The 442,685-nt window shown below is 61.3% G+C and carries 459 protein-coding genes, 2 tRNA genes and 6 pseudogenes (2 of these 467 only partly in view); 208 read left to right on the top strand and 259 right to left on the bottom strand.

Annotated features, from left to right (window positions below; translation table 11 throughout):
• Positions 1-245, bottom strand: partial view of an oxidoreductase gene (locus AC244Q_RS05080; protein ID WP_113547088.1) — the 5' portion only. It extends 730 nt beyond the left edge of the window; only the first 245 of its 975 coding nucleotides appear in the window; its start codon is at positions 243-245; its stop codon lies beyond the left edge, outside the window.
• 56 nt (positions 246-301) lie between these two features.
• On the opposite strand from AC244Q_RS05080, the gene AC244Q_RS05075 reads away from it, so the two are divergent.
• Positions 302-1,339 (top strand): AraC family transcriptional regulator, encoded by a 1,038-nt coding sequence (locus AC244Q_RS05075; RefSeq protein ID WP_012756659.1) that lies wholly within the window; start codon positions 302-304, stop codon positions 1,337-1,339.
• Positions 1,340-1,442: 103 nt separating this feature from the next.
• On the opposite strand, the gene AC244Q_RS05070 is transcribed toward AC244Q_RS05075, so the two are convergent.
• On the bottom strand, positions 1,443-2,396 hold the full coding sequence (locus AC244Q_RS05070; protein ID WP_075224832.1) for a peptidoglycan-binding domain-containing protein: 954 nt from the start codon (positions 2,394-2,396) through the stop codon (positions 1,443-1,445).
• Positions 2,368-3,948, bottom strand: coding sequence for a sensor histidine kinase (locus tag AC244Q_RS05065; RefSeq protein WP_204338266.1), 1,581 nt, complete (start codon positions 3,946-3,948; stop codon positions 2,368-2,370). Before AC244Q_RS05065 ends, AC244Q_RS05070 begins: the two co-directional genes overlap by 29 nt.
• Positions 3,949-4,360: 412 nt before the next feature.
• Here AC244Q_RS05065 and AC244Q_RS05060 point away from each other — a divergent pair, with 412 nt between their 5' ends.
• Both AC244Q_RS05060 and AC244Q_RS05055 read left to right on the top strand, forming a co-directional pair.
• Positions 4,361-4,855 (top strand): DUF5330 domain-containing protein, encoded by a 495-nt coding sequence (locus AC244Q_RS05060; protein ID WP_012756656.1) that lies wholly within the window; start codon positions 4,361-4,363, stop codon positions 4,853-4,855.
• Positions 4,856-5,102: 247 nt separating this feature from the next.
• The gene (locus AC244Q_RS05055; protein WP_003557812.1) at positions 5,103-5,525 is read left to right on the top strand and encodes a SufE family protein; all 423 of its coding nucleotides are present in this window, start codon (positions 5,103-5,105) and stop codon (positions 5,523-5,525) included.
• Between the two features lie 275 nt (positions 5,526-5,800).
• Here the strand turns inward: AC244Q_RS05055 and AC244Q_RS05050 are convergent, their stop codons facing one another.
• The 9 genes from AC244Q_RS05050 to AC244Q_RS05010 form a co-directional block, all read right to left on the bottom strand.
• Positions 5,801-6,232 carry a Ros/MucR family transcriptional regulator gene (locus AC244Q_RS05050; RefSeq protein WP_003546634.1) on the bottom strand — a complete coding sequence of 144 codons (432 nt, stop codon included), beginning with the start codon at positions 6,230-6,232 and terminating at the stop codon, positions 5,801-5,803.
• Between the two features lie 440 nt (positions 6,233-6,672).
• On the bottom strand, positions 6,673-7,005 hold the full coding sequence (gene mnhG, locus AC244Q_RS05045) for a monovalent cation/H(+) antiporter subunit G (RefSeq protein ID WP_012756654.1): 333 nt from the start codon (positions 7,003-7,005) through the stop codon (positions 6,673-6,675).
• A complete protein-coding gene (locus AC244Q_RS05040; RefSeq protein WP_017993413.1) occupies positions 7,002-7,355 on the bottom strand; it encodes a cation:proton antiporter in 354 nt (117 codons plus the stop codon). Before AC244Q_RS05040 ends, mnhG begins: the two co-directional genes overlap by 4 nt.
• Positions 7,352-7,825: a Na+/H+ antiporter subunit E gene (locus AC244Q_RS05035; RefSeq protein WP_012756652.1), complete on the bottom strand. Its 474-nt coding sequence runs from the start codon at positions 7,823-7,825 to the stop codon at positions 7,352-7,354. The genes AC244Q_RS05040 and AC244Q_RS05035 overlap by 4 nt, the downstream gene beginning before the upstream one ends.
• Positions 7,822-9,375 (bottom strand): Na+/H+ antiporter subunit D, encoded by a 1,554-nt coding sequence (locus AC244Q_RS05030; protein WP_128407973.1) that lies wholly within the window; start codon positions 9,373-9,375, stop codon positions 7,822-7,824. The genes AC244Q_RS05035 and AC244Q_RS05030 overlap by 4 nt, the downstream gene beginning before the upstream one ends.
• 64 nt (positions 9,376-9,439) lie before the next feature.
• Positions 9,440-9,817, bottom strand: a complete 378-nt coding sequence (locus AC244Q_RS05025; RefSeq protein WP_032994420.1) for a Na+/H+ antiporter subunit C — start codon at positions 9,815-9,817, stop codon at positions 9,440-9,442.
• Complete coding sequence (locus tag AC244Q_RS05020; protein WP_012756649.1) at positions 9,817-10,236, bottom strand: Na(+)/H(+) antiporter subunit B; 420 nt, start codon at positions 10,234-10,236, stop codon at positions 9,817-9,819. The genes AC244Q_RS05025 and AC244Q_RS05020 overlap by 1 nt, the downstream gene beginning before the upstream one ends.
• Positions 10,237-10,240: 4 nt before the next feature.
• On the bottom strand, positions 10,241-12,598 hold the full coding sequence (locus AC244Q_RS05015; RefSeq protein ID WP_128407974.1) for a putative monovalent cation/H+ antiporter subunit A: 2,358 nt from the start codon (positions 12,596-12,598) through the stop codon (positions 10,241-10,243).
• A 208-nt stretch (positions 12,599-12,806) separates the two neighbouring features.
• On the bottom strand, positions 12,807-13,022 hold the full coding sequence (locus AC244Q_RS05010) for a hypothetical protein (protein WP_012756647.1): 216 nt from the start codon (positions 13,020-13,022) through the stop codon (positions 12,807-12,809).
• Between the two features lie 189 nt (positions 13,023-13,211).
• Between AC244Q_RS05010 and msrB the strand changes: the two genes are divergently transcribed.
• The gene (msrB, locus tag AC244Q_RS05005) at positions 13,212-13,625 is read left to right on the top strand and encodes a peptide-methionine (R)-S-oxide reductase MsrB (RefSeq protein ID WP_128407975.1); all 414 of its coding nucleotides are present in this window, start codon (positions 13,212-13,214) and stop codon (positions 13,623-13,625) included.
• A gap of 260 nt (positions 13,626-13,885) precedes the next feature.
• On the opposite strand, the gene AC244Q_RS05000 is transcribed toward msrB, so the two are convergent.
• The 4 genes from AC244Q_RS05000 to AC244Q_RS04985 form a co-directional block, all read right to left on the bottom strand.
• On the bottom strand, positions 13,886-14,587 hold the full coding sequence (locus tag AC244Q_RS05000; protein ID WP_041935486.1) for a pentapeptide repeat-containing protein: 702 nt from the start codon (positions 14,585-14,587) through the stop codon (positions 13,886-13,888).
• Positions 14,588-14,818: 231 nt separating this feature from the next.
• Positions 14,819-15,370, bottom strand: a complete 552-nt coding sequence (locus tag AC244Q_RS04995) for a GNAT family N-acetyltransferase (RefSeq protein WP_012756644.1) — start codon at positions 15,368-15,370, stop codon at positions 14,819-14,821.
• 66 nt (positions 15,371-15,436) lie between these two features.
• Entirely contained in the window at positions 15,437-16,105 is a 669-nt protein-coding gene (gene trhA / locus AC244Q_RS04990; protein ID WP_128407976.1) for a PAQR family membrane homeostasis protein TrhA, read from the bottom strand.
• A 116-nt stretch (positions 16,106-16,221) separates the two neighbouring features.
• The gene (locus tag AC244Q_RS04985; protein WP_128407977.1) at positions 16,222-16,641 is read right to left on the bottom strand and encodes a universal stress protein; all 420 of its coding nucleotides are present in this window, start codon (positions 16,639-16,641) and stop codon (positions 16,222-16,224) included.
• A gap of 188 nt (positions 16,642-16,829) precedes the next feature.
• Here AC244Q_RS04985 and AC244Q_RS04980 point away from each other — a divergent pair, with 188 nt between their 5' ends.
• The 3 genes from AC244Q_RS04980 to AC244Q_RS04970 all read left to right on the top strand — a co-directional run bounded on the left by AC244Q_RS04980 (position 16,830) and on the right by AC244Q_RS04970 (position 20,480).
• Positions 16,830-17,795 carry a VOC family protein gene (locus AC244Q_RS04980; RefSeq protein ID WP_206641131.1) on the top strand — a complete coding sequence of 322 codons (966 nt, stop codon included), beginning with the start codon at positions 16,830-16,832 and terminating at the stop codon, positions 17,793-17,795.
• 201 nt (positions 17,796-17,996) lie between these two features.
• Positions 17,997-19,163, top strand: coding sequence for an AI-2E family transporter (locus AC244Q_RS04975; protein WP_113547083.1), 1,167 nt, complete (start codon positions 17,997-17,999; stop codon positions 19,161-19,163).
• 18 nt (positions 19,164-19,181) lie between these two features.
• A complete protein-coding gene (locus AC244Q_RS04970; protein ID WP_113547082.1) occupies positions 19,182-20,480 on the top strand; it encodes an NAD(P)/FAD-dependent oxidoreductase in 1,299 nt (432 codons plus the stop codon).
• Between the two features lie 12 nt (positions 20,481-20,492).
• Here AC244Q_RS04970 and AC244Q_RS04965 read toward each other — a convergent pair whose 3' ends face one another.
• From AC244Q_RS04965 to AC244Q_RS04955, 3 genes are all read right to left on the bottom strand, one after another.
• Complete coding sequence (locus AC244Q_RS04965; RefSeq protein ID WP_012756638.1) at positions 20,493-21,050, bottom strand: PH domain-containing protein; 558 nt, start codon at positions 21,048-21,050, stop codon at positions 20,493-20,495.
• A gap of 85 nt (positions 21,051-21,135) precedes the next feature.
• Complete coding sequence (locus tag AC244Q_RS04960; protein ID WP_128407979.1) at positions 21,136-21,948, bottom strand: polysaccharide deacetylase family protein; 813 nt, start codon at positions 21,946-21,948, stop codon at positions 21,136-21,138.
• Positions 21,949-22,062: 114 nt separating this feature from the next.
• A complete protein-coding gene (locus AC244Q_RS04955) occupies positions 22,063-22,452 on the bottom strand; it encodes a DUF930 domain-containing protein (protein ID WP_012756636.1) in 390 nt (129 codons plus the stop codon).
• 250 nt (positions 22,453-22,702) lie between these two features.
• On the opposite strand from AC244Q_RS04955, the gene AC244Q_RS04950 reads away from it, so the two are divergent.
• On the top strand, positions 22,703-24,811 hold the full coding sequence (locus tag AC244Q_RS04950) for a S9 family peptidase (RefSeq protein ID WP_128407980.1): 2,109 nt from the start codon (positions 22,703-22,705) through the stop codon (positions 24,809-24,811).
• Positions 24,812-25,027: 216 nt separating this feature from the next.
• The gene (locus AC244Q_RS04945; RefSeq protein WP_017993402.1) at positions 25,028-25,552 is read left to right on the top strand and encodes a DUF1697 domain-containing protein; all 525 of its coding nucleotides are present in this window, start codon (positions 25,028-25,030) and stop codon (positions 25,550-25,552) included.
• Between the two features lie 11 nt (positions 25,553-25,563).
• On the opposite strand, the gene AC244Q_RS04940 is transcribed toward AC244Q_RS04945, so the two are convergent.
• Positions 25,564-26,232 (bottom strand): TetR/AcrR family transcriptional regulator, encoded by a 669-nt coding sequence (locus tag AC244Q_RS04940; protein WP_017993401.1) that lies wholly within the window; start codon positions 26,230-26,232, stop codon positions 25,564-25,566.
• A gap of 218 nt (positions 26,233-26,450) precedes the next feature.
• Between AC244Q_RS04940 and AC244Q_RS04935 the strand changes: the two genes are divergently transcribed.
• The gene (locus AC244Q_RS04935; protein ID WP_128407981.1) at positions 26,451-27,398 is read left to right on the top strand and encodes a homocysteine S-methyltransferase family protein; all 948 of its coding nucleotides are present in this window, start codon (positions 26,451-26,453) and stop codon (positions 27,396-27,398) included.
• A 97-nt stretch (positions 27,399-27,495) separates the two neighbouring features.
• Here the strand turns inward: AC244Q_RS04935 and AC244Q_RS04930 are convergent, their stop codons facing one another.
• On the bottom strand, positions 27,496-28,950 hold the full coding sequence (locus AC244Q_RS04930; protein ID WP_128407982.1) for a DHA2 family efflux MFS transporter permease subunit: 1,455 nt from the start codon (positions 28,948-28,950) through the stop codon (positions 27,496-27,498).
• Positions 28,951-29,191: 241 nt separating this feature from the next.
• On the opposite strand from AC244Q_RS04930, the gene AC244Q_RS04925 reads away from it, so the two are divergent.
• From AC244Q_RS04925 to AC244Q_RS04910, 4 genes are all read left to right on the top strand, one after another.
• Positions 29,192-30,694 carry a protein adenylyltransferase SelO gene (locus AC244Q_RS04925; protein WP_128407983.1) on the top strand — a complete coding sequence of 501 codons (1,503 nt, stop codon included), beginning with the start codon at positions 29,192-29,194 and terminating at the stop codon, positions 30,692-30,694.
• A gap of 155 nt (positions 30,695-30,849) precedes the next feature.
• Positions 30,850-32,580 (top strand): ABC transporter ATP-binding protein, encoded by a 1,731-nt coding sequence (locus tag AC244Q_RS04920; protein WP_128407984.1) that lies wholly within the window; start codon positions 30,850-30,852, stop codon positions 32,578-32,580.
• Positions 32,581-32,786: 206 nt separating this feature from the next.
• Entirely contained in the window at positions 32,787-35,126 is a 2,340-nt protein-coding gene (locus AC244Q_RS04915; protein WP_128407985.1) for a glucose/quinate/shikimate family membrane-bound PQQ-dependent dehydrogenase, read from the top strand.
• Between the two features lie 71 nt (positions 35,127-35,197).
• Positions 35,198-35,662 (top strand): hypothetical protein, encoded by a 465-nt coding sequence (locus tag AC244Q_RS04910; protein ID WP_113547074.1) that lies wholly within the window; start codon positions 35,198-35,200, stop codon positions 35,660-35,662.
• Between the two features lie 59 nt (positions 35,663-35,721).
• Here the strand turns inward: AC244Q_RS04910 and bla are convergent, their stop codons facing one another.
• From bla to dmeR, 3 genes are all read right to left on the bottom strand, one after another.
• Entirely contained in the window at positions 35,722-36,636 is a 915-nt protein-coding gene (gene bla / locus AC244Q_RS04905; RefSeq protein WP_113547073.1) for a class A beta-lactamase, read from the bottom strand.
• 105 nt (positions 36,637-36,741) lie between these two features.
• The gene (dmeF, locus tag AC244Q_RS04900) at positions 36,742-37,752 is read right to left on the bottom strand and encodes a CDF family Co(II)/Ni(II) efflux transporter DmeF (RefSeq protein ID WP_113547106.1); all 1,011 of its coding nucleotides are present in this window, start codon (positions 37,750-37,752) and stop codon (positions 36,742-36,744) included.
• Positions 37,753-37,857: 105 nt separating this feature from the next.
• The gene (gene dmeR / locus AC244Q_RS04895) at positions 37,858-38,130 is read right to left on the bottom strand and encodes a Ni(II)/Co(II)-sensing transcriptional repressor DmeR (RefSeq protein WP_003546569.1); all 273 of its coding nucleotides are present in this window, start codon (positions 38,128-38,130) and stop codon (positions 37,858-37,860) included.
• A gap of 268 nt (positions 38,131-38,398) precedes the next feature.
• Here dmeR and AC244Q_RS04890 point away from each other — a divergent pair, with 268 nt between their 5' ends.
• Together AC244Q_RS04890 and AC244Q_RS04885 are read left to right on the top strand one after the other, a co-directional pair.
• Positions 38,399-38,893, top strand: a complete 495-nt coding sequence (locus AC244Q_RS04890) for a GNAT family N-acetyltransferase (protein ID WP_128408251.1) — start codon at positions 38,399-38,401, stop codon at positions 38,891-38,893.
• Between the two features lie 189 nt (positions 38,894-39,082).
• Positions 39,083-39,712 (top strand): glutathione S-transferase family protein, encoded by a 630-nt coding sequence (locus tag AC244Q_RS04885; protein WP_012756623.1) that lies wholly within the window; start codon positions 39,083-39,085, stop codon positions 39,710-39,712.
• Positions 39,713-39,838: 126 nt separating this feature from the next.
• On the opposite strand, the gene AC244Q_RS04880 is transcribed toward AC244Q_RS04885, so the two are convergent.
• From AC244Q_RS04880 to AC244Q_RS04870, 3 genes are all read right to left on the bottom strand, one after another.
• A complete protein-coding gene (locus tag AC244Q_RS04880; protein ID WP_017993396.1) occupies positions 39,839-40,753 on the bottom strand; it encodes a cytochrome c in 915 nt (304 codons plus the stop codon).
• A 163-nt stretch (positions 40,754-40,916) separates the two neighbouring features.
• Entirely contained in the window at positions 40,917-41,357 is a 441-nt protein-coding gene (locus AC244Q_RS04875; RefSeq protein WP_113547071.1) for a c-type cytochrome, read from the bottom strand.
• Between the two features lie 192 nt (positions 41,358-41,549).
• A complete protein-coding gene (locus AC244Q_RS04870) occupies positions 41,550-42,185 on the bottom strand; it encodes a LysE family translocator (RefSeq protein ID WP_128408250.1) in 636 nt (211 codons plus the stop codon).
• Positions 42,186-42,314: 129 nt separating this feature from the next.
• On the opposite strand from AC244Q_RS04870, the gene AC244Q_RS04865 reads away from it, so the two are divergent.
• Positions 42,315-43,007, top strand: a complete 693-nt coding sequence (locus AC244Q_RS04865; protein WP_113547069.1) for a helix-turn-helix transcriptional regulator — start codon at positions 42,315-42,317, stop codon at positions 43,005-43,007.
• Between the two features lie 284 nt (positions 43,008-43,291).
• Positions 43,292-44,221, top strand: a complete 930-nt coding sequence (locus AC244Q_RS04860) for an IS110 family RNA-guided transposase (RefSeq protein WP_113545960.1) — start codon at positions 43,292-43,294, stop codon at positions 44,219-44,221.
• A gap of 173 nt (positions 44,222-44,394) precedes the next feature.
• On the opposite strand, the gene AC244Q_RS04855 is transcribed toward AC244Q_RS04860, so the two are convergent.
• From AC244Q_RS04855 to AC244Q_RS04845, 3 genes are all read right to left on the bottom strand, one after another.
• Positions 44,395-45,240 carry a metallophosphoesterase gene (locus AC244Q_RS04855; RefSeq protein ID WP_113547068.1) on the bottom strand — a complete coding sequence of 282 codons (846 nt, stop codon included), beginning with the start codon at positions 45,238-45,240 and terminating at the stop codon, positions 44,395-44,397.
• Positions 45,241-45,352: 112 nt separating this feature from the next.
• The gene (locus AC244Q_RS04850) at positions 45,353-46,030 is read right to left on the bottom strand and encodes an HAD family hydrolase (protein ID WP_113547067.1); all 678 of its coding nucleotides are present in this window, start codon (positions 46,028-46,030) and stop codon (positions 45,353-45,355) included.
• 125 nt (positions 46,031-46,155) lie between these two features.
• Positions 46,156-46,758: a superoxide dismutase gene (locus AC244Q_RS04845; RefSeq protein ID WP_113547066.1), complete on the bottom strand. Its 603-nt coding sequence runs from the start codon at positions 46,756-46,758 to the stop codon at positions 46,156-46,158.
• A 225-nt stretch (positions 46,759-46,983) separates the two neighbouring features.
• On the opposite strand from AC244Q_RS04845, the gene AC244Q_RS04840 reads away from it, so the two are divergent.
• The 3 genes from AC244Q_RS04840 (at position 46,984) to AC244Q_RS04830 (ending at position 49,034) form a co-directional block, all read left to right on the top strand.
• Positions 46,984-47,310: a hypothetical protein gene (locus AC244Q_RS04840; protein ID WP_012756615.1), complete on the top strand. Its 327-nt coding sequence runs from the start codon at positions 46,984-46,986 to the stop codon at positions 47,308-47,310.
• Between the two features lie 278 nt (positions 47,311-47,588).
• On the top strand, positions 47,589-48,242 hold the full coding sequence (locus AC244Q_RS04835) for a class I SAM-dependent methyltransferase (RefSeq protein ID WP_113547065.1): 654 nt from the start codon (positions 47,589-47,591) through the stop codon (positions 48,240-48,242).
• Positions 48,243-48,302: 60 nt separating this feature from the next.
• Positions 48,303-49,034, top strand: a complete 732-nt coding sequence (locus AC244Q_RS04830) for a sulfite exporter TauE/SafE family protein (RefSeq protein WP_113547064.1) — start codon at positions 48,303-48,305, stop codon at positions 49,032-49,034.
• Between the two features lie 27 nt (positions 49,035-49,061).
• Here the strand turns inward: AC244Q_RS04830 and AC244Q_RS04825 are convergent, their stop codons facing one another.
• The gene (locus AC244Q_RS04825) at positions 49,062-49,406 is read right to left on the bottom strand and encodes a nuclear transport factor 2 family protein (protein WP_113547063.1); all 345 of its coding nucleotides are present in this window, start codon (positions 49,404-49,406) and stop codon (positions 49,062-49,064) included.
• Between the two features lie 333 nt (positions 49,407-49,739).
• On the opposite strand from AC244Q_RS04825, the gene AC244Q_RS04820 reads away from it, so the two are divergent.
• Positions 49,740-50,981, top strand: coding sequence for a multidrug efflux MFS transporter (locus tag AC244Q_RS04820; protein ID WP_113547062.1), 1,242 nt, complete (start codon positions 49,740-49,742; stop codon positions 50,979-50,981).
• On the opposite strand, the gene AC244Q_RS04815 is transcribed toward AC244Q_RS04820, so the two are convergent.
• On the bottom strand, positions 50,978-51,598 hold the full coding sequence (locus AC244Q_RS04815) for a TetR/AcrR family transcriptional regulator (RefSeq protein WP_113547061.1): 621 nt from the start codon (positions 51,596-51,598) through the stop codon (positions 50,978-50,980). The two genes, AC244Q_RS04820 and AC244Q_RS04815, sit on opposite strands and share 4 nt — an antisense overlap.
• A 115-nt stretch (positions 51,599-51,713) precedes the next feature.
• Between AC244Q_RS04815 and gstA the strand changes: the two genes are divergently transcribed.
• Entirely contained in the window at positions 51,714-52,397 is a 684-nt protein-coding gene (gene gstA, locus AC244Q_RS04810) for a glutathione transferase GstA (protein ID WP_113547060.1), read from the top strand.
• 41 nt (positions 52,398-52,438) lie between these two features.
• On the opposite strand, the gene nadE is transcribed toward gstA, so the two are convergent.
• The 4 genes from nadE to AC244Q_RS04790 form a co-directional block, all read right to left on the bottom strand.
• Positions 52,439-53,272 (bottom strand): NAD(+) synthase, encoded by an 834-nt coding sequence (gene nadE / locus AC244Q_RS04805; RefSeq protein ID WP_113547059.1) that lies wholly within the window; start codon positions 53,270-53,272, stop codon positions 52,439-52,441.
• Positions 53,273-53,504: 232 nt separating this feature from the next.
• Positions 53,505-54,710, bottom strand: a complete 1,206-nt coding sequence (locus tag AC244Q_RS04800) for an adenylate/guanylate cyclase domain-containing protein (RefSeq protein ID WP_128408136.1) — start codon at positions 54,708-54,710, stop codon at positions 53,505-53,507.
• A gap of 30 nt (positions 54,711-54,740) precedes the next feature.
• Positions 54,741-56,360 carry an MDR family MFS transporter gene (locus tag AC244Q_RS04795; RefSeq protein WP_113547057.1) on the bottom strand — a complete coding sequence of 540 codons (1,620 nt, stop codon included), beginning with the start codon at positions 56,358-56,360 and terminating at the stop codon, positions 54,741-54,743.
• Between the two features lie 137 nt (positions 56,361-56,497).
• The gene (locus AC244Q_RS04790) at positions 56,498-57,751 is read right to left on the bottom strand and encodes an HlyD family secretion protein (protein ID WP_113547056.1); all 1,254 of its coding nucleotides are present in this window, start codon (positions 57,749-57,751) and stop codon (positions 56,498-56,500) included.
• Between the two features lie 137 nt (positions 57,752-57,888).
• Here AC244Q_RS04790 and AC244Q_RS04785 point away from each other — a divergent pair, with 137 nt between their 5' ends.
• On the top strand, positions 57,889-58,791 hold the full coding sequence (locus AC244Q_RS04785) for a LysR family transcriptional regulator (protein ID WP_113547055.1): 903 nt from the start codon (positions 57,889-57,891) through the stop codon (positions 58,789-58,791).
• Positions 58,792-58,957: 166 nt separating this feature from the next.
• Positions 58,958-59,503, top strand: a complete 546-nt coding sequence (locus AC244Q_RS04780; protein WP_028741562.1) for a hypothetical protein — start codon at positions 58,958-58,960, stop codon at positions 59,501-59,503.
• A 194-nt stretch (positions 59,504-59,697) separates the two neighbouring features.
• Here AC244Q_RS04780 and AC244Q_RS04775 read toward each other — a convergent pair whose 3' ends face one another.
• Positions 59,698-60,585, bottom strand: coding sequence for a branched-chain amino acid aminotransferase (locus AC244Q_RS04775; protein WP_113547054.1), 888 nt, complete (start codon positions 60,583-60,585; stop codon positions 59,698-59,700).
• 248 nt (positions 60,586-60,833) lie between these two features.
• Between AC244Q_RS04775 and AC244Q_RS04770 the strand changes: the two genes are divergently transcribed.
• A complete protein-coding gene (locus AC244Q_RS04770; RefSeq protein WP_012756601.1) occupies positions 60,834-61,877 on the top strand; it encodes a zinc-dependent alcohol dehydrogenase family protein in 1,044 nt (347 codons plus the stop codon).
• Positions 61,878-62,125: 248 nt separating this feature from the next.
• On the opposite strand, the gene AC244Q_RS04765 is transcribed toward AC244Q_RS04770, so the two are convergent.
• Positions 62,126-62,944, bottom strand: coding sequence for a sugar phosphate isomerase/epimerase family protein (locus tag AC244Q_RS04765; protein ID WP_113547053.1), 819 nt, complete (start codon positions 62,942-62,944; stop codon positions 62,126-62,128).
• Positions 62,945-63,391: 447 nt separating this feature from the next.
• Here AC244Q_RS04765 and AC244Q_RS04760 point away from each other — a divergent pair, with 447 nt between their 5' ends.
• The gene (locus tag AC244Q_RS04760; RefSeq protein WP_041935483.1) at positions 63,392-63,859 is read left to right on the top strand and encodes a cupin domain-containing protein; all 468 of its coding nucleotides are present in this window, start codon (positions 63,392-63,394) and stop codon (positions 63,857-63,859) included.
• Positions 63,860-63,913: 54 nt separating this feature from the next.
• Here the strand turns inward: AC244Q_RS04760 and AC244Q_RS04755 are convergent, their stop codons facing one another.
• From AC244Q_RS04755 to AC244Q_RS04740, 4 genes are all read right to left on the bottom strand, one after another.
• The gene (locus AC244Q_RS04755; RefSeq protein ID WP_012756597.1) at positions 63,914-64,423 is read right to left on the bottom strand and encodes a P-loop nucleotide/nucleoside kinase family protein; all 510 of its coding nucleotides are present in this window, start codon (positions 64,421-64,423) and stop codon (positions 63,914-63,916) included.
• 67 nt (positions 64,424-64,490) lie between these two features.
• Positions 64,491-64,967 (bottom strand): GNAT family N-acetyltransferase, encoded by a 477-nt coding sequence (locus tag AC244Q_RS04750; protein WP_113547052.1) that lies wholly within the window; start codon positions 64,965-64,967, stop codon positions 64,491-64,493.
• Complete coding sequence (locus tag AC244Q_RS04745; RefSeq protein ID WP_113547051.1) at positions 64,964-65,506, bottom strand: P-loop NTPase family protein; 543 nt, start codon at positions 65,504-65,506, stop codon at positions 64,964-64,966. Before AC244Q_RS04745 ends, AC244Q_RS04750 begins: the two co-directional genes overlap by 4 nt.
• Positions 65,507-65,681: 175 nt before the next feature.
• Positions 65,682-68,063: a methyl-accepting chemotaxis protein gene (locus tag AC244Q_RS04740; RefSeq protein ID WP_113547050.1), complete on the bottom strand. Its 2,382-nt coding sequence runs from the start codon at positions 68,061-68,063 to the stop codon at positions 65,682-65,684.
• 652 nt (positions 68,064-68,715) lie between these two features.
• Here AC244Q_RS04740 and AC244Q_RS04735 point away from each other — a divergent pair.
• The 3 genes from AC244Q_RS04735 (at position 68,716) to zwf (ending at position 72,520) form a co-directional block, all read left to right on the top strand.
• The gene (locus tag AC244Q_RS04735; protein ID WP_113547049.1) at positions 68,716-69,990 is read left to right on the top strand and encodes a hemolysin family protein; all 1,275 of its coding nucleotides are present in this window, start codon (positions 68,716-68,718) and stop codon (positions 69,988-69,990) included.
• A 113-nt stretch (positions 69,991-70,103) separates the two neighbouring features.
• Entirely contained in the window at positions 70,104-70,874 is a 771-nt protein-coding gene (gene tam / locus AC244Q_RS04730) for a trans-aconitate 2-methyltransferase (protein WP_113547048.1), read from the top strand.
• Between the two features lie 137 nt (positions 70,875-71,011).
• Positions 71,012-72,520, top strand: coding sequence for a glucose-6-phosphate dehydrogenase (gene zwf, locus AC244Q_RS04725; RefSeq protein WP_012756591.1), 1,509 nt, complete (start codon positions 71,012-71,014; stop codon positions 72,518-72,520).
• 33 nt (positions 72,521-72,553) lie between these two features.
• Here zwf and AC244Q_RS04720 read toward each other — a convergent pair whose 3' ends face one another.
• From AC244Q_RS04720 to AC244Q_RS04710, 3 genes are all read right to left on the bottom strand, one after another.
• A complete protein-coding gene (locus AC244Q_RS04720; RefSeq protein ID WP_017993372.1) occupies positions 72,554-72,895 on the bottom strand; it encodes a hypothetical protein in 342 nt (113 codons plus the stop codon).
• 76 nt (positions 72,896-72,971) lie between these two features.
• Positions 72,972-73,427, bottom strand: a complete 456-nt coding sequence (locus AC244Q_RS04715; RefSeq protein ID WP_113547105.1) for an NUDIX hydrolase — start codon at positions 73,425-73,427, stop codon at positions 72,972-72,974.
• Between the two features lie 97 nt (positions 73,428-73,524).
• Positions 73,525-73,917, bottom strand: a complete 393-nt coding sequence (locus tag AC244Q_RS04710; RefSeq protein ID WP_003546502.1) for a hypothetical protein — start codon at positions 73,915-73,917, stop codon at positions 73,525-73,527.
• A gap of 223 nt (positions 73,918-74,140) precedes the next feature.
• Here AC244Q_RS04710 and AC244Q_RS04705 point away from each other — a divergent pair, with 223 nt between their 5' ends.
• From AC244Q_RS04705 to AC244Q_RS04695, 3 genes are all read left to right on the top strand, one after another.
• Positions 74,141-75,706 (top strand): helicase HerA-like C-terminal domain-containing protein, encoded by a 1,566-nt coding sequence (locus AC244Q_RS04705; protein WP_113547047.1) that lies wholly within the window; start codon positions 74,141-74,143, stop codon positions 75,704-75,706.
• Between the two features lie 197 nt (positions 75,707-75,903).
• Positions 75,904-76,875, top strand: coding sequence for an IS110 family RNA-guided transposase (locus tag AC244Q_RS04700; protein ID WP_017992870.1), 972 nt, complete (start codon positions 75,904-75,906; stop codon positions 76,873-76,875).
• 338 nt (positions 76,876-77,213) lie between these two features.
• On the top strand, positions 77,214-78,806 hold the full coding sequence (locus AC244Q_RS04695) for an ABC-F family ATP-binding cassette domain-containing protein (protein WP_128407450.1): 1,593 nt from the start codon (positions 77,214-77,216) through the stop codon (positions 78,804-78,806).
• Positions 78,807-78,813: 7 nt separating this feature from the next.
• Here the strand turns inward: AC244Q_RS04695 and AC244Q_RS04690 are convergent, their stop codons facing one another.
• Entirely contained in the window at positions 78,814-79,311 is a 498-nt protein-coding gene (locus AC244Q_RS04690; protein WP_113548520.1) for a metal-dependent hydrolase, read from the bottom strand.
• Between the two features lie 383 nt (positions 79,312-79,694).
• Here AC244Q_RS04690 and AC244Q_RS04685 point away from each other — a divergent pair, with 383 nt between their 5' ends.
• Both AC244Q_RS04685 and AC244Q_RS04680 read left to right on the top strand, forming a co-directional pair.
• Positions 79,695-81,221 (top strand): ABC-F family ATP-binding cassette domain-containing protein, encoded by a 1,527-nt coding sequence (locus tag AC244Q_RS04685; protein ID WP_113548521.1) that lies wholly within the window; start codon positions 79,695-79,697, stop codon positions 81,219-81,221.
• Between the two features lie 166 nt (positions 81,222-81,387).
• A complete protein-coding gene (locus tag AC244Q_RS04680) occupies positions 81,388-82,005 on the top strand; it encodes an outer membrane protein (RefSeq protein ID WP_012756584.1) in 618 nt (205 codons plus the stop codon).
• 56 nt (positions 82,006-82,061) lie between these two features.
• Here AC244Q_RS04680 and AC244Q_RS04675 read toward each other — a convergent pair whose 3' ends face one another.
• The 3 genes from AC244Q_RS04675 to AC244Q_RS04665 form a co-directional block, all read right to left on the bottom strand.
• On the bottom strand, positions 82,062-82,841 hold the full coding sequence (locus AC244Q_RS04675; RefSeq protein ID WP_020486939.1) for a VOC family protein: 780 nt from the start codon (positions 82,839-82,841) through the stop codon (positions 82,062-82,064).
• A 79-nt stretch (positions 82,842-82,920) separates the two neighbouring features.
• A complete protein-coding gene (locus AC244Q_RS04670; RefSeq protein WP_017993367.1) occupies positions 82,921-83,385 on the bottom strand; it encodes a DUF1579 domain-containing protein in 465 nt (154 codons plus the stop codon).
• A 34-nt stretch (positions 83,386-83,419) separates the two neighbouring features.
• Positions 83,420-84,148 carry a DUF899 domain-containing protein gene (locus tag AC244Q_RS04665; RefSeq protein ID WP_113548522.1) on the bottom strand — a complete coding sequence of 243 codons (729 nt, stop codon included), beginning with the start codon at positions 84,146-84,148 and terminating at the stop codon, positions 83,420-83,422.
• An 88-nt stretch (positions 84,149-84,236) separates the two neighbouring features.
• On the opposite strand from AC244Q_RS04665, the gene AC244Q_RS04660 reads away from it, so the two are divergent.
• The gene (locus AC244Q_RS04660; RefSeq protein ID WP_012756580.1) at positions 84,237-84,683 is read left to right on the top strand and encodes a MarR family winged helix-turn-helix transcriptional regulator; all 447 of its coding nucleotides are present in this window, start codon (positions 84,237-84,239) and stop codon (positions 84,681-84,683) included.
• Positions 84,684-85,027: 344 nt separating this feature from the next.
• Here AC244Q_RS04660 and AC244Q_RS04655 read toward each other — a convergent pair whose 3' ends face one another.
• A complete protein-coding gene (locus tag AC244Q_RS04655) occupies positions 85,028-85,450 on the bottom strand; it encodes an organic hydroperoxide resistance protein (protein ID WP_003546481.1) in 423 nt (140 codons plus the stop codon).
• A gap of 125 nt (positions 85,451-85,575) precedes the next feature.
• Between AC244Q_RS04655 and AC244Q_RS04650 the strand changes: the two genes are divergently transcribed.
• Positions 85,576-86,061 (top strand): MarR family winged helix-turn-helix transcriptional regulator, encoded by a 486-nt coding sequence (locus AC244Q_RS04650; RefSeq protein ID WP_017993366.1) that lies wholly within the window; start codon positions 85,576-85,578, stop codon positions 86,059-86,061.
• A gap of 57 nt (positions 86,062-86,118) precedes the next feature.
• Here AC244Q_RS04650 and AC244Q_RS04645 read toward each other — a convergent pair whose 3' ends face one another.
• The 13 genes from AC244Q_RS04645 to AC244Q_RS04585 all read right to left on the bottom strand — a co-directional run bounded on the left by AC244Q_RS04645 (position 86,119) and on the right by AC244Q_RS04585 (position 97,326).
• Complete coding sequence (locus AC244Q_RS04645) at positions 86,119-86,343, bottom strand: hypothetical protein (RefSeq protein ID WP_003546479.1); 225 nt, start codon at positions 86,341-86,343, stop codon at positions 86,119-86,121.
• 225 nt (positions 86,344-86,568) lie between these two features.
• Positions 86,569-86,808, bottom strand: a complete 240-nt coding sequence (rpsU, locus tag AC244Q_RS04640; protein WP_003546477.1) for a 30S ribosomal protein S21 — start codon at positions 86,806-86,808, stop codon at positions 86,569-86,571.
• Between the two features lie 56 nt (positions 86,809-86,864).
• The gene (locus AC244Q_RS04635; protein WP_012756578.1) at positions 86,865-87,149 is read right to left on the bottom strand and encodes a hypothetical protein; all 285 of its coding nucleotides are present in this window, start codon (positions 87,147-87,149) and stop codon (positions 86,865-86,867) included.
• A 251-nt stretch (positions 87,150-87,400) separates the two neighbouring features.
• The gene (locus AC244Q_RS04630) at positions 87,401-87,610 is read right to left on the bottom strand and encodes a cold-shock protein (protein WP_003546468.1); all 210 of its coding nucleotides are present in this window, start codon (positions 87,608-87,610) and stop codon (positions 87,401-87,403) included.
• A 326-nt stretch (positions 87,611-87,936) separates the two neighbouring features.
• Complete coding sequence (locus AC244Q_RS04625; RefSeq protein WP_003557650.1) at positions 87,937-88,671, bottom strand: L,D-transpeptidase; 735 nt, start codon at positions 88,669-88,671, stop codon at positions 87,937-87,939.
• 177 nt (positions 88,672-88,848) lie between these two features.
• Positions 88,849-89,655: a L,D-transpeptidase gene (locus AC244Q_RS04620; RefSeq protein WP_003557646.1), complete on the bottom strand. Its 807-nt coding sequence runs from the start codon at positions 89,653-89,655 to the stop codon at positions 88,849-88,851.
• A 100-nt stretch (positions 89,656-89,755) separates the two neighbouring features.
• Positions 89,756-90,454, bottom strand: coding sequence for a nucleotidyl transferase AbiEii/AbiGii toxin family protein (locus AC244Q_RS04615; RefSeq protein WP_012756576.1), 699 nt, complete (start codon positions 90,452-90,454; stop codon positions 89,756-89,758).
• A 55-nt stretch (positions 90,455-90,509) separates the two neighbouring features.
• The gene (locus AC244Q_RS04610) at positions 90,510-90,746 is read right to left on the bottom strand and encodes a hypothetical protein (protein WP_128407449.1); all 237 of its coding nucleotides are present in this window, start codon (positions 90,744-90,746) and stop codon (positions 90,510-90,512) included.
• A 46-nt stretch (positions 90,747-90,792) separates the two neighbouring features.
• Positions 90,793-91,713 (bottom strand): alpha/beta hydrolase family protein, encoded by a 921-nt coding sequence (locus AC244Q_RS04605; protein WP_128407448.1) that lies wholly within the window; start codon positions 91,711-91,713, stop codon positions 90,793-90,795.
• Positions 91,714-91,825: 112 nt separating this feature from the next.
• Positions 91,826-93,451 (bottom strand): cisplatin damage response ATP-dependent DNA ligase, encoded by a 1,626-nt coding sequence (locus tag AC244Q_RS04600; RefSeq protein WP_128407447.1) that lies wholly within the window; start codon positions 93,449-93,451, stop codon positions 91,826-91,828.
• A gap of 262 nt (positions 93,452-93,713) precedes the next feature.
• Positions 93,714-94,724: a ligase-associated DNA damage response exonuclease gene (locus tag AC244Q_RS04595; protein ID WP_012756571.1), complete on the bottom strand. Its 1,011-nt coding sequence runs from the start codon at positions 94,722-94,724 to the stop codon at positions 93,714-93,716.
• 197 nt (positions 94,725-94,921) lie between these two features.
• A complete protein-coding gene (locus AC244Q_RS04590) occupies positions 94,922-96,220 on the bottom strand; it encodes a tetratricopeptide repeat protein (protein ID WP_245460611.1) in 1,299 nt (432 codons plus the stop codon).
• Positions 96,221-96,495: 275 nt separating this feature from the next.
• On the bottom strand, positions 96,496-97,326 hold the full coding sequence (locus AC244Q_RS04585; RefSeq protein WP_017993360.1) for an alpha/beta fold hydrolase: 831 nt from the start codon (positions 97,324-97,326) through the stop codon (positions 96,496-96,498).
• 104 nt (positions 97,327-97,430) lie between these two features.
• Between AC244Q_RS04585 and AC244Q_RS04580 the strand changes: the two genes are divergently transcribed.
• On the top strand, positions 97,431-98,402 hold the full coding sequence (locus AC244Q_RS04580) for a glycerophosphodiester phosphodiesterase family protein (RefSeq protein ID WP_128407446.1): 972 nt from the start codon (positions 97,431-97,433) through the stop codon (positions 98,400-98,402).
• A 3-nt stretch (positions 98,403-98,405) separates the two neighbouring features.
• Here the strand turns inward: AC244Q_RS04580 and AC244Q_RS04575 are convergent, their stop codons facing one another.
• Positions 98,406-100,703, bottom strand: a complete 2,298-nt coding sequence (locus tag AC244Q_RS04575; protein ID WP_128407445.1) for a sensor domain-containing protein — start codon at positions 100,701-100,703, stop codon at positions 98,406-98,408.
• A gap of 253 nt (positions 100,704-100,956) precedes the next feature.
• On the opposite strand from AC244Q_RS04575, the gene AC244Q_RS04570 reads away from it, so the two are divergent.
• Together AC244Q_RS04570 and AC244Q_RS04565 are read left to right on the top strand one after the other, a co-directional pair.
• Entirely contained in the window at positions 100,957-102,324 is a 1,368-nt protein-coding gene (locus tag AC244Q_RS04570) for a TIGR03808 family TAT-translocated repetitive protein (protein ID WP_128407444.1), read from the top strand.
• A 150-nt stretch (positions 102,325-102,474) separates the two neighbouring features.
• Entirely contained in the window at positions 102,475-103,140 is a 666-nt protein-coding gene (locus tag AC244Q_RS04565) for a glutathione S-transferase family protein (protein ID WP_113546468.1), read from the top strand.
• Between the two features lie 3 nt (positions 103,141-103,143).
• Here the strand turns inward: AC244Q_RS04565 and AC244Q_RS04560 are convergent, their stop codons facing one another.
• Positions 103,144-104,040, bottom strand: a complete 897-nt coding sequence (locus AC244Q_RS04560) for a LysR substrate-binding domain-containing protein (RefSeq protein WP_113546463.1) — start codon at positions 104,038-104,040, stop codon at positions 103,144-103,146.
• A gap of 174 nt (positions 104,041-104,214) precedes the next feature.
• Between AC244Q_RS04560 and AC244Q_RS04555 the strand changes: the two genes are divergently transcribed.
• Both AC244Q_RS04555 and AC244Q_RS04550 read left to right on the top strand, forming a co-directional pair.
• The gene (locus AC244Q_RS04555) at positions 104,215-104,415 is read left to right on the top strand and encodes a hypothetical protein (RefSeq protein WP_113546464.1); all 201 of its coding nucleotides are present in this window, start codon (positions 104,215-104,217) and stop codon (positions 104,413-104,415) included.
• A 38-nt stretch (positions 104,416-104,453) separates the two neighbouring features.
• A complete protein-coding gene (locus tag AC244Q_RS04550; protein ID WP_113546465.1) occupies positions 104,454-104,819 on the top strand; it encodes an MmcQ/YjbR family DNA-binding protein in 366 nt (121 codons plus the stop codon).
• Here AC244Q_RS04550 and AC244Q_RS04545 read toward each other — a convergent pair.
• Positions 104,804-105,424 (bottom strand): glutathione S-transferase family protein, encoded by a 621-nt coding sequence (locus AC244Q_RS04545; protein ID WP_113546466.1) that lies wholly within the window; start codon positions 105,422-105,424, stop codon positions 104,804-104,806. The two genes, AC244Q_RS04550 and AC244Q_RS04545, sit on opposite strands and share 16 nt — an antisense overlap.
• 363 nt (positions 105,425-105,787) lie before the next feature.
• Complete coding sequence (locus AC244Q_RS04540) at positions 105,788-106,144, bottom strand: hypothetical protein (protein ID WP_012756560.1); 357 nt, start codon at positions 106,142-106,144, stop codon at positions 105,788-105,790.
• 143 nt (positions 106,145-106,287) lie between these two features.
• Between AC244Q_RS04540 and AC244Q_RS04535 the strand changes: the two genes are divergently transcribed.
• The gene (locus tag AC244Q_RS04535) at positions 106,288-107,043 is read left to right on the top strand and encodes a DeoR/GlpR family DNA-binding transcription regulator (protein WP_012756559.1); all 756 of its coding nucleotides are present in this window, start codon (positions 106,288-106,290) and stop codon (positions 107,041-107,043) included.
• Here AC244Q_RS04535 and AC244Q_RS04530 read toward each other — a convergent pair.
• From AC244Q_RS04530 to AC244Q_RS04520, 3 genes are all read right to left on the bottom strand, one after another.
• Positions 107,018-107,758, bottom strand: a complete 741-nt coding sequence (locus tag AC244Q_RS04530) for a hypothetical protein (RefSeq protein ID WP_113546195.1) — start codon at positions 107,756-107,758, stop codon at positions 107,018-107,020. The two genes, AC244Q_RS04535 and AC244Q_RS04530, sit on opposite strands and share 26 nt — an antisense overlap.
• A gap of 131 nt (positions 107,759-107,889) precedes the next feature.
• Positions 107,890-108,897: an asparaginase gene (locus tag AC244Q_RS04525; RefSeq protein ID WP_113546196.1), complete on the bottom strand. Its 1,008-nt coding sequence runs from the start codon at positions 108,895-108,897 to the stop codon at positions 107,890-107,892.
• Between the two features lie 278 nt (positions 108,898-109,175).
• Positions 109,176-109,469 carry a hypothetical protein gene (locus tag AC244Q_RS04520; RefSeq protein WP_128407443.1) on the bottom strand — a complete coding sequence of 98 codons (294 nt, stop codon included), beginning with the start codon at positions 109,467-109,469 and terminating at the stop codon, positions 109,176-109,178.
• Positions 109,470-109,620: 151 nt separating this feature from the next.
• Between AC244Q_RS04520 and AC244Q_RS04515 the strand changes: the two genes are divergently transcribed.
• The gene (locus AC244Q_RS04515) at positions 109,621-109,848 is read left to right on the top strand and encodes a hypothetical protein (RefSeq protein WP_164902356.1); all 228 of its coding nucleotides are present in this window, start codon (positions 109,621-109,623) and stop codon (positions 109,846-109,848) included.
• 144 nt (positions 109,849-109,992) lie between these two features.
• Entirely contained in the window at positions 109,993-111,204 is a 1,212-nt protein-coding gene (locus AC244Q_RS04510) for an MFS transporter (protein ID WP_113546198.1), read from the top strand.
• A 25-nt stretch (positions 111,205-111,229) separates the two neighbouring features.
• On the opposite strand, the gene AC244Q_RS04505 is transcribed toward AC244Q_RS04510, so the two are convergent.
• A complete protein-coding gene (locus AC244Q_RS04505; RefSeq protein ID WP_113546297.1) occupies positions 111,230-111,853 on the bottom strand; it encodes a helix-turn-helix transcriptional regulator in 624 nt (207 codons plus the stop codon).
• A 101-nt stretch (positions 111,854-111,954) separates the two neighbouring features.
• Here AC244Q_RS04505 and AC244Q_RS04500 point away from each other — a divergent pair, with 101 nt between their 5' ends.
• Complete coding sequence (locus tag AC244Q_RS04500) at positions 111,955-113,394, top strand: MFS transporter (protein ID WP_113546199.1); 1,440 nt, start codon at positions 111,955-111,957, stop codon at positions 113,392-113,394.
• A 150-nt stretch (positions 113,395-113,544) separates the two neighbouring features.
• On the opposite strand, the gene AC244Q_RS04495 is transcribed toward AC244Q_RS04500, so the two are convergent.
• The 3 genes from AC244Q_RS04495 to AC244Q_RS04485 form a co-directional block, all read right to left on the bottom strand.
• Positions 113,545-114,543, bottom strand: coding sequence for an NAD(P)H-quinone oxidoreductase (locus AC244Q_RS04495; protein ID WP_113546200.1), 999 nt, complete (start codon positions 114,541-114,543; stop codon positions 113,545-113,547).
• A gap of 409 nt (positions 114,544-114,952) precedes the next feature.
• On the bottom strand, positions 114,953-115,192 hold the full coding sequence (locus tag AC244Q_RS04490) for a ribbon-helix-helix domain-containing protein (protein ID WP_113546202.1): 240 nt from the start codon (positions 115,190-115,192) through the stop codon (positions 114,953-114,955).
• A 218-nt stretch (positions 115,193-115,410) separates the two neighbouring features.
• Positions 115,411-115,959, bottom strand: a complete 549-nt coding sequence (locus AC244Q_RS04485) for an HdeD family acid-resistance protein (RefSeq protein ID WP_012756550.1) — start codon at positions 115,957-115,959, stop codon at positions 115,411-115,413.
• A 153-nt stretch (positions 115,960-116,112) separates the two neighbouring features.
• On the opposite strand from AC244Q_RS04485, the gene betI reads away from it, so the two are divergent.
• The 3 genes from betI to betA all read left to right on the top strand — a co-directional run bounded on the left by betI (position 116,113) and on the right by betA (position 120,099).
• Positions 116,113-116,739 carry a transcriptional regulator BetI gene (gene betI, locus AC244Q_RS04480; protein WP_128407451.1) on the top strand — a complete coding sequence of 209 codons (627 nt, stop codon included), beginning with the start codon at positions 116,113-116,115 and terminating at the stop codon, positions 116,737-116,739.
• Positions 116,736-118,199 (top strand): betaine-aldehyde dehydrogenase, encoded by a 1,464-nt coding sequence (gene betB, locus AC244Q_RS04475; protein WP_113546204.1) that lies wholly within the window; start codon positions 116,736-116,738, stop codon positions 118,197-118,199. The genes betI and betB overlap by 4 nt, the downstream gene beginning before the upstream one ends.
• 250 nt (positions 118,200-118,449) lie before the next feature.
• On the top strand, positions 118,450-120,099 hold the full coding sequence (gene betA / locus AC244Q_RS04470; RefSeq protein WP_113546205.1) for a choline dehydrogenase: 1,650 nt from the start codon (positions 118,450-118,452) through the stop codon (positions 120,097-120,099).
• A 183-nt stretch (positions 120,100-120,282) separates the two neighbouring features.
• Here the strand turns inward: betA and AC244Q_RS04465 are convergent, their stop codons facing one another.
• Both AC244Q_RS04465 and AC244Q_RS04460 read right to left on the bottom strand, forming a co-directional pair.
• Complete coding sequence (locus tag AC244Q_RS04465; RefSeq protein ID WP_113546206.1) at positions 120,283-121,380, bottom strand: NADH:flavin oxidoreductase/NADH oxidase; 1,098 nt, start codon at positions 121,378-121,380, stop codon at positions 120,283-120,285.
• 94 nt (positions 121,381-121,474) lie between these two features.
• Positions 121,475-122,275, bottom strand: coding sequence for an SDR family NAD(P)-dependent oxidoreductase (locus tag AC244Q_RS04460; protein WP_113546207.1), 801 nt, complete (start codon positions 122,273-122,275; stop codon positions 121,475-121,477).
• Positions 122,276-122,364: 89 nt separating this feature from the next.
• Here AC244Q_RS04460 and AC244Q_RS04455 point away from each other — a divergent pair, with 89 nt between their 5' ends.
• Positions 122,365-122,904 carry a MarR family winged helix-turn-helix transcriptional regulator gene (locus AC244Q_RS04455; RefSeq protein ID WP_113546208.1) on the top strand — a complete coding sequence of 180 codons (540 nt, stop codon included), beginning with the start codon at positions 122,365-122,367 and terminating at the stop codon, positions 122,902-122,904.
• 101 nt (positions 122,905-123,005) lie between these two features.
• Here AC244Q_RS04455 and AC244Q_RS04450 read toward each other — a convergent pair whose 3' ends face one another.
• The 3 genes from AC244Q_RS04450 to AC244Q_RS04440 all read right to left on the bottom strand — a co-directional run bounded on the left by AC244Q_RS04450 (position 123,006) and on the right by AC244Q_RS04440 (position 124,441).
• Positions 123,006-123,479 (bottom strand): DUF6644 family protein, encoded by a 474-nt coding sequence (locus tag AC244Q_RS04450; RefSeq protein WP_113546209.1) that lies wholly within the window; start codon positions 123,477-123,479, stop codon positions 123,006-123,008.
• Between the two features lie 19 nt (positions 123,480-123,498).
• Positions 123,499-123,885 carry a DUF6152 family protein gene (locus AC244Q_RS04445; RefSeq protein WP_113546210.1) on the bottom strand — a complete coding sequence of 129 codons (387 nt, stop codon included), beginning with the start codon at positions 123,883-123,885 and terminating at the stop codon, positions 123,499-123,501.
• A 109-nt stretch (positions 123,886-123,994) separates the two neighbouring features.
• The gene (locus AC244Q_RS04440; protein WP_012756541.1) at positions 123,995-124,441 is read right to left on the bottom strand and encodes an RrF2 family transcriptional regulator; all 447 of its coding nucleotides are present in this window, start codon (positions 124,439-124,441) and stop codon (positions 123,995-123,997) included.
• A gap of 421 nt (positions 124,442-124,862) precedes the next feature.
• Between AC244Q_RS04440 and AC244Q_RS04435 the strand changes: the two genes are divergently transcribed.
• The 5 genes from AC244Q_RS04435 to AC244Q_RS04415 all read left to right on the top strand — a co-directional run bounded on the left by AC244Q_RS04435 (position 124,863) and on the right by AC244Q_RS04415 (position 130,083).
• A complete protein-coding gene (locus AC244Q_RS04435; RefSeq protein WP_113546298.1) occupies positions 124,863-125,639 on the top strand; it encodes a phosphoadenylyl-sulfate reductase in 777 nt (258 codons plus the stop codon).
• A 144-nt stretch (positions 125,640-125,783) separates the two neighbouring features.
• Positions 125,784-126,737 (top strand): sulfate adenylyltransferase subunit CysD, encoded by a 954-nt coding sequence (cysD, locus tag AC244Q_RS04430; RefSeq protein WP_012756539.1) that lies wholly within the window; start codon positions 125,784-125,786, stop codon positions 126,735-126,737.
• Between the two features lies 1 nt (position 126,738).
• Positions 126,739-128,235, top strand: coding sequence for a sulfate adenylyltransferase subunit CysN (gene cysN / locus AC244Q_RS04425; protein WP_113546211.1), 1,497 nt, complete (start codon positions 126,739-126,741; stop codon positions 128,233-128,235).
• A gap of 498 nt (positions 128,236-128,733) precedes the next feature.
• A complete protein-coding gene (locus AC244Q_RS04420) occupies positions 128,734-129,375 on the top strand; it encodes a peroxiredoxin-like family protein (RefSeq protein WP_113546212.1) in 642 nt (213 codons plus the stop codon).
• Positions 129,376-129,678: 303 nt separating this feature from the next.
• Complete coding sequence (locus tag AC244Q_RS04415) at positions 129,679-130,083, top strand: GFA family protein (protein WP_162770420.1); 405 nt, start codon at positions 129,679-129,681, stop codon at positions 130,081-130,083.
• Positions 130,084-130,177: 94 nt separating this feature from the next.
• Here AC244Q_RS04415 and AC244Q_RS04410 read toward each other — a convergent pair whose 3' ends face one another.
• The gene (locus AC244Q_RS04410) at positions 130,178-130,579 is read right to left on the bottom strand and encodes a GFA family protein (protein WP_113546213.1); all 402 of its coding nucleotides are present in this window, start codon (positions 130,577-130,579) and stop codon (positions 130,178-130,180) included.
• Positions 130,580-130,730: 151 nt separating this feature from the next.
• Entirely contained in the window at positions 130,731-131,597 is an 867-nt protein-coding gene (locus AC244Q_RS04405) for a LysR family transcriptional regulator (protein WP_206641039.1), read from the bottom strand.
• A 69-nt stretch (positions 131,598-131,666) separates the two neighbouring features.
• On the opposite strand from AC244Q_RS04405, the gene AC244Q_RS04400 reads away from it, so the two are divergent.
• Both AC244Q_RS04400 and AC244Q_RS04395 read left to right on the top strand, forming a co-directional pair.
• Positions 131,667-132,641 (top strand): quinone oxidoreductase family protein, encoded by a 975-nt coding sequence (locus AC244Q_RS04400; RefSeq protein WP_017993337.1) that lies wholly within the window; start codon positions 131,667-131,669, stop codon positions 132,639-132,641.
• 263 nt (positions 132,642-132,904) lie between these two features.
• Positions 132,905-133,858 carry an NmrA/HSCARG family protein gene (locus tag AC244Q_RS04395; RefSeq protein ID WP_113546215.1) on the top strand — a complete coding sequence of 318 codons (954 nt, stop codon included), beginning with the start codon at positions 132,905-132,907 and terminating at the stop codon, positions 133,856-133,858.
• Positions 133,859-133,918: 60 nt separating this feature from the next.
• On the opposite strand, the gene AC244Q_RS04390 is transcribed toward AC244Q_RS04395, so the two are convergent.
• Complete coding sequence (locus AC244Q_RS04390; RefSeq protein WP_113546216.1) at positions 133,919-134,839, bottom strand: LysR family transcriptional regulator; 921 nt, start codon at positions 134,837-134,839, stop codon at positions 133,919-133,921.
• Positions 134,840-134,948: 109 nt separating this feature from the next.
• Entirely contained in the window at positions 134,949-135,986 is a 1,038-nt protein-coding gene (locus AC244Q_RS04385) for a LacI family DNA-binding transcriptional regulator (RefSeq protein ID WP_041935478.1), read from the bottom strand.
• 554 nt (positions 135,987-136,540) lie between these two features.
• Here AC244Q_RS04385 and AC244Q_RS04380 point away from each other — a divergent pair.
• Positions 136,541-138,043 carry a DegQ family serine endoprotease gene (locus AC244Q_RS04380; RefSeq protein WP_113546217.1) on the top strand — a complete coding sequence of 501 codons (1,503 nt, stop codon included), beginning with the start codon at positions 136,541-136,543 and terminating at the stop codon, positions 138,041-138,043.
• 138 nt (positions 138,044-138,181) lie between these two features.
• Here the strand turns inward: AC244Q_RS04380 and AC244Q_RS04375 are convergent, their stop codons facing one another.
• Positions 138,182-138,556, bottom strand: a complete 375-nt coding sequence (locus AC244Q_RS04375; protein ID WP_113546218.1) for a hypothetical protein — start codon at positions 138,554-138,556, stop codon at positions 138,182-138,184.
• Positions 138,557-138,628: 72 nt separating this feature from the next.
• Entirely contained in the window at positions 138,629-139,033 is a 405-nt protein-coding gene (locus tag AC244Q_RS04370; protein WP_012756527.1) for a hypothetical protein, read from the bottom strand.
• Positions 139,034-139,222: 189 nt separating this feature from the next.
• Between AC244Q_RS04370 and AC244Q_RS04365 the strand changes: the two genes are divergently transcribed.
• The 8 genes from AC244Q_RS04365 (at position 139,223) to AC244Q_RS04330 (ending at position 142,622) form a co-directional block, all read left to right on the top strand.
• Positions 139,223-139,525 (top strand): hypothetical protein, encoded by a 303-nt coding sequence (locus AC244Q_RS04365; protein WP_012756526.1) that lies wholly within the window; start codon positions 139,223-139,225, stop codon positions 139,523-139,525.
• A gap of 144 nt (positions 139,526-139,669) precedes the next feature.
• A complete protein-coding gene (locus tag AC244Q_RS04360; protein WP_012756525.1) occupies positions 139,670-139,933 on the top strand; it encodes a DUF1488 family protein in 264 nt (87 codons plus the stop codon).
• An 81-nt stretch (positions 139,934-140,014) separates the two neighbouring features.
• On the top strand, positions 140,015-140,377 hold the full coding sequence (locus AC244Q_RS04355) for a hypothetical protein (RefSeq protein WP_017993329.1): 363 nt from the start codon (positions 140,015-140,017) through the stop codon (positions 140,375-140,377).
• 65 nt (positions 140,378-140,442) lie between these two features.
• Positions 140,443-140,589 carry a hypothetical protein gene (locus AC244Q_RS04350; protein WP_164902274.1) on the top strand — a complete coding sequence of 49 codons (147 nt, stop codon included), beginning with the start codon at positions 140,443-140,445 and terminating at the stop codon, positions 140,587-140,589.
• 85 nt (positions 140,590-140,674) lie between these two features.
• The gene (locus tag AC244Q_RS04345; protein WP_012756522.1) at positions 140,675-141,118 is read left to right on the top strand and encodes a pyridoxamine 5'-phosphate oxidase family protein; all 444 of its coding nucleotides are present in this window, start codon (positions 140,675-140,677) and stop codon (positions 141,116-141,118) included.
• A gap of 216 nt (positions 141,119-141,334) precedes the next feature.
• Complete coding sequence (locus tag AC244Q_RS04340) at positions 141,335-141,571, top strand: hypothetical protein (RefSeq protein ID WP_017959490.1); 237 nt, start codon at positions 141,335-141,337, stop codon at positions 141,569-141,571.
• A 230-nt stretch (positions 141,572-141,801) separates the two neighbouring features.
• Positions 141,802-141,984 (top strand): DUF3606 domain-containing protein, encoded by a 183-nt coding sequence (locus tag AC244Q_RS04335; protein ID WP_017993328.1) that lies wholly within the window; start codon positions 141,802-141,804, stop codon positions 141,982-141,984.
• Positions 141,985-142,421: 437 nt separating this feature from the next.
• A complete protein-coding gene (locus AC244Q_RS04330) occupies positions 142,422-142,622 on the top strand; it encodes a hypothetical protein (protein WP_113546219.1) in 201 nt (66 codons plus the stop codon).
• 615 nt (positions 142,623-143,237) lie between these two features.
• On the opposite strand, the gene AC244Q_RS04325 is transcribed toward AC244Q_RS04330, so the two are convergent.
• The 7 genes and pseudogenes from AC244Q_RS04325 to AC244Q_RS04295 form a co-directional block, all read right to left on the bottom strand.
• Positions 143,238-143,423, bottom strand: a complete 186-nt coding sequence (locus AC244Q_RS04325) for a hypothetical protein (protein WP_003546334.1) — start codon at positions 143,421-143,423, stop codon at positions 143,238-143,240.
• Between the two features lie 216 nt (positions 143,424-143,639).
• Positions 143,640-144,064: pseudogene (locus AC244Q_RS04320) on the bottom strand (DUF1515 domain-containing protein).
• A 285-nt stretch (positions 144,065-144,349) separates the two neighbouring features.
• Complete coding sequence (locus AC244Q_RS04315) at positions 144,350-146,191, bottom strand: SGNH/GDSL hydrolase family protein (protein ID WP_128405881.1); 1,842 nt, start codon at positions 146,189-146,191, stop codon at positions 144,350-144,352.
• Positions 146,188-146,400, bottom strand: a complete 213-nt coding sequence (locus AC244Q_RS04310; protein WP_113546222.1) for a hypothetical protein — start codon at positions 146,398-146,400, stop codon at positions 146,188-146,190. Before AC244Q_RS04310 ends, AC244Q_RS04315 begins: the two co-directional genes overlap by 4 nt.
• A 19-nt stretch (positions 146,401-146,419) precedes the next feature.
• The gene (locus tag AC244Q_RS04305) at positions 146,420-146,782 is read right to left on the bottom strand and encodes a hypothetical protein (RefSeq protein ID WP_113546223.1); all 363 of its coding nucleotides are present in this window, start codon (positions 146,780-146,782) and stop codon (positions 146,420-146,422) included.
• Positions 146,782-147,246 carry a lysozyme gene (locus AC244Q_RS04300; RefSeq protein ID WP_113546224.1) on the bottom strand — a complete coding sequence of 155 codons (465 nt, stop codon included), beginning with the start codon at positions 147,244-147,246 and terminating at the stop codon, positions 146,782-146,784. The genes AC244Q_RS04305 and AC244Q_RS04300 overlap by 1 nt, the downstream gene beginning before the upstream one ends.
• Entirely contained in the window at positions 147,221-147,475 is a 255-nt protein-coding gene (locus tag AC244Q_RS04295; RefSeq protein ID WP_113546225.1) for a DUF7940 domain-containing protein, read from the bottom strand. Before AC244Q_RS04295 ends, AC244Q_RS04300 begins: the two co-directional genes overlap by 26 nt.
• A 23-nt stretch (positions 147,476-147,498) precedes the next feature.
• Between AC244Q_RS04295 and AC244Q_RS04290 the strand changes: the two genes are divergently transcribed.
• Positions 147,499-147,867, top strand: coding sequence for a YajG family lipoprotein (locus tag AC244Q_RS04290; RefSeq protein ID WP_113546226.1), 369 nt, complete (start codon positions 147,499-147,501; stop codon positions 147,865-147,867).
• Between the two features lie 243 nt (positions 147,868-148,110).
• On the opposite strand, the gene AC244Q_RS04285 is transcribed toward AC244Q_RS04290, so the two are convergent.
• Positions 148,111-148,668, bottom strand: a complete 558-nt coding sequence (locus tag AC244Q_RS04285; RefSeq protein WP_197728141.1) for an acyltransferase — start codon at positions 148,666-148,668, stop codon at positions 148,111-148,113.
• Between the two features lie 291 nt (positions 148,669-148,959).
• On the opposite strand from AC244Q_RS04285, the gene AC244Q_RS04280 reads away from it, so the two are divergent.
• Positions 148,960-149,922, top strand: a complete 963-nt coding sequence (locus AC244Q_RS04280; RefSeq protein ID WP_113546228.1) for an acyltransferase family protein — start codon at positions 148,960-148,962, stop codon at positions 149,920-149,922.
• A 74-nt stretch (positions 149,923-149,996) separates the two neighbouring features.
• Here AC244Q_RS04280 and AC244Q_RS04275 read toward each other — a convergent pair whose 3' ends face one another.
• Positions 149,997-151,352, bottom strand: coding sequence for a hypothetical protein (locus AC244Q_RS04275; protein ID WP_128405887.1), 1,356 nt, complete (start codon positions 151,350-151,352; stop codon positions 149,997-149,999).
• A 66-nt stretch (positions 151,353-151,418) separates the two neighbouring features.
• Here AC244Q_RS04275 and AC244Q_RS04270 point away from each other — a divergent pair, with 66 nt between their 5' ends.
• Both AC244Q_RS04270 and AC244Q_RS04265 read left to right on the top strand, forming a co-directional pair.
• Positions 151,419-151,760 carry a hypothetical protein gene (locus AC244Q_RS04270; protein WP_128405880.1) on the top strand — a complete coding sequence of 114 codons (342 nt, stop codon included), beginning with the start codon at positions 151,419-151,421 and terminating at the stop codon, positions 151,758-151,760.
• A gap of 63 nt (positions 151,761-151,823) precedes the next feature.
• Positions 151,824-151,979 (top strand): hypothetical protein, encoded by a 156-nt coding sequence (locus AC244Q_RS04265; protein WP_164902270.1) that lies wholly within the window; start codon positions 151,824-151,826, stop codon positions 151,977-151,979.
• Between the two features lie 260 nt (positions 151,980-152,239).
• On the opposite strand, the gene AC244Q_RS04260 is transcribed toward AC244Q_RS04265, so the two are convergent.
• From AC244Q_RS04260 to AC244Q_RS04190, 15 genes are all read right to left on the bottom strand, one after another.
• Positions 152,240-154,162: a hypothetical protein gene (locus tag AC244Q_RS04260; protein WP_128405879.1), complete on the bottom strand. Its 1,923-nt coding sequence runs from the start codon at positions 154,160-154,162 to the stop codon at positions 152,240-152,242.
• Positions 154,163-154,320: 158 nt separating this feature from the next.
• Positions 154,321-154,623, bottom strand: coding sequence for a hypothetical protein (locus AC244Q_RS04255; RefSeq protein WP_128405878.1), 303 nt, complete (start codon positions 154,621-154,623; stop codon positions 154,321-154,323).
• Positions 154,623-155,630 (bottom strand): tail fiber domain-containing protein, encoded by a 1,008-nt coding sequence (locus tag AC244Q_RS04250; RefSeq protein WP_128405877.1) that lies wholly within the window; start codon positions 155,628-155,630, stop codon positions 154,623-154,625. The genes AC244Q_RS04255 and AC244Q_RS04250 overlap by 1 nt, the downstream gene beginning before the upstream one ends.
• Entirely contained in the window at positions 155,596-156,012 is a 417-nt protein-coding gene (locus AC244Q_RS04245; protein WP_113546232.1) for a GNAT family N-acetyltransferase, read from the bottom strand. Before AC244Q_RS04245 ends, AC244Q_RS04250 begins: the two co-directional genes overlap by 35 nt.
• A complete protein-coding gene (locus AC244Q_RS04240; RefSeq protein WP_128405876.1) occupies positions 156,009-157,832 on the bottom strand; it encodes a hypothetical protein in 1,824 nt (607 codons plus the stop codon). Before AC244Q_RS04240 ends, AC244Q_RS04245 begins: the two co-directional genes overlap by 4 nt.
• Positions 157,829-158,536 (bottom strand): phage adaptor protein, encoded by a 708-nt coding sequence (locus AC244Q_RS04235; RefSeq protein WP_128405875.1) that lies wholly within the window; start codon positions 158,534-158,536, stop codon positions 157,829-157,831. The genes AC244Q_RS04240 and AC244Q_RS04235 overlap by 4 nt, the downstream gene beginning before the upstream one ends.
• A gap of 16 nt (positions 158,537-158,552) precedes the next feature.
• On the bottom strand, positions 158,553-159,125 hold the full coding sequence (locus tag AC244Q_RS04230) for a hypothetical protein (protein WP_128405874.1): 573 nt from the start codon (positions 159,123-159,125) through the stop codon (positions 158,553-158,555).
• A 71-nt stretch (positions 159,126-159,196) separates the two neighbouring features.
• Positions 159,197-159,982, bottom strand: coding sequence for a hypothetical protein (locus AC244Q_RS04225; protein ID WP_128405873.1), 786 nt, complete (start codon positions 159,980-159,982; stop codon positions 159,197-159,199).
• Positions 159,983-160,004: 22 nt separating this feature from the next.
• Positions 160,005-160,979, bottom strand: coding sequence for a phage major capsid protein (locus AC244Q_RS04220; protein ID WP_128405872.1), 975 nt, complete (start codon positions 160,977-160,979; stop codon positions 160,005-160,007).
• Positions 160,980-160,994: 15 nt separating this feature from the next.
• Positions 160,995-162,065 carry a hypothetical protein gene (locus AC244Q_RS04215; protein ID WP_128405871.1) on the bottom strand — a complete coding sequence of 357 codons (1,071 nt, stop codon included), beginning with the start codon at positions 162,063-162,065 and terminating at the stop codon, positions 160,995-160,997.
• 62 nt (positions 162,066-162,127) lie between these two features.
• Positions 162,128-162,439 carry a hypothetical protein gene (locus AC244Q_RS04210; RefSeq protein ID WP_128405870.1) on the bottom strand — a complete coding sequence of 104 codons (312 nt, stop codon included), beginning with the start codon at positions 162,437-162,439 and terminating at the stop codon, positions 162,128-162,130.
• 13 nt (positions 162,440-162,452) lie between these two features.
• Positions 162,453-164,570 (bottom strand): hypothetical protein, encoded by a 2,118-nt coding sequence (locus tag AC244Q_RS04205; protein ID WP_128405869.1) that lies wholly within the window; start codon positions 164,568-164,570, stop codon positions 162,453-162,455.
• A complete protein-coding gene (locus tag AC244Q_RS04200) occupies positions 164,570-166,141 on the bottom strand; it encodes a terminase (protein ID WP_128405868.1) in 1,572 nt (523 codons plus the stop codon). Before AC244Q_RS04200 ends, AC244Q_RS04205 begins: the two co-directional genes overlap by 1 nt.
• A complete protein-coding gene (locus tag AC244Q_RS04195) occupies positions 166,107-166,580 on the bottom strand; it encodes a terminase small subunit-like protein (protein ID WP_113546241.1) in 474 nt (157 codons plus the stop codon). The genes AC244Q_RS04200 and AC244Q_RS04195 overlap by 35 nt, the downstream gene beginning before the upstream one ends.
• A 22-nt stretch (positions 166,581-166,602) precedes the next feature.
• Complete coding sequence (locus tag AC244Q_RS04190; RefSeq protein ID WP_113546242.1) at positions 166,603-166,839, bottom strand: spike base protein, RCAP_Rcc01079 family; 237 nt, start codon at positions 166,837-166,839, stop codon at positions 166,603-166,605.
• 716 nt (positions 166,840-167,555) lie between these two features.
• Between AC244Q_RS04190 and AC244Q_RS04185 the strand changes: the two genes are divergently transcribed.
• Positions 167,556-168,437, top strand: a complete 882-nt coding sequence (locus AC244Q_RS04185) for a dienelactone hydrolase family protein (RefSeq protein ID WP_113546243.1) — start codon at positions 167,556-167,558, stop codon at positions 168,435-168,437.
• Positions 168,438-168,524: 87 nt separating this feature from the next.
• On the opposite strand, the gene AC244Q_RS04180 is transcribed toward AC244Q_RS04185, so the two are convergent.
• The 4 genes from AC244Q_RS04180 to AC244Q_RS04165 all read right to left on the bottom strand — a co-directional run bounded on the left by AC244Q_RS04180 (position 168,525) and on the right by AC244Q_RS04165 (position 170,804).
• On the bottom strand, positions 168,525-169,001 hold the full coding sequence (locus AC244Q_RS04180) for a hypothetical protein (protein ID WP_113546300.1): 477 nt from the start codon (positions 168,999-169,001) through the stop codon (positions 168,525-168,527).
• Between the two features lie 169 nt (positions 169,002-169,170).
• Complete coding sequence (locus tag AC244Q_RS04175; protein ID WP_128405867.1) at positions 169,171-169,578, bottom strand: GFA family protein; 408 nt, start codon at positions 169,576-169,578, stop codon at positions 169,171-169,173.
• 184 nt (positions 169,579-169,762) lie between these two features.
• Positions 169,763-170,161: a hypothetical protein gene (locus AC244Q_RS04170; RefSeq protein WP_113546244.1), complete on the bottom strand. Its 399-nt coding sequence runs from the start codon at positions 170,159-170,161 to the stop codon at positions 169,763-169,765.
• A gap of 193 nt (positions 170,162-170,354) precedes the next feature.
• Entirely contained in the window at positions 170,355-170,804 is a 450-nt protein-coding gene (locus AC244Q_RS04165) for a VOC family protein (RefSeq protein WP_113546245.1), read from the bottom strand.
• A 51-nt stretch (positions 170,805-170,855) separates the two neighbouring features.
• On the opposite strand from AC244Q_RS04165, the gene AC244Q_RS04160 reads away from it, so the two are divergent.
• Positions 170,856-171,458, top strand: a complete 603-nt coding sequence (locus tag AC244Q_RS04160; RefSeq protein WP_012756505.1) for a TetR/AcrR family transcriptional regulator — start codon at positions 170,856-170,858, stop codon at positions 171,456-171,458.
• Between the two features lie 8 nt (positions 171,459-171,466).
• Here the strand turns inward: AC244Q_RS04160 and AC244Q_RS04155 are convergent, their stop codons facing one another.
• Positions 171,467-172,405: an AraC family transcriptional regulator gene (locus AC244Q_RS04155; RefSeq protein ID WP_128405866.1), complete on the bottom strand. Its 939-nt coding sequence runs from the start codon at positions 172,403-172,405 to the stop codon at positions 171,467-171,469.
• Positions 172,406-172,484: 79 nt separating this feature from the next.
• Between AC244Q_RS04155 and AC244Q_RS04150 the strand changes: the two genes are divergently transcribed.
• The 3 genes from AC244Q_RS04150 (at position 172,485) to AC244Q_RS04140 (ending at position 175,731) form a co-directional block, all read left to right on the top strand.
• Positions 172,485-173,312 (top strand): oxidoreductase, encoded by an 828-nt coding sequence (locus tag AC244Q_RS04150; protein ID WP_012756503.1) that lies wholly within the window; start codon positions 172,485-172,487, stop codon positions 173,310-173,312.
• 619 nt (positions 173,313-173,931) lie between these two features.
• Positions 173,932-174,573 carry a hypothetical protein gene (locus AC244Q_RS04145; protein ID WP_128405865.1) on the top strand — a complete coding sequence of 214 codons (642 nt, stop codon included), beginning with the start codon at positions 173,932-173,934 and terminating at the stop codon, positions 174,571-174,573.
• An 861-nt stretch (positions 174,574-175,434) separates the two neighbouring features.
• Positions 175,435-175,731 carry a hypothetical protein gene (locus AC244Q_RS04140; protein WP_018067893.1) on the top strand — a complete coding sequence of 99 codons (297 nt, stop codon included), beginning with the start codon at positions 175,435-175,437 and terminating at the stop codon, positions 175,729-175,731.
• Positions 175,732-176,423: 692 nt separating this feature from the next.
• Here the strand turns inward: AC244Q_RS04140 and AC244Q_RS04135 are convergent.
• The 3 genes from AC244Q_RS04135 to AC244Q_RS04125 all read right to left on the bottom strand — a co-directional run bounded on the left by AC244Q_RS04135 (position 176,424) and on the right by AC244Q_RS04125 (position 177,771).
• Entirely contained in the window at positions 176,424-176,663 is a 240-nt protein-coding gene (locus AC244Q_RS04135; protein ID WP_128405864.1) for a hypothetical protein, read from the bottom strand.
• Positions 176,660-176,980, bottom strand: coding sequence for a hypothetical protein (locus AC244Q_RS04130; RefSeq protein WP_128405863.1), 321 nt, complete (start codon positions 176,978-176,980; stop codon positions 176,660-176,662). Before AC244Q_RS04130 ends, AC244Q_RS04135 begins: the two co-directional genes overlap by 4 nt.
• 74 nt (positions 176,981-177,054) lie before the next feature.
• Positions 177,055-177,771: an SOS response-associated peptidase gene (locus tag AC244Q_RS04125; protein ID WP_128405862.1), complete on the bottom strand. Its 717-nt coding sequence runs from the start codon at positions 177,769-177,771 to the stop codon at positions 177,055-177,057.
• A 197-nt stretch (positions 177,772-177,968) separates the two neighbouring features.
• On the opposite strand from AC244Q_RS04125, the gene AC244Q_RS04120 reads away from it, so the two are divergent.
• The 3 genes from AC244Q_RS04120 (at position 177,969) to AC244Q_RS04110 (ending at position 180,077) form a co-directional block, all read left to right on the top strand.
• Positions 177,969-178,559: a TetR/AcrR family transcriptional regulator gene (locus tag AC244Q_RS04120; protein WP_128405861.1), complete on the top strand. Its 591-nt coding sequence runs from the start codon at positions 177,969-177,971 to the stop codon at positions 178,557-178,559.
• Positions 178,560-178,630: 71 nt separating this feature from the next.
• Entirely contained in the window at positions 178,631-179,260 is a 630-nt protein-coding gene (locus AC244Q_RS04115) for a hypothetical protein (protein WP_128405860.1), read from the top strand.
• 238 nt (positions 179,261-179,498) lie between these two features.
• Positions 179,499-180,077, top strand: a complete 579-nt coding sequence (locus tag AC244Q_RS04110; protein ID WP_245460418.1) for a DUF308 domain-containing protein — start codon at positions 179,499-179,501, stop codon at positions 180,075-180,077.
• A 35-nt stretch (positions 180,078-180,112) separates the two neighbouring features.
• On the opposite strand, the gene AC244Q_RS04105 is transcribed toward AC244Q_RS04110, so the two are convergent.
• From AC244Q_RS04105 to AC244Q_RS04090, 4 genes are all read right to left on the bottom strand, one after another.
• Entirely contained in the window at positions 180,113-180,466 is a 354-nt protein-coding gene (locus AC244Q_RS04105; RefSeq protein WP_128405858.1) for a hypothetical protein, read from the bottom strand.
• Position 180,467: 1 nt separating this feature from the next.
• On the bottom strand, positions 180,468-180,815 hold the full coding sequence (locus AC244Q_RS04100; RefSeq protein ID WP_128405857.1) for a hypothetical protein: 348 nt from the start codon (positions 180,813-180,815) through the stop codon (positions 180,468-180,470).
• Between the two features lie 128 nt (positions 180,816-180,943).
• Positions 180,944-181,252, bottom strand: a complete 309-nt coding sequence (locus AC244Q_RS04095) for a HigA family addiction module antitoxin (protein ID WP_012756494.1) — start codon at positions 181,250-181,252, stop codon at positions 180,944-180,946.
• 9 nt (positions 181,253-181,261) lie between these two features.
• Positions 181,262-181,558 carry a type II toxin-antitoxin system RelE/ParE family toxin gene (locus AC244Q_RS04090; RefSeq protein WP_012756493.1) on the bottom strand — a complete coding sequence of 99 codons (297 nt, stop codon included), beginning with the start codon at positions 181,556-181,558 and terminating at the stop codon, positions 181,262-181,264.
• Between the two features lie 135 nt (positions 181,559-181,693).
• Here AC244Q_RS04090 and AC244Q_RS04085 point away from each other — a divergent pair, with 135 nt between their 5' ends.
• The 3 genes from AC244Q_RS04085 (at position 181,694) to AC244Q_RS04075 (ending at position 185,110) form a co-directional block, all read left to right on the top strand.
• Positions 181,694-181,972 (top strand): hypothetical protein, encoded by a 279-nt coding sequence (locus tag AC244Q_RS04085; protein WP_026157280.1) that lies wholly within the window; start codon positions 181,694-181,696, stop codon positions 181,970-181,972.
• 356 nt (positions 181,973-182,328) lie between these two features.
• Positions 182,329-184,260 (top strand): adenylate/guanylate cyclase domain-containing protein, encoded by a 1,932-nt coding sequence (locus AC244Q_RS04080; RefSeq protein ID WP_128405856.1) that lies wholly within the window; start codon positions 182,329-182,331, stop codon positions 184,258-184,260.
• Positions 184,261-184,375: 115 nt separating this feature from the next.
• The gene (locus AC244Q_RS04075) at positions 184,376-185,110 is read left to right on the top strand and encodes a phosphotransferase enzyme family protein (RefSeq protein WP_128405855.1); all 735 of its coding nucleotides are present in this window, start codon (positions 184,376-184,378) and stop codon (positions 185,108-185,110) included.
• 138 nt (positions 185,111-185,248) lie between these two features.
• Here the strand turns inward: AC244Q_RS04075 and AC244Q_RS04070 are convergent, their stop codons facing one another.
• The 3 genes from AC244Q_RS04070 to AC244Q_RS04060 all read right to left on the bottom strand — a co-directional run bounded on the left by AC244Q_RS04070 (position 185,249) and on the right by AC244Q_RS04060 (position 186,983).
• The gene (locus tag AC244Q_RS04070) at positions 185,249-185,743 is read right to left on the bottom strand and encodes an SRPBCC family protein (protein WP_128405854.1); all 495 of its coding nucleotides are present in this window, start codon (positions 185,741-185,743) and stop codon (positions 185,249-185,251) included.
• A complete protein-coding gene (locus AC244Q_RS04065; protein WP_128405853.1) occupies positions 185,724-186,086 on the bottom strand; it encodes an ArsR/SmtB family transcription factor in 363 nt (120 codons plus the stop codon). The genes AC244Q_RS04070 and AC244Q_RS04065 overlap by 20 nt, the downstream gene beginning before the upstream one ends.
• 294 nt (positions 186,087-186,380) lie before the next feature.
• The gene (locus tag AC244Q_RS04060) at positions 186,381-186,983 is read right to left on the bottom strand and encodes a TetR/AcrR family transcriptional regulator (RefSeq protein WP_128405852.1); all 603 of its coding nucleotides are present in this window, start codon (positions 186,981-186,983) and stop codon (positions 186,381-186,383) included.
• Between the two features lie 123 nt (positions 186,984-187,106).
• On the opposite strand from AC244Q_RS04060, the gene AC244Q_RS04055 reads away from it, so the two are divergent.
• The 6 genes from AC244Q_RS04055 to AC244Q_RS04030 all read left to right on the top strand — a co-directional run bounded on the left by AC244Q_RS04055 (position 187,107) and on the right by AC244Q_RS04030 (position 190,005).
• On the top strand, positions 187,107-187,487 hold the full coding sequence (locus AC244Q_RS04055) for a DUF4267 domain-containing protein (RefSeq protein WP_128405851.1): 381 nt from the start codon (positions 187,107-187,109) through the stop codon (positions 187,485-187,487).
• Position 187,488: 1 nt separating this feature from the next.
• Positions 187,489-187,809 carry a DoxX family protein gene (locus AC244Q_RS04050; RefSeq protein ID WP_113546259.1) on the top strand — a complete coding sequence of 107 codons (321 nt, stop codon included), beginning with the start codon at positions 187,489-187,491 and terminating at the stop codon, positions 187,807-187,809.
• 288 nt (positions 187,810-188,097) lie between these two features.
• A complete protein-coding gene (locus tag AC244Q_RS04045; protein WP_128405850.1) occupies positions 188,098-188,430 on the top strand; it encodes an ArsR/SmtB family transcription factor in 333 nt (110 codons plus the stop codon).
• Positions 188,423-188,908, top strand: a complete 486-nt coding sequence (locus tag AC244Q_RS04040; RefSeq protein ID WP_012756484.1) for an SRPBCC family protein — start codon at positions 188,423-188,425, stop codon at positions 188,906-188,908. Before AC244Q_RS04045 ends, AC244Q_RS04040 begins: the two co-directional genes overlap by 8 nt.
• On the top strand, positions 188,901-189,521 hold the full coding sequence (locus tag AC244Q_RS04035; RefSeq protein ID WP_206641038.1) for a glutathione S-transferase family protein: 621 nt from the start codon (positions 188,901-188,903) through the stop codon (positions 189,519-189,521). Before AC244Q_RS04040 ends, AC244Q_RS04035 begins: the two co-directional genes overlap by 8 nt.
• Before the next feature lie 109 nt (positions 189,522-189,630).
• Entirely contained in the window at positions 189,631-190,005 is a 375-nt protein-coding gene (locus AC244Q_RS04030; RefSeq protein ID WP_128405849.1) for a VOC family protein, read from the top strand.
• 55 nt (positions 190,006-190,060) lie between these two features.
• On the opposite strand, the gene AC244Q_RS04025 is transcribed toward AC244Q_RS04030, so the two are convergent.
• Positions 190,061-190,420 carry a VOC family protein gene (locus AC244Q_RS04025; protein ID WP_003546229.1) on the bottom strand — a complete coding sequence of 120 codons (360 nt, stop codon included), beginning with the start codon at positions 190,418-190,420 and terminating at the stop codon, positions 190,061-190,063.
• Between the two features lie 271 nt (positions 190,421-190,691).
• Positions 190,692-191,624: a LysR family transcriptional regulator gene (locus AC244Q_RS04020; protein ID WP_128405848.1), complete on the bottom strand. Its 933-nt coding sequence runs from the start codon at positions 191,622-191,624 to the stop codon at positions 190,692-190,694.
• 121 nt (positions 191,625-191,745) lie between these two features.
• Here AC244Q_RS04020 and AC244Q_RS04015 point away from each other — a divergent pair, with 121 nt between their 5' ends.
• Complete coding sequence (locus tag AC244Q_RS04015; protein ID WP_128405847.1) at positions 191,746-192,438, top strand: type 1 glutamine amidotransferase domain-containing protein; 693 nt, start codon at positions 191,746-191,748, stop codon at positions 192,436-192,438.
• Positions 192,439-192,503: 65 nt separating this feature from the next.
• Here AC244Q_RS04015 and AC244Q_RS04010 read toward each other — a convergent pair whose 3' ends face one another.
• Together AC244Q_RS04010 and AC244Q_RS04005 are read right to left on the bottom strand one after the other, a co-directional pair.
• A complete protein-coding gene (locus AC244Q_RS04010; protein WP_128405846.1) occupies positions 192,504-192,977 on the bottom strand; it encodes an AtaL-like protein in 474 nt (157 codons plus the stop codon).
• A gap of 33 nt (positions 192,978-193,010) precedes the next feature.
• Entirely contained in the window at positions 193,011-193,880 is an 870-nt protein-coding gene (locus tag AC244Q_RS04005) for an SDR family oxidoreductase (RefSeq protein ID WP_128405845.1), read from the bottom strand.
• A gap of 104 nt (positions 193,881-193,984) precedes the next feature.
• Between AC244Q_RS04005 and AC244Q_RS04000 the strand changes: the two genes are divergently transcribed.
• The 4 genes from AC244Q_RS04000 (at position 193,985) to AC244Q_RS03985 (ending at position 197,382) form a co-directional block, all read left to right on the top strand.
• Positions 193,985-194,875: a LysR family transcriptional regulator gene (locus tag AC244Q_RS04000; RefSeq protein WP_012756477.1), complete on the top strand. Its 891-nt coding sequence runs from the start codon at positions 193,985-193,987 to the stop codon at positions 194,873-194,875.
• A 72-nt stretch (positions 194,876-194,947) separates the two neighbouring features.
• Complete coding sequence (locus tag AC244Q_RS03995; protein ID WP_128405844.1) at positions 194,948-195,382, top strand: hypothetical protein; 435 nt, start codon at positions 194,948-194,950, stop codon at positions 195,380-195,382.
• A 260-nt stretch (positions 195,383-195,642) separates the two neighbouring features.
• Complete coding sequence (locus AC244Q_RS03990; RefSeq protein WP_245460416.1) at positions 195,643-195,945, top strand: hypothetical protein; 303 nt, start codon at positions 195,643-195,645, stop codon at positions 195,943-195,945.
• An 894-nt stretch (positions 195,946-196,839) separates the two neighbouring features.
• Positions 196,840-197,382 carry a BA14K family protein gene (locus AC244Q_RS03985; protein ID WP_012756473.1) on the top strand — a complete coding sequence of 181 codons (543 nt, stop codon included), beginning with the start codon at positions 196,840-196,842 and terminating at the stop codon, positions 197,380-197,382.
• A 467-nt stretch (positions 197,383-197,849) separates the two neighbouring features.
• On the opposite strand, the gene AC244Q_RS03980 is transcribed toward AC244Q_RS03985, so the two are convergent.
• Positions 197,850-198,236, bottom strand: a complete 387-nt coding sequence (locus AC244Q_RS03980) for a limonene-1,2-epoxide hydrolase (RefSeq protein ID WP_128405843.1) — start codon at positions 198,234-198,236, stop codon at positions 197,850-197,852.
• Positions 198,237-198,393: 157 nt separating this feature from the next.
• Between AC244Q_RS03980 and AC244Q_RS03975 the strand changes: the two genes are divergently transcribed.
• The gene (locus AC244Q_RS03975) at positions 198,394-199,311 is read left to right on the top strand and encodes an AraC family transcriptional regulator (RefSeq protein WP_128405842.1); all 918 of its coding nucleotides are present in this window, start codon (positions 198,394-198,396) and stop codon (positions 199,309-199,311) included.
• Here the strand turns inward: AC244Q_RS03975 and AC244Q_RS03970 are convergent.
• Together AC244Q_RS03970 and AC244Q_RS03965 are read right to left on the bottom strand one after the other, a co-directional pair.
• Positions 199,268-199,942 (bottom strand): glutathione S-transferase family protein, encoded by a 675-nt coding sequence (locus AC244Q_RS03970; protein ID WP_128405841.1) that lies wholly within the window; start codon positions 199,940-199,942, stop codon positions 199,268-199,270. The two genes, AC244Q_RS03975 and AC244Q_RS03970, sit on opposite strands and share 44 nt — an antisense overlap.
• Before the next feature lie 44 nt (positions 199,943-199,986).
• Positions 199,987-200,745 (bottom strand): SDR family NAD(P)-dependent oxidoreductase, encoded by a 759-nt coding sequence (locus AC244Q_RS03965; RefSeq protein WP_012756469.1) that lies wholly within the window; start codon positions 200,743-200,745, stop codon positions 199,987-199,989.
• Between the two features lie 151 nt (positions 200,746-200,896).
• On the opposite strand from AC244Q_RS03965, the gene AC244Q_RS03960 reads away from it, so the two are divergent.
• The gene (locus AC244Q_RS03960; RefSeq protein WP_012756468.1) at positions 200,897-201,796 is read left to right on the top strand and encodes an AraC family transcriptional regulator; all 900 of its coding nucleotides are present in this window, start codon (positions 200,897-200,899) and stop codon (positions 201,794-201,796) included.
• 171 nt (positions 201,797-201,967) lie between these two features.
• Here AC244Q_RS03960 and AC244Q_RS03955 read toward each other — a convergent pair whose 3' ends face one another.
• Entirely contained in the window at positions 201,968-202,714 is a 747-nt protein-coding gene (locus tag AC244Q_RS03955) for a glucose 1-dehydrogenase (protein ID WP_128405840.1), read from the bottom strand.
• Positions 202,715-202,820: 106 nt separating this feature from the next.
• Between AC244Q_RS03955 and AC244Q_RS03950 the strand changes: the two genes are divergently transcribed.
• On the top strand, positions 202,821-203,165 hold the full coding sequence (locus AC244Q_RS03950) for an ArsR/SmtB family transcription factor (RefSeq protein ID WP_012756466.1): 345 nt from the start codon (positions 202,821-202,823) through the stop codon (positions 203,163-203,165).
• 696 nt (positions 203,166-203,861) lie between these two features.
• Here AC244Q_RS03950 and AC244Q_RS03945 read toward each other — a convergent pair.
• Positions 203,862-204,311 carry a hypothetical protein gene (locus AC244Q_RS03945; protein ID WP_432431714.1) on the bottom strand — a complete coding sequence of 150 codons (450 nt, stop codon included), beginning with the start codon at positions 204,309-204,311 and terminating at the stop codon, positions 203,862-203,864.
• Positions 204,312-204,451: 140 nt separating this feature from the next.
• On the opposite strand from AC244Q_RS03945, the pseudogene AC244Q_RS03940 reads away from it, so the two are divergent.
• Positions 204,452-205,436 (top strand): annotated as a pseudogene (locus AC244Q_RS03940) (phosphotransferase enzyme family protein).
• A gap of 257 nt (positions 205,437-205,693) precedes the next feature.
• Here AC244Q_RS03940 and AC244Q_RS03935 read toward each other — a convergent pair.
• A complete protein-coding gene (locus tag AC244Q_RS03935) occupies positions 205,694-206,635 on the bottom strand; it encodes a LysR family transcriptional regulator (protein WP_245460414.1) in 942 nt (313 codons plus the stop codon).
• A 77-nt stretch (positions 206,636-206,712) separates the two neighbouring features.
• Here AC244Q_RS03935 and AC244Q_RS03930 point away from each other — a divergent pair, with 77 nt between their 5' ends.
• Together AC244Q_RS03930 and AC244Q_RS03925 are read left to right on the top strand one after the other, a co-directional pair.
• A complete protein-coding gene (locus tag AC244Q_RS03930) occupies positions 206,713-207,135 on the top strand; it encodes a DoxX family protein (protein WP_128405839.1) in 423 nt (140 codons plus the stop codon).
• A 44-nt stretch (positions 207,136-207,179) separates the two neighbouring features.
• Complete coding sequence (locus AC244Q_RS03925; protein ID WP_128405838.1) at positions 207,180-208,052, top strand: NmrA family NAD(P)-binding protein; 873 nt, start codon at positions 207,180-207,182, stop codon at positions 208,050-208,052.
• Positions 208,053-208,333: 281 nt separating this feature from the next.
• Here AC244Q_RS03925 and AC244Q_RS03920 read toward each other — a convergent pair whose 3' ends face one another.
• On the bottom strand, positions 208,334-209,221 hold the full coding sequence (locus tag AC244Q_RS03920; RefSeq protein ID WP_128405837.1) for a LysR substrate-binding domain-containing protein: 888 nt from the start codon (positions 209,219-209,221) through the stop codon (positions 208,334-208,336).
• Positions 209,222-209,337: 116 nt separating this feature from the next.
• Here AC244Q_RS03920 and AC244Q_RS03915 point away from each other — a divergent pair, with 116 nt between their 5' ends.
• Both AC244Q_RS03915 and AC244Q_RS03910 read left to right on the top strand, forming a co-directional pair.
• Positions 209,338-210,042: an SDR family oxidoreductase gene (locus AC244Q_RS03915; RefSeq protein ID WP_128405836.1), complete on the top strand. Its 705-nt coding sequence runs from the start codon at positions 209,338-209,340 to the stop codon at positions 210,040-210,042.
• A gap of 94 nt (positions 210,043-210,136) precedes the next feature.
• Positions 210,137-210,706, top strand: coding sequence for a pyridoxamine 5'-phosphate oxidase family protein (locus AC244Q_RS03910; protein ID WP_128405835.1), 570 nt, complete (start codon positions 210,137-210,139; stop codon positions 210,704-210,706).
• A gap of 88 nt (positions 210,707-210,794) precedes the next feature.
• Here the strand turns inward: AC244Q_RS03910 and AC244Q_RS03905 are convergent, their stop codons facing one another.
• From AC244Q_RS03905 to AC244Q_RS03865, 9 genes and pseudogenes are all read right to left on the bottom strand, one after another.
• A complete protein-coding gene (locus tag AC244Q_RS03905) occupies positions 210,795-211,271 on the bottom strand; it encodes a nucleoside deaminase (protein WP_128405834.1) in 477 nt (158 codons plus the stop codon).
• 125 nt (positions 211,272-211,396) lie between these two features.
• A pseudogene (locus tag AC244Q_RS03900) lies at positions 211,397-212,046 on the bottom strand (pyridoxamine 5'-phosphate oxidase family protein).
• A 158-nt stretch (positions 212,047-212,204) separates the two neighbouring features.
• Positions 212,205-213,260 (bottom strand): Cj0069 family protein, encoded by a 1,056-nt coding sequence (locus AC244Q_RS03895; RefSeq protein ID WP_128405833.1) that lies wholly within the window; start codon positions 213,258-213,260, stop codon positions 212,205-212,207.
• On the bottom strand, positions 213,257-213,409 hold the full coding sequence (locus AC244Q_RS03890; protein WP_164902273.1) for a hypothetical protein: 153 nt from the start codon (positions 213,407-213,409) through the stop codon (positions 213,257-213,259). Before AC244Q_RS03890 ends, AC244Q_RS03895 begins: the two co-directional genes overlap by 4 nt.
• 119 nt (positions 213,410-213,528) lie before the next feature.
• On the bottom strand, positions 213,529-214,080 hold the full coding sequence (locus tag AC244Q_RS03885) for a hypothetical protein (protein WP_245460412.1): 552 nt from the start codon (positions 214,078-214,080) through the stop codon (positions 213,529-213,531).
• 8 nt (positions 214,081-214,088) lie between these two features.
• Complete coding sequence (locus tag AC244Q_RS03880) at positions 214,089-214,820, bottom strand: HoxN/HupN/NixA family nickel/cobalt transporter (protein WP_128405831.1); 732 nt, start codon at positions 214,818-214,820, stop codon at positions 214,089-214,091.
• Positions 214,820-215,257, bottom strand: coding sequence for a YqaA family protein (locus AC244Q_RS03875; protein WP_128405830.1), 438 nt, complete (start codon positions 215,255-215,257; stop codon positions 214,820-214,822). The genes AC244Q_RS03880 and AC244Q_RS03875 overlap by 1 nt, the downstream gene beginning before the upstream one ends.
• Positions 215,258-215,261: 4 nt before the next feature.
• Complete coding sequence (locus AC244Q_RS03870; RefSeq protein WP_024323399.1) at positions 215,262-215,540, bottom strand: metal-sensing transcriptional repressor; 279 nt, start codon at positions 215,538-215,540, stop codon at positions 215,262-215,264.
• A gap of 72 nt (positions 215,541-215,612) precedes the next feature.
• Positions 215,613-216,962 carry a cation diffusion facilitator family transporter gene (locus tag AC244Q_RS03865; protein ID WP_128405829.1) on the bottom strand — a complete coding sequence of 450 codons (1,350 nt, stop codon included), beginning with the start codon at positions 216,960-216,962 and terminating at the stop codon, positions 215,613-215,615.
• 458 nt (positions 216,963-217,420) lie between these two features.
• Between AC244Q_RS03865 and AC244Q_RS03860 the strand changes: the two genes are divergently transcribed.
• The 5 genes from AC244Q_RS03860 (at position 217,421) to AC244Q_RS03840 (ending at position 221,424) form a co-directional block, all read left to right on the top strand.
• Positions 217,421-217,816 carry a DUF6894 family protein gene (locus AC244Q_RS03860; protein ID WP_128405828.1) on the top strand — a complete coding sequence of 132 codons (396 nt, stop codon included), beginning with the start codon at positions 217,421-217,423 and terminating at the stop codon, positions 217,814-217,816.
• 261 nt (positions 217,817-218,077) lie between these two features.
• Entirely contained in the window at positions 218,078-219,250 is a 1,173-nt protein-coding gene (locus tag AC244Q_RS03855; RefSeq protein WP_487764149.1) for a glycosyltransferase family 2 protein, read from the top strand.
• A 392-nt stretch (positions 219,251-219,642) separates the two neighbouring features.
• Positions 219,643-219,915, top strand: coding sequence for a BON domain-containing protein (locus tag AC244Q_RS03850; protein WP_012756453.1), 273 nt, complete (start codon positions 219,643-219,645; stop codon positions 219,913-219,915).
• A gap of 127 nt (positions 219,916-220,042) precedes the next feature.
• Complete coding sequence (locus AC244Q_RS03845) at positions 220,043-220,438, top strand: DUF1236 domain-containing protein (protein WP_128408253.1); 396 nt, start codon at positions 220,043-220,045, stop codon at positions 220,436-220,438.
• Positions 220,439-220,539: 101 nt separating this feature from the next.
• Positions 220,540-221,424, top strand: a complete 885-nt coding sequence (locus tag AC244Q_RS03840; RefSeq protein ID WP_128408254.1) for a DUF1236 domain-containing protein — start codon at positions 220,540-220,542, stop codon at positions 221,422-221,424.
• 108 nt (positions 221,425-221,532) lie between these two features.
• Here the strand turns inward: AC244Q_RS03840 and AC244Q_RS03835 are convergent, their stop codons facing one another.
• The 5 genes from AC244Q_RS03835 to AC244Q_RS03815 all read right to left on the bottom strand — a co-directional run bounded on the left by AC244Q_RS03835 (position 221,533) and on the right by AC244Q_RS03815 (position 223,833).
• Positions 221,533-221,790 (bottom strand): GlsB/YeaQ/YmgE family stress response membrane protein, encoded by a 258-nt coding sequence (locus AC244Q_RS03835; RefSeq protein ID WP_017993268.1) that lies wholly within the window; start codon positions 221,788-221,790, stop codon positions 221,533-221,535.
• 156 nt (positions 221,791-221,946) lie between these two features.
• The gene (locus tag AC244Q_RS03830) at positions 221,947-222,165 is read right to left on the bottom strand and encodes a hypothetical protein (protein ID WP_128408255.1); all 219 of its coding nucleotides are present in this window, start codon (positions 222,163-222,165) and stop codon (positions 221,947-221,949) included.
• 339 nt (positions 222,166-222,504) lie between these two features.
• Positions 222,505-223,116: an ATP-dependent Clp protease proteolytic subunit gene (locus AC244Q_RS03825; RefSeq protein WP_012756448.1), complete on the bottom strand. Its 612-nt coding sequence runs from the start codon at positions 223,114-223,116 to the stop codon at positions 222,505-222,507.
• A gap of 46 nt (positions 223,117-223,162) precedes the next feature.
• The gene (locus tag AC244Q_RS03820; RefSeq protein ID WP_128408256.1) at positions 223,163-223,522 is read right to left on the bottom strand and encodes an SRPBCC family protein; all 360 of its coding nucleotides are present in this window, start codon (positions 223,520-223,522) and stop codon (positions 223,163-223,165) included.
• Positions 223,519-223,833, bottom strand: coding sequence for an ArsR/SmtB family transcription factor (locus tag AC244Q_RS03815; RefSeq protein ID WP_012756446.1), 315 nt, complete (start codon positions 223,831-223,833; stop codon positions 223,519-223,521). Before AC244Q_RS03815 ends, AC244Q_RS03820 begins: the two co-directional genes overlap by 4 nt.
• A gap of 310 nt (positions 223,834-224,143) precedes the next feature.
• Between AC244Q_RS03815 and AC244Q_RS03810 the strand changes: the two genes are divergently transcribed.
• On the top strand, positions 224,144-225,004 hold the full coding sequence (locus tag AC244Q_RS03810) for a transglutaminase-like domain-containing protein (RefSeq protein ID WP_128408257.1): 861 nt from the start codon (positions 224,144-224,146) through the stop codon (positions 225,002-225,004).
• Positions 225,005-225,242: 238 nt separating this feature from the next.
• On the opposite strand, the gene AC244Q_RS03805 is transcribed toward AC244Q_RS03810, so the two are convergent.
• Complete coding sequence (locus AC244Q_RS03805) at positions 225,243-226,049, bottom strand: class I SAM-dependent methyltransferase (RefSeq protein WP_128408258.1); 807 nt, start codon at positions 226,047-226,049, stop codon at positions 225,243-225,245.
• A 441-nt stretch (positions 226,050-226,490) separates the two neighbouring features.
• Complete coding sequence (locus AC244Q_RS03800) at positions 226,491-227,084, bottom strand: TetR/AcrR family transcriptional regulator (RefSeq protein WP_128408259.1); 594 nt, start codon at positions 227,082-227,084, stop codon at positions 226,491-226,493.
• A gap of 155 nt (positions 227,085-227,239) precedes the next feature.
• Between AC244Q_RS03800 and AC244Q_RS03795 the strand changes: the two genes are divergently transcribed.
• From AC244Q_RS03795 to AC244Q_RS03745, 11 genes are all read left to right on the top strand, one after another.
• Complete coding sequence (locus AC244Q_RS03795) at positions 227,240-227,629, top strand: RidA family protein (protein ID WP_017993262.1); 390 nt, start codon at positions 227,240-227,242, stop codon at positions 227,627-227,629.
• Positions 227,630-227,974: 345 nt separating this feature from the next.
• A complete protein-coding gene (locus AC244Q_RS03790) occupies positions 227,975-228,292 on the top strand; it encodes a PepSY domain-containing protein (protein ID WP_033182801.1) in 318 nt (105 codons plus the stop codon).
• An 18-nt stretch (positions 228,293-228,310) separates the two neighbouring features.
• Positions 228,311-228,907 (top strand): general stress protein, encoded by a 597-nt coding sequence (locus AC244Q_RS03785; RefSeq protein WP_128408260.1) that lies wholly within the window; start codon positions 228,311-228,313, stop codon positions 228,905-228,907.
• 263 nt (positions 228,908-229,170) lie between these two features.
• A complete protein-coding gene (locus tag AC244Q_RS03780) occupies positions 229,171-229,839 on the top strand; it encodes a RibD family protein (protein ID WP_128408261.1) in 669 nt (222 codons plus the stop codon).
• The gene (locus tag AC244Q_RS03775; RefSeq protein ID WP_245460735.1) at positions 229,836-231,056 is read left to right on the top strand and encodes an iron-containing redox enzyme family protein; all 1,221 of its coding nucleotides are present in this window, start codon (positions 229,836-229,838) and stop codon (positions 231,054-231,056) included. The genes AC244Q_RS03780 and AC244Q_RS03775 overlap by 4 nt, the downstream gene beginning before the upstream one ends.
• Positions 231,053-231,307 carry a Rieske (2Fe-2S) protein gene (locus tag AC244Q_RS03770; protein WP_128408262.1) on the top strand — a complete coding sequence of 85 codons (255 nt, stop codon included), beginning with the start codon at positions 231,053-231,055 and terminating at the stop codon, positions 231,305-231,307. Before AC244Q_RS03775 ends, AC244Q_RS03770 begins: the two co-directional genes overlap by 4 nt.
• Positions 231,304-231,894 carry a CDP-alcohol phosphatidyltransferase family protein gene (locus AC244Q_RS03765; protein ID WP_128408263.1) on the top strand — a complete coding sequence of 197 codons (591 nt, stop codon included), beginning with the start codon at positions 231,304-231,306 and terminating at the stop codon, positions 231,892-231,894. The genes AC244Q_RS03770 and AC244Q_RS03765 overlap by 4 nt, the downstream gene beginning before the upstream one ends.
• Positions 231,895-232,173: 279 nt before the next feature.
• Positions 232,174-233,289: a sensor histidine kinase gene (locus tag AC244Q_RS03760; RefSeq protein ID WP_128408264.1), complete on the top strand. Its 1,116-nt coding sequence runs from the start codon at positions 232,174-232,176 to the stop codon at positions 233,287-233,289.
• An 11-nt stretch (positions 233,290-233,300) separates the two neighbouring features.
• On the top strand, positions 233,301-233,693 hold the full coding sequence (locus tag AC244Q_RS03755; RefSeq protein WP_012756433.1) for a response regulator: 393 nt from the start codon (positions 233,301-233,303) through the stop codon (positions 233,691-233,693).
• A gap of 251 nt (positions 233,694-233,944) precedes the next feature.
• Positions 233,945-234,736 (top strand): aldolase, encoded by a 792-nt coding sequence (locus AC244Q_RS03750; RefSeq protein ID WP_012756432.1) that lies wholly within the window; start codon positions 233,945-233,947, stop codon positions 234,734-234,736.
• Between the two features lie 128 nt (positions 234,737-234,864).
• Positions 234,865-235,461, top strand: a complete 597-nt coding sequence (locus tag AC244Q_RS03745; protein WP_128408265.1) for a c-type cytochrome — start codon at positions 234,865-234,867, stop codon at positions 235,459-235,461.
• Positions 235,462-235,511: 50 nt separating this feature from the next.
• Here the strand turns inward: AC244Q_RS03745 and AC244Q_RS03740 are convergent, their stop codons facing one another.
• The gene (locus AC244Q_RS03740) at positions 235,512-235,862 is read right to left on the bottom strand and encodes a cupin domain-containing protein (protein WP_128408266.1); all 351 of its coding nucleotides are present in this window, start codon (positions 235,860-235,862) and stop codon (positions 235,512-235,514) included.
• 643 nt (positions 235,863-236,505) lie between these two features.
• Here AC244Q_RS03740 and AC244Q_RS03735 point away from each other — a divergent pair.
• Together AC244Q_RS03735 and AC244Q_RS03730 are read left to right on the top strand one after the other, a co-directional pair.
• Entirely contained in the window at positions 236,506-237,183 is a 678-nt protein-coding gene (locus AC244Q_RS03735) for a winged helix-turn-helix domain-containing protein (protein ID WP_128408267.1), read from the top strand.
• A 128-nt stretch (positions 237,184-237,311) separates the two neighbouring features.
• Positions 237,312-238,742 (top strand): sensor histidine kinase, encoded by a 1,431-nt coding sequence (locus tag AC244Q_RS03730; protein ID WP_128408268.1) that lies wholly within the window; start codon positions 237,312-237,314, stop codon positions 238,740-238,742.
• Here AC244Q_RS03730 and AC244Q_RS03725 read toward each other — a convergent pair.
• Entirely contained in the window at positions 238,708-239,511 is an 804-nt protein-coding gene (locus tag AC244Q_RS03725) for a glycosyltransferase family 25 protein (RefSeq protein WP_128408269.1), read from the bottom strand. The genes AC244Q_RS03730 and AC244Q_RS03725 overlap by 35 nt on opposite strands.
• A 546-nt stretch (positions 239,512-240,057) precedes the next feature.
• On the opposite strand from AC244Q_RS03725, the gene AC244Q_RS03720 reads away from it, so the two are divergent.
• Positions 240,058-240,294 carry a hypothetical protein gene (locus AC244Q_RS03720; RefSeq protein ID WP_026158563.1) on the top strand — a complete coding sequence of 79 codons (237 nt, stop codon included), beginning with the start codon at positions 240,058-240,060 and terminating at the stop codon, positions 240,292-240,294.
• Positions 240,295-240,497: 203 nt separating this feature from the next.
• Here AC244Q_RS03720 and AC244Q_RS03715 read toward each other — a convergent pair whose 3' ends face one another.
• Positions 240,498-242,072, bottom strand: coding sequence for a carboxylesterase/lipase family protein (locus AC244Q_RS03715; RefSeq protein ID WP_128408270.1), 1,575 nt, complete (start codon positions 242,070-242,072; stop codon positions 240,498-240,500).
• Positions 242,073-242,671: 599 nt separating this feature from the next.
• Here AC244Q_RS03715 and AC244Q_RS03710 point away from each other — a divergent pair.
• Complete coding sequence (locus AC244Q_RS03710; RefSeq protein ID WP_128408271.1) at positions 242,672-243,493, top strand: phosphotransferase; 822 nt, start codon at positions 242,672-242,674, stop codon at positions 243,491-243,493.
• A gap of 409 nt (positions 243,494-243,902) precedes the next feature.
• On the opposite strand, the gene AC244Q_RS03705 is transcribed toward AC244Q_RS03710, so the two are convergent.
• On the bottom strand, positions 243,903-244,229 hold the full coding sequence (locus AC244Q_RS03705; protein WP_017990605.1) for an NIPSNAP family protein: 327 nt from the start codon (positions 244,227-244,229) through the stop codon (positions 243,903-243,905).
• A gap of 1,013 nt (positions 244,230-245,242) precedes the next feature.
• Between AC244Q_RS03705 and AC244Q_RS03700 the strand changes: the two genes are divergently transcribed.
• Entirely contained in the window at positions 245,243-245,668 is a 426-nt protein-coding gene (locus tag AC244Q_RS03700; protein WP_128408273.1) for a hypothetical protein, read from the top strand.
• 106 nt (positions 245,669-245,774) lie between these two features.
• Positions 245,775-246,677 carry a translation factor GTPase family protein gene (locus AC244Q_RS03695; RefSeq protein WP_128408274.1) on the top strand — a complete coding sequence of 301 codons (903 nt, stop codon included), beginning with the start codon at positions 245,775-245,777 and terminating at the stop codon, positions 246,675-246,677.
• A 583-nt stretch (positions 246,678-247,260) separates the two neighbouring features.
• Here AC244Q_RS03695 and AC244Q_RS03690 read toward each other — a convergent pair.
• The 8 genes from AC244Q_RS03690 to AC244Q_RS03655 all read right to left on the bottom strand — a co-directional run bounded on the left by AC244Q_RS03690 (position 247,261) and on the right by AC244Q_RS03655 (position 250,045).
• Complete coding sequence (locus tag AC244Q_RS03690) at positions 247,261-247,854, bottom strand: hypothetical protein (RefSeq protein ID WP_487764148.1); 594 nt, start codon at positions 247,852-247,854, stop codon at positions 247,261-247,263.
• Between the two features lie 13 nt (positions 247,855-247,867).
• Entirely contained in the window at positions 247,868-248,065 is a 198-nt protein-coding gene (locus AC244Q_RS03685; protein WP_003546099.1) for a response regulator transcription factor, read from the bottom strand.
• Complete coding sequence (locus AC244Q_RS03680; protein WP_027689641.1) at positions 248,062-248,361, bottom strand: GcrA family cell cycle regulator; 300 nt, start codon at positions 248,359-248,361, stop codon at positions 248,062-248,064. Before AC244Q_RS03680 ends, AC244Q_RS03685 begins: the two co-directional genes overlap by 4 nt.
• Positions 248,358-248,753: a hypothetical protein gene (locus tag AC244Q_RS03675; protein ID WP_128408161.1), complete on the bottom strand. Its 396-nt coding sequence runs from the start codon at positions 248,751-248,753 to the stop codon at positions 248,358-248,360. The genes AC244Q_RS03680 and AC244Q_RS03675 overlap by 4 nt, the downstream gene beginning before the upstream one ends.
• Positions 248,719-249,084 carry a hypothetical protein gene (locus AC244Q_RS03670; protein ID WP_128408159.1) on the bottom strand — a complete coding sequence of 122 codons (366 nt, stop codon included), beginning with the start codon at positions 249,082-249,084 and terminating at the stop codon, positions 248,719-248,721. Before AC244Q_RS03670 ends, AC244Q_RS03675 begins: the two co-directional genes overlap by 35 nt.
• A gap of 32 nt (positions 249,085-249,116) precedes the next feature.
• Positions 249,117-249,392 carry a sigma-70 family RNA polymerase sigma factor gene (locus tag AC244Q_RS03665; protein WP_128408158.1) on the bottom strand — a complete coding sequence of 92 codons (276 nt, stop codon included), beginning with the start codon at positions 249,390-249,392 and terminating at the stop codon, positions 249,117-249,119.
• Between the two features lie 246 nt (positions 249,393-249,638).
• Entirely contained in the window at positions 249,639-249,857 is a 219-nt protein-coding gene (locus AC244Q_RS03660) for a hypothetical protein (protein ID WP_128408157.1), read from the bottom strand.
• Positions 249,854-250,045, bottom strand: coding sequence for a hypothetical protein (locus AC244Q_RS03655; protein WP_017993244.1), 192 nt, complete (start codon positions 250,043-250,045; stop codon positions 249,854-249,856). The genes AC244Q_RS03660 and AC244Q_RS03655 overlap by 4 nt, the downstream gene beginning before the upstream one ends.
• A gap of 142 nt (positions 250,046-250,187) precedes the next feature.
• Here AC244Q_RS03655 and AC244Q_RS03650 point away from each other — a divergent pair, with 142 nt between their 5' ends.
• From AC244Q_RS03650 to AC244Q_RS03635, 4 genes are all read left to right on the top strand, one after another.
• Positions 250,188-250,835, top strand: coding sequence for a S24 family peptidase (locus tag AC244Q_RS03650; protein WP_049735360.1), 648 nt, complete (start codon positions 250,188-250,190; stop codon positions 250,833-250,835).
• Between the two features lie 867 nt (positions 250,836-251,702).
• The gene (locus tag AC244Q_RS03645; protein ID WP_128408156.1) at positions 251,703-251,966 is read left to right on the top strand and encodes a hypothetical protein; all 264 of its coding nucleotides are present in this window, start codon (positions 251,703-251,705) and stop codon (positions 251,964-251,966) included.
• Between the two features lie 11 nt (positions 251,967-251,977).
• A complete protein-coding gene (locus tag AC244Q_RS03640; protein ID WP_012756412.1) occupies positions 251,978-252,211 on the top strand; it encodes a hypothetical protein in 234 nt (77 codons plus the stop codon).
• Positions 252,208-252,432: a hypothetical protein gene (locus AC244Q_RS03635; RefSeq protein WP_128408155.1), complete on the top strand. Its 225-nt coding sequence runs from the start codon at positions 252,208-252,210 to the stop codon at positions 252,430-252,432. The genes AC244Q_RS03640 and AC244Q_RS03635 overlap by 4 nt, the downstream gene beginning before the upstream one ends.
• 26 nt (positions 252,433-252,458) lie before the next feature.
• On the opposite strand, the gene AC244Q_RS03630 is transcribed toward AC244Q_RS03635, so the two are convergent.
• Positions 252,459-252,698, bottom strand: a complete 240-nt coding sequence (locus AC244Q_RS03630) for a DUF982 domain-containing protein (protein ID WP_012756410.1) — start codon at positions 252,696-252,698, stop codon at positions 252,459-252,461.
• Positions 252,699-252,881: 183 nt separating this feature from the next.
• On the opposite strand from AC244Q_RS03630, the gene AC244Q_RS03625 reads away from it, so the two are divergent.
• The 3 genes from AC244Q_RS03625 to AC244Q_RS03615 all read left to right on the top strand — a co-directional run bounded on the left by AC244Q_RS03625 (position 252,882) and on the right by AC244Q_RS03615 (position 255,886).
• Complete coding sequence (locus AC244Q_RS03625; protein ID WP_128408154.1) at positions 252,882-253,070, top strand: hypothetical protein; 189 nt, start codon at positions 252,882-252,884, stop codon at positions 253,068-253,070.
• Positions 253,071-253,079: 9 nt separating this feature from the next.
• Positions 253,080-254,099 (top strand): helix-turn-helix domain-containing protein, encoded by a 1,020-nt coding sequence (locus tag AC244Q_RS03620; RefSeq protein WP_128408153.1) that lies wholly within the window; start codon positions 253,080-253,082, stop codon positions 254,097-254,099.
• 200 nt (positions 254,100-254,299) lie between these two features.
• Entirely contained in the window at positions 254,300-255,886 is a 1,587-nt protein-coding gene (locus tag AC244Q_RS03615) for a hypothetical protein (protein WP_128408152.1), read from the top strand.
• Positions 255,887-255,967: 81 nt separating this feature from the next.
• On the opposite strand, the gene AC244Q_RS03610 is transcribed toward AC244Q_RS03615, so the two are convergent.
• The 3 genes from AC244Q_RS03610 to AC244Q_RS03600 all read right to left on the bottom strand — a co-directional run bounded on the left by AC244Q_RS03610 (position 255,968) and on the right by AC244Q_RS03600 (position 257,636).
• Complete coding sequence (locus AC244Q_RS03610) at positions 255,968-256,216, bottom strand: hypothetical protein (protein WP_017993236.1); 249 nt, start codon at positions 256,214-256,216, stop codon at positions 255,968-255,970.
• Positions 256,217-256,454: 238 nt separating this feature from the next.
• On the bottom strand, positions 256,455-257,180 hold the full coding sequence (locus AC244Q_RS03605) for a Crp/Fnr family transcriptional regulator (RefSeq protein WP_113548536.1): 726 nt from the start codon (positions 257,178-257,180) through the stop codon (positions 256,455-256,457).
• Between the two features lie 147 nt (positions 257,181-257,327).
• Entirely contained in the window at positions 257,328-257,636 is a 309-nt protein-coding gene (locus AC244Q_RS03600) for a hypothetical protein (protein ID WP_164902425.1), read from the bottom strand.
• 457 nt (positions 257,637-258,093) lie between these two features.
• Here AC244Q_RS03600 and AC244Q_RS03595 point away from each other — a divergent pair, with 457 nt between their 5' ends.
• Positions 258,094-259,239 (top strand): nucleotidyltransferase family protein, encoded by a 1,146-nt coding sequence (locus AC244Q_RS03595; RefSeq protein ID WP_244432261.1) that lies wholly within the window; start codon positions 258,094-258,096, stop codon positions 259,237-259,239.
• Positions 259,240-259,316: 77 nt separating this feature from the next.
• Here the strand turns inward: AC244Q_RS03595 and AC244Q_RS03590 are convergent.
• Positions 259,317-259,393 (bottom strand) — tRNA-Pro (locus tag AC244Q_RS03590).
• Positions 259,394-259,654: 261 nt separating this feature from the next.
• Between AC244Q_RS03590 and AC244Q_RS03585 the strand changes: the two genes are divergently transcribed.
• On the top strand, positions 259,655-260,062 hold the full coding sequence (locus AC244Q_RS03585; protein WP_003557243.1) for a hypothetical protein: 408 nt from the start codon (positions 259,655-259,657) through the stop codon (positions 260,060-260,062).
• Positions 260,063-260,146: 84 nt separating this feature from the next.
• A pseudogene (locus AC244Q_RS03580) lies at positions 260,147-260,329 on the top strand (hypothetical protein); the annotation flags it as partial.
• Between the two features lie 322 nt (positions 260,330-260,651).
• Here the strand turns inward: AC244Q_RS03580 and AC244Q_RS03575 are convergent.
• The 3 genes from AC244Q_RS03575 to AC244Q_RS03565 all read right to left on the bottom strand — a co-directional run bounded on the left by AC244Q_RS03575 (position 260,652) and on the right by AC244Q_RS03565 (position 265,157).
• Positions 260,652-264,047 carry an acyl-[ACP]--phospholipid O-acyltransferase gene (locus AC244Q_RS03575; RefSeq protein WP_128408150.1) on the bottom strand — a complete coding sequence of 1,132 codons (3,396 nt, stop codon included), beginning with the start codon at positions 264,045-264,047 and terminating at the stop codon, positions 260,652-260,654.
• A 92-nt stretch (positions 264,048-264,139) separates the two neighbouring features.
• A complete protein-coding gene (locus tag AC244Q_RS03570) occupies positions 264,140-264,421 on the bottom strand; it encodes a YiaA/YiaB family inner membrane protein (RefSeq protein ID WP_003546080.1) in 282 nt (93 codons plus the stop codon).
• A gap of 49 nt (positions 264,422-264,470) precedes the next feature.
• Entirely contained in the window at positions 264,471-265,157 is a 687-nt protein-coding gene (locus AC244Q_RS03565) for a PspA/IM30 family protein (RefSeq protein ID WP_128408149.1), read from the bottom strand.
• 112 nt (positions 265,158-265,269) lie between these two features.
• Here AC244Q_RS03565 and AC244Q_RS03560 point away from each other — a divergent pair, with 112 nt between their 5' ends.
• The 3 genes from AC244Q_RS03560 to AC244Q_RS03550 all read left to right on the top strand — a co-directional run bounded on the left by AC244Q_RS03560 (position 265,270) and on the right by AC244Q_RS03550 (position 267,431).
• Positions 265,270-265,878: a TetR/AcrR family transcriptional regulator gene (locus AC244Q_RS03560; protein ID WP_128408148.1), complete on the top strand. Its 609-nt coding sequence runs from the start codon at positions 265,270-265,272 to the stop codon at positions 265,876-265,878.
• A 190-nt stretch (positions 265,879-266,068) separates the two neighbouring features.
• Positions 266,069-266,848 (top strand): SDR family NAD(P)-dependent oxidoreductase, encoded by a 780-nt coding sequence (locus AC244Q_RS03555; RefSeq protein ID WP_128408147.1) that lies wholly within the window; start codon positions 266,069-266,071, stop codon positions 266,846-266,848.
• Between the two features lie 70 nt (positions 266,849-266,918).
• On the top strand, positions 266,919-267,431 hold the full coding sequence (locus AC244Q_RS03550) for a hypothetical protein (protein ID WP_128408146.1): 513 nt from the start codon (positions 266,919-266,921) through the stop codon (positions 267,429-267,431).
• 49 nt (positions 267,432-267,480) lie between these two features.
• Here the strand turns inward: AC244Q_RS03550 and AC244Q_RS03545 are convergent, their stop codons facing one another.
• From AC244Q_RS03545 to AC244Q_RS03520, 6 genes are all read right to left on the bottom strand, one after another.
• Positions 267,481-270,669, bottom strand: coding sequence for a type I restriction endonuclease subunit R (locus AC244Q_RS03545; protein ID WP_128408145.1), 3,189 nt, complete (start codon positions 270,667-270,669; stop codon positions 267,481-267,483).
• Positions 270,670-270,692: 23 nt separating this feature from the next.
• Positions 270,693-272,825: a GmrSD restriction endonuclease domain-containing protein gene (locus AC244Q_RS03540; protein ID WP_487764147.1), complete on the bottom strand. Its 2,133-nt coding sequence runs from the start codon at positions 272,823-272,825 to the stop codon at positions 270,693-270,695.
• A 45-nt stretch (positions 272,826-272,870) separates the two neighbouring features.
• A complete protein-coding gene (locus tag AC244Q_RS03535; protein WP_128407825.1) occupies positions 272,871-273,614 on the bottom strand; it encodes a DUF6615 family protein in 744 nt (247 codons plus the stop codon).
• A complete protein-coding gene (locus AC244Q_RS03530) occupies positions 273,611-274,924 on the bottom strand; it encodes a restriction endonuclease subunit S (RefSeq protein WP_128407826.1) in 1,314 nt (437 codons plus the stop codon). The genes AC244Q_RS03535 and AC244Q_RS03530 overlap by 4 nt, the downstream gene beginning before the upstream one ends.
• Positions 274,914-276,473, bottom strand: coding sequence for a class I SAM-dependent DNA methyltransferase (locus AC244Q_RS03525; RefSeq protein ID WP_128407827.1), 1,560 nt, complete (start codon positions 276,471-276,473; stop codon positions 274,914-274,916). The genes AC244Q_RS03530 and AC244Q_RS03525 overlap by 11 nt, the downstream gene beginning before the upstream one ends.
• A gap of 157 nt (positions 276,474-276,630) precedes the next feature.
• Positions 276,631-276,704 (bottom strand) — tRNA-Gln (locus AC244Q_RS03520).
• A gap of 162 nt (positions 276,705-276,866) precedes the next feature.
• Between AC244Q_RS03520 and AC244Q_RS03515 the strand changes: the two genes are divergently transcribed.
• The 3 genes from AC244Q_RS03515 to AC244Q_RS03505 are packed head-to-tail and all read left to right on the top strand — an operon-like array spanning position 276,867 to position 279,988.
• Complete coding sequence (locus AC244Q_RS03515; protein ID WP_128407828.1) at positions 276,867-277,778, top strand: MBL fold metallo-hydrolase; 912 nt, start codon at positions 276,867-276,869, stop codon at positions 277,776-277,778.
• A gap of 30 nt (positions 277,779-277,808) precedes the next feature.
• Entirely contained in the window at positions 277,809-278,267 is a 459-nt protein-coding gene (locus AC244Q_RS03510) for a thiol-disulfide oxidoreductase DCC family protein (RefSeq protein WP_128407829.1), read from the top strand.
• The gene (locus AC244Q_RS03505) at positions 278,264-279,988 is read left to right on the top strand and encodes a saccharopine dehydrogenase family protein (protein ID WP_128407830.1); all 1,725 of its coding nucleotides are present in this window, start codon (positions 278,264-278,266) and stop codon (positions 279,986-279,988) included. Before AC244Q_RS03510 ends, AC244Q_RS03505 begins: the two co-directional genes overlap by 4 nt.
• A 679-nt stretch (positions 279,989-280,667) precedes the next feature.
• Here AC244Q_RS03505 and AC244Q_RS03500 read toward each other — a convergent pair.
• The gene (locus AC244Q_RS03500) at positions 280,668-281,579 is read right to left on the bottom strand and encodes a DUF1499 domain-containing protein (protein ID WP_128407862.1); all 912 of its coding nucleotides are present in this window, start codon (positions 281,577-281,579) and stop codon (positions 280,668-280,670) included.
• 608 nt (positions 281,580-282,187) lie between these two features.
• Between AC244Q_RS03500 and AC244Q_RS03495 the strand changes: the two genes are divergently transcribed.
• On the top strand, positions 282,188-282,580 hold the full coding sequence (locus tag AC244Q_RS03495) for a hypothetical protein (protein WP_017993220.1): 393 nt from the start codon (positions 282,188-282,190) through the stop codon (positions 282,578-282,580).
• Positions 282,581-282,596: 16 nt separating this feature from the next.
• On the opposite strand, the gene AC244Q_RS03490 is transcribed toward AC244Q_RS03495, so the two are convergent.
• Entirely contained in the window at positions 282,597-282,842 is a 246-nt protein-coding gene (locus AC244Q_RS03490) for a hypothetical protein (RefSeq protein ID WP_003557210.1), read from the bottom strand.
• A gap of 123 nt (positions 282,843-282,965) precedes the next feature.
• Here AC244Q_RS03490 and AC244Q_RS03485 point away from each other — a divergent pair, with 123 nt between their 5' ends.
• Together AC244Q_RS03485 and AC244Q_RS03480 are read left to right on the top strand one after the other, a co-directional pair.
• Positions 282,966-283,163 carry a hypothetical protein gene (locus AC244Q_RS03485; RefSeq protein ID WP_012756389.1) on the top strand — a complete coding sequence of 66 codons (198 nt, stop codon included), beginning with the start codon at positions 282,966-282,968 and terminating at the stop codon, positions 283,161-283,163.
• 448 nt (positions 283,164-283,611) lie between these two features.
• Entirely contained in the window at positions 283,612-283,890 is a 279-nt protein-coding gene (locus tag AC244Q_RS03480) for a hypothetical protein (protein ID WP_128407831.1), read from the top strand.
• An 88-nt stretch (positions 283,891-283,978) separates the two neighbouring features.
• Here the strand turns inward: AC244Q_RS03480 and ppdK are convergent, their stop codons facing one another.
• The 7 genes from ppdK to AC244Q_RS03445 form a co-directional block, all read right to left on the bottom strand.
• Positions 283,979-286,684: a pyruvate, phosphate dikinase gene (gene ppdK / locus AC244Q_RS03475; protein ID WP_128407832.1), complete on the bottom strand. Its 2,706-nt coding sequence runs from the start codon at positions 286,682-286,684 to the stop codon at positions 283,979-283,981.
• An 878-nt stretch (positions 286,685-287,562) separates the two neighbouring features.
• Positions 287,563-291,024, bottom strand: coding sequence for a chromosome segregation SMC family protein (locus AC244Q_RS03470; RefSeq protein ID WP_128407833.1), 3,462 nt, complete (start codon positions 291,022-291,024; stop codon positions 287,563-287,565).
• 327 nt (positions 291,025-291,351) lie between these two features.
• Positions 291,352-292,122, bottom strand: a complete 771-nt coding sequence (locus AC244Q_RS03465; RefSeq protein ID WP_432431730.1) for a DsbA family protein — start codon at positions 292,120-292,122, stop codon at positions 291,352-291,354.
• 326 nt (positions 292,123-292,448) lie between these two features.
• Complete coding sequence (locus AC244Q_RS03460; RefSeq protein WP_113545740.1) at positions 292,449-293,450, bottom strand: substrate-binding domain-containing protein; 1,002 nt, start codon at positions 293,448-293,450, stop codon at positions 292,449-292,451.
• 26 nt (positions 293,451-293,476) lie between these two features.
• A complete protein-coding gene (locus AC244Q_RS03455; RefSeq protein ID WP_113545741.1) occupies positions 293,477-294,409 on the bottom strand; it encodes an ABC transporter permease in 933 nt (310 codons plus the stop codon).
• A gap of 13 nt (positions 294,410-294,422) precedes the next feature.
• Positions 294,423-295,910 (bottom strand): sugar ABC transporter ATP-binding protein, encoded by a 1,488-nt coding sequence (locus AC244Q_RS03450; RefSeq protein ID WP_128407835.1) that lies wholly within the window; start codon positions 295,908-295,910, stop codon positions 294,423-294,425.
• A gap of 1 nt (position 295,911) precedes the next feature.
• Positions 295,912-296,916 carry a LacI family DNA-binding transcriptional regulator gene (locus AC244Q_RS03445; protein ID WP_128407836.1) on the bottom strand — a complete coding sequence of 335 codons (1,005 nt, stop codon included), beginning with the start codon at positions 296,914-296,916 and terminating at the stop codon, positions 295,912-295,914.
• Between the two features lie 237 nt (positions 296,917-297,153).
• Here AC244Q_RS03445 and AC244Q_RS03440 point away from each other — a divergent pair, with 237 nt between their 5' ends.
• Positions 297,154-297,597 (top strand): RbsD/FucU family protein, encoded by a 444-nt coding sequence (locus AC244Q_RS03440; RefSeq protein WP_128407837.1) that lies wholly within the window; start codon positions 297,154-297,156, stop codon positions 297,595-297,597.
• Between the two features lie 106 nt (positions 297,598-297,703).
• Here the strand turns inward: AC244Q_RS03440 and AC244Q_RS03435 are convergent, their stop codons facing one another.
• Positions 297,704-298,195 (bottom strand): DUF721 domain-containing protein, encoded by a 492-nt coding sequence (locus tag AC244Q_RS03435; protein ID WP_128407838.1) that lies wholly within the window; start codon positions 298,193-298,195, stop codon positions 297,704-297,706.
• 108 nt (positions 298,196-298,303) lie between these two features.
• Here AC244Q_RS03435 and mutY point away from each other — a divergent pair, with 108 nt between their 5' ends.
• Genes mutY through AC244Q_RS03420 form a run of 3 tightly spaced genes read left to right on the top strand, consistent with a single transcriptional unit; the run spans position 298,304 to position 300,381 of the window.
• Positions 298,304-299,395 carry an A/G-specific adenine glycosylase gene (gene mutY, locus AC244Q_RS03430; RefSeq protein WP_128407839.1) on the top strand — a complete coding sequence of 364 codons (1,092 nt, stop codon included), beginning with the start codon at positions 298,304-298,306 and terminating at the stop codon, positions 299,393-299,395.
• 2 nt (positions 299,396-299,397) lie between these two features.
• Positions 299,398-300,012 (top strand): HAD family hydrolase, encoded by a 615-nt coding sequence (locus AC244Q_RS03425; protein WP_113545745.1) that lies wholly within the window; start codon positions 299,398-299,400, stop codon positions 300,010-300,012.
• A 3-nt stretch (positions 300,013-300,015) separates the two neighbouring features.
• The gene (locus AC244Q_RS03420; RefSeq protein ID WP_128407840.1) at positions 300,016-300,381 is read left to right on the top strand and encodes a nuclear transport factor 2 family protein; all 366 of its coding nucleotides are present in this window, start codon (positions 300,016-300,018) and stop codon (positions 300,379-300,381) included.
• Between the two features lie 99 nt (positions 300,382-300,480).
• Here the strand turns inward: AC244Q_RS03420 and AC244Q_RS03415 are convergent, their stop codons facing one another.
• The 3 genes from AC244Q_RS03415 to AC244Q_RS03405 form a co-directional block, all read right to left on the bottom strand.
• Positions 300,481-301,632 (bottom strand): site-specific DNA-methyltransferase, encoded by a 1,152-nt coding sequence (locus AC244Q_RS03415; RefSeq protein ID WP_113545747.1) that lies wholly within the window; start codon positions 301,630-301,632, stop codon positions 300,481-300,483.
• Positions 301,633-302,391: 759 nt separating this feature from the next.
• A complete protein-coding gene (locus AC244Q_RS03410; RefSeq protein ID WP_128407841.1) occupies positions 302,392-302,742 on the bottom strand; it encodes an antibiotic biosynthesis monooxygenase family protein in 351 nt (116 codons plus the stop codon).
• Positions 302,739-303,068, bottom strand: coding sequence for an NIPSNAP family protein (locus AC244Q_RS03405; protein WP_128407842.1), 330 nt, complete (start codon positions 303,066-303,068; stop codon positions 302,739-302,741). The genes AC244Q_RS03410 and AC244Q_RS03405 overlap by 4 nt, the downstream gene beginning before the upstream one ends.
• A 71-nt stretch (positions 303,069-303,139) precedes the next feature.
• Between AC244Q_RS03405 and AC244Q_RS03400 the strand changes: the two genes are divergently transcribed.
• Positions 303,140-303,826 (top strand): ArsR/SmtB family transcription factor, encoded by a 687-nt coding sequence (locus tag AC244Q_RS03400; RefSeq protein WP_128407843.1) that lies wholly within the window; start codon positions 303,140-303,142, stop codon positions 303,824-303,826.
• A gap of 45 nt (positions 303,827-303,871) precedes the next feature.
• Here AC244Q_RS03400 and AC244Q_RS03395 read toward each other — a convergent pair whose 3' ends face one another.
• Both AC244Q_RS03395 and AC244Q_RS03390 read right to left on the bottom strand, forming a co-directional pair.
• The gene (locus AC244Q_RS03395) at positions 303,872-304,303 is read right to left on the bottom strand and encodes a hypothetical protein (protein WP_012756370.1); all 432 of its coding nucleotides are present in this window, start codon (positions 304,301-304,303) and stop codon (positions 303,872-303,874) included.
• Between the two features lie 326 nt (positions 304,304-304,629).
• A complete protein-coding gene (locus AC244Q_RS03390) occupies positions 304,630-304,836 on the bottom strand; it encodes a hypothetical protein (protein ID WP_128407844.1) in 207 nt (68 codons plus the stop codon).
• A gap of 262 nt (positions 304,837-305,098) precedes the next feature.
• On the opposite strand from AC244Q_RS03390, the gene AC244Q_RS03385 reads away from it, so the two are divergent.
• The 4 genes and pseudogenes from AC244Q_RS03385 to AC244Q_RS03370 all read left to right on the top strand — a co-directional run bounded on the left by AC244Q_RS03385 (position 305,099) and on the right by AC244Q_RS03370 (position 309,804).
• Positions 305,099-306,931 (top strand): methyl-accepting chemotaxis protein, encoded by a 1,833-nt coding sequence (locus AC244Q_RS03385; protein WP_012756368.1) that lies wholly within the window; start codon positions 305,099-305,101, stop codon positions 306,929-306,931.
• Positions 306,932-306,968: 37 nt separating this feature from the next.
• Positions 306,969-307,197, top strand: a pseudogene (locus AC244Q_RS03380) (hypothetical protein); the annotation flags it as partial.
• Between the two features lie 150 nt (positions 307,198-307,347).
• Positions 307,348-308,757: a Dyp-type peroxidase gene (locus tag AC244Q_RS03375; RefSeq protein WP_128407845.1), complete on the top strand. Its 1,410-nt coding sequence runs from the start codon at positions 307,348-307,350 to the stop codon at positions 308,755-308,757.
• A 357-nt stretch (positions 308,758-309,114) separates the two neighbouring features.
• Positions 309,115-309,804, top strand: coding sequence for an HAD family hydrolase (locus tag AC244Q_RS03370; protein ID WP_128407846.1), 690 nt, complete (start codon positions 309,115-309,117; stop codon positions 309,802-309,804).
• A gap of 302 nt (positions 309,805-310,106) precedes the next feature.
• On the opposite strand, the gene AC244Q_RS03365 is transcribed toward AC244Q_RS03370, so the two are convergent.
• A complete protein-coding gene (locus tag AC244Q_RS03365; protein WP_012756365.1) occupies positions 310,107-310,751 on the bottom strand; it encodes a hypothetical protein in 645 nt (214 codons plus the stop codon).
• Positions 310,752-311,026: 275 nt separating this feature from the next.
• Between AC244Q_RS03365 and thrC the strand changes: the two genes are divergently transcribed.
• From thrC to AC244Q_RS03345, 4 genes are read left to right on the top strand one after another with little or no spacing between them, the layout of a single operon-like run.
• Positions 311,027-312,451 carry a threonine synthase gene (gene thrC / locus AC244Q_RS03360; RefSeq protein ID WP_012756364.1) on the top strand — a complete coding sequence of 475 codons (1,425 nt, stop codon included), beginning with the start codon at positions 311,027-311,029 and terminating at the stop codon, positions 312,449-312,451.
• Between the two features lie 3 nt (positions 312,452-312,454).
• On the top strand, positions 312,455-313,753 hold the full coding sequence (locus AC244Q_RS03355) for a M16 family metallopeptidase (protein ID WP_012756363.1): 1,299 nt from the start codon (positions 312,455-312,457) through the stop codon (positions 313,751-313,753).
• Between the two features lie 29 nt (positions 313,754-313,782).
• Positions 313,783-314,397 carry a GNAT family N-acetyltransferase gene (locus AC244Q_RS03350; RefSeq protein WP_012756362.1) on the top strand — a complete coding sequence of 205 codons (615 nt, stop codon included), beginning with the start codon at positions 313,783-313,785 and terminating at the stop codon, positions 314,395-314,397.
• Positions 314,394-317,306: a sensor domain-containing phosphodiesterase gene (locus AC244Q_RS03345; protein WP_128407847.1), complete on the top strand. Its 2,913-nt coding sequence runs from the start codon at positions 314,394-314,396 to the stop codon at positions 317,304-317,306. The genes AC244Q_RS03350 and AC244Q_RS03345 overlap by 4 nt, the downstream gene beginning before the upstream one ends.
• A gap of 25 nt (positions 317,307-317,331) precedes the next feature.
• Here AC244Q_RS03345 and AC244Q_RS03340 read toward each other — a convergent pair whose 3' ends face one another.
• The 4 genes from AC244Q_RS03340 to AC244Q_RS03325 all read right to left on the bottom strand — a co-directional run bounded on the left by AC244Q_RS03340 (position 317,332) and on the right by AC244Q_RS03325 (position 320,959).
• On the bottom strand, positions 317,332-317,841 hold the full coding sequence (locus AC244Q_RS03340) for a DEAD/DEAH box helicase family protein (RefSeq protein ID WP_128407848.1): 510 nt from the start codon (positions 317,839-317,841) through the stop codon (positions 317,332-317,334).
• Between the two features lie 112 nt (positions 317,842-317,953).
• Entirely contained in the window at positions 317,954-318,580 is a 627-nt protein-coding gene (locus tag AC244Q_RS03335; RefSeq protein ID WP_128407849.1) for a class I SAM-dependent methyltransferase, read from the bottom strand.
• Positions 318,581-318,865: 285 nt separating this feature from the next.
• Positions 318,866-319,975 (bottom strand): sulfite oxidase, encoded by a 1,110-nt coding sequence (locus AC244Q_RS03330; protein WP_245460673.1) that lies wholly within the window; start codon positions 319,973-319,975, stop codon positions 318,866-318,868.
• Positions 319,976-320,287: 312 nt separating this feature from the next.
• Positions 320,288-320,959 carry a DUF938 domain-containing protein gene (locus AC244Q_RS03325; RefSeq protein ID WP_128407851.1) on the bottom strand — a complete coding sequence of 224 codons (672 nt, stop codon included), beginning with the start codon at positions 320,957-320,959 and terminating at the stop codon, positions 320,288-320,290.
• 411 nt (positions 320,960-321,370) lie between these two features.
• Here AC244Q_RS03325 and AC244Q_RS03320 point away from each other — a divergent pair, with 411 nt between their 5' ends.
• Positions 321,371-321,721, top strand: a complete 351-nt coding sequence (locus AC244Q_RS03320; protein WP_128407852.1) for a DUF2200 domain-containing protein — start codon at positions 321,371-321,373, stop codon at positions 321,719-321,721.
• Positions 321,722-321,808: 87 nt separating this feature from the next.
• On the opposite strand, the gene AC244Q_RS03315 is transcribed toward AC244Q_RS03320, so the two are convergent.
• Positions 321,809-322,510, bottom strand: coding sequence for a TetR/AcrR family transcriptional regulator (locus AC244Q_RS03315; RefSeq protein WP_128407853.1), 702 nt, complete (start codon positions 322,508-322,510; stop codon positions 321,809-321,811).
• 193 nt (positions 322,511-322,703) lie between these two features.
• Here AC244Q_RS03315 and AC244Q_RS03310 point away from each other — a divergent pair, with 193 nt between their 5' ends.
• The 4 genes from AC244Q_RS03310 to AC244Q_RS03295 all read left to right on the top strand — a co-directional run bounded on the left by AC244Q_RS03310 (position 322,704) and on the right by AC244Q_RS03295 (position 324,861).
• The gene (locus AC244Q_RS03310) at positions 322,704-323,189 is read left to right on the top strand and encodes a RidA family protein (protein ID WP_012756354.1); all 486 of its coding nucleotides are present in this window, start codon (positions 322,704-322,706) and stop codon (positions 323,187-323,189) included.
• Positions 323,190-323,330: 141 nt separating this feature from the next.
• Positions 323,331-323,756 carry a hypothetical protein gene (locus AC244Q_RS03305; protein WP_032996248.1) on the top strand — a complete coding sequence of 142 codons (426 nt, stop codon included), beginning with the start codon at positions 323,331-323,333 and terminating at the stop codon, positions 323,754-323,756.
• 134 nt (positions 323,757-323,890) lie between these two features.
• Positions 323,891-324,199: a Dabb family protein gene (locus AC244Q_RS03300; RefSeq protein ID WP_012756352.1), complete on the top strand. Its 309-nt coding sequence runs from the start codon at positions 323,891-323,893 to the stop codon at positions 324,197-324,199.
• A gap of 77 nt (positions 324,200-324,276) precedes the next feature.
• The gene (locus AC244Q_RS03295; RefSeq protein WP_012756351.1) at positions 324,277-324,861 is read left to right on the top strand and encodes a cation efflux transmembrane domain-containing protein; all 585 of its coding nucleotides are present in this window, start codon (positions 324,277-324,279) and stop codon (positions 324,859-324,861) included.
• 112 nt (positions 324,862-324,973) lie between these two features.
• On the opposite strand, the gene AC244Q_RS03290 is transcribed toward AC244Q_RS03295, so the two are convergent.
• The 10 genes from AC244Q_RS03290 to AC244Q_RS03245 form a co-directional block, all read right to left on the bottom strand.
• The gene (locus tag AC244Q_RS03290; RefSeq protein ID WP_128407854.1) at positions 324,974-325,873 is read right to left on the bottom strand and encodes a metal ABC transporter solute-binding protein, Zn/Mn family; all 900 of its coding nucleotides are present in this window, start codon (positions 325,871-325,873) and stop codon (positions 324,974-324,976) included.
• 16 nt (positions 325,874-325,889) lie between these two features.
• Positions 325,890-326,762 (bottom strand): metal ABC transporter permease, encoded by an 873-nt coding sequence (locus AC244Q_RS03285; protein WP_003557122.1) that lies wholly within the window; start codon positions 326,760-326,762, stop codon positions 325,890-325,892.
• The gene (locus tag AC244Q_RS03280; RefSeq protein ID WP_128407855.1) at positions 326,759-327,508 is read right to left on the bottom strand and encodes a metal ABC transporter ATP-binding protein; all 750 of its coding nucleotides are present in this window, start codon (positions 327,506-327,508) and stop codon (positions 326,759-326,761) included. The genes AC244Q_RS03285 and AC244Q_RS03280 overlap by 4 nt, the downstream gene beginning before the upstream one ends.
• Positions 327,505-327,633, bottom strand: coding sequence for a hypothetical protein (locus AC244Q_RS03275; protein ID WP_012756348.1), 129 nt, complete (start codon positions 327,631-327,633; stop codon positions 327,505-327,507). The genes AC244Q_RS03280 and AC244Q_RS03275 overlap by 4 nt, the downstream gene beginning before the upstream one ends.
• Positions 327,634-328,323: 690 nt before the next feature.
• Positions 328,324-329,016 (bottom strand): amino acid ABC transporter permease, encoded by a 693-nt coding sequence (locus tag AC244Q_RS03270; protein WP_017990533.1) that lies wholly within the window; start codon positions 329,014-329,016, stop codon positions 328,324-328,326.
• Between the two features lie 19 nt (positions 329,017-329,035).
• On the bottom strand, positions 329,036-329,743 hold the full coding sequence (locus AC244Q_RS03265; protein ID WP_017993182.1) for an amino acid ABC transporter permease: 708 nt from the start codon (positions 329,741-329,743) through the stop codon (positions 329,036-329,038).
• Positions 329,744-329,799: 56 nt separating this feature from the next.
• Complete coding sequence (locus AC244Q_RS03260; protein ID WP_012756344.1) at positions 329,800-330,624, bottom strand: amino acid ABC transporter substrate-binding protein; 825 nt, start codon at positions 330,622-330,624, stop codon at positions 329,800-329,802.
• Between the two features lie 16 nt (positions 330,625-330,640).
• Positions 330,641-331,381, bottom strand: coding sequence for an amino acid ABC transporter ATP-binding protein (locus tag AC244Q_RS03255; protein WP_128407856.1), 741 nt, complete (start codon positions 331,379-331,381; stop codon positions 330,641-330,643).
• Positions 331,374-332,864, bottom strand: a complete 1,491-nt coding sequence (locus AC244Q_RS03250; RefSeq protein WP_128407857.1) for an NAD(P)-binding domain-containing protein — start codon at positions 332,862-332,864, stop codon at positions 331,374-331,376. The genes AC244Q_RS03255 and AC244Q_RS03250 overlap by 8 nt, the downstream gene beginning before the upstream one ends.
• A complete protein-coding gene (locus AC244Q_RS03245) occupies positions 332,861-333,859 on the bottom strand; it encodes a LysR family transcriptional regulator (RefSeq protein ID WP_128407858.1) in 999 nt (332 codons plus the stop codon). Before AC244Q_RS03245 ends, AC244Q_RS03250 begins: the two co-directional genes overlap by 4 nt.
• Positions 333,860-334,020: 161 nt before the next feature.
• Here AC244Q_RS03245 and AC244Q_RS03240 point away from each other — a divergent pair, with 161 nt between their 5' ends.
• From AC244Q_RS03240 to AC244Q_RS03215, 6 genes are all read left to right on the top strand, one after another.
• Positions 334,021-334,503 carry a CMD domain-containing protein gene (locus AC244Q_RS03240; RefSeq protein WP_113545762.1) on the top strand — a complete coding sequence of 161 codons (483 nt, stop codon included), beginning with the start codon at positions 334,021-334,023 and terminating at the stop codon, positions 334,501-334,503.
• Positions 334,500-335,075: a peroxidase-related enzyme gene (locus AC244Q_RS03235; RefSeq protein ID WP_017993177.1), complete on the top strand. Its 576-nt coding sequence runs from the start codon at positions 334,500-334,502 to the stop codon at positions 335,073-335,075. The genes AC244Q_RS03240 and AC244Q_RS03235 overlap by 4 nt, the downstream gene beginning before the upstream one ends.
• 132 nt (positions 335,076-335,207) lie before the next feature.
• Positions 335,208-335,795 (top strand): TetR/AcrR family transcriptional regulator, encoded by a 588-nt coding sequence (locus tag AC244Q_RS03230; protein ID WP_017993176.1) that lies wholly within the window; start codon positions 335,208-335,210, stop codon positions 335,793-335,795.
• A 110-nt stretch (positions 335,796-335,905) separates the two neighbouring features.
• Positions 335,906-336,640 (top strand): SDR family oxidoreductase, encoded by a 735-nt coding sequence (locus tag AC244Q_RS03225; protein ID WP_017993175.1) that lies wholly within the window; start codon positions 335,906-335,908, stop codon positions 336,638-336,640.
• A gap of 143 nt (positions 336,641-336,783) precedes the next feature.
• Entirely contained in the window at positions 336,784-337,173 is a 390-nt protein-coding gene (locus tag AC244Q_RS03220; protein ID WP_017993174.1) for a nuclear transport factor 2 family protein, read from the top strand.
• A gap of 11 nt (positions 337,174-337,184) precedes the next feature.
• Complete coding sequence (locus AC244Q_RS03215; protein WP_012756335.1) at positions 337,185-337,538, top strand: DoxX family protein; 354 nt, start codon at positions 337,185-337,187, stop codon at positions 337,536-337,538.
• A 99-nt stretch (positions 337,539-337,637) separates the two neighbouring features.
• Here AC244Q_RS03215 and AC244Q_RS03210 read toward each other — a convergent pair whose 3' ends face one another.
• Both AC244Q_RS03210 and AC244Q_RS03205 read right to left on the bottom strand, forming a co-directional pair.
• The gene (locus AC244Q_RS03210) at positions 337,638-338,123 is read right to left on the bottom strand and encodes a peroxiredoxin (RefSeq protein ID WP_011650769.1); all 486 of its coding nucleotides are present in this window, start codon (positions 338,121-338,123) and stop codon (positions 337,638-337,640) included.
• Between the two features lie 81 nt (positions 338,124-338,204).
• Positions 338,205-339,068 (bottom strand): protein-disulfide reductase DsbD domain-containing protein, encoded by an 864-nt coding sequence (locus tag AC244Q_RS03205; RefSeq protein WP_128407859.1) that lies wholly within the window; start codon positions 339,066-339,068, stop codon positions 338,205-338,207.
• A 141-nt stretch (positions 339,069-339,209) separates the two neighbouring features.
• Here AC244Q_RS03205 and AC244Q_RS03200 point away from each other — a divergent pair, with 141 nt between their 5' ends.
• The 3 genes from AC244Q_RS03200 to AC244Q_RS03190 all read left to right on the top strand — a co-directional run bounded on the left by AC244Q_RS03200 (position 339,210) and on the right by AC244Q_RS03190 (position 341,356).
• Positions 339,210-339,815, top strand: a complete 606-nt coding sequence (locus AC244Q_RS03200; RefSeq protein WP_128407860.1) for a YqgE/AlgH family protein — start codon at positions 339,210-339,212, stop codon at positions 339,813-339,815.
• A 114-nt stretch (positions 339,816-339,929) separates the two neighbouring features.
• Complete coding sequence (locus tag AC244Q_RS03195; RefSeq protein WP_003584739.1) at positions 339,930-340,121, top strand: CsbD family protein; 192 nt, start codon at positions 339,930-339,932, stop codon at positions 340,119-340,121.
• Positions 340,122-340,270: 149 nt separating this feature from the next.
• Positions 340,271-341,356 (top strand): zinc-binding metallopeptidase family protein, encoded by a 1,086-nt coding sequence (locus AC244Q_RS03190; protein ID WP_012756332.1) that lies wholly within the window; start codon positions 340,271-340,273, stop codon positions 341,354-341,356.
• A gap of 170 nt (positions 341,357-341,526) precedes the next feature.
• On the opposite strand, the gene AC244Q_RS03185 is transcribed toward AC244Q_RS03190, so the two are convergent.
• Both AC244Q_RS03185 and AC244Q_RS03180 read right to left on the bottom strand, forming a co-directional pair.
• On the bottom strand, positions 341,527-342,093 hold the full coding sequence (locus tag AC244Q_RS03185) for a flavodoxin (protein ID WP_012756331.1): 567 nt from the start codon (positions 342,091-342,093) through the stop codon (positions 341,527-341,529).
• 25 nt (positions 342,094-342,118) lie between these two features.
• Positions 342,119-343,315 (bottom strand): (R)-mandelonitrile lyase, encoded by a 1,197-nt coding sequence (locus AC244Q_RS03180; RefSeq protein ID WP_012756330.1) that lies wholly within the window; start codon positions 343,313-343,315, stop codon positions 342,119-342,121.
• 257 nt (positions 343,316-343,572) lie between these two features.
• Here AC244Q_RS03180 and AC244Q_RS03175 point away from each other — a divergent pair, with 257 nt between their 5' ends.
• The gene (locus tag AC244Q_RS03175; RefSeq protein WP_012756329.1) at positions 343,573-344,466 is read left to right on the top strand and encodes a LysR family transcriptional regulator; all 894 of its coding nucleotides are present in this window, start codon (positions 343,573-343,575) and stop codon (positions 344,464-344,466) included.
• Positions 344,467-344,513: 47 nt separating this feature from the next.
• Here the strand turns inward: AC244Q_RS03175 and rnhA are convergent, their stop codons facing one another.
• From rnhA to AC244Q_RS03150, 5 genes are all read right to left on the bottom strand, one after another.
• Positions 344,514-344,969 carry a ribonuclease HI gene (gene rnhA, locus AC244Q_RS03170; RefSeq protein ID WP_011650766.1) on the bottom strand — a complete coding sequence of 152 codons (456 nt, stop codon included), beginning with the start codon at positions 344,967-344,969 and terminating at the stop codon, positions 344,514-344,516.
• The gene (locus AC244Q_RS03165) at positions 344,966-345,931 is read right to left on the bottom strand and encodes a homoserine kinase (protein ID WP_113545764.1); all 966 of its coding nucleotides are present in this window, start codon (positions 345,929-345,931) and stop codon (positions 344,966-344,968) included. Before AC244Q_RS03165 ends, rnhA begins: the two co-directional genes overlap by 4 nt.
• A gap of 68 nt (positions 345,932-345,999) precedes the next feature.
• Positions 346,000-347,001, bottom strand: a complete 1,002-nt coding sequence (gene ispH / locus AC244Q_RS03160) for a 4-hydroxy-3-methylbut-2-enyl diphosphate reductase (RefSeq protein WP_011650764.1) — start codon at positions 346,999-347,001, stop codon at positions 346,000-346,002.
• 240 nt (positions 347,002-347,241) lie between these two features.
• Complete coding sequence (locus tag AC244Q_RS03155; RefSeq protein WP_113545765.1) at positions 347,242-347,997, bottom strand: SURF1 family protein; 756 nt, start codon at positions 347,995-347,997, stop codon at positions 347,242-347,244.
• Positions 347,990-348,370, bottom strand: a complete 381-nt coding sequence (locus tag AC244Q_RS03150) for a DUF983 domain-containing protein (protein ID WP_003545995.1) — start codon at positions 348,368-348,370, stop codon at positions 347,990-347,992. The genes AC244Q_RS03155 and AC244Q_RS03150 overlap by 8 nt, the downstream gene beginning before the upstream one ends.
• A 236-nt stretch (positions 348,371-348,606) precedes the next feature.
• Here AC244Q_RS03150 and AC244Q_RS03145 point away from each other — a divergent pair, with 236 nt between their 5' ends.
• On the top strand, positions 348,607-349,248 hold the full coding sequence (locus tag AC244Q_RS03145; RefSeq protein ID WP_128407861.1) for a chloramphenicol phosphotransferase CPT family protein: 642 nt from the start codon (positions 348,607-348,609) through the stop codon (positions 349,246-349,248).
• A 494-nt stretch (positions 349,249-349,742) separates the two neighbouring features.
• On the opposite strand, the gene AC244Q_RS03140 is transcribed toward AC244Q_RS03145, so the two are convergent.
• The 6 genes from AC244Q_RS03140 to coxB form a co-directional block, all read right to left on the bottom strand.
• Complete coding sequence (locus AC244Q_RS03140; protein WP_012756324.1) at positions 349,743-350,621, bottom strand: cytochrome c oxidase subunit 3; 879 nt, start codon at positions 350,619-350,621, stop codon at positions 349,743-349,745.
• 61 nt (positions 350,622-350,682) lie between these two features.
• A complete protein-coding gene (locus AC244Q_RS03135; protein WP_012756323.1) occupies positions 350,683-351,291 on the bottom strand; it encodes a cytochrome c oxidase assembly protein in 609 nt (202 codons plus the stop codon).
• Positions 351,288-351,428 (bottom strand): hypothetical protein, encoded by a 141-nt coding sequence (locus AC244Q_RS03130; RefSeq protein WP_012756322.1) that lies wholly within the window; start codon positions 351,426-351,428, stop codon positions 351,288-351,290. Before AC244Q_RS03130 ends, AC244Q_RS03135 begins: the two co-directional genes overlap by 4 nt.
• Positions 351,428-352,366 (bottom strand): heme o synthase, encoded by a 939-nt coding sequence (locus AC244Q_RS03125; RefSeq protein WP_020486922.1) that lies wholly within the window; start codon positions 352,364-352,366, stop codon positions 351,428-351,430. Before AC244Q_RS03125 ends, AC244Q_RS03130 begins: the two co-directional genes overlap by 1 nt.
• Positions 352,367-352,433: 67 nt before the next feature.
• Positions 352,434-354,137, bottom strand: a complete 1,704-nt coding sequence (gene ctaD / locus AC244Q_RS03120) for a cytochrome c oxidase subunit I (RefSeq protein WP_012756320.1) — start codon at positions 354,135-354,137, stop codon at positions 352,434-352,436.
• A 17-nt stretch (positions 354,138-354,154) separates the two neighbouring features.
• On the bottom strand, positions 354,155-355,039 hold the full coding sequence (gene coxB, locus AC244Q_RS03115; RefSeq protein WP_012756319.1) for a cytochrome c oxidase subunit II: 885 nt from the start codon (positions 355,037-355,039) through the stop codon (positions 354,155-354,157).
• Positions 355,040-355,355: 316 nt separating this feature from the next.
• Between coxB and AC244Q_RS03110 the strand changes: the two genes are divergently transcribed.
• The 4 genes from AC244Q_RS03110 (at position 355,356) to maiA (ending at position 359,016) form a co-directional block, all read left to right on the top strand.
• Positions 355,356-356,021, top strand: coding sequence for an invasion associated locus B family protein (locus AC244Q_RS03110; RefSeq protein ID WP_017993165.1), 666 nt, complete (start codon positions 355,356-355,358; stop codon positions 356,019-356,021).
• A 404-nt stretch (positions 356,022-356,425) separates the two neighbouring features.
• Entirely contained in the window at positions 356,426-357,841 is a 1,416-nt protein-coding gene (gene tldD, locus AC244Q_RS03105; protein ID WP_017993164.1) for a metalloprotease TldD, read from the top strand.
• A 17-nt stretch (positions 357,842-357,858) separates the two neighbouring features.
• Positions 357,859-358,350 (top strand): GNAT family N-acetyltransferase, encoded by a 492-nt coding sequence (locus AC244Q_RS03100; protein WP_017993163.1) that lies wholly within the window; start codon positions 357,859-357,861, stop codon positions 358,348-358,350.
• Positions 358,351-358,368: 18 nt separating this feature from the next.
• Entirely contained in the window at positions 358,369-359,016 is a 648-nt protein-coding gene (maiA, locus tag AC244Q_RS03095) for a maleylacetoacetate isomerase (protein WP_032996244.1), read from the top strand.
• A gap of 19 nt (positions 359,017-359,035) precedes the next feature.
• On the opposite strand, the gene AC244Q_RS03090 is transcribed toward maiA, so the two are convergent.
• Together AC244Q_RS03090 and AC244Q_RS03085 are read right to left on the bottom strand one after the other, a co-directional pair.
• On the bottom strand, positions 359,036-359,353 hold the full coding sequence (locus tag AC244Q_RS03090) for a nucleoside triphosphate pyrophosphohydrolase family protein (RefSeq protein ID WP_012756314.1): 318 nt from the start codon (positions 359,351-359,353) through the stop codon (positions 359,036-359,038).
• Between the two features lie 83 nt (positions 359,354-359,436).
• Entirely contained in the window at positions 359,437-360,720 is a 1,284-nt protein-coding gene (locus AC244Q_RS03085) for a D-alanyl-D-alanine carboxypeptidase family protein (protein ID WP_017993161.1), read from the bottom strand.
• Between the two features lie 250 nt (positions 360,721-360,970).
• Here AC244Q_RS03085 and AC244Q_RS03080 point away from each other — a divergent pair, with 250 nt between their 5' ends.
• Complete coding sequence (locus tag AC244Q_RS03080) at positions 360,971-362,008, top strand: polysaccharide deacetylase family protein (RefSeq protein ID WP_017993160.1); 1,038 nt, start codon at positions 360,971-360,973, stop codon at positions 362,006-362,008.
• A 5-nt stretch (positions 362,009-362,013) separates the two neighbouring features.
• Here the strand turns inward: AC244Q_RS03080 and pdxH are convergent, their stop codons facing one another.
• Positions 362,014-362,634: a pyridoxamine 5'-phosphate oxidase gene (gene pdxH, locus AC244Q_RS03075; protein WP_012756311.1), complete on the bottom strand. Its 621-nt coding sequence runs from the start codon at positions 362,632-362,634 to the stop codon at positions 362,014-362,016.
• Between the two features lie 65 nt (positions 362,635-362,699).
• Between pdxH and AC244Q_RS03070 the strand changes: the two genes are divergently transcribed.
• From AC244Q_RS03070 to AC244Q_RS03055, 4 genes are all read left to right on the top strand, one after another.
• On the top strand, positions 362,700-363,158 hold the full coding sequence (locus tag AC244Q_RS03070) for an RT0821/Lpp0805 family surface protein (RefSeq protein ID WP_012756310.1): 459 nt from the start codon (positions 362,700-362,702) through the stop codon (positions 363,156-363,158).
• 275 nt (positions 363,159-363,433) lie between these two features.
• Complete coding sequence (locus AC244Q_RS03065; RefSeq protein WP_206641134.1) at positions 363,434-364,651, top strand: J domain-containing protein; 1,218 nt, start codon at positions 363,434-363,436, stop codon at positions 364,649-364,651.
• 121 nt (positions 364,652-364,772) lie between these two features.
• Positions 364,773-365,591 carry an enoyl-ACP reductase FabI gene (gene fabI / locus AC244Q_RS03060; RefSeq protein ID WP_012756308.1) on the top strand — a complete coding sequence of 273 codons (819 nt, stop codon included), beginning with the start codon at positions 364,773-364,775 and terminating at the stop codon, positions 365,589-365,591.
• Positions 365,592-365,614: 23 nt separating this feature from the next.
• On the top strand, positions 365,615-366,205 hold the full coding sequence (locus tag AC244Q_RS03055; RefSeq protein WP_012756307.1) for a histidine phosphatase family protein: 591 nt from the start codon (positions 365,615-365,617) through the stop codon (positions 366,203-366,205).
• Positions 366,206-366,503: 298 nt separating this feature from the next.
• Here AC244Q_RS03055 and AC244Q_RS03050 read toward each other — a convergent pair whose 3' ends face one another.
• Positions 366,504-366,764 carry a DUF1344 domain-containing protein gene (locus AC244Q_RS03050; protein ID WP_003569889.1) on the bottom strand — a complete coding sequence of 87 codons (261 nt, stop codon included), beginning with the start codon at positions 366,762-366,764 and terminating at the stop codon, positions 366,504-366,506.
• A gap of 256 nt (positions 366,765-367,020) precedes the next feature.
• Here AC244Q_RS03050 and AC244Q_RS03045 point away from each other — a divergent pair, with 256 nt between their 5' ends.
• The 3 genes from AC244Q_RS03045 (at position 367,021) to ribB (ending at position 372,637) form a co-directional block, all read left to right on the top strand.
• Positions 367,021-370,200, top strand: coding sequence for a bifunctional diguanylate cyclase/phosphodiesterase (locus AC244Q_RS03045; RefSeq protein ID WP_113545769.1), 3,180 nt, complete (start codon positions 367,021-367,023; stop codon positions 370,198-370,200).
• 223 nt (positions 370,201-370,423) lie between these two features.
• Entirely contained in the window at positions 370,424-371,521 is a 1,098-nt protein-coding gene (gene aroC, locus AC244Q_RS03040) for a chorismate synthase (protein ID WP_012756304.1), read from the top strand.
• Between the two features lie 12 nt (positions 371,522-371,533).
• On the top strand, positions 371,534-372,637 hold the full coding sequence (ribB, locus tag AC244Q_RS03035; protein WP_012756303.1) for a 3,4-dihydroxy-2-butanone-4-phosphate synthase: 1,104 nt from the start codon (positions 371,534-371,536) through the stop codon (positions 372,635-372,637).
• Between the two features lie 183 nt (positions 372,638-372,820).
• Here ribB and AC244Q_RS03030 read toward each other — a convergent pair whose 3' ends face one another.
• Positions 372,821-374,011 (bottom strand): winged helix-turn-helix domain-containing protein, encoded by a 1,191-nt coding sequence (locus AC244Q_RS03030; protein ID WP_012756302.1) that lies wholly within the window; start codon positions 374,009-374,011, stop codon positions 372,821-372,823.
• A gap of 346 nt (positions 374,012-374,357) precedes the next feature.
• Here AC244Q_RS03030 and AC244Q_RS03025 point away from each other — a divergent pair, with 346 nt between their 5' ends.
• From AC244Q_RS03025 to AC244Q_RS03000, 6 genes are all read left to right on the top strand, one after another.
• Positions 374,358-375,032, top strand: coding sequence for an energy-coupling factor ABC transporter ATP-binding protein (locus AC244Q_RS03025; protein ID WP_012756301.1), 675 nt, complete (start codon positions 374,358-374,360; stop codon positions 375,030-375,032).
• The gene (locus AC244Q_RS03020) at positions 375,032-375,640 is read left to right on the top strand and encodes an energy-coupling factor transporter transmembrane component T family protein (RefSeq protein WP_017993154.1); all 609 of its coding nucleotides are present in this window, start codon (positions 375,032-375,034) and stop codon (positions 375,638-375,640) included. The genes AC244Q_RS03025 and AC244Q_RS03020 overlap by 1 nt, the downstream gene beginning before the upstream one ends.
• Before the next feature lie 24 nt (positions 375,641-375,664).
• A complete protein-coding gene (locus AC244Q_RS03015) occupies positions 375,665-376,228 on the top strand; it encodes a biotin transporter BioY (protein ID WP_012756299.1) in 564 nt (187 codons plus the stop codon).
• A gap of 113 nt (positions 376,229-376,341) precedes the next feature.
• Entirely contained in the window at positions 376,342-376,875 is a 534-nt protein-coding gene (locus tag AC244Q_RS03010) for a GXWXG domain-containing protein (protein ID WP_017993153.1), read from the top strand.
• Between the two features lie 129 nt (positions 376,876-377,004).
• Positions 377,005-377,796 carry an alpha/beta fold hydrolase gene (locus AC244Q_RS03005; RefSeq protein WP_128408033.1) on the top strand — a complete coding sequence of 264 codons (792 nt, stop codon included), beginning with the start codon at positions 377,005-377,007 and terminating at the stop codon, positions 377,794-377,796.
• Positions 377,793-378,932 (top strand): PAS domain-containing sensor histidine kinase, encoded by a 1,140-nt coding sequence (locus AC244Q_RS03000; protein WP_128408034.1) that lies wholly within the window; start codon positions 377,793-377,795, stop codon positions 378,930-378,932. The genes AC244Q_RS03005 and AC244Q_RS03000 overlap by 4 nt, the downstream gene beginning before the upstream one ends.
• Positions 378,933-379,466: 534 nt before the next feature.
• Here the strand turns inward: AC244Q_RS03000 and AC244Q_RS02995 are convergent.
• The 4 genes from AC244Q_RS02995 to AC244Q_RS02980 all read right to left on the bottom strand — a co-directional run bounded on the left by AC244Q_RS02995 (position 379,467) and on the right by AC244Q_RS02980 (position 385,629).
• Positions 379,467-381,011 (bottom strand): methionine--tRNA ligase, encoded by a 1,545-nt coding sequence (locus AC244Q_RS02995; protein ID WP_128408035.1) that lies wholly within the window; start codon positions 381,009-381,011, stop codon positions 379,467-379,469.
• Positions 381,012-381,286: 275 nt separating this feature from the next.
• Positions 381,287-382,633, bottom strand: coding sequence for an SLC13 family permease (locus AC244Q_RS02990; protein WP_128408036.1), 1,347 nt, complete (start codon positions 382,631-382,633; stop codon positions 381,287-381,289).
• A 96-nt stretch (positions 382,634-382,729) separates the two neighbouring features.
• Positions 382,730-384,244, bottom strand: coding sequence for a malonate--CoA ligase (locus AC244Q_RS02985; protein ID WP_128408037.1), 1,515 nt, complete (start codon positions 384,242-384,244; stop codon positions 382,730-382,732).
• Positions 384,241-385,629 carry a malonyl-CoA decarboxylase gene (locus AC244Q_RS02980; RefSeq protein WP_128408038.1) on the bottom strand — a complete coding sequence of 463 codons (1,389 nt, stop codon included), beginning with the start codon at positions 385,627-385,629 and terminating at the stop codon, positions 384,241-384,243. Before AC244Q_RS02980 ends, AC244Q_RS02985 begins: the two co-directional genes overlap by 4 nt.
• Positions 385,630-385,806: 177 nt before the next feature.
• Between AC244Q_RS02980 and AC244Q_RS02975 the strand changes: the two genes are divergently transcribed.
• Entirely contained in the window at positions 385,807-386,457 is a 651-nt protein-coding gene (locus AC244Q_RS02975) for a GntR family transcriptional regulator (protein WP_128408039.1), read from the top strand.
• 148 nt (positions 386,458-386,605) lie between these two features.
• Here the strand turns inward: AC244Q_RS02975 and AC244Q_RS02970 are convergent, their stop codons facing one another.
• A complete protein-coding gene (locus tag AC244Q_RS02970; protein ID WP_128408040.1) occupies positions 386,606-387,028 on the bottom strand; it encodes a hypothetical protein in 423 nt (140 codons plus the stop codon).
• A gap of 730 nt (positions 387,029-387,758) precedes the next feature.
• Complete coding sequence (locus AC244Q_RS02965) at positions 387,759-388,160, bottom strand: acyl-CoA thioesterase (protein ID WP_128408041.1); 402 nt, start codon at positions 388,158-388,160, stop codon at positions 387,759-387,761.
• Between the two features lie 287 nt (positions 388,161-388,447).
• On the opposite strand from AC244Q_RS02965, the gene AC244Q_RS02960 reads away from it, so the two are divergent.
• The 5 genes from AC244Q_RS02960 to dxs all read left to right on the top strand — a co-directional run bounded on the left by AC244Q_RS02960 (position 388,448) and on the right by dxs (position 393,762).
• Positions 388,448-389,383 (top strand): histone deacetylase family protein, encoded by a 936-nt coding sequence (locus AC244Q_RS02960; protein ID WP_128408042.1) that lies wholly within the window; start codon positions 388,448-388,450, stop codon positions 389,381-389,383.
• A gap of 2 nt (positions 389,384-389,385) precedes the next feature.
• Positions 389,386-389,637 carry an exodeoxyribonuclease VII small subunit gene (locus AC244Q_RS02955; RefSeq protein ID WP_003545921.1) on the top strand — a complete coding sequence of 84 codons (252 nt, stop codon included), beginning with the start codon at positions 389,386-389,388 and terminating at the stop codon, positions 389,635-389,637.
• 85 nt (positions 389,638-389,722) lie between these two features.
• Positions 389,723-390,490 carry an SDR family NAD(P)-dependent oxidoreductase gene (locus tag AC244Q_RS02950; RefSeq protein WP_128408043.1) on the top strand — a complete coding sequence of 256 codons (768 nt, stop codon included), beginning with the start codon at positions 389,723-389,725 and terminating at the stop codon, positions 390,488-390,490.
• 187 nt (positions 390,491-390,677) lie between these two features.
• On the top strand, positions 390,678-391,601 hold the full coding sequence (locus AC244Q_RS02945) for a pirin family protein (protein ID WP_017993137.1): 924 nt from the start codon (positions 390,678-390,680) through the stop codon (positions 391,599-391,601).
• A gap of 244 nt (positions 391,602-391,845) precedes the next feature.
• On the top strand, positions 391,846-393,762 hold the full coding sequence (dxs, locus tag AC244Q_RS02940; RefSeq protein ID WP_487764146.1) for a 1-deoxy-D-xylulose-5-phosphate synthase: 1,917 nt from the start codon (positions 391,846-391,848) through the stop codon (positions 393,760-393,762).
• A 221-nt stretch (positions 393,763-393,983) separates the two neighbouring features.
• Here the strand turns inward: dxs and AC244Q_RS02935 are convergent, their stop codons facing one another.
• Together AC244Q_RS02935 and AC244Q_RS02930 are read right to left on the bottom strand one after the other, a co-directional pair.
• The gene (locus AC244Q_RS02935; protein ID WP_128408185.1) at positions 393,984-395,918 is read right to left on the bottom strand and encodes a methyl-accepting chemotaxis protein; all 1,935 of its coding nucleotides are present in this window, start codon (positions 395,916-395,918) and stop codon (positions 393,984-393,986) included.
• Between the two features lie 219 nt (positions 395,919-396,137).
• Positions 396,138-397,136: a DUF4424 domain-containing protein gene (locus AC244Q_RS02930; protein WP_128408184.1), complete on the bottom strand. Its 999-nt coding sequence runs from the start codon at positions 397,134-397,136 to the stop codon at positions 396,138-396,140.
• 93 nt (positions 397,137-397,229) lie between these two features.
• Between AC244Q_RS02930 and AC244Q_RS02925 the strand changes: the two genes are divergently transcribed.
• Genes AC244Q_RS02925 through AC244Q_RS02915 form a run of 3 tightly spaced genes read left to right on the top strand, consistent with a single transcriptional unit; the run spans position 397,230 to position 400,275 of the window.
• Positions 397,230-398,015, top strand: coding sequence for a TlyA family RNA methyltransferase (locus tag AC244Q_RS02925; RefSeq protein WP_245460724.1), 786 nt, complete (start codon positions 397,230-397,232; stop codon positions 398,013-398,015).
• A complete protein-coding gene (locus AC244Q_RS02920; RefSeq protein ID WP_128408183.1) occupies positions 398,012-399,262 on the top strand; it encodes a class I SAM-dependent RNA methyltransferase in 1,251 nt (416 codons plus the stop codon). The genes AC244Q_RS02925 and AC244Q_RS02920 overlap by 4 nt, the downstream gene beginning before the upstream one ends.
• Before the next feature lie 2 nt (positions 399,263-399,264).
• A complete protein-coding gene (locus tag AC244Q_RS02915; RefSeq protein WP_113545800.1) occupies positions 399,265-400,275 on the top strand; it encodes an MBL fold metallo-hydrolase in 1,011 nt (336 codons plus the stop codon).
• A 62-nt stretch (positions 400,276-400,337) separates the two neighbouring features.
• Here the strand turns inward: AC244Q_RS02915 and AC244Q_RS02910 are convergent, their stop codons facing one another.
• Together AC244Q_RS02910 and AC244Q_RS02905 are read right to left on the bottom strand one after the other, a co-directional pair.
• Positions 400,338-401,093 (bottom strand): crotonase/enoyl-CoA hydratase family protein, encoded by a 756-nt coding sequence (locus AC244Q_RS02910; protein WP_113545799.1) that lies wholly within the window; start codon positions 401,091-401,093, stop codon positions 400,338-400,340.
• A 9-nt stretch (positions 401,094-401,102) separates the two neighbouring features.
• On the bottom strand, positions 401,103-402,881 hold the full coding sequence (locus tag AC244Q_RS02905; RefSeq protein WP_128408169.1) for an acyl-CoA dehydrogenase family protein: 1,779 nt from the start codon (positions 402,879-402,881) through the stop codon (positions 401,103-401,105).
• A 210-nt stretch (positions 402,882-403,091) separates the two neighbouring features.
• Here AC244Q_RS02905 and AC244Q_RS02900 point away from each other — a divergent pair, with 210 nt between their 5' ends.
• Positions 403,092-404,087, top strand: a complete 996-nt coding sequence (locus tag AC244Q_RS02900; RefSeq protein WP_128408168.1) for a transporter — start codon at positions 403,092-403,094, stop codon at positions 404,085-404,087.
• Between the two features lie 209 nt (positions 404,088-404,296).
• Positions 404,297-405,269: pseudogene (locus AC244Q_RS02895) on the top strand (IS110 family RNA-guided transposase).
• 210 nt (positions 405,270-405,479) lie between these two features.
• Here the strand turns inward: AC244Q_RS02895 and AC244Q_RS02890 are convergent.
• Both AC244Q_RS02890 and AC244Q_RS02885 read right to left on the bottom strand, forming a co-directional pair.
• On the bottom strand, positions 405,480-405,959 hold the full coding sequence (locus AC244Q_RS02890; protein WP_062942013.1) for a BA14K family protein: 480 nt from the start codon (positions 405,957-405,959) through the stop codon (positions 405,480-405,482).
• Positions 405,960-406,203: 244 nt separating this feature from the next.
• The gene (locus tag AC244Q_RS02885) at positions 406,204-407,448 is read right to left on the bottom strand and encodes an aromatic ring-hydroxylating oxygenase subunit alpha (RefSeq protein ID WP_128407971.1); all 1,245 of its coding nucleotides are present in this window, start codon (positions 407,446-407,448) and stop codon (positions 406,204-406,206) included.
• A gap of 419 nt (positions 407,449-407,867) precedes the next feature.
• Here AC244Q_RS02885 and AC244Q_RS02880 point away from each other — a divergent pair, with 419 nt between their 5' ends.
• The 3 genes from AC244Q_RS02880 to AC244Q_RS02870 all read left to right on the top strand — a co-directional run bounded on the left by AC244Q_RS02880 (position 407,868) and on the right by AC244Q_RS02870 (position 411,068).
• The gene (locus AC244Q_RS02880; RefSeq protein ID WP_003556968.1) at positions 407,868-408,476 is read left to right on the top strand and encodes a DUF6656 family protein; all 609 of its coding nucleotides are present in this window, start codon (positions 407,868-407,870) and stop codon (positions 408,474-408,476) included.
• Between the two features lie 58 nt (positions 408,477-408,534).
• Positions 408,535-409,509, top strand: coding sequence for an L-threonylcarbamoyladenylate synthase (locus AC244Q_RS02875; protein WP_017993123.1), 975 nt, complete (start codon positions 408,535-408,537; stop codon positions 409,507-409,509).
• Positions 409,510-409,640: 131 nt separating this feature from the next.
• Positions 409,641-411,068 carry an FAD-binding oxidoreductase gene (locus AC244Q_RS02870; protein WP_012756272.1) on the top strand — a complete coding sequence of 476 codons (1,428 nt, stop codon included), beginning with the start codon at positions 409,641-409,643 and terminating at the stop codon, positions 411,066-411,068.
• Positions 411,069-411,118: 50 nt separating this feature from the next.
• Here the strand turns inward: AC244Q_RS02870 and AC244Q_RS02865 are convergent, their stop codons facing one another.
• Positions 411,119-414,454 carry a DUF1217 domain-containing protein gene (locus AC244Q_RS02865; RefSeq protein ID WP_012756271.1) on the bottom strand — a complete coding sequence of 1,112 codons (3,336 nt, stop codon included), beginning with the start codon at positions 414,452-414,454 and terminating at the stop codon, positions 411,119-411,121.
• 300 nt (positions 414,455-414,754) lie between these two features.
• On the opposite strand from AC244Q_RS02865, the gene AC244Q_RS02860 reads away from it, so the two are divergent.
• The gene (locus tag AC244Q_RS02860) at positions 414,755-415,321 is read left to right on the top strand and encodes a DUF6101 family protein (protein ID WP_003556960.1); all 567 of its coding nucleotides are present in this window, start codon (positions 414,755-414,757) and stop codon (positions 415,319-415,321) included.
• Between the two features lie 169 nt (positions 415,322-415,490).
• Here AC244Q_RS02860 and AC244Q_RS02855 read toward each other — a convergent pair whose 3' ends face one another.
• Complete coding sequence (locus tag AC244Q_RS02855) at positions 415,491-415,922, bottom strand: Lrp/AsnC family transcriptional regulator (RefSeq protein WP_041935466.1); 432 nt, start codon at positions 415,920-415,922, stop codon at positions 415,491-415,493.
• Positions 415,923-416,041: 119 nt separating this feature from the next.
• Here AC244Q_RS02855 and AC244Q_RS02850 point away from each other — a divergent pair, with 119 nt between their 5' ends.
• Positions 416,042-417,019: a threonine ammonia-lyase gene (locus AC244Q_RS02850; protein WP_128407970.1), complete on the top strand. Its 978-nt coding sequence runs from the start codon at positions 416,042-416,044 to the stop codon at positions 417,017-417,019.
• Between the two features lie 48 nt (positions 417,020-417,067).
• Here AC244Q_RS02850 and ubiA read toward each other — a convergent pair whose 3' ends face one another.
• The 5 genes from ubiA to AC244Q_RS02825 all read right to left on the bottom strand — a co-directional run bounded on the left by ubiA (position 417,068) and on the right by AC244Q_RS02825 (position 423,475).
• Positions 417,068-418,027: a 4-hydroxybenzoate octaprenyltransferase gene (gene ubiA / locus AC244Q_RS02845; RefSeq protein WP_020486917.1), complete on the bottom strand. Its 960-nt coding sequence runs from the start codon at positions 418,025-418,027 to the stop codon at positions 417,068-417,070.
• 158 nt (positions 418,028-418,185) lie between these two features.
• Complete coding sequence (locus AC244Q_RS02840; RefSeq protein WP_017993118.1) at positions 418,186-418,998, bottom strand: MipA/OmpV family protein; 813 nt, start codon at positions 418,996-418,998, stop codon at positions 418,186-418,188.
• A gap of 128 nt (positions 418,999-419,126) precedes the next feature.
• On the bottom strand, positions 419,127-419,708 hold the full coding sequence (locus tag AC244Q_RS02835; RefSeq protein WP_128407969.1) for a histidine phosphatase family protein: 582 nt from the start codon (positions 419,706-419,708) through the stop codon (positions 419,127-419,129).
• 67 nt (positions 419,709-419,775) lie between these two features.
• Positions 419,776-421,035: a cyclopropane fatty acid synthase gene (locus tag AC244Q_RS02830; protein WP_128407968.1), complete on the bottom strand. Its 1,260-nt coding sequence runs from the start codon at positions 421,033-421,035 to the stop codon at positions 419,776-419,778.
• A gap of 133 nt (positions 421,036-421,168) precedes the next feature.
• Positions 421,169-423,475 carry a Tex family protein gene (locus AC244Q_RS02825; RefSeq protein ID WP_128407967.1) on the bottom strand — a complete coding sequence of 769 codons (2,307 nt, stop codon included), beginning with the start codon at positions 423,473-423,475 and terminating at the stop codon, positions 421,169-421,171.
• A 219-nt stretch (positions 423,476-423,694) separates the two neighbouring features.
• On the opposite strand from AC244Q_RS02825, the gene glyS reads away from it, so the two are divergent.
• Entirely contained in the window at positions 423,695-425,809 is a 2,115-nt protein-coding gene (gene glyS, locus AC244Q_RS02820; RefSeq protein WP_128407966.1) for a glycine--tRNA ligase subunit beta, read from the top strand.
• Between the two features lie 58 nt (positions 425,810-425,867).
• Positions 425,868-426,356 (top strand): 2-thiouracil desulfurase family protein, encoded by a 489-nt coding sequence (locus tag AC244Q_RS02815; protein WP_113545790.1) that lies wholly within the window; start codon positions 425,868-425,870, stop codon positions 426,354-426,356.
• A 78-nt stretch (positions 426,357-426,434) separates the two neighbouring features.
• On the opposite strand, the gene AC244Q_RS02810 is transcribed toward AC244Q_RS02815, so the two are convergent.
• From AC244Q_RS02810 to AC244Q_RS02760, 11 genes are all read right to left on the bottom strand, one after another.
• Entirely contained in the window at positions 426,435-428,258 is a 1,824-nt protein-coding gene (locus tag AC244Q_RS02810) for a methyl-accepting chemotaxis protein (protein ID WP_012756261.1), read from the bottom strand.
• A 261-nt stretch (positions 428,259-428,519) separates the two neighbouring features.
• Positions 428,520-430,340 (bottom strand): methyl-accepting chemotaxis protein, encoded by a 1,821-nt coding sequence (locus AC244Q_RS02805; protein ID WP_487764145.1) that lies wholly within the window; start codon positions 430,338-430,340, stop codon positions 428,520-428,522.
• 430 nt (positions 430,341-430,770) lie between these two features.
• On the bottom strand, positions 430,771-431,232 hold the full coding sequence (locus AC244Q_RS02800) for a plant virulence effector HPE1-like domain-containing protein (protein WP_128408235.1): 462 nt from the start codon (positions 431,230-431,232) through the stop codon (positions 430,771-430,773).
• 99 nt (positions 431,233-431,331) lie between these two features.
• On the bottom strand, positions 431,332-432,609 hold the full coding sequence (gene purD, locus AC244Q_RS02795; protein ID WP_128408236.1) for a phosphoribosylamine--glycine ligase: 1,278 nt from the start codon (positions 432,607-432,609) through the stop codon (positions 431,332-431,334).
• A gap of 65 nt (positions 432,610-432,674) precedes the next feature.
• A complete protein-coding gene (locus tag AC244Q_RS02790; RefSeq protein WP_442155820.1) occupies positions 432,675-434,609 on the bottom strand; it encodes a DUF2207 domain-containing protein in 1,935 nt (644 codons plus the stop codon).
• 36 nt (positions 434,610-434,645) lie between these two features.
• Positions 434,646-435,908, bottom strand: coding sequence for a 3-phosphoshikimate 1-carboxyvinyltransferase (locus tag AC244Q_RS02785; protein WP_128407655.1), 1,263 nt, complete (start codon positions 435,906-435,908; stop codon positions 434,646-434,648).
• Between the two features lie 89 nt (positions 435,909-435,997).
• On the bottom strand, positions 435,998-436,549 hold the full coding sequence (locus AC244Q_RS02780; RefSeq protein ID WP_012756255.1) for a LemA family protein: 552 nt from the start codon (positions 436,547-436,549) through the stop codon (positions 435,998-436,000).
• Between the two features lie 114 nt (positions 436,550-436,663).
• Entirely contained in the window at positions 436,664-438,487 is a 1,824-nt protein-coding gene (locus tag AC244Q_RS02775) for a DUF2207 family protein (RefSeq protein WP_012756254.1), read from the bottom strand.
• 94 nt (positions 438,488-438,581) lie between these two features.
• A complete protein-coding gene (locus tag AC244Q_RS02770; protein ID WP_128407654.1) occupies positions 438,582-439,538 on the bottom strand; it encodes a glycine--tRNA ligase subunit alpha in 957 nt (318 codons plus the stop codon).
• A gap of 366 nt (positions 439,539-439,904) precedes the next feature.
• A complete protein-coding gene (locus AC244Q_RS02765) occupies positions 439,905-440,096 on the bottom strand; it encodes a membrane protein (RefSeq protein WP_003556931.1) in 192 nt (63 codons plus the stop codon).
• A gap of 18 nt (positions 440,097-440,114) precedes the next feature.
• Positions 440,115-440,975 carry a S49 family peptidase gene (locus AC244Q_RS02760; protein WP_012756253.1) on the bottom strand — a complete coding sequence of 287 codons (861 nt, stop codon included), beginning with the start codon at positions 440,973-440,975 and terminating at the stop codon, positions 440,115-440,117.
• Between the two features lie 169 nt (positions 440,976-441,144).
• On the opposite strand from AC244Q_RS02760, the gene AC244Q_RS02755 reads away from it, so the two are divergent.
• Positions 441,145-442,485 (top strand): Nramp family divalent metal transporter, encoded by a 1,341-nt coding sequence (locus AC244Q_RS02755; protein WP_128407653.1) that lies wholly within the window; start codon positions 441,145-441,147, stop codon positions 442,483-442,485.
• A gap of 30 nt (positions 442,486-442,515) precedes the next feature.
• On the opposite strand, the gene AC244Q_RS02750 is transcribed toward AC244Q_RS02755, so the two are convergent.
• Positions 442,516-442,685: the end of a tRNA1(Val) (adenine(37)-N6)-methyltransferase gene (locus tag AC244Q_RS02750; RefSeq protein WP_113545783.1), read on the bottom strand. 601 nt of this gene lie beyond the right edge of the window; 170 of the gene's 771 nt are visible here — the last part of the coding sequence; the start codon falls outside the window, past its right edge; its stop codon occupies positions 442,516-442,518.

Raw genomic sequence — 442,685 nt, 5'->3', positions numbered from 1 at the left:
TCGAGCTTTTCCAGCGCAAGGCCGGGAATGCTTTCCACGGCTGCCTTGGCTTTTTCGAGATTGCGGGCGGGGACGACAACCCTGGCGCCAGCTTCGGCGAGCACACGAGCCGTCTCGAGACCAAGACCCGAATAACCGCCGGTGACGATCGCGACCTTGCCTGAAAGATCGTGTCCGGCAATGACGTCGGTGGCGGTCGAGGCCGCACCGAAGCCGGAACCGATGGGAGCCTGTGGAGTGGACATGACATGCCTCCGTTGTGTGTGATGGCCTTATGTACGCCCGGGAAATGGGATTCTGAATGCTTGCAAATCCGAATTTCCTGCTTCATCGTTCAAAAATGATCAGTGACCCACTCTCCGAAATGCTCAATCTACTCGATGCGCGCTGCCTTGTGTCGGGTGGGCTGATCGCCGGCGGCGCCTGGGCGCTGCGCTTCCCCCGACCGAACCGAATCAAGATCAGCGCGGTCGCCAAAGGGCGCTGCTGGCTTTGCCTCGACAATGGCAGTGAACCCATTCTGCTCGAAGCAGGCGACGTTGCGCTTCTGAACGGCCGGCATTCGTTCGTCCTGGCGAGCGACCTTGCCGTTACGCCCACTGACGCGGTCGGCGCCTTCAAGGAGAAGGTCGACGGCCTGGCACGCCACGGCGTTGGCGAGGATTTCCATTATCTCGGCGGCCACATCGCGCTCGGACCGCAGGGCATGGAGCTGCTGTCCGACGTACTGCCGCCGATCATTCATGTGCGTGCCGCCCTTGCCGAAGCCGGCGTGCTGCGCTGGCTACTCGACCAGTTGGTCCGGGAGATGGCGGCAAAGCGGCCAGGCGCCCTGCTCGCCTCGACCCAGCTTGCGCAGTTGATGTTCGTGCAGGTGCTGAGGGCGCACATCATGAGCTCGGCGCCACTGACGGTCGGGTGGCTCCGCGCCTTCGGCGACGATCGCATTGCGCCGGCGCTGCGGCTGATGCATGGCGATCCCGGCCGGTCCTGGCAGCTTGGCGAACTGGCAAAGGCGGCCGGCATGTCGCGCACGAGCTTTGCCCTGCGGTTCAAGACCGTGGCGGGGGTGGCGCCGCTCACCTATCTCACCGGCTGGCGCATGCGCCTTGCCGAACGCGAGCTGCGGGAGGGCAGCATGCCGGTTTCGGCGCTGGCGCTTTCGCTCGGCTACACATCCGAAAGCGCCTTCAGCAACGCTTTCAAGCGGATGACGGGTATGGCGCCCAGGCGCTATCGCGTGGCGATGGCCCGCGAGGCCGGGCCGATCGAAGAGGTGGTGGATGTCGAGGGCCAGGCGATGACGACACATTACCGGCTGTTGAAGGCGGCATCCTAGTGGTTAGAGCATTTCCGTTTTGCTCCAAGTCGCGAAAATGCTCTAACATTTTGGTTGCGCAATTCCGGACGCAAAACCGCTGCGCACTTTTGCTGGAATTGCTCTATATCGCGCCGATTTCCTTGAGTTTCTTCAGCACCGCCTGGTTCGGCTCGCCGTCTTCGGGCAGGTTGTAGTGCTTCTGAAAATGGCGGATGGCCGCGCGGGTCTGCTCACCGGCGACACCGTCGACGCCGACATTGGCATAGGCCATGTTGGAAAGACCCTTCTGGATCTTCAACACCAGGTCAACATTGGTGATTTCGCTTGATGGAACCTGCTTTGCCGCTGATGGAGCCGTTTTGACGGTCTTTTCGGCGCTGCGGATCGCGGCTGCCACCGGGTCTTCCGCCGCCGCCTTCGAGCTCACATCCTCGGGCGGCTTTTCGGCGGGCACGGTCGAAGGGCCAGCGGCATCGGTCTTCAGCGCCACTAGCACCTCCGGCGTCGGATCGCCGGTTTGGGTCATGCCGACGGTCTCCTCGAAGAAGAGAATGGCCGCGCTGGTGCGCGGGCCGATAATGCCGTCGGGTATGCCGCTATAGAGACCGCGGCGCACCAGCTGCTGCTGGATGTCCATGACGAGCTGGCTTGGCTGCTGGCCGGGTGCGGCAGGCGCCGGTGTCGCGTTGGTGGTGGCAGTATCCTGCGGCCGTTCGATCCGGAAGGTGGTGACATCGCCCTGTTGCTCCTCGGCCGGGCGGCGGGTGCCGAGCACGGTCGGAGACTGCGGATCGCGGGTGCGGAAGATCGGATGCGGATGCAGGCCCGGCTGATACCAGAGCGCATTGGCGGCGACGAAGGAGAAGATGACGGCGAAGGTGATCGCGCCGCCGGCGACCGACGGATTGCGGCCGATGACGCCGCCGAGCACGGATGCGCCCTGCAGGCCGACCCCGCCGAGCACGGAGGCGCCCTGCAGGCCGAGACCGCCGAGGGCGGCAGCGCCTGACATCAGAAGGCCCGGCTGCTGCCGTCCTCTTTTTCCCTTAGGCGATTTTCGCTTGCGCGCGGCCATCGAAACGCCCCTCTTTCAATTCTACACCGCTATTGACCGCGCCCTTCAGCCGCGGCGGAAACTCGACAGTCGCGCCATGACCGGCGTCTTCGGCGTGTTGGGCGCCCGAGCCGTCCGCTGCGATCTCGATAGTGATGATCGTGCCCTCGCCCGGCTGGCTGGCGATGGCGAAATACCCGCCATGCAGCGCCACCAGCCCCTTGACCAGGGAGAGACCGAGGCCGGAGCCTTCGAAGCGGCGGGTATAGTCGTTCTGGATCTGGACGAAGGGCTGGCCTAGCAATGCCAGCTTGTCGGCCGGGATGCCGATACCGGTATCGCTGACCGTCAGTTTGAGGATGCCGTCTCGGGCTGCCGCATCGACCGAGACGACGCCGCCGGCCTCGGTGAACTTTATGGCATTGCCGACGAGATTGATGAGGATCTGCTGGATGGCGCGCTGATCGGCGACGACCTCGCCGAGGTCGCGCTGGATACGGCTGGTTAGGGTGAGGCCCTTGGTCTTGGCTTGCAATGCCAGCATCGACTCGCAGGATTTGACGGAGCTTGATATATCGAAGGCTTCGAGGATCAGCTCGTAGCGGCCGGCTTCGATCTTGCTCATGTCGAGCATGGTGTTGACGACGGACAGCAGATGCGCGCCGGATTCGCGGACCAGGCCGACATATTCGCGCTGACGGTCGTTTTCGAACTTGCCGAAATATTCGCCGATCAGGATATCGGAAAAACCGAGAATGGCGTTCAGCGGCGTGCGCAGCTCATGGCTGACGGCGGCGAGGAAGCGCGACTTGGCGTCGTTTGCGGATTCGGCGTCCGCCGCACGGTTCTGGGCTTCGTCACGCAGTTGCTGCTCGACGGAGACATCGCGCAGCTGGGCAATGATGGCGGCAAGTTCGCCGTCGGCATCGCGCCGGGCCGTCATGTCCATTCTCAGATATGCAAACTGGCGCTGGTCGCGCGAGACCGAGGGCCGGTCGAGGCGCAGATCGACGCTCTGAGCATCCTCGCCCCGGCGCAGGCCATCGAGCGCCTGCAGGAAAAGGATGCGGTCGGAGACATGCACCTGCTCGAGGAAGCCCCTGCCCTTGGGATCACGCATCCAGCCGAGGAAGTCGCGCCGGTCGCGACCGCCGATGGTCGCCACACTGCCGTGCGGGTCGAGGAAAAAGACGAGGCCCGGGGTGGCGGCAAGGAAGAAATCCTCGGCCGACTGCGTGGCGATACCGGCTGCCGAGCCCTGACGGGCGAGCGCGATGCTGCCGACGGCGGAAAAAAGAAAGGCGGCGCAGACCATGGCGACACCTGCCGGCAGCGCGACGGCAGGACTGGTGACTGCCGAAAGGCCGATGGGAGCGGCAACGAGAGCGGCCGACGAGAGCAGCACGAGGCGGCGCAGGATCGCGAGCTCGCGTTGGCGCACGGCTTCACCGCCGCCCGTCCGGGAGAGCCAGCTTGTCGCTGCCCGGTCTACGAGGGCCGTCATCCAGCCGCCAATGTTACTCAATACACGCACGCAATACCCGCCCGAAAGGCTGTCGATCGATCCGGACAATAGGCCTTGGCGACTTAAAGAAAGGATAAGGCAAAAGCGCTGTTCACAGCCTGAAACGGCTGAAATTCTCGTTTTGAAGCATCTGGAAGGCTCTTTGCCTTTTGTGGTTAATAGGGGGTAAGCGACGGATTTTCCTCATATTTCAGCATTGCGTTAACTCCTGTGGCAAGGCGAGCCGGCAAAAGTCCTGCAATTGCAAGCAGGTGCTGCCCTGATGCTTAACGGCGATCGCTCGCATTCGACTAAAATGCGGCTCAAATGCCGTTCGCTAAAATTTGAACTAAATTTGCCGCAAATGCGCGTGAGTTTCGAAAAGCGGCATTCGCAACTTGGCGGTAGGGTGAAAACACACCGGACAACCGGCCTGATTCGGCAACAAGAACCGGACGGGGAAACAGGATGGGCGACGACAATGTGGTTTCTGATCAAAGGATCCTTCTGGTTTGGCCTTGTGCTCGTGCTTCTTTCCGTCTTCAGCACGGAGAGTTCCGACAAGTTGGCCAGCGGCCCGCAATTGCAGCTTTCCGACGCGTTCACGGCGGCAAGCGGCGCCTACGACTATTTGACCGGCATGTGCTCGGAGAAGCCCGAAGTCTGCGCCAAGGGTACCGAGACCCTCACCGCACTCGGCTACCGGGCCCGTGAAGGCGCCCGCGTTGCCTATGAACTTCTCGACAGCCAGTTCAAGGATGAGACGCCGGCAACCGCAAAGCTTGCCGACCCGCAGGTGCCAGTGGCGCTCAACATGCCTTCCCTCACCACGCCTGCCATCCAGGAAAAGGTGCGCGAGGCCAAGGCAGCGCTCAACCAGCCGATGCCTTACCGTCCGCCGGTCGAAGATGACGCCTCCTCTGAGACGGTGGTGACCGGCGCTATTCCGCTGCCGACGCCGAAGCCGGCGACCTGACCCTCAACCAGCTTGCATCGGTGGTCCGCATGACGCGGAGATGCCCCATGCCTGACGTGCCTGCCCTGTTTAATTCAGCATGTTGCTGCGCCGTGAGGATGCCCATCCCTCACGGCGTTTCTTTTTAACGGTTCAAATCTGCCGGTCTTTCACCTATATGCACTCTTAGAGCATTTCCTGACGCATTCCGGACGCAAGACCGCTGCGCACTTTTGCTGGAACTGCTTTAATAGTGAAAGGCTTCTCCATGGCATCCCTCGACCAGATCATCGACGACTTCGCTTTCCTGGACGATTGGGAAGATCGCTACCGCTATGTCATCGAACTCGGCAAGGCGCTGCCTGATTTGGCCGAGGAGAAGCGCACCTCGGAGAACAAGGTGATGGGTTGCGCCAGCCAGGTCTGGCTGGTGACTCATACGGCAGGCGATCCCGACAATCCGGTCATGAGCTTCGAGGGTGATTCCGACGCCCATATCGTGCGCGGCCTCGTCGCCATCGTGCTTGCCACCTATTCCGGCAAGACGGCATCGGAGATCGCCGGGCTCGATGCCTTCGAGATATTCTCGAAGATCGGCCTGGTGGAGAACCTGTCATCGCAGCGTTCGAACGGACTGCGCTCGATGGTGAACAGGATCCGCGAAGAGGCAAGAGTCCGCGCTGCGGCTTGACCGCGATCGTGGCTGGCCGGCTTTCAGAGCCATAAGGCGAGCAAGCGGGTCAGTGCCGGCTCTGCAATCGAGTATATTAACACTTGCTCATAGTATAGGAATACATTCAAAGCCTGTCGGCAAAGCATAAGACGGGATCTCTTACGCAGTCGTGGCGTCCGGCCGAATCAGACGCAACGCTTCAAATACCGGAAAATGTATTTCTTCCCCTTGCGAAGGCACAAAAAAGCCGGGCACAAGACCCGGCTTTTTGTCGTTGATGCTTTCGAAAAAGCTCAGCCGCGGCCGCGCTTGCGGCGCTGCCCGAGGCCCATTTCCTTTGCCAGGCGCGAACGCGCTTCGGCATAAGCGGGCGCTACCATCGGGTAATCGGTCGGCAGGTCCCACTTCTCGCGGTATTCTTCCGGCGAGAGGCTGTGATGCGTCATCAGGTGACGCTTGAGGGACTTGAAATTGCCGCCGCATTCCAAACACGTGATCTGCTCGTCCTGTACGGACTTGCGGACAGAAACTGCAGGCTTCTGCTTTTCGACGATCGCCGCAGCAGGCTGCGGTACGGACGTGTTGCTCAGTGCCGAATGCACGTCGGAAATCAGATTGGCCAGGTCGCTGACCGGTACAACATGGTTGCTGACATAAGCTGCGACGATGTCGGCTGTCAGTTCCACAAGCAGCTCCGGCGCACTGCCGGTCGCTATATCCGTCATATTCTTTCTCCTGTTAGCATGCTCAAACGGTCTTTGACTGACACGCCAAAGACCCGCCTCGTAGAAGCGAACAGCAAAAGCACAGGAAGCGACCTTCTGTTTCGAAAAACGCGAAATCCACCCCTAGATTCCGAAGAGCCTGACCTGTTCTTATACTGCCTGACTGGAAACCACTACGTCATGCTCCAGGCGATGGCCCCAGTTTAGACATTAAAAATCAAAACTGAGGGACTTGGAAGCAGTACGATTGCAATTCACAATCAGAACTCTACTTGCATTTTCAAATACCATCGTTTGGTCGAAAGGCCAATTATTATTTGTCGTTTTTCTTGAGAAAAAATGACAGATGAAGAATTGAGGGGCTCTTCGGCAAGCTTTACTCACAGCTTCCTGTGCATAAGTTTTGCATAAATCTGGTAAAGTCGCCGAACAGCATAGCCTCAACGATCCCTGATATCGTCACGGACCGAGAGTGCACCGAGATCATATCCCGAACGATGGGCAACTCTGGCAAGCAGATGGGCCGCCACCGGTGCCGTCAGCAGGAAGAAGACGAAACCGGCAATGGCGCGGGCGAGAATCGCCGGGTCCTGCGAATAAAGGCCGGCGGCAAGGAGCAACAGGCCGGAGCCGACAGTCCCCGCCTTCGAGGCCGAATGCATGCGCGTATAGAGATCAGGCAGCCGGACCAGGCCGATCGCTGCCGCAAGCGTAAAGAGCGAACCAACGATCAAAAGCAAGGCGGTGACGGCAGCCACGATATAATCGATCATCGCTTCTTCCCCCCTGCCCGGCGTTTTTGCGTGTTGCCATTTGCCGCAGATGCGGACGGCTTCGATTTGATATTGCCGCGCGACAGCACGAATCGGGCGAAGGCGACGGTCGCCAGGAAACCGACGAGGCCGAGCGAGATGGCAATATCGATATAGAGCGAAAATCCGGTCTTGACCGCAATGACGGCGATGAAACCGATGGCGATGCCGGTCAGCATGTCGAGGGCGAGGATCCGGTCCGGCAATGTCGGGCCGGCAACGACGCGCCAGACGGTGAGGATCAGCGCCAGGCCGAGGATGACGAGTGCGGCCGAGGATGCGGCTGCGACGATGGCGGCAGGTGTGATCACCGGAAGGCCTCCATGATCTTGCGTTCGAAACCGTTGGCGATATCACGCCTGGTCGCCTCCGGATCGGAACAATCGAGCGCGTGCACATAGAGCGTGCGGCGATCTGTGGAGACGTCGACCGAAAGCGTGCCTGGAGTCAGCGTGATGAGGTTTGCCAGCAAAGTGATCTCGAAATCGCTCGTCACCGTCAAAGGGTAGGCGAAGATGCCGGGTTTCAGCTTCATATCGGGCGAGAGCACGGTGACCGTGACCTTCCAGGCCGACAGCGACAACTCCTTGAGGAACAGAGCGGCGAGCGAGAATACCGGGAGGACGCGGGGGATGCGTCCCTTGCCGCCGAAGGATTCGCGGATGATGACCAGCGCCAGGGCCCCGAGCAGGACGCCGAGGACGAGATTGTGCAGCGAGGCGCTGCCGGTAACAGTGACCCAGGCAGTAGCAAGCAGCAGGTTGAAGAGGAAGAAGATCACGGCGCACGCCCTTCCGGGAAGACCGAATGAAGATAGGCGTGGGGATCGGCCAAGCCGGCGGCGGCCGATTGCGACAGCGCCAGCAACTGTTCCGGCAAGATGCCGAAGCCGATGACCAGCGCGGTCAGCGCGGCGAGCGGCAGGCCCGTGCGCCACCTCGGTCCGGACGGCGCCAGTGCTATCGCCGCCGGGCGCCAATAGGCGAGCAGAAAGAGACGACCGAAGGCGATCGTCGTCAGAAAACCGCCGACGAGGATCGAGGCCGCCAGCCACCAGGCGCCGAGATCGAGCGAGGCCTTGACGAGAATGACCTTCGGCCAGAAGCCGGAAAAGGGCGGCAGGCCACAGGCGGCCAGGAAGAGCACGAGGGAGAGTGCGGTGAAACCGCCGCTTTGCCGGTAGAGCCCGCCGAGGGCCGACAGCGAAAAGCCGCCGCCGCGCCGGGCGATCTCGCCGGCGGCAAGATAAAGTGCGGTCATCAGCACCATCGAATGGAGCGCATAGAAGACAGCGCCGCTGATGCCGCCAAGGCCGCCGAGGGCGACGCCGGCCAGCATGTTTCCGATGCCCGATATGACGACATAGCCGAACAGCCTGCGGATATCGTTTTCGGCAAGCGCGCCGAGAGCGCCGACGACAATGGTCGCGGCGGCGGCGAGCGCGATCACCGGGCTCAATTCCTGGCGCTCCACCGGCAACAGCATGACCATCACCCGGATCAGCGCGTAGATGCCGACCTTGGTGAGCAGGCCGGCAAACAGTGCGGAGACCACGATACGCGGCGTATGATAGGCGGCGGGCAGCCAGAAATTGACCGGGAAGGCCGCCGCCTTCATGCCAAAGGCGAGCAGGAAGAGGCTTGCCAGCGTCATCAGCGGCGCCGTGCCGCGCAAATCACCAGCTTTTGCAGCGATATCGGCCATGTTGAGGGTGCCGAAGGCGGCATAGAGAATGCCGACGCCGACCAGGAACAGGGTCGTGGCGATCAGATTGAGCACCGCATATTTCAGCGCGCCGTCGATCTGCTCACGTTCGGAACCAAGGATGATCAGCCCGAAGGAGGAGATAAGCAGCACCTCGAACCAGACATAGAGATTGAAGATATCGCCGGTGAGAAAGGCGCCGGTGACGCCGGCCATCAGCAGCATCAGCAGCGGGAAGAAACCATATCGCCGGCCGCTTTCGCCGATATCGGCCAGCGCATAGATGCCGCCGGCGAGTGCGGCAAGGGCCGCGGTAAAAGCCATCAGCGCACCGAAGAGATCGACAGTGAAGGCGATGCCGAAGGGCGGCAGCCAGCGGCCCATGACCATGGTCAGCGGCCCGTCGGCCGCGACCTTGGCGAGCAGCGCCGCATCGATCAGCGCCAGCGCCGCAAGACCAGGGATGGCAAGCCAGGCCTGCAGGCGGGGATAGGCGCGCAGCATCAGCAGGACGGCGCCGAGCGTGATGCAATGGGCGACCGGCAGGATGGCAAGCCAGTGACCGATCGGCACTGGGGCGGTGATCAGGGCGGCGGAGAGATCGACGGTGGAGGTGGCGGCGGCCATCAGATGGCGCCTCCGCTATCGCACGAGAGGGTTTGCCGTGTAGTGAGCATCCGCACCAACATCCTCAATACCCCAATGGCGGCAGCGGCCGGTCGTCGGGCTCGGCGGCGCGCATGTCGCTGGTGTTGTCGGTGCCGAGGTCCTGATAGGCGCGGTAGGTCAGCACCAGCAGGAAGGCAAGGAAGGAAAAGGAGATGACGATCGCCGTCAGGATGAGGGCCTGCGGCAGCGGGTTGGCCGTGCCTGCGGGCAAGCTGTCGAGACCCGCCGGGATGATCGGCGGCACCTCGCGCGTCAGCCGGCCACCGGTAAAGAGCAGCAGGTTGACGGCGTTGCCGAGGATGGCGATGCCGAGCATGATGCGGATCGAGAATTTCGACAGCATCAGATAGATGGCGGCGGCGAAGAACAGACCGACGAGGATCGCCAGAAGCGGCTCCATCATTCCACCTCCTTTTCTTCCAATGCCAATGCGATCGACGTGATGGCGCCGAGCACGACAAGATAGACGCCGATATCGAAGAGCATGACGCTCGACAGCGGCACCTCGGCGCCGAAAAGCGTCGGATAGATCCACAGGCCGGTCATGAAGGGAACGGCAAACAGGATGGAGAGAAGACCGGCTGCGGTGGACAGGAACAGGCCGAAGCCGGCGATCGACAGCGGATGGAAAAACAGCGCCCGGCGAACGGCGCCGACGCCGCGGGCAATGCCGTAGATCGCCAGTCCCGAGGCAGCGATCAGCCCGCCGATGAAGCCGCCGCCCGGCTCGTTATGGCCGCGCAGCAGCACGAAGACGGAAAACAGCAGCATCAGTGCGGTGAGGAACGGGGCGACGGTGCGGAAGATGAGGGTGTTCACGCGCTCAGCCCTCCGTCGCGGGATCATTGGCGGCAAGCTTGCGCTCGCTGCCGGCGCGAATGCGGATAAGCGCCAGGATGGCAAGGCCGGTGACCGCAACGACGGCGATTTCGCCGAGCGTGTCGGTGCCGCGGAAATCGACGATGATGACGTTGACGACATTGGCGCCATGGGCGATCGATTTGGAATAGGCGTTGAAGAATTCCGTCAGCGCATCGTTGAACGGCGCCTGCGTCGCCCGCATCAGCAGAAGCGTGAAACCGAGGCCGCAGGCAAGCGCCAGCACGCCGTCGAAGAGCTTGCGGCCGAGCGGCCGCCGATCGGCGGGCGAGAGACGGAGCCTGGTCATGACCAGGGCAAGGATCACCACCGAAAGGGTTTCGACCATGAACTGGGTGAAAGACAGATCCGGCGCGCCGAAGAGCAGGAAGATGATGGCGACGGCGAAACCCTGGATGCCGAGCGAGACGATCGCCGTCAGCCGATCGCGGGCGACGAGCACGGCGGCAAGGCCGAAGCCGGCGATCAGGAAGACCGCCCATTCATAGAGCCTGACATCGGCCGGCCAGGCCGGCAGACGCGGCAGTTCGCCATAGACGACGAGCGGGATGATGAGGATGGCGGCGACGCAGAGGAAGGTGCAGGTGACATAGATCTCCAGCCGCCCCGGCTGCAGCACACGCATAACGCGGCCGGAAAAGCGGACAAGGCCCGATAGTGCAACATCAAAGCCATGGTCCGGCCCAGGCCCGGCTGCGCGCAGGAAAACGGCCATCAGAAAACGCGCGCGCGCGAGCTGCCAGTAGACGCCGATGCCGAGCAGCACGGTCAGGGCGGAGAGCGCCAAGGGCAGGCCGATATGCGGCGTCAGCGAAATGTCGATTTCGACGGGTGTCTGGCGGATGGCAGATGCGATCGGCGACGACAGGACGATATGGGTGAAGGTCGAAAAGATCGCCGCGAGCAGGCCGAGGATGGCGAGAACGGCCGGGCCGAGCCAAAGCAGGACGGGCGCTTCGTGCGGCGGTTTCGGCGTCTCCACCGGTTGGCCGAGGAAGGGTTTCAGCGCCACGGCGAAGGCGACGGCGAAAATCAGCGCATTGCCGAAGACGGTTATGGCGGTAAAGGTGAGTGCGCGGACATCACCGCCGACGAGTGCCGTATAGATCTCCTCCTTGGCCAGGAAGCCGAAGAAGGGCGGCAGGCCGGCCATCGAAAAGGCCGCCGCAAGTGCAATCATCCAGGTGAGCGGCATCGCCCGCATCAGGCCGCTGAGCCTGGTGATATCGCGCGTGCCGGTCTCATGATCGATGATGCCGGCGACCATGAAGAGCGCGCCCTTGAAGAGGGAATGCGCCACCAGATAGAGCGCCGCCGCCTCCACCGCATGGTCCGAGCCGAAGCCGATCAGCATGACGAGCAGGCCGAGCGAAGAGACGGTGGTATAGGCGAGCTTGAGCTTCAAGTCGGTCTGGCGGATGGCGAGCGCGGTGCCGACGACCAGCGTCAGCCCGCCGAAGAAGGGCAGAAGGATTTCCCAGGCAGGCGTTGCCCCCATGACGGGATTGAGCCGCATCAGCAGATAGACGCCTGCCTTCACCATGGTGGCCGAATGCAGATAGGCGGAAACCGGCGTCGGCGCCTCCATGGCGTTCGGCAGCCAGAAATGAAAGGGAAACTGGGCCGATTTGGTGAAGGCACCGCCCAAGACCAGGATGAGGGCAGCGAGATAGAGCGGGCTTTCGCGCACGACATCGCCCGCTCCGATGAGTCGCGACATCTCAGTGACGCCCGAGATGTTCCAGAGCAGCAGCAGGCCGGCCAACAGGCAGAGCCCTCCCCCGCCGGTCACAACAAGCGCCTGCAGGGCGGCGCGGCGAGCCGCCTCACGCTCGTGGTCGAAGCCGATCAGCAGGAAGGACGTGATCGACGTCAATTCCCAAAAGACGAAGAGCATCAGGAAACTGTCGGAAACGACGACGCCGAGCATCGCGCCCATGAAGAGGAAGATGAAGGAGAAGAAGCGGCCCTGATCCTTGTGTCCTTTGAGGTAGCCGCCGGCATAAAGCACGATCAGGGTGCCGATGCCGGTGATCAGCAGCGCGAAAGTCAGCGACAGGCCATCGAGAAACCAGGAAAAAGAGAGATGAAAGCTCGGCACCCAGGAATAACCGCCGGCGACGACCTCGCCGCGCGCGATCTTGGGAATGAAACGCAGGAAATGCAGGAAGGCGAGCAAGGGAGCGACCGCCAGGAGCCAGGCACCGTTTGCGCCGAAGATGCGGATGACGAAGGGGGCGGCAAGAGCGCCGACGAGCGGCAGACACATGGCCAGAAATGTCAGAGCCGTGACATCGGCCATGTCCCCTCCTCTACTGCATAATTCAAAATGTTACAGTCCTTTGCACGTCCGACAAGGCGCGCGGCGCTGTAAAGGCAAAAGTCTGTTGCAAGAGCAACAGACGGAAAAACCGGAGAAAACCAGCCTGTCCTCTGGCTTAGGCGAAACGGGGGAGCGTCTCAAGTGATTTCGGCCGCGAGCCGCACTGCATGGTGATGTTCAAAGCCGATCAGGCCGTCGATCTGGAAAGACGCGTCAGCAGCCGGGCGATGCAACCGTGGAGGATGAAGACCACAAGCGTCAGCGGCCAGAGCAGGCAGGCGAAGAGCCCGGCGAGACGATGAAGCGTCACGCCGTCATGGTTGGCCCAGCCTTCCAACAGTGTGACCGCCATGGCTGCCACGGCCACGAGGCCGTAGAGCAGGACGATTGCTGTTTCAAACACCAGTGATTCTCCAATGCACGCAACATTAACCCTAACAGAAAACCCCTAACGGATGTAAAAGCAAGCCTCTTCCCCCAATTGGGTATGCGGCCAATCTCATGGCGCGCCGGCGGGAGACTTGATGAACTGAACGCGGCGCACCACATTTCTCGCGAAACGGAACCCGCCCCTCGGCGAAAGGAGCACCTCATGTCCGAAACTGCGACCACCGCCAAGATCCACAAGACCGACGCCGACTGGAAAGAGCAGCTCACTCCCGAGCAGTACCGCATCACGCGCCAGCACGGCACCGAACGCGCCTTCACCGGCCCTTATTGGGATTCGTTCGAGACGGGGCTTTACCGCTGCGTCGGCTGCAACGCGCCGCTTTTCCGCTCCGACACGAAATTCGATGCCGGCTGCGGCTGGCCGAGCTATTTCGAAGCAGTGTCGCCCGAATCGGTGACGGAGCATCGCGACACGGCCTTTGGCATGGTGCGCACAGAGATCCGCTGCGGCAGCTGCGAAGCCCATCTCGGCCACGTCTTTCCCGATGGCCCGCCGCCGACCGGCCTGCGCTACTGCATCAACGGCCACTCCATGGTGTTCGAGCCTGGGAAGTAGGCAACCGGTCCCGGCAAGGGGTTCATTCGGATGCGATTAGCCGAGACGAGCCCCTCATCCGCCTGCCGGCACCTCTCCCCGTAAACGGGGCGAAGGAGGATAGTCGCAACCTCTTGGTTCCTCGCTCACCTCTCGCAGGGCACGTCCCCTCACCCCGTTTACGGGTCGAGACGAGTGGCTCGACCCCGGTAAGGTGAGGATGAGGGGCAATCATCAACACGAAAAGACGCAGGCACATACGGCTGGCGAACCATGTCCGACTATTCGTGCTCGGCTGGACAGGGCCAGGTCGTCGGTGCGGAGAGGCCGGCCGGCAGCTTGGTCGAGGTATCGCCGCAGGCAAGGTCGATTTGGGTCTGTTCGAGCCCGGTTGCGGCCGAGAGGTCAAGGCCTTCGATGTGGGTCAGGAACATGAAGGCGCGATCGAACATCGGCGTGGTTTCGAAGGTGGCGCCGGAGAGATCGGCACGGGAGAGATTGGCGAACGAGAATTTCGCCCCCGTCAGCACCGCCTTGTCGAAATCGGCGCGGCCGAGCTCCGCCTTTTCGAAGCTCGCGCCGGCGAGCCGGGCGCCGGCGAAATTGGCGCGCTGCAGCTCGGCGCCGGCAAAGGAAGCGCCATCGGCGGCGATATTGGCGAAGCTGGAGCGATAGGCCTCGATCTTGGCGAAGTTGGCGCCTTCGGCATGGGCGCCCTCCAGCGAGGCGCGCACCAGCGTCGCCTTCTCCAGATTGGCGGATTTGAAGTTGGCGCCAGCAAGATCGGTCAGCGAGAAATCGGTGCCGACAAGATTGGCGCCTTCGAGATCACTGCCCTGCAACATCAGGTTCTTCTTGGTGCATTCCTGCCAGTCGAGCTTCGGCGAGGCCAGGCTGCCGCAATCGGCGGCCCGTGCGGCAACCGGCGCAAATGCCAGAAGGACGAGGGCAAGGAGACCGAGCGACGATCCGTGCTTTGCCATTGAACTATTCACCCCCATGACGCCTACAATATGCTTTCAGGCCGCCTTCCGCGAAGCAGACTGCTTCCACATTCTTACACAGCTCAGACTACAATAAAAAGATGGCGCGCGCCGTTCACAATGGCTTTGGCTGATGAGTTTGGGGCTTTGCCTGATGAGTTTGGCGCTTTGCCTGATCAATCTGGGGCTTTGCCGGGCAGGCAGGTCAATCCGCCTTGCCGGCCAGGTGGATCAATCCACCTTGCCGGGCAGGCGAAGTTCCATGCAGGTGAGGTCCAGCCAGCGGCCGAACTTGGTGCCGACCTCGGAAAACCTGCCGGCGATGCGGAAGCCGAGCTTTTCGTGCAGCCTGATCGAGGCGGTGTTCTCAGCCTCGATGCCGGCAATCATCACATGGATATTGCCGGCGGCAGCACGCACGATCAGCTCCCGCATCAGCCGCTCGCCGATGCCGCCACCGCGGCAATCCTTGTCGACATAGACGGAATGCTCGACCGTGTGGCGGTAGCCGTCGAAGGCGCGCCAATCACCATAGGAGGCGTAGCCTGCGACCTTGCCCGACATTTCGGCGACGATGACCGGAAAGCCGCGTGCCTTGCGCGCCTTGAACCATTCCAGCCGATTTTCGAGATCGACCAGCGTGTCGTTCCAGATTGCCGTCGTGTGCTCGACGGCGTGATTGTAGATATCGCGGATGGCGGAAAGATCGGCTTCGGTGGCGTCGCGGAGGAGGACAGCGTCTGTCATGATGCTCGGGTTCATATTGTTTGCGAAGGCGGGCATACGCCCCGCCTCGAGAGATGTAAACGGCGGACGCAAAACAGGAACGGCTTCGGGCACATCAGTCGTTCAGAGGCCTGGTGGCGACAGGCTGAAACAGGTGAAGACGGCCGAATAATGCACGGCCGCCGCGGTGACGACGAAGCCGTGCCAGATGGCGTTCTGGAAGCGCAGCTTCTCCCAGACATGGAAGATGACGCCGAGTGAATAGATGACACCGCCGATGACGATCAGCAGCATCGAGGCGGCGGGAATGCGCGAGGCGACGGGCTCGGCCACCAGCACGCCGCTCCAGCCCATGGCGAGATAAAGCAGTATGGCAAGACGGTCGTAACGCCCGGGAAAGACGCATTTCAAGAAAATGCCGACGGCGGCGAACAACCAGATGGCGACCAACATGAACAAGAGCAGCGGATCGTCGGCGCCGCGTTCGAGGAAGGGCGTGTAGGTGGCGGCGATCAAGAGGAAGATCGCCGAATGATCGAAACGGCGCAGATACCATTTCGTGCGCGAGACCGGCCAGGCGTTATAGGAAAAGGAAATGGCAAGCGTCAGCACCAGCCCGACGCCATAGATCCAGGCGGCGGCGAGCGCGCCGTAGGAGCTCCAGACCGTGGCGTAGAAAATCAGCACGGTGGCCCCGATCAGCGCCAGCACGAGACCGACACCGTGGACAATGCCGTCGGCGATCAATTCGTATCTATCATAAGCCCAGCGAATGCCGTTGAACTCGCCCATGCACGCCAATCCGTTTCATACCCCGATTGCAATCGTCGCATCGAACGGACGGAGGTGCAACTGCGGCAAAGCGCACGGGCGGTAAATCTTCGTGACAGACCGCAGTGGCGCAAAAATCAAACCTTCTGCCGGTCGACCAGCACCGAGCATTTGGCATGGCGCACGACCCGATCGGCGGTGGCGCCGATGAAGTAGTTGGAAAAGTCCGGAACGTGCGAGGCGACGATAATCAGGTCAGCGCCGTGGCTTTCGGCGGCCGAAATGATCGCTTTGGCCGGCGGGCCGTTGCGGATCTCGATGGTTGCCGTGACGCCGGCTGCGGCGATCAGTGCTTCCAGCTTGTCGCGGCCATCCTTCATGGCGTCCTCGACCATATTGGCCGGCAGTTCGATCGCGACATAACTCGGCACATCCTCGACAACATTGAGCGCGATGATCTCGCCGCCTTCGTCGAGCAAGGACGCGGCCTTGCGGAGGATTTTTTCTCCCTTGTCGATGCCGCCGAGCGCGATCGCTACGATGATCTTTCTGTACATGGCTTCCCTCCATGACTGCGATGCATAAGCTTTCTCTAAAGAAGATATGAACGCATTGATCGCGATCAAGTGGGCGCAAGTCATCGTCAACGCCTGCTCAACGCTTCATCCTCAAAAACAGATCTTCTGTGAACAATCGGGATGCGCCATATAGAGATCAAGTACGGCAACCGAGGGGACCTCAGAGAATGAACCGGCGAAACTTCCTCGGGCTTGCTGCAGGCGGCACATTTGCCGCCACCGCCGGTACGCCTTCTATCTCAAGGGCCAATTCAGAGGCAGGAGACCAATCCATGACGACCGAAACTTCCTATGCGCTGACGCGACCCGCCTATATCGACCAGTCGCATCTGGTTGTGACCGACCTCGGTCTGGTTTCCGGCTTCTACCAATCGATGCTCGGCCTGAAGGTGATCGAGAAGACGGCGAGCGGCGAAGTGCTGGGTGTCGGCGACCTGCCTTTGCTGACGCTGACCACCGCAAAGAATGCCATGATCGCGCCGCGCAATGCCGCAGGCCTTTTCCACACCGCCTTCCTGATGCCGGACCGGACGGAGCTCGCACGCTGGCTGCGCCACGCGGCACGGAATAACGTCACGCTCGACGGCGCCTCGGACCATCTGGTCAGCGAAGCGATCTATCTTTCCGATCCGGAAGGCAACGGCATCGAGATCTATGCCGACCGCCCGCACGAACAATGGAAATTCCATGAGGACGGCATGGTGGAGATGGCGACGCTTCGCCTCGACCTGCAGGCGCTCTACAACAGCGCGCCTGATGAGCGCTGGGACGGCATGGCTGCGGGGACGGCGATCGGCCACCTGCATCTGCAGGTCGGCGACATCCCGCAGGCCGACGCCTTTTACCGCGACGTCCTCGGCCTCAAGCTGATGGCGCGCTATCCGGGCGCGAGCTTCTTTGCAAGCGGCGGCTACCACCACCATCTCGGCGCCAATATCTGGAACAGCCGAGGCGCCACGGCACGCGCCGGCAACATGACCGGGCTTTCGGACTACAAGTTCCGTTTCAACGACAAGGCGACGCTGGATGCGGCGGTCTCCAAGCTCGACGCACTGGAGATCAAGAGCGAGAAGCGCGACGGCGGCGTGTTTCTGAAAGATCCCTGGGGTATCGGCCTGACGCTTTCGGCGTAACTCCAGTAACTACGGATCAGCCTTATCGGTTGAAGGAATAAGGGCGGGAATCGGCCTGCTTCGGTTGCATGCCAGACGGCAACGGGCGTCAATGCCGTGCGCCTTCACATGCACCGCGCCACATTGTCACACCCTTGAGGAACCGGAACCGCATCGGCGCGTTTCCGTGAGGAAGCAATGGGGCTTCGGGGACCTCACCGCATGGGCATCGCCAATGGCATCCGCAAACAAGCAAAGAAGATCGCCATCGGCGAACGCCACACCAGCGCCTGGGCACAGTCGCTGAAGGAGGCGGCCGAAGAGCTGCCGCCACCACCGCTGCACCGGCTGGAAAAGGACGGGCTCGATGTCAGCATGGCCTGGGCGATCATCGGCATGTTCGGCATTCTCTTCCTTGCCGCTGTCTATCTGATGTCGCTGATCCTCATTCCGATCACACTTGCCGTCGTCGTCGGCATGATCCTCGGTATGGCGGCAGAGAAGCTCAGCAGGATGGGGGTGCCACGGCTTGCCAACGCCTTCATCCTGTCAAGCAGCGTTGCGCTGGTGATCTTCCTGTTGATCAACTCGCTTGCCGACCCGCTAATGACGCTAGCCAATGAAGGCCCCGCCTTCGCCGAGCGAACCATCAACCGCGTCATGCCTTATCTGGAGCGCATCAGATGGCTGCATATCACGCCGGCGACATTCGAAAGCGGGTCGATGTCGATCGGTGCGCTGCTCGAAAACACCGGCAATGTGCTGCATGTCGTGACCACCAGCCTGACGCCCGCCCTGGTGCAGGGATTGATTTTCTTTGCGGCGCTGCTGTTCTTCCTCGCTGGTCGGGTCAACCTGCGCAAGACGATCATCATGACCTTCCGCACCCGCACGCAACGCCTGGCCGCCATCCGTGTCATCAACGCCGTCGAGCAGGTGCTCGGCTTCTATTTCGCCACGGCCTCGCTGATCTATGTCGGGCTCGGCGTGGTCATGACTGTCATCGCCTATGCCGGCGGGCTGTCGGCCCCGGTGCTCTGGGGCTTCTTCGCCTTCCTGTCGAGCTTCATCCCCTATCTCGGCATCACACTGATGACGCTTGCCGTCGCGGTCGCCGGCATCCTGACCCATGATGGCCTCCTTATCGGCCTGATGCCGGCCGCTGCCTTCTTCACCGTGCATCTGCTCATGGAGAACCTGATCTTCCCCGCAGTGATGGGACGGCGGCTGGAAATCAATCCCTTCGTCGTCTTCCTCGCCATCCTGTTCTGGACATGGATGTGGGGCGCCGTCGGCGCCATGCTCGCGCTGCCGCTCTCGCTGATCGTCATGACTGTCATCGACGAACTGCTGATCGAGGAAAAGCCGCAGCCGCAGTTGCCGAAATGATCAACCGGGGGAACGTCAGTGGCATCTGATCTCGATCTTGCCGAATCCGATCACGACCAGATGGTGAGCGGCCGTTCTCTCTGGGGGAAGAGCGGGATACGGCCGGAATGGCGGCCGATCGAGCAGAGCTTTTCCATCGATGTCGCCGTGATCGGCGGCGGTATCACCGGTGCCTTGGTTGCCGAACATCTGACGGCCCGCGGTTTTTCGGTGGCGATCATCGACCGGGAGGAGCCCGGTTTCGGCAGCACTGCGGCGAGCACGGCGATGCTGCAATGGGAAATCGACAGCACGCTCACCGAACTCGAGGATTATTACGGCTTCGAGCGCGCCGCCGGCATCTACCGCCGCAGTGGTGCCGCGGTCGCCGGCCTTTCCAAGCTGATCGCCGCAAACGGCATCGCCTGCAGCTTCCGGCCGCGCAACACGCTCTATCTGGCTGACGGCCGGGAAGGCGCGCGTGACCTCCTGGAGGAGCGCCAGCTTCGTCGCCGGGCGGGCCTGCCCGGCGTCTATCTCGAACATCCCGATCTCTTCACACAATTCGAACTCGACCGGGATGGTGCGATCTATTCGCCGGGTTCGGCAGAGTGCGATCCGCTGCTTCTGACCTGGGCGCTGCTGGAGATGGCGATGCGGCGCGGCGCGCGGCTGGTCAACGCTTCCGTAACCGCGCTTCACAGCGAAGGCAATCACGTCACGGCAGAGACAGGTGGAGGCCACGTGATCGAGGCGCGGCATGTCGTGCTGGCGACCGGCTATTCGATGCCGGGTCTCGACATGCCGAAGCTGCACCGCTCGAGTTCGAGCTGGGCGCTCGCCACCGTGCCGCAGGATCCGGCAAATTTCTGGCGCGACAGGGCGCTGATCTGGGAGGACAGCCACCCCTATCTCTACATGCGCACGACGGCGGACAATCGCATCGTCGCCGGCGGCGAAGATGACGAGACGATCGATGCGGAGGCGCGCGACCGCAAGCTGCCGGCAAAGACCATGGCGATCCAGGAGAAGATGAAGCGGCTGTGGCCGAAAGCCGATACGCGGGTGGAACACGCCTGGTGCGGCACTTTCGGCGAGACGGTCGACGGTCTGCCGCTGATCGGCCCGGTGCCGGAGACGCCGCATGTCTTCGCAGCCTATGGCTACGGCGGCAACGGCATCACCTTTTCCTATCTCGCCGCCCAGATGATCGGCGCCATGCTCGCCGGCATGCATCGCGAATGGTTCGAGGATTTTGCGGTCGACAGGGATGGGCCGGGTTTGGCGCGCTTTCATTCGGGAATGCATAGAAGCGAGACGGAAAGCCAAAGGCGCTGAAATTTCAGTCGTCTAGCTGGCTTGTTTTCTTGCACTCATTCGCAATTCTTCAACATGCTTAGCCACTTCGCGAACGTTTGGGATACCGATAAAGGCGAATTTTTTGACGCTATCCCCGTCTCCCTCCCGACGGAAAGTGAGGGTTCCCGAGCGGTCCCATTTTTCCCGGGCCTCCACGACGTTGATGGCTGTTGGTGCTATCGTCGTCGCGCGTCGCCTGATCATGTTTCGAATGATGAGAAGCCTGCGATCGGTGGCGGCGTAAACGGTTCGACTCGTGGCGATCATATCGAAAACCACGCCCGCGATAGTCGAGATGCCAATGAGCATGAAGATCCCGGGGAATATGATGCCCATGATTCCAGCTGGCTGATCGATGCTGATAACCCCGTTATTTGCCCACAATAGCGCGGGGGAACCCACGATCACGAAGATCACGCCAAAAAGCACATCGGGACATTTAAAAACGAAAGTTCCCCAGGCACTTGGCTGCCCTGTCCAGACAACCACTTCCGCGGGATGAAGCTCATTTCGAATTTCACTTTCGACATTCCAAACCGCACGAGACATGCGCTCCCCTACGTTCCCGCAACCGAACAAACAAAAACAGCATTATTCGTTTTCCGGGGGTAAACAAGCAAGAGGTTCGGACGCTCTATTCGGTCGTTTTGTCGTCGCCGGTGTCCTCGACATCCTGGAGGCGGACGAATTGCGTGCCCTTGGCCTTGAGATCGACCAGCGCCTTCGCCACGCCCTCGCCGGCTGCATGGGTCGGCTGGTTGATGTGGGAGATGACGACGTCGCCGTCCCTGGCCGAGGCGATGCGCTTTTCGGTGATGACAGCTCCGAGCAGTGAACCGCCGTCGCCGTTCACGGAATAACCGGCGATGCGATAGCCCATGGCGCGGATCTCGCCGATCGCGGACAGATCATATTTGGCGGTCGAACCGCGGAACCAGTGCGGCGCCGGGATGCCGGCCGCGACCATGGCGGCAGCGCCGCCTTCGACCTCCTGCCGCACCGCCTGCGGCGAGCCGGCGGACGCAATGCCATAGACCAGCGTCGGCGTGTCGACGGCCGGAATATGGTTCTGGCCATGATTTTCGAGTTCGAAGAGATCAGGATTTTGCAGGAATACGGCAAGTGCTGCGGGATTGCGCTTCAGCCAGCGGGCGGTGACGAAGATCGTTGCCGGGATACGTTCACGCACCAGCGTCGAAAGGATGCGCTCGTCCGCCTGCCCCATGCAGGCATCGAAGGTCAGCGCAATGCGAGCGTGGCCGACAAGGTTCGAGCGGGCGATGTGCAGATGCGGCTCGACGAGTTTTAGCGCCGACGCCTTCGGGGCCGGCCTAACCGCAGCCGGGACCGAACCAACCGCCGTCGGCACGGCTGACGGAATTCCGTCCGCGAATGCAGCGGAGATACTGAAGAGAAGGAACGCCGAAGCGAGCAGGATGCGGTTCATGTAATGGATTTCTATGATTCGATCTGCCGATTTTAGCGGCGGCTCTCTCCCGGCGCCATGCGGCCGGATGTCACCGTAGCCGCTTGGACGGGCAGGACCGCATCAATCACCGCATCAGTCATAGAGATAGTACTTGTCCCACTTCTCGCGCGGCACCTTCTCGCCGATCTCATAATTGAGTTCGCGCACGTTGATATGCTGCGGACCGGTGATGCAATTGTAGGAGAGATGGTACCAGTCGCCCTTGCTGCGAAAGACGGCACCCGGCGCGTCCAGCGAATTGTCGCCGGGGATCGGGTCCTTGAAGGTGTAGGCGATCACCTTGTCGGGCTTGAAGCCGGTGCTGTCCTTGTTGATACGGCTCATCGCCTCGGTGTCGCAGCTCTGTTCCAGGCGGGTCGAGGGATCGAGTTTTTCCAGCTGCTTCTTGATGGCGGGATCGACGGCAAAGGCGGGGGCAGCAAGGCTTGCGAGGGATAGAAACAGGACCAGACGTTTCGGCATTGCGGTGAAAATCCCTTACTGTTCTGCAATTCTTACCCTACCGCCGACAGCTTGCCGGGAGCTTGGCACGTGCAAATTCACTGAGATAGCGGACTTTCTTAAATATTGTGGTGACATCAAGGCAAGGTGGGCCGGGCGTCCTCCTTGTCTGTGGAAGGTCATCCGCGGCCTTGTCGCACCCTTGCCGCTTGATCCGGCGGCGGCGCGCCTCTATCTCTTGCCAACCCGCATTCCGACCCGGAGCCATTCCTTGTCCGTTTTCAAGAGCCTGCCGACACCGCCTGCCGCACCGAAGAAGCCGATCTCCGATACGCGCCACGGCATCACCCGCACGGACGACTATGCCTGGCTGCGCGCCGACAACTGGCAGGCGATGTTCAAGGATCCGTCGATTCTCGACCCTGAGATCCGCCGGCATCTCGAAGCCGAAAACATCTATATGAACGCGGCGATGGAGGACACCAAGCCGTTGCAGAAGGTGCTGTTTGCCGAAATGCGCGGCCGCATCAAGGAAGATGACAGCTCGGTGCCGATGAAGGACGGCGCCTATGCCTATGGCACCTTCTATGTGACCGGCGGCGAACAGCCGCGCTTTTTCCGCATCGCCCGCGATGGCAATGTCGCCGACGAAACGATCCGCACGGTGCTGCTCGACGGCGACAAGGAGGCCGCCGGCAAGGCCTATTTCCGTCTCGCCGGCCTTGACCATACGAGCGACCATAGCCGCGGCATCTGGGGCTATGACGACAAGGGCTCGGAATTCTTCACGCTGCAGGTGCGCGACCTCCAGACCGGGCAAGACCTTGCCGACCGGATCGAGAATACCGGCGGCGGCGGCGTCTGGGCGCCCGACGGCAAGAGCTTCTTCTATTCGGCGCTCGACGAGAATCACCGGCCGTCGAAGGTGTTCCACCATATTCTCGGCCAGCCGCAGTCGGAAGACCGGCTGGTCTATGAGGAAGCGGATGCCGGCTTCTTCATGGGCGTCGGCGGCTCGCTGCTCGACGATTTCATCTATATTGACATTCACGACCACGAGACCAGCGAATACCGGCTGCTGTCGACCAAGGACCTGACAGCCGAGCCGAAACTGGTGGCGGCACGCGAAGAGGGCATCGAATATTCGCTGACCGAGGGCGGCGACGTCTTCTACATCCTCACCAATGACGGCGGCGCCAAGGATTTCAAGATCATGGAAGCGCCGGTCGACAATCCGGTGAAAGAGAACTGGCGCGAAGTGGTCGCCCACAAGCCCGGCACGCTCGTTATCAGCCACATGGCCTATGCCCGCCATCTTCTGTGGCTGGAGCGCAAGGACGGGCTGCCGCAGATCATGATCCGCAATCGGGAGACCGGCGAGGAACATGCGATCGCCTTCGCCGAGGAAGCCTATTCACTGGGGCTGCAGGGCGCGGCGGAATATGACTCGGATATCATCCGCTTCTCCTATTCGTCGATGACGACGCCGTCGCAGCTCTACGACTACAACATGGTGACGCGCGAGCGCACGCTATTGAAGACGCAGGAAGTGCCGTCCGGCCACAATCCCGACGACTACGTCACCCGCCGCGTCTTTGCCCCGGCATGGGATGGCGAGAAGGTGCCGGTCACCCTGCTCTATCGCAGGGATACCCCACTCGACGGCAGCGCCCCCTGCCTGCTCTACGGCTATGGCGCCTACGGCATCACCATTCCAGCCGGCTTCAACACCAACTGCCTGTCGCTCGCCGACCGCGGCTTCGTCTATGCCATCGCCCATATCCGCGGCGGCAAGGACAAGGGATTTTCCTGGTACGAAGACGGCAAGATGGACAAGAAGACGAATACCTTCAAGGACTTCGTCGCAGCGGCCGATTATCTGAATCAACAGAGGTTCACCTCTTACGCGACGATCATCGCCGAGGGCGGATCGGCCGGCGGCATGCTGATGGGTGCGGTTGCCAACATGGCGCCGGAGAAGTTCGCCGGCCTCATCGCCGCCGTCCCCTTCGTCGACGTGCTCAACACCATGCTCGACGACACTTTGCCGCTCACCCCGCCGGAATGGCCGGAATGGGGCAACCCGATCGACAGCCAGGAAGAATATGAGCAGATCGCCTCCTACTCGCCCTATGACAATGTCGACGCAAAAGCCTACCCGCCCATCCTGGCGCTCGGCGGCCTGACCGACCCGCGCGTCACCTATTGGGAGCCGGCCAAATGGGTGGCGAAGCTGCGCGACAAGACGACGGGCGACGCGCCGATCCTGCTCAAGACCAACATGGACGCCGGCCACGGCGGCGCCTCGGGCCGCTTCCAGCGGCTGGAAGAGATCGCGTTTGAGTATGCGTTTGCGATCAAGGTTGCCGGCAAGATGTGAAGGGTTGGGGGCGTGCTAGTGGCACGGCACCCCCCTCTGCCCTGCCGGGCATCTCCCCGGAGATCGGCAGGAGGCCATGCCTCGCCCTGATTTGAGATTGATGTGACGGCCTGTTGTTTGGGGAAGCCATCGCGCCCAGCCAATCTCCCCACCTGTGGGGGAGATGCCCGGCAGGGCAGAGGGGGGCGGCACGGCACGAGGTCAAGGGAGAAAGAAATGCCCGTCTATATCGCCCTCCTCCGCGCCGTAAACGTCGGCGGCACCGGCTCTTTGCCAATGGCCGAGCTGAAGGCGATCTGCGAAGGCCTCGGCTTTTCCGACGTCAAGACCTACATCCAGAGCGGCAACGTGCTTTTCCGTTCGGACGAAGCGGAAAAGACGGTGGAGGAGCGGCTCGACGAGGCGCTCGGCAAGACGATGGGCAAGCGGCCGGGCGTGATGGTGCGCAGCCGCAAGGAACTCGACGGAATCGTTGCCAACGCACCCTTTCCCGATGCCAAGCCGAACTTCCTGCTCGTCTACTTCCTGCCCGAAAAGGCGACCGGCGATGCGCTGGCGACGATGGTTGCGCCCGACGGCGAGGAGGCGAAACTCGCCGGCCGGGAAATCTACGTGCATTACCCCAACGGCTCCGGCCGCTCGAAGCTGAAGCTGCCGGCGCTGAAGACTGGAACGTCGCGCAATCTCAACACCGTGCGAAAGCTCGCGGAAATGGCCGCGGCGATGGAAGGCAAGGACTGACGCCCAAAAAGCTAGTGCGGCTCTGCGCCTCCATGAAAGGCTGAACCGCTCGACGCCTTCGGCATCTCCGCCACCGGCAGGAAGAGCATCTTTACGAAGGTGCGGAGCATCAGCACCTGTTCGGCCAGCGTGTTCGGCTCCTTCAGCGTCTTCGACAAAACGATGCCGCCTTCCAGGACGGAGGACACCATGTCGGCAAGCTGGTCGACGTCGACGGGTTCGCGTAGCGGATAGACGGCCACGATATCCCGGATCATGCGGCCGAAGCGCCGCCGCCAGGCAAGCACCGCATTCCGGTTGATCTCCCGTATCTCCCGGTCGAACAGCCGCTCGTAGTAGCAGATGCCCGCCACAAGGCAGCCCGGATGGCCGTTCGGCAGGTCGGAGAGCAATTCGGAAAGCAGCTTCAGGCCGAGCAGGAAGGATTGCAGCGGATCGTCGGTCAGGTCGCGCGCGCGGCTGAAGATTTCGTCGTAGATGCGCTCGTCATTTTCGATGTAGCGGTTGAGCAGCGCCTTGGCGAGCTCGTTCTTGTCCCTGAAATGATAGAAGAAGCCGCTCTTGGTGATGCCGGTCTCGGCGATCAGCTCCTCGATGGAAGTGCCGCCGAAACCCTTCTGCAAGACTGCCGCTTCGGCCACATCGAGGATGCGGGTCCGCGTTTCCTCGCCCTTTCGCATGTCCCCTCCTGTACCGGCGGTACAGTTTTCAGTCTCGCACGATCAAACCTGCCTCCGCCCCCGGCAGGATCGGTTGAAGCAAGCAATTGATATCAATCGGCAAAAGCCACAACCGCCTGGAGTATACCTCAAGTCGCCTAGTTTGGCAGCCGATTAAGCGCCAGAACATCATTCATCGACGGCAGCCAATCGGCTGCCGCGATGGAGAGGCTTCAACAATGGCAAAGTACAGAAACTGTTTGCCGCAGCTCAAAGGCGGCACTTTCATTACCGATGGCGGCATGGAAACGACGATGATCTTCCAGGAAGGGATCGAGCTTCCGCATTTCGCCGCCTTCATATTGCTGGCTTCCGAAGACGGGCGGCAGCGCATGCGGAATTACTATCGCCGTTATCTCGATATCGCACGGCGGCACGGCACGAGCTTCGTGCTCGATACCGCCACCTGGCGGGCCAATCCGGACTGGGGGCAGAAGCTCGGCTATACCAGCGAAGCCCTGAAGGCGGTCAATGAGGAGGCCATCGACTTGCTGGTCGGCTTGCGCAGCGCCTATGAACGGCCGGAGCAGCCGATCGTGATCAGCGGCGCGATCGGCCCGCGCGGCGACGGCTACAAGGCAGGCTTCATGGATGCGGCCGAAGCGGAAGACTACCACGCCTTTCAGATCGGGGCTTTTGCCGGCACTGAAGCCGACATGGTGAGCGCCTTCACGCTGACTAATATCGACGAGGCGATCGGCGTGGCGCGGGCCGCACAGTCGCTCGGCATGCCCTCGGCCATCTCCTTCACGCTGGAAACGGATGGCCGGCTGGTGACGGGCCGCAGCATTCAGGAGGCCATCGAGACGACCGATGCGATGACCGGCGGGGCGCCTGCCTATTACATGATCAACTGCGCCCACCCGACGCATTTCGAAACAGCGCTCGATCCTGGAAGCGCCTGGGTGAAGCGCATTTCGGGCATCCGCGCCAATGCCTCGACCATGAGCCATGAGCAGCTCGACAATAGCGAGACGCTCGATGCGGGCGATCCCGAAGATCTCGGCCGCCGCTACCGCAAGCTCATCGACCGCATGCCGGAGCTCCGCGTGCTCGGCGGCTGCTGCGGCACCGACCACCGCCACGTCGCGGCGATCTGCGAGGCATGCCTGCCGCAAGCGGCGTGACGACCTGAGAGGGAGGAGATGTTGTATCCGGCAGGGCAGAGGGTGCCGACACGGCACAACAGAAATGGCGACGGCGGTGGACGGGCCGCGGGCGGCGTCAGCTTTCGGCGACGGCGCCCTTCCTCTGTTTCGCCCTATAGCCGGTGATCTCCTCGCCGGCGGTCGGCGAGAAGCGCAGGTTCCAAAAGGTGGCGGTGATCGAGATGATCGTGACGACGATGAAGGCGGCCGAGAAATCACCAAGAGCCGGCGTCTCAGTGCCTGACAAAGCCATGGAGCCGTGCAGCGCCAAGGCGCCGATGCAGATGCCGAGTGACAGCATCAGCTGCTGGAAGGTGGCGTAGAAGCTCGTGGCTGAGCTCATCCGCTCCTTGCTGATCTCGTCATAGGCAATGGTGTTATAGGCGGTGAACTGGAACGACAGGAAGAAGGCGCTGAGCACCAGGACGACGAAGATCAGCGGCATCGGCCAGTCCGGCCGGAAGGCGGCACAAAGGCCATAGCCGATCGTCCCGAGGATACCGTTGAGAATGAGGCTTCTGCGGAAGCCCAGCCGGCGGAAGACAAACTTGGCCATCGGCTTCATGGCGAGAGCGCCAAGCGCGGTCGCGATGATGATCTGGCCGGCCGCGGCGGCAGACAGGCCGAAGCCGATCTGGAAGAGCAGCGGCAGGAGGAAGGGCTGCGCCCCTTGCGTGATGCGGGTCAGGGAACCAGCAATGACAGACGTGCCGAAGCTTGGCACCTTCATCAGCGAGAAATCCATGATCGGCGACGGATGCTTGCGGGCATGCCTGAGATAGGCGATGCCGAAGAGCAGGCCGATGGCGATCAGGAAGATCGAAAACGCACCCTCGCCCTCATGGCTCGACATTTCGAAGCCGAAGAGCAGCGAACCGAGCGAGATGCCCGAGAGGACGAAACCGATCGTATCGAACGGACCACTTGCCTTGCCCTTGACCTCGTCGATGTAGATCGAGACGAAGATCATACCGATGATGCCGATCGGCACGTTGATATAAAAGATCCAGCGCCAGTCGAGATAGGTGACGATGAAGCCGCCGAGCGGCGGGCCGACAATCGGGCCGATCAGCGCCGGTACGAGCAGCCAGGACATGGCGCTGACCATATCCTTGCGGTCGACGCTGCGCATCAGCACCAGGCGCCCGACCGGCATCATCATCGCGCCGCCTATGCCCTGAAGCAGCCGCGCCAGCACCAGGAAGGACAGCGTCGGCGCCAGAGCACAGAGGATGGAGCCGACGACGAAGACGGCGATCGCCGAGCGGAAAACGGTGCGGGAGCCGAAACTGTCGGCCATCCGGCCGCTTGCCGGGATGAAGATCGCAAGGCTCAAGAGATAGGAAGTCAGGGCGATCGACATGGCCGGGGCGCCGACGCCGAAATCGCGCGCCATGGTGGGCAGCGCGGTCGCAAGCACGGTCGCATCGATGTTTTCCATCAGCATCGCACTCGCGACAATCATCGCGATCACCCGAAAATTGGGCGTGGCGCGCCGAACCATCGGCGCCTGGTAAATCTGATCCGACATCGTCCGGGATCACTCGCGGTGGCGCGGCGGAGCACACAAAGGCAGCAAGGCCGCGGGGGATGACATGGCGCAAAGCCAAGGGGAGACGATTTGCTATACGCCCGCGATCATGGCGGCGCTATGTCGTTTATGGCAAAGCTGCTTTGACGAGAGGTAAAGGCAGGTCACGATTCCTTGCATCGGTTCGATCTTCGTGAATGTCCGGCTTGCGCCACAGACACCCCGGCCCTACCTATGAACCATGACCTCCGCCCTGCAGAAAAACCGGCCCGGTGCGGCCTTTCCGTTCGACAACAGCTATGTCGGTTTGCCGCCCCACTTCTTTGCGGCGCAAGCGCCGACCGCGGTGGCGGAGCCTTGGCTGATCAAGCTCAACGAGGCGCTCGCCGCCGAACTCGGGCTCGATGTCGAGGCCTTGCGCCGCGATGGCGCGGCGATCTTTTCCGGCAATCTCGTTCCCGAAGGGGCCGAACCGCTGGCGATGGCCTATGCCGGGCACCAGTTCGGCGGCTTCTCGCCGCAGCTCGGTGACGGGCGGGCGATCCTTCTCGGCGAGGTGGTCGGCCGCAGCGGCAAGCGCTACGACATCCAGCTGAAGGGCGCCGGACCAACGCCTTTTTCGCGCCGCGGCGATGGGCGGGCGGCAATCGGGCCGGTCTTGCGTGAATATATCATCAGCGAAGCGATGTTCGCGCTCGGCATTCCCGCCACGCGGGCGCTGGCGGCGGTGACGACAGGCGAGCCAGTCTATCGCGAAGAGGTGCTGCCGGGCGCGGTTTTCACCCGCGTCGCGGCCAGCCATGTCCGCGTCGGCACCTTCCAGTACTTCGCAGCCAGGGGCGATACCGACGGCGTGCGGGCTCTGGCCGATTATGTGATCGACCGGCACTATCCGGCATTGAAAGAAGCCGAGAACCCCTATCTCGCGCTGTTCGAAGCGGTCTGCGAACGCCAGGCGGCGCTGATTGCCCGCTGGCTGCATGTCGGCTTCATCCATGGCGTGATGAACACGGACAATATGACCGTCTCCGGCGAGACGATCGATTTCGGCCCCTGCGCTTTCATGGATGCCTATGATCCGGCGACCGTTTTTTCGTCGATCGACCAGCATGGTCGTTACGCCTATGCCAACCAGCCCGGCATCGGCCAATGGAACCTCGCAAGGCTCGGCGAAACGCTGCTGCCGCTGATCGACGCCGAGCCCGACGGCGCGGTCGACAAGGCCAATATCGTGATAAAGAGTTACGGTGAACGGTTCCAGGCGCATTGGCTGGCCGGCATGCGCGAAAAGATCGGCCTTGCCGGCGAAGAGGACGGCGATCTCGACCTGGTGCAGGCGTTACTGTCACTGATGCAGGCGCAGGGCGCCGATTTCACCCTGACCTTCCGGCGGCTATCGGATCTTGCCGGCGATGATGCCGCAGAGCCTGAATTTGCGGCGAGTTTCCGCGAGCCGGACGCCCGCGGCGCGTGGCTTACGCAGTGGCGCGAGCGGCTGTCACGCGATCCGCAGACGGCCACCGAGCGCGCCATTGCCATGCGCCGCGTCAATCCGGCCTTCATTCCGCGCAATCACCGCGTCGAACAGGCGATCGAGGCCGCCGTCGAGAATGGCGATTTTTCGCTGTTCGAGGCGCTGCTGAGCGTGCTTTCGAAACCCTATGAGGACCAGCCGGGCTTTGTTGCCTATCGGGAACCGCCGAAGCCCGACGAACGGGTGCTTGCGACCTTCTGCGGAACGTGACAGGCGCTTCGATCGTTTTCGGTGCGGCAGTTGCGCCACAGCGATCCGCTTCCATCCGGCCTGCGACGAAAAGGGCTGTCCTTGCTGGATCGCCGCCGCTACAGCGTCCTTGACGAGGAGCGGCGCCTCCTTCCGCATTTCCCGTGGGGCCGTCCATGCTGCTCAGATTCTTTCGCTATTACAGTCCCTACAAGCAATTGTTCTTTCTCGATTTCGGCTGCGCGGTCGTTGCCGGGCTGCTGGAACTCGGCTTTCCTATCGCCGTCAAGCTCTTCGTCGACACCCTGCTGCCGCAGCGGGACTGGTGGCTGATTGCGGCGACGGCCGGGCTGCTGCTGGTCGTCTACCTGTTCAACACGGCGCTGATGGCGGTGGTCAATTATTGGGGCCATGCGCTCGGAATCGGGATCGAGACCGATATGCGCCGGCAGGCTTTCGACCATATCCAGAAGCTGTCCTTCCGCTATTTCGACAACAACAAGACCGGCCATCTGATCACCCATGTGACCAAGGACCTCGAAGAAGTCGGCGAAGTCGCCCATCACGGTCCCGAAGACCTGTTCATCGCGATCATGACCTTCATCGGCGCCTTCATCCTGATGTTCACCGTGCACTGGAAGCTGGCGCTGCTGACGACCGCCATCGTGCCGTTCATGACCTGGCTAGTCAGCCGCTACGGCGCCAAGATGACGCTCAGCTGGCGAGACCTGTTCCGGCAGGTCGGTGAGTTCAATACACGCGTGCATGAAAGCGTCGGCGGCATCCGCGTCGTCAAGGCTTTCGCCAACGAGGATCACGAACGCGATCTGTTCGCCCGCAACAACGAGGGCTACAGGGCAACCAAACTCAACGCCTATGCCTATATGACCGCCAGCATCACGCTCAGCTATTTCAGCACGCGCTTCGTGCAGCTGGTGGTGATGATATCGGGAACCTGGTTCGTCATATCGGGCGAGCTCAGCTATGGCGGTTTTGTCGGCTTCCTGCTGCTGGTCAATGTATTCTTCCGGCCGATCGACAAGATCACCTCGGTGCTGGAGAGCTATCCGAAGGGCATTGCCGGCTTCAAGCGCTTCACGCAGCTGATCGATACCGCCCCTGATATTGCCGACCGGGTAAACGCGATCAGCGTCGATCACCTTGCCGGCAACATCGTCTACCGGAAGGTGAGCTTCGGCTATACCGGCGACGGCAAGGTGCTCGACGGGCTCGAACTTTCGATCGCGGCCGGCGAGACGATCGCCTTCGTCGGCCCGTCCGGCGCCGGCAAGACGACGATCTGCTCGCTGCTGCCGCGCTTCTACGAGGTGGATTCCGGCTCGATCCTGATCGACGGCATCGACATCCGCGACATGACACAGATGTCGCTGCGTTCGCAGATCGGCATCGTCGCCCAGGACGTATTCCTGTTCGGCGGCACCATCCGCGACAACATCGCCTATGGCCGGCTCGGCGCCGACGACGCGGCGATCATCGATGCATTGCGGCGCGCCGCCCTCGACGAATACGTGCTGTCGCTGCCGAACGGGCTCGATACCGTCGTCGGCGAACGCGGCGTCAAGCTTTCCGGCGGGCAGAAGCAGCGCCTGGCGATCGCCCGCATCTTCCTGAAAAATCCGCCGATCCTCATCCTCGACGAAGCCACCTCGGCGCTTGATTCGGCGACCGAATATGCCATCCAGCAGTCGCTGTCGGCGCTCTCCAAGGGACGCACCACGCTGGTCGTCGCCCATCGGCTCGCCACCATCCGCAATGCCGACCGTATCGTCGTGGTGGGAACGTCAGGCATCGTCGAACAGGGCACGCACAGCCAGCTGCTGGCGCGCGAAGGCGGCTACGCCAGGCTGCATCAGGCCCAGTTTGGTGCATCCGGACCGACTGCATAATTCCTTAAATCGGAATCGATTAAGGCTAAAATTATGCAGCATTCAAAGTGTTACAGCGTTCTTTGCGCGTCTTAAAAGACGCGCGGCGCTGTAGCCCCTGCGGCAATTGTGGCCGTTGAAAGGCATCTCCTTCGCGCTATCTGCCTGATCGGCGGGACTTTTCCGCCGATCCTTCAGCCCGGCTAACCTCAGCGGGAGACAGCCTTATGGCGATCATCGTCACCTCCATCTTCTTCATCATCGTCGGGCTCACTCTCGGCGGCGGCGGGCTCTGGCTCGTCACGCTCGGCGGCAGCGTCTTCTATCTGTTCGCCGGGCTGATGTTCCTGACTACCGCCGGGCTGCTGCTGATGCGCAAGGCGGTGGCGCTCTGGGTCTATGCGGTGCTCGTCGTCGCAGCACTCGCCTGGGCGATTTGGGAGGTCGGCTTCGACTGGTGGCAGCTTGGGCCCCGCGGCGGCATGATCATCCTGCTCGGGCTCTGGCTGCTGACGCCATGGATCCGCCGGCCGCTCGGCCTGCGCAGCCCGACGGGCATCACCTATGCCGCGAACCCCTGGCCGCTCGCGGTGCCCGTCATCCTCGCCATCCTCGTCGCCCTTTATTCGATGACGACTGACCCGCATGATCTCGCCGGCGAGCTGCCGAAGGACACGGTGGCCGCCAATCCGGCCTTCGGCGGCAGAGTGCCGGACGGCGAATGGCATCAATACGGCCGCACGCCCTTCGGCCAGCGCTATTCGCCGCTCGACCAGATCACCGCCGAGAACGTCTCCTCCCTCAAGGAAGCGTGGCGATACCAGACCGGCGACGTCAAGCGGCCGGACGATGTCGGCGAGACGACCTATCAGGTGACGCCGCTGAAGGTGAAGGACACGCTCTATCTCTGCACGCCGCATAACTGGGCAATCGCGCTCGACGCCAAGACCGGCAAGGAGAAATGGAAATACGACGCCAACTCGGGCATGAACCCCGACCGGCAGCATCAGACCTGCCGCGGCGTCACCTATTATGCCGATCCAACCGTTGCCGCCGGCCAGCCCTGCGCCGAGCGCGTCTACCTGCCAACCTCAGACGCCCGGCTGATCGCGCTCGATGCGGCGGACGGGAAGGTCTGCACCAGCTTTGCCGACCAGGGCGTGCTGCATTTGGAAACCGGCATGCGGTTCAACCCGGCCGGATACTATTATTCCACTTCGCCGCCGGTCGCGGTGGCGGGCAAAATCATCGTCGGCGGGGCGGTGAACGACAATTATTCGACTGAGGAGCAATCCGGCGTCATCCGCGCCTTCGACATCAATACCGGCGCCCTGGTCTGGAATTGGGATTCCGGCAATCCCGATGTGACGACGCCGATCACGGCCGGCCAGACCTATACGACCAACTCGCCGAACAGCTGGTCGGTCTTCAGCGTCGACGAGACGCTCGGCATGGTCTACATCCCGCTCGGCAACCAGGTGCCCGACCAGATCGGCATCGGCCGCAGCGACAATGTCGAGAAATTCTCGTCTTCAATCGTCGCGCTCGATATCGCCACCGGCCAGCTGCGTTGGGTGCGCCAGACGGTGCATCACGATCTCTGGGACATGGACGTGCCGGCCCAGCCGGCGCTGATCGACCTGACGAAGCAGGACGGCACCGTGGTTCCGGCCCTCGTCGGCCCGACCAAGCAGGGCGATATCTATGTGCTCGACCGGCGCAGCGGCGAGCCGATCATCCCGGTCAAGGAAATACCAGCGCCAGGCGGCGCTGTCTCGGGCGATCATACCTCGCCGACGCAGCCGATCTCGGACCTCACCTTCTCGCCAGAGCCGCTCCAGGAAAGAGACATGTGGGGCGTATCGCTGTTCGATCAGATGGCCTGCCGCATCGACTTCCACCGCTACCACTATGAGGGCCGCTTTACGCCGCCTTCGCTGAAAGGGACGATCGTCTATCCCGGCAATTTCGGCACCTTCAACTGGGGCTCGGTGGCGGTGGATCCGGAGCGGCAGATCATGTTCGGCATGCCGACCTATCTCGCCTTCACCTCGCGCCTGGTGCCGGCCGCCGACATTCCTCCGAGAGGCCAGGACGAGAAGGGCAGCGAACAGGGGCTCAACCGCAATGACGGCGCGCCCTACGGCGTCTTCATGGGTCCCTTCCTCGGGCTGCTCCAAATCCCCTGCCAGGCGCCGCCATGGGGTTATGTCGCCGGCGTCGACCTGCGCACCGGCAAGATCGCCTATATGCACAAGAACGGCACCGTCCACGACATGACGCCATTGCCCCTGCCCTTCAAGGTGGGCGTGCCCGGCATCGGCGGGCCGATGCTGACCAAGGGCGGCGTCGCCTTCCTGGGGGCCGCGGTCGACAACTACCTGCGCGCCTATGACGTGACAAACGGCCGAGAGCTCTGGCAGGGACGGCTTCCCGCCGGCGGCCAGGCGACGCCGATGACCTATATGGCAGATGACAACAAGCAATATGTCGTCATGGTCGCCGGCGGCCACGGCTCGGTCGGCACCAAGCCCGGCGATTTTGTGATCGCCTATACGTTGCCGTGACGCGAAGCTTCCCGCAAGCTCTGCGCAGGTTTACCGCTTCATTCTCTCCCCGGTTTTCGGGGAGAGTTTTTATGGAAATCAGCGGTAATATTCGCAACTATTACGGTGTCGGCGGTCTTTTCGATCAATCGGCCAAATCCAAGAATCAGCAAACGACGGACTTCGACAGCACTGCGCGCAATACCGCGCCCGGTCTCGAGCCCAGCAGCACGCCGCCGTCGATCGCCAATACGATGTGGGCGCTGCAAAGCAGCGAAGGCCCCTATATCAATCCGCCTTCCGACGAAGAAGTTGCGGCGAGTGCTGCTTATGACTCCCTGGTCGACGAATTCTCCAAATGGGGCAACATGACGCCGGCGGAATATATCCGCGCCCGCTATCTCGAACAGCACGATCTGACCGAGGCCGATCTGGCCGCCATGCCGGCCGACCAGCGCGCCGCGATCGAGAAAGAAATCGCCGAGCAGATCAAGCGCGAGATGGCCGGCATTGAGGATGACGGCAGCGAGACGGCGGACGATATCACCGCCGCCTGAGCCACTGAAAGATCGACAGCATGCGGCGGGAGAGCCTTCTCCGCCGCATTTTTTATGATTCACACCATCTCGACGATCATGCGGCCGACTTCGGCAAAGAGCGGGTTGAGCTCCTTTACCGGCACGGTCGTCTCGCTGATATAGACGGCCGCGACGATCGGGCCGCGATCGGGCGGCCAGATCACCGCGATATCGCCGAGAGATCCATTCGGACCGGTGCCGGTCTTGTCGCCGACCTTCCAATCCGCCGGCAGGCCGGCCCTGAGCCGCTCCTTGCCGGTCGTGCTCGTCACCAGCCAGGCGATCAGCCTGTCGCAGGAGGCTTCGGCGAGGACCGAGCCGAGCGTCAGATTGCCGAGCGTGTCGAGCATCGCATCCGGGGTCGTCGTGTCGCGCGGATCACCCTTCCGGCCCTCGTTCAGCGTCGGCTCGGTGCGGTCGAGACGCGTCGTGCCGTCACCGATCGAGCGCAGCCAATCGGTCAGCCCCGCCGGACCGCCGAAACTTTCGAGCAGCAGATTGCCGGCGGTGTTGTCGCTGACCGTCACCGCCGCCTCGCAGAGTTCGGCAAGGGTCATGCCATCGGTTCCGGCATGTTTTTCGCTGATCGGCGAATAATCGACGAGCTTGTCCTTGCCGTAGCTCACCCGCCGGTCGAGGTTCTCCTCGCCCTTGTCGGCCCGGGCAAGCACGAAAGCGGCGGCCAGCGCCTTGAAGGTGCTGCACATCGGAAAGGCCTCGCTGCCGCGATAACCGAAGGAGATGCTCGTCTCGGTGTCGAGCACCGAGACACCGAGGCGGCCGCCGGTGCGTTTTTCCAAAGCGGCAAGGCGATGTTCAATATTGTCCTCGCCCTCGCCGGCACTCTCTTTGGCACTCTCCTTGGCCCCCTCCTCGGCATTGGCTCGAAGCGTCAGCACGGGCAGGCACAATGCCGAGCCTATCAGCATGCGGCGGGTCAGACTGAGATCCATGAAATCCTCCGGCGAATCAGGAGGACAGAGCTAAGCAGCGATTGCGGCGACTTGTCGTCCCCACGGCGATGTTAATCGTCCGTCGAGCGTTTCCGCCCGCGCCGATCATGCGGCGCGCGTGACCTCGACCGTCACATGCGACAGTTCTCCCAGCGCCGAAAGCCTGCCCTTGTAGAAAGCCGGGTCTCGCGGCTGCGAGGTGAGGACGGCGACGATCGCGGCATGATGGCCGGGGCCGACCTGCCAGACATGCAGATCGGTGATCCGGTCGCCCTCCGTCTCGATGGCGCCGCGGATTTCCGCCGGCAGCGTCTCGCCTTCGGGAACGACATCGAGAAGGACGCCGCCCGAGGATCTCATCAGGCTCCAGGACCAGTTGGCGATCACCAGCCCGCCGACGATGCCCATCAGGGGATCGAGCCAGAGCCAGCCGTAGAGACTGCCGAGCGTCAGCGCCGCGATGGCGAGCACGGAGGTCAGGGCATCGGCGATGACATGCAGATAGGCGGCGCGGATGTTGTTGTCGCCGGTCTTTGCGTGATGGGCATGATCGCCATGTCCGTGATGATGATGGCCGTGGGCATGGGCATGGGCATGGGCATGATTACCATGCCCGTGATGCGCATGATTGCCATGCGCGGCATGGCCGCCGCCGGCCAGCAGCCAGGCGCTCACCAGATTGACGGCAAGGCCGATCACCGCCACGGCGATTGCCTGCGCAAAGCCGATCGGCACGGGATTGGAAAGGCGCAGCAGGCTCTCCCAGGCCATCAGCAGGGCGATCAGCGCGAGGACGATGGCGCTGGCGAAGCCGGCGAGATCGCCGAGCTTGCCGGTGCCGAAAGTGAAACGCGGATTGCGCGCCTGCCGGCGGGCGAAGAGATAGGCGAGTGCGGAAATCAGCAGCGCGCTGGCATGGGTCGACATGTGCCAGCCATCGGCGACGAGCGCCATGGAGCCGTAGACAGTGCCGGCGGCGATTTCCGCCACCATCATCACCGCCGTCAGCGCAATCACCAGCCAGATGCGCCGCTCGTTGCGCGCATGTTCACTGCCGAGGAAGACGTGATCGTGTTCCAGGGCATCCATTCCAACTTTGTCGATTCCGGCACTCATGACAGGCTCCTTCGTCGCCATAACTCTTTGTTTTTACGCAATTCTCGGCAAAATCGCTACGCGCTTTGCCTGGGAAAACCGCTTCACGCTTTTCCTGGAATTGCTCTAGCGCATATAGGTTCTCAAGACTTCCGATATTTCCTCGACCGCCTCTGCCCTGGCCGCATCATCAGCGGCATTCAGCACATGCTCGCGCAGGTGATCGTCGAGCACCTCGCCCGTCAGCCCGGTGAGGGCGCCGCGGATCGAGGCGAGCAGCTGCAGGATCTCGCCGCAGGGGCGCTCGGCCTCGAGCGCGCGCTCGACCGCCTCCATCTGCCCCTTCAGCCGGCTGATGCGGGCGACGAGCTTCTTTTTCTGCAGGGTGGTGTGAGACATGATGGACCCTCATATAGCATAGGGGGGTATAGTATCAAGGCTGAAGCCGGGGCTCAATACCTGTGAGGGGCTTGATCCGCCATTGACAAAGCCCGCGTTTCCGACGATTTATGATCCATGATCAAGAACGCGCACCAGAGCCGCTCGTATTTTTGGCTGTACCTGTAAAGGGCGGCTGGACAAGATCATATTGTCAACAAGCCGCCGTCAGGCGGCTTTGTTGTATCGGCAGCGTCCTGACGGCAGACTATCAAAGGACGCGAAGACCATGACCGAAATCGAAGACAGCGAAATTTCACTGATGCGCCCATCGGTGGTGACGATCCGCGCCGCCAAGCCGCGCGACCTGCCCGAACTCAACGAGATGATCGCCCTGCTTGCCGCCCATCACGGCGATGCGGCTGCTACAACGGCGGAGCAGTTGGAGCGCGACCTCTTCGGCCCGCTGCCCTGGATCAATGCGCTCGTCGCCGAGACCAGCGAAGGGCTGATCGGCTACGCCATTCTCGTGCCGCTCTACAGGGCGCAGGAAGGCAAGCGCGGCATGGACCTGCACCATCTCTTCGTGCGCGACGGCCATCGCGGCCACGGCACCGGCCAGTTGCTCGTCGACCGGGCGCGCGAGACCGCCCGCAACGCCGGCTGCGGCTACCTCTCCGTCAGCGCTGCCACCGGAAACGTGCTGGCGCACCGCTTCTACGAACAGCTGGATTTCACCCCGCGGCCAGTGACCGGCATGCGCTACATGCAATCGATCGCCTAAAGCGCGTCGCGCAAAGTGTGAGCGGTGTTGCGATAACAGGATGCGTTGACATAAAGGCCTAAAGCGCGACGAGCAAATCTGAAAGATTGCGACGCGCTTCAGGGCTGGAGGTCATGAAGCGGCCGGTCGGGTTTATGTAGGGACCGGTTTCAGCCTACTGACAATTATCGAATTGCATGAGGAGCTTTCATGCCAGATTTCAAACTACATTGCTTCGCTCTCTCGGGGAACTGTTACAAGGTCGCGCTCTTCCTCACACTTGCCGGCATCGAGTGGGAGAGCATTTTCGTTGACTATCTCGGCGGCGAAACACGCACTGAAGCATGGCGAAAAACCATAAACGAGCAGGGCGAAGCCCCTGTGCTCGAGCACGGCCAAACGAAGATCAGCCAATCGGGGATTATCCTGGACTATTTGTCAGAGGTGACAGGCCACTTCGGGGCGCAGACAGCCGAAGAGCGACGAGACATTATGCGTTGGATTCTTTTCGACAACCACAAATTCACGAGCTATTACGCGACGCTGAGGTTCATGTATGGCCTCCAGAAGAGCGGCGAGACGCCCGTCGTCGAGTTTTTGAGACTGAGGGCCAAAGCTGCCTATGCCATTGTTGACGAACATCTGGCGCACCAGGCCTTCATGGTCGGCGACCGGCTGACGATCGCAGACCTCTCTCTGGCGGGCTACGTCTTTATGCCGGAGGAAACCGGGATAGATCACAGCGCCTTCCCGGCTATCGCAGCCTGGAAAGATCGTATCAGCACGATGCCCGGCTGGCGCCATCCCTATGATCTGATGCCGGGTCCCACCTCCCTATAAACAGGCGTGGGACCCTGCGAAGGCGCCAAGCACAACCGCACTTTAAAGCGCGCGTCGCATCAAACTTGATTCATGCGACGCGCTTCGGATGTTTGTTTTTACGCATGTCGTTGCTCGCAACATGCTCTAGCGTCCCGGCACGGCCTTCAGATAGGCTGCGATCGCTTCACGGTCGGAGGCCGGCAGATGGGCGATGTTCTGCTGCACATCGACCATCGAGCCGCCGACGGAATCGAAATCGGGGGTGAAGCCGGTTTCGAGATAACTGGCGATATCGGCCTCGCTCCAGCCGCCGATGCTCTCGGAAGCCGGGGTGATATTGGGTATGCGACCCTTGCCTTCCGGATTGGGCGCGCCGGCAAGCCACTGATCCGCCTTGAAGCCGCCGAGCGCATCACGCGGCGTATGGCATTCGCCGCAATGGCCGGGGCCTTCGACGAGATATTGCCCGCGCTTGATCTTGTCGTCGCTCTTTGCCAGGGCGACGCGCGGCTGGTCGTTGAGATAGAGAAATTTCCAGCCGCCGAGCGCCAGCCGGATGTTGAAGGGGAACGGCAGTTCGTGCGGCGGCGCCACGTTTGCGCTCTTCGGCAGGGTTTTCAGGAAGCCATAGAGATCGTTGACGTCCTTGTCGCTCATGCGGGAATAGGAGCCATAGGGAAAGGACGGGTAGAGATGCTGCCCGCCCGGGCCGACGCCGCGCTTCATCGCGTTGCCGAACTGAGCAAGTGTCCAGCCACCGATGCCGGCTTTTTCATCGGGTGAGATGTTCGGCACGTGGAAGGTCCCGAAGGGGCTCTTCAGCGCCAGACCGCCTGCAAGTGTCAGCTTTGCATCGCCTTCGGAACCGGGTGCGGCATGACAGCTGACGCAGCCGCCCGCCCAGAAAACCATCTGACCATTTGCCGGATCCGGCGCGCCGAGACCCGCCCAATGGCTCTCCGGCAGCGGATCGGGTGCGGTGACGAGATAGAAGGCGCCCCCGCCGAGCACAGCGACGCCGATCAGACAGAGCAGTACCCGGATGAACCTGCGGACCATGCGCCGCCTCTCCTTTTGCCAATGTTGCCACCGTCGGTCCCACATAAAGCGATCCGCGCCGGCGGCAAGCCCGGCACGGATCGCGGATCCCGAGCGTTCCATTTCCCCCACATCACGCGGAAGCAAGCCGCGCACCTTTGCTGGAATTGCTCAGGCCGGCCTATCACTCCTTGATACGATAGGCCTTGTGACAGCCCGCGCAATTGGCGCCAAGCGTGTTCATCGTGGCGCCGACGGCCGCAGGATCGGCCGGAAGCTGGGCGAGCGCAGTTTCGGCGTCAGTGGAGAGCTTGGCGGCGCGCGCCTTGAAGTCGTCCATGTTTTCCCAGATTTTCGGGCTCGCCTCTTTGTCGCCGGTCTCCGTGCCCGGCTTGAACTGATCGGGGAAAACCTTGGCCGTTGCGGCAATCGTCGTCAGTGCCGCCTTCACCGCCTCGGCGTCGTAAGGCTTCGTGCCCTTGGCGATGGCCGCCAGCGCGCCAGCCGAACCGCCGATCTGCTTCATCAGCGCAATGCGCGAATCATGGGTGCCGTCGGCGGCGGTCACCGAACCGAAGGCCATGCCGGCGATCGCTACAGCCGCAGCTGCTGCTTTCCAATTCATATTTCTCTCCCTTTTTCCTCGGCCAAGCTGGCCGATGGCCAATCTGCACCGGGAGCATGACAAAATCCACGGCGGCAGACAGTCACTTTTTGCCGGATTGTCATAAAAACAATGTGATAGGCCGTTCTCTGCTTTTATGCATGTCGTTATCCCGGAACCGCTGCACACTTCCGGGCGACATGCAGTGGCGGTTCAGGCGCTTTTCCACCCCTGCCAGAGGCTGAAGGCGGAGACGGCAACCAGCAGCAGTCCGGCGAAGCGGCCGACAAAGGCCGTGACGTCAGGGTTGGCGACGAGCAGGTCGCGGCTGCGGCCGGCCGTCATCGCCAGCGTGCCGTAGATGGCGAACTGGGTGACGACAGTCATGATGCCCATGATCAGGCCCTGCATCCAGATCGGGCCATATTCCGGCCTGAGGAACTGCGGGTAGACGGCAAACATGAATATATAGGCCTTCGGATTGACGAGACAGGTGACGGCGCCCTGGCGGAAGGCGCGCCAGCCGGAGCGTGCCGTTCCCGGCCCGACCGCCTCGACGGTGATCGAGCTGCGGATCAGCGAAATACCGATCCAGATCATGTAGGCGACGCCGGCAAAGAGCAGCACGTTGAAGAGCTGCGGCAGCATGGTGACAAGCACGCCGACGCCGGCCGCGCCATAGGCCGAATGCACGGCGCCGCCGGCCATGATGCCGCCGGTCGCCGCCAGCCCGCGCTTGACGCCGCCGGTCAGCGAATTGGCGAGCACGAAGAGCATGTCCATACCAGGCACGATGATGATGCCGAAGAGAAGGGTGAAGAAGAGCCAGAGGTTTTCATTGTAGTTCATGTCAGTTACCGCCTTTGGTTCTGCGGGTCGTTTTGAAAGACCCTGATTGATTTCAATCCGATAGGCGGCTCTATACGGGAACCCAACTGACAGTGTATTGTCAGGAGCGTGGCGGATGGGAGAGGTTAAATGCGCAAGGCCTCGCGGCTTTTCGAGATCATTCAGATCCTCAGGCTGGCAAGAAAGCCGATGACGGCGGCGACGATGGCCGAGACGCTCGAAGTGACCGTGCGCTCGATCTATCGCGACATCGCCGCCCTTCAGGCGATGCGGGTGCCGATCGAAGGCGGGCGCGGCATCGGCTACATCATGCGGCCGGGCTTCGACCTGCCGCCGCTGATGTTCTCGATCGAGGAGATGGAGGCGATCGTGCTGTCGCTAGCGCTGCTCGAACGGACGGCGGACGAGGAGCTGAAACAGGCCGCACGCCGGGTCAACCGGAAGATATCAGGCGCCGTGCCGGCGCCGCTGCGCCAGGCGATGGACAACAAGGCGCTTTATGCCTGGGGCTCGATCGCGCAGCCGGCGGGCTTCGACCTGGCAATCGTGCGCCGCGCGATCCGCGACGAGCGCAAGCTAATGCTCGGCTATCGCGATGAACTCGGCCGCGAGAGCGAGCGGACAATCCGGCCGGTCGCGCTGATCTATTATTCGCAGACCGCCAATATCGTCGCATGGTGCGAGCTGCGCCAGGCAATCCGCAATTTCCGCAGCGACCGGGTGGAGCGCTGCGCGACAGCCGAGGATTTCTTCAAGGGCGACGGCGACCGGCTGAGGGAACTCTGGACCAGTGGGTGGACGGAGAAGGCTGTGCCGGCTTGATGTGTGGCGTTTGGGGTACAAGCAGGGGCGTCAATGTCACCTAACATCCCGGCCACGAGGTTGGCGAGACCAGCCCCTCATCCGCCTGCCGGCACCTTTGTAACTTCCCTTTATCCGCTCCTGGCGCTGTAATGCCTCTTGCGGTGGCGGATGGAAGACCGATGCACCTTTGGGACACCAAGCCCGTGGGAGAGCGTGGGTCTCCATCCGCTGTTCCATTGAACCCGAACAGTCGCCAGGGCCGCTTGCGAAGGCAAAGCCCGATTAGGCAAGGATGGGATCAGATGGAGATTGTTGTTGGAATCGACGTTTCGAAAGAGCGCCTGGATGTTGCGATCCTGCCGCAAGGTGAGGTCTTTGCCGTCGGCAACGACCATGCCGGCATCGATGAACTGGTCGAGCGGCTCAAAGGCATCGGTGTTGATGCGATTGGGTTGGAGGCGACCGGCGGCTACGAGATGCTGGCGGTGGCTGGGCTGTCGGCCGCCGGATTAACCGTCCTCGTCATCAATCCAGCGCAAGTGCGCGCCTATGCCCATGCGATCGGCCGCAGGGCCAAGACCGATCCGATCGATGCCGCCGTCATCGCCGCCTTCGTTTTGGCGACGAAGCCCGAGATCCGGCCGTTGCGCGATGCCGAGACACAGGCTCTTTCCGAGCTTGTGGCTCGCCGGCGCCAGATCGTGCAGATGGTCGTAGCCGAGGAGAACCGGTTGCGCATGGCGCTGGCAAAGCAGGCGCAGAAAAGCATCAAGCGCTTGCTGAAAGCCTTGCGGCGCGAGCTCGAAAGCCTCGATGCCGATCTCGACAGCCACATCCGCAAGTCGCCGGTCTGGCGGGTGCGCGAGGCGCTGTTGACCTCGGTGCCGGGTGTCGGAGCGACGACAGCGCGCACGCTGCTGGCCGAACTGCCGGAGCTCGGCAGCCTCGACCGGCGCGAGATCGCATCGCTGGCTGGCCTTGCCCCATGGACGCGGCAGTCGGGAAAATGGAAAGGCAAGAGCTTCATCGGCGGCGGCCGAGGCAAAGTGCGCGCCGTCCTATTCATGGCCGCCCTCGTCGCCAGCCGATACAACCCCGACCTCAAGGCCTTCCGCGACAGGCTGGTCGCGGCCGGCAAGCCCAAGATCGTCGCCATCGTCGCAACCATGCGCAAGCTACTCACCATCCTCAACGCCATCATCAGGGACGGACGACCATGGCAAACCGCTTGACAAACAAGACAGTCGCTCTCCCCGCAGGCGGGGCGAAGGGGATATGCCGCAAACCTCTCCGTTCCCCACTCACCTCGCGCAAGGCACGTCCCCTCGCCCCGTTTACGGGGAGAGGGTTAGGGTGAGGGGCAGCCACTCGCGCAAACCAAACAATAGCAGCAGCCTATCGCAACCTAATAAGCCAGCGTGCGGCTCACCTCGCGTCCGAAGCCGCGGATTTCGATTCTGGAGGCATAGACCTCGACGATCGCAAAGGCGTTTTCCATCTCGGTGTCAACCACGCCCTTGAAATTGACGAAGTGGCAGGCGCCGGCCATGCCGTAGTTGCCGACGTGGTCGTGGCCGTTGAGATAGGCGACGACATTGCTGCTGGAGGCGAGCAGCGCGACGGTGCGTTCGCTGTCCCACATGCCGTGCTCACTGGGCGGATGCACCGGATAGTGATTCATGACGATCACCTTCTCGCCGGCCGCAGCCGCTTTTGCGATTTCATCGCCGAGCCAGGCGAATTGTTCGTCGCTCAGCGCGGCATTCCAGCGATGGGCATTCCTCGCACCTTTTGCCTGTAGCTCCGCCAGCATCTCAGCGGCAAGGGCGCGATGAGGATGGCCTTCGGGCGGCGCGAAGATGCTGACCTCGTTGCCGTCGAGCACGATAAAGCGCCAGCTGTGGCGCACGAAACTGTAATAGGGCGACGGCATGCCGAGACGCGCGGCGACTTCGGACAAGTGTCCTGCAGAGACCGAGAAATCGTGGTTGCCGAGCAGGAAGAGCGCTTCGTGCCTGAGCGTCTCATAGACCGGCAGGATATCGTCGAAGCTTGAAAATCTGCTGTCGATGACATCGCCGAGCGTCATGACGAAGCTGAGCTGCTCGCCGTTGAAGACCTCGATCGCCGCGGCGACCTTGGCGAGGCTGTTGGCATAATAGCGATCCATCGCAATATGCGGAGCGATCGCCGCATATTGCGGGTCGGCGATGATGCCGAAACGGAATAGGGAAGGAGCGGAAGAAGACATGGGGCGTGATTAGGAGCGGCCAATGACAGGAATGTGACGGCGTCCCAAAGCATGATCGAAATGCGTCAACTGCTGAGATCCCCAAAGTGTGTGATCGCCCATTCCGACGCACTCACGTCGCTTGGAGCGTATCGATCAAGACAGCAAGAACGTCGTGTAAATTTGGTGCGACATATGCACATAGACTTTGAGTATCCTGCGCTGGCTGAACGAGGTCGGGTACCATTATGGTCATCAGGCCGGCGCGAGATGCTGAAAGCACGCCGTTGCGGGAATCCTCAAGTGCAACACAACGGCTGGGGTCCACCCCTAACCGGCTTGCAGCTTTCAAGTACGGCTCCGGATGAGGCTTTCCCGCCCTATAGTCTCCGCGGGCGATGATGTATCTAAAGCGATCTCTCAGATTCACCGCCAGCAGATGACTGAGCACTGTGTCATGGTCTGAGGAGGTAACGATGGCCCACGGAAGTTGAATCTCTTCCAACCAGTCTAGCATTTCGATGACCCCAGGCTTGAGGCGAAGCTCTGTTGCGACCATCGTCTGAAACTGATCCGAGGCCTGTTTCCACAAGTCCTCAATGGCAATTTCTACACCAAGATGCATGCCCAGAAGCGCCTTGGCTGACGCGCTCGGTAGTCCAATCGTTTCCAGATAGGCGGACACCGGGATTTTAAACCCGTTTTCTTCAGCGGCCTTGATAACTGCGTCCCGATACAAAGCCTCGGTATCAAAAATCAAGCCATCCATGTCGAACAGGACAGCTTCGGGCTTATATTGAAGATGCTTCATCTGTTGAGGATCTCACAAAGATCTCGCGACTGATCGTAAAACGAAACACCCGGCGTTTGAGGCGCCGGGTGCTGAGTTCGAAGATTCGGACGACATCGCCGCCATGGCGGCGAGTCTGGTACCGCTTACTTCGTGGCTGCTTCGTAGCGTTCCAGGACGTAGTCCCAGTTGATCAGGCTATCGACGAAGGCCTCGAGATATTTGGGGCGGGCGTTGCGATAGTCGATGTAATAAGAGTGTTCCCAGACGTCGACGCCGAGGATCGGGGTGGCGCCGTGAACGAGCGGGTTTTCGCCGTTCGGGGTCTTGGAGATTTCGAGCTTGCCGTTCTTGACGGAAACCCAGGCCCAGCCGGAGCCGAACTGGGTGGCGCCGGCATTGGCGAAATCGGCCTTGAACTTGTCATAGCCGCCGAGATCGGAGGTAAAGGCCGCTTCGAGCTTGCCCGGCAGCTTGTTGCCGCCGCCGCCCTTCTTCATCCACTTCCAGAAATGGATGTGGTTGTAATGCTGGGCCGCGTTGTTGAAGAGGCCGGCATTGGTGCCGAAGGACTTCTTGACGACGTCTTCGAGCGAGAGGTCCGAAAGACCGGCTTCGGCGGCGAGCTTGTTGCCGTTGTCGACATAGGCCTTGTGGTGCTTGTCGTGGTGGAACTCCAGCGTTTCCTTCGACATGAAGGGAGCAAGCGCTTCGTAGTCATAGGGAAGTTCAGGCAATTCGAAAGCCATGTCAGATCTCCTCTTGGCAATAGATTGCGTCTCGGCAGGTGAGGCGGAACATAGGAGGGGAAAGGGGGAGAGGCAACCGGCGAATTATCAAAAAACGACCGGCCGGAGGAAAATTTGCCTCAGTTGCAGGGTTGGAGTCGTGCGTAGAAATCGCCTGGGCAAATCAATGGGAATACCCGCCCCGAAAACCACTTTGCCCATTATGGAGATCAACGGAGACCCGATATGAACAGGAAAATAATCCAGCCTCTCACTGCCGCCGTACTGCTTTGCCTGGCAGGTGCGGCGCATGCCTCCTCCGATGACGCCTGGAAGCAGCTCGCCGTTGACGTCGAGGCTAAATGCAAGAAGGCAGCGGTCACGATCGAAAAGCCCAGCGCCACCGTCGATCCCTTCGGTAGTTCGCATTACGGGCTTGCCCTTGTGATAGGCAAGCCGAAGGGTGCCAAGGGGTTGATCGCCCAGATCTGCGTCTACGACAAGCAAAAGAAAACCGTCGAGATCGGCAGCGAGCTGGACGCCAAGACGCTCGGTCTCATGCCGGCAAAATAGGCGGCCGCGGGGCTGCCCAGGTGCCGCCAAAGTGATCGCAAGTGAGAATCTGTGCCCTGCGTCACATTTCGTGCGGAACCGGAGCCTACCCTTAGGAGTTGAAAGGCTGGGCTTGAGGGTGGTTCGGCTTTTTTATCGAAGCGAGAACCGCTCAAATCTTTTGTTGTATGCAATTCCTGGAAAACCACTTTTCACTTTTCCTGGAATTATGCAGCAATTCAAAGTGTTCGCGTCCCTTGGGCGTCTGAGAGGCGCGTGGCGCTGTGGGAGGTGCCGGCATGTCAGAGCTTCGCAGCAGGGCGGAAGATCAGCAAAAAATCTACCAGCGTTGGGCACCGGTTTATGACCGCGTCTATCGCGGCATCCTGCGCGATGGCCACCGCAAGCTTGCAGCCCTCGCCGCCGCGGCCGGCACCGACATCCTGGAGATCGGCGTCGGCACCGGCCTGACGCTTGGCCATTACCCGCGCCACTGCCGGGTGACCGGCATCGACATTTCCGAACACATGATCGCGCGGGCGTGTGAAAAGGCGAAACGCGAAAATCTTGAGCACGTGCAGGCGCTGGAGGTGATGGATGCGCATGCGCTCACCTTTGCCGACCGGTCTTTCGATGTGGTCTGCCTGCCCTTCGTCATCACGCTCATCCCCGAACCCGAACGGGCACTGGACGAATGCGCCAGGGTGCTCAGGCCGGGCGGCGAGATCATCCTCGCCAGCAAGCTTGGCGACGGCGCCGGTCTGCAGGGCGCGATCGAGACGGCGCTGGCGCCGCTGGTGCGTCACATCGGCTGGTCCTCCGCCTTCCGCATTCACCGCATCGTCGCCTGGGCCGAGCGCCGCGGCGATTTTGCCGCTGCCGATATCCTGCCGGTCTTTCCGAACGGCTTCTTCAAAATCATCCGGCTGAAGCAGCGTGGACTTGCCGGCTGAGACCGGAAATTTTTTCCCGCGTCGCCTATTCTGATGCTACCGTTCGTCTGAGGGGACTGCATGACATCGGATCTCTTCTTTTTCATCGTCGTGGGTTTCTGCGCGCAGATCGTCGACGGCGCGCTCGGCATGGCCTTCGGCGTACTGTCGACGACGAGCCTTCTCGCCTTCGGGGTGCCGGCGGCCAATGCCAGCGCCATGACGCATGTGGCGGAAATGTTCACCACCGCCGCCTCGGGCATCTCGCATGCCTATCATCGCAACGTCGACTGGCGCCTGGTGGCGCGGCTCGCACCGGCCGGCATGATCGGCGGCGCGATAGGCGCCTATCTGCTTGCCAATATCGACGGCAAGGCGATCGAACCCTTCGTGTCGGCCTATCTGATCGCGATCGGGCTGGTGATCCTCTACAAAGCCTTTCGGCCGCCGCCGACGCGGGACGTTCGCGACTGGATGGTGCCGCCGGTCGGGCTTTGCGGCGGCGTGCTCGATGCGATCGGCGGCGGCGGATGGGGGCCGATCGTCACCAGTTCACTCGTCAGCCGCGGCCATGACCTGAAACGGGTGATCGGCTCGACCAATTTCACCGAATTCGCGGTGACGCTGACGATTTCCCTGACCTTCATGCTGACGCTCGGCTGGTCGGAGCTCAATTCGGCGATCGGCTTGATCATCGGCGGCGTCATCGCCGCCCCCTTCGGCGCGATCCTCGTCAAACGGCTGCCGGTGCGGCCGCTGATGGTGGCGGTGTCGATGATCATCATCGGCACGTCGGCGATACGGATCCTGTAAAGAGCGATCGCCATCCCGGCCGGGGGATCAGAGATTCCGGCCGAAATAGACATCCACGGAGGCGATCTTGTCACCGCGGAAGCGAAGGCTCTCGATGTTGCGGAAGCTGCCACCGTCGCGTTTTTCCGCACGGTAGCGGACGACCGCCTCGTCGCCGTCGATCGCCAGGAATTCGATGTCAAAGCCGCGGAAGACCGGCTCCTTCGGCCAGCAACGCTCGAAATAGGTCGCCCGGTCGATGTGGTCGTCGCGCGGACTGGAGAAGGTGAAATCCTCCGTCAACATGGCGCCGACGATATCCTTGCGGTCGTCGAGATAGGCGGCGTAGAGATGACGGACGGTCTGCTCTCGGGATGTGCGCATGTCGCTCATGGCAATGTCCTTGGATTAACCGATTGCATCATGCAATCGGTCCTGTTCTAGCACTTTTGCCCGAGAGGGTCCAGATTGCGGCTCTCATTTCCAAAGACAGGTCACCGATGCGAAAGCGCCGTCTTGAAGGATGGGCCATAGCGCGGTTATATCAGTGCGTGCCCGCCCTGGAACGGCGAGCGCATGCACCGCTACGGCCTATGCGCTCGACCTCGAAAAGCTCGATCTTCAGGACAGTTTCACCCGCGCCGATCTGATCGCCGCGGCAAAGGGCACATCGTTTTATCAGGCGTGCGGAACTTCGCCCGCGCGATCAATGCCGGGGCAGAGAGAATGACCGATACGCAATTGGACGCCGCCAGCGCCAGGCCGGGCTCGATCCACTGGAAGCGCAATCTTACCATCTCGCTGATCGGCTCCTTCACCACGATCGTGGCGATGACGCTGCTGCTTCCCTTCCTACCGCTTTATGTCGAGGAACTCGGCGTCAGCGACCATGCGGACATCGTGCAATGGTCGGGTATCGCCTATGGCGCCACCTTCTTCGCCGCGGCCCTCGTCGCGCCGCTCTGGGGCCGGCTCGGCGATATTTACGGCCGCAAGCTGATGCTGGTGCGCGCCAGCCTCGGGATGACGCTGGCGATCTCGCTGATGGGCATGGCCGGCAATGTCTGGCAGTTGGTGGCGCTGCGCCTCTTCGTCGGGCTTGCCGGCGGTTATGCCTCCGGCTCGATGGTGCTCGTGGCGACGCAGACGCCGAAGGACCGCTCGGCCTGGGCGCTCGGCGTGCTCTCCTCCGGAATCATGGCCGGCAATCTCGTCGGGCCGCTGATCGGCGGCGCGCTGCCGCCGATCATTGGCATCCGCGGCACGTTCCTCGCCGCCGGCGGTATGATCTTCCTCGCCTTTCTCGCCACGGCCTTGCTGATCAAGGAAGAGAAATCGCCGGCCCGCAAGCAGGCGGCCAAGGCCAGCGGCGGCTGGAAATCCATTGCCGACAAGCGGCCGGTCATCGCCATGCTGGTAACCGGCATGCTCTTGATGTTTGCCAATATGTCGATCGAGCCGATCATCACCGTCTATGTCGCGCAGCTGGTGCCCGTCGAATCCCAGGTGACGATGGTATCGGGCGTCGTCATGTCGGCTGCCGCCCTCGGCAGCATTCTCTCGGCCTCATGGCTCGGCAAGCTTGCCGACAGGATCGGCCATTGGCCGGTGATTGCAGGCGCGCTCGCCGTCGCCGGGCTGCTGCTGATCCCGCAGGCCTTCGTCACCAGCGCCTGGCAACTGATCATCCTGCGCTTCATGATGGGTGTGGCGCTCGGCGGGCTGCTGCCCTGCATCGCCGCGGTCATCCGCCACAGCGTACCTGACAGTGCGGCCGGCAGCATTCTCGGGCTTTCGATTTCCTCGCAATATGTCGGCCAGGTGGCTGGCCCCATCCTTGGCGGTTTCGTCGGCGGGCATATCGGCATGCGGGCAGTCTTCCTCGGCACCTCCGTGCTGCTTGTCGCAGGTGCGGCCTATGCCTGGATGGTACGGCCGAGGGATGCGGAGACTCGGGAGTCGACCTAAGGATTATTGGCGCTTCCGCAGATCAGCTCGACGCCTGACCGGGCGATCGCTTCCAGCGTCTCGCGGCTGTCGCCGGCGCGGGCGCGGACGGCGAGCGAATGCATGACGGCGGAGGCGAGCCTTGCAAGCATCTGCGGATCGGCGCTTTCCGGAAGCTCGCTTCTTTCCACGCCAAGCCGCATGCGCTTTTCGATCTCGTCGTCGAAATCGTTGAGGCTGCGGCCGAGCACCTCGCGGACCCGCTCATGCTGGACCGCCTCGACCGATGCCGTGCCGATCAGCAGACAGCCGCGGGCGGCGGTTTCGCCATGCAGATAGATCGCCAGCGCACCGGCATAGACGCGGGCGATGTTGTCGCGCAGCGGCAGTGACGGGTCGAGTGCCTCAGTCAGCACGTCCATGCCGTCCTGCCGATACCCCTCCAGCGTATCGAGATAGAGATCCTCCTTGTCGCCGAAGGCGCCGTAGAGGCTCGGGCGGTTGAGGTTGGTCGCAGCGCTCAGATTGTCGAGCGAGGCGGCGGCAAACCCCCTGTCCCAGAAGACATCCCGCGCCTTGCCGAGCGCCGCCTTGGCGTCGAAAGCCCTCGGGCGGCCGCGCTTCTTCTCGTCTTTCATATTTGTACCGTTTCGCATTAAATTCTTGACGAGAGTTATTTTATGCGAAACAGTACAAATGTTCAACGTTATTGGCGGGCGGCACCGACCGCCTCCACAAGGGGAGGAAACCGCAATGAAACTTTACATGCACGCAGCCGCCTGTTCGCTTTCGCCGCACATCATCTGCCGCGAGCTCGGGCTCGATATCGAGCTCGTCCAGGTCGACCGTAAGACCTACAGGACGAGCACCGGCGAGGATTACCTCGCGATCAACGGCAACGGCTATGTGCCGGCGCTGGTGCTCGACGATGGCAAGGTGCTGACCGAGGGACCGGCGATCGTGCAGTTCCTCGCCGACAGCGTGCCCGAAGGGGCAGCCCTGTTGCCTGAGGTCGGCAACATCCGCCGCAACGAGGTGCAATCCTATCTCAACTTCATCACCGCCGAGCTGCACAAGCCGATGGTGCTGCTCTTCAATCCGACTTATTCCAGCGTTCATGGGGAAGTCCGCGCGCTGATATCGAAGCGGCTCACCTGGCTGAACGGTCGCCTTGCCGGACCCTATCTCACCGGCGATGCCTTCACGGTGGCGGATGCCTATCTCTTCGTCTGCCTGAACTGGTCGCCCTGGACCGACATCGATCTCAAGCAATGGCCGGCGCTGCACGGCTTCATGGCCCGCGTGGCGGCACGGCCGAAGGTGCGCGAGGCATTGCGGGCCGAAGATCTCGAGGCCTTCGATGCCGACGGCGTCTATTTCGCGCCGCATGCCTATCTCGCTTCATCAGGACGAACAGGAGAGCCGGTCAGACCGTAAATCCCCAGCTTGCGCCCGCGCATCCCGCGCTTGGGCGACCGTCAGAGCGCGCTGACCGCCACCGGCAAAGCGCGCTTGTGAGCAGTCGCCCGATAGGCGGCGAGGATGCGGCGGCGGGCGATCTCGCCGACCGGCTTGCCTTCGAGGAAATCGTCGATCTCGTCATAGCTGACGCCATAGGCCTCCTCGTCGGGGCGCAGCGGCCGATGGTCCTCGAGATCGGCGGTCGGCACCTTGAACACCAGCTCGTCCGGGGCGCCGAGCCGCTTTGCCAGCAGGCGGACGCGGCGCTTGTTGAGGCCGGCGAGCGGCAGGATATCGGCGGCGCCATCGCCGAACTTGGTGAAGAAACCCATGACCGCCTCGGCCGCATGATCGGTGCCGATGACGAGGCTGCCAAGCGCCCCGGCAAGAGCGAACTGGGCGATCATCCGCTGGCGCGCCTTGATATTGCCGAGGATGAAATCCTGCCGGCCGGCATCGGCAAAGGCGAGGCCGCCGTCCTGCGCGGCGGCAAGCATCGCATCCGCCGGTGCCTTGATATTGACCACCATCGAGCGGTCGGCGCCGATCGTTTCCAGCGCCCTTCCCGCATCCGCCTCATCCGCCTGGACACCGTAGGGAAGGCGCACGGCAATGAATTCGGCCGCATGGCCGCTGTCACGCAGCTCGCGCACCGCCTTTTGAGCCAGCAGCGCCGCCGTCAGCGAATCGACGCCGCCGCTGATCCCGAGGACGTAGCCGCGCATGCCCGAGGCGACGAGATAATCCTTGAGAAAAGCGGTTCGCCGTTCGATCTCGCGCTCAGGGTCGATGTCGGCGGCGACACCCAGTTCGCGGATGATCTCGCCTTGTTCGTCGAACAGCACAGTCATAAGCCTCTTCCTCCCCGCTTACGGAATTTCGGCGCCACTATGGCGAAAAGATGGGGGAAGACGAAACCGTTTCGGGCAGACCTGCCATGCGTTTTATGCAAGTGGGCGGTTTGGTATCTCGGTGGGTGCAGCACCCCCTCTGCCCTTTGTTTGGGGAAGCCATCGCGCCCATCCAATCTCCCTCCTTGTGGGGGAGATGCCCGGCAGGGCAGAGGGGGGTGGCGTCGCGCCCCTACCGTACGATCGTAAACAGCTCCACCGGATCGGCAAACCCCTTCAGCCCGTGCGCCCCGACCGACACCACATCCCCTGCCCCCGCTTCGTCGCGAAACGGCGCCGACATCAGCAGTGCCTCTCCCAGTTCGCTGCAGGCGGTTTGGATACGGCTGACCAGATTGACGTCGCCGCCGATCAGGGTGAAGTCGAGGCGGCGGCCGGAGCCGACATTGCCGTAGCTGACCTCGCCATAATGCAGGGCGATGCCGGCTTTGACTCCGATGCCCTCGTACTGGAAATGGTCGATCTCATCGAGGATGGCGCGGGCCGATGCCAGGGCCGCGCCGCAGGAATGGGCGGCATCATAACCCGGGAAGAAGGCAAGCACGGCGTCGCCCATGAACTTCAGCACCTCGCCGCCTTCACGGGTAATGGCCGGCACGATCCTGTCGAAATAGGCGTTCAGCAGCCCGAGCACGGTGCTGCCGGGCAGCCGGTTCGACAGTTCGGTAAAGCCGCGCAGATCGCAGAGCAGCAAAGCTGCCTCCATCGATTCGATCTCGTCGCGGCGGATGCGGCCGGCCAGGATGCGGCTTGCCGTCAGCGGGCCGATATAGGTATCGAGCAGGCTGAGCTCGACCTGGCGAAGGATGCGCAGCTCGCTGGTGTTGCGCAGCGCCGGCAGGATGCGCTCGATCACCTCGCGCTCGGAGGCGGTGAAGCCGCCCGGCCGCTTGGTGCCGAAGACGGCGGCGCTGACCGGGCCGTCGACATTGCAGAGTGGCGCGATGACGAGCTGCATAAGGCCGCGATCGGCAAAGACATCGATATGCTGCCAGCGGCCATGCACGCTTTCTCTGGTATCGACGACCAGCGGCTCGCGGGTTTCCATGACCTTGCGCAGCGGCGTATTTGATATGGCGACGCGCGCGCCGTGTTCCCGATCATGGATCTCGACCGGTTCGCCCGGCGCCCAGGCGATGGTGCGGCCAATGAACTCGGGATGCAGCGTCATCAGATGCAGCGTCAGCCGGTCGACCGGCAGGCCGAGCGCCTGAAGCCTGCGGCCGAGGCCGGAGACGAGGCCCGCTTCATCGAGCGCGTGGCATTCGTCGCCGGAGAGCCACTCGATGATCGAGAGCAGTGCGCCGACGCTGACGGCATGGCCGGCGGTCTTCGTTTGGAGCCTGTTGGTATCGGGAGCATAGATCGCTGACGTCATGGCTTTCTCCTCCTTGAGGGCCGCACGGCGCTAGTGGGCGCCGCCGCCGGAGAGTTGACCGGGTTTCCTGAGAAGCAGGCTTGCAAGCAGGGCGACGACGAGGGCGACGCCGAGCAGGAAGAAGGTGTCGCTGAAGGCCATGATATTGGCCTGTTTGCGTATTTTGAGCGCGATGGCGACGACGGCCTTATGGCCGGCAAGCGCCTGATCGCTGACACCGTGGCTCATGAAATAGCCGGTGAGCCTGGCGATGCGATCGCGCGTGGCTTCCTCGAAGATCGAGACCGAGTGGGTCAGGATATTAGAGTGGAACTGCTCGCGTTTCGACAGGAAGGTTTGCAGCGAAGCGATGCCGACGGCGCCGCCGAGATTGCGCATCATATTGAAGAGTGCGGAAGCCGAACCGGCATTTTCTTGCTCGATGCCGGCGGTGGCGATTGCCGAAAGCGGCGTGAAGACGAGCGCCTGGCCGATCGCACGGACGATGTTCGGCCAGAACAGCTGGTCGCTGGCATAATCGCCGGTCATGTGGACGTTCATGAAGTTCGAGGCGGCAAAGAGGGCAAAGCCGACAACGATCAGCAGGCGGACATCGAAACGCTTCATGAGCTGCGGCACCAGCGGGATCAGCAGCAACTGCGGGATGCCGGTCCAGGCGAGAACCATGCCAATCTGCTCGGAATTATAGCCCTGAATGCGGGTCAGATAGATCGGCAGCACGAAGACCGAGCCGTAAAGCGCAATACCGAGCAGGAAATTGGCGACGATGCCGAAGCCGAAGTTGCGGCGCACGAGCAGGCGCAGGTTCAGCAGCGGATTGGCGGTCTTCAGCTCGATGATCAGGAACAGCGTCAGCGAGACGGCGGCGATAACGGACAGGCGGAGGATGAAATCGGAGCCGAACCAATCTTCCTTGTTGCCCTCTTCCAGCACGGTCTGCAGGGCGGCGAGGCCGATTGCCATGGTGATGATGCCTGGCCAGTCACCCTTGGCGAGCAGCTTCAGGTTCATCGGCGCGCGGTCGAGCGAGGCCCAGAGCAGGCCGACCATCAGCGCGCCGGGTACCAGGTTGACATAGAAGATATGTTCCCAGCCCCAGTTCTCGGTGAGATAACCGCCGATCGTCGGGCCGATCGCCGGCGCGAAGGTGGCAGACAGGGCAAAGAGCGCGAGGCCGATCGGCTGCTTGGCCTTGGGCAGCAGGGTGATGATGATGGTGAAGGCCATCGGGATCAGCACGCCGCCGGAAAAGCCCTGAATGGCGCGCAGGATGATCATCTGCTGCAGATTGGCCGCGAAGGCGCAGGCAACGGAGAAGATGAGGAAGAGGATGGCGTTGGTGAGCAGGTAATTGCGGAGCGAGAAGACCCGCGCCAGCCAGGCGCTGAGCGGAATGACGACGATCTCGGCGATCAGATAGGAGGTCGAAATCCAGCCGCCGTCATCGGTGCCGGCGCCGATCGCGCCCTGGATATCGGCAAGCGAGGCATTGACGATCTGGATGTTGAGGACGGCCATGAAGGCACCGAGCGTCGAGCCGACAACGGCTGCCCACATGCGAAGTGGGCTCATCGCCGCAGGTGTCGCGGGCGCTGCAACGGCGGGGGGCGCCAGCGCATTGCTGTTGGCTGCGATCTGAAGAGTGGCCATGGCTTATCTCCTTCCAGCTCTCGCGGGAAACTTTCTCATGACGGGGTTCGGGTGATCATTCGGGGAATGATCGGGATCATTCGGGAATGATCGGGATAATTGGGCGAAGAAGGGAAGGATCATCCAGCGTGGCTGGATTATCCCTCCCCGGCTGTTCCAGGGGCTTGGGCAGGCTTGGTCTCGGCAGCTTGGGTCTGGGCAGCCTTGGTATCGATTTCCGGCTCGACCGACATGCCCGAGCGCAACAGGCCGCTCAGCGCCTCGTCGTCGATGACGATCTTGACCGGGATGCGCTGGACAATCTTGGTGAAATTGCCGGTGGCATTGTCCGGTGGCAGCAGCGAGAATTCCAGGCCGCTTGCCGGCGAAACGCTGTCGACATGACCCTTGATCGAGATATCGGGAAAGCTGTCGACCTTGATCTCGACCGACTGGCCGGGGCTGATATAGGTCAACTGCGTTTCCTTGAAATTGGCGACGACATAGACCGCATGCAGCGGAACGACCGCCATCAGCTGCGTGCCCGAGGTGACATACTGGCCGACCCGGATAGACCGGGCGCCGACCGTGCCGTCAACGGCGGCGACGATATCCGTATAGGAGAGGTTGAGCTCTGCCTGCTGGGCGGCGGCTGCCGCACGGTCACGCTGGGCAACCGTCTGTTCACGCTCAGTCTGCAGCACCGGCACCTTATTCTGAGCCGTGACGAGGGCTGCCCGATCGCGCTCGACGGCGGCAGCGGCCTGGTCGCGGGCCGACTGGGTCTGTTCGGCGCGAGACTGGGTGCCGGCACCGTTGGTGATCAGGCGGGCCGAGCGGGCGGCATCGGATACTGCGAAATCCAGCGATGCCTGCGAGGCATCGATCGTCGCCCTCGCCTGCTCGATGACGGACTGCTGCAGGGCGATCTGGGCATCGATATTGGTGATGGCGGCTTCCGCTGCCTTCACATCGGCCTTGGCCTGCGACAGCGCCGCCTGGAAGTCGCGGTCGTCGATCCGGGCGAGAACCTGGCCGGCCTTGACCGCGTCATTGTCGTTGACGAGCACTGCCTTGATATAGCCGGCGACCTTCGGGGCGACAGTGGTGTAATCGGCCTTCACATAGGCATCGTCGGTGGATTCGATGAAGCGGCCGACCGTCCAGTAGCGGTAGCCGAAATCGCCTGCGAAGGCGACGCCGGCAAGCAGCGCCGCTGCAATGACCGCGCGCTTGACGATGCGGCGGCCGGTCTTTTTGGGAGTTTCCGCAGCCGGTGCTTCGGCGACCGGCGCTTCGGAGACAGGCATGGGGGGCGCCTCCGCCGTAGGCGCCCTGGCCACTTCCTCGGCCAGGATCTGCTCAGCCTCCCTCGCACTTTCGAAAACGTCTTTGCGGGGTAACTCGACCATCGTCCTTCTCCTTCACCGTTGGCCTCCTCGTGAGAGGCCCTGTTCGATATGAAGGAAAATGCACCCTGACATTTATTTTGATAATCTGCTTATATCGGGAAGGATCATCAACTCTCAGCGGATAATCCGAGGGCAATATGGATCGGCTGACAAGCCTCACAGTCTTTGGCCGGGTGGTGGAATGCGGTGGTTTTTCCGCCGCCGCGCGCCGGCTCAACATGTCCGTCACCATGGTTGGCAATCACGTGCAGTCGCTGGAGGACCGGCTCGGCGTGCGACTGCTCAACCGCACGACACGCAAGGTCAGCCTGACGGAAACCGGCAAATATTACTATGAGCGCTCTTTGCAGATCCTGGCCGAACTCGATGAGGCGGACCGGACGGCCGGCGCGCTGAGCACGACGCCGCGCGGCACGCTGAAGGTTTATACCAGCAGCGCCATCGTGCGTTTCCTGCTGCCCGTCGTCGGCGAATTTATGGAACTCTATCCGTCGATCTCACTCGATTTCAGCGTCGGCGAGCGGATGGTCGACATGATCGAGGATGGATACGACCTGGTGATGCGCACCGTACCGCCGCCGGATTCATCGCTCATCGCCCGCAAGCTGACGCCCTGGCGCCACATGCTCGTCTGCTCGCCGGCCTACTTCGAGAGCCATCCGATGCCGAAGACGCCGGCCGAGGTCGCCGATCACAATTGCCTGCAATATGCTTACTACCCCTATGGCGACGAATGGCGCTTCGAGGATGGCGAAGGCAAAAAGGAGAGCGTCAAGATCAGCGGCAATGTCGTCTCAAACAGTGCCGAGATGCTGCGTTTCCTGACGCTGACCGGACGGGGCATCTTCCTGGCGCCGAGTTTCGTGGTGTTCGACGACATCGCCGAAGGGCGGCTGGTGAAGATCATGCCGGACTACCGGCCGATCGAATTCAACATCAACGCGGTCTATCCCAACCGCAGCCATCTCCCGACGAAGGTGCGGCTGTTCATCGACCTCTTGGCGGAGAGATTTGCGGAACATCGGAAGTGGATGACGTGAGGGGCAATTTTACATTGGAGGTCACCCTTCACTGCAACACAGCGGAATTCGGCAGCAATGCCGTTCGGCCCCAAAAATGCCTCGACTTCGCTGGACACCATTCGACTATGAAAAACAACAGGATGGTGTGTCGGCTGTGCCCATAGATATTTGGAATGTTCGGCGAATGGTCATCGCCGCTTTTCTTGGCATCGCGTGTGCAGCTTACCATCGCGCCTTGGATTTTTGGCCGCTTGATTCGGCCAATGGGCTACGAGGACTCTTGGATCTATTGGGAGGGCCGCTGCTCTTTCTCTCGGTCGCGGGCATACTGTTCGTTTGGTTTATCGGCGCATTAGTCGCGTTATTTCGTCGTCGTATCCGTGGAATGGTGAGTCGTCTTATTGCTATCATCATTGTTCCGGTTTGTTTTGGGACGATGATCACCGTGCCTTTGTTCGATCCTTGGCTATGGTACGTCATTTTCAATAAATCGCGTTTCGAAGCGTCGGCAGCCGCGAGTGGCTCTGCACAGAACGGTACGATCATTGAGGGGCGCGACGTTTCGACAGGGATCGCCGGCGCGGGTTACAATCATTTTGTCGCTCTCATCTTTAGCGAAAGCGATCCGCCCAAACTGGTTTATGGCGACAGCGATGAAGAAAAATTGGCAGCCAATTCGGTGCTGACGCACCTCTACGGCAATTTCTACAGGCGAGATGAGTACTTTTGACGACCCTTGCGTGAACTGAGAGGCTGCGGCTATCCCCCTTCGCCCCGCAAGCGGGGAGAAGGTGCCGGCAGGCGGATGAGAGGCGGGCTGGGCTCTGATCCGCCGAACCGCTGCAGCCCTGCGCTTGCGCTTCGGGCGTTCGTCGTTGCAATCGATTCACTGGATCGATTGCTCCCGCTTCGCGGGACCTCTCCTCACTCCTCGCTCTCGCTGCGGCCGAAGGCCCAGTCCATGTAGAGTTCCAGCGCCTTGCGGGTGACCGGGCCTTCCTGCAGGTCGCGGCCGTCGAGGCGGGTGACGCCGACGACTTTGGAGTAGTTGCCGGTGGTGAAGATCTCGTCGGCTTGCATGAAATCCTCGACGGAGAGCGCTGCTTCATGCACGTCGAAACCGGCCTTGCGCAGCAGGTCAATAACGCGGGCCCGCGTAATGCCGGCAAGGAAGGTGCGGTTGGCGGCGGGCGTCATCACCACGCCGTCCTTGACCATGAAGACGTTCGAGGAGGCGGTCTCGACGACATTGCCGTTCAGGTCGCGCACCAGCGCATTGTCGAAACCGCGGCTGCGCGCCTCGGCGATCATCCGGCCGCTATTCGGATAGAGCGAGCCGGTCTTTGCCTCGGTCATCGCCGTTTCCGGCGACGGGCGCCGATAGGGCGAGACAGTGAGGCTGGTGCCGCCATGACCGCCCATCGGCGCCTCGAACAGGCAGAGCGCGAAGCGGGTCGATTCCCCGTCGACGGCGACGACGCTGCCGGGCGAACCGTGTTCGCCCCAGTACATCGGCTTGATATAAATCGCCGTGGCGCCATCGAATTTCGCAACGCCTTCCCAGGCGAGCGCTACGATCTCCTCGGCCGATTTCACCGGCTTCAGGCCCATGGCAAGTGCCGAGCGATTGATGCGCTGGCAATGCAGGTCGAGATCCGGCGCGATGCCGTCGAACCAGCGGGCACCGTCGAAGACCGTGGAGCCGAGCCACATGGCATGGGAGGTCGGCCCGATCAGCGGCGGATTGCCGGGGAGCCACTCTCCATCGACATGAGTCCAGGTGGTTGAACGGGGTGTTGTATCGACTGCCATGATGGTTTCCTCCTGAAGCCGGAGAAGGAAAAACCGCCGCGGTAAGCCGGGTCAAGGACAAATCCCGAGCGGAAACACGGAAGCAAGAAAATGCCGGGGAATGCCGCCAGGCCGCAATATTCGTGCGCAGCAACGGCAGCTTCATCGATGGGTGCATCAGCAAAAATGATGGAATGGAATGTTGGAATGGCTGGCTGCCGCATGCGATGATGGGCGCAACAGCGGATAAGCAGCAAGGAAAGACGCCGATGAAAGCCATGTTCTACGAAGCCTTTGAACAGGCGCCCGAAATCCGCACCGTTGCCGATCCGACGCCGGCCGAGGACGGTGTCGTCATATCCGTCGGGGCCAGCGGGCTCTGCCGCAGCGACTGGCATGGCTGGATGGGGCACGATCCCGATATCCGGCTGCCGCATGTGCCGGGACATGAGCTTGCCGGGAGGATCGTCGCCACCGGCCGCGGCGTGATGCGCTTCAAGGTGGGCGACCGGGTGACCGTGCCCTTCGTTTCCGGCTGTGGCCATTGCAGCGAATGCCATTCCGGCAACCAGCAGGTCTGCCCGAACCAGTTCCAGCCGGGCTTCACCCATTGGGGGTCGTTCGCTGAATATGTGGCGATCGATTATGCCGATACCAATCTGGTGCACCTGCCCGATACGATCGACGATGCGACGGCGGCAAGCCTCGGCTGCCGCTTCGCCACCTCGTTTCGCGCCGTCGCCGACCAGGCCCGCACCGGGCCTGGCGAATGGATCGCCGTACATGGCTGCGGCGGCGTCGGCCTGTCGGCGATCATGATCGCCACCGCGCTCGGGGCGAATGCGATCGGCATCGATATATCCGAGGAGAAACTCGCCTTTGCGCGGGAGTGCGGGGCGGTGGCGACGGTCAATGCGTCAGGCGTTGCCGACGTGGCGGAGGCAGTGCGCGAGATCACCAAGGGCGGCGCGCATGTCTCGATCGATGCGCTCGGCCATCCCGTTACCTGCTTCAACTCGATCAAGAACCTGCGCCGGCGCGGGCGGCATGTTCAGGTGGGGTTGATGCTCGGCGAGCATGCGACGCCGCAAATCCCGATGGCACAGGTGATCGGCCACGAGCTGGAAATCTACGGCAGCCACGGCATGCAGGCCTGGCGCTACGACGCCATGTTGTCGATGCTTTCGGCCGGAAAGATAGCGCCGCAGAAGCTGATCGGACGGCGGATCAGCCTCGAGGAAGCCGTGCCGGCGCTGATGGCGCTCGACAAGGCCGAGGCCACGGGGATCAGCGTGATTACGCGGTTTTCGTGAGGCGACTCCGCCTCCCGTCCATAGCGAGCACGGGAGGAGCAAAGCGCCGCCACTGTCCTCTTCTCCCCAGCGGGGAGAAGTGCCGGAGCGATAGCGAGGCGATGAGGGGTGAGCGGCAAAGCCGCGAATGCGCTGAGCGCAAGCGAAGGGCAATAATAAATGTTCTGCCCGTGCTGCCCCCTCATCCGCCCTACGGGCACCTTCTCCCCGAGGGGAGAAGAGGGAGCCAGGCCGCTTTGCAACGACCCTTATTCAGCCACCCCAATCGAGGCGAGATAGGCCGCAGAAGCCGGGATCTTCGACTTGTCCTTGATCTCGATGATGAGGCGCGGATTGCTTTCGAGTTTGGCAAGGGCCCTAAAGACGGCCTGCCAGTGGATCGAGCCTTCGCCGAGGCTCCAATGTCGATCGGCATATCCGTCGGCATCCTGCAGGTGGACATGCTGGAGGCGGTTGCCGGCGGCCTTGACGTAATAATCGACCGGCGGAGCACCGGTATAGCCATGGGCATAATGGGCGTGGCCGGTATCGATCGAGACGGCAACGGCGGGCGATTGGAAGCTCTCGGCAAGCGCCACGCGAATATGCGGATCCTTGTCTTCGATGTTCTCGATGACCATGGTGCAGCCGATATCCTCGGCGCGCCTGATGGCGTCGCGCAGGGTCATGTGCGTGCGCTCGACCAAGGCCTCGCGGGCGCCGGCATTGTCGTCGAGATTGTTGTAGGACCAGGACGTATAAGGGCTGTGAATGACCATATGGGTCGCGCCGATGGCGGCACAGACATCGAGGCCCTGCAGCAGGCGCCTTGTGACGATGGCGCGGATATCAGGATCTTCCGAGGCGATGGTGAAGCCCCAGAACGGGCCGTGAATGCCGAGGCGCCCACCATGACCGTCGAGAAGCCTTCTGGCGCGGGCGGCGAGCGGCGCCCAGTCACCGTTCAGGATCTCGGCATCGACGAAGCTCTGCAATTCGAGATCGCGGGACTTTTCGAAGAGCCAGTCGCGGTGAAGTTCGACTTCATCGAGCGTCATGGCGGCGCCGACGACGGGAAGAGAGGACATGGATGCGCTCCATCAATGTGAATGATCATGTGAATGCCGGGACGGCGTGGAAGGACGGCTCCAAGAACGGCCGCCGCGTTCTATGCGCTCCTTCTGTGTCGGCGGTATTACAGGCGCCGAGCCTTTCGAACCCTTCCGGCCTCAGTCATTTCCGCATAGCTGATGCGGCATTGCCGGACCTTGCGGAAACGCCCCGAAGTACCGATATCGGCCCCGACAGTCTCGTGACGCAGTGGCGCGCGAGCGGCGCTGAACCCCTGGCAACGAAGCCGTTGTTCATCGCTTCGGCTGATATAGCGCGCTTCCTTGAGGGCGTTCGGCGATGGTACCCCCAACAGCAGGGCGGGTTGTCAAAGGCAGCGCAAAGGTCTAACGGCTGCGCCCGCAAGAAAAAGCCCATAAGAAGAAGCCCTGTAAGAAAAAGCCCTGTAAGAAAAAGAAAGAGACATGATGTCCAACTCATTTGTGAAAATGCCTGCGAGCGACGAGGCAAAGCGGTTTTTCGTCCTCGGTGACCGGGTCGAGCGGCGGCTCCGGATCAGCGGAGCCTGGCTCAATATCTTCGACGTCACCGTGCCATCAGGCAGCCGGACGCCGAAACATGCGCATGCGAGCCCCGAAGTGTTCCGCATCCTCGAGGGACGCCTGACGATCTGGCGCCTGAGCGACAGCGGCCCCGAAGAGATCGAGGCCAGCGCCGGCGACATCGTCACCATCCCTCCCTTCATGGTGCACGGCTATTCCAACCGCGGAACCGTCCCCGTGGTCTTTTCTGCGATCGTCGATCGGGACATGGCCGAGTTCATCGAAGCGGAAGGCGCGACCGAGCCACCGAAGGCCAGCCCTTCGGCCGAAACCATCGCCCGCATGACGGCGGCTGCCAACGCCTATGGGATCACCATCCTCGCGGCGTGACGGCGCGCGTGCGTGGTGTCGTTCTTCGGACGACATGTTCCTTCGTCGGTTATGCTAGGCATTTGGCGGGAGCGATTTCAATCGGCTCACCAGTTCATCCAAAGCGGCGTCGACCGTTTTTGAAGCCGTATCGATGACTATTGCATGGTGCCATTCGTCATAGGCTCTTTCGGAAATCTCTTGCCATGTCGGCTTCACCAGACCTTCGACGTCGGTGAGGCGCGTTTCAGCACGGTTGCGATGCTCGGCTTTATCCGAGCAAACAACCTCGACCTCCGCCGCTGTCACCCCGGCAGCTTGCGCGACCGAAAGCCACGCTGACCGGGTTATCCGAAGCGGGTTGACTGAGTCGGCGATAACGGTCCTGCCAAGGGTCAGATTGTCTCCGGCAATACCGTAAGCCACGATATAGCCTGCAGGCCCGGCATCATCGGCAATTCCGGAGGCACGGATTGCCTGCTCGATGGTATCGACGCGCACATGGACCGCATTCAACCGCTCAGCCAAAGCGCGGGCGATCGTCGTCTTTCCACTGCCAGGCAGACCACCGAAGATAATGAGCATCGTCACCTCGTCGTTTTTGGAGAGGCTCCACGAGAACGTCAGAGCAGCTCACGGTCAACGCAATACTTCACCATTGAGGCCTGGTTCGCAATTCCTTTGTCAGCACGGGGTTTTCACCACCGGCCTCAACGACGGTCCATTCGAGCGCCTCGTAGAATCCGACGGCGTCTCGCGCCGCATTCACAACCAATCTCTTGACCCCGTGCCGTGATGCGAATTTTTCGAGGCCGGCCATGAGCAACCGCCCGTACCCTTTTCCCTGGCATTCCGCCCTGATCGCGACGGTTCGCACCCACGCCGCCGCATCGTCCATCAGATCGAGGCGAGCCGCACCCACCGGAGTATTTTCGAGCAAAAGCAGCAAAGGGAAATGCCCATCCCTTCGATCATCGGGATGGTTCGCATCATAGCCAATCAACCCGCGGGCCTCGAAAAGGACAGCGCGGCGGATGTCGTGGTAGGCGTTCCAGTGTTCATCCGCAGACACTTGGACGACCATCCAGGCGTCTTCGCCCTCGTCATTCGGAAATCTAGGCTCGTTCATCGATGGCCTCGTCGATGCTCGTGGACAACCGGCCGGCAAAAATCGGTGACGGCCTCACGGCTCGATAGCAGGAATTTCGGACGGGAAAAGACCGAGAACAATCGGGTGTGCGTCTCGAAGGAATTCCAGTTGTTCGTTCTACTCCGGTATTCGGCCACCCACTTCAAAAGGCCATCGAATTGGGTTTGGGACTCGCCGCCCTGGATGCCTCGCTCCTTGATGTTGGCGATGCATTCCTCCTCCGACAGATCAATCCAGACCAGGATCGTCGTGCGGCTGAGGACCATGTTCGCCAGTTGCCCGTAAACTCCCTCCATAACCCAGACATCGCGCTCGGCCGCTGCCATGACCATCTCATCCCGCAACGCCCTGTCGCGAGCGATGCCGTAGCCCCCCGGCTCCCAATGCATGTCATCAAGGTGGACAACCGGATGGTGAAGCTGCTCGCCGATACGACGGGCAAGCCATGTTTTACCCGCGCCGCCATTGCCCATGATGAGCATGCGGTCAAAGGCGGCTGAGGGATTGGGAAACGTCATCGGCAACTCCGAGGACTTTGCGCTGATGCTGGTTTTGTGTGACCTTAGCGCGAGATATTGAATGCTTTCAAATCAAAATTGAGCGCGCGCCATCCTTGCAGCTGTGTGGAAAAACAATGTGCCGCCCTCGAGGGCGCGTGTGGCGCGGCGCTTAGCAGCGTCGCGCGCCAAATGTCTAGAACTCTTCCCAGTTGCCCTCGGTCGAAGCCGGTGCGGCTGAGGTGCCGAAGGCGGCTGCGAGCTTGCCGCCGAGTGCGCGCGCTGGCGAGGGAGCGGGCCTGGCATGGTCGGTGGCCGAAGCGGGGACCGCTCTGCGCGCCGCAAGCGTCGCCGCGACCGGGCGTGCCAACGGCTTGGCAGCCGTCCGCGCGACGGGGGCCGCCTTTGCCATCTGGCCGAGGTTGAACTGCGCCAGACGCTCCGAGAGGGCAGACACCTCGGTCACCAGCGTGTGCGAGGCGGCATTCGATTCCTCGACCATCGCGGCGTTCTTCTGGGTCGACTGGTCCATCTGGTTGACCGCCGTGTTGATCTCGAGGAGACCCGTCGACTGTTCGCGGGCGGCCTGGACGACCGCCTGGACATTGCTGTTGATCTGCTGGACTTCGGCAACGATCGCCTGCAGCGCCTTGCCGGTCTGACCGACGAGATCGACGCCACGCTTGACCTGGGCGCCGGACGAGGTGATCAGCGCCTTGATCTCCTTGGCGGCCGTCGCCGAGCGCTGCGCCAGTTCACGCACTTCCTGTGCGACGACGGCGAAGCCCTTGCCGGCCTCCCCTGCACGTGCTGCCTCAACGCCTGCATTGAGGGCCAGCAGATTGGTCTGGAAGGCAATATCGTCGATCACGCCGATGATGTTGGAGATCGACTGCGAGGATTGCTCGATGCCGGTCATGGCATCGACGGCATTGCGCACCACCTCTCCGGACTTTTCCGCACCATCCTTGGTGCGGCTGACGAGCGTTCCCGCCTCCTCGGCGCGAAGGGTGGAGTCCTTGACCGAGGTGGTGATCTGCTCGAGCGCGGCGGCAGTCTCCTCGACGGAAGCGGCCTGCTGTTCGGTGCGGCGGGCGAGATCGTCGGCGCCGGAGCGGATTTCTTCCGAACCGGCCTGGATGACGGCAGCGTTTTCGGAGAAGGAAATCAGGGCTGCCTGGAGCTTTTCGACAGACGCATTGAAATCGACGCGGATTTCGTCAAGTGAGTCGGCAAACGGCTTTTCCAGCCGGATGGTCATGTCTCCATTGGAAAGGCTGGCCAGTCCGTTGCCGAGTTCGCTGACCGCGAACTTGATCGAATCCTCGCGGGCGGCATGGAGGACGGAACGTTCCTGCCGTTCGATCTCTTCGCGGGACCGGGAGGTTTCCGCATCGGCTTCCAGCTTGATCTTCTGGCGATTGCTTTCCAGCAGGATGGCGAGAGAACGCGAGAGGTCGCCAATTTCGTCCTTGGCATTCTTGTCGCTCAATTGCACGTCGAGCTGGCCATGGGCGATGCGATCGGTCTCGGCGATCACGCCCTCTATGCGGCGGATGAATTTGCGGGCGATGAGCCAGCCTGAAAAACCGAGCAGAAGAGCAGCGACGGCGGTGATCGCAACGGCGCTCCAGGCCATGTTGTTGAGCTGGGCAAAGACGGTGGATTTGGGCACCGAGACGACGGCGTACCAGTTCAGGTCATTCGTCAGCTTTACCGGATAGGCGACCGAGAAATAGGTCTGGCCGTCCGGGCCTGCGATCTCCTGCGCGAGGCCGGGCTTGGCGATCAACTGATCCCAGCCGGCAGTCAGATCGCCGCCGTCCTTGATATTCTTGCCTGCGAGTTCTGCGGAAGGATGGCTGATGATGCTGCCGGTGCCCGTCACGAGGCTGAGATAGCCAGTCTCCATCGGGTGGACTGCCGAGATCGCCTTGTTGGCGTCGTCGAGCGAAATGTCCATGCCGGCGACGCCGAGCGCCTTGCCATCGACCATGATCGGCTTGGCGACCGAGGTCATCAGCACGTCCTTGCCGTCGACCGCATAGACATAAGGTTCGATGACGACAGTCTTTTTCTGGGTAAAGGGCAGCTGGTAGTAATCGCCGGCGCCCGACACGCCATAATCGACCAGCGGCGTGTGCTGGATCTTGTCGCCACTGCGGACCCAGTAAGGCACGTAGCGGCCCGTCGTGTCGTGGCCTTCCTTGCCGACAAAATCCTTGTCCTTGCCGTCGAAGGCATTCGGTTCCCAGCCTGTCCAAACACCGAGCGCCATCGGATTATCCTGCAGCATGTTCTTCAGCAGGTCGTCGGCAGAAGCACGATTGGCGTTTCCGCCGTCCTTCATCGTCGACAGCGACGTTTCCAACGCATTGACGATACCGAGCGCCACGCTCATGGATTTCTCGACGTTGAGCGCATTGGCGGCTGCAATTTGGAGCATCTCGTCGAGGCTCGATTTGCGCATATCGTTGTAGGCGATGTAGAAAAGGACGCCCGATGCCGCGATCGTGGCGATGACACCGCAGGCCGCCACGGAAAAAATGTTGCGTCCGGTAGCCGATTTGAACTGCATGCGCTTAACCTCCTCCAGCGGGCAGGTCGTCGATCGCGCACCGATCTATTCCGTCCCGGCTTCCCCAGACCGAGAACTGATTTCAGGACGTGGCTGCACGTCACGGAAATCGTTCGCAATTTGGAGAAAATACGGAGAGGCTGTTAATTTACGGTGTATCGCGGCAGCTTTCCGTATGACTGGCTGATCGCCGCGCCTCTTTTAATGCGCGCAAACGCGGTGGTGCCGCCGTTGGCGAAACTGTCACATCATGACGCTATAAGGATTTTCGCCCGGCGCCTCTTGCGTCGGCACTGTTTCACCGTCAAAATTGCGACATGCCTGACAGCGACCCATCCAGTACAAGCTCCGCCTCTTCCAACCGGGATCCCCCGGCCGAGGAAGCAGGCGACCATTGTAGACGCTGCGATGACCTCCGCCTCGCGTCAAGCATATCAATGCTCCCGCAGAGAGGGCCGCTTCCCAGACCATTGCCGATGACGGGCGGCCGCGGCTCACTTCAGAGGAGCGGTCTGATGGAACCTGCACTGATGTCAACACTATGATGGAGAGACGACAGGCGATGCGTATATGCGTATAAGAGCGTCCCTTCGAATGCCTCGCCGCTTCGCCTGATGAATGCGGCACTACAACCTCAACGAATAGGGTCCCTGTGTTTCTGGAAATTGGAATTGTGGCGTTTCTCACCATCCTGAATGGTGTACTCGCCATGTCGGAGCTGGCCGTTGTGTATTCTCGAACGGCTCGCCTAAAGGTTCTCTCCGACAATGGAAGCAAGGGTGCAGCTCAAGCGATCAAACTTGCCGAAAACCCCGGTCGTTTTCTCTCAACGGTGCAGATCGGCATCACGCTGGTCGGCGTTCTATCCGGCGCTTTCTCGGGGGCCACGCTCGGCGGCCGCTTGAGCGGATGGCTAGAAGCCCAGGGAATGTCATCGACGGCCGCTGATGCCATTGGCGTAGGTTCAGTCGTCGTGGCAATCACATATCTTTCGTTGATCGTCGGCGAACTTGTTCCAAAGCAGATCGCATTGCGGGAACCCGAAGCGGTTGCGGCTAGGGTCGCACCCGCTATGGCGGTCCTTTCAAAAATTGCGCTGCCACTCGTGTGGCTTCTAAACGCCTCCGGAAATCTTGTGCTCAAACTCTTGGGCCAAACAGGAAAAGGTGGCGAAAATGTCTCTGACGCAGAAATCAAAACTGTTCTGGCCGAGGCGCAGTCGGCTGGAGTGATCGAAAGCGAAGAGTCCGCGATGATATCAGGTGTCATGCGGCTGGCGGATCGCACTGCCCGAGCGCTTATGACGCCCCGACGGGACGTCGAAATTATTGATATCGACGACAGCCTTGATGAAATTCGGACCCAGTTGCACAGGACGAAGCGGTCGCGGTTGCCCGTTCGAAAAGGCAGTTCGGACGAGGTGATCGGCATCCTTCCGGTCAAGGACTTCTACGACGCGATGTCCGAACACGGCAGCGCCGACATCAAGGCTCTGACGCAAGACGTCCCGGTGGTTTCAGACCTTTCAACTGCCATCAATGTTATTGAAGCCATCAGGAAATCGCCCGTTCACATGGTGCTGGTTTTCGACGAGTACGGCCACTTCGAGGGGGTTGTCTCGTCAGGTGACATTTTGGAAGCAATCATGGGGGCTCTGCAGGAGGGACCGGTCGATGAACAGGCCATCGCTCGGCGAGACGACGGCTCTTATCTCGTGTCGGGCTGGACGCCAATTGACGAGTTCGCTGAATTCTTAAACCTCAAGCTCGATGGCGACTTGGAATATCAGACTGTCGCCGGCCTGGTGTTGGAAGAGTTGAAACATCTGCCGGAATTGGGCGAGAGCTTCACGAGAGATGGATGGCGCTTCGAAGTCGTCGATCTCGACGGGAGGCGCGTGGACAAAATACTTGTGTCGGCTGAGTGAAGCTTCGTCGCCGGCGACTTCGCCTTTGAGGTCGTCAATCTCGACGGCCGCAACATCGACAAGATCCGCATCCACCACATGGACGATGTGGCCTGACAGCAGGAGTGAACGCCATGGCATGGTCCGCCAATCAATATGTGAAATTCGAGGATGAGCGCACGCGACCGGCGCGCGACCTGTTGGCACAGGTGCCGCTGCAAAACCTTCGTCATGCCATCGATCTCGGCTGTGGCCCGGGCAATTCGACCGAGCTGATCATCGAGCGCTACGGGGCGGACGGCGTCTCGGGCGTCGACAGCGACATGAACATGCTGGAGGCGGCGCGCAAGCGGCTTCCGGGCACTGCCTTCGTCGAGGCCGATCTCACCCGCTGGCAGCCGGACGAACCCGCCGACCTGCTGTTTGCCAATGCCGTCTTCCAATGGCTGCCCGATCATCTCGATATCTTCGACCGACTGATGGACGGGCTTTCCGAAGGCGGCGTGCTGGCCGTGCAGATGCCCGACAATCTCGGCGAACCCTCGCATCTGGCGATGGAGGAGACGGCGCATGCCGGCCCGTGGAAATCCGCCTTCGAGGCGAAGAGCGTGCGCCGCAAGCCGCTGCCGCCGCCGTCCAGCTATTACAGCCGACTGATCGCCAAAGCCGCGCGCGTCGATATCTGGCACAGCGTCTACAATCACCCGATGGCGGATGCTGCGGCGATCGTCGAATGGGTGAAGGGAACCGGGCTGATGCCCTATCTCGCCCATGCCGGCGAAGAGCATCGCGAGGCGTTCCTGGCCGATTATCTGGAGCGGTTGGAAAAGGCCTATCCCAAGATGTCGGATGGACGGGTGCTGCTCAGGTTTCCGAGGATCTTCATGGTGGCGGTGAAAGGCTGACGCTGACCGCCGGCAAGCAAGGCTACTCGAGCTCGGGCACCCCGGATAGTGTCAAATGCTTGTTATCCCTCGCCTGCATATGTTGCGGCAAAGCTGGCGCGCAGTATAGTCGGCCGCAAAATCCAAGGAGATGACACATGGACGCTGCCCCTACCCCGCCGGTCACCCTCGTCATCTTCGGCGCAACCGGAGACCTGACGCGCCGCCTGCTGGTGCCGGCGATCATCAATCTGACGCGCAGCCGCCTCGTCGGCGAGGATCTCCACATTCTCGGCATCGGCATCGAACCGGGTGACGACGAGTTCCTGCGCGGGCGGCTCGACCAATTCCTCAGCCATCTGAGCGGCGAAGAGCCGATGGTGAAGGACGAGGCCTGGGAAAGCCTGCGCCGGCGAATTTCCTATACGTCCGGGGATTTCACCAAGGACGATATTTTCGTCGAGATCGGCAAGAGGCTGGGGCCGCATGCGAATGCCGCCTTCTATCTCGCGGTGCCACCCTCCTTCTTCGGCACGATCGTCGAGAAGCTCGCCGCGCATGGGCTGACCGATGAAAGCGACGGCGTCTTCCGCCGCGTCGCGATCGAGAAGCCGTTCGGCACCGATCTCGCCTCGGCGCAGGCGCTCAATGCACAGATCCTCGCGCAGGTCGGGGAGAGCCAAGTCTACCGGCTCGACCATTTCCTCGGCAAGGAAACGGTGCAGAACCTGATGACGGCGCGTTTCGCCAACATGATGATCGAATCTTTGTGGAACAGCCGCTACATCGACCACGTGCAGATCACCGCCGCCGAGATCGTCGATGTCGGCAGCCGCGGCAAATTCTACGATGCGACCGGCGCGCTGCGCGACATGGTGCCGAACCATCTCTTCCAACTGCTGGCGATGATCGCCATGGAGCCGCCGAACAGCTTCGATGCCGAAGCGATCCGCAATGAAAAGAGCAAGGTGCTGAAGGCGCTGCGCGTCTATACGCCTGAGGAGGCCAAGACGCATGGCGTGCGCGGCGCCTATGCTGCAGGCCCGCTCAATGGGGCTCAGCTTCCCGCCTATCGCGACACCAAGGACGTCTCGCCCGACAGCAGGACCGAGACCTTCGTGGCGCTGAAGCTCTATGCCGATACCTGGCGCTGGGCCGGCGTGCCCTTCTATCTCAGGACCGGCAAGGCGCTGACGGCGCGCGACACCGAGATCGTCATCACCTTCCAGCCGGTGCCCTTCGCGCAGTTTCGCGAGACCGACGTCAAGCGCCGCCTGCCGCCGAACCGGCTGGTGATCCAGGTGCAGCCGGATGAGGGCATGAGCATGGAAATCTCGATCAAATCGCCGGGGCTTTCGGTCGATACCGTGCCGGTCTCGCTCGATTTCCGCTATGCCGACAAATTCGATATTGCCAAGACCACCGGCTATGAATCACTGCTCTACGATCTCTTCATCGGCGATCAGACGCTGTTCCAGCGCGCCGACGGCATCGAAGCCGGATGGGCGGTGGTGCAGCCCTTCCTCGATATCTGGGCGAACGACCAGAGTGTGCCTGACGCCTACGCGCCGGGCAGCATGGGACCCGCCTCAGCCGACGAACTGATGCAGCGCGACAGGCGGCAGTGGCATGAACTCGGCGTCGTGCTGCACAAAAACGACAAATAGCCGGTCCTGCTTTCTGATCTGGGGCCTATCCTGTCAGCGGCAGGCGTCGCTTAGCGTACCGTCGCGCTCTGCCGCGCGGTACTGACGCGTTCCGGGCCGCGGGCAGATGGTCCGATCGGACGGAATGACGACGGTGATATCACCGGTTTCGACTGGATCGAGCGGAATCATGAGTCCGCCATTGGATTCCGCTCCCGGCACCGTGCCGGGTGGCATGCCGCCGAAGCGGCCGCTAGAGTCCATATCAGCAAGCGCCTGGGAGAAGGCCGGAGCGACGAAGCCGAGGAGAATGATCGAGGCTGCTGCAAGAAACATACGCATGATGCTATTCCCTATGGTTTCAGCGATGCGACAGAAACAGCAGAACGACCTCATTGTTCCCCGGAAGCGGAGGCGGACGATCAAAGTTTGGCGATCGGAATATGGCGCCTCAGAGCGGGCGATCTCCGGCTCAATCGCGCCAGCGCGACAGCAGCCTGTCGAGACCTGTCGGATAGAGATCGATGCCGGCGTCCCGCAGGCTGTCGCGACAGAACCAGCGCGCGGTCGCCGCCGTCTCGTCGAGCTCGGAATAGTGGATTTCGTCGCGCTCATAGAGCGATGCATCGGCCAGTTCGATATCGGCAGCAAAGATGTATTCGTGACCGGTCGCGCCGTGATGCTCGTAGATGTTTTCAAGCAGATGCCAGGGGCCGACGATGCGGATATCGGTCTCGAGTTCCTCCTGGAATTCGCGGTGCAGGGCTTCTTCGCGGCTCTCGCCGAATTCAATCGCGCCGCCAAGCGGGCGAACGCCCTTGATGCGGCCGCTGTCATTCTCCACTTCGGCGGCAAGCAGCTGGTCTTTCCGCCAGGCGAGGCCGATCACCTTCACCCTGATCTGCTGCGATGGGCGCCAGACGGTCACGAACTCTCCTTTCATAGGGACAGCGCTTGCTTTTCACCCCGGTATAGCGAGAACAGTGAGCCCCGCAACAAAGCGAGGCTCCTGCCGATCCCTCGTCTCAGACGAACTGGCTGAGGCCTGGGACGGAAGCGACGACCTCGTCGACGACCTCTTCGCCGGCATATTGCTTGGCGATCGCGATGGTTTCCTTGGCAAGCGAGGTGATCTCGCCCATGCCGAGGCCCTCACCCATCAGCTGCTGGCCGAGCCCCATGATGCCGCCACCGCCGAGCGAGCTCATCAGCCCGCCGAGCAGGCCGCCGCCGCCGGCGCCTGCGCCGTTGAACTGGGCAACGAGATCGGCGCCGCCGGGGATCGCTTCGATCATCTTGGCAACCGGGCCATCGGCGGCCTCGCGCTGCAGGAAGCCGAGCATCATGCCGAGCGCTTTTTCGGCGAGGTCCGGCGCAATACCCACGCGATCGGCGATCTGGGTTACAATTTCATTCATGTCAGCCTCCTGTTTTTTGACGTTAACGTCAACGTTAATCGAGATTCGACGGCAACTCAAGCCGGCCCCTCCCCGGGCCGCACTTTGTCCGGTTTTGCTTTCAATGCAAACAGTTGTCGGCATGCACCTGCCTGCTTATAACAAGGAAACGATGGTTCGATGAAGGTGGCAGAAGCACGCCTTCTCATACAAATGGCGGCAGAGCCCCAAGGGAGCATTCCGAATGATCGAGGATGGCAAGATTTTCATCGGCGCGAGCCGCAATCCCGATGACAGCATCAACAAGCCGGAATATCTCGACCTGAAATTCGGCAACCGTCACGGCCTCGTCACCGGCGCTACCGGCACCGGCAAGACGGTGACGCTGCAGGTGCTGGCCGAAGGTTTCTCGCGGGCCGGCGTTCCGGTATTTGCGGCCGATATCAAGGGCGATCTGTCCGGCATCGCCGCCAAGGGCGAGCCGAAGGATTTCCTGACGAAGCGCGCCGAGCAGATCGGCTTCACCGACTACGAATTCGACCAGTTTCCGGTGATCTTCTGGGATCTGTTCGGCGAGAAGGGCCACCGGGTGCGCACCACCATCGCCGAGATGGGGCCGCTGCTGCTCGCCCGCCTGATGGATGCCTCCGAACCGCAGGAAGGCGTCATCAACATCGCCTTCAAGATCGCCGACCAGGGCGGGCTGCCGTTGCTCGACCTCAAGGATTTCAGCTCGCTGCTCAACTATATGGGCGAGAACGCCAGCCAACTTTCCAACCAGTACGGCCTGATCTCCAAGGCCTCGGTCGGCTCGATCCAGCGGGCGCTGCTCGTTCTCGAACAGCAGGGCGCCGAGAATTTCTTCGGCGAACCGGCGCTGAAGATTTCCGACATCATGCGCACCAGCAACAACGGCTACGGCCAGATCTCGGTGCTGGCGGCCGACAAGCTGATGATGAACCCGCGGCTTTACGCCACCTTCCTGCTCTGGCTGCTCTCCGAACTCTTCGAGGAATTGCCCGAGGTGGGCGACCCCGACAAGCCGAAGCTCGTCTTCTTCTTCGACGAGGCGCACCTGCTCTTCAACGATGCGCCGAAGGTGCTGACCGAACGTGTCGAGCAGGTGGTGCGGCTGATCCGTTCCAAGGGCGTCGGCGTCTATTTCGTGACGCAGAACCCGCTCGACGTGCCGGAAACGGTGCTCGCCCAGCTCGGCAACCGGGCGCAGCACGCGCTTCGCGCCTATTCGCCGCGCGAGCAGAAGGCGGTGCGGACGGCGGCCGATACATTCCGTGCCAATCCGGCCTTCGATTGCGCCACCGTCATCACCAATCTCGGCACCGGCGAGGCGCTGGTCTCGACGCTGGAGGCCAAGGGCGCGCCTTCGATCGTCGAGCGCACGCTGATCCGCCCACCCTCCGGCCGCGTCGGCCCGGTGACCGATGACGAGCGCCGGCAGATCATGGACAGGAGCCCGGTTCTCGGCGTCTATGACGAGGATATCGACCGCGAATCCGCCTTCGAACTGCTGGCCGCACGGGCGAAGAAGGCAGCCGATGCCGAAGCCGCCAAACGGGCGCAGGAAGAAGCGCCTCAGCAACAGGGCGGCACAACCTCCGGCTGGAACCTGCCGGGCTTCGGCGGCGGCAATGACGACGACAACCAGGGCCGCGGCCAATCGCGCGGCCGGACGTCCGGCTATCAGCGCGAAACGGTGGTGGAAGCGGCAATGAAGAGCGTGGCCCGCACGGTGGCAACACAAGTCGGCCGGGCGCTGGTGCGCGGGATCTTGGGGAGCTTGAAGCGGTAGGGTTGCGGCGAGCTATAAAAGCCCCTTGCATGTTCAATTTGCACTGATTGTTGGATGATCGGTGCGCACTCCGGCGGATGGCCATCCGCCGGAGTGCGGACGGCCGGGACCGCAGGCCCCTTGGCTTGAACCGGGGATGAGATTGGTCCGGCCGTCCTCGCGTTTGTCCTGAACAGATGATGGGGAGCAAGTCCCGCATGCAAGGCAAGGTTTCGTTCCAAGAAGACGCGATGCCGGTAGTTTATGCCGGTGTGGACGTGAGTAAAGAGTGGCTCGATATTCATCTGCATCCGCTGGGCGAAAGCCGGCGGTTTAGCAATGACAAGACCGGCATCCGCCAGCTGAAACGGCTGCTGGCCAGGCATCGGCCCAAAAGCATCGTGATGGAGGCAACCGGCAAGTTCCATCGCCCCGCCCATCGCTCGCTTTGGCTCGATGGCTTTGCCGTCGCCGTGGTCGATCCGCTGCGCGCCCGCATGTTTGCCCGTGCCTGCGGCTATCTCGCCAAGACCGACCGTCTCGATGCCCGTTTCCTGGCGCTCCTGGCCGAGAGCCTGCGCCCGCCGGCCGACACGCCACCAAGTCCTCACGTTGAGGCCTTGCAGGAGCTGGTCAATGCACGATCGGCAGCCAAATGCGACATCACCGCCCTGCAGAACCGCAGCAAGACTGCCACCACCGCCCTTCTGCGCGGCGAACTCAACCGTCTCGTGCGTCGGCTGGAACAGCATGTCGAACGTCTCGACAAAGAGATCGAGCGACGTGTCGGCGAGGATCCGCAGCTCTACCGCAAGGCCGAGATCCTCACCTCCATTCCCGGCATCGGCCGCGTCACGGCCCTGGCATTGATGGCCGGCATGGACGAGTTGGGCAGTTGTTCGGGCAAGCAGGCCGCCATGCTGGCAGGGCTTGCCCCAATCGCTAACGACAGCGGTGCCCGAACCGGACGTCGTTCCATCCGCGCCGGCAGGCCCGCACCCCGGCGCGCGCTCTACATGGCCGCCTTGTCTGCCTGTCGCTACAATCCCACCCTTGCTCGTTTCGCAGACACACTCAAAGCCGCAGGAAAACCAGCGAAGGTCATCTTGGTCGCCGTCATGCGTAAATTGCTCGTTCTGGCAAACTGCCTTCTATCTCAGGATCGCCTCTGGACCCCAAATCCCCCTTGACAACCAACACAGATTCTCATCCGCCTGCCGGCACCGATCGGGGTCGAGCCACAGGTCTCGCCCCGTCCTTCGGACCCCCGCTCGCGGGGCGAAGCGGAATAGCCGCAACCTCTCCGTTCCTCCCCTCTCGTAGGGCACGTCCCCTCGCCCCGTTTACGGGGAGAGGGTTAGGGTGAGGGGCAACTTCCCACGCCTTCTCTGATCGTTCCCCTTCTTGAACCCGCAGCATTTATTCCCTAAATTACCTGCCATCGACCATTTCAACAGGATGTGTGCCGCAATGGATTTCAACCCGATCGCAACGCCAGTTCGCCTTGCCAACGGGGAAAACCATATCCATGCCTGCATCCATCACCCTCTCCCAAATTTCGTGGTCCGCGCCTGACGGGCGGCCGCTTTTTTCCAATCTCGACCTGAGTTTCGGGGCTGAGCGTACCGGTCTGGTCGGGCGCAATGGCGTCGGCAAGACGACGCTGCTCAAGCTCGTCTCCGGTGAACTCCAGCCGCATTCCGGGACGGTATCCGTCAGCGGCAGTCTCGGCGTGCTACGGCAGAGCGTTCAGGTGACGTCTGACGAAACGGTTGCCGATCTCTTCGGCGTGACCGACGCACTCGCTATTCTTCGCCATGCGGAAGCCGGCGAGGCAACGGCCGACGAGCTGGCATCCGCGGACTGGAGGCTAGAGGCGCGCATTGCCGCAGCGCTCAATCGGACGGGGCTCGACGCACTGCCGGAGACGCCGCTTGCTGTGCTCTCAGGCGGGCAGCGCACCCGTGCCGGGCTTGCGGCGCTTGTTTTCACCGAACCGGACTTTCTGCTGCTCGACGAACCGACCAACAATCTCGATCGCGAGGGCCGCGAGGCGGTGATCGCGCTGATGTCAGGCTGGCGGGCCGGCGCCGTCATCGTCAGCCATGACCGCGAACTGCTCGAAAGTGTCGATGCGATCGTGGAACTGACGTCGCTCTCTGCCACGCGCTACGGCGGAAACTGGAGCCATTATCGCGAACGCAAGGCGCTCGAGCTCGCGGCGGCACGGCATGATCTCACTGACGCCGAAAAACGCATCGCCGAGGTTGCCAGGAAGGCGCAGGCGACGGTGGAGCGTCAGGCGCAGAGGGACAGCACCGGGCGGAAGACGGCCGCCAAGGGCGGCATTCCGCGCATCGTGCTCGGCGGTATGAAGGAGCGGAGCGAAACGACGGGTGGCAACAATGCCCGCCTCGCCGACCGTCGGCGCGCCCAGGCACTGGACGAGGCAAGGGCGGCGCGCGAGAAGATCGAGATCCTGCAGCCCTTGTCGGTCACCCTGCCGCCAACCGGGCTGCCGACCAGCAAGACCGTCCTGAAAATGGATGGCGTGACATCGGGCTATCTGCCAGGCGATCCCGTCATCCGCAATCTTTCCTTCGATGTGACGGGACCGGAGCGTATCGCCGTCACCGGCCGCAATGGCTCGGGCAAGACGACGTTGCTGGCGCTTATTACCGGCGAGTTGAAACCCTGGGCCGGCACGGTCAACGTCATGACCGACCTCTCGGTGCTTGATCAGAAGGTTAGCCTGCTCGATCCGTCGATCTCGATCCGCGACAATTTCCGCCGGATCAATCCGCTTTCCGATGAAAATACCTGCCGGGCTGCGCTTGCCCGCTTCATGTTCCGGGCGGATGCGGCGCTGCAGACCGTATCGGCGCTCAGCGGCGGGCAATTGCTGCGGGCGGGCCTTGCCTGCGTGCTCGGCTCGGCACCGCCGCCGCTGTTGATCCTCGACGAGCCGACCAACCATCTCGACATCGACTCGATATCAGCGGTCGAGGCCGGACTGCGCGCCTATGACGGCGCGCTGCTCGTCGTCAGCCACGACGAAACGTTCCTTCAGAGCATTGGGATCACGCGACGGTTGGAACTGTCGCCCGCCGACCCGGGATAATTCCGGCTCATGCCTGCTGCCGGCCTCCGACGCGACGGCTCCGGCAGACGGCGACGATCAACGCGGTTACGCAGATCAGGAGTTCAAGAGCGAAGGTCCAATGCAACATGAAACTCACGACCCAATTGCTGTAGGTCGCCGGCACCGTCGTCAGCTCGAATTTCGACCAATCGAATGGCGCGAGCCAGAGGATCGGCGCGGCGACGGTATCCATGATCATGTGGAGCATGACGGCTGCGAAAAAGACGGCGGCCGCGGGAAACCAGCGCGACGCCAGCCGTCCGATCACCGGCAGAGCCACGACGGCGAGAGCAAGCCAGAACAGCGGCCAGTGCGAGACATAGTCGTGATGATGGACCTTGCCGCCGGTCAGAAAGAAATAGACCATGTCGAAATCCGGAAGCACGCTACCGACCAATGCCGCGGTCATGATGCCGGGCGCAGCGGATCGCTGCCGCGCGGCGCTCGCCAGAATGTAGCCTGCCGGCAAATGGGCAATGAGCATGCGTCTTGTTCTCCCGGTCGGCCCCGAGGAATCCTCTATGCACGGTTTGTGGCTGGAAATCGGCGCACGTCCGGCTCCCTTGCCTCTTCTTGCGGGCAATGTTATTTGGATCGCTCAAGCTTTTGAGAAAGGAGGATCACGCAATGCAGTATTATTTTCGGTTTAATCGCCAGCGTGGTCCCGTCAACGCCCTGCAAATGCGTTTGCAGGGCTGACCAGAGACCGTTTCTCGACATCTCTTCCTGGTCTGCCCTTCGTGGCCAATGCGACGCCGTAGATGACAGCGCGCATTCCTCTCATTTCCCGGGCTCGAACCGCGCAATCCCGTGATGGCTGAACGCCCCGGAGCGCGCTTGATACCCGGTCAAGACCAGAGAACGATCATGACACTCATCAATATCCGCAATCTCGGCGTGACGCTGGGCAGTCCGTTGTTTTCCAAGCTCAATCTCGTCGTCAATGGCGGCGACCGCATTGGTCTCGTCGCCGCCAACGGGCGGGGGAAATCGACGCTGCTTGCCTGCATCACCGGCGCGCTGGAGCCAAGCGAGGGCGAGATCACCAAAGCGCGCGGGCTGACCGTCGGCCATGTCGCGCAGAATGTGCCGCCTGCCCTTTTCGACACGCCGTTCTACGATACGGTGCTGCAGGCGCTGCCGGCCGATCAGGCCGAAAGCGAAAGCTGGCGGGTCGACGTGGTGCTGGAATCGCTAGATGTGCCGGAGGTCATGCGCGGCCGGCCGCTGAAGCAGTTGAGTGGCGGCTGGCAGCGGCTTGCCATGCTTGCCCGCACCTGGGTGAGCGAACCCGATGTGCTTCTGCTCGACGAGCCGACCAACCATCTCGACCTCGAAAAGATCGCGCAGCTGGAGAGCTGGCTGAATGCGCTGCCGCGCGACGTGCCGGTTGTCCTGTCCAGCCACGATCGCGCCTTCCTCGATGCGACGACCAACCGGACGCTGTTCCTGCGGCCGGAGCAATCGCCGGTCTTCGCCCTGCCCTATACAAGGGCGCGCGCCGCCCTCGACGAGGCCGACGCTTCCGAAGCCCGGCGCTACGAGCGCGACATGAAAGTGGCGGAGCAACTGCGCAAGCAGGCGGCCAAGCTCAACAATATCGGCATCAACTCCGGCAGCGATCTGCTCGTCGTCAAGACGAAACAGCTCAAGCAGCGGGCGGAGAAGCTGGAGGATGCGGCAAAACCGGCGCATCTGGAGCGCTCGGCCGGCGCCATCCGGCTTGCCAATCGCGGCACGCATGCCAAGGTGCTGGTGACGCTGGAGGATGCGGCGGTGACGACGCCGGATGGAACGCTGCTGTTCAAAACCGGCCGACAATTCATCTGCCAGGGTGACCGCATCGTGCTGCTCGGCCTCAACGGCGCCGGCAAGTCGCGGCTGGTGTCGATGCTGAAGCAGGCGATCGAAAGACCGGATACGGCGCGGGACGGCGTCAAGGCGACGCCTTCGCTCGTGCTCGGCTATGGCGACCAGGCGCTTGCCGATCTTGCCGACACCGATACGCCGATCGGCACAATCATCCGCCGCTTCGATGTCGGCGACCAGCGGGCGCGGGGCTTGCTGGCTGGCGCCGGCATGACGATCGACATGCAGGCAAAACCGATCGGCCAGTTGTCCGGCGGCCAGAAGGCACGGCTCGGCATGCTGGTGCTGCGGCTTGCGGAACCGAATTTCTACCTGCTCGACGAGCCGACCAACCATCTCGACATCGAGGGACAGGAGACGCTGGAGGGCGAGTTGATGGCGCACGAGGCGAGCTGCCTGCTGGTCTCGCATGACCGCAGTTTCGTGCGGGCGGTGGGAAACCGGTTCTGGCTGATCGAGAAGAAGCGGCTGGTGGAAGTCGAAAGCCCGGAGGGGTTCTTTGCTTCGTTGGGATCAGGCGTGTGATGGGTGGCGCGGCGTGCCGCGCCGCCCCATCCTTCGCGAGGGTTCGCAACAAATCTCAATGTTAAAAGACACTCCGCAACGTCGGCGCGGGGCATGGTTTCTTGAGAGCCGGGCGGTGTCGCAATCGCCCTCTCGGCTTTTCTTCCCATGAACACGAGGCATCTCCATGCATATCAGATTAGTCGCCTGCGCCGTCCTGGCGCTTTCGGTTGCCGTTCCGGCCGTTGCCGCCGATCTCACCTATGAAACGCCGCCGGCGCCGTCCGCCGGAGAGGTATCTTCAGCCTATGACTGGTCGGGCTTCTATCTCGGCGCCCAAGGCGGATATTCCTGGAGCCAGGCAAAGATCCTCGGCTCGGATCAGGATATCGACAGCGGCACGTCAGGCCTGCATGCCGGCTATAATTTCCAATCCGGAAATATCGTCTACGGCATCGAGAACGACTTTAACTACAACTTCGAGAAAAATGACAATGCGAACCTCGAATGGGATGCCTCGGGCCGAGCTCGGGTAGGTTACGCTTGGGATCGCACCCTGTTCTTTGCAACGGCAGGCGTGGCGGCCGGCGGCGGCAAGGTCGACATTTCCGCTGCCGGAAAGAAGGACGGCATCCTGATCGGCTGGACGGCCGGCGGTGGCATCGAACACGCGGTCACAGACAATATCCTGGTGCGCGGCGAATATCGCCATTCCGATTTCGGCAACAAGGACTTCGGCTCGACCATCGGCGATGTCGGCGCTACGCAGGATAAGGTCCTCTTCGGGACCAGCTACAAGTTCTGACGGAAAGGCAGGGCGGCAGCCGTATGAGGGGCCTGCCGCAGCTGCCGCGTCAAACCCTACCGCTTCGGTGCGACCAGGCAGAAGAAGGCGCCTTGCGGGTCGGTGGCCTGGATGATCCAGCTGCCGCCGGGGACTTCCATCGGGCCGTGGACGACCTTGCCGCCGCCTGAGGTGACGCGTTCGATCGCGGCGTCGAGGGTGGGCACGATGAAATAATAGCACCAGAACGTCATCGGCATGTTTTCCGGCTTGGTCATCATACCGCCGGTCTGCCTGCCGTTATGGGCGAAAAGATAGTAGACGCCCATCGGGCCCATGTCCATTTCGCTGTCCTTCGTCCAGCCGAACAGCTTGGAATAGAAGGCCAGCGCCTGTTCGCCATTGCCGGCATAGAGTTCACGCCAGCCGATATTGCCGGGTGCGTCGAAGGCCAGTTCCGGCATGGGCTTCTCCATCGGCGCCGGCGTCATGATGCAGAGCACCGCGCCATGTGGATCGGCGACGACGGCGAAGCGGCCGATGGTCGGGATGTCTTCCGGCGGACGGCGGACCGAACCACCATTGGCGGCGAAATCCTTGGCCGACTGGTCGACGTCGTCGACATCGACATAACCCGTCCAGTTCGGTGGAATGCCCTTACCCTCGAGTTCGGCCGGAAATTCCATCAGGCCGGCGACGCCGATGCCGTTCGCCTCGAAGATCGTATAGGTGGGCATGCCCTCCATTTTCATTTCGGAGGTGGTCCAGCCGACGACCGAGCTATAGAATTTCGCGGCAGCCGATGTGTCGGGGGTCATCAACTCGCACCAGATGAACTTTCCATGCGTCTCGGACATCATACTCTCCCTTGTTCGACGCCCTTTTCCCGAGGCCTCTTTTTCGAAACCCCTTTTTCAAGGTTGAGCGCCGTGATTGTCAGATCTTGCGGGCGTAATGTGCTTCCATGAACTGCTTCCAGGAACCGTCAGGCTGCTTGGCGCTGGAGATGAAGGTGCGGTGATCGGCGTCGGTGAAGGTGATCTGCTCGCGGTAATCGGCAAGCCCCTCGCTGTTGAAGTCGGGACCTGTGGTATAGAGGTCCAGCACACTGCCTGACGCGTCGAGCTCGCCCTCATAGACCCACATATAATCCATCATGCTGCCGATCCAGCTGCCGACGTATTTGCCTTTTGCGGCGTTGTAGCCGAGCGTCAGGATGCTGGTGGCCTCTTTGCCATCAGGCATGCGGCCGGTCCCTTCGGCGACGAACCAGATGCCGTGCAGTGAGCGGACGGTTTCCGTCCAGGGCTCGCTTCCCGTCATGTCGGGTGCGGTGACGGTCCAGTCGCCGATCAGTCTTTCCAGGAAGGAATGTTCCTTCAGCACTTCAGCGGTCTTCATCGTCCTCTTCTCCCTTGAGTGATGGTGGCCTATTTCAGTGACAGCAGGATGGCGCCTTCGGGGCCTCATCATATTCGTCGTGGCGGCGCACGAAATTCATCGTGCCGTCCTCGTTGCGGCCTTTCGGCGCGCGATCGAGGATCATCAGGGTGCCGATCAGTTCTTCCGGCCCGCGGGCATAACTCGAATAGGTATGGAAGATCTCGCCCCTGTCGTTGTGGTAGAAAGCGCTGAGGCCCGGCAGTTCGTCATTGGCGTCAGCCGGCTGCATAGGCGTGAAATTGTAAAAGACCTCGTCCTTGGCAAGATCCTCCGGGCTAAAAGATACGTGATAATCGAAATTGAAGTCGCTGCCGAAGGAAGAGACCCAGGGAAATTGCCAGCCCATGCGCTGTTTATAGGCGGCGATCTTGTCGAGCGGCGCGCGTGAAACGGCGACCCAGGTGACGTCGTGATGGTTCAGATGCGGCAGGGCGCCATCGACATGATCGGACAGGAAGGAGCAGCCGGTGCAGCCGGCGTCCCAATCCGGGCCGAGCATGAAATGGTAGATCAGCAACTGGCTGCGGCCGTCGAAGAGATCGGCGAGCGACCTCCTGCCCTCCGGCGTTTCGAAGACATAATCCTTGTCGACCTTCACCCAGGGCAGCGCCAGACGGGCGGCGTTGACGCTGTCGCGTAGCCGCGTCGCCTCCTTCTCCTTGGCCAGCAGGGCACGGCGGGCTTCGAGCCACTCTTCGCGGGACACAACTTCATTCTGCATGAAATGCGCCCTCCTCCGGCGCTTGCCGGTGAAGCCGGCTCATCTCCTTCTCCTTGACTAAATACATTGATATCAATAGAAATGGGGCATGTCAAATTCGATCGAGATTCCCTTTTCCACGACGCTGTTGGTGCGCGACACCTGCCTCTGCCTGCATGTGCAGCGGGCGGCACGCGCGCTTGCCCGGCTGTTCGACGATGCGCTGAGGCCGGCCGGGCTGACCAATGGGCAGTTTTCGCTGATGATGTCGCTGAACCGGCCGGAACCACCGCCAATGGGGCCGGTCGCCGCCCTGCTCGCCATGGACCAGACGACGCTGACGGCGGCGCTGAAGCCGCTGCAGCGCAAGGGCTGGGTGAAGGTGATGGAGAACCCGAGGGACAGGCGCGGCCGGCTGCTGAGCCTCACCGTCGAAGGCAAGGCGGTGTTGGCGAGAGCGCTGCCGATCTGGGAAAGCACGCATGCGATGATCGACGGAAAGCTGCCGGATGGCGGCGCCGCAAGGCTGCGGCAGGACCTGCAGGCGCTGTCATGAATGATGGCAGAAACGCCCGGGCCGCCGGGCTGAACGCCGACCTCGTCACAGCGGACGGCTAGCGGCCGAATAGAGCAAGCCGATGGCTGCCCCTCACCCTAGCCCTCTCCCCGTAAAAACGGGGAGAGGGGACGTGCCCCGCGAGAGGTTGGCGAGGAACGGAGAGGTCGCGGCATATCCCCTTCGCCCCGTTTACGGGGAGAAGGTGGCGGCAGCCGGATGAGGGGCTGGCCTCACCGATCTCCTGGGCCGGGCTCTACTGCGTTCGTCTCAGGAGTTGAAGCGCGACGGCGTCCGGCCGAAGATGGAAGCTGCTCCCACACTTTTGCTGGGAATTGCTCCGATCAGGCGACGGTGACCGGGACCTCGGTCGAGGTGCGCATGGCGTGGCTGTAGGGGCAGACGATGTGGGCTGCGGCTGCGAGCTTTTCAGCGGTTTCGCGGTCGAGACCCGGAATGTTGACCGTCAGCGCCACTTCGATGCCGAAGCCGCCGCCATCTTCACGCGGGCCGATGCCGACCTTGGCGGAGACCGTCGTGTCCTCGGGAATCTTGACCTTCTGCTGGCCCGCGACAAATTTCAATGCACCGAGGAAGCAGGCGGAGTAGCCGGCAGCGAAAAGCTGTTCGGGATTGGTGCCGGTCGCGCCGTCACCACCGAGTTCCTTGGGAACTGTCAGCGTCACGTCCAGAACGCCGTTTTCGGAAACGGCGCGGCCTGCGCGGCCGCCGGTGGCAGAGGCTTTGGTCGTATAGAGAATAGGCATGACGATCTCCTTTGATTGGCCCTTCGATCGGGTTGGATTTTTATTATCGCACAATTAAATTGTACGCAAGTGAATTTTGCAAATTGCATTTCGGATTCGAAAAGAGGACAATCAGCGCCTCAGGGATGATGGATATGAAAGCGCAAACGACGAAGACGATGGAGATACCGCAAGAGGAGAAGCGGCTGGAAAAGCAGTTGTGCTTCGCGGTCTACGCGACAGCGCATGCTTTCACCCGCGCCTACAAGCCGATCCTCGACAAGGTCGGCCTGACCTATCCGCAATATCTGGTGATGCTGGTGCTGTGGGAACGCGGCGAATTGCCGGTGAAGACGATCGGCGAGCAACTGGATCTCGATTCCGGCACGCTATCGCCGCTGTTGAAACGGCTGGAACAGAGCGGGCTGCTCAAGCGCATCCGCGACCTGCGCGACGAACGGCAGGTGATCGTGTCGCTGACCCCGCAAGGTCAGGCAATGAAGGGGGAGATCGATACGATCATGACGGCGATCGGGCAAGCCGCAGGCTGCACGCTTGAGGAAATGGCCGAGATGCGCGACATGCTGCATCGGCTGCGGGGCAATCTCGGGCGGGCCGGCACGGGCGGCTGAACGCATTCATCCGATAGAGCCGGCACACCCGGTAGAGCGGGCGGGCGCGCCGAGAGATCAGGGCCGCGGCTTAGCCGGCGACCGGCGCTTCTTGGCAGGCGCCGCCTTAGGTTCGGCCTCGGCCTCCTGCTGCAAACGCAGCGCCTTCAGCTTCTCCGTCTTCTTGTCACGGGCCGATGCCTCGGCGGCGATAATCGCGCGCGCCGTGTGGTCGGTCGCTTCGGCCTTGTCGCGAGACGAAAGCTTGGCAGGATTGAAGAATTCTCCCTTGGTGGCGGTCATGTGCCCCTTTCCCAGGTGATGGCGGCGTTGCTGCATAGTTCCTCAAATCGAAATCGGTTCAAGGAATTATACTGAAATTCAAGTGTCACAGCCTCCTTTGCGCGTCTGGAAAAGACGCGCGGCGCTGTAAGCCATGGCTCCACGGCAGAAACCATGATTCACGGTTGGCCGTGATTCCGCGGTGAGCCCGTGATGCCACTGTTGGCCGTGATGCCACAGCCGGGATTAGCGGGTGGGGCGGAGAACCTTCTTCGGCGCCGGCAGCAGACCTTCGCGCTGCAACTTCTTGCGGGCGAGCTTGCGCTGGCGGCGAATGGCCTCGGCCTTTTCGCGGGCGCGCTTCTCGGACGGCTTCTCAAAGGCGCTGCGCGCCTTCATTTCCCGGAACAGGCCTTCCCGCTGCATCTTCTTCTTGAGCACGCGGAGCGCCTGATCGACATTGTTATCTCTGACGAGTACCTGCAAAACGATATCCTTCCTGTCGCGGCGGCCGCCGCACTGTCCAAATTAAAAACGCGGGACTATTTCCCGATTTTGATGCTCGAAAACTTCAGCCAGGGCTCGGCGCCGTCGGACTTGGCTGCCGCCTCGGGGGAAGCCCTCGACGGAGATTCACCGGTATCGATGTCCGCCTCAGTGATGCGGCGCTCGAAATTCTCTGCGTCGAACTGGACGCGATATTGCACATGCCCATGGTCGTTGGGCAGGATGCTGGAGATCCGGCACCGCTTATCGGCTTTCGCCGTGCGGGTGAGGCCCGATTTCAGCACGATCATGTCGCCGACTTTATAGTTTGGTCTGCCCATTTCAGCGTCCCTTCGACTCTTCGGCTGCTCACTCGGTCAATCAGAACGACCGGGGGTCATTCAGGAACGACCGGGCATTCCGGAAAAGCCTGCGATCAAAGCAAAAAGGCCGGGCTGGTACCCGACCTCTTCCAGTCACTCAGCCCGCCGCCGGTATCGGTAGCTCGCTGCCAGTACATCCGTGGTCAGCTTGCTGCCAGCACATGGCCAGCCTGCTGCCATATTCATGGCCAGCAGAGGCGAATGACAAATCATGCGGCCTGAAGGTTGTCAGCCGAATTCTTGCCGGACTTCTTGTCGCGGACGAGATCGTAGCGGATCTTCTGACCTTCAACGAGTTCGCGCATTCCGGCGCGTTCAACCGCTGAGATATGGACAAAAACGTCCGTAGAACCATCATCGGGCTGAATGAAGCCAAAACCCTTGGTGCCATTGAACCACTTGACGACGCCTGAATTCATAACGATCTCCTTTTCAACCGTTTGTGTTCGCCTGCGGAATAATCCCCGACAAGCCGTATCGATGTTGAGAGGATATCTGACGGAGCGCTCAAGCGCGTGGACAAAGGTCGCAAGCAATTCGATACGCACCATGTAGGATATTTACCGAATTAAGCAATGCTATTTCGGAAAATAATTCTCTCGCGGGCGCAAAATGAAGCTCTTGCCCCCGCGGAAAGCACCCTTTTTCCCCGGGGCAAAGCACTCGCTTGCCTGGGGCAAAGCATCTGCTTGCCCGGGAAAAGGATCAAGCCGAGGCGGCCGGATTGCGGCCGCCTCGGTGACGATTACTGCCAGACGACGATGGGCGCCTTTGTCGGCACGCGGTCGTAGAGATCGATGATATCCTGGTTCATCAGCCGCACGCAGCCCGACGAGACGGCCTTGCCGATCGAGCGCCAGTCGGGATTGCCGTGCAGGCGGTAGAGCGTGTCCTCTCCATTCGAGAAGATATAAAGCGCGCGGGCGCCGAGCGGGTTCTTCAGACCCGGCTCCATGCCGCCGTTCTCGATCGAGTATTTGACGAGTTCGGGCTGGCGGGCAACCATCTCGTTCGGCGGCTTCCAGCGCGGCCATCTCTGACGCCACTGGATGACGCCCGAACCCTGCCAGGCGAAACCCTCGCGGCCGATGCCGACGCCGTAGCGCATCGCCATGCCGTCACCCTGGACGAGATAGAGGAAGCGCGACGGCGTATCGACGACGATGGTGCCGGGAGGCTGACCGGTGGGATCGACGACGCGCTGGCGATAATAGCGCGGATCGATCTGTTCGTAGGGAACGGCTGGAATGAGAAAGCCGCCGTCTTCGATGGGACCATACATGACGGCAAGCTCAGCCCCACTCGGCACGCTCGACGCACCCGGGGACTGGAACAGGCGCATGGGCGAACGGTAGGTGATCGTCGTATCGCCTGATGTCACGGTGTTGGCTGAGGAGGCGCAGCCGGCGAGCGCGGAGGCTGCGGTCAACGCCGAAAAGGAAAGAAAGCTGCGGCGGGAAAGATGTCTATCGAAGCTCATGACGCGGGACTGATTTCCTCTGATGCGGGAAGCCGGACGAGACGTCCGGATAAACCGGTGATTCGTCCAATGCCGATAACAACATCAAAAGATCTATCGGCTTGCGCCAAATAAACCATAGCTTCACGCAGACGTGTCCAGCCCGGAGCGGACGATATGGGTAGCGCTGTTGCAGCGCTACATCACAACGATCTCGGCCTTGGCCGAAACGCGGTCGTAAAGATCGATAACGTCCTGGTTCAGCATGCGCACGCAGCCCGACGAGGTTGCCTTGCCGACCGACTGCCAGTCAGGTGTGCCGTGGATGCGATAGAGTGTATCCTGCCCGTCCTTGAAGATATACATGGCGCGGGCGCCGAGCGGGTTCATCAGCCCCGGATTCATGCCGCCATTCTCCGCCCCGAACGGGCGAACTTCAGGCTGGCGCGAGACCATTTCGACCGACGGCGTCCAGCGCGGCCACTTCTGCTTCCACTGGATGACGCCGCGCCCCGACCAGGCGTAACCGTCGCGACCGAGGCCGACGCCGTAGCGCATCGCCTTGCCGTTGCCCTCGACGAAATAAAGGAAATGCGCCTTGGTATCGATGACCACGGTGCCGGGACGCTCAGCCGTCTGATAATCGACCTCCTGGCGCAAGAACTGCGGCTGCACGCGGCTGACCGGGATCGCCGGCAGGGTGAAATCCTCGTCACGCTGCTGACCGTACATTGCCATGTGCACGGGATTGGTAACCGGCAGGCCATAGGTCTGGTGGAACTGGGTCTTGTAGAGTTCGCGCGTCTGCGGCACCGGCTGATCGGGGATCGGCCGCACCCGGCGCGGATCGACGCCGGGCGGCTGATAGAAGACCGGCGAGGTTTCCTGGACGAAGCGGGCGGGCGAATCGGCGGCGACATCGGGAATGAGGATGTTGCAGCCGCTCAGCGACGCAACTGCAATCACGAGCCCGGCAAGTGGGAAGACCCGGCGCAGAAAATTCATGGAACCACCCTTATCAACGATCGGCAAGACAGCGATATCTGCCGGGACGATGGCATCTGCGGCTGGCGCGAGGCTGGCGTTGGGGTGGGAAAGCTGCGGGCTAAGACGACCAGAGCCGCCGGGCTTCGCCGCGAAGCGCAGCGATCGCCTGTGCGGCAACGTCACCGTCCATCTGCAGAACGCTTGCGGCATGTCTCAATTCAGTCTCGTCCTCAAGTCTGGCGAGGACCCAGCCGATCTTGCGCTCAATGTCTTGCCCATAAGCTTCCGTCGCCTTGAGAACAGCGACAGCGGGAATTTCCACGTAGCGGGTGAGAAGCATGCCGAGATCGATAGCATCACGGTAGGCGACGGCCCTGTCCTGGCAGCGGTCAGCATTGGCGAGCAGTTTTTCAGCGAACATATCCGGCAGCGACAGCATGGGAATGTTCAGCTGTGGATCGAGGGTGCCTTCAAGAGCAATCCGGGCCTCACGCACGATTTCAAAGCGAATCGGCTGCCCTTCAAGGGTAAGAGCCGTGCGTATTCCATACTGATCTGTCCTGATATCCCGGAGCGCGGCTACCGGCTTTGCGAAAAACGCCCCTACTCCGCTTTCGACCGCCGCCATGCGCAAGACGCGATATCCCTCGCCATCCGCACAGAGAAAATCGACATCGAGCGACAGTCGGTATTCGTCGAGATGCATGACTATCGCGGTTCCGCCGGCAAACCAACACTTGTTGGCCAGAAGAAAATCAGCCTCCATCAACTGAAGAGCCGCGGCGATGGTGCGATGTTCCGGACGTCTGAATTCCATGGTGGCCACTCGATTTCCGCCCAAGCCTAAACGCGAAGGATAAAGAAACGGAAAATCAGGAAACGAGCAGGACGCCGTTGCCATGGGTGGCGGCCAGCTCGCGGATCAGTTGCGCCTCCCGCTCGGTCAGCCTGCCGGTATCGACGAAACGCCAGTTGCGTTCATAAAGCGCGAAGGCCTCGTTGGCAGGCATGGCGCGCGCGGGATCGCGATTCCAGGCGAGCGATTTCAGCTCGGGGAAGTCGTTCGGCACAATCATGCTTTCTGGCATGCTCTCTGCGTTCGTCGTCATTCCCACAATATAGGGCCAATAGCCCTCAATTTGAAGCGGCTGGAATTCAGGCCGCCACCCCGTGGAAGAAGCGGATGCTCTGTTCGATCTCGGCCGGCAGCGCCGAGGTGTGATTGCCGGCGATGGTTTCGGTCTCGATATGGACGCCGGCGGCGCGGGCGCGGCGGGCCAGCAGATCGGCGCGGTCGTTGAAATGCGGCTCCTCCGTGCCGTGGACGACGCGGATCGGACATTTGAAGCTATGAGCGTAACACAGGGCCGAACGCACCTCGAATTCATGCTTATTGCTGTCGTCGAAGCGAATATCCTGCGGATAGCGGTTGAAGAAGCGGAAGGCATCGGGGTTGCCTGAAATCGGTGCGGCGGCGCGGAATTTGTGAGTGGTCATCGCCGTCAGCATGGTCAGCGTGCCGCCGATGCTGTGGCCGGCGATGAAGAGGCGCTCGGGATCGACACCTGGCAGATGCGCCAGGCGCTCGGTGGCGGCGAGCACGTCGTCGACCTCGTCGTAAAAACCGGAGAAATTGCCCATCTGGCCGTTTTCGCCGCGCAACGACGGCATCATCACGACATAACCGGCATCCATATAGGGTTTCATCAGCTGCCAGTGGCCGACGCCCATGGCATTGCCGCCGTGCAGGAAGAGCACGGCAGGCTTGGCAGCGCGCTCGCGCTTGTATTTCGAGACCCAGGCCGCCAGCTCCAGTTCGCCGTAACCGGAGCGGTAGAAGATCTTGTCGGCATCGGCAGGCGCATTCAGCAGTTCGTATTTGTCGGGCGCCGGGCCCTTCTGCAACAGCTTGGTGCGGAAATGGTGGCGGACCTTGGCATAGTCGCGCTTGGCAAGGCGCGGCTCGTCCGGCACATCGAACGCGGCCGCCATGCGCGGCAGGACAAGTGCACCGGCAAGACCCGCCAGAACGGCACGGCGTTGACGGAAAAAAGAATTTTGTTCAAGCGAGCTCATAACGCACCCATCATTTTCCCGGCACGCAGAATCTGCACCGGAAGATCGTTGCCGCCAATACACATGATGTTGAAAATATTGCCCTGCGTCATTTTGCGCAGGGCATGCAACCTCACCCCGGCTTGGCCTCGATCATGGCGATCAGCGTGCGCAGCCGGTCGGCCTCGTAGGAGGGCTTGTCGGGGCGAAGGCGGGCGATGCGGGGGAAGCGCATGGCGACCCCCGATTTGTGCCGGGTCGAGCGGTTGATGCCTTCGAAGGCCACTTCGACGACGAAGCCGAAATCCTTGTCGGCGCGCACGGCGCGCACCGGGCCGAAACGCTCGGTGGTATTGTTGCGCACGAATTTGTCGAGCACCTCGAGCTCGGCATCGGTGAAGCCGAAATAGGCCTTGCCGACGGGCACCAGCTGTTCGCCGTCCTCGTCATCGGCCCAGACGCCGAAGGTGAAATCGGAATAGTAGCTGGAGCGCTTGCCGTGGCCGCGCTGGGCATACATCAGCACCGCATCGACGTTGTAGGGGTTGCGCTTCCACTTGAACCAGGGACCCTTCATGCGGCCGGCCTGGTAGATACTGTCGCGGCGCTTGATCATCACGCCTTCGATGACCGGATCGGGCGGCGCGGCGCGCAGAGTATCGAGCTCTTCCCACGACGAGAACGGCACGAGCGGCGAGAGATCGAAACGGTCATGAGGGGCGCGGTCGATGATCTCGGTCAGCCGATCGCGGCGATCGACATAGGTGCGGCCGCGGACATCGTCGTCGCCATCGAAGAGCAGGTCATAGGTGCGGATGAAAGCGGGGTAATCGCCAAGCATCTTTGCCGTCACCGTCTTGCGGTTCAGGCGCTGCTGCAGGTCGGAGAAGGTGCGGGTCGGGCTGTTGGAGCGCGCGGTGCCGCCGACCAGCAGCTCGCCGTCGACGACGCCGGAAAAATTGATCGCGTCGAGAATATCGGGAAAGGCGCCTGATATGTCGTCGCCGGAGCGGGAATAGATCTTGCGCCTGTCGCCGGAGCGGGAGAGCTGGACGCGGATACCGTCCCACTTCCATTCGGCGGCGTAGTTCACCGGATCGAGACTGGTCAGATCCCCCTCCTCCACCGCATTGGCGAGCATGACGGAGTGAAAGATCGCCGGTGTGGCCAGCACCGGTTTTTCGCCGCCATCCGCCAGCCATTCGAACAGCGTCTCATAGGGCGGCTGCAGGCCATGCCAGAGGGTTTCGATCTCGGTGACGTCCTTATCGCCGAGATCGGCCAGCGCCTGCTTGGCAAGGCGGGCGGAAACGCCGATGCGCATGGCGCCGGTGGCAAGCTTGATGAAAGCGAAACGGCCGGACGAATCCAGCCGGTCGAGAAGATCGCGAACGTAGCTGCGCACTTCAGTGCGGCCGAGTGCATTCATGCCGGTGACGACCTCGCCGAGACGCGGCTGAGCAAGGGCCGAGCGGTCGATATCCCTCTCATTGTCCCAGACGAGCGAGATGGTTTCGGCAAGATCGCCGACATAGTCGTAGGAATAGCGAAACAGCACCTCGTCCATGCGCTCCAGCACCAGCTCGCGCAGCATGGCGGGCTTGACGTTGCGCACCTCCAGCGTGCCGGCGATGGCGGCAAGGCCGTAGCCGCGGTCCGGATCCGGCGTGTCGCGGAAATAGTCGGTCAGCAGCTTCAGCTTGCCGTTGCGGCTGGGGGTCAGCACCAGGCGGTCGAGGAGGTCGGCGAAGGCTTTCATGGGCGCCTCCCACTGGCGTGAAGAGGCCCAACGGGTACTCCCTCATTCCCGTGCTTGTCACAGGAATCCAGCGCGTCCAAGTCCTTGGACGCGGGAGATCCTTTTACGTCGCATGAGTCTTTCACCGCGCCGACGCGCGGTGGCTGGATTCCTGTGACAAGCACAGGAATGAGGGTGTGAGAAATGCGGCGGGCGCGGCACGAAAGCCCCTCCCCCTTGTGGGGAGGGGTTGGGGCGGGGTTTTCAGCGACAAGCTCCACGCTCAATCCCCCTCATCCTCATAACCGACCAGATGCAGCGGCTTCGCCTTGATGCCCTGCAATTGGCACCAGCGCACCAGGGCTTCCTCGCGGCCATGCGTCACCCAGACCTCGGCCGGGTGCAGTTCCCGGATCGTTTCGGTCAGTTCCGGCCAGTCGCAATGATCGGAGATGACGAGCGGCAGTTCGACGCCGTGCTGTTTGGCGCGCTGGCGCACCATCATCCAGCCGGAGGCGAAGGCCGGCAGCGGCTCGTTGAAGCGCCTGGCCCAGCGGTCGGCGAAGGCCGATGACGGGCCGATGACGACCGCCCCCTTGAAGGCGGACTTGTCGCGGCTTTCGATCGTCGCCGGCAGCAGCTCGCCGAGATCGATGCCCTGCTCGATGTAATAGTCGCAGAGTTTTTCCATGGCGCCATGGATATAGATCGGTTCGGCATAGCCGGCATCGCGCAGCAGCCGGATGACGCGCTGAGCCTTGCCGAGCGCATAGGCGCCGACCAGATGGGTGCGCTCGGGAAATTGCCGCAGCGATGCCAAGAGCTTGCCGATCTCCTCCATCGGATCGGGATGATGGAAGACCGGCAGGCCGAAGGTCGCCTCGGTGATGAAGACATCGCAGGGAACCGGCACATAGGCGGCGCAGGTCGGGTCGGGGCGGCGTTTGTAGTCGCCGGAAACGACGATGCGGGTGCCGTTCTTCTCGATGGCGATCTGGGCGGAGCCGAGCACATGGCCGGCCGGATGAAAGCTCACCTTGACGCCGTTGACCAGCAGCTCCTCGCCGAAGGCTGCCGCCTGTTCGCTGGCGCAGAAACCGTCGCCGTAACGCAAGCGCATGATGTCGAGCGTCTGGCGGGTGGCAAGCACGTTCACATGGCCCGGGCGGGCATGATCCGAATGGCCATGAGTGACGAGCGCCTGCTCGACGGGCCGCACCGGATCGACATAAAAGCCGCCTTCCGGGCAATAGAGCCCCTCCGGGGCGGGATAAAGCAGCGCATCAGGTCTCATGAAACGAGAGATAGCGGGAAATGGGCGCGAGGCCAGAGGGCGGGACGAAGGGACTGGCGAATGCACTGGAATCGACCACTGCGCAAGCTCGTCTTCGTCGTGACGTTGGTCGAAAACACTCGGACAGTAACGAGCATGGCCGCCTTTCCTCAAGACGGCCATGCTGACCTTCCGTGTCTGCGACAGAAGGCCGTTGCTCAGGCGATAGGCGTCATCAGCAGGCTCGTTCCGTCGTGGCCAACCAGCATGTCCAGTGAGGTACCTGCATGGACGTCGACCGGCTGTGGGAAAGTGTGAAGAACCTGGAGCCAACCTCCATCATGATAGCCGTCGGGGTGGTTATCGAAAACCACACCCTCGATCAGATCGACCTTCATCCACTGGACGACCCCGACGGCGGAGCCGTTTGCCTGCACCGGCACCGATATCTTACGCAGCGCTGCAGAATGTTTGCGGGCGGTGAGATCCACGGCAGCGATCTCGAAATCGTCCGAAAGCCTGGTCCACTCGGTCATCGTGCCGTGAACGGGTAGGCGCAAAGGGGCGAGCGCATTGAACTGCGACATGTCGAAGCCGGAGACCTCGCCGACATGGGCATAGTTGGAGAGCGTTTCGCTGGCAACCAGGCAGCCGATGGCGGAGGCGGCGCGTGGAATGACGATCGCGTCCTCGCGGACCAGGCGGGCGTGGGCGTCCTCGAAGGTTTTCAGCACGCCTTCGGCAAGGAGATCGCTCGAAAGAATCTCGGAAATCAGGATGTCCGCGCGGGCTTTCATCTCTCTGCCGACAGAAAGTTCGGTCGAGGACTTTTCGAAGATGTCGATCTGTTCGCGATAACCATTGGCGGCGATGATCCTCTCCGCCGTCTGCGCTATGGCCGGCACACTCTCACAGGTCGCGATATTGGTGGCGCCAGCGCGCGCCGCCATCATCGACAGCAGACCGCTGCCCGCGCCGATATCGAGGATCTGCGCATCCGCTCCGCGCAGCTCTATGGCAAGGCGGATTGCCGCTTCAAAAGCATCGTTGCGTCGAGTGTCGTTCATCATGGCGATGTGCCAGAAGGGCACGATCAACGAGGAGATCCGTCTTATCTGATGCCAGGCATTGATATTGTCCGGCTGCAACCGCAGAACATGACGGAATTCGGCCAGCGCCTCCGGCTGCCGGCCGGAATCGGCCAATGCGACAGCGAGGTTGTTCCGCACGAGAGGATTTTCGGGTGACAGGCCACGTGCCATCTCATAGCAGCCGACCGCTTCCGCCGACCGGCCGAGCTGACGCAGCAGCGCACCTTTTTCCATCAGGGCGACGAGATGGCCGGGATTGAGACCGAGCAGCTTGTTCCAGTAGTAGAGAGCGGTTTCTGCATCACCTCTCTTTGCGACGACACTCGCCAGCAGCGGTAGGATATCTATCGTGCGATAGTCCTTGTGGAGGACTCGGACATAGGCTTTCTCGGCGCTTTCGAAATCGCCCGAGGCCTGAAAACTCATAGCGTCGCTCAGCGATTTTTGCGCGATCGAAACTCGCTCTTCAATATCGATACTGATCAGCCCTGCTCCCTGGGCCTTCTCAAGACATGCGGGGGAGCCGCGGATCGAGCACACGCCATCGGCCGCGCAACCTACCCATGCATAGGAAATCACATGAGCGGGCGGCGGCTCGAAGGTTTCCGTGAGCGAACGACAAAACGAATCCTTCCCACAGGACCCTACGTTTGCCGTTCCGAAAAAGTTACCGAATTCTTAGGAAATTGCCCTGCCGCGGCTCAACGCCGCAAGTCTTCATTTTTTCGTGTGCCGATGTCATCCAGGAAGTTGACCACAGCGACATTAAACTCACCCGGTCGCTGCAGCGGCGCGAAATGGCTGACGCCTGTCAGATAGATCATCTCAGCGTTCGGAATGCTGCGGGCAAGATATTCGGCATGGTCGGGCTTGATGAATTCGTCGTGCTCGCCAAGCACGATTGCGACAGGCACGCGGATCAGGCCCAAGTCGGAAGCCTGATAATTCGGCTCCGTTCGCATCATCAGGCTGACCGCCTCGACGAATGGGTTGAAATCATCCGGCGTGGTGGACAATGCGCCATAGTCCTTGGCGTGCCGGCCGAAGCATCGGTCGATGACCGGGGTCGGGACGAATTCCCGCGTGCCGCTCGGATCCATGTTGCAGGCGAAGAAGAAGACGCCCTCGACCCGCGACGGCGCCGTCATGGCGAGGATCAAAGCGATGCAGGCGCCGTCGCTCCAGCCGATAATGGCCGCCTTGTCGAGATGCAGTTCGTCCATGACGGCAAGCACATCGGCAGCCATCAACTCATAGCTATAGGGACGGGAATCTCGGGTGCTTCTTCCATGGCCGCGGCTGTCGACAAGCACGACGCGGCGGCCACGGCGTAACAGTGCCGGGACCTGATAGCCCCAGTTGCCGCTGTGGCCGAGGCCGCCATGCAGCAGAATGACGGGCGGGCCGGCGCCATAGCTCGCATACCAGATACGGGCGCCGTCATGCGCGACATGACCGTCGACTGCCGCCGGCGGCAACGGCGCGGCGCCATGCGCTTCGAAATGGATGAGTTCGTCGTCGTCAACTTCCATAGTGATCAGACTCATTGTTGCCGCAGCATAGAAAAGCCGGAAAACAGCCCAAGAACAACCAGAATCGTTTTCTAGCCCTTGCGATGCAACCAGGGGGATCGGCATTGGGCAGGAAGTTTTTCTTTTGTGCGGCGGCAATCGCGATCGCCGCAGCGGGCGTCTACCTCAACAATACCAGCCTGCTCGCCGAACATCGGCCGGGAAAGCCGGTGCTGCTCGCCCATCGCGGCATCGCCCAACGGTTCGACGAAACCGATCTCAAGAACGACACCTGTACGGCGAGCCGCATGCTGCCGCCGAATCACGATTATCTGGAAAACACCATTCCGTCGATGCAGGCAGGCTTTGCGGCGGGCGCCGATATCGTCGAGATCGACATACATCCGACGACGGACGGGCAGTTTGCAGTTTTTCACGACTGGACGCTCGACTGCCGCAGCGATGGGCACGGCGTCACGCGCGAGCATTCGATGGCTGACATGAGGAAGCTCGATATCGGCTATGGCTATACCGCCGATGGCGGCAAGACCTTTCCCTTTCGCGGCCGGGGCATCGGCATGATGCCGACGCTTGCCGAGGTGCTGTCGACCTTTCCGGATCGGCGCTTCCTCATCAACATCAAGAGCCGCGATCCTTCCGAGGGTGAAAAGCTCGCCGCCGTGCTCAACGGGCTTTCCACTGAGCGACGGGCCGAGATCATCGTCTATGGCGGCGACGAGCCGATCGACGTGCTGCGCAGGCTGGCACCTGATATCAAGACTGCCTCGCGCAAGAGCCTGAAGAGCTGCCTGTTCGGCTATATCAGCTACGGCTGGACCGGCCTGCTGCCGGACGAATGCAGACATGCGATGATGCTGGTGCCGATCAATATCGCGCCGTGGCTCTGGGGCTGGCCGGATCGTTTTCTCAACCGAATGCAGGATGCCGGGACCGAGGTTTTCGTGCTCGGCCCCTATCGCGGCAATGATTTTTCCACCGGCATCGACGACCCCGCGCAACTGGCGCGGCTGCCTGAGGACTATGCGGCGGGCATATGGACGAACGAGATCGAGGCGATCGGCAAGCTTATGAAATAAGTGTCAGAGACTGCGCGCCCGCAGCAATGGCGGGATCTCCTCCGGGGAGACCGGCTTGGAGAAGCGGAAGCCTTGCGCCTCCTCGCAGTGGGCCTGGCGCAGGAAATCCATCTGGGCGTCGGTTTCGACGCCTTCGGCGAGAACCGAGAGCTTCAGCGTCTGCGCCAGCGAAATGACCGCCGAGGCGATGGCGACGGCGGTTTTGTCGCCCGGCAGGGCCTCGACCAGCGAACGGTCCATCTTCAGGCGGTCGAAGGGGAAGGTCTTCAGCGCCGCCAGGCTGGAATAGCCGGAGCCGAAATCGTCGATCGACAGGCGGACGCCCAGCCCCCGCAGCGTTTCCATCATGGCAAGCGCGCGTTCGGCATTTTGCATCACCACGCTTTCGGTGACTTCCAGCTCCAGCCAGCGGGACTGCAGGCGGTGGCGCTCGAGCGCCTCGGCGACGTGGGTTGCGAAGTCAGGATCGGCGAACTGCTTGGCCGAGACATTGACGGCAATCGTCAGCGGCGCCAGGCCCATGTCTTGCCAAAGACGCGCCTGGCGGCAGGCCTCGTTCAACACCCAGAGACCGAGGGGAACGATCAGGCCGGTCTCTTCGGCGAGCGGAATGAAATTGACCGGCGGCACCCTGCCCTTTGCCGGATGGTTCCAGCGCACCAGCGCCTCGAGGCCGGTGATGCGGCCGGTGGCGACATCAACCTGCGGCTGGTATTGGAGGAACAGCTGGTCGCCGGTGATCGCCTGATGCAATTCTTCGTGCTCGCCGAGCGGCATTCCGACCGGCGTGCTGCCGCCTTCGTGATGTTGCAATGTGTTGCGGCCGAGTTCCTTGGCGCGGTACATGGCGCGGTCGGCATTGGCGAGAAGCTCTTCCGAGGTCGCGCCATCGAAGGGGAAGGCCGCAACGCCGATGCTCGAGGTGACGGTGATTTCGCCGTCCGCGCCGCGGATCGGCCGGTTGATTGCCTTCTGCAGCTCGCGAAGGCGGCGCGTGATGCCGGCATCATGGCTCGACTGGTGTACGAGCACCACGAGGAATTCGTCGCCGCCGAGACGCACCACCATATCAGACGCCCTGACGCTATTGGCCATGCGGGTGGCGATCTCCTTCAGCACCTCGTCGCCGGCAGCGTGGCCGCGGCCGTCATTGATGTCCTTGAAATTGTCGAGATCGATATAGGCGACGGTCACCTTGCGGTTGTTGCGCCGGGCCTGGTCGAGGATGCTCGCCAGCCGTTCCTTGAGGAAGGCGCGGTTCGGCAGGCCCGTCAGATCGTCATGATGGGCCATGAAATGAATGCGGTCGTCGACACGCTTGCGCTCGATGGCGATGCCGGCGATATGGGTGGCGAGCGCCACCAGCGTCATCTCGTGGTCGGTGGGACGGCGGATTTCCCTGGAATAGAGCGCGAAGGTGCCGAGCACATTGTTCTGTGATGTGGCGATCGGCGTCGACCAGCAGGAGCGGAAGCCGAACGGGGCGATCAGGGCGCGAAAATCCTCCCAGAGCGGATCACTCATCACGTCGTCGACGATCACGGTCTGACCGCGCCAGGCGGCGGTGCCGCAGGAGCCGACCTTGGGACCGATCGTAACGCCGTCGATGAGCCGGCTGTAGCCGCCGGGCAGATTGGGAGACGCGCCGTGATAGAGCCTGGTGCCCTCGCTGTCGAGCAGCAGCACCGATCCGTCAATCCCATCGAGCTGCGCCTCGATCATCAGCACGAGCGCCTCGAGGATCATCGGCAACGGCTCGTTGCGGGCGATCATTTCGAGCAGGCTCGCCTGGCCGCGATGCAGATCCTCCTGGCGCTTGCGTTCGGTGATATCACGGGAAACACCGATCAGACCGACGATTTCGCCACGATCATTGCGCAGCGGTATCTTCGAGGTCAGCCGGCATATCGGTCTTCTGCTGCCGGGAAGAACGTAGGATTCCTCCATGTCGATGCGGGCTTCGCCCGTCGCCATGATCTGCTGCTCGATATCGAAATGGTGGCGCGCCGTCTCGAAATCGAACAGGTCGAAGTCGCGCTTGCCGGTCATCAGCGCAGCACTCTCCAGGCCAAGGCTGCTGGCGGTGACTGTATTGGCGAAGACGAAGCGGCTGTCACGATCCTTGACATAGAGAAAGTCGGGAAGTTCGTGGACGATTTCCTTGAGGCGCAGGTTCTCGATACCTTCGGAGAAGTGGTGGGCGGTCGATGCCATCATTGCCTCCGTCGCGGCGATGATGCGTCGCGTTTCGGCCGTCTGGGCATCGGTTGATTGCCATCGCCTGGCACCCAATTCGCGCATGACGCCATTCCCCCTGCGGCCGAAGGCCGTATTCCACACCCGCCATAATAGAAATTCCCTTAAAAGTAGTCCTCATTTCCTTCGGCTTGCTTAAATGAAAGGGTGAACAAGACGACAATATAAGCGGCGATATCCTGCCGCCGGGCTCGCCACAACGGCAATTTCGCCCGCCTTTGCCAAGCCTGTGCCAAAAGAATACATGCGGGGTTGGCACATTTCCTGCTACGGGCACGCTATGACGAGTGATCCCCGGATGCCTTCACGCCGCGACATGCTTTTATTCCTCGCTGCGTCAGCCGTGGCGGGAGGGGCATCGCGCGCGCTTGCCTCGCCGCTGACGGCAGCCACTCAGCCCGATCTGCGCGGGGCGATCGACGCAGTGGAATATCGCGCCATTCCCGAAAGCGGCGACCGCACGACCGGCAACCTTGAGCAGATGATCAAACAGGCGGCGCGCGAGAACGTGCCGGTGTTCCTGCCGCCCGGCACCTACCGGGTCTCCAACCTCACTTTGCCGGACAATACGCGTATCACTGGCGTGCCCGGCGCCTCGCGGATCGTCTATACCGGCGAAGGCCATCTCTTTTCGGCCGAGAACGTGCGGCGCATCGAGCTTTCCAATCTCGTCATCGACGGCGGCAACCGCTGGCTTGGCGACTATGCCGGCGGGCTTTTGCAATTCACCGGCGTCGACGAGGTGCTGATCGACAATTGCGAGATCGGCGGCAGCCGCAAACACGGGCTGCAACTGGAGCGCTGCGGCGGGCGGATCGAGCGCAGCCGGATCTCGGGGGCTGCCCAATCCGGGCTTTACGCAGTGGATTCCAGCGCCCTGTCGGTCACCGGCAACACGGTCTCGGATTGCGGCAATGGCGGCATCCTGGTGCATCGCTGGAAAAAGGCGGAGGACGGCACTATCGTCTCCGGCAACCGCATCTTCAACATCCGCGCCAATGACGGCGGCACCGGGCAAAACGGCAACGGCATCAACATCTTCCGCGCCGACGGCGTGTTGGTGGTGAATAACCAGATCTCCGACTGCGCCTTTACGGCGGTCCGCGCCAATTCGGCCTCGGACATCCAGATCAGCAGCAACCAGTGCCGGCGGTCCGGCGAGACGGCGATCTATGTCGAATTCGCTTTCGAGGGCGCTGTCGTCTCCGCCAACATGATCGACGGGGCGGCAAACGGCATCTCGATCGCCAATTTCGACGAGGGCGGCCGGCTGGCGAGCGTCACCGGCAATGTGGTGCGCAACCTGACGCTGCGCGGTCCATACCAGCACGAGGTCGGCTTCGGCATCGGCATTGCGGCCGAGGCCGACACGCTGATTTCAGGCAATGTGATCGAGGGCGCGCCGCGCTGGGGCCTGCAGATCGGCTGGGGTCCGTATCTGCGCAACGTCGTCGTGACAGGCAATGTGGTGCGCAAGGCGCCTGTGGGATGCGCCGTCTCGGTCGCCGACGGCGCCGGGACCGCCGTCATCACCGACAACATCTTCCAGGAGACCGCCGAAGGGGCGGTGCTCGGCTTCCAATGGGAGAAGAAAGTCTCCCGCGAGATGGCGGGCGGCGGCTCGCCCTATGCACAGCTGACCGTCGAGAGAAACCGCGTCTCCTGACTTTGCTTGCGCAATCGCCGACGCAAACCGCTTGCACTTTCTGGAATTGCTTGGCGTATCAAAAGCTTTCATCATCCCATCAGCGCCAGGGACTTCTCGCAGCCTGATCCGGCATTTACGGTCTTTGCACATATCGAGGGGGATACGTTCATGCTGACAATCTACGGGGTTTATCGATCGCGCGCCTCCCGCGTTTACTGGATGGCGGAGGAGCTCGGGCTCGAATTCCAGTCGGTGCCGGTGCTGCAGGCAAGGCGGCTAGCAGATCCGCTCTCTCCGGATGCGCCACTCAATACGCATTCGCCTGAATTTGTTGCCGTCAACCCGATGGCGCAGATCCCCAGCATTCGGGATGGCGACCTCGTCATGCACGAGTCGCTGGCGATCAACCTCTATCTCGCGCGTAGACACGGCGGGCCGCTTTCCGCACAAACCGTCGAAGAAGACGGATTGCTGACGATGTGGACGGTCTGGGCGGCTTCGCAGGTCGAGCCGCTTACGGTGAAGATCGTGCTCACCTATGATAACGGGCTCGAAAATAGCGACGAGGGCAAGCAGGCGATCGCCGTCTCCTGCCGGTCGCTGCGCAGGCCGCTGGCGGTTCTCGAAAACCACCTTGCCGGCCGGCCATGGATCGTCGGCGACCGCTTCACCGTCGCCGATCTCAATCTCGCTGAGGTGCTGCGTTACGCCCAAAGCGAAGAGACGCTTTTCGAAGCGCATCCCAACGTGAAGGCCTGGATCGAACGCTGCCAGTCCCGCCCGGCCTATGGGGCCATGCAGGCAACGCGCGGTAAAGAGCCGATCGAGGTTTGAAAATTACTGGAACAGCCTGAGCGTGCCGGCCATTTCCTCCCGGATCCAGGCCTTGAAATCCTTCACCTTCTTCGGCTCGCGCGTGCCTTCGGCGGTGACGAAGTAATGGCCGAATCCGGTCTGCGCACGAATGCCGAAAGGGGCGGCCAGCCGGCCTTCGGCAAGCGCAAAGGCGGCAAGGGTCTGCCAGGCCAGCATGACGCCCTGGCCGGCGATCGCCGCGTCGAGGCAGAGCGAGGCGTCGTTGAAGACGTGACGGGTCGAAAGCGTAGCACCTGATAGTCCGACCTCGCGCATCCAGACTTCCCAGGTGAACATGGCGTGGCCATCGACGATGGCGGGCAGTGCGAGGATATCGGCGGGTTCCTTCAAATTCGCCGCCATCTCCGGGGAACAGACCGGAAAGACCTCCTGTGCCAACAACAGTTCGGCCTTCACGTCAGGCCACTTGCCGTTGCCGACGCGGATGCCGATATCGACATCGCAAAGCGCCGGATTGACGAGATTGGTGGTCGCATCCAGCCGCAGCTTGATGTCGGGGTGACGCTCGGCGAAGCGATCGAGCCGATGGACGAGCCAGCGGGCGGCGAAAACCGGCGCCACCGAGATCGTCAGGATCGTATCGTCTTTGCGGCTGGCGATCGACACCGCCGCCGAAAGACGGGCAAAACCCTCGTCGAGCGCGAGCAGCACCGGCCGGCCGGCTTCGGTGGCGATCATTCCCCTGGCTGTGCGTTCGAAGATCACCTGACCGAGCTGGGCTTCGGCCTTGATGACCTGCTGGCTAACGGCGCCGACCGAGACGCCGAGTTCGTCGGCGGCGGCCTGCAGCGAGCCGAGACGGCCGACGGCTTCCAGCGCCCGCAGGCCGTTGAGATGGACCATATTCAGGTTCTTCATATAGTTTTCCTATACCGGCTCAGCGTTATTCTCAATTGAAAATCTGCCTGCTGGGGCCGACATTGCAAGCATAGGCAATCCATTCGAACATGCAGTCTGCGGGAAATGCGATGGTTCAGCGGGCGTTAGCCACTGCGCGATCTGTTCCGCGTCACTGAGAAAGCGAGGCATGCCATGTCGTTGCTGAAGTTTTTCTTGAGACCAGTCTTTCCTGTGGGCACCGCGCAAATTGGCGATGCCCCCGCCTGGAAGGACGATCCGTTGCGGCATCCTGAGGTCGAGCGCATGTCGATGCGCGAAATCGCCGATCTGCCGCTCGGGATGCCGGCCGGCTTTCCCAAAGAGGCCAAGCCGCCGCTGGCGAAATGCGCCTGAAGATATGGTAGGTTCGCCCTGGCAGAAAGGGCGGAACCATGGCCGGCAATGTCGATGCAATCTTCGAACGCCTGAAGCGGCTGGCGGCGGAAGCCGGGCTGCCTGATGTCGAGGAGAGCACCTCCTACGGCAATCCGGCGCTGAAGGTCGGCGGCAAGAGTTTTGTCGCGGTGAAGAACGCCGAGACGATCGTGATCTCGATTTCGATCGACGACAAGGATCACCTACTGGAGATGGCGCCCGACGTCTATTTTCAAACCGATCATTATGTCGGCTGGCCGCATCTGCCGGTGCGCGCCGCCGTGATCGGCGACGAGGAATTGCGGTTGCGGCTGATCGGCGCCTGGCTGTTCCGGGCGCCGAAGAAGCTTGCCGCCGGATTTAAGGATCAGGCCCGGTCGTAGGCCAGCGCCCGCTGGACGGCGGGGCGCTGCAGCATGCGGGCGTGGTGATCGCTCGCCCTTTCGAAGCGGGCGGGATCGACGCCGTCCGACGGCAGCCAGTCGGTCATGACGAAGAGATAGGGATCGGCGAGCGAATAGGTCTCACCCATCACCCATGGGCCTTCGAACATCGTCTGCTCGATCAGCGTGAAACAATCGGCCATATTCTCAGGCACCTTGGCCTTCATCGCCTCGATTGCCGCCGGCTCGTCGGCCCAGCGGGAGCCGCGCGGGCGATGGGCATGGTTCACATGCACGGTCGAGCAGATATAGCTGTTGAAGGACTGGAGCCTGGCAAATTCGAAAGGATCGTCAAGCGGCGCCAGCTTGGCGGCCGGCGCGCTCTGGGCGATATAGGCCAAGATCGCCGGCGTTTCCGTCAGCACGCCGTAATCGGTGACCAGTGCCGGCACCCGGCCCTTCGGGTTGATCTTCAAATAGTCCGGCGAACGCTGTTCGCCATCGCGGAGGCTGATCTTCTTGACCTCGAAGGCCAGGCCGGATTCTTCCAGGGCAATAAGGCTTGCGAGCGCGCAGGTTCCGGGCGCGTAGTACAATGTCAGCATGGTTCTCGACTCCCTTTCGGCAAGGGTTATAGCGCAGGGGTGGGCGGGCTGGAACTGGTGGGATTGGGTTTTGCTTCTCCATCGGGACAAGGGTGGGTGCGTGCGAGTGTGAGAGCATGATCGGTGTGCCGCGCCGCGCCCCTCATCCGGCTGCCGCCACCTTCTCCCCGCTTACGGGGAGAAGGGACATGCCGCACCGGCTTTCCCCGACCTCGACGCTGCGTTTGCCACGTCCCCTCGCCCCGTTTTTACGGGGAGAGGGTTAGGGTGAGGGGCAGATCTTGCACTTCAACTCGCCTTGTCAGCCAACGCAGCCGGATACGATAGATGCCCCTTCTCCCTCCGGAGAGAAAACACGCACATTCAGCCGCAGCCCGGCACGTCTTCCAGGCGGTGCCAGACCGGGATGCCGCGTTCCCGGGCGATGCGGACGTCGTTGTCCGCTCCCTTGGAATCGCCCGGCAGGCGCAGCACGCCTTCGCAGAGCTGCAGCAGCCGGCCGGCGACCGGGTGGAAGATCTCTTCGTAGAGCGCGTCGCCGACCGACCGGCCGCCGGCGGCATGCCAGATCGGCAGGGCTACCCATTCGCCGATCATCGGCACATGGCCGGCCTGAAACAGCGCGTGCGAGGGCGCTTCCAGCCGCTTCAGGTTGGCGGCCATCTTTTCCGGGTCGTCGCCGGTTCCGGACCGATAGGGCCCGGCAATCAAAATCAACATGATCCACTCCTTCGCTCCGCTTTATGCGTGAGCATTTTCCCGGCCTCATGCACGGGATTTCGTGAAAATGCACGATATTTCTTGAATGTCGAGTCACTTCGTGCAATATCGGGCTATTATGTTTAATTTCGTGCAGAGAGACGATGCTGACAACCCAACGCAAGGCCCTCATTCTCGACATCCTGCGCCGTGACGGCCAGGTGATCGCCAAACGCGTCGCCGAGGATTTCGCGCTTTCGGAGGACACTATCCGGCGTGACCTCCGGGAAATGGCGGCGGAGGGGCTGTTGAAACGAGTGCATGGCGGGGCGATGCCGCTGGCGCCTGATCTGCCGGATTTTACCGCCCGGCGCAGCGTGTCGTCGCAGATCAAGGCACGGCTGGGGGCGGCGGCGGCGGCGATGGTGAAGCCCGGTCAGATGATCTTCCTCGACGGCGGCACGACGACGGCGGAGATCGCCAGGCACTTGCCGCGCGACATGCCGCTGACGGTTGCGACCCACAGCCCGACGATTGCCGCCGAACTCGAACACCACCCGACAGCCGAGGTGATCCTCGCCGGCGGACGGCTCTACAAACATTCGATGGTGGCGACGGGGGCAGCGGCGATGGCGGCGATCTCGCAGCTTCGCCCCGACCTCTTCTTCCTCGGGGTGACGGCCGCCCATCCGGTGCACGGGCTTTCCACCGGCGATTTCGAGGAAGCGGCGATCAAGCGGCACATCGCCCGCTGCGCGGCTGAAACGCATGTGCTGCTGACCGAGGAGAAGTTCGACCTCGTCTCGCCCTGCCCCGTGCTTGGCATTTCCGAGGTGGCGGGGCTGATCGTGCCGGCGGAGATGACGGCTGAACAGCTGAAACCCTATCGCGATCTCAACGGCGCAATCGCCGCAGCATGATGGTGCTGCGGGAGGGCTGCGGTGCTGCAGCATGCGGCAAGAGGCTTGCGGCAAGGGCCGCGATGAAGGCCGCCAACACGGCATAGGCCGGCGCCATGCTGCCGGTTCCAAAGGTCAGCACCATCTGCAGATATGGCTGCGCCAGCGCGATGACGACGGAAAGTGCCGGCATGTCGAGCAGTGTCCCGGCGATCCGCGACAGTTCCGGCATGAAGGCTACGCCGGCAAGCGCGCCGTAGACCGCCGTCAGGCGGAGTGTGGGGCGCAAGGGCACCGAGGCTGCAAGAGGCAGCATGTCGCCATCCTCGAGCGCAAACATGAGATAGATGACAAAGGCCGCCAGAAACAGGAAGGCGACCGGCAGCACCGCCAGGGTGGTGGGTTGCGTCAGAGCCGCCGCATCCGCTGCAACGAAGAGGAGGATCGGCGTGGAGGCGACGAACCAGACAGCGACGACCGGTCCCCAGAACCAGATGAGCGAGAGCGTGTGAAGACGCAGCAGCGTTGCCATGAAGAGCACGCCGAGTGCAGCCCAGATGCAGGCGGGTTTGAGCATGCCCGATATCAGCCGGAGGACCGGCTCGCAGGCGCCGGCCATATCGCCGCAGCCGGACAGCTGGATCGTGAGCCAGGTGATATAATCGAGGCTCAGCGCGGCGAACATGAAGATGCCGATCCCCATCAGCATCCACCAGAGATAGCGGCCTGCAAACATGCCCTGCCCTCACGGCTTCCAGGACTGTGCTCACGTCGCCGCGAAAGGGTGCATCCGCGATCGCAGGACGTATCCCTCTTTATATTAGGCAATTCTTATTTTTCTAATAACTTATATATGTAAGCTCGTAGTCATCCGGCCAAGGCGGAGGTGACCCTGATATCGCCGACATGGATGCCGTTCCAATTGAGCATCGGCGTTGCGGCATGAGCCATCAATGCCGCATGCACCTCGCTCTCCGCCTCGAAGAAGCGGGCGAGGGTCGCCGCCACCATGGCTTCGGCAGCGCGGGTCATGCCATCCTCGCATTTGAGCGCGATGGCGATGCCCTTTTCCGGGATCGCCGCGCAGAAGACGCCTTCGGCACCTGTCTTGCAGAAGATGCGGCCGGGGGCGATCTGCATCAGCGCCGTGCAGGCGCGCCCGGAGCCGGCGACATAGAAGGGCTCGGCCATGCAGGCCTCGATCAGCCGGCGGGATGCCTTGGCGCGCAAGGGTTCCAGGCCGGTGCCGGTCGCCATTTTGGCAAAACCATGGGCCAGGCTGCGTAGCGGCACGGCATAGGTCGGGATCGAGCAGCCGTCGGTGCCGCAGCTATCGGCGCCAATCACGGCGCCGGTCAGGCTTTCCATCACCGCGCGGATCTCGATCTGCAGCGGGTGCTGGGTGCCGACATAACCCTTCGGATCGAGGTCCTGATGGCAGCAGGCGCAGATGAAACCGGCATGTTTTCCCGAGCAATTGTTGTGCAGCGCGGTCGGTGCCTCGAGCGTGCGGGCCTGATGGATCAGGGTCTTCTGACTCATGGACCAGTGGGCGCCGCATTCCAGCGCTTGCGCATCGCGACCGGCACGCAACAGCATGGAGGAGGCGAGCGCCACGTGCTCGTCCTCGCCATTGTGCGAGGCGCAGGCCAGCGCCAATTCCTTGTCACCGAAGCCATAGGCATCGGCAGCACCGCTCTCGACCAGCGGCAGCGCCTGCATCGCCTTGCAGGACGAGCGCGGAAAGACCGCGACCTCGATGTCGCCCAGCGAGAAGACAAGCTTGCCATCGCCATCGACCACAGCCACCGAGCCGCGATGGCGACTTTCGACGAGCAGACCGCGGGTGACTTCGACGGTGACGGGATTGGTCATGAGCTCTCATCCGGATGCTGGCGGGATAGCGCAGTCCATAACGCGTCACGCGGGGAAAGCCAACGGGGTTGACGCTTTGCAAGGGTTAGGCGGCTGCGCGAGGGCCTGCCTGATGGAGCAACTGGCGCGCCTGCGGTGAGTTTGGCGGAGACGTCACCGCACATTCCATCCTCCTCGGCCTTGAGCGGAGGATCCATGCCCGCTGCTGGTGGAGGTCAGCGTGGGTCCTCGGGTCAAGCCCGAGGAAGACGGAGAGGGGGTGAGCTTCCGCGCTTTTCCTAATCTCTTTCAACAACGATGTTCCGCAGAACACCGTGTCTGTCACGAGCCCGGATTTCGATGGTTTTGCTCTTATTTCCAGCATTCACGACGTTACATATTTCGTTGATGGCATCCCAAAACTGTGCGCCGACAGGCGAATCTATCTCAAGAGTTGTCATGACTTGTCTCGCCGATTTCCAGGTAATGGGAAAATCGCAAGTTTTCGTACCTTGACGAAAGGTGCGCTCAAACGGCGTCGGCGGATCAAGGAGCGTGCAACCTGCAACAGCGCCAATAAAGCGAAATTTCATTGTCCCCACCCAATTGATCAACCCCGGCGAGCACTAAGGGCAGAAGATTGATAGAGTCAATTGGCCGCCATCCCAGGCCTTGAGTTTGGACGCATCGGGACGCTATCGTGCAGCCCGGTTCACATTCCAAGGAATTGTTTTGCAAGCGGGCATGTCTATCACCGAGTCCATATTGTTGGCATTTTTCACCATTGTCTCCCTGGGTCTGGCGTCTTGGCTGGCACGCCGGCCGGCAAAGGCGAGCGTTGGAATAGTCCTCGGAACACTTGTGGGGCTGGCGCTGATCGTCAGTACCTCAGCTCTGGTCGGATTTTTGGGAAAGGTGCTTCCCTTCGGGCAAATCGACTTCTGGCTCTCAAGTTTGGTCGCGAAATTCTGAGCTAGGCGCTCGGCCTCGTTGCGGGCTCGGAGCGCGATCACATCGTCCAAATATTCATCACATAAATTGACCGAGGCGATCGAAAACTATCGTTTCTCTGATGGGTCCGATGCGACTAAGAGTGGTGCATCAGGAACCGTTCCCATGTCATCCACCTTTTCCTTGATCCTTCGCGACAACAGGATCCGCATCCCGACCGTGACCCTCGTCGCGCTCGCCTTCACCTATGCGTCGACCGCGCCCTATCAGTCGATCATCGGGATCAACGAACTCGGCATGAGCAACGGCGCCTATTCGGCACTGGTGTTCTTGTCTTCGATCGTCAACGTCACGACGAGCCTGACGCTCGGCATCTGGTCGGACAGGCTGAAGGAGCGCCGGCCGCTGGTGCTGGGGCTTTGCGTCGCCGGCATGCTCGGCTTCGGGTCGATCGCGCTCATTCATAGCCCCGCGGTCTTCATCTTCTCCACGCTGTTGCTGGTGCCGATGAGCAATTCCACCTATTCGCTGCTGTTTGCCAGCCTGCGCGCCAGGACCAACCAGATGGACCGTGGCCAGGGGGCGGCGATCACCGCAACGGTGCGGGCGCTCTTTTCCGGCTCATGGGCGCTGGCGCCGGGGTTGATCGGCCTCTATCTCGTCAGTTCGCCGTCGATGACGCCGGCCTATGGGATCGCGGCACTGGCAAGCTGCACCTGCTTCTGCCTGTATTTTTTCTTCGCACCCGGAAATGGCTCAGGCGGCCCTGCCCCCGATCCAGTCGGCTTCTTTGCTTCGCTGAAACGGATTTTCGTGCCGCATGTGCTGTCGCGCGTCATCGTCATGGCGATGCTGTTCGGGCTGCAGCGGCTGAACGCCATGCTCCTGCCGCTGATCATTACCCGTGCGGCTGGCGGCACCGTGGTCGATGTCGGCTTCATTGCAGGCTTGACGGCGTTGCTCGAGATGCCGTTCATGATGATGTGGGGCTTTGCGCAGCGCCGCTTCCGAAGCGCGCATGTGCTTGCGTTCGGCGCGCTGATCTATTGCGTCTATCTGCTGCTGCTCGGCTTTGCTTCCGCACCCTGGCACGTCTACGCACTCCTCCTCTTCAATGCCTGTGGGGCGGCAGCGATCCTCAGCGTGCCGATCACCTATCTGCAGGACCTGATCGCGGACCGGCCGGGGCTTGGAACCTCCCTGATCTCGCTGAACACGTTCATTGGGGTTGGCATCAGCGCCGGTCTCTTCGCCTTCGGCACCGCGATCACCGATTATTCCGGCACCGCCTTCGTCGGCGCGGCCGCGGGTCTCGCATCGATCGGAGTGCTGCTCTATCTCGAAAGCAGCAGGCGGCAGGCGCGGCAACCGGCGTGACATGCGGCGCTCCGATCGACAGGCGTCAATGCGGCGTGATGCGATAGGCGCAGCGGCGGGCGCCGGCGAGGATGTGTTCGCTGCGTTCGACCTCGGCGCTGAGGACGGCGCGGAAGGTTTCGAGTTCGGAGCGGCAGAAGCCGGCGCAGGCGGTGGCGGCCGCACAGATCGGGCAGTGGTTTTCGACCAGCATGAAGGAGCCGTCCGCTTGTCTCCAACAATCGGCCATATAGCCCTCGCGGGTGCGGATGCCGGCAAGGGCCTCGACGCGGGCGGCAAGGTCATGCGCCTGGCTGAGTTCCTGCCGATAACGCTGCAGCGTCTCGGCCTCGCGGGCGGCAATGACCGTATCGAGGGCTACGGGGCCGAGCTGTTCGACGAGCGTGCCAAGGAGGTTTGCCGTCAGTTCGGCATGGCCATCCGGGAACTGGCGGTTGCCGCTGGCTGTGAGGTGCCAGAGCTGACGCGGCCGGCCCCGGCCCGCGGCGGCAACGGTGACCGGTTCCACCAGCCCCTCCTCCGCCATCTTCGACAGTTGCTGGCGGGCGGCTTCGCCTGATATGCCGAGCGCATCGCCGATCGCGGCGGCGAGCTGCGGGCCGTCGGTCTTTATCAGGATCAGGATCCGGTTGGCTGGGGACTGGCGCATATTTTCCAAGTCAAGTCTTGTTTAATTTGAGGCGGCGTGTAATTTTCCAATTTATAACTTGGAAAATAATCCTCCGCCAGCAAAAATCTCGGGATCATCCCATGTCGAATATCGACCAGACTGCAACTATTCCCAACGCTAGCTCCCTCTTCCGCCTCTTTGCGCCCGAGCATCTGCCGGCAACGCTGATGCTGGCAGGCGGCGTGACGCTTTATGCGGTGGAGACTTACATCATGGCGACGATCGCGCCATCGATCGTGCGGGATATCGGCGGCCTCGCGCTGTTTTCCTGGGTCACCAGCTTGTTCGTCGCCGCGGCCGTACTCGGCTCGATCTTTGTCGCCATGCGGCCGCGCGGCACCGGGCTTCGATCCGTCTATGTGATCGCGGCGCTGGTCTTCGGCGTCGGCAGCCTGATTGCCGCGGCCGCACCGTCGATGCCAGTGGTGCTGATCGGACGTGCGGTGCAGGGTCTCGGAACAGGCGCACTTGCCGCGCTCGGCTATGCCTTCATCCGCTTCGTTTATCCCGAGCCGCTATGGCCAAAAGCCTCGACGCTCTATGCGGCGATCTGGGGGGTCTCGACCGTCATCGGGCCGACGTTCGGCGGCTTCTTTTCATCCGGCCACGCCTGGCGCTACGCATTCATCGTGCTCGTGCCGCTCGGCCTGCTGATGGCCTTCCTGGCGCCGCGGCTGTTGCCAGAGGTCGAGGACGACCGCGAGCAGGTAAAGACGCCGATTGCCCAGATCGGGCTGCTGCTTGCCGCCGTCCTGATGGTCAGCACGGCCGGCGCGATCGAGGCGACAGCCACGAAGGTCGCGCTGATCGCCGCTTCGGTCGTCGCGGTCGCCGGCATGATCTTCATCGAGGGCAGAAGCCCGAACCGCTTGCTGCCCTCTGGCGCCGTCAGCCTTTCCCAGCCGATTTCCCGGGTCTACCTGGCGATGCTCGCCATGACCGTCGTCCTCGTCAGCGACGTGTTCATTCCCTATTTCCTGCAGACCCTGCATGGGGTGGCTCCACTCGCATCGGGTTATCTGGTGGCGCTGGTTGCCCTCGGATGGACGTTTGCGGCCTTCCTCAGCGGCTCGCTGACCGGCAGGCGGGCGTACGCGGCAATCGTCATTGGCGCCCTCATCGAGGCGGCGGCGACCGCTTGCCTCGCCGTCTTCCTCGCCAAGGACAATCCCGAGGGGCATATGCTCCTTATCGTGCCGGCGGCGATCGGCATGTTCATGATGGGCTTCGGCATCGGGCTCGGCTGGGCGCATCTCGTCGCCATGGTGCTGAAACTCGTCGCCGACAACGAGAAAGACAAGGCTTCTGCCGCGATCCCGACAATGAGTTCGCTCGGTGGGGCGTTCGGCGCCGCCTTTGCCGGCCTCATCGCCAATGGCGCCGGCCTCGTTCATCCCGGCGGCATATCAGGCGCGCTTTCGGCAGCGCACTGGCTCTATCTGCTGATGGCGGTGCCAGGTGTTCTCGCCGTCGCGGTGTCGCTGACATTACCGCGCCGCGCGTCCGATATGACGCACTAAGAGCGCCCTATCTCTTTGTTTTGGCGCAATTCCCGGCAAAAGCGCTTCGCGCTTTGCCTGGCAAAACCGCTGCACACTTTTGCTGGAATTGCTCTTTGGTCTGGCGCAATTCCGGACGCAAAACCGCTGCACACTTTTGCTGGAATTGCTCTAGCCAACGCGCAGCATGACCTTGCCGACATGGCTGCCGTCTTCCAGCAGCCGGTGGGCTTCGACGACCTCGTCGAAGGCAAAGACCTTGTGGATGACGGGTGCGACGGTGCCAGCGGCAAGCAGCGGCCAGACCTCGGAGAGAAGATCATCGCGGATGGCGCGTTTTTCTTCCGCCGTGCGCGGGCGCATGGTGGAGCCCGTGACCGTCAGGCGCTTGACCATGATCGGCGAGAGATTGACCTTTTCGGCGAGCGCGCCGCCGAGGAAGGCGATGATCGACAGGCAGCCATCCCTCGCCAGCGAGGCGATGTTGCGCTCGAAATAGGCGGCGCCGATCATGTCGAGGATGATATCGACGCCGTGGTCAGTCTCGGCCTTGATCACCTCGGCGAAATCCTCGGTCCGGTAGTTGATCGCGCGTTTGGCGCCAAGATTTTCGCAAGCCTCGCATTTCTCCTTCGAGCCCGCCGTCGCGTAGACCTCGGCGCCGAAGGCGCGGGCGAGCTGGATCGCCGCCGTGCCGATGCCGCTGGAACCGCCATGGATCAGCACCGTCTCGCCTTCCGTCAGCCCGGCCATCTGGAAGAGATTGGCCCAGACGGTGAAGAAGGTCTCAGGCAAAGCCGCCGCCTTCACCGCGTCATAACCTTTGGGAAAGGGCAGAATCTGGCCTGCCGGCAGCAGGCAATATTCGGCATAGGCGCCGCCATTGGCGAGCCCGCAGACCTTGTCGCCGACGGCATGGCCGCGGACGCCGGGGCCGACGGCGACAATTTCGCCTGCAAGCTCCAGGCCGAGGATCGGGCTCGCACCCTTCGGCGGGGGATAGCTGCCCTGGCGCTGGGCAATATCGGGGCGGTTGACGCCGATCGCCTCGGCGCGCACCAGGACCTCTCCGTCGCCGGGCACAGGCAGCGGGCGCCTGCCGATTGTCATTGCCTCCGGCCCGCCAAAGGACGGCAGATCGACGAAACGCATTTCCTGAGGCAATGGCATGACCAGGCTCCTCCTAGAGCGGTTCAGAACCGCTCTAACCTTAGGTTTTACGCAATCCCGGACGAAAAACCGCTTCGCAGTTTTCCTGGGAATTGCTCTATTCGCTGGACAAAGGAAGTAAATCAGCCCCGGAGGCTTGGGAAGACTGGAAGTGGCAAGGGCGTCAATTCGCCTCGCCCAACCGATGGAAGATGAGGCCTTCCGGCAGTTCGATGACCCGATCGAAAGCGCATCAGCGGGAACAGGGCTTCCGTGCCGCGCGGTCGTAGCCGAGAATGCAGCCGGGGGCGTGGTCCTCGTTCGGAACATGCCGTGGCAGGATCAAGTAAACGAAAGTTTTATGAAACGCGCGGCCCATCGCGACGCGTTCAGCGCTTATTAGATTTACCCAATAAAATCAAACGCTTGCTCAGGCGGAGCGACGGCGCTCCGCCTCGTGATCGGCGAACATGTCGGCGACGCATCTGCCGCTGGATGGAGCGTCGTCGTCAAGAATATCGTCCCGGAACTCGTTGAGCTTGCGGGCGGTATCCCAGAGACGCAGCGCCTCGCGGACGACCTCGCTGCTCGAGGCATAACCGCCATTGTCAACGGCGGCGCGGATGCCCGCTGCCTGTTGCGGAGAGATGGAAACGGTGACCATCGGCATGAACTTCCTCCCTTTTCTGATCAGGCAGAACCCTGCCTCTGGGGGACGCATGACCATTTTCAGCATTCTCGGCGATCTCGCCGGTGCCTTGGTGCATTCGCACATAGGACCGTCCGCGTGCTGGGAGCGGCCCGTAACCCCTTCAGTCTAATCCCCTGTCCTAGTCTTGTCAAAAAAGAACGGGTCTTGTCAAAAAAGAACGGCCGCTCTCCACAATCTCAACTGCGGATGCCGAGGCCGAAGGCGATCATGGTCGAGCCCTGAACGATGAGATCGGCGGCCAGGAACAGGCCGAGGATCCACAGGCTGTTCACCGGCCAGCCGAGCGCGATGACGAAACCCGCAAGGGCGGTGATGACGCCGCTTGCGACGATCCAGCGCCAGCCCTTGACCGGCTTCATGCGCATGCCGACCCAGGTACGGAAGACGCCGGCGACGACGAGCGAGAGCGAGAGAAACAGCGTCAGCGCCGCCGAGGTCAGGATCGGATTGATGAAGGCGCAGATGCCGGCAAGCACATAGAGCAGGCCGCTCAGTATCCAGAACAGCACGTGATCCCAGCCGCGCACCTGGAAGGCATGGACGAGATAGATAACGCCGCCGAACAGCATCAGCATGCCGACATAATAGACCGAGACGACGGTGGCGAGCATCAGATTGCCGAGCGCGATCAGACCGCAGACGAGCAGCAGCACGCCTAGACCGGCAAACCAGATCCATTTCGACTGCAGCGAAGATGTCGGCGCTCCCTCGAAGACATCGGCCATGACTCACCTCCTGACAGATTCGAATATGCTGCAGCAATTCGGCAGGGAAAGATCTGCGTCTGAGCAAATCGCTAAAGATTTTTATTGATTGATCAGTCAATCAAAAATAACCTGTCGCTGATTTCAAGGAGTGGTCTGTTGCCAAAGGTCGGAATGGAGCCGGTGCGCCGCAAGGCGCTTGTCGATGCGGCGCTGCGGGTGATCGGCGATCACGGCTCGCTTGCCGTCACCATGTCCGACATCGCCCGGCAAGCCGGCGTGTCGCCGGCCCTCGCGCATCATTATTTCGGCAGCAAGGAGCAATTGCTGATCGAAACGATCCGCTCGCTTCTCCGACAGTTGCGCAGCGATACGGTGGCGGCACTCAAGGCCGCCAGGACGCCGCGCGCCCGGCTTTCGGCCGTCATCCGTGTCAGCTTCCACGCTGACCAGTTCGCGCCGGAGACGATTGCCGCCTGGCTTGCCTTTTACGCCGAAGCGCAGCGCTCGGAAGAGACGCGGCGCTTCCTGGTGATCTATGCGCGACGGCTGCGCTCCAATCTGCTGGCCGATCTGAAAGTGCTGTTGCCCGCTGACGCCGCAGAACGCATCGCCGAAGGCGCTGCGGCGATGATCGACGGGCTCTATATCAGGCAAAGTCTGAAATCGGCGCCGATCGGCATTGAAGCCTCGATCGCGCTGACGGAGGATTATCTGAATGCGCTATTGGCCACCGCCTCCCCCTCTCCCCGGAGCGAGAGGGGACGACCACATCGAACCACCCAAGGACAAATGACATGAAAGCCCAGCCGAAAGCCTCGCACTTCATCGATGGCGAATATGTCGAGGATACCGACGGCACCGTCATCGAGAGCCTCTATCCGGCGACCGGCGAGGTGATCGCCCGGCTGCATGCCGCAACGCCTGCGATCGTCGAACGGGCGATCGCCGCCGCCAAGCGCGCCCAGCCGGAATGGGCGGCGATGAGCCCGATGGCGCGCGGGCGCATCCTGAAACGGGCAGCCGACATCATGCGCGAGAGAAACCGGGCGCTCTCCGAACTGGAAACGCTCGACACCGGCAAGCCGATCCAGGAGACTGTTGTCGCTGACCCGACCTCGGGTGCGGATGCCTTCGAATTCTTCGGCGGCATCGCGCCGGCCGGCCTCAACGGTTCGCAGATCCCGCTCGGCCAGGATTTTGCCTATACCAAGCGGGTGCCGCTCGGCGTCTGCGTCGGCATCGGCGCCTGGAACTATCCGCAGCAGATCGCCTGCTGGAAAGCTGCGCCGGCGCTTGTCTGCGGCAATGCCATGGTGTTCAAACCGTCCGAAAACACGCCGCTCGGCGCGCTCAAGATCGCGGAGATCCTGCTTGAGGCCGGACTGCCGAAGGGGCTCTTCAACGTGATCCAGGGCGACCGCGACACCGGGCCGCTGCTCGTCAACCATCCCGATGTCGCCAAGGTGTCGCTGACCGGATCGGTGCCGACCGGCCGCAGGGTGGCGGCGGCTGCCGCCGGCAACCTCAAGCACGTGACGATGGAGCTCGGCGGCAAGTCGCCGCTCATCGTCTTCGACGATGCCGATCTCGATTCGGCGGTCGGCGGCTCCATGCTCGGCAATTTCTATTCGACCGGCCAAGTCTGCTCGAACGGCACGCGCGTCTTCGTGCAGAAGGCGATCAAGGCCGAGTTCCTGAAGCGGCTGAAGATCCGCACCGAGGCGATGCTGATCGGCGATCCGATGGACGAGGCGACGCAGGTCGGCCCGATGGTCTCCTGGGCGCAGCGCGAGAAGGTGATCTCCTATATCGAGAAGGGCAAGGCCGAGGGCGCAACACTCATTGCCGGCGGCGGCATTCCGAACAACGTCTCCGGCGAAGGCTATTATGTGCAGCCGACGGTGTTTGCCGATGTCACCGACGACATGACAATCGCCCGCGAGGAGATCTTTGGCCCCGTGATGTGCGTGCTCGATTTCGACGCCGAGGACGAAGTGATTGCCCGCGCCAATGCCAGCGAATTCGGCCTTTCCGGCGGCGTCTTCACCGCCGACCTCACCCGCGCCCACCGCGTCGTCGACCGGCTGGAAGCGGGCACGCTGTGGATCAACACCTATAATCTCTGCCCGGTGGAAATCCCCTTCGGCGGCTCGAAACAATCCGGCTTCGGCCGCGAGAATTCGCTGGCCGCGCTGGAGCATTATTCCGAGCTGAAGACGGTTTACGTGGGCATGGGGCCGGTGGTGGCGCCTTATTGAATTGAAACACATCTGCCCTTGCCTTTGCCCCTCACCCTAACGGGGTCGAGCCACTCGTCTCGACCCGTCCTCCGGACCCCCGCGCGCGGGGAGAGGGGACGTGCCCTAAAGCAGCGTCGAGGTTAAGGAAGGCGGTGCGGCATATCCCCTTCTCCCCGCGAGCGGGGAGAGGTGCCGGCAGGCGGATGAGGGGCAGGCTCTGGGAAAACAAGAAGCAGCCGGATGATGGCTGCTCGAGGGAAACAAGTAGATGCAAGCAGATTTCGTCATCATCGGTTCGGGCTCCGCCGGCTCCGCCCTCGCCTACCGCTTGTCGGAAGACGGCAAGAACAGTGTCATCGTCATCGAGGCGGGTGGCAGCGATTTCGGGCCGTTCATCCAGATGCCGGCAGCGCTTGCCTGGCCGATGAGCATGAAGAGATATAATTGGGGTTATCTGTCCGAGCCCGAGGCGAACCTCAACAACCGGCGCATCACCGCGCCGCGCGGCAAGGTGATCGGCGGCTCCTCGTCGATCAACGGCATGGTCTATGTGCGCGGCCATGCCGAGGACTTCAACCGCTGGGAGGAGCTCGGCGCCAGCGGCTGGGCCTATGCCGATGTACTTCCCTATTTCAAGCGGATGGAACATTCGCATGGCGGCGAAGAGGGCTGGCGCGGCACCGATGGGCCGCTGCATGTCCAGCGCGGCGGCTTCACCAATCCGCTCTTCCGCGCCTTCGTCGAGGCCGGCAAACAGGCGGGCTTCGAGACGACGGAGGATTACAACGGCAGCAAGCAGGAAGGCTTCGGTCTGATGGAGCAGACCATCTTCGGCGGCCGCCGCTGGTCTGCCGCCAACGCCTATCTGAGGCCGGCGCTGAAGCGGCAGAATGTCAGGATCGTCTACGGCTTTGCGCAGAAGATCGTGATCGAGGACGGGCGGGCGACCGGCGTCGAGATCGAACGTAACGGCAGAACAGAGGTGGTGAAGGCGAACCGCGAGGTGATCGTCTCGGCCTCCTCGTTCAATTCGCCGAAGCTCTTGATGCTGTCGGGCATCGGTCCCGGCCAACATCTGCAGGACATGGGCATTGCGGTGAAGGCAGACCGGCCGGGCGTCGGCGCCAACCTGCAGGACCATATGGAATTTTATTTCCAACAGGTGAGCACCAAGCCGGTGTCGCTCTATTCTTGGCTGCCGTGGTTCTGGCAGGGGGTGGCGGGCGCGCAATGGCTGCTCTCGCGCGGCGGGCTCGGCGCCTCCAACCAGTTCGAAGCCTGCGCCTTCCTGCGCTCGGCACCTGGGCTGAAGCAGCCCGATATCCAGTATCATTTCCTGCCGGTGGCGATCAGCTATGACGGCAAGGCGGCGGCGAAGAGCCACGGCTTCCAGGTTCATGTCGGCTACAACCTGTCGAAATCGCGCGGCAGCGTGAGCTTGCGCTCCGCCGATCCCAAGGCCGACCCGGTGTTGCGCTTCAACTATATGAGCCATGCCGAGGATTGGGAGAAATTCCGCCACTGCGTGCGTCTCACCCGGGAGATCTTCGGGCAGAGCGCCTTCAACGACTATCGCGGGCCGGAGATCCAGCCGGGCGAAGGCGTGCAAAGCGACGAAGAGATCGACGCCTTCCTGCGCGAACATCTGGAAAGCGCCTATCACCCCTGCGGCACCTGCCGGATGGGCGCCAAGGACGATCCGATGGCGGTGGTCGATCCGCAAACGCGGGTGATCGGCATCGATGGCCTGCGCGTCGCCGACAGCTCGATCTTCCCGCACGTCACTTATGGCAATTTGAACGGCCCCTCGATCATGACGGGAGAGAAGGCCGCCGACCATATCCTCGGCAAACAGCCGCTGGCGCGTTCGAACCAGGAACCCTGGGTCAACCCGCGCGCGGCCGTCAGCGATCGATAAGAAGCGAGCCGTCCGACGTTACTTTGTCCGTCTATGCAGGTACCGAAAGCCTTCACAAGCGCCCGTCACGGCCCAACCGTCTGACGTGAGGCGCGATATCGCGCCCATGAATCAGCGGGCCTTGGTTCGTTTTTTAAAGCGAAGAGACAAGGGCCCTCAACGATGTTCGAGAGCCCCGATCGCTCAGGCAGCGCGGTAGGATGCGAGCCAATGTGCGTAGGGGGCAGGCAATGTCCAGGACGGACGCTCGACACCGAGCTTGCGCGCGGCTTGGTAGGGCCAATGCGGATTGGCGAGCATCGCTTTGCCGATCATAACCAGGTCAAGCTGCCCGCTTCGGATGAGTTCGTCCGCTTGCTCCGGCTGAGTGATGTTCCAACTTGCGGCACCGGGGAGGCCAGTGGCCTTGCGGACCTGATCGGCGTAAGGCGCGATGAACCCCGGGCCCCAGGGAATATTGGTGGCTGGGGTTGAGAAGCCGAGGCTGACGTCGATGAAGTCGAGGCCGGCCTTCTTGAATTTTCCGACGAGATCGATCGCGTCCTGCAGGGTTTCCTGGTCGCGACCGTCAAACTCGATGACGCCGAAGCGAGCCGTCAGCGGACGATCCTCGGGCCAGACCTCACGAACGGCCGCCAGCGTCTCGAGGAGGAAGCGTCCACGGTTATCGGCGCTGCCGCCATATTCGTCGTCTCGCTGGTTCGAATGCGGCGAGAAGAAGCTCTGGCCGAGATAGCCGTGAGCAAAATGCAACACGAGCCACCGGAATCCGATGTCGCGCGCGCGGATCGCTGCAGCGACAAAATCGCCACGAACGCGATCTATGTCGGCCTTCGTCATGGCGCGCGGGACCTTGGCCAAGCCGCCGCCGAACGCGATGGCGGACGGTGCGATGGTTTCCCAGCCGCGCGGATCGCTATCGGCGATATGATCGTCGCCTTCCCAAGGGCGGTTTGCACTGGCCTTGCGGCCGGCGTGACCGATCTGGATCCCTGCGACCGCGCCCGCCTTTTCGATGCCGGCGACAATCGGCCCAAAGGCCTCGGCCTGGACATCATTCCAAAGACCGGTGCAGCCCGGCGTGATACGCCCCTCCGGAGAGACAGCCGTGGCTTCGACATTGACAAGGCCAGCGCCACCGCGCGCCAAGCTTGTGAGATGGGCGGCGTGCCAGTCGTTCGGAACGCCATCAGTCGCGGAGTATTGACACATGGGGGATACCGCGATGCGGTTTCGGAGGATGACGCCTTTCAGCGTGAATTGGTCGAACAGGCTGGGCAATGGAATCTCCTTGTAATGAATATCAATCAACCGCACGGATCTGCCGACGCCGCTGGCGTAGGGGTTAATCCGCGCGCTCGATCCTTCGGGGTGTCTAGACGGCGCGGTAACGGGGCGCAGGTTCACCGGTCTGCGTCGCGGCGAACAGTGTGGATCGGGCCTGGTCGAACTTGTCCCAGAGACTGGCGTCGGCAACGGATGGCAGCGTGATATCTTCGCCCTTGTCGAAACCGGCCAGGGCGGCGTCGACCAGGTTTTCGGACGTCATGACGGTCGCCTGGTTGAGCGACGCCAGCGGCACGCCCGACAAATCCCAGAGTTCGGTCGCCGTCGCCGCCGGCATGACGAGTTGCAGGCGGACATTGGTCTCAGCCAGCTCCTGCTGCAGACCCCGGCTGAAGTTCATCACATAGCCCTTGGTGCCGCTGTAGATCGCGCTGATCGGCAGGGCATGAAAGGACAAGACCGAAGCGACGTTGACGATCGCGCCGTGGTTGCGGCTGAGGAATGCAGGCAGAACGGCGTGTGTCAGCCGCGTGAGCGCAGTGACGTTGAGCGCGATCATCGCGGCCGCGTCTTCCTCAGTGGTCTTGGCGACCGGAGCCAAGGTCGAGTTGCCGGCGTTGTTGACGAGGAGCGTGATCGCTGAATTTTCCTTCAGCACCTTTTCGACGCGGTTGACGTCGGCGTCTTTCGTCAGGTCGGCTTCCACGACCTCGACTTTCGTGCCGTGGGCAGCGCCGAGCTTGTCCGAGAGCGCCTTCAGACGATCGGCCCGCCGGGCGACGAGGATGAGGTCATACCCCTTTTCGGCGAGACGCGCGGCGTAGATGGCGCCGATGCCAGCGGAGGCGCCGGTGACGAGGGCGACGGGCTTGAGCGATGATGCAGACATGTCAAAATCCTATTTGGTTGAGTACTCAAGTTTACGTATGGTCGCGATGTCCTCTTGTCAATGGATGAGCCCTCAACTATTTTAGTGAGATGGGTAAGAAACTTTCGATTGGCAATCTCGGAGAGGAACTGCGTGGGGGCAGGCTGAGTTCGCCCGAACTCCTGTCCGAACTTGTGTGCACAAACACCGCTCTTCGACGCGCGTCACGGCGACTAGGCCAACTCTATGACGATGCGGTAGCGCCAACCGGCCTGAAGGCCACCCAGGTCGGGCTTCTGACCCAGATAGCTGCGTTGCGCGAAGGCGGCCATCAATGGCCCACCCTGCAATCCCTGGCCGAGCGCCTTGCCGTCAGCATCTCTGCTTTGACCCACGCACTTCGCCCGCTGGTCCGGGACGGACTGGTCGGGCTCATGCCGGACGAACACGATGGCCGCACGAAGCATGCGACGCTGACGACGCATGGTGAGCACCGTCTGCACGAGGCATTGGCCCTGTGGGCTGATGCCAATCAGCGCGTCGAGGTGGTGCTGGGTCCTTCCGCTTCTGCGCTTCGCGCGCTGGCCGATGACGTCGCCTCTCCGGAATTCCTGGAAGCTTATGAAGCTCGTCGCATGCTGCGAGGCTGACCGTGGGATGGGCGCGGCAGAGGATTCGGGCGATGAATTCGAACAAGCATGTTGAACCCGCAGTGCCTCGGACGGGCGCGCGCCGACAGCTCGCTAATTCCCTAAAGAAACCCGATCCATCGTCCGGCGATCACGGCGGCAATCCAGATGGCGGCAGACAGGGCGGCGGAGAAGCGCAGGCCAGGCCGGACGATGCCTAGGGAAAGCACCATTTTCCACCCTCGCCCGAGATGCACAATCGACAGGTTGAGAATGCCGAGGGCGATCAGCCCGAGCTTGGCAAGGAAGGCGGAATTGCCGGCATATTCGACCGCCCGGACGCTGAAGAGGCAGAAGCCGGTGACAATAGCCGCGGCAAGGCCGACGCCGGCGGCGCGTGACAGAAACGGCGCGACGATCTCAACCGGCACCTTGCGGAAGAAGCCGGCGAGCCTCAGATCGAGCGGCAGGATGGCGCCGAGCAAGAGGCCGATCGCCAGGATATGGGCTGCGTTGACGAACATGTAGAGTGTTCCGGAGCGCCGGAGCGCGACCGCAGGTGTCGTTGCCGACAGCCATTCGAGAATGTCGATCACAGCTCAGTTCGCCCAGAGGTCAGTTCGTCTTGATGCGGTCGGGATAGATATCGTAGCGCTTCTCGCCGATGGTGAGGCGCACGGCCTTCAGCCGCTTTTCTTTTGGATCCTGCGAACGGTTTCCAAGGGCCACCACCTGGTCGCCGGGCTTGGCCACACCTTCGACGAAACCGGAGCGTTCCGTCTGGCGCGGATTGCCGAGTTCGACGAGCCAGACGCCGTCATTGGCGGTGGCGATATCGAGCGTTGGATGCGGTCCGCCCATGGAGATCTTCTCGATGGTGCCGCGCAGTTCGATCTGATCCGCCTCGGCCCAGGACCAGCCGTGATGAGCAATTGCGCCGGTGGCGAAAGCCATCGAAAGCATGGCCGCAGCCACTACTCGCCGTGCTGAAATTATAGACATGATATCCTCCCTACCCGTATGGACAGGCAGGTGGAGCATCGGAGCCGGAGGAAAAGGGATTTCACCAAATCTTGAAGAAAGATGCGGGCGTCAGTTTTCACCCTGATGCTCAGGCGAGCAGCCGGGTGACTTCGGCGCTGTGCTTTGGGGCGATGGCATCGGCGATGGTCGTCGAGAACAGCACCTTGCGGGTGGCGTCCGCCACTTTGGCGAAGACGTGGCGGATCTGGCAGTTCTGTTCGCCATCGCAATCGTCGCACCTTCTATAGGCGGTGATCGACAGACACGGAAGTGGAGCGAGCGGGCCGTCGATGATGCGCAGGATCTCGCCGAAGGTGATCGTATGGGCGGGCTTCAGCAGGAGATACCCACCCTGCTTGCCGCGGCGGCTGGCGACGACGCCGTGATGTTTCAGGTCGAGCAGGATCTGTTCGAGGAACTTTTTCGGGATCTTTTGCTGCGCCGCGATATCGGAAATCATCACCGGTTCGTCGGCATCGGCATCAGCCAAGACCGTGAGCGCCCGCAGCGCATATTTCGCCTTTTGCGTAATCATTTTTGACCATCGACACACACAGGCGGCGCGAATTTCCGCACCGCTACGGAAGTACTTTCACCTCTATGGCACAACCAGCATGAACGGAATTTGAACGCGCCGGAGAAAGCCTTGAGAGACAAGCGTTTTGGCCTTGTTTTTTGCTCTCGGCCAAGCGCACTTAATCTATGCCAAAACCGCGCCTTCTGCACCATTTTCGGCATCACTTCAGATTTCGGATTGACAGGCTGCGTGTAACTCTACTATTTCTATAGACATTCGAGCTGCCGATGTGGATTTTCATCCGCAGGCGGCTGCTTTTCTGCATCGCGGCAGCTTCGGAGAGATATTTGCTCCTTCGGCTGCAGCTTTCGAAATCCCTTTTTCTGTCCGATCGATGCGTGAACTGCGATACTCCCGTTCAACAAAGGACAGGAATCTCATGACTGCTATCAATCCGATTGTAGAAGGCGGGCCGATTGCGGAAGAAGGGCCGATTGCGGAAGCCGAGGCGCTGAACCACAGACTGGCGGGCCTTGACCTTGCCGGACGTCTGTCGCTGGTCTCCGGCCTTGGCGGCCGCGTGGTGTTCACGACGTCACTCGGCATCGAGGACCAGGTGATCACCGCCGAGATCGGCACGCACCGCCTGCCGATCGATATCGCGACGCTGCAGACCGGCCGGCTGTTTGCCGAGACGCTGTCGCTGATCGAAGAGACCGAAAGCCAGTACGACATCCATATCCATCGCTTCGAGCCCGAGAAGGCCGATATCGACGCCTATGCGGCGCAATACGGCCTCAACGGTTTCTACGAGAGCGTCGAGGCCCGGCATGCCTGTTGCGGCGTGCGCAAGCTGAAGCCGCTTGCGCGTGCCCTCGAAGGTGCCGCTATCTGGATCACCGGCCTGCGCCGCGGCCAATCGGCCAACCGTGCCGAGACGCCCTTTGCCGAATATGACGCCGAACGCCACCTGCTGAAGGTCAATCCGCTCGCCGACTGGGACCTGGAGGCGATCAAGGCCTTCGTTTCCGCAAACGGCGTGCCGATCAATCCGCTGCACGCCCGCGGTTATCCCTCGATCGGCTGCGAGCCCTGCACGCGGGCGATCAAGCCCGGCGAGCCGGAACGCGCCGGCCGCTGGTGGTGGGAGCAGGACGAAACGCGCGAATGCGGCCTGCATGTCGCCGAAGAGGCCGCAGCGATCGCCGCACAATAATCACCCCACGGCTTTCCCAATCAGGGCGCGGCGACCGCCGCAGCCTTGGGAAAGCCAACATTCCCAGGGAAGTCAACTTTCCCGGGGATAGCCAACATCAAGTTTTGCGGGCATCCGCAAACGACCGATAGCCTGGAGTAAGACATGCCCGATAGCCGTCCGGATACGGAACTCAGCAATCCGCAGAGCGCCAAGGCGCCGCTCGACCCGCATCTGAAAGCGCTGGAAAACGAATCCATCCACATCTTCCGCGAGGTTGCGGCCGAATTCGAGCGTCCCGTCATGCTCTATTCGATCGGCAAGGATTCCTCGGTGCTGCTGCATCTGGCGCGCAAGGCCTTCTATCCCGGCCGCGTGCCCTTCCCGCTTTTGCATGTGAACACCGGCTGGAAATTTTCCGAGATGATCGCCTTCCGCGACGCAACCGCGAAGAAGTACGATCTCGATCTGATCGAACACATCAATCCGCGCGGCAAGGCCGAAAACATCACGCCGTTCACGCATGGATCGGCCGCCTTCACCGACATCATGAAGACCGAAGGGCTCCGCCAAGCGCTCGATGCCGGCCAGTTCGACGCCGCTTTCGGCGGTGCGCGGCGCGACGAGGAAGCCAGCCGCGCCAAGGAGCGGATCTATTCCTTCCGCACGCCCGATCATCGCTGGGATCCGCGTAACCAGCGGCCGGAACTCTGGAACATCTATAACGGCATGATCCGCAAGGGCGAGAGCGTGCGCGCCTTTCCGCTGTCGAACTGGACCGAAGTCGATATCTGGCGCTACATCCAGGCCGAGGACATTCCGCTGGTGCCGCTCTATTACGCCAAGAAGCGGCCGTTCGTGGAGCGCGACGGCATGATGATCCTGGCTGAGGATCCGCGCCTGGAACTGCTGCCCGGCGAAGTCCGCCAGGAGGGCATGATCCGCTTCCGCACCCTCGGCGACTTCCCGCTGACCGGCGCCATCCGCTCACAGGCCACCACTCTCGAAGAGGTGATTGCCGAACTCGAAATTGCAACGGTGTCCGAACGCCAGGGCCGCGCCATCGATCGCGACCAGTCCGGCTCCATGGAAAAAAAGAAGCGTGAAGGATATTTCTGAGATGACCGCAGCCCAAACCGCCGTCTCGGCCGCCACCGTCGTCAACCTGCCCGCCGCCGAGCCGCTCAAGGCCGTGCGCGATACCAGGCCGCTGCGCCTGATTACCTGCGGCAGCGTCGATGACGGCAAGTCGACCCTGATCGGCCGCCTGCTCTGGGACACCAAGGCGGTCAAGGAAGACCAGGCCGCCACGTTGCAGCGCGATTCCACCGGCAAGCAGAACGACCTCGGCCTGCCCGACTTCGCCCTGCTGCTCGACGGCCTGCAGGCCGAGCGCGAACAGGGCATCACCATCGATGTCGCCTATCGCTATTTCTCGACCGACAAGCGCTCCTTCATCGTCGCCGACACGCCCGGCCATGAGCAATATACCCGCAACATGGCGACCGGCGCCTCGACCGCCGATCTTGCCATTCTGCTGATCGATGCGCGCTTCGGCATTCTGGAGCAGACCCGCCGTCACGCGACGATCGCCTCGCTGCTCGGCATCAAGCAGTTTGTGCTTGCCATCAACAAGATCGACCTGACGGGCTACGACCGCGCCGGCTTCGACAAGATCAGCCATGACTTCCGGGAATTTGCCCTGTCGCTCGGCGTCAAGCAGATCACCGCCATTCCGATGTCGGCGCTGAAGGGCGAAAACGTCGTCTATTCCGGCCAGGCCGCCATGCCCTGGTATAGCGGCCCGACGCTGGTGGAAACGCTGGAGCTTGCCACCGTGCGCTCGTCGCAGACGGTCGGCTTCCGCCTGTCCGTCCAGCGCGTCTCGCGTCCCGGCGAAAGTTTCCGCGGCTATCAGGGCACGGTTGCCGGCGGTTCGGTCAAACCCGGCGACAGCGTCATGATCCTGCCGTCCGGCATGGTCGCCAACGTCTCGAAGATCGTCACCTTCGATCTCGTCCGTAATGCCGCCGTGGCCGGCGATGCGATCACGCTGGTGCTCGACCGCCAGGTGGACGTGGCGCGCGGCGACATGATCGTCTCGATCGACGCCCAGCCGCAGGTCGGCCTTGCCTTCGACGCGCAGATCGTCGCGCTGCAGCCCGAGGGTATCGAGCCCGGAAAACGCTATTGGCTGAAGAGCGGCAGCCGCCGCCAGCGTGTTCAGGTGCAGCCGCTCAGCCAGCTGGAGCTGAAGACCGGCGCCTGGAACGCCGCCCAGCGGCTCTACATGAACGCCATCGGCAAAGTCCGGCTCGTCTTCGACGAAGCGGCGATCTTCGACCCCTATGAGCAAAACCGGCTTTCCGGCTCCTTCATCCTGATCGATCCGGAGACCAACAACACGGTCGCCGGCGGCATGGTAACCGGCAAGCGAACGGAACTCGGCGGCCTGCACAATGGCGAAGCCCGCGTCATCCTCTCGCTTCCGGCCGACCTTGCCGAACAGATCATGGCGAGCGAGCTCTTCACCAGCCGCAGCCATGAGGCCGAGGTGCGGCGCATGACGGCAGCCGAAGCCGCCGACCTCTGGTCGAGCGCTGCAAGCGATATCTGACAGGGGATAAGGGATAAGGGGCCAGCAAGACTGGCCCCTCGCCGCAGCCGAATCCGCTGGCTGCAGAGCTGCTCAGAACCTGAGACTTTGCGATCAGGGCTCCGCATCCGCTTCCGGCCGATAGTATTGAAAAAGTCGAAAATCCGGGCTTAACGAAAAGTCGGTCAATTGGTGATTTGAGCGAATGTTGCCGCTCGATGCTGTTTCACTTCCGCTACGCGGCCTCACGCTGCTTGAACGAAATTGGCTGGTCCCCCAGCTCATTTTTTTGAGTCGGCCTCTACGGCCGCCGAAAAAACAGAGTTTGCAGAAAACGGGCTTTTTCAGTTCGCGATTCGCTGTTTTCCGCTTGCCCGCGGGCCAAAGTGGGGCCATTCTTAGATCGGATCCTGGCGGTGCGGTAAAACGAGAGCTCAGGCCTTGCAGCGCTCAATTTCGACCTAGAAGCACTTAACGTGGCGCCTTTTCTCGACTGATCCCCGAGCGAGGAGGTTGTCCATGTCCACGCTCTATGTCGACCATCCGCTACAACCGGGCGACCGGGTCCCGAACGTTGTCTTTGATGCGATCTCGCGCGAGGGGAAGATCGCACTTGATGATTTTCGTGGCCGCAGCCCATTGTTGATCGGTTTGTTTCGAGGCCTGCATTGTCCGTTCTGCCGGCGCCACGTCGCGGCCATGGCATATCTCAATCCGATGCTTCGTGAGAAAGGCGTCCAATCCCTGGCGGTGGTAAACACCCCGGTCGAACGCGCGCGGCTCTATTTCCGTTACCACCCGATACCCGATCTTCTTGCTGCTTCCGACCCGGTACGGGCTTCGCACCAAGCCTTCGGCTTACGCGAGGTCGGGATCGACACGGCCATGGCGATACGGATCGATCTTCCGGGCGAGTTGCCCGAGCCTATGGGCGTGATGGCAATGGACGAATTTCTCAACAAGAAGGAAGGATATCAGATTACGGAAGCCGATCAGCAGATGATGACTGCCGACCACGGGCAGCTTGTCGGTCAGTTCCTAATCGACCGGGAGGGCATCGTACGCTGGAGCTTCACTGAAGTTCTGGAGGCTGGGCTCCAGACATTCCAGGCACCGAATTCCCAGGCATTGATGTCGGTCGCTTCCCAAGTCGTACATTAACAACGAAAAACTCGCTCGACGACCTACCGCCCGGGTGGTGCTCACGAGGGTATCCGATAAAGTCCTGAAAGGCGTCGCCGACGATGCGACGGGGCCGATGAGGGCTCCGCTTCCGGCCCGAAGCGATCAGATGGCTTTACTCTAGACTTCGGCATTCCGCGATCTACATTTGAGCTTCTGTGGGCCTGAAATTGTATCAGGTCTCAGCCCCTTCGCATCGCCCACCCTCACCATGTGCGGTTCGGGCCTGCGCTTCACCCCCTCATTCAATGTAATTTCACCGTGCAAGCGGGAGGAGTTTCCATGGCTAATGCCCAATGCGCCTGCGGCGCTCTGAGACTGACGCTCAGCGAGCCGCCACAACTGACAGCTCTCTGCCACTGTTTGGCTTGCCAGCGCAGAACGGGTGCGCCGTTCAGCGCAAATGCTTTCTACTCGATTGCCTGTGTCGAAATATCTGGAACATCTACGGAATTCATTCGTACCGCCGAGAGCGGTCGCAAGGTTCGAATGCATTTTTGCCCAACATGCGGCTCGACCGTCTATTGGAAGGCCGATGCTGCACCGTCCTGGATCGGGGTGGCGGTCGGCTCCCTTGCCGACCCTGCCTTCGCGCCACCTGCCCTATCAGTCTTCGAACAATCGAAACATAATTGGGTGCAGCTTGACGACGAGGTAGAGCACTTTCAAGGTTCGGCGTCCGAGTGACCGGCCAGACAAGTTCTCATGGCGCATTCCGGCCTCTCTCGGCGATAAGCGGTGCCCGGCGCAGAAGGGGATGCCCAGCAGGCTTTGGCTTGGCTTAGTCCGCCTTTTCCGAAGCGATCTCATTTCCTTCGTGAAGCGCAGCTCCGACGACCGGGGCGAGCCAAGGTTCACGTCGAATGTTCCACACTTCGACCATCGGGCTGATAGCGTAAGGCGCGTCATCAAGCGTCCCCAGAAACACTTCCACGCCGCCATCGAAGAGAAAGAAGAGCCGAGAACCACAGACAGGGCAGAAAGACCTTTTATCGAAAGTGCTGATTTCGCCGGACATCTGGAATTGCCGACGATGCCAATTTGCCGTTGCGGAGAAAGCGGAGCCCGTGATCTTTCTACACGTCTTGCAGTGGCACAACCCTGACTGATAGGGCTCGCCCCAGACCTCATAACGCACTGCACCGCACAGGCATCCACCCGTTCGTATTGCTTCGACTGGCATGTTCTCCTCCCGCCTGAAGTTGTGACGACCCACTAAAGACAACAGCGGCTGAGATATCAATGACGGCAATGGGCGCAAACCTGGACTCCGCCGGGCTGCGACCAGTTCAATGGCTGCCTTTGCCCCCTGCGGCCCCGGCCAACTGAGCGGACTACTTCACGAGAGCATTCTTCAGCGCATCGACGACGACGCGGATGGAGGGGACGTCTTTGATGTCAGAATGGACAACCAGCCAGACCTCTCTTGTCAAAAGATGTTCGGTCTCAATGCGCTGGAGACCGCTGGTGTCAAGGACGGCGAAATCGGGGAGCATGACGACACCGGCGCCAAGGCTTGCGGTTGCGGCCTGAAGCTCCAGAACGGATGATCTCACGGAGATCGGCCGGCCAGCGGCGAGTTCGATTAGCCGCAGCTGTTGCGGTGAGGCGTTCATGGTTTCGTCGTAACCGATGAAGGTCCAGTTCGACGGGGAAACCGTTTCGAGATAGGTCTTTGATGCGTAGAGATGGAAGCTTGTCTCGCCGAGCTTGACGATGGCGTAATCGCCGTCCTCGGGACGCGACATGCGCACGGCGATATCGGCCTCTCGTCTGTTCAGGGAGGCGAGGCGCTTTTCTCCGACAAGCGTGATCTCAACACCCGGATGGTCTCGCCTGACGGCCGCGATCGGCTTTGCCAGCAGCACGCTTGAGAGCGCGGGAGGCGCGCTGATCCTGACATGGCCACGCAATTCCGTTGCGCTGCTGCGGCCAAGCTGCTCGATTGCCGCAGTCTGCGCCGCGACAAGAGCGGCGTGCCTGGCAACCTGCTCTCCGTCCGAGGTTAAAATGATGCGCCGTCCGCGGCGGTCGACCAGCTTGCGTCCCAGACTGGCTTCAAGCGACGAAACGCGCCGGCTGATCGTCGCGTGTTCGACGCCGAGCTGCTTTGCTGCGCCAAGCAAGGTTCCGGACTGCGCCAGCGCCAGGAAATGCCGAAGGTCGTCCCAGTCGAGTTTTGTGAATTCTTTCCCAATCATTGTGAAACAATAGGGAATTTTCACACACCACGCCATCGCCTAATTTGTGCCCATGAAGGAGCACGAGAGATGACCGACCAAATCATATGGCTGAACGCCCCCGGTGATACCGCCCAGTTCCATGTTGAGGAGCATCACCAGTGTGAACCTCCCGGTCATGGCGAGATACAAATCCGTCACGAGGCGATCGGAACCAACTTTCTCGACGTCTATCACCGCAAGGGCCTCTATCCCATGCCTTCCTATCCCTCGGTGATCGGCGCCGAGGCGGCGGGCATCGTCGACGATGTCGGTCCCGGCGTCTCCATCTTCGAAAAGGGTGACCGCGTCGCCTATGGAGGGCCTCCGGTTGGCGCCTATCGCTCCACCAGGAATATTGCCGCCGAAAGGGCGATCAAGCTTCCGGATGCCGTTTCAGCGAAAACGGCAGCGAGTTCGCTGCTCAAAGGCATGACCGCCTACATGCTGCTGAAAAAGACCTATGATGTGCGTGCAGGAACCCAGGTTCTGATCCATGCGGCTGCGGGCGGGCTCGGGAGTATCCTCGTTCGCTGGGCCAGATCGCTCGATGCCACGGTGATCGGGACGGTCGGCTCTTCCGAAAAGGCCGCACTCGCCGCATCGTATGGAGCCGATCACCTTATTGTCGGACGAGACGCCGATATCGTCGCGGACGTGAAGCGGCTGACGAACGGGCTTGGTGTCGACGTCGCCTATGACGGGATCGGCGGTGACACGCTTCTCAAAAGCATACGCTCTGTCCGCCCATTCGGCATGGCTGTCACCATCGGCCAGGCCGCCGGTGCCATTCCACCGGTGCCTGTCGAGGAACTTCGCCCGGGCAAGGCGCTCTGCCATCCGAGCATCATGGCCTGGTGCGCTGACATCGGACAGTATCGCGAGGCTGCTCTGGCTGCCGTCGGGGCGATGGAAACCGGGATCGTTTCGCAGATCGGTGCCGAATATCGTTTGGCCGATGTTGCCAAGGCGCATGAAGAGATGGAATCCGGACGCTCGGCGGGCAGTATCCTGCTGATCCCTTGAAGAGCCAGAGAAACAGCGCCGGCAGAGTCCATGGATCGCTGTCGGCGCCTTTCAGTCCTCGGTGCGGGTTTCGACGCGCTTGGCCGGCACCATTTATCCATAAAATGGCATTATGTTATGTATTTCAGATACCTACAGCCATAGAACCTGTTGAGATAGGGTCCGCCATTGCGGTGGGCACTCGGCATAGGCCGACCGCTCTCCCGCAAAATGACGCCCGGCACCGCAGTCGGCGTCAATGACAGGGAAAGGTTCAAAGCTCTATGTCTGCCCATGAAAAACCACTGATCGCGATTGTCGGCGCAACGAGCAAACAGGGGCGCAGCGTTGCCACGACGCTCCTTGACAGCCAACGTTTCCGGGTGCGCGCTTTCACCCGGAAAAAGGATTCCCCTGAAGCTTTACGTCTGGAGAAACGCGGCGCTGAAATCGTCACCGTCCCTCTCGAACTTGGCCGTCAAAAGGACCTCGTTGCCGCCTTCAAAGGCGCGGATGGCGCATTTCTGATGACGCCGCCGATCGCCCCGCCGGAGACCATCGAAACCCCTCTCGGCCGACAACTGGCGGATGCCGCCGCTGAGGCCGGCGTCGGACATATAGTTTTCAGCACGCTGGAGAATGTCGACAAGATCACCAGTGGCACGAAGTATGCGCCGCATTTTACCGACAAGGCACGCGTAGCAGACCACATTCGCGGCTTGCCGATCTCTCATTCCTTCATCATGCTGGCATTCTTTTATACGAATCTGCTCGAATATTATGTGCCGCGCATGGAGGGCGATACGCTGCTCCTGCCGGTTTATCTTCCCGAAGATTTCCGAGCGCCTTTTGTCGATCCGCTGACCGCGACCGGGCCGGCCGTCCTCGAGATTTTCTCAAATCCCGAGCGTTACAACGGCAAAACCCTGCCGATCGTTGGCGACATCATTTCTCCGAGCGAGATGATCGAAACCTTTCAGCGCGTGACCGGCCTCAAGGCCGCGTATCGAAACGCTTTCACCCGGGATGGCCTGCTGCACTATTTTCCAGAATTTGCTGCCAACGAACTTCTCGTTCGAGAGCTTCTGGGGATGGTCGAATACGCTGTCGACTACGGCTATTTCGGCAAGGAGCACGACCTTGAATGGAGCCGTCGCCTGAACCCCGACACGCTCAACTGGGAACAATATCTCAAAACGACGGGGTGGCGTGGCGATAAGCGGTCTTTCGGACGTTGAAGCATGTCGCGCAAATGTGTGCAGCGGTTTTGCAATAACGATATGCTTGAAAACAAAGACTTACGATGGCCGGATTCCCGGCAATTTGGAAACCTCGGCGACAAGAAAGTCGACGAGAAGCCGAACGCGGGCAATGGCTGCACGCTCTGGAACGATTAGCAAGCTCACCGGAACCGGTAAGGGACGATAGTCGCCAAGCACGACCTCGAGCTGGCCGTCGTCCAGAAGATCGTGGACCAACCAGAGATGTGCAGGACCAATGCCGCGACCGGCGGCAAAGGCTTCGCGCGCCGCAAGCCCGTGATCGACGCGCAGCTTGCCGCTGACGGGGATCATCAGGCTTGCGCCATCGGCAGAGGAAAGAACGAGCTGATCGCTGCCTGCCACATTGGACATCACCACGGTTTCGTAGCGCGACAGATCGGCTGGGTGCTGCGGCCGTCCGTGGGCGGACAAATAGGTCGGAGCGCCCACCAGCAGCCGATGGCTCTCTCCGAGCGCATGAAGTTTCATCGCGCTGTCGGCGAGAGGCCCAAGACGGAGTGCGACGTCGACGCCTTCGCGAACCAGGTCGATCCGCTCGTCCGTCAGGTTGAGGTCGACCCGGATGTCCGGATGCCTGTCCTGGAAATCAAAGATCAGGCGCGTGATGTGCATCACGCCGAGCGCTGCCGTACACGACAGCCGAACAGCGCCGGCGGGAGCCTGACGGGCATCTCGCGCTTCTTCGGCAGCCTGTTCGACCAGGCGCAATATCTGCAGGCAGTTGCTATAATAGCGGCTACCCTCGTCCGTAAGAGTGACGCGACGCGTGGTTCGGCTGAGAAGCGGTACGCCGACAGCCTCCTCAAGTTCATTGAGGTGCCGCGTCACGGTGGATTGACCGACACCCAGCTCTCTTGCGACCATCGACAGATTGCCGCGTTCGGCGACGCGAACGAAGGTGCGCATTCTGTCGAGAGACAGTCCCGTATTATCCATTTTTCAGCACATTGACTCTCATTCAGCCAATATAGGGATAATCTGGACTGCGCCTAGTTCAGTGGCGTTTCATTCGGCAGATCGTCTCGGTTTACCGCGTCGAGCCGCGCTAGCGCGTCGAGCCGCGCGGGATGATGGAGAAGCCGCAATCGACCTTGTCTTGGCCGGGCGGCTCGTCGCGGATGGCGCGTAGCAGCATGTCGGCGACGCGGTAGCCGATATCGTAGCGTGCAATTTGCACCGTCGTCAGCGTCGGCTGGGTGAAGGCCGAAAATTCCAGATCGTTGAAGCCGCAGATGCCGACATCCTCCGGCACGCGGATGCCGCGCACGGCGCATTCGATGAGCACGCCGAGCGCCAGATCGTCGCTTTGGGCAAAGACGGCATCGATATCCGGCACGCGCTGCAACAGGCGGGCAAACAATTCCCTGCCGAGGCCGGTGCTGCTTCCCTCATCTCCGCCAATGGCGAGATCGGGATCGAAACGGCTGGCTTCCCGCATCGCGGCCTCATAGCCTTCCTTCCGGCGACGCGAGCGAATATCCGTGCCGCGGCCGATGAAGCCGATCCTCTCATAGCCCCGCGACAGCAGGAAGCGGGTGGGTTCGGCGCCTGCCGCATGATGATCAAGGCCGACGACCAGCCGTGCCGGCTCCTGGCTGAGATCGGTGATATGGGCGATCGGACAGGTGGCGTTCTCGATCAGCGGCAGGAGATCACGATAGGATTCGGCGCCGGCAATGATGACGCCGGCCGGCTTCTGCGTCAGGAAGGATCTGAGCTCGCCGGCCTCGCCGTCGGCATGGTGGAGCGTATTGGAATATTGCACGCGGAATTCGGTGGCGCGCAAGCAATCCTCGATGCCGATCATCAGGCCGGCGAAGCCGTGCTGGTGCAAAGCGGGCGTGATGACGCCGATGATGCCGTTATGGCGACCGGCCAGCGCCCGGGCGGCAAGATTGGGGGTGTACCCCATCTCGTCTACCGTGCGCAGGATGGTCTGGCGCAGATCCTCCGAGACGATTTCAGGATTGCGAAGCGCACGCGAAATCGTGATGGGGCTGACCCCCACCTTCTTTGCCACATCGCTCAACTTCACATGCGCGCCGCGCCTGGCTTTCCGCCCCCGCTCCACTGATGCCCTCATCGCCCCTTATACGTCGCCCGCGAGACTCGCTTGCCCTCGAATCGCGGCCTTTACTTTCTGAAGAAGAAATATTTTAGAGTCTACTAACATTTTATATTCGCAACAGGATCCGGGAATATAACGTCCGGAAAGAGCAATAAGTTCGTCTGTCGGCAAATTACGGACGAATGCGGCGAACGGATCACCGCCTCCGGGAACACGTCCATTTATTTTCGAATGAAAACATCGCGGGGGACGCCAAGCGAGGCAAAATCAGGCCGGAATTTTTGAGACGCTCAAACGCTGGGTGAGCGAAGATTAGATTCCGGTCATATCTTACAAATCGGCAATATAAACATGATCAAACTTTAATTTGTAAATCCGCTTGCCGGGATCATATGAATCCCGAGCGCCAATTCTTCTCTTCCCCCCGGTCGTCGCCCCCCCGCCGACTGCGCGTTCCCAAGAGGAATTGGCGCCAAACGCCACCCGACGCCAGGTCCCAGGACATGGAACCACGACGCCATCCAAGCCAACGCTCTCGCAATGGACCACCGTCCAAGGGATCACCACCCATGTCACACATTCTCCGCAACCATCGCACCGCAGCCCTTGTCGGGGCCGCCATCATCGCCGGCGCAGCCTGCCTGCCCTTCGCCCTCAACGCCTCCAATGCCGTTGCTGCGCCTTCGGATAACGGCGGCATTCTCGCCCCCAACGGCTCCTTCGCTTCCATCGTCGATGCCGACAAGCCTGCGGTCGTCACCATCACCACGACGATGAAGGCGACCGATGTCAGCGCCGACCAGGAATCGCCGATGGACGAGCAGTTCCGCCAGTTCTTCGAGGATCAGGGCATCCCGCTGCCGCGCCAGGCGCCGCAAAAGCGGCCTTCGCAGCAGGCGATGGCGCTCGGCTCCGGCTTCATCATCAGCCGCGACGGGGTGATCGTCACCAACAACCATGTCATCGACAATGCCGTCGATATCAAGGTGACGCTGGATGACGGCACGGAACTGCCGGCCAAGCTGATCGGCACCGATCCGAAATCCGATGTCGCCGTGCTGAAGATAGAGGCGGGCAAGCCGCTGCAGACCATTGCCTGGGGCGATTCCGACAGGCTGAAGCTCGGTGACCAGATTCTCGCAATCGGCAACCCCTTCGGCATTGGCACCACGGTGACGGCAGGCATCGTCTCGGCGCGCGGCCGCGACCTGCACAGCGGGCCCTATGACGATTTCATCCAGATCGACGCGCCGATCAACCATGGCAATTCCGGCGGCCCGCTGGTTGACCGCAGCGGCAATGTCGTCGGCATCAACACCGCCATCTATTCGCCGAACGGCGGCAGTGTCGGCGTCGGTTTCGCCATTCCCTCCGACGAGGCCAAGGCGATCGTCGCCAAGCTGCAGAAGGACGGCTCGATCGATCACGGCTATCTCGGCGTGCAGATCCAGCCGGTCACCAAGGATGTCGCCGATGCCGTCGGCCTCGATAAGACCGGCGGCGCGCTGGTTGCCGCCGTCACCGCCGATACGCCGGCCGCCCATGCCGGCCTGAAGCCCGGCGATATCGTCACGTCAGTCGGCGGCGAGAGCGTCAAGACGCCGAAAGACCTGTCGCGCCTGGTCGCCGACCTTTCGCCGGGCGCGAAAAAATCCCTCAGCGTCTGGCGCGACGGCAAGACGATCGATCTCAACGTCACCGTCGGCACCAATGAGGAAGGCCAGAAACAGGCGGCGGCCGAAAGCCCCGACGCTCAAGATCAGAGCTCCGGCCAGCCGAGCCTCGGCATCGGCCTTGCCGATCTGACGCCCGATGTGCGCCAGCAGCTCAACCTGCCGCGCTCGATCAACGGTGCGGTGGTCGCCAAGGTCGCCCCGGACAAGTCAGCGGCTGCCGCCGGCATCCAGTCCGGCGATGTCATCGTCTCGGTGAATGACAGACCTGTTCATAACGCCCGCGACGTCAAGACCGCAATTGCCGATGCCGGCAAGGCCGGCCGCAAGTCGGTGCTGCTGCTCGTCGAACGCGATGGCAACAAGACCTTTGTCGCCGTGCCGTTTGGGGCGGCGTGACGGTCGCCCGAGCTTTGCTGCAAACAGGAAAGCCTGCCTGACGCGGGCTTTTCGACCGATCTGGCGGAAAGGCCTTGAAGGCAAGCACCGCCCACTCGGCAAAATCAATAGGGCGCTGTCCGTCCCTCTATTTCCTGCTCAGGGAGATTTCAGCTTCGTTGTCTTTGCGCGCAGGCGGGATTTGCCTTTTTGGCGGTTTGCCTCTTGCTGCTCTACCGCATGGGAGTGGCTGCGTTGCGCGGCCTCCAATTGCTGCCGCGTCGGGAGATCATGGTCGTAGGTGGAAGCGCTGAATGCCGTCGCGTTATCGAATGGACCTTTGTGTGGACGCGCCAGACCATAGGCTTGGTTATCGGCGCTATCGATCCCCTCCTCCGCTGACGATGACCGCGCTTGACGAGCCTGCGTTATCAGATCGTCTGCAGTCGGGCTTAAGGTTGTGATTTTCCGCAAGAAGGCGATGATTTTGCTCTTCCCGGCCCTGTCCTTTCGATTGGCATGGATCGCGGACATGTCTTCTTCCTTGTTCGTCATGTTATCGGGACGATCGATCCGGGGGCGCTGGCGACATCGCAGCAGGCCTGTTCACGGGATCTCGAGCAATCGTTCAGGCAGCCTGGTTTTGGGAAAGCGGTAAGCTGGCGGCCGCAGCGATGCGTCCGCACGCCCGGACGCCGTATACCGCGCGATCCGATAGGCTTTCACCGGGGCGCCGCCGTCATCCTGCCATCGGGCAAAGGAGCCGTCCTCCGTCGCCTGCGGAAGCGGGCCGGAACTCAACTGAGTGGCGAGATACATTTTCAGCGCCGATTTTAACGCGGCCTCATCGACGATCCCCATTTGGAAACAATGAATGAGGAAACTTGTGGCGGTGATCTCACCCTCATCGGCCGCATGGGTTTCGCCGCCGCGAAATCCGACCTTTCGCAGAATACGATCCAGCATTCTCAAATTGTCGATATCGAAAAACTGATCTGATGTGGAAGACATGGCGTCCTCCTTCGTTGGGGCTAGGGTTCACTGGCGCCAGATTACTGTCGCGCCCCAAGCAGCGGTGCCCGTATCGTGCCCGCCGATAAATTAGCTTGCGCTTATTGCCAGCTGACCGCAACCTCATTCGGCGGTAGCCATTGATAATGGCGGGGCGGAACCCATTTTAGAGAGAGGAGGATACGCATCATGCAGTTCAACGGTGAAGCGACCCTCACAAAGCCGTCGGCACTGGCGGTTTCGGAACGGCGTGCGCTCATAGATCACCTCAGAGAGGTGATCGCAGGCCTGGCTCACGGGCTGGCCGCCGACGGATTGCTGGACCTTGTGCCGCCTCTGCTTGAGATAAACAAAGTCCTCCGCGATATGACGGACGAAATTTCGCGTGCGGATCCGGTCTATTCCGACGGGATCATCACTGGTACCGTGCGCTTGATCAAGACGTCGCAGGCTTTGCTTGATGACCGGGTCATCGTGCAGACGATCCATTAAGACCTGCCGACAGTCGGGTATGGCGGCAGGCTGAATGCCAACCATTGGCATCAAGATGCCCGTTCCGGCCAGCCGTGCATCGACAATCACGCCGGGTCCGAAGTCCGCACAGCGGCTCCCGCCCACTTCCAAGGATCAACCGCAATGGCACTTATCTTTCCCAACAGAAGCCGCAGCTTCGATGAAGCGCGAAAAGGTGTCCGCTTCACCGGCTATGACGGCATGTTCGAAGTCAGGTTTCTGGTCGAAGAGGCAGCGCTTGGCAGCGCGATCACCCAGAACTCCTCCGAGGCCGCCTATCTCAATGCCTTTGATGCGGCGCGCTCTGCCATTCAGGAGGCCGCATCGAGAGCCTATCAGCATCGACGCGGAAACAACTTCACGCTCACGGCCGCAGATTTTCGCTGATCGCGAGAAGGAGCGTGCGGCCGGTGAACTGAAACGGCCACCATCCTGCTACTGCCGGATGAGACAGGGGAAGCAAAGCATATGGTTTCCACACGATACCGCCCGAAAGACCTGAAGTTGGCGCGTCGCCATATCGTGAAGGCGGCGCATCGCGTTGCCGATCAGGAAATGCTGATCAAGAAACTATTGCGCAAAGGTAGACCCTCCGGATCGGCCTATGCGCTGCTCAGCAGGCTCTACGACGATCAACGGCGGAAGCTCGATCGGCTGAAACTGATCGAAGCGATGGTTGAGGTAGAAGGGCAATTGTGTGTGGACGTGCCCAGCAATCCTGGCCCCTCCGCGCCGCCCTTTGCGATCGTGCACAGCAGCGGGATCTCTCTACCGGACCGGCAACCCGCCACGCCTTGCAGCGCAGATGTTTGGCGCCCATATCTGGTGTAGTGGCAGCTTGTGAACGGGCGCTGCTTCCCGGGGTTGTTACCCGGCCCCAACTAAAGGAGGGCATGATGTCTTCCACGGTAAACATCCATTCGTGGAAACGCCTGGCTCAGCATATCGGCAGGCTCCGGTACATCGACTTTCTCGTGAAATCGACACCAGCAATCTGTCTGGCCTTTATCGTCTATATCATCTTCGAGGATGTCTTCTGGTAGGCGCTGCAAGACTGTTGCGGCGAGCCAAGACGCTATGCTGCCGATCAAATGAAGGGCTGAAACGCTGACGGAATTGGATAAAGCGATGCAACTGCGAGAAATGGGTCAACAAGACTGCCTCGCCTTTCTGGCAGGCCACACCCGTGGCCACCTGGCATGCCTGGGCGAAAAATATCCCTATATCGTTCCCATTCAGTATGCCTATGAAAAAGACCGGCTTTTCATATTTTCCATGCCGGGCCTGAAGATTGATCTATTGCGGGCCCATTCACCGGCCTGCGTTCAGGTTGAAGAATTCGGCGAAAACCGAACGTGGAAGAGCGTGCTTGTTCAGGGCACCTATGATGAGCTGACCGATACGCCGGCCCGGCATGACGAACGCCTCCACGCCTGGTCTCTCCTGCAGAAGCAACCATTCTGGTGGGAACCCGGATCGCTTGCCTTAAACTCGGAAAGCGAAGACGGCCCTGCTCCATCCATATTCTTCGGTATTTCGATTGAGATGGTATCGGGGAGGCAAGTAGTTTAACATGCGGGCGTTCAGACTCGCCGCGCCTTAATCCTTGATTGGCAAGGGTGCGCTGCTGCATGATATATGGAACTCCAGACAGACACCTCCAGCTAAACGCTGTCCGATACCAGCCTTTCCCATAGGGGCGCGGATTGCTTGATGCATCCTACCAAACGTGGCGAGCTGAAACGCAGCACTGCGTTCAATGCCACGCGACCACTCATAGGGAAAACGATGACAGACGCACCTGAGAATGAAGCGCTTTTCAATATCACCGGACACTATGTGCAGGAATTGAAGGCCGTTCTTCAAAGCGAGAGCATTGTCGAAGGCACCGACTACGAAAACAGCGCCTTTAACGAAAAACGACGGAACGAAGGACTGCACCTGCTGCGATTCCACAAGACCGGCACGGCAGCGCAGGCAACGCAGATCTGGGAAAAACATATGACGGCCCGAGCGCATCGATAAAACGGCACGAAGCCAATTCTTCGACCGATGCCGGCTTGGCTCGTTCCGAAGCCGATAGAGCATGATGCCGAAAAGTGTGAGCGGTTTTCGGACGACACCATGCTCTCGCTCTTTAATTGAGACCAGGATTCAGATTTTAGGCCGACCCGGCCTAAATTATCCTGTTCCAGTGCTGACGCGCGGCGACATGAACTGATGTCCGGCGCAACATTGCCTTGAAAGGAAAAATCATGACCAACGACACAACCAAAAAGGCCCAGCCCGCCAAAGCGGCCGTGGCTGACGCCCCCTACGACGTCATCTATTTCGCGAAGAAACACCGCATTTCCAACGAGGATGCCAAGGACATCATCGAAAAGCACGGCGCCAATCGCAAAGAGGCGGACAAGGCGGGCCGGCGTATCAGCGTCTAATGCATGTCGCGCAAAAGTGTACAGCGGTTTTGCGACAACGACATGCGTAAAAACAAAGACTTAGGGCCAAGAGCGAATCTGAAAGATCGCGACGCGCTTTAGGGCAGAAAATAGCCTGCAGGCGTTCAAATCCTAAAGTCTTTATTTGATGCATGTCCTTGCCCCAAAACCGCTGTACGGTTTTGGGCGAGATGCAGCAGCCTCTATAGCCTTTGCATCTGCTAGCGATGCCACGATGCAACAGCAACGGACGAATTAACCCTACTGGCTTACCTTAATATCAGCATGCGCTTGAATACGTCGGCTCCTATGCCATCGTAGCGTCACGATAAGACTTCTGGTTCGTGAAGCAGCTCGCCGGAACCGTGGCCCGCCTTTCCGGGGAGAGGCCGGCTTTCCTTTACAGGGGCCGAGCTCAATCAAATGGAGGGTGTGCCATGAACAACGTCTTGGAATTTCGTCCAAAATGCCCGCATGCCGAAAGCCTGTCCGACTGCCGGGAAGCCCTAGAACCTGCCGTGATGAAGATCGTCAGCGACGCCATCGGCAGGGGATACACGGCAGCGGAAGCCGCCATGGTGGTTGCCGACATCGCCGATGACTACATCCTCATGCTCTCGCGGCAACCACGCCATTGATAGGTGTTTCGGGCGCGCGGCTGTACCTTCTTGAGCCATCGCAGGTGCTGGGCTCGGCACGGATCGCTGCGTCTTTGCAGGTTTGGATCTTCCAATAGGCCATGTGACGGCCGACAAGAATGGCTTCGCCCGCTGCCGAGAGCCGGGAGCAAAGCCCTTCCGTGAGACGCTTGCATCAAGTGGACCGCGCAGCAACTGCAGGGGTAGCAGTGGTACAGGAGACGAGACCTGCCGCGCGATCCGCCGGCAAAACCCCTGATGTTGCCGGAAGTTCCCCGGCAGAAATGTGACGCCACGATCCCGGAAATTCCGCCTGGGGATCATCGACAACCTGCCCGGGCACGTTGCGACCGTCACACCGATAAGCTCCCGCCGGGCGAAAACCGACAGGCACATCACAACGCCAACGAAAAACCCCGCCGGAGCGGGGCTTTCAGCAGGTCCAAGTGGAGCAAGCCGAACATTCGGCCGACGTTTTAAACAAAATCGATCATTTCAAAATCCGGCAAAAGCACCTCTTTCGCGAGCGTTCACGGCGCTGCTCTGTTCCGCTCAATCTTTGAATCATTGTCGTAATGTGGCGTGTAATGGCCACTTGCGACGTGACCACCCCGCCTAACGCCACCTTGGCTGGCGGGGCGGAGCATTGGCCTGGATTTCATGCAGCGGCGCCCGCGACCCGAGAAGTTTCTTCAGCTTCTTCTCCTCCGCAGGGCCGATGCCGAATTTGCGGCAATGCTCCGCAACATCGTGCTCTCGCGGGCCGGGAATGCGAACTTGGCGGTTGCTCATACTCTTCATGTCTGTTTCCTCCTGAGAGGAAAACCAGCAAGGTGCGGATTTGTTCGTTAGCGAAGTCTAAAATTTAGGGTTTTGTTTTGCGTCGGTTTACAGCGAGTGAGAAACGGCGGTCTGCTGGCGCCAGGCGCTCGCAACGAGATCAATGGGTTTCTGCCTTCCTAAACGTAGCCCTGAAGAGCGCCTGTCTTCCTCTCCAAGGATTACAGATCGAGCCGATCAATTGATCTTCAACCAATGCCGAAGTGCCGCCACCGCGCCATCGCTCGCATAGGCAATGGTGCCGCCGATCGTCAGTCCGGCAAAGGCAATCAACCCGGATATCCCGTAGCCGATCGTCTTCATCCGTTTCCACTCTTCAAGCGCCGGCCCCACCGCCTCCTGGTTCTTCTCGTCTCCTTGAGGGTTCTGATTTCCTCGCGGATCAGCGCATCCGCGCCGCCGCTGATCGCCACCCTGGTATCGAGCTGTGCGATCTGCCCGGCCTGTTCGTCGAGCCGCTTATGGATCACGGCACGGCTGTCGTGGGCGTTGGCCTTTTCGTCGCTGACCTCGTTGCGCAGAAGCGCGACGTTTTCTTCGATGCCGGTCAGCCTGCCCTCGACGCGCCCGAGGGCGCGAAGGATATCGTCGTTGGATGTCATCTCTATCGGTGCTCTGTCGTGGGTTGGAACGTTTTCAGCCTAGGGATGTTGAGTCTTCGGATTCGCGAAGAGGCGTATGCATGCCGCAAAACAGCTCGATAGATCTGACGCGAGGCGCCCATGAGAATGCTATTGATGATCATCATCGGGGTAATGGTCGCGTCGATCCTGAGCATCCTGGTGATCAAGCCGTTCGATCAAGGCGGCAAGAGCGAAACGCCCCCGCCGGTCATCCAGCAGCCGGAGCCGAAGTGACGATGTCGAAGGGCTCTTCGTTGGCTCCGCCTATGGATTGAATTTCACCTTCTCGGATTGGGGAATGCCGGTGGCGACGCGGTCGATCACGGCGCCGTAGGGATGAACGCCATCCGGCGTGACGCTCGGGCGGACGATGGAGCCGACCGGCAGCACCGTGGAGCGCGGGATCGAAATGGTGATCGTATTGCCGGAGATGCTGCCGATCGACGTGGTCGACAGGCGGGCAAGGCCATCCGGCCCGGCATAGGTGCTGATCTCCTGCTCCGGCCCGAAGATGCTGGCATCCGCCACTTCGATCGTCGTGTAGGTCGCAACTCCGTCCGTGCCCGACTGCACGGTCACCACCGTGCTCGACAGCTCCAGCATACCGGGCCAGACGCCATCCCTTTCACCGGAGACCCAGGCCGCGTAAGTGTCGATCGCGTCGTCGCAGCAGGCCGAGGTCTTCGCCAGGATATCGGCGCGCAGCCGCCATTTACCCGAAGCATCCGTACTGTCCGCCGGCCAGGTGTTGTTGGCCGAAAAGCTCTGGTACGAGGCCCTGAGATAGAGGTCGTTGGCGGCGATCGTGCCGGTCGCCGGCGATGTCGCCGATCCGGCGAAATTATAGGTGAAGCTGTTCGGCCCGGTGACCGTGATCACCACATTGCCGTTATACTCCGTCTGCGTAGCGCCGGAGATCGACACCGTCTGGCCGGTCGTAAGCCCATTGATGCCCGAGGCGATCGTTGCCGTGACGACGGTGCCGATCGATGTCAGGGTGACCGTGCGGGTGGATACGGTGCGGCCGAGCGGCGGCAAGGCGACGATTTTGACGCCGGGGTAGCGCGCCCGAAGCCTGGTGATCAAGCTTCTGTAATTGGTGTTGAAGAACTGCGTGTAGGTGGCCGCCGTATCGTTCTGCCCCATCTGGTTGGCGATGACGGTGAACGGCTTCTTGTTGTTGTTGAAGGCGGTGATTTCGTCCAGAACGGCCCAGCGCCGGGTCGCGATCGCAGCCCCGGTGCCGGTGAGTTCGCGCACCGAACCGTTTCCCGGCATGCCGATCATCAGATGCGGAATGCGGCCGATGCCGCCATCCCTGTCGAGCCAGCGGCGAAACCAGCCGAGATTGCCGCGCGCATCGGCAGCCGCGGAAAACTGCTGGCGCGCTTCACCCAGGCTGTCGACGACAGCAAGTGCGACCGGCCTTCCATCCCAATCGCCCTTGGCGACCATGAAGTCAGACCCATAATATTGTGGCTGGGTGACGGTCGCGTAGTTGGAGTCGAGTGCGGCCGTGCTGTCGGCAAGCGGGGTGTCCTTGAAGGCGAGCAGCGTGGCGAGATCGCCGGCACCCCAGACGCGCTCGCCGCGGTGCTTCTGGATGCGATAGACCGGCCAGATCTTCTCGCCGACGGCGGTATGATAAAACAGCCAGATTTCGATTTCGCTTTCCGAGGCGACATCGGGAATGGTCAGTTCGTCCGTCCAGGCGCCATTCGTCTGATCCGCGACCGTCACCGTGTTCAAGCCGGCGAAGGTGCATTGGTAGAAGACGCCGGCCGCCCTGATGAACATCGCATCGGCAACGACGGAATTGCCCGGCGTGCCGATCGTGCCGGTAACGACCGTTTCCTGCGGCGCGTTTCCACCTTCCGTCGAGGCAAAGCCCGAGAGGTGAAAGCGGAAGGTCCTGGTCTTGTACTGCGGCGTGTTGACGACGACCTTGGTGCAGACATAATTCGTGCCGGATGCAGCGGTGACGATACCGCCTGATGGCATGCGGTTGCGGGTCGCGAAGAACATATAGCGGTCAGGGTCTCCGCCGGCTCCGCCTCCACCGCTCAGCATCGGGTTCGTCAGGGCAAGCGAAATGGCATTCATCATCGGCGTGTTCCATATCTGCTGGTGAGGTCGTCATAGAATTGAATGGTGCGCCCCTGGCGGGCGTTGGCGCGATCGAGCGCCTGGCGCTCGCGGGCGAGGATGGCGATCACGGGCTCGCCTTCGACAACCGGCGCATGGACTTCCTGCCTGCGGAGATCGTCGGGCAACGGCGGCAGAGTGATGCCGGCCGCCGCCTGCCCCTTCGTCACCGCCGCCTTGTTCAGGCGCTCAGTGGCGGAGCAGCCACTGACGATCAGCAGCAGTGACAGCGCAAGCGCGGTTCTTTTGCGAAAGCTGAAGCTCATAGGATTGGATCTCGGTTTCGAGTGTGTCTCTGGCGGCCTGCTCGGCGGCTTCCGCGGCCGCAAGGCGCTTGCGGTGCTCTTCGCCGGCCTCAGCCGCGGCGTTGCGCTGGCGTTCCATCTCGGCGGCCTGGGCCTCGGCTGCGCTCTTCTCGGCAACAAGGACATAGCCGGCGCGCGCCTGCCTCGCCGCCGAGGGGTAGCCGATCGAAACGGCATAGAGGTGATAGAGCATCAGGCCACCGGCGAGGCCGGTGCCCATCTTGAGCGTGTCGAGGAGCCCGAACATCAGATGCCCTCGAGGCAGAACTGACGCTCTTTCTGCCGGCGCCGGGTCAAGCCGGGAAAGACGATGCCGGCGGCGCGGTTCCACTTCAACAGCGCCTCGCAGCCCTCGGCCGTCCTGCCCTGGTTGATGAGCTTGACCGTGCTCGAACCGCAAGCCGCCTTGACGCCGACATTATAGGCAAAGGAGGTCAGCGCCACGAAGCGCGCATCCGGCAGGGCGACGCGCACGCAGCTTTCGACGCCGCTCGCATAGGTCTTGAGCTCCAACGCCAAGAGCGCCTTGCACTGCTCCACCGTCTTGCGGTCCCCCGGCTTGACGCCATTGGTGCTGCCATAGCAGATCGTCCACGGCTTCCCCTGCGTCGCCGGATCGGGATAGGCATTCTGGCGCAACCCCTCGAACGATCCGACGAGCGCCACGGCCATGGCCGCGGCGGCACTACCCTTCTGCAGGCGGTTTGCCATTCAGGTCTCCTGAGATTTTCTGCTGGACGAAGATGCGCGCGATGATCGCCGCAACGGCCAAGAGGCCTGTGATCGCCGACATGGCGAGCTGGATGTAGATGTTGCGCGACACCCAGGTGGCGGCGACGAAGGTGTAGACGGGCTCGATGATGATGAAGAGCAGCGCCAGCGCCATCAGCCGCACCGACCAGGCACGCTTCAGCACCTCGCGCCAGTTATGGACGAGCATGGGTGGGCTCCGGATTGTAGTTGATGGCCGATGAGGCGCGCTTGTTTCTGAATTTCTTCCTGATCTACAACCGATTTGGGGAAGGAGACCCGTTCATGCAGGCAAAGGCTCTTGTACTGGTATTATCGGTTGCGCTGGCAGGGTGCCAGACGCAGAGCGGTGACATCGAGGTAGCCCCCCCGGTCCCCGGAGCGGACCACGCTCTGCAAATGAGCAACACACCCGACGTCGGGTACAATCCGGACGACAAAGAAGACCGCGAACGCCATGCACTTAATTATCTGAGGACGCGATGCCCTGCAGGTCGCATCATTAAGGAATCTGTGATCGAGACCAGCACATCCGATCTGGGTCGCCCTGCCCGGACCTACATGCTTTACGTGAAATGCTAGCTGGCTGAAATTTCAATGACGCTTGGTCGTGTCCCGTCGAACGAAAAGGGACACTAAATGCTGTTGATTACGACTCTTGGACGAATGGCGGTCGCCATCCGTGAGACCAGGCGCAGGAAGGGGCCAAACCTAAAAACCGCGTGACGCGACTGCATCGATAAAATCCAGGCCGCGTATGATGCACTCAATACAAAGCGGGACGCGGTACGTGAAATTCGACCCCGCTTACAATCCGGATCCGGTTTAGGTGCGGTATTTGACGACTTTCGCTGGCGAACCGACGGCGATCGCATAATCGGGAATATCAGCCGTGACGACGGAATTTGCTCCGATCACGGCACCGGTTCCTATCGTGACGTTCATCAGTATTTTGGCACCCGCGCCAATCCAGACGTCATCACCAATTTCGACAAAACCGATTTCGGCCTTCTGAAGCCTGATCGGTACGTCGCGCCTCATACCGTGACCGTGATCGATGATCTGGACATCCGAACCGATCAGCACATCATTGCCGATGGATATGCGGTTCTTGGCAGTGATGATGTTCCTGCGCCCGATGACGGTGTTGTTTCCAATAAATACCTTCGGCTCAGGCATCGTGAGCTGGAAGAACGAATAGTCTTGGATCGTGACATTGCTGCCGACCTCAAGAACGGCGTGCTTCACCATCCGGAACTCGGCGCTGCGCTTGACAACCAAATTCGCGCCGGCGCGGCTGAAGTAGCGAAATCGCTTGTAGGCACTAACGAGACGCTGAAGGATTCCTCCGCGATTCCGGTACGACGCTTTATCGGCTGCCATGATTTCCTCCGAGTTCGGAGGTCATTAGCTCACGCCGTCAGTTATTGCCAGAGATCGCGTGTGCATATCCCCGCTAGAAGCTCGGGGCGAGGTTGGTAAATGGGTTGCTTAGGTACTAGTTTGCGTGGGTTAGCCCAGCTTGAGCACCGTTGGCGCCAATTCCCTGAGGAGCAGCGACGAGGTCGCGATTCCAGGCAAATTCGATGTCGACTGCTAAATAAATATCAGTACCGATAGGTACACTAATGGTTGTCTGTTGCTAAAGTTTTCGCTTCGCGGTTATTTCGCGAGATGCGATCACTTCCGAGTTCAAACAGAATCGAAGGCCTTGATACCGTCAGAGCAATTGCCGCTCTGTCCGTTGTATTCGCGCATTTGCTTGGCCCTTCAATGCCTGGTATTTCACGCTACATCTTCACGGGCCACCCTGCCGTCATCGCTTTCTTTGTGATCTCAGGATTTTGCATCCACTTCCCGTTCCGAGCGGCGGAATTGTCTACTGTAACCTTTCTGAAGAGGCGGTACGTCCGGATCATGATTCCAACCGCCGTGGCGCTCGTTCTCGCGCAGTGGGTCGGCATCCGCGCCTATAATCCATTGGACGGCTATATCTTGTGGTCCGTGGTTTGCGAGGTCATTTACTATTCGCTCTACCCGCTGTTCCTTCCCATTTCGCGGAAAGTTGGGTGGCCGGCGATGATCGCCGTCTCCGTCATCGTCTCCTACGCCATCGTTATCGGTTTAGGCTCTGATGAATATGGCAGTGCGCAGAAATACGGGCCATCTTTGAACTGGCTCGTTTCCCTGCCCGCGTGGCTCATGGGTTGCTATCTGGCGCAGACATATCGACGCGGCGTGTTTGTTGGCAACGTCTGGCTTTGGAGGATCGCTACGGCAGCTACTGCATCCATCCTCTATTGGGCGACCATCAATACCCCTGCCGGCTTTTACCTGACGATGGTTCCCTTCGGGGTGCTGGCTTGTGGATGGATCATTTCGGAGACTTCGAACGCCGAGCGCGGCAACGCTGTTGCGGTTCTGGAGAAAGTGGGAGAGGCCTGTTTCTCCATTTACCTGATGCATGTCATTGCTGCGACAGTAATTGAGCGATTAGGAGTTGCCAGCCCGGTCCTTGTTTGTGCTGGCTCCCTTCTGATGATCGCCCCATTCTACTACTTCGTGGAAAAGCCCGCTCACGAACTTTCCCGGAGTATCGGAAGGCGATCGATCGCTAAGACGCTCAATTCACCGTAAGCTATAATTGCGCTGCGACTGCGAAAAAGTCGTCGATCTGTTTGCACTATCGCCCGGTCGGGAAGCAAAAGGCATTATGCGCTCCTCCCGCACGGGAAATAGAAACCGTCGGCCCACACCCAGATATTGCCAACAGCTCCTGCGACCTGTCTGACTTGCTTGCTCGTGTTCGTCCAAACATCTTGGGTCCCTACGGCAAAGCCGCTTGCAACCTGGACGGCGCCTACGTTGCCACCATCGCCAGAGATGCCAGCAACAAGAATTCCCTGCGCCGGATCGTGGATCAGCACAGCATTGGTCGTCGCGGTCGATGTGAATTCAAACCGCAGCTTCGCCTTGACCTTCACCCCATTTGGCACTGTCAGCGCCAGGAGTGTCGAAGTCGTAGAGATAGCGGCGTTGATAGCGTCCCTCGCCGGCGTCACGAAGGTGTATTCGTCGCGAGGATACAGGACAAACGGCCGAATGTTCGAGCTAGCATCGGTCAGCAACACGCCGATGCATTTGACGATGGTGTAGCCGGTGAGCAGCGCCGTGTTGACTCCGGCGATCGTCGCTGAGGTCGACAGCACGATATCGAAGGTCAAATCGTCATCCTTGCGCAGCGCATATGCGAAATAGTTTGCGTTCGCCGCGACCGAACCGGTGTCCAGACCACCGGCGCCGGTGCCGGCGGCGAATGTCCCGTTCGTCCGCTTTGTGATCGACGACGGATTCGAGACGAAACTCGAGCCCAAACGAGCGGAGCCGGCGCTAAAATCGATATGAGTGTTCGGGCTGCCGCTGTTGTTCGAAAGCGTGAGCCCGACGACGAAATCGCCTACAGCGGCGCTGTCGGCTTTGCTCGCTATCCTGGCGAAGAGTTTGTTGGTGAAGAAAGCGGCACCGGAACATATGATTTCGACGCTGTAGCCATTTTTAATGACAAGCGTTGCCGCGCCGTCGATCGTCTCCGCGCCATTCGGATCGATCGTCACGTCGCCGCCATCGGCAATGACGGCATAGTGCCAGTTCGCGCCGAGCGTTGCGGCTGCGGACAGGGTGAGCGTGGCCGCCGCGGTGAAGCGATGGATAGCGTTATCGTCGGACGCAAGCGCCGTGTAATCGCCTGACTTCGCCGCGTAGACCGTAGCCTTGTCGAAGGCGACGTCGACGCCGTTCTGGGTGAACCCCAGCAACCCACCACCCTTCAGATAGAGACCGGTCTGCGGCGTCGCGGCGAAGCCGATGCCCGGCGCGGATACCGTTCCGCCTGCCGCCTTGAGGGGTGCGACCATCGGCGCCGAGCCGTCGCGCGGCAGCGAGTTGGTGATTTCGTTGCCGAGGTCGGTGGTCAGTGCGTTCCACGGCACGGGGTCGATGACCTGGCCGACAGAGGGTGTCGTTCCGGCGGGCTTGAAATAGACGCCGGTGGATGGATTTCTGGGCATTGACCTTCTCCAAAGAAAAAGGCCCCGCGAATTGCGAGGCCTCGAATCGTATAGTATCGGTTGCGAATGCAGAGTGATCACGAGCCGAACCAACCGTCACACAGAGCGATCAACATCGTCGCGATGCTCATCGCCGTCGTGACGTTTGCCTCATGGTCCCTGCTCAGGACAGGCGGCCCCGCCAGGTGGGTGGTTGATCAGTTTCCGGTCGAGTTGACCATGTTTCTCACGGGCGCTTTGACGGCAGGGCCGGCCTGTTTTCTTATATGGAAGCAGGCGCGGGTTAATTGCGAGGGACTTTATTTCAACGGCGCCACCTGCCTGCCCGGCGTCACCCTCGGCCTGATGATCACGCTGGCAACATTGCTGGTCGCCATCCGGATCCAGATCGTCCCTGATAACCGCTGACATCATGCGCCCCTCAGGCCCGCAAGCCTCCAGGAAGGATTTTTAATGAGGAAATTCATATCCATGACACTAGGGGCGATGATGGCCATTGGCGGAGCATCAGCGACCGGTTACATGTTCCTGTACGTCGGCCAACCCGTCAAATTGATCATCTGGGCCATACCGATAAGCGTGATGGCACTGGGGGTTGCCATTTTGTGGGACGATGTGCGCGGATAACTCACCAGCCACCACCGCTATTTTTGCTGCTTCCGAGCAAGCAACAGAGCCCGTACGAGTGCAGCCGCTTTCTCGGCGGCCGGTACCGCAAGCTGTTCGCGTAGATGGTTCATCGTCCCCCGCGGGTCCCGAAATCCCGGCCTCGGGGTCGATGAGCTGGCCGACGGAAGGTGTCGTGCCGGCGGGCTTGGAATAGACGCCGGTGGAAGGGTTTTTGGGCATTGATCTTCTCCAGAGGAAACGACTGCTGGCGTGGTATGCTACCGAGTTGGTTGTTGCTGCCCTTGAGCAGCTTGCTGCGAAAGAAGGGCTTGAGCAAGTGCGGCGACTCCCGGGTTAGTTAGGCGCGCGGGCTGAATCAGTTGGTTCGCGAGGTAGGCGCGAACCGGGGGAGATAAAAGAACTCTTCCGGCCGCATAAGGGGCAGCGGTGCCCATGAGCGTGCCTAAGATGGCCCCGGTTGCCCCGGTTCCACCAGCCAACCTATCGCCAACGACGGCACTGACAGCTGCCGGAATGCCTTGGAAAAGATTGCGCACCGGTGAGCGGCTGGAACTGGAAAGCGGCTTCATGACCTCTTCCCCTGCCTTCGCCAGCGCGGTGAAATCCCCACCCTCCTGAGCGAATGCGCGAGGGCTTTGCGGTATCGTGGCGCCCCGCAGGTGCGACGGAGAGATGATGCCTTTCGGAGCATTCTCGCCCGCAGCGGCGACGGCCTTTTCCAGATCCAGAAAATTGCGGTACTGACGCTTTGCCTCCTGCCAGGCGTTCAAGCTATTCGGGTTCTGCGCCGCGATCGATCGCTCCATGGCATCATCCATGGCGTTGCGGATACCGGACAACGCTTTCAGAAGTTTCGGATCGTTCGCGCTTTCCGCTCGCGCATCTTCGAGTCGAGAGCGGATCGCCTTATAGGTGTCCCCTTGGTGCCCTCCCTTCACCAGACGTGCAATATCGAGTATCGAATCCCTAACGACCGGCGCACGCGCGCCTTCCCCCGCAACACGATTGTATGCGCCCATGGCAGCCGTGACCTCGTTGGCGAACTGCTGGTCAGGGATTAGGCTGTTATTTGCGGCGGCCGCATCCAAGTCATCGCCGATGCGCGTAAATGCCTGCTGCATAATCTCAGGCGTGGCGCGGTCCGCGTCGATGCCTGCGCGAGAAAGTGCCGCGTGGGTGAATTGGTCGCCCTGCATTTGGTTGAATCCCTGCGCCGCTGTTCCGCCAAGGTCGCCTTCGACGTTGCGTAAGTTGATGCTGTCAGACGCCTGGCCCCCTGACAGGTAAATCCCTTCGTTTCTCAGCGTCTGATTCATCATCTGCCGTTCGGCAGAAACCGGCAGCGGCGTAATCAAACGCCCTCCAGCCGAGCCGAGAAGCGCACCGACAAGGCGAGCGTATGGCTCCAGTTTCGTGCCTTCCGTTGCTTGGCCGGCCGCCTCGCTGGCAACCCCTGGGACGACGCCATATCTGACGACATTCGTCAGCAGGTTGCCGCCGCCAGCAAGCGCCCCAGGGACGAACTCGCCAGCAGTTTTGGCGTACTCTCCAGGGGTTGTCCTTGGCGCGTACAGATAGTCGTTCATCACACCACGAACGGTGTCCTGGCCGCTGAAGATGGCGTTGTCCATCTTCGTGCTCCAACTCTCATCCTTGCCCTTCTGGACTTTGGCCCGCCACTCGTCGCTCATTGGCGGCAAGCCAAAGATAGAACGCACCAGCGAATCACCCTGGTTGACGACATATTCCGCGCCCTGATTGCCAAGTCGCTTTATGGTCGCCGGCAGCATGACAAGTTCGGTGGCGCCGCGGACAACGCCGCTGCCGAAGCTCTTTGTCATATCACTAGCGATCGAAGGATCTTGAGACTGCGGTTCGCCAGTGATCAGCTTCTCAAATGGGGTACGCTCGCGCTTCTGTCCTGTCTGCGCGCCGGCCGGCATCGGCATGTCCATTGCGGTCGGCGACTGCCGAACCATCTCCGGATCCTGATCCAACGCGGACGCCGCTGCACCTGTCCCAGACCCCATTTCCTCTGGATAGGGGCCGGCGAGGATAGCACCGCCGCCGAGAGCGCGTATGACATCGTCAATCGAGAGATCGCCGAACTGCCCCGCATCGGGGGCGGCCCCAAGGCGAGGCATTTTTTTCAACGCCGGGGCTTCTTTAAAGTTTGGCATCAAAGGCTCCTGTAGATTTCGGAATCGATGTAAAGGTTTTTGGACGGCCGCTTGTTGACGTCTACCTCAACTGCGGACGAGCCGGTTGAGCGGAAACGACCCAGGGGCGCGCCGGCCTCAGAGCGTTGCCTCGAGTGTAGACAGCCAAAGTCCAAGTGCTATCCATTGCGCTTGCCGCCGAAGACCGACGACAGGAAACCGGGAGACTTCGCAGGTGGGGCGGGAGGCGCGCCGGTCGACACTGCGGGACTCTCGGCCGTGCCCGCCCGCTGCTCCTGATCCGCTTGTCTGATCTCCAGCCCACCAATCAGCGCCTGCGCCAGCCGCGCAGCTCCCTGCCACGGCGATTGCACCGGGCTCGCATCCATGCCTTGCTGCAGCATGGCGTAGGCCAGCCGCTTGCGCTGGTCGCTGATGTCGCCCTGTGTCTTGCCGGTATCGCCGCCAAAGATGAATCCCATTAACTCACCGCCCTTTCGTAGTCGACGCGATCGAAACCATCGGCATCTTCGAACACGGATTCCGGATGCACCTCGCGCACATCATCGGACATCAGGCCGATCTGCGTCGGGCCGCCCTCCCTGTATCGGAAGGCGTAGACCGGCAGACCGTTATCCAGCGTGCCGACGCGTTTGATGTCTTCCTTCAGCCGTCGGTCGGATTTCATCGCCCAGCCGCCGAGCAAAGAGCCGCCGAGTCCGAACAGACCGCCCATCGCCGCATTCGACTGCGCGACCTGCTGATTGTACTGGCCCATCTGCTGATTGTAGTTCTCGTTGATCAGCCCGGCCTGATCCACAGTCGGCAGTTGCGTCGTCGGCGTGTTGACATAGCTCGGCTGGTGGACCTGCGAGCCCGACATCAGCGCCGAAATCTCGTTCAGCGGCTGGTTTCGCTCGGTCAGGATCGAGTTCTGGGCATTCGAATACATGTCGCCGAGATACTGGTCGGATGCGGCCTGCTTTCGCGTCGAAAAATCGCGCAGCGCGTTGTCATAGGCGGCCGAGCCCATCGAGATGCCCTTGTCGGCAAGGCTCTGATCGAGGCTCGCCTGATCGCGGTCCCACTGGTTGTTGAAGCCGGACTGCCAGTGATCGTTGACATATTTGTCGACATTGCCGGCGCTGAGATCGACATTGGTGCCGAGAACGCCCGAAATCTTGCCGGTCTGGTCGTTGGCGAGCTTGGCAAGGCCGAGCTGCGTCTGCTGCGTCTGGTCGTAGATCGCCTGGTTCTCGGGCGAATAGGTCTGATAGGCCGAATAGGTCGGCAGCCGATAGGTCTTGCCGTTCTGGTCGGTCATCGTCTGATAGCCGCTGACCTTGTATTCCAGCGAGCCATCCGGCGTGTACTGATTGGTGTGGCTGAGCCCCGCATTGGCGATGGCGGTGTCGACGTTGGTGGCCGTCTGCGCCGCTGCTGTCTGTGTCGGATCAGGCGCCTTTGGGGCCTTCGGCGTGGAGACCATAGGGAAAATCCTCTTTCATGATTGCGTAAAGCAGCGCGTCGCAGTCGCCGAAATAGGCCTGCTGGCGGCCCTCCAGGCGGGCGCCGAGTCTTGCCAGAACCTTCTGGGATTCGGCATTGTCGGCGCGGGTTCTTGCGGTTGCGCGGCGGCAGCCGAGCTGATGCACGACATAGCGGAAGACCGATCGCATCAGCGTCAACGTCAGCCGGTCGGCGGCCAGCGAGACCTCGACGTCATGCTCGGTCCAGACGTTGAAGACGAAGCCGGCGATGATCCGGCCGCGGTCGATATGGGCGAGCGTGGTGTAAGGCGGGTGGAAGCTCACGCCGATCCTGTTGCCGACCCATGCCGCGATCTCCTCGCGCGGTTCGGAGACGATCAAATCGGCGCGCCCTTTTCGTAAAGCACCGAGCCGCCGACCACAGCCGCTTCGGAGACGGAGCCGGACGAGCCCGAGATCAGCGCCCGGATCGTCGGCGCCAAGGCCGAACCGGCGCCGCCGGCGGAGGCGAATTTGCGGACAAGCGAAATGCCCGGGAATTTCGCGACACCCCAGACCGCCGTTCCCCACTTTGCCGCCGTGTTGTTCTCGATCGACGACAGAAGCGCATTGGGAATCTTGGTCTGGTAGTCAACCGAAATCCCGGCATACATCAGCGTGGAAACCCCGATCTGCGCCGTCACCCCGATCAGCTTCGAGAGCTTGGTCGAGAGGCCGTCGCCATAGCGGCTCCAAGCGCCAACCATCAGCGCGTCGATCGCCACGCCATTGTCGTTGGCGCCGACTTCGGCCTCATAAACCGTGCCGTCGCCCGCCCCGAAGAACAGCCGATCCTGCCATGTCGTCCAGCAGGAGGCGGGCATGCCGACGAAGCGGCACCAGGCTCCGGTTTCGGTGTTCATCACATATTGATAGGGGCCGAAGGAGGACGGCAGGTTGACGATCGCCATCTGCCGCGCCGGAAAGCTCGAAAGCTGCCACTCCTCTGACGTCGTGCCGGTCGCCGCAACGGTCTCGCGCCAGGTCGGGCCGATCTTGGCGGTGATCGCCCCGAGGCTGGTCGCACCCCGGTCGAGCTGCACGGCCTTGGTGATCGGCACGATGCCATCGGTGGTCATGATCGCCAGATCGGCGCCGACCGACAGCAGGCATCGATCGGTGCCGAGCGGCCGGCCGAGCTTGAAGGTGCCGATCAGGCCCCAATTGGAAGCACTAGAAGGATCGGAGCCCTGGAAAACGATCACCTCGCCTTCCGAGGAAATCAGCACCAGGCACTGCTGCAGGCCCGTCGAAACGGGAATGGTCCAGACGTTGATCGCAATCAGCGTGCCGCCATATTTCATATTACCGCCGACCGGCAGAACCGTCGCATTGCCGCTGACGGCGTCGGTAGCGAGATACCAGACATTGGTCGAATTCTTCTCGATGAACCAGAGACGCGAGCGATAGGCGGTGACGGCGATCAGCAGCGATGCGTCCGGAATGCCCGATATCATCGTCGAGGGGACGTAAGGGGTGGCGACCGCGCCCTTTTCAAGCTGCGCATTGGTGACCGTTCCGGACACGGTGACGACAAGCGTGCCGGCGGCCGGCGTGAAGGTCAGCGACACCCGGTTGGCGACGCCCGTGCCGTTCAGCGTGCCGGCGAAGGCGCCGGAAAGCGTCACGGAGCCGGTACCGAAGAAGCTCAGCGTATAGGCCGTGTTCCTGATGGCAACGTTCTGGGTGGCGAGTGTTGCCGTGCCCACCAGAAAGTTATTCGTCCAGGCAGTGCCGTTGAAGAGCAGCGGCGTGTCGAGGCCGTTGACGAGGCGCAGAAACTCCTGGCCGGCCGGGTTGGTATATTGCTGCACCGACCAATGGGCGCTTGCCATGCCGGAGACGACGGGCGCACCAACGGCGCCGCCCGCCGTCACGTCGAAGATCTTGTCGCCGGCGGCGGCAAACAGCCTGTTGCCGACGCCGGAATAGGGAATGACCGTCTGCACGTCGGCGCCGAGGCCGGTGGCAAAGGCGAGGAAGCCATAACGGGCGCGCACCCGGTTGGCCTCGGGAAAGAAGTTGTCGAGCTGAAAGGCCGCATCTGCAGGCATATCCGCCATCTCGACATCGGTTCGCCAGCCGCCGATCGGTGCGATCCAGTCTTTGCTTGGCGAAACGCGGCCGGTGCGCCCGTTTTGAGGGACAGGTCTGCGGGTCATGGGTTGGACACCGTGATCGTGCCGGGCCAGTAATTTTCAGGCGCCTGCCCCCTCGCCGGCAGCGAGAGGTCAACCGGGCTTGCCGCCCGATCGGCGCCGATCGCGGCTTCCTTGGATCGCTCGAAACTGGCGATCTCCTCGCCATAGTCGAGGCCCTTGGCCCGCTTCCAGCGCCAGATCAGCGAAAGTTCGAGGAGGTCTTCGGGGAAGCGGGCGGTGTCGGTGTCGCCAGCCCAATTGGCGGCATAGGTCGCCTCGCCATTCAGCGCCACCCAGAAGCCGGAAATATACGCGTAAGCCATGGTCTCGCCGGCAGCGTTCGGGTGGATGTCGAGCTTGCCGCCGGCCATGCGCCAGATCTGCGGCACCGGGTTGGAGTTGAGGATGCTGTTGCGCTGCCAGGTCTGCGGCTCCACCGGGCCATTCAGCTGCCAGAGGCGCGAGGCGTTCCAGATCTTCGAATTGGCGGCGAAGCGGTCCCAGTCGGCGGGCGGCTCGGCCGGTTCGGGGTTGGCGCCGGTCGTTACGAATTGCCGCTGCACCATCAGCGCCGACCAGTCGTGCTCGCGCATCAGGTCGCGGCCGGCGCGGGTGGAGAGGATACGCAGCTGCATGATCTGCGGATCCGCCGAGGACATGACGGCCGTCGGCGGATCGAGGTCGATTTCCGCGCAGACGTTCTGAATGATGGTCAAGAGCGACATGCGCGGGATCTCCGGTTCAGGCGGCGACGCGGCCGCGGGACTTGTTGCCGCCCTGGCGTTCGTTTTCGAGCGCCTCGAAGCGGGAAGCCATCTCCCTCATCTGCTCCTGCAGGCGGGTGACCTCGTCCTTCAGCCGCTCATTCTCGGCGGCAAAGGCCGAGGCGGCACTCGAGTTTTCAGCGGTTGCCAGATAGGCCCGGGCGGCAGCGACGAGCTCGTTCGACCCCATGCCGATCTTCTGCTTGACGGTGTCGGAGAGGGCTGCGAGCTGCTCGACGGTGTAGATATTGACCGCCTCCAGCTCCTTGATCTGGCTGGGCTTCAGATAGGGCCATTGCGCCAGCGGCGTGCCGGTCAGCTGCTCGCGGGCAGCGGCGCCTTCCTTGAAGCGCTTGTAGGCGTCGGAAAAGCGCTGTTTGTCGTTGTCGGTGACCTCGCGGTAGACTTCGGTATGCTTGTCGCCGGAGATGAAGATGCGGACGAATTCCTTGTCGGCGAAGATCGGCCGGCCTTCCTTCTCCGTCAGAAAGGTCTGTTCGACCGGTTCGAGGCTGAAGGAGGCATAAATTCCGGTGTTGCTGTCGGGCATGGTGCGTGGTCTCGCTGTTGATGGCGGGGAAATGAGGAACGGGCGCCGCAGCGCCCGTTAGTTGACGTGGTTTAGTTCACCTTCGACAGGAACGGACGCATCAGCGTTGCCTCGAGCACGCCCGTCGCGGTGATGGTGATGCCCGAGCCGTTGGCGGTGGCGTTGGCCGAGAGGGTGGTGCTCTGGACCACGCCATTCGGGCTGTAGGTGATGCCCGAGATGGTCGTTCCGCCTGATATGCCGGTGCCGGAAACGGCGGCACCGATGAACGGGCCGGAACCGGCATTGAGGCCGGAAAGGCTCGTCAGCAGGTTGGAGCCGTTGACCGTGGTTGCGGTGAACGTCTGGTTGGCCGCCGCGAAGTTGACGTTGGCGATGGCCTTGGTGGTGGCCGTGGCGGATGCCGGGGCGTTCGCCTGGCCTGCCGTGGCGGTGGTTTCGGCAACGACGAGGGCCGCCGTTGCGGTTGCGACCAATGCCGGAGCCTGGCCATTGCGCTGCAGCCAGACGTAATAGGTGCCCGGTACAAGCGTGATGGCACCGACCGGGCCGCCGGTCAGTGTCGGGGGCTGGGCGGCGCCGGAAAAGACGCCGCAGCGCTGGCCGACGACGGCAGCCGCCGTGGTCAGCAGCGAAGCGACATAATCCCGGGTCCACTGGAACCACTGACCGGGCTGAAGGGTCGTCTGCGAGGCCAGCACCAGCTGGCAATAGACCCATTCGGATTCGCGGTCCCCGCCGGCGACTGCGCCGAGGGAGAAGTTCGGGCCGGGAATACCGGAGCCGGAAACGATCGGGCCTTCGACGACGAACGGGTTCGCGCCAAGACGATCGGACTGGATTGTTGCGACCGACATTTGCTTTTCCTTTCGTTGACGATCAGGCGAACAACACGCCCTGCAGGAAGGCGTTGTTCATGGTGAGGTTGCCGGCGAAGCCCATGAGCTGCACGAAGGCGTCCTGGTTGGTGTTCATGCGTTCATCGCCGATCGGCGCCATGTCGCGGTCGCGGTGCGGGCGATAGAACAGGTACTTGGTGTTCAGGAAGAACATCTGGTTGAGCGGCGCACCGCCGCCAAAGCCGCCGTCGAAGATCACGTCGGCGCCCATGTATTGCAGCGACTGGAAGCCGGCCATGCCCTTGTCCGCCGAGGTGATGCGCTGGATTGCCTGCAGCGATTCCCAGTAGAGGCGGAAGAAGTTGTTGTCGGCGACGACCAGATCCGGCGCGTCGGAGCCGCGAACGCAGGACATGTAGAGCCGGTTCATGTAGCTCTGGATGTTGGCGTTCGAGGCGGCGGCACCACCATCGGCCGAGGCCGAGAATTTCTGGTTGCGCCAGAAACCCCAGGTGGCGCGCGAAATGCCGCCGACGGTGCCTGAGGTCGGAGAGGTCGAGACCAGCAGCTGCAACCCGCCGATCTGACGCCCGCCATCGGCCGTGCCATCGGAATAGCAGTCGAGCGCGATGTTGTTCTTCAGCGTGGTTTCGGCGTTTTCGATGCGCTGCTCGAGCAGATCGAGGATCGCATCCTCGCCTGAGTTCTGCAGCTGTTCGAGGCCCGACATGGAGACGGCGACCGCGGCCTGCTTGAGGTCGTATTCGGCAGCGGTGATGACGTCGGAGGGCTGCACATTGAGGATATCGTAGCCGGAATAGCGCTTGAAGGTGCTGTTTTCCTGGTACTGCAGTTCCTGGACGATGGTGCGGCCGCCGGAGATGGGCTTCTTGCGGCCGCGGCTGTTCAGACGGGTGAGAAGACCGTTGTTCTTCGTCACGTCGTCGCCGACCGTGCCGCTGCGGTTGCGCAGCGTCGTGGTCACGATTTCAGAGAGGTTGGGCGAGATGGGCATTGATCATTCCTTTGATCAGACTTGACCGCGCGAAAAACGCATGGCGTCGCGCAGCGAGTCCCGGATTGAGGTGGGCTGGCCTCTTGCCGCATCGCGGGTCGGGCCCGGCGCGGAAGATCCAGAGATGGATCGCGAGGCGCGGCGGGCTTGATCTGCCGCTGCTGCCCTCTGGGCTTGCTGTTGGTGAACGGGGGCCTGTGCAGTCTGGCTGATCAACTGCCGGCGAATGTCCGGGCGCATCCAGCATGCGGCGTCGTAGGCGTCCTGAAGCGATGATGCCCGCCCTGCGTTGATAAGGGCGATCATATCGTCCAGCACATCATCGGCGTGCGCGTTTGCCGGGTCGGAAAGGAAGGCATCGACTTGAGTTTCGGTGTCCCTTTTCCGTAAAACATGTTCGACCGTCGCCTCGACGTTGACGTGTCGCGGCTGCGGTCCTCCTTGCTGTGGTCCGGCCTGCTGCGAACTCCGCTGCAGGACCTGTTCCATCTGACCATTGACCAGGGCATGAAGATTGACCCCGGCCATCCTGGCGACGTGAACGACGGTGTTGACGGGATCGTGGATGAGCGCCTTTTCCCAGTCGATCGCCCGGCGCATGACATCGGCATGGGTCATGCCGGCCTGGCGGATGAGCGGCGTGAACTCCTCGAGCCCCTTGTAATCCTGCAGGACACGGAAGCCGTTATCGACCTCCTGTTCCCGCTTGGTAATCGCCGCCTGCACTTCACCGGGAAGGGTCGCGAATTGCGCCTTGGCTCCTGCCGACCAGCCGGGCGGAACCCGACTGCCGACGTTTGCGGGGTGTTCCCGGGTCTGCAGCTGGGTCTGGGCTTGCGGCATCTGCTGAGCGGCGTTTGCCGCGGGCGCCTGCCCTGCCCTCGCCGCTGCGGCTTGCTCCTGCTCCTTGGCCAGGAAGCGGCCGTTTTCGCCGTCGCGCGGCTGGCCAGCGATATCGCCCGGTCCATTGCCTTCGACGGTGTCGATCGCCGCCTTCAAGCTGTCGCGGATGCTGACCGGCTTCTCGTCGAACGCGCCAAAATCTTCGCTGCCGTTGCCGGCCTCGTTCAGGTCTTCCATGTCCATGTCGGAAACTTCCTTTGTCGGGGATTGATGCCCGTAAAAACAAAAGGTTAGAGCGGTTTGTTCTAGGCGTTGTATTCGGCGTGAACTCGCCGCAGCTCCTTGCGGATCTCGTTGCGATCCGTTTTCGGCTTTTCGATCGGCGGCGGCTTTTCGTTGCCGATCTCGACCACGCCGGCCGATCGATAGGCGGAGCGCAGCTTGGCCTTCGAGGTGTAATGCCTGCCGTCATGCATCGACTGGATATCGATGCTGTCGCTGACGAAATGCGGCGCCGGCAGATCGGACTGCGCCGGGCTCTTTAGCGGCATGCAGTTGTGCGGCCACTCGTCGAGCGCGTGCCAGCCGCCGCAGACGCGGCAATAGCGTTCTCTCATGGTTTCACTCCGTTCACTGATAAGCGGCCTGCTGCGCCTGGAACTGCTGCAGCGCCTGTGCCGCTGCCTCGCCGCGCGCCTGTTCCACCACGGCACGATGCTCGATCTCGGCTTGCGCGACGCCAAGCTCGGCCTTGCGCTGTTCGGCACCGGCCTTCACTTCAGCCGTCTTCAGCTTAATCATCTGCTCGGCCGGCGGCTCCGGCGGCGGTTTTGGTGCGGTCGCCGCCTCGGAGAGCTGGGCGCCGACCTGTTCCAGCGTGCTTTCGAGCTGGCGACCGGCCCTGAAGCCGCGGGCGGCAAAGAGCAGTGTCTCGACCATGACAGGCACCAGCATCGGGTTCTGCTGCGCCATGGCGCCCGCCTGTTGCAGGAAGCCGCCGATCATCTGCACGAATTCCATGCGGCGCTGCTTTTCGGCGTCCTCGTCGGGCTCGATCGTCGAATCCGTTTCGATGTCGATCTGGAAGCCGCGAATGCTGTCATTGCGCAGGAGCTGCACGACCTCGTCGATCGTCGGCTGCTGCATCATCTGCTCAAGCTGCGGCGGTATCTGCGGCGGCGGCGGTGCGGCTTGCCCCATCTGCTCGGCGCGCGCTGCGGCCTGCTGCGCCGCCATCTGCATCTGCTGCATCTGCATTTGGACCTGCTGCTTCTCCGCCATGGTCGGCAGCTTGATGCCGCTGACCAGCATCAGCGTTTCCGGCTGGAACTGGTCGCAGATGATTTCGCCGGCAAGGCGGATAATATCGCGGGCAAACCTGGCAAGCTCCGACTGGCGGTCGCGGATGCGGATCGAGCCCCACTGGCTCTTGATGCGCTGCGCCGTTGCCGTCTCCGACGCCTGGGTATCGCCGCGGACGATGTCTGAAATGCCGGTGATCTGGTAGACGTCCTCGATCAGCTGTTTGCGGGCCTGGATGCAAGCGATGATGACCTTCTGCACCTCATCGATCGGCAGCGTCACGATGGCTTTCGAGCCGCCCTTGTCGGTGAAGGCAGCCCATTCCGGGATCGGCACCATGACGGTATCGTTTTCCGGCCGCATCGCCTTCTCGATCGCCGGCGAGATCGCACCGTCGCCGGAGGGATAGAACACTTTCAGCCGCAGCTGGTCCGTCAGCTTGTTGACCCGCTTCGTCAGCAGATCGATCTCGTCGCATTGCTGCTGATAATAGACATAGTCGGGAACCGGGATCAGCGAGCTGGTCGACATCGTGCCATAGGCCGGGCGCGGGCACGGCCAGAAGTGTGTCAGATCAAGCGGCGGCTCCGACACTTCGAGCGCCACAGGCGCGCCGTCGGCGATCCAGACGGTATAGTTTTCGCTCTTGCACCAGATCTCCCAGACATGGGTCTTGCCCTCGTTTTCGGCGCGCTCCGTCTGGTTGCTGCCCTTGTTGCTGCCGGCACCTTGCGCCTGGAGCGATGTCATCGCGTCCGGGCCGAAGCGTTTCTCCAGCTCCTCGTCGGTCATCGGAACGCGCCGCGCAACCCATGTCACATCCTTCCAGCGCCGCGCCGGCGAATGCAGGAAATCAGACCAGTGCACATAATCGATGCACACACGCTCGTCGCTGATTGCCTCCGGCGGAACGCCATTCTCGCCCATGCCACCGGGCAAGCCGCCGAGGAGACTCTCGGGCAAGCTGCCATTGGCCGGCGCGTCGGAGGGCTGGACGCCCATGTCGAGCGGCTCGAAATCGGCTTCGTAGCGCAGCCACACCGTGCCGCGGGCGCAGAGCAGAAAATCGTCGCGCACCGCCCGCATGATCGAATCGATATCGGCTTCGTCGCCCATATAGGCGAGATTGCGTTCGACCAGTTCCGAGGCCATCCGCGCCACCGGCTGGGCGTCCTTGAAGCGGCGCTCGACGACCGGCTGCGGCACCCGGGCATAGACGGCCGGCTGCAGCACCGAGGTGTTGGCCCAGAGCATTGGAAATCTTCGCTTGGCCGCATTCGTCTGGTCCGACTGCTGGTCGAGATAGATCTTCTCGATCTTGACGCAGCGGTCATGCCAGGATTTGAAATAGCGCTGAGCGCGCTCGAGCTCCTGCTGCCAACGGGCGCCGACCTTTGCCAGGTCCCATTGCTGCCCGTCCGCCAAAGCCGTTGTTTCGTCTTCCATCAAACACGCTCGCTGTAGGTGGGGGTGGAATCGGCAAATTCGTTGAATGTCATCGTCTGGAAGGTCGGGAGTATCTTGGCTTGCGGCTTCAGCGGTTCGGGCGCCAGGCCGGTGAAGATGATCGCCAGACCCCCGAAAGCGTCAGCACCATGCGAGGCCCAGTTATGCAGCGGTTCGTCGCGGAAAACGCTCAGATCCTCGTCCCAGTCCTTGCGGTAGTTCCGCAGGCACTTGATGCCCTGGATGCAGCCGGCTTGATCGAACTCGATCTTTGCCAGAATGCGCCTCGTGCCGTTGATCCGGTCGTGGACATAGGCGCGCTCGATCTTGCGGACCGTGCCGAGACCGCGGGCCTTGACCTCTCTCAGCATGACTTCGATGCGGGTCATGCCGCCCCGCGTCCATTCCCTGACCTTAATGTCATGCGGCATGTTGTGGACGCCGTAGACATAGCCATGCTCGGCGCCACGCCGCTCCAGCTCGTCGAGCATGCCGTCCATGCCGGTGCCGGTATGCTCGAAATAGCCGATCATCCTGACACGGCCGGGCAGCACCTGAAACAGCCAGACGCTGTTGGTATCATCCATGCCGATGTCGGAAATGGTGTGGACGGGATAACCTTCGACATGCGGGAAAACCCCGATCCGCTCTTCGGCGTCGGCGACCGCCATCTGGTCGGCGTAATAGGCGCCCTCGACGCTCGCTTCGAAAGCTTCCGCCGGCGTCGAGGGATATTCGCGCTTCATGTCGCCGAGCTGGGTTTCGGCCTTCTTGACGTACCAGGCCTTCTGCCCGTCCGTCAGCGTGATGCCCTGATCGGCCAGATTGCGGAAATACTTTGCGAAAGCATCGGTGATGATGACGCCTTCAGGCGCGATCGCATATTGCGGTTCCTTCCACCAGGGGAAGAAATGGAATTTGAAGTCCAGTTCGGTCAGCTTCGCCGCCTGGCGCTGCTTGACCTGGCCATCTTCGCAGAGCGTGTAGAAATGCCCTTCCTGGCCTTCCGCCGTGCTTTCGACGAAGACCAGCTGGCCGGCCTGCACCGTATTCAAAGCGCCGGTGCGGACTTCCCTCGCCTTCTCCGGATATTTCGCGCAAAGCTTTCCATATTCGGAGATATGAAGATATTGCAGCGTTCCCGAGCGCAGCGAGGTTCCGACACGAATGCTCGAATTATTGCCAAGCAGCAGTTCGGTCTGGTTGGCTCTGACGACAGGCACGGCGTTGCGGATACCATCCGGCAGATTGTCATAGGGGTATTTGATCTTATCCCGGAAGATCGTCTGCACGTCGCCCAGCGTATGGGCAATGGTGCCGGCCCTTATATCCCGGTTGAAGACGCAGGCATCGAGCATGAAGATCTGAATGAAGGTCGTCAGACCCAGCTGACGGGCCTTCAGCAGCACATTCAGATAATGCATCTGCTCGAAAAAGGTCATCTGCGTCCAGTTCATCTCGAACCTGACGCGTTGGCCCGATTTGTCGGTGATCCAATAGAGATTGTTGAGACGCCAGCGCCAGTCGGAAAACTGCTCAACCGCCGTTTGGAAGTCCGCGCGTCTTGCCATTGATATCTTCCAGCAACTGCGAAACTTCACTCGCGACGACGCCATGGTCGGGCTCGACCTTGGAACCGTATTTCTTCGGCTTCAGCTTCTCGGCGACCCACTGGCGGGTGGCGATGCGGAGCTGCGAACGCCTTATGGCTTCGCCATTCTCCTGCCAGCCGGTGGTCTCGCCGGCGGCGTTCTTCTTTTCGATCCAGTCGTCTGCGCGATCATCGGCAATCTCGACCATCTCGTCGACAAAACCATCCGCCTGAATCTCGCGCGCTAGGGCGTATTTGGCCCGAAAACCGGCCTTGTCGTCATCGGCGAGCCAGGAGAGCACGCTCGACATCGCCGGCATCCCTTCATCCCGGCAGATCGACCGGAGGCTTTCCCTGTCGGCGATACGCTCGCAAATCCTGTCGGCAATCGCCTGGGTGAACTTGATGGGTCTGCCCATGAGGCGCCGCTTCTGGAGGCTTCTAGAACAGCGCGACGATGTTGGATGCCGTAGTCCCGGTCAGCGCCACGATGGCGGCATGAACCGGCAGGATCGTCCCGGCCGGCACGCTCCTGAAGATGACCGGATCCATGTCCCTACGCGGCGCAATGGCAACGTCACCCGTCGTGCCGATATAAAGCGCGCGCGCACCGACAATGGCGGTATCGTTCGGCGTCACCACTGCGGCCCGCGAGGCCGGAGCAATCGAAGGGTCCATTGCAGTTCTCCTTGGAAGAGGCGAGCGCGACCCGGCCCGATCCCGATGTGATCGAAGATGAGCGGTCAGGCGGCAGAGGATGGGGGATCAACGACGATCCGAGGAAGCTGTCCGGACGTCTGAGATGACCGGTTCTCAAGCCTTGGCGAGTGACGCAAACGATTGAAGGGCGACGTCGATTTGGTCGACATCACCTCTGGACTCAAATCTCGCAGCTTGGATTTGCGGTAGTGATAAATGATCTGCCGGGGGGTGATCAAGGGCTAATTGTGGGCCTCGCGCCAGTTCGAAACCGAGCCTGCTCGACACGGTCGGCGGCAGAACGACTTACGCCGCGCCGGCGCCGGATTTGGCAAATCTCGCTTCCCAACCTCCGTCATCCCAGGCCTTGAGCCTGGGATCCATGCCCGCTGCTGGTGGAGGGTCAACGTAGATCCTCGGGTCAAGCCCGAGGAGGACGGAGCAAGAGGTGAGCCCTGTGGCAAATCCGCAAGTCTTGGCAAATGGCGCGTACGATCGGAGCGCGGCGCCGATTTGGTCGACATCGCTTCTGGACTCAAATTTCGCAGCCTGGATTTACGGTAGTCATAAATGATCCGCCGGGGGGTGATCAAGGGCTTCTAACCGCAGCATGCGATTAATTGAAATCTGCCCAACCCGGTCCAACCGGCGGCAGAACGCCTCACCGCTTTGCGAGCCTTCAGGTCCGGCGTACAATGAGTGGGCTGTTGATCAAACGGTGGAGAAGTTCAGTGAAAACCACGAGACTTTTTCTTTGCCTCATCGCTTTTCTCAGCGTCACGCTCGCTGGAAACCCGGCTGATGCCGACGAACTGGTTCACTTCGAAAGCGCGCCCGTCAAGCTCAGCCCATTTCGGATAAGCAAGGCGAGAGAACAGGGAGAAATTCTTTCTCAACCGCAAGGTACGCCCCTGCTGGGATATCTATCCCGCCCCCAGGGTGATGGCCCTTTCCCGGCAGTCGTCGTTCTGCATGGATGCGAGGGTCTGCGTTTGAGCGTCAAAGACCTTTGGCCGAAACGGCTGGCCGCATGGGGCTACGTCGTGCTGGTCGTCGATAGCTTCACCACCCGCAACATCAAGGACAGCTGTCAAAACCGTCTCCCCGATCGCGTCTTCGACGCCTATGGCGCTTTGAATTTTTTATCGAAACAAAGCTTCGTCGATATCAGGCGCGTTGCCCTGATGGGCTTTTCAACCGGCGGCACGGCGACGCTGGAGGGAACAAAAATCGAAGGCAACGAACAGCTGATGGACAGCAAGTTCAGGGCGGCGGTTGCCTACTATCCCCTCTGCGCGGCAACTCAGGGCGATGCGACGGTGCCGATCTTGATTTTAACTGGCGAACGAGACAATTGGAGCCCGGCTGACCGATGCCGGAAGAGGCTTGCCAAGCTGAGTGACGATAGCCCGCCCATCGAGCTCAATATCTACAAGGGCACTTACCACGATTTTGACGCCCCGGAATTTAAGGTGGGACGGAGGGTGTTGGGCCACATCGAAAAATACAATCCGGACGCCGCAGGAAAGTCCATCCGCAGCGTTCGCACATTCCTTCGAAACTACATCTTGAACTAAAACCTCGGCTCGAAGTTCGCAGGATACGCCCCACTCTCCGTCATTCCAGGCCTTGGCCCTGGAATCCATGCCAGCCGCGGAGGCACACTACCGCGAGAGCATGGCCTTCAGTCGCTGTTGCAAGACAAGAGGTTCGCTGGACATTCGAACCTGACTGAGCGCATGGCGCATGGCCGGCGTGAAGGGCAGCCAATGTTGCAGATGATCCAGCAACTCCTCCGACATCATGTCTTCGAGCGGGCCGGCGCCCAATTGACCGAGCGCTTTTTCGTGGCCAGGCAATTGGGCTTGATCGATAATGGCGAGCACTCGTTTCAAGACGACCTCGCTCGGATCATGCAGTAAAATCGTCGACCAATACCATTCGCCGGGATCTGCGAGATAGGCCTCTATATAGGCTTCAGCGGTAAGCGGTGGCTTTCCAACACCCGTCATATCCGGCAGCCAGGTCAGATCGGATGCGAGCGCGCTCCGGGTGAACACGTCGACCGCTGGAGCGTCGGCGGTGTGTTTTCGCGAGCGCGGGTTGCTATGGTTTTTCCTGGTCACTTTTGGGCTTCCCATTTCCACGGCACTCTGCATCAGCATATGGTTGCCCGCAACTCAACTCCGCTATCCCTGGCTACTTGACGCGCCATCCGCTGCGTCGGGGGCAAAAGAGAGCCTCCGTGTTGTGCAGGTTTCAAACATAAGCGGCATCATTCAGGGGTGACGCAGGCGATGCCCGGAGAGGTCAATTTCCGGCAAGACGCTCGATCGGTTCGGTCAGGTCGATCCAATGCGGGCGATTGTCCCACCAATGAACATGATCGGGTGCCGGAAAGGACGGATCGGCGAATGTGCCGCCGGCGATGACGACAGTTCCGGGAAAGTATGTTCCGGATTTCGAAAACCCGCCCCCGCCACAGATCCGGCAAAAGGCTTTCATCACATCAGGTGTGGTTTCGCCTTGCGGATACCATACGGAATATTCTCCGGAGACAATCCGGACATTTTCCTCACGGAACCACACATTATGCGCAAGTGCACCGCCGGATGCACGCTGACAACGCGTGCACGTGCAGACGTGGTTGTGCACAGGATCGCCATCGACCTCCAGGGCAAGGGCGCCACAGGTACACTGCGCATGAAAGATGGGCATGGGGCTCATTCCGTGTTTTTCTCACGGTTGTCGATTTTACGACGCCGGAATCGACACGGTCTATCGAAATTTGCCAGGACCCTCGCATGCGGCAAAGCATGGCCGGATGGAACTCCACCGTCTTTGCGGCGCCGATGCATCGGCGTTTTCGAGAGGTCCGGCCGGAAGCGTTGCATGGCGGCGATCAAACGAAGATGCCCGCCATTTTGAGTTTGCTGCAGAATACCGATATGGCGTTCGCGACGCCCTCGCTGAAGGGAAACTTGAACGGTCGCGTGGCTTCCTCGGTCAGAACTGGCTCGCCTGTTGCGGCGTCACGGCCGGTGACATGCTTCGTCAGCAGGATGCCGCAGGCCTCGCCGGCAGCCTCGTCGATCGCCATCTGGACATCGCCAAGATAGGTATCGCTGGGGATGTCGATGATGAAGGCCGTGAAAAATCTCACGCCGCGGCTCCCCGCCACGGCCTTGACCAGGCTTGCATGCGCCTCGGAGACCTCAATCTCCTTTTCCGGCGGCCACATCACATCACTTGCAGGCCACGCATCATCTTCCACGGCTTCGCCGATCGGCTGCTCACGCATATCCGCTCTCCACATCTTCGGTTTTCAGATGGCGGCCGCCGCGCCGATGTTCTTATTGTGTTCTGATAGCGAAGAGAGTCAAGACGGATGTTTTGATGTGAGCTACCTTCAGTGAACCCCCAGAGAAATGGTGCAGTCGCTCGGGACGGACGCCGGCCACCGGCCTCCTCGATCGCTCCAAGGGCTGTGGCACTCACGCCGAGATGTCCGCGTTCCAGCGGCGTTGCATCTCCTCAGGCGTGACCTGCTCGATGGTTTGCGACAACATCCAGCGGTGACCGAAGGGATCAAGCACCTGCGCCACCCGCTCGCCAAAACTCTGGTCGGTCGCCGGACGCAACATCGTCGCCCCGGCCGACAGCGCCTGCGCCAGTGCTGCGTCGGTCGACATCGTGTCCATATGGAAGGTCACCGGCGAGCCTCCGATGGTATCGGGAGACAGGGCGCCGAAGTCCGGATATTCGTCTGCCAACATCATCAGCGTCTCTCCGAAACGCAGCTCGGCATGGCCGATCCGCCCGTCCGAAGGATCGGTCATTCGGAAGACTTCCGTGGCGCCGAAAGCGTCCTTGTAGAAGTCGATGGCCCGCGCCGCATCCTTGACGATGAAGTAGGCGCTCACTTTTCGGGCAAAACTCGGCATGGATGATCCTCCTTGACTGGGTTCTTCATTAACGTTACGTATCGTAAAGATATGAGTCAAGAGAGTAATGCAACACCGAAGAAACGAGGGCGGCCGCCAAGCGCTGCCGCGCAGAGGCGTGCCTTGGAGGCCGCCCATGAAATCCTGATGGCCGAAGGTTTTGGCCGCATGACGATCGAAGCCGTGGCGGCGCGGTCCGGTGTCGGCAAGCCGACGATCTACCGTTCCTGGGCCAACGCGCAGGAACTGGCGATGGCCGCTCTTCTGGTCAACCGGCTACCGGAAGCGGAATTTGGAGGGGGCACGGCGCAGGCGGCTCTCGGGGCGCAGATGAGCGGACTGGTGACTGCCTTTGCGAGCACGCGCGGACGGCAGATCACCATGGCACTTGCGGCCGCCGACCCGGAAAGCGAATTCACCAAGGCCTTCCGCAACCAGGTGATCCTGTCGAGCCGCAACGCGGGTCGTGTCATCCTGGAGGAGGCTCTGGCTCGGGGAGAGATCGTTCCGCCGCCTGATATGGAGGCGCTGCTCGACATGATCTACGGACCGGTCTTCTTCCGGCTGCTGGTCGGCCATCGCCCGGTCTCGCCGGAGTTCGGCGATGCGATCGTTAGGACCGCGCTGCGGGCCGTTGCACCGTCGGGCGTGTGAGACATGCTTTAGCCGTGATCGTCACCCAGTTCGCCAAGATGGCGCTGGACCCACTTGATCTCCTCCGATGCCGTGCGCCCGAAATGCCGTTTGAAGTCGCGGCTGAACTGCGCCGGGCTGGCGTAGCCGACCGAAGCCGCGACATCAGCGATCGTTCTCGTCTGGCGCGCGATCATCAATCTCGCTTCGTGAAGCCGCATGGCCTTGACGTATTGCATCGGACTGTTGCCGGTCAGACCCTTGAAATGGACATGGTAGGACGGAACGCTCATGCCCACCTCCCTTGCCAGATCGGTGACCGCGATCTCCAGGCCATAGTTTTCCCGCAGCCAGGCCAGACTCTGAATGATTTTCCCGGATCTGCCCTTCTGCTGGAGGGCGGCGATCATCGCACCGCCTTGCGGACCGACCAGGACGCGGTAGTGCAGTTCGCGCAGAAGGCCGGCGCCAAGCACATCCGTCTCGACGCTGCTGCCAAGTGCCGTCAGCAGGCGCAGCAGGACATCCTCGATATCACCGGACATCCTGCTCGACACGAGACTTCTCGGCTCGTCGCCTGGCAGTTCGGCATGCTTTTCCACCTGCAATGCGATTTCGGCAGCCATCTGCATATCGAACTCGACATAGACCGCCAGTAAGGGCCGCTCGGGACTGGCCATCGACGTCATCCGAAACGGAACGGGCAGCGACACCGCCAGATAGTGCTCCTCGTCATAGGTGAAGACCTCGCCTTCGAGGATGCCCTGCTTGCTCCCCTGAAGGACGAAAACCGCGCCCGGCTGATAGAGGACCGGAATGTCGTGGAGCACGGCTTCGGTGCGCAATATGCGAACGGAAGCAAGAGCGGTCGGATTATATCCGTGACGGAGAGCGAGACGTGCGGCCAAGGCGACCATCTCCCCTCGCCTGGATAGGCCGCGATCACCATTCATAGGATTTGGCAACATTTTGAGAGAATCCGCAATCGATGCGCCGGTTTCTCCATACTATTTGTCAATTCCCATCCTCAATCAAGGAGTATCGTTGATGTCACGAAAGACCTTCTTCATCACCGGATCGAATTCCGGCTTCGGGCTCGCCATTGCATCTGCGGCCCTTCAGGCGGGCCACATGGTGATCGGCACTGTGCGCTCGCAGGCGTCGCGCACGGCGCTCGCCAAAACCCTGCCTGGCCTGCGGCCGGTCGTCTGCGACGTCACCGAGTTCGACCGCATCGATGATGTCGTCGCCGACGCGGAAGACGAGCATGGGCCGGTCGACGTGCTGATCAACAATGCGGGTTACGGCCACGAGGGCGTGCTCGAGGAGTCGCCGATCGAAGAGATGCGGCGGCAGTTCGACGTCAACGTCTTCGGCGCCGTCGCCGTCGCCAAGGCATTTCTGCCGCGGTTTCGCGCGCGACGCCGCGGCTTCATCGTCAACGTCACCTCGATGGGCGGCATGATCACCATGCCCGGCATCGCCTATTACTGCGGCAGCAAATTTGCGCTCCAGGGCATATCGGAAGTGATGCGTTCGGAAATGGCTCCGTTCGGGGTGCATGTGACGACCCTTTGCCCCGGCTCCTTCCGGACGGACTGGGCCGGACGATCGATGGTCCGCACCGAGCGGTCGATCGCCGATTATGATGCCCTCTTCAATCCGATCCGCGAGGCGCGGCAGGCCGTCAGCGGCAAGCAGCGCGGAGAACCCGCCAAACTGGCCGCGGCGGTTTTAGAGCTCATCGAATCCGACAATCCGCCGCCGCAGCTTCTGCTCGGCAGCGACGCGTTCAAGCACGTGTCAGACAGGATCGTTCGCCTCCAGCAGGAGATCGAGGCGTGGAAGCCTGTCACCCTCTCGACCGACGGCTGATGGAGGCGCGCAGCCTTTGACGGCCACGAACCATCGCACCGCCCTCGGTGCAGATTCTAATTTCGAGCGGTCAGGGCGAGACGTCGGTCGCAGTGCTCATTGAAAGGTTGGGCCGCCATCTGCACATCGAGCACGATCGGCATCGGCACTGAGGCATTGGCTGAAGATCATGGCATCGGTTCCGCGGCGTTCAAAAATGCCCCGACGATACGGGGCAGCTCTGGAAAAAAATCGGCTCTAGAAAAGGTGTTCCAATTCTGCGAACGGAGAATACTGTAGCCGTTTGGCATTGCAGCTGTAGTCCTGATACGTATAGCCACCAAGGGCAAACCCGTATCTTTGGTCATCGTGGAAGTATCGTGTCGTCACGCCACTCGTTCTGTGAGTCGATTTTTCGCCGTAAACCTTACGCAAATGATCCGATCCCCACGGCTTAGCGTTAATACGTTCGATATGCTTGCATCTCTGATTTCACGCTCATTGTAGTAGGTCTTGCGTGCATAATCGATGACAGCTGATCTTTCGGCTGCCGGCCGCTACGACGAACGTCGAGTCTTGTTTGGTCCCTAACCCACTACTTTGAGGTTGAGTAAAGCATGTGATCAGGCATAGTCAGGGCATGCTTGATCTCTCGTTTCCTTGGCCCATCGGCCCCATTCCCATAGCCATGACTGTCTGGGCGTCTTATGGTCTTTACCGTGCAGTTGTAACACGCGACGGGGTTACGTGGGCGTCAGTAGTTTCAGTACTGGGGCTGGTGGCATTCATGGCAGCACTAACTGCCCAAGTCGTAAAGCCCGTTATCAACCAAGCGCTTGCCCTGATGATAGCCCAATTTCTCGGAACGGGTGCGTGCTTCCTGTTCGTCAAGCTACTGTGGTCCGTTCAAAAAACGAAACCGGAACCATCTGTTCCATCTCTCAGGCGTCCCGACGTCAAAATGTTACGCGGCATGGGCATCTGCCTGAGCTTCCTGATTGTCCTTGACGGGCTTTTCTTTTTATTCCCTGACGCTGGAAAGTGTGCACATTTCAAAGGGTACATGGCTAATAAGTGTGCTGGGAAGGAACTATTTATTGGAATTCATGACCTTCCAGTGGAAATTTATTTTGGAGTTGTCTTGGGCGTTCCTGCAATGGCTGGGCTGATTTTAGGAATTTGGGCGCTGTTTAGGACAGCTGGCCTCCCAGATGCTGACGAGCCAGGTACGAAAAAAGTACCGGCGGTTGATGTCAGGCAGAACACAGAGGGATTGGCGTGACAAAACGCATAAACATCATCTGCCTGGTAGCTTTCTTCCTCTGCTTGGCAGGAGCGTTTGGCGTATCACGATTAAGTGGCGGCGTGGAAAACACACATGGGCTTCTGAGGTATGTATCCATCGTAATAGGCGCCGCTATATTCGCTTTGTTTCCTTTTAGCCTCGGCAGTTTTTGGCTGACACGGAGCTGGCGGGAAGTGCGCAAGGATAAAGCCAAAAGAGAGTTCATACTCAAAGACCCGATCCTTTCGTTTCTCATTTGGCGTGAGGAGTTAGATGGTGGGTAGCGATAGCCTCCCTTTATGATGGTTTGGCCACCGGTAAGGCAGTGAAGGACTGATCATAACGGGTAGCAGCGCCTACCGTTGCCGTGGCCTGGGTGCGGCATTGGCTCAAGAACAACTGAGTTGTGACGCTCCAAAAATTAGCGTGTCGGTTTCAGCCACAGCCCACTATGATATAGATCGTCGCGACCTCTCACGAACGGAGCCAAAGCGGTTGAAGTATTTACATGAAGAAGTTCGCTTCTTTGTTTGGGCTTGGTTAGCCGTTGCGCCTCCCTGTGCGGTATGGTTTGCTGGGATGATATTTTATATCAAAATCAACCACATTGATCTTTCCACGGTCTCCCAGGCCTCATTCCTAAGCCCTGTTATGCTTTTCGCTTTTATGACGATGCTTCTCGTGGTCGAATTGGGGTCGCAATCCAAATTCAGGACGGGCTTTTTTACTGCATGGCTTCAGATGGCCATGGGAGAAATTACAATCGATGGCCTGTATGAGCGTGGACGGCGAGAAGACAGGTAAATCTCAGCTACACCAATCGTTTCGTTGCCGCGGAGTCACCATAGCGAGATTATTTTGACGAAGCGCCTAAGCACCATCTGTCTGGTTGCCTTTTTTCTTTGCTTATTGGGAGGGTTTGTCATCCATCGACAAGGCTCCCTCGGAATTTTCAGATACATCGAGAACTTCCTGGCCGCCGCCGCGATGGCGTTATTTCCGGTCAGCGTTGTCAGCTACATGTTTAGTTATTCGTGGCGGGAACTGCGTAAGGATAGAGCCAAAAGAGAGTTCATACTCAAACACCCCATGAGGTTTTTGATTTGGCGCGAAGTGAGAGATGAAGCGTATGGCGAGGAGAAGCGTGAGGAATAGCACTCACAACACACCGGCGATGGGGTCACACCAGTTATTCCGTTGCTTCGAGCTCCAGGCCCGTGCGAAGCCCTCCCGAAGCAGCTCCTTGCCAATCACTTCACCGATCTCTTGCCAGTCGGCCCGGAAATATCAACCAGCGGCTGGCGGGTCGCTGCTCAAAAATCCGTTAGCTGAGATCTAGAAAAGGTGTTCCAATTCGGTGAACGGAGAATAGAATAGCCATTTTGGATTGCAGTAGTGATCCTGATACGTATAGCCACCAAGGGCAAACCCGTATCTTTGGTCATCGTGGAAGGATCGTGTCGTCACGCCCACACGTTCTGTGAGTCGATTTTTCGCCCTAAACCTTACGCAAATGATCCGATCCCCACGGCTTAGCGTTAATACGTTCGATATGCTTGCATCTCTGATTTCACGCTCATTGTGATACGTCTTGCGTGCATAATCGATGATAGCTGATCGTTCGGCTGCCGTTGGCGCGGTCTGGGTGGAATACACAGGATCCCATTGCTCGAGAGTCCCGCAGCCGGGCAATAGTATCGGGAGTGCGAGAAGAGTCAGGCGAGGCATTTGCTTTGTTGGTCGCGGCGTCTCAGTGGCGTGTTGTCGATATGGCCGGTTCAGTCGCACCAGTCGTTCCTCTGTTTCGGGCTTGGCGGTCTGCGATGCGCAGATGATCAATCCAGCAATCATTGAGTTATATTGCCACGCTCGGCCGCCTCGAGCTTCCGTCTGAGCGCCTGTTCCTGCTCGTATGACTTATGCGGGAAATGCTCGAAGCACCACCAGCGAGTCGGCACAGATGGGGACGTGCTGTTTCCCCAGCCTCCCCATTCCTTGCAGCCTGTGCCGTCAGCAAACCGGTGCTCGCAATAATGCTCAACGATCACATTGGCGCCCGGCGCACTCGAATGGCCTTCGATGCTCATGGGTGTGCCGTCCTCCGTTTCCCGCTCTTGATGCTCTCATAGATCATTTCGAGCCGCCTTGAGGCGACGTAGGCACTGTCCTCGTATCCAGCCGACGGCCAATCCAGTCGATGGCTGCCGTCTGTCGCCACGATCCAGAACCATCGATTATCGACCACTCCGCCGGCCTGTGACCGGAATATCCTTCCGATCTGGGTATCGCCGTCGAAAGCGACGTAGTCGTCGCCGGGTTTCTCCTTCCAGGCGTGCCGCCATTTGTATTTGATTTCCCGGCCGCTGACATGTTCCCACGATTTCCATGTGATTTGTTCTGGCATGCGTCGTCCTGTCCTCTCGCGAGGTTCTCTTTGACCGCATGGTTGATGGATGGCTCCCGCCCGAGCCGGTGAATTCAGATCAGCGTCGGTTCCGAATCTGGCTCGATCGGATCGATAATGTCAGCCGTGTCGTTCTTCGGCGAACCCACATTGCGGCCGATCGGCCACATGGTCATCAGTTCGGCAGGGAATGGCTTCATCAGGTCGTTCGGATCGGGTTCCGGCGATAGCCAGCGTTCATAATCCTCACGATGCAGGATGACCGGCATCCGATCATGGATCTGCGCCATCATCTCATTCGGCTCACAGGTGACAATTGCGAAGCTCCGAATCTCTATGTCATTGTCGCGCCGCGTCTCCCAGATTCCGGCGAGCGCAAAGGGCGAGCCGTCAGCCATGGCGATCGCATAGGGCTGCTTGTTCTTGCCCGTGCCGAAGATATCCTTCCACTCGAAGAAGCCGTTGATCGGCACCAGGCAACGGCGCGACCTGTAGGCAGAGCGGAACAGGCCGTTGGTACTGATGCCCTCGCAGCGCGCATTGATCGGCGGCGGCCGGCCACCCGGCTTCATCCATGCCGGCATCAGGCCCCAGCGCGCCGAGGCGAACACCGGCCCCATGATATCAGGCTCGCGGACCATGTCGCGAATGATGATTGGATAATCCAGCGTCGGCGCGCCGTTATAGCGCGGAAATCGGTTCCCGAGCGCATCGATCGCGCCTCGCTCTGCGAAGGCGAAATTGCGCACCAGCTCCTCAAGCGAGGTCTTGATATAGACGCGGCCGCACATCCGGAACTCTATCCTCTATATTAGATGTTCCGATTATGTTCTGATGGTTCGAGGCGAGTCAAGGCCGGTCGTTACAACCGACGCCGTCATCACTTTCGCCAGCGTCAAGGTGAAGCCGGTCACGGCCTCGACGACCGCCGATGGCAGAAAACTGCGTTCCGCTTGACAGCCTTCCTACTGGAAGGTAGATAGACCTCATGAGCAATCTTTCGACGACGTCCGACGAGATCCTGGCCTCCGCCCGAGCACTGATCATGACTGGAGGCTATAACGGCTTCAGCTATGCCGATATTGCTGCCGTCGTCGGGATCCGCAAGGCCAGCATCCATCACCATTTTCCGAGCAAGACCGACTTGGTGCGCACGCTTGTGGTGCGATATCGCGAAGATGCCGAGGCGGGTATCGCGGGCCTGGAGCAGCAGGTGCGGGATCCCCTGGCGCTCCTCCAAACCTATGCGGGCCACTGGGCCCAGTGCATCGAGGATGCAAGCCGCCCGTTTTGCGTCTGCGCCCTGCTGGCGAGCGAACTGCCGGCCCTGCCGCCGGAGGTCGCGTCCGAGGTCAAGGCTTTCTTCCGCTTTGCGTCGACATGGCTGACCTCGGTGATGGAACGCGGCGCTAAAGACGGGAGTTTGACGCTGTCGAGCGAACCGCGCGTCGAGGCTGAAGCCTTCATGGCCTCCGTCCATGGCGCCATGCTCTCAGCCCGGGCCTACGGGACCCCGGAGGTCTTCGCCACCATTCTGGCTCCCACCTTGCAGCGGCTCACTCCGACCGCCGCTCGATAAAGTTCCGGGCGGAATAAAGCTCGGAGCGATAACGACGTTCAGCGAAACTACCAACTAGTAGGAAGAACCATATGATCAAGACCATTCTCCCCGCCCTCCTGCTGGGGCTCAGCGCTATCTCGACGGCGGCCCTTCCAGGGGCGCCTGCCCGTGCCGAAGACCAGAAGCCCGAGCAGATCCATGTCAGGGGCAGCATCGTCGCCTATAGCGGCTCCGCTCTCACGGTGAAGACCCGCGAGGGAGAGACCGTCGATGTCACCCTTGCCGACGGCTGGAAACTGGCGAGCGTTGCAAATGCTGCGGTCACCGACATCAAGCCGGGCGACTTCGTCGGCATCGCATCGCTGCCGAGTGAAGGCGGCGGCGACGGCGCGCTTGAGGTGCTGATCTTCCCGCCGGCAATGAAAGGCGCCGGTGAAGGGAGCTATGGTTGGGACCTCAAGCCCAACAGCAGCATGACCAACGCGACCGTGGCCGACGCCGTCAAGGGCATCGACGGCCGCACCGTCACCGTCTCCTATCACGGCAAGGAAAAGAAGATCGCCATTCCGGACGGCACGCCGGTCGTGACCATCGCTCCGGCCACCAAGGACGATCTCGTTCCCGGCGCCGTCGTCTTCATCCCCGCCGAAAAGGCTGCCTCGGGGCCCCTCGCCCATCAGGTGCTTGTCGGAAAGAATGGCGTGGTCCCGCCCATGTGACCACGTCGTCGCCGGTCGGCCGGGCCGCCCCCGGTTCGACCGGCGATTTACCAGGGAATGCCGCCTGACCGGCAGCCGATGGACCCGAACGGCGGAGAAACGTTGTCTCGACAGCAGCCCGGCGGTGCCGGAGCAGTTCCGGCAAGCCCAGGAAATCCCATCGCGATGACGGACGCCGCCGCTCATGACGGTGAGCCGCCCCTTTCAGACCAACACCATCACATTCAGGAAAGAGATCATGATGACCACCGATCAAACCACCGTCGCGTCTGGCGACAGGGAAGAGTGGCTGACGCGCTATTACTTTACGCGAGCAGCCTTTTCCGCCATCTGGGTCGCAGCCGCCTTGACGGCCGGCCAGCAGTCGCTTGCCGTCGCGGCCGCCTTGCTGATCCTCTACCCGGCCTGGGATGCCGCCGCCAACCTGGTCGACGCATCGCGGAATGGCGGCCTGGCAAACAACCGCAGCCAGGCAATCAACGTCGCCGTCAGCGCGGTGACGACCGCTGCCGTGATTGTCGCGCTGACGATGAGCATGAACTGGGTTCTCGGCGTCTTTGGCCTCTGGGCGATCTTTTCCGGCCTGCTGCAGCTTGGAACCGCTGTCCGGCGCTGGAAGACCAATGGCGGCCAGTGGGCGATGATCCTCAGCGGCGGCCAATCCGCGGTGGCAGGCGCGTTCTTCATCGCCCAGGCGCAAATGCCGGAACCACCCTCCATTGCCAACATCGCCGGATATGCCGGCCTCGGCGCCTTCTACTTCCTGGTCTCGGCCGTCTGGCGGAGCGTCACGCAGATGCGGCGGAAGCGGGTCTGAGCCGACATGCGCCAATTGCGATGTGACACCGTCGATCAGCGGGGACCAACTGCCCAGTCGGGGAATTTGCGATAGTTGCAGGCGTTCATTGAAAACAACGCCACATCATCACCGATTTCGTGGCGCGAAAGCTCCCATTCGAAGGTGTCACGGTCATCGAAACCGTAAGATAACGCCATCGCGGTCAACTCCATGAAAGGCCCTGGGGGATACAGGGTGCCGTACACCGTCGCCTCATTTCCCAGGAATTTGCCTTTGATAACTCTCTTGATCTCCAAATCTGCCCTTATCCACCGCGTCGGAGAGTCTTTTGTCCCTATGAAACCGGATTCGCCGATCGACAGCGATTTCACGCGCGCCTCAACCACGATCTCCGCTTTCGCCAGCAATTCATCCTGAGCAGGACATTTCGGCGTTCCGGCGGCTGGCCTTAGACCAACAGCCAATAGAGCAAGAACTGCTGTGAAGCACAGTCGCATATGCGGGTTCAGGATCACTCTCGGCATCCTTGTCGGCCTCGTCCTCCGTCTTCCCGGCGGCATCGGGCCTGTGGTTGTCATTGGCGGCGGCGAGCGCCGCAAAGTCCTCTCGCGCCATGCGGCGACCGATGATCCGGGCCAGCGCTAGCGCCGCGCGGTCGATGCGTTGCCATGTCTCCGCCTGCGGCTCGCCGTCCGCACCGTCATTGCCGTTGGCCGGGACGGTCTCGTCCGGCTTCTCGTCGTCATCGCCTTCCATGTCGCCGCCTGTTTCTCGGTTCGAGTCAAACAGACATCAAGCGGCGGCAAGAGTAGAACCGAAAGCCAAATCGCAGGCCGTGCGGTCATGGCGAAGAAACGGCGGCAAATCGGTGGGATCGCTCCGCGCTATGCCGCCTTCGCCAAGGGCTTGGCACGATCGACCCGCGCCCGCTCCTCGGGCGAATTCATGACGCTCCACAGATCGCTGCGACGCTGCGTGTTCAGCCAGAAGTCCGGGCTGTTGCCGAACACGCGCGCCAGAATGAGCGCGGTCGCCGCCGTCACGTTGCGCCGGTCGTTGCAGAGTTCGTTCACATGCTTGCGCTGCACGCCCATCGCCTCGGCAAGCACCGCCTGCGTCAGGCCGAGCGGCTGCATGAACTCTTCCGTCAGGATTTCGCCGACCGTGGCCGGTTTGCGTGTGGTCATCAACATGGCGTCACCTCATCGATAGCTGTGGTCGTCGAGATAAACATCCGACGCTTCGCCGCGACCGCCGTCCCATCGGAAGATCAGCCGCCACTGCTTGTTGACGCGGATCGAATGCAGGCCGTCGAGCGTGCCGCGCAGCTTCTCGAAATGATTGCTGGGTGGCACACGCAAATCCTGATCGGTCATCGCGTCGTCGATCATCTGGAGCTTGCGGAACAACCGGCTTTCGAGATCGGACGGAATGTTGCGGGAGTGGATATCCTCCACGAAAAAGGCCCGCAGCCATTCGTCCTGAAACCCGACGATCATTCCACGCCTCCAATGCTTAGTTGATGTACCACTCTATGGGTCATTCGGCAACCGCTTTTTTCTTCGGAACTGGAGCGCCCGCAAATGCTTAAAGCCATCTATCGACGATGGCGCGCAAAGCGGATGGGCCACAACATGAAAGATCAATACCAACCGATCTACACATGGCGCGAGACCTGGCCTGGAGAAGGACATCAGGATTTTAGCGGCTTCGACGGCGACCAGTCTTTCGGCCGCGTCGAGCTTGAGAACGCGGCTGACCTGAAACCCGGCCTGTGGAAGTGGAACGCTACCCACCTTCCATGGGTGCGAAAGGAGATCATGCCTCGCAGCGGCTCGGAGCAAACCTCGCGAGAGGCATGCCGCCGGGTCGAGGAGCATTATGAGAAGCTGAAGGCGCTTCACCGGCGGTAGGCCGCATCAATTGATAGGGCCTCAGTCTCGCGTCGCTGGTTCTCTGCCATTGAACCTACCCTCCGTCATCCCAGGCCTTGAGCCTGGGATCCATGCCCGTTGCTAATGGAGGCCGGTGTGGATCCTCGGGTCAAGCCCGAGGAAGACGGAGCGCGGAGTGGCGGCTGGAGCAAGGACAGGACGCATGCGGGCATGATCGGCGACAGTTCATACGGTCGGCGACTTTGTTCTACCGAAACGCGCAGCGGCGGTGTGACCGCACTCACCGCCTTGTGTAAGTTTTCAAAAAGCGGTTAGCTGCCATCGTTGACTATGCCTCGTGCGCTGAGACGTGTCCGCATTTCGGGGGAAATCTCGTGCACTGGTCCAAACCCCTAAGACTGCATCTCGGCGTCCTGGTCGTCGCATCGCTGCTTTGCACGTCGACGCCGATCATCTGGCTGGCGTTCAGGCAAGGAAGCGATGCTGCGGTCAGTGCGGGCGTGCAGCAGATGCGCGAGATGAGCCTGCGGCTGATCGAGGGGTACCGCAATACGCTGCAGGGCGGCACCGAGGCGGTGGCACTGGCATCGACCCTGCCGCTGCTCGCCTCCCCGCCGCCTCAGGATATCACGGCCAAACAGCAATTCTTTCTGGAGGTTCTCAGAAACGTCCCCAACGCGACGAGCGTCTACACCGGCTATCCTGACGGCTCGTATCTGCAGGTCATCAACACGCAAAGGCAGGATGTCCGCCGGATCCTTGCAGCACCCGATGGCACGGCTTTTGCGATCCGCACGATTGCACGCAGACAGGGCCCCGACGTCATATCGACGTTTCGCTTCCTAGACCTCCAGGCAAGGCCGATCGCCGAGCGTGACGTCGACTATGCATCGTTCGATCCGCGGCAACGCCCCTGGTACCAATCCGTCATCGAGCATGGCGAGGAAGTATCCGTCGGACCCTATGTTGCGGGAACGCTGCAGCTTCCAACGCTGACGATCGCAGCACCGATGAAAGACGACGATCAGGTTGTCGTCGGCATCAACATCCACCTGATGACTGTCAGCCGGCTGCTGGATGCGCAGGAAATTTCGCCGCGGGCGCGCGCTTATATCATCGATGATGCCGATGATCTGATTGCCCATTCCGACCCGGCAATCATGAACAGGCTTCTCGGCATATGGTCGAAAAATGCCGATGGCGCCGTTGCCGTCGACACGACGACAGACAGTTACGACACGAGCCTCGAAACGGTGGCGAGGCTCAGGCGGGATCCGGCCTTTGCAAATGGCGGCGTGGTGCGGATCGATCTCGATGGCGAACGCCAGATCCTGCAGATCGCCCCCGTCGGCGTGTCCGGTCTGTTCAAGGGAAGCGTTGCCGCAATCGTCGTGCCCCTGGAAGATCTGGTGGCTGAAGCCAATCGGCTGCTCCTGCACAATCTCCTGATTGCGGCCGCCTTCGTGATCGCGGGCGTCGCTGCCTCGGTGATGCTCTCGCGCATGGTCAGCCGCTCCCTCTATCGCCTCGCCGACGAGGCGCGCAGGATCGGCGATCTCGACGTCGGCGAAAAAGGCGTCTCCCACTCCTGGATATCGGAGATCAACACGCTGGCAAGCGCGCTGGCGGCAAGCCGCCACGCCATCAGCCAGTTTGCCCTCTATGTTCCGCGTGAAGTCGTCAGGCGGATCGTCAATCCCGAGGGACGAGCCGTCGTCAAGGCGCAGCGGCAGGATGTGACGGTGCTGTTCACCGACATCCGCGACTTCACCACCATCTCCGAGCAGCATTCGCCCGAGGACGTCGTCGATACGCTGTCGGCCTATTTCGAACTGTTGAACACCATTGCCGAGCGCAATGGCGGGACTGTCGTGCAATATCTCGGCGATTCCATTTTCGTCATGTGGAACGCCCCTGTTCCAGATGCCAGACATGCCGAAAACGGCTGTCGATGTGCGCTTGCCATGAAAGCGGCGGTCGACGAGTTGAATGAAGCCAACCGCCGGAATGGCCGTCCCGCGCTCATCACCCGATTTGGATTGCACACCGGCCCGGCGGTCGTCGGCAGCTTCGGCGCGATTTCGAGGCAGCAGTACACGGCCATGGGCGATACGATCAATGTTGCCTCACGGCTGGAAGGATTGAACAAGGAATTCAACACCTCGATCCTGGTGAGCGCCGCCATATACGAGGCGGTCGCCGATCGCTTCGCCCTTCGCCCGCTGGGCCTGGTGCAGCTCAAGGGGCGGGCCGAGAAGGTCGATTTATGGGAACTTGTCGGGGAAAGCCTGAGGACGCAGGAATGAATGAGCGTTCGGGTTGCGACCAACGGCAGCTTCGCGCCGCTAGCGGCCTTTGTGGCGTCGTAAACTTTCTCTATTTCTTCCGTCAATTTGATCATGGCCGCCAAGGGTATCGCCAATGGGATGGGAAGCACTCGGGCAATGGGGCGAAGACGCGGTTCTCATCGAACGGCTCACGGGTGGCGTTGCCAACGACGTGTGGAGCGTTCGGGTCCACGGGCAGATCGCGGTTGCTCGTCTCGGCACCAGGAGCGACGCTGATCTTAAATGGGAAGCCGAGCTGCTCCAACACCTCGACCGTGAAGGTATGACCGTTCCGGTACCGATCCCGACGACTGACGGCCGGCTGTTCGTGGACGGGCTGGTGGTGATGAAATACATGGAGGGCGGACCGCCCGAGACGGGGTCCGACTGGCGTCGCGTCGCCGACACGCTCCGCGAGCTGCATCGGCTGACGCAGGGCTGGCCACAGCGCCCGGGCTGGCGATCGTCGAGCGACCTCCTGCATACTGAGACCGGAACGAGGATCAACCTTGCCGCGATGCCGCCTGAGGGGGTTATTCGATGTCGAGCCGCGTGGGCGCGGCTAGTCGGACGTCAGACATGTGTTGTCCACGGCAACCCCAACAGCCCTGGCAACATCCGCATGACCGCAGATCGGGTCGCGTTGATCGACTGGGATGAGTCACATGTCGACGTCCCCGACCTTGACCTGGTGCTGCCCGACAACGCTGCCGGCCTCGACGACGGCGCCCATGACATCGCCGCGCAAGCCTCGGCCGCATGGGAAGCCGCCGTCTGCTGGCAGGATGAATACGCAGTCAAACGGCTTGCCGAGGTTCGAGCGGTCTAAGATCGACAGGCCGCATCCACCCGTGAATTGCGCCATCGCCGGCGGAACATGGGTTGGCAGCGGACTTCAGGAAGCAGCCACGCTGCGCCAATTCCCTGGTTCGTCCCTGTTTGCGGCATGGCCGAATGAGTCGAGCTGTCACATGCTCGCGCTGAGCGTGACGAGAAGTTCATCCAACTGCTCGAACTGCTCCGGCAACACGTCTTCCATGCCGACGAAAGACTGGTCGAGCGCTTCCTTCGAGGGATAGAGTTCCCGCAGTACCAGCAGCGTCCTGCCGTCCTCTTCCTCGAAGGTCACCGTGGTGACGGCGCCGTCCTCCCCGCCTTCGTCATTGGTCCAGACGAGGCGCGATGGCGGCGACACGTCGAGATACTTGCCGAAGAAGGCCATGGCGTCGGCGGCGTCGTGTCCGAACGTGATGCGATAGCTGCCCCCGGTGCGAACATCCATCTCGCAGGAAAGCAGGGGCACGCCCATCGACTTCGGCGCCCACCACAGCTTGAACAATTCGGGCTTGGTCCACGCGTCGAATACGAGGCGAACCGGGCCGTTGAAGGTGCGCGTTACCACGAGTTCAAGCTCCGACCTCCGTTCGACCGCCGTACGGCCGTTACTCGCTCTGTCCCCCATCGACTTTCTCCTTCCGTTTCAGGGCCTCAATGACGTCATCAAGCGCGTCGAAGCGTGCGTTCCAGATCTGGCGGCGCGCTTCGATCCAGGCCGCCTCTTCCTCGAGCCCGCGTGAGCCGAGCCTGCAGGTCCGCACACGCCCGACCTTCTCCGTCGTCACCAGCCCCGCCTGCTCCAACACGCCGATGTGCTTCTTCATGCCCGTGAGGGTCATGTGGAACGTCCCAGCAAGCTCCGTGATCGAAGCATCAGCACTGCCGAGCTGCTCCAGAACGCCGCGTCGCGTGGCGTCTGAGAGCGCGGCAAAAGAGGCGTCAAGGCGATCTGTCGAATACTGAACCATATAGTTCAGTGTTTAGCACGCAGATCGGCGTCATGCAAGCGGCCGAGATCGGCCCCAGGCGATCGGCGCAGATATCTCGGCGTGGAAGTCGACGCCCCACCCTCCGTCATTCCTGTGCCTGTCACAGGAATCCAGTGCGCCCAAGTCCTTGGGCGCGATAGACTTTCTTGTTTGGATGAGAGTCATTCACGGCACGGACGCGCCGTGGCTGGATTCCTGTGACAAGCACAGGAATGAAGGAGGAGAAATAGGCGCCAGCCAGTTCTCGCAGTGCGGCGGCCACCGGCCAAGCCTTCAGACCTGATCTGACGACCCGGTTTGATGAACCCCTGCATCGATGATCGCCTGGACAACAAGCGCGATGCGTCTGTCACGCATGCCGGGCCTGATGCGGCCTGCACGTTCGAGCTCGGCAAGTCCATGAAGGGCTGCCCAGAAGGTCTCGGTCACGATCTCCGCATCGGCACAGAAGGGAGACACGGCAGCAGCGATGGCGTCGAAACCGGCCCGAAGTTCCGGTCTCGTTTCAGCCTCGGCGAACTGCAACTGGGTCGGCAGGATAAACATCGCCTCGTAGAGTGCCGGGCGACTGAGGGCGAAGGCAAAATAGGCCATGGCGACGTCCATGAGGGACTGTCGTCGTCCCTTCGCCTCGCCTGCCGCGGCCTGGAGAACGGTTGCAAGCTCCTTGAAGCCCTCGACGGCGACTGCGGCAACGATGGCGTCCCTGTTGGCGAAATGCGAATAGAGGACCGGCTGGCTGTATTCGATTTCCTTGGCTAGGCGGCGGATCGTCACCGCATCCCATCCTTCGCTTTCTGCGACGGCACGGGCCGCCGCGACAATGCGATCTTCGCGCTCGGCCCTTTCCCGAGTTTTTCGCTCTACGGTACCCATTTCCAAAATCTCCACGGCCGGCAGATCAATAGCGAAGATTATATCCACGCTTGACAAACTAGCAATGCTAGCGCATTTATCTAGCAACGCTATTTTATATAGCATCGACAGAAGGAGTGCATAATGCAGTGGTTGTTAAATGGCACAGGGTTGCTGCTTGCCCTCGCGATTATCGCGATCGGCACCAGCTATATTGCCAGCCCGACGACGACGATGCGCGGCTTCGGCCTGCCGCTGCCTGAAGATGGCCCAAACGTCGCCTGGTGGCTTCGCCTCAAAGGGGTGCGCGATATCGTCGCCGGATTGCTCGTGCTGGCGTTCATGGTGTGGGGCGTTGAGCGCGAGGTCGGCATCGTGCTTTTGATCGAAGCGATGATCCCCGCAGGTGACATGCTGCTCATTCTCGCCGCGAAAGGCTCCACCAAAAGCGCCTTCGCCATTCATGGCCTGACGGCAATGATCATGGTCCTGGTTGCCATCCCGATGATGATCGGGGCTGACTGAGATGGTTCACCTTCTTGCAATCTGGTTCCTGGTTGTCGCATTCGCTGGCGCCGGCCTCGTCAACGCCATCGGTACGTCCGGGACGCAAGATGATTTCGCCCGCTGGGGCTATCCGCGCTGGTGGGGCATCGTCACCGGTGGACTGGAAATATCGAGCGCCGTGCTGATTGCGCTTCCTGCCAGTCGCATTGTCGGCGTGGCGCTTGGGGCGGTCATCATCGCGGCTGCGGTTTTTACGGTTCTACGCCACCGCGACCATGCACATCTTGCGCCGCTCAGCGTCTTTGTCACCTTGATTGCTGTTGCCGCGATCTCATCTTGAGCACGATCGGCCGCCTTCACCGACAGGCGTGGGCAACCCGCCCCCACCCTCCGGCCCTGAGCCTGGGATCCATGCCCGCGGCTGATCGCGGAGGCCAGAGTGGATCCTCGGGTCAAGCCCGAGGAGGACGGAGCGCGGGATGACGTCTGCAGCAGGAACAGCGACGTCTCCCGACATGATCGGGAGCCATCAACACCGATTTTTGCCCCATGATTTCGCCCATGCAAAACCGTTGACATTTCGCTGAACAAAATATATCCATATGGCTATATAGCTAGATGGTGATATATGGGCGACAAGCTCGATGCGATTTTCTCCGCACTCGCCGATCCCACGAGGCGCGCAATTCTTGGGCGGCTTGCGAACGGCAAGGCGACGGTGGCTGAACTCGCTGATCCCTTCGAGTTGTCTCAGCCTGCCATATCCAAGCATCTCAAGGTCCTGGAACAGGCCGGATTGATCCGCTCCGGCCGTGAAGCGAATTCGCGTCCCCGCGTCCTCGAGCCGGCCGCGTTGAAGACGGTTGCTGATTGGGTCGCCGATTACAGACGCTTCTGGGATCAAAGCTTTGATCGTCTCGATGACTATCTGTCCAAGGTACAAGGATACGACAATGACTAATCCAGAGACCGACACCGACAACACCCGCGACTTGGTTCTTGTCCGAAGGTTTGATGCTCCATGCGATCTGGTTTTCAGGGCATGGACCGACCCGAAAGCGTTGGTGCAATGGTGCGGTCCTCACGGTTTCAAGGCGGTGGGCGATCGGCTTGAAGCCTGGCCAGGCGGCAGACACCGCGCCTGTCTGATCGCGCCAGATGGAGAAGAGCATTGGGTCGGCGGAAAATATCTGGAGGTCGAGCCGCCGCACAGGCTTGTCTTCACACATGCCTGGGAGCTCGCAAGCGGCGAAAACAGCCCGGAAACGGTCGTCACCATCACGTTCAGGGACAGCGACGGAGGCACGGAAATGACGTTTCGGCAGAGTGGATTTGATAGCGCATCGTCACTAAAGGGTCACGAAGACGGCTGGTCGCAAAGTCTCGAGCGGTTGAGCTTCTTTCTCGGGACTAGACCCGAAGGGCCGGATCATGCCTAAGGCGGCGATGAAGCTCTATTACTGCGAGACGCTCAATCCCCGGAAGGCCTGCGCCGCCGCTCGTTTTCTCAAAGCCGACGTCGAGTTTGTCAGGGTTGACCTGGCAAGCGGAGAACAGCGCACCGCAGAATTCCTGGCGCTTAACCCGAACGGGAAAGTCCCGGTACTGCAGGATGATGCCGGAACTTTATGGGAAGCGAACGCCATCATGTGCAGGCTGTCTGACAGCATCGAATCGGATTTTTGGCCGCATGACCACCGGCAGATCGACGTGCTGCGCTGGTTGAGTTGGGATGCCAGTCACTTCACCCGGCACGGGGCAACGCTGTGGTTTGAAACCTTGATCAAGCCGTTGTTCGGCGGGGAGCCTGACGTCGCCGTGATCGAAGATGCGAAGACCAGTTTTCGGCTCCATGCCCGCGTGCTCGACGATCATTTGGCCAAGAACAGCGTCGCGGTTGGGGAAACACTGACTGTGGCAGATTTCGCATTGGCCGCTGCACTTCCTTATGCGACTTCTGCTGAGATTCCACTCGCCGAGTTTCGGCATATCCAAGCGTGGTACGGACGGCTTGAAGAACTGGATGCGTGGCGAAACCCTTTCCCAGCCTAAGAGGGCACGAGCGAAAGACCTTTTTGCCAGGGTGAAAGGCGTTGGCAAAGGCACGTGAATTTATCGAGATCGGCCACTGATCTATTGGCTACCTTACTGGAGATGAAGCATGTTCACCCACGTGATGATTGGAAGCAACCACTTGGAGCGGGCCAGAAACTTCTACGACGCCACGTTCGCTGCATTGGGAGGCAAGCCCGGCGAGATGGATGCAAGAGGCAGGCTGATCTATGTCCACGAGGGTGGTCGGCTGATGATCACGAAACCGATTGATGGCAAGCCGGCGACCGTAGCCAACGGTGGGACTATCGGTATCGCCGCCGCGAGCCCCGACCATGTTCTAGCGTGGCATGCCGCCGGTACTGCGCATGGTGGCACAGCGATCGAGAGCCCGCCACGGGAACGTCCGAACGGGTCATTCGTCGCCTATCTTCGCGATCCTGACGGAAATAAACTGACCGTACGATCGCAGCCGACGAAATGAGATAGCCTTCAGCAGCGCCTACTGGACAGCGTGGTCGAGAGCGACCCATGTGCCATCAATCCTGCGCCGGCTCCCACAGCTCGACTGGGTTGCCTTCGGGATCGTGAATCCGGGCAAAGCGGCCTACCTCCGAGTTCCACTCGTCCCGGGTTTCCACCGCGATCCCACTTGCCGTCAGGCTGGCGATCAGCCCATCGAGATCGTCCACGCGGAAATTGACCATCCATTGTTGTTCCGCACGGCCGAAATAGTCGGTATCCTTCGAGAACGGACCAAATATCGTCATCCCGGCCTCTTGATGCCACACCGACTTGTGCAGGTCGTCAATACCGAGATGCTTTTGATACCATTCAGCCAGGCCGGCGGGGTTCGCCGCCCTAAAAAACACACCGCCGATTCCAACGGCCTTCGGCATAGAATTCTCCTCATCCTGGAACAGAACAATGCAATCGATCGGGCAGGTGTGCAACCTGAAGGTTGCGAGGGACGCGGTGTCCGCTTCGGGCTGGCTGATCACCGGCAGACGCTCGCGTCATCCACTTCCCGGAAGGGAGGAGGCCAGAGGAGGACGGAGCGCGGGGTGGCGTCTGCAGCAGGAACAGCGACTTATCCCGACATGATCGGGTGCCATCAACACCGATGTTAGCCCCGCAATCCGCCGGTGAAGGCCCCTCGAACACGCGTTTTCAATTTCCAGCCATCGCTTCTGCCACCGCAGCGTCGGAGATTTCCTTTGCCACCTCTGATATCAATGACCTCAACCACCGATGAGCGGGGTCGTTTCGGTAGCGGACATGCCATGCCAGCTCGACCGGGAAGCTGCCGAGATCGACCGGTGCGGGCAGGATTTTGAGACGCGGGTCGCGGGCAAGGCGATGGCAGATCAGTCGGGGCAGCGTGGCGCAGTAATCGGTGACGGCCACCATTTCCGGGACCGCCAGGAAATGGGTGACGGAGACCGAGACGTCGCGCCTGAGGCCTGCCTGCTGCAGCATCTGGAACAGGCCGACGCGCATCCGGCCGGGCGGAAGCACGTTCACATGCCGCATCCGCTGATACTGTTCCTCGGAGATGCTTTCGGCGATCTCGGGATGATCTTTGCGCACGACACAGGCCAGTCCATCATCCATGAGATGCTGCACGACCATGTTATCAGGCGGCTCGACGATCCTGCCGAGCACCATTTCGGTTGCCCCTGATATCGCGCCGGTCTCGGCCAGATCATTGCCGAAGGGCGTCAGGCGAAGCCTGATCCCGGGAGCGCATTCACGCAGCCGCGCCACGATCACCGGCATCAGCACAAACTCGACGTAGCTGTTCGGGGCGATGGTGAACTGCCGTGTCGCTCGCGCCGGATCGAACGCCTGCTGACCGAGAATAACGTCATCGAGGCTCGCCAATGCCCCGCGTACCACTGGAGCAAGTGCCTCTGCCATCTCAGTCGGCTTCATGCCGTAGCGCTCGCGGATGAAGAGCGGATCGCGCAGCGTCTCGCGAAGGCGGTTCAAGGCGTTGGAGACGGCAGGCTGCGTCATGCCCAGTTGTTCGGCTGCGCGCGTGACATTGCGCTCTTCCATGAGCGCCACGAAGACAGGCAGGAGGTTGAGGTCATACTTCATCCAGATATATTGCCGAACGCATAACTGAAATCAAAGAAATAAATTTCCGGAATGAGAACCGCCGAGGCATGATCCCCTCATCGAAAGCAACTGATCACATCTGTCTCGAAAGGATCTCCAGATGAAAATCCTCATGGTTCTCACCTCGCACGACGAACTGGGCGACACCGGCCGGAAGACCGGCTTCTGGCTCGAGGAATTTGCCGCCCCCTATTATGCCTTCCTCGATGCCGGCGCCGACATCACCGTCGCATCGCCGAAGGGCGGACAGCCGCCTCTCGACCCGAAGAGCGACGAACCCGGCTTCCAGACCGACCAGACCCGCCGCTTCCATGCCGACCCGGATGCGCAGGCGGTACTCGCCTCGACCGTAAAGCTCGCTTCGGTCTCCCCTGACGATTACGACGCCGTGTTTTATCCGGGCGGCCATGGCCCGCTGTGGGATCTGGCGGAAGACAAGAATTCGATCGCCCTCATCCAATTGCTCTATCAGTCCGGCAAGCCCGTCGCCTTTGTCTGCCACGCACCGGGTGTGCTGCGCCACGTCAAAGCTTTCGACGGCACGCCGCTGGTTCAGGGCAGACAAGTCACCGGCTTCAAGAACTCCGAAGAAGACGGCGTCGGTCTCACCCAGGTGGTGCCGTTCCTGGTCGAGGACATGTTGAAGGAGAATGGCGGCATCTATTCCAGCGGCGACGACTGGTCGTCCTATGCCGTGAAGGACGGCCTGCTCATCACCGGGCAGAACCCCGGTTCATCGGTGGAGACTGCCGGCATTCTGCTCGCTGCCCTGACGGCGGCAAAGGTCGCCTGACACACGGCGGCTGGTCGGGGATAAACCCATGACCAGCCGCTCTGTTATTTTTGTTGCGGCGATACTCAGAGCTTTCCCTCTGCCAGCAGTTCGCGGGTCCGCTTCAGTGTCGATAGCAGGGCGGCCTTGTAGCCCGTTTCGCCGTCGAATTGAGCCTGCTCGGCCTGCTCTTCCGGGCCGTTCGGCTGTTTGCCGCGCCGGCCGAGATAGCAGTAGAAGCGCAGCTGCAACTGACCTTCCTCATCCTCGAAAAGCTCGTTGACGATCGCTCCCTCGCGTGGCCCCGTCGCCTGAAAGAAGGTGACCTTGCTTTGCTGTTCCAGGGTGATGATCTCGCGCAGATCCTGCCCGGCAATCGTCGCCTCGCGCACGAGGTGGGTCGGGCTTTCCTCTACGACATCGCAACGGGTGCAGAGACCGGCCGGAAGAAAGAGCCGGGCATCGCGTGCCTTGCATTCGAGACCTTGCCAGACCTCGGCACGCGTCAACGGGGTTTCGCCTTCCGGGTTCACCGGAACTGTGGCGGTCGAATAGATCATGGTGATCGTCCTTTTGAGATCGCTGTTGCTGCCTCAGGCGGAGGCAACGGTTTCCGAGGCGAAGGCGCGATAGGAGCGCAGCGGGCGGCCGAGCAGCTTTGTCAGGCGCTCGACATCACCCGCCTCAGGCAGCATCCCGTCGGTCAGGAAGCGTTCGCCCATCAGGCGCATGTCGTAGGCCATCCAGGCAGGCATGAACTGCCTGAGATTCTGCTCGAAGCCCTCGGTATTGTCGCCGCCATAATGGATCGGACGGGCAAGTACGTCGGACCAGATAGCGGCGATATCGGCTCCGGTCAGTGTCTCCGGACCGACGAGGTTGATCCGCTCGAGCGCCAGCGGCTCTGCAGACTGTTCGCGGCGCAGCAGCTCTAGGGCGGCGATCTCGGCGATATCGCGCACGTCGATCATGGCGAGACCCTTGGGCCCGATCGGCATCGGGTAGGCGCCGTAGCCGGTGATGACGTCTTTGACCGTCAGATCGTTCTGGATGAAGTAGGCCGGGCGCAGGATGGTCGCCTTGAAACCCATCTCTTCGATCATCCGCTCTACGCCGAACTTGCCGGCGAAATGCGGCACGTTCACGTAGATGTCGGCGTGGATCACCGAGAGATAGACGATCCGCTCGATGCCGGCCGACCGGGCAACATTCAGCGCGATCAAAGCCTGGGTGAATTCGTCCGGCACCACGGCGTTGAGCAGGAACAGGGTCGACACGCCTGACATGGCGTTGCGCAGGGAGTCGACTTCGAGGAAGTCGCCCTGCACGACGCTGACGCCAGCCGGGAATTCGGCTTTCGACGGGTCGCGGACAAGGGCACGGACATCGGCGCCGCGCTTGACGAGGTGTTCGACGACTTGGCGGCCAACATTGCCTGTGGCGCCGGTAACGAGAATGGTCATGGTCTTTCTCCGTGTTGGATTGCTTGACACGTCGAATATGTGTGGTTCACTGGTAGTCCGATAGATGGCGTTTTTGGACACACCGTCTCGCTGGTGGAACACTCATGGATCTTCTTGCGCTTGCCGATTTCAATCTCGTTGCCCGCCATGGTGGCTTCGGCAAAGCGGCAAGGGCCACCGGCCGGCCGAAGGCAACCCTGTCGCGCCGTGTCGCCGAGCTGGAAAGCGGACTTGATCTACGGCTGTTTGAACGGGGTGCGCGGAACCTGAAGCTCACCGAAGAAGGACGGGCGCTGTTCGAGCGGACGGGGGCACTGCTTGCCGAGCTGGACGAGACGGCGTCAGCGATTGCCTCAGGCGGTCAAAAACCTAAGGGCAGATTGCGGATCAGCGCACCTTTGCATTTTTCCCAGACCGCTATGGGCAGGATCGCCGCCGGCTTTACCCTCCAATATCCGGAGGTCAGGCTCGAGGTAACGAGTGAGGATCGGTCTGTCGATATGATCGAGGAAGGCTATGATCTGGTCATCCGGGTCAATCCGGATCCCGACGAAAGCCTGGTCGGACGGGTGTTTCTGCGCGACCGGCTGGTGGTGGTGGCAAGCCCCGATCTTCCCCGCCCGACCGGCGGACGTGCCGCTCCCGGCGTTGCGCGCGGCGCCGGCGAAGCCCAAACATGGCAGGTGAAGACACCAGGCGGCCGGTCGGCGATCAGGATCGAGACTGTGCTGAGCTTGGCGACGCTGATCATGGTCCGCGATGCGGTGCGCGCCGGCGTCGGTGCAGGACGTCTTCCCATTTCGCTGGTGAGCCATGACCTGGCGGACGGCACATTGGTCAATTGGGGGGATATGGACGCCCCCGAGATCGCCCTCTGGACGCTCTACCCCTCACGGCGGCTGCTCAGCGCGCGCGTATCGGCGTTCCTGGACTTTCTCAAACAGGCCTTTCCCAATGGGACGGCTGACGAACTGGCCGCCTATATTGGCAGGTGATGACTGAACCCGCTTTCGGGCGTAGAGAGTCTGGCCCATAACCGACGAGATCGACATCCGAAGGAGAGCAGTGTGTTTCGTTATCTCTTTGGCGCAATATTAGTGTCCGTGCCGCTCGCTGCCGCCAATGCACAACCGCCAAATTTTTGCAGAACCAGTTTCAAGCCTAACGAACCGTTCGAGTCGCGTTTCGTAGGAATTGACTACGCGCTGACCATGCATGTGCTTGCGGAGAGATATTGCGAGGCGGAGCCGAAGCCGATGGGCCCGCGATTTTTACAATACGTCGAGAAACAAGGTTGTGGTCCTGGAACAGAGATCTATTCCGATGTCGAGGCGGCGATTGCAAAGCTTGAGGGGGCGAGCCTGAAGCTTCTCGCTCAGAATGGAGACCCCGGTCTGGCGATCTCCGAACCGCAGGTGCAGGAGTGGGCGTTGGCCACGACGAAAGAGCTTGGAGGATGCGACGCATTGAAAGCTGCGCATGATGCCGAGCTTCAGCAGTAGGTGGCAAATAAGAGAACTTATTCCTGCAAAGATCCCAATTCATGTCAAAGGCCAGCGGCGTTGGTATCTATGGCAACGGTGCGCCATGAGCGGGCGTTGCAGCTGCCGTAAAAGCCACTAGTCTCTGTGCAGAGGGATGGGCAAAGGGAGTGCCGGTTTTGGATGAAGAAGTTTCAGATCGCATCGTTGAACAACGGTAGCGAAATCGGTTCATCGACGCCATCGAAGTTCTCGCTCAGGGAAACGAAGGTCTCATTGAAGTGAATTACAATGAGTTCTTCGAAGGTTTTTACGACTATTGGCGTGACGGGCAATTGTTTGTGAGGCCAAATAGCGCGATCACGACCGATGAAGAGCGGACCGTCGATGCGCTGGGGCGGATGCTGGAGGATATCAGCATGGAAACCCGGCACTTCCAAAGCGAGGCAGAATACATTCAGTCGGGGTGCGCTGAACGGATCAAGCCGGTGGCGCAGGAGGCTCTGAAGTTGTTTCTGTCGCGCGGTCGATTTCGTGAGGATTGCGAAGAACTATCTCCAACTCTGGACACATACCAAACGTAGACCGAAACGTCCGGCGTGGCGCAAATCGGCCAGCGCATAAGGAACAGGCGCATTGGTCAGCACCGCAGTAGAGTTGGGCAGCAGCGGATCAACGAGCGCTCCTAGCTATGATCTCAATCACGCTTTCTCTGTACCCGTCCGTCCGGTAGATTCCCTGCACCCGGCAGCCACGCATGACTTCATAGCCTTCGCCATTATCCGGATCCGATCGCTTGAGAGCAACAATCACGTCGTTCAGCCCCGTCCACTGGTCCGCAAGCCCGCTTCGTGTCCAACTGAATGACAATGGGCCTTGTTGAACGCTCCCCTTCAGGGCCTCCAGTACTTCGAGGGTCACTCTCGCCTCACCAGGCTTTAAAACTTCGTAGTCCCGGAAAGTCCCCCGGACAATGACGTCAGCGTCGAACAAATCCGACAAAAATCCTCGAGGTGCTGCGCATGCGTGGGCGCTCGCCGCAGCGGTGAGAACGAATATCAGCGCGTAGATTGTCCGAAGCAATAAATTCATCCCAAACCATTCGGGCTAGCTGGTCAGTGACACTAGCATGATAAAGCTGAGCGAAATTCAGTCGCGCGCACCTTTTCTCAAACAGGCCTTCCCCGATGGTACGGCTGACGAATTAGCCGCCTATATCGGCAGGTGATGACCGCGCTTTGCCGGCGTCATGGATGAGCCCCGCGTCGCATGTTTCGTGGAACGCGCACCGGCTCATATGAGATGACGGAGGGTGGGAGCGTGCTTTCGCCGCGACCCCGCCGTCGAAGAAAAGCCTTCCTGCATAATTCCTCGATTCAAAGTCGATTTTAGGGTAAAATTAACCAGTGCATTTAGGGGCTGAAACGTCCTTGCGCGCCGCATGCGTCGCGCAGCGCTTACGAAGGAAAGATGAGCCAATGAAAAGGTTAGCAATCGTTATCCTGTCGCTGGTGACGGCGCTGACGAGCGTCCCGCCGGCCATGGCGTTTCCCACCGTTGCCGTGCCGAAGATAGAAGCCGCGGAGGCGCAGCCGGTCCAGTACAGAAATTATCGCGGCGGCTACCGCGGTGGATACCGAGGCGGCTATCGAGGCTACCGCGGGGGTGGCTACCGCAACGACAATTGGGCTTGGGGTCTCGGCGGGCTCGCGACCGGCGCAATCATCGGCGGAATGCTGGCGCAGCCGTATTATGGCCGAAGCTATTACGGTCGGGGCTACTACGATCAGGGCTACTACGACCGGGGCTACTACGGATCGCCCTATTACGGTCCGCCGCGCTACTACGGCTCGACCATTTACCGTCCGCGCTACTACGCGCCGCGCTCGTACCGCCAAGTCTATAGTGGCGGCAACGGACATACGAGCTGGTGCTACTCGCGCTACCGGTCTTACAGGGCTTACGACAACACGTTCCAGCCCTATTACGGTCCGCGACGGGCGTGCGTCTCGCCCTACTAAAGCATGCCGCGCAAAAGTGTGCAGCGGTTTTGCGATAACGACATTGCGTAAAAACAAAGACCTAAAGCGCGACAAGCGAATCTGAAAGATCGCGATGCGCTTCGCCGCCGGTGGAGGCGAGAGTGTGGATCCTCGGGTCAAGCCCGAGGAGGACGGAGCGTGGGGTGAGTTTGGAGCAAGGACAGCGACGCATCCGGACATCATCGGCGACCAGGCAACCGTGGAAAACATAACAACGACCCGGGCTATGAGCGCATGCCACATTGAACAGCCTCCATGTCTCAATGCAGAAGATTTGACATCAGCGGAGACGACCAGCGTAGCGGGGGTTTCGTCGATCTTTGGAACAATGAGCCATCTCCGCGGGCAGGATTACGGCCTGTCGTCGAGAGTTTAATTGGGCGCTTTGTGCTGATCACGGAGACAATAATCTCCGCGTCCAGCCCCATTGTTCGCAAGCCGGCGTCTCAGCCGGCAGAGAACTTCTGGACGGCTGTAACGTCGAAATAGTCCCGCCACTCGACAATCTTGTCACCTTCGATCTCGAAAATGCCCATGATCATCACGCGTCCGATTTCACTGCCGTCGGCACGCTCGAACCGGTCGAGCCTTTCGGTGAGAACGCGAGATCCGTCGGCGGCAATCGCGAGCATGTCGATATGGACCGTCGAGATGCCCATCGACGTCTCCAGTCCGTCGATCATGGCGATAGCCTCTTCGACGCCGTTCGTGACTGAAACGCCTTCGTTGACCCAGCGCGTGTTGGGTGTGAACCAGCGACGGACGGCTGGCCTTCCGCCGTCTTCAACGAACGTGGCGCAAAAAGCCGATACAGTTTCGATTGGGTTGGGCATGGCAGTTCCTCATAGGTGATTTAGAAGCCTCATGGCCTCGGTGTTGAGCCTGAAGATAGGCTTTGAACCGCGACGTCACGATGCCAGATCTTCCGCTATCATTGCCTGATTTTCCGGAAAGTTTGATAATTCTGGGCAATCGAATTAAGATGCCATGATGAGCGAACTCGACAAAATCCGCGCCATGGCGATGCGCCACGCTGGCCGTCAGAGTCCTCAACTGCCGAGACTGTTCGCTTACACCCTCGACCATACAACCGAGATCGACCCGCTGATCTACGATCCTGCGGCGTCCCTGGTGATCCAGGGAACTCAGCGCATGTTTATCGGCGACAAGATGTTTGAGTACGGTCCTGGCCAAAGCATGATTGTCGCGGCTGAGATCGCTGCATTGGGTCAGATCTGTGAGGCGTCAGAGGATCAACCGTTTCTCGCAGTCGGTCTGTTTTTGGACCCCGCCCTGCTGTCGGATCTCGTACTTGAAATGGCAGCGATACCAGAGTTGCCGATTCAATCGGGATACGGGGTAAGCACCGCGAGCGCGTCGCTTCTGGGCGCTTGGGGTAGACTACTGGAACTACTCGATCGCCCAACCGAAATCCCGGTCATGGCTCAGTCCCTGGAACACGAGCTCATGTTTCGGCTGCTGATGGGACCGCACGGCGGCCTGCTCCGTCAGATTGCCGGATCTGACTCGCGCCTGATGCACATCCGAAAGGCCATGGCCTGGATCCGCGACCATTACACCGAGCGCCTCAATTTCAAGGCGGTCGCTGCGCTCGCGGGTATGAGCGTATCCGTGTTTTACGATCGCTTTAAAGCCGTTGCCGCCGTCAGCCCGCTTCAGTATCAGAAATATATCCGGCTCCACGAGGCCCGCCGTCGCATGATCGCGAACCAGGTGAGTGCAGCCGAGGTGGGGTTTGCGGTCGGCTATGAAAGCGCCTCGCAGTTCAGCCGTGAGTACAAGCGTCTCTTCGGAGCGCCGCCGGGTCAAGACACCGAGAGAGCGAAAGCGGGCTTGGGGGGAATCAATCGGCCAGGATCGCTTGCTGCTCGGCCAGATATTGCTTGAAACGGCGACCGTAGTCCCGCCCCACGGCCGCGACGACGCTCGCTCGTAGTGCCAAAGCCTCACGCCATATGGATACGCGTGGGAGCCCCTGAAATATCATCTGCGTCACGGTCGGGTTGATGAGGTCGAAATACCGGAACAGAGGCGCGAACACCGCATCGACCATGCTGAACGTCGATCCAGAGAAGTAGGGCCCCCGGTCACGCACATCTTCGAGCCTCTCTAGCCGGTTTCGGAACGCTGCCCGCTTGGCGTCTGCGGTCGCACGATCCTTGGCGTTAAGGAATTGCCAGGCTTCGGCGAGGGTCGCCGTGCCATATTCGATCCACGCGCGCTGTTGAGCGCGCGACAGCGCGTCCTCAGAGTAGAGCCTTGCGCCGCCCTGCGTCTCTTCGAGATATTCGCAGATCACCATGCTTTCGAACAGAGTTGCGTCCCTGTCATCCGCCCGCTCCACCTTCAGCAAGGGCACCTTGCCTGTCGGAGAAAGCGCCAGGAACCAGTCCGGTTTGTCAGCGAGATCGACGTCGATCCTGTCGAACGACACGCCCTTCTCCAAAAGGACGATCGCCGCACGCTGAACGAACGGGCATAGCGGATGGCTGATGAGCGTGAGCTTGCTGGTTGTCATGATGGCCTCTCGATAACCGACAATCTGGGGAGCACTTGCCTGGTCTAAAGCAATTGTCCTCCCGAGATGTCGAACGTGGTGCCATTGGCCCAAGCCATGTCGTTGGACAGGATCGCGGCGACGGCGCCGCCCACATCGTCCGGCAGGCCGACGCGGCCCAGCGCGATGCCCTGCGCCACGTATGCGTTCACGCCCTCATTGTCGCGCACTGCGCCGCCACCAAAATCGGTTGCGATGGCGCCCGGCGCGATGGCGTTGACGCGAATCCTGCGTTCACCCAACTCCACAGCCAGATAACGTGAAAGCACCTCGACCGCCGCCTTCATGGCTGCGTAGAGGCTGTACCCCGGTAAGGTGAAGCGCACGAAGCCGGACGAGACGTTCAGTATGCGCCCGCCGTCCGCGATCAGCGGCAGAAGCTTCTGGGTCAGGAAAATCGGCCCCTGGAGATGGGTAGAAACCAGGGAAGCAAACTGCTCCTCGGTCGCATCGACAAAGTTCGAAAACAGGCCGTTGCCAGCGTTATTGACGAGATAGTCGAAACGATCTCGGTGGAAGTCCGACCTGAGCGTCTCGGTGACGGCGCCAACGAATGCCGGGAAGCTCGCCGTGTCGGTTACATCAAGCGCCAGCATCGACGCCTTGCCGCCCAGCGCTTCTATTTCCTGACGCAAGGCGTTGGCCTCGGTCATGCCATTACGGTAGGTGCCGATGATATGGACCCCCCGCTTGGCCAGGTGAAGCGCCATGTTGCGGCCAAGGCCGCGGCTTGCGCCGGTGATAAGTGCGATAGGGTGGGTCATGGCTGCCTTTCTCGGATGTCGCGCCCGCAGGCGCTTTTGTTGGATCCAAGATAGGCAAACGCCGGGTTGGGAACACGCCCGATCGGCTCAACCTCTTGCCTGATTGTCTCAAAACCTTTGCTTTTTCGCGGAGCCGTGGCACACTGGAGAAATGACAGACGATCTCGCGCCGCATCTGGACATTGTGTTGCGTCATGCCGCGACGGGCTCGACGGACACACTGATCCCCCGCCTCGACATGTTCGTAGGACAAGACACCATGGGCAAGGTGCCTTGCCTTTATCGCTCGATGATCTGCTTCATTCTGCAAGGGTCTAAGCGCGTTGCAATCGGCGACACCCTTCTGAGTTACGACAGCGCGCAGTATTTCATCAGTGCTCTCGACCTACCGCTGACTGGGCAAATTCTGGATGCCGGCAAGGGTCGCCCCTATGTCGCGGTCTCACTCGTCCTGGAGCCGGGGCTGTTGGCAGAGCTGGCTGCGACCATGCCCTCCGTACGAGAGAGCGATCAGAAAGGCATGGGCGTCGCGGTCAATCCAATGATCGCTCCGCTTCGCGATACATTGCTCCGGTTGCTGTCGTTGCTCGATAACCCGGCGGATATTCCCATTCTCAGCCCGATGATCGAGCGCGAGCTACTCTACCGGTTGCTGCAGGGCCCACAGGGGCGATTGCTGCGTCAGATCGCACGGCCTGAAGGTGCCTTGGCCCGCGTCCGGCGCGCCATCGCGTGGATTAGGGACCACCCCGACGCGCAGCTTCGCATCGAGGCCCTTTGCGATGCCAGCGGGATGAGCCGCGCAAGCTTGCATCGCCATTTCCTGGCGATCACTGGCTTCAGTCCTCTTCAGTATCAAAAGCAGCTGAGATTGCAGGAAGCCCGCCAACTGTTGCTAGCGGGCGGCCATAGCGCGTCGGATGCGGCGTTCGCGGTTGGATACGAGAGCGCCTCGCAATTCAGCCGCGAGTATCTTCGGCAATTTGGCGCGCCGCCGGCGCGGCATGTCCAGGAGATGCGTCAAGCGATTGAACACCCGACGGTGGCTTAGACGTCTGCGGCGGGCCAATCTCCAAGACGCCGAGCTGCCAGCCCGCATTGCGGCGGGCGTGCGTCTCACCCTACTAAAGCATGCCGCGTAAAAATGTGCAGCGGTTTTGCGCGACATGCGCAAAACCAAAGACCCAAAGCGCGGGCCAAGCAAATCTGAACGCGACGCGCTTTAGCGAAAACCGCCGCTGGCGGCCAATCGTTCGCCGCTCAGCCAGCGGGCATCGTCGGAAGCGAGGAAGACGGCGACACCGGCGATATCATCCGGCTGGCCGATGCGGCCGAGCGGCGTCTGGGCGACCAGGGTCTGTTCGAAATCCGAGCCGATGACGCCGGCCGAGTGCGTGCCCTCGGTCTCGACGATCCCTGGCAGGATGGCGTTGACGCGGATCTTGCGCGGGCCGAGTTCCTTGGCAAGCACGCTGTTGATGCCCTCGACGGCTCCCTTCGTCCCGGTATAGACGGCGGAGTCTGGCGGCGCCAGACTGGTGACCACCGACGAGATGTTGATGATGCTGCCGCCCTCGCCGAGATGCTTGACCGCTGCCTGGCTGGTCAGGAGAACACCGAGAACATTCACGTCGAACATGCGACGATACTGTTCCTCGGTCACCTCACCGATCGGCGCGAATTCATAGACACCTGAGTTGTTGACCAGCACGTCGAGCTTGCCGAACTCCTTGACCGCAGCATCGACCAGCCCCTGTGCCTCACCGGCCTTCGAAACATCGCCCTGCACCGCGATGGCTTTGCCACCGGCCGCGCCGATCGCCTGAACGACGGCGTCAGCTCCCGCCTTGCTCGAAGCGTAGTTGACCACCACTTTTGCACCTTCAGCCGCGAGTGCCTTGGCAATCGCAGCGCCAATGCCCTTGGAGGCCCCCGTTACGACAGCGACTTTTCCTGTAAGCTTAGCCATTTATCGTTCCTTCAGATCTGGATAGCCGCCGGATTGGCAGACTTGTTCCATAGTTCAGAAATTCGGAACTGTTGATCTCAATGTCAAGGGACGCTATATAAAATTCATGAGACCGCTCTTTCACCCAGCCCTGGAGGACATCAAGCCCGAGGCGATCCTCTATGCGCTGTCCGATCCGGAGCGCGTTGCCATTTATGCAAAGCTTGCCGGCGCCGGCGGTGGCGGGACGTGTTCTGCGCTTGCCGATCTCGGCGACCGCGTCATTCCAAAGTCATCGCTGTCCAACCATTTCAAGGTGCTGCGCGAGTCCGGGCTGATCATGAGCGAGCGCCAGGGTGTGGAGATGCGCAATCAAACGCGCTGCACCGAGTTGGACGAACGTTTCCCAGGCCTGATCAGGGCCATCCTGACGGCTTACGGCCAGCTTCCCGGGCAGCCGAAGGCGGACTGATAGCCACTAGAGCATAATCCCCGATTGTGAATGACGGCGCAGGTCGAAGCTGCTTCAAGATCCACTTTGGAGAGGTGGATGATGGCACGAGTCTTGACCGATGATCTTCGATTGCGGGTGTTGAAACATGGGCTTCAGTGGTAGCGATGGCGAAGCTGGACTCAACAAGACTTCAATTTTAGCGGGGAATGCATTGCGATATACGATCATTATTCTGAGCGTTGTAACGGCTCTAGCGTCGTGTGCTACTTCACCCTATGACACCCCAGAGATACGCCGCGTCGGGTCAGCCGGGAGTGCATTGGGCAAGTGCTTGGAGCGGACCACAAAATCGTATCTTGTTTCAAACAAAGATCCGCAAAAAGTCGCTTCAATGCTTGATAACTCATGCATGGCGGAACGAAAGGCAATGTCGGATGCTAAGCTCGCGGCTGGTCTGCCGGTGGATTATTTCGACTACGGAAAAGGTCGACACGAAGTCTCATTATGGTGGGTGCACTTTTTACAGTAGACCCACAATAAGCGGTCAACAGCCATCAACCTCTGCATAAAGGTCAACTCCTGAAACTTATGGCAGCAATCTAGGTGCTTGCAGGCGACACGAATGGTCGCATAGATCCAGTCGCCGGTTCCACCGACGACGGAGTTGGCCCAGGCTTTGCCGATGATCGACGAGATTGAAGTCGGCGGCCTACTTTAATTCTTGATCACATTGATGTTGACGGTGACGTCCTTGATGGTCCCCTCGCCGTAGGACACCCTCACCTTGTACATGTCACTTCCAGAATAGCCGCTGTTGGAAGTATAGTATTCCGACACGCCTAGAGATTTCCTGGAATTGCATTTAATGCGGATGCCATCCTTGTAATTTGAATAAATATTCTCTTTGACGAATTCAACCGAGCCATGCGCCGGGGCTTCCACCAACTTTATATTGGCGATTGTTGCAGCCGTGCAGTCTTCATTCAAATTGTAGGACTGGCCCATCTTTGTCCGCTCTCCACTCAGAGCCCGACTGTGATCCGCAGAAATAGCAACACCGTTTTGCGTAGTGACACATCCCGACAGAGCTAAAATGATGGAAAGCACAGAAATCGAAATAGAGTTTTCTTTCAAAAATCGCGAAGCCTGCATTTTGTTTTTCATCTCTTGGTTTTATTAATAGCGCCATTCAGCTTATCCAATCAGCAGCCTATTGCAATCGCACGTGCCTGCGGCCGCCACCGCCTTCATAGTCTTTTCACCGCGGAAGCAGCCTGCCAGCAAAGCCCGATGGTACAGCGCCCATGCTCGACTTTAATCCGCTCTATTCGACCCCGCAGGTTGCGGCCATCGAACAGTTCATCGATCGGCATTATCCGCTTGCCGGGCCGGTTTCCTGCCGGTTGCTTCAACGCGGCCTGAATGATGTGTATCTTGCCCTCGCAAGCAACGGCGAGCGGTATGTATTCCGGCTTTCTCATCGCCGCGCCCGTGGCCCGGCCGACGTCAAGACCGAAACAGCGTTCCTGGCGCACCTTGCGCAATCGGGCGTTCCCGTCGCCGCAACCCATCCCGACACGCGAGGGCAGCTTGTTCGTTGAGGGACAGGCGACGGAGGGCGTGCGTCAGGCCGTGCTCTTCCGGGCGATCGAGGGTCGCAAGCCGGATGCGACGGATGCCGGCGATGCACGGGCCAACGGCAAGACCCTTGCTTTGCTGCACAACGCCGCCGAGACATTCCAGCCGGAGGGAGCGCTCTATCGGCTCGACCTCGACCACCTGCTGCATCGGCCGCTTGCCCGCATATGCGACAGCGGCGTCGTGGAAGACGCGGACGTCCGCAGCGATCTTGAAGACATCGCTGCGCGGACCGCAACGGCGATCGAAGCCTTCGGCGATTTGACGTGGACTTATTGCCATGGCGACTGTCACGGCTTCAATGCGCGGATCAACGATGCCGGCGAAGCCGTGTTTTTCGACTTCGATGATGGCGGTCCGGGATACCTCGCCTACGACCTGTCGGTGTTCTTGTGGGCGCACACATCCTTCGGCCGGCGGTCGACCGCCATGTGGGACGCCTTCGTCGATGCCTATCGGGCCGTCCGGCCGATCACGCCAGCCGACTTTGAAGCCGCCCACCGCTTCGTGATCGTCCGCCACATCTGGCTGATGGGCGAATATGCCAGCCGGGCACAGGAATGGGGAAACGAGACCGTCGGCTGGATTGCCCGGGAAGCAAATTTCCTCAGGAGGTGGGAGACCGAGCGATGTATCGATCGGCTGCTCTGAATTCAGCTCTGCTCGGCAGCCGGAGGATCGGCGGTGCGTCGGCGCAGTCGGCAATCGCTTCGACCTTCGCCCAGTCCTGGTGCAGGTAAAGCGACGCCCGTGAAGGTCGATGTATGGGACTTGTCGGGGATATCAGCACTTAGGGGCCACCGGCCCGTTGGCCCTAAGCGGACTTTTTTCGTTATCGAAGGATAAGGTTGTTTTGCGCCTTCTCCTCGCCGTTCTCGGGCAAAGTGGGTCGTCCCGAAATCGGCCATCTATTCCAGATACGGCGTCAGCACATCTTCGATCCACTTCATGAATGCGCGGACTCGGCGCGACAGATTGCTCCGATGTGCTACGATGAGGGACACGGGGAGCGCCCGGCGACGAAAATCGGGCATGATCTCCACAAGCGCTCCGCTCTTAAAGTATTGGCCAATCCCCAAGAGTGGCGCCTGAATCAAGCCAAGGCCGGCGAGGGCAGCGGCGTCGTAGGTCTGCGCACTGTTGACGTGCAGCGCACCTGGCAACTGAAGCGTCGCGTAGCTGTCGCCGTCCGGATATTCCCATCCGTAGGGTCTTGCGCCCAGCATCGTCGAAAAATGAATTGTCCGATGTTCCTGACGCTGGAGATCTTCCAGCGATCGAGGGATACCATAGCGCGCCAGATAAGCCGGACTCGCAGCGTTGACCATGCGCAACAGGCCAAGCGGGCGAGAAACCAGCGTTTCGTCCCTGATGGGTCCAAGCCGCAATACACAGTCGAACCCCTCTTGAACCAGATCGACTTGTCGATCCGTACTCGACATTTCCAGCTCCAAGTCGGGGTGAGCCGCCATGAAGTCAGGCAAGGCCGGCACGATCGTTGTGCGCGCCACCTCGGTCGGAAGATCGACCCGTAAACGCCCGCGGAGTGCCACGCGGTCGCCAGCAAACATCGAGTGTAAGTCATCGACTTCAGCAAGCAGATCGCGGGCACGGGAATGAAATGCGCGTCCATCCTCCGTCAACTGCACGCTGCGCGTGGTCCGATGCAGGAGCCTGACACCGACATCTTCTTCCAGCTTCCGGACCGCCGTGGAGGCCCGCCCCTTATGGATGCCCAGGCTGTCGGCCGCGCGGGTGAAGCTCCCCATTTCGGCTACCGTTATGAATATGAGGATGGGTTCGAGGTTTTGCATTTCACGCTTTGATATTGTTTCATTCTGAAAGAACAATGCGTTCTTTTTGGCAGTATTTATCACATGTGCGAGGCACAGTAAGCTCCGGAAAATGAGGTTCCCCACCGGAGAAAGTGTCCGAAACCATGAAACTGCATCAGGTGCCTAAAGCAGTGACCTTGCATCGCGCCCTGTGGGCCGGCCGGATCATGAGCGCGTTTGTCGTTATCGCTCTGGTGGCAGACGGCACTATTCAGCTTTTCGCGCCGGCGCAGATCGCGAGCATGTTGCAGGAAACAGGGTTCGCGATGGATCTAACCCAAGTCGTCGGTCCGATCATTCTCGCCTGCGCCATCCTCTACGCCATCCCGGCCACCGCCGTCCTCGGCGCGATCCTGGTGACGGGCTTTTTGGGAGGCGCGATCTGCGCCCATGTCCGCATCGGTGAGTTCGGGTCGCCGCCGGAAATCATTTCGCTGCTTCTGGGCGCGATGACTTGGGGCGGCCTCTATCTGCGCGATCCCCGCATCCGGGCCATTCTACCGCTCGTTCATTGAACCAACCGGGACAGTGCTCTGTCCCTCAACATCAGGAAAAACGCATGTTTTTAGTAATGGGAATCACGGGAAACGTGGGCGGCGCGACGGCAAGGCATTTGCTAGCGCAAGGCAAGAAGGTGCGCGCGCTGGTCCGCGACCGCGAGAAGGCGGTTAACTGGGCGAACCAGGGCGTGGAACTGGTTGACGGCGATTGGAACGATTCGGCAGCCATCGAGCGAGCGCTCAAAGGCGTCGAAGGCGCGTTTGTCATGCTGCCCCCTGTCTGGGCGCCGTCGCCCGATTACAAAGAAGCAAAAGGCGTGATTGCAAATTATGTCGAAGCGCTCGCTAAGGCAGCGCCGCCGCGAGTGGTTGCGCTTTCGTCAATGGGTGCGAACAGAACCACCGGGCACGGGGTAATCACGGCCTTGTCGCTTCTGGAGCAAGGTTTTCGCGACCTGATATTGCCAGTCGCATTTGTGCGCGCAGGCGGATTCTTCGAAAATTTCCTTTTCGGCTTGCAGGTCGCGCAGGGCGGAACGCTACCGGTCTTCTACAATCCGACAAACCGGAAATCGACCATGGTCGCGACGAACGACATCGGCGTAGAGGTCGCAACCCTTTTGACCGGATCAGCGTGGTCAGGGCAGCGCATCGTCGAGATTGGTTCAATGGTCACTGCGGATGAAGTCGCGGAGCAATTGGGCGAAGTCCTGAATCGCGAAGTGAAAGCCTTTGCAATCCCGCGTGCAGGGTGGGCGGAAGCGTTAGAGCAATTCGGCATCCCGAAGGGCCACAGCGGGCCCGCCGAAGAAATGTACGAGGCCGTGAATGCGGGATGGATGGACCTCGGGGTCAAGGGTACGGAGCATGCAGCGGGTACGAGGTCTGCGCGCGATGTATTCGAGGCTGCACGGAATGCCCCCAGGGCGTAAGTCGGGGACGGACAAGCCTCACTACCCGCTGCGTCGGACGCGTAGCGGGAACCACTCGACAGTTCAAGTCAACACGAGGCGCGTCTACGCCCGCCCAGTCTTCTGACTCTCGGAATTGCGGACTTTTTAAAGTAGGAAAAGTCCGCAATTCGCGTCTTTCCATTTCATAGCGGCCCGGCTGCTGTCGGCCCCAGATCCATTCCTTCACGCGCGGCCAACGACTGCTCCTGGCGCAATCCTGCCGCAGTTGGTTCATTCCTTGAGCGATGGCTGTCCGACAATCAGCTCTGCACCTTTGACCGCAGCCAGTCCTGAAGCTTTTCCACCGCGTCAGACTTCCGATATCGCGGCTTCACCAGATAGAAGTGCGACCGCGCTCTGAGGGCGCCGTCGAAGACTTGCCTCAGCCTGCCCGCCTCGATGTCGGTCGAGACGAAAGCGCGGGTTGCCGTAGCGATGCCCTGCCCGGCGATGGCAGCTTCGATCGCGTGCGATGTCTGTGAGAAGCTGATGCCCCGAAACAGCGTGGGATCGCCGCCGCCGAGGAAGCGATCGATATATTCGGGCCAGGCATTATGGGCATCGTGAAGCAGCGTGTAGTGCGAGAGTTCTTCGGCGTTGTTGGGCTCGGCTCCCACGGCGACGAGACTTGGGTTGCAGATGGCAATGATCTCCTGCTCGAACAGCAGTTCGGCGGCAAGGCCTGGACCGAAGGGAGGGCTGCCATAGCGGACGGCAAGATCGACGCCGTCGAGCTGGAAGCTGGAAATGCGGTCCGTCGCCAGGATGTGGAGATCGAGATCGGGATGCCTCGAGGTGAAATCCGGAAGACGCGGGATCAACCATCTCGAGGCGAAGGTCGGCGTCGTGCTGACCACCAGTTTGACCGGCTGAGGCTTCAGGTTCGCCGTCGCGTTTGAAAGCAGTTCGAAGGCGCGCCTGACGTCGGCGACGTAGCTTCGCCCCTCGCCCGTCAGCGCCAATGACTTCGGCAGGCGCTCGAACAACGTCACCCCGAGTTCCGCCTCCAGCCCCCGCACATGCTGGGCGACGGCTCCCTGGGTGACGCCGAGCTCTTCGGCCGCGAGCCGGAAGTTCAGATGACGCGCCGCCACGTCGAAGGCCTTGAGCCCGTTGAGGGATGGAAGATTGCCGATGGACATGGACATTCGATAGTTTTTCTACTGGGACATTTTAAGAAAACTGGTTCGTTCCCGCTTGGGACCCATGGTATTCCAAGGATGAACGCCCGGCAATGGGTGCAAACCGAGTAGGGAGAGCGACGATGACAGTAGAAAAGGTAGCGATCATCACGGCTGGCGGCAGTGGCATGGGTGCGGAAGCCGCGAGGCGGCTGGCGGCCGATGGCTTCAAGGTCGCCATCCTGTCCTCGTCGGGCAAGGGCGAGGCGCTTGCCACCGAACTGGGCGGCATCGGCGTCACCGGCTCGAACCAGTCGAACGACGACCTGAAGCGCCTGGTCGACGCCACGATGGAGAAATGGGGCCGGGTCGACGTCCTCGTCAACAGCGCCGGTCACGGTCCGCGTGCGCCGATCACCGAGATCACCGACGAACAATGGCATACCGGCCTCGACGTCTATCTGATGAACGTCATCCGTTCGGTTCGACTGGTCACGCCGATCATGCAGGCGCAGAAATCGGGCGCAATCGTCAATATCTCCACCGCCTGGGTGTCCGAACCGTCGGCGATGTTCCCGACATCGGCGGTCTTCCGCGCCGGGCTCGCCGCCTACACCAAGATTTACGCCGATACCTATGCGGGCGACGGCATCCGCATCAACAACGTGCTGCCGGGCTGGATCGACAGCCTTCCGCCGACGGAGGAGCGCCGCGACAGCGTGCCGATGAAGCGCTACGGCACCAGCGCCGAAGTGGCCGCAACGATTTCCTTCCTGGTTTCCGAAGGGGCGGGTTATATCACCGGCCAGAGCCTCAAGATCGACGGCGGCCTTACCCGGTCCGTCTGACAGGATCGCTTTCAACGCCAAGGAGAACAGCGATGGGCTTCAACTGGAACGTCAAGGCCGGCGAGATGAAGAAGGCTGAGGCGGAGGCGACACGGTGAACCTCGCCGAGGTCGATGCATCGGCCTGGGCCGAGCTGGAAGGTGCTGCCGCCGATCCGCAGTCGGCCTTCCGTTACCTGAACCTCTGTTCGGTCGACGCCGGCGGCCGGCCGCAAGCCCGCATGGTGGTGCTGCGGCGCGTGGATGTGGGGCGGCGCCTCCTGGAAATCCATACGGATGTCAGAAGCCCGAAATGGCAGGAAATATCGGCCAATCCTTTGGTCACCATCCTCGGCTATGGCCCGCAGCCGAAAGTGCAGCTTCGCCTGCAGGGATCGGCCGAACTCCATGGACCGGCAAGCGAGTGCGCGACTGAAGCCTGGAGCCTGCTGCCGCGATCGACGCGCAGCACCTACACGGGCGGGCCGCCGGGCGACGACATCGGCGAGCGGCCGGCAAGCGAGGATAGGGCCGCAGACGCCGATGGACGGGCCTTCTTCGGGGTGCTGATCTTCCGGGCCGAGACGCTGGACTGGTTCCAGCTGCGCCACGTCGACAACCGACGCGCAGTCTTCGCCTACGATCATCTGGGCGCGCTGACCTCCTCCCGCTGGGTCAATCCCTGAACGCCAGACGACGTAGAAGCCGCCGATCGCTTTGTGATCGTCCGCCGCATCTGGCTGATGGGCGAATACGCACGTCGGACGAAAGAGGCTAAACCTTGCCCAGATGCTTCGGCCAGAATTCCTGATGGACTTCGGCGGCTTCGTCTTCGAGCTTCGGGTCCGGGCCGACCACCGTGACGATGCGTGCGCCGGTTTGCAGCACCGCCCGGCTCGGCACGTTCAATCCGATCCCGGCGATCTCGCCAAGCCGCGTTTCGGAGCATGCAAACACCATGCGCCCGATGCCCGACCAGTAAATCGCCCCGGAGCACATCGCGCAGGGTTCGGTGCTGGTGTAGAGCGTGCAGCCGGCGAGAAAAGCAGTGTCGTAATGCTGCGCCGCCAGTTTAACCAGGTTCATCTCGGCGTGGTTGGTCATATCGTGGCCGGTGAAGACGCTGTTTTCGGCGCGCAGGATGACTTCGCCGTCCTTCACCAGCACCGAGCCAAACGGTTCGTCGCCGTTTGCCACAGCGGATTTCGAGAGCGCAATCGCCTCGCGTAAAAACGGCTCGTGGTTTTCCATCAAGATTTCCCCCAAACGCTAGAGCGGGACGATCTTGTCTTGAATCGATGGGTTTTCCAAGGGTTGCAGATCGGATTCAAGATGCTGGCGGGGAAAGAGACCGGCTTGAAGCCCGCGCCGGGCAGCTAGTAAAGTGTCCTTCGGTAGGCTTGTTCCAGGTCTTCGTCCATCTTCCGCATTTCATCCCCGTCCTTCGGCGCCCCTGTCGTCTCGTCCAGAATGATCTTTATCAGCGAGGGCATCTCCGTGCGGTCCTGGAAATGTTCCGGGCTCCACAGGTGGGACCGTCTGAACGCCTTGGCGCAATGCATGAAACTTCGCTTATTTTGACGATGATCGCGAGTTTCGGCAGACGATCGGCAACGCTCATGCTCGTCAACAGTTGAGGATCGTTGGTCAGGCTTGCCCGGCCGTTGACGCGCAATGTGTCGTCGAAACCGGGGACAAGAAACAAGAGTCCGACATTCGGATTGGCGATGATGTTGCTTAAGGTATCAAGACGATTGTTGCCAGGTCGATCCGGGATCGCCAGGGTGCGCTCGTCAAGAACCTTGACGAACCCCGGAGGGTCACCGCGAGGACTGACGTCGGCCTTTCCCTCCGAACTCTGCGTGCCGATGCAGAAGAATGGCGAGCGCCTGATGAATTCCTGCGCGTGCTCGCCAAGGGAATTCTGACACTTCACGATTGCCAGAGCGTGGGTCGGCTCGAACAGCGCCCGAAGCGACTGTTCATCAACGATGGCAAAATCTGGACTGAGTTGCAAACCCGTCATGATCCCCTTCCGAAATCCCATTCACTCCCTGGCCGAACTGTAGGCCCGGAACCCTGGCCCCGCAATGCTCGTCTCCGCCCGTCAGGCAGGTGAATGATGTACGTACCTCAAAAGGTGTACATCAGTTGATATGCGGGATCAATGCGCCTGAGACAGAGTTACACCGCGGACCGGCGCGGCTGCGACGCGATCGCGCGTGCAATCTCCGCAGGGGCTTCGTCGGGAATGGCGAAGACGGAACTGACGTTGATCTCGCAGAGAACGTAGCTGTCGTTGCCTGCAGCGTCTGGTGCCCCGTAGAGGAAATCGGCGTCCCAGATGATCGGCAACGACGCTGCTTCGATACCAAGCGTCGACATCATTTCCGGCGTCCACTCCTTTTCCATTCGTGTCCTTAAAGAATGGAATGGTTCTGCGGATGCCGGATACATGATCCGTGGACTAGGCTGAAGTGGTTCCCGGCCAGGTCTTGACGGTGGCGTCACCAGCGCCTTGACCAACTGTTGTCCGAAGCCCACGACCCTGCTTCCAGACATGTAGCAGCGGATCATGCCCTGAGGCAGGCGGGACTGAAACGGCTGATCGACGATGCAGCCACCCTCCGTGAAGTAGGCTTCGCAACGGCAAATGAAGTCTGAAAGATCGATGGTTTCAGGGACACTGCCTGATTTCGCTTCCAGCACACTGATCAAGGTCGCACCGTCGGCGGGCGCTCCCATCAGTTCGACCTTCCAGATACCTTGTCCGCCGTTGCCGCGGTTCTGCTTCAACACGCGCGGCCCGGCGGCCAGGAATGTTGGAACGAACGCCTCGCGGAAGCCTGCCGCGGTGCGATAGAGACGGGTGTCGACGCCCCAGCCGATATGCCTGGTCTCATAGAGCACCTCCTTGACGCCCATCTTGAGGATCACGTCCGGGTGCGCGCTTACAAATCGGCCGGCTTCCGCCACCTTTCGCAGAAGCGGATCGAGGATCTTTCTCGTCTTTCCGTTGTCGAGAGGGTTCACCCAGACAAGCACGGCATCGACCGCAAGAAGCTGTTCGAGAACATCCTCGGCGAATTCTTCGTCGAAGACGGCTGGCTCCGGCGCAAGACCGACTGCCGCGAGTTCTTCGAAGATCCGGTGGAAGCGGTTGTTCTGTGGCGTGGCCGCTCGCCGGGCTTCCCGGTCGCCGCGCCAGACAATCGCAATCCGTGGGGGCGCGTTCTTCATGGAACCAACTCGAACGACTGGCGATAGGCGAAGACGCCTCGACTGAGCTTGCGTCCCTGCCGGCAGCAGACGTCTACCAGCGTCTGGGCGGCGGGCGTACCGACGATCCGATTGAGCTTATCAGGTTTGATTTCAAGAAATGACGACATGACGACGCGTCCTCCGTTGGTGCGGGTTCAAGGACGCGATTCTTCGGCCGTAGCCTCGTGGGGCGATCGCTGCCCCATGATCCGAAATTCTCAAAGCAGGATCGCCCTGTCAAGCGGCTTCAGTTTTCAATCCGCTGCTCGGCGATGACGCTCGCCACAACCTCGTCGGCGCCGTTCGGATAGATTGGAAGGTCGAGCGTTAGCGCTTCCTTCACGCCCTCGCGCTCGATCGCAAAGAACTTCCGCACCCGCCCTTGTCCCTTTTGCTCTCCAGAAGCCCGCGCTGCTCCTGTCGAGGCGAAACTCAGTTCGAATGCGGCCGCGTCGGTCCCAGCGAACGCCATGGTGCAACTCTCGACGGTCTTTGGACCAACCGCCCCACGTGCGACCACCACGGCCTCGAAAGGAGAAGTGCCGTCCGAATTCACGAGCCAGCCTTGGAAGGTCGCTGGTTTCCCGAGAGGCTGAATGCCCATCGTCATGTCGTCCGCCAGATCCGGCCAGCCGCTTTCCCTAGCGAGTGCGACCGCCTGGTCGTAGCGCGGCCCGAGTTCGAGGCACCGCTCGGCGAAACGCTGGAACGGCGACTTCGTCTCCTCGCACTGGGCGCCGCTTGCCGCCGCCAGCAGCGCCGCAGTCGCGCCAATCAGCACCATTTTTGTTCGACGCATCATTGCCCTCATGTAAGTGCCAGCCAGTTCGCTATCTCGACCGCAGCGACGGCAACCAGCACCAGCCCCGCGAGTGCACCCGTCGCACGGGATACGGAACCCAGCAGCCGCGGCCACGTCCTCATCAGATAGGCGATGCGGTCTCGGAAAACCACGGTCAGGAGGGCGACCACGGAGAGCGTCAGCCCGACGCCAATCATCATGGTGAAGGCGAACAGCAGGCCGGTGACGACGACCTGGTGGATCATGGCGAAGGTCATCACGAACAGGGTGAGCGGACACGGCACCAGCCCGGCTGCTACCCCCATCAACAACCCTTCGCCCTCCGCATGCGCGTGATCGTGCCGGAACAAAGCCGACGCCAGCATCCAGAGGCCGATGACGCCTAACAACGCCCGGCTGACGACTTCGAGGGTTGGAGACGATCCGGCGTCGACGAAGGAATGTGACACCAGCGGCAGGGCGAGAAGCGCGATGAGGACTGCCATCGTCACGTGCGTGAAGGAAAGCGCGAGCGATACAAGCAGCGCCCGGTGCGCCCTGGTGGAGGATCCGGCAAGGTAGGTGGCAAGAACGGACTTGCTGTGGCCGGGCGTCATTGCATGGACGGCGCCGAAAACGATGCCCATCGGCAGGAAGGCGAGGAACGAGGCCCAGCCTCCGCCCGCAGCAAATTCCTTTATGTGGCCGGCGAAGGCGAGGTAGATGTCACGCTGGACGTCGACGATCTGCTGGAACATCACGCAAGCCCCGTCGTCGCTGCGGCAAGCACGAGATATCGCCCTACTTTGGCGATGGCAACCAGCACCAGGAAGGTCGGCAGCGGCTCCCGCAGGACGCCGGCGATCACAGTGATCGGATCGCCGATGATCGGCAGCCAGCTTGCGAGCAGCGACCATTTGCCGAAGCGGCGATACCAGCCCTGCGCACGGTTGAGCGCTACCGAGCCGATCGGAAACCATCGCTTTTCCCTGAAGCGTTCGATGCCGCGGCCGAGCAGCCAGTTCGCCAGCGCGCCGAGCACATTGCCCAGGCTCGCGACGGCGAGGAGCCAGAAGGTGGAAAACTTCTCGGTTAGGAGAAGGCCGACGAGAACGGCTTCCGACTGCATCGGCATGATGGTCGCCGCCCCGAGCGCCGCGGCGAACAGTCCGAGATAGGCCAGCAGGTCGGCCATGCCGTCAAAGATACTTCGTGATCGTCTTGAACTCGTCGATGGACTGCCGCTTGTCGCGCGGCAGGGCGCCAACCGTCTCCTCGAGGCAGTGATCGAGATGATCCTGGATCAGCGTCCGCTTGGCGTTGATGATCGCCTTCTCCACCGCGGAGAGCTGCTGGGCGATATCGAGACACGGCTTGCCTGCCTCGATCATCGTGATGACGCTCTTCAGATGACCCTCGGCCCGCTTCAGGCGCTTGACGATCTCCGGATGGGTGGCGTGGGTGTGAGGTTCGGTCATCGTGTCCATGTTCTCGATCCTTCCGAGGAGAAGGGCGCTCGACCTTACGCCGGGGACCGCCTCCGCGACAAGTCAGTGATGATGGCCTTCCGGCTCTTCCATTCGAAACGGAAGGTCGTCGACTTCGACGCCTGCCATGAGCTTCAGCACCGCGTCGAACTCATGAGGCTCGGCCGGAGCGACATTGCTGATCAAAGCGTGATGATCGGCCGGCGAAGGGAGCAGCGGCAGCCGCTCAACAAGGCCATCGCGGGCAATTTCCACGACGGCCTGAAGTCCCCTAGCGTGTTTCGAAATGAAGAGCCGCATGCGTTCACCCTCCGGCGTTTCGACAATCTCCAGCACTCCGGTCGCCAATCGGGAACTCACCGTGAACGCCGCCGGTGCGTGGTGATGCCCGTGGCCGCGATGGCTGGTGGGCGCTTCGGCGGCTGCCTCGGCGATCTGGATGGTCGCCGTACCAAGCGCCGGAAGATGTGCGTGAAGCTCATTGCGAAGCGTGGCCACGATGGCGCTGGCATCCGCGACGGGCTTGTCGCCGCTGACCGAGATCGTAACGTCGGCATGGAGACGGTGACCGATCCAGCGAGCCTTCACGTCCGTCAGACCACCGATGCCCTCGACATGCTCTGCTGCATGACGGATCTCGTCGGTGATGCCGGGCTCGACGCCGTCGAGGCTCCGCGTGATAACGGCGCGCGCCGACTGCCAGACGATGCCGAAGATGGCGATCGTGATCAGCAGGCCGATGATCGGATCGGCGAGCGGAAAGCCGAGCCAGACCCCGACGGCGCCGAGCACGACGGCCAGGCTCGTCAAACCATCGGTGCGGGCGTGGTAGCCGTCGGCGATCAGCGCGGCACTGTTCATCTGCCTGCCGACGCGGATGCGGAACACCGCCACCGCTTCGTTACCGATGAAGCCTACGATGCCGGCCACGGCCACCGCCAGAAGCTGGGTGATCGGCTGCGGGTTCAGCAGGCGGTCGATTGCCTCATAGCCGGCGACGATGGCGCTGAAGAGAATGATCAGCACGATCAGTATGCCGGCAAGGTCCTCGACCCGGCCGAGGCCATAATTGAAGGTTTTCGACGGCTTCCGTCTGACCAGCGTGAAGGCGATCCACAGAGGAATTGCTGTGGCGGCATCGCCGATATTGTGGATGGTGTCGGCCAGCAGTGCCACGCTTCCCGAAGAAAAGACGACGACAAGCTGCAGCGCCGCGGTGATCGCCAGAATGACGAACGACCACTTGATCGCCCAGATGCCGCGCTCGGATGAAGCGATGCTGGGATCGACGACACCGTGCGTGTGACCATGGCCTCCGGCATCTCCAAGCGAGTGGCCGTGCGAGCCGTGACTGTGGCCATGGGACTGACCGCCTTGACCGAAACCGAACCATTCCCTGACGCTGGCGAACATTGCAGACCCTTGACTGATGAAGGCGTCTTCCTATCCCCCTGGTAGGGATGCGTCAAGTTGGTTTCTTGTGCAACAAGGGTCAGGAGAATCCAGGCCGGATGGCGCCGAGGGAAAGGCGGACTTAAGCCCGGCTGGCGAGGCGGGTTTGAGACCCTCGGTTGGTTTTCACTTATCGCTCCGTTCGCTGCACTATCTCTCGGGCTCACAGCCTTTTGTCATCTTGAACGCTGGAGAGACGTCGTCTCTCCACGCGCGAGACCAATGGAGCACAGCGGCCCATCCGATCCGCCGTGAAGCAGAGTTGCCACGCGCTTCTGACTGACGATTCCTGTCTCTGATTCCGGATCGCGATCCGCCCCTCCAAGCTTTGTGGTGGGGCCGCTCGAGCGAGTGTACGGTTTTGACCGAAACTTCTGAAGCAGATCCGCGTTAATCAGCACCTGTGAAGGAGGTGTACCTTGCTGACGCTGTATTTTCATATCACGCACATGGAGGGCTCAGTATTGGAAACCGAGGGCCAGGAGTACCCGGATCTTTATGTCGCAACTGCAGAAGCCATGGAGAGCCTTCAAGAACTGGTCGCAACGGCTCTTTTGTCCAGAAGGCAAAGAATTCCGCTCGGCATCGCAATCTGCAGCGAGGAGGGAACGATCCTCCGCGAGGTTTCCGTCAATGCCGCCGTCCCCGAGACAGCCCAAAGCCACCAAGCGAGTGTTTCCACTCCGCTAGGTATATGCGCCAGCTCGGGAAGCAATGCGGTCGGCGAGAGTAACGGGCCGGGCCGGCCGGGGGCAAGTTTGATACCGCGACCCTTCGATGCTGTCGTGCGGCCCACTCCTTCGGTCGAAAATTAACTTCCCCGCCACTCGCGACGGGGCTTTCTTTTTGGAGGTTGATTGGACGCATGTTAGAACACCCGAAGAAAAGGGGCGGTCGCGGTGGCAAGTTCATCCGGAACGCCCACTGCGGCCACCATATCTTCCCTTCCTTCCGCGCGAGGGCATTTGCATTGGACGAAAGTTCATTTCGGGTCGCCCGAAATTGGAATAGTGCGTGACTGAATAGCCCATCATCAGAACGAAGAGAATTATTGTTGGCCGAATGAGGGATCTGGAATGCTTTTCTCTTCAGACACGGATCGGAGGGACGTTCGTCATTTCAACGGGCCGCTGGTTTCGGTGGTCATCCCGGCCTTCAATGCTTCCCGTTATATCGAACGCACACTTCGATCCGCCGGGCGCCAGACCTACCGGAACCTGGAGATCATCGTCGTCAATGACGGCTCTACCGATGATACGGCAAGGGTGGTCGAGCAAGTGGCGCTGGCAGATTCGCGGATCCGCCTGCTGTCCACGCCAAACCGCGGCGTTGCCGCAGCAAGGAACACCGGCATCCGGGAAGCAGCAGGTCGGTTTGTGGCATTTCTTGACGCGGACGATCTCTGGCATTACACGAAAATCGAAAAGCAGGTGAATGCGCTCAATCGCTTAACCCCACAGTGGGCTGCGGTTTATGTGCTGCATTACATCATCAATAGTGACGACGAGATCCTTCGCTCCTGCCGGCCCGATGCCGCCAGAGGATATATCTTCGCCCGGCATCTGACTTTCAAATATGTCGGCAACGGAAGCGCGCTTCTTGTCCGTCGGGATGTCGCGCTCGAGATTGGCGGATTTGACAGCTCATATGCAGCTGCAGGAATTGGCGGCTGCGAAGATCTCGACTTCGAACTCAAGCTGGCCGCGCGCTATCAAATCGAAGTCATCCCCGAACGGCTGGTTGGATACCGGCAGTATCCCGGCAACATGTCGTCCAATCACCTGCCAATGGGCCGAGGCGCACTGGAAGTTATCAGGCGTTCGCTGGCGGCAAACCCTCAACTCCCCCAATACGCAACCCGAAGCGCAATCAACGCCACCCAGAAATACGCATTTTGGGAGTTCCGCCAAGCCAGGAACACGTATCTGTCACTTGTGACGATCTGGTCGATCTTAAAAAGCGAACCATCTTTCGTGGTTCGGCTTGCATTCGAGAAGTGCCTGCGCCTGAGACAACACTGTCATCGTCTCGTGAGGACAACAGCAACCGGTCGTGATCCACCGCGAGTGAACAGGTCGAAATTCGACCAGCAAATCGTCCCTTCGTCTGTCGAACGCCCGGACGAGACCGCGCAATCTCGACGTCACCTGATGCAGTTGACGGAGGTGGATGCCGAGCTGCATTCAACCCTTGAGCCCGTGGCGGACCGGCTCGGCCAGATGGCAAAATCACAAACCCGGTCTTTGTAGCCGGAGGCGAAATCAGACATTTGGGTCGACATCAGGATGGCGCCAGAGCGCCCAGCCTTTGCCGCTTGTCACAAGCATCAGAGGAGCAAAGTCCTCGCTTTCGCGCGCTTCCCTATGACCGACCGCCTGCATTCCTATTCATCGCCTCCTTGCCGAGCTCGGACGCTCGACACTGGTCGATAAATTCAAGCGTCATCAGGGAGGTTCTGACTGGAGTCGGCAACATTGCTAGAACCTCCCTGACGTCCTTTCAGCAAGGATCAGGAGAATTTAATGCGGATCGTGCCGAGGGAAAGCCGGACTTAAGTCCGGCTGGTGATGTCAGGGCACGCCGCTCATATCTAATGCGAGGTAATGTGTACGTCCGTGGAGGGGCGGAACAGGAGGAGAAAATGAAGTTCGGCCCCGATAACTACAATCACGAAGAGCGCTGCTCGCAAGGCCATAGTTCGGCATCCACGATCGCCACAATCGAAGCAGCCCTCTCCGCTGATCCTGAGATCGACAGCAGTGCCATCGAGATCAGGATGCTCGGTCCTGTCGTCCTGCTTGAAGGCTTTATAACCAAGGCTGTGGACCGCGACAAAGCCATCTCGCTTGCCGCGATGATCGTCGGCTGGGAGAACGTCCACGACCGAATGCTCAGCCGTTTTCCCACGCAGTAGGCGGGCGAATCCTACGCTAGGACCAAGGTCGGACCGGCCCCGGCATGAAGTCCGACGTCTGGAACACTTCCTCGATCTTTCGGTTTGTCTCCGCAGCGGAACCATCCGCATCCAAGGAGGAAAACAGATGAATATCAAAGCACTAGGAATCGCCGCAGGCATCTTGTTGGCATCGACCTCTGCCTTTGCGCAGTCTTCGACGGTGACAGGAGCAGTAGGCGGTGCTGCAACGGGTGCGATTGTCGGCGGCCCGGTCGGTGCTGCTGTCGGCGGCATCGTCGGCGGCGTGGCAGGTAGCGTCATCGATCCGCCGCCACAGCAGGTGTTGACCTATGTTCAGCAGGCTCCCGCCCCGACCACGCGCGTCGTGGTGAAGGAGAAGGTCGTCGTCGGACAGCCCCTGCCGGAGACCGTGGTCGTCACACCAATTCCCGACGACCCGAAATATGCATACGCGATCGTCAACGATCAGCGTGTCATCGTCGAACCTTCCTCCCGGAAGGTCATCCAGGTCATTCAGTGACCACGTGCGGCTGACGCCGCCCCCTATCAACAGTCAGGGCACGCATGCGGCGCATGAGAATGCGGGGCGGCATCGCGTGCCCGAAACCTCGGAGATCGATCATGAAAAGCAACCATCTCACCATGCTCGTAGCAGCGTTGTCACTCAGCGTATCGCCGCTTGCCACACTGCCCGCGGCGGCCCAGCAGGACACCAAGAGCGGCGGCCAGGCCCAGTCCGGTTCGCAGACGGGCACGGACGCCGGTTCGCAGTCCGGCTCCAGCGTCACCGGCACCGGCGCCGACTGCACCCCCGACGCTTCGGGAGCCTGCCCGCAAGGCAAGGGCCAGTCATCGCAGCAAAAATCGGGTCAGGGTTCGGACATGAAAAAGAGCGCCGAACAGCCTTCGAACGATAATTCTTCGACAAAGGGAAGTGCCTCCGGCAAGGCTTCGACAGAAACCAAACCCGGATCCCAAGACGCCGGCGGCGCCACCACGACCGAACAGAAGCCCGCCGCCAAATCCGGCAGCAGCGATACAAGCGGCTCGGCCACCTCAGGCACGAAGAGCAGCACGCAAAATGCCAAGCCTGCAGAGGGCTCGGGCAACGCCGCCACCACGCAAAGCGGCGATGCGTCGAAACAGTCGACCGATCAGAACTCTTCGACGACGAGCAAAAGCTCTTCCGAAACCAAGGTCAACAACAACACCACGACGAACAATCAGACGTCCAACACCAAGACCAACGTCAACATTTCCGTCGAGCAGCAGACCGAAATTCGCACAGTGGTGAAGGAGGTCCATGTTGCGCCGGTGAAGGAAGTGAATTTCACGGTCTCCGTCGGAACGACGATCCCGAAGAAGGTTCGTCTCGAACCGCTGCCGCCACGCATCGTGAAGATCGTTCCGCAGTATGAAAGCTACCGCTTCTTTATCCTTGCAGACGGCCGGATCGTCATCGTCGATCCCGATGCCCTAACGATCGTCTATATCATCGAGACCTGACAGAACGTCCCGGCGGCGTTTTGCGCCGCCGGAATCCCGGGAGCAATCAGGCGGGCTAACCCGAAACGTAATGAAGGCGGCCGGTTTGCGGGGCCGCCTTCTGTTTGATCAGGCCGTCCGCCTGACCATTCTCGCAATGGCGATCAGGATGCAGGCTCCGATGAAGCCCGCGATCAAATAACCCAGCCATCCGCCAAGCACGACACCGAAGAGCGAGAGGATGAAGTTGGCGACGATGGCGCCGACAATACCGAGAATGATATTCATCAGCACGCCCATGTTGCTCTTCATCAGCATTTCGGCGAGCCAGCCGGCAATGCCGCCGATGATGATTGCGGCGATCCAGCCGATACCTGCACTTTCCATAGCAATTCCCCCTTGTGAATTATGAGCGGCCGGCGGGCTGTCACGTCTCGCAGATCAAGCTAAACCGATCGCCAAGACTATAACCTTCCGCGGCGCCAGTTGGTTCCATAAGCCCCGCCCCAACAGGCCGCGCGCCCCTCCCCGATCGGCTTCACGTCACTTGTCGGCCGCCGGCCAATCGTTCGCAGGCTCTTCTATCACAGCAGCGTCGTCCTCCGCAGGGTCAGCATCGCGCTCAAGGGCTGCGCGCAGATTGCCGATCTCCCTGATGATCGTATCGAAAACGTCCTGCTGCCTGGCCCCGGCCATAACGCAGTCGTCGACGAGATCCTCCAGCTTCGCGCGAAGCCCGACCTTCCAACTATTCTCGCTCATGCCCTCTCCTCCTCTGATCGATCCACACGGAGCATGGTCGCTCGCCCGTTCGATCGCCTTTGATGGCGGGCGGCGGTTTCCGCGCTCAGGCGACAGTGAGCGATGTGTGGCCCTGGTTGACGGTTTCGATCCTCGCGAAATCCTGTTGTCCGGGATGAGATCGCGGCGAACAGGTAAGGTGCTCGCCTGGCATTTCGTTGCCCGCACCGAGAAATCGGAAAAACCGGTGCGTTCACCATCTCCGTCACGTCCGATTGGCACGCCGCGACCTCAGCGGATTAACCGATAGCCGCAGCAACGGTTCCGCCCCATCTGGACTCTTTGCGTCCATGAAACTGTCTATAGGCTGGCCGTGTCTTCCCGAACCGTTAGAATACGGTCGATAAGACCCCATTCCAATGCTTCTTCCGCCGTCATGAAGCGGTCGCGATCCATCCCGCGCTCAAAGTCTTCATAGGAGCGTCCGCAATGCTCCGCGTAGAGCCGCGTCATGCGCTGCTTGGTCTTCAGAATTTCTTCGGCATGAATCATCATGTCGGAAGCCTGCCCCTGGAAGCCACCGGATGGCTGGTGAATGAGGATACTGGCATTGGGCAAAGCAGCTCTTCCGCCGGCCTCGCCTGCCATCAGCAGGAACGATCCCATGGAACGGGCTGTCCCCATGCAAAGCGTATGAACCGGCGCGCGGATAAAGCGCATGGTGTCGTACATGGCGAGGCCGCTGGTCACGACACCGCCCGGAGAATTGATGTAAAGATTGATCGGCTTCTTTGGATTCTCGGCCTCGAGGAACAGTAACTGCGCGCAGACCAGAGCGGAAACGGTATCGTTGACCTCGCCGTTGAGGAAGATGATGCGTTCGCGCAGAAGGCGGGAGTAAATGTCAAAAGACCGCTCCCCTCTGCTGGATTGTTCTATGACCATAGGGACGAGTTGCATCGCTTCGCGCATCGGCGAACTCCAATCTTGCAGACATCAAAGGGGAGAGCTTACCGCGTCAGGCGGCGAGCATGAGGGGCGGACCGTTGCTGTTCGCGGGCGTTTTCGCCATCCGGTCAAGCCTCGCGTCGGTCAGCTCGTGGATAATGCGCAGGCGGGTGCCGCCGGTCGCGTTCGGGACGATCGTGAACGTCACCGTGCTTTCAAGGAAAGGCGGAGCGTCGTCGCGCAGGCTGTAACGGACCTCCTCGCCAGGTGTGATCGTGGCCGGGGTGGGATCGGCTAAAGCGTCTTTCGGCAACCAGTTTTCCCGAAATTCCGGAATGCTGATTGCACGCCAGACCTTTTGCGGCGGTTCATCCAGATCGAATTCCAGGTCGATGCCGTCTTTCCGCTCCTTGGCCTTTCCATCGTTCATTGGTCCATATCCTTCAGCAAGACCTTGAGAGCTTCGATGCGGGCAGGCCAGTAGGCGCGATATTTCGCCAACCATTGTGCGATGAGAGCCAGCCCGTCCGGATCGACTTCGTAATTCACGAAACGCCCCTGCCGTTCTTCCCTCACGAGCTTTGCGCTCCGCAAAACCGAGAGGTGTTGCGACATTGCCGGCTGGCTGATCTCCATGCCCTCACGCAGGGCACTGGCGTTCATGCCGCCCGCCGCCAGCTTCTCGAAGATCGCGCGGCGGGTGGGGTCAGCCAAGGCTCGGAAGATGTCACTCTCGATCATGCGAACACATAAGCACACACTTATGCGATTCGCAAGTCTATTTCGCGGCCGCAAAACTCTTCGAGCCCGAGACTATGCCAAGGCAATTCCCTAAAGTCCGCGATCGGCATATTTCCCGCTGTGCGCGCGGCGGATTTGCGCCAACAGCAGACATTGCCGGCATCGCAAAACCGTCTGTTCTGCGACGTTGCAAAAGTCAGGAAAACGAGTGTCGCTTTAATCGGGATTTTCGCGACAGGCACCCGATTGACAATTTTTGAAAATTTGCCCTTCTTGTCGTGTCTCAATCCTCGATCGGAGAGAGACGACAATGCGCAAAACCTTCTATGCCTCCCAAAGTATTTATTCGGAACCCGGCCCGTATCGTGAAGCCTTGATGCTCGGGGGCGACGCGCCGGAGTTGATTGCCCGGTGGATTAGCTCGTTCATGCAGCATCCTCGCGGTGCCGAGTCGAAGGAACGAGGCTTTACCACTAAACAGGTCATCGATCTGGAGCTTCGTTCCGTAACCGAGATTCTGGCTGTCGCCGCCGAGCGCAACTTGTTTGAAGGCGATCCTACGCAGATCAAGGTTGGTGGCCTCTGCCGGGATTTCGCAATTCTGGCAGCGAGCGCTTTTCGCGCCAAGGGTATCCCGGCACGTCTTCGCGTCGGTTTTGCCGACTACATCGTTCCCGACTTTTGGGAAGATCACTGGCTTTGCGAATGGCATGATGGCCAGCACTGGGAACGGCTCGATGTGGAATTTGCGGCGGCCGGTGGAGCTTCCTTCAACACATTGGACGTACCGCGCGAGCGGTTTCTAACCGCAAACGAGGCATGGTTTCGGATTAAAGACGAACCGGGCATCGCCTCGCGATTTGGCGTGTCGAGCCTCAACCTTGGGGGGGAGTGGTTCGTCGCGGGAAGCCTGCTTCGAGAAATCGCGGCCCTGCGTAAGCTGGAACTGAAGCCGTGGGATTACTGGGGTCTATCAAAGGACCTTTCCCCCATTTCAACCGAGTTGTCGCAACAGGCGAGGACAACGCTAGACCAGCTCGCTTCGCGACTCAGGAGCGCCGATGTTGACGGGGACGGCGAGCCGGAAACTACAGCGGACTGGCCTTTACCAAGGGAGGTTATCAGCTTCCCACAAGGCGAGCCTGTGGTTGTCGCGTTGCGAAACTCCTGACTTTTGCGACACGTCCGGTCTTTCCTGAAAGCGTTCGAGGATCCTCGCCGCAAAACTCTGTCGCAAAAGTTGGAGTTTCGCGGCGGATTTTTGCGACGGCCAATGACCGGTTTGGGTCGTTGGCGGCTTGGCAGCTTTTTGGCCGCCGAGGAACGACGGCTGATGATCAACCCGCGGGGTTAATGTCTGAAAACGGCCCACACCGGGCCCTCGCAGGCCCATTGCATGCTCTCCAGAATCAGGCTGGGACCAAGCCACGCACCACACGGAACATCATGGGAAATGACCGGGGTCCATCGGGCAAGCCAACCAGATACCCGGCACGAACATGCTGTTCGATCGAACCGCGGGCGTCGTCCGAAAGTGCCATCAATATGCTTGTGATGCTGCCTGGGCCGTCGGTGAACGTAGCCCAATAATCCGCGAAGGACCCATACTCGCAATCCACGACAACGGGAATTTCCGTCACCTCGACGAGGCCGATCTTCCGCCACAACGTCGCCTGACCATTAGGCCAGAAGAGCTGGCGCCCCGCCCGCATGGATCTCAGCCTGGCGAAGTCGGTTTCAAGCACGGCGCCGGTGTTAATAACGAGATCGAAGGCGGGCATGCCGCCCAAGAACTGAGTAACGGCGGACGCGACCACGCCGCCTGGACGGGTCACGCGCTTCATCTCGGCAACGACCTGTTCAATTTCCGGGATAACGTCCAGGGCCAGCGTGGAAACGGCCGCATCGAAAAAGTCAGTGTCGAACCGCATATGCCGGACATCGCCGTGTTCATAGGCGATATTGGGGTGGGATCGTCGACGGCGGGCTCCTTCCAGGTATCCCTCCGATGCGTCAACACCGATCACATGCGCTCCCGCTTCGGCCAGTGCTTTCGACAACACACCTGTCCCACATGCTACATCGAGCACGCGACTGCCCGGAGCAATATTGGCACGTGTGAGAAATGGGCTTGCCAGATGTTCGCTCCAGCGCCCTATGAATGTCTCGTAGACGTCAGGATCAGCCCAATTATATCGTAGTTCTGCGGCTTCCATCGCTTGCCATCCTCTCCCGATCAAGAATGGACCGTAACACGGCCATTCGGGTCGCGCGTATCGCCGTCACACCGGGCAATCCAGCGGAACCTTATTAACGCTTCTCAAGAAAATATGACACAGCGGGAACCCCTGAAATCACACTGGCCTTCCCCTCGGGCGGCTCCGAGGTACAGCTTTGTTGGTTTGACTAGTGTGATCCGCATAGGTCGCACGGTGGGAGCCCGCTTCGCCCACTACCTGCAATCCTTCAGCTTCGTAGGCCCATCCTACGCCATTGGCTTCCTCGCCCAGTGTTTCTGGTGGTGAACATAAACCGACGACCACCGATCAAGGCCGTGCCGCTTCACTACTCTCGCATCGAAGAGCGAGTAACGAGAAGGAGCCACTTTCGCCGTCACACGGTGAACGTCCCTTCGCTCGACTTTGGCCTTTGGTCGATCACAAACGCTGCACCAGCAAACCTGCCGCCAAGGCCTGAAAAGCCTCGACCGCCTTTGGCAGCACGCTTTGCGGATCTTCGCTGGCGGCGATCCAGAGAGCCGCATTGAGAGCGGCGCCGCTCAGCAATCGGGCGGCCGCTTCTGCGTCAAGCGGCTTGAGGATGCCTTGGGCGATCAGGCGCTCCACGGTGCTCTTGGTCACCTGCAGGCAATTGTTCTGGCTCGGCCACTGCGAGGGATCACCCAGCACCGCAGGTCCGTCGAGCAGGACGATGCGCTGGACTTCCGGATTGAGCGCCATCTCGATATAGGCCGCACCCTCGGCAAGCAGGCCCTGCCAATCACTGCCTGCGCGCGCTCCGATCTCCTGAGCGCGCACCGCCATCTCCGTGTCGATCTGATCGACCACCGCAGCCAGCAGCCCGCGCTTGTCTTGGAAATTGTGGTAGAGCGCGCCGCGTGTCAGGCCGACGTCAGCGGTCAATTCGTCCATCGATGCTGCCGAATAGCCCTTTTCCGCAAAGGTCTTGCGCGCCGCCGCGATCAGCTTGACGCGGTTTTCCTGCATCGTTTCACTGCGTTTCCTCGCCATTCAATCCCTCAATTTCAGATACGAAGCGTATATGGACTTGACATACGATGCGTATCTCATACATTTCACATACGAACCGTATATCAAATGGGGCGTGAGATGTGAAGCGATACGTCGCGCTCAACGGTCGTTGTCAACAATGAAGAGAGACCAGAATGACAAAACGCGAAGCAATCTTTCCGGCCGACCGGCATGCTCTTTACGAGAAGCACGGCTATTCCGCCGCGATCCGCTCCGGTGACCTGTTGTTTGTATCCGGGCAGGTCGGCAGCCGTTCGGACGGAACGCCGGAACCGGATTTCGAAAGCCAGGTGCGGCTCGCCTTTGAAAACCTGAAGGCGACGCTGAGCGCCGCCGGCGCAACGCTGGATGATATCGTCGACGTCACCAGCTTCCACACCGACCCCGAAAACCAGTTCGGAACGATCATGGCCGTCAAGCAGGAGATGTTCAGCACGCCGCCCTACCCGAACTGGACCGCCATCGGCGTCAACTGGCTCGCCGGCTTCGACTTCGAGATCAAGGTCATCGCCCGTATTCCGTGAAGTCACTGACACCGCCGGGGCTGCATCCGTCACCCGCACGAAGTGCCGGCAGGAGAGCGGCCCCGCGCTGCCAGCCCTGGGACACTTGACAGCAGCACAACTTTAGGAGTTAGAGGACCGACCTCACTCCGAGAGGTTTCCTCAAGGCGCCCGTGGATCGTCGGCTACCCTCCCTCGTTACTGTCTGCTTACATTGCCCCGGCACCGCAGAGAATGACCCCGCAGCCCGCCGCGTTGCCTTATATTTAGAAAAATCAATTGCATAATCTTCCGGAACAAAGAACTCCCTTGCGTGTTTTCAGCGCATGGATCGTCATCTGATCCGCAAAATGAGAGGAAACACATATGAAGAAGATCGTCTTTGCGGCGACAATTCTCTGCGCGTCTGCCGTTGCAGCCCTTGCCCAGACAACGCCGGCTCCATCTGCGGATGGAAATACACCTGCAGTTGCAACCCCGGACACCAAAAATCCGACTGCACCCGTCGAGGGCGCCAACAGCTTTACCGAAGCTCAGGCGAAGGATCGCATTACGGAAGCGGGTTACACCGACGTCAAGGATCTCAAGCTCGATGACAAGGGGATCTGGATGGCCGCCGGCATGAAGGACGGGAAAGCCGTCGCCATTGCCCTCGATTATCAAGGCAACATCGTCGCCAAGTAACCCCCAGGGAGAAACATCATGAGAACTGTAACCGGACTTTTCGACGACTATTCGGACGCTCGCTCCGCCGTCAGCAAATTGGAAGCGGCAGGCATTCCCTCAAACGACATCAGCATCGTCTCCAACAAGGCTGGCCGCATCGATCGCGACTCTGATGTTGGCGAGGATGCCGCGACGGGCGCCGGCATTGGCGCTGCCGTCGGCGGCGCCGGCGGCCTGCTGACCGGACTGGGCCTGATGGCCATTCCGGGTGTCGGGCCGGTGGTTGCCGCAGGCTGGCTGGCCGCGACTGCGGCCGGAGCCGTCGCCGGCGCTGTCGCGGGCGGTGCCGCGGGTGGCCTGATCGGCGCCCTCACCGACTCCGGCGTCCCGGAAGATGATGCCCACCTCTATGCCGAAGGTGTCCGCCGCGGCGGCAGCCTGGTCACGGCCAAGGTCGACGACGCCCGCGCCTCCGAGGCGCAGGCTATTCTCCAGGGTTCAAACTGGGTCGACCCGGTCGAACGCCGGCGTGCCTATAACGACCAGGGCTGGACCCGGTTCGATGACACGCTCGACCCATACGCCCCCGAGCAGATCGCGCAGGAGCGTGACCGCTATCGGCGGACGATCTAACCGGCCTTGAGACCAACCCTCCTTGTACGTCGCAAGGAGGGTTGAAGCGTTGGTCTCACGCATCAGTCGGTGGCCTGGATCCCTTGCTTCACCATCGAGTTGGAGGCGGGTGGAGCAAAACCCACGAATGGCCGCCCTTCGCCCCAAAGCCTCCCACTTCGCTCGATCCGTCTCCTCCAAAGACGCCGCACCCGATTTTCCTCCTCCCAATTGAACAATCATGGCGCAGTCGCATTAGAGTGTGCGGAGGAGGAGGACAAGAAATGGTTGAAATAACAACGCTGTCGGAGGTCACTATCGACGGCAAACTGTCGCTGGGGGCGACGGCTTCCAGCAAGGGTCTGTTCGATTTCTATGGCGACGATCTTCGCGCGTGGTTCCATGCCCAGAGAGCGGCACACGATGCCATAATGGTCGGTGCCGGCACCGTCCTTTCGGATGATCCAGAACTCACGGTGCGTCACGCACCAGGGCCAAATCCGTTGCGAATCGTACCCTCGTCCATGGGCACGCTGCCCCTCGACGCAAAGCTTTTGAACGACGGCCATCCGACGGTCCTCGTCGTCTCCCGCGCCGCGAAGGAAGCCGATATCGAAGCGCTCAAAAGCAAGCCCAATGTCGAAGTGGTGCGATGTGGCGAACGCCGAGTCGACCTCCCCGGCTTGATGAACATTCTCGATGATCGCGGGATCAAAAGCATGATCGTCGAAGGCGGAAGTCGCCTGCTGCACAGCCTGCACGAGGCGCGGTTGGTCCACCGGATAGTCATAAAACATATACCCGTTATCACTGGATCGGCGGACGCCCCGAGCTATATGCGCCCTGACGAATATAGTCGGGCATTCGAATTATCGAAATGGCGATTGGTCGAGTGCTTCACAAAGAGTGGGATTGCCGTGACGATCTACGAGCCTGGAACGGCGCGCACATGACCTTCATCGGAAAGCAAGATCTGCTGGATATTGGACAACGCCTCGCGGCGCGAGCAGGCGGAAATCCACCTTCGGTATATGATATTCGCATCGACGCTGAAGCTCTCCGCGACGATGAAGATCCCAGCCTTCGGCGATTTGTCCAACATCAAGCGCTGATGCGCAGTTATCAGGGTCGTTATGTCTTGCTGCCGAGCGCAGCGCCTGTCGGATCGATCCTGTCGCGGCTACAGCAGCACTACGATCCCCGCGAGATGCTGCGTCTCGACGAAATGCGCGCAAACCTTGAAGACGAACTGGTTGGCCCGCTGGTTGCCGAGGCACGCAGCCTTAGCCATAGACAAGATTGCGCCGGGTATGTGGCAAACCTCATACCCAATCTCAAAGCGAACAGGCCGAGCGGCTTCCTTGAGTTTTTGGATAGCTCGAGCAACCGGGATCATTATTACCGGAACTTTCTGCTTCAGTCCTCTGTCGATTTGCTGGCTGAAGCCTCCGCCTCCGCGCTCGGCGTCATCGGCGAATATGGGGAGCCTCAGTCCGCCCTATTCCGCATTCTCATTGATGAATTCGGATTCGGGGTCCACAACAAGAAACACAGCGTGCTCTACCGATCAACCTTGAGGGGGTTCGGACTCAGCGAAGAATACAATGCCTATTGGTCGTTGTTCGATACTCCGACTCTGGAACTGCACAATGTCATCCACTTCATGTTCCAGAGCCCTCGCAATTTGTTTCTTCAAATTGGCTTCCTGCTCTTCGCCGAAGCAAGCTACCAGCGATCCACGGAGGAGCACTTCCGGTATCTCAAGCGCTTCCATCCCGGCGTAGACGCGCATTACTTTGGCGAACATGCGCACATCGACATCCACCATTCCGCAATGGTTGCCGACGAAGTGGTCGCGCCCCTGGTGTCTAAATACGGTCCCGAGGTCGGCTCCGAGATCGTCGCCGGCGCCGAACTGACGAGACTGGCCTTCGAGCGGTCAGGAGATCATCTGCTGGCCGTCACTTTGGCGTTCGAGGCCGCGGTGAAGGCAGGACACGCCGAGTTTGGCATGCCGACAAATCTGACCTCGCCTGGTCGCTGCGCGGTGCCCGCGACGAACTGGAATACGGGTTCGGCTCTGCAGATCGGCGGCATTGGTTTTTTGACCGACCCGTCCGCCTTCAGGGTTTTTCCACCGTTGTCGGTCGGACGCGAGGTTGTGCCATGAGTGAGGCGGCAAGCTGGATCGGTCAGGACCTGCCCCCGATCGTCAGGGACGGAATAGAGTATTTTCTGCTTTCCTACCAAAGCGAGCTTTACCTGATCCCGAATAGGTGCCCTCACCGTGGAGGGCCGCTCAAATTTGGTTTCATCAATAAGCGTAATCAGATTGTCTGCCCGATGCATCACAACGCCTATTCTATTGAGAAGCTGATTGCACGCGATACGACCCTCAAACTGACCGCGGAGCCAGTATGAGCGTCGTCCATGGTTTGGTTTGGGAAGATGGTCCAATCAAGCTCGCCAACGTGGTGACGCTCAGTCGTGGCCTGTTGATAGCCCCTATATTGCTGCTTCTGAGCTATGGGTATGCTGGGCCGGCGCTTGTCCTCTACTTGATTGCATCCATGACCGACCTCGTCGATGGATGGCTCGCCCGACGGACGAAGCGAGCTTCCGAATACGGTGCCCGCCTTGACGCCATCGTCGACAACATCTTCTCCGTCGCCATTCTGTTTTTTCTACTCTCGTCATACCCCGGGCTCGCGTCCCGCCACGGAGTTGCGTTGACAGTCCTGTTCGGCGGCCCGGTGATCTATCTGCTCGTTTCGTGGCTGCTGACTCGACGCCTGCTGATGTTCCATTTTTGGTCCGCGAAGGCCGGCGCGCTTTTGCTATTCGCGTTGTGGCCGTTGCTTTATCTCACGGGATGGGAGGCCTTCGTTCCACTGGCTGCGACCGTCGTCGGGCTCAGCAGACTCGAACAGGTGATTTTCATTCTGCGCGGAGGTGTCGATCAGGATGCGCCACACATGTTCGCCTCGGTGGACCGGTCCCATGAGTAGCGTCTTACCCGCTCCTGCTGACGAACGCTCGCATCTGCTGTTGGTGGGACGCGCTTTCCGGAAAGGCCTCGACTTCCTGCTCTATGTCCTCTCTCCGAGACGATGAATAGTCGTCATCATCGGCTCATCGCGTCGACACGGCAGCCGCGATATTTAGTATGAAGGGATTACCTCTCAGGCGTGTTACGGTCTCTTTGTCGGGCTGAGCCCTTTGGCCGGTTGGCATCGTTGCCGAGTGATGACTTGCTTCGCGAGTCTCCGGCCCTTGAGGGCCTCTCCATGCAAAAGACACCCCCAGCGCATTTCGAAGCGGCGAGCACTCTTGCCGTGGTGGTATCGTCCAATGAACCGCTGCTGTTCCTCTCCGACGACCAGAAGGTCATCGCAGCGAGCGCATCCTTCTGCCGGGTCTTCGACATCGATCCCAAGACAGTTTGCGGCCGACGCCTCAGCGAAATTGGAAACGGCGAATGGGCAATGCCCCAGCTTGCGTCACTGCTGACGGCGACCGCCTTGGGCAGCGCCAACATCGAAGCCTACGAAATCGACTTTCGACGGCCAAACCAGAAAACACGGCACCTGGTCGTCAACGCGCGGACGCTCGATGATGGCGACATCGATCATATTCGCCTGCTTCTGGCCATCACCGATGTGACCGATATGCGCGCCGAAGCTCGGCTGAAAGATGATCTCGTTCGCGACAATGCGATCCTGCTGCAGGAAGTCCAGCACAGGGTCGCAAACAGCCTTCAGATCATTGCCAGCGTTCTCATGCAGAGCGCCCGGCGGGTCCAGTCGGAGGAAGCGCGCGGGCATCTCCACAACGCCCATCACCGGGTCATGTCGATTGCGGCCCTGCAACGCCAACTCTCCATGTCCAACAGCGGCAAGGTTGAACTCCGTACCTATTTCACTCAGCTTTGCCAAAGCCTCGGCGCGTCGATGATTGCTGACCCCGACAGGCTTTCGATTCAGGTGATGGTCGATGACAGCGCCGTGGAGGCGGACGTATCCGTACGCCTGGGGCTTGTCGTGACCGAGCTTGCCATCAACGCCCTCAAGCACGCCTTTCCCGTGGAACGACCAGGCGCAATCGTCATCGCCTATCGATCATCCGGCAAGGATTGGACTCTCTCCGTTACCGACAACGGCATCGGCATGCCTGCAGGTCGCGATGCACCAAAGGCGGGACTGGGGACCGGCATTGTGGAGGCGCTGGCAAAGAGCCTGCATGGTGACATTCAGTTAAGCGATGCGGGTCCCGGCACGGCCGTCACAATCCGCCACCGGGAAAGCGCCGGTTTGCGAACCGACCTTTCTACGGCGGCTTCGGAACCGAATGGCTTGCGAAACGCTATCCCTGCGGAGCCCATGCGGCTCGCACCTCCAATCTGACCGAGTGAGCAATGAATTATGGCAAAGCGGTCGTCCTGGTCGTCGAAGACAGCACGATTATTCGGATGAGTGCCGTCGATCTGGTCTTCTCTGCGGGTTACGAAGCGCTTGAGGCGTGCGATGCGGACGAGGCAATTCGTATCCTTGTGTCGCGAAACGACATCGATCTGGTTTTCACCGATGTTCAGATGCCCGGCACGATGGACGGCATCAAGCTATCCCATTACATCCGAAATCGGTGGCCGCCTGTCAGGCTGATCGTTGCCTCCGGCGCGGCAATCCTCGAAGAGAGCGATCTCCCCATGGGAAGCAGGGCCTTCTCGAAACCCTACGACAACCACGCAATTACCGATGCAATGGCTCATCTGCTGTCGATCGGGAACACGCCTGAGCTGGTAAGTTAAGTGTTTTACGACACCCCTTGGGTCGAGCCGCGGGTGAGACGATCCGCCATCCGCTGCGCCGACGGGGAGTTTAGCGGTAAGCGCCTCCCCCCTCCGTCATCTGAGGCCTCAGCCCGGGACGACGGAGGGTGGGTAAAAATATGCAGATGAAGCGAACCATCTTTGTCTCCAGCCGGCTTGATGCGAGGCTGATCCGGGCGTAATCCAGAACACAGCCACCCTCTCCTTCGACACCAATCTGAAACGACCCCATGGCGCACTCCCTCAATACAGCCCCCTCGCCCGCCGGCGGCCCCAACCAGCCGAAACTCGATACGGACGACATCTGGCAGGCCCGCGTCGATCTTGCCGCCTGCTTCCGGATGGCGGCAAGGCTCGGCATGGAGGAAGGGATCTGCAACCATTTCTCGGCCGTCGTTCCTGGATATGACGACCTGTTCCTCGTCAACCCTTATGGCTACGCTTTTGCCGAACTGACGGCCTCGATGCTGTTGATCTGCGACTTTCACGGCAACGTCGTGTCGGGCAGCGGGCAGCCCGAGGCCACCGCCTTTTACATCCACGCCAGGATTCACAAGAACATTCCCCGCGCCAAGGCGGCGTTCCACACCCATATGCCTTATGCCACCGCCCTTTCGATGACGGAGGGCGATCCCCTGATCTTTGCCGGGCAGACCGCCTTGAAATTCTATGGACGCACGGCCGTCGACCAGAACTATAACGGCCTGGCGCTCGATGCGCGCGAGGGCGATCGCATCGCCGCCGCGATCGGCGATGCCGACATCGTCTTCATGAAGCACCACGGCGTCATGGTCTGCGCGCCTAACATCGCCGAGGCCTGGGACGACCTCTATTACCTCGAGCGCGCCTGCGAAGTGCAGACGCTCGCCCTGTCGACCGGACGCGAAGTCCTTGCCGTCGCGCCTGAGATTGCGGAAGCGGCGTACCGGCAAATGCGCGAAGGCGACCCGGAGTCGGCCCGGCTCCATCTGGAGTCCGTGAAGCGCGCGCTTGATCGCAGCGAGCCCGAATACAAGCGCTGAGCCGCAGCGCGCGGTCTAGGGCGTGAACTCATAAAAACGCAGCCATAGTCGGATGGAGGCGACGGGGGTTCGCTCGCCAATGGTTGCATCTTCTGATAAGATCAGCCTCATACATCTGGAGGCCTCGCATGCCCTGCAGCAGCGCGCTCGCTCCATTCGTCATCGCCGCTCTGGCCCTCGGTCCGCTGCCGGCTGGAGCGCAGAACAATGCTGCGCCACCGCCGGCGGCAATCTCCCATAAGGCCAAGCTTTGCCAGATGTGTCACGGTAGGAAAGGTCTGCCGACTGTTAAGAACACGCCGATCATTGCCGGCCAGCACGAGTCCTCTTTGCTGATAGCTTTGCAGGAATATCGCAATGGAGCGCGCACCGACGACCTCATGGGCCGGATCGCGAAGGATCTTTCCGACGACGACATGAAGGCGCTTGCGGCCTACTTCTCCGCACTGCCTTGGCCCGCCTACCGCGAGCCGGCCGACGCAGCGAGCATGACCCGCTTCCAGGCGCTCGACGTCGAGAAGAAGTGCACCTCGTGCCACCGGGAGGGTTTCGTCGGATACGCCAACACTCCGCGCGTCGCAAATCAGAAGCTGGACTACCTGATCAAAACCCTCTCCGACTTTCACGATAATAAGCGCCCGAACATGCCCAGCATGACGGCCTTGGTGCGCAATTTGTCGGCCGACGACATCGCTGCCATGGCTCACTATCTTGCCGGCCTCTGACGATCAGTTCGGGGTCGGCGATCGACCGAATAGGGCCGCCGCACGGCGCTCTAGGCGTGTGCCGGCCGCCAATGCGGATAGGTGACATAGGCGGTGAGCGCGCCCTCCTCGAGCGAGCGGATGGTCACCGTTTCACCTTTGGGCATGTAGACGATCTCGCCAGGCCCGGCGGTGACCGTTCCCCCGTCCGTCGAGACCGAAAGCCGGCCTTCCAGAACGATCATCACGTCATCAACCGCCATCGTCTCGCTCAGGCTCTGGCCGGGCGCGTAACGTCCATAACCGATGGTGATCGGCCCTCCGTGCCGCTCGTCGACCAGATTGCCGACGGAGATGTCTGCCTCCTGTCCGGGGGAACGCTCCAACGACGCATCGGCGATCGTAAACTTCCGCATCTTCATCGTCTTCCTCCTTTGCCGTGTGCAGAGGTAGCGCGGAAATTTTACACGCCAAGACGGATGGGAGACGCACGAGGAGGAGGTTGCCGGTCTTGTGGTCCCCTCGCCAGCGAGAAAGCTGGGGCGAGGCATGGCGACACGCTTCCCCTCACCCTCCGTCATCCCAGGCCTTGAGCCTGGGATCCATTGCCCGCTGCTGATGAATGCCGGCGTGGATCCTCGGGTCAAGCCCGAGGAAGACGGAGGGTGGGGTGAGCTCTGCGGCAAGTACACCGGCAACAACCGTGAAAATCGACATATCTTTCGGACTGGCTTCGCAGCCAACCGGAGCGAGAGGCGGCAGGCCAGCCCCGTCCTTCGAGGCCCCTTCGGGGCACCTCAGGATGAGGCTGGAGAGAGGTTGCAGCCTGAGCCAACGGGAAGCGCGGCGGCAAGACGCGCCGGTAGCCCGAGGCAAGCACCATGGTTAGCCCTCATCCTGAGGTGCGCAGGCCAAAGGCCGGAGCCTCGAAGGACGAGGGCGGGTGGCGACACGGTTGCGTCTGAAGCCACTCCCCCGCCCATCACCTTACCAATCCGTAAGTTGTGGCCAAGCCGTCCTCTCGGCTAAATCTCGCCATCCAGGCATACGGGAATGATCGGGCTGATGCGAATCCTGCTTATCGAGGACGATATCAAGACCTCCGATTATATCGCCAAGGGCTTCTCCGAGGCCGGGCATGTCTGCGACGTGGTTGGCGACGGCCGCGATGGGCTGTTTCAGGCGCAGCGCGAGGCCTATGACGTCATCGTCGTCGATCGCATGCTGCCGGGTCTCGATGGCCTGGCGATCGTGCGTTCACTGAGAGCTGCCAAGGTCGGCACATCGGCGCTGTTCCTGACATCGATCGGCGGCGTCGACGATCGGGTCGAGGGGCTGGAGGCGGGCGGCGACGATTATCTGGTCAAGCCCTTTGCCTTCTCCGAGCTGATGGCGCGCGTCAATGCGCTTGGCCGGCGGCCGCCGGTGCAGGAGCAGAGGACGGTGCTGAAGGTTGCCGATCTCGAGCTCGATCTGATCCGGCGGGAGGCCCGCCGCGCCGGCCAGGTGATCGAGCTGCAGCCGCGCGAATTTACCCTGCTCGAGGTGCTGATGCGCGGCGAAGGCCGGGTCATCACCAAGACGATGCTGCTGGAGCGGGTCTGGGATTTCCATTTCGATCCGAAGACCAGCGTCGTCGAGACCCATATCAGCCGGCTGAGAGCCAAGGTCGACAAGCCGTTCCAGGTCCAGCTTCTGCATACGGTCCGCAACACCGGATACAGCCTGCATGCGCCTCGCTAGAACAGGATGATTTCAGGGCCTATCGTCCTGAAAATCTCAAAACCTGTCCGCAACTTAAAGAGTAAGAGCATGATGTCGTCCGAAAACCGCGCACACTTTTCGGCATCATGCCCGGAAAGAGTGAGAGCATGATGTCGTCCGAAAACCGCGCACACTTTTCGGCATCATGCTCGAGCCTGCGCAGGAGCACGCCGTTCCGGCTTGCCGTCACCTTCGGCGTGCTCTTCGTCGTCACCTTCATCCTGAGCGGCGCGATCATCTACCACATGCTGCGCCTCGGCCTTGAGCGGGATCTCGAACAGTCGCTCCACGAGATGAATTCGCTCATCGTCTCGACCTACAATCCCGGTGACACCGAGGATCTGGTCAACACGCTGAACAATTATGCAAGCTTCCAGTCGACCTCCGACGGGCTCTATTCGCTGACGGATGCAGGCGGGCGCAAACTTGCCGGCAATTTCGCCGCACCCCGTATCCCGAACGGCGTCTATACCGTCACCTCCAGGGATGTCGGGCTGAAGGGGCATGAACGCTACCGGATGCAGGTCTCGACCATCGGCCCCTACAGCCTGGTGGTGGCGGAAAATTTCAACGATGTCGACGAGATGCTGCGGATCGTGCTGGTCAGCTTCGAATGGGCCGCCGCGATCGTCGTCGCGACCGCGATCGGCGGCGGCGTCTTTCTCGCCGTTCGCGCCCAGGCGCGGCTGGACAGGGTCGCCCTTACCATGAACGAGGTCTCCCACGGCGCGCTCGACGCCCGCATTGCCATCACCGGCAACGGCGACGATCTCGATACGGTGGCGATCCAGATCAACGCGGCGCTGGAGCGGCTGCAGAGATTGGTCGAGAGCATGCGGCAGGTGAGCGCCGATATCGCCCACGATCTGAAGACGCCACTGAACAGGCTGCGCCTGACGCTGGATGCAGCGGTAGCCGGCAACGACCAGCAGGCGGATGTTTCGGCGCTGCTTGACGAAGCGAGACACGAGAGCGATCGGATCAACGCCACCTTCGAGGCGCTGCTGCGCATTTCCCAGATCGAGGCCGGCGCTCGCAAGGAGCGTTTCCAGGCAACCGATATCGACGCCGTGCTTGCGGTGATTTCCGAAGTCTATGTCGATGTCGCCGAAGACGCGCTGATGGCGCTTGATATCACGGAGCGCTGTCCCGCTCTCATCCGGGGCGACCGTGATCTGTTGACGCAGATGATCGCCAACCTGGTGGAAAACGCGATCAACCACTGCCCTGATGGAACCGGTATCACCGTTTCGCTCCGCTGCCAGGGCGGCCGCGCTATCGTCTCGGTCGCCGATACCGGCCCCGGCATTCCCGCCGGCGAAAGGGACAAGGTCTTCCGGCGTCTCTACCGGCTCGACAAGAGCCGCGCGACGCCGGGAAGCGGCCTCGGGCTCAGCCTCGTCAAGGCGATCGCCGACCTGCATTCGGCTAAGATCACCATGGCGGACAATCATCCCGGCCTCATCGTTTCGATCGGCTTCCCGCTGATCTCGGCGGCAGGTCCTAATTTCGCATCCGCCATGCCGCGAGCCGGCTGAAGCGGGCGGCAAAGCGGCGCAGCTCGGCGGCAGCGCGATACGGCAGCACGCTCCACGGCCGGCGGCGGCCCAGCCGGTAGGTCGAAAGCCCTGCCTGGATCTGCGAGCAGGGATCGGCCCTTTGGCTGACCGGCAGCGGATCGACGAAGCAGGCGCTCAGCCCATCATCGAACTCCAGATCGAAGGCGAGATCATAGGGCAGGCGCATGGGGACAAGCACATCGGCAATCCAGCCCGCCGCCTTGCGATTGATCAGATAGGCGCCGGAGCCCTTCTCGCGGGTCAGCGCGATGGCGAGCGAGCGCGACGCGGTCAGCGGCTCCACCTTGTGCTTTCGCCCGGTATTGACGGTCGACAGCCGCAGAATGTCCCAGCGCGCCTGGTGCTTAAGGGCGGCGTCGAGCAGCTCGGCCAGATCGTCATCGAAATCGAGATCGTCCTCCAGAATGAGCGCGAACTCGGCATGGCTGCCGAGGAACCGCCTGGCGCATTCGACGTGGCTCAGATAACAGCCGATCTCGAAAGGGTTCGGCCGGCGGCCGTGCTGGCGGAGATAGGCTGCTTCGTCAAAGCCCGGATGCGGCAGGCTCAGCCCTGCGCCATCGACCGCCGCCACACGCTCGAAGGCAAGGCCGAAGCTTGCCAGCAGGCGCTCCATTCGAAACCTGCGCAATGGCGCACGGTCGAGATTGATCAGGTAGGTGTTCACCCGCAGGCTGACCGGATGAAGGGCCGGCATAAGGGTGGCAGGAGCGGCGCGCATGTTCATGAAAGAGCTGACCTTCAACTTGGCAATGATGGCGCCAAGCCTGCGCTCCAAACCTCACGGGGACCTCGCTGGAACTATACATTTTGGTAAAGTGCGGTGGTCGAACGGCCGGGGTGGCATTCTTTACGGATTGGTATGATCCCGGCAAAGTGCGCGTGAGAATGCCGCGCTACCAGCTCTCCTGCGGCATGCAGTGGACGCCTCCCTTCCCGCGATCGAAACGACAACCCCGCGCCTTCGATGACGACAGCGACCCACTGCGTGCCGCGCCGGATGATCCTTGGCTTGAGCAATCGGCTCAGCACCCCCACCCACTCAGAGATCGCCGCCCGCCCCTCATCCGGCTGCCGCCACCTTTGTAACGCTCGCTGGTGAGCCTCGCCTTCTTCCCCGGGGGCCGGAGCACGGGACGGTGGCGGAGCTGTTCCTGCCGTTGAGTGGTTCATCTTCGAAAGTGGACGAAATGTTCCAATCCATTGTCACCCATTGACGTGAACAGGTTTCACCCCAATACGGTCAGGCCAGCCAGACGACAACAGGAGTGCAATCGTGAGCGAACCAACCGTAGCAGATGCAACAAACCGCATTTATGAGTCGCTCCAGGCGGACAACGCCGACATCGACGTGCATATCGCGGCCCTGAAGGCAGCGTTGACGCGGGCGGGTGTGAAAGAGGCCGTATTCGACCCGGCCAGGCTCGTGCAGAACAACCGTTCTGGCAGGAAGCGGATGGAGGCCTACTTTCGGCAGCGCGGTGTCACGGTGAAATTCTCAGCCTCGTGAAGCCTTGCTATGAAGGCAGGCGGCTGTAGTCACCCTCAGTGGGGCCTGACACCACGGTTGCTGGTCTTGCGGGCGCGGTCGGCGAAGGTTTCGGTGACCTCGCCTTCATGGCCTTTGACTGAGAACAGCGATTGCGCCCTCGGGCTCGGGGCCGGGACTGCAGCCCTCGGGATGGCGGAGGCTAAGCGACGGGCACCACCCCGTCACTCCTCTTCCTCCCAATACCTTTGCCAGAGGTCGAGCCTTGGCTTCAGCGGATCTGCTCCGAACGTCACGCCGTGATTGGTGAAGTCGATGACCCTGTGGACGAAGGGGTCGTGGTGAGGCCATTTTGGCCGTGAGCCGCCATTGGGGTCACCGCTCGTTGCAAAATCGACCCAGTAAGCACTCGCCAATGTGGCCATGGCCCAGTCGGCAGGCGTAACCTTGTCTTTCACCAGTGCGTCTGGAATGTTGAGCGTATACGGAATTTCGAAGCCGTGCGGAGTGCCTTTCCATGCCGGATCGTTGCGGAGAGCCTCGGCGACATAGGAGAAACGATACCACCACGTCGGCTGACCAGCGCGGATCATCTCGTCAGCGAGGTGGCGAGACGGTTCGACAAGTGTTTTGTCAGCCAGAACCTGCTGCTTCAGCTCATCGAGGGTCTGTTGGCCCGTGGGATCGTAGAGGCTGTGGGCTTCGGCTGCATGCTTCCCGAACAGCGCGAAGAGATCGTCTTTCGTCGCGGCCTGACCAAGACCGAGATCTCGATCATTTGCCCCGACGATGACGGGAACCGGCGCCTGCCGGCCTGCCGCAAAAGCCGCTTCCGGCGTTTCGAGCAAAAACCGTCCGTCAATCATCGCGCCTGAGATGCCGATGACGGGCTTGCCTGTCGACATTCCCGCCAGCACCTCTTCTACCGATGCACCTTCGGTCAGCTTTTCCGCAGGCAGCGCCCGAAGTGCCGTGAGAGCCTCGGCATCGCTCCCGTTGATCCCCAGAGAAGCCGCATAGTCCAACGCGGCTTTCTCTGCTTCTTTCAGAGGTGACAAAGGCGTACTCTCAGCACGCGCGGTTGGCAGACCAGGTGACTGTAGAATGGCGCCGCGGAAAAGCCCCCGTGACAATGGCGATATCATGTGCGCCATCACCGAGCCGCCACCGGCCGACTCTCCGAATATCGTCACTTTCTTCGGATCACCGCCGAAGGCTTCAATATTTTGCTGGACCCATTTCAAGGCTGCAAGCTGGTCCATGTAACCATAATTGCCGACGGGCTCGTCAGGGGATTCCTTGATCAGTGCAGGATGGGCAAAATAACCCAGTCGTCCCATGCGGTAGTTCATACTGACGAACACGACTCTCCGGGCGGCCAGCTGACCACCGGGATACTGAGGGGTGTTTCCATGGACAAGAGCGCCGCCGTAAATCCAAACCATCACCGGCAGCGGCGTCCGGGGACGCTTGATGGGTGTCCAGACATTGAGGGTCAAACAATCCTCTGACTTCGGCAGGTCGTCGGTCTGCATGCAGGACGGGCCGAAATCGCGGGCATCCCTGGTCCCGTTCCATCTCTCCGTTGGTCTGGGATTGCGCCATCTCAGATCACCAACCGGCGGTGCCGCGTAAGGTATGCCTTTGAAGCTGACGACCGTGCCCGATCTCTCACCCTTCAGCATTCCGCTGTCGATCGTAACGGTGTCGTCTGCCGCACCCAATCGTGGCGCGAACGCCAGTTGACACGATGCGACGGCCAAAAAGAGCAGAAACTTGCGACGGCCGTCCACAAACACTGCACTCTCCAACGCCAAGTTGAGACAGTTTGAGAGCAAAATACTCCCATAGAGCGGCACCGAAAAGGGTTCATCAGACGTCGACCAAAGTCGCTATGTCGGCATCGGCCTCTTGCTCGCGCTCATTTATCTGGGCGCCAGGACAAAGTTCTTTGAACGGCGGTGGACCGAGTAGCTCGGGGGCGGTCAACCGGTCTTAGACCCGCGGCGTTTTGGACGCGAGCAGCGGATCCCATGTCATGCGGCAATCCCGCACATAGATCGCAGCCTGCCCCTCATCCGGCTGCCGCCACCGACCGGGGTCGAGCCACGGGTCTCGCCCCGTCCTTCGGACCCCCGCGCGCGGGGAGAAGGGACATGCCGCACCGGCTTCCTCAATCTTGACGCTGCGTTTGGCACGTCCCCTCGCCCCGTTTTTACGGGGTGAGGGTTAGGGTGAGGGGCAGTTCCCGGCGTGAAACGGATAGCGCGGGAGTCCGGGCTTTCGCGGCTATTGCCTGCTGCGATCGTCGATGACGTCGGCTCGACGCTCCGTTCCTTTCGCCTTTGCAGGAACCTTCTCCGTTGACCCGTCAGTTCGCCCTCGCCTAAGCTAGGCTATGAACGAGCCAGAAATTCCTCTTATCGGCGGCAAGGATTCGAATGTCGTGCGCATCGGCGAAACGGTGCGGCGCGGCGGACGTGCGTGGTCTCCCGCCGTTTTAGACCTGCTGCGGCACGTCGAGCGCCAGGGATATGATGGCTGCCCGCGTGCGCTGGGCCTCGATGACCAAGGCCGGGAAGTCCTCACCTATATCGACGGTGACGTCGGCAACGGTGAAGGCTTCCTTCCCGATAAAGGCGGTCGCTTCGATCTCCGTCTCCCGGATTATGTCTGGCGCGACAGCGTCCTCGAGCGCCTGGGACAATTGCTGCGATCCTACCACGATGCTGCAGCCAGCTTCTCATGGCGGGATCGCGAATGGCGTCTTGACGCCCGCCACCCTGTTGAAACGGTCTGCCACAATGACCTGACGCCGTGGAATACGGTGTTTCAAGCAGGGCTCCCCGTGGCTTTCATCGATTGGGACGCGGCAGCGCCGGGACCGCGCGCCTGGGACCTCGGCTTTGTTGCCTGGCGCTGGGTGCCGTTCTGGCGTGACGAGAAATGCGAGGCGCATGGCTTGCAAACGGGCGTCCGCGAGAAAGCCCGGCGCTTTCAATTGTTACTCGATGCCTACGGGATAGAGCCCGAGATCGGCATCATGCAGGCCGGAATCGAACGGGTTCGGCAAATGCAGCAACATATGCGCAACCTTGCTGCAGCGGGTTCCGCATGGGAGATGGAATTGGCCAGCCGCGGCGTGCTTGACGAGGGGATGCTTGAGGTCGCCTGGATGGAAGACCATGCGACAGACCTGATCCAGCGCCCACGCGGGTGAGCGTAGGGCCGAGCAGCTCCGGCGTCACCCGGCCCTCGTCCCGCCGCAAGCCCCCTGCTCGCCCACGAGAACAGCGGCGGCGGCATCTGGTGCAGGCGCGCTTTTGCTCTCCGAAGCCACTGAGATCTGACCCAAGCGATTTTGCCGACGGTGATGAAGAGCCGTCGGCGAAGCGCCCCATTCCGGCCGTTCGAGCAGCGTTGGCGATATCCTAGAGCATGATGCCGAAAAGTGTGGTCGGTTTTCGGACGACATCATGCTCCAACTATTTAATTTAGAACAGGATTCAGATTTTAGGCCGACCGGGCCTAAAATCATCCTGTTCTAGGAGCTGCCGTTCTTCATCGCTTCCGCGGATGACCAGATCGGGTGGAATTCCGACTGGCGGCCAGCGGGGATCGGTAGTGTCTTACTTTACTGCCGAAAAGGCGGTCGGTGACAACAGCTGGCTAGAGATATTGGAGAGGATTTGCCCGTCGCGCTCTGACTCGTCGCGGGCCTTAAGCCATGCAGGATCAGTGGTGAAAGCATTCCATTTCACCTCGCGATCAGCTAGCGATTCCCAGGCGATGAGATAGGTGAGACGCTGGCTGCTTTCGCCCACGATTGTGGTGAAGAAACCCGCCTGCTTGATGCCGTGCTTGTCCCATATTGCCAGCGTATGTTCAGCAAAGCGGTTGAGCAGCGCGGGCAATCGGCCGGGCAGGCAGTCGTAAATTCTGAGCTCGTAGATCACAGTCTTGCTTCCTTATGTCCCTTGAGAACGACATGTGTTTGGCAATTGCTCCCCCGCGCCCACAATGTCCTCAAAACTTGCAGCAACGTCAATTTCACGGTGGATCCGTCAATATCCCTATTAGAACAGGCCCTGCAGGTATGTGCGAACAGCTAAACTTCTGTCAATCCGATCGCCTGTGTTTAGGCGTGGCAATTTTGACCCCCTGGTGATGTAGATCAGCGCTTGGCCTGCCCGGCGCTGGCCGGGGTTGCAGAGGGTGGGCCCAGGAGGATCTGCTCTAGCCTTACCGGGATCGAGCCACTGGTCTCTACCGTCGTGAGGCCAATGGGAACGGAGAGGCTGCCGCAAGTCTCTTCTCCCCTCGGGGAGAAGGTGCCGGCAGGCGGATGAGGGGGCCACACGGCACACCCTCCCGACACCCTGAACACTGTCGAGACAATGCCGTCGCGGCCGAAGCCCGCATGGACGTTGTTGGAAAGACCGGCTTCGCAGGCCCCCCTCGCCCCGTTTCCGCCCGTGTCTCCAGGCCGCAGCACGCAGGCCGGCATGGATCCTCGGGTCAAGCCCGAGGAAGACGGAGGGTGGGATGAGCTCTGCGGCAAATACAGCAATGGCAGACGGAATAAGGGCGGCTTCGGGCGGCTTAGCTCGACTTTTCTGCCCATTCTGCGGCGAACAACTCGCTCCAGCGAGACAGAACACCGTAGAAAAGACCAGCGTCCAACCATTCTTCGCTGAGCGTGGCACCGACATCTTCGGGAGAGTCCGTGTTGATGAAGGCGATAAGGCGAACCTTGTTTCCGACGTCCAACTGCAGAACGCAGCTTCCGTCATCAAAGGCCCGCATCAAGTGCCGGCCGCTACCTCCTTCGAGCTAATTGCAACTTTCGGCAAAGGCACTATCGTCGAGCGCAGAGGTTCAATCAGCCCCACAGGAAGGCGTCCGAGGCGACTTGCGTCCATCCGGAGATTGCAAGCGGCACCGCGAACATGATTTTTGGCAAAGGGCAATGAACGCTCCGGTCGAGACTGAACGTGAAATCATCCAGGACGATGAAATGCGGAGTGCGATACTGCACAGTCTGATCGCTGTCGGGCCATCCAAGCCGATCGGATATTTGCCGATCTATACCATCAAGCGCTTTCTCAAGACGACCCCGAAGGCTCTTGCAGCTTCTGCGGCCAGACGTGGGCTGGCAACAGCGCTGTTCACGACCAAAACCTGCCGTATCAAAAGTGGGGCATTTTACGTTTACGATCGCGTCGCACTGGAGATCCTCCTCAAAGAACAGGCAGAGGCGGTTCAAGCGGCCGGGCTACCCTCGAACGCCGGTGCCTTCGTGGCGCACATCGCTGCCGTCTGGTACGACACGGACCACTCCGCACATGGGATCATTGCGACCACGTTCGGCGAACCACCGCTCGAAGTCGATTGAACTGGGGACGAGGTTTGGCGGCCCGCGAATGGGGTTCAAACTGTTTCCGTTCCGCCTGCCCTAACCGGCCACGACGGTATAAGCCGGAGCGCTCAAGGGAGTTCGCATGACCAAAACACCCAATGATCTGGTTCAAGTTTCGATTCTTCCGCGATCTGAAAAAGATGGGGAGAGACTGGAACTGGCGATCCGCTCCATTGCGAAGAGAAATCCTTCGAGTGCTTGGACTGACCGCGAAAGCAGCTCTGCGATCCTCAGGGGAGCAAGCCAAGCGGATATCGATGTGAAGGTTGACAGCATAAAGCGTATTTGCGGGATCGACTGCAAGGTCGGCCCACCCCGGGTCATATTCCGCAAGACGATCGCAAGAGCGATCGAGATCGACTACACGCACAAGAAGCACTTCGGCGGCACCGGCGAGTTCGCCCGCACGAAGCTGGTTGTTGCGCCGAACGAGCCGGGCGACGGCTTTGAATTCAAGTCGCAGATCGTCGGTGGCGCCATCCCGGCCGAGTACATTCCCGCCATCGAAAATGGATTGAAGAAGGCGATCGGCGGGAGCGAACTTGACGTCGTTCCGGTAGACATCAAGGTCCGCCTGGTCGACGGCGCTTTCCATGATGTCGATTCATCGGCGGCGGCCTTCGAGATTGCGTCCAGCGGGGCTCTGCTCGACGCGTTCCGGCAGAGCGGCTCGCTCTTATTGGAGCCGATCATGAAAGTTGAGATCGCCACCCCCGCCGACCATACGCGCCTGATCGTTGAAGATCTGGCTTCGCGTCGCGGCAGTATAATGGATAGGTCTGTCCTCGGCGACGCCGTCTTGGTCCATGCGATGGTGCCGCTGGCAAACATGTTCGGTTATGACGGCGAACTGAGCACCTTGTCGGAAGGCCAGGCGGTCTGCACGATGCAATTCGACCACTATGAGCGAACTCCGGCTGAAGATCCCGATCCTCCATTTCGGCCAGCCGCGGCAATCAAATTGGCGTCTGGCGGAGCGGTTTGATTTCAAACCGACATCGGCGAGCCTGCGGCCATCAGGCTTTCAGGACGGCCCGAGACGCAGTTGCTGCGCCGGGCCGAATAGCTCCGGTTCAATCACCCAGCCCTCGAGCCTCAGATCCATGCCCGTTGTTGATGGAGGGAGGCTGGCGTGGATCCTCGGGTCAAGCCCGAGGAAGACGGAGAGTGGGGTGAGCTCGGCGGCACATACAGCGCCAACAACTGTGAAAATCCACATTTCTTTCGGACTGGCTTCGCAACCAACCGGCGCGTGAGGCGGGGCGGCCAGCCCCGTCCTTCGAGGCCCCTTCCGGGGCACCTCAGGATGAGGCTGGAGAGAGGTTGCGGCCCTGGTTTAACGGGAATCGCAACGGCAGGGCACACCGACCAGCCCTCATCCTGAGGTGCGCAGGCCAAAGGCCGGAGCCTCGAAGGACGGGGGCGGGTGGCTGGACGCCAATGGCAGCATTGGTATATCGAGGCAGGCGGGAGGCCAGCCCCGTCCTTCGAGGCCCCTGCGGGGCGCCTCAGGATGAGGCTGGAGAGAGGTCGCAGCCCCGGACTCCCGAGAGGAGCCTTACCCCCCATCAACCACCCCTCACCCCCCGCAACGCCGTCAACCCCCTCCGCAGCCACAGCAATTGCTGCGGCGGCATCTGGCGCAAGTGTTCATAGTCCATCACCGTGACGTTATAGACCGTGCTGCGCACCTGCGGTCCGTCAGGGCAGCGGAGCAGGATGCCCTGCAGCGCCATCATGCGGTTGCTGGCCTTGCGGGCGCGGTCAGCGAAGGTTTCGGTCTGCTCGCCTTCGTGGCCTTTGACTGAGAACAGCGATTGCGCCCTTGGGCTCGGGGCCGGGATGCCTGTGGTCTTGTGGTAGCGGGCGATCGCCTCGGCATAGTCGTCGCCGGCCTGGCGCTGCTCGGCGGTGATCAGGCCGTCGAGGAACATGCGGCCGAGGGTGTAGCCGGCAAAGGGGCTCTTGACCGTCTCATCATCAACCGTCCGGCCGAAGCCGTGGATGCGGCGGCGGGCTGATATCGCCACGCTGATATTCTCCTTCTCGGTTTCGAAGGGCTTGATCTTGCCGCAGGGAAAACGCTCGACATTTTCCTTACGCGGACGGCCGGCGCCCTTGTTGACCCGTCCTGTCTTCACCTTGGTGGCTTTGCCGCCCATGCTGATCGTCCTTCTATCGAATGATGCCGTTTCTGAGTGCCGCGGCGACCAGCGCCGTATCCTTGAAGACGCCGAGCCGCGCCTTGGCGTTGGCAATGTGCGTATTCACGGTGATGTGGGAGATGCCGAGAATGGTGCCGATCTCGGCGGCCGTCTTGCCCGCCGCCATCCAGCGGATCACTTCGGTTTCGCGCGGGGTGACGTTGCTCATGGCTCTGCATACCCATCGATGCAGGGCACGCGCGGCATCGTCACGTGGGCGCCCGACAGGGTCACCCGCGTCACGCGGTCGGGGTGGCGGATCGGCTGGACCGGCGGGCCCGCCTTCGGCTGCGGATGCCAGGTGTCCTGCCGGGAGGGGAACCTGTCGCGGTTGCGATGCGCCATGTTGATGACGGTGTTCTTCTTCGAGCCGAAGAGATTGGCGATCTCTCTTGCCGACAGCCCTTCCTTCCAGAGCTTTTCCGCCTTGACGATCTTGTCTTCCGTCCAAAAAGTGATGGTCATCTCAATGCCTCCTCGTGTCGTGCGGCCCTTGCAATGATCGGATTGTCGGGAAACATCCTGGCGAGCTCCCGCTTGGCGCTGCGGCTGCCATTGGCGGCGTCGCGCAGCAGCTGCATCTTGTAGGCCGGGACTTTCGGCTGCGGCGTCTCGGGCTCCGCCTCCATGCGCGGCCGGCTCTCCGCCTCGATCGCCGCCTTTTGAATGCGGCATTGCTCGGCAAAACTGGCTGAGCTCGGGGCAAAGGCGCGGTTATGATCCCTGACCTTTCCGGAGATGAAGAGTTTGGCGGCCTGCCAGACCGCCTCCACCGGGATGCCCTCGATCGCGACGAGATAGGCGCGGATCTGCATGTCGGGATCAGTGCCTGCGGATGCCGGGAAACCCGAAAGCATCCCAGCTATGATCTTCACCGGAGAGGAAATCTCTTGCGGCATCCACTGTCGTCCTTCTCGTGCTGCTGTTGATCGACCCGGCCTCCCTCGCCTTCTCCTTGAGGTACCAGTCGCATTTGATCGCCTGCCAGCCGCGGAAGATCTGCATCTCGGCGGCGCCGATCGGGTCGCCGGTCATGAGATATTCCCTCGCCTGCATCCTGGCGGCATAAGCCGTCAGCGGCTTCTTCAGCGTGCGCTTGCGATGCTCGATGATCGCTGCCGCGAGCTCCTCCCCCAGCACCGGGCTGAGGATGTCCATGATCTCCTGGCTCACTGTGTCCTTGCCCATGCGATGTCCCTTTCCCGGTTGAGATGGCCTCTTCAAACCCGCAGCCTCCGTCGCCCGCCGGCAAAATTGACCGGGGCGCCGGACCTGGCGGTGCGGCGGGGAAACCGCCTGATCTCACCGGCATGGTCCTGCTGGGCGGTGTCGCCCTTTTCCGCGCTTCGAAGCCGGTGGATCTCGGTTTCCACCGACGGCACCGACCTCCCCAGGAGGGCCGCGATCTCGATGTAGTCCCGGCCGCTGCGGAAGAGCTCGAGCGCGTTCATGTGCGTGCTTTGCTGCGCTGGCGTGGCCTCGGCCTGGATGCTCATCGCTTGATCCTTCTTTCCGATTTCAAGCGCGGCTCGCCGTTCCCGCCGGAGCGGGTGGCTCGTCCCGTGCTTGATTCAAATTCATCGATGACGACCGGAGCCGGCTCATGCGGGAGCAAAAGCTCCGGTCGTCTGCCAGGCCGCCGCCTGGGTCGGGCGCGAGCGCGCCCGGTGGGCACGACACAGTCGCGCCCGGGGATGCTGGCGTCGCCGAGGGAGGGCGACGACGCCAGCCACCGATAGCCGTCAGGGAGGGGCTGGGCTATCGGGGTGGGTGACCGGCAGAGCGCCGGGCAAGATCATGGTCTCGCTGATCTCTTCCGGGCGCGTCGGCCGATCGCAATTTTCGCAGTGGCGCTCGATCACCTCGGCAATCGACAGCGCCTTTGCGCAGATCGGGCAGCCGGTGTAGCGGGCGCCGCGGCGCTGGAACTCGCCGGCGGGTGTTGCGGTGGCGATGGTCATAGCGATTCCACCTCCCGGTTGGCGTTCAGCACCTGCTGCAAGGCCTTGGCGAGGAAGGGAATATCCTCGTTGCGAACTGATATCGCAGACATCCGCCCTCCCCTTGGCCCTTGCGGCCGGTGAATGACGACGCCGGTCGGCATGACGTCCATGGCGAGCCGCTCTTCGCTTGAGATGGTGAACCTCATGCCCTGGTCTCCCTAGTCTGGAAGGCTGGACCGTTGTTGATGATGTCGGTGTGTGTCATGGCGATTAGGGTACAATTAATACCCGTAATGTCAAGCACATTAGGGCATGACATGTACCTTAATTTAGGGTATTTTTTATATCATGTTGAAAGATCAGGAACAATTTGAACGCGAAGAACGCGCAAAGCGCCTCGTCATGGCCAGGAAGAATGCGGGCTTTGCCGGGCCGAAGGCGATCGTCGATCGGTTCGGCTGGAATGCCAATGTCTACAAGGCGCATGAGTCCGGCCGCAACGGCTTCGGCATTGCCGATGCGAAGAAATATGCCCGCGCTTTCAAGGTCAATCTCAACTGGCTGCAGTTCGGCACCGGCAACGCGCTCGATCCGGATGAGCTGCCCGCCTCCGTCGCCGATGTGCCGAAGATCTCCTGGGTCAGCGCCGGGCAGCTGAGCGAGCAGGCGCCGATCACCGATTTTTCGGAATTCCCGACGGTCGCCGCCCTCGATCTGCCCGATGGCGAATGGATCGCACTCGAGGTCGAGGGCAATTCGATGAACAAGATCTCGCCGCCCGGCTCGATCATCTTCGTCAATCTGCGCGACAAGCGCCTGGCGCCGAACGCGCTCTATGTCGTTGCCGACGAGACGGGGGCTGCGACCTACAAGCGCTATCGCCCGAACGATAACCCGCCCTTCCAGCCGGCGTCCTACGAGGACGTGCCGCCGCCGGAATTCCAGGGCGCCGTCACCATCGTCGGCCGCGTCCGCCGCTCGATCATCGAGATGTGAGGCTGACAGCCAAAGCTCGGGAATAACGCCGGGAATCAATCGTATTTCAATAGGTAAAACAGGATGATACGCCCTTCCTCATGCTCTGGCCGAATCTGGTTCTATATCGTCACGATAGCGGTGTTGCTCCTGGCGTACAGTGCCGCGCGCGCGATGTACGGCCTGTAGGATTTCGCTCCGGAGCTCGCCGAGCCCTAGCCGGGATCACGATGTATATCGGGACGATTCATCCTCTGAAACCAAAAATTGCGGAAGCTTCGGATGCCCTTCGCGCACCACTCGTCACCGCCACCAGGATGGAACGATGGCCGCGGGGAATGTCCTTCGGCAGCTTCTCATCCCATGGATCGTAAATTCGGTGATCCCAGACCCGCCTCGATCACCTAGTCGGTGATTTCGATTTCGTTGCGCATGGCCGGCCTCCTTTTTTCTCGTAGCTTTCATACTCCAACTTCAGTTCTCTATCCTCTCTCTTCAGCTTAGGAGGAGAAGGTTCCTGAAGGCTGGTGAGGGAGGGTTCCGGCCAAAGCTTCCCCCTACCCCATGAGCAAAGCCCATGAAGCCGGGAGAGCATTGGCCAAGTCCTGAAGGCCGGAGCCGGGATGGGACACGTGCCAGAGGGGCCATTCGCTTCGCCCTCGTCCTGATTTTCTGACAGCACACTTAAGGACTTTCGCTTCCCGCGCCGCTGGGCTTCGTCAGCTCGGGAGTTGCACCCGGTCGCCCAATCACTGGCGACAGACATAAACCTATGATTCGTACCCCGTCAATCGCAGAGGTATTTTTTATACCTTTTGCGATTGACGTAATCGGGTATTATATATACCTTTCCCTCACAGGCCGACCAGAGGCGCGAGAGGACAGGCGATGCAGCACATCCGCAATATCGAGACCGAGGAAAGCAGGCGGGACGCCCGCTGGAATGCGGCGCGCACGATGGGCGACTGCCGCGCCTATATGGCGAACGAAGCCCAGCGCATGGGCGCCCTCGGCTTTGCGTTCCTCCGCCGTCCCGAACATTCGATCCGCGGCCCGTCCTGGCTGCGGGGTGCGAGCGCCTCCGTCGCGGAGCACTACCGCTATGCCCGCGAGATCATGGGCATTACCGATATCGATCAGCTTTACGCCTGAGGAGAAGGGAGATGTCTGCCGCCAATCCCGCACCAGAGCCATCGACCGAGAGCCCTTCCCTTCCTGCCGCCCGACGGGCCGGAGCAAACGAAAAGACCCGCGCCCGCTTCACCGCCGGGGCACCCGATCTCCTGAAGGCACTGGTGGAGGCCGAACGTTTCTTCGATGGCAGCGACGATCACGGCTGCCCGCTTCACCAGAAGATCCTCGCCGCCATCGACACGGTGAAAGGCGGTGCGGCATGAGCGATTGCCTGATCAAGGTCTTTTCCGGCTGCGCCTGCCCGCCCGGTGAATGCGCGAAAAAGCCGGTCGTCCCGGCACCGGTCACCTTCGTCTCGTGGCGGACCCAGGCCATCGCCTGCCTCACCTTCGGCTTCCTCGCGGCGATCGTCTCGGCCGCCTGGATGGAGACGCAGTTCAAAACCCGGGATCTGCGATACCAGGAGCATGTGTCATGGAAGTGAGCCAGGGCTTTCGCCGACACCGCCGCTCAGGAGCTGAACTTGATGTCGCTCGCCTTCGCCGCGGTAATGAATGCCCGCCGCACCTGCTCGGGCCCGGCGGCATCGTTGAACACGTCGAGCACAAGCCGCTCGGCCACCTTGGCTGCCGGCGTCTGCTCGGGCCAGTCGTTCAGCAAAGTGTTGCCGGCCTGAACGACATTATAGACCGTCCTCACCTTGCCATTGATGGTGATCTTCACCGGCTTGAACCTTCGTCGCCTGCTCATGATGCATCCCCCTCACGCTGGAAATACGCGACTCAACGAATCACCGCGGGACTCGTTCCGGTTGAGATGATTCTTTGTTCGCCAGCCGGGCGCCGAGCCCGATGTCCTCCGCCTGCATGACAGAGCGGGGCTCGGATGCGTGCGAGAATGCGGCAGATGAAGCCCGAACCGGGAGGCAACACAATGGACCTTCAGAGTCTCGTCGCCGCGCATATGCCAAACCGCCGCCGCCCGACGCAGATGGGCGCCGCGGCCGAGGACCGATACTACCGAAATCAGATCACCCTGCCGCGCCTGAAGCTTCGGCTACTCGGGCTGACTGCCGCGACCGCCGGCCTGACGCTGTTTCTGGCCGGCGTCATCCACACATGAGGTGCCGCCATGCACCGACAGACCGATCATGTTATGCTGCGATCCGTTGTGGGGGACCGCGCGATGGACGACAGCGAGGCTGACCGGGCGGCGATCATGGCCGTGATCCGCGCCGAAACCGAGGCCTGGCTGCAGCGCGACTTCGAGGCGCTGGCAAGCCACTGGGTGCAGTCGCCGCAGACCCGGCGGATGGAATACTTCGCCTCGCTCGGCGTCCGGGTGGACGAAGGCTGGGACCCGATCGCCGCGCGGATCAAGAAGATCGTCGAGCGATTCCCGGAGAAACACGCCTTTTCGGAGCGTGTCCGCTGGGAAAAAGTCAACATCGTCGTCGACTGCAACATGGCCTGGATGACCTTCGATCAGATCGGCAGCGACACCGGCGAGGATCGCAAGCGCCAGCTCCGGATCCTCCACCGGATCGACGGCGCCTGGAAGATCGGCTGCATGGTGATGATGGAGAGCAGCGTCGAGGAGGCGAACTGCCCGCTGATCGAGGTCGACGCGGATGCAAGGATCCTCTGGACGAACCGGCTGGCGCGGGAGCGGATGCATGACCATCCCGGGCTCGTCGCCGCTGCCGGCCGCCTGCGTGCCCGGCAGCGCGAACGCGACGAGGCACTCCGCGAGGCGGTGCGCCTGGCGTTCCGCGAGCTGCAGAGCCAGAGGCCGCTGAACATCGCGCCGAAGCAGGCCTGGGCGGTGGCGCTCGGCGAGGACGCGGCGGGGATTCCGCTCCACTGCTGGGTTCTGCTCGAGGACGGCAAGACGCTGGTCTCCTTCGACGACGCCGAGACGCTGGTGCGCCGGATCGCGAGCGCGCGGGAGGTCTTCGGCCTCTCGCCGGCGCAGACCCGGCTTGCTCGCCTGATCGTCGATGGCCACGACCTCGCCGCCGCCGCCGATCTGCTCGGGGTCAGTGTCAACACGTTGCGCACCCAGCTACAGCGCATTTTCGACAAAACCGGCGTCCGCAGCCAGGCGGCATTGGTGCGGGCGCTGTTGAGCGCCGGGGCTCCGAGTCAATAGGCTCGACCGCCGGCGTCTCGCCGGGCCAATCCCGCCGCACCTGCTCGGGCTCGGCGGCATCGTTGAAGACAGCAGCTTGGCAGCTTTGACCGCGGCCCCTGCTCCCGGCACAGCACCTCACGCACCGATCTGAACCTGATCTAAACCCGACCTTCCAAAGAGATCGTGATATGGTTGGCGTCCAATTTGGAGAAGGGGCTATGCTGAAAAATCCCATCGTTGGACTGGCGGTTGGCGCGCTTATGGTTTTTGTGCCCCACGCAGCAGCGACTGCCGATCCGCTCCCCAAAGGTTTTGAGCGCCACAAGTTCAACGGATCGGTCAGACCGGAGGTCAAGGACGGCGTGACCCGGTTTGAGATATTCGACCGTCAGTGTTCCCATGTCGACTATGGAGATGGACGCGGCGAAAATGATTGTCGCAATGGCAACGTCCGCTCAACGATTCGCTACACGCGAGACATGAAGGTTGGCGAAAGCGTCGAATACAAGTTCGATCTCCGGCTCGATCCGACTTTTGCCTACAAGGGCTGGCAGAACAACTCCGCAAACGGCTTTTATCCCGATGGCTGGGACAGCCATTTGCGCCTCGCGTCCTGGGAAGGACCGGCAATCCACAATTTCATCTACATGCTGAAAGCCGACACGCGCAACGGCGTGAACTTTCTCGCCCGCCAGTGCCAAAAACCGCAAGATTTCGGCAAATGGGCGACATTCTCGCTGAAAATCCGATGGGCAAACGATGCGAGCGGATGGGTTACGGCAAGCTGCGACAACAAGGTGATCTACGCCGCCGAAGGCGAAGCAACCAACCAAGCTCCGCATTGCTGGGAATCGAACGAGTGCGAGCCGCAATCAAACCGCGACCCAAAATCATTCAACTTCATTCTCGGCCCGGTGATGATGGGTTGGGGCAATGAATGGAAGACCTATGACCATCATACGTCCCAGTTTGACGTGGTGCAGCCGGATGGTATCGGCATCGATGTCCGCAATGTCAGTGTGACCCGCGGTGTCAGCGACTATTCCGCCAAACAAGCAGTTTTGCTCAAGACGTTGCAGCAGCAACTGGCTCATTTGGGCTGCAAGCCAGGGAATGTCGAGGGCAAGCCTGACAAGGCAACACGGCAAGCCGCGCTCTCCTGCCGCACGTTCGAGAGCGGTTCGCTTCCCCAAGCGCTCAACCTCACGACACTGCAAGCCTTCGCTGACGCCTATGCCAAGCCGGAGACCGCAAGTCTGCCGTCAGGCAAGGCCGCGGCTGGCGCCGAAAACGCTTCGTCAAAACCGAGGACCTATATCAAGCTGGGCGAAATGCTCGCCCTGACGACAGGCAAAGACACCAAGGTGAATTCCGACTTCTTTGGCAAGATCAAAGGCGCCAAGAAGGGGCAGAACGAACTGGACTTCATCATACTGGGTCAGTTCGACTACACCGACAAGACTTTCAGCCAGCTGTCATTTGTTCTGCAAGACAAGCTCTCCAAGCCCGAAGTGAAGGCGGCGGCCAGGTGCGGCTATGGGACGATCAGATTTCCAGACGGCACAGATCATGTGGAGATCCGCATGGAAGGTTCAGGAAACACGTTCTCGTCGCCGCCAAGAACTGACTGCCTGATTCAAGCGCTCGGCAAACGACCGGCATCGCAGGTTCCCTACCTCACCAAGGGGTTTGCCGATCTGGCTAAATCAATGGTTTCCGACGGCGGTTGGAAGAAACTCAGGCATGACGGTTTGAAGATATTTGTCAAACGTGTTGCGGATGGTGAAATCACCGTCGGCGGCTGAGTCGCAGCATTGCGCCGCAGGTTCCATCGGCCGCGAGCGCCTTTTCGCGCTCTAGGGTCAAGCCGGGAGAAGACCGATTCACTAGTGATGAGACGTGGACGTCGGCGCGTTGACATCAAGTGAGTGAAGGCAATCAAACTTCGTGATCAGCAGCGTGACCAGTTCCTCGCGCGTCCTGTGTCCTTGATTATAGAAGTCGAACGCCGCGCTGCAAAGCAGCTGTGTCGATTGTTCCGTTGGCGTGGCGCGATTATGCCGGTACCAAGTCCGAACAGCATCCGAAAGCATGCTCACGTCTGCTAGCTGGAGTGAGGGATCGAAGTCCGTCATATCTTCCTCATTGAGCGTCGCAACAGCTCACCCGGATCGCGATAAGACAACCGTAGTGCATCAAGCTCTGAAGGCCAACCATCAGTGCGGTTGCGCACAATTGCCGGCGATGACATGGGACAGTGGCGAATGCGTTATCGATGCCGTTGCCTTGAGCGCGACGGAGAGAGGCAAAACGAACCAGGCGATATCCTGCTCGCGTTGCCTTTTTCGGAAGCGGTTAAGCGAGTGGACTAATCTACCTGGCGCGGAGCGGAAGACCCAGCACCTTTTCGTATTCGCGCTCCGGCACTCCATAGCAGCCACCGGCAATTTCGATCAATTTCTCCCTGTCCACTATTCTAACGTTTCCGCGGGTCGACCGGATGGCCTGGACGCCCTCAAGCACGTGTAGTTCATTGGTGACACCCGAACGCCGGACACCAAGCATCAATGCCAGAAATTCATGGGTAATTGCCAGGTTGTTGCCTTCAAGGCGATCGTGACACATCAGGATCCACCGAGCCAACCGTTCATGCATATTGAAGCGGGCGCTCGCAAGCGCCGAATGTGCGAGCTGCAGCACGGTTGTGTGAACATAGCGAAGGAAGAAATCCTTCATCTCGGGATCATCGGCCAGCGCGCGCTGAAACGTCTCCATCGGCACCATAATTCCCGAGCCTGCGACTTGCATGAACGTGCGCGTGGGGGTGGTCTCTACCGCCAGGACGACGTGCATGCCGGATGCGCCTTCGGGCCCGATGTGGCCGATCTCCACCGCTTCTTCGTCGGTGCTGCCGACAACCATAGATCCCAAGCCCCTTTCCAAGAAGCAGACATGCGTGGATGGGACGTCGCTAGCAACAAGAACATGCCGCAATGGAAGGTCGACGCGCTCCATCTCTCCCGAGAGGCGTGCGAAGCCGTCTACGCTCAACAATTTCAGCAGAGTGTTCTCGACCGTCGATTGGTCGAAGTGGGGCATAGTAGCTCCGCGTGGGGAGCTTGGATGTCAAACCAAACGCCTGTGGGTGTCGTGAAAGCTACGGGACGGCCAAAGATTTGGCTATCGATCCCGCGAAAGTGTGCGTTTATGACAAAACAGCACATAAGCCACTGACATTGTCGATGATCAGCGACGATAGACCGGCAACGATGTTCGTTGCCGACCAAAAGAGCTTAGCACATTTTGCCTCTGCATGCGCGCTGATTGCGAAAGGGACGAGCGATTCACAATACGAATATCTGCCGTTTGTGGATCGTTGATATAAGTCGCAATCAATCTCGCCAGCCAAGTCGGCGGCAATGCGCTTCGGCGGTAGGGACGGCCCCCTTCGGTCAGCATAGGACCTGGCAGATAGACCGTGGCTCCGCGGAAACTGACGATCACCGCCTTTGTCACGCTATCGAAGACGATAGCCATATCAGGCTCATAGGCCATTTGTTTTCCTGACGGCGCTTACTCCATCGAGATGTGCTCTTATTGGAACATCAATCCCTCAGGCGCGGGGCGCTTGGTGCGGAACCGCACAGGAACTTTTCAGACTATCAATGGGTTAGGTCGCAAGGATCGCGCAGGTGCCCCCTCGTGACGGGGCCGTACGCCACCCCTTGCAGTGCGATCCGCCCCTACCCAATTGCCCCGTTTCGGCGGGGCTCCTTTTTGATCCACAGCGCGCAAGGCGCGAGGGCGGTCAGGACGCGGCAGGGTTTGGCGATGATGTCACACGCACGTTCTGCGCCACAGGGAGCCGATGCACCGCTCCCGTTCAGCCGCGCCTCAGTTATAATTTTCCTGCAGAAACATTATAGCCAGAGGAAGGATGGGCTTTCGGCCGGTCGAATGCGGTGTTATAATCTTTTTATAGGAAAGTTATAACAAGAGAAAATCCGTGCCCATCCGCGAGATCGATTTGATGTACCAGACCATGCTGGCGGAGCTCGGCCAGCGTTCGCTGGACGGAAGTTTTGTCGCCGAGTTCCCGCTGGAGGGTCGGTTCGTCTCCGTCCCCGTGAAGGGCAAGGAATACTGGTATTTCGATCATCCGGGCCAAGACGGAGTCAAACGGTCTTATGTCGGGCCAAAGAATGACGAGGAGCTTACGAAAAGAGTGACCGACTTCGGCGCGATCAAGGATGATCTCCGAAACCGCCGGCGAATGGTGGCCACTCTTACGAGAGAAGGCGGCATGAACGCACCGCCCAGGTTTACGGGCGACATCATCGAGGCGCTTGCCAATGCAGGGCTCTTCCGTCTGCGCGCGGTTCTCGTCGGAACCGTGGCATTCCAGACCTATTCCGGCATTCTCGGCGTTCGACTGCCGGCGTCGCTTATGCAGACGAGCGATGCCGACTTCGCCCAGTTCCATTCGATCTCGACGGCGGTCAACGACAGCATCCCTCCCATAGGCGAGGTTCTTGAAAAGCTGGACCCGACATTCCGGGAGGTCCCACATCTCAACCATCCCACGCGCTCGACCCAGTTCGTAAACGCGAAGAACTACAAGGTCGAATTCCTGACGCCGAATACGGGCAGCGACGACAATCAGCAGAAGCCCGCTGATATGCCCGCCCTTGGGGGAATTTCTGCCGAACCGCTCAGATTCCTCGATTACCTCATCTACAACCCGATCAGGACCGTGATCCTTCACAAGAGCGGCATTACGGTCAATGTTCCCGCTGCGGAGCGCTACGCAGTTCACAAGCTGATCGTCGCCTCGCGGCGGCAGAACGACGACAATGGCGTGCTCAAGCGCGAAAAGGACGTGCAGCAGGCTTCCCATCTTTTCGAAGCGATGGGCGCGACACGCCGCCATTCCGATCTTGCGCTGGCCTATTGCGAGGCGTGGGAACGCGGTCAGTCATGGCGTGACGCAATTGCACGCGGATTGTCGTTCATGCGACCGGACCGCCGTCTACAGCTCATGTCCGTTCTCGCCGAAGGCATGGCGGAAATTGGCGAAGATCCCGCCCGTTACGGAGTTGAAACTGGCCCTGACGGAGCCGGGGGAACTTCGACACCTGCGCCAAAGTCCCGCCGTTAGGAAACTTGATCGGTGGGGAGGAGACGAAGGCTGAGATCAGCACAAACGAAAAACCCCGCCGGAGCGGGGTTTCTAGCTGGTCGGAGTGGAGTGATTCGAACACTCGACCCCCACGTCCCGAACGTGGTGCGCTACCAGACTGCGCTACACTCCGTGACCAGCGGCGCTTCTATAGAACAGCCTATCTGGTTGCACAAGCACCAAATTCCAAAAAGCCGGCGGAATTTTTGACGGGGTTGTGACAGGTTCGGACGGCTGCGGCTGCAGCAAAAAGCCACACCTCTCGCAAATCGAACGGAAGTCTCAAAGGAGCAATTTTCTTTTGCCAGGTTCCGCGCTAAAGGGCAGACAGGACAGGCGAAACCGCTGCGACGGCGGCTTCGCAGCCAATGCGCTTGAGATCAGGGACGACACGATGAATTTCCGCACCATGACCGCGGCCGGGCTTGCAATTGCGCTTGCCGGATGCACGACCATTCCTTCCGCCGGCAACCCAATCGAGGCCCGCTGGGTCGGCAAATCGGCCGGCATCTTCTTTGCCGCCTACGGCCCGCCGATCAGCGACAGCGAGCAAGGCTCGACCACCGTCTATACCTGGCGCGGCGGCTACAAGACCGTGCGCATTCCGGCGAAATATGCCGAAGGCGCCGACGGCAAGCGCGGCAAGCAGATTTCCGCCGCCCGCACCGCCTATCTGCGCTGCCAGGCCGAAATCACCACCAGCTCCGACTACACGATCCGCGACATCCGCACCGTCGCCGATATCCCCGGCGTCGACGGTCCGTCCTATTGCGCAGAGTTTTTGGCGCCGGAACAGAAGTAACGGACGGTTTGTTTGAATTGCATAACAGGCGGCCCGAGTGCCGCCTGTTATGCTGCTGACGACGTCTCGGCGCGCCGCTGCTTTCTGGTTTGTGCCGGGGGCAGCCCCTCATCCGGCTGCCGCCACCGCCGGGGTCGAGCCACGGGCCTCGCCCCGTCCTTCGGACCCCCGCCTGCGGGGCGAAGGGACCATGCCGCGACCTCTCGATTCCTCTTCTCCCCTCGGGGAGAAGGTGCCCGTAGGGCGGATGAGGGGGCCGGCGACGCCGGTCTTTCCAACAACACCATGTGAGTTCCACACCGCTCGCGTCGTCTCAATCGCCGGATAGGTTGTCACGAGAGGGGTGTGCCGTGTGGCCCCCTCATCCGCCTGCCGGCACCTTTGTAACTTCCCTTTATCCGCTCTTGGCGCTGTAATGCCTCTCCCCGAGGGGCGAAGGGATATACCGCGCCCTCTCCGTTCCCCACCAACCTCTCGCAGGGCACGTCTCCTCGCCCCGTTTGCGGGGGTCCGCAGGACGGGTCGAGACGAGTGGCTCGACCCCGGTAAGGTTAGGATGAGGGGCAACCCTGCAAGGAAGTGACCCCGCTCACGCCGCCTGTTCCCCCTGCGCCACACTCTCCGCCAGCTTGCGCGCCGCGACGAAATCGACCTTGCCGGAACCCAGCACCGGCACCTTGCCGATGGTGACTTCGGCCGGGACCATCATGTCCATGGCGCCCTTCGATTTGGCGAAGGCGAGGAATTCGGCACGGGTGGCGGTGGGGGCGTCGGTCAGGAGCACCAGGCGCTCGCCCTTCTTGGCGTCGGGCAGCGAGGAGACGACGGAGAGGGCGCCCGGCCAGAGCTCGGCGGCGAGCGTCTCGACGGCGGCGAGCGAGATCATCTCGCCGCCGATCTTGGCGAAGCGTTTGGCGCGGCCGCGGATCTTGACGAAGCCGTCCTCGTCGATAGTGACGATGTCGCCGGTATCGTGCCAGCCGTCGACGAGCGGCTCGAGCACGCCGGGCTTTTCGGCGCGCAGATAACCGGCCATGACATTGGCGCCGCGCACATGCAGCCGGCCGCCCTCTTCGATGCCGGGCACCGGTTCGAGCTTCCATTCCATGCCCGGCAGGATTTTGCCGACCGTGCCCGACTTGTTGTACATCGGCGTGTTGATGGAAATGACGGGTGCCGTCTCGGTGACGCCGTAACCTTCGAGGATGCGCAGGCCGAATTTTTCCATATAGGTCTGGCGGGTTGCGGCCTTCACCGGCTCGGCGCCGGAGAAGATATAGCGGATCGAGCGGAAATCGTAGGGATGCGCCGTCCTCGAATAGCCATTAAGGAAGGTATCGGTGCCGAAGATGATCGTGGCGTTGGAGGCATAGATCAGCTCCGGCACGATGCGGTAATGCAGCGGCGACGGATAGAAATAAACCGGCACGCCTGATATCAGCGGCAGCACGGTGCCGGCCGTCAGCCCGAAGGAATGGAACACCGGTAAGATGTTGAACACCTTGTCGCCGCTGTGGAAATCGATGCGGGCGGCGGCCTGGGCGGCATTCGAGAGGATGTTGCGGTGGGTGAGCACCACGCCCTTCGGCGTGCCTTCGGAGCCCGAGGTGAAGAGGATGACGGCCGGATCGTCCGGCTGGCGTTTCACCAGCGGCCGGGCCTTGCGGAGAAGCCCAAGGATCTTGTCCTTGAGTGAGATTTCGGCCCTGAGATCATCGAGCCAGACGATCTTCACCTGCTTTTCCATCTCGGCGATCACGGCACCGAGCTTCGCCTGGGTGACGAAGGCGCGCGAGGTCAGCACATGCCTGACTTCGGCGGCCTTGCAGGCGGAGAGGATATTGGCGGCACCCGCGGTGAAGTTCAGCATCGCCGGCACCTTGCCCGCGCTCATCACGCCGAGAAGGGTGGCGGCGGCGCCATTGGCATTCGGCAGCATGACGCCGAGGTTGTTTTCCGGGAAGCGGGTGCGGAATTTTGCGCCGAGCACGGCAGCGCCCGTGAGCAGCTTGCCATAGGTCAGCCGGCCGGTGACCGGATCCTCGACGGCGAGCTTTTTCATGCCGAATTCATGGCCGGCCTGAATGACGCGGTCGAGAACGGTGGAAGAGGTATCGGCGGTCTGGAACAGCAGGTTCGACATCACCTGATAAAGTGCGGCACCCGCCGCCGTGCGGCGCTTGCGGCCTTTCAGCTCCGGCGGCACTTCGAGCTTCACCGGTTCGAGAATGGTGACCTTGACCTTGGGGAACAGCCGGCGGCGGATCTTGCCGCTATCGAGATAGGAGAGATAGCTCTTCTCCAGCCCGTCGATCTTGACAGGCACGACCATCGAGCCTGTTTTGTCGGCGACCATGGCGGCGCCATCATAGACCTTCATCAGCGTGCCGGTGACCGTCAGGCGGCCCTCGGGGAAGATGCCGATCGGATTGCCATCCTGCACCACCTTGATCAGCGAACGCGTCGCCATCGGCTTTGTCGGGTCGAGCGGCAGGAATTTGCACATCTTCAGGAAGGGCCGCACCCACCAGGCTTGGGCGATCTTGTAATCGACGGCAAAGGTCGGCTCTTCCTCGGTGATGGCAAGCGCCAGGGCACCATCGAGCAGGCTGACATGGTTCAGCGCGATGATCGGCGCGCGGCCGGCCTTCTTGATATTCTCCAGCCCCTCGACCTCCAGGCGCATGAAGGCGCGGAACAGGATCGAGATGAAATCGCGGAAGGGATTGGTCGGCAGCGTCTTCAGCATCAGCCAGGCGACGGCAAAATTGATGATGCCAAGGCCGATCAGAATCTGGGGAATAGAGGCGCCGAGCGCCTGGACGGCGGCAACCAGGCCGAGGCCGACGGTGATGAACAGGGCAGACAGCACATTGGCGGCGCCGATGACGCGGGCGCGGCGGTCCTCATGCGCCCAGGTCTGCAGGGCGGCGAAGGTCGGCACGGCGATGAAGGCGCCTGCTATCGCCATGCTGGCGAGATCGATGGCGACACGGATGGTATTCTGGCCGGCAAAGAAACCGGCGATCGTCGTTGCATGGCTTGTGGAAGCCAGGCCCCAAAGGTTCCAGGCGAGATCGAGGCTGAAGAGGCCGAGCAGCGCCGTGCCGACAGGGGCCGGCAGCAGCACGATGCGGCCAGACGACATCCAGGCGGCAATCGCTGATCCCACGGCAACGGCAATGGCAAAGACGGTGAGATAGGCCGGCACGACGAGCTCGGAACCGCCGAGCAGCTCAGTCACCATGGTCGGCAGGATGGACAACACGAAGGCGCCGACCAGCCAGAACCAGCAGTTCATCAGCGCCGAACGCCACAGGCGTTTATCGGCGCGGATTTCCATGACGAGGGTGTAGCTGGAGCGGATGACATTGCGGTCGATCTGCAGATCCGGCGCCTTGGAGCCGGTGGGCGGGATCATCCGGCTGGCCAGCCAGCAAAGCACCGAAAGCCCCATCATCATCGTGCCGAAGATCAGCACATTGTCGCCGCCTGAGAAGGCGAAGGCGGCGATGATCGTGCCGGCGAGGATGGCGATGAAGGTGCCGCCCTCGATCCAGGCATTGGCCTTCGGCAGGTCGCGACGTTCGAGATGATCGGGCAGGATGCCGTATTTGATCGGCCCGAAAAGTGCTGAGACGATGCCGAAGCCGAACAGCGCCGCCATCAGCACGAAGATGGAGGAGAAGGCCAGACCGACCACCGCAAGGGCGGCGACCGCGATCTCGCAGCGTTTCAGCAGTTCGGCGATCTTCGCCTTGTCGTGCTTGTCGGCGAGTTCGCCGCCGAGCGCCGACAGCAGCAGGAAGGGCACGATGAGGATGACGCCGGCAAGCGTCACCAGGGCGGCGCCTTCACTGGCAGACATCTTGAAGAGAATGAGGAACACCAGGGTGTTCTTGAGGAAATTGTCGTTGAAGGCCGTCAGGAACTGGGTCCAGAACAGCGGCGCGAATTTCCTTGAGGTCATCAGATTGTGTTGCACGGCGGGTCCCTCTTTCGACTGGCAGAGAAGGCCACAGAGTTGTTACGCAAAAGTTGAATGCGGTAACAACTCTGCGCTGTGGTTAACCAAGATCAATCTTCATCGTTACGATTGAACTTGACCAGGAGTTTCTCGGTGCGGGCATCCTCGACCTTGCGGATCAGCTTCTCGGATTCGGCATTGTCGCGCAGCGTCTTGGTGATATTCACCGTGGTCTGCACCAGCATCAGAATGCCCATGGCGAGATAGCCTTTGCCCCAGAGATCGAGCGGCATCATGTAGAGGCCAAGCGCCAGCATGAAGGCGGCCGAGCCGAAGGAGATGTAGGAGAAGCTGACCCAGCTTGCGGAATGTTTCTGGAAACTGTCGTTCATTGTCTTAGTCCCTATGGTTCGATGGATGAATGGTTGGATGGATGCGATTTCAAGCAGCAGGCGTGATGCGGCTCTTCAGCCGCGCCAGTACATCATCGGCAGAGGAGCGCAGCGGCGCGCCGAAGCCGGCATTGGCAAGCTTTTCGATGATGCCGGCCGGGCGGATGGCGCCTTCCATGTCCTTCAGGGCGGCGGCCGTCAGCTCATTCTGGCTCTGGCGCAGGCGAAGGCGCGCCAGGGTCTCTTCGGCGTCGTCGAGCGTGGCAAAGCCTGGGCCGGCGACTGCGACATCGAGCTTCTGCGCCTCCTGCGTGGCCCGCGCCAGCCGCTCGCCGCGCTGCAGCTCCTGCAGCCGCGCCTCGGAGGCACGGACGATGCCCTTCAGCTTGTCGATCGCACCGGTGAACTGGGCTTGCGCCTTTTCCGATGCATCGCGCTCGGCTTCGAGATAGGCGATCGCCTCGGCCGCCTCGCGGGCCAGGCCCTCATTGCCCTTCGCCAAGGCGGCGGAGGCGCGGATTTCGAGATCGTCGATGCGGGCAACGATCGTTGCGTGCTGCCCCTTCTCCTGCTCGTTCTGGGCGATGGCGACCGCCACACTGCGGCGGGCCGACTGGATCGATTGGGCGGCATCGCGGATCTGCTGGGAAAGCAGCGGCACGGCGTGGCAGTCGGCGAAAGCCTGTTCGGCATCATGCGCCCTGCCCCGCAACAAAATGGAAATCAGTTTGAACATTTCCTTCCTCCGGTTTATGAACGTTGTTCACGAGAGGCGTTATGGCAGAATCATGAACGTCGTTCAAGATAAATTTTGAACGACGTTCAAAAAAATCGAAGTGGAATGGTGAATGGCCGGCAGACGAGAAGAAAAACGCGAAGACCTGAAGGCCCGGCTGATCGAGGCGGCGCGCGAGCGGATCGCCAAGGACGGGCTGGCAAACCTTAGAGCCCGCGACATCACCCAGGATGCCGGCTGCGCGCTCGGCGGCCTCTACACGGTCTTTTCAGACCTCGCCGAACTCGTCATCCACGTCAACTCCGCGACGCTGAAGGCGCTGGAGGCGAGGCTCACGCTGCCCGAGGCCAAGGATCGGCCGCCGACCGACCGGCTGCGCAACCTGGCGCAGGGTTACTTAAGCTTCGCGGTCGAGCACCGGAACCTCTGGAAGGCGCTGTTCGAGCACTTCCCGCCGGAATCGAGCCCGACGCCGCAATGGCATCTTGACGAGCACCTCTTCCTGATGGATGTGATCGCCGAACCGCTGGCCGAACTGCAGCCCGACATGCCCCCCGAAGACCGCGCCATCCGCGCCCGCACACTGTTCGGCGCCGTGCATGGCGTCGTCAGCATCAGCCTCGAAGGCCGCTTCGTCGGCCTGCCGCTGGAGCGGCTGGCACGGGAGGTGGATGAGCTGGTGCAGACGATTGCTGCGGGGGCGGAGCGGCGGCGGGGGTGATGGGGTGATTTCGTTGGTTTAGTGGTGGGACGCCACCCCACCCTCCGTCATCCTCGGCCTTGAGCCGAGGATCCATGCCCGCTGCCGTTTTCGCGCAGCCCCACCCCACCTCTCCGTCATCCTCGGGCTTGACCCGAGGACCCATGGCCAAGCACTCTGTCCCCTCCACGCCACCGCGAAGGGAAACCCCATGAGCCGCATCTTCATCACCGGTTCCACCGATGGCCTCGGCCTTGCCGCCGCACGCACCCTCATGAAGGAGGGCCATGACGTCGTGCTGCATGCCCGCTCCAGGGAGCGCGCCTCCGCTATCTCGGAGATTTCGGCCGCCGCCCTCGGCCTCGTCATCGGCGATCTCGCCAGCGCCACGGAAACGCGCTCGATCGCCGAGCAGGTCAACGCCATCGGCCGCATGGACGCCGTCATCCACAATGCCGGCATCTACCTCGAGCGGAGCCGGGGCGAAACGCCCGAAGGCCACGCAAAGACGCTGGCGGTGAATGTGCTTGCCCCCTATCTTCTCACCGCCTGGATCACCCGCCCCGATCGCCTGGTCTATCTCAGCAGCGGCATGCACCGCAGCGGCGGCAGTTCGCTTGACGATATCGACTGGAAGAAGCGGCCGTGGAGCGCAAGCCAGGCCTATTCGGAAAGCAAGCTCTACATCGCCACCCTCGCCGCCGCCATCGCCCGCCATTGGCCGGATGTTTTCAGCAACGCGGTGGACCCCGGCTGGGTGCCGACAAAAATGGGCGGCGCCGGCGCACCCGATGACCTGGAGATGGGGCACCTCACCCAGACATGGCTTGCGACGAGCGATGCGGAAGCCGCCAAGGTCAGTGGCGGGTATTGGTATCATCGCCAGCGGCGGGAGGCGGCGGCTGAGGTGGGCGATCCTGGGTTTCAGGAGGCCTTGCTGGAGACACTGGCGGGGTTGACGGGTGTTCGGCTGTTTGCGGAGCGCGGGTAAGTGTCAACTTGCCTTGCCACGGGGCGGCGACGAGGCAGTAAAGACCCGGTCTGGATCAAAGGGAGACTTCATGACAGCCCATATGCACTCACTTACGCTGCCGGGGCCAATGCTGCGGCGGGGCTTCTGGCTCTATGTATGGGTTGTAGAGACACCCCAAGGAGATATGCTGTACGTGGGCAGGACAGGCGACAACTCTAGCCCGCACGCCACAGCTCCTTACACCAGGATGGGACAACACCTTGGCTTCGCGAAGAACCAGAACGCTTTGCGGAGGCACCTGAGCGACCGAGGCCTCAAAGCGGAGGACTGCGCTTCCTTTGACCTCGTCGCATTCGGCCCGCTGTACGATGAGGTGGAAAAACGGGAGGGTCTTTCCCGAGCTGATCTGATGAAGCTCCACATGCCAACCAGGGATATCGTCGGGGCACTAGAAAAGGCCTTAGCAGAGGAACTGAAGGCAGCGGGATATGATGTCCTCAACACGGTCAAGTCAAAACATCCGCCCGATCTCGAAGGTTGGAGCGCCGCTCGACAGGCATTTTCGCAGCGGTTTCCAAAGCTCCGCGAGCGGTATGATTGAGGTCACTCCATTGAGCCACTTTGCTGTAGCCACTACTCGGCCAAAGCCATCAAGGCGCCCCCGCAACCTCCCGCAACAACACTTCCGCTTGTGCCAGAACGGTTTGCACGGCTTCCTGCTCCAAATCGGGCGGAAAACCGAATTTCTTCAAAATTCGCTTCACCAGAACCCGCATCTTGGCGCGGGCGCTCGCCTTGTGCTGCCAATCTACGGTCACGGACTTGCGCATCTGCTCAACGAGTTCATGGGCTATGACTCGAAGATGTTCACTGCCCATCGCCTCTACTGCACTGTCGTTACTAGCCAGTGCGTCGTAAAAGGCCTCTTCTTCGGGAGATAGTCCCAAAGTTGCGCCGCGAGCCAAGGCAGCTTTCATATCCTTGGCCATCGCGACCAATTCTTGGATCATCTCGACGGTGGAGATTGTGTTGGCATGGTAGCGGGCCACCGCATCCTCCAGCCGCTTAGAGAATGCCTTAGATTGAACGATGTTGGATTTCGAGCGGCTCTTGATCTCACCATTAAGCAGCTTCTTCAGCGCTTCCAATGCGAGGTTCTTTTTCTCCATGCGCTGCACGTCGGCGAGAAACTCATCCGACAGGACGGAGATGTCAGGCGACTGCAATCCGGCAGCTTTGAGAATGTCGACGATCTCGGCATTGGCGACCGCCTGATTAAGGAGTTGCTCGACAGCCAGTGACTTCGCCTTGTCCGACATCTTACCGGTGGCAGTGGTCTTCACCAGCGCAGCGCGTACCGCCTGGAAGAAGCCGACCTCGTCGCGGATTTCCGCCGCGGCATCGCTTGCAGAAGCCAAGGCATAGGCCTTGCTCAATTCCAGCACGACGTCCTGGTAGCGGCGATGCGCTTTCTTCTTCGCCTCGATGCCCTCGACTTTCGCGGCCTCGTTCTCCAGCCACTTCAGTATCGAGTCGATGCCGTCAGCCAGGGCCTTCAGGCGCTGCTGCGGGGCACCCACGATACCGAGGCTGTAGTCGTGGCCGTTGAACATGGCGCGAACGATCTCATACTTCTCCAAAAGAACCGCAACAGCTTCCTCCTCGTCTATACCGGTCTTGTCGCGATCGGACTGGGAGTATTGCGCCAGAGCGTTCTTCAGGTTCTGAGCAATGCCGATATAATCGACGATCAGCCCACCTGGTTTGTCCCTGAAAACTCGGTTGACGCGGGCGATCGCCTGCATGAGGCCGTGGCCATGCATCGGCTTGTCGATGTACATGGTATGCATGCAGGGTGCATCGAAACCGGTCAACCACATGTCACGCACGATCACGAGCTTTAGCGGATCATCGAGTTTGCGAGCGCGCTTGGCGAGATCGTCCCGCCGCTTCTTGTTGCCGATGTGCGGTTGCCATTCGAGAGGGTCGGAGGCGGAGCCCGTCATCACGATCTTGACCGCGCCTTTGTCGTCATCGTCTGAATGCCAATCAGGCCGGAGCGCAATGATCTCGTTATAGAGATCTACGCAAATGCGGCGGCTCATACAAACCGCCATAGCCTTGCCGTTCATGCCGTCGATGCGGTGCTCAAGGTGAGCGACGAGATCGGCTGCGATCTGGACTAGGCGCTTCTTCGAACCAACCAGCCGCTCAACCGTTGTCCACTTGGCCTTCTGCTTCTCCTGCTCGCTCAACGTCTCGTCTTCGAGTATGGCCTCGATCTCGGCATCGATCTTCGGCTTCTCGTCCTCGTTCAATTCGATGCGGGCCAGCCTGCTCTCGTAGTAGATCGGAACCGTCGCCTTGTCCTCGACCGCTCGGCTTATGTCGTAGATGTCGATATATTCGCCGAAGATTGCTGGCGTGTTGACATCCTCCGCCTCGATCGGCGTTCCGGTGAAGCCGATGAAGGAAGCGTTCGGCAGCGCTTCCCGTATGTAATGGGCGTAGCCATAGCGCCGCTTGCCGGTTTGCTTGTCCAGCTTGGCGTCAAAACCGTATTGGCTGCGGTGCGCTTCATCTGCCATGACGATCACGTTGCGGCGATCGGTCAGCATGGGGAAATTCTCTTCTCCTGCCTCGGGTGTGAACTTCTGTACCGTGGTAAAGACGACGCCACCGGACGCACGGTTCAGGAGCCGCCTCAAGTCATCACGGCTATCTGCCTGTTCCGGCGTTTGACGGATCAGATCCTTGCAGAGACTGAAAGTGCCGAAGAGCTGGTCGTCAAGATCATTGCGGTCGGTCAGCACGATCAGTGTCGGGTTTTCCAGCTCCCGGGAACTAACGATCAGACCACCGAGAAAGGCCATCAACAGGCTTTTGCCGGAGCCCTGCGTGTGCCAAATCACGCCGATCTTGCGGTCACCATCCGGTTTGACAGCTTCGATGGCGCTGGTGATCGCCTTCCGCGCACCGTGGAACTGGTGGTACCCGGCAATGATCTTGAAGGGACCTTCGCCCCGATCTCCAAACACGATGAAGTCCCGGATCAAGGCCAGAAAGCGCCCCTTGTCGAAGACACCGCGCAGCAAGGTATCCATCTCGTAAGGGCCGTGCGGCGTGAAATCACCTTCTGCCCCGGTCACAGATCGCCAAGGCATGAAGCGCTCGGCATCAGCCGTCAGAGAGCCAATCCGGGCGAGCATGCCGTCAGAAGCCACCATCACGGCATTGGTGCGAAAGAGCGACGGGATTTGTTCCCTATAAGTCTGAAGCTGCTGGCATGCCTGGTCGACGGTAGCGTTCTCGCTCGCCACATTCTTCAATTCGATGATGCCGAGCGGTAACCCATTCACGAAAACCATCACATCCGGCCGTCTTGTGTACTTGCCTTCAGCGACCGTGAACTGGTTGGTGACGAGGAAGTCGTTTTTCTCCGGATGCTCGAAATCGACCAACCAAAGTTTGTCACTCTTAACCTCGCCATCACCGATGCCAAACTCGACATCGACGCCCTCAGTGATCAGTCGATGGATGCGACGATTCTCTTCAATCAGTGAGGGGGTATCCGCGATCGAGAGCTGACGGATCGCCTGTTCGCGAGCATCAAGCGGGATGGCGGGGTTCAGCCGCTCGACCGCTGCGCAAAGAACATCAGAGAGCAGTACGTCTCGGTAAGCAAGACGGGCCGGAGCAGTTCCATCGGGGGAGATAACTGCCGATGGCTGATAACCGTATCCGAGTTCACGAAAGGTGGCGATGACGACCTCTTCGACCAGGCCCTCGGAGAAGCCGGAAGGAGACGCTGACGTTTGCTGATAGAGGACGTCTTCCATGGGGGCCTCTCCCGCCGTTCGTCTCAGACGAATCGTTCCTTGATGTAGGTGATGGCTTGGTCTCCGCTCATCTCGCGTGATGAGTTGCCGTTCCGGACATAGAATCGGTCCTGAGCAGCGCCACCTTTGTCTGCTAGCCTGATGTATATTGGCTTGTTCGCCGGCAGGATTTCAACACGGCAGATTTCCTTCTCGTCGATTTCCGGGAACGACAGCTTTACCTTCGTCGCCGCGAAAGCTTCACCAAACGTGTTGATGATCAGCGTCTTGAGGTGCAGTTCGAATTTGTCACGGTTACCGCCGTTGAGGGATTTGTAATCATTGTCGAGGCCTGCAATGTCCCCATTGTCTGCGACACCGATCAGAAGGGTCCCGCCCTGCGCATTCGCGAAGGCGGCGATCGTCTTCATGATCACACCTTCCAAATCCTTGTTCACAGTGCCTTGCTTGATGTCCCAGCGCAGGCTCTGCTTGAACTCGACTTCCTCGTTTTCGCCCTCGGCTATCATGTCCTCGAGCGAAATGCCCTCGGCGACAGCGTGCGTCTCTGCCAGCCCTTCAAGCCAGGCATTCAGGCTGTCGGCAAGCATCTTGCGGCGTGTCTTAAGGAACAGCTCGTAATTCTCGATCTGCCAAAGCTCCCGATCTTCCGGGATGAGTTGCAGGCTAAGCGCATTCGGCTGGTTTTGGACGACGCCGGAGAGATAGGTCTCCGTTTCCTTTGCGCCCTTCGAGCGATTGGCGATTTGGGTCAGAATGGCCCGATTAGTCAGCTCCTGCGCCAATTGGTAGCGAAGCCGGTTTTCCTGTCCGTAACCCTCCGCCTTTAGGTTGGCGAAGGCGAAGATGTGGTCGTATTCCAACTTGTACTTCTCTCCCATCGGCTGATGGATGGAAACGCCGGTGGTGAGGCACTTAGCGCCGCGGCTTTTCAAATGCCAGCGAAGCAAGCCGAACAGTGGGTGTTGCACGGCACTGCCAACAAACTCATCGGGCGTAATCGCAATGTTGCCGCCACGATCTTCACGGATAACGTCCAGCAGTCGGTCGAAGGGCATAGGGGAGGTTGTGACAATCTTCAGGTCATGGTCCAGCTTCTGTGGAAGCTGGCTGACGTAGCGCCGGCGAACCTGCGCATAGTAGAACCACTTCACCACCTTCTGGATGTCATTGTGGCTGAGATTGCAGTTCTTCCGATGGCAATAGGCCACGATCGGGATGACCGCATAAATCGAGTTGATCTCATCGGTATGGTCAACGAAGGCGTGGCCGCGCAGAAGGTTCGCCACGTAGTCCAGAACCTTACCGTCGAGTGCCTTCCAGACTTCGCGGATCGCGTCGTTGTTGTCGGCCGAATGTAGTTTGCGCATATCGGACCCGCCCTGGTGCAGGATAGCGAGCAGCGCGTAGACGATGAAATCGAGCTTGAATATGAAGCCGTTCTCTTTCAGCGCGTCGAGCTTCTTCTTGAAAGCCTCACGGGCTCGGGGCCAGTATCCAGAGATCTGAGCCAGCGCGAGCTCAGCGTCCGTCAGCGCCACGCCACCGGCATTGACGATGTAGAAGATGTCGATTGCTTCCCGCAACGTAGCTTTGATCGGGATATTCTGCTCAGGAAAGTCCCGGTCGAGAATGCCCTGAACGGCAGAAAAAGTATCATCAATATTGTCTTCTTCTTGGCGTGAAACCTGGCGCCCGGCCTGTTCAAGCTCTCGGACGATATCGCGTGCCCGCTTTGCCCGGCTGAAAATGTCCGTGACATTGAGCCAGCGTGGATCGGTCTCCATGCGCTTCTGATAGTATTCGATCTCTCGCGTCTCGACGTTGATGTGTAGCCCGCGCGTGTCCTCGGTGATCTCCTCGAGAGTGTAGTAGGGCGGCAACACGCCCCGTATCAGCATGTAAAGCGTCGTCACGCGCTGCTGGCCGTCGAGCAAGATCTTGATCGCCCCTTGTAAAGGGTCGTAGATGTGGCCACCCTTCAATTCAGGCGGCTGGTTGGTATCCCAGGTAAGAATGGTGCCTGTCGGATAGCCCTTGATCATCGAGTCGATCAGCAGCTTGGCGTCCTTCTTCTTCCAGACATACTCACGCTGAAACGCCGGCACGAAGAGTTGGCGTTCGTCTATCTTTTCCAGAATGCTGCTGATTTTCATGACGAAAGTTGATCCATTATAGAATGTTGGTCTTGGCCAGTCAGTTCATAGATCGCGACAATCTATTGTCAGCAATCCGATTGGACCGTGGTCACCATCAGCTTGTCTGATCGGGCGCGAGAAATATCCATCGGTCGGAACGATATAGGGAGGAAGCGTGCCGTCACGCATGCGCGTTTGACCATTCAGTTTCGCCACGCTTGGAAAGAACAGACTTCTTCCCTGCTGGGAGCAAACTAGGAAGTGCCAAGGCACACATCGCGCCTCCAGCGAAGCAAGATCTTGGTGGCCATGTCTTTTGATGTGGCGAGCATGGCCAATCAAGCATCCCGCTTCGTAAGGGCTCAGCATAGCTGACTTTCGCCAACGCGACCTTGCGCCCTCTTCTGAGTAAAAACACAGGATCGGCAGCAATCGATCGCGCTTGGCTTCGGCGATCAACATATCGACCTGCGGGTGTGGTGCCGACTTCGCCTTGTAGGTAAACAACCCTGGGAACTGCAGTGTATTCTTAGGCAAGCGTTTTGCTTGCACCCGCATCTTCAGCGTATATTTTCTGCCTATCAGGTGCCACTCCCAGTCAGCGCCATTGCGAGCCTCTTGTCGTTTGGTGAACGTTCTGATTTTCGCAATCTTTGAGTGGCGGCGCCAAATCTCCAACAGGGTGCTTTCGGTAATGGTTTCCTCGCCGTACGAAATGGCAGACCCATACGCTAGATGAAGGTTTCTTGAGACAGCATCCCCAAGCTCCAGAAAAGTTCTGCATAGATATTTCGCTGAGGGCTTCATTGTGCCGCCTCCAGCAATTCATCACCCTCGGCCAAGCGAATTTCGCCGGACATGATCTTTGGAAGGAGAAGATCGCGGGTAGCTGCGAGCGTCTCGCACTCTTTGGCTGCGTGGTCTGACTTGACCATTAACGGTTCAGCTACGCCTGTATATGCGTCTATGACGGCCATGGGCGGGGTGACCGTTGGACGATTGTGAACGTGATTTCGATTCAACGTTGGTACGGCTGAACCAGCGTTCAGTGCCAGCATGTCAATTTCACGCAGCAGGAAGTATGCGTAGATCGGTGTAGCATTCGGATATGCCTTAATCCACAGCGAGGTATTGAGTGGCCAAAAATCCTGCTGGACGTAGAATACTTTGCCAAGGACGCCGCTTCGCCCCGTACATACGCCGGGAGCCTTGACCCTGAATTCTGCATGAGTGCCGCTTGGTCCGCTCGCAGCAATAACAGGGTAAGCGCCATCGGTGCGTGAGGGTTTGGGCAAATCAAAACCACGTTGTAGGACAATGCTTTCTTCTAGCTGCTTGAAGCTCCACCCCTCCGGCAGCCCATCACCGAGCTTGGCGGGAAAAAGATCGGCAAGGGCTTGCGCCCGCCCGGCATCCTGCACGAGGCCGCCCATGATTGTGATCGGATTGGTTGCGCCGTCCAGCTTGCGGCGCGTGGGGCCGAAATCCACGAACCAGTCGCGGAAGATCGCTTGCGCCATCGCCTCCAGCGTCTCGTTCGTTCGCCGGTTCAGTTCGATCTTGTCATCGAGGGAGCCCAACATGGAGCCAATCGCTACTTGCTCGGCCAGCGGTGGCAAGGGGATTTCAAAACTCTCGATGTGTCCCTTTGTTATCGCTCGCCTAGACCCGCCGGCGTTGAAACTCTCAATGTATGGTTTTGCTTCAGGGCTAGCCAGGAACGACATTAGATATCGAGAGCAAAGCAGACTTGCGATAGGACGCACAATGGCAACATGCTGATTGACGCAGGCTGGCAACACATCATCCGGCACGATTGATGAGCGAGCAAAAGTCATCCCGTCTCCGGTGATATTTATAAGCACATCGCCAGGCCTCACCTCGGCGTTGCGAAGTGCCTTGGCCTGTTCGTCCGAAATGTACGATACTGTACTTGCGTCAAAGCGCCGGTCATGAACGCACTGGCTCCGAATCAATGCATATTGGTTCCGCTCCTTGAGATAGGTTTGTTCGCCTCCTCGTGGTGTTGCGCCTGAACCGATTTTCGACGTCAGGTCACGAAGTCGGGCAACAGTCCAGGAGTGAGGAAGTGGACTAAACGGAGATCTATAGGACATCGCCGAGTGCCTGCAAATTATTCATAATCTCGCTCTGAAGCTTTTCCCCTTCTTCGAACTGCTTCAATAAGGTCTCCCTAAGCCCCTCAAATTTTTCGGCAAACGACACCCCATCATCCTCGGCATCCGCTGCGCCCACATAGCGCCCCGGCGCCAGCACATGGCCATTACTGCGCAGTTCGTTGAGGCTTGCCGATTTGCAGAAGCCCGGCTCGTCCGCATAATCCGCCCAGCCATTCGTCGCCCGCGTTTGTGGCTTCGAACGCCAGCGATGATAGACCCCCGTGATCTTGTCGATGTCCTCTGAAGTGAACTCGCGGCGCACACGGTCCACCATGAAGCCGAGCTTGCGGGCATCAATGAATAGGATTTCGCCGCGCCGGTCGCGGTGGCCATTGGCGCTCTTGTCGCGGGCCAAAATCCAGAGGCAGGCTGGAATCTGGGTGGAATAGAAGAGCTGGCCCGGCAGGGCGACCATGCAATCCACTTGATCCTTCTCGATCATCGCCTTGCGGATGTCGCCCTCGCCCGATTGCTGAGAGGACATGGAACCGTTGGCCAGCACCACGCCAGCCGTTCCACGCGGGGCAAGATGGTGAATGATGTGCTGCAGCCAGCCGAAGTTGGCATTGCCATTCGGCGGCTTGCCGAACCTCCAGCGCGCATCTTCCGCCAGCCGCTCGCCGCCCCAATCCGAAATGTTGAAAGGTGGGTTGGCCAGAATAAAATCGGCCTTTAGGTCCGGCAGTTCATCGCGGTGGAAACTGCCCTCGTTGTTCCACCGAATATCGGCATCAATGCCTTGGACGGCAAGGTTCATCTTGGCCAGACGCCAGGTCGTGTGGTTGATCTCCTGGCCATAGACGGCAATATCATTGCGCCGTCCGCCATGCTCCTCGATGAACTTCTCCGACTGCACGAACATGCCGCCAGAACCGCAGCAGGGATCGTAGACGCGGCCCTTGTAGGGCTCCAGTATCTCGACCAGAGTGCGCACCACGGAACGCGGCGTGAAGAATTCGCCTCCCCGCTTTCCTTCCGATCCGGCGAAACCGGAAAGGAAATATTCGTAGACACGACCCAGAAGATCCTTCGCCGTATCTTTACTGTCGTGAAGGCCGATATTGGAGAACAGATCGATCAACTCGCCGAGCATGGTCTTGTTGAGCGTGGGACGCGCGTAGTTCTTCGGAAGAACGCCCTTCAGCCCCTCATTCGAAGGAAAACGCTCGATTGCCTCCATCGCCTCGTCGATCAGCTTGCCGATTTCCGGCCGCTTGGCGTTGGCCTGCAGAAAAGGCCACCGCGCCTCCGTCGGCACCCAGAAGACATTCTCCGCGAGATACTCCTCCGGGTCTTCAGCATCGGCATATTCATCTGCCGTCAGCCTGACGTGAAGCCCCTCAAAGGCATCGGATATGTATTTCAGGAAAATGAGGCCGAGCGCCACATGCTTGTATTCCGAGGGCTCCAGATTGCCCCTAAGCTTATCCGCAGCCTTAAAAAGCTCGGCCGTGAAGCCGAGGTCATCATTACTCTCTTTTGCCACGCGAGCGCTCCCAATAGTCGCGCCGACGATAGCAGCGAAGCAGGCTGTGTAAAGGACGAAAGGCAAGCCTCAGTTGTCCATCGACGATGTACCCACTAGGTGTACCGGCGCGGCAACATATCGCCCTTAAGCATCTGTTTTATCGACATAACAAAAATGGCTGGGGCGCCTGGATTCGAACCAGGGATGACGGTACCAAAAACCGTTGCCTTACCGCTTGGCGACGCCCCACCAGAGCTTGAGCGGAAACCGCCTGCTCAAATCGACGCCTGATTAGCAAAGCTCTTCGCCTGTCACAATGACTAAGTTTAACCCGGCGCAGATTTATGCGCTGCGCAGCACCCGTCGTCGTGCTAGAAATTGGCGACGTCATCGGCCCGAGATCATTCCTTCATGGACAGTCCCGCTTTCGACCTCGCTTTCGAGCCGGCCTATGGGCAGGCCGTGCCGGTTGTTTCAGGGGTCGAGCGGGTTACAGTGAACAATCCCGGGCCTTTCACCTTTTTCGGCACCAACAGCTATATCGTCGGCGCTTCCTCGGTCGCGGTCATCGACCCCGGGCCGGAGGACGAGGCGCATTTTCAGGCGCTGATGGCAGCGCTTGGCGGCCGCGCGGTGACGCATATCTTCGTCAGCCACACGCATCGCGATCACTCGCCGCTGGCGAGGCGCCTGCAGGCGGCAACGGGGGCGGTGACGGTGGGGCAAGGGCCGCACCGGCCGGCGCGGCCGCTGCGCGAGGGCGAGATCAATCCCTTTTCCGAAAGCTCGGATCTATCCTTCGTGCCCGACATAACGCTCAGTGACGGTGAGACCCTGTCGGGCGATGGCTGGGCGCTGAGCGCGGTGCTGACGCCGGGGCACACGGCCAATCATGCCGCCTTCGCGCTTGAGGGTCGCGACATCCTGTTCTCAGGCGATCACGTCATGGCCTGGTCGACCTCGATCGTGGCGCCGCCGGATGGTTCGATGGCGGATTACATGGAATCGCTCGACCGGCTGATTGCGCGCGACGACCGGCTGTTGCTGCCCGGCCATGGCGGGCCGGTGACGGAACCCTCGAGTTTCCTCCGGGCGCTGAAGGCGCATCGGCTGAAGCGCGAGCAGGCGGTGCTGGCGCGCGTCCAGGCCGGGGACAGGCAGATTGCCGAGATGGTGAAGGTGATCTATCGCGATACCGATCCGAAGCTGCATGGGGCGGCCGCCCTTTCCGTGCTCGCCCATATCGAGGATCTTTTGGAGCGCGGCGAGATTGCGGCGGATGGGCCGCCTTCGCTTGCCGCCCTCTACCGGCCGGCGGCATGAACATGAGGGTGGGGTCATGAGGGTGGGGAGATGATGATGCGGGCTCAAGCCGATTACAGCTATCGCAACGATGCCGATGTGCCCGCCTTTGCCGATGACCGGCCGTTGATCATCTTCGATGGCGAATGCGTGTTCTGCTCCGGCTGGGTGAAATTCGCGCTGAAACATGACAGGCAGCAGCGATACCGCTTCCTGGCGGCGCAGACGCCGCTCGGCGAAGCGCTCTACCGGCATTACGGGCTGCACGCGCGCGACTACGAGACCAATATCCTGATCGAAGAGGGCCGCGGCTTCTTCAAGTCCGACGGTACGATCCGCATGGTGGCGGGCCTCGGCTTTCCCTATTCGCTGGTCAAGATTTTCCGGCTGCTGCCACGGCGGGCGGCCGATGCGCTCTATGAATTCATCGCCCGCAACCGGCTGAAGATTGCCGGGCGGCGAAGCTGCATGGTGCCGACGCCGCAGCAGCGCAGCCGTTTCATCACATGAGCGAGGACCGGTTTTCGCTGCTCATCATCGGCGGTTACGGCACGTTTGGCGGGCGGCTTGCCCGGCTGCTTGGCGATGAACCGCGGCTCAGGCTGCTGGTTGGGGGGCGGTCGCTGGAAAAGGCTGACGATTTCGTTGCCGATCTCCGGACGCCGAAGGATGGCGCCGAGGGCCTGGGAAGCAACAATCTCGGCGCGATGGTGCAGGCCGTCAGCTTCGACCGAGACAGCGATCTCATCGAACAGCTGACGCGGATGAGACCCGATCTCGTCGTCGATGCCTCGGGGCCGTTCCAGAGCTTCGGCAAGGATGCCTATAAGGTGGCCGAGGCCTGCATCGATCTCGGCATCGATTATGCCGATATCGCCGACAGCACCGGTTTCGTCGCCGGCATCGGTGGGCTCGATGCGGCGGCCAAGGCCAAGGGCACCTTTGCGCTGTCAGGGCTGAGCAGCCTGCCTGCGCTTTCCTTCGCAGCACTGGATGCGATGGCGCCGCATTTCTCGCGGATCGAAAGTGTCGCGGCGGGCATTGCCCCCTCGCCGCATGTCAAGATCGGGCTCAATGTCGTGAGGGCGATATCAAGCTATGCCGGCAGACAAGTTCCGGTGCTGCGCAATGGGCAGCCGGCCTCCGGGCGCGGGCTGATCGATGCGATGCGGGTGACGGTGGCGCCGCCGGGGGTTAAGCCGCTGCGCAGTCGGAAATTCCTGCTGGTGGATGCGCCGGATCTCAAGCTGCTGCCGGCGCGCTTTGCCGGCCTGCAATCGACTTTCACCGGGGTCGGCACGGAGCCGCAGCCGCTGCAGCGCTTGCTCAGTCTTGCGGCCAGGCTCGTCCGCCTCCGGCTCCTGCCGTCGCTGCTGCCGTTTGCGCGGCTGCTGCAGCGCGCCAGCCACGCTTTCGCGATCGGCGAACATCGCGGCGGCATGTTCGTCCGCGTCGGCGGTGTCGATCATGCGGGCGAGCGGTTGACATCCGGCTGGCATCTGATTGCCGAAGGTGATGACGGGCCGTTCATTCCCGTCATCGGCGTCGATGCGCTGGTGCGCCGGCTGCTGACCGGCATGCGGCCGGAGAATGGAGCGCGACCGGCGGCGGGGGAATTGCAGCTTGCGGATTTCGAAGCGGCCTTCCAGCGGTTTTCAATCACATCCGGCATCACGATGGAAAACGAGGAGGCACGCCAGCCGCTCTACCAGAGGATCCTCGGCAGCGCCTGGGAGCGGCTGCCGCCCGCCCTCGCCGCCCTGCATGCCGGCGGCGCGCGCGTCGCCTCCGGCCGGGCGCGGATCGAGCGCGGCAGCGGGCTGCTGGCGAGGATCGTCGCTCGGGTGATCGGCTTTCCCCCGGCGGGCGAGGACGTGCCGGTCACGGTGCGTTTCGTTGCCGATGGCGACAAGGAGATCTGGACACGCGATTTCGGCGGCACGGTGTTCCACAGCTGGCAAGTCGAGGCAAAGGGCCGTGACCGGGATCTGCTCGCCGAGGTGTTCGGGCCGTTCCGGGTGCTGATGGCACTGGTGCCGGATGGGGAAAAGCTGCGGCTCGTGGTGCGCGGCTGGCGGTTTTTGGGGATTCCGCTGCCGATGTTTCTGGCGCCTGGCGGGGATACTTATGAGGAGGAGCGCGATGGGCGGTTCCACTTCCATGTGGAGATTGGCGGGCGACTGACGGGGCTGGTGGTGCGGTATTCGGGGTGGTTGGTGGTGGAGGAGTGAGCGGTGGCTGCCTTCGCGCGGATGGCTGCCCCTCACCCTAACCTTACCGGGCTCGAGCCACTCGTCTCGACCCGTCCTCCGGACCCCCGCTCGCGGGGCGAGGGGACGTGCCCTGCGAGAGGTAGCGAGGGACGGAGAGGTTGCGGCATGTGTCCTCTTCTCCCCACCGGGGGTCCGAAGGACGGGTTGAGACGGGTGGCTCAACCCAGGCAAAGGTGGCCCGAAGGGTCGGATGAGGGGGCCACACGGCACGCCCTCTCATCTTAACTATCCCACCATGCCGACGCGAGCGCGCTCGAATCCCGCATAGACGTTGTAAGGAAAGACCGGCTTCGCCGGCCCCCTTCCTTACGGTCTTGCGGGACCGACCAGCCCACCAGCCACATGGCACACCGATCAGCCCTCATCCTGAGGCGCGCAGGCCAGAGGCCAGAGCCTCGAAGGACGGGGCGGGTGATGCGCGCTGCGGCCGCATCCATTGCCGGAGGAGATACCAGTGGCCGGCCTCGTCCTTCGAGGCCCCTGCGGGGCGCCTCAGGATGAGGTCGGAGAGAGGCTGCGGCCCGCAGGTTGTCGAGTTTGCCGCACCGTATCCCGGCCCTTCGCTTTGGGCTCAGGGCGTTCGCCGCTGCAATCGATTCACTGGATCGATTGCTGCCGCCTTTGGCGGCACCGCGGCTCACCCACCCGCAATTCCCAGCAGTTCAGCATCCAGCGCCTTCAGATAATCGCCGGCGATTTCGGCGCTGAAGCCGAGGTCGTGTTGGCCGTAGCGGGAGGCGACGCGGATGTCGACGAAGGTGGTTTCGGCCTCTTCGCGGAGCCGAATGATGATATCGAAGCGCAGGCCGAGGATCAGCGTGCGGGTGGTACCCTGCAGCGTCACGCCGTTGACGCCGCGGATCAGCTTGGCGACGTCATCGTCATAGGGGCGCGGCGTCGGCACGGGGATGGTATCGGGCGCATCGGCCACGGCATCGTCGCCCGGCTGCGGCGGCTTGACCGGTCTGTCCTCGGCATCGCGGTCGGGCTCGGTGTCGCCACTGCTTTTCGTGATGGTAATGCCGCTCATCTTGGCGACCTTGCGCACCGCTTCGAGCACGCGGTCGAGCGCGCCTTCATAACGCCGGCCGGTGAGTTCGGGATAGGCGGCGAGCTGCTTTTCGCGATCCTCCGGCGTCACTTGGACGTTTCGTTTCAGCCAGATCTGGTCGGAGTGCGGCGGCGAAAGCCAGTCGGGTGCGGAGACCGGATCGGTGGAAACGTCGTAGATATCGGGCCGCGTCATGTAACGCTCGGTGGCATAGGCGCCGAGGCCGAGCGGAAAGGCGGCAAAGATCAGCGCCGCCAGCGCCGCCAGCCCGCCCTCGGCCCCCGTCATCCAGAGGCTGCGCAGCCCGACTGCGGCAAGCATGACGGAAAGCAGCGCGCCGCCGGCGGCGGCAATCAAGAGCAGCACCAGATAGGGTGTGGCGAGGCCGCCGAAGCGATGGGCAATCATGACAGCCAGCGCCAGCACCAGGGAAAACGCCGCGAGCAGCCGCGAAAAGCGGGCGGCGTTGGAAACGGGGCGGTCGAAGCGGATGGCCATCAAACTTACCGGTTGCTCGTCAGCGCCCGCGCGTTCGACCACGCAAATCGCCTCCACCCTGTTTAGAGCATGATGCCGAAAAGTGTGAAGCGGTTTTCGGACGACATCATGCTCTATTCATTGAATTAGATCCGGATTCAGATTTAGAGCCTTTCCGGGTTAGATTGCAGCATTCTGTTGGCTCAAACGGAGTCGGATGGTCGACCGGCCGGCGCGTGTCGTAGCCCGGCTCTACGGCCAAGCCGGCCGGTCGATCAGCCGGCCCGTTTCAGCCAACCCGAAGGGCCGGGCATCTTTCCGCCAGGGCAAAGGCGATCGGCTCGGACGTACCTTGGGGTATGCCCTTCGCCAATCGCCTTTGCCCTGACGAAAATCTGCTCCGGCAGAATGCTGCAATCTAACCCGGAAAGGCTCTAGGCCGGCCCGGCCTAACATCATCCGGATCTGGGGCAAGATTCGGCTAAATTGAAACTATTGTCTGAGGCATTGCGTTGGAATCCTCGGCGAAGGCCATGACGAACCGGCGGCGGCTTCATAAGCCCTTGCTGATATGTCAAAAAAAGGTCATTCTGCCGGGGTTTTATCTCCAGATGTAGAGGAGAGACGGGATGATTTCACCCGAGATTGCAGCAAGGCCGCAGGCGTCTGCGCTTGGCGGGATCGACCATCAGTCCGAGCCGATGCTGCCGATGGAACTGCTCGAGCTCGAACTTTCGCTCGAAGGTTATGCCGGCGGCGATGCCGGCTTCTGCGAGGCGGTGCGCCAGGCGGCGGCCCGCTCCGGCGGCGAACTGCTGTTCGACCTGCCGGCCGGCGGCCTCATCGATGATTGCCGGCGCATCGCCGTGCTGCGCATTCCAGGTGACGGCCAGGAGATGCGCGTCGTGCTGGCGCTGCTCGACGGCAACGGCACCGAGATCCGCATGCAGGCCCCTGACGAAGAGACCGCGCCGCTGGTGCGTTTCGCCGATGCCTTCATCGAACTGCTGGAGCGGATCTGAATTCTAGATCAAGATGTTAGCGGCGCTCGGCCGCGGCTTCCGCAACACTGCGGAAGGGAAACTTGCGCCCGCATTCACACTTGATGACGAAATTTTCCTGATGATTGGAAGGCCGCTGCACGCCAAAACCGCGCGGCAGCTGATCGACCTTGAAATCCGGGTGCTTGCGCTTGGGATCATCAACTTCCGAGGCCTCGGCAAAGCCCTCATTGCCGCATTGCGGACAGCTCAGTTTTTTCGAAAATCGATCGCGAAGGGCCATGCTCGTTCCAAGTTTGCAAGCTTTCCTCATACATAGGAATGGCCCTCATGCATAGAAAGGTTGGCAAGCGAAAGTGGAACCAAGTGCCAAGCCTGCCGTTCCTTTTTCGAAAAGGAGGCACTCATGCCCAACAAAGACCCGATCCCGACACCCAATGCCGATACGCCGCGCGGCCCGACGCCGACACCCGGCATTCCCGACCCCATCCAGCAGAAACCGCCGCTGACGCCGGCGCAGGACCCAGCCGATACGAAGAACCCACAGGATCCGCCGCTCAATCCGGCACTGCTGCCGATCGGGGATCCGGCTGGGGCGGCGTGAGGTCAGGTGGGAGCGTCATCCTCAACTTCCCTTATTCCTGTGCTCGTCACAGGAATCCAGTGCGCCCAAGTCCTTGGGCGCAGGAGACCGGCTTCGCCTATGAGCGTCATTCACCGCGCCGACGCGCGGTGGCTGGATTCCTGTGACGAGCACAGGAATGAGGGAGGAGAGGTCGAGTGAGACGCAACGGCAGACCGGCTTCGCCGGCCCCCTCATCCGCCCTACCGGGCACCTTCTCCCCGAGGGGAGAAGAGGGAATCGAGACGTTGCGGCATATCCCCTTCGCCCCAGCGGGGACAAGGTGGCCCGAAGGGTCGGATGAGGGGGCTGCACGGCACAAGGCTCGCCTCCTCACCTAGGGCTCAGCGATCTCCGGGATCGAGGCAATAGCTTGACGCCGGCATTCGAATGGCCTTTCCTCGGAGAAATGCATTCAAGGACCAAACCAATGCGCATTCGTCTTCTCATCACCGTCATGGCCACCATCGTCGCCGGGCTCTCGGCCTGCCAGACGATGACGCCGGAGGAGCGGCGGGCGGCGGATGAGCAGCGGTGCATGAGCTATGGCTTCCGGCGCGGCACGGATGGCTTTGCCACCTGCCTGCAGCGCATCGATCTCGACCGGCGCGCCGAATCGCGGGCGCAAAGCGCTGAGATGATGAACAACATGGCCTGGGAGCTGAACGGGCCTTATATCTACCGCGATCGCTGGCGGCGGCATCACTGAGTACCGCGGGCGCCCTGCCCCAGGCTGCAGCGACTACTCTAGATCAGGATGTCGTCCGAAAACCGCGCGCACTTTTCGGCATCATGCTCTACACGTTTGCCCGCAGGTCTTTCGGACCGCGCCTGATCTCCAGATTGCCTGCAATCACCGCCTGCGCCGCCGCCAACCTGGCGATCGGCACGCGGAACGGCGAGCAGGAGACATAATCGAGGCCGATCGTTTCGCAGAAGCGGATCGAGGCCGGGTCGCCGCCATGTTCGCCGCAGATGCCGAGCTTCATGTCGTTGCGGGTGCGCCTGCCGCGTTCGGCGGCGATGCTGATCAATTCGCCGACACCGTCGAAATCGAGCGAGATGAAGGGATCGTGCTCGATGATGCCCTTGCGCTGATAGGTGGGGATGAAGGCCGAGGCGTCGTCGCGCGAGATGCCGAAGGTGGTCTGCGTCAAGTCGTTGGTGCCGAAGGAGAAGAATTCGGCGGCTTCGGCAATCACATGGGCGCGAAGCGCCGCGCGCGGCAGCTCGATCATCGTACCGACGAGATAATCGATCTTCATGCCGGCTTCGTTCATGACGTCGCCGGCGACGGCATCGATGTGCGCCTTGACGTAATCGAGTTCGGTGCGGAGGCCAACGAGCGGCACCATGATCTCCGGTACGACGGCTGCTCCGGTCTCCTTCGCTGCGGCGACCGCCGCCTCGAAGATGGCGCGGGCCTGCATCTGGACAATTTCGGGATAGGAAATCGCCAGCCGGCAGCCGCGATGGCCAAGCATCGGGTTGAACTCGTGCAGTGCATCGACGCGCTGGCGAAGCACGGATGCTTCCATGCCCATGGCGAAGGCGACTTCGGCGACCTCGTCATCGGTTTTCGGCAGGAATTCGTGCAGCGGCGGATCGAGCAGCCGGATCGTCACCGGCAGGCCGTGCATGACGGTGAAGAGGCCGGTGAAATCCAGCCGCTGCATCGGCAGCAGCTTGTCGAGCGCCAGCCGCCTGCCCTTCTCATCGACGGCAAGGATCATCTCGCGCATCACATGGATGCGCTCACCCTCGAAGAACATGTGTTCGGTGCGGCAAAGGCCGATGCCTTCGGCGCCGAAGGAGCGGGCGGCCAGCGCATCGGCCGGCGTATCGGCATTGGTGCGCACCGTCATGCGCCGGGCGCGGTCGGCCCAGCCCATGATGCGGCCGAAATCGCCCGACAGCGCCGGCTGGATCATCGGCACCTCGCCCTTCAGTACCTGGCCGGCCGAGCCGTCGATGGTGATGATATCGCCCTTCTTCAGCGTCACGCCGACACCGAGCAGCCGCTCGTTGCGCACGTCGATACGCATGGTGCCGGCACCGACGACACAGGGGATGCCCATGCCGCGGGCAACGACCGCCGCATGGCTGGTCATGCCGCCGCGGGTCGTCAGAATGCCTTCGGCGGCATGCATGCCGTGAATATCCTCGGGGCTGGTCTCGACCCTGAGCAGGATGACCTTTCGGCCTTCGGCTTCCGCCTCGACCGCCTCTTCAGCGGTAAAGACGATGGCGCCGGTGGCAGCCCCCGGCGAAGCCGGAAGCCCGGTGCCGATCACCTGGCGGGTGACGCGCGGATCGATCGTCGGATGCAGCAGCTGGTCGAGGCTGGAGGGCTCGATGCGCAGCACCGCCTCGTCCTCGGTAATCACTCCCTCGTCGACCATGTCGACGGCGATCTTCATTGCCGCCCGCGTCGAGCGCTTGCCTGAACGGGTCTGCAGCATCCAGAGCTTGCCGCGCTCGATGGTGAATTCGATATCCTGCATGTCGCGGTAGTGGATCTCGAGCTCGGTGCAGATGCGGCAGAGCTCGCGAAACGCCTCCGGCATCAGCTTTTCCATCGAGGGTTTTTCAGAGCCGGAGGAAATCCGCCCTTCCTCGGTGATGCTTTGCGGCGTGCGGATGCCGGCCACGACATCCTCGCCCTGGGCATTGACCAGGAATTCGCCGTAAAGCGCACTCTCGCCGGTCGAAGGGTTGCGGGTGAAGGCAACGCCGGTGGCCGACGCATTGCCGAGATTGCCGAAGACCATCGCCTGGATGTTGATCGCCGTGCCCCAGCCTTCCGGAATATTGTGGAGCTGGCGGTAGGTGACGGCGCGCGCGCTCATCCAGCTGGAAAAGACGGCGCCGACCGCGCCCCAGAGCTGAACTTCGGGATCCTGCGGGAATTCCTGCTCCAGCTCCTCCTCGATCAGCTTCTTGTAGAGCGAGACGATATGCTGCCATTCCGAGGCGCTGAGTTCGGTATCGAATTCATGGCCGAGCTTGGCCTTCTCATCTTCCAGGATCTCCTCGAAGGCGTCGTTGCCGAGGCCCATGACGACATCGGCATACATCTGGATGAAGCGGCGGTAGCTGTCCCAGGCAAAACGCGCGTCGCCGGCATCATGGCCGAGCGCCTGTACGGTCTCGTCGTTGAGGCCGAGATTGAGCACGGTGTCCATCATGCCCGGCATGGAAACGCGGGCGCCGGAGCGCACCGAGAGCAGCAGCGGCTGGCTGACGGAGCCGAAGTGGCGGCCGGTGACCGCTTCGATCGCCGATATGCCGGCGCGCACCTCAGCCTTCACCGCATCCTCGATATGGCGGCCGTTCTTGTAATAGGTGTTGCAGGCGTCGCTGACGATCGTCAGCCCCGGCGGCACCGGCAGTCCGAGCGCGCACATTTCCGCCAGGTTGGCGCCCTTGCCGCCCAGAATCTCGTGATCGCGCGCCCGGCCCTCAGCCTGCCCGTCGCCGAACCTATAGACCCACTTGGTCATCTTCCCCCCAACACCAAATCGAGATTAGCTTAATCCGTTGGTGTTGAAATGAAAATCGACAAATGCGGCAGAATGTTGCGCTGCACAATAAATCTTGGCTGTGGCCGACGTCGAAACGGTTGAAAGGGGCTCAAACAGAAAAAAGGGCACAAAAAAAGCTTTGCGGGACTGCAACAATGTCCCGCAAAGCCTTGTTTCCGTCCGGCCAGGAAAACCGGACGGGGGGTCCCTCAACCCGAAAACGATTCAGCTTTTTCTCAAAACAGAACCGTCCTGATCTCGTTTTACGCAATTCCTGGGAAAATAGATCACCACTTCCCAAGATTTGCTCTCGGTTTCCGGTTCTTGCCCTCGCCCGGAAAACCGCACGCAAATTCGACAATGCGCAACCTCTGGTCGCCCGCTTTCCAGCAGAGTAATTAGGTTGCGTTGAAACAACTTCTAATGCAAGTCAGCGAAAAGAGCATCACCCAAATGGGGTACAAGCGACAATAGAGCCGACCTTTTTTGGTGTTTATTGCTCAGTCCTTGATTTTACGCAATTTCTGGGCGCAAAACCGCGCCGCACCTTTGCTGAAATTGCGTCGCCTGCGCTCGGCGTCCAAATGGATGCTCGGTTGACGCCAATGGCTGCCCCTCACCCCGTAAGAAACGGGGAGAGGCGACCTGCCCTGCGAAAGGTCGGAGGGAAACGCAGAGAGCGCGGCAATGTCCCTTCGCCCCGCAAGCGGGGGTCCGAAGGACGGGTCGTGACCCGTGGCTCGACCCCGCCTGGTGCCGGCAGGCGGATGAGGCGCTGCTCTCGCCAATCCCCTGGGCCGGAATCTCCAGTGACAATCAGCCCTGCCCCGACGCAGAAAACGCGTTCGCCGAAAACCTCAGGCAATCTCGCGCAGGCGCTCGGCCATTTGCAGGTCGACGGAGACGAGTTGGGAGACGCCCTGCTCGGCCATGGTGACGCCGAAGAGGCGGTTCATGCGGGCCATGGTGATCGGATTGTGGGTGATGATGACGAAGCGGGTTTCGGTGGAGGCCGCCATTTCGTCCATCAGATTGCAGTAGCGCTCGACATTATGGTCGTCGAGCGGCGCGTCGACTTCGTCGAGCACGCAGATCGGCGCCGGATTGGTGAGGAAGACGGCAAAGATCAGCGCCATCGCCGTCAGCGCCTGTTCGCCGCCGGATAGCAGCGTCATGGTCTGCGGCTTCTTGCCGGGCGGGCGGGCGAGGATTTCGAGGCCGGCTTCCAGCGGATCATCGGATTCGATCAGCTGCAACTCGGCGGTGCCGCCGCCGAAAAGATGGGTGAACAGCCGCTGGAACTGGGCGTTGACGATGTCGAAGGCGGCGATCAGCCGCTCGCGGCCCTCGCGGTTGAGGCTCTGGATGGCGCCGCGCAGCTTGCGGATCGCATCGATGACGTCGTCGCGTTCCTTGATCAGCGCTTCGAGCTTCTCGCTCAGTTCCTTCTGTTCCTCGTCGGCGCGCAGGTTGACGGCGCCCAGCCGCTCGCGCTCGATCCTCAGGCGTTCCAGCTCGCGCTCGACTTCGCGCGGATCGGGAAGCGCCTGCATGGTCGGGCGCCCGGTCAGCTGCAGCGCCTCGTGCGGCGCGACGTTCAGGACCTCGCGGATGCGGCCTTCGCTTTCCTGCCGTTTCTCACGAGCGGAGACCAGGCGCTCCTCGGCGCGGCCGCGGCGTTCACGGCATTCGGCAAGTTCCGACAGTGCCGTCGTCGCCTTCTGGTCGGCCTCGCGCTGGATGCGTTCGGCCTCGGCCAGGAGATCGCTGGCCTGGCGGCGCGCCTCCTCGGCCTTCTGCAATTCGCTGAGCAGAGCGCGGCGCTTGTCGTCGAATTCATCCGGCGCCAGTTCGAGCTCGGCTGCCTCGTCCCGCGCCTCTTCCTCGCGCTCGCGCAGTGTCGCGACATGATCTTCGGCGCTTGCCGCGCGCTGGCGCCAGGTGTCGCGCTCCTGGCCGATCGCCAGGATGCGGCGCTGACGGGCCTCGTTTTCGCGAGCCAGGCTTTCATGGCGGGCGCGGCTTTCGGCCAGCGCGCCGCGATCGGTCGCAACTTCCGCCTGCTGGAAGCGCAGCCGCTCGTCGATATCAGTCAGATCGGGCGCGTCCTCCAGCTCGATGCGGGCGTTTTCTTCCTGGATGGCTATTTCCTCCAGCTGCGACCGCAGCTGGCTGGCGGCCTCGCTGACGACATCGCGGCGGCGGATCAGATCGCCGGAGGCACGCTCTGCGGCAACAAGCGCATCGCGCGCTTCCGCGAGATGACGTGCCGAAAGACGGCTCATGTCACGGGCCTCGGCAAGCCGGCGCTCCTCCGCGCGGATCGCTTCGGCGGCGGCCGCCTGCCGCTCTTCGGCTTCGGCAAGCACGTCGCGGGCAAGGGCTGCTTCGCTTTCCAGTTCGGCCAGGCGGTTCTTCTGGGCAAGGCGGAGCGCCGCAGCACTCGGGGCGTCGGCACCTGTGACGTGGCCGTCCCAGCGATAGACCGCGCCCTCTTTCGTCACCAGCCGCTGGCCGGGCTTCAGCGCCGCCATCAGCAGCCCGGCATCTCCTTCCGCCACCAGGCCGATCTGGCGCAGGCGCCGAGTAAGCGCTGCCGGCGCGCGGACATGGGCCAGCAGCGGCGCAACACCGGATGGAAGGGTGGGATCGCCGGCGCCATCGCCATTGTCCGACCAATGCGCCGGTGCCTCGGCATCGAGCGGCGATTCCAGATCGTCGCCGAGGGCGGCACCAAGTGCGGTTTCGAAGCCGCGATCGACCTTCAGCTCGTCGGCAACCGGCGGAAATTTGCCGGCCGCGGCACCGGCGGCGAGCATGCGGGAAATGGTGCGCGCCTCGGTTTCCAGCGCATTCAGGCTCGAGCGGGCCTGATCGACCGGCGGGCGTGACAGCGCCTCGGTCTGGCGGGCGCTAGCAAGCGCCTGGTCGACCGCCTGGACGGCGGCTTCGGCGTCGGCGACGGCAATCTCGCCGGCCTCGACGATGGCGCGTTTTTCGTCGGGATCGGGCAGGCCTGATATCTTCTCGCCGACGGCTGACAGTTCCTGGTTTGCCTCGTCCATCTGCCGTTCGAGGCGCATCCGCCGATCCGTCAGATCGCGGATGGCGCGTTCCAGCTGGTTGCGGCCGGCAGCCGCCTCGGCGCGCTCGGCGGTCAGCTGGGTGAAGATGCGCTCGCTATCGGAAAGTTTTGCCGCAGCACCCTCGAAGGCCTCGCGGGTTTCCTCGGCATAACGGCCGGAATCGGCGAGGATTTCTGAAATCTCAGCCTCTTCGGCATCGAGCCTTGCCAGGATGACGGCATTGTCGGCCACCAACCGCTGCTCGCGACTTATATCCTCGGCAAGCTGGGCGAGACGACGGGTCAGCTCGTCGCGCCGGCGCAGGATGCGTCCGGCATCTTCCTCCAGCTGGCTTCTGGCGATCTGCAGGCGCTGCAGGGCGGCGGCGGCACGCGCCTCGCCCTCGCGCAGTTCCGGCAGCTTCAGGCTGGCGATAGCCTGGTTCTTTACCGCCTCCATCTGCATCTGCGCCTTTTCGGCGACGACGGAGGTCGCCTGGTTCAGCGCGCTGTCGGCCTCGGCCTCGGCTTCCTTGGCCTGCACCCAGCGGATATGCAGCAGCATCGCCTCGCGGGCGCGGATATCTGCAGACAGCGTCTTGAAACGGTTTGCCTGGCGGGCCTGGCGCTTCAGGCTCTCGATCTGGCTTTCGAGCTGCGAGGTGACGTCGTCGAGACGCTCGAGATTGCCTTCGGCGGCGCGCAGCCGCAGCTCGGCCTCGTGGCGGCGGGAATGCAGGCCGGATATGCCGGCCGCCTCTTCCAGCAGCTGGCGGCGGGCTTGCGGTTTTGCCTGGATCAGCTCGCCGATACGCCCCTGCCCGACCATCGAGGGCGACCGTGCGCCTGTCGAGGCGTCGGCAAACAGCAGTTGCACGTCCTTGGCGCGGCTTTCCTTGCCGTTGATGCGATAGAGCGAGCCCTGTTCACGCTCGATGCGGCGGGTGACCTGGATCTCGTCGCTGTCGTTGAAAGCGGCGGGCGCGGTGCGATCGGCGTTGTCGAGATAGAGCGCCACTTCGGCGGTGTTGCGCGCCGGGCGATTTCCAGAGCCTGAGAAGATCACGTCGTCCATGCCGGAGGCGCGCATATTCTTGTAGGAATTCTCGCCCATCACCCAGCGAAGCGCCTCGACGAGGTTCGACTTGCCGCAGCCGTTCGGGCCGACGACGCCGGTCAGTCCCCGCTCGATGATGAATTCCGTCGGCTCGACGAAGGATTTGAAGCCGACCAGGCGCAGCTTGTTGAACTTCATGCAGCCGCTCCGCAGCGCTCTGCGGGTGTGGAGCCCCCCTCTGCCCTGCCGGGCATCTCCCCCACAGGTGGGGAGATCGGCAAGTGGCGAGGGCTTCCCCAAACAACTGAGCGTTCATGCAGCGCAGCCGTAGAAGCGACGGTCATGAAAGATGAAACATCACCCCCAGCCGATCTCCCCACTTGTGGGGGTCCGAAGGACGGGTCGAGACCCGTGGCTCGACCCCGGGTCCGGCAGGACAGAGGGGGGTACGCCTTGCTCCCACGCAGCCACAAAAAAACGGGCGCACGGCTTTCGCCGTCGCCCGTTCTATCGAAACGATCCGGTTCAGAGCAGGCTGTCGATGAGCTTCGACAAAGTGTCAACCGGCATGTCTCCAGAGTAGCGCTTGCCATTGATCAGGAAAGTCGGGGTGGCGTTGACGCCGAAATCCTTGGAACCTCTTTCCCGCGTGGCGTTCACTTCATCCAGAAGCTTCTGGTTCGTCAAGCATTTCGTGAAGCTATCCTCAGTAAATCCGGCAAGCTTCGACATCTGCAGCAGTGCGGCGCGGCCATCATCGGCGGCAGCCCAGATCTGCTGCTGCTTGAAGAGCATCGAAACCATCGGGAAATACTGTTCCGGCGTGCTCAACTGTTCCGGATTGGAAGAGCTGCAGCGGGCGAGCATGAAGGCTGCGGCGGCGCGCGGGTCGAAGGGGAATTCGCGGATGATGAACTGCACCTTGCCGCTGTCAACATATTTCTGCTTGATCGTGTCGAAGGTGGTGTTGTGGAAATGAGCGCAATGCGGGCAGGTCATCGACATATATTCGACGATCTTGACCGGGGCGTCAGCCTTGCCGAGCGCCATTTCCGGCAGCACGCCGGGCTTCAGCACTTCGGCCATGTCGACATCGCCGTCGGACTCCGGCATTTCGGTCGCCGCCGTGGCTGCCGTCTGCATGGTGTCGACATTGGTGCCATCAGCCATGGTCTTGCCGGAGGACGAAGCATCGGCAGCGTCCTTGCTGTCGTTGCAGGCGACAAGCGCTACGGCAGCTGCGGCGATGGCGATACCGCTGAGCAGGCGGCGTTTCGTCAGTTGCATTTCGGACATCTGCATGGATTCCCCATAACTAATGAGATTGACGGCATGACTGTGCGATATAACGGCTGGCGGCCACTCACAAGGCACGCTTCGCCAACTTCCTTCAAAGAATTGTGACCGCGGGAAGACGACTAGACCAAAAATTGCAGGATTGGAGGTTTTGCCGATTTCATCGGCAGACATCGCGGCGGCTGGGGCGCGGGGGAAAAGCCCATCAGGCAGACCAGGTGGCCTTGGGGTTCAGGCGGTCGGGGAACGGTCAACGGCCTGATCTTTGTATCTCGAACCAAAGTCCGGCGCTTCTGTTGTCGCGCCGGACTTCGAAGTCTATCGGATTACTTGCATTCAGGGTCGTCGCCGAAGCCCTTGCAGAAGAATTCGGCGGCGTTCTCCTTGGTGATCATCTTCGACGCAATCTCGATTTCCATCGAGCCGTCGTCCTTCTTGGTCAAGGTTCCGAGCTTTTCCAGCGCTGCGGTGTCGTTGGTGGCAAGCGCATGCGCGGCAATAACGCCTTCAGGCGCGACGGTGGAATAGGTGAAGGTCGCGGTCAGATCGCCCTTGGCAACGGCGCGGATGGCGGCGTTCTCGCCGTCGATGCCGATGATGAGGATGCCTTCCTTGTCGCGGCCGGCGGCCTGGATCGCCCGCAGCGCCCCAAACGCCATGTTGTCGTTATGGGCGTAAACGGCTTGAATCTGCCCGGCCGGGAAACGCTGAAGCGTGTCTTCCATGAACTTCAACGCCTTTTCCTGGTCCCAGTCGGCATGGGTTTCGGCGATCACCTTGATCTCGGTACCGGCGATGGCTTCGGCAAAACCCTCATGGCGCTCCACCGCAGGAGCGACAGCCGGATCGCCCTTGATCTCGACGACATTGCCCTTGCCTTTCAGCGCCTCGGCTACGTACTTGCCGGCAAGCGTGCCGATCGGTTTGTTGTGCGGGCCGACATGCAGCGTAACGGGAATATCGAGGCTGCGCTCGAGCGTGATGACCGGAATGCCGGCAGCCAGGACCTGCTTGATGGTCGGAGCGATGGCGGCGCTATCCTGCGCCGAAATCATCAGAACCTTCATGCCCTGGACCATCAGGCTTTCCACATCCGAAATCTGCTTTGCCGACTTGCCTTCCGCGTTGGTGACGATCAGATCGACATCCTTGAAGTGTTCCGCTGCATAGGCCTGGTTGCGTTTGGTCATCGTGTTGCGGTGGGCGGAGTTCGAGCTCGCCTGCGAGAAGCCGATGACGATCTTGTCCGCGCTGAAGGCGGGTGCGGCGGTCAAGACGGTGGCGAGCCCGGCGGAGATAATGAGCATGCGTCTGGTGATGTTGAGCATTTTAAGTCCTCCCTCTGGTTAACACGCTACTTGCGTGGTTTTCTTCCGGCTTCGAGCAGCACGGCAAGAACGATGATCGCGCCCTTCACCACCTGTTGTGAGAATGGTGAAACGCCTGCGAGATTGAGAATGTTTGCGATGATGGCCAGCACCATGGCGCCGCCGATCGTGCCGAGAACGGTGCCTTCGCCGCCGAACAGCGACGTGCCGCCGATCACCGCGATCGTGATCGCTTCCAGTTCGAGGCCGAGGCCGGAATTCGGGTCGCCGACGGACAGGCGGGACAGGAAAATCAGGCCGGAAAGTGCTGCCAGCACACCACAAATGATGTAGACACTGAAGATGACGAGCGGCACGTTGATGCCGGAGAGCCTCGCCGCCTCCTCATTGCTGCCGACCGCATAGATGGCCCGGCCGAACTGCGTGAAGCTGAGCACGATGGCGGCTATGATGCAGACTGCCGCAAAGACGTAGATCGGTGTCGGCACGCCCAGCATGTAGCCGCCGCCGAGCACGAAGAAACTGTCGGCGAGCTTTCCGGGATTAACGGTCCCGCCATCGGCGATCATCAGGGCGAAGCCGCGCACCATGACCATGCAGCCGAGCGTCATGATGAAGGCCGGAATGCGGAAATAGGAAATGCCGAGGCCGTTGACGCAGCCGACGAGGGCGCCGATGGAGAGACAGATCAGCACCATCAGCGGGATGGGCACCCCCTGCTCCATCAGCACCGCGCCGGTGACGCCGACCAGTGCGACGATCGACCCCACCGAAAGATCGATCCCCTTGGTGAGGATCACGAATGTCATGCCGATGCCGAGGATCCCGTAGAGCGCAACCTGCCTCAGGACATTCAGGATGTTGATGGGGTTGAGAAAATGAGGAGAGATCAGCGAGGCGGCGATGATCAGTACGATCAGTGCACCGGCAAGACCCGTTCCGCGCGGAAGATATTTCATGGTAGTCCCCTCATTAATGTAGTGCCGCGAAGTGCATGACGTCTTCTTCAGTCGCGGTGCGCGCGTCGAGTTCAGCCGTCACCTCGCCCTCTCTCAGGACATACAGCCGGTCGCACAAACCAAGGATTTCAGGCAGTTCGGAAGAAGCGATGACGATTGCCAGCCCGCGGGCCTCCGCCAGTTCGACCAGCAGGTCGTAGATCTCGCGCTTGGCCCCGACGTCGACGCCACGTGTGGGCTCGTCGGCCAGCAGGATCTCGCATCCGGCGCTGACCAGCCTCGCCAGCACGCATTTCTGCTGATTGCCGCCCGAAAGGTTCTGCGTCGCTGCCGCGGCATTCGGCGTCCTGATCCGCAGCCGTTCGATCAGACCGTTCACGATTTTGCGCTCGCGGCGCAGAGAAAGAAGCCCGAAACGGACGATCTGCGCCAAGCTCGCCGACATGATGTTGAAGCCGACGCTCTGTATCAGGAAGAGGCCCTCCGTCTTGCGGTCCTCCGGCACGAGACCGAGCCCCTTGCTGATGCCGGCGCGCGGCGAACCGATGCTGGCCATCGCGCCGTTGATCCTGACTTCGCCGGCACCACGCGGATCCGCGCCGTAGATGGCGCGCAAAAGCTCGGTGCGGCCTGCGCCCGCCAGCCCGAAAAGACCGACGATCTCGCCCTTTCGAACATGGATGCTGACATTTTTGAGCAGCGCTGGCGTCGAAATGCCCTGAGCGGACAACGCCTCCTCGCCGATCCGGGGCGTGCGGGTGGGGAAGACGTCGCCCACTTCCCGGCCCACCATGCTGCGAATGAGATCGTCCGTCGTCAGACCATTGGAAGGTCCGTTGTGGATGACTGTGCCGTCGCGCAAAACGGTGACCGTGTCGCTCAGTTCGAAAACCTCGCGCAGGCGATGCGAAATATAAACGAAGGCAACGCCGCTCTCACGAGCCAGCTGCCGGACGACGCGAAACAGCTGGTCGATCTCTGCCTGCGCCAACACTGCCGACGGTTCGTCGAGAACGATGATCCTGGCATTGCGCGCCAGGGCCTTGGCGATCTCCACCATCTGTCGCTTGGCAACGGAGAGCGTCCCGATCCGAGCGGTCGGATCGACATCGAAACCGAGCCGGTCAATGACCTCGATGGTCCGGCGCTTTGCCTCGCCCCAGTCGATCAGGGCGCCCTTGCATGGCAGCCGCCCCATCAGAACGTTTTCGGCGACGGTCAGATGCGGCGCCTGAGCCAGTTCCTGATAGATAACCGCAACGCCGCGCGCGATCATCCCGGCTGGGGTCGGGTCGAGCACCGCTTCGCCAAAAAGCTCGATGCGCCCCTCGTCGGCCGAATAGGCGCCGGAAAGGATCTTCATCAGCGTCGATTTTCCGGCCCCGTTCTCCCCCACCAGCGCCCTGATTTCTCCGGGCTGCAAAGAAAACGACACGCCTTTCAGGGCCCGCACGCCCGGAAAGGATTTGGTGATCCCAGCAAGAGCCAGTGCCGACGTCATTTCAATGCCCTCCGCAGCCGCAGGAGCGGCGAATTACCAGTTTTGCCGGCAGGCGAACCTGCCGCACGTCTTCCGTGCTCGATTTGATCCGCCTGGACAGCATTTCCGCAGCCTGCATGCCGATCATCTCGCTCGGCTGCGCCATGACGGTCAGCCGCGGCTCGAAGCAGTCGGCCCAATCGAAATCGTCAAAGCCGATCAGCGCCAGATCCTCGGAGATGCGCAAGCCAAGATCCCGCACAGCGCGCATGACGCCGATCGTGGCCAGATTGTTGCCCGAGGCGATCGCCGTCGGTCGGTCCGCCCGGCTTAAGATCTCAAGCGCCGATTGGCGGGCATCCGCGCTGTTGGCATTGCCTTCGCTCATCAGGCTGCGATCGATCTCCAGCCCGTGTTTGCGCATGGCGCCGACATATCCACGCACGCGTTCGATCGTGGAAAGCAGCCCGGGCTCGCCGGCGATGAGGCCGATGCGACGGTGGCCGTGGCCCACCAGGTGGTCGATCAGCGTCTCCATCGCCGCCTCGTTGTCCAGGCAAACCCCGTCCGCATCGGCAACCGTCAGACGGTCGACAAGCACGAAGGGCATGCGAGACGATTTGAGATAGTCGATGGCGCGGTTTTCCGGATCGCCGGACGGAGCCAGAATCACCCCATCCACCCGCCGCTGGACGAGTTCGCGGACCAGCCGCAGCTCGGTCTCCGGATCGTTCTGCGTGTCGCACAGAAAGACGAGCTGGCCAATGGCCGCGCAGGCTCGTTCGATAGAAGACACGATATCGTTGAAATAGTAGTTGGTGCTGATCGAGATCGCGATACCCACGGCATCCGTCGATGATCGCACCAGTGACCGGGCCACGGCGTTCGGCACGAATCCGAGGGTTTCGATCGCCTGCCTGACGAGCGCCGCCGTCGCTTCGTTCACATGCCGCGTGCCGTTGACGACGTGCGACACGGTCGAGACCGAGACGCCCGCGGCGCGTGCAACGTCAGTGATTGTCGCCATGATTGCAGACCTCCCCCATCACGCCTGACGCGCAGCTTCAGACCGCCGCCGCGTCACCTCCAGAACAAAAAGTCGGAAATATTGCCGCCCGCGAACAAGCCTCCCAGCTCGGCGGTCACCCGGTCTATTTCATCCTCCAATGAAATGCTGGAAATCGATATATGGCCATCGAAACGTTTGCGCAAGCGTTTTCGTTAGCTATTATGGTGATATTGGAGTTTATTGGGAGGAGCAAACATGGCACTGAAAAACATTCCGGCGATTCTTTGCCCGGATCTTTTGTGGATACTGAGCGCGATGGGCCACGGGGATGAGCTCGCCATCGTCGACAAGAATTTTTCGGCGTGTCGCGTGTCGAAGAAGACCGTGACCGGCAAACTCGTGTCGATGAACGCGGCGAGCGCCACAGACGCCATAGCGGCGATCCTGGCAGTCATGCCGCTCGATCACTTCGTCGAACAGCCGCTCATGCATATGGAGGATCCGGATCAGGCCGGCACGATGCTACCGGTTCATGCGGATGTGGAATTGCTCTGCTCGACGGTCGAAAAGCGCAGCATCAAGAGCAGATCGATCGAGCGCTTCACCTATTATCCGTTGGCTGAATCCTGCTTTGCGGTGGTTCACACAGGTGAAACACGGCCCTATGGCAACTTCATCCTGAAGAAGGGTGTGGTTTAGCGATGGTCTGAAACGTCTCCAGGTCGCGGGAACGCTTGAAGGCGTGGCCTGTATGCGATTGGTCCGCCTGTGGATTTCATTGGCTCCGATCGAGCACGCGCCACATTTATCGTCCCTTCTTCCCCATCACCGCGGTGCCTAAGCGCTGGATTGCCTGGCGCAGCTTGTCGTTCTCGATGCCCTCCATCATGCCTTCGAGCTTGCGGGCGGCTTCGCCCTTCAGCGACGGCGGGGTGCGGGAGCGGCGGATGGTTTGTGAGACCGGCTTCTGGACGATGCGGATCTGGTGGACGGCGGCAAAGCCGAAGAAGCTGTTGATGCGCTGGATGAGTTCGCCCTGCGCATGGGTGAGGAACAGCGCACGCGCGCCTTCGCAGGCAATCGTCAGCACACCGGGGCGGAAGCCGCCGGTCTCATTGCCGCCGCGCGCCCAGGCGATCTTTTCCGGCCGGGTGCAATCTGCGAAATCCTCGCCGGCGATTTCGCTCCACGAGCCAAGCAGCGCCGTGTTGATGCCGGCGCGCCGGGCAAGGACGGGATCGATCAGCCCGTTCGCCAGCTCGGAGATCTGCTTTGCACCTTTGCGTGGATAACTCATCGAAACCCTTCAGCGACGCCGCCAATTCGCATGCCAATTCGTATTGGCGACTTGATCGCGCGGCATTGCTTCGTCAAGTATAGGCACTTCCCCCCATCGCGGCAAATCATGACGATCACCACACTCGACACGCCCTCAGCAAAGCCCCTGCTCGACTGGTACGATCGCCACCACCGCGACCTGCCCTGGCGCGTTTCGCCCGGCATGGCGGCCCGCGGCGTCAAGGCCGATCCCTATCGCGTCTGGCTGTCCGAGGTGATGCTGCAGCAGACGACGGTGCAGGCGGTCAAACCCTATTTCGAGCGATTTCTCCAGCGCTGGCCCGAGGTAACCGATCTTGCCGCAGCCGAAAACGACGCGGTGATGGCCGCCTGGGCGGGGCTCGGCTATTACGCCCGGGCCCGCAACCTGAAGAAATGCGCCGAAGCGGTGGCGAACGAGCATGGCGGCGTCTTTCCCGATACCGAAGAGGGCCTTAAATCCCTGCCCGGCATCGGCGACTATACGGCCGCCGCCGTCGCAGCCATCGCCTTCAACCGGCAGGCGGCTGTCATGGACGGCAATGTCGAGCGGGTGATCTCCAGGCTCTATGCGATCGCCACGCCGCTACCGGCCGCAAAGCCCGCGATGAGAGAGAAGGTGGCGCTGTTGACGCCTGCCGATCGGCCCGGCGATTTCGCCCAGGCGATGATGGATCTGGGTGCCACGATCTGCACGCCGAAGCGGCCGGCCTGTTCGCTCTGTCCGTTCCGGGGTGCCTGCGAGGCGCTCAAACTTTCCGATCCCGAGCTCTTTCCGGTCAAGGCGGCAAAGAAGGAGAAGCCGGTCAGATATGGCGCAGCCTTCATCGCGGTAACAGGTGATGGCGAGATCCTGCTGCGGCGGCGCATCGACAGCGGCCTGCTCGGCGGCATGACCGAGGTGCCGACGACCGCCTGGACGGCGCGCATCGACGGCGAGACCTCGGCCGCCGCCGCGCCCTTCGATGCGGCATGGCAGGCCTCTGGCACCGTCATCCATGTCTTCACCCATTTCGAGCTCAGGCTTTCGATCTGGCGTGCGGCAATCGCTGCCAAGGTCGGCACGAATGACGGATGGTGGGAGCCGGTTACAAATCTTGAAGCACAGGCACTGCCAACCATCATGAAAAAAGCGATCGCAGCGGCTATTCCTCTCGCGTTTAAAACATCCAAGGGATGACCATGACCACCGACATAAGACATATCGTTTTCGATATCGGCAAAGTCCTTATTCACTACGATCCGCATCTTCCCTTCAGCCGCCTCATTCCCGATGAGACCGAGCGCAACTGGTTCTTCGCCAATATCTGCACCCATGACTGGAACATCGAGCAGGACCGCGGCCGCACCTGGGCGGAGGCCGAAGCGCTGCTGATAAAACAGCACCCTGCCCGCGAAGAGCATATCCGCGCCTTCCGCAAATATTGGCATGAGATGGTGCCGCACGCCTATGACGACAGCGTCGCGATCATGGAAGGGCTGATCGCCGAAGGGCGTGACGTGACGATGCTGACAAACTTCGCCTCCGACACCTTCCGCGAGGCGCAGGCGCGCTTCCCCTTTCTGACCAAACCGCGCGGCGTCACGGTTTCCGGCGATGTCGGCCTGATCAAGCCCGATATCGCGATCTACGAGACGCATACGAAAAGCTTCGGCCTCGATCCGGCAGCGACGATCTTCATCGACGACGCGCCTGTTAATGTCGAAGGCGCCAAGGCCTACGGCTGGAATGCGGTGCTGTTTTCGGGCGCGGAAAAGCTGCGCAGCGATCTTGCCGGCTATGGGGTGAAGGTCTGAACTATGGCCTTCGACCCCGCAGAAGAGATCGAACGCTTTCACGCCGCCATCAACGCTCTCGATTTTCCGGCAATCGAGGCCTATTTCGCCGAGGATGCGACCTATGTCTCGAACGGCGTCGGCGATCTCACCGGCCGCGCCGAGATCATGGCGGCCTTCCGGCGCTACTTCGACGACTATCCCGATCAGACGGCGGAAAATTCGCTGGTGGAAACGTTGACGCCGCTCTCCGGCCGATCGGTCTGGTCGGTACGCGCCACCCACAGCAAATCAGGCAAGCCGCTGATCCGCGAGGGCGAGGAGACGATCACCTTCAACGCGGAAGGCCGTGTCACACGGGTTGAGGTCACCGATTACCAGGACTTTTGAAAAGAGGACGCCCGGGTTTGACCCCGGGCGCCTTGGTCTTCTTCCGCAACTGGAGGGAAATCGGAAGAAGGTGGTTTCGATCCGTAGAGGCGTTGCTCACTACGCCTTTGCCAGATCACTGCGGATGACGGACCTGAGATCGTCGATCGGGCGCAGGGACTGCCCGTCTTCGAAATGCCAGAAGGTCCATCCGTTGCATGCATCGAGGCCCTGCACCTTGGCGCCGAGACGATGAATGGAGCCGGCCTCGCCGCCGGATGCTACCGTGCCGTCGGCGCGGACAATCGCGCTATAACGGCGCTTGGCGTCGGTCAGCACCTGGCCGGGCTTGATCAGGCCGCTTTCAACCAGCACGTTGAAGGCGACGCGGACCTCGGCCTTCTTGCCGGTCATGACGGTCAGTTCCGCCTTGCCGAGCGGCTCGACGGCGGCGATGCGGGCCGAGGCCGCATCGATATAATCCTGCTCACGCTCGATGCCGACGAAATGACGGCCGAGACGCTTGGCGACCGCGCCCGTCGTTCCCGAGCCGAAGAAGGGATCGAGCACGATATCGCCTGGCTTGGTCGAGGCCATGATGACGCGGGCGAGCAGCGCTTCCGGCTTCTGTGTCGGATGGGCCTTCTTGCCGTCCTCGCCCTTCAGCCGCTCGCTGCCGTTGCAGATCGGGAAGAGCCAATCGGAGCGCATCTGCACGTCGTCATTGGCCGCCTTCAGCGCATCGTAATTGAAGGTATAGCCCTTGGCCTTGGCGCTAGGGCTTGCCCAGATCATCGTCTCATGGGCGTTCTGGAAACGGCGGCCCTTGAAATTCGGCATCGGGTTGGTCTTGCGCCAGATGATGTCGTTGAGGATCCAGAAATTCAGATCCTGCAGCGTGGCGCCGACACGGAAGATATTGTGATAGGAGCCGATCACCCAGATCGAGCCGGTCGGCTTCAGAACGCGCCGGCAGGCCAGCAGCCAGGCACGGGTGAAGGCATCATAGGCCTCGAAGGAGGCGAACTGATCCCATTCGTCGTCGACCGCATCGACCAGCGACTGATCGGGACGATGCAGCGTTCCGCCGAGCTGGAGATTATACGGCGGGTCGGCAAAGATGATATCGACGGAGTGGCTGGGCAAAGCTTCAAGAGCACTGACGCAATCGCCCTTGATGATCGTGTCAACCCAAGACCCGGGCCTGGAATCCGGCCGGGAATCCGACTTGACGGAAGCCTTGAGGTCGGCAAGCGGAAAAACTGATGCCATTCTGATACTCACTCATACGCTCTACGCTTAACTGTCCGTTATGGTTACGCAACTTAGTTACCAAAGCCTGAAGCGGTGGCCGATTTCGGGAATTTATTCGGGGGGCCAATCGACGGCAGCCATAGCCGCAACTGTCGAGGGCTAATGGTCGAACCGTTCTTTAAGGACGGTAAGTTTGACATAGAACTGCAAATAATTGAAAGTTCAGGTGGCAAGCTACAATCAGGGGCATTCGTCTGGCGCTCACCCATAGCCGCCGTAAGATGCGTCCGTATATCCAAGAGCAGGCGGTTTGGGCGTGACAGTAACTTTGGCCAATACGATGGCGCGCGGCGTCGCGTCGGGAGCGGTTTTGATGCTGGCGGGATGCGGCTTGCCACTCCATGAGACCGTCCAACCAGAGGCATCACTAACTGTGAGATCGGAGACGGGCACGCCGATCCAAGGGGCGCAGGTGAGACTCAATATGCGCGCGATCCCCAGTGCCCAGCACGCGATAGCCGTCGTGTTGACGGACACCGATGGGAGGGCCTCATTTCCGGAGGTGAAGGAGTGGCATACCAGATATCCGCTTATGATGCACGGAACGGTGGAATACCAATGGGCCTGGTGCGTTTCGAAGGCAGGTTATCAGGACCACGATGAAAGATGGTCTGCAGAGTTTAAACCCTATGCGGTTGTGACCATGAAAGAAGGAAACTCAAGAGGCTGCCCAGTCACGCGCAATCCCGGTGAACCGCGCGTAGTGGTCGCCACGCGTCACGCCGCATCGTGAACCTCGCGGCTATCGCTCGGCGCCTCATCGCGTTCGAACATGCCGTAGTCGCGCACGACACTGGCGATCCGCAGGCGGTAATCGGCGAAGACGCCGCCGCGGCCGGCCTGCTGGGCGGCCCGATGGGTCTCGCGGTTGCGCCATTCCTTGACCGCCTCCTCGTCGCGGAAGAAGGAGAGCGATAAGAGCTTACCGCGGTTCGTCAGGCTTTCGAAACGTTCGATCGAGATGAAGCCGTCGATCTTTTCGAGCTCTGATCTGAGCTCGCCGGCGAGGTCGAGATATTTGTGGCGTTCGCCCATATAGGGCACGACTTCGAAGATGACGGCGATCATGGCAGCACCAGCTTGGCGTGAGGGGCGGAGACGTTTTTCAGGAAGATGCGGTCCTCCTTGAGGATGAAGCCTTCGCGCCTGGCGAATTCGTAATTGTCGCGGCCGAGCGGGTCGGCGGCCAGCCTGGCGCGATAGGCCTCGTAAACGGCGAGGCTGTCGATGTTGTAGACGCCGTAAGCCGTCGTCGCCGATCCCTCGTGCGGGCCGAAATAGCCGATCAGGTCGGCGCCGTTCCGAGGGATTGCCTGGCCCCAGTTGCGGGCATATTCGGCAAAGGCCTCCTTCTTGAAGGGGTCGATCTGATAGCGGATGAAGCAGGTGATCATCGGTTTCTCCTTTGGCTGCCTACCCGTTTTCGCACATTGCCTGACGGCGATGCTTCGGTTACGATCGAACTATGAAGGAAGGCCCAGACATTGCGCAGATCGGCGCGCTCATCGGCGATCCCGCCCGCGCCAACATGCTGGCGGCACTGACCGGCGGCCGGGCACTGACGGCGACCGAGCTTGCCGGCGTCGGCGGCATCACCGTGCAGACGGCGAGCACGCATCTCGCCAAGCTCGAAGCCGGCGGGCTGCTAACCCAGCGCAAACAGGGACGCCATCGCTATTTCACGCTGGCCGACGAGGCCGTCGCCCGGCTGATCGAAAGCATGATGGGCTTTGCCGCCGGACGCGGCCATCTGCGCCATCAGCCGGGGCCGAAGGAGCCGGCGCTGCGCAAGGCGCGCATCTGCTACGATCACCTTGCCGGCGACTACGGCGTGCGCATGCTCGACAGCCTGATTGCCTCCGGCTCGATCGACGCGGTCGGCGACGGCCTGGCGCTGACGGAAAAGGGCGAAGGCGATCTCAAACGCATCGGCATCGATGTTGGCGACCTCAGATCGTCGCGCCGGCCGCTCTGCCGCTCCTGCCTCGACTGGAGCGAAAGACGCGCCCACCTCGCCGGCAGCCTCGGCAAGGCCCTGCTGTCAAGCTTCCTCGACAAAGGCTGGGCGCGGCGCACGGCCGAAAGCCGCTCGATCCTGTTTTCGCCGGAGGGCGACCGGCAGTTCCTCATGTTTTTCCCGGTCGATCCGTAGGTTATTGCGGAGCTGCAAGAGGTTCCGAGGCACGCTCCAGCGCCCTCACGCACCTGCCCTCTTTTCATCTTCCTGCCGCACATGCGCCCGCAGCGCCGCCAGAGTGAGCGCCAGCGCTGCGTGATTGCTCTCGGCTTCACCGAGCACGCTTTCGCTCTCCTTGATCTCGCGCAGCTGCGCACCGTAGAGCGACTCGTCCGGTGTCTGGCGGCCGCGGGCGAGGTGCCAAACCGCATCCGGCCGGACTTCCCGGCACAGGTCGATGGCGTGATTGACGTCGTGCGTGAAGGGTCGCGCCATCAGGAAGCCGTGCTCAGACTTGATACTGCTCGGCAGGTAATCGTGAGGACCGTCGAAATCGTTGGGCTCGGCCGGCCGGAGTTGCTTCAACAGAAAGGCACAGGTGATGAAGGCGTCGATCCGGCTGTCGGGCATGTCAGTCTTTTCCAGGGTTTCGATGATGTCCTCGATCGTCATGCAGTCTTCCTCTTCATCCATTCTCTAGACATGCCGCTTGTTCTCCTCCCAAGAGCGGCGGTGACGTCCTCCTCGATCGCCATCTAGTGCATGAGAATGCCAAAGGTAGTCCCCGGACTGCGGTTAGTCTGGCATGAGGCGGATTTGATGGATGTCGCGCCATCCTCAACGAAGGCGCATCTCTGCCGTCTCGGCAACAGGCTCGCCTGCTTCCAGACCGTGTTCTCTCGGTACTCGCAAGCTAGCGGCGACTTGCCTCTAGAGCATGATGCCGAAAAGTGTGAGCGGTTTTCGGACGACATCATGCTCTACTTCTTTGATTTAGATCAGGCTTTCTTCCTCATCTTCCTTTCGATCTTGGCTCTCTTGTCGGTGCCATCCCCGGCATGCTTTCCGCCGGTCAGGGCATTATCCTTCATCGCCTGCAGCTGCGCACAGCTTCGGTGCTTGCCCTTGGCGATGACGTCGGTGGATGTGAAGGCAAACAGCAGCACTACGGCTGCCGCCGGTCGGACGAAAGCTGAAAGCCTCATGGTCCCTCTCCCATTGTACGTGCATCGTACGCCCCAGACCGGTAAGCAGCAATGAGCCTCGACGAGGCCGCGGCACTCGCGCAGGTCCGTCATCCTATCGGTAGCGGGCATCCGCCCGACCCACAAAGAGCTCAACCTTTCATCGAAAGTGAAATATCCGCTACAACCTGTTGTTTTCGCGCCGTTAAGCCATATGGTGCTAAGAAAATAATTAAGCATGTTCGGCTACTCTCACGTTCTAAATTAACGAGAGAGCCCTGTCATGGCGTCGATCCAGCATAAGATCATCATTGCGAGCATCGCGATTTTCGCATTGGCGGGCGGCGCTACGGGCGTCGGCATCTGGTCCGCCTCGACCCTCTCCGAAAACAACGCCGACGTTGCCCGGTCGGCGCAAATTCTGCGCAACCACATGCAGGCCGACATGATGCATGATGCAATGCGCGCGGATGTGCTGGCGTCGATGCTTGCCTCCAACCCGGCAGCAGGCATAGACCCTGCCGCGGTGAAGGCGGATCTGGTGGAGCACGACGCGTCGTTCCGTGAGATGATTGGCGCCAATAAGGCTCTTGCCGCCGACGAAAAGACCAAGGCGCTGCTTGCCAGCATCGAACGTCCCCTTCTGACCTATATCGAAAGCGCCACGAAGATTGTCGATCTGGCGAGCCAGGATCCCTCGGCAGCATTGAAGGCCTTGCCGGAATTCATGGCGCAGTTCTCGACGCTGGAAACGGCCATGGAACAGACCGGGGACCAGATCACGGCGGCGTCGGACGATATTTCCAAGCATAGCGCCGACATAAAAGCTTCGGTCGATATTGTTCTGAAAGCACTTCTGGCTGCGGCCGCGCTGTTTGCGCTCGGGCTCTATTTCCTGACCCGCAAGACCGTCACCAAGCCGATCCTTTCGCTTTCCAACGACATGCAAAAGCTTGCCGACGGTGACACAGCAATTGCCTGCACCGGGATCGGCCGCACCGATGAAATCGGAACGATGGCATCGGCCGTCGAAATCTTTCGCCAGGCGGCGATTGCCAATAAGCAGCTTGAGCAAGACGCCGAGGCAGCCCGATTACAGGGCGAAGCCGAGCGGATCACGGCGCGCAAGCAGGCCGACGAAGATGCAGCCGAACGGCTGCGGGCGGCGACATCAGGCCTCGCCGCAGGCTTGAAGAGGCTTGCATCCGGCGATCTTGCCTTCCAGATCGATGAGCCGTTCGCGCCTGATTTCGAGAACCTCCGGCATGATTTCAACATGTCGATCCGGCAGCTCGATCAGACGCTCAGCGCGATTGCGACCGCCATTGCCGCGATCGACGAAGGCACCAGGGAAATCGCATCCGGGGCCGGCGATCTGTCAAAACGAACCGAACAGCAGGCAGCCTCTCTCGAAGAAACCGCCGCAGCGCTCGATCAGATCACCGCCAATGTCTCGAACTCGAGCAAGCGGACCGACGAGGCACGCACGGAAGCGACCGATGCAAACCGCAATGCCGCCAAATCTTCGGAAGTCGTGTCGCATGCCGAAGAAGCCATGCGCCGCATCGAGGCTTCGTCCCAGCAGATTTCCAGCATTATCGGCGTGATCGACGAGATCGCCTTCCAGACCAATCTGCTGGCGCTGAACGCCGGCGTCGAAGCGGCACGCGCCGGCGACGCGGGCAAGGGTTTTGCGGTGGTCGCCCAGGAAGTGCGCGAACTCGCCCAGAGATCGGCTCAGGCGGCAAAGGAAATCAAAGGCCACATCCAGAAATCCTCGGTGGAAGTGGAAAGCGGCGTCAAACTGGTTCTCGACACCAGCCAGGTTCTGAAGGCGATCAGCGAGCAGATTGCCCGCATCAACCAGCACATGGATGCAATCGCCGTATCGGCCAGAGAGCAGTCGACCGGCCTTGCCGAAGTCAACACCGCCGTCAATTCCATGGACCAGGTGACCCAGCAGAACGCCGCGATGGTGGAGCAATCCACCGCGGCATCCGGCCAGCTTGCTCAGGAAGCTGCCACGCTGCGTGAACTGGTTTCCCGGTTCAGGCTTCGGGCGACGGCTTCGACGCAATCTGCAGCCGGACGCAGGGGTGGGCAGCTGGCGGCCTGACCGCTGCTATCTGCTCGCCATTGTTCATTCCGGCGACGTCGGGGACCTCAGATCATCGCGGCTGCCGCTCCTGCCTCGACTGTAACAAAAGGCGGGCTCATCTCGCCGGCAGTCTCGGCGAAGCCCTGATGTCAAGTTTCTTCGACAACGGCTGTGCGCGCCGGGCGGCGGAAAGTCGCTCCATCCTCTTCTCAGCGGAAGACGACCGACAGTCACCGCACTCTTCAGCCGATCTGGCAGCAGAGCCTATCCAAGAGGGCGGGTGAGCACCCGATATCAATAGGTTCGTTTGTAGATCAAAAATGGCAAAAGATTCAAACCGTCATTAGAAATACAAATCAAATAATAAATGGTTGCGTTGACTCTAATATGCTACCTGTTGTTTAATGACGACGTCATTAACGGAGGAATGCAAGATGTCCGTCACGTTAAACTCTCCAATCTCATGGAAAAATCTATCAACTGACGACAGCACTATGCTTAACAATCTTCAGCCGAACATCATCAAGGCGCATGTTCGTGAGTTTTTGACTCTATTTTTTCTGCGGTTTGACGATAAGGAGGCTGCGAAAAGCTTCCTTCGGGCGATTTCCACGACGCTGATGAAATCGGCAAAGCAACATTTAATGGAAATTGAAGCATTCAAAGCCAAACCTTCGACGCCGGGAACGCCGTACATTGGGCTTGGCCTTACTGACGCGGGCTATCAAGCCCTCCAAATCGCCCAAAGACCGAGCGATCCGATATTCCGCGCGGGTATGCAAAAATCCGACTTGAATGACCCTGATGTCAGCAGGTGGGATTCTTATTTTCGCAATCCCATCCATGCGGTCGTTCTGGTGGGAGATATGCTCAATGACACCAAGGTCACGGCTCACGATCAGGTGGTAGACTTGATCCAAGCCTCGCATGGGGTAACAATCGTAGGGACGCAAGATGGCCTGGGCCTTCACAATGACAATGAAGAAGGTATCGAACACTTTGGCTATGTCGATGGGCGAAGCCAGCCGCTGTTTCTGCTGGAAGACATCGACGCCGAAGAAAACGCGACAGATGGGATTGCGAACTGGGATCCGGCTTTCCCATTAGAACAGGTCATTGTTCCTGATCCAGCAGCGCCCGATCCGGCCGTTCATTTCGGAAGTTACTTCGTATACCGGAAGCTGGAACAAAACGTCCGCCGCTTCAAAAGGCAGGAGCAGAAACTTGCAGATCGCTTATTCGGATCTGATGACGAAAGGGCCGGCGCTATGGTCGTCGGGCGCTTTGAGGACGGAACGCCGGTCACGATGCAGTCAGAAGACGGAGTTGAGTCACCCGTCCCGAACAACTTCAACTACTTCAGCGACAAGAGCGGCGCGAAGTGTCCCTTTTCAGGGCATATCCGGAAAACCAATCCGCGAGGGTCGGGCGGGTTCGAAAACATTGCTGGCGAGCGAAAGCACCTCATGGCCCGACGCGGCCAAACCTATGGCGTGCGAACAGATAATCCGAACGATGGCAAGATCGAGAACAAACCGAGTAAATACGTCGGCCTGCTGTTCATGGCGTTCAACAGTGACATAGGCAATCAGTTCGAATTCACGCAGAAAAATTGGGCCAACAATCCCGGTTTCCCGGCCGTTCCGGCTGGCTTTCCACCGCCTGGGGTCGATCCGGTCATCGGTCAAACAAAACAAGATGCTGCGCGACCAGATATGGAAGGAGCCGCCATCTGGGGTGATCCCAGCTCCCTCAAGACCGTCGCAACCGTTCCTCAAGCGGTGAAGATGAAGGGAGGCGAATATTTCTTTATGCCGTCCCTCGCGTTTCTGAGCGCGCTTTAAATTTGCCATGACGTCGGCGGACAATCCCGCCGACGTCATTCCATCGTCATCTCCAGGCGCTCTCATTTTATAGCGCCGCGCACGATGCGCCCGGCGAGCATTCGGCTGATGCGGCTTGCGATTGTGCCTCCGGTTCCCTCCCCATGCGCCTTCGGTAGCGAGCGGGTTCCTGCTTGTCGAGACCAGGATGACGGCGGCCAACGCGGCCGATCCGACTGCGACGACGGAGCCCGTCGCATGCCGCATCGCTGCCATGCTTGAGATCAGGTTGAGCTTTGGCCGGGCATCGTGTAAAGCCGCAGCATTCCCGGACAAGACCCCGACTTCCAGCCCAGACTTTCAGCAAGGCGTGAACATATGGACGGCTTCGACCTCATCATCTTCGACTGCGACGGCGTTCTCGTCGATTCGGAAATCATCGCGGCGGAAGTCGAATCCGTGCTTTTGACAGAGGCCGGATATCCGATCGGCGTCGAAGAAATGGGCGAGCGCTTCGCCGGCATGACATGGCGCAACATCCTGCTGCAGATCGAGCGCGAGGCAAGCATCCCGTTTTCGGCCTCGCTGCTCGACAAGTCGGAGCATATGCTCGACCTCAGGCTGGCAGAGGACGTCGAGGCCATTCCAGGCGTCGAATTCGCCCTCTCCAGGCTGCCGATCAAGCGCTGCATCTGCTCCAATTCGAGCACCAAGCGGCTCGACATGATGCTGACCAAGGTGGGCCTGAAGCCGCTGTTTGCCCCGAACATTTTCTCCGCCAAGGATCTCGGCCCGGACCGCGCCAAGCCGAAGCCCGACATCTTCCTGCATGGCGCAAGCCAGATGGGTGTTTCGCCGGACAAGGTTATTGTGGTCGAGGACTCCGTCCACGGCGTGCACGCGGCACGCGCCGCCGGCATGCGCGTCATCGGTTTTACCGGCGCCTCGCACAGCTATCCCGCCCATGCCGACAAATTAACGGATGCCGGCGCCGAAACGGCAATCTCGCGCATGAACGACCTGCCAGGTGTCGTCGCCGCGCTGGCGGCCTGGGACAACGTTCTCTGAGGCGCCTCAGGCCTTAAGCCCGACACCGCGGAGCTGTGGACTGACACCACGCCTTGACTCTGCCGAGCCCATAGAATGGCCGAGATCAAGCCGGAATGCTGTGTCAGGCGAGCACGCCCTCTCCTTCCTCATCCCTGTGCTCGTCACAGGGATCCAGTGCGCCCAAGTCCTTGGGCGCGAGAGAAAGGCTTCGTCGATGAGAGTCATTCACAGCGCAGACGCGCCGTGGCTGGATTCCTGTGACGAGCACAGGAATGAGGGAGGTCGTGCATCCGTATCTCGGAAGCAGCCGCTGGAATTGCTTAGCTGCTCTTCTTGGTCTTTGCCGGCAGGGTGTCGAAGCCGATATTGACGCGCACCAGTGCGCCGGAGCCGACCGGCATCTTGATGCCGTCCTTGCGGAAGATGACCTGCGTGCCCGGAGCACCCGCCGGGATTTCGGTCGGGAATTTGGTAACCTCGGAATAGAGCACCGTCTCGCCGTCGACGACGGAGATGCGGATCGGCAGCGTCAGCGGGCCTGGCGTGCCGGCCGGGCCGGTGATCAGGCGCAGCTGGGCGACGATGGTCATCGTCAGGTTCGAGTCGTTCAGCGTGCATTGGCGAGTGTAATCGCCGAAGGAGGCCTGGTAGACGATCTGCTGCGGATCGTCCTTCTTGCCCTTGGCATAGGTGCGGAAGATCGCGTCCTGGTCACGCATGAAGATCTGTGGGCAGGCGCCCTGGACGACGGGGGCGACCGTGCCCTGCGCCGTCGTGGCGGTGCCGATCGAAGGATTGTTCGAGGACGGGTTGGCGGGCGCCAGCGGCATGATCTGGGCGGTGCCGTTCGGCTGGGTCGGCGCCGACGACTTGCTGTCGCCGCCTATGCCGAGCGAGTTGCAACCAGTAAGCAGGGCAAGAAAAGATGCGGAGACGATGAGACGCGAGACCTTGCCGAGCACCATATTCCATCCCTTGTACAAGCGTTTCTTGGAGGCCCCGTGTCTTTTCAGCAGGGCCTTTCATGACGGTTTGCGATGGTCTATATCAGCGGCGCAAACAAAAATCGATTGGGTAAGCGCCGTTTTGATGCACTTTTCGACGCCGGATGCGGGCAACTTCAAAAGCATACGAGCAAAGCCCTGCCGGCAGGGCGGCGCCTTTTCGATTTCCGGCCCGATTTCAGGCAGAGCGGGCCATGGTGCCGGCCGGCCGGGTTTCCTCCAGCGATAGATCAAGGATGACGAACGTGGATTATATCTCGACCCGCGGCGAGGCCCCTTCCCTCGGCTTTTGCGACGCCCTTTTGACCGGGCTGGCGCGCGATGGCGGGCTCTACGTTCCCTCGAAATGGCCGAGCTTTTCCAAGAAGGAGATCCGGGCGCTCAGGGGCAAGACCTATCAGGAGATCGCCTTCACCATCCTGTCGCCCTTCACCAATGGCGAGATCCCCGACGACACTTTCCGGGCGATGATCGACGAGGCCTACGGCACCTTCCGCCACCCGGCGATCGCGCCGCTCGTCCAGACCGGGCCGAACAGCTTCGTCATGGAGCTTTTCCACGGCACGACGCTCGCCTTCAAGGACGTGGCGATGCAGTTGCTCGCCCGGCTGATGGACTATGCGCTGGAAAAACGCGGCGAGCGGGCGACGATCGTCGGCGCTACCTCGGGCGACACCGGCGGGGCTGCGATCGACGCCTTTGCGGGCCGCGAGCGCACCGATATCTTCATCCTCTTCCCGCACGGCAAAGTCTCGCCCGTGCAGCAGCGGCAGATGACGACCTCGTCGTCACCGAACGTGCATGCGCTTGCCGTCGAGGGCAATTTCGACGATTGCCAGAACCTCGTGAAAGCAATGTTCAACGACGTGGCCTTCCGCGACAGGGTCCGGCTATCAGGCGTCAACTCGATCAACTGGGCGCGCATCATGGCCCAGATCGTCTATTATTTCACGGCATCGGTCGCGCTCGGCGGGCCGGACCGGAAGATCTCGTTCACGGTGCCGACCGGCAATTTCGGCGATATCTTCGCCGGCTACTGCGCGAAGCGCATGGGCCTGCCGATCGACCGGCTGGTGATCGCCACCAACGAGAACGACATCCTGGCGCGGGCGCTGAAGACCGGCCGCTACGACATGAAGGCGGTCAAGGCGACGAGTTCGCCGTCGATGGACATCCAGATCTCGTCGAACTTCGAACGGCTGCTCTTCGAAGCCTATGACCGCGACGCCTCGAAGGTGCGCGCGGCGATGGAAAGCCTCAAGCAATCCAACGGCTTCGAGATCGGCAGCCAAGCGCTGAAGGCGATCCGCCGTGACTTCCGCGCCGGGCGTGCCAGCGAGAAGCAGGTGGCCGAAACGATTCGCAAGACCCATGCCGAGACCGGCTATCTGCTGGATCCGCATTCGGCGATCGGCGTCTTCGTCGCTGCCAAGAAAGAAAAGCCGAATACGCCGATGGTGACGCTTTCGACCGCGCATCCGGCGAAATTCCCCGCCGCTGTAAAATCCGCCTGCGGTATTGACCCGGCGCTTCCGACGTGGCTTGCTGATCTGATGCACAGGGAGGAGCGTTTCCAGATCATCAAACCGGAGCTGAAAGCCGTTGAGACTTTTATCGGCAAGCATGCCCGCGGCGAGACGACAGCAGGCGCAGAAAGATAGCCAATGACAGTTGAGTGCACCCGGCTAAAATCCGGGCTGACAGTAGTCACAGAGACCATGCCGCATCTTGAAAGCGTTGCGCTCGGAGTCTGGATCAAATCGGGATCGCGTAACGAGACGGACAACGAGCACGGCATCGCTCACCTGCTCGAACACATGGCCTTCAAGGGCACGGCGCGCCGCACGGCCCGCCAGATTGCCGAGGAGATCGAGGATGTCGGCGGCGAAGTCAATGCCGCGACCTCGACCGAGACGACCTCCTATTATGCCCGCGTGCTCAAGGACTACGTGCCGCTCGCCGTCGATATCCTCGCCGACATCCTGACGGAATCGGCCTTCGAGGAAGAGGAGCTGGAGCGCGAGAAGCAGGTGATCCTGCAGGAGATCAACGCCGCCAACGACACGCCCGACGACGTGGTGTTCGACCGGTTCTCCGAGGTCGCCTATCGCGACCAGACGCTTGGCCGGGCGATCCTCGGCACGCCGGAGACCGTCGTCTCCTTCACGCCGCAGCAGATCCGTGGCTATCTCAGCCGCAACTACACGACCGACCGGATGTTCGTGGTCGCCACCGGCGCCGTCGAGCATGAAGAATTCCTGCGCATGGTCGAGGATCGTTTCGCCAACCTGCCGACGGCCCCTTCGGCGCCGCCCGTCATGGAACCGGCGCGTTATATCGGCGGCAGCGTGCGCGAACCGCGCGACCTGATGGACGCGCAGATCCTGCTCGGTTTCGAAGGCAAGCCCTACCACGCCCGCGATTTCTACTGCTCGCAGATCCTCGCCAATATCCTTGGCGGCGGCATGTCCTCCAGGCTCTTCCAGGAGGTGCGCGAGTTCCGCGGCCTCTGTTATTCGGTCTATGCCTTCCACTGGGGTTTTTCCGACACCGGCATCTTCGGCATTCATGCCGCAACCGGCGGCGAAAACCTGCCGGAGCTGGTGCCCGTCATCATCGATGAGCTGCACAAGTCAGCCGATGCGATCCACCAGAAGGAAATCGAGCGCGCCCGCGCCCAGATCCGCGCCCAGCTGCTGATGGGTGCGGAAAGCCCGGCTGCCCGGGCCGGCCAGATCGCCAGGCAGATGATGCTCTACGGCCGGCCGATCTCCAATCCGGAGATGATGGAGCGGCTGGAAGGCATCACCGTCGAGCGGCTGACCGACCTTGCCGGCCGGCTGTTTTATGACACGGTGCCGACGCTTTCGGCGATCGGGCCATTGGACCAGCTCGCACCGATGGAAGATATCACCGCCTCGCTTTCGGTCCCGGCGTCGAAGACGCTGCAGGCAAGCCGCTGAGCCGACGTTCGTCCTGCCGGGAGTGATCGATGCCAAAATCGGTTTTTCGGTTCCTGCAGCGGCAGCCGGAAGCGGTGGAGCTGGAGAACGACAGGTATTTCCTGCGCCTGCCGCGCTACCAGGATTTCAACCAGTGGCACCGGCTGCGCGCCGAAAGCCGCAAGTTCCTCGAACCCTGGGAGCCGACCTGGCGGCGCGACGAGTTGACGGAGGGCGCCTACCGCGCCCGTGTCGTCCGCGGCAAGCAGGAATACGCCTCGGGCCAGGCGGTGCCGCTGTTCATTTTCCTGAAAGGTGACATGACGCTCGTCGGCGGCGTCACCATCGGCTACATCAGAAGGGGTGCGGCACAAAGCTGCATGATCGGCTACTGGATGGGCGAACGCCACGCCGGCCAGGGGCATATGTTCGCCGCCCTTCAATTGGTTATTCCTTACATCTTCGCCGGGCTTGAGTTGCACCGTATCGAAGCAGCCTGTATTCCAGATAACGCGCGCAGCATCCGTCTGCTTGAAAAAGCCGGGTTTCAACAGGAAGGCTATCTGCGCGGATATTTGAAGATCAACGGTCAGTGGCATGACCATGTGATGTTTTCACGTCTCGCCACTGATACGGATAAAGGCAGGATAACCGACAGCCGATGACAAGAGACCGCATGCTGCCCAAGTCACCGTCCGGACGAGTGATCGCGGTGATCGCAGCCCTTTTCCTGGCGGCCTTCGCCTTCGTGGCGGGTGTTGCCCAGGCGGCCGAACCGGTAAAAATTTCCCGTGACGATACCGCGCTCGATCTGACCGCGACGACCGAGATCTACGCCAACCAGGGCGAGGCCTTCCAGGTTTCGACGGCGGCCGGCGCCGACGGCATCCGCCGCCGCATCGAGGTCAGGGCAAGCTCGGAGAACCATCAGGGCGACTGGGCGGTGTTTGCGCTTGCCAATGTCTCGGAAGAACAGCTCGAGCGCGTCATCGTCGCGCCGCATTTCCGTCTGGTCAATTCCAAGCTGTTCTGGCCGGATCTCGGCTCGCAGCGCATCAGCGCGATTACGCCGAGCGAAGGCTTCGCGCTCGACCGGCAGCCGAGCGACGAGGCCGACGTCTTCCGCATCACGCTGAACCCCGGCGCCGTCATCACCTTCGTCGCCGAACTGTCGACGCCGGAGCTGCCGCAGATCTATCTCTGGGAACCGAACGCCTACAAGGACACGATCAACGCCTTCACGCTCTATCGCGGCATCGTGCTCGGCATTGCCGGCCTGCTCGCCGTGTTCCTGACCATCCTCTTCGTCGTCAAGGGCACTTCGATGCTGCCGGCGACGGCAGCCCTCGCCTGGGCGGTGCTCGGCTATATCTGCGTCGATTTCGGTTTTCTCGGCAAGCTGATCAGCGTCGCCTCGGCCGACCAGCGAATATGGCGCGCCTGCGCCGAGGTGGCGCTGGCCTCGAGTTTCGTCATCTTCCTCTTCACCTATCTCAACCTCAACCGCTGGCATGCGCATCTCGGCTACGCCACACTTGCCTGGGTGCTCGGCCTTGCCCTGCTCTTCGGCGTGGCGATCTACGATCCGTCGATTGCCGCCGGCATTGCCAGGCTTTCCTTCGCGCTGACGGCGACGATGGGGCTGCTGCTGATCATCTATCTCGGCTTCAACCGCTACGACCGCGCCATCCTTTTGGTACCGGCCTGGGCGCTGATCCTCGTCTGGCTGTTTGGGGCGTGGCTGACCGTCACCGGACGGCTCGACAACGACATCATCCAGCCAGCACTTGGCGGCGGCCTGGTGCTGATCGTGCTGTTGATCGGCTTCACCGTCATGCAGCATGCGTTTGCCGGCGGCGCCTTCCAGCAGGGGCTGTTTTCCGATCTCGAGCGGCAATCGCTGGCGCTGACCGGCTCCGGCGACATGGTGTGGGATTGGGACGTGGCGCGCGACCGCGTCGTCACCATTCCCGACGTCTCGATCAAGCTCGGCCTTTCCCAGGGCGCCATGCATGGCGCGGCGCGCAACTGGCTGCCGCGGCTGCACCCCGACGACCGCGACCGCTTCCGCGCTACGCTCGACGTGCTGCTCGAACACCGCCGCGGGCGGCTGAACCACGAATTCCGCATTCGCGCCGAGGACGGGCATTTCCACTGGCTGCTGATCCGCGCCCGGCCGGTGCTCGGCTCGAACGGCGAAATCATCCGCTGCGTCGGCACGATCGTCGACGTGACCGAACAGAAGAATTCCGTCGAGCGGCTGCTGCACGATGCGCTGCACGACAATCTGACCGGCCTGCCGAACCGGCAGGTCTTCCTCGACCGGTTGCAGTCGGTGCTGGCGCTGGCGCCGGGCGGCGACACGCTGCGGCCGACGGTGATGGTGATCGATATCGACCGCTACAAGCTGGTCAATGATTCGCTCGGCGTTGCCGCCGGCGACAACATCCTCATCGCGCTGACGCGGCGCCTGCGCCGGCTGCTGAAGCCGCAGGACACGCTGGCGCGGCTTGCCGGCGACCAGTTCGGCCTCATCCTGGTTTCCGAGCACAATCCGGCCAAGGTCGCCGATTTTGCCGATGCGATCAGCAAGGCGATCATGGTGCCGATCAACTTCGCCAATCGCGAGATCATCCTGACGGCCTCGGTCGGGCTTGCCTCCTGGGTCGACCGGCAGGAGAGCGCCACCGGCCTGCTCAGCGACGCCGAGCTTGCGATGTACCGGGCAAAACGAGCCGGCGGCAACCGTGTCGAGCCGTTCCAGCCGGCCTTCCGCGACTTCGGCACCGACCGGCTGCAGCTCGAAACGGATCTGCGCCGCGCCATCGAGCGCAAAGAATTGTCGATGGTCTACCAGCCGATCGCAAGGCTGGAAGATGTCGAGGTCGCCGGTTTCGAGGCGCTGATGCGCTGGGAACATCCCAAACGCGGCAATATCCCGCCGTCCGAATTCATCCCGATCGCCGAGGCCTCCGATCTTATCGGCCCGCTCGGCATGTTCGCACTGGAACAGGCGACCAACGATCTGATGAGCTGGCAGCACCAGACCGGCGAATTGCCGATCTTCGTCTCGATCAATCTGTCGAGCGTGCAGTTGCTCAATAACGAGCTCTATGACGACGTGCGTTCGGTTCTCGCCAAGACGCATTGCCAGCCCTCGCGCCTCAAGCTCGAACTGACGGAATCCATGGTGATGGAAAATCCGGAACAGGCCCGGCTGGTGCTGGAGAAGCTGAAGGAAGCCGGCATCGGACTGGCGCTCGACGATTTCGGCACCGGCTATTCGTCGCTCGCCTATCTCACCCGCTTCCCCTTCGACACGATCAAGCTCGACAAGACTTTGGTGCGCGACAGCAGCGACAAGAAGGCGATCGTGCTCCGGTCGGTGATATCAATGGCGCGCGAACTCGACATGAAGGTGGTGGCGGAGGGGATCGAATCCAACGAGGATGCGATCGAGCTTGCCAAGATGGGCTGCAACTACGGCCAGAGCTACCTTTTCGGCCCGCCGATCCCTTCGGAATCGGTGCTGCGGCTGCTGCGCGACCGCTTTCCGCTGACGAAACGGGCCTGAGCGGAGCGGCCGGCCTCATCGGTCGTCAGGTGAGTTGAGCGAGGATATCGTCGACGACACTTGGGACAGTACCCGTCGTGTCGATATTGATGCCGATGGGAAGATATTCCCGGGTATGATGATAGCGGAGCACCAGCGCCCGCTCGGCCGGCTCGAAGCCCGGCTCATTTGGCCGCCCATCCAATCGTCGGTTCAAGGTCTCAACGTCTATGTCGAGCACGAAAACCTTATCGAACAGGTCCAGGAATTTGTGGAAATTGCGCGAGCCGCCACAGAAGAAGGTGGCAGGATAGGTGGTGTCGGCAGCAATAGCCCGGACCTTGTCGACAGGCCAGATCCAGTGCGCGTATCCCCAAACGATGCGGTCCGCGCCTTTGGGCGGTCCTGCGAGTGCCTGGCCCGTCTCGGGGTCGCCGACATAGGCCAAGACCCGGTCACCATGGACGACATGGTAGCCCCGCCGCTCCAGTTCGGTAGCGACTGACGTTTTTCCAGTGCCGGAACCGCCTTCGATCAGATAGTTCTTGATTCCCATAGGCGCCGCTTATCATGGACTTCGATCTGGTGAAAAGACACTCTACCTGGCGGTGACCACCTAGAGTTCATAGTCGCGCCACAACCGGCCATTCCCGCAAGTTCTATGTGCGTCACGCCCGACTCGCCCGGACACTCAGCCACTGATCATGGGGCTTTCCGACGCACCGACGTAGCTCGCTGACGATCCAGCCGGCGTCTGTGAGGGCGGTGCGCAGGGCAGACTCACGCCAGTACATCTCGACGTAGCGCCGGGGCGCTGCAGCACTGCCGTGTGTGGACACATCCTGGCCTTCGCCCTCTCTTACCGAGGCGTGCAATCGGCCACCGGTCCGGGTCGCCTCGGCAAGCCGTCCAAGCACCGTGCCGAAATCCTCGCGCGCGACATGAATCAGGCAGGCACAGGCCCAGATCCCGTCGTATGGCGTGCCGGGACGCTGCGGGTCGGCCAAGTCATCGGTCAGCGGGTCCAACAGGTCGGCTTCGAAGCCACTTTCGCGAAGCAGTTCGACGAAGCCCTTTGCAATGTCGGTGCGCCGGACGCTCATTCCCCGCTTCTCAAGCTCAAGTGCATCGCGCCCGCCACCGCTGCCGATCTCCAGCACCCTGCCGGAGCCGCCCAGCTCGGTCACGAACGCATCGATCTCTATCGCGACCCATTCGGGCATCGCCGCGGCCTCCGCAGCGTATTCCGCCGCGACCGTATCATAGGACCGCACGGTATCCAGGTCGGTGCTCATCCTAGCGCTCCTCCTTCAAGACAAGAGGCCTGATGAGCGAGAGGCCCGTCAGCCCGTTGCGCCCTTCACACTTCGGCAGTTGGTGACATCGCGGGCGATTTGCTTCCGAGCTTTAGCAGAAATGTGATCAGAGACGCCACCGGCCGAGCCAATGCTGCCGGGCGGCAATGCGCCCTCATCATGGTCATCGAGCCACCCGTCGCTGCTGCTGCAAAGCGGACATGACGGAGTGACAACGCGGGTCGCAGCTGCGCCAAAAGCCGCCATTCCGCCCCATGCGGGTGATTAGATCACGAATTCCTCCTCGTACGTCTGTGGCTCGGGAACGACCGTAACCTCCACCGGAACAATCCAATTGGCCGCGTAGCTCTCGCAGTCGGAACGCTGGAGGTCGGGCTGCACGCAGCCCGCCCCATCGATCGCGCGACATCGCAGTATATATCGCCCCACTTCTTCAGGGGTCCACATGTACTCCCACAAGCGCCATGCAAAGGGACGTTCTGTTTCGAGGAGCCTCCCCTCGCGCCAGCCCCTGCCATCTCCGGTGCAGACCTGCACCTGCCGGATAGCAGCCTCTCCGCTCCAGGCGGCTCCGAAAATCCGGTACGGTTGGCCGGCGATGAGATGCGCCCCCTGTACGGGACGCGCGATCTGCGCTTTGACCTCCATCTCCGCAAGGGGGACCAGCCTGGGTTCCCCGAGGTTGCGCTCCCAACGGAAATAGTCGCGCGCCTGCCAGTAGCCAAGGAAGGGTTGCTCCACAACCGTGATATGCGTGATCCACTTGACCCAAGCCATGCCGAACCAGCCACCCACGACCGCGCGTAGCGGGTAGCCGTGATCGCGCGTCAACGGCTCCTCGTTCATCGAATAGGCAAGGATCGTGCTGTCAGCTATGGCCTTCTCAAGCGGTAAACTGCGCGCAAAAGCGATGGGGCCGGGAGAAGCCGTTTTCTTGTTCGTGTCGACGACGCCGCTGTCTGCGCCTACGAGCAGAACCTCACATGCGGTTCGCTTAATGCCCGCCATTTCCAAAATCTCGCGCAGAAGAACACCTGTCCACGCGGCATTGCCGACGGCTCCGTTCTGCCACTGCAACCCCTCCTTCGGCGGCACATAGTAGACGCGGCCGTTCCCTGCACACTCGACGACGGCGGTGAAAGTCGTGCTCCGCATCGCCTTGATGCTGTCGAGGTCAAGTTCGATCGGCCGCTCCACCGCCCCGCCAACGCGCAATCTCCAGTCTCGCGCATCGAGGTCCGGCGACGGGAAATGGTTTCGCACGAAGAACAGCTCGGTTGGGATCAGCCAATCGGAGAGCGACGCAAACGGAAACTCGATATTCTCAGGGGATTTCTGTCGAACTATTAGACTGGGTTGCTCTGGTGTCGGCATCGTCCTCGTCTCCCCTTCCAAGAGCACAACGTTGGCACTCGGTCGCGCGAATTCCGGTTCGATCACACCGCCCCTCGCAGTGCGTCTGTCGCGTTCCGCCTTCGGGCCGCATTCTAGAGCAATTCCAGGAAAAGTGCGAAGCGGTTTTCCGTCCGGAATTGCGTAAAAACAAAAGGATAGAGCGGTTCTGCGCTTCCGTTAAAAGCTGAACCGCTCTAACACATACCGCACGTTCCTCGGATCGACCTCGAACAGCAGCAAAGGGCCCGAATGCTGCTATGGGCCCACGTCTCTTTCGCGCCCGCTTGTCGTTCAGGCGCTACCGCTGGAGAAGACCAGCAACGTATTGTTGGTAGGCATCTCGATCGTCTCGCGGAGATTAAGTCCAGCGGCCTCACCCACTTGTTCAAGATCAGCGATATCACGCACCCCCCAGGATGGGTTGCGCTCCTTTAGAGCCGCGTCGAAAGCAGCGTTCGAGGGGGCGTTGTGTGCCCCGTCGCGCATGAATGGGCCGTAAAGAAGAAGAAGCCCACCAGCGTGAAGCAAACGGCCAGCTCCTGCGAACAATCCTAAGCTTGCCGCCCATGGCGCGATATGGATCATATTGATCGACACGATGGCGTCAAAATGCCCCGTTTGTTCGACGCCCCATTGTCCTGAGCACACATCAATATCCCGCGGTGCCAGCACATTCTTCAGCCCTGCGAATTTGATCCAGCTAGACGTGCTGGTGCGGGCGTCGGCATCCGGATCGCTCGGCTGCCAGGTGAGGTTGGGCATTGCTCCCGCAAAACACACGGCGTGCTCGCCGGTTCCGCATCCAATCTCCAGCACGGCGCCACGTGTTGGAAGGACACGTTTTAGGACCGCGACGATCGGCGCCGAATTTCGCGCAACGGAAGGTGAGAACATGCGCTGTTCCGCGCTTATGTCGCGCTGTTCCAGCGCAACAGGCGAACGGTCCTTCTTCTCTGGGGGCATTGGCCTTGAATCCCCTTTGGGCGATGTCTCCCACCTTATAGCTGAAATGGTGGGACAGAAACCAAGGATTTCGGACTTACGAAGGGGTCGCCGGCGCGTGCGTTCGGCCGAGGGCGACCGAACGTCCACTTCGCGTCAGATCACGCGCCCGCCAGGCTCAAGGTCTGCATTCGAAAATCGGAGCCCGGAAGCCGACCGACGGCTTTCGGCCCCGTAGCGGTCGTCTACCCAAGCCGAGCCGATGTCCGTTGTTGGTGCAATCCGGTCGACGACGCGCGGCGCTGGAGAGATGCCGCCTTTGCACTGATCTACTTCGCGCCCGCAGAAGCCTGCCGATTATCGGCCACTTGTTGAGGTCTTGAAATCAGCTATCTCAAGCCGGAAAATATCCGGAACGTTGAGGAGCACTCGATGACGAAGCATCGCATCTATTCCATCAGCGTCGCGAGCGTCTATCCCCACTATGTCGCCAAGGCAGCGAAGAAGGGGCGGACGAAGACAGAGGTCGATGACATCATCTGTTGGCTGACGGGGCATAACCAGCAGAGCCTGGACGACCAATTGGCTGCGAAGACCAACCTCGAGGATTTCTTTGCGCAAGCGCCGCAGATGAATCCCTCCCGATCGTCGATTACGGGCGTGATCTGCGGCGTCCGCGTGGAAGAGATCCAAGAAAAGACGATGCGGGAAATCCGCTATCTGGACAAATTGATCGACGAACTCGCCAAGGGGAAAGCGATGGAGAAAATCCTGCGGAAATAGCCGGAACACTGTGTCGCCGCGCTACCCGCGATCACCCACGGCACACGCGCAGAATCCGGCACCGTCCCGTCCAGAAATGACGAATGTTCACTGGCGCGGAGCGAGGCCATCAAGCAGGAAGTCGAGACCCTTCCTGAAAGCGCCGTCCCAATCATTATCCAGCAGCAGACGGGAGCGTTCGATCGTCGCGTAGTGTTGGCTGAGACCTGTCAGGCGCTGCTGCGCGGCCGCCCTGTCGTCATCGGAGAGGTCGAAGTTCGCCCGGGTGATGGTCGCGCCGATCACATAGTTCCAGAGCGACCAGATCGCGACGTTCAAATCCGCATCAGTGACACCGGCTCCGGACAAGGTCTTGCTCAGCAGTTCCAGGCGAATGAGAATGTTCGGGCCGAGCGCCCGGCGCGGCAGCAGCGAGGCCGACCAGGGATGGCGCAGCATGCTGGCGCGCCAGTCTTCGAGCATATGAACGATTTCCCCGCGCCAGTCTCGAGACTCGACGATGTCAGGCGGGCCGCGATATTCGAGCACGGAATCCAGCGCCAGATCGAAGACCTCCTCCTTGTTGCCGACATGCCAATAGAGGCTCATCGCGCCCGAGCCGAGGCGATCGGCCAGCCGACGCATCTTCAGTCCGTCGACGCCCTCGGCGTCCAGAAGATCCACCGCAGTCGCCACGATCCGTTCCAGCGAGAGAGGCGGTTCACTGCGCGGCTCCTGCCTGGACTGGAGTGATGGCGCACCTCTCCGCCCAGACCCTTTGCTCTCAGCACCGCTGCGTTTGGCTGCCATTCGTTTTCCTTACCGATCAGACGTCGATCTAAGCCGACAATGCTGGGAATGTCGATCCTGACCGATTGACTCGTACGGCGTACGATGCAATTTAATCGTACGCCGTACGAGTCGTATCATGTGGCGGTAAGATTCCATCCTGCAGGCCGCGAGGATCCGTCGCTCGCAGCCCTTGGTGAAGCCAGGAGAAGTCATGTCACGCGCAATCAAGCATCTCATTATCGGAGGACTCATCATGACCATCAGCGCTCCCACCGCCGCGACAGCCAATGAGGACGATCTCAAACTTGATATCGTCAATCCGAAAAACCTCTACGACCCCTCACCGAATGGCTACAGCACGGCGGTGATCGTGCCCCGAGGAGCCCGGCTGGCCTACATCTCCGGACAGGGCGGCCAGGACAGCACGGGAACCTTGTCGCCCGACTTCGCCGTCCAGGTGAAGCAGGCCTATGCGAATTTGCGCACCGCCCTCGATGCGCTCGGCGCAAAGCCGGATCAGGTCGCCAAGCTGACGGTCTTCGTGGTCGATCACGATATGTCCAAGCTCGAGGTGCTGACCAGCAACGTCAAGGACATGTTCGGCGAAGCACTACCGGCGCAGACGCTGATTCCCGTTCCCAAGCTTGCCATCGACCCCATGCTCTTCGAGGTCGAAGCCGTGGTCGTTCTGGATTAGCGGCGGCGTCGGATCTGCACAATTTCGGATTTTCCCGGTGGCGCGCCAACCTTTGTTGGGCGCGCCATCTTCCTTTTTTTGATGGCCATTGACCAACGGCCTGCGATGTGCGCCACTCATTCCTTGCACAAGGAAAATCCCATGCTCAAGTTCCTGCTCGCCCTCTCGATGGGTGTTTTTTGCGTCTCGCCGCTTCAGGCCGGCGACATCACTCCGGTCACCAAGAGCTGCCAGCCGGGGCCAAAACAGGCGCAATGCGAGCGATGGGTCACGGATATCAAGAAAGCCGTCGGGCTGGCCTATAAAGGCGACCACGGGGCGCAGGTGACTGTTGCCTTCTGCCTCTCCACCGGTTGCCATGGTGCCGTCGCCATCGACAAGGTCGCCTCCTGCAGCTGGCATCTCGTCATCGCCAATTCCGGTTCTACGACAGTGCTCGACAGTTCAAACACCAGGAACACCTGCCGGCCGATGACGGCGGACCAAAAAGACGAAGCCCGCGCGCTGGCGAGCGATCTCGTCCAGAAGATCTACAAGCGGCCCATGGTCAAGACCGACCAGATGTAATCTGCCGGCTTGCGGCTTGCGGCGCAACGCCTGCGTGAAAATAAATCTCATTGCTCTCCCGGCTTTCGCCGCTATTCTCCAGCCAAAGAAAATCGGGCCAAAGAAATCGGCCAAAGAAATCGGGAGGACCACTGATGATCCTGCACTGCGTATTCCTGCGGCTGAAGACCGCGGTGACGAGCGAAGACAAGCAGTCGCTGTTTGCGGCGATCGTCGCCCTGAAACAGCTCATTCCCGGCATAGTGGATATCAAATACGGGCCGAATGTTTCGCCCGAGGGACTGCATGGCGGCTTCGTCGACGGGTTTGCCGTGACCTTTGAAAGCGCCGAGGCCCGGGATGCCTATCTCATCCATCCCGAGCATGTGACCGTGGGCGAGCGCATCGTCTCGTCGACGGATGGAGGCCTTGCCGGCATCCTGGTCTTCGACCTGAATTTGTGAGGGCTGTTGGCCGGCCGCGCTAAAACGGGATCAGCCTCGGCGATGGCGGCGGGTTTATCGAAAAGGCTGAAAGGGACATGCATAGCTCCACCCTCCGCCGCGCAGTCACGACCGTCGCGCTCGCAAACCTTGGCTATTTCGGGGTCGAGTTCGCCGTCGCCCTTTCGATCGGGTCGGTCTCACTGTTTGCGGACTCGGTCGATTTCCTCGAAGACGCCTCGGTCAATCTCCTGATCCTGATGGCGCTCGGTTGGTCGGCTCGCTCCCGGGCACGCGTAGGCATGGCGCTCGCTGCAATTCTGCTGGCACCGGCAATCGCAACGATCTGGACCGCTTGGCAGAAGTTCACCGTGCCCGTCGCACCGGAGCCCTTTGCGCTGTCCTTGACTGGCCTCGGCGCCCTCGTCGTCAATCTGAGTTGTGCATTGCTGCTCGCCCGCTTTCGTCATGACGGTGGAAGCCTGACGAAAGCGGCCTTCTTGTCTGCCCGCAACGACGCGGTCGCGAATATCGCCATCGTCGGCGCCGGATTGATCACCGCGTTTTTCTGGAGGTCGGCGTGGCCCGATCTGATCGTCGGAGTCGGCATCGCGATCATCAATGCCGATGCGGCGCGCGAGGTGTGGACCGCAGCCCGTGACGAGCACCGGGCTGCGGCCTGATCGCTCGCTAGAGCGGTTCAGCTTTTCATGTAAGTGCAGAACCGCTCTGACTTTTTGTTTTTGCGCATTTCTCGGCAAAACCGTTTCGCGCTTTGCCTGGAATTGCTCCGGCTCAGCTCGATTTCGCCATGGCGGCGGCGAGCTGGTCGACATTGTATTTGAACATCTTCTCATAGGTCGGCGCCGGCCCCTTGGCGTCGGACAGGGATTCGACATAGAGCTCGCCGCCGGGCTCGGCCCCGGTTGCCTTGGCGACCTGCTTGACGAGGCGCGGATCGTTGGAATTCTCGGAGAAATAGGCCTTCACGTGCTCGCCCTTGATCTGCTCGATCAGCTTGGCGACGTCGGCTGCCGAGGCCTCGCTTTCTGTGGACAGGCCAAGCGGCGCCAGGAAGCTGACATTATATTCGCGGCCGAAATAGCCGAAGGCGTCATGGCTGGTCAGCACCTTGCGGCGATCGTCGGCGACCTTGTCGAATTTCGCATGGGCGTAGGCGTTCAGTTCATCCAGCGTCTTGGTGTATTTCTCGGCATTGGCCTTGAAGGCGGCGGCGTCAGCGGGATCGGCCGATGACAGCGCCTTTTCGATATTGGCGACCCAGATCTTGACGTTGACGGGGCTGTTCCAGACATGCGGATCGGTGATTTTTTCGCCGTCCTCTTCCATGGTGCGGGTGTTGATGCCTTCGGAAACGGTGACCGGCTTGCCCTTATAGCCCGAGGCGGTGATCAGCCGGTCCATCCAGCCTTCCAGCCCCTCGCCGCTGACGAAGGTCACTTCAGCCGCGTTCAAATTCTTCGCGTCGGCCGGCGACGGCTCGAATTCATGGGGATCGCCGTTCGGCCCGACGAGGCTCGTCACCTTGACGTGTTCGCCGCCGACCTGTTTGACGACATCGGCAAGCACGGTGAAGGAGGCGACCACCTTCAGCGTTTCGGCGGAAGCGGGCACGGCCGACAGCGCCATTAAAGCGGGGATAGCTGCGGAGAGAAGCAGTCTGTGCGGTGTCATTGAAGTCTCCTTGGGATCAGCCCTTCAAATGCGGGCGGGGAAAAAAGCGCCGGGCAAGGCCGGAGGGCGCGAAAAGAATAGAAAAGCCGTAGAGGACCGCCGCCGTCATGATGATCGTCGGGCCGGAGGCGAGTTCGAGATGGTAGGAGGCGATCAGGCCGAGATAGCCGGAGGCGGCAGCACTTGCGGCTGCTATCGCCATCATCACGGGCAGACTGCGCGACCAGAGTTGAGCGACGGCCGCCGGCAGCATCATCAGGCCGACCGCCATCAGCGTGCCGAGCGCCTGGAAGCTGGCGACGAGGTTCAGCACCACCAGCAGCAGGAAGAGCACGTGATAGACCGGCCCGCGCCCGCCGACGGCGCGCAGGAACCCCGGATCGAAACATTCGGCCACCAGCGGCCGGTAGATGAAGGCGAGGATGACGAGGGTCAGCGAGGTGATCGCGCCGATCAGATAAAGAGCGGGAGCATCGATCGCCAGGATGGTGCCGAAGAGCACATGCAGCAGATCGATATTCGAGCCGCGCAGCGAGACGATCAGCACGCCGAGCGCCAGCGAGGCGAGATAGAAGCTGGCAAAGCTCGCATCCTCCTGCAGCACGGTCATCCGGCTGACGGCGCCGGAAAGCAGTGCCACCGAGAGGCCGGCGATGAGGCCGCCAAGGCCCATCGCCGTCAGCGACAGGGAGCCGGCGACGAGGTAACCGATGGCGGCCCCCGGCAGCACCGCATGGCTCATCGCGTCGCCCATCAGGCTCATGCGCCGCAGCATCAGGAAGACGCCGATCGGGCCGGAGCCCAGCCCGAGGCAGAGGCAGGCGACGAGCGCCCGGCGCATGAAACCGTAATCGGCAAAGGGTGCCAGGAAGAGATCGTAAGCCGTCATGCCGCTGGCGCCTCTTCGGGTGCGCAGGCATTTGCATCCTCATCCCAGCGCTCGGCCATGGCGCGCGCCTTCAGGAGATTGACTGAGGACATGACGTCGGCGGTCGCACCCCAGCCGACCAGTTCGCGGGCGAGCAGCAGCGTTTGCGGGAAATGGGCGCGAACCAGCTCGAAATCGTGCAGGACGGCAATCACTGTGCGGCCCTCGCCATGCCAGCGGGTGACGATATCGACGAGGTCCCTGGTGGTGCGGGCATCGATTGCCGTAAACGGCTCGTCGAGCAGGATGATGCCGGCATCCTGCACCAGCAGGCGGGCAAAGAGCACGCGCTGGAACTGGCCGGCCGAGAGCGACCCGACATGGCGGCGGCCGAAGCCGTCGAGGCCGACGGCGGAGAGCGCCTCGCCTGCCCTTTTCACCTCGGCGGGCGCGATGCGGCCGAAGGCGCCCGTCTTCTTCCAGGCGCCGAACATGACGGTGTCGATCACCGAGATCGGAAAGCGCCGGTCGATCTCGGCCGCCTGCGGGAGATAACCGAATTCCGCCCGCCCCAGCCGATGCTCGACCCTGCCTTCGGCGGGACGAAGCTCACCCATGATCGCCTTCAGCAGCGTCGACTTGCCCGCCCCGTTCGGCCCGGCAATCGCCGTCAGGCTGCCCGAGGCGAAGGCGCCGGAGACATGATGGACGGCGGGGTGCCGGTTATAGGCGACGGTCAGATTCTCGAGACGGATCACCGGCGTCATGGCAAGAGAACCGCCCAGTGGATCGCCAGCCAAAGCACGGTAATGACCAGCGCCATGCCGATCACCCTAGAGAATGCCGACTGTCCCAGCAGGCTGACGGAGGGGCGGTCGGGGCTCGGGGGCATGGCGCATCCTACAATGTAATAACATTACGGTTATGTTATAACGATTGCGGCGAGATTGAGGCGGAAGCTAGTCCCAGATTCATTGCTAAGCTGAATACGGGCAGCATTCGACATGAGATGATCGCGTGCGCGCATCCATTTGACAGCCATATGCTGCTGAGCCAGACTTGACGTATGATCAGGCCATGGCCCCTACTCGCTGACCATATTCGCAACGCGCGAGGACGTTCGGAAGACGAAAAATTCTCGTCGGCCTTGCAAGGCATTGAGCAACTTGCCGATTTCATCGCTCGAAGTTCGCTTCGGGATGCGCTGTTCGGATGGACATCCATGGCTGATCTATGCGTCCAACAAACCGACCATGCCCCTCCCTCAGTGGCCTACCTTCGGATTTCAGCGCAATCATCGGGCCTGATAGAGTTTCGCTATATCGATACGAATGTGGAACGCCGGCAATGGACGCGGACGGAAACGCCAGAACGAGCTGTTCACAGGCTTAGGACCTTCTTAGACCAGCTTCATTGGGTTTCAGGTCCTGACAGCTTTGCTGCCATCCCGAACTAAGAGTTTGCGGCCTGGCCATCCAAACTCGCATCGGCTATCCCGCCTTCAACCAGCCAACCAGCGCTATGCAACGCGTAAATCTGGTGATCTGGAATATCATCGATCAAAGAAAGCGCCCGACGCGCTTTAGGCCCATACCCTCAGAGCCCGTTCCATCCGGTCGGCGGCGTAGGTGACGATATAGGCGATCACCATGTAGATGACGACCGCGATCAGGAAGGCTTCGAGATAGTAGAAGTTCAGCGCCGCGGTCAGCTGCGACTGCGCGAAGATGTCGACGACCTCGATTGCAAATCCCAGCGACAGCGCCTTCATGATCACCATGATGGAGTTGGCAAGATCCGGGATGGCCGCGACGATGACCTGAGGCAGCATCACCCGGCGGAATACCTGGCTGCGCTTGTAGCCCAGGGAATAGGCCGCATCGGCCTGACCGTTGTCGAAGGAGTTGAGGGCGCCCTTGACGACTTCCGCCTGGAAGGCTGCGACGCAGGCGGTCAGGGCGACGATGAGCGTGATCCAGTTCGGCGTCGAGTGACCGTTATAGTCGATGCCGACGAGCGAGGTCAGGAACTGCAGCGTCGGCGGCAGGCCGTAATAGGCGAGGAAGATCACGATGACCATCGGAACGCCCTTGAAGACGACCTTGTAGGCGACGACCAGTTCCCGAAGCACCGGGACCCGCCGATATTCCACCATCGCGAAAAGGCTGCCGACGATCGTAGAGAAGACGAAGATGCCAAGCGCCATGGCGAGCGTCACCGGGACCGCGCCGAGGATGTCCCAGAGATCGGGAAGAAGGACTTCGGAATCGAACATGTGATGACCTCCTATTAGATCAGACGCTTGCCATCATGGTGGCCTTGGCCGGTGCGGTATTGGGCGTAAACTTTGCGTTTCGCGTTTCGAAAAAGCGCACGACGATCCATGCCACGAGGCATAGCAGCGAATAGATCACCGCCAGCACAAGGTAGGTCTCGAACTGGTACTGGTTGTAGTCACGCTCCATGACCAGATGGGCGGTCGCCATGACATCAGCGGCGCCGATGTACATGACGAGTGCGACGTTGTGGATGAGGTAGATGATCGAGTTGCCGTAACCTGGCAGGGCGATGTGCACCGCCTGGGGTCCGACGACCCGAAGGATCTTCTGAAGGAAGGTGTATCCGAGGCTGTCGGCGGCGTCGTGCTGGCCGCGTTCCACGGCGAGGTAGGCTGGCCGCAGAACCTCGGAAAGATAGCCTCCATGGTAGAGGCTGAGACCGACGATCGCCGCGACGTTCGGGGACACGAAGTCCTCGACCTCGAACAAAGCGACGACCAGCGGCAGCCCGTAGAAGGCAACGAACAACTGGAGCACGACGGGGACGCTCCGGGCATAGGAGACGTAGAGGTCGGCCAGCTGGCTGACAATCGGTATCCTGCGCACCCGGAACGTCGTCGTTATCAGGGCCAGCAGGAAGCCGGCGATCATGGCCGTGAACGTGATCGCAAGCGTCAGCGGCAGCGCCTTGAGCAGCTCGGGGATCATGATGGATAGGTCCACTTCGGAACACTCCTTGTTTACGTCTTGGGCCTGATCGCCGGTATCGTTGGCCGGCGTTACTTCATGTAGGTAGTGATGTCCTCGCCGAACCATTTCTGCGAGAGCTTGGCCAGCGTGCCGTCGGCCTTGAGCTCCTTCAGAGCCTTGTCGATGTCTGCGGAGAGCGCCTTGTTCTCCTCGGAGCGATGGATCAGGACGAAGGTGTTGTTGATCGCGACCGGCTCGCTCGCCTTGACGTCGAGCTTCTGCTGGTCGATGACCGTCTGCTCGCCGAGGTTCGACGGCAGAACCAGCGCGTCATATTTGCCGTTCTCGACCTCTTTCAGGCGATCCGGATAGGGAATGCCGGCGCTGGATGCGGTGATCTCGATTTTAAAGTCGGGGTTCTTTTCCTGCCAGGCAGTGGCGAACTTGTAGATGCCGCCGCCGGCCGTCACGGGCACGATCTTCTTGCCGACGAGATCCTTCATTTCGTTGATGCCGCTGTCCTTGCGGCTGTAGATCTTGATCAGGCTGGCGCCGATCGGGCTCTCCGGAAGGAGGAACTGCTTTTCGCGAGCGGGCGCCCGGTAGTAGCCGCCGGTCGCGATGTCGTACTTGCCGGTGGCGAGGCCGGTCTCCTGAGCGATGTCGGCAGCACCCTCCATGACGAATTTGTACTGGGGCAGCTTGGCGTTGATCGCCTTCAGGACGTCGGGCTCGTAACCCTGCGGCTCGACGCCGATGGCACCCCAGGAGAGCGGCTTGGATTCGGCAGCCGTCGCGATCTTGATGGTGCGCACGTCCTCGGCATGCGATAGGCCCGCGGTTGCGAGGGCAAAGGCAACGCCGGCGACAGCGAGGCCGAAGGTGCGGCGGGAAGTCGACTTGATGGAAGACATGTCAGGCATCCTTTCTTTACTGGATGGAGTGTTCGGAATTCAGGAACTGGGCAAGGCGCGGGTTGGAGGGCGTGTCGAAGATCTCGGCAGGGCTGCCTTGAGCGGCGACGACGCCCCGATCCATGAAGACGATGCGGTTCGAGATGTTCTTTGCGAACTGCATCTCGTGGGTGACGAGGAGCGAGGTGATGCCGGACGACGTGACGTCCCTGATCACCTTCAAAACCTCGCCGACGAGTTCGGGGTCGAGCGACGACGTCGGTTCGTCGAAGAGCATGACATCCGGCTTCACGGCCAGCGCACGCGCAATGCCGGTCCGCTGCAGCTGGCCGCCGGAAAGCTGGGACGGGTAGCTGTCGATCTTGCTCGAAAGGCCGACCCGCTCAAGCTCCTGCAAGGCGATCGAACGCGCCGCGTCCTTCGACTTGCGTTGCACGACCACGAGCGGATCCATCACGTTCTGAATGACGGTCATGTTCTTGAAGACGTTGAACTGCTGGAAGACCATCGCCGTCCGCAGCCGGATCGCATGGACCGCAGTGTTGTCCGGTTTCTGGTAGTCCATCCTGACCTGATCGAAGGCGATCGTGCCGGAGGCCGGCTTGGCCAGATAGTTGATGCACTTCAGCAACGTCGTCTTGCCGGTGCCGCTGGGGCCGATGATCGACACCACGTCGCCGCGGTTCACCGAGAGATCGACGCCGTTGAGGACCTGGGTGTTTCCGTAGGACAGCTTTAGGTTTTTGATCTCAAGCATTTCGGGTCGGTGTCCTTTCGGCAGATAGGTCGGAAAACGTCGCGGTCTCGTCGTCGGCCCACTCGTCTCCGAGCAGCTCGGGCGTATCGAAGGCCTGGAGATCGGCGAAATGACGCTCGCGGTCGGCGACGAACAGCGCCCTGACGATGCCGCGCGCGAGCCGGTCGGCACCTTCGCTGATGGCGGGAATATCGCCCGTGAGCTTGCCGTGGCTGAGCGTGGCCGGGAAGTTGAAGCAGTGAATGCGGGCCAGCGCCGGGCAAGCGCCGGGCTCGGCCTCGAGGAACTCGAACGCCTCTCCGAGGTCGGGCGAGGTTTCAAGCTCGTCGTTTCGCATGTCCGCGGGCACAGGAAAGCGGTCGCGCCAGAGGCCGATATGGGATGCGACGGCGGCGAGTTCCGGCCGGTTCTTCAGGTCGACCCTGAAGCCGGTGCCGAAGATCAGGAAATCGACGGGATAGCTGCCTTTCGGCGTCGTCACAACGGTATGGTCGCCTTGCTGCTGCAATCGATCGATCGGGCTTCCGAGATGAAGATGGGCCTGCGGGAATGCGCTGACACGCAAGACGCTCGGGCGCGGAGGCGGCGTCTGCGAGCGCATGGCGTAGTCGAGAAAGCGCCACTTCCAGTCATCCGGCAGACCGGCGAAGCCATGCACCACGCCCTGGCTGCCGATGCCGGTGAACTTGTTGATCCGTGGCAGGTCGGTCCTGCGCACGAACATGTCAAGCCGGGCGGCACCTGCCTCGAGCGCGGTGGCGGCGTTGTCCATCGCCGAGGCGCCGGCTCCGACGACGCCGACCCGCTTGCCGCGCAATGCGGCGAAATCGATAGGGTCGGCGGTATGGGCCCAGAACTTGCGCTCGATGCCGTGGGCGATCGACGGTACGAAGGGACCGCCGAGACCGTCGCGGCCCGTTGCCAGCACCACATGGCGCGCGATCTTCGTTTCGGACCGGCCATCATGACGGCAGACGAGGTCGAGCAGGCCGTCGGCGCGCGGACGAATGGCATCGACGGCGACCCCATTGCGTACCGGCAGGTCAAGCACGCGCCGGTACCAGACCAGGTAATCCATCCATGTCTGACGCGGCGCCCGGTCGAGCGCGGTCCAGGCATCGCGGCCATGACGCGCCTCGTAGTAGGCGCGAAACGTCAGGGCCGGCAGGCCCATTGCGGGCCCGGTCAGTTGCTTGGGGGAGCGAAGGGTCCGCATCCTGGCGAAGGTGACCCACGGCCCCTCGCTTCCTGCAGGCGCCTTATCGAGAAGGATGTGGTTGGCGACGCCGAGCCGCTTCAGCATGGCGGAAGCCACGAGCCCGGCCATGCCCGCACCGATGATCACAACGTCGACGACCCCATGGCCATCGACGATGCGGGGCGGAACCCATGACTTGGCCGGCAGCTCCAGCCAGGCAAGGTCCTGGCGCAGGCGTGCCTCGAGCGCTTCAAGACTGTTCGGAAACGTCGAGAGGTCGCTCATGACGGCACGTCCTCGGTCATCGGGCTGCCGCCGTAGACAGTGTCGGCCAATGCTTCGACGCCGCCTGCGTCATGCAGCCGGCAACCGGGCATCGCGAGCGCCACCGCGCGGGCCGCATCGATCACGGCGGCAACTGTCGGGGTCAGCGGCATCGCGGCAGGCGAGATGGCGCCGAACAGGAAGGGGATGGTGTGGTCGAGGACGCGCATCACGATCCCCTCGAGCGGAACGCCGCAGACCGTCGCCGGCTCGACGATGGCGACACCCAGTCCGGCCCGGACCATCGTCAGGGCCGTCAGCGAGGCGTTGACGTCGATCATCCGTTGCGGCGCCACACCCGCCCGCTCCAGGGCCTCGTCGATGCGGTGCCGCAGGCGGTAAGGATTAGCGAGCGTGATGATGCGGCGCTCGGCGAGATCGGAGAGACGCACCACGTCATCGTTGGCGAGCGGATCGTTGGCGGCGAGAGCGACGACACACGACGCTTCGGCAATCCAGTGCACGTCTAGGCCGGGATGTTCCAGCGGCAGGCTTGAGATCCCGAAGTCGGCCGAGCGGGCGAGCACGGCCTGCACGACATTCTCGGCCGCCAGCGCCTGCACATGGAGATGACGCGGTATCAAGTCCGGCGCGACGGCCGCGATCGCCTGCGGCAGAACGCCGGCCGCAAGTGAAGGCGTGGCGGCGATCGTCAACGACGGCGGCTCATCGAGACCGATGGCATTCGCCCGCTCGCGGATGTGGGCGAGGCTCGCGAGATGGCGTTCCACTTCGGCGTGAAACAGCAGACCGCGCGCGGTCGGGCTGATGCGCGGGCCGCTTCGATGCAAAAGCGCATAACCGATATCGGCTTCCAGATCCTGGATCAGCCTTGTGACCGCCGGCTGCGACCGGCCGAGCAGTCGCGCCGCCCCGGTCACGCTGCCGGCGGACATCACCGCTGCGAAGGCTTCAAGCTGCCGGATATCGAAAGAGTTAGAATGCATAACGGACATCAAACACTCTCCTTCATGTCAGTAAAGCATGACAATTCTCATTTGACGACTGGCTGTAGATAAAAAATTCACATCAAAGTCTGCCTAGCATTCCAGTTTGACATAATGAGAGGTCCGGCCTACCTAAGACTTATGTCCGCTGACGTATTGAGGAGCTTGTTTTGACACTCATCGAAACTCTTGCCTCTGTGAGGCCGGGTTCCGCGCTCGCGGAAGCCATGGGCAAACGCGCGGAGATCCTGCGCCTCAGTGAAGCGGCCCACGACGCAGTGCTTCTGCCACGCGATCCCGGCGGGCTGTCGCACGGCCTGAGGGCTGCGCTCGCCGCCCGCATGGCGCGCCACAACCGCAGCCCGGCGCTCGCAAGCCACTACGACACGCTCGTTGCCCGCGCCGACGAACCGGCGACAGCCTTGCTCGCCGAGCCGGACACGAACGTGTCGGATCCGCGCACCGCCGAGATCGTTCGCCATGCCGACCGGCTCACGGTCGCGCCGCGCGATGCCACGCGCGCTGATGTGGAGGCATTGCGTCAGGTCGGCGTAACCGACGCCGACATCGTCCGGCTCGCGGAACTTGCGGCTTTCGTCAATTACCAGGTGCGGGTTCTCGCCGGCCTGAAGCTGCTGGGAGAAATGCGATGAGCGAGGTCGTCCACACCTTCACCACCACGGTGCCGCGCTGGCAGCCCTATGTCGTTCCGGTCGATTTCGCGACCGCCACCGACGAGCAGCATGCGGCGATGCAGACGACGCCGTCGAACAAGGGCATCTCGCCCTATGTGCTGACCCTGGCGCACGACCCCGAGACGCTCGCGGTCCGCTCACCGCTGTTCAACCTGATCATGTACGGCAAGGACGGACTGGCGGCCAGCGAGCGCGAACTGGGTGCCGTCGCCGCCTCCGTCGTCAACCGCTGCGTCTACTGCGCCGCCGTCCATGCATCGCGGTTCAACAACCTGACAAAACGCACGGATGTCATCGACGCCGTGTTCGCCGATGGTCTCGAGGCGACGCTCGACGAGCACCTCCAGGAAATCTTCAACTTTTCGGCCCGATTGTCGACCACGCCGCCCGAGGCGGTCGCAGCCGACGCGCAGGCGCTGGCGGACGTCGGGCTCGACGAGCTTGAGGCTCTCGATCTCGTCCTCTCCTCGGCGATCTTCGGCTGGGCGAACCGCCTGATGCATACGCTCGGCGAGCCGATGAAGGACTAAAGCGCGTCACACGCTTTAGATCTTTGGTTTTCCGCATGTCGTTTTGCGCGACATTCGCGCATTTCTGTCGCTGGACGACAAATGGCATGATGTGTCAAAAGAAGCCCGCCGCATGTCAGCGTGGAGACAATCTTGGGACTTCGGGAAGATAAGAAGGATCGCACGCGAGCCCAGTTGCTCGAGGCCGCGTTGGATCTGATCCACAAGCGTGGATTCGAGGAAACGACGGTCGCCGACATCGCGGCCGCCGTCAGCGTGTCGCCCCGTACCCTGCTTCGCTATTTCCCGACAAAGGAGGATGTGATCGTCAGCTGGGTGCAGGATGGTATGACGATCGTCCGTGCGGAACTGACGGAGCGGCTCGCCTCGGAGCCGCCGGTTGTCGCACTTCTTGCTGCCGCGCGGGCGATGCTTTTGGCGTTCGATGAAAAGTCGCGTTTCTTTCTCGCCATCGAGACGGCGATCCGCTCCAACAGGAGCATTTCTGCGCGAAAAGAACAGATGATCGCCGAACTGATCGACGAAGTCGCCCATATTCTCGCCTCGCCGGACAGGCGGTCTCCGCTCCCTGATGTTGTCGCCTATACGGTGGCGGGAACGGTTTTCGCGCTCATTCGGGCATCGATAAACAGTTGGGTGGATGGCGGAGCGGCAATGTCACTCGCCGATCTCTTCGATCGCGCCGCCGGTATCGTCCATTTCGAGCAAAATGTCACTTAGTGTCATTTGTCGTTGACAGACATAATTTCCCATGCAATTTCACGATGCGTTGCTGAGCAACGTCATTGCAAACAGCCTCGCCCTGCGAGCGCGCCTGCTTGGGAGATAGAATGTCCACAGATCAAAAAATCGCGCTCGTCACCGGCGCGACCCGCGGCCTTGGTTTTGAAACGGCTCGACAGCTCGGCCGGGAAGGCGTCTTCGTCCTTCTCGGCGCACGCGATCTTGCCGCAGGCCAAGCAAAGGCCGAAACATTGCGTGCAGAGGGATTGGCGATCGAAGCGATCGAGATCGACCTCAATCGCCCTGAGACGATCGACGCTGCCGCATCATCGATCGGCGAGCGGTTCGGCAGGCTCGACATCCTGATCAACAATGCGGGAATCCTGCTGCTCGACACCGACGATTTCCCCAGTATGGCCTCCATCGAAACCCTGCGCGAATCCTATGAGGTCAATTTCATCGGAATGGTGATCGTGACCCAGAAACTGTTGCCGCTGATCCGCAAGGCGGTGAGTGGGCGCATCGTCAACCTTTCCAGCAGCGTGGGTTCGCTTTGGTGGACGGGCGATGCAAATAATCCGTCCCCCGACGTCAAATGGCTTGGCTATGCCGCCTCCAAGGCGGCGGTCAACATGCTGACCGTGCAGCTTGCCCTTGAGCTGAAAGATACGCCGATCAAGGTCAACGCGGTCTGCCCCGGCTATGTCATGACCGAATTGAACCGAGGCGGCGGCTACATCACGATCGAAGACGGCGTTCGCGCCCCGGTCAAATATGCTTTGCTTGATGATGCCGGACCGACCGGCCAGTTTTTCAACACCAATGGCCCGATCAACTGGTGACGGCCTGCGGCCCCGCGCTTGGATAACCCGGCATGCGCCGGACCGTTCAGCGACACGGGGATGTTGCGTCCTGAGAACGCGGCATCCGCCTTTTCGCCGCGATCGCGAATTCGCACCCCTTCCCCTTTCAAGGACCATGAAACATGAAACCAACGACCGATGACATCGTCGAGATCAACCAGATCCTCTCGCTCTGGGCACACCTCGTCGACAATCATGCGTGGGACAGGTTCGGTGAAGTCTTTACCGAGGATGCACATTTCGACGCGGGCGTTTTCGGCTTTGCGCCGGTCACAGGCATTGCAGCGATCTGCCATATGGCCAGCCAGGACGGCCATGCGACGGCCCATCACACGACGAATGTGCACGTTCAGGAAGGCGCGGGCGACGAAATCGTCGCCGTCTCGAAGGGCCTTGGTCTGTTGTCGAACGGGGCAGTGGCGAGCGTGACCTATACCGACCGGCTGCGGCGGACGCCGGAGGGCTGGCGTTTGGCGCGCCGCACTCTCGCGCTCCAAGCGCCGTCGCATTGAGGTCGCCCCCTATGTCTCTCGTCAACCTATCCCTGGCAAACGTCATTGCCTGGCTGCTTGCAGCCTTCTTCTTCGTCGGCGCCTATGGCAACACTTTCGTCAGCCCCGAAATTGCCGCGGACTACGCCCGCTGGGGCTATCCGGAAAGCTTTCACTATCTGACCGCCATCTGTGAATTCACGACCGCGGTCATGCTCATCTTCAAACCGCTCCGCCTCTACGGTTCACTGCTCGGAAGTGCGGTGATGCTGGCCGCCGCGGGCACGGTTCTGTTCCACGGCGAATATGCTCATGCAATTCCGCCCCTGGTGGTGCTGGGTTTTTGCGGGCTCGTCGCTGTTCTGACGATGAGGCGAGCAGGATGATGCCCGCATCCGGCAGCAGGGGCCGCCCGAGAGCGAGCCGATCACACAAGTGAAAAGGGCGACCGAACGGCCGCCCCTTCATCCATCAGGAGTGAACGCTCAGAGCTGTTCCAGCATCGCGGCAGCGCCCGAGACGGTTGCCTGGCCGGGGCTTTCCTCGACGTTGAGGGCTTTCACCACGCCGTCCTCCACCAGCATCGAATAACGCTTGGAGCGAAGGCCGAGGCCGCCGGCGGAGAGGTCGGCGTCGAGGCCGACGGCCTTGGTGAAACCGGCATCCCAATCGGCGAGGAAGTGGATCTTGCCCATGCCGCCGGATGATTGCGCCCAGGCGCCCATCACGTGCCAGTCGTTGACGGCGACGACGGCGATGTCGTCGACGCCCTTGCCGAGGATGGTGTCGCGGTTTTCGAGATAACCCGGCAGGTGGTTCAGCGAGCAGGTCGGCGTGAACGCGCCCGGCACGGCAAAGAGCACGACGCGCTTGCCGGCGAAGAGCTGATCGGTGGTGATTTCGACCGGGCCGTCAGCCGTCTTTTCCTTGAAGGTGGCGGCAGGAAGCTTGTCGCCGATCGCGATGGTCATGGTTTTCTCCTTGAGTTCTGGATTGGGAGTTCTGCTTGACGGCGGGCGCCGCAGGGGATCGGAGGCGACTATAGGAGCCCATCATTGAAAGGCAAGTGTGGTCTCCATCGCCCTCTCGCCGTCGATGACCAGCACGCCCCAGCGCTTGCCGGATATGTCGTAATTCTCAGGCAGTTTGCCGATGGTGACATCGACCTTGAAGGTGGCGCCGTCGCGCTTGCCGCCGATCTGCTTGGTGAAGGCATGGCCGCTCGGGCCGGTGACGATGATATCCGGCGCGTCCGTCCCCTCGCCAGGCCCCTCGCCCGGCCCCCCGCCCGGCAGAGCGAGTGTCAGCGACAGCGTCTTCCTGTCGGGCGACATCGCATGCGCCGTCACGTCGAAATCCGGCGATGGCGGCTTCGGCAGCCTCGCATCGGCGGCCTGAAGTATCCCCTCCTCTTGCGGGTGCGACTGGATGGCGGGGCCAAGCTTCAGCTGCAAATTCGCCTGGAAGGGAATGCAGATATCCTTGCAGATGCCGATGAAGGCGGCAGCATCGATCGTAACCGGGCCTTTGCCGGCCGCCGTCAGCGACAGCGGCAGCGTCACCGGCGCGTCATAGGCGATATCCTCGATCGCGCCGTTGAAAAAATGCTTCGGAACGGGATAGGCGATGGCATCGAGCGTGACGCCGCTTTCCGCCGCGACAGTGATTTGGGGCGGAATGCCATTGCCGCCGGGTTCTTTCCAATAGGTGATCCAGCCGGGCTTCGGCTCGATCTGAAGGGCGGCGCGGATTTTGCCGGCGGCATCGGGGGCGAGCGCCACGAGGCGCATGCGGCCGCCCTCGTTGTCCGCCCAGGCGCTCATTTCCGCATGGGCGGAATAAAACGGGAGAAGGGCTGCGACCGCTGACACAACCACGATCAAAAGCCTGCGCGGGCCTGAGGAAATAACCATCATGGAACAAAGGTTTACCGAATGTGCCGCTTGGCCGCCAGAAGTCGCGGCGATTTAAATCTTCATTTTCAGTTGATTGATGTGTGACATTGGCCCATGTTTCTCTTGTCGAGGCCTTGGTGCGGTCTAGCAGCAGGAGGAACGATGTCCTTATTGACGCTGAAGAACAGACGGGAACGTGGCTTCTTCGATGGCCAGTTCCTCATCGCCATGCCGGGCATGGAAGACCGCAATTTTGCGCGCACGGTCATCTACATCTGCGCGCATTCGGATGCCGGCGCCATGGGCTTCGTCATCAACCGGCCACAAAGCCTCACCTTCACCGATGTGCTGCTGCATCTCGACATGATCAAGCAGGAAGATTCGATCGTGCTGCCGAAGCGGGCGCGCGACTTCCCGATCCAGACCGGCGGCCCGGTGGAAAGCGGCCGCGGCTTCGTGCTGCATTCGGACGATTATTCCAGCGACTCCAGCATTCCCGTCAGCGACGACATCTGCCTGACGGCGACGCTCGATATCGTGCGCGCCATCTCCAAGGGCGATGGGCCGACGCGGGCGACGATGATGCTCGGCTATTCCTCCTGGTCGGCCGGCCAGCTCGAAAGCGAGGTCGTCAACAATGGCTGGCTCACCTGCCCGGCCAACGAGGAATTGATTTTCGACCGCAGTCTCGACGACAAATACGAGCGGGCGCTCGCCGGCATGGGCGTGACCGCTGCGATGCTTTCGGCCGAAGCCGGCCACGCTTAAGAGACTGGCCTGACGATCGCTGACCTGACGGCAGCGGGAACGAATAGCCGCGAGTGACGTTTCATTTCGGCAAGCATGGACAAGAAGCCCATGCCGACCAAGGAGACATCACATATGGGTAGCACCAGCGACAAGATTTCCGGTAAGGCAAACGAAATTGCCGGCAAGACCAAGCAGGCCGTCGGCAAGGCCGCGGACGATCGCGAAATGCAGGCCAAGGGCGCTGTCCAGGAAGCCAAGGGCAAGGGACAGGTCGCAACCGGCAAGGTCAAGGACAAGCTCAAGGGCGCCGTTGACCGGCTCTGAGCGACAGCACTAAGACGCCCAAAGGACGCTGTGCTTCCGATTTAAGGAATGCGCAGTAGACGCTCATCCTTTATCACCATGCCTGTTGCGCCCCTCGCGCGGCAGGCATTTTTAGTCTGCCACCCTCATGCTCTGCAGAGATTGACCCAATGAAGCTTTTTGCCTGCGACAACTGCGATCAGGTCGTCCACTTCGACAACCGTCGATGCGTGCGTTGCAACCATCGCCTCGGCTTCCTGCCCGGCGATCTCGCCATGCATGCGCTGGAACCGCGCGACGAGACACTCTGGCAGCTCGTTTCCAATCCCGACCGCGACGTTCGCTTCTGCGCCAATGCCAGTCTCGATATCTGCAACTGGCTGGTGGACGGCGACGGCGAGAGTGAATTCTGCGTTGCCTGCCGCCACAACCGGCTGGTTCCGAACACCGACACCCAGGACGGCATCGATCGCTGGCGGCGCATCAGCCAGGCCCAGCGTCATCTGTTTTATTCGCTGCTGCGCTGGAAGCTGCCGCATCCGGATCGGGCGCAAGACCCGCAAGGCGGCCTGGTCTTCGATTTCCTCGAGGATTCGATAGAGAGCAACGGCTATGTCGTGCCGGCTATGACCGGCCATGAGGAAGGCCTGATCACCATTCGCGCCGCAGAGGCCGACGATGCGACGCGCGAACAGGCGCGCAGCTCGATGAACGAACCCTATCGTACGCTGCTCGGCCATTTCCGCCACGAGGCCGGCCATTTCATCTGGAACAAGCTGGTGCGCGATCGGGGCGGCCTTGCCGATTTCCGCAGGGTCTTCGGCGACGAACGGCAGGATTATGCGACAGCCCTGCAGACCCACTATGCCGGCGGCGCGCCCTTGGGATGGCAGGACGATTTCATCAGCGCCTATGCGGCATCACACCCCTGGGAGGATTTCGCCGAATGCTTCGCGCATTACCTCCATATCGTCGATACGCTCGAAACGGCGCGCGCCTTCGGCATCGCCATCGATCCGCGCGGCCATGAGGAAATATCAGGCGAGGTGGATTTCATCCCCTACAGGGCAAGAAGCGCCGAACAGTTGGTCAGCGCCTGGGTGCCGCTCAGCATCGCGATCAACGCCATCCAGCGCAGCATGGGCCAGCCCGACTCCTACCCCTTCGTGCTGTCCACGCCGGTCGTGGCAAAACTCGAATATCTGCACCGGCTGATCCAGGGCGCGGCGACGGCGCCGCAGCAGCGGGCGGCGTGAGCTACTGGAAAGCCGTCGCATCGCTGCCGTGAGGCGCCGCAATATCCCACCGTCGGGTGAGTGCCCGCCTGACGGAAGCCGACCCGCTATCCCGCTGCACCAGCGGGAAATTTGGGTTGGAACCGATCCTCACCCTCCGTCATCCCAGGCCCTGTGGAGCTAATTCTTATTCAACCCAGCCAGCTCCTCACCTGTTCCATCGTCCGGCGTTCCTGGTCCGCTTCCAAGGAGAACGGCGGCTCGATCGTAGCACGCGGCGCCAGGGAGCTGATCACTTCAAGGCTGTTTCCAAGGCCGTAACCGCCATGAGTGATGAAGGGGCGGATGATCTTGCCCGAAAGATCATGAGACCGCAGAAATGAGCGGATAACAGGCGGTGCCGTTGTTCCCCAAATCGGGAAGCCCAGGAAAATCTCCCGATACTGATCGAGGTTGGCAACCAGTTGAACCAAGGGCGGGAGGAAGCCTTGCTCGGTTTCCCGGCGAGCCTGGGCAACAGTTTCCTCATAGTCTTCCGGATAGGGCTCGGCCGGCTGAAGTTCAATCAGCGCGGCCTGCCGTGCCCGGCGGACCTGCAGGGCAATGACCCGTGTGTTGCCTGTCCGGGTAAAATACGCGACCAGCGTGTTCGCGGACGGAGTTTGCTGAGCCCCAGCGCCTGCGGAGGTCATAGCCAGCCCGATCGCCGCCAGGGGCAGCGATGTGAGAAAGTGCCGGCGTGCGCTCGATTTCTGCATGCGCTTTTTCCTCGCAGCTTGTCGGTCAATTATCGGCCTGGCGACCTTGGCTATAGTCCTCGGCAGCGACTTTCTCCATCCAGGTCACGCTGTTACCGTCGAGTGCTTCCGATACCGCAAAATGCACCATCGCTTGATCTGCCGACGCACCGTGCCAGTGTTTTACCATCGGGGGGATCCAGACGATGTCACCCGGTTCCATGACCTGGACCGTGCCGCCTTCCTTCTGGACCCAACCTCGGCCGGAAACGACAAACAGCGTCTGACCGAGCGGGTGCGAATGCCAGGCCGTATGGGCGCCGGGTTCGAAGGCAACCGTGGCACCGCCAATGCGGGCAGCGCCATCACCCTTGTAAGCGGCCGATACCTGGACCTTGCCGGTGAAACGCTCGGCTGGACCGCTTACCGGTTGGCTGCCGCGTTTGACCACCTTGATATCTGCTTCTGCCGGATTGCTCGCGGCGGAAGCTTGACGGCTGGCGAAGACGGTTTTGAGAACCGGCACTGCCGACATGGCGCGAGGCCAACCGGCATAGAACCCGGCGTGGGTAATAGCTTCAGCTGCCTCTTGCCGGCTGAGACCGTTATCCATGGCGCGGTTGAGATGGAAGGCCAGTTGGTCAGACTGCCCCATCGCCACCAGAGCGGCCACCGTAACCAGGCTGCGATCGCGGGCCGACAGATCCGGGCGCTGCCACAGATCGCCGAACAATGCCCGGTTTGTCAGGTCGGCAAGCGCCGGCGCGGTAGGCGCCACCTCGGCGTCGACGGACGCGCTGCGGGCGGCTTCCGTTGCGGCATCGAACTGAACGCGTGTGTCATCGCTGTCCGCCACGGGCGCGATCTTCAGCTCGTCAAAAACCTTCTTGATCTCCGTCACAGCCGATATCGCATTGGGCCAGCCGGAATAAAATGCGAGATGCGTGACGACCTCGCCGACTTCCCTCGGCTCGATACCATTTTCGAGGGCGCGCTTTACATGGTTGGCAAGGACGTGCCCCTTGCCGGTTGAGATCAGTACCGAAATGGTGACCAGGCTGCGGTCGCGCGGGCTCAGATCGCCGCGCTTCCAAAACTCGCCGAACAGGACGTCATCCGTGAAATGGCCAAGGCCAGGGGCGACCTGATAGACGGCCGGCGGAGCGACGCGGGGGTTCTGCTGCGCTTCGGCGCCTGCGGCTGCGAATGCCGAGATGGCAAGGCTTGCGGCGACGGTTTTCATGGTGATCTCCTTGTTGACTGTCCGCTCCGACATAGGATCGGAGGACACGCCGGATTAGGCATCGGATTCCGAAAGGGGCTATATCCGCCATTCATGAAAGGGGCGGCCTGCGGGACGCCGCTCCGCTGGGCAGTTGGTCCGCGGGCCTTTGTTCCTGGCGGATCAATAGGCCGCTGGCTGTCGAGGAGAATTTACTCCTGGCTGATTACTCCGACTAGATGCTAGGATCAAAATGGACTTATATTGAGGATTCATGAATGAAGCGCGATGAACTGGGTGACCTGGCGGCCTTCCTGACGGTCGCTGAAGAACGAAGCTTCACACGTGCGGCCGCGCTGCTGGGGACCTCGCAATCGTCCCTCAGCCATACAGTGCGCCGACTGGAAGATCGCATGGGCCTCCGGCTCCTGACGCGGACGACCCGCACCGTTGTTCCAACCGAGGCCGGAGAGCAGCTGGCCGAAACGCTGCGGCCTGCGTTCAATGATATCCGCAGCCGGCTGGATGCACTTGGCGCTATGCGTCATGCGCCGGGAGGCACGATACGCATCACTTCGATCCGGCATGCCGCAGAAACGATCCTCATGCCTGCCGTAAAGGGATTGATGCAGTCCTACCCGGATATCAACATCGAGATCTCTGTCGACAGTCGGCTGATTGATCTTGTGAACGAGCGCTTCGACGCCGGGGTCCGACTTGGGGAGCATATCGAAAAGGATATGATCGCGCTCAAGATCGGACCGGAAATGCGGATGCTGGTCGTTGCCTCGCCGGATTATTTCGCACGGAACCCGAAACCGGCCACGCCGCATGACCTGACGCAGCACCGCTGCATCAATCTCAGGCTTGCAACGGTTGGCGGCTTGTACGCCTGGGAGTTCGAAAAAGACGGCAAGCCGCTGAATGTTCGTGTTGAAGGTCAGTTCATCTGCAACGACGTCCCGATGATCGTCGATGCGGCGCTCGGTGGTTTTGGTCTGGCATGCCTGCCAGACGATTACCTGCTGCCGCTGATCCGTGAAGGAAAACTGGTGCCCGTGCTGGAGGACTGGTCACCGCCATTTCCTGGATATCACCTTTATTATCCGAGCCGACGCCTTGCTTCCCCCGCATTCTCGCTTCTGGTGAATGCATTGCGTTATCGCAGTTAATTTCGCGCTCAATGTCGCCGAGACGCGTAAAGGCAAATGCGCAGGACTTAAAACGAAACCGCCTTGCCCTTCTTGAAAGGCTCCATGCCCTTGCGGGCGAGTTCGTCGGCGCGTTCGTTTTCCGGGTGGCCGGCGTGGCCCTTGACCCAGTGCAGCGTCACCTTGTGGCGGTCACGGGCCGCCTCCAGCGCCTGCCAGAGTTCGGCATTCTTCACCGGCTTCTTGTCAGCGGTCTTCCAGCCGTTTTTCTTCCAGCCGAAAATCCACTTGGAAATGCCGTCCTTGACATAGGCGCTGTCGGTATAGAGATCGACCTCGCAAGGGCTCTTCAAGGCCGACAGCGCCGAGATCGCCGCCAGCAGTTCCATGCGATTGTTGGTCGTATCCGCCTCGCCGCCGCAAAGCTCCTTTTCGACATCGCCATAACGCAGCACCGCGCCCCAGCCGCCGGGGCCGGGATTGCCGGAGCATGCGCCGTCAGTGAAGATATCGACGTGTTTCATAGGCTCAATCCGTATTCGGCGGGCGATTTGATCTGGCGGTGGAAGCGCAGCTTGCGGAGATATTCGAGCGGGTCCTTCTTGGTGACCATGGCGCCCTCAGGCGTCGTCAGCCAGTCATAGAGCCGGGTCAGGAAGAACCGCAGCGCCGACCCGCGCGACAGCACCGGTAGGGCTGAGATTTCGGCCTCGCTCAGCGGCCTGACGCTCTGGTAGCCCTCGAGCATCGCCGTGCCCTTGGTGATGTTGTAGGCGCCGTCCTTCTCGAAGCACCAGGCATTCAGGCAGATCGAGACGTCATAGGCGAGCAGGTCGTTGCAGGCGAAATAGAAATCGATCAGGCCGGAGAGCTGGTCGCCGAGAAAGAAGACGTTGTCGGGGAAGAGGTCGGCGTGGATGACGCCGGCCGGCAGGCCACTCGGCCAGGCGGCGGAGAGGAAATCGAGTTCGCTGCGGATCTCGGTCTGCAGGCCGGACTCAACCTCGCCGGCGCGCACTTCGGATTTTTCCCACAGCCCCCGCCAGCCGTCGATCGACAGCGCATTCGCCCGCTTCAACTCGAAACCATCGCCGGCCACATGCATCTCGGCCAGCGCCTTGCCGACTTCGCGGCAGTGTTTTGCCTCCGGCTTTCTCAGCCACATGCCTTCGAGGAAGGAGATCAGCGCCGCCGGACGGCCGGACAGTGAGCCGAGCAGCGCGCCATCGCGGCGCGGCAGCGGCAGCGGGCAGGACAGGCCGCGGGCGGAAAGATGCTGCATGAAACCGAGGAAGAAAGGCAGGTCGCTCTTTTCCACCCGCTTCTCATAGAGCGTCAGGATCAGCGGATCCTTGGAGGTGTGAAGCAGGAAGTTGGAGTTTTCGACGCCTTCGGCAATGCCCTTGTAGGAGAGCAGCGTGCCCGCGTCATATTCCGTCAGGAACCATTTCAGATCGTCTTCGGCGATATCGGTATAGACTGCCAAGTGAGGTCTCGCCTTCATGCCTGTTGATATTGGATTTGCCGGAGTGGACGCCAGGCCGAAAGGCCGATCTAGCCGTTGACGAAGGCCATGTCGGCTGCCGTCAGCTCGATATTGCGCAGTTCGCGGTTGACGAGGAAATTTTCGGTTTCCTGCACCGTTTCGGCCAGTTCGACGCGGGCGTCGAAGCGGGCGCGGAAAGCCTCGATGATCTCGTTGACGATGACCTCGGGTGCCGAGGCGCCGGCCGAGAGGCCGAGCGTCGAAATCGCGCCGATCTCGTCCCAGTCGAGCTCGGCGGCGCGCTGCACGAGGATGGATTTCTTCGCCCCTGCCCTGAGCGCCACTTCGACGAGGCGCTTGGAGTTGGAGGAGTTCGGCGCGCCGACGATGATGAAAAGATCGCAGCCGGGCGCTGCCTGCTTCACCACTTCCTGGCGGTTGGTCGTCGCATAACAGATCGAATCGGCTGCCGGCGCCGTCAGGTTCGGGAAGCGCTCGTGCAGGCGGGTGATGACGCCGGCCGTATCGTCGACCGACAGCGTCGTCTGGGTGACATAGCCGAGATTGTCGGGATCGACGGGGACATAGGCGTCGGCATCCTCGATCGTCTCGATCAGCGAGACCGATCCCTCCGGCAGCTGACCCATCGTGCCGATCACCTCGGGATGGCCGGCATGGCCGATGAGGACGACATGGCGGCCGAGGCGATTGTGGCGCATCGCCTGCTTGTGGACCTTGGAGACCAGCGGGCAGGTGGCGTCGAGATAGAAGAGGTTGCGGCTTGCCGCATCCTCGGGCACGGATTTCGGCACGCCGTGGGCGGAAAAGACCACCGGCTGGGCGCGATGTTCGGCCGGGATCTCGTCCAGCTCCTCGACGAAGACGGCGCCCTTGGCTTCCAGCCCTTCGACGACATAGCGATTGTGGACGATCTCGTGGCGCACATAGACCGGCGCACCATAGGATTTCAGCGCCAGCACGACGATCTGGATGGCGCGGTCGACGCCGGCGCAGAAGCCGCGCGGGCCGCAGAGCCTAATCGTCAAAGGAGGTTTCGCCGCAATATTCATGTCTGTTCCGTCAAATTCCTCATTCCTGTGCTCGTCACAGGAATCCAGCCACGGCGCGTCGGCGCCGTGAATGACTGTCAAAATCCAAGTCCACCTACCGCGCCCAAGGACTTGGGCGCACTGGATTCCTGTGACGAGCACAGGAATGAGGGAGAACTCGGCAACGTCCAGCTTCAACAGCAACGTCCCGCGTGGGGCTAAGGGACCTCTAGCCCAATATGGTCGAGAATTGAAGTGATACTATTGCTGAGGTGCCTTGGCACCCTTGCGAAACCAGGAGATCGCCACCACGACAACGAGCACGGCGGCCAGCCCGTACCAGGTGAAAGCATATTGCAGATGGTCGTTCGGCAGATCCACCTGGGTGACGCCGCCGATCGGCAGGCCGGCCGGATTGGGGGTGGAATCGGCATCGACGAAGAAGGGAATGACGATCGCTTTCGCCAGCCCGACGCTCTCGGCCATGACGTCGAGATCCTTCCAGTAGAAGATGTTCTTGGCGACGTCGTTGTCAGGCACCACCCAGGAAGGCTTGCCGGGAAGCTTTTCGCGCGCCAGGCCGGTGACGGTCTGCTGATCCGTCAGCTGGCCCTGCATGCGCATTTCCGGCTCCTTGTTGTCGAAGGGAACGAAGCCGCGATTGACGAAGAGAATGCGCCCGTCGGCAAGCTCCAGCGGGGTATAGATGTAATAGCCGGTCTGGCCGCGCCAGGTGGCGAAGAAGTGCCGCTCCTTGTTGTTGATGTAGCGGCCGGTGGCGGTCACCTTGCGGTATTCGATATCGCCGCCTGCAGCCGCCATCGCCTCGATATCGGCAAGCGGCACGGGGCTTGCTGCCTGGCGCGCGGCGATATCGGCGATAAGGCCCTCCTTCCAGTGCAGGCGCTCCACCTGCCAGGTGCCGAGCGAAATCAGGATGGCAAGGGCAATCAGCACCAGGATGCCGGTGAAAACCGGCAGCCGGCGGCGCGGCGCGGCATGGTCGATATCAGTCACTCAGGCGTCCTTCGCGGGCATTATGGCGGTATTGCATGGCGATCAGGATGCCCTTGAACCAGCGCAGCGTCAGTAGCGACAGGATAATCGTCAACGGAGCAAAGAGCAGGATATGCACCCAGATCGGCGGCCCGTAATTCACCTGCAGCCACAGCACCATGCCGATGACGATGAAGCCGACGATGAGGATGACGAAGACGGCCGGGCCGTCACCGGAATCGGCGAAGGAATAATCGAGGCCGCAGGCGGCGCAACGCGGCTTTACTCCGAGCAGTCCGTCGAAGAGTTTGCCCTGGCCGCAGCGTGGGCAGCAGCCCTTGATGCCTGTTTTCACCGGATCGACGGGCGGAAAATGGGCGCTGTCCTCGTTCATTCCATTCCTTCTGGCAGCCTTGGCGGCCGCGGCCTTTTTCGATGCTGCCTTAACTCTCCCATAAATTATTCGCAGGACGAAGGGAAATGCCCGCGTGATTTCGTCCCGCCGATAGTTCTTCGCATCGGAATCGATGTGAGGAACTATCAGCAATTCAAAGTGTTACAGCGTCCTTGCCACGTCTGAATTGTCGCGCGGCGCTGTAATGATTCGCGCCAAACAGAAGAAGAAGACTGATGATCAATGATAGCCATTCCGTGCAAATCATTATCCTGAACGGCGCGCCGCGGAGCGGCAAATCAAGCATCGCGCGCGCGGTACAGGAACACTTCGAGGGGCCGTGGATCAACCTCGGCGTCGACAGCTACAATGCCATGACACCGAAGCGCTACCTTCCGGGCATCGGACTGCGGCCGGGCGGCGAACGGCCGGACCTGGAGGAACTGGTGCCGTTCTTTTATGCAGCACTCTACGAATCGATCGCCATCCATGCCAGCCTGGGGCTCAATGTCATCGCCGATCTCGGCCACCATGACAGCTATTCGCAGCCACTCGGCATCCTCGGCGATTGTGCCCGGCGACTGGAAGACTTTCCCGTGCTGTTCGTCGGCGTGCGCTGTCCGATCGAGACGATCATGCAGCGGCGCGACATTGTCCAGGAGGGGCGCGAGACGCTTTATCTCAGCGCCACGGAGGACGTGCCCGTTCCTGAACCGGTGCAACGCTGGCAGGACGAGGTGCATCGGCCCGGCATCTACGACATGGAGGTCGATACCTCAGTGCTGACACCGCTCGAATGCGCCGAGGCGATCCGCCACCAGCTGGACCTCGGCATTCCCCAGCCTTCGGCGTTCGAACGGATTGCCGGCGCGCGCTGAGGCGATGAAAAGCGGGAGCCCTTACCTCGGCCGAAGAGGTTGCCGATGGCAGCCCCTCATCCGCCTGCCGGCACCTTCTCCCCGCTCGCGGGGCGAAGGAAATATGCTGCAACCTCTCGATTCCCTCTTCTCCCCAGCGGGGAGAAGGTGCCCGTAGGGCGGATGAGGGGGCCGGCGAAGCCGGTCTTTCCAACAACATTCATGCGCGATTCGACCGCGCTCGCGTCGGCATGGCGGGATAGTTGAGATGAGAGGGCCTGCCGCGTGGCCCCCTCATCCGACCCTTCGGGCCACCTTTGCCTGGGTTGAGCCACCGGTCTCAACCCGTCCTACGGACCCCCGCTGGGGAGAAGAGGACACATGCCGCAGCCTCTCCGTTCCTCGCCCGCTCTCGCATGGCACGTCCCTCGTCTCCGGAAAGGTGCGGGCTGTCGCGGATCCCACCAACAAAAAAGGCGGGCACCAGGCCCGCCTTTTCTCAAGTTTCGTTCCGATCATCCGGCTGCGACGGGTGCGCCCCAGCCGCCCCAGACGTAGATGCAGAAGAACAGGAAGAGCCAGACGACGTCGACGAAGTGCCAGTACCAGGCGGCCGCCTCGAAGCCGAAATGCTGTTTCGGGGTGAAGTCGCCGCGCAGCGCACGGATCAGGCAGACAGCCAGGAAGATCGTGCCGACGAGGACGTGGAAACCGTGGAAGCCGGTCGCCATGAAGAAGGTCGCGCCGTAGATCGAATTCTTGAAGGCGAAGGGCGCGTGGGCATATTCATAGGCCTGGACGCTGGAGAAGAAAATACCGAGCAGCACCGTCAGCGTCAGGCCCTGGATCAAGCCCTTGCGGTCGTTGTGCAGCAGCGCATGGTGCGCCCAGGTGACCGTCGTGCCCGACAGGAGCAGGATGACGGTGTTGTAGATCGGCAGATGCCAGGGATCGAGGACTTCGATGCCCTTCGGCGGCCAAGTGCCGCCGGTATAGAGCAGGCGCGAGGCCTGGATCGCTTCGTTCGGATAGAGGCTGGCGTCGAAATAGGCCCAGAACCAGGCGACGAAGAACATCACTTCCGAAGCGATGAACATGATCATGCCGTAGCGCAGGTGCAGCGAGACGACGCGGGTGTGGGCGCCCTCATGGGCTTCCTTCACCGTATCGGCCCACCAGCCGTACATGACGTAGAGCACCAGCGCGAAGCCGATGTAGAAGAGCCAGGGATTGGCGAGCTCCGCGCCGGCGACCTTGAACGAGCCGCCGTTGAGATAACGCATGTAGCAGACGCCGCCGATTGCCATGATGAAGGCGCCGAGCGAGGCGAGAATCGGCCAAGGGCTCGGATCGATGATGTGATAGTCGTGATTCTTCTGGTGAGCATCGGCCATGTCGTTATCCCCGGATGTCTTCCTTCACTCCGCTCCCGGCATAGCCGGAAACGAGCCTTGATCAAAGTTTCTTTTCAATCTTTTCCGCTCCACCCTCATTCGAAGCCACCGGCTTCGGACCCTCTTTCGGGTAGAACGTATATGACAGCGTGACCGTGTGGATATCCCTGGATTCCACGGCCTTGACGATTTCGGGATCGATGTAGAACACGACAGGCATGTCGAGCTTCTCGCCCGGCTTCAGGTCCGTTTCCGTAAAGCAGAAACATTGCACCTTGTTGAAATAGACGCCGGCTTCACCCGGCGTGACGTTGAAAACCGCCTGGCCGCGCTGGGTCTCGTTCGAACGATTCTCGGCGGTGAAATTGACCTGGATGGTCTCGCCGATCTTCGGATTGACCTCGCGCTGGACCGGCTTGAAGTCCCATTGCAGCCCGGGGGCGACATTGGCGTCGAAGGTGACGCGCATCGTGCGGTCGAGCACGACGCTCGACACCTGGTCGACGCGCTGCGTCGTGCCGTTATAGCCGGTCACCTGGCAGAAGATGCGGTAGAGCGGCACGGCGGCATAGCTCATCGCGCCCATGCCGAAGACGAAGCTCAGGCACATCATGACGACGGCGCCGTTGTTGCGGACCTGCTTCTTCGGTGCGGCGGGGTTATCGCTCATCCGGCCGTTCCCCCGCCGATCTTCACGATTGCCATCACGTAGAAGAGAACGACGAGGCCGGCAAGCACCAGCCCGAGGGCGACGTTGCGGTTGCGGCGCGACTTGAGCTGCTTTTCCGTGAGCTTGACCAATTCCATCAGAACCAACCTCCCGCATGCGAGACCAGCCGGTCGATCATCAAGGCGGAGAACACGGCGAAGAGATAAAAGATCGAGAAGCCGAAAAGCTTCTTCGCCGGGATCATCTTCAAATCGCCATCGGGCATGCGCCAGACGGCGATGGAACAGTATATGAAGATCGCACCGAGGGCGGCGGCGACGAGGCCATAACCGAAGCTGGCGAAACCGAGGAAGGACGGCAATACCGCGCAGACGGCGGTCAGCACCGCATAGGCGACGATCTGATGCTTGGTCACCCGTTCGCCGGCAACGTTCGGCAGCATCGGCACGCCGACGGCCTCGTAGTCGCGCATCTTGAAGAGGGCGAGCGCCCAGAAATGCGCCGGCGTCCACAGGAAGATGATGAGGAAGAGAACGGTGCTCTCGATCGTCACGCTGTTGGTCACGCAGGCCCAGCCGATCATCGGCGGGAAGGCGCCGGCAGCACCGCCGATGACGATGTTCTGCGGCGTCGAGCGCTTCAGCCACATGGTGTAGACGACGGCATAGAAGAAGATGGTGAAGGCGAGGATGCCGGCCGAGAGCCAGTTGACCGCCAGGCCGAGAATCACCACCGAGAAGCCTGAAAGCACCAGGCCGAAGGCGAGTGCCTCGGAGGGTGCGATGCGGCCGGCCGGGATCGGACGGTTGGCGGTGCGGCTCATGATGGCGTCGATATCGGCGTCATACCACATGTTCAGCGCGCCGGAGGCGCCGGCGCCGACGGCGATACAGAGGATGGCGATCAGGCCGAGGACCGGATGGATGTGGCCCGGCGCCAGCACGAGACCGGCAAAGGCAGTGAAGACCACGAGCGACATCACTCGTGGCTTCAGCAATTCGAAATAATCGCGCGCACTCGCTTCCGACAATTCGCCGTCCTTTGCAAGCACCTCGTGATTGTCGATGACAGTCATCATTCCGTCCTGAATGTCTTACCATCAGGACGCCATATCGAAAGCGGCGTCCTGATGTCCGCGCAAATTACTTGATGCGCGGAAGCTGTTCCCACTGGTGATAGGGCGGCGGCGAAGGCAGCTGCCATTCGAGCGTCGTTGCACCCTCACCCCACGGATTGTCGCCGGCCACACGCTTCTTGGCGAAGGCTTCGAAGACGCCGTAGAGGAAGATCAGCACACCGAAGGCCGAGATGTAGGAGCCGATCGAGGAAACGTAGTTCCAGCCGGCAAAGGCATCCGGATAATCGATGTAGCGGCGCGGCATGCCGGCGAGACCGAGGAAGTGCTGCGGGAAGAACACCAGGTTGACGCCAATGAACATGATCCAGAAATGCAGCTTGCCGACCAGCTCGTTGTACATGTAGCCGGTCATCTTCGGGAACCAGTAGTACCAGCCGGCGAAGATCGCAAAGACGGCGCCGAGCGACAGAACGTAGTGGAAGTGGGCCACGACGTAATAGGTGTCATGCAGCGAGCGGTCGAGACCGGCATTGGCGAGCTGGACGCCGGTGACGCCGCCGACCGTGAACAGGAAGATGAAGCCGATCGCCCAGAGCATCGGCGTGCGGAACGAGATCGAGCCGCCCCACATCGTCGCGATCCAGGAGAAGATCTTCACACCCGTCGGAACGGCGATGACCATCGTCGCGAAAACGAAGTAGCGCTGTGCGTCGAGCGACAGGCCGACCGTGTACATGTGGTGAGCCCAGACGACGAAGCCGACGGCGCCGATCGCGACCATGGCGTAGGCCATGCCGAGATAGCCGAAGATCGGCTTCTTCGAGAAGGTCGAGATGATGTGGCTGACCATGCCGAAGCCCGGCAGGATGAGGATGTAGACCTCGGGGTGACCGAAGAACCAGAACAGGTGCTGGTAAAGAATCGGGTCGCCGCCGCCTTCCGGCGAGAAGAAGGATGTGCCGAAGTTACGGTCGGTGAGCAGCATGGTGATGCCGCCTGCCAGAACCGGCAGCGACAGCAAGAGCAGGAAGGCTGTGATCAGCACGGACCAGGCAAACAGCGGCATCTTGTGCAGCGTCATGCCGGGAGCGCGCATGTTGAGGATCGTGGTGATGAAGTTGATCGCACCGAGGATCGACGAGGCGCCGGCAATGTGGAGCGCGAAGATCGCAAGGTCGACCGCCGGTCCCGGCGTGCCGGTTGTCGCCAGCGGCGGATACATCGTCCAACCACCGCCCGTACCATAAGCGCCTGCCGGGCCTTCGACGAACATCGACAGCAGCAGCAGCGCGAAGGCGGGAACGATCAGCCAGAAGGAGATGTTGTTGAGGCGCGGGAAAGCCATGTCGGGCGCGCCGATCATGATCGGCACCATCCAGTTGGCGAAACCGCCGATCATCGCCGGCATGACCATGAAGAAGATCATGATCAGCGCGTGCGCGGTCGTGAACATGTTGAACATCTGCTTGGCGCCGTCGATCGCAGCGTCACCCTCATAGCCGTAGACCATCGAGGCCAGGCCGTGGAAGATCTGGATGCCAGGCTCCTGCAGCTCCATGCGCATGGCAACCGACAGCGCGCCGCCGATGATGCCGGCAATGATCGCGAAGATCAGGTAGAGCGTGCCGATGTCCTTGTGGTTGGTCGAGAACAGCCAGCGATTGGCAAAGCTCGGCTTGTGCCCGTGATCATGGTGATCGTCATGCGCGTGGTCATGATGGGCGGCGTGATCATGAGAATGATCGTCGTGAGCGGAAGGTCCAGCCATTGTCCCGATCCCCTTAATTACTGTGCTTCGGCGACGTTGACGGTCTTTGCGGGACCATCGGTTGCGGCCATGAGTGTCTTGTAGGCGCCGGGCAGGTCGCTGGCGGCTGCGGTCAGCCACTGCTTGTACTTGTCCTCGGAGACGACGCGGATGGCGATCGGCATGAACGCATGGTCCTTGCCGCAGAGCTCGGAACACTGGCCGTAGAACAGGCCTTCGCGTTCGGCCCTGAACCAGGTCTCGTTCAGGCGGCCCGGCACGGCATCGATCTTGACGCCGAAGGAAGGCATGGCGAAGGCATGGATGACGTCGGTCGGCGCGGAAGTCACGAGAACGCGGACCGTCTTGTTGACCGGCAGGACCAGTTCGTTATCGACGGCGAGAAGACGCGGATAGACCGACTTGTCTTCCTTGCCGGCGGCGGCGCGGTCCTGATCCTTCAGCAGGTAGGAATCGAAAGCCAGCGGGTTTTCGCCCGAACCTTCATATTCGTAGTTCCACTGCCACTGGGTGGCGGTCGCCTTGATCGTCACGTCAGGGTTTTCAGGCAGCGTCAGCTGCGCCGTCAGCAGGTTGAACGAAGGAATGGCGAGAAGAAGAAGCACCAGGACCGGCCCCACGGTCCAGGCAATCTCGATCAGCGTATTGTGGCTCGTCTTCGAGGGAACCGGGTTCGCGCTGGCGCGGAACTTGAAACAGACGACGATGAGCAGGGCCAGAACGAACAGCGTGATCGGAACGATAAACCACAGGGTATATTGTTCGAACCAGTGGATTTCCCGCATGATCGGCGTTGCCGCCGGCTGCAGCGTCGCCTGCCACGGCATGGGCTGGTCGGCATATGTGCCGGAAGCAAAAAGCAGACAGACCAGCGTGGTCAGGGCTGCATAAGCCTTCTTCATCACCTTATTATCTCCCTCGAGCGCTTGACCTGCAAAATAGAACGCAGAATCCTTGCCATCTTCAGCGCTTCAAACCACAGTTTGGCATTTGCCGCAACAGGTCAGAGCAATTGTCTATGCGGCATTTTTGCTCAAAGCATAGGCAGGTCAGAACGGCAAAACATCCCAAGTTTTTCATCAGCATATGAAAAATCGGCTTTCCGGCCAATCCGCGCGCGACACATTATTTCGCAAAGGTCCAATTTCCGCCGCAGTCCCCCGGTTTTGACGGGGTGGGGCTTTTCATTTTTGGTGGGCAGCTTCAACAATAGCCGCAATGATTCGATATCCAGAGGTTTCCATGGGTTTCCGTTCCCTCGCGCAGTCGCTTCTCGTGACTGCCAGCATCGCGGCCGCAGCGACAACGCCCGTTTTCGCACAGCAACCCGCCCCGTCGCAGACCAGGCCGCCCGCTTCCACGCCGGCGCCGACCCCTGCTCCGGCGCCGCAGCAGCCGAGTGCCGCCAAGCCGAATGTCGAACAGGTGACGCCCGGCCAGACGCAGCCGCCGGCGCCCGGCACGGTAAAGTCCAATCACGGCGCATGGTCTGTCGTCTGCGACAAACCGGCAGGCGCTTCGACCGAACAATGCGCGCTGATGCAAAACGTCATCGCCGAGGATCGGCCGGAGGTCGGGCTTTCCGTCGTCGTGCTGAAAACAGCCGACCGCAAGTCGAAGATTCTCCGCGTGCTGGCACCACTTGGCGTGCTGCTCCCGAACGGCCTCGGGCTCAATGTCGACGGCAAGGATATCGGCCGCGCCTATTTCGTCCGCTGCTTTGCCGACGGCTGCTACGCCGAGGTCGTGCTCGAGGATGAGTTGCTGAAGACCTTCCGCAGCGGCGCGCAGGCAACCTTCATCGTCTTCCAGACCCCGGAAGAAGGCATCGGCATCCCCGTCGACCTCAAGGGCTTCGCCGAAGGTTTTGACGCTCTGCCGTGAGGTCAATTGGCAGCTTCCGTGGGTCCGCCCCTCATTCGCCTGTCGGCACCTTCTCCCCGTAAACGGGGCGAAGGGGGCATATCGCGACCTCTCCGTTCCCCGCCCATCTCTCGCAGGGCACGTCCCTTCGCCCCGTTTTTACGGGGGTCCGGAGGACGGGTCGAGACGGGTGGCTCGACCCCGGTAAGGTTAGGGTGAGGGGAAATTGTTTGCTCGCCATCTCGAACAAATCGGCTCCCAAGCGGACTATGTAAAAAAGCCGCGTCGCCACACAGCGCAAAGCGATGGGAATGCTCACATCCCTTTAAAAAAAGAATAATTCGACGGCGGGGCTTCACTCCTTATTATGTGGAGCCCTATCTAGGGAGTAAGTGCACTCCTGAACGCATGCTTGGAGCCATACCATGACCACCGATCTCCTGACGCTTTTCGATGCCGATGAAGCGACGATGCGCAAGCACGTGGCCGAGGCCCTGTCCGGTGCCGATGACGGCGAACTGTTCATCGAGCATGCGCAGGCGGAAGCGCTGACCTTCGACAATGGCCGGCTGAAGGGCGGCAGCTTCAACACCGAACAGGGTTTCGGCCTGCGCGCTGTTGCCGGCGAAGCGGTCGGTTATGCCCATGCCGGCGATCTCTCGGTGGCGGCGTTGAAGCGGGCGGCCGATGCCGTCGGCGCGGTGACACGCGGCTATTCCGGCTCCTATGCGGCAGCACCCCAGGGCACCAACAAGAAATTCTACAGCGACGAGAACCCGATCGGCCAGCCGAGCTTCGAGGAGAAGGTCAAGGTCCTGCAGGACATCGACGCCTATCTCAGGGGCAAGGATGACAAGGTGCGCCAAGTGACGGCCTCGGTCGCCGCAAGCTGGCAGGTCGTCGATATCCTGCGCGCCGACGGGCACCGTGTGCGCGACATCAGGCCGATGACGCGGATCAACATTTCGGTGATGGTCGGCGACGGCGAACGGCAGGAGAGCGGCTCCTATGGCCATGGCGGGCGCATCGGCTTCGGCGATTTCATCGCCGAGGGCAGCTGGCAATACGGCGCCGACGAGGCGCTGCGCCAGGCGCTCGTCAATCTCGAGGCGATCGATGCGCCGGCGGGCACGATGGACGTCGTCCTCGGCTCCGGCTGGCCGGGCGTGATGCTGCACGAGGCTGTCGGCCACGGGCTGGAAGGCGATTTCAACCGCAAGAAAACCTCGGCCTTTTCAGGCCTTCTCGGCCAGATGGTCGCCGCTCCCGGCGTCACCGTCGTCGATGACGGCACGATCGACAATCGCCGCGGCTCGATCACCATCGATGACGAGGGCACGCCGTCCGCCTACAACGTGCTGATCGAAAACGGCAAACTCGTCGGTTATATGCAGGACCGGCAGAATGCCCGGCTGATGGGCATGGCGCCCACCGGCAACGGCCGCCGCCAGGGCTATTCCCATGTTCCGATGCCGCGCATGACCAACACCTATATGCTCGGCGGCGACAAGACGCCGGAGGAAATCATCGCCTCGGTGAAGAAGGGCATCTATGCCGTCTCGTTCGGCGGCGGCCAGGTGGATATCACCTCCGGCAAGTTCGTCTTCGGCTGCACCGAGGCCTATCTGATCGAAAACGGCAAGGTCGGCGCGCCGATCAAGGGCGCGATGCTGATCGGCAACGGCCCGGATGCGATGAAGCGGGTGTCGATGATCGGCAACGACATGAAGCTCGATACCGGCATCGGCAATTGCGGCAAGGCCGGCCAATGGGTTCCCGTCGGCGTCGGCCAGCCGCATCTGCGCATGGATCAGGTGACGGTCGGCGGCACCCAGACCTGAGGCAAAAGGATTCTGTGATGGCGGACATCGAAATCAGGACCTTCACGGCCGATGACGCCGATGCCGTGCTTTCGGTGATCCTGCCGATCCAGCGCGAGGAATTCGGTATCGACATCACCGCGGATGCGCAGCCGGATCTCAGGGTCATCCCGGATTTCTATCAGTCCGGCAAGGGGCAGTTCTGGGTCGCCGTCAAGGGTGGCGCCATCGTCGGCACGGTCGGGCTCAAGGATATCGGCAACAACCAGGCGGCACTGCGCAAGATGTTCGTCGCTGCTGAGGTTCGCGGCCACGAGCATGGCGTGGCGGCGCGGCTCCTCGATCGCCTGTTTACCCATGCCAGGGAGGCCGGCCTGACCGATATCTTCCTCGGCACAACCGACAAGTTCGTCGCCGCGCATCGCTTCTACGAAAAGAACGGCTTTGCCGAGATTGCCAAGAGCGCCCTGCCCCGCGCCTTCCCGCTGATGGCGGTGGACAGCAAATTCTACCGCCATAAGGTCGGCTGACTCCACCTCGGGAAGATCATGATGCGGCTGATTTCGCGATGGCAGAATTCGGCGGGGGAACGGGTGCGGATCGCCCTCAACCTCAAGGGTATTACCTATCGCTATGTGCCTGTGAGCTCGCTAGAGCCCGGCGAGTATCGCCGGCTCAATCCGCAAGGGCTACTGCCAGCGCTCGATATCGGCGGCCATATCGTGCCGCAATCGTCAGCCATTCTCGCTTATATCGAAGAGACCTATCCCGATCCGAGCCTCCTGCCCGAGGATCCCGCGTTGCGCGCAGAGGCGAGAGGTTTTGCCGCCCATATCGCGTCGGAGATGCACGCTTTGACCGTCCAGCGTGTCCGGCAGTTCCTGCGCGACGAACTCGGCGGCGGCGAGGCGGAGGTGAAACGCTGGCTGCAGCATTGGCTGGGGCTCGGCTTTGCAGCGCTCGAAGAGACGCTTGCGCAGCGTCGAAGCCCGTCGCCCTTCTGTTTCGGCGAGCGTCCCGGCTGGGCCGATCTGCATCTCATCCCGCAGATGAGCAATGCCCGCCGTCTCGGCCATGATCTCTTAGCCTACCCGCTGCTGCTTGCGGTCGAGGAGCGGTGTGTGACGCTCGACGCCTTCCGATCAGCAAGGCCGGAAGCGCAGCCGGATTTTCCGAAGACGGGTAGCCCTGCCTAAACCATTGGGCGGCATTGCATCAGCCCTTCGACGTCAGCGCCGGCTGGAACCGCCATTTCCGCTCGATGGCGGCGGCAAGGTCGATATCGTTGCGGCGGGCAAAGAGCAGGATGTGGCCGAGCAGGTCGGCGGTTTCGTCGGCGAGATCGCGGTCGAGTTCCTCCGGCGTCCGGTCCCTGCGGCGCCCGCGGCCGGTCAGGCGGTTCCAGGCCTGGGTGAGTTCGCCCACCTCCTCCTGCAGCTTCAACAAAAACCAGTCGGGGTCCCGCTCGATGCCGTTGGCTGCGGCATAGGCCGCGGATGAGGTTTCGAACTGGTCGGCGAGACGGCGCAGCATGGGCGTTCTCCTTTTGTTTATGGAGGAGACGCTGATTCCCAACAATTGTCCAGAACGGGATTGCCCAGAGTGCCGGGCGGCGATCAGCCGCGATCCGGCAGCAGCATGCAGTCATAGGAGCGCTGCTTGAGCGCATCGCAGGCCGAGACGGCGGCATCCTTGCTGGCGAAGCCGACGAAGCGGGCGCGATAGATCTTGTTGGCCCCCTGCCCGACCGCCTCGGTATAGGGCGAAGCTGACACGAGCGGCGCGCCGGCTTCGGACTTTGCCTGGGCGAGAAGCGCACGCGCCGCATCGGCGCTGGGAGCGGCCGAGATCTGGATCTGCCAGTCGCCATTGGTCTTCTCTGCTGATGTCTTCGGCGTCTTGCCGGCGTTCAGGATCTCGTCCATCGCGACCGGACGTTCCAACGGCACGACGGCGTCATCGGCATAGGCCAGGCTTTTCGCAGCGAGATCGTCGACTTGCCGCGGTGCGTTGAACGGCACCGGAACATCGGAAGCGTCAGCGGCGGAGGCGACTTCGACCGTTTCTTTCGCCCCGACGCTCGCCACCAGCCTTGCGCCACCGGAAGACGAGGCGCGGCCGAGATAATGGTCGAGCAAACCAGCCATCTTGGCGTCGCGGCTGCGGGCAGTGCGGCCGCCGAGCACGACGCCGACCACGCGGCGGTTGCCGTCTCTGACGGCACTGACGAGGTTGAAGCCGGACGCATTGGTATAACCGGTCTTGATGCCGTCCATGCCCTGGTAGCGGTACATGAGATTGTTGTGACCGCGCACCGTCCGGCCGCGGAAATTGAAACTGGCCGTCGAAAACAGCCGGTATTCGTTCGGATAGTTCTTCATCAGCGCGATGGCGAGCGTCGACATATCCCGCGCCGTCGTCACCTGACGGCCATCAGGCAGGCCGGATGCGTTGACGAAGACGGTGCGGCTCATGCCGAGCTGGCGGGCTTTGGCCGTCATCACCCGGGCAAAGCCGCTTTCCGAGCCGGCGAGCTTCTCACCCATGGCGGAGGCGGCATCATTGGCGGATTTGACGATCATGCCATAGACCGCCTCGCGCACGGTGATCGTGCCGCCCGCCTTGACGCCAAGCTTGGTCGGCGGCCGGGAGGCGGCGTATTTCGACATCTTGATCGGGGTATCCCAGGCGATCTTGCCGCGTTTCAACGCCTCGAAGGTGAGATAGAGCGTCATCATCTTCGTCAGCGAGGCCGGATGGTTCAGCGTATCGGCGTTTTCAGCGGCGAGAACCTTGCCGGTCCGGGCATCGAGGATTAGCGAAGCGTTGCCGGCAAGAGCCGCAAGAGGCGCCGAAACGGCAAGCGTTACGGTCAAAACAGCGGCCCAAAGCTTTCTCATGCACTTCCCCTCATATGCTGGCCCTGATGCGCAGGCCCTTCATGCATTGGCCCGCGATAGGATCGGCGTTTTGTCCCGTAATGTGACAGAAGCCGTAAGTTTGGCGCGACTTTGAGGCAACGCCTATCATTTTTCTAGTCTTTTCATCGTTTTGGTTAACAGGAAATCAAAGACCTGTGCTGAACCGGGATTCAGCAAGGCTTAAGTCGCACTTGCTAGTTTCCGGAAAAGGCAGGGGACGGGGCGCCGCATGACGGGACAATTCAAGCGATTGGGCAAGCGACTGGCGATCGGCGCCGGGCTCGAGTTTTCCTGGCTGCTGGCCTCGGCCGGGCTGATGCGCGAAGCACGCGGGCGCGGCGTGGTCTTCACGCTGCATCATGTCCGCCCGCACGTGGCCGAAGCCTTCGAGCCGAATGCGCATCTTGAAATCACCCCGCGGTTTCTCGACGTGGCGCTGCGGCGGCTGAGGCGAGAGGGCTATCGCTTCGTGCCGCTCGCCGAGGTGCCGGCGCTGCTGGCGGAGCCGGAAGGCGCAAAGCCTTTCGCGGCCTTCACGCTCGACGACGGGTACAACAACAATCTGGAACATGCGCTGCCGGTGTTCGAGCGGCATCAGGCGCCGTTCACGGTATTCGTCGCCAAGGGTTTTGCCGAAGGCTCTCACAGCATCTGGTGGGAAACGCTGGCGATCCTCCTGCGCCGGGCGGCCGAAATCCGTTTCGATTTCGGCCGCGGCATGGAGCGCCTTGTGCTCGATAGTCCGCAACAGCAATGGCACGCCTTCGATCGCTTTGCCGCCTACGTCCACCGCTCCGACGAGGCGCGCGCCGTTGCCGCCATCGATCTGCTAGCGCGCGAAAACGGCATCGAGCCGACGGATATCGTCCGCGAGCTGGTGATGGGCCCTGGCCAATTGCAATGGCTGGCGGCACATCCGCTCGCAACGCTCGGCGCCCATACGATCAGCCATCGGGCGCTCGCCCGGCTGCCGGAAGCCGAAGCGCGAATCGAAATGCAAGCTTCGGCGGATTACCTCGAGGCGGTGACCGGTATTCGTCCCGAGACGATCGCCTATCCTTACGGCACGCCTGCGGCTGCGACCGCCCGCGAGGCGCGCATCGCTCGCAATCTCGGCTTTACCCTTGCGGTCACCACGCAGCCCGGGTTGCCGGCAGCGAAGCTGACCGGCTATCTCCCGCGCATTTCGCTCAACGGATTCTACCAGAAGCGACGTTACGTCTCGGCTCTCGCCTCCGGCATACCGCTGAAGCTGATGGGCCGATAAGCCCGTTACGGATACATCCGGACCTTGTCCCATTCACCTTCCGGTGATGGCCGGCGGAATTCGACACGGTCATGCAGACGGAATTTCTGGTCCTTCCAGAATTCGATCGAGGTCGGCCGGATGCGGAAGCCCGACCAGTGGGCGGGGCGCGGAATCTCGCCGATGGCATAACGCGCGGTATATTCGGCCACCGCCTTTTCCAGCGCGAAACGGCTTTCCAGCGGACGGGATTGCTTAGAAGCCCAGGCGCCGATGCGGCTGCCGCGCGCCCGCGTCTTGAAATAGTCGTCCGCTTCGGCATCGGTAACGATCTCGACGGGGCCACGCAGCCTCACCTGGCGACGCAAGCTTTTCCAGTGAAAGCACATGGCAGCCTTTTTCTGGCCAAGAATTTCGCGGCCTTTCTGGCTCTCGAAATTGGTGTAAAAGACGAAACCGTCATCGTCGAATCCCTTCAGGAGAACCATGCGGACATTGGGAAGACCATCCTCATCGACCGTTGCCAGCGCCACCGCATTGGGGTCATTGGGCTCGGAAGCCTCGGCTTCTTTCAGCCATTCGGCAAAGAGCTTGAAGGGTTCGCCACTTTCGGTAAAGTCACCGCTTGTTAACTCGTTTGCCGACATATTGGTTCAAATGCCCCGGATTATTCAAAACTCGCCCAGCTTTTGATAACTGGACAGGATGCAGGGTGGAAGTCATAACAAAGTCATCTCGCCATACAAAGGGCCTGCGGCGACGCAGCCGCGCGTTGTTTGTCATCGGCACCGCGATGTTGTCGCTTTCCGGCTGCGTCGGCGGCGGTATGGATTTCTTGAGTGACGCCAAGGTCGACCGGTCGGTGGCAACCGGCACCGTGCCGCAGACGCCGCCGAGCACCGACACGCTTTCCGACGAAATGACCGTGCGCAACGCCGTGACCTCGGCCGACGTGCAAAGGCTCGAGGGCCAGCCGCTTCCCTGGGCGAACGCATCGACGGGCAGTGCCGGCGTCATCGATACGATCGTCGAGAACAATGAGTCCGGCCAGGTCTGCCGCCAGTTCCGTACCACCCGGCATTCCTATGTCGGCATCGCCAAATTCTACGGCAAGACCTGCCTCGTCGGCGGCGGCAACTGGCAGCTTCTGAGCTTCCAGCCCGAGAGCTGATCCTCCCAAGGTCGTTCAAAATATTACAGCGTCCCTTTGCGCGTTCGAAAAGACGCGCAGCGCCGTCACCAACAGGTTAACGCGCGACCGCTTTCTGCCGAATGCTTAGCAAAGAGCTAACCATTTACCGCGAAACACCCCACATCTCTGCCCAGAAATAACAAGTGATTAGCAACTCCGCCGCAGGATCGGCGTTGAGAGTGGCTGTTCCTGCCTTTGTGGCGGGTGGCGCTACACACGTTTTATTGGACGGGGATGCCGGGCAAGGACGAGGCTTGCCGCATCGCAACACCGGCGGTTTTAACATGCGCGATCCTTATAAAATTCTGGGCGTCAAGCGCGACGCGGCAGTAGACGAGATCAAGGCGGCTTGGCGCAACATGGCCAAATCAGCCCATCCCGACCACAATCAGGACGATCCGACGGCGACGGCCCGGTTCGCCGAGATCGGCCGCGCCTATGAAACGCTGAAAGACCCGCGCAAACGCAGCCTGTTCGACAATGCCCTGCGGATGGCCGAAGCCAAGAAACACGAACAGACGATCATGCAGCAGCGCCAGGCCGCCCGCGAGGCGGCCGTGCGCGCCAAGGCGGCACAGGCCAATGCCGAGCGTGTGATGGAAGAGCTGGCGCGCGCCGCCCAGAAGGCTGCCGCCGACGGCAACAGACAACAGGCAGGTTCCGTTGAGGCCGCCGACGAGATGGTGGATCGCATTTTCGGTGCCCAGGCCCGGGCTGCGGCCGGCGGCCAGGCGCAGGCTCGCGCCCAGCAGGCGCAATATCAGCAGGCGCAAAATCAACAGACCCAAAACGCCCAGGCCGATCCCGGCAGGCGCATGGATGGCGATGCCGCCGAGGCCGAGGTCAAGGGCGATGAGGAATCGGGCGAAGCTGCGCAGAATGCCGCCGCCAACCTGTCGCTGCCGCTCAGCATCCTGACAAACCTGGTGCGCCGTTTCACCGGCGCCAAGGATACCGGCCTGGACAAGGCACCGGATGAGGTGACGACGGCGACGGTCACGATCGACGACGTGTTGAAGAGCGGCTGGATCACCGCGTCGCTGCCGGAGGGCCGCGAAATCGGCTTTGCATTGCCGGCAGGCACGACCGACGGCCACGAGGTGCGGCTTAAGGGACAGGGCTTCAAACTGCCGGGCATGCAGCGCGGCGACGCCGTCATCAACATTCGCATTGCGTCCGATCCGCGCTTCACCGTCGACGGTTTCGATCTGCACGCCGTGCTGCCGCTCAGCATCGAAAATGCCGTGCTCGGCACCGAGGCGCGTATCGAAGGACCGAGCGGGCCGCTGAACGTGACGATCCCCGCATGGTCGGGCTCGGACAAGACGATTAGAATTCCCAGCCAGGGATTGCCCCGCGAAGAGGGCGGCAGAGGCGATCTGGTCGTCGAATTGCGCATTATCTTGTGGGAAAAACCCGACGACAAAGTCACCGATCTCATGCGGAGCATGCGCGAAGGCCTGTTCCTATGAAATTTTTATGACATTCGCACCCTTTATTACGATCCCTAACAGTTGATGATCCCGGCCAAGCTTGAACCGATTAACGGCCTATGCCATAGGCAGGATCGATCAGAATCCTAGGGAGCGAAATATGGCTCAAGCATCCGGCCTCATGGCAGGCAAACGCGGCGTCATCATGGGTGTCGCCAACAATCGTTCGATTGCGTGGGGTATTGCCAAGGCCATTCATGCGCACGGCGGAGAAGTTGCGTTTACCTATCAGGGCGATGCGCTGAAGAAGCGTGTCGAGCCGCTCGCCGCCGAAATCGGCGCGACGCTCGTCGGCCACTGTGACGTCGCCGATGAAGCCACCATCGATGAGGTTTTCGCGAACGTCGAGAAGCTGTGGGGCAAGATCGATTTCCTCGTGCATGCGATCGGCTTTTCCGACAAGGACGAGTTGACCGGCCGCTACGTCGACACCTCGGCCGACAACTTCGCCAAGACGATGCAGATCTCCGTCTATTCCTTCACCTCGGTCGCACGCCGCGCCGAGAAGCTGATGACGGATGGCGGCGCCATGCTGACGCTGACCTATTACGGCGCCGAAAAGGTGATGCCAAACTATAATGTCATGGGTGTCGCCAAGGCCGCGCTCGAAGCCAGCGTCAAGTATCTCGCCGTCGACCTCGGACCGCAGAACATCCGCGTCAATGCCGTCTCGGCCGGACCGATCAAGACGCTTGCCGCCTCCGGCATCGGCGATTTCCGCTATATTCTGAAGTGGAACGAATATAACGCGCCGCTGCGCCGTACCGTCACCATCGAGGAAGTCGGCGATGTCGGCCTCTATCTCCTGTCGGACCTGTCGCGCTCCGTCACCGGCGAAGTGCACCATGCCGACAGCGGCTATCATGTCATCGGCATGAAGGCGGTCGACGCGCCCGACATTTCCGTCATCAAGGACTGATTTCTCCATATGGATGCGAGACCGTGCTTATCTATGTGATCAGACACGGCCAGACCGCCTGGAATGCCGAGCGCCGCCTGCAGGGTCAGAAGGATATCCCGATGAATGCCACGGGCCTGGAACAGGCCCGGCAGAACGGCATCGCGCTTGCCGAGATCCTCGGCGACACGGTCGACCAATTCGATTTCGTCGCAAGCCCGCTGCAGCGCACGCGCGCGACAATGGAAATCATGCGCATTGCCATGGGCTTGCCGCCGCTTGCCTATCGCACCGATCCAAGGCTGGTGGAAATTTCCTTCGGCGACTGGGAAGGCTCGACAATCAAGGAGCTGAAGGCGACGCAGCGCGAGCGGGTGGCGGAACGCAATGCCTCCAAATGGGATTTCATCCCACCCGGCGATGATGCGGAAAGCTACGAAATTCTCTCCTGGCGCACTGGCTCATGGCTGAACTCGGTCGATCGTCCGACGGTCTGCGTCACCCATGGCGGTGTCATCCGCACGCTGTTCCAGGCGATCGCCGACCTGCCGAAAAGCACCGCTGCCGAAGGCGCCATCCCGCAGGACCGGATCATCCGGATCGAAACCACGGAGCGGACGATCGTCTGGCTGTAGGTATTGCAGGGCGCTAGGTCGGATTGGGGGTGCGAACGAGCTGTTCGGGCCTGTGCTGCCCAGGGAGATTGCCGGGACCAGCCCCTCATCCGGCTGCCGCCACCTTCTCCCCGCGCGCGGGGCGAAGGGGGATAGGCGCAACCTCTCGGTTCCTCGCTTACCTCTCGCAGGGCACGGCCCCTAGCCCCGTTTACGGGGGTCCGCAGGACGGGTCGAGACCAGTGGCTCGACCCCGGCAAGGTTGGGGTGAGGGGCAGCCACTGCGCGTACCTCACTCGATTATTCTCCAGAGAACTGCCTATTTAACGATGTCGAGATCGTTGATGACGCGTTTGCCGTCGACCTCGGTGTAGAAGACGATCACCTTCACGCCGGCTTCGAGGCCGTCGAAATTGAATTCCTCGGGCGCCTGATAGGTCTTGCCGTCATCGAGCGTCAGCACGAGGTTGGCCGTGTCGACCTTCTTGATCGTCGCCTCGACATCGGCGCTCTCGGCAAAACCGCTCATCGGTGACAGGAAACTTGCTGTTGCCAAAAGCGTGGCGACGACGAAACGCATGGCGACAATCCTTTTGAAACGCTGCACGATAAGCTGCACGAAAAAATGACTGGCCACAGATAAGCTCCTGAATATGGCGAAAATTGCCCGTAAGAAAGGCTTTTCCCGCCCAATTGATGAATAGGATTTTAAATATAATCAAGATGCCGCGTTAACCCGCGGTTTTTCCCTTCACACGATTTTTCGGCATCGCCGGCGGGCAATCGTAAATTAACCCGCGCGTCCTACAGTTGCTCGCCAACAGGGGAGTTTCATTTTGCTATCCAGGCTCAGCGACAGCAAGCAGTTGCGGCGCGTGTTGAAGAATACCCGCGTTTCGTTTCTGGTTTCGTCGCTCGTCGCCCTCGTCGTCATCATGGTCGGCTTCGGGCTCGACCGGGCCAATACTGCGTCTCATGTGCGCGAACTTCATATCCGCACGGAAAACGAGACCAACCTGATCCGCGCCCGGGTGATGGCCGAGATCAATTTGGACCTCAGCGTCGTGCGCGATCTGACGAACCTGATCTCCGTCAGCGCGGCCAACGGAGAGGAGATGGAGCGCCAGATCAACTGGCTGCTAATCCAGAACCCGTCTTTCATTCATATCGCCGTCGCGCCTGATTTCATCATCCGCGACATCCACCCACCGCAATCCGGCAATGAGCGGATCGGCCGCGACGTGCGCGAAACTCTCTTCTTTCGCCAAGTGATGACTGGCGCGGCCGGCGACCAGTCGGCGCGCTTCTACGGCCCGATCAGCACCGACGGCCGCGACGCCTTTGCCATCTTCTTCCCGGTTTACGTCAAGGAGAACGGCCAGCGGCGGATCTGGGGGGCGGTCGAAGTCGCCATCGACCAGCAAATGTTTTACCAGGCGACCGGGCTGATGCCGGCGCGCGACCGCGAAAACCGTGAGCGTTATCCGCATCTCGGCCATCTTTCGATCGCCATCCGCGATATCGGCGCGGCGGCCGCGACCAACGCCGCTTTGCCGCCGCCGTTCTTCGGTTCGTCCGATATCGATGACAAGAATCCGATGCGCCAGAAGATCGGCTTTGCCGGCGGCAAGTGGGAGCTTTCCGCGGTCCCTAATAGCGGCTGGAACGCGATACCCGAAAACCGCACCGAGCTGCGTCTGATCATCCTTGCCGCCGGCTTCATCATCATCGTGCCGATCTTCTTCGCGACCCTGTTGCTCGGCGAGCGCAATCGCAACATCACCGCGCTGGAGACCCGCGAGGCAAAATTGCTGGAACTGTCGCAGCGGCTCAACCTGGCGCTGGAATCCTCCAATATCGGCATCTGGGAGCTGGAGGATCATTCGAGCAGTCTGCTCTGGGATGCCCGTGCCGCGGCTCTGCACGGCAAAGCGGCGAAAGAAGGAAGCCGGGTGCTCGACGAATGGCTGGCGGCGATCCTGCCCGAGGATCGTGAAACTGCCGAAGTGCATTTCTTCAGCTGCAGCATTGCCGGCGCTGCCTGCACGGCGCAGTACCGCATCCTGCTTGGCAACGGCGGCATCCGCCATCTGCGCTCGGTCGGCGCCTTCTATACGGATGCAGCCGGCGTCAGCAAGACGATCGGCATCGTCTGGGACGTGACCGCCGATGCGGAGATCACCGACACGCTGCGCAAGGCCAAGGATATGAGCGAGGTCAAGAATGCCGAGCTGGAGCTGGCGCTTGACGAGCTCTCGAGCCGCGAGGGCGAGCTCGCCGAGCTTTCCAGCCGGCTCGACCTGGCGCTCAATTCCTATCAGTGCGGCATATGGGAGGCGCGGCCTGGCCTCGGCGGCTCGATCTGGAACGAGCGGATGCACGAACTCTATGGGCTTACACCGCGCAACGGCTTCATGACCGAGGAGATCTGGCTTAGCCGCATCCACCCCGAGGACAGGAGCCTGGCGCTCGAAAGCGCGCGTCACTTCAAGCACAACGGCGATACGCACACCCTCGTCTGCCGGGTGATCGTCGACGACGGCTCGGTGCGCTATGTGCGCTCGGTCGGCAAGGTCCACCAGACGGGGACTAGCGAGATGAAGATCATGGGCATCGCCTTCGACGCCACCGAAGACGTGCTGATGACGATCCGGCTGAAAGCCGCCAAAGACGATGCGGTCGCCAAGAATATCGAGCTCGAGCTTGTCAAAAACAGGATCGAGCACAATTCACTGCACGACCCGCTGACCGCACTCGCCAACCGCCGCAAGCTCGACATCGCGCTCGAAAGTCTGACCCATGACGGCCGCCAGCAGCGGCAGAAATTCTCGATCCTGCACATCGACCTCGACCGCTTCAAGGACATCAACGACACGCTCGGCCATGCCGCCGGCGATGCGATGCTGGTACACGCCTCGAAGGTGCTCGCCAAGAATGTCCGCGGCAGCGACATCGTCGCGCGCATCGGCGGCGACGAATTCGTCATCCTCGCCCTCGACGTCGGCGACAAGGAGATGGCGCAGCTTTCGACGCGGATCATCGAGGAAATGCGCCAGCCGATCGATTTCCAGGGTTTTTCCTGCCGCTGCGGCGTGTCGATCGGGATTGCGCTTGCCAACGGCATCCATGTCGATGCGCGCAAGGTGCTGATCAATGCCGATATCGCGCTCTACCGCGCCAAGAGCACGGGCCGCAACCGCTTCGAATTCTTCAATCACAATCTCCAGGCCGATATCATCAACACCAAGCGCACGGCCGACGAGATCCTCGCCGGCATCGACAATGGCGAATTCACCGCTTGGTATCAGCCGCAATTCTGCGCCCGGACGATGGAACTCACCGGCGTCGAGGCGCTAGTGCGCTGGAAGCACCCCTCCAAGGGGTGGCTCGCGCCTGACAAGTTCCTGCGCATCGCCGACGAGATCAATGTCGTGCAGATGCTCGACCGGATCGTGCTGGAAACTGCGCTGCACGACAAGATGCGCTGGACGGCGCGCGGCATTGTGGTGCCCAAGGTCTCTGTCAATGTTTCGGCCCGACGGCTGCATGACGGCAGCCTGCTGGAATCGCTCGCCGACCTGCATATCCGTCCGGGCGAGCTCTCCTTCGAACTGGTGGAATCGATATTCCTCGACGAGAGCGAGGACGTCGTCTCGCAGAATCTCGAGCGCATCAAGGCGCTCGGCATCGATATCGAGATCGACGATTTCGGCACCGGCCATACCTCGATCGTCAGCCTGTTGAAGCTGAAGCCGAAGCGGCTGAAGATCGACCGCCAGCTGGTGCAGCCGATCGTCAATGCCTCGCAGGAGCGCGCATTGGTCAGCTCGATCATCGAGATCGCCCGCTCACTCGGCGTCGAGACGGTGGCCGAAGGGGTGGAGACGGCAGCACATGCCGCGCTGCTGCGCGATCTCGGCTGCGACATCCTGCAAGGCTATGCCTTCTCGCAGCCGCTCTCCTTCGACGATTTCACCGCGGAAGCGACCGGAACGGGGTGGCGGCTGGCGTCCTGATCGCTGCCTGCCGATCGCCCTCGCCCTGCCCCCTCCCCGCCTGCGCAAAGAGAGTGGCGGCCGGATGCGCCGCCCATCCCCGACAACGAACGGAAACAGCATTCCCTGAGCTGCCGGTTTGGCGCAAAGAAAGGCTTTTGCCTCGGCGTTTTTTTGGCCTATGAGTGTCGCGCCTATTCAAGCAATGGCGCGACCGGCTTTGGCGCGCCACCGGTCGGAACACATGTCGCACAATACATTCGGTCACCTCTTCCGCGTAACCACCTGGGGCGAAAGCCATGGTCCGGCGCTCGGCTGCGTCGTCGACGGCTGCCCTCCGGGGCTCAGCTTCAAGCTCAAGGACCTGCAGGTCTGGCTCGACAAGCGCAAGCCCGGCCAATCCCGCTTCGTGACGCAGCGGCGCGAGGACGATCTGGTGAAGATACTATCAGGCGTCATGCTCGACGCCGACGGCGAGACGATGACGACCACCGGCACGCCGATCTCGATGCTGATCGAAAATACCGACCAGCGCTCCAAGGATTACGGCGAGATCGCGAAACAATACCGCCCCGGCCATGCCGATTATACCTACGACCTCAAATACGGCATTCGCGACTATCGCGGCGGCGGCCGCTCCTCGGCGCGCGAGACCGCTGCGCGGGTTGCCGCCGGCGGCATCGCCCGCCTTGTCGTACCAGGCGTTACCGTGCGCGGCGCGCTGGTGCAGATCGGCAAGTACAAGATCAACCGCCGCAACTGGGACTGGGACCAGGTCGATCAGAACCCGTTCTTCTCGCCCGATGCGGCGATCGTGCCGGTCTGGGAGGAATATCTCGACGGCGTCCGCAAGAAGGGCTCCTCGATCGGCGCGGTCATCGAGGTGATTGCCGAAGGTGTGCCGGCCGGCCTCGGCGCGCCGATCTATGCCAAGCTCGATCAGGACATCGCCTCGCTGCTGATGTCGATCAACGCCGTCAAGGGCGTCGAGATCGGCAATGGTTTTGCCGCCGCCGAAACGTCAGGCGAAGACAATGCCGACGAGATGCGCATGGGCAATGACGGCACGCCGATCTTCCTTTCCAACAATGCCGGCGGTATTCTCGGCGGCATCTCCACCGGGCAGCCGGTGGTGGCGCGTTTCGCCGTCAAGCCGACCTCCTCGATCCTGACCGAACGCCAGTCGATCGATGCGGAGGGCAAGAATGTCGATATCCGCACCAAGGGCCGGCACGATCCCTGCGTTGGCATCCGCGCCGTGCCGATCGGCGAGGCGATGGTCGCCTGCGCCGTCGCCGACCATTATCTTCGCGACCGCGGCCAGACCGGCCGTCTGAAATAGGAGCGCTCGCCCATGTCTTATGACCAGAAGCGCGTCGTCGACGCCATCCGGGCCTTCGAGGCCGGCGAGATGGTCGTCGTCATGGACGACAATGACCGCGAGAACGAAGGCGACCTGATCGTCGCCGCCGTGCATTGCACACCGGAGAAGATGGCCTTCATCGTCCGCCACACCTCCGGCATCGTCTGCGCGCCGATGCCGAAGGAAGAGGCCAAGCGCCTCAACCTCAATGCCATGGTGGCGGAAAACGATTCGGCCCATACGACGGCCTTCACCGTCTCGGTCGATTTCAAGCACGGCACGTCGACTGGGATCTCGGCAGACGACCGGACGCTGACGGTGCGCAACCTCGCCAATCCGAATGTCGGCGCTTCCGATTTCGTCCGTCCCGGCCACATCTTCCCGCTGGTTTCCCGCGAAGGCGGGGTACTGATGCGCTCCGGCCATACGGAAGCCGCCGTCGACCTCTGCAAGCTCGCCGGCCTGCCGCTGATCGGCGTCATCTCCGAGCTGGTCAACGACGACGGCACCGTCACGCGCGGCCCACAGGTGGTCGATTTCGCCGCACAGCACGGGCTGAAGCTCGTCTCCGTCGCCGACCTGATCGCCTATCGCCAGCGCAAGGAAACACTGATCGAACTCGGCACCAGCTTCGACATCGAGACACCGTTCGGCAAGGCCAAGGCGCATACCTATTCCCTGCCCTGGGACCCGATGCAGCATCTCGCCGTCGTCTTCGGCGATATCCGCGACGGCGTCGACATCCCGGTCCGCCTGCATCCGGAAAATGTCGCCGAGGATCTCTTCGGCAAGAACAGCCCGGTCGATTTCTACATGCAGAAGATTGCCGAGCAAGGCCGCGGCGTCATCGTCTATCTGCGCGAAGGCTCGGTCGGCGTCGGCCACCACGATAATGGCCGCAAGGCCCGCAACCAGGGCCGCGAAGCCCATGCCGAAGCCCAGACGCGCGACAGCGAATGGCTGGAAATCGGCCTCGGCGCACAGATCCTCAAGGATCTCGGCGTCAGCTCGATCAAGCTGCTCACCAGCCGCGAGCGCCACTATGTCGGCCTCGAAGGGTTCGGCATCAAGATCAGCACGACGGAGATCTGCTGAACGGGCGTGGGCTTGGACCCTCGCCATCCCTCATTCCTGTGCTTGTCACAGGAATCCAGCCACGGCGCGTCCGCGCCGTGAATGACTCATTTGCTTCTACGAAGAGAGTTTCCCGCACCCAAGGACTTGGGTGCGCTGGATCCCTGTGACAAGCACAGGGATGAGGGAGTGAGGGTAGTTCGACTATCCCCTCCACCCTTCCAGAAACACGACCTTCTCCACGCCGGCAAACCGCGCCAGCCGCTCCAACTCCGCTTCCAGTCTCTCCAGCCGCCCGGCCGACGGCTTCACACCGGGCTCCAGCCAGAGCCGCTTGACGTCGAGCGTCGATTTCTTCCGATCCGCCTTCATGTCGATGCGGCCAATCAGCCTGTCGCCTTCGAGCAGCGGGAAGACGTAATAGCCATATTCGCGCTTGGGCTCGGGCACGAAAATCTCGATGCGGTAGAAGAAGCCGAACAGGCGTTCGGTGCGGTTGCGGTCGCGGATCATCGGGTCGAAGGGGCTGAGCACGCGAATGCGCGGCGGAGCGCCGGGGTAAGTGTCGAGCGTCGAGAGGAAATCGGCAAAAGCCCAGGATGGGCGCGCCTTGCCGCCGAGCGCCGGTTCGATCAGCACTTCGATCAGTTCGTCGCGATGGGCTGATACCCAGGCCTTGGCCTCATCGGGCGAGACCAGGTTCCAGAAGGCCGATATCTCGCCATGGGTGGCGAAGCCGAGCCGGGTAAGCGCGCTGCGGCATGCCCAGTCGACGAATTCCTCGCGGCTCACCTCCGGCTCGCGGAACTCGGTCGGGATGACGCGCTCCGCCAGGTCATAGATCTTCTGGAAATTCGAGCGGCCGGCGATGGCGAATTTGCCGGTGTGCCAGAAGTATTCGAGCGCCGTCTTGTTCGGATGCCAGTTCCACCAGCCGCCGGAAACGTGTCCATCGGCCTTGATATCGCGTGAGAGGATTGCACCGTCGCGCTCAACGCGCTCATAGGTCTCCGCAAACGCCGCCTCGAACCCCTCGCCGCGCCATTTGCGCCAGCGTTCGATGAGCACCTTTTCCTGATGAAGGAACTTGTGCTTCCAATAGACGAAGAAGGCGCTCGGCAGGATGGAAGCATCATGCGTCCAGTGCTCGAACAGCGCGCCGTCCTTTTCGAGCAGCGCCGTCAGATGCTCGCGCCTGTAGGTCTGGTTGCGGGAAAACAGGATCTGATGATGCGCCCGCTCCACCGTCTGGATGCTGTCCACCTGGACGAAACCCAGTTCATGGATGAGCTGCAACAAGCCGGCCTTGGTCAAGGCGCGGTTCGGCGGAGCGCTGAGGCCCTGCTTGGCAAGGAAGACACGGCGGGCGTCGGAATTGGAAAGCAGATTCGTCATAGCTGCATCATAATCCGGAAAATCTTCCTAGCCACCCGATATCGACCCAATATCGACAGCAAGATTTGCGCTTTCATCATCCTCGATTCCCCGTGTAGAAGCACTGCTGTCAGGTTGGCGCCAATGGCTGCCCCTCACCCTAACCCTCTCCCCGCTCGCGGGGAGAGGGGACGTGCCCTGCGAGAGGTTGGTGGGGAATGGAGAGGTCGCGGTCTAACCCCTTCGCCCCGTTTACGGCGGTCCGAAGGACGGGTCGAGACGAGTGGCTCGACCCCGGCTGGTGCCGGCAGGCGGATGAGGGGCCGGTATCGGCAATCTCCTCCGGTGAAAAATGCGAGGGATTGGTTTGGATATTCGTTTCGAAGGCGCCGGGGTCAGTTTCGGGGCACGAGTGGCGCTGCAGCCGCTGACGCTTGACATCAGTGGGAAACGCATCGGCGTCATCGGGCTGAACGGTTCGGGCAAGACGACGTTTGCGCGGCTGATCAACGGATTGAACAAACCATCGGTCGGCCGCGTCACCGTCAACGGCCGCGACACGGGCGACGAGAAGACTGCGGTGGCCGATGTCGGCTTCATCTTCCAGTCGCCGCAGAACCAGATCATCCTGCCGATCGTCAAAGACGATATCGCCTTCGGGCTGAAGCGGCGTGGCTTCAGCAAGGCGGAGATCGAGGCGAAGGTCGAGGGCGTGCTGGCCCGCTTCGGCGCCGAGGCGCTGGCCGATCGGCGCGCGCACGAGCTTTCCGGCGGCGAGCTGCAGGTGGCGGCGCTCTGCTCGGTGCTGGCGACGGGGCCCGGCATTCTGATCCTCGACGAACCGACCAACCAGCTCGACCTCAAGAACCGGGCGCTGGTCGAAGGGATTATCGCCGGGCTCCCGGAAAGCGCCATCATCATCACGCATGATCTGGAGCTGATCGCCGATTTCGAGCGAGTGCTGCTGTTTCATGAAGGGCGGCTTGCCGCCGATGCACCGGCTGCCGAAGCGATCGCCCGCTACAAGGAGATCGCCGCCTGATGCAATCGCTCTATGTCGAAGGCAACAGCGTGATGCACCGGCTTTCGCCGCGGGTAAAGCTGTTGTCGCTAACGGTCTTCGGCGTCGTGCTGTTCATCAGCGGGAACCTCGTCTTGCTGTCGATCGCCGTGCTGCTGACGGCGGTTCTCTACCGGATGATCGGCCTGCCGTTTGCGGATGGGCTCCGGCGGCTGCGGCCGGTCTTCCTGACGATCGCGGTCGTCGCACTCTTCAACCTCATCTTCAATCCCTGGCAGGAAGCGCTCGTGCCCCTGCTGCGGCTGACGGCGCTGATGCTGCTTGCCGCCACCGTGACGGCGACGACCTCGATCACCGAGTTCATCGACGAGGTCACGGCGCTTGCCCGCCCGCTCGAACGCACCGGCTGGGTGCAGGCCGACGATATCGGCCTGGCGCTCGGGCTGGTGCTGCGTTTTGTGCCTGAGATCGTCGGGCGTTATCAGGCGATCCGCGAGGCGCATAAGGCACGCGGGCTGAAGGTCCGGCCGACGACGCTGCTTGCGCCGTTGATCATCTTGACCCTTAAGGATGCGGATAATATCGCCGCGGCGATTGACGCGCGCGGCATTCGGCGGCATGTGAGTTAACGATTGATAAATACGGAATTCATGATGAGCACTCGCGACCTCGTTCTTACCGCCCTCTTTGCCGCGATCATCGTGGCGCTTGGCCTGCTGCCGCCGATCTCGCTCGGCTTCATTCCGGTGCCGATCACCGCCCAATCCCTCGGCGTGATGATGGCCGGCGTCGTGCTCGGCGCCCGGCGTGGCGCGATTGCCGTGCTGATCGTGCTGGTGCTGGTGGCGATCGGCCTGCCGGTGCTTTCCGGCGGCCGCGGCGGGCTTGCCATCTTCGCGTCGCCGACGGCCGGCTTCCTGATCGGCTGGATCTTTGCCGCCTTCGTCACCGGCTATCTCAGCGAACGGCTGGTCAACCATCAGCAATCCGGCCTGGTGCAGACGGTGAGCTTCTTCCTCACCGCCATGGCCGGCGGCATCGTCGTGCTCTACGCCTTCGGCATCACCTATCTCGCCACCGTCGCCGGCCTCGGCTTCACGAAAGCCTTCGTCGGCTCGATGGCCTTCATTCCCGGCGATGTGATCAAGGCTTTCGTCGCAGCCCTGCTTGGCCGCGCCGTCATGGTCGGCTATCCCCTGCTGCCGTCGCGCGCCTGACGCATAGGCCGGTCTTGTCTGGCGAATACCCCAACGGCCCCTTCGGGGGCCGTTGCGCTTCCGACCGGTCCGCATGAACGGGAACTTTCCAAACCGTCTTTTCATTTTCCACAATGAACGTCGTTGAAGGAGAAACCATGCGAGGCGACCAGGAGGAGATGGCTGCCTGGTTCCGCTCGCTGGAGCCCGTCCAGCCGAAGGACATGGTCGGCCTTTGGAGCGGCGTCGGTATTCAGTCGGGCCATCCACTGGACGGCGTGCTCGAAAATCTCAACTGGTTTGGCAAGCGCTTCCATTCCGACATGCGGGCGGACGCCCTGCTCTTCAACTGGAGACCGGGCCGGCTCGTGGCGATCGAGCCAAATTTCCTCCCTGTTGAGCTGGCGATCAAGATGGCGCCCCTTGGCCGGACGCTCGTCGCCCGCCACGGGTTCTCGTACCTGCAGAAGGTACTTCGAGCGAGAGGCACGACCGCTTCGTTGCGGCTTCAGGCGCTCGACGGCATCGAAACGGCTGCGATGATCTACGACAAACAGCCGATCGTGGACTACTTTCGGAGGATTGACGATGACGGGATTGCCGGAATGATGTGCCTGCGCGGCGACCCTCGGCGATTCTTCTTCGAACTCCGGAAAGTGATGGACTAGGCATGCCGCAAATGGCCGGGCGGCTGCCTCGGGAAAATCGCGGCACAGAGCCATCGAACCGTTGCCGGGCTGATCTTTCCTCGATCCAAAACAGGCGGAACATGTTATGAAAGCAGGGAAGAGGGCGAGATGACCGTCATCGATCGAAATCATGTTCAAGTCCGGGGCGATGGCCAGCGTGCGATGATCTTTTCGCATGGATTCGGGTGCGACCAGAATATGTGGCGCTTCGTGGCGCCGGCTTTTGAGGCCGACTTCAAGACGGTGCTGTTCGATCATGTCGGCGCAGGACGATCCGATCTCACGGCCTATGATGCCCGGAAATATTCTTCATTGGCGGGCTATGCAGTTGACCTCGTCGAAATTTGCCGCGCGCTCGGCCTGACGCAAACTGTCTTCGTCGGGCACTCGGTCAGCGCGATGATCGGCGTCATCGCGTCATTGGAGGCGCCGGAACTGTTTGAAAGTCTGATCCTTGTCGGGCCGTCGCCGCGCTATATCAACGACGATGACTATTTCGGCGGCTTCAGCGCGGCTGAGATAGACGAACTTCTCGAATCGTTGGACGACAACCATATGGGGTGGTCTGCCGCCATGGCGCCCGCCATCATGGGCAATCCGGATCGACCGGAACTCGGCGAAGAGCTGACTAATAGCTTCTGCCGCACCGATCCTGAGATCGCCAAGGCATTTGCACGGGTGACATTCACGTCGGACAATCGCAGCGACCTTCCTGAAGTCACCGCCAGAACGCTGATCCTTCAATGCCGCGATGATATCATCGCCTCTGAAGAGGTCGGCGAATTCGTCCATCGGCAGGTCCCAAACAGCCAATTGGTCGTGCTGAATGCGAGTGGCCACTGTCCTAACCTCAGCGCTCCCGACGAGGTCGTATCTGCAATCCGGCGGTTCGTCCGATGACCGGTGCCGATACGCAGATCTTCATGCCGGCTGAGGACCTCGAGGACTTGTACGAAAACGCGCCATGCGGCTATCTTTCGCTGCAGCCGGACGGGCGCATCGTCAAGGTCAACCGAACGCTGTCGACCTGGATCGGCATCCCTGCCGAGCAACTCCTCGGCAAACGACTTCACGACCTGCTCAACACGTCGGGCCGTATATTCTACGAGACCCATTTTGCGCCTTTGCTGCGCATTCAAGGGTTTTTCAACGAGGTGGCCCTCGATCTTGTGACCGTGGACGGCAGAAAGCTGCCTGTGCTCGCCAATGCCGTGGAAAGACGTGCCGAAGACGGTGCCCTGCTTTTCACCCGCGTGACGATGTTCCAGGCTGCCGAGCGTCGCCGCTATGAACGGGAGCTGGTCGATGCGCGCACAGCCGCCGATGCTGCCGGCGCCACGATCAAATCCAAACTCGCCTTTGAACAGCAAACCGCCGAGTTGCGGGAAGAATTCATTGCTGTTCTCGGCCACGACCTGCGCAACCCGCTTGCCTCGATTGCAGCCGCGGCGCGCATGCTGCGAAAAGAGAAGCAGACCGATCGGGCGATTAAAGTGCTCGATTTGATGCAGGGCAGCGTCGTTCGCATGTCAGCCCTGATCGATAACGTCCTCGACTTCGCGCGCGGACGATTGGGTGGCGGCATCACGCTCGAGAGGCGGGCGGAGCATCTCGAGCCGCTCTTGCGGCAGGTCATCGAAGAACTTCGCTTCAGTCACCTCGACCGCGGGATTGAGGTGACGATCGAATTCGATGGGCCGATAAACTGCGACAGCGGCCGGATCGGCCAGCTGGTGTCCAATCTTCTGGGAAATGCCCTGACCCATGGCACACCGGACGAACCGGTGCGGCTCTCGGCGGCAACTGTCGACGGAAAACTGGAGCTTTGGATCGCCAATGGCGGCGCTCCGATTTCCAGCGACGCGATGACACGGCTTTTTCAGCCTTTCTTCACAGGCGAAGCCGGCACAAGTCAAAGAGGATTGGGGCTGGGTCTGCACATCGCTTCGGAAATCGCCCGCGCCCACGGCGGGACGATCACGGTCAGTTCCGATGACAAGGAGACGCGCTTCACCTTTGTAATGCCGTTGGATTGATAGGGCCGCACAGCCGGCCAGCGTAAGCGGCTATTCCTTGCTGTCGGTGCGCGCCTGGCGCAGAAGCCGGTCGGCATCTCGCCCCGCCCGAAATCCGGGCAACAAAAAACCGCCTTGAGGCGGTCGGGCATTCTATCGATTTCAGTTTGATTTAGTCTCCTCCTCCACCATCTCCGCCACCGCCATCACAGCCGCCGTCGCCTGAGGCATCAAACCAGCCTCCGCCTCCATCGCCTCCCGAATTTCCCCACCTGCGCTTGGTGTTTGCGGTGGTCTGGGTGGTGGCGCCTCTTTCTGCCCTTGCGATCAGCGCAAAGATCAGTGCGAAGCCTCCAACGAGCACGGTAACCACAAAAAATGTCTCCAATCAGTATCCTTTCGTTGTTTCGGGAAATCTCGTTTCCTGACTAAAATAATAGATTATTTTCCCGCTCCCGGAAATAGCCCGAATATGAAACTTTCATGACATGCCGGATCACGTCAAAACTCTGCGCTGCCTCAGTTGCAGCGCAGAGGATCTCGGGCTGGTCCCCTTTAAGCTGACGCTCTTTGCGGAAAGAGCACGGCTTGTGGGGCGGCTTTGACGTCCGTCACGATCAAGGGGTCCCGATAGAGGCGAGGAGACGGTATTCCCAGCCTGGAATGTAGCTTTGCGGCCGAGCTTGGCAGGAACGGCAGGAGGCAGCGGGCGATGATCGCAAGGCCGTAGACCTGCTCGGCCAACGAGGAGCCGAGACGGGCGGCGGTCGCCTTCCGATCCTCCGGCGTGAGATCGGCAAGCAGGGCTTTTGCATCCGCCCATGGTGCGCGTTGTGTAAACCGCCTGTTCGCCTCGCCGATGAATGCGAAAATATCGGCGAGGCCGACATGGAGCTCGTAGGCATCGAACGCTTCAGCCACCTTCGCCGGAAGGCGGGCAGCCTCCTCCACGAACGCGCTGTCCGGCACGGGCGGAACGATCCCGTCGAACGACGTGGACAGAAGCGCAAGCACCCGGTTGGCGAGATTTCCGAGCTGTCCTGCAAGTTCTCCCGACCATGCGGCTTCCAGACGCTCGGCCGAGAAGTCGCCATCGTCTGCCGAGCGTATATGCCGGAGCAGGTAATATCGCAGGGCGTCCGGCGTTGCGTAGGATTGGATGATGCGTTCCGGATCGATGCCGTTGCCGGCCGACTTGCCGATCTTCTTGCCATCCACCGTAACGTAGCCGTGCACGAGGATCGACGATGGCGGCGGCAGGCCTGCGGATAACAGGATGGCCGGCCAGTAGATGGCGTGGAACTTGGAGATGCCCTTGCCGACGACATGGATGCGTTGGCCGCCGTTCCAATAGCGCGGCAAGAGGGTTTCATCGGACCCGTGGCTGAGACCGGTGAGATAGTTCGCCAGGGCATCGAACCAGACGTAGACGACCTCATCTTCATCGGGCACGGGAACACCCCAGCCTCGCGCCCGCTCCGCACTGCGCGACACGCTGATGTCGGTCAGGCCGCGCCGCAACAGGGCAAGGACCTCGTTGCGCCGATGGGCCGGGACGATGCGAAGCTCGCCGGTCTCGACCAGCTCGATGAGCCGGTCGCCGTATCGGGAGAGACGGAAGAACCAGTTCTCCTCGCGGATGGTCTCAAGGGCAATGCCGTGTTCAGGGCAACGCCCGTCATCGAGTTCCGACGGCTCGTAGAATTGCTCGCAACCGACGCAATAGAGGCCCTCATAGGCCTTGCGATAGAGGTCGCCATGTCCGGCGCATGCCCTCCACAAGGCGTGGACGCAGGCGATGTGCCTCGGATCGCGCGACGTGCGGACGAATTCCTCGTTGGAGATATCGAGCAGGCCGCCAAGGCGCTCGAACCTGTCGGCGTTTGCGTCCACGAAGTCCTTCACGGGCAATCCCGCGGCTTCCGCCGACCTGACATTCTTCAGGCTGTTGTCATCGGTTCCGCACTGGAAGCGGACGTCCTGACCGAGAAGCCGGAAATGGCGGGCATAGGCATCGGCCTGGACCAGTTCGAGGGCAAAGCCGACATGCGGTGCGGCATTCACATAGGGGATCGAGGTGGTGATGTAGATCGTGTTCATCGGCGTTTCCTTTCGAAGGCTGTTTGCCCCGCGAGACGGATCGACCCATGAAAAGACCGCCTCGAGGGCGGTCGCTGGTGCATTCTGGACGCACGAAACCCGCCACGCTTATGAGCGCGGCATCATCATCACAAAGGTGCTGATCAGGGTGTTGTCCATGCAATTTTCCTAGCATCAAGAGCCGTTTCGGACAAGCGTACTCTTCGATCCGGATGCGTTGGCCGCAGCGATCCGGAACCCTGCAGCGGAAAGCGATGCTTCCTCGCAGCCCGCCGTCACACCAACCCGGACACGACGAACACAAACCAGGCGACGATCGGGCCGATGATCGCGATCAGGGCGCTATAGATCAGCAGCTGTCGAAGCACCTGCTCACGCCTGTCATCCGGCGCGTTGGCGACGACAAGCGCGCCATTTGTGGAGAATGGGCTGGTATCGACGATCGTCGTCGAGATCGCGATCGCCGCGACCACGCCGATGGCGCTGACATGTCCTTGCAGGAGGAATGGAACGGCAAGCGGGATGATCGCGCCGAGCAGCGCGGTCGAGGATGCAAAGGCCGAGACGATGGCACCGGTAAAGCAAAGCAGCAGCGCCACCAGCAGCGGCATACCGAGACTGGATATACCGTTCGCCACGTAGTCGACAGTCCCGGCCTTCTCCATGACGCCGACATAGGTGATGATGCCTGATATCAGCAGCACGGTCGACCAGCTGACCTTGTCGATTGCTGCCTTCTGAGTCTTCGGTGACAAGAGCGCCAGTGCGACAGCCACGGTCATGGCGACGAGGCCGACATTGAACTTGAAAACCAGGGCGCCGATACCGAGCGCCGTCAGGCCGATCAAAGTGGTAATTCTCTCATTGTTCAGGCGCAACGTCGTCGCGGTATCGGCCGCCGTGCCATAGGCATGCTCCCTGATCGGTTTTGCCGGCGTGCCGCCGTGACCTCTGATCGACGCCGATACGCCCTCGGGATGGAGTTCGGGCAAGGGGCCAAGCGATGCGGCGTCCTGCTTCATCACCTTTGCGCCGCCGAAAATGAAGAAGACCAGCACCGCGATCGCCAGGTTGAAGAAGAAGCTGGAGAGAAACAGCGAGGTCGGCGCGAAAGGCAGGCCGGCCTTCGCAACGATCTGGTTGGTGATTCCGCCATAGATGCTGATCGGCGAAAATCCGCCCGCCTGCGCGCCGTGGATCACCATCAGACCCATCATGACCGGGTGAATGCGGTATTGCACGGCAAAGCTCAACGCGACGGGTGCGAGAATGGCGACCGCAGCAGGCCCAAGTGCACCGAAACCGGTAATGATGGCGGCGACCAGGAACATCACCCAGGGAATCAAGCCGATCCGCCCGCGCACCAGACGGACGGCACATTCGACGAGCCAGTCGATCGTGCCGTTGATCTGCGCTATGGCGAAGAGGTAGGTGACGGCGACGAGCGTCAGGAACAGGTCACTCGGAAAGCCGGCGAAAATGTCGGTGGTTTTCATCCCGATGACCATCGAGCCGAGCACGAAGGCGCCGGCAAAGGCGAGCGCACCCATGTTGATTGGCTGGATCGTCGCAATGATGAACATGGCGACCAGCAGGCCTATGGCCAGTAGTTCAATACCCATGATTCCCCTCCCTCCGACGCCTCCAGCGCCGTAGTTGTTGTGTTCAAGATTGATGCTGGATGTCGGCGCACCCTCCTCCCAGAGGGCGCAGCCGTCTTACTTCCTGGTATAAAGATCGGCGTATTGCTGCCGCAGGATGTTTTTCTGAACCTTGCCCATCGTGTTGCGCGGCAGGTCCTCGGCAAAGATGATGCGCTTGGGTTGTTTGTAGCGGGCGAGACGTTGCTGGAGGGCGCTGACGATGGTCTTTTCATCGAGGACAGCGCCGGGTTTGCGCACGACGACAGCCGTTACGCCTTCTCCGAAATCGGGATGCGGCACGCCGATCACAGCACTCTCGACCACACCCTCGATCTGGTCGATCTCGCCTTCGACCTCTTTCGGATAGATGTTGTATCCACCGGAAATCACAAGATCCTTGCCGCGGCCGACGATGTGGACATAGCCGTCCCGGTCGATCTTGCCGAGATCGCCGCTGATGAAGAAACCGTCGGCGGTAAATTCGGCCGCCGTCTTTTCCGGCATGCGCCAATAACCCTTGAAGACGTTCGGCCCCTTGATCTCGATCATGCCGGTTTCTTCAGGCGGCAGCACGAGCCCGCTGGCGGGATCGGTGACGCGCACCGTCACATCAGGCAGCGGGAAACCGACCGTTCCGGCAATGCGTTTCCCCTCATAGGGGTTCGACGTGTTCATATTGGTTTCCGTCATGCCGTAGCGCTCGAGAATGGCGTGACCGGTGCGCGCCTGGAACTCGGTATGGGTTTCGGCAAGCAGGGGAGCCGAACCGGAAATGAACAGGCGGATATTGGCGACCGCTTGTTCATCGAGGCGCGGACTTTGCAGCAGGCGCACGTAGAAGGTCGGCACGCCCATCAGCATGGTTGCCTGCGGCATCAGCGAAACGACCTCGCCGGCGTCGAATTTCGACAGCAGAAACATCGAGGCGCCGGCGAGCAGCGTGACATTCGTGGCGACGAACAGCCCGTGCGTGTGGAAGATCGGCAAGGCATGGATCAGCCGGTCGCCTGATGTGACGCGCCAATAATCCCGCAAGGTCAGGGCGTTCGAGAGCAGGTTCCCATGGGTGAGCATCGCCCCCTTGGAACGTCCGGTCGTTCCCGACGTGTAGAGGATCGCAGCCAGATCATCGGCGGCGCGCGAGGCATCGACAAAGTCGGCCGGCTCGTCGCGTGCCAGATCCAGCAACGAGCCGCTGCCATCGGCATCGAGCGTTTCGACGATCGCGCCGTGGGGCTTGGCGATCGTCTCCACGCCTTCCCGGGCAGCCGGCGCAACAACCACCAAACGCGGCTCCGCATCGCCGATAAAATAATCGAGCTCGGCCAGCGTATAGGCGGTGTTGAGCGGCAGGTAGACGGCGCCGGTTCGAAGACAGGCGAGATAGAGGATCAATGCCTCGGGGCTTTTCTCGACTTGCACCGCCACCCGGTCGCCGGGGCGAATGCCGAGCGCGTCCATCGCGCTGGCGATGCGGCCGGAAAGAGCGAAGGCGTCGTCATAAGTCCATGTGCGGGTGTCATCGATCCGGATGAACGGTGCGTCACCGGGCGCAGCCGCCCGCATGGCGTCGAAAAGATGGTTGCTCACTTTCGCCCTCCTCCAAGCGTTGAGTTCACTATTTGTTGGAATGGCCGGGAGCCTTGCTGGCCATTGCCGCCGCGGCGGCTTTCTTCGTTCTGGCTGAGCAGGCTTTTGACGGCAGGCGAGGCAATCACTTCGCCGCGCTGCGCTAAGGCCTCGTGGTTGGCCACGATATCGTCGAGCTTGTAGAGGTAGTTGACCATCAGACCATGGGCCTGCTGCATCGCCTTGGCCGAGCGGTCGCCTAGAAAATTCAGTCTTTCCAGTCGAGCGCCGTTGCCGAGATGGAAGCGGGCGACAGGATCGACGGGGCGGCCCTCCGGCGTCCGTTCGGTCAGGAAATAGCGCGCTGCAAGCGGCAGCAACACGCGCTCCACTTCGGCTGCCGTCTTCTCGTTGTCGGGCCAGTTCGGGTCGTCCAGCGCCGTCAGCGTTTCCGGGCGCGCCTTGGCAAGCCAACGGGCAAAACCCGGCACGGGCGACAGCGTGACGAAATTCTTCAGACCGGGCAGGTCTCTGCGCAGGTCTTCCACGACCTGCTTAATCAGGAAGTTGCCGAACGAGATTCCGCGCAGGCCATCCTGGCAGTTGGAGATCGAATAGAAGACAGCCGTCGTCGCCTCGTCGGCATTGATCTGCTCCCTGCCCTCGACGAGCACATCGCCGATCGCGCTCGGCACCGATCGTGTGAGGGCCACCTCGACGAACACCAGCGGCTCGTCAACCAGCCGGGGGTGGAAGAAGGCAAAGCATCGGCGGTCGGCCGGCGCCAAACGACGGCGCAACTCCTCCCAGCCGGCGATCTCGTGCACGGCTTCGTATTTGATGATCTTTTCAAGGATGTAGGCCGGTGTCGACCAGTCGATGGGCCGCAGCGTCAGAAAGCCGCGATTGAACCAGGAGCCGAACAGATGCGTGAAGTCGGCGTCAAGCGCGTGATAACCTTCGGATTGGTCTTTGGAAGCCAGCAGCTGCTCACGCATCCGGACAAGCTTGGCGGTGCCGTTCGGCGCGTGGTTCAATCGGCGCAGAAGCTCCTGTCGCCGCGGCTCGGCTGCCTGGTGGAGAGCAATGACCGCGGCAGAGCTTTTATCGGTGCGGTAGTTTTCGATCGCCTGGTCGAGCCTGGCCGTGTCGGGGCCGAACTTTTCATGCAGCATATCGAGGAATGCCTGCGCGCCTTCGCTTTCGAGCGCCCCCCAGCGATCGAGGATCTCGGCGGCAAGCGCCATGCCCGAGGCTTCGCCCCGGCTCGATAGCAGCATTTCACAGAGTGTCTGAAGATCGGCCTTGGCTGCGACCTGCGTGGCGCGCGAGCCGGAAAACAGAAGCTGGCGTCCGCGATCGGTGATGCTCTGCAGCATGTCGGTGAAGAAGGAAGCCTCAGACATGCCATTCTCCTCTCTTCGCTGGTCTCTTCTGTTGGGCCGGCTGGTTTCGCGGGCTGCTTTGACGGCTGCTTCCCATTGTCGGGTTTCACCGGTAGTATATAGAATGCCATTCTTCGTACACTAGATCAATGATCGTGTATACAAGAATTACGTTTATGTATGAAGGAAGTGAGATGAATGTCCGAGAATGTCGGCCGATGGCTTCGTGATGAGATTGAAAACTCAATTCTTTCCAACGAGTTCTCCCCCGGTGAGCGGCTCGACGAAATGGTGCTTGCGACGCGTTTCGGTGTCTCCCGCACGCCGGTGCGCGAGGCGCTGATGCAGCTTGATGCGATCGGCCTCATCGAAATTCGACCGCGCAGAGGCGCCATCGTCATCGATCCGGGGCCGCACCGCGTCTATGAAATGTTCGAGGTTATGGCCGAATTGGAGGGCCTGGCCGGATCGCTCGCCGCACGACGGCTGGACAAGGCCTCCCGGGAAGCGATCACGGCCACCCACAGCCGCTGCGAGCAATCAGCTGCGGCCGGCGACAGCGACGCCTATTATTACGACAATGAGGAATTCCATAAGGCCATCTATGCAGCCGGCCGAAGCGATTTCCTTGAGGAGCAATGTGTGCAATTGCACCGCCGCCTGCGGCCTTATCGCCGCCTCCAGCTGCGCGTGCGCAACCGCCTGTCGACGTCCTTCTCAGAACATTGCGCCATCGTCGATGCGATCTTTGCCGGAGATGGAGACGAGGCCCGCCGGCTGCTGCGGACGCATGTCGGCATTCAGGGCGAGAGGTTCAGCGATCTGGTCGCGAGCATGGCGGCCAGATGATTGGACCGCGTGACATAAGCAGGATCGCGTTGATTTGCTGTCCGTGACGGAGATTAAGACCGCTGCACGATCCCTTATTTAGCTTTGCGCGGATTCTGGCTCATCCAGTCGCTTCAGAGATCAGACCGGGAGCAACTCCAAAATCGGCTTACTTGCTGTCGACTTTCTCGAGGAAGGCTGGAAACGTCCGAGAGACCTCGTTTCCGTCCGGAAAGCGTTCGGTCACAACCGTAAATCTGATCCAGCCCTTCCATCCTATAAGACCGGTGCGCTTCGGCGCGATCACCACTACCACGATGTCTTCATTCGGAACGACATGAACGGCACGAACTCCTGGACCAGGCTCTGAGTGCAGCACTGCGAGTACCTTTCCGCCCCCCGGCTTGGCACCCGCATAGATGGGAGAACCGTCACCTAGCGGTGCGATTGCGCTTATAAAGCGCGTGCTGACGTAACCCTCGCCGTTGAAGAAGAGAGGACCTTGATAGGGACGGGGAGGCTCATCATCGCTCCAAGCAGCGCTGACGGACACAAGTAACAGGGCAGTAGCGAGTATTGAAATTCGCTTCACCGAACGGCTCCTCTCGAAGATTGGTTGGAACAATTGACATGGAGCTCAAACCTTTGGAAGAACCTTTCGAACGACGAATTAATCACCACCGCAGCCGCGAGGATAGGAATGAGGAATCTCTTGATGTGTGTCCTTGCGGGAACGGTGCTTATGAGCGTTGGAGCCGCCAAAGCCACTGACGATCTCAAGGGCTTCGAATTGGACAGTTCATTTGTCGAAGCTCGACGGAACGCCGAGTCGAACGGTTGGAGCCTTCAGCCGCTATCATCTGAACTACCTCACCAACGGGTTGTTCGAGACACGAATCTCCGTCTGTTCGTTTGTGAGGACAGAGTCGCCTCGATACTAACGCTCCAGAGTGGCGGACTTGATGACTTCGCTGCATTAGTCATGCGGCGCCAGATCGAGATGGGTGACCCCCGAACCCAGATCGTATCTTTTATGGCCGGCTCAAAGCGTATTTCGACAATTACGTCCCGTTTCTCTGACGCAGTGGGGAGAGAGATATCCGTGCAGTTAACCAGCATTGCCGGCGCCCCAAGTATTTCTACGAATTACTCGTCAAATACTCGTTGCCCGGAAGAAAAGTGACTTCGATGACTGGGCTACGCCGTCGGTATCACCTATCTGCGTCCGCGCGGGAAAAGGCGTGTCATTTGCTAGATAATTTCGCACGGCCTCGGCAGCGAAATCGATTTTAGAAAGCACATCCCGCCGCCCGCATAACGCCCTAATCCAAAAAGCGATAAAGCCAGTCGCGCGTTTCCTCCGGCAGCGAAGCCGGCGACTGGTCCTCGCGGGTGCGGGCCTGCCAGATGATCTCGACCTCGGCGGCACGCTCCTCCCCGGTGTCGATCGAAATGAGGAAGCCGATGGAATGCATGCCGATCTTGTCGATGGTGGCGGTGAAGGTTGCCGGCTCGTCATAGTGCAGCGGACGGTGGAGCATGCAGGAAACCTTGCTGGGGCTATAGACCGGTTCGTCATCGACATCGGGCCGTGACGACCAGAAGCTCGCAAGGACGGATTCGGCATAGGAAATATAGGAGGCCAGAAACATCCGGCCGTTCATATCGACATCGCGAAACGGCACGCGTATTTCCGCCACATCCGGGCGTTTCGACTGACTCATCAACAGATCTGCCCTACTGAGTTCCCCACAGCAACACTACTGCATAATTTCTTATACCGGAACCGGCTTAAGGATAAAATTACACAATAGTTCAAAGTGTTACAGTATCCTTTGCACGCCTTAAAAGATGCCGCGCCGCTGCAATGGACCGGCTCGACGGAAACGGCGCAAATGAAACAGTGTAGTAGGCCAACTGTCGGAGGGCGCGGCAAGAGCACTTGTTGAAATCGTCAGGCGATGCCCCATCTGCTGTGGCACATGACATAAGCGACCGATAGAGTGTCTTCATGAGCACCCGTCTTTATGAACACCCGATCTTCCTGGAACATGTGACGCCCGCCGGCCATCCGGAGAGATCGGACAGGATCCGCGCCATCAATGTCGCGCTGGAACATCCGAATTTCGAGCGGCTGGAGCGCCGGCAGGCGCCGCAGGCGAATGAGGATGCGGTGCTGCTGGCCCATCCCGAAGAACATCTGATCGCCGTCATGCGAGAGATCCCCGAGGAAGAGGGTGAGATCAACCAGATCGAAGCCGATACCTATGCCAGCAGCAAAAGCCTGCAGGCGGCGCTGACCGGCATTGGCGGGGCAATGGCGGCGGTCGACGACGTCTTTACCGGCCGGGCCGACAATGTCTTCGTCGCCGCCCGCCCGCCGGGGCACCATGCCGAGAAGATGACGGCGATGGGCTTCTGCTTCTTCAACAATGCGGCGATCGCCGCCCGGCATGCGCAGAAAACGCATGGCGCCGAGCGCATCGCCATCGTCGACTGGGACGTGCACCACGGCAACGGCACGCAGGATATCTTCTGGGACGATCCTTCCGTGCTGTTCTGCTCGACGCATCAGATGCCGCTCTATCCCGGCACCGGCGCCAAGGATGAGAAGGGCACGCACAACACCATCGTCAATGCGCCGCTGTCGCCGAATGTCGGCAGCGACCATTTTCGCGAGGCGTTCAAATCGCGCGTGCTGCCCGCGCTTGACGATTTTCGGCCGGACCTCATCATCATCTCCGCCGGCTTCGACGCGCATCACCGCGACCCCTTAGCGCAGATCAATCTGACCGGCGAGGATTTCGACTGGGCGACCGGGCGCGTGCTGGAACTGGCGGACCGGTACGCGAAGAACCGGGTCGTCAGCCTGCTCGAAGGCGGTTATGATCTCGAGGGACTCGCCGAATCGGCGGGCATGCATATTCTGAGAATGATGAAGGGTTGAGAATGACTGACAGCGCCAAGCCGGAGGTGTCCGGCCTTTCCTTCGAAAAGGCAGTTGCCGAACTCGAAAGCATCGTCGCCCGGCTGGAACGCGGCGATGTGGCGCTGGATGAATCGATCGAGATCTATGAGCGCGGTGAAGCGCTGAAGAAACATTGCGAGACCCTGCTTTCGGCCGCCGAGAACCGCATCGAGAAGATCCGGCTCGACCGCGCCGGCAAGCCGCAGGGCGTCGAGCCGCTCGACGGCGCCTGAGACAGCAAACTCCCTTTTGAAGATGCTTGGCTATCGGCTTCGGACCGATCTATGATCCCATCCAAAACGATGAGGGGACAAGGAAATGTCGGACAGATTGAAGGGCAAGGTCGCCATTATCTCGGGCGGCGCGACCGGCATGGGCGGCGCCGCCTCGAAGCTTTTTGCGGCGGAAGGCGCGCGTGTTGCGATCATCGACCGCAATGGCGATGCAGCCGCAGAGACCGTGAAGCAGATCCGCGATGCCGGCGGCGAGGCCGATTGCTGGACGGCCGATGTCTCGGACGAATCCGCCGTCAATGCCGCCGTCGCAGGCGTCGAGGCGCGTTACGGCGCGGTGACCGTGCTCTTCAATCATGCCGGGACGATCGTCATCAAACCGTTTCTCGAAACAACCGTCGAGGAATGGGACTGGCTGCACGCCGTCAATGTGCGCTCGATGTTTTTGATGACCAAGGCCGTGCTGCCGAAGATGATTGCAAGCAGCGGCGGGTCGATCGTCTGCACCTCGTCGATCTCGGCGGTCGCCGCCACGCCGATGGAAGTGCTTTACGACACGACCAAGGGTGCCGTGCATATGTTTGCCCGCGCCATCGCGGTGGAATTCCGCGACCGCAACATCCGCTGCAACGCAGTCTGCCCCGGCTTCATCCGCACGCCGCATGGCTTGCGCGAGGTGGCCGACCTGCAGGCGCTCGGCGTCGATGTTTCGGATGCGGCCATTGCCGCCCAGCAGGGGCGGATCGGCGAGCCCGAAGACGTCGCGCGGGCCGCCCTTTATCTGGCCAGCGACGAGTCGAGCTTCGTCAACGGCGCCCATCTCTTCGTCGACAACGGTTTTACCGCGATCTGAGCCCCGCCGCGCATCCGATTGGACACGCCGCGCGCTTTCAAGTGCTGGAGCGCCTTTACGCGTCCGATTGGACGCGCGGCGCACTTTCCAGTGCTGGAGCGTCCTTTGTGCGTCCGATTGGACGCGCGGCGCTCCAGGCGCTATCTGTGGTCAATGACGCTCGGCACTGCAGCGATCGGAGATCCCCATGTCCTTCTTTCCCGGTAAAGACCCCCTGCCCGGCGATGCTTTCGCCTGCGATGCGATCGAGAACCTGATCATCCCGCGCACCAGCGATATCGGCGGTTTCCAGGTGCGCCGCGCGCTGCCCAGCCGGCAGCGGCGGCTGGTCGGGCCGTTCATCTTCTTCGATCGCATGGGTCCGGCGATCCTGAAGCCCGACGAGGCGCTCGACGTCAAGCCGCATCCGCATATCGGGCTGTCGACGGTCACCTATCTGTTCGACGGCGAGATCCGCCATCGCGACAGCCTCGGCACCGAAAAGGTCATCCGTCCCGGCGATATCAACCTGATGACGGCCGGCCGCGGCATCGTGCATTCCGAGCGCACGCCCGACAATCTGCGTGGCCATCCGCTGCTAATGTCGGGGCTGCAGACCTGGCTGGCTCTGCCCGACGACAAGGAGGAAATCGACCCCGCCTTCGCCCATACGGAAAAGTCCGCCATGCCGCTGATCGAGACGGCAGGTGTGCGCGGGCGCGTGGTCATCGGCTCGTTCGAAGGCATGACGTCGCCGGTCGGCGTTTTCTCCGACACGCTCTATGTCGATCTCGACCTGCAGGCGGGCGCCAAATTTCCGTTCGGCGCCGGCCACGAGGAGCGCGCCGTTTATGTGTTGTCGGGCGAGGTCGTTATATCAGGCGATCGTTTTGCCGCCGACCAGCTGCTGGTCTTCCGGCCGGGCGATGCGATCACGCTGGAGGCCGGCCGCGATGGCTGTCACCTGATGCTGTTTGGCGGGGCGGCGCTCAATTCGAAACGTTATATCTGGTGGAATTTCGTCTCCTCCTCGAAGGAGCGGATCGAACAGGCCAAGGAGGAATGGCGCACCGGCCGCTTCGATATCGTTCCTGGCGACGAAGAGGAATTCGTGCCTTTGCCGGAGGGCTAAATGGATCCCGATGATCCGAATCCTCCGGATCGGATCGAGAAATAGAGCTGGATCTCCGCCGAAAACCGCTCACACTTTTCGGCACCATGCTTTAACAGTGGGAGCATGATGTTATCCGAAAACCGCTCACACTTTTCGGCATCATGCTCTAAGGTAAAAACCTTCGGTTCCTGAAATGCACTTGTTTTGCCGCAATCTAATCGAATAAAGCGGAACAAGGAAAAGCAAGAAAGAGCGCCCGCCCGTGACACAACTGCCGAAGACCCCCCTGCTCGACCAGGTCATCTATCCCGCCGACCTGCGCAAGCTCGAGGATCGCGACCTGCCGCAGCTTGCCCGCGAAGTCCGGGACGAAATGATCGATGCGGTGTCGCGCACCGGCGGCCATCTCGGCGCCGGTCTTGGCGTCGTCGAGTTGACGATCGCCATCCACAGCGTCTTCGACACACCTGATGATCGGCTGATCTTCGATGTCGGCCATCAATGTTATCCGCACAAGATTCTCACCGGCCGGCGCGACCGCATCCGGACGCTGCGCCAGGAAGACGGGCTGTCCGGCTTCACCCGGCGGGCGGAGAGCGAATACGACCCCTTCGGTGCGGCACATTCCTCGACCTCGATCTCGGCCGGCCTCGGCATGGCGATTGCCGCCGACCTCGACAAATCAGACCGCCGCGTCATCGCCGTCATCGGCGACGGGGCGATGTCGGCCGGCATGGCCTATGAGGCGCTGAACAATGCCGGCGCACTCGATGCGCGCCTCATCGTCATCCTCAACGACAACGACATGTCGATCGCGCCGCCGACGGGCGCCATGAGCGCCTATCTTGCCCGTCTCGCCTCGGGGCGCACCTATATGGGCTTCCGTGACTTCGGCAAGAAGCTGACGGCCTATCTCGGCAAGAATATCGACCGGGCGATCACCCGCGCCGTCGAGCATGCGCGCGGCTATGTCACCGGCGGGACGATGTTCGAGGAGATGGGCTTTTATCATATCGGCCCGATCGACGGGCATTCCTTCGACCACCTGCTGCCCGTGTTGCGCAACGTGCGCGACAATGGGCGCGGACCGGTGCTCATTCATGTCGTCACCCAGAAGGGCAAGGGCTATCCGCCGGCGGAAGCCGCGGCCGATAAATATCACGGCGTCAACAAGTTCGACGTCATCACCGGCGCCCAGGCAAGGGTCAAGCCGAACGCGCCGAGCTATACCAGCGTCTTTGCCGAAGCGCTGGTGCAGGAAGCCGCCCTCGACGAAAAGATCGTCGGCATCACCGCCGCCATGCCCAATGGTACCGGCCTCGACAAGCTCGCCGAGGCCTATCCGTCGCGCTGCTTCGACGTCGGTATTGCCGAACAGCATGCGGTGACCTTCGCCGCCGGCCTGGCAGCGGAAGGCTACAAGCCGTTCGCAGCGCTCTATTCCACCTTCCTGCAGCGCGCCTACGACCAGGTCGTGCATGACGTGGCGATCCAGGGACTGCCGGTGCGTTTTCCGATCGACCGTGCCGGCTTCGTCGGCGCCGACGGGCCGACGCATGCCGGCTCCTTCGACACCACCTTCCTCACCACCCTGCCCGGCTTCGTGGTGATGGCGGCGGCTGACGAGGCCGAACTCAAGCATATGGTGCGCACGGCCGTCGCCTATGATGACGGGCCGATCTCGTTCCGCTATCCGCGCGGCGAAGGCGTCGGCGTCGACATGCCGGCGCGCGGCGAAATCCTGCAGATCGGCAAGGGCCGCATCGTCAAGGAAGGCACCAAGGTGGCGCTGCTCTCCTTCGGCACCCGGCTTGCCGATTGTCTGCTTGCCGCCGAGGATCTCGATGCCGCCGGGCTTTCGACGACGGTCGCCGATGCGCGTTTCGCCAAGCCGCTCGACCACGACCTGATCCGCCAGCTTGCCCGCCACCACGAGATCGTGATCACCGTCGAGGAAGGCTCGATCGGCGGCTTCGGCAGCCACGTGATGCACTTCCTCGCCACCGAAGGCCTGCTCGACAACGGCCTGAAGCTGCGCTCGCTCGTGATGCCCGATATCTGGATGGAACAGGCCAAGCCCGAAGCCATGAACGCCCACGCCGGCCTCGACCGCGCCGGCATCGTCTCGACGGTGTTCAGGGCGCTGGGGCGCGGTGTTGCGGTTGGGGTTGCGGGATAATGTTTTGGTGAGGGCGTGCCGTGTGGCCCCCTCATCCGCCCTACGGGCACCTTCTCCCCGCGGGGGAGAAGAGGGAATCGAGACGTCGCCGCAAATCTCTTCTCCCCCCGGGGAGAAGGTGCCGGCAGGCGGATGAGGGGGCTGCCCGGCAGGTCCTCTCAATAAAAAGGCGGCGCATCCCTGCACCGCCTCTTCATTTAACGTCCCTTCGAAGGGCCTTCTCAGAATTCCGTCCAGTCTTCCTTCACGGCCGCAGCGGCTGCCTGTCTTCCGCCGAAAGCCTTGGCAACCGTGCGGGTCAGGGCGTGGGCCGGGGAGGCGACCGGCCGGGAGCTCGTGCCGGCAACGCTTGCGCGCGGCGCCGGGGCCGCCTGGCCGAGCTTGAACTGGCGCAGCAATTCTTCGAGAGCGTTTGCCTCCTGGGCGAGCGCATGGCTTGCCGCGGTCTGCTCCTCGACCATGGCGGCGTTCTGCTGCGTGCCCTGGTCCATGTTGTTGACGGCGGTGTTGATCTCCTGCAGGCCGATCGACTGTTCGCGCGTGGCAGTGACGATGGCGCTGACGTGGTGGTTGATCTCCTGCACCTCGGAGACGATGACCTCCAGCGCCTTGCCGGTCTCGCCGACGAGGCCGACGCCGGCAACGACTTGTTCGCCCGAGGTGGTGATCAGCGCCTTGATCTCCTTGGCGGCCTTAGCCGAGCGCTGAGCGAGCTCGCGCACTTCCTGGGCGACGACGGCAAAGCCCTTGCCGGCATCACCGGCACGGGCGGCTTCGACGCCGGCGTTCAGAGCCAAAAGGTTGGTCTGGAAGGCGATGTCGTCGATGACGCCGATGATGTTGGAAATTTCGCCCGAGGACTTCTCGATCTGCTGCATGGCGGAGACGGCCTTGCGGACGACCTCGCCTGACTTTTCAGCGCCGAGGCGGGCGCGCTCGACGAGATTGCCGACATCCTCGGCGCGCTTGGCGCTGTCGCGGACGGTTGTTGTCACTTCCTCAAGCGCTGCTGCGGTCTGTTCGACGGCGGCAGCCTGCTGCTCGGTGCGGTGGGCAAGATCGTCGGCGGCCGAGCGGATTTCGCCGGCGCCGGCATTGATCGCCGAAGCGTTGCGGCCGACCGATTGCAGTGCTGCCTGCAGCTTTTCGACAGCATGGTTGAAGTCATTGCGCAGGCTGTCATATTGCGACGCGAACGGCGTCTGGAGACGCCCGGCCATATCGCCATTGGCAAGCTCGGCAAGGCCGCCCGCCAGAGCGTCGATTGCATAGCGGATCTCGCCTTCCTCGCGCGCCTTCTGCTCGTCGCCTGCCCGGCGCTGGCGTTCGGCGTCGTCGCGCATGCGGTCGGTCTCGCCGGCAAGACGCAGCTTCTCGATCGCCGCCTGCTTGAAGACCAGGACGGATTGAGCCATGCGGCCGATTTCGTCGCCGCGGTCGGTCGCGGGAACCTCGATGTCGTTCTGACCGCCGGCGAGGCGATCCATGGCCGCAGTCATGCCGACGACCGGGCGGACGATGGTGCGCGACATCAGCCAGGCGAGAACGGCAGCGGCAAGCGAGGCGAGGATGCCGCCGGCAAGCAGCGTCGTCTTCAGATCGCTGTTGGCATCGGCGCGGATCTCGGCGAGCGCGTTCGACTTTTCACGCGCGGTGGCCTTGATCTTGGCTGAGGCCTGGCGGAACCCGTCGAGCTGGCCCTTGGTGGCGTTGACGCCGATCTTGACGACCTCTTCGATCGGCATGTCGGTTTCCTTGCGAGCCTTGGTCTGCGGCTCGGCAAGTTCGTGGAAATAGAGGTCGGCAGCCTTCTGCATGCCGTCGATCATCTCGACCAGCTGCGGCTCGCCGGCGGCCGTCTGCTTGGCAGCGGCAATCGCCTTCAGCATGCGCTCGCGGTTGGTGAAGACATCGCCATAGGTGCTGTCGCTGCGGAAGAGGATGAAGCCACGCAGGTTGACGGCCTGCTCCAGCATTGCCTGCAGCGCATCGTCGATCTGGTTGACGAGCAGCTCGGACTTTTCTTGCTCAGCAGAAGCGGCCGCGGACGCCGTCGCCTTGGAATAAACGAAAGCGGAAATGGCGACGAAAATGAGAATGAGGGCTGCGAACGTGGCCGCAAGTTTACCGTTCAAGGATATGTTTTTGGCGGACATCGGTGATTTCTCCTGACGACAGTCGACGCGGCGAAAGGCAGGTCGCACGAGACGCAACCGCCGGAATGTTTGAACTTGAGAACATGATCGGCGTGGAAACGCTTGCGCCTTCATGGCGCCGAGCGGCTTGGATGAACCGCTACAATCACGCTGAACCTATATGGCCAGGCTTTAAATTTGTTTAAATTTGTGCACCGCAACAGCGGCCGAGCCTACGGATTATTGTGCCGTTTCTGGAGGTTTGAGGATCAGGATGTCGAAATCCTTTGCGGGATCGAAATCCTGGGCCGTCATCCGGAAGGTGGTCGGGCCGATCTTCTGAACATTGCTGCCGCAGAAGCTGATGAGGCTGCCGGGCTTGCCCTTGTCGATCGTCAGCTGGAAGCGCTTGATCGGGCCCGCCCAGTTGGCGCCGGTCGACAGCACATAGGAGATCCAGCTTTCGGTATAGTTGGCACCTCCGGCCTCGGCTTCCCGCGCACGCTGCTGGGCAACCCTGACGAAATCTCCGTCGAGGCAGTATTTGCGGGAATATTCCTCGAAGCGCTCACCCTTCGGCTCGCCACCTTCGAGAAAGCTGATGGCGACGGTGCCGCCGACGGCCGGCTTGTAACGGTGCGCGACGCTGACTTTCTTCTTTGCCGGGAAGGTGGTGCGCCACCAATAGGTCGAGCGCAGCGTCCAGAGCGGCACGAGATCGGCCCCGGCGGCATCGCCGGCGCCCATGGGATAGACGAGGCCGCGGGCGATCCAGTCCTTGCGGACGGTTTCGGGGAGCTTGGCAAGCGCCTTGGTCGTCTTCTGGCTATAGGGCAGGACGGGAATGCCCTGCTTGGTGAACTCGTCAGTCACGTCGATGCCGAGCGAGACGACGCGCTGCTGCAGCTTGGCGGTGATCGGGCTGCCGTCCTGCACGGTGGAAAAATGCAGGAAATTATCGCTGTCATAATCGGAGATGGCGGAATTGTTGTCGACCTGACCTGATATGTCAGGCATCGGAAATGCGACCAGGCTTTCGACATCCTTGTCGGAGCTGTTCTCGAAGACGTAGTCGACACGCACTTCCGAAGCGGAGATGAAGAGATCCTCTTCCGCCATGCTGACATCGTCGGATTGGGCAAAGATCAGCCCGCCGGTCTTGACCTCGGCCATAGTGTCGTTCGCGAGCGCGGGCGATGCGATCCCCGCCGCGACAAGAAGAGTGAAGAGCTTCAGCATGGAACACCCCCGTGTCTGCGGCACGCCCCGCGATCGCCGCGGGGGGATTATCGCCGAAAGCTTTTGAGGGTCAATGACGGTCTTGGGAACAAAATGCTTGCAACCGGCGGCTTTGCCGGTCATGCACAGCCGATGTCAGATCAAAACACCCAACGTCTCGACCAGCTTCTCGTCTCTCTCGGCCTCTTTGCCAGCCGCTCGCGCGCCCGCGACGCCGTGCAGCGCGGCACCGTCAGGATCGGCGGCCAGGTGGTCACGAAGGCCGGCGCGCTGTTTGGCGCGGACGCGGCCATCGAGATCGACGATCCGGCGCAGGACTATGTCTCGCGCGCCGCACTGAAGCTTGCCGCAGCACTCGACCATTTCCGGCTCGATCCTGCCGGCCATCACTGTCTCGATGTCGGTGCCTCCACCGGCGGCTTCACCGAGGTGCTGCTGCAGCGGGGCGCTGCGCATGTCACCGCGATCGATGTCGGTCATGGGCAGATGCATCCGCGCATATCAAGCGATCCACGGGTGACGAACAGGGAAGGCCTCAACGCCCGCAACCTGACGGCAGGGGATATCGGCCATCCCGCGACCTTCATCGTTTCCGACGTCTCCTTCATCACGCTGAGGCTGGCGCTTGCGCCGGCCCTTGAGATCGCGGAACCCGGCGCTGTCGCCGTGCTGCTGGTCAAGCCGCAGTTCGAGGCCGGGCGCGAGGCGATCGGCAAGGGCGGGATGCTGAAGGACCCCTCGTCTGCTCCCGCCGTCGCGGCGGAACTGGAGCGCTGGTTCGTCGAGGACATGGGCTGGAAAAGCCTCGGCCTCATCCCCTCCCCGATTTCCGGCGGCGACGGCAATCAAGAATTCCTTCTGGCAGGATTGAAACCGTGAGCACCGAAACCGTCACGATCGAGAAGCTCGGCGCCCAGGGCGACGGCATCGCCAGCAGCGCCGGCGGGCCTGTTTATGTGCCCTTTTCCCTGCCCGGGGAAACGGTGGCGATTGCCCGGGTCAAGAGCCAGGGCACGATCATGTCGATCACCACGCCCTCGCCCGACCGGCAGGAGCCGCCCTGCCGGCATTTCGGTCCGGATGGCGTCAACGGCACTTGCGGCGGCTGCACGCTGCAGCATATGGCAGATGCGCCCTACCGCGCCTTCAAGCGCCAACTGGTCATCGACGCGCTGAAATCGAAGGGACTGACATCAGAGGTCGGCGAGATCGTTCCGGCCCGGCCGGGCGAACGCCGGCGGGTGGTGTTTGCGGCGCGAAAGACCGAGAAGGACATGCTGGTCGGATTCAACCAGGCCGAAAGCCACCATATCGTCGCCATCGAGGAATGTCCGATCTCGTCGGCAGGGATCATCGCCCGGCTGCCGGCGATCAGGGCGATTGCTGCATCGCTGGCGACCAGTGCCGAACCCTTCCGCGTCGCCGTGCTCGAAACGCTTTCCGGCCTGGACATCTCCGTCGACGAGGTGAAGAAACTCTCCGACCCGCAGCGGCGCAAGGCAATCGAGACCGCGCTTGGCCTGCGCGGCATCGCCCGTGTTTCGCTGAACGGCGAAATTCTCGTCGAGCCGTCGAAGCCGATGGTCGAATTCGGCGGCGTCCAGGTTTCGCCGCCGCCGGGCGGTTTCACCCAGGCGACGAAGCCGGCGGAAGAGGCGATGGCGGAGCTGGTCACGGCCCATGCCGGCAAGTCGAAGCGGATCGCCGATCTCTTTGCCGGCTCCGGCACGTTTTCGCTGCGGCTGGCGCGGATCGGCCGCGTGCACGCCGTCGAAGCCGAGGCCAAGGCGCTCGCAGCACTCGACCATGCCGCCCGCAACACACAGGGGCTGAAACCGGTCACCGTCGAAAAGCGCGATCTCTTCCGCCGTCCTTTGATGACGCCAGAGTTCAAGCCCTATGACGCCGTCGTCTTCGACCCGCCGCGCGCCGGTGCCGAGTTCCAGTGCCAGGAGCTCGCCCGCTCAGGCGTGAAGAAGATCGTGGCCGTCAGCTGCAATCCGCTGACGCTGGCGCGGGATCTGGCGATCCTCGTCGAGGGCGGTTACCGGATCACCGGGGTGACGCCGATCGACCAGTTCCTCTGGACCTCGCATGTCGAGGTGGTGGCGACGCTGGAGAAATAGGCGTGCCTGTCGGAAAGACCAAAAAACGCAACCCCTATTATAACGGCCCGGTGTCCGATCATTTCGACGGCACGCATTTCTTCAATCCCGAAGGTATCGAACCCCTTGGTTTCCGCGATCTGATGCGGTGGCAATTCGGCGGTGGCCGTGAGCGTTGGCCGAGGTCGGTCCCAAGTCCGTACGCGGAGGCCAAGCCGGATCCATACGTCGACGGCGAGGATCTAAGGGTGACCATGGTCGGCCATGCAACAATGCTCGTGCAGGTCGCTGGGCTCAATATCCTCACCGACCCGGTATGGTCAGAGCGCGCGAGTCCCTTCGCTTTTGCCGGACCCAGGCGCGTCGTCCCACCGGGCATTGCCTTCGATGATTTGCCGCCGATTGATCTCGTGCTGGTATCGCACAATCATTATGATCATCTCGATATAGGAACGCTCAGGCGGTTGGGTGCGAAGCACCGGCCGCGTGTCGTGACGCCACTTGGCAATGACACGATCATTCGCCGTGCCGTGCCCGATATACAGATGACGTCGATGGACTGGGGCGAGCGCATTTCGCACGCCGGAATAAGCATTGATGCCGAGCCTGCACACCATTGGTCCGCCCGCGGAACCGCCGATCGGCGGATGGCACTCTGGGCGTCGTTCGTTTTATCGACTCCAGCCGGAAAAATTTATCACGTCGGAGATACGGGCTTTCATCACGGCATCAATTACAAAGCGGCACAGCAGAAGCATGGCGGCTTTCGCTTGGCCATTTTACCCTTCGGCGCCTATGAGCCGCGATGGTTCATGAAAGGGCAGCACCAGAATCCGCAGGAGGCGGTGATCGGGATGAAGTTGGCAAATGCGGCCTATGTGGCCGGGCATCACTTCGCCACGTTCCAACTGACAAATGAAGCGGTCGACGCGCCGGCAAGAGCGTTGCAAGACGCAATGGGCGAGCATGATATTCCCCCGGAACGGTTCCGGCCACTCAGGGCCGGCGAAGTATTCAATGTGCCGGCGGTCTAATCGCTATCCGTTTGCTCCGGGTGTTGGTCGGCCTGCTGACCGAGATCGCCGCGAAGCGATGCTCAGCGAAGCATGAAGGCCTCGAAAGCCGCCCGCGCTTCGGCACTTTTCAGCCGCGCGGAGAAATAGCGGGCCTCCTCGTCGATGCGGGCGATGATCTCGCCGCGGTCGCCGCGAATGAGATCGCGGGCGATGCGCAGCGCCTCCGGCGGCTTGGCCGCGAGCTTTGCGGCGAGGCCAAGCGTCACGGCATCGACCTCGCCTGGCTCGACGACCTTCCATACCAGGCCGGCTTCCTTGGCTTCTTCGGCGGAGAATGCTTCGCCGGCCGCCAGCAGGGCGAAGGCGCGCTGATGCCCCATCAGGCGCGGCGCGACGAGGCTGGAACCGGCCTCCGGCACCAGCGCCAGATCGACGAAGGGGGTGCGGAACTGGCTGCGGCTGGAGGCGATGGTCAGGTCGCAATGGAGATGGATCGTCGTGCCGATGCCGATCGCCAGGCCGTCGACGCCCGAGACGACGGGTTTTTCGGCATTCACCAGCGCATAGAGGAAATCGAGGATTTCCTGCTCCAGGCCGCGGCCGCCCATCGCGGCAGCAAGAAAGTCGTTCATGTCGTTGCCGGCCGAAAAGCAGCCTTCGGTGCCGAGCAAAGCGGTGGCACGGATGCCGGGATTTGTGTTGGCGGCATTCAGCGCATCGGCCATGGTCCGGTACATGGCGCGGGTGATGGCGTTCTTCTTCTCCGGCCGATTGAAGCGGATAGACTGGACGCCGGGATGGGCGGAAGGCTGCTCGACGATGATGTGATCGGTCATTGGGTTTCCTCAGGCAAGCAGGATACGGGCGGCGGCAAGGCTTGCCGCGCCATTGACGACGCGGTCGCGCAGGGCTGCGGTCTCGGCAAGCAGGTTTTCGGCGGCGAAGCGGCAGAGCGCGATGCGGTTTTCACCTGCCCCATCGGCTGCCTCGGCGAGACCACCCTTGGCAAGATAACAGCCGGTGAGCACCAGCCCGAACAGGCGCTGATAGGGGGTGGCACCCGAGAGCGCCTCGGCGGTGCTGTTCTCGGCAAGCGTCTTCATCAGCCAGGCGGTCGCCTGTTCGAGATCGACGATCGCCGCGTCGAGCCTGACAGCGGTCTCGCCGAAACCATCGAGATTGGAGCGGCGGACGTCGTCGGCGATCTCTCTAAGCTCGGCGATGAAGCCCTTCACCTGATCGCCGCCGGAGAGCGGCAGCTTGCGGGTGACGAGGTCGATCGCCTGGATGCCGTTGGTACCCTCGTAGATCGGGGCGATGCGGGCATCGCGGAGATAACGCGCCGCACCCGTCTCCTCGATGAAACCCATGCCGCCATGCGCCTGGATGCCGAGCGAGGCGACGTCGACGCCGGCATCCGTCGAAAAGGATTTGGCAATCGGCGTCAAAAGGGCGGCGCGCTCCTGCCAGTGGCCGCTGGAGTCACCTGCCCGGTGCGACATGTCGATCGCATGGGCGCAGACATAGGAGATGGCGCGCGCCCCTTGCGTCAGCGCCTTCATGGTGAGGAGCATGCGGGCGACATCGGGATGTTCGACGATCGGGCTCATGCCGGCACTGCCTGAACCCGGTGCCCTGCCCTGGGTGCGTTCCCTGGCATAGGCGAGCGCCTTCTGGGTGGCGGCCTCCGCGATCGCCACGCCCTGCATGCCGACGGCAAGGCGGGCATTGTTCATCATCGTGAACATGCAGGCCAGCCCCTTGTTCTCCTCGCCGACCAGCCATCCCACAGCGCCCTTTTCACTGCCGAATTTTCCGTCGCCGTAGATCATCGTGCAGGTCGGCGAGCCATGGATGCCGAGCTTGTGCTCCAGCGAATGGCAGAACAGATCATTGCGGGGCCCAAGCGAGCCGTCGTCGTTCACCAGGAATTTCGGCACCAGGAAGAGCGAGATGCCGCGTGTGCCGGCCGGCGCATCCGGCAGGCGGGCGAGCACCAGATGGATGATGTTGTCGGCCGCGTCATGCTCACCCCAGGTGATGAAGATCTTCTGGCCGAACAGGCGGTAGCTGCCGTCATCGCGGCGCTCGGCGCGGGCTTTCAGCACGCCGAGATCGGAGCCGGCATGCGGCTCCGTCAGGTTCATGGTGCCGGTCCATTCGCCGGAGACCATCTTTTCCAGATATGTGTCTTTCAGCGCAGCACTGCCATGGGAGCTGACCGCCTCGATGGCGCCCATCGTCAGGGTCGGAGCGAGCGCAAAGGCCATGGAACCGGAATTCCACATTTCGAGTGCTGCGACATTCAGCATATGCGGCAAGGCCTGGCCGCCGAAGGCCTCCGGCGCCGTCAGGCCGTTCCAGCCGCCGGCGATCCAATGGCGATAGAGATCGCGCCAGCCATCCGGCAGCCGGACCTCGCCATCGATCAGGCGGGCGCCCTGGCGGTCGCCGATTTCGGCGAGAGGCGCCACTTCCTCTGTGGCAAAACGTCCCGCTTCGGCGAGGATGGCGTCGACCAGATCTTCGCCGAGATCGCCGAGCAGCCCTTTTGAAATCGCCTCGCCCATGCCCGCTACGTGCTTCAACGTGAACGCTATTTCCTCGACGGGCGCCTTGTACATGGTTTTTCCTCCGCAGACCGGCCTCGCGCGCGGCAAAGCTCCTCCGAGGCAAGGGCTAATTGATTTTTACGTAAACGTCAATTTCGATTTCCCTTAGGCGCCATGCGATAATTCGCCTGAGATGGTGCTTTGCTCTTGCACCTTTGGACAAATGGACGTCATGAACAATCTTTAAGGGAAGACATCGCCTTCGCAAAGGACCGGCGAACAATGGACACATTGCCCGTCAACATACCCGGTTTCGTCTGGGGCTATCGCTTCTCGCCCGAAGAAAAGACCGCGGTGCGACTGAACAACAGTGCGACGGTGGCGGAACTGACCGCCGACAATTGTTTCTATTGGCTGCATCTCAACCTTGTCGACGCCCGTGTGCCGGCCCTGCTCGATACGCTGGAGGGGCTGACGGAGGACGCGAAATCGGCGCTGACGACGCGCGACACGCATGCGGCCATCACCGTCGACGAGCAGATGCTCTATGGCACGCTCGTCGACTGTCAGCGCGATTTCGCCGAGGATACCAACAATCTCGGCTGGCTGCATTTCGCCATGTCCGACCGCTTCCTCATCACCACAAGGCTGCAGCCGCTGCGCAGCGTCGAGCGGGCGCGGGCGCTGATCGATAGGAATCCGGGCAAATTTTCCCGGCCGGTCGATCTCTTCGAACTGCTGGTGATCGAGTTCCAGCGCACGCTGATCGCGATCGTCATCGAGCTCACCGAGGAGCTGAACCAGATCGAGGATATCGTCTACGACAGCGCGCAGCGCGATGAACGCCGACGCCTGGCGCCGGTGCGGCGCACCGTGGTCAGGCTGCATCGGCATCTGCGCACCGTGCTGGCGCTGATGCGCCGGGCGGCGGCGGCCGACGACGATGAGATGCCCTTCGGCTTCGACGACGTGGCGCGGCGGCTGACGAGCCGGCTGGAAACGGTCGACCACGATATCTATGCGCTGCAGGACCGGGCACGCCTGCTGCACGAAGAAATCGATTCGAAACAATCCTCCGAAACCAACCGCCACCTCTATCTGCTGTCGATCATGACGGCCTTCCTGCTGCCGCCGACGCTGGTGACGGGCTTCTTCGGCATGAACACCGCAAACCTGCCCTTCGCCGTCGGCAATTACGGCACGGAATACGCCGTCGCCCTTATCGTCGCTTCCATTGCCTTTGCCTGGTGGCTGCTGCGGCGGGTGGATATTCTTTGAGGGTGAAATTTCCGGCATTCTGAGGGCGCGCAGCCCCTTGCATGTTCAATTTGCACTGATTGTTGGATGATTGGTGCGCACTCCGGCGGATGGCCATCCGCCGGAGTGCGGACGGCCGGGACCGCAGGCCCCTTGGCTTGAACCGGGGATGAGATTGGTCCGGCCGTCCTCGCGTTTGTCCTGAACAGATGATGGGGAGCAAGTCCCGCATGCAAGGCAAGGTTTCGTTCCAAGAAGACGCGATGCCGGTAGTTTATGCCGGTGTGGACGTGAGTAAAGAGTGGCTCGATATTCATCTGCATCCGCTGGGCGAAAGCCGGCGGTTTAGCAATGACAAGACCGGCATCCGCCAGCTGAAACGGCTGCTGGCCAGGCATCGGCCCAAAAGCATCGTGATGGAGGCAACCGGCAAGTTCCATCGCCCCGCCCATCGCTCGCTTTGGCTCGATGGCTTTGCCGTCGCCGTGGTCGATCCGCTGCGCGCCCGCATGTTTGCCCGTGCCTGCGGGCTATCTCGCCAAGACCGACCGTCTCGATGCCCGTTTCCTGGCGCTCCTGGCCGAGAGCCTGCGCCCGCCGGCCGACACGCCACCAAGTCCTCACGTTGAGGCCTTGCAGGAGCTGGTCAATGCACGATCGGCAGCCAAATGCGACATCACCGCCCTGCAGAACCGCAGCAAGACTGCCACCACCGCCCTTCTGCGCGGCGAACTCAACCGTCTCGTGCGTCGGCTGGAACAGCATGTCGAACGTCTCGACAAAGAGATCGAGCGACGTGTCGGCGAGGATCCGCAGCTCTACCGCAAGGCCGAGATCCTCACCTCCATTCCCGGCATCGGCCGCGTCACGGCCCTGGCATTGATGGCCGGCATGGACGAGTTGGGCAGTTGTTCGGGCAAGCAGGCCGCCATGCTGGCAGGGCTTGCCCCAATCGCTAACGACAGCGGTGCCCGAACCGGACGTCGTTCCATCCGCGCCGGCAGGCCCGCACCCCGGCGCGCGCTCTACATGGCCGCCTTGTCTGCCTGTCGCTACAATCCCACCCTTGCTCGTTTCGCAGACACACTCAAAGCCGCAGGAAAACCAGCGAAGGTCATCTTGGTCGCCGTCATGCGTAAATTGCTCGTTCTGGCAAACTGCCTTCTATCTCGGGATCGCCTCTGGACCCCAAATCCCCCTTGACAACCAACACAGATTCTCATCCGGCTGCCGCCACCACCGGGGTCGAGCCACGGGTCTCGACCCGTCCTTCGGACCCCCGCGCGCGGGGAGAAGGGATGTGCCGCCACATCTCCGTTCCCACCAACCTCTCGCGGGGCACGTCCCTCTCCCCGTTTTTACGGGGAGAGGGTTAGGGTGAGGGGCAGACGTTTCTTGAGAACAGCACGTTTATCAATACGGCGAATAGCACTGCTGGCGCGGGCCGTTATAGGGCTGGAAGGTGTTGTCGTAGGCGCGATAGGACCGGTAGCGGTTGGCGCACCAGGCGACGTGGCTCGAACCCATGCGGGGCGCGGGCGCGACGTAACGCGGCTGCGCGACGATAGCGCCGCCGATGACCGCGCCGGCGCCGAAGGCGGCGAGCGGATACCAGTAGCCGTTATAACGGCGATAACCCGGACGGTAATAGGAATAGCCGCGATAGCCGCCGTAATAACCGGGCCGGTAATAGGCGCCGGGACGATAGCCAGGCCGATAGCCCGGACGGTAACCGGGGCGATAATAGCGGCGGTACTGGACATTCTCGACGTCGGAGGATTTTTCCACCTGCGGGGCGGTGGGCATCTGGATTGCCTGCGACGGCGCAAAGCCTGTCAGCACCACCGCGGCAGCCAGAACTGCGGTCGCGATCTTGTTTCTCAGCCCGATCATTGCTTCTCTCCCATTCAACAGCGATCACCGCCTGCCTAGCAACGCTTTCGCGCCTGAATGGTTCCGAAAGCGGCCCGGGGCCGGCTGCTCTCCCTTTTAAACAACCTGAACTGAACCGGAGATTAACCGGCGCAGCTAAAGCGCGTCGCGATCTTTCAGATTCGCTGCCACACCTTAGGTCCTAGTTTTCCGATGTCGCTGCCGCAAAACCGCTGCACGTCTTTGCGCGAATGCTTTAGCGAGATCAGGCAACGGCGGAGATTTTCGCCTGGTCGCCCTGCAGACGGTTGACCATGAAGTTCGAATACCATTCGAGGAACTGCATGACGCCGCCCTCATGCAGGGTGGAATAGGGGCCGGGCTCATAGGCGGGCGAGCGAATGCCGAAGGCGTTCTCCTCGACGATGCGGCGATCCTGATCGTTAGTCTCGCTCCAGACGTGGGTCAGTTCCTCGAGATTGTAATCCACGCCTTCGACGGCATCCTTGTGGACGAGCCACTTGGTCGTCACCGCCGTCTCGTTGGCGCTGAGCGGCAGCACCCGGAAGGAGATGGCGTGGTCGCCGAGCAGGTGGTTCCACGTCGTCGGGTAATGGAAGAGCAGCATGGTGCCGATATGGCTGATCGAGATATCGTCGGAGAGCGGGCGCTTGACGGCGCTCCTGCCCGACATGGTGTAGCTCTCTGCATCCTCGATCAGCGGCATGCGGGCGGTGCGGAACTGACCGTCCGGCGAAATCTGGAACTTGCTCGGCAGGCCGGCGGCCTCGCAGCGCGCCCAATGGCCGGCGATCTCGGGATCGTCGGCGCCGCCATCCGTGCCGGTGACGCTCGGGGCTTCGGGATAGGTGCGGCAGAGCTCGGGATGATTGGCGGCGCAGTGATAGCACTCGCGGTTATTTTCCCAGACAAGCTTCCAGTTGCCCTTCTCGATGATCGTGCTCTGGAAGGCGACCTTGCTCTCACTGATCCGGTGCGGCGCGACATAGGGTTCGATCTTGTCGCGCACCGGCTGAAAATCCGGGGCGGTGTTGGCAAGGCAGATGAAGACATAGCCTGCAACGATCTCGCAATGGACGGGCTTCAGGTTGAAGCCGGTCTTGTCGAAATCATCGCCCATGTGGCGAGCAAAGGCGAGCTTGCCTTCGAGATCATAGGTCCATTGATGATAGGGACAGACGAGACGCACGGAGGAGCCGTGCTCCTTGGTGCAGACGCGCGAGCCGCGATGGCGGCAGCTGTTGTGGAAGGCGCGGATGACATTGTCGCGGCCGCGGACGATGACGACAGGATAGCTGCCGATCTGAACGGTGAAATAAGCGCCCGGCTTCGGCAGCTCGCAATCATGGCCGATGAACAGCCAATCGCGATAATAGATCATCTCCATGTCGAGCTGGAAATAATCCTCGTCGATATAGAACGGCTGTTCGAGGCTGAAGCCCTCACGGCGGCTCTTGAGCTGACGCAAAACGTTGCTGCGAATATCCATCTTCATGTCCTCGTGCACCCGGTTGCCACCTTCGAGTGGGAAGGCCGGCGGAAGCGCGCCCGCTTCCTTCTCCTTCGGGAGAATTGTTCATGGCGTCATTTAAGCACCGAGCTTGCCTGGCGCTTGGTTGTAATGCGACATCGGCTTCGAAATTGACGACAGGATGCGGCAAGGCTTAAGGCTGCCCATCCCCGTCGATGACATCGCCCGACTCTCCGGGCAATTATCGTCAATTGCGACATGGCGTAAAGACCCGCTCCGCAAAGAGGTCGGCTGCCTGATATCGATATCAGTCGCGTTTGCGACACCTGCCGGCATTTGCCCCTCAGCCAGCCGGCTGCCGCGGCCGTTTTTTAACATCGCCTTAAGCATACGGTCCTATCCTGCTGCTGATTCAGACCGACCGAAGAACGCGAACCATGGCCAAACTCCGTTATTTCGACGCGAAAGAAGCAGGTAAACTGCAAGAGCCGCAGCTGATTGCCGCGCATTCCGAATTTTTGCGCACCGGCCGCATCCCCCGCGAGAGGCGGCACTGGCTGGCCGAGGAAAAACGCTATTTCACCCATGATGAGGTCGCGGCAAAGACCGGCCGCAAGCTGCAGGTGGCCGGCGAAAAGACGCATCAGCACATCAACGGCTTTCACCACTCGATCCAGTTTCCGAAGATGATCTTTCACCGGACGCTGGAGGACAGCCCGCATCTCGGCTATTGCCACGTCACCGCCGCGCGGACGAAATTCGCCCATTACGAAGAGGTCAGCTGGGCCTTCTACATCTCCAATTTCTATTCCGACATCGGCGAGAACGATAATTTCTTCGAGCGCATCGATGTCGGTTATTCCCGCATGTATTTCGCCGTCGCGATCAAACCCGGCGAAAACTCCGCCGAAAAGATGACCATCGACCGGTCGGTGCGCGGCAACGGCCTGCTCTTCCGCACCCATGATCCGCAGGCAGCGATCCGCAACATCCTCTTGCTCGGCGCCCGCAACGAACAGCTGCGCGAAATCATCCGGCAGCTTTAAGCGATTGATCGCGGGCGGCGGAAAGCCTAATGACTGCCAAGACTAACACGGGCAGGACATGGCACGCACGATCGATATCACGGCAGACAGGCAGGCAGCGCTGGAGGCGGCCTCAGCCGCCCTTGCCGACGGCTTTGCCATCGCCATCCCGACAGAGACCGTCTACGGCCTGGCGGCCGACGCCACAAATCCTGCAGCCATCACCCGCATCTACGAGACAAAAGGACGGCCGCGCTTCAATCCGCTGATCTGCCATATGGCCGACCTCGCCATGGCCGAAGAGCATGCCGAATTCGACCCGGTCTCACGGGCGCTCGCCAGAGCCTTCTGGCCCGGGCCGCTGACCCTGGTACTGCCGCTGAAGCCTCTGAGTTCGATCCATTCGCTGGCGACCGCCGGGCTCGACAGCGTCGGCATCCGTGTGCCGAAGGGTTTCGCAGGCGCGTTGATAGGCGCCTTCGGACGGCCGCTCGCAGCCCCCAGCGCCAACACCTCAGGCGGGGTCAGCGCCACGAGTGCCGCCCATGTCGAAGCCGATCTCGGGGCAAGAATCCCATTGATCCTCGATGCGGGCCCAAGCGCCGTCGGCGTCGAATCGACGATCGTCAAGGCAGAGGGCGGCCGGCTGAGGCTGCTTCGCCCGGGTGGACTGGCGGCGCGCGAGATCGAGCGCGTCGCGGGCCAACCGCTGCTGCGGGCGAGAACGGCATCGGCGGCGATCGAGGCGCCAGGCATGCTCGCCTCGCATTATGCGCCGGGTGCTTCCGTGCGTCTCAATGCGACGGCGGTAGAACCCGGTGAGGCACTGATTGCCTTCGGCAGTGCTGCGGTCTCCGGCGCGGAGAGTGCACGGATCGTGCTTGATCTCAGCCCGCGCGGCGATCTGGCAGAGGCGGCGGCCAACCTTTTCGACTACATGAAGCGGGCCGATGCCAGCGGCGCCCAGAGCATCGCCTTTTCGCCGATTCCCGAGGAGGGGCTGGGCGAGGCGATCAACGACCGGCTGCAGCGGGCAGCTGCACCCCGCGACTGAAAAGACCTGCTGCATAATTCCTAAATCGGAATCGATTTAGGAATTATGCAGCAATTCAAAGTGCTACAGCGTCCTAAGCGCGTCTGAAAAGACGCGCGGCGCTGTAGATGACGATGGAGGACCGAGCCCGAATGAGCATTTCCACCGAACTCCTCGATCGCTTCGCTGCCATCGTCGGCGAAAAATACGCGCTGCGTAGCGAGGCCGATCTTGCACCGCATCTGATCGAAAACCGCGGGCTTTATCACGGCTCCTCCCCGCTCCTCCTGAAGCCCGGCTCGGTCGAGGAGGTCTCTGATATCATGAAGCTTGCGACGGAGACCGGAACGGCGATCGTGCCGCAGACCGGCAATACCGGCCTCGTCGGCGGCCAGACGCCGCGTCAGGGCAAGTCCGATATCATCCTGTCGCTCGAGCGGATGAACAAGATCCGAGATGTCGATCCGGTGGCGAACGTGCTGGTGGCCGATGGCGGCGCCATCCTGGCCGAGGTGCAGAAGGCAGCCGAGGCGCATGGGCGGCTTTTCCCACTGTCGCTCGGCTCGGAGGGTTCTTGCCGCATCGGCGGCAACCTTTCCACCAATGCCGGCGGTACGGCCGTGCTTGCCTATGGCAATATGCGCCAGCTCTGCCTGGGCCTCGAAGTGGTGTTGCCGACCGGCGAGATCTGGGACGGTTTACGCCGCCTGAAAAAGGACAATACCGGTTACGACCTGCGCGATCTCTTCATCGGCGCCGAGGGCACGCTCGGCATCATCACCGGCGCGGTGCTCAAGCTCTTTCCCCAGCCGCTCGGCCATCAGGTGGCCTTCGCCGGCTTGAATTCGGTGACGGATGCGCTTGCCCTCTTCAACCTGGCCTCCAGCCTCTGCGGCGCCTCGCTGACCGGTTTCGAGCTGATGCCGCGTTTCGGGGTCGAGATCACCACACGCCACATCGACGGCGTGCGCGATCCGCTGGAAACGGCCTATCCCTGGTATGTGCTGATCGACATTTCGACGTCGGATTCGGCCGAGACGGCGGAGCGGATGATGAACGGGGTGCTGGAACAGGGTTTCGAGGCCGGGCTGGTGCTGGATGCCGCAATCGCCGCATCGGTAGCGCAGCAGAAGGCGATCTGGCACATGCGAGAAAGCATGTCGGATGCCCAGAAGCCGGAAGGTGGGTCGATCAAGCACGATGTTTCCGTGCCGGTGTCGAGGATCCCGCATTTCATGGCCGAGGCCGAAGAAGCGGTCATGGCGGCGATGCCGGGCGCCCGCATCTGCGCCTTCGGCCATATGGGCGACGGCAATATTCATTACAATATTTCCCAGCCGCTCGGCGCCGACAAGGCCGCCTTCATCGCTCGCTGGCGCGAGATGAACCACATCGTACATGGGCTGGTGTTGGCGCATGGCGGCTCGATCTCGGCCGAGCACGGCATCGGCCAGCTGAAGCGGGATGAACTGGCGGCGATCCGTCCAACGATTGAAATCGAGCTGATGCGCCGCATCAAGCGCGCCTTCGACCCCGCCAATATCATGAACCCGGGAAAGGTTGTCAGCCTCGATCCGTGAGGTTGACGGTCAGAGCGATCAAACCTGCTGCGTGCAGCAGGTTGGGGCGATCAGCTTTGCTGCGTGCCGCCGCCGGTCAGGATCATCAGCGCCGGCGACTGCTGGGCAGCGTTCTGGACGTCGTACATCGCGGTGAATCGGCGCAGCAGCTTGTCGACCTTCTTCGGATCCTGGAGATCCTCGAGCTTGACGAAGCGGCTGAGGAGATCGCGCTGCTTGGTGACGTCCATGCCCGATATCTGCGACGGCAGGTTGTAGGCTGTCGTGATGACCTGATAGAGCGCCTTGTCGCCGAGGATCGAATAGATCGAGGTGATGCTCGGGGCTTTGCGGGCGAAATAGAGCGCCAGGCGGACGCCGTCGTTGCTTTCGCCTTGCTGGGCTTCCATCGTCTGCTGGACGTAGAGTTCCTGGGTGTGCTCCTCGGCCGCCTTGTTCTGGATCGTGCCGATCTTGGCGCGGGTCAGATTGCCGTCCTTGTCGAAGTTGAAGGCGGCGACGATATCCTGGAAACGCGCATCGGCCTTGGTGTTGAGGTAGCTCTTCTTGTCGTCAGGATCGGAGGTGAAGATCTTCTTCAGCGTGGCCTTGTCGTAATCCTTGGGGTCAAGGTTGTTCGCCTTCAGCACCAGGTCGGTCAGGCGGCTGTCATCCAGGAAATCGTCGAGCGACTTCACCTTTGCCATGCCCTTGGCGAAATAGTCGACCTCGGCCGTCGCATCCTTTGCTGCCTTGTCCTTTACCGGTCCATCCTTCATCAGCATGGTGATATGCGACTTATAGTCGGTGGCGTATTTGGCCAGGGTCGCATCGGGAAGCGCCTGGAAAGGTGACGCCGCCTTGCCGTCGGGGCCGAAGTTGAAGGCGCGGGCAAGGTTGGTGATGCGTTCATCCTTGAGCGAGGCGATATAACCATCCGGATCATAGGCATCGCTCGTCAGGACCTTGCGCATCATCGAGCGCGGGACGTCCTGGTCGGTCAGGCCAAAGGCCTGCAGCGCCACATGGTAGAGATCCGGCAGATTGTCATTGCTCTTGCTGAAATCGGCGGCCGAATTGCTGCGCAGGAAATCATTGACACTCTTGACGTCGGAGAAATTCAGCAGGCTGCTGCTGTCGGCCATAAGCTTCTGGTAGTTGGATGCGACCTCGTCGAGCGCCTCGTCGCGCTCGTCGTCATAACGCGCCGCGTAATTGTCGTTGGTGGTCTGTGCCTGGTCGGCCGTCTGGACCGAGCTGACGACAGGAAGCGATCCGTCGGCGGCGAAGTTGAAGTCGGCATTGAGATCGGCATGGCCGGCGGCGGCAGCGGCCGTCGCATCGGTCAGGATGCTCTTCAGATCGGCGTCCGAGATATCGAAAGGCAGATTGTAGGTGCTCTTCAGGAAATTGGTGATGGCGGAATCGGCGAGCAGATCATCGACATTGGCGATCGTCGCCATCCGCGCGGAATAGTCGTCCGTGCGCGCTTCGGCGGCAAATTTCGTGCTGCTGATCTGGGTGGCCGTCTGCGCCTGCAAGCCGTCTTCGAGCGTGCCGTCCGCCTTGAAGTTGAAGGCGCCGGCGACATCGGCATAGGTGCCGGTGCCGCTCTGATCGGTCAGGATATTGCGAAGAGCGACGTCGGTGACAGTCGACGGGATGCCGAAGGCGTTGCGGACGAAATTGTTCAGCTTCTGGTCCGCCAGCAACTGATCAACGTTTGAGATGCCGGCGATGGTTGCCTGGTAATAGACCGCCGCATCGCTGGCCTTGCTGGTGGTGCTGGCACTTTGCGTCGCACTTTGCGAGGCGTAAAGGGTCGGGACCGAACCATCCGATTTGAAATTGAAGAGATCGTGAACGTCGCTGTAGCCCTGGGCGCTGGCAGCCGTACGGTCGACGAGGAAAGTCCTCAACGTCGCATCGGAGACGCTATCGGCGATCTGCATGCTGTTTCTGATATAGCTGACCGCAACAGCATCGGACATGATGTCATCGACATTGGTGACATTGCCGATCATGCTGTTGAAGTGCGCTGCGTTCGCCGCCGACTTGTCGGTGGTCGATTTCCGTTGCGCCGCAGTCTGAATCACGGAACCGTTGATCGAGCCATCCGCCTGGAAGTTGAAGTCGGCATTGAGATCGGCATGGCCCTGGGCCGCGGCATAGGTCGAATCGGTCAGGATGCTCTTCAGGTCGGCATTGCTGAAACTCGTGCCGAGACCATAGGCATCCTTAATGTAGCGGGCCAGCACATTGTCAGCCAGCAGGGCGTCGACATTGGTGATGCCGCTCGACTGCGAGGTGACGGTATAATAGTTCTTCGTGCCCGATGCGGCCGCCTGCAGACTGTTTGCCTGATCGACCGTCTGGACGCGCGCCGTGCTGGAGGTCGACCCGTCAGCCTTGAAGTTGAAAGCATTGTAGACATTGGTAAAGCCCATCAGCTGGGCATAACCGGGGTCGGTCAGCACCGTGCGCAGTGCTGCGGCGGTGAAGTCGGCGCCCATGCTGTAGGCCGTCGTGATGTAGGAGGTCAGGCGCTTGTCGGCGACCAGATCGTCGACATTGGTGATCGTGCCGATCTTCGCCGTGTAATAGGCCTTGTTGTAGTCTGCCGCCGTCTTGCCGACATAGTAGACATCCGAGCCGACCGAATTGTCGATGATGACAGACTGGGAATTCAGGGTGTAGGTCTCGATGACCGAGGCCTTCTGCGCAGCGGTCTGCGCCGTGCCGTTGACGGTGCCGTCGGCGTTGAAACCGAACTGGGCGGCAAGCGCCTTGTACTTGTCGCCGCCCTGCGTATTGACGACGCTGGTGGGGTCACTGAGATCGCTTGTCAGCACCTGCCGCAGAAAATCCTTCGACGCATAGGTCGGATCGATCTTGAAGGTCTTCAGCACATAGGTGCGCAGCCGCGTGTTGTTGACCAGATCGTCGACGGTCGTCACGCCGTCGATCGCCGTGCCGTAATAGCTGCTCTCGGCGCTGGCGGCTTTGTCGGCATCGATGAAGGACTGTTTGTAAAGGCCGATGAGATCGTCCTCCTGAGCGTCCGTCTGCACGTCCTTGGCCGGCTCGTTGAAATTGAAGGCGGCGGCGAACTCGCGGTAGCGTGTATCGGAAAGCTTGTTGGCGTAGCTGTTGGGATCGGTGAGATCGCTCTCGAGCACCTTCTTCATGAAGGCCTTGGCGTAGGTCATGTCCTCGAGGCCATAGGCCTTCATCGCATAGCTGTAGAGCTTGTAGTCGCCGAGGAAGTCGTCGACGGATGTGACCTTGTTGATATGGTCGGCGTAATATTGGGCATCCTTCTTGACCGTCGCCTGCGACGCAACCTTGTTGAGGCTCGACGTCATATCCCGCGACAGGATCGTGTAAGCGAGGGAAGCCGTGATCATGAAAAGCGCCCTTTTTGGCAAAATCTCTAAAAGAACGACGAAATGCTGGTGAGCACATTTTGCCACGGAAAGCTTACCTGAGGCTTACCTCCGGATGCATCGTTCCAGCACACCACACCGTTCACCTTCCGGAAACCCTGCCGGATTCGGTTTTGATAACCATCAGAGGAGGCAAAGTTTTCTTAACCGCAATTTTTAAGCTGTACGGAAGGGCGGCTGCCTATTGTCGGCCATAGAGGACGAAAAGTCCCAAGGAGAAGACCGGAAATCGGCTCTCAGGTAAGACAAGGGTAGAATGAAATGAACAATCCCGTTATGAAGCCCGCTTGGGCTGGCACGACGTTACGTCTCGATCCGTCCCGCTTTCCCCAACAGGTCAGCTACGCCATCCATGATTGTTCGGATGACGTCAATATCACCATAGACGAACGCGGCGCGGTCCTGCGCAAGGTCCTCCCCTCCAGCGGCCTGCCGCTCTCGATTGCGCTGCCCAAGCGCGTCTTCAAAGGTGTCGCCGCCCGCGCCATCGACCATGGCGACGGCGAAGTCACCGTGACGCTGGAGCTTCACCACACCGATCCGGAGCTCTGCATTCCGCTGCTCGTCGCCCATGATCTCAGCGATATCGCCGCCGACTGGCGCAGTTGGTCGGAAGCCTTCCGCATTCCGATGCTGATGGTCGAGGCCGACGGCGTTGCCCGGCCGCTCGAAGACCACATCGGCGCCTTACGCACCAGCGATCTCAAGCCGCGCCGCCGTCATTCCTACTTCGCCAATCGCCGTCCGCGCTTCCTCGTGCGCCGCACCACCGGCCGGCTGGGCGTCGCCATGAAGATCGAGGGCAAGGAAATCATCGCCCGCAACTGACCGAAATCGCGACACCGGACGCTCATTGGCGGGCATTCTGCGCACTCATCTGTCGCGGAATGCCCGTTTTGCGACGCTGTCGAACTCGGCCGCAAACTGTCGCTTCAATCTCAATCGGCACCGCGGGATGAATTTTGACAGGATCACTGCGTAGCCAGTAAAAATCCCCTCATTCAAGGACGGAAAGTCCCAATCCGTGCTTGACCGTTTTGAGTGCGATCAGGCTCTTGTATTTTCGCACGAGCGCCTGTTGCTCGCCCATAAGCCGCTCAATGAAGATATTATATTCCTCAAGATTGCGGACGGCCACGAGCAGGACATAGTCCATGTCGCCGGTGACATACCAGCATGACTGAACTTCAGGCGCATGGTCCAACCACCGCTGGAATTGCTCCAGCGTGTGTCGATGTTCGTTCTGGATTTCAAGCTCAACCAGAACGGACAGTGTGCGATCGACGGCTTTCGGACTGACCACCGCAACGATCCTCTCGATGATCCCATCCTGCTTCAGTTTGCTGATCCGCCGTTCGACGGCCGAAGGTGAGAGATTGACCGCGTCAGCAATGACCTTGCCGGGAATGTCGGCATTCTCCTGCAGCATCGACAGAATAGTTCGATCAATATCATCCACAGCGTATAACCAAGCCCATAAGCAGAAATTCCGCTATAAATTTGTCACGAGCGCGGTTTTTCCGCGCCGAAAATTCCTATCATCTGCCCATGACAAAACAAACACCTCTTTCAGCCGCCAAAATCGACGATGCACGCAAAAAAATCGATCCGATTTTCCTGAACACCAACTTGTTGCGTGCCGATAGGCTCGCGCTGTCACTCGTCGCCAAGGACGAAACGGAAAATCCCATCCGCAGCTTCAAGGGGCGCGGGACGGGGTATTTTCTCGCCGACGTCGTTGGAGACAGAACTCCTCTGGTCACGGCATCAGCCGGGAATTTCGGCCAGGGGCTTGCTTACAATGCCGCGCGGCATGGGCGATCTCTGGTCGTGTTCGCCAGTATCAACGCCAATCCGTTGAAGATCGAAGCCATGCGCCGGTTTGGGGCAGAAGTCTTTCTCGCCGGAGAAGATTTTGACGCTGCAAAGGAGGCCGCCAAAATCTACGCCGCCGAACGGAAGCTGCAGTTCGTCGAGGATGGAGCGAGCGCAGCCATTGCCGAAGGAGCAGGAACGATTGCGGCGGAGCTGACTGAAGAGGTCGAAGATATCGACGCCGTTTTCATACCGCTCGGCAACGGTGCTCTGGCGGCCGGAATAGGATGCTGGTTCAAATCACGATCACCGCGAACAAGGGTCGTCGCAGTCGCCGCAAAGGGCGCACCTTGCATGGCACTGTCCTACAATGCGGGTGACGTGATCTCAACGCCGGAGGCACGCACGATTGCCGATGGAATTGCTGTGCGGATTCCCGTCCCGTCGGCCGTCGGCTGGCTTAAAGACACGATCGATGACGTCGTTCTCGTGGATGACGATCAGCTTCTCGATGCAATGCGATTTGCTCATGACACATGGAAGCGTCTCGTCGAACCAGCCGGAGCAGCCGGGCTCGCTGCTATTCTTGAGCAGGCATCTGCCCTGAAAGGCTGCCGTGTAGCGACTATGTTGTGTGGTGCTAACCTCACGGATCAACAGATCAAGGCATGGCTTCCATCTGCCATAAAGCACAACACGAATGCCTGCTAGACCAATCCTCCTATCTGGGGACAGGCGCCCGCGCCCGGTTCGTCCCAATCAGGGAATGGCAAACAGCAGCGAGACGAAGAGGCCGAAGAAGATGATCAGGCCGACGCGGTTGTTTGACTTGAAGAGCGCCAGGCACTGGTCGGCATCATCGATATCGAGCCGGACGATCTGCCAGGCGAACATGCCGGCCGCACCGAGCAGACCCAGAAAGGCGATGAGATTGGCGCCGGCGAGAACGAAAGCAATAAACATCAGCGCCAGCGTCAGTCCGTAAAGACCGATCAGCCACTGCCGCGTCCTGTCGCCGAATAGGCGCGCGGTGGAGCGGACGCCGATCAACTCGTCATCTTCCTTGTCCTGATGCGCATAGATCGTATCATAGCCGATCGTCCAGGCGACGGAGGCGGCGTAGAGCAGGATGGCGGCAAAGGAGAGGCCGCCCAAAATCCCGGCCCAACCCATCAACGCGCCCCAGGAGAAGGCAAGCCCGAGGTAGAATTGCGGCCAGTCGGTGAAGCGTTTGGCAAAGGGATAAAATGCCACGATCCCGAGCGAGAGCACGCCGAGGAAGACGTTGAGCCAGTTGAACTGCAACAGCACGAACAGGCCGACCAGCGCCTGCAAGCCGATGAAGATCTTCGCCCGGCGGCGGGTGACGCGGCCGGAGGGCAGCGGACGTGACCGCGTACGCGCCACTTCCATATCGATCTCGTGGTCGACGAGATCGTTATAGGTGCAGCCGGCGCCGCGCATGGCGACCGCGCCGATGAAATAAAGGAACAGGTGAGACACCAGCAGGCTGCCGGAATAGAGCCCCTCGCCGATCGCCGCATTGGCGGCAAGTGTCGCCGACCAGAAGCACGGCCACATCAAGAGCTGCCAGCCGATCGGGCGATCCCAGCGCGCCAGCTGCGCATAGGGCCAAAGCCATGGCGGCAGGATCCGGTAGACCCAGTTATCGGAAGGTGCGTCGGAGACGCGATCGTTGAAGTCGCCGGTATCGTGCATGCCGCTCATCTAGCGGCGGGCCGCCGATCCGGTCAAGAAGCGATCATTGCGCTGCCACTTGCATCATCCCTAGATCAGAATCGATCCCGGGATGAAATTACACTGCAATTCAAATGGTTACAGCGCCACGCATCTGAAATGACCCGCGGCGCTGTCAATCACTGCAGGGAAAAATTGAACTTATAGGTCGCCGAAACGCCGATCAGGACCTGGTTTTTCGAGCCGCGGTCGCGCACGAGGCTGCTGTCGGCGGCGGGACCCGCCAGCCGCTTATATTCGAGGAAAGAACTTGCCGAGAGGTTTTCCGTCGCCTTCCATGTCAGCGCCGTGCCGGCGCCATAGGACTGGATGCCGGACGACGGCTTATAGGGATCAAGGCCGCTTGCCGCCGCCTGCTTGGCGTTGACGCCGTAGTAGGCGTCGTAATAGCCGCTGGTGGCGAATGTCGCGCGCGGGCCGCCTGATAGTTGCAGGTCGGGCGCAATATCGGTAAAGGCATCGACCGCGAGGTCGGCGACGATGCCGTCATGCGAGCGGATGCCCTGGCGGACTTCGGCGCGGGCGCGAAGGAAATCGGTCGGGTAGACTTCGACGAAACCGCCGGCTTCCGCCCCCCATTTGACCTTCTTCAAGCCCTTCAGCTGGCTGCTGTCGCCGTCATCGCGCGACGGCACGAATTTGCCGACGATGCCGGCGCGGAAGGCGCCCTTGTCGATGAGGGCGAAGGAGGGATTGTCGTTGCGCGAGGAAAAACGCGGGCCAGCACCCTGGCGGCCGACGGAGATCAGCGGGCTGAACTTGAATTCATTATGCGACGAGCCCTCGAATTTCGGGGCGGAGAAGCCGGCAACGCCGACGCTCAGGTACCAGTCGCCGGACCAGAAGTGCTGGCCGCTTTCCTGGGCGACCGCCGATCCAGCAGAGAAAAGGGCAATAGCCAGAGAGATCGATACGACTGATCGATGAGACACATCCGCACTCCAGAAAACGCAAAAACAAAGCCGCGGAGGGCGGCGTTCGCTACATTTATCCTGATCTCGTTACCCCAGTGTTAACCACGGAAGCGAGATGACACAGGCAAAAATGACGGATGCCAGCGCTATCTCTGGTTCCAGCGGCGGATGACCGGCTCGGTCAGATCGTGCTCGTAGCCGAGCACGCTGATGCTGGCCGTATCGAGCACGAAACGGGAGCCGTCTTCCGGCGGAAGGCCAAGCCAGCGGGCGGCCAGCACACGCAGGAAATGCGAGCTCGAGAAGATCAGGATGGTGCCGGCCGTTTGGCGAAGCGCATGGATGACGGCGTCTGCGCGGGCGCCGACATCGGCGGCGAACTCGCCCTTCGGGCAACCGTCGCGAAAGAGCTGCCAGCCGGGACGGTCGGCAAGGATCGCCTTGGTGGTGATGCCTTCGTAAGCGCCGTAGTCCCACTCGGCGAGATCGTCCTTGATCACCGCGCCCGATCCGAATCCGGCAAGCGCGCAGGTCTTGCGGGCCCGCTCGGACGGGCTCGACCAGACGGCGGAGAAGGCAAGGCCCGCCAGCCGGTCGGCGAGCTTGCGAGCGGCGGCCTCGCCGTTCGCCGTCAGGGGAATATCGCTGCGTCCGGTATGGCGCCCGGACAGGCTCCATTCGGTTTCACCGTGGCGGACCAGGTAGATCTCGGGAAACGCACTGCTCATCGGCACGTCCTTTCATGAGAATCCGTCCCTTGGCAAAACCGCCAGCGGAAGCGGCACTTCCGCGGGATCAGAACGTCACCTTTTCGAGCGGAGCGCGCGCCGCCTCGAATTCCTTCAGCTTTGCTTCATTGCGCGCGATGTAATTGCGATTGTCGGGAACGGCGAACTGGTTCTTGGCGATCTGGATCTGCAGGATGAAGAGCTCGTCCCAGCGGAACCCTATTTCGGAACCGGCCAGATAGAACTCCCACATGCGGAAGAACTGCTCGTCGTAAAGCGCCACCGCTTCGGCCTTGCGCGCCACGAAACGCTCGCGCCAATGGCGCAGCGTATAGGCATAATGCAGCGGCAGGATTTCGATATCCTTGACCAGCAGTCCGGCCTTCTCAAGTGGCGGCACGACCTCACCGACGGAAGGGATGTAGCCGCCCGGGAAGATGTATTTCTCGATGAACGCATTGGTGCCGAAGCTCGGCTTCGGGCGGCCGATCGAATGCAGCACCATGACGCCGTTGTCGTCGAGGAGATCCGATACCTTGCGGAAGAAATTGCCGTAGTGGCCGATGCCGACATGTTCGAACATGCCGACCGAGACGATACGGTCGAACTTCCTGCCCGTCATGGTGCGGTAGTCCTGCAGTTCGAACCGCACCCGGTCGGCAAGGCCGCGTTTTTCGGCGCGCGTACGCGAGACCTTGAGCTGCTCCTCACTCAGTGTGATGCCGGTGAACTCGGCACTGTCGGTCGCCTCCGTCAGGTACATGCCCATGCCGCCCCAGCCGGAGCCGATCTCCAGGATACGCTGGTTCGGCTCGAGCAGAAGCTTGGCGGCGATATGGCGTTTCTTGGCGAGCTGTGCCTCGTCGAGACCAATGCCCGGCGGCTCGAAATAGGCGCAGGAATATTGCCAGTCCTCGTCGAGGAAAAGATCGAAGAGCTTGGCCGACAGATCGTAATGGTGGGCGACATTGTGCTTGTTGCGATTGACCGGCACACGGCTCTTCAGCTGCTGCTTGGCAATGCGGCCGAGGAGCAGTGCCGCCATCTTGAAATCGAAGATCTCGTTGGTGGTGTTCTGCTTCACGAGCGACAGGAAATCGTAAATGTTGCCCTGTTCGAGAATGAACCGGCCTTGCATGTACATTTCGCCGAGTTTCATGGCCGGGTCGCGCCGGATGGCGTCCTCGGCCTCCTGATCGGCAAGGCGGGCGACAACGGTTTCACCGGTGCCGTCGCCGATAGTGTGGGTTTCGCCATTGGCGATGGTAAGTTTCAACGAACCCTTGCGGATGATTTTTTCGACGATCGATAAGAATGCCGACGCCATGGACGCCTCGCAAATGTGACAGGATGGTCACATCAACTTAGTAGCTCTCTTTCGCCTTACAAGCGCCGGATTTAGCACTCTGTTCAGAACGCTGCCAAACTGTTGCATTTTTGCCGAAATGCCGGCTAAACCCTTATTTTCGCTTCATCGCTTCGGCAAGTGCCGCGCCGAAAGCGCCCTGGCTCTCGGGTTTCGCGGCCGCGGGCCGGCGCTCGTTCTGCGGCCGGGAACCCTGGTTCGCGCGAGAATCACCCCGCGGCGGCGCTGAAGAACCGTCATCGCGTTTCATAGAGAGAGCGATGCGCTTGCGCTTGGCGTCGACTTCGACAACCCGCACCTTGACGACATCGCCCGCCTTGACGACCTCGTGGGGATCCTTGACGAAGCGATCGGCAAGTTGGGACACATGTACCAGGCCATCCTGGTGCACGCCGATATCGACGAAAGCGCCGAAGGCGGCAACATTGGTCACCGTGCCTTCCAGCACCATGCCGGGCTTGAGGTCGGAAATTTCGTTGACGCCCTCGGCGAAGGTCGCGGTCTTGAAGCTCGGACGCGGGTCGCGGCCGGGCTTTTCCAGCTCCGCAATGATGTCCCTGACCGTCGGCAGGCCGAATTTCTCGTCGATGAACTGGCGCGGATCAACCGATTTCAACACCGCGCTATCGCCCATCAACGCGCGCAGATCGCGGCCGCAGGCAGCGACGATCTTCTTGGCGACGCCATAGGCCTCCGGGTGGACCGAGGAGGAATCGAGCGGCTCCTTGCCGTTCGGAATGCGCAGGAAGCCGGCGCACTGCTCGAAAGTGCGGCCGCCGAGGCGGGCGACCTTCAGAAGATCCTTTCGCGTCTCGAAACGGCCTTCGCTGTCGCGGTGGCGGACAATGGCGTCGGCGATCGACGGGCCGAGGCCGGAGACGCGCGACAGCAGCGGCGCAGACGCGGTATTGAGATCGACCCCGACGGCATTCACTGCGTCTTCCACCACGGCATCGAGCGAACGCGACAGCTTCTGCTGGTCGACGTCGTGCTGATATTGGCCGACGCCGATCGACTTCGGCTCGATCTTGACGAGTTCTGCCAGCGGATCCTGCAGGCGGCGTGCGATGGAGACGGCGCCGCGCAGTGATACGTCGAGATCGGGGAATTCAGCCGCTGCGGTCGCCGAGGCGGAATAGACCGAGGCGCCGGCTTCCGACACGATGACCTTGGTCGGCTTCGGCGCCGGCAACTCGGCCAGCATGTCGGCCACCAGCTTTTCGGTTTCGCGGCTGCCGGTGCCGTTGCCGATCGAGATCAGCTCGACATTGTGCTTGCGGATCAGCGATGCGAGCTCGACCTGGGCGCCGCGCACATCGTTCCTCGGCTGGAAGGGATAGACGGTCGATGTCGCCACCACCTTGCCGGTGCCGTCGACGACGGCGACCTTGACGCCGGTGCGGATGCCGGGATCAAGACCCATCGTCGCGCGCGAGCCGGCGGGTGCAGCCAAAAGCAGATCCTTGAGATTGCGGGCGAAGACATGGATCGCCTCCTCTTCGGCCCTTTCGCGCAGTTCCCGCATCAGGTCGAGCGAGAGCGACGTGGAAAGCTTGACGCGCCAGGTCCAGCTTGCGACCTCCATCAGCCAGCGGTCGCCGGGACGGCTGGTACCGATCTCGTAGGCGGCCACGATCATGCGCTCGACCGGCTTGTTCGGAGAGGTCGTCTCGGCGTCGGCCTCGATCGTCAGCGTCAGCACCTCCTCGTTCCAGCCGCGCAGCATAGCGAGCGCGCGGTGGCCGGGGGCGGTCGCCCAGCGTTCGAAATGGTCGAAATAATCGGAAAACTTCTCGCCGGTCGCCTGCTTGCCATCAACGACTTTCGCCTTCAGCAGCGCGGCCTGGCGCATATGGGCGCGCAACCTGCCGAGCAGGTCGGCATTTTCGGCAATGCCTTCGGCGATGATGTCGCGCGCGCCTTCGAGCGCCGTCTTCACATCGGGCACATCCGCGGTGACGAAGCCTTCGGCCAATACCGCCGGTTCCCTGGCGCGGTCGGCGAGGATCGTCTCGGCGAGCGGGCCGAGGCCACGTTCACGGGCGATTTCGGCGCGCGTGCGGCGCTTCGGCTTGTAGGGCAGATAGAGATCCTCAAGCTCGGCCTTGGTTTCGGCGCCTGCGACCTTGGTCATCAGCTCGTCGGTCATCTTGCCCTGGCCGGTGATCGATTCGACGATCGCGTCGCGCCGAGCTTCGAGTTCGCGCAGATAGACCAGCCGCTCGGCGAGATTGCGCAGCTGCGTATCATCCAGCCCGCCCGTCACTTCCTTGCGGTAGCGGGCGATGAAGGGCACGGTAGAGCCTTCGTCGAGCAGCTCGATTGCAGCTTTGGCCTGTTCGGGCCGGGCGTTGATTTCGGCGGAGATGCGGGCTGCGAGAAAACGGAGGTCTGCGGCCATGGGATTTCCTGTTTCGTCAGAGGTGGCGGGACCATAGCGGCGAAAAGCGGCAAGGCAATGTTGGAGTTTACGGCCGAGCGCCGATCCACAGGATAAGCATGCCGGAAAGGCGGCGATTTTGCGGTTGTGCAGATGCGCCATTCTTTGCTAGCAGAAGCAACGTTTTGACCCGGCGCCCATGCCATCCCTCCCCTGTCGCGGGAGGCAAGGAAATTCGACATGCCAAACCTTCTTCTCGAACTCCGCTCCGAAGAGATTCCGGCCCGCATGCAGCGCAAGGCTGCCGGCGACCTGAAGAAGCTCGTCACCGATGCGCTTGTCGAAGCGGGTCTGTCCTACGAGGGCGCGCGCGAATATTGGACGCCGCGGCGGCTCGCGCTCGACATTCACGGACTGACGGCGCGCTCGGCCGATGTGCGCGAGGAGCGCAAGGGACCGCGCACCGACGCCAACGAGAAGGCGATCGAAGGCTTCCTGCGCGGCGCCGGCCTTTCCTCCGTCTCCGAAGCGCAGGTGGTCAGCGATCCGAAGAAGGGCGATTTCTACGTCGCGGTCATCTCCAAGCCCGGCCGCGCAACGGAAGAGATCGTCAGCGATGTCATGCCCGGCATCATCCGCGATTTTCCCTGGCCGAAATCGATGCGCTGGGGCAAGGCCTCGTCGAAGCCCGGCGCGCTGCGCTGGGTGCGGCCGCTGCAGTCGATCGTCTGCACCTTCGGCCCGGAGCATGAAGAAACCACCGTGATCCCCTTCGAGATCGACGGCATCACCGCCTCCAACATCACCTACGGCCATCGTTTCCACGCGCCCGAGGCGATCACCGTCCGGCGCTTCGACGATTATGCGGCGAACCTGGAAAAGGCCAAGGTCATCCTCGATGCCGAGCGGCGCAAGGACATCATCCTGCACGACGCCCGCGATATCGCCTTTGCCAACGGGCTGGAGCTGGTGGAAGACGAAGGCCTGCTGGAGGAAGTCTCCGGCCTCGTCGAATGGCCGCAGGTGCTGATGGGCAGCTTCGAGGAGGATTACCTCTCGATCCCCTCCGAAATCATCCGGCTGACGATCAAGACCAACCAGAAGTGTTTCGTGACGCGGCCGCAGGGTGGCGAAACGCTGTCGAACAAGTTCATCCTCGTCTCCAATATCCAGGCAAGCGACGGCGGCAAGGAAATCGTCCACGGCAACGGCAAGGTGGTGCGGGCCCGGCTTTCGGATGCGCTGCATTTCTGGAAGCGCGACCAGGGCAACTTGCCCGATCTCGAGACGCTGGAAGCTTCGGCAGCAAAGTTCGGCCTCGACCTGAAGAAGCCCCTCGACCAGCGCATGGCCAAGCTCGATGCGCTTGATGTGACCTTCCATGCCAAGCTCGGCACACAGGGCGCGCGTGTTGCGCGCATCCGCACGCTGGCCAAGGAATTGGCTGATATCACCGGCGCCGACGCGGCTCTCATCGATCGCGCCGCCGTGCTCGCCAAGGCCGATCTGCGCACCGAAGCCGTTGGCGAATTCCCGGAACTGCAGGGATTGATGGGCCGCAAATATGCGGTGCTGCAGGGTGAGGACGCCTCCGTTGCCGCAGCGATAGAGGACCACTACAAGCCCCAGGGTCCGTCGGACCGCGTGCCGGAGGACAGAGTGGCGATCACCATCGCCCTTGCCGACAAGCTCGATACGCTGATCGGTTTCTGGGCGATCGACGAAAAGCCGACGGGGTCGAAGGATCCGTTCGCCCTGCGGCGTGCGGCACTCGGTGTCGTCAGGATCCTGCTGGAGCGAAGGATCCGCCTGCCGCTGCTGGCAACGACCAAGGATGGCGACCTGCTCTCCTTCTTCCACGACCGTCTCAAGGTCTATCTGCGCGACCAGGGCGCCCGCCACGATCTGATCGACGCCGTGCTGACTTCAGATGCCGACGACCTGCTGATGGTGGCGCGCCGCGTCGAAGCGCTGACGGCCTTCATCACCTCGGAAGACGGCAAGAACCTGCTTTCCGGCACCAAGCGGGCGACGCAGCTGCTTGCCGCTGAGGAAAAGAAGGGCACCGTGATCGCCGACAGCGTTTCGCCAGCGCTTCTGAAGCTCGATGCCGAGAAGGAATTGTTCGCCGCAATCTCCAGTGCCTCGAAGGATGCGTCGAACGCCGTCGCCGGGGAAGACTTCCGCTCGGCAATGGAAGCGCTCTCCAAGCTGCGCGGCCCGGTCGACCGCTTCTTCGAAGACGTGCTCGTCAACGACGAGGACGCCGCCATCCGCGCCAACCGTCTCGCCTTGCTGCGGCTGATCCGCGAGGCGACGGGAACGGTTGCGGATTTCTCGAAGATCTCGGGCTAATATTCGGCCGCCATCGGCGGTCTGGCATTGCCGCGGCTCCGGCTGTATTCAAGCAGATATGCAGAGCAAGATTCTCGTCAGCGCCTGTCTCATGGGCCAGGCCGTCCGCTATGACGGGCGGGCGAAGCCGTTGCTTCATCCGGCGATCGAGCGTTGGCGGGCCGAAGGCCGGTTGGTGACGATCTGTCCGGAGATGTCGGCGGGCATGACGGTGCCGCGGCCGCCGGCGGAGATCGCAGAAGCGGCGACCGGCGAGGATGTGCTGGCCGGCACGGCGCGGGTTGTCGAGCTGACGGGCGCCGACGTAACGGAAGAGTTCCTGCTGGCGGCGGAAAATGCCGTGGCGCTCGCACGGCAGGCCGGCTGCCACTATGCGCTGCTCATCGACGGCAGCCCGTCCTGCGGCTCCGGTTTCATCTATGACGGCACGTTTTCCGGCCGCAAGCAGGCCGGCAACGGCGTGACGGCGGCGGCGCTGAAAGCAGCCGGCGTTGAAGTGTTTTCCGATCGCGAGATCGAGCGGCTGATCGAACGCATCGGGCAATGAGCCTCAAAAGGCACGGCCGCCGGAGAACCGACGGCCGCTAAAAATTTGGTGATAAAAACGCTTTTGTCCCCGCGCCGTTTATGCGGCGCGGCGACCCTGATGCATGGCCGGGGCAGCGCTTTCGCCACTGACGCGGAAGCCGCGGATGAGGTCGATCAGCTCGTCGGTATCGGTGGCCAGCGTCTCTGCCGATGCCGTGGTCTCTTCGGCCATGGCGGCGTTCTGCTGGGTGGCGGCGTCGAGCTGGTTCATCGACGAGGAGATCGAACGCAGCGTCGTATCCTGCTCGGAGGCGCTGTGGGCGATCTTGGCGACAATCTCGTTGGCGGCCTTGATCTGGTCGGAGATGCGCTTCAGCGCCTCGCCTGCCTCGCCGACCAGACGGACGCCATGGTCGACCTGGCTGGAGGAGCGGGCGATCTGGTCCTTGATCTCCTTGGCCGCAGCGGCGGAGCGCTGGGCAAGTTCACGGACTTCCTGGGCGACAACCGCAAAACCCTTGCCGGATTCACCGGCACGGGCTGCCTCGACGCCGGCGTTCAGCGCCAAGAGGTTGGTCTGGAAGGCGATCTCGTCGATGACGCCGATGATCTTGGTGATCTCCGACGACGATTTCTCGATGCCGCTCATCGCCTCGATCGCCTGGGTGACGATCGCATCGCTATGAGTGGCTTCGGTGCTGACCGAATGGACGCGCTTGCTCGCCTCATGGGCGCCATCGGCCGTCTGACGGACGGCGACGGTGAGCTCATCGAGAGCGGCCGAGGTTTCTTCCAGGCTGGCAGCCTGGCGCTCGGTGCGTTGCGACAGCTCGTTGGAGGCACGGCGGATTTCTTCCTTGCTGGTGCCGATATCGGTGCCCTTGGCGCTGACCTTGGCCATGGCGGCTTCGAGATGCGACAGCGCATCGTTGAAGTTGTCGCGAAGGGCGGCGTATTTCTGGCCTAGATCGGCGCAGCGGACGGTAAGATCACCGCGGGCAATCATCTCCAGCGCCTGGCCGATCGTCGTCACCACGCGTGCCTGGAGCGTTGCTTCATCCTGCTGCTGGCGCAGATTGTTTTCGCGCTCGCTTTCCAGCGCCAGTTGCTGGGCCGCCTCGCGATCGGACATCGCATGACGCTCCCTGATCTTTTCCTGCAGTGACTGCGTCGCCTTCGCCATCATGCCGACTTCGTTGTTCATGCCGGTATGCGGGATGGCAATGGAGACATCCTCTTCGGCGACAGCCTTCAGGGCGGCATGGACGTTGTTGAGAGGTCCCGATATGCCGCGGATGACGACGTAGGCGGCGGCCATGGCAAGGAAGAACAGGACGATGCTGCCGGAGAGCGCGGTCAGGATCGTGCTGTTTATCTGAGCATCGAGATCGTCCATGTAGACGCCGGTGACGACGACGACCTTCCAAGGATCGAAGGCCTGTGCATAGGCCGTCTTGCGAAAATCGCCGGCGGGCTGGCCTGGTTTGGCTGTGGAATAATATTCGACGAGACCGCCGCCCTGCTGCCCGAGCTTGACCAGCTCTTCTCGATAGAGCTTTCCTTTGCTGTCCGGCTGACCCTTGTTGACCTGACCGATTTTCGCGGCATCGTAGTGGAACATCATCTGGATGTCGTAGCTATAGCCGAAGAAATAACCATCGGGGTCGTATTTCATTGCATTGACCGTGGCGTAGGCCTGCTTCTGGGCATCTTCCAGCGTCATTTCGCCGGCAGTCACCTTTGCCTGGTAGATTTTGAGAACAGAGACCGCAGACTGTACCTCCGCCCGCAGCATGTCATAGCGTTCGTTGTAGATCGCATTGACCGAGGAGCGGATCTGCAGGGAGGTGGCGATTGCAAACGCCACCATCAGGCCGACGACCAGCAATATGAGCTGTTTTGATATCTTCAAATTTTTCATGACGCCTCGCAACGGGAATGGGTGAATACATTCCGGTGCGGTTTTCTACCGCCTGTGCGAGCGCGCCGAAAAAGAAGACGCGTCTACCGCTGCTAAAATAAACATGCTGCGACCGGGTAAAGTAACAATTGATGCCCACCCTATAAAAAAGCTTTAATTTTATTATTCGCGACGTGCATTTCCCTAAAAATCCGGGGGTGCTTACAAAGCAAAACCGCCGGATTTTCATCCGGCGGTCGAATATCGCTTGTTTTCAAATTTTCAGCTGGCTCGGCGCATCGGTTCGGCCTGGCGGTGCTGTGGTGCACTGACGCGGAAGCCGCGGATGAGGTCGATCAGCTCGTCGGTATCGGTGGCCAGCGTCTCTGCCGATGCCGTGGTCTCTTCGGCCATGGCGGCGTTCTGCTGGGTGGCGGCGTCGAGCTGGTTCATCGACGAGGAGATCGAGCGCAGCGTCGTGTCCTGTTCGGAAGCGCTGTGGGCGATCTTGGCGACGATCTCGTTGGCGGCCTTGATCTGGTCGGAGATCCGCTTCAGCGCCTCGCCTGCCTCGCCGACCAGACGGACGCCATGGTCGACCTGGCTGGAGGAGCGGGCGATCTGATCCTTGATCTCCTTGGCCGCAGCGGCGGAGCGCTGGGCAAGTTCACGCACTTCCTGGGCGACAACCGCAAAACCCTTGCCGCTTTCACCGGCGCGGGCTGCCTCGACGCCGGCATTCAGTGCCAAGAGGTTGGTCTGGAAGGCGATCTCGTCGATGACACCGATGATCTTGGTGATCTCAGAGGACGACTTCTCGATGCCGCTCATCGCCTCGATCGCCTGGGTGACGATCGCATCGCTATGAGTGGCCTCGGTGCTGACCGAGTGGACACGTTTGCTGGCTTCATGCGCGCCGTCAGCCGTCTGACGGACGGCGACGGTGAGTTCATCGAGGGCGGCCGAGGTTTCTTCCAGGCTGGCAGCCTGGCGCTCGGTGCGTTGCGACAGCTCGTTGGAGGCACGGCGGATCTCTTCCTTGCTGGTGCCGATGTCGGTGCCCTTGGCGCTGACCTTGGCCATGGCGGCCTCGAGATGCGACAGCGCATCGTTGAAGTTGTCGCGAAGGGCGGCGTATTTCTGGCCTAGATCGGCGCAGCGGACGGTAAGATCACCACGGGCAATCATCTCCAGCGCCTGGCCGATCGTCGTCACCACGCGTGTCTGGAGCGTTGCTTCATCCTGCTGCTGGCGCAGATTGTTTTCGCGCTCGCTTTCCAGCGCCAGTTGCTGGGCCGCCTCGCGATCGGACATCGCATGACGCTCCCTGATCTTTTCCTGCAGTGACTGCGTCGCCTTCGCCATCATGCCGACTTCGTTGTTCATGCCGGTATGCGGGATGGTGATCGAAACATCCTCTTCGGCGACCGACTGCAGGGCATTGTGGATGTCCTTCAGCGGATGGGAGATGCCGCGGATGAAGAAGACGGCGGCGGCGATGCCGCAGACGAAGACGATCAACGAGGCGGTCAGCGCCTTCCAGATCGTCGCATTGACCTTCTGCTGCAAGTCATCGAGATAGACGCCGGTGCCGACGACGATCTTCCAGGGCTCGAAGGCCTTGGAATAACCGCCCTTGAGGAAGACCTGGTCTTCCGGCTGGCCCGGTTTGGTCCAATAGTAGAAGGTGCGGCCGCCGCCGGCCTTGCCGTTGTCGACCAGCGCCTGGCTGAATTTCGCGCCGGTCTTGTCGACCTGGCCGCTCATGTCCTTGCCGAGATTGACCGGGCTCGGATGAAAAAGCTGAACGACGTTGTAGTCGAAACCGAAGAGGTAACCGGATGGCTGGAAGCTGACGCGCTTCAGGATCTCGAAGGCTTCCGCCTGGGCGGCCTCATGCGTCATCTGGCCGGCCTTCTCGCGCTCATAGAAGGTATTGAGAATGGAGATGCCCGATTCGACCTGTGTGCGCAGCATGTCGAAACGCTCGTCGTAAATTGCCTGTTCGGAGGTGCGGATTTCGAAATAGGTGGCGACTGCAAAAGCAGCCATTAGGACGCCGATCAGCGCAAAAAGTTGATGCGCAATCTTGAGCTTTTTCATGATTTGCCTCGCAAAGCAGCTGAATTAGAAACAATTCCGGATCGGGCAACTCCCGACCTGCGGACGTCTCATATCGCCCGCGCAGCTAGCGCAATCATGCGTCCTCCGGCCTTTCGATTGGTAAAATTAGAGTGGATGGCTGAATTATGTTTTAACGGGTCATGGCTTCTATTTGCATGACTTGTGACGATTGAAATATAACTTCTCGAATAATTTCATAAGTTGCATTTCTTCTATTCAACTTCAATAATTCAGCTTGTGATTGCGCATAAAAACAAGAATGCACCCTCGCTGCTCATCGAGGGTGCATTCGGTCCACCGGTGGTGGGACCCCAATCGATCGAAACCTTGATCAGGCAGGGGCAGGGAACTTATTTGTTTTGGGCAATTCCGGACGGAAATCGCTTCGCACTTTTCCTGGAGGCTGCTCCTAGAAACGCAGCTTGAATTCGGAAGCGTTAAGAGCTGCCGGTTGTTCCGTCATGGCTGCTGCAACAGGCCTGGCGTCGTCGCCAATGACGGCCGCCGTCGTCGCATTCATGTCGATGCCGTCTACCGGCGCCGCCGGCGGCGCGGCCGCAATCATGGATTCAGGCGTCGCCTTGCTGACGAAGACGACCGGCGAGCCGCCCATCCAGCCTTCGGTGCGATAGATCTTCTTTTCGCCGCCGACATCGCGGACTTCACTCGCCTGGAGGACGCCGGGTTTCAGCTCCGGCACCGTATAGTCCTTCTTGGTGAGCTCGGCCTGGAGCGGCGGGCAATGGGCGCAGGTTTCGGTGACGATGCTGCTTTCAGCGCGCGGCGCGGTCTTGCCGACCACCTCTATCGAGGACGCCATCACAGGGCCTGCCATCAGCAGGATTGCCGCACCGAGGAAAATCTGACGCATCAATGCCACTCCGTCTCATCTTGGGAGCAAATTAGCGCAGCTTTGTTTCCATCCCGTCAGGGGAAAGGGTAAAAATTTAAAGAACGGGCCGGTTTATACTCATTCCGAGCCGGTTTCGCGCTCGATCGCCCGCCAGCCGATGTCGCGCCGGCAGAAGCCGTTTTCCCATCTCACCCTGTCGAGCAGCGCGTAGGCGCGGTTCTTGGCCTCGGCGACCGTGCCGCCTGACGCGGTGACGTTCAGCACGCGGCCGCCAGTCGCAACCAGTGCACCGTCTTTCAGACCCGTGCCGGCATGAAACACCTTCTCGCCCTCGCCTGCATCAGGCAGGGAAAGGATCGGCGTGTTCTTCTCGTAGGCGCCGGGATACCCCTTGGAGGCCATGACCACCGTCAGCGCCGGATCGTCGTTCCATTCGGCGCTGACCTGATCGAGCGTGCCGTTGGCGGTGGCGAGCAGCAGCGGCAGCAGATCGCTCTTCAACCGCATCATCATCACCTGGCATTCGGGGTCGCCGAAGCGGACATTGTATTCGATCAGTTCCGGCCCCTTCCGGGTGATCATCAGCCCGGCGAAAAAGACGCCGGAGAAAGGATGACCGCTCTCGGCCATGCCGCGCATCGTCGGTTCGATGATCTCCTTCATCGTCCGCTCGACCATCTCGGCGGTCATGACAGGCGCCGGCGAATAGGCGCCCATGCCGCCGGTATTGACGCCGGTATCGCCCTCGCCCACCCGCTTGTGATCCTGGGCGGTTGCGAGCGGCAGCGCATGCTTGCCATCGCAGAGGCAGAAGAAGCTCGCTTCCTCGCCGTCGAGATAGGCTTCGACGACGACTTCGGCGCCGGCGGCGCCAAAGGCGCCCTCGAAGCAGTCGTCGACCGCGGCCAGCGCCTCGTCCAGCGTCATCGCAACCGTCACGCCCTTGCCGGCAGCAAGGCCATCGGCCTTGACGACGATCGGCACACCCTCGGCGCGGATATAGGCTTTGGCCTTCGGTCCATTGTTGAAGCGCTGGTAGGCGCCTGTCGGAATGTCGTAGCGGGCGCAGATATCCTTGGTGAAGCCTTTGGAGCCCTCGAGCTGGGCTGCGGCAGCGGAGGGACCGAAGACCGCCAGGCCATCGGCGCGCAGCCGGTCAGCGAGGCCGGCAACCAGCGGCGCCTCCGGGCCGACGACGACGAAATCGATCGCCTTGTCCTTGCAGAAGGCCGCGACCGCTTCGTGATCCTCGATATCAACCGGCACCAGCACGGCGTGTTCGGCAATGCCGGGATTGCCGGGTGCGGCGTAGAATTCCGTCATCAACGGCGATTGCGCCAGCTTCCAGGCGAGCGCATGCTCGCGTCCGCCCGATCCGATCAACAGAACCTTCATGCGCGACCCTTTCCTTTTCTGTCTGGCGGTTAAGGGCCAAGGGCCGAAAGGTCAAGCGGGAAAGCTTACCAACCCCCGCCTCCCCCGCCTCCGCCACCGCCGCCCGACGAGCCGCCGCCGGAAAAACCGGAGGATGAGCTCGACGGCGGCGGCGCGGGAATCGTCGACGCGATGGTCGAGGCCATGGACGAGGAAAAGCCGCCGATACGATCGGAAAAGCTGCCGCTGTTGAAATTGCCGGCATACCAGGCGGGCGCATAGGCAGCAGCCGCGCCGGCGGCGGCGGCCGCAAGCCAGGTTTCGAAAGTGCGCGACCAAGGCTTTTCGACGCCGAGCGCCACCGCATAGGGCAGCAGCGTCTCGAAATGCCGCGGCGACATTTCCGGCGCGCCTGCCGTGTTCATCCGGTCCTTCTCGGCAAGCGTCAGATACTGGCGCAGACCGTCTATGCCATCCATCATCTTGGCGCCGAGCGGGGTCGGCGCGCCCATGATGAAGAAATAGAGGATGTTCAAAAGCGCGATGCCGCCGACGGCAAAGAGCATCGGCGTTTCGTGCAGTTCCACCAGCGAGGAGGCAAGCGCCAGAACCAAGGTCGCCAGAATGCCGATGCCGACGAAGACGCCGACGGCGGCGGCGATGATGGCGATGATCTTGCCGAACAGTGATTTGCCGCGATGTAGCGACCTGACGAGGCCGGCGGCGAACACTGCAACGAAGACCGAGATGGCGATCGGGATCAACATCAGCGCGATGGTATCGGGCGCCAGCGAACCGAAGACGAACAGGATCACCAGGGCGGCTGCGCTGAGCGCGATGCCGCCTACGGTATAGGCTAGGTTGGAATTGTAATATTTGCCGCGATGCTCCTTCTCGATCGCCGAGCGGAAGGCCTGGCCGACGGACTTCACCCGCTCGCCATTGGCCTTGTCGATCGTAAGCGTCGAGCCGGCACCGCCGGCGACCTTCAGCAATTCGATTTCACCGGCCTGGAATTTCTCCTTGCCGAGTGGCTTGCCGGTGCCTTGGATGACAATCGAATTCTTCAGGTCTTCGAGCTTGACGTAACCGCGGACGGCAAGATTGAGCGCGGTGGCGGACAGCGCCGTCCAGCCCTCTCCGGAGAAGCCCTTATTGTCGATATAGTTGACCAGCGCCGGCGAGATACCATCAGGCGCGTCCCAGCGTGGCACGACGACGCCACGGGCGGGATCACGGCCGACCTTCAGCCAGGAGCGCGTGTAATAGGCGAAAACGAGGATCAGGCCGCCGAAGCCGATGAAATAATTGCGGTTGTCCTTCAGCCACCAGGTGCTTTCCATATCCGCGCTCGGCGGATCGATCGAACCCTTCGGCATGCGGATCGCGAAGGTCAGGCCTTCGTGGGCATCAAGCGGCGCAATGGTGGAAAAGACCAGGCCAGCGCCGCTCTCGCTGACGCGGGCATTCTTTTCCGTCGCGCCCTGGGGGCCGGTGAAGAAGGTCGTCTCCGTCGCGCCGACGCCGGGCGGCAGCTTCACCGTCGCGGTGGCCGAGCGGATCGGGAAGATCCAGCCATTGCCGGTGACGTTCCAATAGAGTTCGTCGTGATCGTCGAAATAGCGGATCTGGCGATTGGTCCTGTAGGTGAAGACGTATCGATGACGGCCCGGCGTCACGGTCACATCGGCAGAACCGGCATAGATGCGGATGCCGCCTGATATCGATTCGGTGTGCCAGGGCTCGTTATCGCCATCGCGCTGGACCGACACCATATCGAAATCAACGCTGCGGCGGCGGCCCGCGGCATCGGTGAAATAGAGCGGGAAATCACGGAAGATGCCGTGGTTGATCTGATTGCCTTCGGCATTGACGGTGATCGTTTCCGTCACCGTCATCGCACCGCTTTTTTCGAGCGTAATGTCGGAGGCGAAACTGTCGATCACCTCGGCGGCAAAGGCCACCGGGGCGGCGAGCATCAACAGCAGTGCAAAGCAAAATCCGAAAAACCGACGCCCCATCCCTGTCTCCCCGCCGGCAGCCTCGGCTGCGTTTCGTCAATCGTTGTCCTGATAGGTCACGCCGAGTGCTGCCAGCGTCCGCCAATAGGCGGGGAAGGTCTTGCCGACGCAATCGGGATCGAGAATGGTGATGCCGTCGATCTTCAGCCCGGCGAGCGCGAAACTCATGGCGATGCGATGATCGGCGAAGCTGTCGATCTCCGCCGGCAGATGCCTGCCCGCAAGTGCGGGATCGGATTGCACGATCAGATCGTCGCCTTCTTCGCGGGCGAGCCCTGAAACAATGCGGTTGAGGCCGGTCGAGAGCGCCCGGATGCGATCGCATTCCTTGACGCGCAGATTGGCGATGCCGACGAAGCGAACCGGCGTCTGGTTGAAGGCGGCAAGCACGGCAAGGGTCGGAACGGCATCCTGCATCTGCGAGCCGTCGATCTCTGCCGGCAGATGCGGGAATTTGGCGATGATGTCATAGGCGCGCGCATCCGGCTGCGAGAAGGTATCGGAGGGAACACCGAGATCGATCGCGCCGCCGGTCAGGACCTCGGCGGCCCAGAGATAGGTCGCAGCCGAAGCATCGGGCTCGACGATGAAGTCGGCAGCGCGGTAGCCGGTCGGCTCGACGCGCCAGGTGACCGGGCTGGTCTTCTCGACCTTGGCGCCGAAAGCCTTCATCGCCGCGGTGGTCAGATCGATATAGCCGAGCGCGCCGATATCTTCGCCGACGAGTTCGATGTCGACCGGCCGGTCGCCGCCGGCCGCCATCATCAGCAGCGCCGAAACATATTGGCTGGACAGGCCACCATCGATGCGGATGCGGTCGGCCTGGAAGCGGCCGGTGCCCTTGACGGTGACCGGCGGGCAACCGGTCTCCGCACTCACGTCGATGCCGAGCGTGCGCATCGCCTCGACCAGCGGGCCGATCGGGCGCTTGCGCATATGTTCGTCGCCATCGACGATGACGGTGCCGTCGACCAGAGCCGCTGCCGCCGTCAGGAAGCGTGTCGCCGTGCCGGCATTGCCGAGAAAGAGTGGTGCCTTCGGCGACAGCAGCCTGCCGCTGCCCGTGACGACGAAGGTGGTATCGTCAGGCTCGTCGATCGAAACCCCCATGGCACGCAGCGCTTCGGCCATATACAGCGTATCGTCGCTCTTCAGCGCCCCGGTCAGTCGGCTGGTGCCCTTCGCAAGGCCCGCGAGCAGCAGGGCGCGATTGGTGATCGACTTGGAGCCCGGCGGCATGGCGCGGCCCGAAAGCGGCTTGCCCGGCGGGATGATCGTGAGTTTGGCTGTGCGTGTCATGCTGTTCTTCCGTCCATAAGGCGACCATTACCGGCCGCAATCTGCCCTTGCTCTTAATCGCTTTCTGGCAAAGGCAAAATGCCGGATCGTCAGAATTTCACGGTGGGGACGGCGCGGTCGGCTTCGTTGGTGATTTCGAAATATTCCCGCTTGGCAAAGCCGAACTGGCCGGCGACGAGATTGGACGGGAAGCTTTCGACCTTGACGTTCAGGTCGCGGGCCGCACCGTTGTAATAACGCCGCGCCATCTGCAGTTCGCCTTCCATGGTTTCCAGCGAGGCCTGCAGCTCGGCAAAGTTCTGGTTGGCCTTGAGATCCGGATAGGCCTCGGCAAGCGCGATGACGCGGCCGAGCGCCTGGCCGAGCAGACCTTCCGCCTGCGCCCTGCCGGCCACATCGCCTGATGGCACGGCCTGCGCCTTGTTGCGGAGCTCAACCACCTCTTCCAGCGTCGACTTTTCATGAGCGGCATAACCCTTGACCGTCTCGATAAGGTTCGGGATCAGGTCGGCGCGGCGCTTGAGCTGGACGTCGATGCCCGACCAGGCTTCTTCCGCCATCTGTCGCGCGCGAACCAGGCCGTTGTAAATGAAGACGAGATAGAGAGCGATGACAACGATAATAGCGAGTATCACATACATGCAGATGAGCTCCCCCGATTTGATGATCGCACGTTAGTGATTCGGCATAACAAAGTCATCTTGGCGCAGTCATTCTTTGACTGATTTCGATCAGACTTTGAAAATACCGCTCGTCTAAGAACTTATTCGCCAATCCGGAGCATAGGCATCCATCTTCTCGCTCTCTCGCCAGAGGTTGAAACGTTCGGTCCAGCGTTGCTCGACACCAAGCGCGACGGCGAAGGGCAGATGGTGCTCGTAGCATTCGATCGACATTGGCGGGCCATCGATCTCACCGTGGAAATAACGATGCAAACTGAGGATGTGATTGCGGATCTGCCGCTGCTTCGACGTTGGCATGCGCAGCATCGCCAAAACGGCGATAATGCCGGCAATGTGCAGCAAGATCGCCACCAGATATGGCTGCTGTTCGCCGATCACCTCGGTCGTGCCGATATAGCAAAGTGCAACAATCAGTATCGCCGGAAGACCCACAAACAAACTAATCGCCTGTTTGAACTGCTCGGAGGTGCCGGTGGCCACGGGAAACCGCTCTGGATGGCGGAACATTGTTACCACCAGAAAAACAATGAGCAATATCCCGCAGATGGCCGCGGAAAAAATCAAGAGGCCCGACAAATAGGCAGTGGCAATGCCAAGAACTAGAATTGTAGCCGAAGTCGTCAACGCTGCTCGATCTGCGCCGCCTCTAACTTTCCAATATTCCTCGGCGACTATCTGGTGCAAGTCACGTTCGAAACCATACAGGGCATATACGACGGTGCGCCGATCATTGACGGGCCGCTCTCCTTCAATTCGACCAAATACCGAACGTGTCACAGCTGGAAGACCATACCATCTGGCGCGCGCCACCTTGCCCTTCTTGCGCACCTGCCTGGCAGACAAATCCGAAGCTTCAGCATTCTCCCCAAGGCCAGAAATGCGAAGCAGTCTCTTCGTTGCGAGATGGCAGACAGACGCCATGAAGGCCGCCTTTGCAGTATCCGGCTTCCAGTTCCAAAACACATAGGCGGCTAAAGCAGGCGAGATGCTCTCCGTCTTCTTGCTATCGCCAGCAATTGAAGGTGCAGGCAATCGCCAGCCCTGCCCCAATCTCATGAGGACAAACAGACCGGCGATGAGCGGTCCCAAAATGCTTATGAATGGGAGAAAGTGATCGGAAAGCCACCACTGCACCCGCTCGCCGCTCGTTACGGTCACAAAGGTCCCTGCGGGATATTCGATCTCGATGTCCGGCAGCTTTCGATCCGCTTTACCTACTGGAATAGATACCAAGATCTCATTCGGTGCGCTCCGCGTAATGTCATAGCCCGCCGCCCGATCCTGTTGCGAGGGGCGTACCGTTCCGCCCGGCGGCAGCTTCAGAGTAAGCGTTTTTTTCGCTCCCTGGCCGTGCACGCGGCCCATATAGGCCGGCAGGAAGAGAACCTCGTGATCGCCTTCCTGACGAACCAGGCGTCCGAGCCAGTAAGCGATCTGGATCTTTGTAACACCGGTGAGCAGATCTGCAGAACAGCTTTTGCAGTGCTCCGCTCCTATGTAAACCGAATAGCCCGGCACATTGTTTTCTTTGAAATAATATTCGTCGATTCCGTCACGCCGGGCTGCGGCCAGTTCGAAATCGCGCCAGTGAACACCACCTGACGCATCCGTGAAACGTTGAGGGATATCAACGTAGACGCCGCCGTAATTTTCCGCCTTTTTGACCAAAATGTCGAAGTGTTCCGACACAAACGCACTGCCGTCGGTATAGACTTCGATCGTAGTGTTTGCCGAATAGACGGTGAATTCTTTGTCGAAATTGCTGCACGAAGTCAGGACGAACAGCATGGCGCATAAGATGGGCCATGCTAAAAGGCGCAACATCCTGGGGGCGGAATTTTCATACAAAAGTTTAAAGTAAAGAATACCGCTCTTCAAAAGAGATACCGAAGCCATACGTGATCGCAACACCCACAAGACATGTGGGGGCGGTTTGCGCAATACAAAAGAAGCGGAGCGACGGAAGCGACGGAAATTTTCGAGACGGCTTTTACGCCGCCGCTTTCGAGAGATTGACGCCGCCGGCGTCGGTCAGCAGAAAGGCTTCGCCGCAGGCCTTGGCAAGCGTGCGAACGCGCAGGATATAGCTTTGGCGCTCGGTGACCGAGATGACGCCGCGGGCGTCGAGCAGGTTGAAGACATGGCTTGCCTTGATGCACTGGTCATAGGCCGGGAAGACGCATTTGTGCAGGCGCTGGTTGGCGTTGTCGCCGGGGGCGCCGGCATCGAGCAGCGCCCGGCATTCCTTCTCGGCATCGACGAAATGGCGGTGCAGCATCTCGGTATTGGCGAACTCGAAATTATGACGCGAATATTCCTGCTCGGCCTGCAGGAAGACATCGCCATAGCTGATCTTTTCGTCGCCGTCGCGGCCGTTGAAGTTCAGGTCGTAGACATTGTCGACGCCCTGGACATACATGGCGAGCCGTTCGAGACCATAGGTCAATTCGCCAGCGACCGGCGAGCATTCGATACCGCAGACCTGCTGGAAATAGGTGAATTGCGAGACTTCCATGCCGTCGCACCAGCATTCCCAGCCGAGGCCCCAGGCGCCGAGCGTCGGGCTTTCCCAGTCATCCTCGACGAAGCGGATGTCATGCAGCAGCGGATCGAGACCGATCGCCGCCAGCGAGCCGAGATAAAGCTCCTGCAGGTTTGGCGGGTTCGGCTTCAGGATGACCTGGTATTGGTAATAATGCTGCAGCCGGTTCGGGTTTTCGCCATAGCGGCCGTCGGACGGGCGCCGCGACGGCTGGACGTAAGCGGCCTTCCAGGGCTTGGGGCCGAGGGCGCGCAGCGTGGTGGCAGGGTGGAAGGTGCCGGCGCCGACTTCCATGTCATAGGGCTGCAGCACCGCGCAACCCTTGTCCGCCCAGTAATTATGCAGGGTCAGGATCAGCGCCTGGAAGGAGCGCTTCGGGTTCATATGGTCTGGGATAGCTGACATCGAACGGCACCGATTGCTTGGGATTTATCGGCGCGACAGGTGCCATGGAGGGCGGCGGGGGTCAAGACTTTTGCAGCGGCGGAGAGCCATCGAATGCCGATATGGAAGAGGAATTCTTTCTTGTGCTGTGGGGGGTGCCCCCCTCTGTCCTGCCGGACATCTCCCCCACAAAGGGGGAGATCGGCTGGGGGGAATGTGCCGGCTTTCATAACGGCTCCGCGCAGGCGTTCCGTTGTTTGGGGAAGCCTTAGCCACTTGCCGATCTCCCACCTGTGGGGGAGATGCCCGGCAGGGCAGAGGGGGGCTTCCACCTGCAGAGCGCCCGGAGCCATTGCCGGATGAGAGGCAAATGAGTGGCGACGCCTCTTATTCTCCCTCGCGCTTCAGCCGGTACTCTCCCGTCGCCGGGTCCTTGACCAGCGTGCCGATCGCGCCGGTCTGGCGCTCTTTTTCAGCACGGCGCGACTTTTCGGCGAGCTTGCGGGCATCGGAGACGAAGCGGCGGTAAAGCCACCAGGCTGAGAAGACCAGGATCAGAATAGTAATTAACTGCGGCATGCCCCTCTCTTGCTCCCTTCAAAGCCCGAAACGGCTCCACAATGCTCTTTCTTCCGCCGCTTCGACAAGCCCTGTCGCGAGACCGGATGCAGCGTCCTCGAGCGAAACCGGCGACACACCTGGAATCCGGCGGCCGAACAGGCCGCGGCCGGCGGTGACGAGCTCCAGTTTGGTCTTCTGGCCGTAGCGCCTCTTCAATTCCTGGCGCATATCGCCGAGGCCATCGATGAGGCCGAGTTCGAGGCCGCGCGTGCCGCTCCAGAACAGGCCGGAAAATACCGTCGCATCGTCCCTCAGCTTGCTGGCGCGACGTTCGCGCACCATGGAGATGAAGACCTGGTGGATTTCGAGCTGCAGGCTCTTCAGATACTCGATATCCTTTTCCTTTTCCGGCTGGAAGGGATCGAGGATCACCTTGTTTTCGCCCGCCGTATAGACGCGGCGTTCGACGCCGATCTTCTTCAAGAGTTCGGGAAAGCCGAAACCGCCGGAAACGACGCCGATCGAGCCGACGATGGAGGTGGCGTCGGCAATGATCTCGTCGCCGGCAAGCGCGATCATGTAACCGCCGGAGGCAGCGACATCCTCGACGAAGACCAGAACCTTCTTCTGTTTCTCACGGGCGAGCTCGCGAATGCGGGTGAAGATCAGGCGCGACTGGACGGGCGAGCCGCCCGGCGAATTGATGGAGATGGCGATCGCCGGCGCGTCCTTCATGGCGAAGGCCTTTTCCAGAACCGGAGAGACATTGGCGAGATTGAGGGTCGGTCGGAACTGGCCGCCGCCGCTGATAATCGCCCCTTGCAGCCGGACGACCGGAATGGTGATGCCGTCCTTGCGGAACCGTTTCGGCAGCAGTTTTCTCAAGAATCCGGCCATTTTCCATCCTTCGCTTCGGGTCGCACGATCGCCTCCATGTATGCGCTGGAACGGCAAACGCAATGGCCGCGTTCCTGAAAATAGCGGGTTTGAATTTGTTATTGCGAATGACTTGCATTATCATTCTAATTCGTCATAGTGCGCTGACGATAAAACAGGTGGAAATCGCATGGACGCCCTCAATCCGAATGCAAAGAACGGCTGGCGGCACGAACGCGGAGAAGCGTCGCTGTCGGATGTTTACCGCACCGTCGGTACTGGGCGTCACAGCTCGAGATGGCGAAGGGCGGCAGCCTTCGCCGGACCGGGCTACATGGTCGCCGTTGGCTATATGGACCCCGGCAACTGGGCGACCTCGCTCGCCGGCGGCTCGAAATTCGGCTATGCGCTGCTCACCGTCGCTCTGCTTTCCAACCTGATGGCGATCGTGCTGCAATCGCTCTGCGCGCGCCTGGCGATCGCCTCCGGCCGCGACCTCGCCCAGGCCTGCCGCGACGCCTTTCCGAAATATGTCTCGCTGCCGCTCTGGGCCTTTGCGGAAATCGCCATCATCGCCACCGATATCGCCGAGGTGATCGGCACGGCGATCGGCCTCAACCTGTTGATGGGCATCCCGCTCGAACTCGGCGTGCTGATCACCGCGCTCGACGTCTTCGTGATCCTCTTCCTGCAGAAGCTTGGCTTCCGCTGGGTGGAAGCCTTCATCATCGCGCTGCTCGGCGTTATCGCCGTCTGCTTCGGCGTGCAGATACTGCTGGCCGACCCGCAATGGGGCGCGGTCCTCACCGGCTTCTTCCCGACGACGGAGATCGTCACCAATCCCGAGATGCTCTATCTGGCGCTCGGCATTCTCGGCGCGACCGTCATGCCGCACAATCTCTACCTCCACTCCGGTATCGTGCAGACGCGGGCCTATGGCCATACGGTTCCCGAAAAGAGGGAGGCGCTCACCTTTGCGACGATCGACTCGACCGTCGCGCTCTGTTTCGCGCTGCTGATCAACGCCTCGATCCTGATCCTGGCTGCCGCCGCCTTCAATGCGCACGGCAAGACTGACGTCGTCGAACTCGGCGATGCCTATTCGCTGCTGTCGCCGCTGCTCGGCCTCGCCGTCGCGCCGACGCTGTTCGGCATCGCGCTTCTCTGCTGCGGTCTCAACTCGACGGTGACGGCGACGCTTGCCGGCCAGATCGTCATGGAAGGCTTCCTCAAGATTCGGCTGAAGCCGTGGGTGCGCCGCCTGATTACCCGGGCCATCGCCATCGTGCCGGCAGCGATCGTCACCATCTGGTATGGCGACCAGGGCACGGCAGAGCTTTTGATCCTGACCCAGGTGGTGCTCAGCCTGCAGCTTTCCTTCGCCGTCTTCCCGCTGGTGATGTTCACCGCCAACAAAGCCAAGATGGGTGAACTCGTGGCACCGCGCTGGCTGAGTGGGGTTGCGTATCTGATCGCGATCGTCATCGCCGGGCTGAACGTCAAGCTGCTCTTCGACTTCGTCACCGGCTGAAGCATTTTTCAGGAAAAGTGTGGCGCCAGTCTAAAGCCTGGCATAGGCCGCCCGGCCATTATTGAAATCATCAACGAGAGGGGAGAACTTGTGGCTCCCCTCTTCGTGCATGATGAGGGCCGCACGCAGCGACAGCCGCGCCCGCGATCCCTTGATACCAGTCACCAGTATCCGCACGGCGTTTTCACCCTGACGCGGAT

Source organism: Rhizobium sp. CB2179, assembly GCF_057653455.1.
This window is presented reverse-complemented; position numbering and strand designations above follow the sequence as displayed.

Excerpts from the sequence above, each read along its gene's own strand:
- AC244Q_RS04360 (WP_012756525.1), top strand. The coding sequence starts at position 139,670 with ATGGCACTTATCTTTCCCAACAGAAGCCGCAGCTTCGATGAAGCGCGA.
- AC244Q_RS03250 (WP_128407857.1), bottom strand. The coding sequence starts at position 332,864 with ATGAGCGACCTCTCGACGTTTCCGAACAGTCTTGAAGCGCTCGAGGCA.
- AC244Q_RS04285 (WP_197728141.1), bottom strand. The coding sequence starts at position 148,668 with ATGGCAGCCGATAAAGCGTCGTACCGGAATCGCGGAGGAATCCTTCAG.
- AC244Q_RS04230 (WP_128405874.1), bottom strand. The coding sequence starts at position 159,125 with ATGCCCGACAGCAACACCGGAATTTATGCCTCCTTCAGCCTCGAACCG.
- AC244Q_RS04955 (WP_012756636.1), bottom strand. The coding sequence starts at position 22,452 with ATGCCGAAACGTCTGGTCCTGTTTCTATCCCTCGCAAGCCTTGCTGCC.
- AC244Q_RS03220 (WP_017993174.1), top strand. The coding sequence starts at position 336,784 with ATGAAACCAACGACCGATGACATCGTCGAGATCAACCAGATCCTCTCG.
- thrC (WP_012756364.1), top strand. The coding sequence starts at position 311,027 with ATGACGAACGTGGATTATATCTCGACCCGCGGCGAGGCCCCTTCCCTC.
- AC244Q_RS03090 (WP_012756314.1), bottom strand. The coding sequence starts at position 359,353 with ATGCTGCGCCGTCTCGCCGACCAGTTCGAAACCTCATCCGCGGCCTAT.
- AC244Q_RS03225 (WP_017993175.1), top strand. The coding sequence starts at position 335,906 with ATGTCCACAGATCAAAAAATCGCGCTCGTCACCGGCGCGACCCGCGGC.
- AC244Q_RS03470 (WP_128407833.1), bottom strand. The coding sequence starts at position 291,024 with ATGAAGTTCAACAAGCTGCGCCTGGTCGGCTTCAAATCCTTCGTCGAG.
- AC244Q_RS03510 (WP_128407829.1), top strand. The coding sequence starts at position 277,809 with ATGATGATGCGGGCTCAAGCCGATTACAGCTATCGCAACGATGCCGAT.
- AC244Q_RS04685 (WP_113548521.1), top strand. The coding sequence starts at position 79,695 with ATGACACTCATCAATATCCGCAATCTCGGCGTGACGCTGGGCAGTCCG.
- AC244Q_RS04040 (WP_012756484.1), top strand. The coding sequence starts at position 188,423 with ATGACTAATCCAGAGACCGACACCGACAACACCCGCGACTTGGTTCTT.
- AC244Q_RS02925 (WP_245460724.1), top strand. The coding sequence starts at position 397,230 with ATGCTTGCAACCGGCGGCTTTGCCGGTCATGCACAGCCGATGTCAGAT.
- AC244Q_RS02765 (WP_003556931.1), bottom strand. The coding sequence starts at position 440,096 with ATGCCGCAGTTAATTACTATTCTGATCCTGGTCTTCTCAGCCTGGTGG.
- mnhG (WP_012756654.1), bottom strand. The coding sequence starts at position 7,005 with ATGATCGATTATATCGTGGCTGCCGTCACCGCCTTGCTTTTGATCGTT.
- AC244Q_RS03560 (WP_128408148.1), top strand. The coding sequence starts at position 265,270 with ATGGCCGGCAGACGAGAAGAAAAACGCGAAGACCTGAAGGCCCGGCTG.
- AC244Q_RS02785 (WP_128407655.1), bottom strand. The coding sequence starts at position 435,908 with ATGACACGCACAGCCAAACTCACGATCATCCCGCCGGGCAAGCCGCTT.
- AC244Q_RS03840 (WP_128408254.1), top strand. The coding sequence starts at position 220,540 with ATGAAAAGCAACCATCTCACCATGCTCGTAGCAGCGTTGTCACTCAGC.
- AC244Q_RS04835 (WP_113547065.1), top strand. The coding sequence starts at position 47,589 with ATGTCAGAGCTTCGCAGCAGGGCGGAAGATCAGCAAAAAATCTACCAG.
- AC244Q_RS04300 (WP_113546224.1), bottom strand. The coding sequence starts at position 147,246 with ATGGCAAACCGCCTGCAGAAGGGTAGTGCCGCCGCGGCCATGGCCGTG.
- AC244Q_RS04305 (WP_113546223.1), bottom strand. The coding sequence starts at position 146,782 with ATGTTCGGGCTCCTCGACACGCTCAAGATGGGCACCGGCCTCGCCGGT.
- AC244Q_RS04765 (WP_113547053.1), bottom strand. The coding sequence starts at position 62,944 with ATGTCCTCTCTTCCCGTCGTCGGCGCCGCCATGACGCTCGATGAAGTC.
- AC244Q_RS04355 (WP_017993329.1), top strand. The coding sequence starts at position 140,015 with ATGGTTTCCACACGATACCGCCCGAAAGACCTGAAGTTGGCGCGTCGC.
- AC244Q_RS04090 (WP_012756493.1), bottom strand. The coding sequence starts at position 181,558 with ATGATCGTCGGGTTTCAGGACGAATGGCTGCGGGCCTTTTTCGTGGAG.
- AC244Q_RS03765 (WP_128408263.1), top strand. The coding sequence starts at position 231,304 with ATGAGCGTCGTCCATGGTTTGGTTTGGGAAGATGGTCCAATCAAGCTC.
- AC244Q_RS04700 (WP_017992870.1), top strand. The coding sequence starts at position 75,904 with ATGCAAGGCAAGGTTTCGTTCCAAGAAGACGCGATGCCGGTAGTTTAT.
- AC244Q_RS03020 (WP_017993154.1), top strand. The coding sequence starts at position 375,032 with ATGCAATCGCTCTATGTCGAAGGCAACAGCGTGATGCACCGGCTTTCG.
- AC244Q_RS03555 (WP_128408147.1), top strand. The coding sequence starts at position 266,069 with ATGAGCCGCATCTTCATCACCGGTTCCACCGATGGCCTCGGCCTTGCC.
- AC244Q_RS03205 (WP_128407859.1), bottom strand. The coding sequence starts at position 339,068 with ATGATGGTTATTTCCTCAGGCCCGCGCAGGCTTTTGATCGTGGTTGTG.
- AC244Q_RS03310 (WP_012756354.1), top strand. The coding sequence starts at position 322,704 with ATGTCACGCGCAATCAAGCATCTCATTATCGGAGGACTCATCATGACC.
- AC244Q_RS03390 (WP_128407844.1), bottom strand. The coding sequence starts at position 304,836 with ATGAGGCTTTCAGCTTTCGTCCGACCGGCGGCAGCCGTAGTGCTGCTG.
- AC244Q_RS03315 (WP_128407853.1), bottom strand. The coding sequence starts at position 322,510 with ATGGCAGCCAAACGCAGCGGTGCTGAGAGCAAAGGGTCTGGGCGGAGA.
- AC244Q_RS04925 (WP_128407983.1), top strand. The coding sequence starts at position 29,192 with ATGACCTCCGCCCTGCAGAAAAACCGGCCCGGTGCGGCCTTTCCGTTC.
- AC244Q_RS02860 (WP_003556960.1), top strand. The coding sequence starts at position 414,755 with ATGAACAATCCCGTTATGAAGCCCGCTTGGGCTGGCACGACGTTACGT.
- AC244Q_RS03370 (WP_128407846.1), top strand. The coding sequence starts at position 309,115 with ATGGACGGCTTCGACCTCATCATCTTCGACTGCGACGGCGTTCTCGTC.
- AC244Q_RS04445 (WP_113546210.1), bottom strand. The coding sequence starts at position 123,885 with ATGTCTATAATTTCAGCACGGCGAGTAGTGGCTGCGGCCATGCTTTCG.
- AC244Q_RS02800 (WP_128408235.1), bottom strand. The coding sequence starts at position 431,232 with ATGCGTCAGATTTTCCTCGGTGCGGCAATCCTGCTGATGGCAGGCCCT.
- AC244Q_RS04650 (WP_017993366.1), top strand. The coding sequence starts at position 85,576 with ATGATGGATATGAAAGCGCAAACGACGAAGACGATGGAGATACCGCAA.
- AC244Q_RS03945 (WP_432431714.1), bottom strand. The coding sequence starts at position 204,311 with ATGAAAAACAAAATGCAGGCTTCGCGATTTTTGAAAGAAAACTCTATT.
- AC244Q_RS04315 (WP_128405881.1), bottom strand. The coding sequence starts at position 146,191 with ATGATGAATGCCATTTCGCTTGCCCTGACGAACCCGATGCTGAGCGGT.
- AC244Q_RS03565 (WP_128408149.1), bottom strand. The coding sequence starts at position 265,157 with ATGTTCAAACTGATTTCCATTTTGTTGCGGGGCAGGGCGCATGATGCC.
- AC244Q_RS04565 (WP_113546468.1), top strand. The coding sequence starts at position 102,475 with ATGCTGACAATCTACGGGGTTTATCGATCGCGCGCCTCCCGCGTTTAC.
- AC244Q_RS04750 (WP_113547052.1), bottom strand. The coding sequence starts at position 64,967 with ATGAACGAGCCTAGATTTCCGAATGACGAGGGCGAAGACGCCTGGATG.
- AC244Q_RS05000 (WP_041935486.1), bottom strand. The coding sequence starts at position 14,587 with ATGGCAAAGCACGGATCGTCGCTCGGTCTCCTTGCCCTCGTCCTTCTG.
- AC244Q_RS04910 (WP_113547074.1), top strand. The coding sequence starts at position 35,198 with ATGGAAATCAGCGGTAATATTCGCAACTATTACGGTGTCGGCGGTCTT.
- AC244Q_RS04615 (WP_012756576.1), bottom strand. The coding sequence starts at position 90,454 with ATGGAATTCAGACGTCCGGAACATCGCACCATCGCCGCGGCTCTTCAG.
- coxB (WP_012756319.1), bottom strand. The coding sequence starts at position 355,039 with ATGAAGAAGGCTTATGCAGCCCTGACCACGCTGGTCTGTCTGCTTTTT.
- AC244Q_RS03905 (WP_128405834.1), bottom strand. The coding sequence starts at position 211,271 with ATGGAAAACCACGAGCCGTTTTTACGCGAGGCGATTGCGCTCTCGAAA.
- AC244Q_RS04225 (WP_128405873.1), bottom strand. The coding sequence starts at position 159,982 with ATGTCGGTCGCAACAATCCAGTCCGATCGTCTTGGCGCGAACCCGTTC.
- AC244Q_RS04155 (WP_128405866.1), bottom strand. The coding sequence starts at position 172,405 with ATGTTGCCAAATCCTATGAATGGTGATCGCGGCCTATCCAGGCGAGGG.
- AC244Q_RS04635 (WP_012756578.1), bottom strand. The coding sequence starts at position 87,149 with ATGGGCAGACCAAACTATAAAGTCGGCGACATGATCGTGCTGAAATCG.
- AC244Q_RS03725 (WP_128408269.1), bottom strand. The coding sequence starts at position 239,511 with ATGAACATGCGCGCCGCTCCTGCCACCCTTATGCCGGCCCTTCATCCG.
- AC244Q_RS03445 (WP_128407836.1), bottom strand. The coding sequence starts at position 296,916 with ATGGCGACAATCACTGACGTTGCACGCGCCGCGGGCGTCTCGGTCTCG.
- AC244Q_RS03110 (WP_017993165.1), top strand. The coding sequence starts at position 355,356 with ATGATTCGATATCCAGAGGTTTCCATGGGTTTCCGTTCCCTCGCGCAG.
- AC244Q_RS03835 (WP_017993268.1), bottom strand. The coding sequence starts at position 221,790 with ATGGAAAGTGCAGGTATCGGCTGGATCGCCGCAATCATCATCGGCGGC.
- AC244Q_RS03440 (WP_128407837.1), top strand. The coding sequence starts at position 297,154 with ATGGCACTGAAAAACATTCCGGCGATTCTTTGCCCGGATCTTTTGTGG.
- AC244Q_RS03700 (WP_128408273.1), top strand. The coding sequence starts at position 245,243 with ATGAACGCTCCGGTCGAGACTGAACGTGAAATCATCCAGGACGATGAA.
- AC244Q_RS04620 (WP_003557646.1), bottom strand. The coding sequence starts at position 89,655 with ATGAATTTTCTGCGCCGGGTCTTCCCACTTGCCGGGCTCGTGATTGCA.
- AC244Q_RS03790 (WP_033182801.1), top strand. The coding sequence starts at position 227,975 with ATGAAGAAGATCGTCTTTGCGGCGACAATTCTCTGCGCGTCTGCCGTT.
- AC244Q_RS03920 (WP_128405837.1), bottom strand. The coding sequence starts at position 209,221 with ATGTCCATGTCCATCGGCAATCTTCCATCCCTCAACGGGCTCAAGGCC.
- AC244Q_RS04770 (WP_012756601.1), top strand. The coding sequence starts at position 60,834 with ATGAAAGCCATGTTCTACGAAGCCTTTGAACAGGCGCCCGAAATCCGC.
- AC244Q_RS02775 (WP_012756254.1), bottom strand. The coding sequence starts at position 438,487 with ATGGCTTCGGTATCTCTTTTGAAGAGCGGTATTCTTTACTTTAAACTT.
- maiA (WP_032996244.1), top strand. The coding sequence starts at position 358,369 with ATGATGCGGCTGATTTCGCGATGGCAGAATTCGGCGGGGGAACGGGTG.
- AC244Q_RS04570 (WP_128407444.1), top strand. The coding sequence starts at position 100,957 with ATGCCTTCACGCCGCGACATGCTTTTATTCCTCGCTGCGTCAGCCGTG.
- AC244Q_RS05050 (WP_003546634.1), bottom strand. The coding sequence starts at position 6,232 with ATGACGGATATAGCGACCGGCAGTGCGCCGGAGCTGCTTGTGGAACTG.
- AC244Q_RS03675 (WP_128408161.1), bottom strand. The coding sequence starts at position 248,753 with ATGCTTTCGGGTTTCCCGGCATCCGCAGGCACTGATCCCGACATGCAG.
- AC244Q_RS04150 (WP_012756503.1), top strand. The coding sequence starts at position 172,485 with ATGTCACGAAAGACCTTCTTCATCACCGGATCGAATTCCGGCTTCGGG.
- AC244Q_RS03685 (WP_003546099.1), bottom strand. The coding sequence starts at position 248,065 with ATGAGCAACGTCACCCCGCGCGAAACCGAAGTGATCCGCTGGATGGCG.
- AC244Q_RS04100 (WP_128405857.1), bottom strand. The coding sequence starts at position 180,815 with ATGGAAGGCGATGACGACGAGAAGCCGGACGAGACCGTCCCGGCCAAC.
- AC244Q_RS04255 (WP_128405878.1), bottom strand. The coding sequence starts at position 154,623 with ATGGGATTCATCTTTGGCGGCGATACCGGCAAGACACAGGGCGACATC.
- AC244Q_RS03050 (WP_003569889.1), bottom strand. The coding sequence starts at position 366,764 with ATGCGTTTCGTCGTCGCCACGCTTTTGGCAACAGCAAGTTTCCTGTCA.
- AC244Q_RS04210 (WP_128405870.1), bottom strand. The coding sequence starts at position 162,439 with ATGAGAGAACGCTATTGCCGCGTCTGCGGCGGCTGGCACGCGCTCGAC.
- zwf (WP_012756591.1), top strand. The coding sequence starts at position 71,012 with ATGGACGCTGCCCCTACCCCGCCGGTCACCCTCGTCATCTTCGGCGCA.
- AC244Q_RS03695 (WP_128408274.1), top strand. The coding sequence starts at position 245,775 with ATGACCAAAACACCCAATGATCTGGTTCAAGTTTCGATTCTTCCGCGA.
- ctaD (WP_012756320.1), bottom strand. The coding sequence starts at position 354,137 with ATGGCTGGACCTTCCGCTCACGACGATCATTCTCATGATCACGCCGCC.
- AC244Q_RS03750 (WP_012756432.1), top strand. The coding sequence starts at position 233,945 with ATGGCGCACTCCCTCAATACAGCCCCCTCGCCCGCCGGCGGCCCCAAC.
- AC244Q_RS04870 (WP_128408250.1), bottom strand. The coding sequence starts at position 42,185 with ATGAACTACAATGAAAACCTCTGGCTCTTCTTCACCCTTCTCTTCGGC.
- AC244Q_RS03735 (WP_128408267.1), top strand. The coding sequence starts at position 236,506 with ATGCGAATCCTGCTTATCGAGGACGATATCAAGACCTCCGATTATATC.
- AC244Q_RS04755 (WP_012756597.1), bottom strand. The coding sequence starts at position 64,423 with ATGCTCATTATCTTCGGTGGTCTGCCTGGCAGTGGAAAGACGACGATC.
- AC244Q_RS04460 (WP_113546207.1), bottom strand. The coding sequence starts at position 122,275 with ATGTCTGCATCATCGCTCAAGCCCGTCGCCCTCGTCACCGGCGCCTCC.
- AC244Q_RS04795 (WP_113547057.1), bottom strand. The coding sequence starts at position 56,360 with ATGGCCACTCTTCAGATCGCAGCCAACAGCAATGCGCTGGCGCCCCCC.
- AC244Q_RS03210 (WP_011650769.1), bottom strand. The coding sequence starts at position 338,123 with ATGACCATCGCGATCGGCGACAAGCTTCCTGCCGCCACCTTCAAGGAA.
- AC244Q_RS04790 (WP_113547056.1), bottom strand. The coding sequence starts at position 57,751 with ATGGTCGAGTTACCCCGCAAAGACGTTTTCGAAAGTGCGAGGGAGGCT.
- AC244Q_RS04060 (WP_128405852.1), bottom strand. The coding sequence starts at position 186,983 with ATGGGTACCGTAGAGCGAAAAACTCGGGAAAGGGCCGAGCGCGAAGAT.
- AC244Q_RS03655 (WP_017993244.1), bottom strand. The coding sequence starts at position 250,045 with ATGAGGTTCACCATCTCAAGCGAAGAGCGGCTCGCCATGGACGTCATG.
- AC244Q_RS03375 (WP_128407845.1), top strand. The coding sequence starts at position 307,348 with ATGTCCGTCACGTTAAACTCTCCAATCTCATGGAAAAATCTATCAACT.
- AC244Q_RS04840 (WP_012756615.1), top strand. The coding sequence starts at position 46,984 with ATGAACAGGAAAATAATCCAGCCTCTCACTGCCGCCGTACTGCTTTGC.
- AC244Q_RS03030 (WP_012756302.1), bottom strand. The coding sequence starts at position 374,011 with ATGACGAATCTGCTTTCCAATTCCGACGCCCGCCGTGTCTTCCTTGCC.
- AC244Q_RS04235 (WP_128405875.1), bottom strand. The coding sequence starts at position 158,536 with ATGTCGCTCTTGACCATCATTCAGAACGTCTGCGCGGAAATCGACCTC.
- AC244Q_RS03865 (WP_128405829.1), bottom strand. The coding sequence starts at position 216,962 with ATGTTCGCCAGCGTCAGGGAATGGTTCGGTTTCGGTCAAGGCGGTCAG.
- AC244Q_RS04510 (WP_113546198.1), top strand. The coding sequence starts at position 109,993 with ATGTCATCCACCTTTTCCTTGATCCTTCGCGACAACAGGATCCGCATC.
- AC244Q_RS03880 (WP_128405831.1), bottom strand. The coding sequence starts at position 214,820 with ATGTTCCAGCAGATCGTCGACGTCCAGCGTGACATCTACCTCGCCTTC.
- AC244Q_RS04055 (WP_128405851.1), top strand. The coding sequence starts at position 187,107 with ATGCAGTGGTTGTTAAATGGCACAGGGTTGCTGCTTGCCCTCGCGATT.
- AC244Q_RS04290 (WP_113546226.1), top strand. The coding sequence starts at position 147,499 with ATGGCCGATGAGGCGCGCTTGTTTCTGAATTTCTTCCTGATCTACAAC.
- AC244Q_RS03620 (WP_128408153.1), top strand. The coding sequence starts at position 253,080 with ATGCACCGACAGACCGATCATGTTATGCTGCGATCCGTTGTGGGGGAC.
- AC244Q_RS04020 (WP_128405848.1), bottom strand. The coding sequence starts at position 191,624 with ATGAAGTATGACCTCAACCTCCTGCCTGTCTTCGTGGCGCTCATGGAA.
- AC244Q_RS04980 (WP_206641131.1), top strand. The coding sequence starts at position 16,830 with ATGAACCGGCGAAACTTCCTCGGGCTTGCTGCAGGCGGCACATTTGCC.
- AC244Q_RS03500 (WP_128407862.1), bottom strand. The coding sequence starts at position 281,579 with ATGGCCATCCGCTTCGACCGCCCCGTTTCCAACGCCGCCCGCTTTTCG.
- AC244Q_RS03460 (WP_113545740.1), bottom strand. The coding sequence starts at position 293,450 with ATGCTCAACATCACCAGACGCATGCTCATTATCTCCGCCGGGCTCGCC.
- AC244Q_RS05055 (WP_003557812.1), top strand. The coding sequence starts at position 5,103 with ATGGCATCCCTCGACCAGATCATCGACGACTTCGCTTTCCTGGACGAT.
- AC244Q_RS03755 (WP_012756433.1), top strand. The coding sequence starts at position 233,301 with ATGAATTATGGCAAAGCGGTCGTCCTGGTCGTCGAAGACAGCACGATT.
- AC244Q_RS04345 (WP_012756522.1), top strand. The coding sequence starts at position 140,675 with ATGCAACTGCGAGAAATGGGTCAACAAGACTGCCTCGCCTTTCTGGCA.
- AC244Q_RS04410 (WP_113546213.1), bottom strand. The coding sequence starts at position 130,579 with ATGCCAGTCGAAGCAATACGAACGGGTGGATGCCTGTGCGGTGCAGTG.
- AC244Q_RS04940 (WP_017993401.1), bottom strand. The coding sequence starts at position 26,232 with ATGCGAAAGGGCGAGGAAACGCGGACCCGCATCCTCGATGTGGCCGAA.
- AC244Q_RS03795 (WP_017993262.1), top strand. The coding sequence starts at position 227,240 with ATGACAAAACGCGAAGCAATCTTTCCGGCCGACCGGCATGCTCTTTAC.
- AC244Q_RS04045 (WP_128405850.1), top strand. The coding sequence starts at position 188,098 with ATGGGCGACAAGCTCGATGCGATTTTCTCCGCACTCGCCGATCCCACG.
- AC244Q_RS04095 (WP_012756494.1), bottom strand. The coding sequence starts at position 181,252 with ATGTTGATGACCACACGCAAACCGGCCACGGTCGGCGAAATCCTGACG.
- fabI (WP_012756308.1), top strand. The coding sequence starts at position 364,773 with ATGGCTCAAGCATCCGGCCTCATGGCAGGCAAACGCGGCGTCATCATG.
- AC244Q_RS04695 (WP_128407450.1), top strand. The coding sequence starts at position 77,214 with ATGCCTGCATCCATCACCCTCTCCCAAATTTCGTGGTCCGCGCCTGAC.
- AC244Q_RS03740 (WP_128408266.1), bottom strand. The coding sequence starts at position 235,862 with ATGAAGATGCGGAAGTTTACGATCGCCGATGCGTCGTTGGAGCGTTCC.
- AC244Q_RS04605 (WP_128407448.1), bottom strand. The coding sequence starts at position 91,713 with ATGAGCTCGCTTGAACAAAATTCTTTTTTCCGTCAACGCCGTGCCGTT.
- AC244Q_RS03585 (WP_003557243.1), top strand. The coding sequence starts at position 259,655 with ATGAATTTCCGCACCATGACCGCGGCCGGGCTTGCAATTGCGCTTGCC.
- AC244Q_RS03760 (WP_128408264.1), top strand. The coding sequence starts at position 232,174 with ATGCAAAAGACACCCCCAGCGCATTTCGAAGCGGCGAGCACTCTTGCC.
- AC244Q_RS04275 (WP_128405887.1), bottom strand. The coding sequence starts at position 151,352 with ATGCCCAGAAATCCATCCACCGGCGTCTATTTCAAGCCCGCCGGAACG.
- AC244Q_RS04780 (WP_028741562.1), top strand. The coding sequence starts at position 58,958 with ATGGTCATCGCCGCTTTTCTTGGCATCGCGTGTGCAGCTTACCATCGC.
- AC244Q_RS04850 (WP_113547067.1), bottom strand. The coding sequence starts at position 46,030 with ATGAAGCATCTTCAATATAAGCCCGAAGCTGTCCTGTTCGACATGGAT.
- AC244Q_RS03610 (WP_017993236.1), bottom strand. The coding sequence starts at position 256,216 with ATGACGGACTTCGATCCCTCACTCCAGCTAGCAGACGTGAGCATGCTT.
- AC244Q_RS04600 (WP_128407447.1), bottom strand. The coding sequence starts at position 93,451 with ATGAAAGCCTTCGCCGACCTCCTCGACCGCCTGGTGCTGACCCCCAGC.
- mutY (WP_128407839.1), top strand. The coding sequence starts at position 298,304 with ATGACGATCACCACACTCGACACGCCCTCAGCAAAGCCCCTGCTCGAC.
- AC244Q_RS05015 (WP_128407974.1), bottom strand. The coding sequence starts at position 12,598 with ATGGCCGATGTCACGGCTCTGACATTTCTGGCCATGTGTCTGCCGCTC.
- AC244Q_RS03420 (WP_128407840.1), top strand. The coding sequence starts at position 300,016 with ATGGCCTTCGACCCCGCAGAAGAGATCGAACGCTTTCACGCCGCCATC.
- AC244Q_RS03985 (WP_012756473.1), top strand. The coding sequence starts at position 196,840 with ATGAAAAGGTTAGCAATCGTTATCCTGTCGCTGGTGACGGCGCTGACG.
- AC244Q_RS03605 (WP_113548536.1), bottom strand. The coding sequence starts at position 257,180 with ATGCCCCACTTCGACCAATCGACGGTCGAGAACACTCTGCTGAAATTG.
- AC244Q_RS04745 (WP_113547051.1), bottom strand. The coding sequence starts at position 65,506 with ATGACGTTTCCCAATCCCTCAGCCGCCTTTGACCGCATGCTCATCATG.
- AC244Q_RS03410 (WP_128407841.1), bottom strand. The coding sequence starts at position 302,742 with ATGATCGCCGTCATCTTCGAAGTCGTGCCCTATATGGGCGAACGCCAC.
- AC244Q_RS03350 (WP_012756362.1), top strand. The coding sequence starts at position 313,783 with ATGCCAAAATCGGTTTTTCGGTTCCTGCAGCGGCAGCCGGAAGCGGTG.
- pdxH (WP_012756311.1), bottom strand. The coding sequence starts at position 362,634 with ATGTCGGCAAACGAGTTAACAAGCGGTGACTTTACCGAAAGTGGCGAA.
- AC244Q_RS02935 (WP_128408185.1), bottom strand. The coding sequence starts at position 395,918 with ATGTCCGCCAAAAACATATCCTTGAACGGTAAACTTGCGGCCACGTTC.
- AC244Q_RS04890 (WP_128408251.1), top strand. The coding sequence starts at position 38,399 with ATGACCGAAATCGAAGACAGCGAAATTTCACTGATGCGCCCATCGGTG.
- AC244Q_RS03005 (WP_128408033.1), top strand. The coding sequence starts at position 377,005 with ATGACCGTCATCGATCGAAATCATGTTCAAGTCCGGGGCGATGGCCAG.
- AC244Q_RS04160 (WP_012756505.1), top strand. The coding sequence starts at position 170,856 with ATGAGTCAAGAGAGTAATGCAACACCGAAGAAACGAGGGCGGCCGCCA.
- AC244Q_RS03975 (WP_128405842.1), top strand. The coding sequence starts at position 198,394 with ATGAGCGAACTCGACAAAATCCGCGCCATGGCGATGCGCCACGCTGGC.
- AC244Q_RS03290 (WP_128407854.1), bottom strand. The coding sequence starts at position 325,873 with ATGACACCGCACAGACTGCTTCTCTCCGCAGCTATCCCCGCTTTAATG.
- AC244Q_RS04125 (WP_128405862.1), bottom strand. The coding sequence starts at position 177,771 with ATGTGCGGCCGCGTCTATATCAAGACCTCGCTTGAGGAGCTGGTGCGC.
- AC244Q_RS04935 (WP_128407981.1), top strand. The coding sequence starts at position 26,451 with ATGGCAAAGTACAGAAACTGTTTGCCGCAGCTCAAAGGCGGCACTTTC.
- AC244Q_RS03305 (WP_032996248.1), top strand. The coding sequence starts at position 323,331 with ATGCTCAAGTTCCTGCTCGCCCTCTCGATGGGTGTTTTTTGCGTCTCG.
- AC244Q_RS02830 (WP_128407968.1), bottom strand. The coding sequence starts at position 421,035 with ATGGCGTCGGCATTCTTATCGATCGTCGAAAAAATCATCCGCAAGGGT.
- AC244Q_RS03125 (WP_020486922.1), bottom strand. The coding sequence starts at position 352,366 with ATGACTGTCATCGACAATCACGAGGTGCTTGCAAAGGACGGCGAATTG.
- AC244Q_RS03385 (WP_012756368.1), top strand. The coding sequence starts at position 305,099 with ATGGCGTCGATCCAGCATAAGATCATCATTGCGAGCATCGCGATTTTC.
- AC244Q_RS02835 (WP_128407969.1), bottom strand. The coding sequence starts at position 419,708 with ATGAGCAGTGCGTTTCCCGAGATCTACCTGGTCCGCCACGGTGAAACC.
- AC244Q_RS03895 (WP_128405833.1), bottom strand. The coding sequence starts at position 213,260 with ATGAAGAACGCGCCCCCACGGATTGCGATTGTCTGGCGCGGCGACCGG.
- AC244Q_RS04280 (WP_113546228.1), top strand. The coding sequence starts at position 148,960 with ATGCGATCACTTCCGAGTTCAAACAGAATCGAAGGCCTTGATACCGTC.
- AC244Q_RS03630 (WP_012756410.1), bottom strand. The coding sequence starts at position 252,698 with ATGAGCAGGCGACGAAGGTTCAAGCCGGTGAAGATCACCATCAATGGC.
- AC244Q_RS04270 (WP_128405880.1), top strand. The coding sequence starts at position 151,419 with ATGCAGAGTGATCACGAGCCGAACCAACCGTCACACAGAGCGATCAAC.
- AC244Q_RS05060 (WP_012756656.1), top strand. The coding sequence starts at position 4,361 with ATGTGGTTTCTGATCAAAGGATCCTTCTGGTTTGGCCTTGTGCTCGTG.
- AC244Q_RS03185 (WP_012756331.1), bottom strand. The coding sequence starts at position 342,093 with ATGCAGAAATCGAGCGCACGCCGGCACTTTCTCACATCGCTGCCCCTG.
- AC244Q_RS04775 (WP_113547054.1), bottom strand. The coding sequence starts at position 60,585 with ATGGCAGTCGATACAACACCCCGTTCAACCACCTGGACTCATGTCGAT.
- AC244Q_RS04005 (WP_128405845.1), bottom strand. The coding sequence starts at position 193,880 with ATGACCATTCTCGTTACCGGCGCCACAGGCAATGTTGGCCGCCAAGTC.
- AC244Q_RS02900 (WP_128408168.1), top strand. The coding sequence starts at position 403,092 with ATGGACACATTGCCCGTCAACATACCCGGTTTCGTCTGGGGCTATCGC.
- AC244Q_RS04390 (WP_113546216.1), bottom strand. The coding sequence starts at position 134,839 with ATGGATAATACGGGACTGTCTCTCGACAGAATGCGCACCTTCGTTCGC.
- AC244Q_RS04325 (WP_003546334.1), bottom strand. The coding sequence starts at position 143,423 with ATGAAGAGTATGAGCAACCGCCAAGTTCGCATTCCCGGCCCGCGAGAG.
- AC244Q_RS03080 (WP_017993160.1), top strand. The coding sequence starts at position 360,971 with ATGACGGGACAATTCAAGCGATTGGGCAAGCGACTGGCGATCGGCGCC.
- AC244Q_RS04250 (WP_128405877.1), bottom strand. The coding sequence starts at position 155,630 with ATGGTCTCCACGCCGAAGGCCCCAAAGGCGCCTGATCCGACACAGACA.
- AC244Q_RS03355 (WP_012756363.1), top strand. The coding sequence starts at position 312,455 with ATGACAGTTGAGTGCACCCGGCTAAAATCCGGGCTGACAGTAGTCACA.
- AC244Q_RS03970 (WP_128405841.1), bottom strand. The coding sequence starts at position 199,942 with ATGACAACCAGCAAGCTCACGCTCATCAGCCATCCGCTATGCCCGTTC.
- tldD (WP_017993164.1), top strand. The coding sequence starts at position 356,426 with ATGACCACCGATCTCCTGACGCTTTTCGATGCCGATGAAGCGACGATG.
- AC244Q_RS03015 (WP_012756299.1), top strand. The coding sequence starts at position 375,665 with ATGAGCACTCGCGACCTCGTTCTTACCGCCCTCTTTGCCGCGATCATC.
- AC244Q_RS04860 (WP_113545960.1), top strand. The coding sequence starts at position 43,292 with ATGGAGATTGTTGTTGGAATCGACGTTTCGAAAGAGCGCCTGGATGTT.
- purD (WP_128408236.1), bottom strand. The coding sequence starts at position 432,609 with ATGAAGGTTCTGTTGATCGGATCGGGCGGACGCGAGCATGCGCTCGCC.
- AC244Q_RS04015 (WP_128405847.1), top strand. The coding sequence starts at position 191,746 with ATGAAAATCCTCATGGTTCTCACCTCGCACGACGAACTGGGCGACACC.
- AC244Q_RS03140 (WP_012756324.1), bottom strand. The coding sequence starts at position 350,621 with ATGGCCGATGCTCACCAGAAGAATCACGACTATCACATCATCGATCCG.
- AC244Q_RS04240 (WP_128405876.1), bottom strand. The coding sequence starts at position 157,832 with ATGACCCGCAGACCTGTCCCTCAAAACGGGCGCACCGGCCGCGTTTCG.
- AC244Q_RS04365 (WP_012756526.1), top strand. The coding sequence starts at position 139,223 with ATGCAGTTCAACGGTGAAGCGACCCTCACAAAGCCGTCGGCACTGGCG.
- AC244Q_RS03365 (WP_012756365.1), bottom strand. The coding sequence starts at position 310,751 with ATGGTGCTCGGCAAGGTCTCGCGTCTCATCGTCTCCGCATCTTTTCTT.
- AC244Q_RS02885 (WP_128407971.1), bottom strand. The coding sequence starts at position 407,448 with ATGGATATTCGCAGCAACGTTTTGCGTCAGCTCAAGAGCCGCCGTGAG.
- AC244Q_RS04865 (WP_113547069.1), top strand. The coding sequence starts at position 42,315 with ATGCGCAAGGCCTCGCGGCTTTTCGAGATCATTCAGATCCTCAGGCTG.
- AC244Q_RS03820 (WP_128408256.1), bottom strand. The coding sequence starts at position 223,522 with ATGAACGATGGAAAGGCCAAGGAGCGGAAAGACGGCATCGACCTGGAA.
- AC244Q_RS04710 (WP_003546502.1), bottom strand. The coding sequence starts at position 73,917 with ATGAATGAAATTGTAACCCAGATCGCCGATCGCGTGGGTATTGCGCCG.
- AC244Q_RS03870 (WP_024323399.1), bottom strand. The coding sequence starts at position 215,540 with ATGACCGAACCTCACACCCACGCCACCCATCCGGAGATCGTCAAGCGC.
- AC244Q_RS04670 (WP_017993367.1), bottom strand. The coding sequence starts at position 83,385 with ATGAAGACCGCTGAAGTGCTGAAGGAACATTCCTTCCTGGAAAGACTG.
- AC244Q_RS04170 (WP_113546244.1), bottom strand. The coding sequence starts at position 170,161 with ATGCGTGAGCAGCCGATCGGCGAAGCCGTGGAAGATGATGCGTGGCCT.
- bla (WP_113547073.1), bottom strand. The coding sequence starts at position 36,636 with ATGGATCTCAGTCTGACCCGCCGCATGCTGATAGGCTCGGCATTGTGC.
- AC244Q_RS04025 (WP_003546229.1), bottom strand. The coding sequence starts at position 190,420 with ATGCCGAAGGCCGTTGGAATCGGCGGTGTGTTTTTTAGGGCGGCGAAC.
- AC244Q_RS03345 (WP_128407847.1), top strand. The coding sequence starts at position 314,394 with ATGACAAGAGACCGCATGCTGCCCAAGTCACCGTCCGGACGAGTGATC.
- AC244Q_RS04145 (WP_128405865.1), top strand. The coding sequence starts at position 173,932 with ATGCTTGATCTCTCGTTTCCTTGGCCCATCGGCCCCATTCCCATAGCC.
- AC244Q_RS02825 (WP_128407967.1), bottom strand. The coding sequence starts at position 423,475 with ATGGCCGCAGACCTCCGTTTTCTCGCAGCCCGCATCTCCGCCGAAATC.
- AC244Q_RS03660 (WP_128408157.1), bottom strand. The coding sequence starts at position 249,857 with ATGACCATCGCCACCGCAACACCCGCCGGCGAGTTCCAGCGCCGCGGC.
- AC244Q_RS03785 (WP_128408260.1), top strand. The coding sequence starts at position 228,311 with ATGAGAACTGTAACCGGACTTTTCGACGACTATTCGGACGCTCGCTCC.
- AC244Q_RS03530 (WP_128407826.1), bottom strand. The coding sequence starts at position 274,924 with ATGTCCTATAGATCTCCGTTTAGTCCACTTCCTCACTCCTGGACTGTT.
- AC244Q_RS03295 (WP_012756351.1), top strand. The coding sequence starts at position 324,277 with ATGCATAGCTCCACCCTCCGCCGCGCAGTCACGACCGTCGCGCTCGCA.
- betI (WP_128407451.1), top strand. The coding sequence starts at position 116,113 with ATGGAGCCGGTGCGCCGCAAGGCGCTTGTCGATGCGGCGCTGCGGGTG.
- AC244Q_RS04720 (WP_017993372.1), bottom strand. The coding sequence starts at position 72,895 with ATGAGGTCGTTCTGCTGTTTCTGTCGCATCGCTGAAACCATAGGGAAT.
- AC244Q_RS04985 (WP_128407977.1), bottom strand. The coding sequence starts at position 16,641 with ATGTACAGAAAGATCATCGTAGCGATCGCGCTCGGCGGCATCGACAAG.
- AC244Q_RS04385 (WP_041935478.1), bottom strand. The coding sequence starts at position 135,986 with ATGAGGGCATCAGTGGAGCGGGGGCGGAAAGCCAGGCGCGGCGCGCAT.
- AC244Q_RS04295 (WP_113546225.1), bottom strand. The coding sequence starts at position 147,475 with ATGCTCGTCCATAACTGGCGCGAGGTGCTGAAGCGTGCCTGGTCGGTG.
- AC244Q_RS04705 (WP_113547047.1), top strand. The coding sequence starts at position 74,141 with ATGATCGAGGATGGCAAGATTTTCATCGGCGCGAGCCGCAATCCCGAT.
- AC244Q_RS02770 (WP_128407654.1), bottom strand. The coding sequence starts at position 439,538 with ATGTCAGCTATCCCAGACCATATGAACCCGAAGCGCTCCTTCCAGGCG.
- AC244Q_RS03490 (WP_003557210.1), bottom strand. The coding sequence starts at position 282,842 with ATGGCCCTTCGCGATCGATTTTCGAAAAAACTGAGCTGTCCGCAATGC.
- AC244Q_RS02815 (WP_113545790.1), top strand. The coding sequence starts at position 425,868 with ATGCAGAGCAAGATTCTCGTCAGCGCCTGTCTCATGGGCCAGGCCGTC.
- AC244Q_RS04070 (WP_128405854.1), bottom strand. The coding sequence starts at position 185,743 with ATGGGGGACAGAGCGAGTAACGGCCGTACGGCGGTCGAACGGAGGTCG.
- AC244Q_RS03235 (WP_017993177.1), top strand. The coding sequence starts at position 334,500 with ATGAGCGAGGTCGTCCACACCTTCACCACCACGGTGCCGCGCTGGCAG.
- AC244Q_RS03635 (WP_128408155.1), top strand. The coding sequence starts at position 252,208 with ATGAGCGATTGCCTGATCAAGGTCTTTTCCGGCTGCGCCTGCCCGCCC.
- AC244Q_RS03195 (WP_003584739.1), top strand. The coding sequence starts at position 339,930 with ATGGGTAGCACCAGCGACAAGATTTCCGGTAAGGCAAACGAAATTGCC.
- AC244Q_RS03540 (WP_487764147.1), bottom strand. The coding sequence starts at position 272,825 with ATGAAAATCAGCAGCATTCTGGAAAAGATAGACGAACGCCAACTCTTC.
- AC244Q_RS03255 (WP_128407856.1), bottom strand. The coding sequence starts at position 331,381 with ATGCTTGAGATCAAAAACCTAAAGCTGTCCTACGGAAACACCCAGGTC.
- AC244Q_RS03245 (WP_128407858.1), bottom strand. The coding sequence starts at position 333,859 with ATGTCCGTTATGCATTCTAACTCTTTCGATATCCGGCAGCTTGAAGCC.
- AC244Q_RS04550 (WP_113546465.1), top strand. The coding sequence starts at position 104,454 with ATGGCCGGCAATGTCGATGCAATCTTCGAACGCCTGAAGCGGCTGGCG.
- AC244Q_RS05075 (WP_012756659.1), top strand. The coding sequence starts at position 302 with ATGCTTGCAAATCCGAATTTCCTGCTTCATCGTTCAAAAATGATCAGT.
- rnhA (WP_011650766.1), bottom strand. The coding sequence starts at position 344,969 with ATGAAACACGTCGATATCTTCACTGACGGCGCATGCTCCGGCAATCCC.
- AC244Q_RS04595 (WP_012756571.1), bottom strand. The coding sequence starts at position 94,724 with ATGAGACCTGATGCGCTGCTTTATCCCGCCCCGGAGGGGCTCTATTGC.
- AC244Q_RS03680 (WP_027689641.1), bottom strand. The coding sequence starts at position 248,361 with ATGACCATCACTTTTTGGACGGAAGACAAGATCGTCAAGGCGGAAAAG.
- AC244Q_RS04845 (WP_113547066.1), bottom strand. The coding sequence starts at position 46,758 with ATGGCTTTCGAATTGCCTGAACTTCCCTATGACTACGAAGCGCTTGCT.
- AC244Q_RS04165 (WP_113546245.1), bottom strand. The coding sequence starts at position 170,804 with ATGCCGAGTTTTGCCCGAAAAGTGAGCGCCTACTTCATCGTCAAGGAT.
- AC244Q_RS04545 (WP_113546466.1), bottom strand. The coding sequence starts at position 105,424 with ATGCTGACATTGTACTACGCGCCCGGAACCTGCGCGCTCGCAAGCCTT.
- AC244Q_RS03625 (WP_128408154.1), top strand. The coding sequence starts at position 252,882 with ATGGACCTTCAGAGTCTCGTCGCCGCGCATATGCCAAACCGCCGCCGC.
- AC244Q_RS04050 (WP_113546259.1), top strand. The coding sequence starts at position 187,489 with ATGGTTCACCTTCTTGCAATCTGGTTCCTGGTTGTCGCATTCGCTGGC.
- AC244Q_RS04690 (WP_113548520.1), bottom strand. The coding sequence starts at position 79,311 with ATGCTCATTGCCCATTTGCCGGCAGGCTACATTCTGGCGAGCGCCGCG.
- AC244Q_RS03215 (WP_012756335.1), top strand. The coding sequence starts at position 337,185 with ATGTCTCTCGTCAACCTATCCCTGGCAAACGTCATTGCCTGGCTGCTT.
- AC244Q_RS04010 (WP_128405846.1), bottom strand. The coding sequence starts at position 192,977 with ATGATCTATTCGACCGCCACAGTTCCGGTGAACCCGGAAGGCGAAACC.
- AC244Q_RS03815 (WP_012756446.1), bottom strand. The coding sequence starts at position 223,833 with ATGATCGAGAGTGACATCTTCCGAGCCTTGGCTGACCCCACCCGCCGC.
- AC244Q_RS04075 (WP_128405855.1), top strand. The coding sequence starts at position 184,376 with ATGGGATGGGAAGCACTCGGGCAATGGGGCGAAGACGCGGTTCTCATC.
- AC244Q_RS03000 (WP_128408034.1), top strand. The coding sequence starts at position 377,793 with ATGACCGGTGCCGATACGCAGATCTTCATGCCGGCTGAGGACCTCGAG.
- AC244Q_RS04560 (WP_113546463.1), bottom strand. The coding sequence starts at position 104,040 with ATGAAGAACCTGAATATGGTCCATCTCAACGGCCTGCGGGCGCTGGAA.
- AC244Q_RS02960 (WP_128408042.1), top strand. The coding sequence starts at position 388,448 with ATGAGCACCCGTCTTTATGAACACCCGATCTTCCTGGAACATGTGACG.
- AC244Q_RS03495 (WP_017993220.1), top strand. The coding sequence starts at position 282,188 with ATGATTTCACCCGAGATTGCAGCAAGGCCGCAGGCGTCTGCGCTTGGC.
- AC244Q_RS02980 (WP_128408038.1), bottom strand. The coding sequence starts at position 385,629 with ATGTCTGAGGCTTCCTTCTTCACCGACATGCTGCAGAGCATCACCGAT.
- AC244Q_RS02875 (WP_017993123.1), top strand. The coding sequence starts at position 408,535 with ATGGCACGCACGATCGATATCACGGCAGACAGGCAGGCAGCGCTGGAG.
- AC244Q_RS03340 (WP_128407848.1), bottom strand. The coding sequence starts at position 317,841 with ATGGGAATCAAGAACTATCTGATCGAAGGCGGTTCCGGCACTGGAAAA.
- AC244Q_RS04815 (WP_113547061.1), bottom strand. The coding sequence starts at position 51,598 with ATGAAAGACGAGAAGAAGCGCGGCCGCCCGAGGGCTTTCGACGCCAAG.
- AC244Q_RS03435 (WP_128407838.1), bottom strand. The coding sequence starts at position 298,195 with ATGAGTTATCCACGCAAAGGTGCAAAGCAGATCTCCGAGCTGGCGAAC.
- AC244Q_RS03890 (WP_164902273.1), bottom strand. The coding sequence starts at position 213,409 with ATGTCGTCATTTCTTGAAATCAAACCTGATAAGCTCAATCGGATCGTC.
- ispH (WP_011650764.1), bottom strand. The coding sequence starts at position 347,001 with ATGAATATTGCGGCGAAACCTCCTTTGACGATTAGGCTCTGCGGCCCG.
- AC244Q_RS04660 (WP_012756580.1), top strand. The coding sequence starts at position 84,237 with ATGTCAAATTCGATCGAGATTCCCTTTTCCACGACGCTGTTGGTGCGC.
- AC244Q_RS04590 (WP_245460611.1), bottom strand. The coding sequence starts at position 96,220 with ATGAGTTTTCAGGCCTCGGGCGATTTCGAAAGCGCCGAGAAAGCCTAT.
- AC244Q_RS03855 (WP_487764149.1), top strand. The coding sequence starts at position 218,078 with ATGCTTTTCTCTTCAGACACGGATCGGAGGGACGTTCGTCATTTCAAC.
- AC244Q_RS04030 (WP_128405849.1), top strand. The coding sequence starts at position 189,631 with ATGTTCACCCACGTGATGATTGGAAGCAACCACTTGGAGCGGGCCAGA.
- AC244Q_RS04965 (WP_012756638.1), bottom strand. The coding sequence starts at position 21,050 with ATGTCTCGTGCGGTTTGGAATGTCGAAAGTGAAATTCGAAATGAGCTT.
- AC244Q_RS04185 (WP_113546243.1), top strand. The coding sequence starts at position 167,556 with ATGAGTGGGCTGTTGATCAAACGGTGGAGAAGTTCAGTGAAAACCACG.
- AC244Q_RS02760 (WP_012756253.1), bottom strand. The coding sequence starts at position 440,975 with ATGGCCGGATTCTTGAGAAAACTGCTGCCGAAACGGTTCCGCAAGGAC.
- AC244Q_RS02805 (WP_487764145.1), bottom strand. The coding sequence starts at position 430,340 with ATGAAAAAGCTCAAGATTGCGCATCAACTTTTTGCGCTGATCGGCGTC.
- AC244Q_RS04415 (WP_162770420.1), top strand. The coding sequence starts at position 129,679 with ATGGCTAATGCCCAATGCGCCTGCGGCGCTCTGAGACTGACGCTCAGC.
- AC244Q_RS03395 (WP_012756370.1), bottom strand. The coding sequence starts at position 304,303 with ATGACGATCGAGGACATCATCGAAACCCTGGAAAAGACTGACATGCCC.
- AC244Q_RS03800 (WP_128408259.1), bottom strand. The coding sequence starts at position 227,084 with ATGGCGAGGAAACGCAGTGAAACGATGCAGGAAAACCGCGTCAAGCTG.
- AC244Q_RS04655 (WP_003546481.1), bottom strand. The coding sequence starts at position 85,450 with ATGCCTATTCTCTATACGACCAAAGCCTCTGCCACCGGCGGCCGCGCA.
- AC244Q_RS04915 (WP_128407985.1), top strand. The coding sequence starts at position 32,787 with ATGGCGATCATCGTCACCTCCATCTTCTTCATCATCGTCGGGCTCACT.
- dmeR (WP_003546569.1), bottom strand. The coding sequence starts at position 38,130 with ATGTCTCACACCACCCTGCAGAAAAAGAAGCTCGTCGCCCGCATCAGC.
- AC244Q_RS04575 (WP_128407445.1), bottom strand. The coding sequence starts at position 100,703 with ATGCGCGAATTGGGTGCCAGGCGATGGCAATCAACCGATGCCCAGACG.
- AC244Q_RS04455 (WP_113546208.1), top strand. The coding sequence starts at position 122,365 with ATGGGTAAGAAACTTTCGATTGGCAATCTCGGAGAGGAACTGCGTGGG.
- cysD (WP_012756539.1), top strand. The coding sequence starts at position 125,784 with ATGCCCGATAGCCGTCCGGATACGGAACTCAGCAATCCGCAGAGCGCC.
- AC244Q_RS04930 (WP_128407982.1), bottom strand. The coding sequence starts at position 28,950 with ATGTCGGATCAGATTTACCAGGCGCCGATGGTTCGGCGCGCCACGCCC.
- AC244Q_RS03570 (WP_003546080.1), bottom strand. The coding sequence starts at position 264,421 with ATGAACGACAGTTTCCAGAAACATTCCGCAAGCTGGGTCAGCTTCTCC.
- AC244Q_RS04265 (WP_164902270.1), top strand. The coding sequence starts at position 151,824 with ATGACACTAGGGGCGATGATGGCCATTGGCGGAGCATCAGCGACCGGT.
- AC244Q_RS04630 (WP_003546468.1), bottom strand. The coding sequence starts at position 87,610 with ATGAATTCAGGCGTCGTCAAGTGGTTCAATGGCACCAAGGGTTTTGGC.
- AC244Q_RS03885 (WP_245460412.1), bottom strand. The coding sequence starts at position 214,080 with ATGCGTCGAACAAAAATGGTGCTGATTGGCGCGACTGCGGCGCTGCTG.
- AC244Q_RS03810 (WP_128408257.1), top strand. The coding sequence starts at position 224,144 with ATGCGCAAAACCTTCTATGCCTCCCAAAGTATTTATTCGGAACCCGGC.
- AC244Q_RS03775 (WP_245460735.1), top strand. The coding sequence starts at position 229,836 with ATGACCTTCATCGGAAAGCAAGATCTGCTGGATATTGGACAACGCCTC.
- AC244Q_RS02950 (WP_128408043.1), top strand. The coding sequence starts at position 389,723 with ATGTCGGACAGATTGAAGGGCAAGGTCGCCATTATCTCGGGCGGCGCG.
- AC244Q_RS02855 (WP_041935466.1), bottom strand. The coding sequence starts at position 415,922 with ATGCTGCAGGAGAATGCCGACATTCCCGGCAAGGTCATTGCTGACGCG.
- AC244Q_RS04820 (WP_113547062.1), top strand. The coding sequence starts at position 49,740 with ATGACCGATACGCAATTGGACGCCGCCAGCGCCAGGCCGGGCTCGATC.
- AC244Q_RS03615 (WP_128408152.1), top strand. The coding sequence starts at position 254,300 with ATGCTGAAAAATCCCATCGTTGGACTGGCGGTTGGCGCGCTTATGGTT.
- AC244Q_RS04515 (WP_164902356.1), top strand. The coding sequence starts at position 109,621 with ATGTCTATCACCGAGTCCATATTGTTGGCATTTTTCACCATTGTCTCC.
- AC244Q_RS03875 (WP_128405830.1), bottom strand. The coding sequence starts at position 215,257 with ATGGCCGACCTGCTGGCCTATCTCGGACTGTTCGCCGCGGCGCTCGGG.
- AC244Q_RS04540 (WP_012756560.1), bottom strand. The coding sequence starts at position 106,144 with ATGTTGATTTTGATTGCCGGGCCCTATCGGTCCGGAACCGGCGACGAC.
- AC244Q_RS03400 (WP_128407843.1), top strand. The coding sequence starts at position 303,140 with ATGAAGGAAGGCCCAGACATTGCGCAGATCGGCGCGCTCATCGGCGAT.
- AC244Q_RS03300 (WP_012756352.1), top strand. The coding sequence starts at position 323,891 with ATGATCCTGCACTGCGTATTCCTGCGGCTGAAGACCGCGGTGACGAGC.
- AC244Q_RS03960 (WP_012756468.1), top strand. The coding sequence starts at position 200,897 with ATGACAGACGATCTCGCGCCGCATCTGGACATTGTGTTGCGTCATGCC.
- AC244Q_RS02955 (WP_003545921.1), top strand. The coding sequence starts at position 389,386 with ATGACTGACAGCGCCAAGCCGGAGGTGTCCGGCCTTTCCTTCGAAAAG.
- AC244Q_RS03535 (WP_128407825.1), bottom strand. The coding sequence starts at position 273,614 with ATGAAGCCCTCAGCGAAATATCTATGCAGAACTTTTCTGGAGCTTGGG.
- AC244Q_RS04335 (WP_017993328.1), top strand. The coding sequence starts at position 141,802 with ATGACCAACGACACAACCAAAAAGGCCCAGCCCGCCAAAGCGGCCGTG.
- AC244Q_RS03180 (WP_012756330.1), bottom strand. The coding sequence starts at position 343,315 with ATGAAAACCGTCGCCGCAAGCCTTGCCATCTCGGCATTCGCAGCCGCA.
- AC244Q_RS04190 (WP_113546242.1), bottom strand. The coding sequence starts at position 166,839 with ATGGACCCTTCGATTGCTCCGGCCTCGCGGGCCGCAGTGGTGACGCCG.
- AC244Q_RS04885 (WP_012756623.1), top strand. The coding sequence starts at position 39,083 with ATGCCAGATTTCAAACTACATTGCTTCGCTCTCTCGGGGAACTGTTAC.
- AC244Q_RS04875 (WP_113547071.1), bottom strand. The coding sequence starts at position 41,357 with ATGAATTGGAAAGCAGCAGCTGCGGCTGTAGCGATCGCCGGCATGGCC.
- AC244Q_RS04115 (WP_128405860.1), top strand. The coding sequence starts at position 178,631 with ATGATCAAGACCATTCTCCCCGCCCTCCTGCTGGGGCTCAGCGCTATC.
- AC244Q_RS04520 (WP_128407443.1), bottom strand. The coding sequence starts at position 109,469 with ATGAAATTTCGCTTTATTGGCGCTGTTGCAGGTTGCACGCTCCTTGAT.
- AC244Q_RS04505 (WP_113546297.1), bottom strand. The coding sequence starts at position 111,853 with ATGCGCCAGTCCCCAGCCAACCGGATCCTGATCCTGATAAAGACCGAC.
- AC244Q_RS04800 (WP_128408136.1), bottom strand. The coding sequence starts at position 54,710 with ATGACGTCAGCGATCTATGCTCCCGATACCAACAGGCTCCAAACGAAG.
- AC244Q_RS03600 (WP_164902425.1), bottom strand. The coding sequence starts at position 257,636 with ATGGCCTATGAGCCTGATATGGCTATCGTCTTCGATAGCGTGACAAAG.
- AC244Q_RS03640 (WP_012756412.1), top strand. The coding sequence starts at position 251,978 with ATGTCTGCCGCCAATCCCGCACCAGAGCCATCGACCGAGAGCCCTTCC.
- AC244Q_RS04500 (WP_113546199.1), top strand. The coding sequence starts at position 111,955 with ATGTCGAATATCGACCAGACTGCAACTATTCCCAACGCTAGCTCCCTC.
- AC244Q_RS03285 (WP_003557122.1), bottom strand. The coding sequence starts at position 326,762 with ATGACGGCTTACGATCTCTTCCTGGCACCCTTTGCCGATTACGGTTTC.
- AC244Q_RS02890 (WP_062942013.1), bottom strand. The coding sequence starts at position 405,959 with ATGATCGGGCTGAGAAACAAGATCGCGACCGCAGTTCTGGCTGCCGCG.
- AC244Q_RS04330 (WP_113546219.1), top strand. The coding sequence starts at position 142,422 with ATGAACAACGTCTTGGAATTTCGTCCAAAATGCCCGCATGCCGAAAGC.
- AC244Q_RS05030 (WP_128407973.1), bottom strand. The coding sequence starts at position 9,375 with ATGGCCGCCGCCACCTCCACCGTCGATCTCTCCGCCGCCCTGATCACC.
- AC244Q_RS04665 (WP_113548522.1), bottom strand. The coding sequence starts at position 84,148 with ATGCAGAATGAAGTTGTGTCCCGCGAAGAGTGGCTCGAAGCCCGCCGT.
- aroC (WP_012756304.1), top strand. The coding sequence starts at position 370,424 with ATGTCGCACAATACATTCGGTCACCTCTTCCGCGTAACCACCTGGGGC.
- AC244Q_RS03545 (WP_128408145.1), bottom strand. The coding sequence starts at position 270,669 with ATGGAAGACGTCCTCTATCAGCAAACGTCAGCGTCTCCTTCCGGCTTC.
- AC244Q_RS02990 (WP_128408036.1), bottom strand. The coding sequence starts at position 382,633 with ATGGGTATTGAACTACTGGCCATAGGCCTGCTGGTCGCCATGTTCATC.
- msrB (WP_128407975.1), top strand. The coding sequence starts at position 13,212 with ATGTCCGAAACTGCGACCACCGCCAAGATCCACAAGACCGACGCCGAC.
- AC244Q_RS04195 (WP_113546241.1), bottom strand. The coding sequence starts at position 166,580 with ATGGGCAGACCCATCAAGTTCACCCAGGCGATTGCCGACAGGATTTGC.
- AC244Q_RS02965 (WP_128408041.1), bottom strand. The coding sequence starts at position 388,160 with ATGAGTCAGTCGAAACGCCCGGATGTGGCGGAAATACGCGTGCCGTTT.
- gstA (WP_113547060.1), top strand. The coding sequence starts at position 51,714 with ATGAAACTTTACATGCACGCAGCCGCCTGTTCGCTTTCGCCGCACATC.
- AC244Q_RS04035 (WP_206641038.1), top strand. The coding sequence starts at position 188,901 with ATGCCTAAGGCGGCGATGAAGCTCTATTACTGCGAGACGCTCAATCCC.
- AC244Q_RS02880 (WP_003556968.1), top strand. The coding sequence starts at position 407,868 with ATGGCCAAACTCCGTTATTTCGACGCGAAAGAAGCAGGTAAACTGCAA.
- AC244Q_RS04760 (WP_041935483.1), top strand. The coding sequence starts at position 63,392 with ATGATGTCCAACTCATTTGTGAAAATGCCTGCGAGCGACGAGGCAAAG.
- cysN (WP_113546211.1), top strand. The coding sequence starts at position 126,739 with ATGACCGCAGCCCAAACCGCCGTCTCGGCCGCCACCGTCGTCAACCTG.
- AC244Q_RS03260 (WP_012756344.1), bottom strand. The coding sequence starts at position 330,624 with ATGTCTTCCATCAAGTCGACTTCCCGCCGCACCTTCGGCCTCGCTGTC.
- AC244Q_RS04585 (WP_017993360.1), bottom strand. The coding sequence starts at position 97,326 with ATGGAAGTTGACGACGACGAACTCATCCATTTCGAAGCGCATGGCGCC.
- AC244Q_RS03645 (WP_128408156.1), top strand. The coding sequence starts at position 251,703 with ATGCAGCACATCCGCAATATCGAGACCGAGGAAAGCAGGCGGGACGCC.
- AC244Q_RS02930 (WP_128408184.1), bottom strand. The coding sequence starts at position 397,136 with ATGCTGAAGCTCTTCACTCTTCTTGTCGCGGCGGGGATCGCATCGCCC.
- AC244Q_RS04130 (WP_128405863.1), bottom strand. The coding sequence starts at position 176,980 with ATGCCAGAACAAATCACATGGAAATCGTGGGAACATGTCAGCGGCCGG.
- AC244Q_RS03145 (WP_128407861.1), top strand. The coding sequence starts at position 348,607 with ATGATCAATGATAGCCATTCCGTGCAAATCATTATCCTGAACGGCGCG.
- AC244Q_RS04215 (WP_128405871.1), bottom strand. The coding sequence starts at position 162,065 with ATGGACATGGAAGACCTGAACGAGGCCGGCAACGGCAGCGAAGATTTT.
- AC244Q_RS04350 (WP_164902274.1), top strand. The coding sequence starts at position 140,443 with ATGTCTTCCACGGTAAACATCCATTCGTGGAAACGCCTGGCTCAGCAT.
- AC244Q_RS03275 (WP_012756348.1), bottom strand. The coding sequence starts at position 327,633 with ATGCCCCCGAGCCCCGACCGCCCCTCCGTCAGCCTGCTGGGACAGTCG.
- AC244Q_RS03085 (WP_017993161.1), bottom strand. The coding sequence starts at position 360,720 with ATGAGAAAGCTTTGGGCCGCTGTTTTGACCGTAACGCTTGCCGTTTCG.
- AC244Q_RS05070 (WP_075224832.1), bottom strand. The coding sequence starts at position 2,396 with ATGGCCGCGCGCAAGCGAAAATCGCCTAAGGGAAAAAGAGGACGGCAG.
- AC244Q_RS04135 (WP_128405864.1), bottom strand. The coding sequence starts at position 176,663 with ATGAGCATCGAAGGCCATTCGAGTGCGCCGGGCGCCAATGTGATCGTT.
- AC244Q_RS03950 (WP_012756466.1), top strand. The coding sequence starts at position 202,821 with ATGAGACCGCTCTTTCACCCAGCCCTGGAGGACATCAAGCCCGAGGCG.
- AC244Q_RS03825 (WP_012756448.1), bottom strand. The coding sequence starts at position 223,116 with ATGCGCGAAGCGATGCAACTCGTCCCTATGGTCATAGAACAATCCAGC.
- AC244Q_RS02850 (WP_128407970.1), top strand. The coding sequence starts at position 416,042 with ATGACAAAACAAACACCTCTTTCAGCCGCCAAAATCGACGATGCACGC.
- AC244Q_RS04740 (WP_113547050.1), bottom strand. The coding sequence starts at position 68,063 with ATGCAGTTCAAATCGGCTACCGGACGCAACATTTTTTCCGTGGCGGCC.
- AC244Q_RS04110 (WP_245460418.1), top strand. The coding sequence starts at position 179,499 with ATGATGACCACCGATCAAACCACCGTCGCGTCTGGCGACAGGGAAGAG.
- AC244Q_RS03465 (WP_432431730.1), bottom strand. The coding sequence starts at position 292,122 with ATGTCCGAAATGCAACTGACGAAACGCCGCCTGCTCAGCGGTATCGCC.
- betB (WP_113546204.1), top strand. The coding sequence starts at position 116,736 with ATGAAAGCCCAGCCGAAAGCCTCGCACTTCATCGATGGCGAATATGTC.
- trhA (WP_128407976.1), bottom strand. The coding sequence starts at position 16,105 with ATGGGCGAGTTCAACGGCATTCGCTGGGCTTATGATAGATACGAATTG.
- AC244Q_RS04440 (WP_012756541.1), bottom strand. The coding sequence starts at position 124,441 with ATGATTACGCAAAAGGCGAAATATGCGCTGCGGGCGCTCACGGTCTTG.
- AC244Q_RS03515 (WP_128407828.1), top strand. The coding sequence starts at position 276,867 with ATGGACAGTCCCGCTTTCGACCTCGCTTTCGAGCCGGCCTATGGGCAG.
- AC244Q_RS02810 (WP_012756261.1), bottom strand. The coding sequence starts at position 428,258 with ATGAAAAATTTGAAGATATCAAAACAGCTCATATTGCTGGTCGTCGGC.
- dmeF (WP_113547106.1), bottom strand. The coding sequence starts at position 37,752 with ATGAGTGCCGGAATCGACAAAGTTGGAATGGATGCCCTGGAACACGAT.
- AC244Q_RS04260 (WP_128405879.1), bottom strand. The coding sequence starts at position 154,162 with ATGCCAAACTTTAAAGAAGCCCCGGCGTTGAAAAAAATGCCTCGCCTT.
- AC244Q_RS04535 (WP_012756559.1), top strand. The coding sequence starts at position 106,288 with ATGCTGACAACCCAACGCAAGGCCCTCATTCTCGACATCCTGCGCCGT.
- AC244Q_RS03330 (WP_245460673.1), bottom strand. The coding sequence starts at position 319,975 with ATGCCGACACCAGAGCAACCCAGTCTAATAGTTCGACAGAAATCCCCT.
- AC244Q_RS03200 (WP_128407860.1), top strand. The coding sequence starts at position 339,210 with ATGTCCTTATTGACGCTGAAGAACAGACGGGAACGTGGCTTCTTCGAT.
- AC244Q_RS04120 (WP_128405861.1), top strand. The coding sequence starts at position 177,969 with ATGAGCAATCTTTCGACGACGTCCGACGAGATCCTGGCCTCCGCCCGA.
- AC244Q_RS04945 (WP_017993402.1), top strand. The coding sequence starts at position 25,028 with ATGCCCGTCTATATCGCCCTCCTCCGCGCCGTAAACGTCGGCGGCACC.
- AC244Q_RS03415 (WP_113545747.1), bottom strand. The coding sequence starts at position 301,632 with ATGGCATCAGTTTTTCCGCTTGCCGACCTCAAGGCTTCCGTCAAGTCG.
- AC244Q_RS04525 (WP_113546196.1), bottom strand. The coding sequence starts at position 108,897 with ATGACCAATCCCGTCACCGTCGAAGTCACCCGCGGTCTGCTCGTCGAA.
- AC244Q_RS04485 (WP_012756550.1), bottom strand. The coding sequence starts at position 115,959 with ATGGCCGATGTCTTCGAGGGAGCGCCGACATCTTCGCTGCAGTCGAAA.
- AC244Q_RS02755 (WP_128407653.1), top strand. The coding sequence starts at position 441,145 with ATGGACGCCCTCAATCCGAATGCAAAGAACGGCTGGCGGCACGAACGC.
- AC244Q_RS04995 (WP_012756644.1), bottom strand. The coding sequence starts at position 15,370 with ATGCCCGCCTTCGCAAACAATATGAACCCGAGCATCATGACAGACGCT.
- AC244Q_RS04435 (WP_113546298.1), top strand. The coding sequence starts at position 124,863 with ATGACTGCTATCAATCCGATTGTAGAAGGCGGGCCGATTGCGGAAGAA.
- AC244Q_RS03480 (WP_128407831.1), top strand. The coding sequence starts at position 283,612 with ATGCGCATTCGTCTTCTCATCACCGTCATGGCCACCATCGTCGCCGGG.
- AC244Q_RS04855 (WP_113547068.1), bottom strand. The coding sequence starts at position 45,240 with ATGTCTTCTTCCGCTCCTTCCCTATTCCGTTTCGGCATCATCGCCGAC.
- AC244Q_RS03335 (WP_128407849.1), bottom strand. The coding sequence starts at position 318,580 with ATGAGCACCGACCTGGATACCGTGCGGTCCTATGATACGGTCGCGGCG.
- AC244Q_RS04530 (WP_113546195.1), bottom strand. The coding sequence starts at position 107,758 with ATGTTTGCAGGCCGCTATCTCTGGTGGATGCTGATGGGGATCGGCATC.
- AC244Q_RS04065 (WP_128405853.1), bottom strand. The coding sequence starts at position 186,086 with ATGGTTCAGTATTCGACAGATCGCCTTGACGCCTCTTTTGCCGCGCTC.
- AC244Q_RS03955 (WP_128405840.1), bottom strand. The coding sequence starts at position 202,714 with ATGGCTAAGCTTACAGGAAAAGTCGCTGTCGTAACGGGGGCCTCCAAG.
- AC244Q_RS03280 (WP_128407855.1), bottom strand. The coding sequence starts at position 327,508 with ATGACGCCGGTGATCCGTCTCGAGAATCTGACCGTCGCCTATAACCGG.
- AC244Q_RS04370 (WP_012756527.1), bottom strand. The coding sequence starts at position 139,033 with ATGTCTTCCACATCAGATCAGTTTTTCGATATCGACAATTTGAGAATG.
- AC244Q_RS03845 (WP_128408253.1), top strand. The coding sequence starts at position 220,043 with ATGAATATCAAAGCACTAGGAATCGCCGCAGGCATCTTGTTGGCATCG.
- AC244Q_RS03980 (WP_128405843.1), bottom strand. The coding sequence starts at position 198,236 with ATGCCCAACCCAATCGAAACTGTATCGGCTTTTTGCGCCACGTTCGTT.
- AC244Q_RS03670 (WP_128408159.1), bottom strand. The coding sequence starts at position 249,084 with ATGGGCAAGGACACAGTGAGCCAGGAGATCATGGACATCCTCAGCCCG.
- AC244Q_RS04920 (WP_128407984.1), top strand. The coding sequence starts at position 30,850 with ATGCTGCTCAGATTCTTTCGCTATTACAGTCCCTACAAGCAATTGTTC.
- AC244Q_RS03650 (WP_049735360.1), top strand. The coding sequence starts at position 250,188 with ATGTTGAAAGATCAGGAACAATTTGAACGCGAAGAACGCGCAAAGCGC.
- AC244Q_RS03850 (WP_012756453.1), top strand. The coding sequence starts at position 219,643 with ATGAAGTTCGGCCCCGATAACTACAATCACGAAGAGCGCTGCTCGCAA.
- AC244Q_RS04975 (WP_113547083.1), top strand. The coding sequence starts at position 17,997 with ATGGGCATCGCCAATGGCATCCGCAAACAAGCAAAGAAGATCGCCATC.
- AC244Q_RS04825 (WP_113547063.1), bottom strand. The coding sequence starts at position 49,406 with ATGAGCGACATGCGCACATCCCGAGAGCAGACCGTCCGTCATCTCTAC.
- AC244Q_RS03150 (WP_003545995.1), bottom strand. The coding sequence starts at position 348,370 with ATGAACGAGGACAGCGCCCATTTTCCGCCCGTCGATCCGGTGAAAACA.
- AC244Q_RS02945 (WP_017993137.1), top strand. The coding sequence starts at position 390,678 with ATGTCCTTCTTTCCCGGTAAAGACCCCCTGCCCGGCGATGCTTTCGCC.
- AC244Q_RS04675 (WP_020486939.1), bottom strand. The coding sequence starts at position 82,841 with ATGTCCGAGACGCATGGAAAGTTCATCTGGTGCGAGTTGATGACCCCC.
- AC244Q_RS04420 (WP_113546212.1), top strand. The coding sequence starts at position 128,734 with ATGTCCACGCTCTATGTCGACCATCCGCTACAACCGGGCGACCGGGTC.
- AC244Q_RS04645 (WP_003546479.1), bottom strand. The coding sequence starts at position 86,343 with ATGACCGCCACCAAGGGAGAATTCTTCAATCCTGCCAAGCTTTCGTCT.
- AC244Q_RS04785 (WP_113547055.1), top strand. The coding sequence starts at position 57,889 with ATGGATCGGCTGACAAGCCTCACAGTCTTTGGCCGGGTGGTGGAATGC.
- AC244Q_RS03100 (WP_017993163.1), top strand. The coding sequence starts at position 357,859 with ATGGCGGACATCGAAATCAGGACCTTCACGGCCGATGACGCCGATGCC.
- AC244Q_RS05025 (WP_032994420.1), bottom strand. The coding sequence starts at position 9,817 with ATGGAGCCGCTTCTGGCGATCCTCGTCGGTCTGTTCTTCGCCGCCGCC.
- AC244Q_RS03190 (WP_012756332.1), top strand. The coding sequence starts at position 340,271 with ATGAAGCTTTTTGCCTGCGACAACTGCGATCAGGTCGTCCACTTCGAC.
- AC244Q_RS02790 (WP_442155820.1), bottom strand. The coding sequence starts at position 434,609 with ATGGGGCGTCGGTTTTTCGGATTTTGCTTTGCACTGCTGTTGATGCTC.
- AC244Q_RS04085 (WP_026157280.1), top strand. The coding sequence starts at position 181,694 with ATGAAAGATCAATACCAACCGATCTACACATGGCGCGAGACCTGGCCT.
- AC244Q_RS02870 (WP_012756272.1), top strand. The coding sequence starts at position 409,641 with ATGAGCATTTCCACCGAACTCCTCGATCGCTTCGCTGCCATCGTCGGC.
- AC244Q_RS04380 (WP_113546217.1), top strand. The coding sequence starts at position 136,541 with ATGTCACACATTCTCCGCAACCATCGCACCGCAGCCCTTGTCGGGGCC.
- AC244Q_RS04375 (WP_113546218.1), bottom strand. The coding sequence starts at position 138,556 with ATGTCCGCGATCCATGCCAATCGAAAGGACAGGGCCGGGAAGAGCAAA.
- AC244Q_RS02910 (WP_113545799.1), bottom strand. The coding sequence starts at position 401,093 with ATGACCGATCACATCATCGTCGAGCAGCCTTCCGCCCATCCCGGCGTC.
- AC244Q_RS04490 (WP_113546202.1), bottom strand. The coding sequence starts at position 115,192 with ATGCCGATGGTCACCGTTTCCATCTCTCCGCAACAGGCAGCGGGCATC.
- ubiA (WP_020486917.1), bottom strand. The coding sequence starts at position 418,027 with ATGCACGATACCGGCGACTTCAACGATCGCGTCTCCGACGCACCTTCC.
- AC244Q_RS03780 (WP_128408261.1), top strand. The coding sequence starts at position 229,171 with ATGGTTGAAATAACAACGCTGTCGGAGGTCACTATCGACGGCAAACTG.
- AC244Q_RS02995 (WP_128408035.1), bottom strand. The coding sequence starts at position 381,011 with ATGAACACGATCTACATCACCACCTCGATCCCCTATGTGAATGCCGCA.
- AC244Q_RS03455 (WP_113545741.1), bottom strand. The coding sequence starts at position 294,409 with ATGAAATATCTTCCGCGCGGAACGGGTCTTGCCGGTGCACTGATCGTA.
- nadE (WP_113547059.1), bottom strand. The coding sequence starts at position 53,272 with ATGACTGTGCTGTTCGACGAACAAGGCGAGATCATCCGCGAACTGGGT.
- AC244Q_RS04625 (WP_003557650.1), bottom strand. The coding sequence starts at position 88,671 with ATGAGCTTCGATAGACATCTTTCCCGCCGCAGCTTTCTTTCCTTTTCG.
- AC244Q_RS04400 (WP_017993337.1), top strand. The coding sequence starts at position 131,667 with ATGACCGACCAAATCATATGGCTGAACGCCCCCGGTGATACCGCCCAG.
- AC244Q_RS02780 (WP_012756255.1), bottom strand. The coding sequence starts at position 436,549 with ATGTATGTGATACTCGCTATTATCGTTGTCATCGCTCTCTATCTCGTC.
- AC244Q_RS03505 (WP_128407830.1), top strand. The coding sequence starts at position 278,264 with ATGAGCGAGGACCGGTTTTCGCTGCTCATCATCGGCGGTTACGGCACG.
- AC244Q_RS04395 (WP_113546215.1), top strand. The coding sequence starts at position 132,905 with ATGTCTGCCCATGAAAAACCACTGATCGCGATTGTCGGCGCAACGAGC.
- AC244Q_RS03550 (WP_128408146.1), top strand. The coding sequence starts at position 266,919 with ATGACAGCCCATATGCACTCACTTACGCTGCCGGGGCCAATGCTGCGG.
- AC244Q_RS02905 (WP_128408169.1), bottom strand. The coding sequence starts at position 402,881 with ATGTACAAGGCGCCCGTCGAGGAAATAGCGTTCACGTTGAAGCACGTA.
- AC244Q_RS04880 (WP_017993396.1), bottom strand. The coding sequence starts at position 40,753 with ATGGTCCGCAGGTTCATCCGGGTACTGCTCTGTCTGATCGGCGTCGCT.
- AC244Q_RS04175 (WP_128405867.1), bottom strand. The coding sequence starts at position 169,578 with ATGCCCATCTTTCATGCGCAGTGTACCTGTGGCGCCCTTGCCCTGGAG.
- AC244Q_RS04340 (WP_017959490.1), top strand. The coding sequence starts at position 141,335 with ATGACAGACGCACCTGAGAATGAAGCGCTTTTCAATATCACCGGACAC.
- AC244Q_RS03925 (WP_128405838.1), top strand. The coding sequence starts at position 207,180 with ATGTTTTTAGTAATGGGAATCACGGGAAACGTGGGCGGCGCGACGGCA.
- AC244Q_RS04000 (WP_012756477.1), top strand. The coding sequence starts at position 193,985 with ATGGATCTTCTTGCGCTTGCCGATTTCAATCTCGTTGCCCGCCATGGT.
- ppdK (WP_128407832.1), bottom strand. The coding sequence starts at position 286,684 with ATGACCAAGTGGGTCTATAGGTTCGGCGACGGGCAGGCTGAGGGCCGG.
- AC244Q_RS03270 (WP_017990533.1), bottom strand. The coding sequence starts at position 329,016 with ATGTTCGATTCCGAAGTCCTTCTTCCCGATCTCTGGGACATCCTCGGC.
- AC244Q_RS04205 (WP_128405869.1), bottom strand. The coding sequence starts at position 164,570 with ATGGAAGACGAAACAACGGCTTTGGCGGACGGGCAGCAATGGGACCTG.
- AC244Q_RS03770 (WP_128408262.1), top strand. The coding sequence starts at position 231,053 with ATGAGTGAGGCGGCAAGCTGGATCGGTCAGGACCTGCCCCCGATCGTC.
- AC244Q_RS03405 (WP_128407842.1), bottom strand. The coding sequence starts at position 303,068 with ATGATCACCTGCTTCATCCGCTATCAGATCGACCCCTTCAAGAAGGAG.
- AC244Q_RS04180 (WP_113546300.1), bottom strand. The coding sequence starts at position 169,001 with ATGGGAAGCCCAAAAGTGACCAGGAAAAACCATAGCAACCCGCGCTCG.
- AC244Q_RS03710 (WP_128408271.1), top strand. The coding sequence starts at position 242,672 with ATGAACGAGCCAGAAATTCCTCTTATCGGCGGCAAGGATTCGAATGTC.
- AC244Q_RS03665 (WP_128408158.1), bottom strand. The coding sequence starts at position 249,392 with ATGAGCATCCAGGCCGAGGCCACGCCAGCGCAGCAAAGCACGCACATG.
- AC244Q_RS04405 (WP_206641039.1), bottom strand. The coding sequence starts at position 131,597 with ATGATTGGGAAAGAATTCACAAAACTCGACTGGGACGACCTTCGGCAT.
- AC244Q_RS03010 (WP_017993153.1), top strand. The coding sequence starts at position 376,342 with ATGAACGTCGTTGAAGGAGAAACCATGCGAGGCGACCAGGAGGAGATG.
- AC244Q_RS03805 (WP_128408258.1), bottom strand. The coding sequence starts at position 226,049 with ATGGAAGCCGCAGAACTACGATATAATTGGGCTGATCCTGACGTCTAC.
- AC244Q_RS03450 (WP_128407835.1), bottom strand. The coding sequence starts at position 295,910 with ATGACGTCGGCACTGGCTCTTGCTGGGATCACCAAATCCTTTCCGGGC.
- AC244Q_RS03830 (WP_128408255.1), bottom strand. The coding sequence starts at position 222,165 with ATGAGCGAGAATAGTTGGAAGGTCGGGCTTCGCGCGAAGCTGGAGGAT.
- AC244Q_RS03320 (WP_128407852.1), top strand. The coding sequence starts at position 321,371 with ATGACGAAGCATCGCATCTATTCCATCAGCGTCGCGAGCGTCTATCCC.
- AC244Q_RS03745 (WP_128408265.1), top strand. The coding sequence starts at position 234,865 with ATGCCCTGCAGCAGCGCGCTCGCTCCATTCGTCATCGCCGCTCTGGCC.
- AC244Q_RS04200 (WP_128405868.1), bottom strand. The coding sequence starts at position 166,141 with ATGGCAAGACGCGCGGACTTCCAAACGGCGGTTGAGCAGTTTTCCGAC.
- AC244Q_RS03485 (WP_012756389.1), top strand. The coding sequence starts at position 282,966 with ATGCCCAACAAAGACCCGATCCCGACACCCAATGCCGATACGCCGCGC.
- AC244Q_RS04495 (WP_113546200.1), bottom strand. The coding sequence starts at position 114,543 with ATGCCATTGCCTCAGGAAATGCGTTTCGTCGATCTGCCGTCCTTTGGC.
- AC244Q_RS04830 (WP_113547064.1), top strand. The coding sequence starts at position 48,303 with ATGACATCGGATCTCTTCTTTTTCATCGTCGTGGGTTTCTGCGCGCAG.
- AC244Q_RS02865 (WP_012756271.1), bottom strand. The coding sequence starts at position 414,454 with ATGATCACGGCTTCCCTCGCTTACACGATCCTGTCGCGGGATATGACG.
- AC244Q_RS04220 (WP_128405872.1), bottom strand. The coding sequence starts at position 160,979 with ATGCCCATCTCGCCCAACCTCTCTGAAATCGTGACCACGACGCTGCGC.
- AC244Q_RS03130 (WP_012756322.1), bottom strand. The coding sequence starts at position 351,428 with ATGGAATTGGTCAAGCTCACGGAAAAGCAGCTCAAGTCGCGCCGCAAC.
- AC244Q_RS03730 (WP_128408268.1), top strand. The coding sequence starts at position 237,312 with ATGATGTCGTCCGAAAACCGCGCACACTTTTCGGCATCATGCTCGAGC.
- AC244Q_RS03425 (WP_113545745.1), top strand. The coding sequence starts at position 299,398 with ATGACCACCGACATAAGACATATCGTTTTCGATATCGGCAAAGTCCTT.
- AC244Q_RS03965 (WP_012756469.1), bottom strand. The coding sequence starts at position 200,745 with ATGACCCACCCTATCGCACTTATCACCGGCGCAAGCCGCGGCCTTGGC.
- AC244Q_RS03175 (WP_012756329.1), top strand. The coding sequence starts at position 343,573 with ATGAAGCGCGATGAACTGGGTGACCTGGCGGCCTTCCTGACGGTCGCT.
- AC244Q_RS04555 (WP_113546464.1), top strand. The coding sequence starts at position 104,215 with ATGTCGTTGCTGAAGTTTTTCTTGAGACCAGTCTTTCCTGTGGGCACC.
- AC244Q_RS04960 (WP_128407979.1), bottom strand. The coding sequence starts at position 21,948 with ATGAACCGCATCCTGCTCGCTTCGGCGTTCCTTCTCTTCAGTATCTCC.
- AC244Q_RS03690 (WP_487764148.1), bottom strand. The coding sequence starts at position 247,854 with ATGGGCGGCAAAGCCACCAAGGTGAAGACAGGACGGGTCAACAAGGGC.
- AC244Q_RS03915 (WP_128405836.1), top strand. The coding sequence starts at position 209,338 with ATGACAGTAGAAAAGGTAGCGATCATCACGGCTGGCGGCAGTGGCATG.
- glyS (WP_128407966.1), top strand. The coding sequence starts at position 423,695 with ATGCCAAACCTTCTTCTCGAACTCCGCTCCGAAGAGATTCCGGCCCGC.
- AC244Q_RS03135 (WP_012756323.1), bottom strand. The coding sequence starts at position 351,291 with ATGAGCGATAACCCCGCCGCACCGAAGAAGCAGGTCCGCAACAACGGC.
- tam (WP_113547048.1), top strand. The coding sequence starts at position 70,104 with ATGGCATGGTCCGCCAATCAATATGTGAAATTCGAGGATGAGCGCACG.
- AC244Q_RS04680 (WP_012756584.1), top strand. The coding sequence starts at position 81,388 with ATGCATATCAGATTAGTCGCCTGCGCCGTCCTGGCGCTTTCGGTTGCC.
- AC244Q_RS02975 (WP_128408039.1), top strand. The coding sequence starts at position 385,807 with ATGTCCGAGAATGTCGGCCGATGGCTTCGTGATGAGATTGAAAACTCA.
- AC244Q_RS03325 (WP_128407851.1), bottom strand. The coding sequence starts at position 320,959 with ATGCCCCCAGAGAAGAAGGACCGTTCGCCTGTTGCGCTGGAACAGCGC.
- betA (WP_113546205.1), top strand. The coding sequence starts at position 118,450 with ATGCAAGCAGATTTCGTCATCATCGGTTCGGGCTCCGCCGGCTCCGCC.
- AC244Q_RS04610 (WP_128407449.1), bottom strand. The coding sequence starts at position 90,746 with ATGACGACGAACGCAGAGAGCATGCCAGAAAGCATGATTGTGCCGAAC.
- ribB (WP_012756303.1), top strand. The coding sequence starts at position 371,534 with ATGTCTTATGACCAGAAGCGCGTCGTCGACGCCATCCGGGCCTTCGAG.